Source organism: Actinoallomurus sp. CA-150999 (genome assembly GCF_050942425.1).
Classification (GTDB): domain Bacteria; phylum Actinomycetota; class Actinomycetes; order Streptosporangiales; family Streptosporangiaceae; genus Actinoallomurus.
In genome coordinates, this window is the sequence record NZ_CP192063.1 from 164,656 (window position 1) to 614,254 (window position 449,599).

At 69.7% G+C, this 449,599-nt stretch carries 424 protein-coding genes, 5 tRNA genes and 4 pseudogenes (2 of these 433 running past the window's edge); 198 read left to right on the top strand and 235 right to left on the bottom strand.

The features are described from left to right. Positions 1-558 carry the 5' portion of a sigma-70 family RNA polymerase sigma factor gene (locus tag ACQP2O_RS00895; RefSeq protein ID WP_433179206.1) on the bottom strand. Its footprint begins 51 nt before the window's first position, so 558 of the gene's 609 nt are visible here — the first part of the coding sequence; the start codon lies at positions 556-558; the stop codon falls past the left edge of the window. Positions 559-838: 280 nt separating this feature from the next. Beyond that, positions 839-1,801 (bottom strand): aldo/keto reductase, encoded by a 963-nt coding sequence (locus ACQP2O_RS00900; protein ID WP_433179207.1) that lies wholly within the window; start codon positions 1,799-1,801, stop codon positions 839-841. An 82-nt stretch (positions 1,802-1,883) separates the two neighbouring features. On the opposite strand from ACQP2O_RS00900, the gene ACQP2O_RS00905 reads away from it, so the two are divergent. Continuing rightward, positions 1,884-2,753: a class I SAM-dependent methyltransferase gene (locus tag ACQP2O_RS00905; RefSeq protein ID WP_433179208.1), complete on the top strand. Its 870-nt coding sequence runs from the start codon at positions 1,884-1,886 to the stop codon at positions 2,751-2,753. A gap of 31 nt (positions 2,754-2,784) precedes the next feature. Continuing rightward, complete coding sequence (locus ACQP2O_RS00910; protein ID WP_433179209.1) at positions 2,785-3,297, top strand: mycothiol transferase; 513 nt, start codon at positions 2,785-2,787, stop codon at positions 3,295-3,297. Between the two features lie 21 nt (positions 3,298-3,318). Here the strand turns inward: ACQP2O_RS00910 and ACQP2O_RS00915 are convergent, their stop codons facing one another. Both ACQP2O_RS00915 and add read right to left on the bottom strand, forming a co-directional pair. Beyond that, a complete protein-coding gene (locus ACQP2O_RS00915; protein WP_433179210.1) occupies positions 3,319-4,341 on the bottom strand; it encodes a sigma-70 family RNA polymerase sigma factor in 1,023 nt (340 codons plus the stop codon). Positions 4,342-4,655: 314 nt separating this feature from the next. After that, the gene (gene add / locus ACQP2O_RS00920) at positions 4,656-5,654 is read right to left on the bottom strand and encodes an adenosine deaminase (protein ID WP_433179211.1); all 999 of its coding nucleotides are present in this window, start codon (positions 5,652-5,654) and stop codon (positions 4,656-4,658) included. Positions 5,655-6,068: 414 nt separating this feature from the next. On the opposite strand from add, the gene ACQP2O_RS00925 reads away from it, so the two are divergent. From ACQP2O_RS00925 to ACQP2O_RS00935, 3 genes are all read left to right on the top strand, one after another. Continuing rightward, entirely contained in the window at positions 6,069-6,893 is an 825-nt protein-coding gene (locus ACQP2O_RS00925; protein ID WP_433179212.1) for a chaplin family protein, read from the top strand. A gap of 558 nt (positions 6,894-7,451) precedes the next feature. Next, a complete protein-coding gene (locus ACQP2O_RS00930; protein WP_433190904.1) occupies positions 7,452-8,462 on the top strand; it encodes an NlpC/P60 family protein in 1,011 nt (336 codons plus the stop codon). Between the two features lie 198 nt (positions 8,463-8,660). After that, on the top strand, positions 8,661-9,344 hold the full coding sequence (locus tag ACQP2O_RS00935) for a LuxR C-terminal-related transcriptional regulator (RefSeq protein WP_433179213.1): 684 nt from the start codon (positions 8,661-8,663) through the stop codon (positions 9,342-9,344). Positions 9,345-9,515: 171 nt separating this feature from the next. Here the strand turns inward: ACQP2O_RS00935 and cphA are convergent, their stop codons facing one another. Together cphA and ACQP2O_RS00945 are read right to left on the bottom strand one after the other, a co-directional pair. Next, a complete protein-coding gene (gene cphA / locus ACQP2O_RS00940) occupies positions 9,516-12,170 on the bottom strand; it encodes a cyanophycin synthetase (protein WP_433179214.1) in 2,655 nt (884 codons plus the stop codon). A 3-nt stretch (positions 12,171-12,173) separates the two neighbouring features. Continuing rightward, the gene (locus ACQP2O_RS00945) at positions 12,174-13,004 is read right to left on the bottom strand and encodes a cyanophycinase (protein WP_360901658.1); all 831 of its coding nucleotides are present in this window, start codon (positions 13,002-13,004) and stop codon (positions 12,174-12,176) included. 705 nt (positions 13,005-13,709) lie between these two features. On the opposite strand from ACQP2O_RS00945, the gene ACQP2O_RS00950 reads away from it, so the two are divergent. Further along, positions 13,710-14,303, top strand: coding sequence for a hypothetical protein (locus tag ACQP2O_RS00950; RefSeq protein ID WP_433179215.1), 594 nt, complete (start codon positions 13,710-13,712; stop codon positions 14,301-14,303). Between the two features lie 40 nt (positions 14,304-14,343). On the opposite strand, the gene ACQP2O_RS00955 is transcribed toward ACQP2O_RS00950, so the two are convergent. The 4 genes from ACQP2O_RS00955 to ACQP2O_RS00970 form a co-directional block, all read right to left on the bottom strand. Continuing rightward, positions 14,344-15,552, bottom strand: a complete 1,209-nt coding sequence (locus ACQP2O_RS00955; protein WP_433179216.1) for an RNA polymerase sigma factor — start codon at positions 15,550-15,552, stop codon at positions 14,344-14,346. A 158-nt stretch (positions 15,553-15,710) separates the two neighbouring features. Then, the gene (locus ACQP2O_RS00960) at positions 15,711-16,085 is read right to left on the bottom strand and encodes a glycerophosphodiester phosphodiesterase family protein (RefSeq protein ID WP_433179217.1); all 375 of its coding nucleotides are present in this window, start codon (positions 16,083-16,085) and stop codon (positions 15,711-15,713) included. 86 nt (positions 16,086-16,171) lie between these two features. Then, positions 16,172-17,326 carry a LuxR C-terminal-related transcriptional regulator gene (locus tag ACQP2O_RS00965; RefSeq protein WP_433179218.1) on the bottom strand — a complete coding sequence of 385 codons (1,155 nt, stop codon included), beginning with the start codon at positions 17,324-17,326 and terminating at the stop codon, positions 16,172-16,174. 184 nt (positions 17,327-17,510) lie between these two features. Continuing rightward, a complete protein-coding gene (locus ACQP2O_RS00970; RefSeq protein WP_433179219.1) occupies positions 17,511-17,786 on the bottom strand; it encodes a hypothetical protein in 276 nt (91 codons plus the stop codon). Here ACQP2O_RS00970 and ACQP2O_RS00975 point away from each other — a divergent pair. The 4 genes from ACQP2O_RS00975 to ACQP2O_RS00990 all read left to right on the top strand — a co-directional run bounded on the left by ACQP2O_RS00975 (position 17,785) and on the right by ACQP2O_RS00990 (position 19,165). Continuing rightward, the gene (locus tag ACQP2O_RS00975) at positions 17,785-18,027 is read left to right on the top strand and encodes a hypothetical protein (RefSeq protein WP_433179220.1); all 243 of its coding nucleotides are present in this window, start codon (positions 17,785-17,787) and stop codon (positions 18,025-18,027) included. The two genes, ACQP2O_RS00970 and ACQP2O_RS00975, sit on opposite strands and share 2 nt — an antisense overlap. Before the next feature lie 157 nt (positions 18,028-18,184). Further along, positions 18,185-18,257, top strand: a tRNA-Arg gene (locus tag ACQP2O_RS00980). Between the two features lie 222 nt (positions 18,258-18,479). Then, positions 18,480-18,782, top strand: coding sequence for a hypothetical protein (locus tag ACQP2O_RS00985; protein WP_433179221.1), 303 nt, complete (start codon positions 18,480-18,482; stop codon positions 18,780-18,782). Further along, positions 18,779-19,165 carry a plasmid mobilization protein gene (locus tag ACQP2O_RS00990; RefSeq protein ID WP_433179222.1) on the top strand — a complete coding sequence of 129 codons (387 nt, stop codon included), beginning with the start codon at positions 18,779-18,781 and terminating at the stop codon, positions 19,163-19,165. Before ACQP2O_RS00985 ends, ACQP2O_RS00990 begins: the two co-directional genes overlap by 4 nt. 429 nt (positions 19,166-19,594) lie before the next feature. On the opposite strand, the gene ACQP2O_RS00995 is transcribed toward ACQP2O_RS00990, so the two are convergent. Continuing rightward, on the bottom strand, positions 19,595-20,065 hold the full coding sequence (locus ACQP2O_RS00995) for a GNAT family N-acetyltransferase (protein ID WP_433179223.1): 471 nt from the start codon (positions 20,063-20,065) through the stop codon (positions 19,595-19,597). 366 nt (positions 20,066-20,431) lie between these two features. Here ACQP2O_RS00995 and ACQP2O_RS01000 point away from each other — a divergent pair, with 366 nt between their 5' ends. After that, positions 20,432-23,371: an AAA family ATPase gene (locus ACQP2O_RS01000; protein WP_433179224.1), complete on the top strand. Its 2,940-nt coding sequence runs from the start codon at positions 20,432-20,434 to the stop codon at positions 23,369-23,371. Between the two features lie 39 nt (positions 23,372-23,410). Here the strand turns inward: ACQP2O_RS01000 and ACQP2O_RS01005 are convergent, their stop codons facing one another. Beyond that, positions 23,411-24,538 carry a hypothetical protein gene (locus ACQP2O_RS01005; RefSeq protein WP_433179225.1) on the bottom strand — a complete coding sequence of 376 codons (1,128 nt, stop codon included), beginning with the start codon at positions 24,536-24,538 and terminating at the stop codon, positions 23,411-23,413. A 273-nt stretch (positions 24,539-24,811) separates the two neighbouring features. Here ACQP2O_RS01005 and ACQP2O_RS01010 point away from each other — a divergent pair, with 273 nt between their 5' ends. Further along, complete coding sequence (locus tag ACQP2O_RS01010; RefSeq protein ID WP_433179226.1) at positions 24,812-25,903, top strand: aldo/keto reductase; 1,092 nt, start codon at positions 24,812-24,814, stop codon at positions 25,901-25,903. Positions 25,904-25,977: 74 nt separating this feature from the next. Beyond that, a complete protein-coding gene (locus ACQP2O_RS01015) occupies positions 25,978-26,538 on the top strand; it encodes a DinB family protein (protein ID WP_433179227.1) in 561 nt (186 codons plus the stop codon). 42 nt (positions 26,539-26,580) lie between these two features. Here the strand turns inward: ACQP2O_RS01015 and ACQP2O_RS01020 are convergent, their stop codons facing one another. The 4 genes from ACQP2O_RS01020 to ACQP2O_RS01035 all read right to left on the bottom strand — a co-directional run bounded on the left by ACQP2O_RS01020 (position 26,581) and on the right by ACQP2O_RS01035 (position 30,326). After that, entirely contained in the window at positions 26,581-26,991 is a 411-nt protein-coding gene (locus ACQP2O_RS01020) for a GlcG/HbpS family heme-binding protein (protein ID WP_433179229.1), read from the bottom strand. 348 nt (positions 26,992-27,339) lie between these two features. Continuing rightward, entirely contained in the window at positions 27,340-28,941 is a 1,602-nt protein-coding gene (gene murJ, locus ACQP2O_RS01025; RefSeq protein ID WP_433179231.1) for a murein biosynthesis integral membrane protein MurJ, read from the bottom strand. Between the two features lie 105 nt (positions 28,942-29,046). Continuing rightward, positions 29,047-29,544 carry a cell division protein SepF gene (locus ACQP2O_RS01030; RefSeq protein WP_433179232.1) on the bottom strand — a complete coding sequence of 166 codons (498 nt, stop codon included), beginning with the start codon at positions 29,542-29,544 and terminating at the stop codon, positions 29,047-29,049. Positions 29,545-29,669: 125 nt separating this feature from the next. Beyond that, complete coding sequence (locus tag ACQP2O_RS01035) at positions 29,670-30,326, bottom strand: class I SAM-dependent DNA methyltransferase (RefSeq protein WP_433179233.1); 657 nt, start codon at positions 30,324-30,326, stop codon at positions 29,670-29,672. Between the two features lie 281 nt (positions 30,327-30,607). On the opposite strand from ACQP2O_RS01035, the gene ACQP2O_RS01040 reads away from it, so the two are divergent. Continuing rightward, positions 30,608-31,123, top strand: a complete 516-nt coding sequence (locus ACQP2O_RS01040) for a hypothetical protein (RefSeq protein WP_433179234.1) — start codon at positions 30,608-30,610, stop codon at positions 31,121-31,123. Positions 31,124-31,223: 100 nt separating this feature from the next. Here ACQP2O_RS01040 and ACQP2O_RS01045 read toward each other — a convergent pair whose 3' ends face one another. Beyond that, positions 31,224-31,568 (bottom strand): STAS domain-containing protein, encoded by a 345-nt coding sequence (locus ACQP2O_RS01045; RefSeq protein WP_433179235.1) that lies wholly within the window; start codon positions 31,566-31,568, stop codon positions 31,224-31,226. A gap of 37 nt (positions 31,569-31,605) precedes the next feature. Further along, positions 31,606-31,992 (bottom strand): ATP-binding protein, encoded by a 387-nt coding sequence (locus tag ACQP2O_RS01050; protein WP_433179237.1) that lies wholly within the window; start codon positions 31,990-31,992, stop codon positions 31,606-31,608. Between the two features lie 359 nt (positions 31,993-32,351). Here ACQP2O_RS01050 and ACQP2O_RS01055 point away from each other — a divergent pair, with 359 nt between their 5' ends. Further along, positions 32,352-32,780 (top strand): hypothetical protein, encoded by a 429-nt coding sequence (locus tag ACQP2O_RS01055; RefSeq protein WP_433179238.1) that lies wholly within the window; start codon positions 32,352-32,354, stop codon positions 32,778-32,780. Positions 32,781-33,008: 228 nt separating this feature from the next. Here the strand turns inward: ACQP2O_RS01055 and ACQP2O_RS01060 are convergent, their stop codons facing one another. The 4 genes from ACQP2O_RS01060 to ACQP2O_RS01075 form a co-directional block, all read right to left on the bottom strand. Continuing rightward, entirely contained in the window at positions 33,009-34,181 is a 1,173-nt protein-coding gene (locus ACQP2O_RS01060) for an FHA domain-containing protein (RefSeq protein WP_433179239.1), read from the bottom strand. Beyond that, positions 34,169-34,840 (bottom strand): 4Fe-4S single cluster domain-containing protein, encoded by a 672-nt coding sequence (locus ACQP2O_RS01065; protein WP_433179240.1) that lies wholly within the window; start codon positions 34,838-34,840, stop codon positions 34,169-34,171. The genes ACQP2O_RS01060 and ACQP2O_RS01065 overlap by 13 nt, the downstream gene beginning before the upstream one ends. Further along, entirely contained in the window at positions 34,837-36,648 is a 1,812-nt protein-coding gene (locus ACQP2O_RS01070) for an AAA family ATPase (RefSeq protein WP_433179241.1), read from the bottom strand. The genes ACQP2O_RS01065 and ACQP2O_RS01070 overlap by 4 nt, the downstream gene beginning before the upstream one ends. Before the next feature lie 261 nt (positions 36,649-36,909). Next, the gene (locus tag ACQP2O_RS01075; RefSeq protein WP_433179242.1) at positions 36,910-37,467 is read right to left on the bottom strand and encodes a hypothetical protein; all 558 of its coding nucleotides are present in this window, start codon (positions 37,465-37,467) and stop codon (positions 36,910-36,912) included. Positions 37,468-37,644: 177 nt separating this feature from the next. Between ACQP2O_RS01075 and ACQP2O_RS01080 the strand changes: the two genes are divergently transcribed. From ACQP2O_RS01080 to ACQP2O_RS01100, 5 genes are all read left to right on the top strand, one after another. Beyond that, positions 37,645-38,343 (top strand): hypothetical protein, encoded by a 699-nt coding sequence (locus tag ACQP2O_RS01080; RefSeq protein ID WP_433179243.1) that lies wholly within the window; start codon positions 37,645-37,647, stop codon positions 38,341-38,343. A gap of 29 nt (positions 38,344-38,372) precedes the next feature. Continuing rightward, on the top strand, positions 38,373-38,588 hold the full coding sequence (locus tag ACQP2O_RS01085; protein WP_433179244.1) for a hypothetical protein: 216 nt from the start codon (positions 38,373-38,375) through the stop codon (positions 38,586-38,588). A 33-nt stretch (positions 38,589-38,621) separates the two neighbouring features. Then, complete coding sequence (locus ACQP2O_RS01090; protein WP_433179245.1) at positions 38,622-39,929, top strand: SPFH domain-containing protein; 1,308 nt, start codon at positions 38,622-38,624, stop codon at positions 39,927-39,929. Between the two features lie 321 nt (positions 39,930-40,250). Next, positions 40,251-40,925 carry an NUDIX hydrolase gene (locus ACQP2O_RS01095; RefSeq protein ID WP_360901577.1) on the top strand — a complete coding sequence of 225 codons (675 nt, stop codon included), beginning with the start codon at positions 40,251-40,253 and terminating at the stop codon, positions 40,923-40,925. Positions 40,926-40,960: 35 nt separating this feature from the next. Continuing rightward, positions 40,961-41,266 (top strand): DUF6401 family natural product biosynthesis protein, encoded by a 306-nt coding sequence (locus ACQP2O_RS01100; protein ID WP_433179246.1) that lies wholly within the window; start codon positions 40,961-40,963, stop codon positions 41,264-41,266. A gap of 48 nt (positions 41,267-41,314) precedes the next feature. On the opposite strand, the gene ACQP2O_RS01105 is transcribed toward ACQP2O_RS01100, so the two are convergent. Beyond that, positions 41,315-42,235 (bottom strand): mechanosensitive ion channel family protein, encoded by a 921-nt coding sequence (locus ACQP2O_RS01105; RefSeq protein WP_433179247.1) that lies wholly within the window; start codon positions 42,233-42,235, stop codon positions 41,315-41,317. A gap of 148 nt (positions 42,236-42,383) precedes the next feature. On the opposite strand from ACQP2O_RS01105, the gene hisC reads away from it, so the two are divergent. Continuing rightward, positions 42,384-43,463 (top strand): histidinol-phosphate transaminase, encoded by a 1,080-nt coding sequence (gene hisC, locus ACQP2O_RS01110; protein WP_433179248.1) that lies wholly within the window; start codon positions 42,384-42,386, stop codon positions 43,461-43,463. Here hisC and ACQP2O_RS01115 read toward each other — a convergent pair. From ACQP2O_RS01115 to murA, 6 genes are all read right to left on the bottom strand, one after another. After that, positions 43,445-44,419, bottom strand: coding sequence for an EamA family transporter (locus ACQP2O_RS01115; protein WP_433179250.1), 975 nt, complete (start codon positions 44,417-44,419; stop codon positions 43,445-43,447). The genes hisC and ACQP2O_RS01115 overlap by 19 nt on opposite strands. Before the next feature lie 91 nt (positions 44,420-44,510). After that, positions 44,511-46,097, bottom strand: a complete 1,587-nt coding sequence (locus ACQP2O_RS01120) for an FAD-dependent oxidoreductase (RefSeq protein ID WP_433179251.1) — start codon at positions 46,095-46,097, stop codon at positions 44,511-44,513. Between the two features lie 56 nt (positions 46,098-46,153). Next, positions 46,154-46,870 carry a hypothetical protein gene (locus ACQP2O_RS01125; RefSeq protein WP_433179252.1) on the bottom strand — a complete coding sequence of 239 codons (717 nt, stop codon included), beginning with the start codon at positions 46,868-46,870 and terminating at the stop codon, positions 46,154-46,156. Positions 46,871-46,875: 5 nt separating this feature from the next. After that, the gene (locus tag ACQP2O_RS01130; RefSeq protein WP_433179253.1) at positions 46,876-48,459 is read right to left on the bottom strand and encodes a serine/threonine-protein kinase; all 1,584 of its coding nucleotides are present in this window, start codon (positions 48,457-48,459) and stop codon (positions 46,876-46,878) included. Positions 48,460-48,799: 340 nt separating this feature from the next. Then, positions 48,800-50,083: a transcriptional regulator gene (locus ACQP2O_RS01135; protein ID WP_360901676.1), complete on the bottom strand. Its 1,284-nt coding sequence runs from the start codon at positions 50,081-50,083 to the stop codon at positions 48,800-48,802. A 465-nt stretch (positions 50,084-50,548) separates the two neighbouring features. Next, positions 50,549-51,838, bottom strand: coding sequence for a UDP-N-acetylglucosamine 1-carboxyvinyltransferase (murA, locus tag ACQP2O_RS01140; RefSeq protein ID WP_433179254.1), 1,290 nt, complete (start codon positions 51,836-51,838; stop codon positions 50,549-50,551). 333 nt (positions 51,839-52,171) lie between these two features. Between murA and ACQP2O_RS01145 the strand changes: the two genes are divergently transcribed. Then, positions 52,172-53,218: a suppressor of fused domain protein gene (locus ACQP2O_RS01145; protein WP_433179256.1), complete on the top strand. Its 1,047-nt coding sequence runs from the start codon at positions 52,172-52,174 to the stop codon at positions 53,216-53,218. A gap of 94 nt (positions 53,219-53,312) precedes the next feature. Here ACQP2O_RS01145 and ACQP2O_RS01150 read toward each other — a convergent pair whose 3' ends face one another. The 5 genes from ACQP2O_RS01150 to purD all read right to left on the bottom strand — a co-directional run bounded on the left by ACQP2O_RS01150 (position 53,313) and on the right by purD (position 59,159). After that, complete coding sequence (locus ACQP2O_RS01150) at positions 53,313-54,128, bottom strand: MOSC domain-containing protein (RefSeq protein WP_433179257.1); 816 nt, start codon at positions 54,126-54,128, stop codon at positions 53,313-53,315. Positions 54,129-54,175: 47 nt separating this feature from the next. After that, the gene (gene purB, locus ACQP2O_RS01155; protein WP_433179258.1) at positions 54,176-55,486 is read right to left on the bottom strand and encodes an adenylosuccinate lyase; all 1,311 of its coding nucleotides are present in this window, start codon (positions 55,484-55,486) and stop codon (positions 54,176-54,178) included. Between the two features lie 19 nt (positions 55,487-55,505). Continuing rightward, the gene (locus tag ACQP2O_RS01160; protein ID WP_433179259.1) at positions 55,506-56,654 is read right to left on the bottom strand and encodes a glycoside hydrolase family 5 protein; all 1,149 of its coding nucleotides are present in this window, start codon (positions 56,652-56,654) and stop codon (positions 55,506-55,508) included. 108 nt (positions 56,655-56,762) lie between these two features. Then, the gene (locus tag ACQP2O_RS01165) at positions 56,763-57,914 is read right to left on the bottom strand and encodes a low temperature requirement protein A (protein WP_433179260.1); all 1,152 of its coding nucleotides are present in this window, start codon (positions 57,912-57,914) and stop codon (positions 56,763-56,765) included. Between the two features lie 9 nt (positions 57,915-57,923). Beyond that, a complete protein-coding gene (purD, locus tag ACQP2O_RS01170) occupies positions 57,924-59,159 on the bottom strand; it encodes a phosphoribosylamine--glycine ligase (protein ID WP_433179261.1) in 1,236 nt (411 codons plus the stop codon). A gap of 369 nt (positions 59,160-59,528) precedes the next feature. On the opposite strand from purD, the gene corA reads away from it, so the two are divergent. Both corA and ACQP2O_RS01180 read left to right on the top strand, forming a co-directional pair. After that, complete coding sequence (corA, locus tag ACQP2O_RS01175) at positions 59,529-60,626, top strand: magnesium/cobalt transporter CorA (RefSeq protein ID WP_433179262.1); 1,098 nt, start codon at positions 59,529-59,531, stop codon at positions 60,624-60,626. A gap of 110 nt (positions 60,627-60,736) precedes the next feature. Next, the gene (locus ACQP2O_RS01180; protein WP_433179263.1) at positions 60,737-61,996 is read left to right on the top strand and encodes a S1 RNA-binding domain-containing protein; all 1,260 of its coding nucleotides are present in this window, start codon (positions 60,737-60,739) and stop codon (positions 61,994-61,996) included. Here ACQP2O_RS01180 and ACQP2O_RS01185 read toward each other — a convergent pair. From ACQP2O_RS01185 to ACQP2O_RS01205, 5 genes are all read right to left on the bottom strand, one after another. Further along, positions 61,979-62,818: a glycerophosphodiester phosphodiesterase family protein gene (locus ACQP2O_RS01185; protein ID WP_433179264.1), complete on the bottom strand. Its 840-nt coding sequence runs from the start codon at positions 62,816-62,818 to the stop codon at positions 61,979-61,981. The genes ACQP2O_RS01180 and ACQP2O_RS01185 overlap by 18 nt on opposite strands. A gap of 147 nt (positions 62,819-62,965) precedes the next feature. Beyond that, positions 62,966-64,120 carry an ABC transporter permease gene (locus ACQP2O_RS01190; protein ID WP_433179265.1) on the bottom strand — a complete coding sequence of 385 codons (1,155 nt, stop codon included), beginning with the start codon at positions 64,118-64,120 and terminating at the stop codon, positions 62,966-62,968. Positions 64,121-64,500: 380 nt separating this feature from the next. Continuing rightward, positions 64,501-65,205, bottom strand: coding sequence for an ABC transporter ATP-binding protein (locus ACQP2O_RS01195; RefSeq protein WP_433179266.1), 705 nt, complete (start codon positions 65,203-65,205; stop codon positions 64,501-64,503). After that, on the bottom strand, positions 65,202-66,248 hold the full coding sequence (locus ACQP2O_RS01200) for a peptidoglycan-binding protein (RefSeq protein WP_433179267.1): 1,047 nt from the start codon (positions 66,246-66,248) through the stop codon (positions 65,202-65,204). Before ACQP2O_RS01200 ends, ACQP2O_RS01195 begins: the two co-directional genes overlap by 4 nt. Next, entirely contained in the window at positions 66,245-66,808 is a 564-nt protein-coding gene (locus tag ACQP2O_RS01205) for a hypothetical protein (protein WP_433179268.1), read from the bottom strand. The genes ACQP2O_RS01200 and ACQP2O_RS01205 overlap by 4 nt, the downstream gene beginning before the upstream one ends. Before the next feature lie 164 nt (positions 66,809-66,972). On the opposite strand from ACQP2O_RS01205, the gene ACQP2O_RS01210 reads away from it, so the two are divergent. Both ACQP2O_RS01210 and ACQP2O_RS01215 read left to right on the top strand, forming a co-directional pair. Next, on the top strand, positions 66,973-67,629 hold the full coding sequence (locus ACQP2O_RS01210) for a response regulator transcription factor (protein WP_433179269.1): 657 nt from the start codon (positions 66,973-66,975) through the stop codon (positions 67,627-67,629). Next, positions 67,626-68,855, top strand: a complete 1,230-nt coding sequence (locus ACQP2O_RS01215; RefSeq protein ID WP_433179270.1) for a sensor histidine kinase — start codon at positions 67,626-67,628, stop codon at positions 68,853-68,855. Before ACQP2O_RS01210 ends, ACQP2O_RS01215 begins: the two co-directional genes overlap by 4 nt. A gap of 6 nt (positions 68,856-68,861) precedes the next feature. Here ACQP2O_RS01215 and ACQP2O_RS01220 read toward each other — a convergent pair whose 3' ends face one another. The 8 genes from ACQP2O_RS01220 to ACQP2O_RS01255 form a co-directional block, all read right to left on the bottom strand. Then, positions 68,862-70,304 (bottom strand): cytochrome P450, encoded by a 1,443-nt coding sequence (locus ACQP2O_RS01220; RefSeq protein WP_433179271.1) that lies wholly within the window; start codon positions 70,302-70,304, stop codon positions 68,862-68,864. A 30-nt stretch (positions 70,305-70,334) separates the two neighbouring features. After that, positions 70,335-71,705 (bottom strand): cytochrome P450, encoded by a 1,371-nt coding sequence (locus tag ACQP2O_RS01225; protein ID WP_433179272.1) that lies wholly within the window; start codon positions 71,703-71,705, stop codon positions 70,335-70,337. Then, a complete protein-coding gene (locus ACQP2O_RS01230) occupies positions 71,695-72,300 on the bottom strand; it encodes a GTP-binding protein (RefSeq protein WP_433179273.1) in 606 nt (201 codons plus the stop codon). The genes ACQP2O_RS01225 and ACQP2O_RS01230 overlap by 11 nt, the downstream gene beginning before the upstream one ends. Then, on the bottom strand, positions 72,278-72,631 hold the full coding sequence (locus tag ACQP2O_RS01235) for a DUF742 domain-containing protein (protein ID WP_433179274.1): 354 nt from the start codon (positions 72,629-72,631) through the stop codon (positions 72,278-72,280). The genes ACQP2O_RS01230 and ACQP2O_RS01235 overlap by 23 nt, the downstream gene beginning before the upstream one ends. Further along, complete coding sequence (locus tag ACQP2O_RS01240; RefSeq protein ID WP_360901100.1) at positions 72,628-73,041, bottom strand: roadblock/LC7 domain-containing protein; 414 nt, start codon at positions 73,039-73,041, stop codon at positions 72,628-72,630. Before ACQP2O_RS01240 ends, ACQP2O_RS01235 begins: the two co-directional genes overlap by 4 nt. After that, positions 73,038-74,345, bottom strand: a complete 1,308-nt coding sequence (locus ACQP2O_RS01245) for an ATP-binding protein (RefSeq protein ID WP_433179275.1) — start codon at positions 74,343-74,345, stop codon at positions 73,038-73,040. The genes ACQP2O_RS01240 and ACQP2O_RS01245 overlap by 4 nt, the downstream gene beginning before the upstream one ends. Positions 74,346-74,528: 183 nt before the next feature. Continuing rightward, positions 74,529-75,812 carry an adenylosuccinate synthase gene (locus ACQP2O_RS01250; protein WP_433179276.1) on the bottom strand — a complete coding sequence of 428 codons (1,284 nt, stop codon included), beginning with the start codon at positions 75,810-75,812 and terminating at the stop codon, positions 74,529-74,531. A 113-nt stretch (positions 75,813-75,925) separates the two neighbouring features. Beyond that, on the bottom strand, positions 75,926-76,339 hold the full coding sequence (locus ACQP2O_RS01255; protein ID WP_433179277.1) for a DUF3151 domain-containing protein: 414 nt from the start codon (positions 76,337-76,339) through the stop codon (positions 75,926-75,928). Between the two features lie 86 nt (positions 76,340-76,425). On the opposite strand from ACQP2O_RS01255, the gene ACQP2O_RS01260 reads away from it, so the two are divergent. Continuing rightward, positions 76,426-77,256, top strand: a complete 831-nt coding sequence (locus ACQP2O_RS01260) for an aldo/keto reductase (protein ID WP_433179278.1) — start codon at positions 76,426-76,428, stop codon at positions 77,254-77,256. A 44-nt stretch (positions 77,257-77,300) separates the two neighbouring features. Here the strand turns inward: ACQP2O_RS01260 and ACQP2O_RS01265 are convergent, their stop codons facing one another. The 4 genes from ACQP2O_RS01265 to fbaA form a co-directional block, all read right to left on the bottom strand. Then, positions 77,301-77,798, bottom strand: a complete 498-nt coding sequence (locus ACQP2O_RS01265; RefSeq protein WP_433179279.1) for an N-acetyltransferase family protein — start codon at positions 77,796-77,798, stop codon at positions 77,301-77,303. 96 nt (positions 77,799-77,894) lie between these two features. After that, on the bottom strand, positions 77,895-78,428 hold the full coding sequence (locus ACQP2O_RS01270; RefSeq protein ID WP_433179280.1) for a DUF4232 domain-containing protein: 534 nt from the start codon (positions 78,426-78,428) through the stop codon (positions 77,895-77,897). Positions 78,429-78,546: 118 nt separating this feature from the next. Beyond that, positions 78,547-79,041: a winged helix-turn-helix transcriptional regulator gene (locus ACQP2O_RS01275; RefSeq protein WP_433179281.1), complete on the bottom strand. Its 495-nt coding sequence runs from the start codon at positions 79,039-79,041 to the stop codon at positions 78,547-78,549. Between the two features lie 85 nt (positions 79,042-79,126). Next, positions 79,127-80,149 carry a class II fructose-bisphosphate aldolase gene (fbaA, locus tag ACQP2O_RS01280; protein ID WP_433179282.1) on the bottom strand — a complete coding sequence of 341 codons (1,023 nt, stop codon included), beginning with the start codon at positions 80,147-80,149 and terminating at the stop codon, positions 79,127-79,129. Positions 80,150-80,251: 102 nt separating this feature from the next. Here fbaA and ACQP2O_RS01285 point away from each other — a divergent pair, with 102 nt between their 5' ends. Both ACQP2O_RS01285 and ACQP2O_RS01290 read left to right on the top strand, forming a co-directional pair. Beyond that, positions 80,252-80,941: a DedA family protein gene (locus ACQP2O_RS01285; protein ID WP_433179283.1), complete on the top strand. Its 690-nt coding sequence runs from the start codon at positions 80,252-80,254 to the stop codon at positions 80,939-80,941. A gap of 52 nt (positions 80,942-80,993) precedes the next feature. Next, positions 80,994-81,440: a hypothetical protein gene (locus tag ACQP2O_RS01290; RefSeq protein WP_433179284.1), complete on the top strand. Its 447-nt coding sequence runs from the start codon at positions 80,994-80,996 to the stop codon at positions 81,438-81,440. A gap of 30 nt (positions 81,441-81,470) precedes the next feature. Here the strand turns inward: ACQP2O_RS01290 and pyrE are convergent, their stop codons facing one another. After that, positions 81,471-82,007, bottom strand: a complete 537-nt coding sequence (gene pyrE / locus ACQP2O_RS01295; protein ID WP_433179286.1) for an orotate phosphoribosyltransferase — start codon at positions 82,005-82,007, stop codon at positions 81,471-81,473. A 16-nt stretch (positions 82,008-82,023) separates the two neighbouring features. Between pyrE and ACQP2O_RS01300 the strand changes: the two genes are divergently transcribed. The 3 genes from ACQP2O_RS01300 (at position 82,024) to ACQP2O_RS01310 (ending at position 85,049) form a co-directional block, all read left to right on the top strand. Then, positions 82,024-82,671 (top strand): alpha/beta fold hydrolase, encoded by a 648-nt coding sequence (locus ACQP2O_RS01300; RefSeq protein WP_433179288.1) that lies wholly within the window; start codon positions 82,024-82,026, stop codon positions 82,669-82,671. A 513-nt stretch (positions 82,672-83,184) separates the two neighbouring features. Then, complete coding sequence (locus ACQP2O_RS01305; protein ID WP_433179289.1) at positions 83,185-84,345, top strand: NYN domain-containing protein; 1,161 nt, start codon at positions 83,185-83,187, stop codon at positions 84,343-84,345. Between the two features lie 137 nt (positions 84,346-84,482). After that, positions 84,483-85,049, top strand: a complete 567-nt coding sequence (locus ACQP2O_RS01310; protein WP_433179290.1) for a tetratricopeptide repeat protein — start codon at positions 84,483-84,485, stop codon at positions 85,047-85,049. A 90-nt stretch (positions 85,050-85,139) separates the two neighbouring features. Here the strand turns inward: ACQP2O_RS01310 and ACQP2O_RS01315 are convergent, their stop codons facing one another. Both ACQP2O_RS01315 and ACQP2O_RS01320 read right to left on the bottom strand, forming a co-directional pair. Next, the gene (locus ACQP2O_RS01315; protein ID WP_433179291.1) at positions 85,140-86,708 is read right to left on the bottom strand and encodes an alkaline phosphatase D family protein; all 1,569 of its coding nucleotides are present in this window, start codon (positions 86,706-86,708) and stop codon (positions 85,140-85,142) included. A 53-nt stretch (positions 86,709-86,761) separates the two neighbouring features. Further along, a complete protein-coding gene (locus tag ACQP2O_RS01320) occupies positions 86,762-87,889 on the bottom strand; it encodes an epoxide hydrolase family protein (RefSeq protein WP_433179293.1) in 1,128 nt (375 codons plus the stop codon). 118 nt (positions 87,890-88,007) lie between these two features. On the opposite strand from ACQP2O_RS01320, the gene ACQP2O_RS01325 reads away from it, so the two are divergent. Continuing rightward, positions 88,008-88,949 carry a helix-turn-helix transcriptional regulator gene (locus tag ACQP2O_RS01325; RefSeq protein ID WP_433179294.1) on the top strand — a complete coding sequence of 314 codons (942 nt, stop codon included), beginning with the start codon at positions 88,008-88,010 and terminating at the stop codon, positions 88,947-88,949. A gap of 46 nt (positions 88,950-88,995) precedes the next feature. Here the strand turns inward: ACQP2O_RS01325 and ACQP2O_RS01330 are convergent, their stop codons facing one another. After that, the gene (locus ACQP2O_RS01330) at positions 88,996-90,495 is read right to left on the bottom strand and encodes an MFS transporter (RefSeq protein ID WP_433179295.1); all 1,500 of its coding nucleotides are present in this window, start codon (positions 90,493-90,495) and stop codon (positions 88,996-88,998) included. A gap of 147 nt (positions 90,496-90,642) precedes the next feature. On the opposite strand from ACQP2O_RS01330, the gene ACQP2O_RS01335 reads away from it, so the two are divergent. After that, the gene (locus ACQP2O_RS01335; RefSeq protein ID WP_433179296.1) at positions 90,643-91,383 is read left to right on the top strand and encodes a TetR/AcrR family transcriptional regulator; all 741 of its coding nucleotides are present in this window, start codon (positions 90,643-90,645) and stop codon (positions 91,381-91,383) included. Between the two features lie 439 nt (positions 91,384-91,822). Here ACQP2O_RS01335 and ACQP2O_RS01340 read toward each other — a convergent pair whose 3' ends face one another. The 4 genes from ACQP2O_RS01340 to ACQP2O_RS01355 form a co-directional block, all read right to left on the bottom strand. Next, complete coding sequence (locus ACQP2O_RS01340; protein ID WP_433179297.1) at positions 91,823-92,005, bottom strand: hypothetical protein; 183 nt, start codon at positions 92,003-92,005, stop codon at positions 91,823-91,825. Between the two features lie 169 nt (positions 92,006-92,174). Next, positions 92,175-93,185, bottom strand: coding sequence for a hypothetical protein (locus ACQP2O_RS01345; protein WP_433179298.1), 1,011 nt, complete (start codon positions 93,183-93,185; stop codon positions 92,175-92,177). A gap of 80 nt (positions 93,186-93,265) precedes the next feature. Continuing rightward, positions 93,266-93,766 (bottom strand): DUF5946 family protein, encoded by a 501-nt coding sequence (locus ACQP2O_RS01350; protein WP_433179299.1) that lies wholly within the window; start codon positions 93,764-93,766, stop codon positions 93,266-93,268. Positions 93,767-93,792: 26 nt separating this feature from the next. Then, entirely contained in the window at positions 93,793-94,071 is a 279-nt protein-coding gene (locus ACQP2O_RS01355; protein ID WP_433179300.1) for an acyl-CoA thioesterase, read from the bottom strand. Positions 94,072-94,313: 242 nt separating this feature from the next. Between ACQP2O_RS01355 and ACQP2O_RS01360 the strand changes: the two genes are divergently transcribed. After that, the gene (locus tag ACQP2O_RS01360) at positions 94,314-95,765 is read left to right on the top strand and encodes an amidase (protein ID WP_433179301.1); all 1,452 of its coding nucleotides are present in this window, start codon (positions 94,314-94,316) and stop codon (positions 95,763-95,765) included. Positions 95,766-95,879: 114 nt separating this feature from the next. Here ACQP2O_RS01360 and clpB read toward each other — a convergent pair whose 3' ends face one another. The 6 genes from clpB to ACQP2O_RS01390 all read right to left on the bottom strand — a co-directional run bounded on the left by clpB (position 95,880) and on the right by ACQP2O_RS01390 (position 103,750). Then, complete coding sequence (clpB, locus tag ACQP2O_RS01365) at positions 95,880-98,468, bottom strand: ATP-dependent chaperone ClpB (RefSeq protein ID WP_433179302.1); 2,589 nt, start codon at positions 98,466-98,468, stop codon at positions 95,880-95,882. After that, positions 98,469-98,909, bottom strand: a complete 441-nt coding sequence (locus tag ACQP2O_RS01370) for a heat shock protein transcriptional repressor HspR (RefSeq protein WP_433179303.1) — start codon at positions 98,907-98,909, stop codon at positions 98,469-98,471. A 5-nt stretch (positions 98,910-98,914) separates the two neighbouring features. After that, positions 98,915-100,075, bottom strand: a complete 1,161-nt coding sequence (gene dnaJ / locus ACQP2O_RS01375; RefSeq protein WP_433179304.1) for a molecular chaperone DnaJ — start codon at positions 100,073-100,075, stop codon at positions 98,915-98,917. A gap of 35 nt (positions 100,076-100,110) precedes the next feature. After that, the gene (gene grpE / locus ACQP2O_RS01380) at positions 100,111-100,800 is read right to left on the bottom strand and encodes a nucleotide exchange factor GrpE (RefSeq protein ID WP_433179305.1); all 690 of its coding nucleotides are present in this window, start codon (positions 100,798-100,800) and stop codon (positions 100,111-100,113) included. 49 nt (positions 100,801-100,849) lie between these two features. Beyond that, positions 100,850-102,706, bottom strand: coding sequence for a molecular chaperone DnaK (gene dnaK, locus ACQP2O_RS01385; protein WP_433179306.1), 1,857 nt, complete (start codon positions 102,704-102,706; stop codon positions 100,850-100,852). A 291-nt stretch (positions 102,707-102,997) separates the two neighbouring features. Continuing rightward, entirely contained in the window at positions 102,998-103,750 is a 753-nt protein-coding gene (locus ACQP2O_RS01390) for a C39 family peptidase (protein ID WP_433179307.1), read from the bottom strand. Positions 103,751-104,343: 593 nt separating this feature from the next. Here ACQP2O_RS01390 and ACQP2O_RS01395 point away from each other — a divergent pair. The 4 genes from ACQP2O_RS01395 to ACQP2O_RS01410 all read left to right on the top strand — a co-directional run bounded on the left by ACQP2O_RS01395 (position 104,344) and on the right by ACQP2O_RS01410 (position 109,478). Next, positions 104,344-105,273 carry a hypothetical protein gene (locus tag ACQP2O_RS01395; protein ID WP_433179309.1) on the top strand — a complete coding sequence of 310 codons (930 nt, stop codon included), beginning with the start codon at positions 104,344-104,346 and terminating at the stop codon, positions 105,271-105,273. A gap of 118 nt (positions 105,274-105,391) precedes the next feature. Beyond that, on the top strand, positions 105,392-105,997 hold the full coding sequence (locus ACQP2O_RS01400) for an RNA polymerase sigma factor (protein WP_433179310.1): 606 nt from the start codon (positions 105,392-105,394) through the stop codon (positions 105,995-105,997). Continuing rightward, positions 105,990-107,147, top strand: coding sequence for a CU044_5270 family protein (locus ACQP2O_RS01405; RefSeq protein ID WP_433179311.1), 1,158 nt, complete (start codon positions 105,990-105,992; stop codon positions 107,145-107,147). The genes ACQP2O_RS01400 and ACQP2O_RS01405 overlap by 8 nt, the downstream gene beginning before the upstream one ends. Before the next feature lie 189 nt (positions 107,148-107,336). Continuing rightward, on the top strand, positions 107,337-109,478 hold the full coding sequence (locus ACQP2O_RS01410; RefSeq protein WP_433179312.1) for a (Fe-S)-binding protein: 2,142 nt from the start codon (positions 107,337-107,339) through the stop codon (positions 109,476-109,478). Positions 109,479-109,770: 292 nt separating this feature from the next. On the opposite strand, the gene ACQP2O_RS01415 is transcribed toward ACQP2O_RS01410, so the two are convergent. The 4 genes from ACQP2O_RS01415 to dcd form a co-directional block, all read right to left on the bottom strand. Then, positions 109,771-111,531, bottom strand: coding sequence for an ABC transporter permease/substrate binding protein (locus ACQP2O_RS01415; RefSeq protein ID WP_433179313.1), 1,761 nt, complete (start codon positions 111,529-111,531; stop codon positions 109,771-109,773). After that, a complete protein-coding gene (locus ACQP2O_RS01420; protein ID WP_433179314.1) occupies positions 111,524-112,672 on the bottom strand; it encodes a quaternary amine ABC transporter ATP-binding protein in 1,149 nt (382 codons plus the stop codon). Before ACQP2O_RS01420 ends, ACQP2O_RS01415 begins: the two co-directional genes overlap by 8 nt. Before the next feature lie 397 nt (positions 112,673-113,069). Further along, positions 113,070-113,744: a hypothetical protein gene (locus ACQP2O_RS01425; RefSeq protein ID WP_433179315.1), complete on the bottom strand. Its 675-nt coding sequence runs from the start codon at positions 113,742-113,744 to the stop codon at positions 113,070-113,072. A gap of 41 nt (positions 113,745-113,785) precedes the next feature. Next, on the bottom strand, positions 113,786-114,532 hold the full coding sequence (gene dcd, locus ACQP2O_RS01430; protein ID WP_433179316.1) for a dCTP deaminase: 747 nt from the start codon (positions 114,530-114,532) through the stop codon (positions 113,786-113,788). Between the two features lie 138 nt (positions 114,533-114,670). Between dcd and ACQP2O_RS01435 the strand changes: the two genes are divergently transcribed. Continuing rightward, positions 114,671-114,744, top strand: a tRNA-Gly gene (locus ACQP2O_RS01435). Between the two features lie 53 nt (positions 114,745-114,797). Here ACQP2O_RS01435 and ACQP2O_RS01440 read toward each other — a convergent pair. Further along, the gene (locus ACQP2O_RS01440) at positions 114,798-115,298 is read right to left on the bottom strand and encodes a tyrosine-type recombinase/integrase (protein ID WP_433179317.1); all 501 of its coding nucleotides are present in this window, start codon (positions 115,296-115,298) and stop codon (positions 114,798-114,800) included. Between the two features lie 215 nt (positions 115,299-115,513). Between ACQP2O_RS01440 and ACQP2O_RS01445 the strand changes: the two genes are divergently transcribed. Continuing rightward, complete coding sequence (locus tag ACQP2O_RS01445) at positions 115,514-115,885, top strand: hypothetical protein (protein ID WP_433179318.1); 372 nt, start codon at positions 115,514-115,516, stop codon at positions 115,883-115,885. Between the two features lie 479 nt (positions 115,886-116,364). Here ACQP2O_RS01445 and ACQP2O_RS01450 read toward each other — a convergent pair whose 3' ends face one another. Next, positions 116,365-116,877: a hypothetical protein gene (locus ACQP2O_RS01450; RefSeq protein ID WP_433179319.1), complete on the bottom strand. Its 513-nt coding sequence runs from the start codon at positions 116,875-116,877 to the stop codon at positions 116,365-116,367. A 511-nt stretch (positions 116,878-117,388) separates the two neighbouring features. Here ACQP2O_RS01450 and ACQP2O_RS01455 point away from each other — a divergent pair. After that, complete coding sequence (locus ACQP2O_RS01455; RefSeq protein ID WP_433179320.1) at positions 117,389-117,706, top strand: hypothetical protein; 318 nt, start codon at positions 117,389-117,391, stop codon at positions 117,704-117,706. A 240-nt stretch (positions 117,707-117,946) separates the two neighbouring features. Here the strand turns inward: ACQP2O_RS01455 and ACQP2O_RS01460 are convergent, their stop codons facing one another. From ACQP2O_RS01460 to ACQP2O_RS01470, 3 genes are all read right to left on the bottom strand, one after another. Further along, positions 117,947-118,252 (bottom strand): hypothetical protein, encoded by a 306-nt coding sequence (locus ACQP2O_RS01460; protein ID WP_433179321.1) that lies wholly within the window; start codon positions 118,250-118,252, stop codon positions 117,947-117,949. A gap of 233 nt (positions 118,253-118,485) precedes the next feature. Then, on the bottom strand, positions 118,486-118,902 hold the full coding sequence (locus ACQP2O_RS01465) for a hypothetical protein (protein ID WP_433179322.1): 417 nt from the start codon (positions 118,900-118,902) through the stop codon (positions 118,486-118,488). A 134-nt stretch (positions 118,903-119,036) separates the two neighbouring features. After that, on the bottom strand, positions 119,037-120,056 hold the full coding sequence (locus ACQP2O_RS01470; protein WP_433179323.1) for a cupin domain-containing protein: 1,020 nt from the start codon (positions 120,054-120,056) through the stop codon (positions 119,037-119,039). Between the two features lie 208 nt (positions 120,057-120,264). On the opposite strand from ACQP2O_RS01470, the gene ACQP2O_RS01475 reads away from it, so the two are divergent. Continuing rightward, the gene (locus ACQP2O_RS01475; RefSeq protein WP_433179324.1) at positions 120,265-120,585 is read left to right on the top strand and encodes an EthD family reductase; all 321 of its coding nucleotides are present in this window, start codon (positions 120,265-120,267) and stop codon (positions 120,583-120,585) included. Between the two features lie 672 nt (positions 120,586-121,257). Here ACQP2O_RS01475 and ACQP2O_RS01480 read toward each other — a convergent pair. Further along, the gene (locus ACQP2O_RS01480) at positions 121,258-121,692 is read right to left on the bottom strand and encodes a hypothetical protein (protein WP_433179325.1); all 435 of its coding nucleotides are present in this window, start codon (positions 121,690-121,692) and stop codon (positions 121,258-121,260) included. Between the two features lie 287 nt (positions 121,693-121,979). Here ACQP2O_RS01480 and ACQP2O_RS01485 point away from each other — a divergent pair, with 287 nt between their 5' ends. Together ACQP2O_RS01485 and ACQP2O_RS01490 are read left to right on the top strand one after the other, a co-directional pair. Beyond that, entirely contained in the window at positions 121,980-122,462 is a 483-nt protein-coding gene (locus ACQP2O_RS01485; protein WP_433179326.1) for a hypothetical protein, read from the top strand. Positions 122,463-122,653: 191 nt separating this feature from the next. After that, entirely contained in the window at positions 122,654-123,121 is a 468-nt protein-coding gene (locus tag ACQP2O_RS01490) for a hypothetical protein (RefSeq protein ID WP_433179327.1), read from the top strand. 59 nt (positions 123,122-123,180) lie between these two features. Here ACQP2O_RS01490 and ACQP2O_RS01495 read toward each other — a convergent pair whose 3' ends face one another. Then, positions 123,181-123,900: a VC0807 family protein gene (locus ACQP2O_RS01495; protein WP_433179328.1), complete on the bottom strand. Its 720-nt coding sequence runs from the start codon at positions 123,898-123,900 to the stop codon at positions 123,181-123,183. 352 nt (positions 123,901-124,252) lie between these two features. Between ACQP2O_RS01495 and ACQP2O_RS01500 the strand changes: the two genes are divergently transcribed. Next, on the top strand, positions 124,253-124,681 hold the full coding sequence (locus ACQP2O_RS01500; protein WP_433179329.1) for a hypothetical protein: 429 nt from the start codon (positions 124,253-124,255) through the stop codon (positions 124,679-124,681). Between the two features lie 89 nt (positions 124,682-124,770). On the opposite strand, the gene ACQP2O_RS01505 is transcribed toward ACQP2O_RS01500, so the two are convergent. The 10 genes from ACQP2O_RS01505 to ACQP2O_RS01550 form a co-directional block, all read right to left on the bottom strand. Next, the gene (locus ACQP2O_RS01505; RefSeq protein WP_433179330.1) at positions 124,771-125,124 is read right to left on the bottom strand and encodes a hypothetical protein; all 354 of its coding nucleotides are present in this window, start codon (positions 125,122-125,124) and stop codon (positions 124,771-124,773) included. A 205-nt stretch (positions 125,125-125,329) separates the two neighbouring features. Then, positions 125,330-125,674, bottom strand: a complete 345-nt coding sequence (locus ACQP2O_RS01510; protein WP_433179331.1) for a hypothetical protein — start codon at positions 125,672-125,674, stop codon at positions 125,330-125,332. Positions 125,675-125,782: 108 nt separating this feature from the next. After that, a complete protein-coding gene (locus tag ACQP2O_RS01515; RefSeq protein WP_433179332.1) occupies positions 125,783-126,226 on the bottom strand; it encodes a nuclear transport factor 2 family protein in 444 nt (147 codons plus the stop codon). A 66-nt stretch (positions 126,227-126,292) separates the two neighbouring features. Beyond that, positions 126,293-127,729, bottom strand: a complete 1,437-nt coding sequence (locus tag ACQP2O_RS01520; protein ID WP_433179333.1) for an amidase — start codon at positions 127,727-127,729, stop codon at positions 126,293-126,295. Further along, positions 127,726-129,153 carry a sodium:solute symporter family protein gene (locus ACQP2O_RS01525; RefSeq protein WP_433179334.1) on the bottom strand — a complete coding sequence of 476 codons (1,428 nt, stop codon included), beginning with the start codon at positions 129,151-129,153 and terminating at the stop codon, positions 127,726-127,728. The genes ACQP2O_RS01520 and ACQP2O_RS01525 overlap by 4 nt, the downstream gene beginning before the upstream one ends. Then, on the bottom strand, positions 129,150-129,386 hold the full coding sequence (locus ACQP2O_RS01530) for a hypothetical protein (RefSeq protein ID WP_433179335.1): 237 nt from the start codon (positions 129,384-129,386) through the stop codon (positions 129,150-129,152). The genes ACQP2O_RS01525 and ACQP2O_RS01530 overlap by 4 nt, the downstream gene beginning before the upstream one ends. 202 nt (positions 129,387-129,588) lie before the next feature. Continuing rightward, positions 129,589-130,590: an LLM class flavin-dependent oxidoreductase gene (locus tag ACQP2O_RS01535; protein ID WP_433179337.1), complete on the bottom strand. Its 1,002-nt coding sequence runs from the start codon at positions 130,588-130,590 to the stop codon at positions 129,589-129,591. Beyond that, entirely contained in the window at positions 130,587-130,895 is a 309-nt protein-coding gene (locus ACQP2O_RS01540; RefSeq protein ID WP_433179338.1) for a TIGR04076 family protein, read from the bottom strand. Before ACQP2O_RS01540 ends, ACQP2O_RS01535 begins: the two co-directional genes overlap by 4 nt. 56 nt (positions 130,896-130,951) lie before the next feature. Continuing rightward, positions 130,952-132,448 (bottom strand): sodium:solute symporter family protein, encoded by a 1,497-nt coding sequence (locus tag ACQP2O_RS01545; RefSeq protein WP_433179339.1) that lies wholly within the window; start codon positions 132,446-132,448, stop codon positions 130,952-130,954. Next, positions 132,445-132,750, bottom strand: coding sequence for a DUF3311 domain-containing protein (locus ACQP2O_RS01550; protein ID WP_433179340.1), 306 nt, complete (start codon positions 132,748-132,750; stop codon positions 132,445-132,447). The genes ACQP2O_RS01545 and ACQP2O_RS01550 overlap by 4 nt, the downstream gene beginning before the upstream one ends. A 244-nt stretch (positions 132,751-132,994) precedes the next feature. On the opposite strand from ACQP2O_RS01550, the gene ACQP2O_RS01555 reads away from it, so the two are divergent. The 3 genes from ACQP2O_RS01555 to ACQP2O_RS01565 all read left to right on the top strand — a co-directional run bounded on the left by ACQP2O_RS01555 (position 132,995) and on the right by ACQP2O_RS01565 (position 136,462). After that, positions 132,995-133,531, top strand: coding sequence for a helix-turn-helix domain-containing protein (locus tag ACQP2O_RS01555; RefSeq protein ID WP_433179341.1), 537 nt, complete (start codon positions 132,995-132,997; stop codon positions 133,529-133,531). Positions 133,532-133,647: 116 nt separating this feature from the next. Beyond that, a complete protein-coding gene (locus tag ACQP2O_RS01560) occupies positions 133,648-134,955 on the top strand; it encodes a PucR family transcriptional regulator (RefSeq protein ID WP_433179342.1) in 1,308 nt (435 codons plus the stop codon). A 244-nt stretch (positions 134,956-135,199) separates the two neighbouring features. Next, entirely contained in the window at positions 135,200-136,462 is a 1,263-nt protein-coding gene (locus ACQP2O_RS01565; RefSeq protein ID WP_433179343.1) for an NAD(P)/FAD-dependent oxidoreductase, read from the top strand. 73 nt (positions 136,463-136,535) lie between these two features. Here ACQP2O_RS01565 and ACQP2O_RS01570 read toward each other — a convergent pair whose 3' ends face one another. From ACQP2O_RS01570 to ACQP2O_RS01585, 4 genes are all read right to left on the bottom strand, one after another. After that, the gene (locus tag ACQP2O_RS01570) at positions 136,536-137,618 is read right to left on the bottom strand and encodes a serine/threonine-protein kinase (RefSeq protein ID WP_433179344.1); all 1,083 of its coding nucleotides are present in this window, start codon (positions 137,616-137,618) and stop codon (positions 136,536-136,538) included. Positions 137,619-137,714: 96 nt separating this feature from the next. Beyond that, positions 137,715-138,971: a hypothetical protein gene (locus ACQP2O_RS01575; RefSeq protein WP_433179345.1), complete on the bottom strand. Its 1,257-nt coding sequence runs from the start codon at positions 138,969-138,971 to the stop codon at positions 137,715-137,717. Positions 138,972-139,069: 98 nt separating this feature from the next. Next, positions 139,070-139,549 (bottom strand): peroxiredoxin family protein, encoded by a 480-nt coding sequence (locus tag ACQP2O_RS01580; protein ID WP_433179346.1) that lies wholly within the window; start codon positions 139,547-139,549, stop codon positions 139,070-139,072. A 40-nt stretch (positions 139,550-139,589) separates the two neighbouring features. Further along, positions 139,590-140,165, bottom strand: coding sequence for an RNA polymerase sigma factor (locus ACQP2O_RS01585; RefSeq protein ID WP_433179347.1), 576 nt, complete (start codon positions 140,163-140,165; stop codon positions 139,590-139,592). 184 nt (positions 140,166-140,349) lie between these two features. Between ACQP2O_RS01585 and ACQP2O_RS01590 the strand changes: the two genes are divergently transcribed. From ACQP2O_RS01590 to ACQP2O_RS01600, 3 genes are all read left to right on the top strand, one after another. Further along, positions 140,350-140,640: a hypothetical protein gene (locus tag ACQP2O_RS01590; protein ID WP_433179348.1), complete on the top strand. Its 291-nt coding sequence runs from the start codon at positions 140,350-140,352 to the stop codon at positions 140,638-140,640. Between the two features lie 232 nt (positions 140,641-140,872). Beyond that, positions 140,873-142,387 carry a serine hydrolase domain-containing protein gene (locus ACQP2O_RS01595; RefSeq protein WP_433179349.1) on the top strand — a complete coding sequence of 505 codons (1,515 nt, stop codon included), beginning with the start codon at positions 140,873-140,875 and terminating at the stop codon, positions 142,385-142,387. 145 nt (positions 142,388-142,532) lie between these two features. Then, positions 142,533-143,042 carry a hypothetical protein gene (locus tag ACQP2O_RS01600; protein ID WP_433179350.1) on the top strand — a complete coding sequence of 170 codons (510 nt, stop codon included), beginning with the start codon at positions 142,533-142,535 and terminating at the stop codon, positions 143,040-143,042. A gap of 111 nt (positions 143,043-143,153) precedes the next feature. Here the strand turns inward: ACQP2O_RS01600 and ACQP2O_RS01605 are convergent, their stop codons facing one another. Both ACQP2O_RS01605 and ACQP2O_RS01610 read right to left on the bottom strand, forming a co-directional pair. After that, entirely contained in the window at positions 143,154-144,161 is a 1,008-nt protein-coding gene (locus ACQP2O_RS01605) for a CU044_5270 family protein (RefSeq protein ID WP_433179351.1), read from the bottom strand. A 2-nt stretch (positions 144,162-144,163) separates the two neighbouring features. Beyond that, a complete protein-coding gene (locus ACQP2O_RS01610; RefSeq protein ID WP_433179353.1) occupies positions 144,164-144,751 on the bottom strand; it encodes an RNA polymerase sigma factor in 588 nt (195 codons plus the stop codon). Positions 144,752-144,934: 183 nt separating this feature from the next. Between ACQP2O_RS01610 and ACQP2O_RS01615 the strand changes: the two genes are divergently transcribed. Further along, the gene (locus tag ACQP2O_RS01615) at positions 144,935-146,233 is read left to right on the top strand and encodes an XRE family transcriptional regulator (protein ID WP_433179354.1); all 1,299 of its coding nucleotides are present in this window, start codon (positions 144,935-144,937) and stop codon (positions 146,231-146,233) included. Then, positions 146,230-146,790, top strand: a complete 561-nt coding sequence (locus tag ACQP2O_RS01620; protein WP_433179355.1) for a flavoprotein — start codon at positions 146,230-146,232, stop codon at positions 146,788-146,790. Before ACQP2O_RS01615 ends, ACQP2O_RS01620 begins: the two co-directional genes overlap by 4 nt. A gap of 14 nt (positions 146,791-146,804) precedes the next feature. On the opposite strand, the gene ACQP2O_RS01625 is transcribed toward ACQP2O_RS01620, so the two are convergent. Continuing rightward, complete coding sequence (locus ACQP2O_RS01625; RefSeq protein ID WP_433179356.1) at positions 146,805-147,842, bottom strand: hypothetical protein; 1,038 nt, start codon at positions 147,840-147,842, stop codon at positions 146,805-146,807. A gap of 398 nt (positions 147,843-148,240) precedes the next feature. Between ACQP2O_RS01625 and ACQP2O_RS01630 the strand changes: the two genes are divergently transcribed. Beyond that, positions 148,241-149,014: a glycosyltransferase family 2 protein gene (locus ACQP2O_RS01630; RefSeq protein WP_433179357.1), complete on the top strand. Its 774-nt coding sequence runs from the start codon at positions 148,241-148,243 to the stop codon at positions 149,012-149,014. Between the two features lie 40 nt (positions 149,015-149,054). Further along, positions 149,055-149,564: an FBP domain-containing protein gene (locus ACQP2O_RS01635; RefSeq protein ID WP_433179359.1), complete on the top strand. Its 510-nt coding sequence runs from the start codon at positions 149,055-149,057 to the stop codon at positions 149,562-149,564. Positions 149,565-149,576: 12 nt separating this feature from the next. On the opposite strand, the gene ACQP2O_RS01640 is transcribed toward ACQP2O_RS01635, so the two are convergent. After that, entirely contained in the window at positions 149,577-150,026 is a 450-nt protein-coding gene (locus tag ACQP2O_RS01640; protein WP_433179360.1) for a group II truncated hemoglobin, read from the bottom strand. 324 nt (positions 150,027-150,350) lie between these two features. Between ACQP2O_RS01640 and ACQP2O_RS01645 the strand changes: the two genes are divergently transcribed. Next, complete coding sequence (locus ACQP2O_RS01645) at positions 150,351-151,043, top strand: choice-of-anchor P family protein (protein WP_433179361.1); 693 nt, start codon at positions 150,351-150,353, stop codon at positions 151,041-151,043. Between the two features lie 249 nt (positions 151,044-151,292). On the opposite strand, the gene ACQP2O_RS01650 is transcribed toward ACQP2O_RS01645, so the two are convergent. Continuing rightward, positions 151,293-151,901, bottom strand: coding sequence for a TetR/AcrR family transcriptional regulator (locus ACQP2O_RS01650; RefSeq protein WP_433179362.1), 609 nt, complete (start codon positions 151,899-151,901; stop codon positions 151,293-151,295). A gap of 59 nt (positions 151,902-151,960) precedes the next feature. Here ACQP2O_RS01650 and ACQP2O_RS01655 point away from each other — a divergent pair, with 59 nt between their 5' ends. The 4 genes from ACQP2O_RS01655 to ACQP2O_RS01670 are packed head-to-tail and all read left to right on the top strand — an operon-like array spanning position 151,961 to position 154,466. Continuing rightward, positions 151,961-152,437, top strand: coding sequence for a hypothetical protein (locus ACQP2O_RS01655; RefSeq protein ID WP_433179363.1), 477 nt, complete (start codon positions 151,961-151,963; stop codon positions 152,435-152,437). Further along, positions 152,379-153,605 (top strand): cytochrome P450, encoded by a 1,227-nt coding sequence (locus tag ACQP2O_RS01660; RefSeq protein WP_433179365.1) that lies wholly within the window; start codon positions 152,379-152,381, stop codon positions 153,603-153,605. Before ACQP2O_RS01655 ends, ACQP2O_RS01660 begins: the two co-directional genes overlap by 59 nt. Before the next feature lie 43 nt (positions 153,606-153,648). Continuing rightward, positions 153,649-154,110, top strand: a complete 462-nt coding sequence (locus ACQP2O_RS01665) for a hypothetical protein (RefSeq protein ID WP_433179366.1) — start codon at positions 153,649-153,651, stop codon at positions 154,108-154,110. 5 nt (positions 154,111-154,115) lie between these two features. After that, positions 154,116-154,466, top strand: a complete 351-nt coding sequence (locus ACQP2O_RS01670; RefSeq protein ID WP_433179367.1) for a type II toxin-antitoxin system RelE family toxin — start codon at positions 154,116-154,118, stop codon at positions 154,464-154,466. 19 nt (positions 154,467-154,485) lie between these two features. On the opposite strand, the gene ACQP2O_RS01675 is transcribed toward ACQP2O_RS01670, so the two are convergent. From ACQP2O_RS01675 to ACQP2O_RS01695, 5 genes are read right to left on the bottom strand one after another with little or no spacing between them, the layout of a single operon-like run. Continuing rightward, entirely contained in the window at positions 154,486-154,851 is a 366-nt protein-coding gene (locus tag ACQP2O_RS01675; protein WP_433190906.1) for a signal peptidase I, read from the bottom strand. Positions 154,852-154,878: 27 nt separating this feature from the next. Continuing rightward, the gene (locus tag ACQP2O_RS01680; protein ID WP_433179368.1) at positions 154,879-155,409 is read right to left on the bottom strand and encodes a UTRA domain-containing protein; all 531 of its coding nucleotides are present in this window, start codon (positions 155,407-155,409) and stop codon (positions 154,879-154,881) included. 59 nt (positions 155,410-155,468) lie between these two features. Further along, positions 155,469-155,747, bottom strand: coding sequence for a hypothetical protein (locus ACQP2O_RS01685; protein WP_433179369.1), 279 nt, complete (start codon positions 155,745-155,747; stop codon positions 155,469-155,471). A 24-nt stretch (positions 155,748-155,771) separates the two neighbouring features. After that, the gene (locus tag ACQP2O_RS01690; RefSeq protein WP_433179371.1) at positions 155,772-158,459 is read right to left on the bottom strand and encodes a hypothetical protein; all 2,688 of its coding nucleotides are present in this window, start codon (positions 158,457-158,459) and stop codon (positions 155,772-155,774) included. Next, entirely contained in the window at positions 158,456-160,225 is a 1,770-nt protein-coding gene (locus ACQP2O_RS01695) for an HSP90 family protein (RefSeq protein WP_433179372.1), read from the bottom strand. The genes ACQP2O_RS01690 and ACQP2O_RS01695 overlap by 4 nt, the downstream gene beginning before the upstream one ends. A 155-nt stretch (positions 160,226-160,380) precedes the next feature. Between ACQP2O_RS01695 and ACQP2O_RS01700 the strand changes: the two genes are divergently transcribed. From ACQP2O_RS01700 to ACQP2O_RS01740, 9 genes are all read left to right on the top strand, one after another. Beyond that, the gene (locus tag ACQP2O_RS01700; protein ID WP_433179373.1) at positions 160,381-160,536 is read left to right on the top strand and encodes a hypothetical protein; all 156 of its coding nucleotides are present in this window, start codon (positions 160,381-160,383) and stop codon (positions 160,534-160,536) included. Positions 160,537-160,804: 268 nt separating this feature from the next. After that, on the top strand, positions 160,805-161,773 hold the full coding sequence (locus ACQP2O_RS01705; protein WP_433179374.1) for a threonine ammonia-lyase: 969 nt from the start codon (positions 160,805-160,807) through the stop codon (positions 161,771-161,773). Positions 161,774-161,934: 161 nt separating this feature from the next. Then, positions 161,935-162,612, top strand: coding sequence for a hypothetical protein (locus ACQP2O_RS01710; RefSeq protein ID WP_433179375.1), 678 nt, complete (start codon positions 161,935-161,937; stop codon positions 162,610-162,612). After that, positions 162,609-163,280 (top strand): hypothetical protein, encoded by a 672-nt coding sequence (locus tag ACQP2O_RS01715; RefSeq protein ID WP_433179377.1) that lies wholly within the window; start codon positions 162,609-162,611, stop codon positions 163,278-163,280. Before ACQP2O_RS01710 ends, ACQP2O_RS01715 begins: the two co-directional genes overlap by 4 nt. A 198-nt stretch (positions 163,281-163,478) precedes the next feature. Then, positions 163,479-165,359 (top strand): acyclic terpene utilization AtuA family protein, encoded by a 1,881-nt coding sequence (locus tag ACQP2O_RS01720; protein WP_433179378.1) that lies wholly within the window; start codon positions 163,479-163,481, stop codon positions 165,357-165,359. Beyond that, a complete protein-coding gene (locus ACQP2O_RS01725) occupies positions 165,356-166,096 on the top strand; it encodes a YoaK family protein (protein ID WP_433179379.1) in 741 nt (246 codons plus the stop codon). Before ACQP2O_RS01720 ends, ACQP2O_RS01725 begins: the two co-directional genes overlap by 4 nt. A gap of 213 nt (positions 166,097-166,309) precedes the next feature. Next, the gene (locus tag ACQP2O_RS01730) at positions 166,310-166,783 is read left to right on the top strand and encodes a pyridoxamine 5'-phosphate oxidase family protein (RefSeq protein WP_433179381.1); all 474 of its coding nucleotides are present in this window, start codon (positions 166,310-166,312) and stop codon (positions 166,781-166,783) included. Between the two features lie 58 nt (positions 166,784-166,841). After that, positions 166,842-167,306, top strand: coding sequence for a peptidase inhibitor family I36 protein (locus ACQP2O_RS01735; RefSeq protein WP_433179383.1), 465 nt, complete (start codon positions 166,842-166,844; stop codon positions 167,304-167,306). A gap of 45 nt (positions 167,307-167,351) precedes the next feature. Next, positions 167,352-167,804 (top strand): hypothetical protein, encoded by a 453-nt coding sequence (locus ACQP2O_RS01740; protein ID WP_433179384.1) that lies wholly within the window; start codon positions 167,352-167,354, stop codon positions 167,802-167,804. Between the two features lie 101 nt (positions 167,805-167,905). On the opposite strand, the gene ACQP2O_RS01745 is transcribed toward ACQP2O_RS01740, so the two are convergent. Beyond that, positions 167,906-168,595 (bottom strand): TIGR03943 family putative permease subunit, encoded by a 690-nt coding sequence (locus ACQP2O_RS01745; protein ID WP_433179385.1) that lies wholly within the window; start codon positions 168,593-168,595, stop codon positions 167,906-167,908. Then, positions 168,592-169,605, bottom strand: a complete 1,014-nt coding sequence (locus tag ACQP2O_RS01750) for a permease (protein ID WP_433179386.1) — start codon at positions 169,603-169,605, stop codon at positions 168,592-168,594. The genes ACQP2O_RS01745 and ACQP2O_RS01750 overlap by 4 nt, the downstream gene beginning before the upstream one ends. 159 nt (positions 169,606-169,764) lie before the next feature. On the opposite strand from ACQP2O_RS01750, the gene ACQP2O_RS01755 reads away from it, so the two are divergent. Then, a complete protein-coding gene (locus tag ACQP2O_RS01755) occupies positions 169,765-171,654 on the top strand; it encodes a bifunctional metallophosphatase/5'-nucleotidase (RefSeq protein WP_433179388.1) in 1,890 nt (629 codons plus the stop codon). Positions 171,655-171,783: 129 nt separating this feature from the next. Here ACQP2O_RS01755 and ACQP2O_RS01760 read toward each other — a convergent pair whose 3' ends face one another. The 3 genes from ACQP2O_RS01760 to ACQP2O_RS01770 all read right to left on the bottom strand — a co-directional run bounded on the left by ACQP2O_RS01760 (position 171,784) and on the right by ACQP2O_RS01770 (position 174,788). Continuing rightward, positions 171,784-172,968, bottom strand: coding sequence for a hypothetical protein (locus ACQP2O_RS01760; RefSeq protein ID WP_433179389.1), 1,185 nt, complete (start codon positions 172,966-172,968; stop codon positions 171,784-171,786). Next, positions 172,965-173,501, bottom strand: coding sequence for a SigE family RNA polymerase sigma factor (locus ACQP2O_RS01765; RefSeq protein ID WP_433179390.1), 537 nt, complete (start codon positions 173,499-173,501; stop codon positions 172,965-172,967). The genes ACQP2O_RS01760 and ACQP2O_RS01765 overlap by 4 nt, the downstream gene beginning before the upstream one ends. A gap of 165 nt (positions 173,502-173,666) precedes the next feature. Next, positions 173,667-174,788 carry a sensor histidine kinase gene (locus tag ACQP2O_RS01770; RefSeq protein ID WP_433179391.1) on the bottom strand — a complete coding sequence of 374 codons (1,122 nt, stop codon included), beginning with the start codon at positions 174,786-174,788 and terminating at the stop codon, positions 173,667-173,669. A gap of 127 nt (positions 174,789-174,915) precedes the next feature. On the opposite strand from ACQP2O_RS01770, the gene ACQP2O_RS01775 reads away from it, so the two are divergent. Further along, on the top strand, positions 174,916-176,643 hold the full coding sequence (locus tag ACQP2O_RS01775; protein ID WP_433179392.1) for an immunity 49 family protein: 1,728 nt from the start codon (positions 174,916-174,918) through the stop codon (positions 176,641-176,643). A 4-nt stretch (positions 176,644-176,647) separates the two neighbouring features. Here the strand turns inward: ACQP2O_RS01775 and ACQP2O_RS01780 are convergent, their stop codons facing one another. Beyond that, on the bottom strand, positions 176,648-177,136 hold the full coding sequence (locus ACQP2O_RS01780; RefSeq protein ID WP_433179393.1) for a hypothetical protein: 489 nt from the start codon (positions 177,134-177,136) through the stop codon (positions 176,648-176,650). A 27-nt stretch (positions 177,137-177,163) separates the two neighbouring features. Next, positions 177,164-177,733, bottom strand: a complete 570-nt coding sequence (locus tag ACQP2O_RS01785) for a TetR/AcrR family transcriptional regulator (RefSeq protein WP_433179395.1) — start codon at positions 177,731-177,733, stop codon at positions 177,164-177,166. Positions 177,734-177,814: 81 nt separating this feature from the next. On the opposite strand from ACQP2O_RS01785, the gene ACQP2O_RS01790 reads away from it, so the two are divergent. Further along, on the top strand, positions 177,815-178,228 hold the full coding sequence (locus ACQP2O_RS01790; RefSeq protein ID WP_433179396.1) for an organic hydroperoxide resistance protein: 414 nt from the start codon (positions 177,815-177,817) through the stop codon (positions 178,226-178,228). 21 nt (positions 178,229-178,249) lie between these two features. Here the strand turns inward: ACQP2O_RS01790 and ACQP2O_RS01795 are convergent, their stop codons facing one another. The 3 genes from ACQP2O_RS01795 to ACQP2O_RS01805 form a co-directional block, all read right to left on the bottom strand. Beyond that, a complete protein-coding gene (locus tag ACQP2O_RS01795) occupies positions 178,250-178,531 on the bottom strand; it encodes a hypothetical protein (RefSeq protein ID WP_433179397.1) in 282 nt (93 codons plus the stop codon). Between the two features lie 116 nt (positions 178,532-178,647). After that, positions 178,648-179,391: a hypothetical protein gene (locus ACQP2O_RS01800; protein WP_433179398.1), complete on the bottom strand. Its 744-nt coding sequence runs from the start codon at positions 179,389-179,391 to the stop codon at positions 178,648-178,650. Further along, complete coding sequence (locus ACQP2O_RS01805; protein WP_433179400.1) at positions 179,388-179,927, bottom strand: SigE family RNA polymerase sigma factor; 540 nt, start codon at positions 179,925-179,927, stop codon at positions 179,388-179,390. The genes ACQP2O_RS01800 and ACQP2O_RS01805 overlap by 4 nt, the downstream gene beginning before the upstream one ends. A 150-nt stretch (positions 179,928-180,077) precedes the next feature. Between ACQP2O_RS01805 and ACQP2O_RS01810 the strand changes: the two genes are divergently transcribed. Next, on the top strand, positions 180,078-181,466 hold the full coding sequence (locus ACQP2O_RS01810; RefSeq protein WP_433179401.1) for a hypothetical protein: 1,389 nt from the start codon (positions 180,078-180,080) through the stop codon (positions 181,464-181,466). On the opposite strand, the gene ACQP2O_RS01815 is transcribed toward ACQP2O_RS01810, so the two are convergent. From ACQP2O_RS01815 to ACQP2O_RS01825, 3 genes are all read right to left on the bottom strand, one after another. Next, positions 181,454-183,472 (bottom strand): beta-galactosidase, encoded by a 2,019-nt coding sequence (locus ACQP2O_RS01815; RefSeq protein ID WP_433179402.1) that lies wholly within the window; start codon positions 183,470-183,472, stop codon positions 181,454-181,456. The two genes, ACQP2O_RS01810 and ACQP2O_RS01815, sit on opposite strands and share 13 nt — an antisense overlap. A gap of 37 nt (positions 183,473-183,509) precedes the next feature. Beyond that, complete coding sequence (locus ACQP2O_RS01820; protein WP_433179403.1) at positions 183,510-185,921, bottom strand: glycoside hydrolase family 3 N-terminal domain-containing protein; 2,412 nt, start codon at positions 185,919-185,921, stop codon at positions 183,510-183,512. A 262-nt stretch (positions 185,922-186,183) separates the two neighbouring features. Next, entirely contained in the window at positions 186,184-187,203 is a 1,020-nt protein-coding gene (locus tag ACQP2O_RS01825; protein ID WP_433179405.1) for a LacI family DNA-binding transcriptional regulator, read from the bottom strand. A 263-nt stretch (positions 187,204-187,466) separates the two neighbouring features. Here ACQP2O_RS01825 and ACQP2O_RS01830 point away from each other — a divergent pair, with 263 nt between their 5' ends. Genes ACQP2O_RS01830 through ACQP2O_RS01860 form a run of 7 tightly spaced genes read left to right on the top strand, consistent with a single transcriptional unit; the run spans position 187,467 to position 194,652 of the window. Beyond that, positions 187,467-188,810: an ABC transporter substrate-binding protein gene (locus ACQP2O_RS01830; RefSeq protein WP_433179406.1), complete on the top strand. Its 1,344-nt coding sequence runs from the start codon at positions 187,467-187,469 to the stop codon at positions 188,808-188,810. Further along, entirely contained in the window at positions 188,807-189,718 is a 912-nt protein-coding gene (locus tag ACQP2O_RS01835) for a carbohydrate ABC transporter permease (RefSeq protein ID WP_433179408.1), read from the top strand. Before ACQP2O_RS01830 ends, ACQP2O_RS01835 begins: the two co-directional genes overlap by 4 nt. Before the next feature lie 31 nt (positions 189,719-189,749). Beyond that, entirely contained in the window at positions 189,750-190,610 is an 861-nt protein-coding gene (locus ACQP2O_RS01840) for a carbohydrate ABC transporter permease (RefSeq protein WP_433179409.1), read from the top strand. A gap of 10 nt (positions 190,611-190,620) precedes the next feature. Continuing rightward, positions 190,621-192,018, top strand: a complete 1,398-nt coding sequence (locus tag ACQP2O_RS01845; protein ID WP_433179410.1) for a glycoside hydrolase family 30 protein — start codon at positions 190,621-190,623, stop codon at positions 192,016-192,018. Further along, the gene (locus ACQP2O_RS01850; RefSeq protein WP_433190908.1) at positions 192,018-193,091 is read left to right on the top strand and encodes a Gfo/Idh/MocA family protein; all 1,074 of its coding nucleotides are present in this window, start codon (positions 192,018-192,020) and stop codon (positions 193,089-193,091) included. Before ACQP2O_RS01845 ends, ACQP2O_RS01850 begins: the two co-directional genes overlap by 1 nt. Next, a complete protein-coding gene (locus ACQP2O_RS01855; protein WP_433179411.1) occupies positions 193,088-193,957 on the top strand; it encodes a PmoA family protein in 870 nt (289 codons plus the stop codon). The genes ACQP2O_RS01850 and ACQP2O_RS01855 overlap by 4 nt, the downstream gene beginning before the upstream one ends. Further along, complete coding sequence (locus tag ACQP2O_RS01860; protein ID WP_433179412.1) at positions 193,951-194,652, top strand: cupin domain-containing protein; 702 nt, start codon at positions 193,951-193,953, stop codon at positions 194,650-194,652. Before ACQP2O_RS01855 ends, ACQP2O_RS01860 begins: the two co-directional genes overlap by 7 nt. A 4-nt stretch (positions 194,653-194,656) precedes the next feature. Here the strand turns inward: ACQP2O_RS01860 and ACQP2O_RS01865 are convergent, their stop codons facing one another. After that, positions 194,657-195,784, bottom strand: coding sequence for a hypothetical protein (locus ACQP2O_RS01865; RefSeq protein ID WP_433179413.1), 1,128 nt, complete (start codon positions 195,782-195,784; stop codon positions 194,657-194,659). Then, positions 195,781-196,299, bottom strand: coding sequence for an RNA polymerase sigma factor (locus ACQP2O_RS01870; RefSeq protein WP_433179414.1), 519 nt, complete (start codon positions 196,297-196,299; stop codon positions 195,781-195,783). The genes ACQP2O_RS01865 and ACQP2O_RS01870 overlap by 4 nt, the downstream gene beginning before the upstream one ends. Before the next feature lie 298 nt (positions 196,300-196,597). Between ACQP2O_RS01870 and ACQP2O_RS01875 the strand changes: the two genes are divergently transcribed. From ACQP2O_RS01875 to ACQP2O_RS01885, 3 genes are all read left to right on the top strand, one after another. Beyond that, complete coding sequence (locus tag ACQP2O_RS01875; RefSeq protein ID WP_433179415.1) at positions 196,598-197,626, top strand: lytic polysaccharide monooxygenase auxiliary activity family 9 protein; 1,029 nt, start codon at positions 196,598-196,600, stop codon at positions 197,624-197,626. A gap of 95 nt (positions 197,627-197,721) precedes the next feature. Then, on the top strand, positions 197,722-199,119 hold the full coding sequence (locus tag ACQP2O_RS01880) for an endo-1,4-beta-xylanase (protein WP_433179416.1): 1,398 nt from the start codon (positions 197,722-197,724) through the stop codon (positions 199,117-199,119). Positions 199,120-199,158: 39 nt separating this feature from the next. Next, a complete protein-coding gene (locus ACQP2O_RS01885) occupies positions 199,159-200,346 on the top strand; it encodes a DUF4132 domain-containing protein (protein ID WP_433179417.1) in 1,188 nt (395 codons plus the stop codon). 22 nt (positions 200,347-200,368) lie between these two features. Here the strand turns inward: ACQP2O_RS01885 and ACQP2O_RS01890 are convergent, their stop codons facing one another. From ACQP2O_RS01890 to ACQP2O_RS01900, 3 genes are all read right to left on the bottom strand, one after another. After that, complete coding sequence (locus ACQP2O_RS01890; protein ID WP_433179419.1) at positions 200,369-201,412, bottom strand: hypothetical protein; 1,044 nt, start codon at positions 201,410-201,412, stop codon at positions 200,369-200,371. Further along, positions 201,409-201,930 carry a SigE family RNA polymerase sigma factor gene (locus ACQP2O_RS01895; protein WP_433179421.1) on the bottom strand — a complete coding sequence of 174 codons (522 nt, stop codon included), beginning with the start codon at positions 201,928-201,930 and terminating at the stop codon, positions 201,409-201,411. Before ACQP2O_RS01895 ends, ACQP2O_RS01890 begins: the two co-directional genes overlap by 4 nt. An 84-nt stretch (positions 201,931-202,014) precedes the next feature. Next, on the bottom strand, positions 202,015-202,701 hold the full coding sequence (locus ACQP2O_RS01900) for a TetR/AcrR family transcriptional regulator (RefSeq protein ID WP_433179423.1): 687 nt from the start codon (positions 202,699-202,701) through the stop codon (positions 202,015-202,017). A gap of 91 nt (positions 202,702-202,792) precedes the next feature. Here ACQP2O_RS01900 and ACQP2O_RS01905 point away from each other — a divergent pair, with 91 nt between their 5' ends. Next, a complete protein-coding gene (locus ACQP2O_RS01905) occupies positions 202,793-204,334 on the top strand; it encodes an AMP-binding protein (RefSeq protein ID WP_433179424.1) in 1,542 nt (513 codons plus the stop codon). An 80-nt stretch (positions 204,335-204,414) separates the two neighbouring features. Here the strand turns inward: ACQP2O_RS01905 and ACQP2O_RS01910 are convergent, their stop codons facing one another. The 4 genes from ACQP2O_RS01910 to ACQP2O_RS01925 are packed head-to-tail and all read right to left on the bottom strand — an operon-like array spanning position 204,415 to position 207,197. Next, complete coding sequence (locus tag ACQP2O_RS01910; protein WP_433179425.1) at positions 204,415-205,026, bottom strand: nucleotidyltransferase domain-containing protein; 612 nt, start codon at positions 205,024-205,026, stop codon at positions 204,415-204,417. Positions 205,027-205,062: 36 nt separating this feature from the next. After that, complete coding sequence (locus tag ACQP2O_RS01915) at positions 205,063-205,212, bottom strand: hypothetical protein (RefSeq protein ID WP_433179426.1); 150 nt, start codon at positions 205,210-205,212, stop codon at positions 205,063-205,065. A 54-nt stretch (positions 205,213-205,266) separates the two neighbouring features. Continuing rightward, positions 205,267-206,547, bottom strand: coding sequence for a sensor histidine kinase (locus ACQP2O_RS01920; protein ID WP_433179428.1), 1,281 nt, complete (start codon positions 206,545-206,547; stop codon positions 205,267-205,269). Continuing rightward, on the bottom strand, positions 206,544-207,197 hold the full coding sequence (locus ACQP2O_RS01925; protein ID WP_433179430.1) for a response regulator transcription factor: 654 nt from the start codon (positions 207,195-207,197) through the stop codon (positions 206,544-206,546). Before ACQP2O_RS01925 ends, ACQP2O_RS01920 begins: the two co-directional genes overlap by 4 nt. Before the next feature lie 157 nt (positions 207,198-207,354). On the opposite strand from ACQP2O_RS01925, the gene ACQP2O_RS01930 reads away from it, so the two are divergent. Genes ACQP2O_RS01930 through ACQP2O_RS01945 form a run of 4 tightly spaced genes read left to right on the top strand, consistent with a single transcriptional unit; the run spans position 207,355 to position 211,083 of the window. Next, entirely contained in the window at positions 207,355-207,882 is a 528-nt protein-coding gene (locus tag ACQP2O_RS01930) for a hypothetical protein (RefSeq protein WP_433179431.1), read from the top strand. A gap of 14 nt (positions 207,883-207,896) precedes the next feature. After that, positions 207,897-209,108, top strand: a complete 1,212-nt coding sequence (locus ACQP2O_RS01935) for an efflux RND transporter periplasmic adaptor subunit (RefSeq protein WP_433179432.1) — start codon at positions 207,897-207,899, stop codon at positions 209,106-209,108. A 20-nt stretch (positions 209,109-209,128) separates the two neighbouring features. Then, positions 209,129-209,860: an ABC transporter ATP-binding protein gene (locus tag ACQP2O_RS01940; RefSeq protein WP_433179434.1), complete on the top strand. Its 732-nt coding sequence runs from the start codon at positions 209,129-209,131 to the stop codon at positions 209,858-209,860. Next, positions 209,857-211,083 carry an ABC transporter permease gene (locus tag ACQP2O_RS01945; RefSeq protein ID WP_433179436.1) on the top strand — a complete coding sequence of 409 codons (1,227 nt, stop codon included), beginning with the start codon at positions 209,857-209,859 and terminating at the stop codon, positions 211,081-211,083. The genes ACQP2O_RS01940 and ACQP2O_RS01945 overlap by 4 nt, the downstream gene beginning before the upstream one ends. 67 nt (positions 211,084-211,150) lie before the next feature. On the opposite strand, the gene ACQP2O_RS01950 is transcribed toward ACQP2O_RS01945, so the two are convergent. Next, positions 211,151-211,840, bottom strand: a complete 690-nt coding sequence (locus ACQP2O_RS01950) for a DUF2306 domain-containing protein (RefSeq protein ID WP_433179438.1) — start codon at positions 211,838-211,840, stop codon at positions 211,151-211,153. Beyond that, on the bottom strand, positions 211,837-212,937 hold the full coding sequence (locus ACQP2O_RS01955) for an alpha/beta fold hydrolase (protein WP_433179439.1): 1,101 nt from the start codon (positions 212,935-212,937) through the stop codon (positions 211,837-211,839). The genes ACQP2O_RS01950 and ACQP2O_RS01955 overlap by 4 nt, the downstream gene beginning before the upstream one ends. A 257-nt stretch (positions 212,938-213,194) precedes the next feature. Here ACQP2O_RS01955 and ACQP2O_RS01960 point away from each other — a divergent pair, with 257 nt between their 5' ends. Continuing rightward, positions 213,195-213,704: a SigE family RNA polymerase sigma factor gene (locus ACQP2O_RS01960; protein ID WP_433179441.1), complete on the top strand. Its 510-nt coding sequence runs from the start codon at positions 213,195-213,197 to the stop codon at positions 213,702-213,704. Next, positions 213,701-214,369: a hypothetical protein gene (locus tag ACQP2O_RS01965; protein ID WP_433179442.1), complete on the top strand. Its 669-nt coding sequence runs from the start codon at positions 213,701-213,703 to the stop codon at positions 214,367-214,369. The genes ACQP2O_RS01960 and ACQP2O_RS01965 overlap by 4 nt, the downstream gene beginning before the upstream one ends. Here the strand turns inward: ACQP2O_RS01965 and ACQP2O_RS01970 are convergent. The 6 genes from ACQP2O_RS01970 to ACQP2O_RS01995 all read right to left on the bottom strand — a co-directional run bounded on the left by ACQP2O_RS01970 (position 214,366) and on the right by ACQP2O_RS01995 (position 221,648). After that, positions 214,366-215,637, bottom strand: a complete 1,272-nt coding sequence (locus ACQP2O_RS01970) for a hypothetical protein (RefSeq protein ID WP_433179444.1) — start codon at positions 215,635-215,637, stop codon at positions 214,366-214,368. The two genes, ACQP2O_RS01965 and ACQP2O_RS01970, sit on opposite strands and share 4 nt — an antisense overlap. Positions 215,638-215,957: 320 nt before the next feature. Beyond that, positions 215,958-218,273: a xyloglucanase gene (locus ACQP2O_RS01975; protein WP_433179445.1), complete on the bottom strand. Its 2,316-nt coding sequence runs from the start codon at positions 218,271-218,273 to the stop codon at positions 215,958-215,960. Between the two features lie 194 nt (positions 218,274-218,467). Beyond that, complete coding sequence (locus ACQP2O_RS01980; RefSeq protein ID WP_433179446.1) at positions 218,468-219,055, bottom strand: SLATT domain-containing protein; 588 nt, start codon at positions 219,053-219,055, stop codon at positions 218,468-218,470. A 124-nt stretch (positions 219,056-219,179) separates the two neighbouring features. Further along, positions 219,180-220,331, bottom strand: coding sequence for a glycosyltransferase family 4 protein (locus ACQP2O_RS01985; protein WP_433179448.1), 1,152 nt, complete (start codon positions 220,329-220,331; stop codon positions 219,180-219,182). Next, positions 220,328-221,068, bottom strand: a complete 741-nt coding sequence (locus ACQP2O_RS01990) for a hypothetical protein (RefSeq protein WP_433179450.1) — start codon at positions 221,066-221,068, stop codon at positions 220,328-220,330. The genes ACQP2O_RS01985 and ACQP2O_RS01990 overlap by 4 nt, the downstream gene beginning before the upstream one ends. Positions 221,069-221,198: 130 nt before the next feature. Further along, the gene (locus ACQP2O_RS01995) at positions 221,199-221,648 is read right to left on the bottom strand and encodes an N-acetyltransferase family protein (protein ID WP_433179451.1); all 450 of its coding nucleotides are present in this window, start codon (positions 221,646-221,648) and stop codon (positions 221,199-221,201) included. An 89-nt stretch (positions 221,649-221,737) separates the two neighbouring features. Between ACQP2O_RS01995 and ACQP2O_RS02000 the strand changes: the two genes are divergently transcribed. The 4 genes from ACQP2O_RS02000 (at position 221,738) to ACQP2O_RS02015 (ending at position 224,310) form a co-directional block, all read left to right on the top strand. Then, the gene (locus tag ACQP2O_RS02000; RefSeq protein WP_360888700.1) at positions 221,738-221,974 is read left to right on the top strand and encodes a hypothetical protein; all 237 of its coding nucleotides are present in this window, start codon (positions 221,738-221,740) and stop codon (positions 221,972-221,974) included. Further along, positions 221,974-222,231 carry a WhiB family transcriptional regulator gene (locus tag ACQP2O_RS02005; RefSeq protein WP_433179453.1) on the top strand — a complete coding sequence of 86 codons (258 nt, stop codon included), beginning with the start codon at positions 221,974-221,976 and terminating at the stop codon, positions 222,229-222,231. The genes ACQP2O_RS02000 and ACQP2O_RS02005 overlap by 1 nt, the downstream gene beginning before the upstream one ends. A gap of 128 nt (positions 222,232-222,359) precedes the next feature. Then, entirely contained in the window at positions 222,360-222,959 is a 600-nt protein-coding gene (locus tag ACQP2O_RS02010; protein WP_433179454.1) for a rhomboid family intramembrane serine protease, read from the top strand. Positions 222,960-223,281: 322 nt separating this feature from the next. Next, complete coding sequence (locus tag ACQP2O_RS02015) at positions 223,282-224,310, top strand: serine hydrolase domain-containing protein (protein WP_433179455.1); 1,029 nt, start codon at positions 223,282-223,284, stop codon at positions 224,308-224,310. Between the two features lie 31 nt (positions 224,311-224,341). Here the strand turns inward: ACQP2O_RS02015 and ACQP2O_RS02020 are convergent, their stop codons facing one another. Together ACQP2O_RS02020 and ACQP2O_RS02025 are read right to left on the bottom strand one after the other, a co-directional pair. Further along, entirely contained in the window at positions 224,342-225,211 is an 870-nt protein-coding gene (locus ACQP2O_RS02020; protein WP_433179456.1) for an SDR family oxidoreductase, read from the bottom strand. A 67-nt stretch (positions 225,212-225,278) separates the two neighbouring features. Beyond that, entirely contained in the window at positions 225,279-226,067 is a 789-nt protein-coding gene (locus tag ACQP2O_RS02025; protein WP_433179457.1) for a nuclear transport factor 2 family protein, read from the bottom strand. A 24-nt stretch (positions 226,068-226,091) separates the two neighbouring features. Here ACQP2O_RS02025 and ACQP2O_RS02030 point away from each other — a divergent pair, with 24 nt between their 5' ends. Further along, the gene (locus tag ACQP2O_RS02030; RefSeq protein WP_433179458.1) at positions 226,092-226,685 is read left to right on the top strand and encodes a TetR/AcrR family transcriptional regulator; all 594 of its coding nucleotides are present in this window, start codon (positions 226,092-226,094) and stop codon (positions 226,683-226,685) included. Positions 226,686-226,709: 24 nt separating this feature from the next. On the opposite strand, the gene ACQP2O_RS02035 is transcribed toward ACQP2O_RS02030, so the two are convergent. Continuing rightward, the gene (locus ACQP2O_RS02035; protein WP_433179459.1) at positions 226,710-228,200 is read right to left on the bottom strand and encodes a hypothetical protein; all 1,491 of its coding nucleotides are present in this window, start codon (positions 228,198-228,200) and stop codon (positions 226,710-226,712) included. Positions 228,201-228,256: 56 nt separating this feature from the next. Continuing rightward, the gene (locus ACQP2O_RS02040; protein ID WP_433179460.1) at positions 228,257-229,915 is read right to left on the bottom strand and encodes an APC family permease; all 1,659 of its coding nucleotides are present in this window, start codon (positions 229,913-229,915) and stop codon (positions 228,257-228,259) included. Positions 229,916-230,178: 263 nt separating this feature from the next. Here ACQP2O_RS02040 and ACQP2O_RS02045 point away from each other — a divergent pair, with 263 nt between their 5' ends. The 4 genes from ACQP2O_RS02045 to ACQP2O_RS02060 all read left to right on the top strand — a co-directional run bounded on the left by ACQP2O_RS02045 (position 230,179) and on the right by ACQP2O_RS02060 (position 235,351). Further along, positions 230,179-232,011 (top strand): acyl-CoA dehydrogenase, encoded by a 1,833-nt coding sequence (locus tag ACQP2O_RS02045; RefSeq protein ID WP_433179461.1) that lies wholly within the window; start codon positions 230,179-230,181, stop codon positions 232,009-232,011. Positions 232,012-232,125: 114 nt separating this feature from the next. Beyond that, positions 232,126-232,827, top strand: coding sequence for a hypothetical protein (locus ACQP2O_RS02050; RefSeq protein WP_433179462.1), 702 nt, complete (start codon positions 232,126-232,128; stop codon positions 232,825-232,827). Positions 232,828-233,432: 605 nt separating this feature from the next. Continuing rightward, the gene (locus ACQP2O_RS02055; protein WP_433179463.1) at positions 233,433-234,725 is read left to right on the top strand and encodes a hypothetical protein; all 1,293 of its coding nucleotides are present in this window, start codon (positions 233,433-233,435) and stop codon (positions 234,723-234,725) included. A gap of 17 nt (positions 234,726-234,742) precedes the next feature. Continuing rightward, positions 234,743-235,351, top strand: coding sequence for a 2'-5' RNA ligase family protein (locus ACQP2O_RS02060; RefSeq protein ID WP_433179465.1), 609 nt, complete (start codon positions 234,743-234,745; stop codon positions 235,349-235,351). A gap of 202 nt (positions 235,352-235,553) precedes the next feature. On the opposite strand, the gene ACQP2O_RS02065 is transcribed toward ACQP2O_RS02060, so the two are convergent. From ACQP2O_RS02065 to ACQP2O_RS02085, 5 genes are all read right to left on the bottom strand, one after another. Beyond that, positions 235,554-235,940, bottom strand: a complete 387-nt coding sequence (locus tag ACQP2O_RS02065; protein WP_433179466.1) for a hypothetical protein — start codon at positions 235,938-235,940, stop codon at positions 235,554-235,556. Positions 235,941-235,970: 30 nt separating this feature from the next. Next, complete coding sequence (locus ACQP2O_RS02070) at positions 235,971-236,549, bottom strand: DUF3558 family protein (RefSeq protein ID WP_433179467.1); 579 nt, start codon at positions 236,547-236,549, stop codon at positions 235,971-235,973. 14 nt (positions 236,550-236,563) lie between these two features. After that, positions 236,564-237,094 (bottom strand): hypothetical protein, encoded by a 531-nt coding sequence (locus ACQP2O_RS02075; RefSeq protein ID WP_433179468.1) that lies wholly within the window; start codon positions 237,092-237,094, stop codon positions 236,564-236,566. Between the two features lie 204 nt (positions 237,095-237,298). Beyond that, positions 237,299-237,670 (bottom strand): hypothetical protein, encoded by a 372-nt coding sequence (locus ACQP2O_RS02080; protein ID WP_433179469.1) that lies wholly within the window; start codon positions 237,668-237,670, stop codon positions 237,299-237,301. Continuing rightward, positions 237,667-238,230, bottom strand: a complete 564-nt coding sequence (locus ACQP2O_RS02085) for a YbaB/EbfC family nucleoid-associated protein (RefSeq protein WP_433179470.1) — start codon at positions 238,228-238,230, stop codon at positions 237,667-237,669. The genes ACQP2O_RS02080 and ACQP2O_RS02085 overlap by 4 nt, the downstream gene beginning before the upstream one ends. 319 nt (positions 238,231-238,549) lie before the next feature. Between ACQP2O_RS02085 and ACQP2O_RS02090 the strand changes: the two genes are divergently transcribed. Next, a complete protein-coding gene (locus ACQP2O_RS02090) occupies positions 238,550-238,780 on the top strand; it encodes a DUF6458 family protein (RefSeq protein WP_433179471.1) in 231 nt (76 codons plus the stop codon). A gap of 155 nt (positions 238,781-238,935) precedes the next feature. On the opposite strand, the gene ACQP2O_RS02095 is transcribed toward ACQP2O_RS02090, so the two are convergent. The 3 genes and pseudogenes from ACQP2O_RS02095 to ACQP2O_RS02105 form a co-directional block, all read right to left on the bottom strand. Then, positions 238,936-240,345: an amidase gene (locus tag ACQP2O_RS02095; RefSeq protein ID WP_433179472.1), complete on the bottom strand. Its 1,410-nt coding sequence runs from the start codon at positions 240,343-240,345 to the stop codon at positions 238,936-238,938. 57 nt (positions 240,346-240,402) lie between these two features. Beyond that, a complete protein-coding gene (locus tag ACQP2O_RS02100) occupies positions 240,403-240,834 on the bottom strand; it encodes a nuclear transport factor 2 family protein (RefSeq protein ID WP_433179473.1) in 432 nt (143 codons plus the stop codon). A 342-nt stretch (positions 240,835-241,176) separates the two neighbouring features. Then, positions 241,177-241,473, bottom strand: a pseudogene (locus ACQP2O_RS02105) (sigma-70 family RNA polymerase sigma factor); the annotation flags it as partial. 236 nt (positions 241,474-241,709) lie between these two features. Here ACQP2O_RS02105 and ACQP2O_RS02110 point away from each other — a divergent pair. Genes ACQP2O_RS02110 through ACQP2O_RS02125 form a run of 4 tightly spaced genes read left to right on the top strand, consistent with a single transcriptional unit; the run spans position 241,710 to position 245,562 of the window. Further along, entirely contained in the window at positions 241,710-243,170 is a 1,461-nt protein-coding gene (locus ACQP2O_RS02110) for an MFS transporter (protein ID WP_433179475.1), read from the top strand. Positions 243,171-243,179: 9 nt separating this feature from the next. After that, positions 243,180-243,512, top strand: coding sequence for a YciI family protein (locus tag ACQP2O_RS02115; RefSeq protein ID WP_433179477.1), 333 nt, complete (start codon positions 243,180-243,182; stop codon positions 243,510-243,512). Continuing rightward, on the top strand, positions 243,509-244,738 hold the full coding sequence (locus ACQP2O_RS02120) for an RNA polymerase sigma factor (protein WP_433179478.1): 1,230 nt from the start codon (positions 243,509-243,511) through the stop codon (positions 244,736-244,738). Before ACQP2O_RS02115 ends, ACQP2O_RS02120 begins: the two co-directional genes overlap by 4 nt. A 53-nt stretch (positions 244,739-244,791) precedes the next feature. After that, positions 244,792-245,562: an alpha/beta fold hydrolase gene (locus ACQP2O_RS02125; protein ID WP_433179479.1), complete on the top strand. Its 771-nt coding sequence runs from the start codon at positions 244,792-244,794 to the stop codon at positions 245,560-245,562. A 55-nt stretch (positions 245,563-245,617) separates the two neighbouring features. Here the strand turns inward: ACQP2O_RS02125 and ACQP2O_RS02130 are convergent, their stop codons facing one another. Further along, the gene (locus ACQP2O_RS02130) at positions 245,618-246,223 is read right to left on the bottom strand and encodes a hypothetical protein (RefSeq protein ID WP_433179480.1); all 606 of its coding nucleotides are present in this window, start codon (positions 246,221-246,223) and stop codon (positions 245,618-245,620) included. Positions 246,224-246,285: 62 nt separating this feature from the next. Between ACQP2O_RS02130 and ACQP2O_RS02135 the strand changes: the two genes are divergently transcribed. The 3 genes from ACQP2O_RS02135 (at position 246,286) to ACQP2O_RS02145 (ending at position 248,314) form a co-directional block, all read left to right on the top strand. Continuing rightward, positions 246,286-247,119, top strand: a complete 834-nt coding sequence (locus ACQP2O_RS02135; RefSeq protein ID WP_433179482.1) for an endo alpha-1,4 polygalactosaminidase — start codon at positions 246,286-246,288, stop codon at positions 247,117-247,119. Positions 247,120-247,301: 182 nt separating this feature from the next. Beyond that, positions 247,302-247,739 (top strand): hypothetical protein, encoded by a 438-nt coding sequence (locus ACQP2O_RS02140; RefSeq protein WP_433179483.1) that lies wholly within the window; start codon positions 247,302-247,304, stop codon positions 247,737-247,739. 59 nt (positions 247,740-247,798) lie between these two features. Beyond that, the gene (locus tag ACQP2O_RS02145; protein WP_433179484.1) at positions 247,799-248,314 is read left to right on the top strand and encodes an RICIN domain-containing protein; all 516 of its coding nucleotides are present in this window, start codon (positions 247,799-247,801) and stop codon (positions 248,312-248,314) included. Positions 248,315-248,748: 434 nt separating this feature from the next. Here the strand turns inward: ACQP2O_RS02145 and ACQP2O_RS02150 are convergent, their stop codons facing one another. The 8 genes from ACQP2O_RS02150 to ACQP2O_RS02185 all read right to left on the bottom strand — a co-directional run bounded on the left by ACQP2O_RS02150 (position 248,749) and on the right by ACQP2O_RS02185 (position 257,381). Further along, positions 248,749-249,090, bottom strand: a complete 342-nt coding sequence (locus ACQP2O_RS02150) for a hypothetical protein (RefSeq protein WP_433179485.1) — start codon at positions 249,088-249,090, stop codon at positions 248,749-248,751. A gap of 37 nt (positions 249,091-249,127) precedes the next feature. Next, positions 249,128-249,553, bottom strand: a complete 426-nt coding sequence (locus ACQP2O_RS02155) for a cytotoxic translational repressor of toxin-antitoxin stability system (protein WP_433179487.1) — start codon at positions 249,551-249,553, stop codon at positions 249,128-249,130. Beyond that, positions 249,550-249,966, bottom strand: coding sequence for a prevent-host-death protein (locus tag ACQP2O_RS02160; protein WP_433179488.1), 417 nt, complete (start codon positions 249,964-249,966; stop codon positions 249,550-249,552). Before ACQP2O_RS02160 ends, ACQP2O_RS02155 begins: the two co-directional genes overlap by 4 nt. Positions 249,967-250,118: 152 nt before the next feature. After that, positions 250,119-251,507, bottom strand: a complete 1,389-nt coding sequence (locus tag ACQP2O_RS02165) for a dihydrolipoamide acetyltransferase family protein (RefSeq protein ID WP_433179489.1) — start codon at positions 251,505-251,507, stop codon at positions 250,119-250,121. Between the two features lie 2 nt (positions 251,508-251,509). Beyond that, entirely contained in the window at positions 251,510-252,487 is a 978-nt protein-coding gene (locus ACQP2O_RS02170; RefSeq protein ID WP_433179491.1) for an alpha-ketoacid dehydrogenase subunit beta, read from the bottom strand. Positions 252,488-252,535: 48 nt separating this feature from the next. Then, entirely contained in the window at positions 252,536-253,657 is a 1,122-nt protein-coding gene (gene pdhA, locus ACQP2O_RS02175) for a pyruvate dehydrogenase (acetyl-transferring) E1 component subunit alpha (RefSeq protein WP_433179492.1), read from the bottom strand. Between the two features lie 217 nt (positions 253,658-253,874). Continuing rightward, complete coding sequence (locus ACQP2O_RS02180; RefSeq protein ID WP_433179494.1) at positions 253,875-255,485, bottom strand: hypothetical protein; 1,611 nt, start codon at positions 255,483-255,485, stop codon at positions 253,875-253,877. A gap of 45 nt (positions 255,486-255,530) precedes the next feature. Further along, positions 255,531-257,381 (bottom strand): hypothetical protein, encoded by a 1,851-nt coding sequence (locus ACQP2O_RS02185; protein ID WP_433179495.1) that lies wholly within the window; start codon positions 257,379-257,381, stop codon positions 255,531-255,533. A 121-nt stretch (positions 257,382-257,502) separates the two neighbouring features. On the opposite strand from ACQP2O_RS02185, the gene purS reads away from it, so the two are divergent. The 4 genes from purS (at position 257,503) to purL (ending at position 261,423) form a co-directional block, all read left to right on the top strand. Further along, complete coding sequence (gene purS / locus ACQP2O_RS02190) at positions 257,503-257,745, top strand: phosphoribosylformylglycinamidine synthase subunit PurS (protein ID WP_252845398.1); 243 nt, start codon at positions 257,503-257,505, stop codon at positions 257,743-257,745. Positions 257,746-257,877: 132 nt separating this feature from the next. Beyond that, complete coding sequence (locus tag ACQP2O_RS02195) at positions 257,878-258,321, top strand: ATP-binding protein (protein ID WP_433179496.1); 444 nt, start codon at positions 257,878-257,880, stop codon at positions 258,319-258,321. A gap of 52 nt (positions 258,322-258,373) precedes the next feature. Beyond that, positions 258,374-259,051, top strand: coding sequence for a phosphoribosylformylglycinamidine synthase subunit PurQ (gene purQ / locus ACQP2O_RS02200; protein ID WP_433179497.1), 678 nt, complete (start codon positions 258,374-258,376; stop codon positions 259,049-259,051). Between the two features lie 101 nt (positions 259,052-259,152). Next, positions 259,153-261,423 (top strand): phosphoribosylformylglycinamidine synthase subunit PurL, encoded by a 2,271-nt coding sequence (gene purL, locus ACQP2O_RS02205; RefSeq protein ID WP_433190910.1) that lies wholly within the window; start codon positions 259,153-259,155, stop codon positions 261,421-261,423. A gap of 196 nt (positions 261,424-261,619) precedes the next feature. Here the strand turns inward: purL and ACQP2O_RS02210 are convergent, their stop codons facing one another. Then, positions 261,620-262,288 carry a TetR family transcriptional regulator gene (locus tag ACQP2O_RS02210; RefSeq protein ID WP_433179499.1) on the bottom strand — a complete coding sequence of 223 codons (669 nt, stop codon included), beginning with the start codon at positions 262,286-262,288 and terminating at the stop codon, positions 261,620-261,622. An 86-nt stretch (positions 262,289-262,374) separates the two neighbouring features. Between ACQP2O_RS02210 and ACQP2O_RS02215 the strand changes: the two genes are divergently transcribed. Beyond that, entirely contained in the window at positions 262,375-263,802 is a 1,428-nt protein-coding gene (locus ACQP2O_RS02215; RefSeq protein ID WP_433179501.1) for an MFS transporter, read from the top strand. Positions 263,803-263,856: 54 nt separating this feature from the next. Here ACQP2O_RS02215 and ACQP2O_RS02220 read toward each other — a convergent pair whose 3' ends face one another. Together ACQP2O_RS02220 and ACQP2O_RS02225 are read right to left on the bottom strand one after the other, a co-directional pair. Continuing rightward, positions 263,857-264,696, bottom strand: a complete 840-nt coding sequence (locus ACQP2O_RS02220) for a helix-turn-helix transcriptional regulator (RefSeq protein ID WP_433179503.1) — start codon at positions 264,694-264,696, stop codon at positions 263,857-263,859. 88 nt (positions 264,697-264,784) lie between these two features. Continuing rightward, complete coding sequence (locus ACQP2O_RS02225; RefSeq protein ID WP_433179504.1) at positions 264,785-265,933, bottom strand: S8 family serine peptidase; 1,149 nt, start codon at positions 265,931-265,933, stop codon at positions 264,785-264,787. A 186-nt stretch (positions 265,934-266,119) separates the two neighbouring features. Here ACQP2O_RS02225 and ACQP2O_RS02230 point away from each other — a divergent pair, with 186 nt between their 5' ends. Continuing rightward, a complete protein-coding gene (locus tag ACQP2O_RS02230; RefSeq protein ID WP_433179506.1) occupies positions 266,120-266,569 on the top strand; it encodes a sterol carrier family protein in 450 nt (149 codons plus the stop codon). Between the two features lie 33 nt (positions 266,570-266,602). Here ACQP2O_RS02230 and ACQP2O_RS02235 read toward each other — a convergent pair whose 3' ends face one another. After that, positions 266,603-267,166 (bottom strand): hypothetical protein, encoded by a 564-nt coding sequence (locus tag ACQP2O_RS02235; RefSeq protein ID WP_433179508.1) that lies wholly within the window; start codon positions 267,164-267,166, stop codon positions 266,603-266,605. Positions 267,167-267,394: 228 nt separating this feature from the next. Beyond that, on the bottom strand, positions 267,395-267,751 hold the full coding sequence (locus ACQP2O_RS02240) for a DUF4190 domain-containing protein (RefSeq protein ID WP_433179509.1): 357 nt from the start codon (positions 267,749-267,751) through the stop codon (positions 267,395-267,397). A gap of 210 nt (positions 267,752-267,961) precedes the next feature. Between ACQP2O_RS02240 and purF the strand changes: the two genes are divergently transcribed. The 3 genes and pseudogenes from purF to ACQP2O_RS02255 all read left to right on the top strand — a co-directional run. Next, entirely contained in the window at positions 267,962-269,398 is a 1,437-nt protein-coding gene (gene purF, locus ACQP2O_RS02245) for an amidophosphoribosyltransferase (protein ID WP_433179511.1), read from the top strand. Beyond that, entirely contained in the window at positions 269,395-270,438 is a 1,044-nt protein-coding gene (gene purM / locus ACQP2O_RS02250; protein WP_433179513.1) for a phosphoribosylformylglycinamidine cyclo-ligase, read from the top strand. The genes purF and purM overlap by 4 nt, the downstream gene beginning before the upstream one ends. A gap of 64 nt (positions 270,439-270,502) precedes the next feature. Next, a pseudogene (locus tag ACQP2O_RS02255) lies at positions 270,503-271,021 on the top strand (SanA/YdcF family protein); the annotation flags it as partial. A gap of 296 nt (positions 271,022-271,317) precedes the next feature. Here ACQP2O_RS02255 and ACQP2O_RS02260 read toward each other — a convergent pair. The 6 genes from ACQP2O_RS02260 to ACQP2O_RS02285 all read right to left on the bottom strand — a co-directional run bounded on the left by ACQP2O_RS02260 (position 271,318) and on the right by ACQP2O_RS02285 (position 280,538). Beyond that, positions 271,318-272,796 carry a SulP family inorganic anion transporter gene (locus tag ACQP2O_RS02260; RefSeq protein WP_433179514.1) on the bottom strand — a complete coding sequence of 493 codons (1,479 nt, stop codon included), beginning with the start codon at positions 272,794-272,796 and terminating at the stop codon, positions 271,318-271,320. A 27-nt stretch (positions 272,797-272,823) separates the two neighbouring features. Continuing rightward, entirely contained in the window at positions 272,824-273,429 is a 606-nt protein-coding gene (locus tag ACQP2O_RS02265) for a carbonic anhydrase (RefSeq protein ID WP_433179515.1), read from the bottom strand. Between the two features lie 187 nt (positions 273,430-273,616). Continuing rightward, positions 273,617-273,955, bottom strand: coding sequence for a hypothetical protein (locus ACQP2O_RS02270; protein ID WP_433179517.1), 339 nt, complete (start codon positions 273,953-273,955; stop codon positions 273,617-273,619). Between the two features lie 332 nt (positions 273,956-274,287). Further along, positions 274,288-278,382 carry a carboxypeptidase regulatory-like domain-containing protein gene (locus ACQP2O_RS02275; RefSeq protein ID WP_433179519.1) on the bottom strand — a complete coding sequence of 1,365 codons (4,095 nt, stop codon included), beginning with the start codon at positions 278,380-278,382 and terminating at the stop codon, positions 274,288-274,290. A gap of 624 nt (positions 278,383-279,006) precedes the next feature. Beyond that, positions 279,007-279,234, bottom strand: a complete 228-nt coding sequence (locus ACQP2O_RS02280) for a DUF3073 domain-containing protein (RefSeq protein WP_360888558.1) — start codon at positions 279,232-279,234, stop codon at positions 279,007-279,009. A 236-nt stretch (positions 279,235-279,470) separates the two neighbouring features. Next, a complete protein-coding gene (locus ACQP2O_RS02285) occupies positions 279,471-280,538 on the bottom strand; it encodes a Glu/Leu/Phe/Val dehydrogenase dimerization domain-containing protein (protein ID WP_433179521.1) in 1,068 nt (355 codons plus the stop codon). A gap of 265 nt (positions 280,539-280,803) precedes the next feature. Here ACQP2O_RS02285 and ACQP2O_RS02290 point away from each other — a divergent pair, with 265 nt between their 5' ends. Both ACQP2O_RS02290 and bldC read left to right on the top strand, forming a co-directional pair. Further along, a complete protein-coding gene (locus ACQP2O_RS02290; protein ID WP_433179523.1) occupies positions 280,804-281,670 on the top strand; it encodes a hypothetical protein in 867 nt (288 codons plus the stop codon). Between the two features lie 316 nt (positions 281,671-281,986). After that, positions 281,987-282,190, top strand: coding sequence for a developmental transcriptional regulator BldC (gene bldC / locus ACQP2O_RS02295; RefSeq protein WP_141956617.1), 204 nt, complete (start codon positions 281,987-281,989; stop codon positions 282,188-282,190). A 320-nt stretch (positions 282,191-282,510) separates the two neighbouring features. On the opposite strand, the gene ACQP2O_RS02300 is transcribed toward bldC, so the two are convergent. Next, on the bottom strand, positions 282,511-283,212 hold the full coding sequence (locus tag ACQP2O_RS02300; RefSeq protein WP_433179525.1) for a TetR/AcrR family transcriptional regulator: 702 nt from the start codon (positions 283,210-283,212) through the stop codon (positions 282,511-282,513). A gap of 227 nt (positions 283,213-283,439) precedes the next feature. Here ACQP2O_RS02300 and ACQP2O_RS02305 point away from each other — a divergent pair, with 227 nt between their 5' ends. The 5 genes from ACQP2O_RS02305 to ACQP2O_RS02325 all read left to right on the top strand — a co-directional run bounded on the left by ACQP2O_RS02305 (position 283,440) and on the right by ACQP2O_RS02325 (position 288,492). Continuing rightward, the gene (locus ACQP2O_RS02305) at positions 283,440-284,477 is read left to right on the top strand and encodes a LacI family DNA-binding transcriptional regulator (RefSeq protein ID WP_433179527.1); all 1,038 of its coding nucleotides are present in this window, start codon (positions 283,440-283,442) and stop codon (positions 284,475-284,477) included. Between the two features lie 261 nt (positions 284,478-284,738). Beyond that, on the top strand, positions 284,739-284,975 hold the full coding sequence (locus tag ACQP2O_RS02310; protein WP_360888543.1) for a hypothetical protein: 237 nt from the start codon (positions 284,739-284,741) through the stop codon (positions 284,973-284,975). A 114-nt stretch (positions 284,976-285,089) separates the two neighbouring features. Continuing rightward, positions 285,090-285,953: an N-acetylmuramoyl-L-alanine amidase gene (locus tag ACQP2O_RS02315; RefSeq protein WP_433179529.1), complete on the top strand. Its 864-nt coding sequence runs from the start codon at positions 285,090-285,092 to the stop codon at positions 285,951-285,953. A 2-nt stretch (positions 285,954-285,955) separates the two neighbouring features. Beyond that, positions 285,956-287,395 carry a DUF7059 domain-containing protein gene (locus tag ACQP2O_RS02320; protein WP_433179531.1) on the top strand — a complete coding sequence of 480 codons (1,440 nt, stop codon included), beginning with the start codon at positions 285,956-285,958 and terminating at the stop codon, positions 287,393-287,395. A 2-nt stretch (positions 287,396-287,397) separates the two neighbouring features. After that, positions 287,398-288,492, top strand: a complete 1,095-nt coding sequence (locus ACQP2O_RS02325; RefSeq protein ID WP_433179532.1) for a DUF711 family protein — start codon at positions 287,398-287,400, stop codon at positions 288,490-288,492. A gap of 169 nt (positions 288,493-288,661) precedes the next feature. On the opposite strand, the gene ACQP2O_RS02330 is transcribed toward ACQP2O_RS02325, so the two are convergent. Then, positions 288,662-289,552, bottom strand: a complete 891-nt coding sequence (locus tag ACQP2O_RS02330) for an alpha/beta fold hydrolase (protein WP_433179533.1) — start codon at positions 289,550-289,552, stop codon at positions 288,662-288,664. Between the two features lie 88 nt (positions 289,553-289,640). Here ACQP2O_RS02330 and ACQP2O_RS02335 point away from each other — a divergent pair, with 88 nt between their 5' ends. Together ACQP2O_RS02335 and ACQP2O_RS02340 are read left to right on the top strand one after the other, a co-directional pair. Further along, a complete protein-coding gene (locus ACQP2O_RS02335) occupies positions 289,641-290,132 on the top strand; it encodes a DUF523 domain-containing protein (protein WP_433179535.1) in 492 nt (163 codons plus the stop codon). A gap of 123 nt (positions 290,133-290,255) precedes the next feature. Further along, entirely contained in the window at positions 290,256-291,923 is a 1,668-nt protein-coding gene (locus tag ACQP2O_RS02340) for an MFS transporter (RefSeq protein WP_433179536.1), read from the top strand. Between the two features lie 136 nt (positions 291,924-292,059). Here ACQP2O_RS02340 and ACQP2O_RS02345 read toward each other — a convergent pair whose 3' ends face one another. Then, the gene (locus ACQP2O_RS02345) at positions 292,060-292,701 is read right to left on the bottom strand and encodes a DUF1707 SHOCT-like domain-containing protein (RefSeq protein WP_433179537.1); all 642 of its coding nucleotides are present in this window, start codon (positions 292,699-292,701) and stop codon (positions 292,060-292,062) included. A 70-nt stretch (positions 292,702-292,771) separates the two neighbouring features. Here ACQP2O_RS02345 and ACQP2O_RS02350 point away from each other — a divergent pair, with 70 nt between their 5' ends. Continuing rightward, positions 292,772-293,488 (top strand): L,D-transpeptidase family protein, encoded by a 717-nt coding sequence (locus tag ACQP2O_RS02350; RefSeq protein WP_433179538.1) that lies wholly within the window; start codon positions 292,772-292,774, stop codon positions 293,486-293,488. A 58-nt stretch (positions 293,489-293,546) separates the two neighbouring features. Further along, entirely contained in the window at positions 293,547-294,314 is a 768-nt protein-coding gene (locus tag ACQP2O_RS02355; RefSeq protein WP_433179539.1) for an arylamine N-acetyltransferase family protein, read from the top strand. On the opposite strand, the gene ACQP2O_RS02360 is transcribed toward ACQP2O_RS02355, so the two are convergent. Next, positions 294,295-294,774, bottom strand: coding sequence for an SRPBCC family protein (locus ACQP2O_RS02360; protein ID WP_433179540.1), 480 nt, complete (start codon positions 294,772-294,774; stop codon positions 294,295-294,297). The two genes, ACQP2O_RS02355 and ACQP2O_RS02360, sit on opposite strands and share 20 nt — an antisense overlap. A 164-nt stretch (positions 294,775-294,938) precedes the next feature. Between ACQP2O_RS02360 and ACQP2O_RS02365 the strand changes: the two genes are divergently transcribed. Next, positions 294,939-296,603, top strand: coding sequence for a carboxylesterase/lipase family protein (locus ACQP2O_RS02365; RefSeq protein ID WP_433179541.1), 1,665 nt, complete (start codon positions 294,939-294,941; stop codon positions 296,601-296,603). 52 nt (positions 296,604-296,655) lie between these two features. On the opposite strand, the gene rodA is transcribed toward ACQP2O_RS02365, so the two are convergent. The 4 genes from rodA to ACQP2O_RS02385 all read right to left on the bottom strand — a co-directional run bounded on the left by rodA (position 296,656) and on the right by ACQP2O_RS02385 (position 300,160). Continuing rightward, entirely contained in the window at positions 296,656-297,843 is a 1,188-nt protein-coding gene (gene rodA / locus ACQP2O_RS02370; RefSeq protein ID WP_433179542.1) for a rod shape-determining protein RodA, read from the bottom strand. A gap of 225 nt (positions 297,844-298,068) precedes the next feature. Then, positions 298,069-298,653 carry a carbonic anhydrase gene (locus tag ACQP2O_RS02375; protein WP_433179543.1) on the bottom strand — a complete coding sequence of 195 codons (585 nt, stop codon included), beginning with the start codon at positions 298,651-298,653 and terminating at the stop codon, positions 298,069-298,071. Between the two features lie 99 nt (positions 298,654-298,752). Beyond that, positions 298,753-299,145 carry a hypothetical protein gene (locus ACQP2O_RS02380; protein ID WP_433179544.1) on the bottom strand — a complete coding sequence of 131 codons (393 nt, stop codon included), beginning with the start codon at positions 299,143-299,145 and terminating at the stop codon, positions 298,753-298,755. Positions 299,146-299,449: 304 nt separating this feature from the next. Then, a complete protein-coding gene (locus ACQP2O_RS02385) occupies positions 299,450-300,160 on the bottom strand; it encodes a DUF2231 domain-containing protein (RefSeq protein WP_433179545.1) in 711 nt (236 codons plus the stop codon). A gap of 167 nt (positions 300,161-300,327) precedes the next feature. Here ACQP2O_RS02385 and ACQP2O_RS02390 point away from each other — a divergent pair, with 167 nt between their 5' ends. Next, a complete protein-coding gene (locus tag ACQP2O_RS02390) occupies positions 300,328-301,050 on the top strand; it encodes a phosphatase PAP2 family protein (protein ID WP_433179546.1) in 723 nt (240 codons plus the stop codon). Between the two features lie 272 nt (positions 301,051-301,322). Next, on the top strand, positions 301,323-302,096 hold the full coding sequence (locus ACQP2O_RS02395; RefSeq protein ID WP_433179547.1) for a phosphatase PAP2 family protein: 774 nt from the start codon (positions 301,323-301,325) through the stop codon (positions 302,094-302,096). A 207-nt stretch (positions 302,097-302,303) separates the two neighbouring features. On the opposite strand, the gene ACQP2O_RS02400 is transcribed toward ACQP2O_RS02395, so the two are convergent. Beyond that, positions 302,304-303,818, bottom strand: coding sequence for an alpha/beta hydrolase (locus ACQP2O_RS02400; protein WP_433190912.1), 1,515 nt, complete (start codon positions 303,816-303,818; stop codon positions 302,304-302,306). 282 nt (positions 303,819-304,100) lie between these two features. On the opposite strand from ACQP2O_RS02400, the gene ACQP2O_RS02405 reads away from it, so the two are divergent. Then, entirely contained in the window at positions 304,101-305,075 is a 975-nt protein-coding gene (locus ACQP2O_RS02405; protein WP_433179548.1) for an RCC1 domain-containing protein, read from the top strand. A 279-nt stretch (positions 305,076-305,354) separates the two neighbouring features. After that, positions 305,355-306,278: an RCC1 domain-containing protein gene (locus ACQP2O_RS02410; RefSeq protein WP_433179549.1), complete on the top strand. Its 924-nt coding sequence runs from the start codon at positions 305,355-305,357 to the stop codon at positions 306,276-306,278. On the opposite strand, the gene ACQP2O_RS02415 is transcribed toward ACQP2O_RS02410, so the two are convergent. Beyond that, complete coding sequence (locus tag ACQP2O_RS02415; RefSeq protein ID WP_433179550.1) at positions 306,275-307,510, bottom strand: MFS transporter; 1,236 nt, start codon at positions 307,508-307,510, stop codon at positions 306,275-306,277. The two genes, ACQP2O_RS02410 and ACQP2O_RS02415, sit on opposite strands and share 4 nt — an antisense overlap. 70 nt (positions 307,511-307,580) lie before the next feature. On the opposite strand from ACQP2O_RS02415, the gene ACQP2O_RS02420 reads away from it, so the two are divergent. Next, a complete protein-coding gene (locus tag ACQP2O_RS02420) occupies positions 307,581-308,552 on the top strand; it encodes an ArsR family transcriptional regulator (RefSeq protein ID WP_433179551.1) in 972 nt (323 codons plus the stop codon). Positions 308,553-308,616: 64 nt separating this feature from the next. On the opposite strand, the gene ACQP2O_RS02425 is transcribed toward ACQP2O_RS02420, so the two are convergent. Beyond that, positions 308,617-311,370 carry an alpha-amylase family glycosyl hydrolase gene (locus tag ACQP2O_RS02425; protein WP_433179552.1) on the bottom strand — a complete coding sequence of 918 codons (2,754 nt, stop codon included), beginning with the start codon at positions 311,368-311,370 and terminating at the stop codon, positions 308,617-308,619. A gap of 156 nt (positions 311,371-311,526) precedes the next feature. Then, positions 311,527-312,474 carry a CPBP family intramembrane glutamic endopeptidase gene (locus ACQP2O_RS02430; RefSeq protein WP_433179553.1) on the bottom strand — a complete coding sequence of 316 codons (948 nt, stop codon included), beginning with the start codon at positions 312,472-312,474 and terminating at the stop codon, positions 311,527-311,529. A gap of 250 nt (positions 312,475-312,724) precedes the next feature. Between ACQP2O_RS02430 and ACQP2O_RS02435 the strand changes: the two genes are divergently transcribed. Further along, entirely contained in the window at positions 312,725-314,080 is a 1,356-nt protein-coding gene (locus ACQP2O_RS02435) for a hypothetical protein (protein WP_433179554.1), read from the top strand. Continuing rightward, positions 314,019-315,299, top strand: a complete 1,281-nt coding sequence (locus tag ACQP2O_RS02440) for a M48 family metallopeptidase (RefSeq protein WP_433179555.1) — start codon at positions 314,019-314,021, stop codon at positions 315,297-315,299. The genes ACQP2O_RS02435 and ACQP2O_RS02440 overlap by 62 nt, the downstream gene beginning before the upstream one ends. A gap of 36 nt (positions 315,300-315,335) precedes the next feature. Here the strand turns inward: ACQP2O_RS02440 and ACQP2O_RS02445 are convergent, their stop codons facing one another. Beyond that, entirely contained in the window at positions 315,336-315,908 is a 573-nt protein-coding gene (locus ACQP2O_RS02445; RefSeq protein WP_433179556.1) for a YbhB/YbcL family Raf kinase inhibitor-like protein, read from the bottom strand. A 15-nt stretch (positions 315,909-315,923) separates the two neighbouring features. Continuing rightward, a complete protein-coding gene (locus ACQP2O_RS02450) occupies positions 315,924-316,790 on the bottom strand; it encodes an alpha/beta hydrolase family esterase (RefSeq protein WP_433179557.1) in 867 nt (288 codons plus the stop codon). Positions 316,791-316,875: 85 nt separating this feature from the next. Between ACQP2O_RS02450 and ACQP2O_RS02455 the strand changes: the two genes are divergently transcribed. Continuing rightward, positions 316,876-317,340: a MarR family winged helix-turn-helix transcriptional regulator gene (locus tag ACQP2O_RS02455; RefSeq protein ID WP_433179558.1), complete on the top strand. Its 465-nt coding sequence runs from the start codon at positions 316,876-316,878 to the stop codon at positions 317,338-317,340. Between the two features lie 36 nt (positions 317,341-317,376). On the opposite strand, the gene ACQP2O_RS02460 is transcribed toward ACQP2O_RS02455, so the two are convergent. The 4 genes from ACQP2O_RS02460 to ACQP2O_RS02475 form a co-directional block, all read right to left on the bottom strand. After that, positions 317,377-317,667 (bottom strand): hypothetical protein, encoded by a 291-nt coding sequence (locus ACQP2O_RS02460; RefSeq protein ID WP_433179559.1) that lies wholly within the window; start codon positions 317,665-317,667, stop codon positions 317,377-317,379. Positions 317,668-317,674: 7 nt separating this feature from the next. Further along, entirely contained in the window at positions 317,675-318,499 is an 825-nt protein-coding gene (locus tag ACQP2O_RS02465; protein ID WP_433179560.1) for a patatin-like phospholipase family protein, read from the bottom strand. Between the two features lie 125 nt (positions 318,500-318,624). Continuing rightward, entirely contained in the window at positions 318,625-319,290 is a 666-nt protein-coding gene (locus ACQP2O_RS02470; protein WP_433179561.1) for a tetratricopeptide repeat protein, read from the bottom strand. A 96-nt stretch (positions 319,291-319,386) separates the two neighbouring features. Beyond that, on the bottom strand, positions 319,387-319,806 hold the full coding sequence (locus ACQP2O_RS02475) for a hypothetical protein (protein WP_433179562.1): 420 nt from the start codon (positions 319,804-319,806) through the stop codon (positions 319,387-319,389). A 406-nt stretch (positions 319,807-320,212) separates the two neighbouring features. On the opposite strand from ACQP2O_RS02475, the gene ACQP2O_RS02480 reads away from it, so the two are divergent. Then, positions 320,213-320,866, top strand: a complete 654-nt coding sequence (locus ACQP2O_RS02480) for a class I SAM-dependent methyltransferase (protein WP_433179563.1) — start codon at positions 320,213-320,215, stop codon at positions 320,864-320,866. A gap of 176 nt (positions 320,867-321,042) precedes the next feature. Further along, on the top strand, positions 321,043-321,678 hold the full coding sequence (locus tag ACQP2O_RS02485; RefSeq protein ID WP_433179564.1) for a methyltransferase family protein: 636 nt from the start codon (positions 321,043-321,045) through the stop codon (positions 321,676-321,678). 95 nt (positions 321,679-321,773) lie between these two features. Here the strand turns inward: ACQP2O_RS02485 and ACQP2O_RS02490 are convergent, their stop codons facing one another. The 5 genes from ACQP2O_RS02490 to ACQP2O_RS02510 form a co-directional block, all read right to left on the bottom strand. Further along, a complete protein-coding gene (locus tag ACQP2O_RS02490; RefSeq protein WP_433179565.1) occupies positions 321,774-322,310 on the bottom strand; it encodes a hypothetical protein in 537 nt (178 codons plus the stop codon). A gap of 267 nt (positions 322,311-322,577) precedes the next feature. Then, entirely contained in the window at positions 322,578-323,246 is a 669-nt protein-coding gene (locus tag ACQP2O_RS02495; RefSeq protein ID WP_433179566.1) for a response regulator, read from the bottom strand. Further along, complete coding sequence (locus ACQP2O_RS02500; protein WP_433179567.1) at positions 323,243-324,445, bottom strand: sensor histidine kinase; 1,203 nt, start codon at positions 324,443-324,445, stop codon at positions 323,243-323,245. Before ACQP2O_RS02500 ends, ACQP2O_RS02495 begins: the two co-directional genes overlap by 4 nt. Positions 324,446-324,477: 32 nt before the next feature. Beyond that, positions 324,478-325,191 (bottom strand): hypothetical protein, encoded by a 714-nt coding sequence (locus ACQP2O_RS02505; RefSeq protein ID WP_433179568.1) that lies wholly within the window; start codon positions 325,189-325,191, stop codon positions 324,478-324,480. 157 nt (positions 325,192-325,348) lie between these two features. Beyond that, positions 325,349-325,939: a TetR/AcrR family transcriptional regulator gene (locus ACQP2O_RS02510; protein WP_433179569.1), complete on the bottom strand. Its 591-nt coding sequence runs from the start codon at positions 325,937-325,939 to the stop codon at positions 325,349-325,351. A 91-nt stretch (positions 325,940-326,030) separates the two neighbouring features. On the opposite strand from ACQP2O_RS02510, the gene ACQP2O_RS02515 reads away from it, so the two are divergent. Together ACQP2O_RS02515 and ACQP2O_RS02520 are read left to right on the top strand one after the other, a co-directional pair. Further along, positions 326,031-327,014 (top strand): ATP-binding cassette domain-containing protein, encoded by a 984-nt coding sequence (locus ACQP2O_RS02515; RefSeq protein ID WP_433179570.1) that lies wholly within the window; start codon positions 326,031-326,033, stop codon positions 327,012-327,014. A gap of 17 nt (positions 327,015-327,031) precedes the next feature. After that, a complete protein-coding gene (locus ACQP2O_RS02520; RefSeq protein WP_433179571.1) occupies positions 327,032-327,793 on the top strand; it encodes an ABC transporter permease in 762 nt (253 codons plus the stop codon). Between the two features lie 100 nt (positions 327,794-327,893). Here ACQP2O_RS02520 and ACQP2O_RS02525 read toward each other — a convergent pair whose 3' ends face one another. From ACQP2O_RS02525 to ACQP2O_RS02535, 3 genes are all read right to left on the bottom strand, one after another. Then, positions 327,894-328,124 (bottom strand): hypothetical protein, encoded by a 231-nt coding sequence (locus tag ACQP2O_RS02525; protein ID WP_433179572.1) that lies wholly within the window; start codon positions 328,122-328,124, stop codon positions 327,894-327,896. Positions 328,125-328,436: 312 nt separating this feature from the next. Beyond that, complete coding sequence (locus tag ACQP2O_RS02530; RefSeq protein ID WP_433179573.1) at positions 328,437-328,601, bottom strand: hypothetical protein; 165 nt, start codon at positions 328,599-328,601, stop codon at positions 328,437-328,439. Positions 328,602-328,700: 99 nt separating this feature from the next. Next, positions 328,701-329,771: an acyl-CoA dehydrogenase family protein gene (locus tag ACQP2O_RS02535; RefSeq protein ID WP_433179574.1), complete on the bottom strand. Its 1,071-nt coding sequence runs from the start codon at positions 329,769-329,771 to the stop codon at positions 328,701-328,703. Between the two features lie 98 nt (positions 329,772-329,869). On the opposite strand from ACQP2O_RS02535, the gene ACQP2O_RS02540 reads away from it, so the two are divergent. Continuing rightward, complete coding sequence (locus ACQP2O_RS02540; RefSeq protein WP_433179575.1) at positions 329,870-330,769, top strand: AraC family transcriptional regulator; 900 nt, start codon at positions 329,870-329,872, stop codon at positions 330,767-330,769. A 98-nt stretch (positions 330,770-330,867) separates the two neighbouring features. Here ACQP2O_RS02540 and ACQP2O_RS02545 read toward each other — a convergent pair whose 3' ends face one another. Further along, entirely contained in the window at positions 330,868-332,559 is a 1,692-nt protein-coding gene (locus ACQP2O_RS02545; protein WP_433179576.1) for a DUF4082 domain-containing protein, read from the bottom strand. 445 nt (positions 332,560-333,004) lie between these two features. Here ACQP2O_RS02545 and ACQP2O_RS02550 point away from each other — a divergent pair, with 445 nt between their 5' ends. The 3 genes from ACQP2O_RS02550 (at position 333,005) to ACQP2O_RS02560 (ending at position 339,034) form a co-directional block, all read left to right on the top strand. Next, the gene (locus ACQP2O_RS02550) at positions 333,005-333,976 is read left to right on the top strand and encodes an ice-binding family protein (RefSeq protein ID WP_433179577.1); all 972 of its coding nucleotides are present in this window, start codon (positions 333,005-333,007) and stop codon (positions 333,974-333,976) included. 520 nt (positions 333,977-334,496) lie between these two features. Next, positions 334,497-337,613: a DUF4082 domain-containing protein gene (locus ACQP2O_RS02555; protein WP_433179578.1), complete on the top strand. Its 3,117-nt coding sequence runs from the start codon at positions 334,497-334,499 to the stop codon at positions 337,611-337,613. 335 nt (positions 337,614-337,948) lie between these two features. Then, positions 337,949-339,034, top strand: coding sequence for a hypothetical protein (locus ACQP2O_RS02560; RefSeq protein WP_433179579.1), 1,086 nt, complete (start codon positions 337,949-337,951; stop codon positions 339,032-339,034). Positions 339,035-339,116: 82 nt separating this feature from the next. Here ACQP2O_RS02560 and ACQP2O_RS02565 read toward each other — a convergent pair whose 3' ends face one another. Then, positions 339,117-340,091 carry a helix-turn-helix transcriptional regulator gene (locus ACQP2O_RS02565; RefSeq protein ID WP_433179580.1) on the bottom strand — a complete coding sequence of 325 codons (975 nt, stop codon included), beginning with the start codon at positions 340,089-340,091 and terminating at the stop codon, positions 339,117-339,119. 136 nt (positions 340,092-340,227) lie between these two features. On the opposite strand from ACQP2O_RS02565, the gene ACQP2O_RS02570 reads away from it, so the two are divergent. Then, positions 340,228-340,623, top strand: coding sequence for a RidA family protein (locus tag ACQP2O_RS02570; protein WP_433179581.1), 396 nt, complete (start codon positions 340,228-340,230; stop codon positions 340,621-340,623). A gap of 606 nt (positions 340,624-341,229) precedes the next feature. Beyond that, the gene (locus ACQP2O_RS02575; RefSeq protein ID WP_433179582.1) at positions 341,230-341,712 is read left to right on the top strand and encodes a hypothetical protein; all 483 of its coding nucleotides are present in this window, start codon (positions 341,230-341,232) and stop codon (positions 341,710-341,712) included. Positions 341,713-341,991: 279 nt separating this feature from the next. On the opposite strand, the gene ACQP2O_RS02580 is transcribed toward ACQP2O_RS02575, so the two are convergent. From ACQP2O_RS02580 to ACQP2O_RS02590, 3 genes are all read right to left on the bottom strand, one after another. Next, positions 341,992-342,462: a dihydrofolate reductase family protein gene (locus ACQP2O_RS02580; RefSeq protein ID WP_433179583.1), complete on the bottom strand. Its 471-nt coding sequence runs from the start codon at positions 342,460-342,462 to the stop codon at positions 341,992-341,994. A gap of 1,164 nt (positions 342,463-343,626) precedes the next feature. Continuing rightward, entirely contained in the window at positions 343,627-343,878 is a 252-nt protein-coding gene (locus ACQP2O_RS02585; RefSeq protein WP_433179584.1) for a hypothetical protein, read from the bottom strand. Positions 343,879-344,703: 825 nt separating this feature from the next. Then, on the bottom strand, positions 344,704-345,171 hold the full coding sequence (locus ACQP2O_RS02590; protein WP_433179585.1) for a hypothetical protein: 468 nt from the start codon (positions 345,169-345,171) through the stop codon (positions 344,704-344,706). A gap of 613 nt (positions 345,172-345,784) precedes the next feature. On the opposite strand from ACQP2O_RS02590, the gene ACQP2O_RS02595 reads away from it, so the two are divergent. The 3 genes from ACQP2O_RS02595 (at position 345,785) to ACQP2O_RS02605 (ending at position 349,898) form a co-directional block, all read left to right on the top strand. Beyond that, positions 345,785-346,273, top strand: coding sequence for a hypothetical protein (locus ACQP2O_RS02595; RefSeq protein WP_433179586.1), 489 nt, complete (start codon positions 345,785-345,787; stop codon positions 346,271-346,273). Between the two features lie 349 nt (positions 346,274-346,622). Further along, complete coding sequence (locus tag ACQP2O_RS02600) at positions 346,623-348,179, top strand: alpha/beta fold hydrolase (RefSeq protein WP_433179587.1); 1,557 nt, start codon at positions 346,623-346,625, stop codon at positions 348,177-348,179. A gap of 549 nt (positions 348,180-348,728) precedes the next feature. Then, the gene (locus ACQP2O_RS02605) at positions 348,729-349,898 is read left to right on the top strand and encodes a GDSL-type esterase/lipase family protein (protein WP_433179588.1); all 1,170 of its coding nucleotides are present in this window, start codon (positions 348,729-348,731) and stop codon (positions 349,896-349,898) included. A gap of 44 nt (positions 349,899-349,942) precedes the next feature. On the opposite strand, the gene ACQP2O_RS02610 is transcribed toward ACQP2O_RS02605, so the two are convergent. Continuing rightward, positions 349,943-350,500 (bottom strand): hypothetical protein, encoded by a 558-nt coding sequence (locus ACQP2O_RS02610; RefSeq protein WP_433179589.1) that lies wholly within the window; start codon positions 350,498-350,500, stop codon positions 349,943-349,945. 189 nt (positions 350,501-350,689) lie between these two features. Beyond that, positions 350,690-350,926 (bottom strand): annotated as a pseudogene (locus ACQP2O_RS02615) (helix-turn-helix domain-containing protein); the annotation flags it as partial. Between the two features lie 628 nt (positions 350,927-351,554). Here ACQP2O_RS02615 and ACQP2O_RS02620 point away from each other — a divergent pair. Together ACQP2O_RS02620 and ACQP2O_RS02625 are read left to right on the top strand one after the other, a co-directional pair. Further along, positions 351,555-352,136: a hypothetical protein gene (locus ACQP2O_RS02620; protein ID WP_433179590.1), complete on the top strand. Its 582-nt coding sequence runs from the start codon at positions 351,555-351,557 to the stop codon at positions 352,134-352,136. A gap of 177 nt (positions 352,137-352,313) precedes the next feature. After that, positions 352,314-352,883 (top strand): tyrosine-type recombinase/integrase, encoded by a 570-nt coding sequence (locus tag ACQP2O_RS02625; protein WP_433179591.1) that lies wholly within the window; start codon positions 352,314-352,316, stop codon positions 352,881-352,883. 487 nt (positions 352,884-353,370) lie between these two features. Here ACQP2O_RS02625 and ACQP2O_RS02630 read toward each other — a convergent pair whose 3' ends face one another. Beyond that, positions 353,371-353,703, bottom strand: coding sequence for a DUF6247 family protein (locus ACQP2O_RS02630; RefSeq protein WP_433179592.1), 333 nt, complete (start codon positions 353,701-353,703; stop codon positions 353,371-353,373). 162 nt (positions 353,704-353,865) lie between these two features. Here ACQP2O_RS02630 and ACQP2O_RS02635 point away from each other — a divergent pair, with 162 nt between their 5' ends. Both ACQP2O_RS02635 and ACQP2O_RS02640 read left to right on the top strand, forming a co-directional pair. Further along, on the top strand, positions 353,866-356,103 hold the full coding sequence (locus ACQP2O_RS02635) for a DEAD/DEAH box helicase (RefSeq protein WP_433179593.1): 2,238 nt from the start codon (positions 353,866-353,868) through the stop codon (positions 356,101-356,103). A gap of 56 nt (positions 356,104-356,159) precedes the next feature. Next, positions 356,160-356,408, top strand: a pseudogene (locus ACQP2O_RS02640) (site-specific integrase); the annotation flags it as partial. A 115-nt stretch (positions 356,409-356,523) separates the two neighbouring features. Here ACQP2O_RS02640 and ACQP2O_RS02645 read toward each other — a convergent pair. The 4 genes from ACQP2O_RS02645 to ACQP2O_RS02660 form a co-directional block, all read right to left on the bottom strand. Continuing rightward, positions 356,524-356,597, bottom strand: a tRNA-Phe gene (locus ACQP2O_RS02645). A 24-nt stretch (positions 356,598-356,621) separates the two neighbouring features. Then, positions 356,622-356,696: transfer RNA gene (locus ACQP2O_RS02650), tRNA-Asp, on the bottom strand. Positions 356,697-356,731: 35 nt separating this feature from the next. Further along, positions 356,732-356,804 (bottom strand) — tRNA-Glu (locus ACQP2O_RS02655). A 96-nt stretch (positions 356,805-356,900) separates the two neighbouring features. Then, positions 356,901-358,463, bottom strand: a complete 1,563-nt coding sequence (locus tag ACQP2O_RS02660) for a metallophosphoesterase family protein (RefSeq protein ID WP_433179594.1) — start codon at positions 358,461-358,463, stop codon at positions 356,901-356,903. A gap of 29 nt (positions 358,464-358,492) precedes the next feature. Here ACQP2O_RS02660 and ACQP2O_RS02665 point away from each other — a divergent pair, with 29 nt between their 5' ends. Together ACQP2O_RS02665 and ACQP2O_RS02670 are read left to right on the top strand one after the other, a co-directional pair. Beyond that, on the top strand, positions 358,493-358,834 hold the full coding sequence (locus ACQP2O_RS02665) for a metallopeptidase family protein (protein ID WP_360898265.1): 342 nt from the start codon (positions 358,493-358,495) through the stop codon (positions 358,832-358,834). Positions 358,835-358,975: 141 nt separating this feature from the next. Beyond that, positions 358,976-360,208: an MFS transporter gene (locus ACQP2O_RS02670; RefSeq protein WP_433179595.1), complete on the top strand. Its 1,233-nt coding sequence runs from the start codon at positions 358,976-358,978 to the stop codon at positions 360,206-360,208. On the opposite strand, the gene ACQP2O_RS02675 is transcribed toward ACQP2O_RS02670, so the two are convergent. Next, positions 360,205-360,474 carry a PspC domain-containing protein gene (locus ACQP2O_RS02675; RefSeq protein ID WP_433179596.1) on the bottom strand — a complete coding sequence of 90 codons (270 nt, stop codon included), beginning with the start codon at positions 360,472-360,474 and terminating at the stop codon, positions 360,205-360,207. The genes ACQP2O_RS02670 and ACQP2O_RS02675 overlap by 4 nt on opposite strands. A gap of 158 nt (positions 360,475-360,632) precedes the next feature. Here ACQP2O_RS02675 and ACQP2O_RS02680 point away from each other — a divergent pair, with 158 nt between their 5' ends. Both ACQP2O_RS02680 and ACQP2O_RS02685 read left to right on the top strand, forming a co-directional pair. Next, positions 360,633-361,784 carry an acyl-CoA dehydrogenase family protein gene (locus ACQP2O_RS02680; protein WP_433179597.1) on the top strand — a complete coding sequence of 384 codons (1,152 nt, stop codon included), beginning with the start codon at positions 360,633-360,635 and terminating at the stop codon, positions 361,782-361,784. A gap of 158 nt (positions 361,785-361,942) precedes the next feature. Further along, entirely contained in the window at positions 361,943-362,338 is a 396-nt protein-coding gene (locus ACQP2O_RS02685; protein ID WP_433179598.1) for a DUF7144 family membrane protein, read from the top strand. A 165-nt stretch (positions 362,339-362,503) separates the two neighbouring features. Here the strand turns inward: ACQP2O_RS02685 and ACQP2O_RS02690 are convergent, their stop codons facing one another. Further along, the gene (locus tag ACQP2O_RS02690; RefSeq protein ID WP_433179599.1) at positions 362,504-362,908 is read right to left on the bottom strand and encodes a VOC family protein; all 405 of its coding nucleotides are present in this window, start codon (positions 362,906-362,908) and stop codon (positions 362,504-362,506) included. 96 nt (positions 362,909-363,004) lie between these two features. Here ACQP2O_RS02690 and ACQP2O_RS02695 point away from each other — a divergent pair, with 96 nt between their 5' ends. Continuing rightward, positions 363,005-363,949, top strand: a complete 945-nt coding sequence (locus ACQP2O_RS02695) for a helix-turn-helix transcriptional regulator (protein ID WP_433179600.1) — start codon at positions 363,005-363,007, stop codon at positions 363,947-363,949. Between the two features lie 198 nt (positions 363,950-364,147). Further along, a complete protein-coding gene (locus tag ACQP2O_RS02700) occupies positions 364,148-365,767 on the top strand; it encodes a serine/threonine-protein kinase (RefSeq protein ID WP_433179601.1) in 1,620 nt (539 codons plus the stop codon). 249 nt (positions 365,768-366,016) lie between these two features. Here the strand turns inward: ACQP2O_RS02700 and ACQP2O_RS02705 are convergent, their stop codons facing one another. Then, the gene (locus ACQP2O_RS02705) at positions 366,017-366,232 is read right to left on the bottom strand and encodes a LysR family transcriptional regulator (RefSeq protein ID WP_433179602.1); all 216 of its coding nucleotides are present in this window, start codon (positions 366,230-366,232) and stop codon (positions 366,017-366,019) included. A 177-nt stretch (positions 366,233-366,409) separates the two neighbouring features. Beyond that, entirely contained in the window at positions 366,410-367,009 is a 600-nt protein-coding gene (locus ACQP2O_RS02710; RefSeq protein WP_433179603.1) for a helix-turn-helix domain-containing protein, read from the bottom strand. Between the two features lie 46 nt (positions 367,010-367,055). Here ACQP2O_RS02710 and ACQP2O_RS02715 point away from each other — a divergent pair, with 46 nt between their 5' ends. Continuing rightward, the gene (locus tag ACQP2O_RS02715) at positions 367,056-367,571 is read left to right on the top strand and encodes an N-acetyltransferase family protein (protein WP_433179604.1); all 516 of its coding nucleotides are present in this window, start codon (positions 367,056-367,058) and stop codon (positions 367,569-367,571) included. Here ACQP2O_RS02715 and ACQP2O_RS02720 read toward each other — a convergent pair. Continuing rightward, the gene (locus ACQP2O_RS02720) at positions 367,568-368,002 is read right to left on the bottom strand and encodes a nitroreductase family deazaflavin-dependent oxidoreductase (protein WP_433179605.1); all 435 of its coding nucleotides are present in this window, start codon (positions 368,000-368,002) and stop codon (positions 367,568-367,570) included. The genes ACQP2O_RS02715 and ACQP2O_RS02720 overlap by 4 nt on opposite strands. Positions 368,003-368,228: 226 nt before the next feature. On the opposite strand from ACQP2O_RS02720, the gene ACQP2O_RS02725 reads away from it, so the two are divergent. Next, complete coding sequence (locus ACQP2O_RS02725; RefSeq protein WP_433179606.1) at positions 368,229-369,083, top strand: ABC transporter permease; 855 nt, start codon at positions 368,229-368,231, stop codon at positions 369,081-369,083. Between the two features lie 79 nt (positions 369,084-369,162). Here the strand turns inward: ACQP2O_RS02725 and ACQP2O_RS02730 are convergent, their stop codons facing one another. The 4 genes from ACQP2O_RS02730 to ACQP2O_RS02745 form a co-directional block, all read right to left on the bottom strand. Further along, positions 369,163-370,611 carry a M1 family metallopeptidase gene (locus tag ACQP2O_RS02730; RefSeq protein WP_433179607.1) on the bottom strand — a complete coding sequence of 483 codons (1,449 nt, stop codon included), beginning with the start codon at positions 370,609-370,611 and terminating at the stop codon, positions 369,163-369,165. A gap of 135 nt (positions 370,612-370,746) precedes the next feature. Beyond that, positions 370,747-372,792, bottom strand: coding sequence for an NAD(+) synthase (locus ACQP2O_RS02735; protein WP_433179608.1), 2,046 nt, complete (start codon positions 372,790-372,792; stop codon positions 370,747-370,749). Continuing rightward, entirely contained in the window at positions 372,789-373,736 is a 948-nt protein-coding gene (locus ACQP2O_RS02740) for an SMP-30/gluconolactonase/LRE family protein (protein ID WP_433179609.1), read from the bottom strand. The genes ACQP2O_RS02735 and ACQP2O_RS02740 overlap by 4 nt, the downstream gene beginning before the upstream one ends. A gap of 88 nt (positions 373,737-373,824) precedes the next feature. Further along, a complete protein-coding gene (locus tag ACQP2O_RS02745) occupies positions 373,825-375,312 on the bottom strand; it encodes a nitrilase-related carbon-nitrogen hydrolase (protein WP_433179610.1) in 1,488 nt (495 codons plus the stop codon). 215 nt (positions 375,313-375,527) lie between these two features. Between ACQP2O_RS02745 and ACQP2O_RS02750 the strand changes: the two genes are divergently transcribed. Next, entirely contained in the window at positions 375,528-376,652 is a 1,125-nt protein-coding gene (locus tag ACQP2O_RS02750) for a sensor histidine kinase (RefSeq protein ID WP_433179611.1), read from the top strand. A gap of 4 nt (positions 376,653-376,656) precedes the next feature. Then, positions 376,657-377,328 (top strand): response regulator, encoded by a 672-nt coding sequence (locus tag ACQP2O_RS02755; RefSeq protein WP_433179612.1) that lies wholly within the window; start codon positions 376,657-376,659, stop codon positions 377,326-377,328. A gap of 100 nt (positions 377,329-377,428) precedes the next feature. Here the strand turns inward: ACQP2O_RS02755 and ACQP2O_RS02760 are convergent, their stop codons facing one another. After that, positions 377,429-378,055: a DUF4189 domain-containing protein gene (locus ACQP2O_RS02760; protein ID WP_433179613.1), complete on the bottom strand. Its 627-nt coding sequence runs from the start codon at positions 378,053-378,055 to the stop codon at positions 377,429-377,431. Positions 378,056-378,487: 432 nt separating this feature from the next. Between ACQP2O_RS02760 and ACQP2O_RS02765 the strand changes: the two genes are divergently transcribed. Beyond that, complete coding sequence (locus ACQP2O_RS02765; RefSeq protein WP_433179614.1) at positions 378,488-379,165, top strand: DUF4232 domain-containing protein; 678 nt, start codon at positions 378,488-378,490, stop codon at positions 379,163-379,165. Positions 379,166-379,275: 110 nt separating this feature from the next. On the opposite strand, the gene ACQP2O_RS02770 is transcribed toward ACQP2O_RS02765, so the two are convergent. Both ACQP2O_RS02770 and ACQP2O_RS02775 read right to left on the bottom strand, forming a co-directional pair. Next, the gene (locus ACQP2O_RS02770; RefSeq protein WP_433179615.1) at positions 379,276-380,700 is read right to left on the bottom strand and encodes an MFS transporter; all 1,425 of its coding nucleotides are present in this window, start codon (positions 380,698-380,700) and stop codon (positions 379,276-379,278) included. An 8-nt stretch (positions 380,701-380,708) separates the two neighbouring features. Next, complete coding sequence (locus ACQP2O_RS02775) at positions 380,709-381,326, bottom strand: TetR/AcrR family transcriptional regulator (protein ID WP_433179616.1); 618 nt, start codon at positions 381,324-381,326, stop codon at positions 380,709-380,711. Between the two features lie 195 nt (positions 381,327-381,521). On the opposite strand from ACQP2O_RS02775, the gene ACQP2O_RS02780 reads away from it, so the two are divergent. The 11 genes from ACQP2O_RS02780 to ACQP2O_RS02830 all read left to right on the top strand — a co-directional run bounded on the left by ACQP2O_RS02780 (position 381,522) and on the right by ACQP2O_RS02830 (position 396,253). Then, positions 381,522-381,983, top strand: a complete 462-nt coding sequence (locus ACQP2O_RS02780) for a hypothetical protein (protein ID WP_433179617.1) — start codon at positions 381,522-381,524, stop codon at positions 381,981-381,983. Between the two features lie 55 nt (positions 381,984-382,038). Further along, positions 382,039-382,602: a hypothetical protein gene (locus ACQP2O_RS02785; protein ID WP_433179618.1), complete on the top strand. Its 564-nt coding sequence runs from the start codon at positions 382,039-382,041 to the stop codon at positions 382,600-382,602. Beyond that, positions 382,599-385,076, top strand: coding sequence for an Hsp70 family protein (locus ACQP2O_RS02790; RefSeq protein ID WP_433179619.1), 2,478 nt, complete (start codon positions 382,599-382,601; stop codon positions 385,074-385,076). The genes ACQP2O_RS02785 and ACQP2O_RS02790 overlap by 4 nt, the downstream gene beginning before the upstream one ends. Further along, entirely contained in the window at positions 385,076-385,945 is an 870-nt protein-coding gene (locus tag ACQP2O_RS02795; protein ID WP_433179620.1) for an OmpA family protein, read from the top strand. The genes ACQP2O_RS02790 and ACQP2O_RS02795 overlap by 1 nt, the downstream gene beginning before the upstream one ends. A 3-nt stretch (positions 385,946-385,948) precedes the next feature. Further along, on the top strand, positions 385,949-387,454 hold the full coding sequence (locus tag ACQP2O_RS02800) for a hypothetical protein (RefSeq protein ID WP_433179621.1): 1,506 nt from the start codon (positions 385,949-385,951) through the stop codon (positions 387,452-387,454). 102 nt (positions 387,455-387,556) lie between these two features. After that, the gene (locus ACQP2O_RS02805; RefSeq protein WP_433179622.1) at positions 387,557-388,465 is read left to right on the top strand and encodes a hypothetical protein; all 909 of its coding nucleotides are present in this window, start codon (positions 387,557-387,559) and stop codon (positions 388,463-388,465) included. 181 nt (positions 388,466-388,646) lie between these two features. Beyond that, positions 388,647-390,533: a serine/threonine-protein kinase gene (locus ACQP2O_RS02810; protein WP_433179623.1), complete on the top strand. Its 1,887-nt coding sequence runs from the start codon at positions 388,647-388,649 to the stop codon at positions 390,531-390,533. 84 nt (positions 390,534-390,617) lie between these two features. Continuing rightward, complete coding sequence (locus ACQP2O_RS02815; RefSeq protein WP_433179624.1) at positions 390,618-391,454, top strand: hypothetical protein; 837 nt, start codon at positions 390,618-390,620, stop codon at positions 391,452-391,454. Between the two features lie 162 nt (positions 391,455-391,616). Continuing rightward, the gene (locus tag ACQP2O_RS02820; protein ID WP_433179625.1) at positions 391,617-392,606 is read left to right on the top strand and encodes a helix-turn-helix domain-containing protein; all 990 of its coding nucleotides are present in this window, start codon (positions 391,617-391,619) and stop codon (positions 392,604-392,606) included. A 421-nt stretch (positions 392,607-393,027) separates the two neighbouring features. Next, positions 393,028-395,061 carry a zinc ribbon domain-containing protein gene (locus ACQP2O_RS02825; protein ID WP_433179626.1) on the top strand — a complete coding sequence of 678 codons (2,034 nt, stop codon included), beginning with the start codon at positions 393,028-393,030 and terminating at the stop codon, positions 395,059-395,061. Positions 395,062-395,662: 601 nt separating this feature from the next. Then, positions 395,663-396,253, top strand: coding sequence for an O-methyltransferase (locus ACQP2O_RS02830; protein WP_433179627.1), 591 nt, complete (start codon positions 395,663-395,665; stop codon positions 396,251-396,253). A 17-nt stretch (positions 396,254-396,270) separates the two neighbouring features. On the opposite strand, the gene ACQP2O_RS02835 is transcribed toward ACQP2O_RS02830, so the two are convergent. The 5 genes from ACQP2O_RS02835 to ACQP2O_RS02855 form a co-directional block, all read right to left on the bottom strand. Beyond that, entirely contained in the window at positions 396,271-397,029 is a 759-nt protein-coding gene (locus ACQP2O_RS02835; RefSeq protein ID WP_433179628.1) for a hypothetical protein, read from the bottom strand. Positions 397,030-397,118: 89 nt separating this feature from the next. Continuing rightward, positions 397,119-397,796, bottom strand: coding sequence for a response regulator transcription factor (locus ACQP2O_RS02840; RefSeq protein WP_433179629.1), 678 nt, complete (start codon positions 397,794-397,796; stop codon positions 397,119-397,121). Further along, positions 397,793-399,088 (bottom strand): sensor histidine kinase, encoded by a 1,296-nt coding sequence (locus ACQP2O_RS02845; RefSeq protein WP_433179630.1) that lies wholly within the window; start codon positions 399,086-399,088, stop codon positions 397,793-397,795. Before ACQP2O_RS02845 ends, ACQP2O_RS02840 begins: the two co-directional genes overlap by 4 nt. A gap of 133 nt (positions 399,089-399,221) precedes the next feature. Continuing rightward, positions 399,222-401,411 (bottom strand): MMPL family transporter, encoded by a 2,190-nt coding sequence (locus ACQP2O_RS02850; protein WP_433179631.1) that lies wholly within the window; start codon positions 401,409-401,411, stop codon positions 399,222-399,224. A 137-nt stretch (positions 401,412-401,548) separates the two neighbouring features. Beyond that, a complete protein-coding gene (locus tag ACQP2O_RS02855; RefSeq protein WP_433179632.1) occupies positions 401,549-402,553 on the bottom strand; it encodes a sigma-70 family RNA polymerase sigma factor in 1,005 nt (334 codons plus the stop codon). A gap of 183 nt (positions 402,554-402,736) precedes the next feature. On the opposite strand from ACQP2O_RS02855, the gene ACQP2O_RS02860 reads away from it, so the two are divergent. From ACQP2O_RS02860 to ACQP2O_RS02870, 3 genes are all read left to right on the top strand, one after another. Next, positions 402,737-404,158 (top strand): MFS transporter, encoded by a 1,422-nt coding sequence (locus ACQP2O_RS02860; RefSeq protein ID WP_433179633.1) that lies wholly within the window; start codon positions 402,737-402,739, stop codon positions 404,156-404,158. A gap of 64 nt (positions 404,159-404,222) precedes the next feature. Further along, the gene (locus ACQP2O_RS02865; RefSeq protein WP_433179634.1) at positions 404,223-404,972 is read left to right on the top strand and encodes an isocitrate lyase/PEP mutase family protein; all 750 of its coding nucleotides are present in this window, start codon (positions 404,223-404,225) and stop codon (positions 404,970-404,972) included. Positions 404,973-405,419: 447 nt separating this feature from the next. After that, entirely contained in the window at positions 405,420-407,741 is a 2,322-nt protein-coding gene (locus tag ACQP2O_RS02870) for an MFS transporter (protein ID WP_433179635.1), read from the top strand. Positions 407,742-407,925: 184 nt separating this feature from the next. Here the strand turns inward: ACQP2O_RS02870 and ACQP2O_RS02875 are convergent, their stop codons facing one another. The 3 genes from ACQP2O_RS02875 to ACQP2O_RS02885 form a co-directional block, all read right to left on the bottom strand. Then, positions 407,926-408,762, bottom strand: coding sequence for a YceI family protein (locus tag ACQP2O_RS02875; RefSeq protein ID WP_433179636.1), 837 nt, complete (start codon positions 408,760-408,762; stop codon positions 407,926-407,928). A gap of 139 nt (positions 408,763-408,901) precedes the next feature. After that, on the bottom strand, positions 408,902-412,066 hold the full coding sequence (locus ACQP2O_RS02880) for an MMPL family transporter (RefSeq protein ID WP_433179637.1): 3,165 nt from the start codon (positions 412,064-412,066) through the stop codon (positions 408,902-408,904). 90 nt (positions 412,067-412,156) lie between these two features. Beyond that, positions 412,157-412,747, bottom strand: coding sequence for a TetR/AcrR family transcriptional regulator (locus tag ACQP2O_RS02885; protein ID WP_360898177.1), 591 nt, complete (start codon positions 412,745-412,747; stop codon positions 412,157-412,159). Between the two features lie 209 nt (positions 412,748-412,956). On the opposite strand from ACQP2O_RS02885, the gene ACQP2O_RS02890 reads away from it, so the two are divergent. Beyond that, on the top strand, positions 412,957-414,903 hold the full coding sequence (locus tag ACQP2O_RS02890; RefSeq protein WP_433190914.1) for a WD40 repeat domain-containing serine/threonine protein kinase: 1,947 nt from the start codon (positions 412,957-412,959) through the stop codon (positions 414,901-414,903). After that, on the top strand, positions 414,900-416,966 hold the full coding sequence (locus ACQP2O_RS02895; protein ID WP_433179638.1) for a protein kinase domain-containing protein: 2,067 nt from the start codon (positions 414,900-414,902) through the stop codon (positions 416,964-416,966). The genes ACQP2O_RS02890 and ACQP2O_RS02895 overlap by 4 nt, the downstream gene beginning before the upstream one ends. Before the next feature lie 16 nt (positions 416,967-416,982). On the opposite strand, the gene ACQP2O_RS02900 is transcribed toward ACQP2O_RS02895, so the two are convergent. Continuing rightward, positions 416,983-418,467 carry a flavin-containing monooxygenase gene (locus ACQP2O_RS02900; protein ID WP_433179639.1) on the bottom strand — a complete coding sequence of 495 codons (1,485 nt, stop codon included), beginning with the start codon at positions 418,465-418,467 and terminating at the stop codon, positions 416,983-416,985. Positions 418,468-418,567: 100 nt separating this feature from the next. Here ACQP2O_RS02900 and ACQP2O_RS02905 point away from each other — a divergent pair, with 100 nt between their 5' ends. The 4 genes from ACQP2O_RS02905 to ACQP2O_RS02920 all read left to right on the top strand — a co-directional run bounded on the left by ACQP2O_RS02905 (position 418,568) and on the right by ACQP2O_RS02920 (position 423,011). Next, positions 418,568-419,197: a TetR/AcrR family transcriptional regulator gene (locus ACQP2O_RS02905; protein WP_433179640.1), complete on the top strand. Its 630-nt coding sequence runs from the start codon at positions 418,568-418,570 to the stop codon at positions 419,195-419,197. Between the two features lie 133 nt (positions 419,198-419,330). Next, complete coding sequence (locus ACQP2O_RS02910) at positions 419,331-421,169, top strand: hydroxysqualene dehydroxylase (protein ID WP_433179641.1); 1,839 nt, start codon at positions 419,331-419,333, stop codon at positions 421,167-421,169. 484 nt (positions 421,170-421,653) lie between these two features. Continuing rightward, a complete protein-coding gene (locus tag ACQP2O_RS02915; protein ID WP_433179642.1) occupies positions 421,654-422,514 on the top strand; it encodes a hypothetical protein in 861 nt (286 codons plus the stop codon). An 86-nt stretch (positions 422,515-422,600) separates the two neighbouring features. Then, a complete protein-coding gene (locus tag ACQP2O_RS02920; protein WP_433179643.1) occupies positions 422,601-423,011 on the top strand; it encodes a cupin domain-containing protein in 411 nt (136 codons plus the stop codon). Between the two features lie 22 nt (positions 423,012-423,033). Here the strand turns inward: ACQP2O_RS02920 and ACQP2O_RS02925 are convergent, their stop codons facing one another. Beyond that, the gene (locus tag ACQP2O_RS02925; protein ID WP_433179644.1) at positions 423,034-423,765 is read right to left on the bottom strand and encodes a TetR/AcrR family transcriptional regulator; all 732 of its coding nucleotides are present in this window, start codon (positions 423,763-423,765) and stop codon (positions 423,034-423,036) included. 72 nt (positions 423,766-423,837) lie between these two features. Between ACQP2O_RS02925 and ACQP2O_RS02930 the strand changes: the two genes are divergently transcribed. The 3 genes from ACQP2O_RS02930 to ACQP2O_RS02940 all read left to right on the top strand — a co-directional run bounded on the left by ACQP2O_RS02930 (position 423,838) and on the right by ACQP2O_RS02940 (position 427,014). Then, positions 423,838-425,421: an FAD-dependent monooxygenase gene (locus ACQP2O_RS02930; RefSeq protein ID WP_433179645.1), complete on the top strand. Its 1,584-nt coding sequence runs from the start codon at positions 423,838-423,840 to the stop codon at positions 425,419-425,421. 60 nt (positions 425,422-425,481) lie between these two features. Beyond that, entirely contained in the window at positions 425,482-425,997 is a 516-nt protein-coding gene (locus ACQP2O_RS02935) for an EF-hand domain-containing protein (RefSeq protein ID WP_433179646.1), read from the top strand. Positions 425,998-426,129: 132 nt separating this feature from the next. Continuing rightward, the gene (locus ACQP2O_RS02940) at positions 426,130-427,014 is read left to right on the top strand and encodes a class I SAM-dependent methyltransferase (protein WP_433179647.1); all 885 of its coding nucleotides are present in this window, start codon (positions 426,130-426,132) and stop codon (positions 427,012-427,014) included. 62 nt (positions 427,015-427,076) lie between these two features. Here ACQP2O_RS02940 and ACQP2O_RS02945 read toward each other — a convergent pair whose 3' ends face one another. The 5 genes from ACQP2O_RS02945 to ACQP2O_RS02965 are packed head-to-tail and all read right to left on the bottom strand — an operon-like array spanning position 427,077 to position 431,910. Continuing rightward, a complete protein-coding gene (locus ACQP2O_RS02945) occupies positions 427,077-427,781 on the bottom strand; it encodes a type 1 glutamine amidotransferase (RefSeq protein WP_433179648.1) in 705 nt (234 codons plus the stop codon). After that, positions 427,778-428,734, bottom strand: coding sequence for a TIGR03619 family F420-dependent LLM class oxidoreductase (locus ACQP2O_RS02950; RefSeq protein WP_433179649.1), 957 nt, complete (start codon positions 428,732-428,734; stop codon positions 427,778-427,780). Before ACQP2O_RS02950 ends, ACQP2O_RS02945 begins: the two co-directional genes overlap by 4 nt. Then, a complete protein-coding gene (locus ACQP2O_RS02955) occupies positions 428,731-429,579 on the bottom strand; it encodes a fumarylacetoacetate hydrolase family protein (RefSeq protein ID WP_433179650.1) in 849 nt (282 codons plus the stop codon). The genes ACQP2O_RS02950 and ACQP2O_RS02955 overlap by 4 nt, the downstream gene beginning before the upstream one ends. Further along, positions 429,569-430,462: a catechol 1,2-dioxygenase gene (locus ACQP2O_RS02960; RefSeq protein WP_433179651.1), complete on the bottom strand. Its 894-nt coding sequence runs from the start codon at positions 430,460-430,462 to the stop codon at positions 429,569-429,571. The genes ACQP2O_RS02955 and ACQP2O_RS02960 overlap by 11 nt, the downstream gene beginning before the upstream one ends. Continuing rightward, positions 430,450-431,910, bottom strand: coding sequence for an aldehyde dehydrogenase (locus ACQP2O_RS02965; RefSeq protein WP_433179652.1), 1,461 nt, complete (start codon positions 431,908-431,910; stop codon positions 430,450-430,452). Before ACQP2O_RS02965 ends, ACQP2O_RS02960 begins: the two co-directional genes overlap by 13 nt. A gap of 128 nt (positions 431,911-432,038) precedes the next feature. On the opposite strand from ACQP2O_RS02965, the gene ACQP2O_RS02970 reads away from it, so the two are divergent. Beyond that, entirely contained in the window at positions 432,039-433,502 is a 1,464-nt protein-coding gene (locus ACQP2O_RS02970; protein WP_433179653.1) for an aldehyde dehydrogenase, read from the top strand. Between the two features lie 26 nt (positions 433,503-433,528). After that, complete coding sequence (locus tag ACQP2O_RS02975) at positions 433,529-434,245, top strand: gamma-glutamyl-gamma-aminobutyrate hydrolase family protein (RefSeq protein WP_433179654.1); 717 nt, start codon at positions 433,529-433,531, stop codon at positions 434,243-434,245. On the opposite strand, the gene ACQP2O_RS02980 is transcribed toward ACQP2O_RS02975, so the two are convergent. From ACQP2O_RS02980 to ACQP2O_RS02995, 4 genes are read right to left on the bottom strand one after another with little or no spacing between them, the layout of a single operon-like run. Then, a complete protein-coding gene (locus ACQP2O_RS02980; RefSeq protein ID WP_433179655.1) occupies positions 434,170-434,973 on the bottom strand; it encodes an acetoacetate decarboxylase family protein in 804 nt (267 codons plus the stop codon). The genes ACQP2O_RS02975 and ACQP2O_RS02980 overlap by 76 nt on opposite strands. 10 nt (positions 434,974-434,983) lie before the next feature. After that, positions 434,984-435,697: an SDR family NAD(P)-dependent oxidoreductase gene (locus ACQP2O_RS02985; RefSeq protein ID WP_433179656.1), complete on the bottom strand. Its 714-nt coding sequence runs from the start codon at positions 435,695-435,697 to the stop codon at positions 434,984-434,986. Beyond that, positions 435,697-436,488, bottom strand: coding sequence for an SDR family NAD(P)-dependent oxidoreductase (locus ACQP2O_RS02990; RefSeq protein WP_433179657.1), 792 nt, complete (start codon positions 436,486-436,488; stop codon positions 435,697-435,699). Before ACQP2O_RS02990 ends, ACQP2O_RS02985 begins: the two co-directional genes overlap by 1 nt. After that, positions 436,488-437,921, bottom strand: a complete 1,434-nt coding sequence (locus ACQP2O_RS02995; protein WP_433179658.1) for an APC family permease — start codon at positions 437,919-437,921, stop codon at positions 436,488-436,490. Before ACQP2O_RS02995 ends, ACQP2O_RS02990 begins: the two co-directional genes overlap by 1 nt. Before the next feature lie 170 nt (positions 437,922-438,091). On the opposite strand from ACQP2O_RS02995, the gene ACQP2O_RS03000 reads away from it, so the two are divergent. The 4 genes from ACQP2O_RS03000 (at position 438,092) to ACQP2O_RS03015 (ending at position 442,099) form a co-directional block, all read left to right on the top strand. Next, positions 438,092-439,384 (top strand): glutamine synthetase family protein, encoded by a 1,293-nt coding sequence (locus tag ACQP2O_RS03000; protein WP_433179659.1) that lies wholly within the window; start codon positions 438,092-438,094, stop codon positions 439,382-439,384. Positions 439,385-439,423: 39 nt separating this feature from the next. After that, positions 439,424-439,930 (top strand): MarR family winged helix-turn-helix transcriptional regulator, encoded by a 507-nt coding sequence (locus tag ACQP2O_RS03005; protein WP_433179660.1) that lies wholly within the window; start codon positions 439,424-439,426, stop codon positions 439,928-439,930. Between the two features lie 79 nt (positions 439,931-440,009). Further along, positions 440,010-440,837 (top strand): phosphotransferase enzyme family protein, encoded by an 828-nt coding sequence (locus tag ACQP2O_RS03010; protein ID WP_433179661.1) that lies wholly within the window; start codon positions 440,010-440,012, stop codon positions 440,835-440,837. Positions 440,838-441,202: 365 nt separating this feature from the next. Then, positions 441,203-442,099, top strand: coding sequence for a tryptophan 2,3-dioxygenase family protein (locus ACQP2O_RS03015; RefSeq protein WP_433179662.1), 897 nt, complete (start codon positions 441,203-441,205; stop codon positions 442,097-442,099). A gap of 69 nt (positions 442,100-442,168) precedes the next feature. Here ACQP2O_RS03015 and ACQP2O_RS03020 read toward each other — a convergent pair whose 3' ends face one another. Next, entirely contained in the window at positions 442,169-443,161 is a 993-nt protein-coding gene (locus ACQP2O_RS03020) for an NADP-dependent oxidoreductase (protein WP_433179663.1), read from the bottom strand. A gap of 280 nt (positions 443,162-443,441) precedes the next feature. Between ACQP2O_RS03020 and ACQP2O_RS03025 the strand changes: the two genes are divergently transcribed. From ACQP2O_RS03025 to ACQP2O_RS03040, 4 genes are all read left to right on the top strand, one after another. Beyond that, on the top strand, positions 443,442-444,050 hold the full coding sequence (locus ACQP2O_RS03025; RefSeq protein WP_433179664.1) for a TetR/AcrR family transcriptional regulator: 609 nt from the start codon (positions 443,442-443,444) through the stop codon (positions 444,048-444,050). 49 nt (positions 444,051-444,099) lie between these two features. Continuing rightward, positions 444,100-446,403 carry an ATP-binding protein gene (locus ACQP2O_RS03030; RefSeq protein WP_433179665.1) on the top strand — a complete coding sequence of 768 codons (2,304 nt, stop codon included), beginning with the start codon at positions 444,100-444,102 and terminating at the stop codon, positions 446,401-446,403. Positions 446,404-446,481: 78 nt separating this feature from the next. Then, positions 446,482-446,853: a response regulator gene (locus ACQP2O_RS03035; protein ID WP_433179666.1), complete on the top strand. Its 372-nt coding sequence runs from the start codon at positions 446,482-446,484 to the stop codon at positions 446,851-446,853. Continuing rightward, positions 446,846-447,946, top strand: a complete 1,101-nt coding sequence (locus ACQP2O_RS03040; protein WP_433179667.1) for a sensor histidine kinase — start codon at positions 446,846-446,848, stop codon at positions 447,944-447,946. Before ACQP2O_RS03035 ends, ACQP2O_RS03040 begins: the two co-directional genes overlap by 8 nt. Positions 447,947-448,042: 96 nt before the next feature. Here ACQP2O_RS03040 and ACQP2O_RS03045 read toward each other — a convergent pair whose 3' ends face one another. The 3 genes from ACQP2O_RS03045 to ACQP2O_RS03055 form a co-directional block, all read right to left on the bottom strand. Continuing rightward, complete coding sequence (locus ACQP2O_RS03045) at positions 448,043-448,543, bottom strand: NUDIX domain-containing protein (protein ID WP_433179668.1); 501 nt, start codon at positions 448,541-448,543, stop codon at positions 448,043-448,045. A gap of 293 nt (positions 448,544-448,836) precedes the next feature. After that, the gene (locus tag ACQP2O_RS03050) at positions 448,837-449,376 is read right to left on the bottom strand and encodes a TetR/AcrR family transcriptional regulator (RefSeq protein ID WP_433179669.1); all 540 of its coding nucleotides are present in this window, start codon (positions 449,374-449,376) and stop codon (positions 448,837-448,839) included. Between the two features lie 18 nt (positions 449,377-449,394). Further along, a protein-coding gene (locus ACQP2O_RS03055; RefSeq protein WP_433179670.1) for an MBL fold metallo-hydrolase crosses the window boundary here: on the bottom strand, positions 449,395-449,599 show its final stretch. Its footprint extends 674 nt past the window's final position; only the last 205 of its 879 coding nucleotides appear in the window; its start codon lies beyond the right edge, outside the window; it ends in the stop codon at positions 449,395-449,397.

Sequence of the window (449,599 nt, forward strand, 5' to 3'; positions counted from 1 at the left end):
GTAGTACGTGCGTGACTTGACCGTGCCGACCGGGATGCCGAGGACCTCGGCGGCCTCGTTCACGCTGCGGTCCCGCAGGATGGTCTCGGTGAGGACCTCCCGGTGGGCCGGTGACAGGGCCTTGAGCGCCTCACTGACGACCACCGATCGCAGCAGCTCCTCCATCCCGTCACCGACCTGCAGCGTCTCCAGCGGTCCCTCCCCCGCTTCACTCGGCCGCGCCGCCTTGCGGCGCCGGTCGTCGATGACGATCCGGCGCGCGACCGTCGCCAGCCACGGCATCAGCGAGTCGCCGTCCACGTCGAGCCGGTCGATCGAGTTCCAGGCGCGGATCATCGTCTCCTGGACCACGTCCTCGGCCCACGAGCGGTCGCCGCCGACCTGCCGGAGCACGAAGGACAGCAGCGGGCGGTGGTACTCGCGGTAGAGCTCGGCGATGACGAGGTCGTCGGCCGGTTCGGTGACCGACCGGGCCCGCCGGGTCCAGGCCCGCAGCCCGCGCGGACGGGCGGAGTCATCGGGGACCGGGCGCGGGGAGGGCGGTATCTGCTGCCGCATCGTCGGATCTCCCCGTCATGGACCGTACGGTCCGGTGGGGCATGACCCGCGCCCATGCCACGCCAGTGCCCGGACCAGAGGCGACCGGGAGGATCCCGGCCGCCCCGCCCCCGACGGTTCGACCCCTGCCCGGCCGGCCCATGGCCGTACCACTCCTGCCTGTGCGGCCATGGGCCGTCGAGTCATGGCGATTCCTGCCTTCCAGGTCCACTGTCGGCAGGAAGTACGCGCGTGCCCCTCGGCAGGGTTCAACCGATTCGGGTCGGGCTGAACCTAGGGATCAGGAACGGGTGATCTCGTCGAGGGTGTCGAGGTCACTCGGCTCCGGTGTCCAGTTTCCGGCTTCGACGTTGCCACGGACCTGGTCAGGCGAGGTGGCGCCGGCGATCACCGAGGCCACGGCGGGCTGGGCGGCGAGGCCGCCGATGGCGACCTGGAGCATCGACAGGCCGCGCTGGTCGGCGAAGCCGCGGATCGCCTCGATGGTGTCCCAGTCGGCGTCGGCGTGGACCGAACGCTTGCTGTCGCCGATCCGCGTACCGGCCGGTGGCTGCTCGTCCCGCCGATACTTCCCGGTGAGCAGGCCGTTCGCGAGGGGGAAGTAGGGCAGCATCCCGACGCCGTACGCCTCGCAGGCCGGAAGCAGCTCGGCCTCGGGGCCGCGGTGCAGCAGGTTGTAGTAGTTCTGCGCGCTGATGAACCGCGCTCCGCCCCCGGCGCGGGCGGTGTACTCGGCCTCCACGACCTGCCAGCCGGCGAAGTTCGAGGAGCCGATGTAGCGGACCTTGCCCTCGCGGACGAGCTCGTCGAGGGCGGCGAGGGTCTCCTCGATCGGGGTCACGCCGTCCGGTGCGTGGTACTGGTAAAGGTCGATGTGGTCGGTGCCGAGCCGCCGCAGCGACGCCTCGACCGCCTTGCGGATGTAGCGGCGGGAGCCGCGCGCGCCGAAGTCGGGGCCGTTGGCGCCGTGCATGTCCATGCCGAACTTCGTCGCGACGATCACGTCGTCCCGGTGGCCCGCTAGGCAGCGGCCGAGGATCTCCTCGGACAGGCCGCCACCGCCGTAGATGTCGGCCACGTCGAACAGGGTGATCCCGGCGTCGAGTGCGGCGTCGATGACCTCCTGGCTGCCTTCGACGGTCTGCGTACGGGTTTTGGCCCGGCCGAGGTTGTTACAGCCGAGACCGACGACGGAGACCATGAGACCGGAGTCGCCCAGCGGGCGGTAAGCCATATCGGACATGACCGTGAGCCTATTCGAGCACTCCGTCGCGGGACGTGGTCGCCGGGTGTCGGGATCGGAGATCGACCGGCATCATCGACCCATGGACCAGGAGGACGGGTACCTGTTGGACAACCGGCGGGCCGAGGCCGGGGTCCGGTTCGACGCGCTGGCGGAGCTGTTCGACCCGTGGACGTTCCGCCACTTCGACGACATCGGCGTGGCCCCTGGCTGGAGCTGCTGGGAGGTGGGGGCGGGCGGGCCGTCGGTGCCCCGGTGGCTGGCCCACCGCGTCGGCGAGCGCGGCCGGGTTCTGGCGACCGACATCGACGTCTCATGGCTGCGGGACGCGCCGGGAGGCCGACCGGGCCGGGAGGTCGGGAAGAACAGGGTTGGTCGGCCAGAGAACAGCCCTGCCGTGGAGATACGTGCGCACGACGTCGCCCGCGATGAGCCGCCCGCGGAGACGTTCGACCTGGTCCACGCCCGCCTGGTCCTCGTCCACCTCCCCGACCGCGACAGGGCGCTGCGCTCGATGGTCGACAGCCTGCGCCCCGGGGGCGTGCTGCTCATCGAGGACGCCGATCCGGCGCTGCAACCGCTCGCCTGCCCCGACGAGCACGACGGCCCGCAGCGACTGGCCAACCGGATCCGGGCGGGCTTCCGCCGACTGCTGGCCGCGCGCGGCGCCGACCTGGCCTACGGGCGCACGCTGCCTCGGTTGCTCCGAACGGCGGGTCTGGAGGATGTACGAGCCGACGCGTACTTCCCGATGACCTCGCCCGCGTGCGGCGTGCTCGAGGCCGCGACCGTCAGGCAGCTCCGCGACCAGCTCATCGCCCACGGCCACGCCACCGCGGCGGAGATCGATGAGCATCTCGCCGCCATCGCCGCCGGTCACGTCGATCTCGCCACCGCGCCGATGATCTCCGCCTGGGGCCGCCGCCCGGAGAGCGGAATTCCGGGCCGGTGACTCCTGGATCATCCTGGGTAGGACCGTCCCGGTGACGACTGCGAATCTGCTCACCGACGCGTTCGGCCGGATCCGGGACGCCGTGCACCGGGCCGTCGACGGCCTCGGCCCCGAGGAACTGGCCTTCCGCGTCGACCCCGACGCGAACTCCATCGCCTGGCTGACGTGGCACCTCACCCGTATCCAGGACGACCACCTCGCGGACGCCGCCGGCACGACACAGGCGTGGACGTCCCGGGGCTGGGCCGAGCGGTTCGGCCTGCCCTTCGACGTGTCGGACACGGGGTACGGCCACGCGCCCGACCAGGTGGCGGCGGTCCGCGTCGAGTCGGCGGAGCTGCTGACGGGCTACCACGACGCCGTGTACCAGCAGAGCATCACGTACGTCGGCTCGCTGACCGACGACGACCTCACCCGGATCGTCGACCCTTCCTGGGACCCGCCGGTGACCCTGGGCGTACGGCTGGTCAGCGTCATCGCCGACGATCTGCAGCACGCCGGGCAGGCGGCCTTCGTCCGCGGCGCCCTGCTGCGGAGCCGCTGACCGGTGGCCTGTGACGGAGCCCTATCCCGGGTTCCGGAGGCGAGGGAGCGACCTGGGTAGCCCGAACGACGGGAGCACGCTGTTCTCGAAGCGGGTCATGCCGCAGACTCGGTCGCCGGCGAGGGTGAGGACGAACAGGCCGGTCCCGTGGCGGATGCCGGTCGGGGCGCGCAGGTAGGCGCCGAACGCCGGCTGACCGTTGGCTCGCGTCGGAACGAGGTCGAATCTCCGGCCCGCGCCGAAGAGGAGGCCGCAGAAGCGGGCCACGACGTCTCGGCCCTCGTATTCGAAGGGCAGCGGTGGCATGGACACGAAGACGTCGTCGGTCAGAAGGGCCACCAGCGCGTCGATGTCGGCGGACTCGTACGCGCTGACGAACTTCGCCACGATCGCATCCTCGGCGGGCGAGTCGGCGGCGGGAGGCGGTTCGCGGTCGGTGGCCGTCGACCGGCGGCGCTGCAGGCCGGCGCGCGCCCGCTTGAGAGCGCTCTTGACCGATTCAACGGTCGTGTCCAGCATGTCGGCCACCTCGTTCGCGTGGAATCCGAGGACGTCACGCAGGATGAGGACGGCGAGCTGGCGGGGCGGCAGGACTTGAAGCGCGGTCACGAAGGCCAGCGAGATGGATTCGGTCTGCTCGTAGCGGGCCTCCGGACGTAGATCGATCGTCCCTTCGAGGAGCGTGTCGGGGTACGGCTCGAGCCAGGAGACTTCGCCGAGCCGCGTCGGCTCGGGTGGTTCGACCCCGGGGATGTCCCACTCTTTGACCGGGCGTCGACTGGCCGAGCGGAGCGCGCTGAGGCACCTGTTGGTCGCGATCCGGTAGAGCCAGGTACGGATCGCGGCACGCCCGTCGAACCCTCCGAGACCCCGCCAGGCGGCCAACAACGTGTCCTGGAGGGCGTCCTCGGCGTCCTGGAAGGACCCGAGCATCCGGTAGCAGTGCACCTGTAGCTCGCGGCGGTACGGCTCGGTCAGCGCCCGGAACGCCTCGCCGTCACCGGCCCGCGCCCTGCCGATCAGGTCGGCTCTCACCAACTCCACTCTTGCCACCTCTCTCGTGCACCTTGTCGCGCTTCCACTTGTACGGACGCCGGCCGAGGTGCGAAAGGGGCGGTCGCCGAGCGCCCCCTTTCCCGGCGTCGCGGCGTCTAGATCGGTGGTAGCCGGCAACGCCAGCAAAGGAGAGCCGACATGGGAAAGATCGTCATCAGCGAGAACGTCCCAGCGGCAAGAAGTCCATGCGCCTCGCCGGCACCCGCGCCGTCGGTGACGGCCTCGTCCTGCTCACCTACCGAGCCGCCTAGGTACCCGCTGCGCCCGGCGGAAGGCCCTCCGGGCGCAGTCCCCGGCGTCGTTCAGGAGGCGGGTGTGGACAGCCAAGCGTCGATCTCTTGGTGCAGCCGGGCCTTGGTCGCCTCCGGAGCGAACGAGGCGTCGACTCCCGCACGAGACAACGCGGCCAGCACGGTGTCGTCGTACCCGAAGGCGTCACGGACGCGGGCGTACTCCTCCGTGAGGGTCGTGCCGATGATGACCGGGATGTCGGTGCTGATGGTGACCGTCAGCCCGGCGTCGCGTAGCCGGGGCAGCGGGTGGGCGGCGAACGAGGGCACCAGGCCGAGTGCGACGTTCGAGGACGGGCAGACCTCGAGCGGCAGTGCCCGGTCCCGTACCTCGGCGACGAGGTCCGGGTCGCCCAGGACGCGGATGCCGTGGCCGAGCCGATCGGCCTGGCCGACGGTCATCGCCTCGCGGATGCTCGCCGGTCCGCACATCTCGCCGGCGTGGTGCACCAGGCGCAGCCCGGCGTCCCGAGCCTCCCTGACGACCTCGGCGAAGGGGGCAAGGGGGTGGGACTCGTCGCCGGCCATGCCGATGCCGACGACCCCGTCCGCGGCGTGGCGGGCCGCCAGCTCGACGGTGCGCCGGGCGCGGTCCACCGAACGCCGCCGCGAGTGGTCCAGGATCACCCGGCACTCGATGTCGTACGCGGCCTGTCCCTCGGCGAGTCCGTCGAGGACGGCCTCCAACGGCATCTCAGGCCGGCCCAGACGCTCACCGTGCGCGGCCGCCGTGAAGGTGACCTCGGCGTAACGGGTCCCCTGCGCGGCCTCGTCCGCGCAGAACTCCACCGCGATCCGCCGGAAGTCCTCCGGACGGCGCAGGCAGTCGCGGACGGTCGTGCCGAGGTCGGCGAACTCGCGGAAGTCCTCGAACGCGACCGGGCCGTCGCCGTGTCGCTCCGGGACCGGAACGCCATTGGCCGCCCCGATCTCCTGGAGCGTCGCCCACCGGACGGTGCTCTCCAGGTGGACGTGCAGGTGGGCCTTTGGCAGGCGAGCCAGATCGCGCATGCCGCGATCCTAGGAACGACATCGCCGCACGTCACCTCATATATCGCGGCATTCGACCGCCATCGGAGCGGCGTGCCGGGCGGGCACTCGGCGTCGTGGGTCATGGCAACACCAAGGATTCGTGCGCGATAGGGGCCTTGGTCATTGCCGTCCGTTGGCGTTTCCGGCGCGCCGCTGAGCCCGTGCCGGTCGCGTCATGGAAAAGCGCTTGGTCGAGCGGGTGACCCTTTTACGTGGCCATCCGCAGCGCAGTGGCGGCGCGGAACGGCGGTGTTAGCCTTTCGACCGGTCAGAAAAAGACGTGATCGTGCGATCCCGCCGCGCACGTAGCTCGGCGAAAAGTCATTCGCAGCAGGATGGCGGAGAAATCACCCCGCATCAGCATCGAAGAAAACAAACACCCTTGGGGGAACCATGCGTAAATGGACTGTTCGCGCGGCCCGCGCCGTCCTCATCGGAGCCGCGTTCGCGGCGGCCGGGACCGGCATCGCCAACGCCGACACGACGAGCGGCGACCACAGCATCGCCGGCGGCGCGCAGGTCCCGGTGACCATTACCAACCTGCTGGCGGGCAGCCCGATCACCGTGCTCAGCCCACACTCGAACGTCTCGACCGGGAGCACGCAGCGCTACCGCTACAGCTACCACCACCGCAGCAGCAGCATCACGGCCACGTCGCTCGGCGGGTCGTCCATCGGTAGCGGCAACCAGGTCACCGCGCCGGTGACCGCGCCGATCGTCATCTGCGGCAACGCGATCTCCGCCGAGGGCGTCGCCGCCTCGAGTTGCAAGGGCCACTCGTCCATCTCGAGCGGCGCCTCGTCCGCGCAGGCGCCTTCCGCCTGCAACGCCTCGTGCGCCCAGGCGCCTTCCGCCTGCAACGCGTCCTGCGCGCAGGCACCCACCGCCTGCAACGCCGCGTGCGCTCCCGCGGCCGAGGCCCCCGCCGCGCCGGCCTGCCCGCAGGCCTGCGCTCCCGCGGCCCCCACGAAGCCGGAGGCGCCGGTCTGCTCGCAGGCGTGCCAGCAGCAGGCCGGAGCGCCGGCCACCTGCCAGGAGACCTGCGCCCAGCACTCGGCGCAGAGCACCGACATGGCCGGCGGCCAGATCCTCAGCAACAACCAGGCCATGATCCCGGTCACCGCGCCCATCGTGGCCTGCGGTAACTCGGGGGCCATCCGCGGCGTCGCCGCCTCGTCCTGCGACGGGGACGCGTCCATCGCCCGGAACGCCTCCTGACCTGAAGCATTTCCGCCCGGCCGGTCCTCCGGCCGGGCGGTTTTCATTTTTCCGGGCGGGTATTCTGTCCTCGATTGCTCGAATCGCCGGGCGGATCGGGTGCCTGTGTTTACTTGGATCTGACACATCTGAATACCAGGACTGACCTTTCCTTTCTGTGGAGCAGGTCGATATCCAGATGGCGAGCAATGCGCCGAAAAGGGTAATGGTACGTCTCCCTTCTTTCGGGGTATGTGCTGCTGCTGAGTAGCTCGCTCGCCATTTGGAGGATGGTGGATGACGTCGCCTGGTCACGAATATGCTTCGGTCGTAAAGCCGCACGTAGGCTCGGCCGGTCCCGCGTTACTGCGATATCCGGTCATCGGGGTGAGCGTGCTGCTCGCCTTTTGTACGCCCGGCGAGGCGTCGGCCCGTACGGACCGCGGATCCGCGGTGACGGCCGCCGCCCGGCCGTCCCAACGGCAGCTGCGGATCCTGCACGCCTACGAGCACTACCTGACACGAGTCACCGCCCAGCGGGCCGCCGCCCGACGGGCCGTGCACTTCGCCTACCGGCAGATGGGCAAGCCCTACCGATGGGGCGGGGCCGGGCCGCGATCGTACGACTGCTCGGGCCTATCCATGGCCGCGTGGCGGAGGGGCGGGGTGCCCCTGCCGCATCGGGCCGACATCCAGTACCACACGATCAGGCGCAAGGTGCCCATCAACCATCTGCGCCCGGGCGACCTCATCTTCTTCTCCGGCGCCCGCCACGTCGGCATCTATGTCGGCCACGGCCGCTTCGTCCACGCCCCGCACACCGGGACCGTCGTCCAGCGCGGTTCCCTGACGGGGTGGCGACGCCGGGCGTTCGCCGGTGCCGCCCGGCCGGGCGCTCCCGCCTATAGGGTCTGGCCTCGCTGGGTCCGCTCGCTCGCCACTCGGCCACGAAGACGGATCAGCGGATCGATGTCCATCCCGACCACGGCCGCGCCCGGGTCGGTGTCCATTCCGCGCCATCTCGCCCGGGCGGCTTCGGAGCCGACGTCCGTCCCGGCACCGCACCCGAGCACCACACCCACCGCGCCGGCGTCCGCCCCTGCGGCGTCGGCGCCCGCGGGGTCCGCGCCTGCGAGGTCGGCGCCAGCGGGGTCCGCGCCTGCGAGGTCGGCGCCTGCGGGCTCGGCGTCTGCGGGGTCCGCGCCCGCAGGGTCTGCCCCTGCGAGGCCCGTGCCAGCGAGGTCGGTGCCTGCGGCGTCGGCGCCCGCGGGCTCCGCGTCTGCGGCGTCGGCCCCTGCGGCGTCCGCGCCTGCCGGGTCTGCCCCTGTGGGGTCTGCGCCTGCGGGGTCCGCGCCCACGGTGTTGGCGCCCGCGGCGTCTGCGCCTGCGGGGTCCGCCTCTACGGGGTCGGCTCCTGCGGCATCCGCGCCTGCGGGGTCAGCTTCTGCGGCGCCCGTTCCCGTGGGGTCGGCGGCTGCCCCGGCGCGGCCCTCCGGGGGCTCGCCCGAACCGGCCGCCGCAGGGGCACCTCGCACGGCCTTCGCTTCAGGCCCGGCCGATGGGCAGGCCCGGGACGACGGAGCAGAGTGAGGCGGTCATCCGCCGTACGGGCAAGTCGGCGACCGACGTGGCGGGCACTCCGGCGAACGTTTCCGCCGAGTCGCCACGGGGTCCTACCGGAGGCGGCAGGGCGTTGTGACGTTGTCCTTTCAGCGACATTGCGCCATGCAAGGTTCATTTGCGATGTAGTGGGCAAAGTGCGGTCACGGCTGCCCTAGGGGCGAAAACATGAACAGAAACGATCGCGGGTCGGAACGACGGGAGGGTTCTCGGCATGGGCGGTGGGGCGCGCAGCGGAAGGACCCACACCAGCCGGTCATCCAGACGCTCGTCGCCGAACACGTGCACATTCTCCGGTTAGGGCTGTCCGCCTGCCTCGACGACGAGCCTGATATCCAAGTCGTCGCCGACGCATGGGACGCGGACGCTCTCGCGGCGGCCGTGGCGGAGCTACGGCCCGCCGTGGCCGTCATCGACGTGGACCTCCCCGGTACGGAGGCGGCGACCCGCTTCCATGCCGTGGCGTCCGGATGCGCGGTCGTGATGCTGGCCGACCAAGCCGATCCGGGCGGTGTCCGCCGGGCACTGGCCGTCGACCCGCTCGGCTTGATCAGCAGGCAGGCACCGGCGGAACTGGTGACGCGCTGCGTCCGCCATGTCGCGACGGGCCGACGGGTGATCGATCCGGAGCTGGCGCAGACCGCCCGCGTCGTCGGGGAGAACCCACTGACACCCCGCGAGCTGGAGGTTCTGCGGATCGCGGCGAACGGAGCCACGACCGCGGAGATAGCCGATGTGCTGTCGCTGTCGGTCAAGACGGTCCGGAACCACCTGTCGAGTGCCATCAGCCGGACGGAGGCCCGCAACCGGATCGACGCGATCCGGATCGCCAGCGAACACGCGTGGCTCTGACCATCGACGGGCGGTCGGCCGCAGCACGCGGTCGTCGATCCCGCCTGCGGCCGGCCTGGTCGCCCGCCGATGGTCCCGTCCTCGGTCCGGTCACCCACCGACAGTCGATCCGTCCCTGGTCCGGTAGTCCGTCGACGTCAAACCCGTCCCGGTCCGGCTGTCCGTCAACGGTCAACCCGTGCCCGGCACGCGGACCGCGCCGAGGGTGTGCAGCAGGTCCATCACCGGCTGGAGTTTCTCGTACAGCAACAGGATCGGCTCGCCGGGTGTGGCGACGCCGAGGGCGATGCCGACGGCGTCCTTGAGGTCTCCCGCCGGGTGGCAGCGAACGTCGGGGCGGGCGTCGACCAGCCCTCGTACGATCAGCCGGGACATCTCGCCGGGTCGGCGGCCGCGCAGATCCTCGTCCTCGTACACGACGACGCGGCCGAACGAATGGGCGACCGCGCGGGCGGTGTCGATGACGAGTTCGTCGCACCGGTCTCCGGGCAAGGTCACGGCGGCCACGCCGTCGCGTCCCCAGACCTGCCGGAGGAGTTCGCCGGCGGCGGCTACGGCCGCGGGATTGTGCGCGTAGTCGACCACGATCGGGCGATCGTCGATCCGGAAGGCGCAGCCGCGCCCGGGGTTCAGCTCGTGCGGGTCGAAGGACCGGAGACCTCGTGCAACCAGGTCGGCCGGTACGCCGAGCGCGCGTGCGGCGGCCGCGGCCGCCAGGGCGTCGCCGATCACGTGCCGCGCCCTTCCCCCGAACGCCCCGGCCACGTCGGCGACCGGCAGTAGTGCGTACCGGTGCGTCCCCTGGCCTTCTGTCAGCGCCCCGTCCTCGACGAAGTACGCGACGCCGCCGTCGCCGAGGTGCCGGGCGAGGCACGGTGTGGTCGCCGACATTCCGAAGTAGCGGACGGCCGGTTCGCGGTCCCGGACGCGCGGACGTTCGGCGAGCTCGGCGGTCCGAGGGTCGTCGGCGTTCAGCACGAGGTGCCCGCCGCGGCGGATCTCCTCGGCGACCAGGGCCTTGATCTCGACCAGGTCGTCGACCGTGGTGATGTCGTCGACGCCGAGGTGGTCGTCGGTGATGTTGGTGAGGACGGCGACGTCGGCGCGGTCGTAGCCCAGCCCGCGCCGTACGACGCCGCCGCGCGCGGTCTCCAGCACCGCGGCGTCGACGGTCCGGTCCCCGAGCACCATCGCGGCGGAGCGAGGACCCGACGCGTCGGCTTTGTAGACCAGCTCCCCGCCGACGTATACGCCCTCCGTGGTGGTCATGCCGACGCGCCGGCCGTCCTGCGCCAGGATGTGGGCGATCATGCGTACGGTCGTGGTCTTGCCGTTGGTGCCGGTGACGGAGACGATCGGCACGCGTCCGGACGTGCCGGGCGGATAGAGCCGGTCGATGATCTCGGCGGCGACGTCGCGGGGCCGCCCCTCGTACGGCGCGAGGTGCATGCGGAGGCCGGGTGAGGCGTTCACCTCGATGACGCCGGAGGCACCGGCGTCGGCGGGCAGCGGTGCGGTGATGTCCGGCAGGCGCAGGTCGATGCCGCAGATGTCGAGGCCGACCGTCGCCGCGACGCGGCGGCAGAGCCGTACGACGTCGGGGTGGACGGAGTCGGTGACGTCCTTGCTGGTCCCGCCGGTCGACAGGTTGGCGTTGCGGCGCAGCGTCACGACCTGGCCGGCGTCCGGCACGGAGTCCGGTCGCAGGCCCTGCCGGGCCAGGTGGCCCAGCTCCGTGGGGCCGAGCACGAGTCGGGTGAGCGGACGGTCGTGGCCCTCGCCGCGCGCCGGGTCGGCGTTGGCCGCGGCGACCAGCTCGGCGATCGTGAAGATGCCGTCGCCCGTCACCCGGGCCGGGCTGAGCTCGGCGGCGGCGACCACGCGATCTCCGACGACGAGCACCCGGTGGTCCCGGCCGGGCACGTACGCCTCGACGAGCGCGGCGCCCTCGTCGGCGGAGGCCGCAAAGAACGCGGCGGCCACCTCCTCGGGGTCGGTCAGCTCGATCGCGACGCCGGCCCCGTGGTGGCCGGCCGGCGGCTTGACCACGACCGGGGCGCCGATCTCGTGGAAGGCCGCGATCGCCTCCTCGGCGGTCGCCACGACGAGACCCTCCGGCACCGGCAGCCCGGCCCCTTCCAGCAGCCGTTTGGTGAGCATCTTGTCCCCGGCCGTCTCCACACCGATGGCGGAGGTCCGGTCGGTCATCGCCGCCCACACCGTACGCCGGTGCCGTCCGTATCCGAGGTGGAGCAGGTTGAGGTCGCCGACCCGGCGGACGGGGATGCCCCGACGCCGGGCCGCCGAGGCGAGCGCCGCGGTGCTGACGCCGAGGCGGGTCCGCTCGTACGCGGCGGCGAGGGCGGCGAGTTCGGCGTCGAACGCGCCGCCCACCTCGCCCTCGTTCACCAGACCGGTCACCGTCCGGATGGCGAGCTCGATGAGCCCGCCGACGAGCGAGCCTTCGGCGGGCTCGTCCCGGGGGCGTTCGAGGATGACGTCGTAGCATCCCGGCGCTCCGGCCCAGACCGTACGGCCGAAGCAGACGTCCCGGCCGATCACCGCGGACAGTTCGAGCGTCACGTGCTCGGTGACATGCCCGAAGTACGTGCCCCGGGCCATCGCGGCCAGCAGCCCGCCCGGCCGGCCCGCGGAACAGTGGTGGTCGGCCAGGCCCGGCAGGACCGACTCGAGCCGCCCGGCGAAGCCGGGGACGTCGGTGGTCTCCTGCTCGGTCAGTTCTCCTAAATCGAGACGGGCGATCACCACCGGTCGCGCGGTGTACACGTTGGGACCGTTCAGCCAGCGCAGATGCTCGAGGTGCACGGTTCACTCCTCTTCTGCGGGTAGGGGGCCGAACCACGGTTTGCGCTGTTCCATGTCGAACCAGCAGCCGGCCGGAAGGAGGTGCAGGCGTACGTGGAAGAGGACGATCGGATCGTCGTCGCAGTCCGCGTACCCGACGGTCGCCTGGTCGGCGTCCACGACGGTCACGACGCCGCTGCCGATCACTTCGAAGCGGCCCTTACGGACGACGATCGCGGTGTCCTCGTCGATGCCGACGCCCAGCCGCCGGGTGTCGAGCGCGATGCCGCTGAGCAGCCGCGGCAGCCGGCCGCGTTCGGCGAAGTGCATGTCGATGAGCACGTCGTCGAGCAGGCCGAGGCCGGGGCCGAGCCGTACCGCCGAGGCGGAGACCTCGTGACCGTCGCCTCCGAGGATCATCCAGCGGCCCATCGCGGTGGCGCCCGCGCTCGTACCCGCGATGACGAGCCCGTCGCCGCCGAGCCGCCGCCGGAGCAGGGCGTTGACCTTCGACCCCACGAGGCCGCGGATGCGCGACTGGTCACCGCCGCTGAACAGGACGCCGGTGGCCTTCCGGAGCACGTCGAGCGCCGCCTGGCTGTCGGCGGTGGCGCGGTGCGGGAGCCGGAGTTCGGTGACGGAGGAGACGCCGAGCCGGCGGAACACCCGGGTGTACTCGGCGGCCACCTCCTCGGGCATCTCGGTGGCCGTGGTCACGATCACGATGTGCGAGTCCCGTGCGCCGGAGAGGGCGACGAACTCCTCGAGAGGTCCGGTCCCGCAGGTGCGGTTCTCCGCACCGCCGATGACCAGGAGCCGGCCATCGCGCGGGCGCTCCTCCCTTATGTCGGTCACGACAGCTAGTTACCCTATTGTCACTTCAAGTAGTCGGACTGGGGCCCGGCTCGTCCCTGGCGTCCCGCGCCGCGCCGGACGGGCCCCGTCCGTCCGGGCGTCGTCGGCGGAATGGCGACGTACCGGCAGGGAGAAGTGGCACTGGAGCGTAAGGGCGAAGTGCCGGAGTGTAAGGGCGATGTAAGAGAGGGCGAGGACGTAAGGCCGATGAAGGTCACCGCGTCGGGCGGCAAGGAAGCGGCAAATTGCCCTAAACGCCGTAAAACTGGGCTAATGTGTAGCGCTCTTGATCGCTCTGACTGCCACGAGCCTCTCCGGTTGAGATCGGCGGGCGGGCTTCGTTCGCGACGTCGGCCTCCTGACCAGGAAGGACTGATTCGGCCGCCGTCGTAATCCGACAGGTCGCCTGCCGCTTCGGTAAGCTTTTTCTTACCTCAAGGATCCCCATCCGGTCGTCGTGCGTCTAAGGGTCGCTGGATTCACCGCTCACCGGAAGGGCATCGGGCAGGTAAGAAAAAGAGAGGCGCTGGTCATCCTCTGAGGGGCACACTCTCTCCGAAGTGGAGCGAATGGGGGCGCAAAGCCCAGTTTGCTTTGGAGGTGGCCATGCCGCACACGGACGTTTATGCCGACGTTCGCCTTATCTACCGTCTTCTTCTGGCGGTCGACGTCGAGAAATATAGTACGCGCGACGCGCGGGGACAGTTGCGCGCACAGACTGATCTCCGCAACATCCTCAGTCTGGCCGCGCAGAACGTCGGCCTCGACCGCAGCCTGTGGTACGAGCAGGTCAGCGGCGACGGCGAGCTCGCGGTCCTGCCCGAGGACGTCGACGTCTCCCTCGTCGTCGGCGACTTCACGCGCCAGCTCGAGACCGTCCTTGGCGAGTTCAACCAAGCGCGGACCGGGGGCCGGCGGCTGCGACTGCGCGTCGCGCTGCACCACGGCACCCTCACGCCCGGACCGTTCGGGCCGGCGGGCGACGCCCCCATCGTCGTCAGCCGCCTGCTCAACGCCAAGCCGCTGCGCCGCGTGCTCGCCGACCAGCAGCACCGCGACGTCGCGCTGATCGTCTCCCAGACGCTCTACCAGGACGTCGTACGGACCGGGTTCTGCTCCCTCGATCCGCAGGACTTCCAGGCGGTGCGGGTCAACGCCAAGGGCGTCCTCTACCACGGCTTCGTGCAGCGGCGCGCGGTCGAGGAGGAGCTCGCTCAGCCGGTGCTCCGGGCGATCGGGGAAGGCGGTGGCGGAGGGCACGTCGCGAAACTCGTCGCTCTTCCCGGCGGCCGGGGCTGACCGACGGCGTCGCTGCATCCCGTGAGCAGAGCGTCGCGGGTCAGAAGAGGGACAGGTCCCAGGTGACGGTGACCGGCGTGGAGCGGCCCGCCCCGTCGGTCAGCGTCACCACGGTCTGCCCGGGAGGCGTGATGCCCTTCCGGTCCAGGATGACCTGGACCGTGGCGTGCTCACCGGCCGAGATCTCGCCGGTCACGTTGGAAAGGACGATCTGCGGGTCGGAGTTGGTGGCGTTCCAGGCGACCTTGCCGTTCTTCGCGGTGAGCTGGATGTCGGCGATCTTGCTCATGGCATACAGGTGGATCGACACCGGGCTCACCACGAGCGTGCCCTTGGGCGGCTTCGGCGACTTCTTCGGCGGGGACTTCGTCGGGCCGGGCGACGGGACCAGCTCCGGTCCCGGGAGTTCCGGCCCCTTCGGTGGCGCGGTCCGAGGCGTGGCGGCGACGGGAATCTTGGACCGATGCGTCCGGGAGGTCGGCGTCTTCGGCCGCGGCTTACTCTGGCCGGGCCACTGCAGGTCCGGGACCGGCACGTTCGGGCCGATGAACATCATCACGACGACCGCGGTCGCCACCGCCGCCACCGACCCGCCGCTCGCGAACGCCCACCGCCGCGCCAGCCGGGACGGCGCGTCGGGCTGCTTGGGCATCCCCTCGGGCGTCAGGGCACCGCCACGCGCGGCGATCTCCGTCCGGTATCCGGCGAGTTCCGGATCGGTGCCCGCGTGGAGCACCCGATGCCGCAGCGAGGAAGGAGGCTCGGGCACCGGTACGGCGTCCACGACCTCCTCCCCGTCGGGGAACTGCCGCGCGGCGCGGCTCAGCCGCTCCTGAGCCCGGCGCGTCGTGACACCGAGCGTCGCGGCCAGGTCCTCGCCGGTCAGGTCGTGGCGGTGAACGAGGAAGAGCACCTCACGGTGGAAGAAGTCGAGCCGGGCGAAGGCCTGGTCGTCCGCCATCGCGGCCGGTCGCTTGCGGAGGAGGCAGCGCCGCCGCGCCGAGGCGTACAGCCAGGCGCGGAGCCGCTCGCGCTCGCGCAGGCGGGGCGCTCGGCGCGCCGCGTCGATGAAGGTGTCGTGCACGACGTCCGCGGCGGCCTTGTCATCGTCGAGAAGCGCCGAACAGTAGTCGTACAACCGCTCGGCGTACACGTCGTACAGCGTCGCCAGGGTCTCCTCGTCCCCCTCTTGCAACGCCTTGACGAGACGCTTGTCGGCGGTGGGGGCGAACCGTGACCACCTTGCCATGCACGTGCTCCACGTATCGGACCGGACGGCAGCGCTCCTGATTTACACCAGTGTCAAGGATAGGTCACAAGATCACCCGAATTACCGCAAAAGCCACTACGAAGAACTGAGCGCGAACGCCCCGTACCGGCGGCCGGTACGGGGCGTCCACATGGCGATCAGCGGCGCTGGCGATGCCGGGTCGACACCGCCAGCGCCGAGTCGTCGGAGAAGATCCCGTCCACGTCCAGCCGGTACAGGTCCGCCAGGAACCGCGACGCGTCACCCGCCGCCCGCTCGAAGCTCGGCGAACCCGGGTTGCCCTGCTGATACTCCGCGGGCAGGAAGTCGTTCTCCGGCCGCACCGTCCACGGATGCACCTTCAGCCCCACCCGGTGCGCGTCGCGTACGAGCGTCGTCGGCGCACCGGCATGGTTCGACGCGTCCACCGGAATGATCAGCGTCGTCGCCGGCCCGACGCCGTCCGCGTACGACTTGGTCTTCTTCAGAGCCACGAACTCCGGATGGCGCGCCACATCGGTCGTGTCGTTCAATCAGTCGTCGTGCCGGGGGAGACATGACGACGGGGAGACCTTCCCCCGGCTTGAGCCGGCCGGGGCAGACGACTCCGTCGAATCCGTCAGCCGTCCACACCGTTGATGAGCCTGCCGTCCGTCGACAGGGGAGGATCCGCGAGCTGAGGAAAGTAATGGCGGAAGAACAGATTCGCAGTGAGCTCCCGACGGCTTCGCACGCCCGCCTTGTCGAAAACCGACTTCAAGTGATCCTGGACCGTGTACGGAGAAAGGTGGAGGCGCCGCGCGATCTCATTGGTCGAGTTACCCCGGAGTACGTGCTGGGTAATCTGGCGTTCGCGGACGGACAATCCGTAAACGTCGAGGATGATGGCCGTGAGATCTCTCGCCTCCGCGGGAGCGATGGAAATGGCGGTCGCGGGCTCACCGCCCTGATCGACCGTCCAGGCGTGCAACGTCAGCCAGCGGCCCGAGCCGATGGGCGCCCGGGACCGCACCGGCGTGCCCGGCGTCGTCGTACAGGCGCGCGCGGCCAGCGCCTGAACGGCATAGGGGCAGGTGCCGTCATCGGTCGATCCGCTCTCCTGGAGCCGGTCGACCCAGTGCCGGGCGGTGTCCGAGAGCGACCGGATCCGCAGGTCGGCATCGAGCATGATCAGCCCGGGGGCGTCGGGAAGGTCACCCCGGTCGAGGCCCGACAGGAGTAGCGAACGCCGCAGCGCGTCCGAGGCGGGCCGGCTGACGGCCTCCGCCAGGGCCACGTCACCGGCGTCGAACGGCCGGCTGCCCTCGCCCCGGCACAGAACCAGCAGACCCCAGACCCGGTCGCCGTCGCGGAGCATCACCCGCAGTTCGTCCGAGAGCCGCAGCGGCTCGAGGATCTCCCGGTAGTACTTGCTGGTCGCCAGGTCGTGGTGGGTGGACTCGCTGAGCACGCTGACCCGGGCGGCCCGCTGGGCCAGCGCGCGGATGTTGTCGACGTCGTCCTGCTCGACGTGCTCGATCTGGAAGAGACGGCTCATGTACTCCGGCGGGAAACCGTGCGTGTGCTCGCCCCCGGTGTCCAGCATCGTCGACGGATCGAGCAGGACCCCGCACCACACGTCCGTCGGCATGACATCCGCCAGCGCGCCGACGGCATGGTCGATTATCTCGACGGCCCCGGTATCGGACCGAAGCTTCGACTGAAATCGCCGGACCGAATCAGCGATAGCTCGATCTCGGCGTGCTTTTGCCACGGTGGCATTGTAGTCGGGCATCCCACAAATCTGGGATGTTCTGCTTTCTGCCGCGAACCTACCCTCGAGGGTAATGGGGGGTGAGATCGAACGATCTCACTCGGGTGGGTTTCCGGAAAGAGGCATGTCATATGGTTCAGTCGACGGGGAACACGCGAACCGAACAGCCTTCGCCTCGCGACCAGAGAAAGCACCCCTATCTCTTCTACTGGCTCACCGCCGGCATCGGATCCGTCATCGTCGCGGTCATCAGCCTGGTCGCATCCCTCGTCTCCGGCTCGGGCTCCGGATCCGGCTCCGCGCCCGCCCAGGTGCAACCACCGGTGAACGTCTCCTCGCCGTCGTCCCCCCTGTCGGCCTCGACCCCGTCGTCACCAGAGTCATCACCGTCCTCATCACCCGCCTCGCCCCCGTCATCACCCGCCTCGGCCCCTGTCACACCGGTGGCCGCCGGCCCGGCGCCCGCAATCGGGATAATCATGGTTCCGGCGGGGTACACCGTGGCCTTGGTCCACGAGGGGCAGTGGCTGAGCACGCCGGTGACCGCCCGGCTGGTACGGGGAACGAGAGTCCGGATCTACTGCACCGTCGAAGGAGGCACGGTCACGGGACCCACCGGTCACTCGAGCGCCCTCTGGGACAAGATCGACGGCGGCTACATCCCCGACGTCGACGTGAACACCGGAACGCAGCAGCCGGTCCGCGGCAACTGCGGTCAGTGAGGGCCGCGCGGCCTGGGACGCCCGGAAGGGCGCGTACACCGCCGGATCGAGCGATGGCGGTCTTCGACGCGAACGCCCTGGTCTGCCCCGGCCGTCGGCGGGCGGACGGGTTTCGATTCGCGCGCTGAGGTCAAGTCCCGTACACTCTTGGACGCCAGCAGCCGTAGCTCAACGGATAGAGCATCTGACTACGGATCAGAAGGTTGGGGGTTCGAATCCCTCCGGCTGCGCACCAGATCAAAGGGCCCGTTCCGGTCAAGGAACGGGCCCTTCGTATGTGCGATGCCGAGCACGGCCGGGCTGATCGCTCACTCGTTGCCGTGTCCGCCTTCTCTGATCACGCGGCATCCTACGAAGCCCTTCGCCATGGGCAAAGCCATGCGATTGCCCGTGTGCTGGTTGTAGCTTGTCATACAACGGGGCTAGCATGTATGACATGAGGAAGGTGGCTCGTGGAGAAGCCGACGATCGAGCTTCCTTTCGAGTGGGACGATGCGAACCGCGATCACGCCCAGCGCCACGGCGTGACCGAGGACGAGATCAATCAGGCCGTCAGGAATCCACATGAGATCTTCGCGACGTACAAAGACGACGGCACTCGGCACGAAGACCGCTATCTGCTCCATGGCACAACTGACGGCGGTCGGCGGATCACCGTCGTGATCAAATACCCCGTGACCATCCGTCGTACGTGGGGGAAGCAGGAGCTGGATCTGGCGCGCCCGATCACCGCATATGAGAGGGATCCGTCATGACGACTGGCAAGCCACTCGAGCAGATGACCGAAGAGGAAGAAGCCGAGTACTTCTACGCCAACCGCGAGGAGTTCGAGCGCAACGCCAAGGCACCCGTCAGTCTCGAACGGGTGGTGTCAACCAGGTTCAGCGAGGACGAACTCAAGCTGATCGACGATGCCGCCAATGCGGCCGGGATGAAGCTCAGCACCTACATTCGCAAGGCAGCCGTCGAGGCCGCAGGCTCCCCGCAGCCGACACCAGACGCGGCCGGTCTGGCGGAGCTGCACGCTGACTTGTTGGCGGCGCTCGCTCGCGTGAAAGACATGGAAAAAAACGTCAAGGAGCACGGGCGCGCTGCGCGAAAGCGCCGTCGGGCGTCTGTCTCTGACACGCGTACGTGACCGCGTCCCTGGCTGGTGCGCCCGCAGGGCCGGGGGCGCGGTGGTGCGATCAGGATGGGCTTTGTACCGAAACCGCAGCCTCCTGGCCGACGACAGTGGTGACGACAACGACGACAACCGTCGCCACACGATCCCGGTCACGAGGCACCTATAGCTCATGGTCGCGGCGCATCGAGCATGCGCCACCGTCGGCTACGGATCAGAAGGTTGGGGGTTCGGATCCCTCCGGCTGCGCACCATGTCGAAGGCCCGTTCCGAGTCAGGAACGGGCCTTTGATTTTGAGCCACCTGGGTCAGGACCCGAACAGAGCCAGGCTCATCGACGTCGGCGGGCCGCGCATCGCGACGCGCCTGCCCCGTCCGCCGGCGGTCACAGGGGCGCGTCGTCGCGCAGGCCGGATGAGTAACTCTGCTGGGGGACTCTCGTGCTCAGCTCAGCGTCAAGTGCACGACATCGATCTCTTGCCCCCGAGCCCGCGCGAAGGAACGACCGCGCCCTGTCATGACGAAGCCGCACTTCTCCAGCACACGGACCGAACCGGCATTGTCAGCAGCAGCGGTGGCGTGCAGCGGCCGGGTGTCCTCCAGCCTGATCAGCTCAGCGAGCGCCTGCGAGGCGATGCCTCGACCCCAGTAAGACCGCCCGACGACATAGGAGACCTCCCGCTCGGAGGACGCCCCGCTGACTGTGGCGTACCCTGCCACAACGCCGTCTGCGAGAACGGTTCGCAAGAGCACCGCTGAATCGGACCGCACCTTGGCCCAGAACTGGTCGAAGTGACCGCGGTCGTAGTGATACTTCCTGGTAGCAGCCGCCATGTGCTGTAGTTGCGGGTCCGTCAGTTGCTCCCAGAAGACGGGCAGGTCGCTGTCCTGAGTTTCACGCAGGGATACCTCCATGGTGCCGCGTCATCCCCCTCAAGATCGTCGTCGAACCGTCGGGGAAGCCTAACCTCGGAATGCTGGGCCAACGATGCGCCGGAGGCCTACGTGCATCAACGGAAGTGGGAGAACGGCGAGCCGGTCCCGAAGCTCGAACGGCGGCGGACGAATCCCCAGCGGCCGGCGAAGCGCCGATTCCGTGGGTGATCGGTTTCAGCCGCTGCGGAGTGGCGGCGGCACCTCGGGCTCACCAGCACCAGGACCGGCGGCCGAGTTCGGATCGGACCTGTCGCCGTCGGAAGTGGCAAACATGGCCATGCAGGCGGTATCTGTGGTGGCATGCATTTTGCCGATCAGGGGGGAGGCCCAGTGCGGGGCTTTGTCGTGTCCCAGACAAATCCACGGGCCTTCCCGACGATCGCTGACGCAGCGAGGGCTTCGGGGCCGCCCGGCGAGCAGCTGCGCCACATCGTCGTGGAGCCGGGCAACTACCGTTCGGACGCCCTCAGATACTGGGGGAACGCGGTGATCACCGCGGCCGGGGGTCCTGGGACGGTCACGGTGAACTGCAACGGGAATTACACGCTGCGGGTCGAGGGCCACGTCACCCTGCGGGGCCTGACGTTGCACAACTGGAACGTCGACGGCAACGTCCTGGAGGCGGTGGGCGGCACGCTGATCGTCGAACAGTGTGAGTTGGTGAGCAAGTCGAGCCGCGCGATCAGCGTGTGGGATGGAGCCGAGCTCTTCGTCCGGCACAGCCGCGTCCACGGCGGTGGCATCGTCTACTCCGATTCCGCCGGTCTTGTCGAGCACACCGAGGTGTTCGACGCCGATCTTTGCGGGATCGCCATCCGCAACGCGAGCAGGGTCACCGTTCGAGACTGCCGCGTCCAGCGTGCGGGCGAACACGGCATCTGGGTGGCCGAGGGCTCGACGCCGCTGATCGAGCGTTGTGAGGTCGAGGGCTCCAAGTCCGCGAGCATCCTGGCGCAGGGGCACGCCAAGGCCACTGTCCGCGACTCTCGGCTCCGCGCGTCGGGTCAGTGCAGCCTTGTGGTCCGCGACAACGCCTCCGCCACCGCGGAGGAGTGCCTCATCACCGGATCAGGGGCCGAAGGCGTCTGGGTCACGGCCAACGGAACGCTGACCGCGCGGAGAGTAAGCATCGAGGACGGAAAGCGCCACGGTGCGCTGGTGGACGAGTCTTCCACGGCCGATTTCGAGGACTGCGACATCATGCAGTCGGTGAACTGCGGGCTGGCCGTGAGCGGTTCGGGCACGGCCAGGTTCACCGGCGGCACGATCACCAAATCCCAGTTCGGCGCATCGGCCGCGAACGAAGGAGTGCTCACGCTCGATCGGGCCAAGGTGTCGCACAACAAGAGCATCGGCGTCGCGGTGGATCCGGGCGCCAGAGTGGTCCTCCGCGACTGCACGATCATGGGCAACGCGGGTCAGGGCATCGTGACGGCCGACGGCGCACACGTACGCATGGAGCGGGTGAAATCCGAGGCGAACGGTGCCGATGACATCCTCGGAATCGAGATCGGCGCCCCTGCCGATTCCCGGGCCGCCACGACGGCGACTCCGGCGGCACCCGGCGCCGCCGCCCCGGAGACCGCGGACACGGCGCCCGAGCTCAGCGTCGACGAGCTGCTCGCCGAGTTGACCGCGATGGTGGGGTTGGCGGAGGTGAAGCGCGAGATCGGCAAGCTGGTCGGTCTCCTGCGTATCGCCGAACAGCGCAGACAGGCTGGGCTGCCGAGTGGACCGTCCATCGGCCGCCACATGGTCTTCGCCGGCGCCCCTGGCACCGGCAAGACCACGGTCGCCCGGCTGTACGGACGACTGCTCGCGGCTCTCGGCGTGGTCCCCAGCGGGCAGTTCACCGAGGTGTCGCGCGGGGAGCTGGTGGGGCAGGTGCTGGGCGAGACCACGCAGAAGACCACCGCCGTCTTCAACAAGGCGTTGGGCGGAGTGCTGTTCATCGACGAGGCGTACACCTTGTCCCGCCGGTTCGGCACCGGCACCGACTTCGGGCAGGAGGCCATCGACGCGCTCGTCAAACTCATGGAAGACCATCGCGACGAGATCGTCGTCATCGTCGCCGGCTATTCGGCCGAGATGCGCGAATTCTTGACGGCGAATCCCGGCCTGAAGTCGCGTATCTCCCGCACTATCGAATTCGAGAATTACAGCCCGGCCGAGTTGACGAGCATTACCGAGACGCTCGCCGAGCAGTACGGTTTTCGGCTCACCGGGCAGGCGCAGGAGGCACTTGTCGCGCACTTTCAGCGGGTACGGAGAGACGAGACCTTCGGCAACGGTCGGGAGGCCCGGCGCGTCTTCGAAGCCGCCGTTGAACAGCAGGCGCTCCGACTGTCCGGCCAGGACGGTCCCGCGTCATCGGAGGACCTGACCCTTCTGCTGCCCGAGGACTTCGATGGCGTCGTCGACAACGGCCTGAGTGCCAGGCTGGGTGCGGTCCGCGACGCGGGACAGCTCCAGGCGGTTCTCGACCGGCTCAGTGCGATGATCGGCCTGGAGGAGGTCAAGAGCCAGGTCCGGGACACCATCGATCTGATCGCCGCCACTCGGCGCAGGCAGCAGGAGGGCCTGGGCGCCACACCGATCTCGAGCCATCTGATCTTCTCAGGCCCGCCCGGAACCGGAAAGACCACGGTCGCGCGGCTCTACGGGGAGCTCTTGGCTGCTCTCGGCGTGCTGGCCCGAGGCCACTTCGTCGAAGCGTCCCGGGGCGATCTGGTCGGCCAGTACCTCGGTCACACCACGCAAAAGGCCACCGCCACGTTCAACGAGGCGCGTGGTGGGGTGCTGTTCATCGACGAGGTCTACGCTCTCGCACGGCAATTCGGCGCGAATACCGATTTCGGGCAGGAGGCCATCGACACGCTCGTGAAGCTCATGGAAGACCACCGCGAAGAGGTCGTCGTCATCGTCGCCGGATACACCGATGAGATGAACGACTTCCTCGCGGCGAACCCCGGACTCGCGTCGCGGTTCTCCCGGACCATCGCCTTCGCCCCGTACGGCCCGGACGAGCTGGTCGATATCTTCATCAGCATCGCGGAGTCCTCCGGTTTCGAAGTTCCCGCCAGTACGCGCTCCGCCGTCCACGATCACGTGACCGGTCAGACCGAAAGGTTCGACCAGGGAAACGGCCGCGAGATCCGCAAACTCTTCGAAGCCGCCCAGACCGCGCATGCGCGCCGTATCGCCCAGCTCGAGCGCAGCGGAACTCAGGCGACCCGCGATCAGCTGCAGACCCTTCTTCCAGCGGACGTCGAGGAAGCTCGCTGAGATCTGCGCGTCATCCAGCCGCACACGCCGGGGATCAGGTCACGCCGGAACGATGTAGAGGTGGCTCATCGCCGATCGATGCGTCGAGGTGGAACCGCGCCGGTCGGGCAGGCCGACCGCCGTGCCCTGCACCGCGCCGGTCTCGCCGCGCAGCCAGTCCACCCGCACGTAGGCGTTGAAGACCGGGGCGCAGCCCGGTGCTTTCGACACCGCGAAGTGCGGGGTGTACAGCGGCACTACGGCGTGGTGGACCCAGTACGGGATCGTCTTGGTGACGCTCGTCGAGGAGTTCGTGTGGCAGATCTTCTTGCCCGTCGCATTCCACTGGTTGACGATCAACGTGAACCGGGCAGTCGAGGAGCCGGCCTTGTTGCACGCGCCGACGCGCTGACACACCTGGTAGTCCACGTCGCCGAAGACGCTGAGTTCGCGGAACCCGGCCGGCGCAGTGGTGATCGGCAGCGCGGGCTGCCGCACGGTCCGGTGAGCTGAGTCCACCGGCAGGTCGCCGTAGGGGATCTCGTAATCGAGCGGCTTGCCGTTCGCCGCGTTCCTGACCGACTTGTCGGCGAACCCCAAAGAACCGCCCGCGATCTGCACCGAAGACGTCTGCTTGTAAAGCGAGGCGACCCTCGCGTACGTCGTGCAGGTGGCCGTCGTGGCCACGCCCGGGTGCAGCAGGAACTTGGTGACGATCCAGGTGTCTTCCCACTGCGGGTTCTGACCCGTGCCCGCGTAGATGTTCTGGCCCATCACCAGGTTCTTGCTGCCGCCCGGCCACGTGCAACGCACTTCGTTGTCCACGAGCGTTCGCACGGTGGCGGCGTTCGCGCGCAACCGCGAGACCACGTACGCGGTCTGGTTCGCGGCCGTTGCCAACCGTACGGTGCCGAGCGCCACGACGTTATGGTCGATCCCCGATTTCGGCGGCGGGGCGGTCACCCGCTGCGGTTTGAACGTGACCGACGAGGCGGCGGAAGCCTGGACCGGAGGGCAGTGGCCGGTCCGTTCGCCGATGCTGTTGATCTCTGCGTTGGACCTGGAGTCACCCGAGTAGTCGTTCTGGTCGGTGCACTTCACCCCCGCCTTCACCTGCGTACCCACCGAAGCCGTCGCGCTTTTCTGGGCCGGAGTCGCGGTGCTGGTGGGAGACGAAGCCGCGCTCACCGCACCTCCTTTGCAACCGGTCAGGAAGACGCCCAGTGTCACTATTGCGACCGCACCGAAGGTAACCCTCTTCGCAGGCAAAAGACCCTCCTCAATTCGCCGTTCCACGCTCCCACGATCGGGCCGCACTCTTGTGACGCGGCGGAGGCCGGAAAGGTTCACGGATCGAAGACGGACGCCTACCAACTGTGGCGTACGGACGCCGGGCAGGCGTCGAGAGGCTCTCCTCGCCGCCACGACCCTCACGACAACGACGACCACCAACGCCTCACCGTGCCGCCGATCAGCCCGAGATCGCAGAACTGCGGGCTTGAGGTGGAGCGCGCTCTAAGTTCTAGCGTGCCGGGCATGGACTACAGATTTCTCGGAGCGACCGGTCTTGAGGTCAGTGAGCTGTGCCTGGGCGCGATGATGTTCGGCAGCCAAACCGACGAGCGGACCAGTACGAAGATCCTGGACACGTTCCTCGAAGCGGGCGGAAACTTCATCGACACCGCCGACGTCTACGGCGAAGGAAGGTCGGAGGAGGTCCTCGGCCGGTGGCTCAAGACCAGACGCCGTGAGGACCACATCGTCGCGACCAAAGTGTCGAGGCCGGTCGGCCCGGGGCCCAACGACCGCGGCCTGTGCCGTAAACACATCCTCGACGGAGTGGATGCGAGCCTGCGTCGCCTCGGCACCGACTACATCGACCTCTACCAGTTCCATATCTGGGACGCCGGCACGCCCCTCACCGAGACCCTTTCGACCCTGGATACGCTCGTCCGAAGCGGCAAGGTCCGCTACGTCGGCGCCAGCAACTTCTGCGGATGGCAACTACAAAAGGCGATCGACCTCTGCCGCCGGCACGGCTGGGAACCACTCGTCAGCCTGCAACCGCTCTACACCCTGCTCGACCGCGAGGCCGAGTTGGAGCTTCTGCCCGTGTGTCAGAACGAAGGTGTCGGCGTGATCACCTGGTCCCCACTGCGGTCTGGCTGGTTGTCAGGGGCCTACCGGCGCGGCATGACCGCACCACCGCCGGACAGCAAGGTCAGCCAGCCGGGGTCGCACTCCTGGGACCGGTACGCCAACGACCAGACGTGGCATGTGCTCGACGAGCTCGCGGCAGTCGCCGACGAGGCCGACAGCACGCCGGCACGGGTGGCGGTCCGGTGGCTGCTGCAACGTCCCGGCGTCACCGCACCCATCATCGGCGCGCGCACCCATGCCCATCTCGACGACCTCCTCGGTGCCGTGGGGTGGTCGCTCACGCCGGAACAGATGAGCCGACTCGACGCCGCCAGCGAACCGGCCAGACTGCCCTATCCGCACAACCTGCCTCCGCTCGCCGGTCGTTCGCGACGAGCCGCGGGGCACGGCTGACGACAGGCTTTCCGGCCAACGCCTCGGCGGGAATTCGCTGGCGAGCCGGGCGCCTAGGGACCAGCATGGCCAGAGTGAGCGACGAACCCCAACGGTGGAGTCAGGCGACCGTCTATCCGGACATGTGGGTGAACCCGGATGAGGATCCCCGCGACAACACCGGAGCCAGCCCGGACGGCGAGCCCGCGACGCTGCAGGACTATCTCACGAACTACAGACTGACCCTGCTGATGAAATGCGAGGGTCTCAGCGCGGAACAGCTGGCCCGTCGGTCGGTCCCGCCGTCGACCATGTCACTGCTCGGCCTGCTCCGGCACCTCGCCGAGGTAGAGCGGGACTGGCGCGGCTGGGTCCTGCCCGGCGGCCCTCCACCGAAGCTGTACGGCGCGGGCGACGCCGCCTTCGACGGAGCGGTCGCCGAACAGGCGGTGGTCGACGCCGCCTACGCCGATCTCGCACGTGAGCAGGCGACCACCGACGCCGTGCTGGCCGAGTATCCGGATCTGAGCGTGCGTGTGGGGAAGGACGCCATCGCCGTCCGAGAACTGCTCGTACACCGGATCGAGGAGTACGCCCGACACTGCGGCCACGCGGACCTGTTGCGGGAGTGCGTCGACGGTCGCGTGGGCCAGTGAGGTCCGCCACCACTTCGGGAGCACGGCTTAAGCATCACCGCATCACTTCTGGCCCGCTGCGGAACGGTCCTCCTGCCAGCGCTGCACTGCCGTTCGCACGGCCTCTTCGTCTTCAAGAGCATGGGCACCGGATGCGCCTGCGGCGCCGAGGATCAATTCACCGTCGGTGACCAGAACACCGCCCGCCCACGGGACGAAGTCGCCGCCGTAGAGGTGCTGGATGCTGTCGACGATCCCCCCGGGGAGTTCGATCTGGCCGGAGGGCTTCAGTGCGGATAGCGCCGTGCGCGCCTTGGCTACGGCGATTCGGCTGGTCATCGGCATACCGCCGTCGTCCCGCCGCAGGGTGATCACCTCCCCGGCGACGTCGATGACGGCCACCGCCAGCGGAGGGAAACCTCGCTCCGCACCGACCGCCAACGCGGCCTGCACCAACCAATCCGCGTCGGCCAACTTCAATCCAGGAAGGCGTGGAGTATCAGACATGAAGGAGAAATTAACGGCGACAACCCCGGAAGTCAAAGGATGACCAAGACGACTTATAGCGCCTCTCGAAAGAGAGACGCTCTGGTCGTACGTTCCTTGTTAGCGGTGCTGTACTGGAGGGCAGTGGCCTGTCCGTTCGCCGATGCTGTTGATCTCCGCGTTGGACCTGGAGTCACTCGAATAGTTGATACGATCGGTGCACTTCACGCCGGCAAAACACCCTCCTGAATTCGCTGTTCCGCGCTCCCCTGTATCGGGTCACAACTCGTGAGATGCGGCGGAGGCCGGCGAAGTTCACGGATAAATGACGACCGCCTACGAAATGTGGCGGACGGACGGCAGGGCTGCGGTCAGCGCTTTGAACTCGGTGATCCGGAGCGCGTGTGCGACGAGGGCGTAGAGGATGCCGCCGGCGGTGGTAGCGGCGGTGATGGTCAGGAGCGAGGCCGTCCAGGTCGTTCCGGTCGCTGCGCCGATCGCCCATGCCGTGCCGGCGGCCGCCGCGGCGGCGAAGGCCGCGGCGATGAGCATCCGGACATGGGCGTGCAGGAGACGGTGTCCGTCGAGGCGGCCGATCCTGCGGCGGAGTAGGTGCGCGGTGAGCAGCAGGCCGGCGGTGTAGGCGATGGCGGAGCACGCCGCGAGCGCGATGACCAGGTTCGAACCGTGGGTGAACCTGGCGGCGGCCAGGCACGCGCTGATGGTGACGGCCGAGACCGTGACGCTGAGCAGGGCCGGGGTGCGGGTGTCACCCAGGGCGTAGAAGGCGCGCAGCATGATCTGGTAGGCGGCGAAGGGAACCAGCGCGAGCCCGTAGGCGGCCAGGACCAGGCCGGTGAGGTGGGCTGCGGCGGTTGACGCGTTGCCGTGGGCGAACAACACGTTCGTCAGGCGTGGGCCGAGCGTGATGAGCGCGGCGGCGACGGGCACCAGGACGACGCCGGTCAGCCGCAGGCTCTGGGACAGATCGGCGATGACCCGGGCGAGGTCACGGTCGGCGGCGGCCAGGCTGAGCCGGGGCAGGACTCCGGTGATGATGGTGACCGCGATGATGGCGTAGGGCAGCTGGAACAGGGTGTAGGCGTTGGAATAGACGCTGACGGCTCCCTTCCCGGCGTGGGAGGCCAGCCCGGTGGTCACGATGAACACCACTTGGGCGGCGCTGACCGACGCGATCGTCCATCCGGACATGGCAGCGATCCGGCGGACCCCGATGCCGCGGGGGTCGGCGTGCAACCTCAGCGTGAAACCGGCCCTGCGGCTGGTCAGCGCGAGTACGGCCATCTGCGCGGCGACCCCGGCGCTCGTACCGATCGACAACAGCAGCATCTGACCCTGGGTAAGGGACTCCAGCCTCCCGGTCCCGCCGATCAGCAGGAACAACCCGGCGGTGGCGATGACGACGAGATTGTTGGCCACCGGCGCCCACATCGGCGCGGCGAAGCGGCCACGAGCGTTGAGGACCGCGGCCAAGGTGGCGCTGACCCCGTAGAACAGGATCTGCGGCATGAAGTACCGAGTGAACACCACGGCCAGATGACGCTGCGCGGGAGTGAACCCCGGGACGTACAGGCCGACGATGAACGGCGCCACGATGATCGCGACGATCACCACGATCGCAAGGCCGTAGACCACCAGCGACAACAGCCGCTGAGCGAACAGGTCCCCGTCGACGCCGTCGTCGGCCGCCGTACGGACCAGCAGGGGCACCACGACACTTGCCAGGGCTCCACCCATCACCAGCTCATAGATGGTGTTCGGCGTGACGTTCGCCGCCGTGTAGGCGTCCAGCAGCCGGGTTCCCAGCCCTAGAGCGGCCACCAAGGCCAACGTGCGCAGAAACCCGGTGAGGCGCGAGACGGCGGTGGCCACCGCCATCGCCCGGCTCGCCGACATCAGCCGCGGTTGCTCCGACATCCGCTTACTTCTCCTTCATTCCCGAAGTGGTGGAGGATCGACAACGGCGTCACCCACAAGAGCTTCACGCCAGGGCCGCCCGCTCCACGACGTACCGACAGGCGCCTAGACGGTCTCCTCGGTGTTGTCCGTGACGTCACTCGGCTTGGCCATCCCCGAGGGCAACAGTAGGAAGACTTTGGAACTCAGGCGTTGCATGTCGCCGCCCCGTGCGCAGATGAGGCCGGCCGCGAAGTCGACGAGTTGCTGCGCTTCGTCGTCCGCCATGGCCGTGAGGTCCATGACGACCGGAACGCCGTTGCGAAAGTAGTGCCCTACGTACAGCACCTCGTTGTAGTCGCGTGGGCGCAGGCGCTTGACGATGCCCGTCGTGGTGCCGGGCCTGGCCGGCACCGACGGGATCAGCAGGAAGACCTTGGGGCTCAGGCGTTGCATGTCGCCGCCTCGCCCGCAGATGAGGCCCGCGGCGAAGTCGACGAGTTGTCTGGCCTCGTCGTCCGCCATCGCCGTGAGGTCCATCACGACGAGAAGGCCTTCGCGGAAATAGTGCCCCACGCGCCCGACGTCGTTGTAGCCGCGGGGCCGCACCGTCTCGAGTATCACCGGACCAGTCTTGCCGAGCAGGCGGAGACATCAAGCCCTCATCCGCGGAGAGTCCGCACATGTGCGGGCCTTCAGGCGCGCCGGGCCCGCCGGCTTCCGGGCGAGGAGGTAGCCGCGCCGCACCTTCAGGCGCGCGCCGGGCCCGCCGGCTTCACGGCGAGGACGTAGCCGCGCCGCACCTTCTCGGTCGCGCCGGTGGGCTCGCGTGTCATCCGGGCGACTTCGGTGAAGCCGGCCTGTCGTAGCAGGTCGGAGACGCGGTCGATCGGCCACCGGTGGAAGACCAGCGACACGTCGTGGCCGAACGCGCGCGCGAGGTGTAGCGGCTCGTCGCCGGTCTGGAAGACGAGCAGTATGTGCCCGCCAGGTGCGAGCGCCCGGTGGAACTCGGCGAACAGCTCCGGCAGTCGTTCCGTCGGGATGTGGATGACGGAGTACCAGGCGACGATGCCGCCGAGCGCTTCGTCCGCCACGTCCAGCGCGGTCATCGTGCCTTCCACGAACCGCAGGTGGGGATGGGTCCGACGGGCGAGCGTGACCATCGCCGGCGAGAGGTCGACGCCGTAGACGTCCAGGCCGAGAGCGTCGAGATGCGCGGTCACGTGGCCGGGGCCGGCGCCGAGATCGGCGATGGGGCGGCCCGTGCCCTCGGCTCGTACGAGGTCGGCGAACGTGGAGAGCATGGCACGGTCCAGCGGCCGGTCGTCGAGCCCGGCCCGGGACGCCTCACCGTAGGTGTCGTAGGCCGCCTGAACCGTCCGCAGGAAAGAAGGCTCCCTCACGAGATCACCGTAACCGAATGGGGCGTGGCTCGGAAGACCAGGCCTCGTCATTCGGAAGACCAGGTCTCATCATATTGAAATACGCGGTATGTCGGGGATTATTGCTGGAAGTGCTCGCGGCGCGAAGGCCGACCGCGAAAACGGCTGCCCTTGGCCAAAGATGAATGTGCGATTACTTTGGGCATTGCGCTGACGGGTAGATCCGGTCCGGATTCGAGATTCCTGGAGTTAGGAGAATCATGGAACGTGGCCGGACTCTCATAGCCGCGCTTTTCGGGCGCATGGGCCTAATCATCGGTCTCCTGGTGGGCGCATCGCTCGTCGCGGGGCCGGCGATGGCGATCCCGTCTTCGGCGGACCCGGTCAGGGTGCCGCTGTTCCGCATGTGGAACCCGACGATCGGCGACCACTTCTACACGACGTCCGCGCAAGAGCGCGACCGGGCGATCGCGAGGTACGGCTACACGGACGAGGGCGTCACGGCCCGCGTATTCGCGACTCCGCACTTCGGAACCACGCCGTTGTTCCGGCTCTGGAGCTCGGCGATCGGCGACCATTTCTACACGACGTCCCTGCAAGAGCGCGACCGCGCGATCGAGAGATACGGCTACACGGGCGAGGGGATCACCGCGTGGGTGTACACGGCCCCGCACTTCGGAACGACGCCGTTGTTCCGGCTCTGGAATCCGATAATTCGCGACCATTTCTACACGACTTCCGCTGAAGAGCGGGACAACGCGATCGCCAGGTACGGCTACGTCAACGAAGGCGTCGCCGGCGAGGTCTTCGCGGCCTGAGTCCGCATCGATCATCCCTGGCGTTCACGGCCTCTAGAAGGCGGTGACCGTCAGGGATTTTCGGGTGCCTCACGACGCGTCGTCGAAGGCGGCGCGGCTCTCAGGTGTCGGCGAGGGCGGCGGCGACGTCGTCGTAGATGGGGAGGCGTTGGGCCAGGCCGGTGATCCACAGGACTCGCGCGGTGCGGTACTGCGCGCCCGCCAGGGCGAGGAAGCCGTCTTCGGCCGCGGTGAGGCGCTTCCAGTAGGAGACCACGGTGCTGAGGGCGCTGGTGTCCATGAAGTCCAGGCCGGTCAGGTCGAGGATGATCTTGCCGCCGTGCTCCTTGATGACCTTGTCGAGGCACGTGATGAGCTCAGCCCTGCTGATGATGTCGAGTTCACCGCTGACGTGCAGGACAGTACGGTCGCCATGTCGGCTGGAAGAGAGTTCGAGCGCTGACATGGTGCCCCCCTCTGCCGTGGAGGACCCACGGTACCGGTCAGATGTACCGCGCTGTCGGAGAGAGTTCCAATCGTACGACTGTGCCGTTGATTCCCGTCCTGATGTTGACCGCCGAGCAGATCTGACGGGCGACCCAGATGCCCATGCCGCCCTCCGCCTCGGGCGGTGGAGGGGTTCCGCCGGGGGCGTCGGCGGGTGTCCACGTGCCGCTGTCGTGGATCTCGGCGATGACGCTGCCGTCCTCGGTCCACATGCTCAGCTCGGCGTGGGGCGACCCGTGGCGTACGGCGTTCGTCGCGATCTCGTTGACGGCGATGACCAGGTCGCCGATCAAGCCTTCGCTCACCTTGTAGCGGCGGGCAAGCGCCTCCGTGAAGCGGCGCACGCTCGGCAGTTGTTCCGCCGTGAACCTCATCTCACTCATGGAGCCGGCCGAATCGTTCGGTGGTCGCTGCCAGGGCCTTGCCATGGAGTGCGCAGCCACCATAACGAGCCCTCGCATGTCTGTCTCACCCTGCCCGTCATTCGACGTCATACTCACCCGTGCCATCGCGACTCAGACTGCGCAGTGTCATATACCCATTTGACGTGCTTTGCTGCGCGCAGGTGCCCGACTTCCGGAAACTCCGCTCCGGCCGGGGCGGCCACGGCGGCCGGGGTCGGCCGCGCCGGGCGAGTCGCTGGGCCGCGTAGGTGGTTCCGCCGACGCGGAGCCTGACGCCCCTCGGCGAATGATCGGATTTGGCCTACTTTGCCAGTAACAGACGCTTCTAGGGAGGTCTGGTGGCCATCGTCGTGAGCCTCGCCGCAGGGGAGGACCAACCGGTCGACCCCCGTGCCGACGCCTTCGTGCTGTTTCGTACCGAACTCTCCGACACCCACGGGCTGCACGGAGGCGACCTCTACTCGATCATCGTCGGCGGGGAGTATTGGGCGCTCTGCGACGCGCTCGCCGTCATCACGGGACTGAAGGCCGACGACCCGGTCGATGTGGCCTGGACCCGGATGAACGCCCAGGGCACATCCGTCGTCGACGATCCCTGGCGCATCACGTACCGGGGCGACCCGGGAGGCGGCCTCCGGGCGTCGCACGGCGGCCAGTTCGACCTCGACCGTACGGTCCGGCTCCGCCTCCGGGTCCACAATCCGAACGACTACCCGGTCACCGTCGGCGCCGCGACGGTCGCCCGGGTCGCACTGGTCGGCTACTGACCCGCGTCGCTCGGCCGCCGGCGACCTGATCCTGCCGGCTACTGATCCGCGTCGCTCGGCCGCCGGCGACCTGATCCTGCCGGCTGCCGTTCCGCGATGCTCGGCTGCCGGCAACCTGATCCTGTCCGCTACCGTGCTCGGCGGCCGGCGACCTGATCCTGTCGGCTGCCGTTCCGCGCTGATCCGGCCCCGGTCCGCCGGGACGGGATCAGCGCGGAGGAGACCAGCTCAGCGGCCGAACCGCACCTGGCCGCGAGCGTCGGCGGCGAGACGCACGGAGTCGCCGTCGCGGATCGGGGCCTGCTCGCCGGGCTGGAGCCGCCGGTCGTTGATGAAGGTGCCGTTCGTGGAGCGCTCGTCGCGGACCCACGCCTGGCCGTTGCCGTCGATGCCGATCGTGGCGTGCCGACGCGAGACGTTGTCGAACCGCGAGAACGTGCCCGCCACCGGCGACTGCACCGGGTCACGGCCCAGAACGAGTTCCTGGCCGGCGGTGCACTGCAGCTCGCCGGAGGAGAACTGGACGAAGACCGTGAGCTGCTGCTGCTGGCCCGGGCCGCCCGCCTGGTCGTGCAGCGGACGCAGACACGAGACACAGACTGGGTTGCCGATGTCGGGGATGTCGGCCCCGCAGTGCGGGCAGAACGGCGTGAACGCTGCCGTCGACTCCCCACCGGTCATGGTGGGCTCGCGCGGCGGCGGCGGCACGTGCGGAGCGCCGGGAGCGCCGTAGCCGCCGCCTCCGTACCCCTGCTGTTGCTGAGGCGGCGCGTACTGCTGCTGAGGCGCGCCGTACCCCTGCTGCTGGTCCTGCTGCGGGGGCGCGCCGTACGGGGACTGCTCCTGCTGCTGAGGGGCACCGTAAGACTGCTCCTGCTGCGGAGGAGCGCCGTACGCGGACGGGTCCTGCTGCTGCGGCGCGCCGTACTGCGGCTGGCCCTGCGCCGGCGGGTACTGCGCGTTGCGCTGCTGGTCCTGCGGTGCGCCGTATCCCTGCTGCTGCGGGGGCGCGCCGTACGGGGACTGCTCCTGCTGCTGCGGAGCGCCGTACGGGGGCGAGTCCTGCGGGGCGCCGTAGGACTGCTGCTGGTCCTGCTGCGGCGGGTACTGCTGCTGCGGTGCGCCGTAGGGCTGCTGCTGCTGTTGGTAGTCCTGCTGCGGCCCGCCGTACGACTGCTGCTGCGGAGCCCCGTAGGACTGCTGCTGCTGGTCGCCTTGCGGCGGGTACTGCTGCTGCGGATAGGACGACTGGCCCTGCCCCTGGTCCTGGGGCGGATAACCCCCGGGCTGCTGGGGAGCCGGGGGCGCTTCGCGCCGGGCCAGGTTCGCTCCGCAGTTGATGCAGATCAGATCCCCTTGCCGTACCGGAGCGGCACAGACCGGGCATGTCAGGGGCGCCATGAAACCTCCCCGGCGTGTACCCCAGAGAGCGAGAGTCGCTCCGTCAGCCGCTCCATGTCGCCCCTCCGAGGAATCCCGATGTAGTAGATACGGTTGTCTTCCACCGAAACCTGCATATGGGGGGTTTCTTCGCCCCTCGCGTCACCATAGCGTTTCCTGCCAAGGTCACTGACAGCGATGATCTGTTGGTTCGACGATCCACGCCACCGAAGCCCCCGATCTTCTTGGTTCAGGCGTTCAATGTACGGTCCCGCGACGACCGCATCGCACAACTCGAGAAGTTCGCGGGTACGGGCGGACCTCCGGAGTCGTGACGCTGCGTATCCGCTGTACACCAGAACGTCGACTTCGGGCGGTGCCCAGGCCCGGATGCCGAGCAACAGAGCGCGCAGCGCCTCCGGCTGCTGGAAGGGCTCTCCGCCGGAGATCGTGACACCGTCGACGCCGCTCAGGGACCTGAGCCAGCCCAGCACCGTGGAGACCGGGATGGCCGTGCGCGGGTCCGCCTCCCACGTGTCACGGGACAGGCAGCCCGGACAGTGGATCGTGCAGCCCTGCGTCCAGATGCCCGCCCGGCGGCCGGGCCCCAGCGTGGTGACCGGGAAGTGCGCCTTGGCCAGCAGGAGTGTCCGCTCCTGGTCATGAGGACCGGCGTTCACCGCAGGTCCAGCCGGACGATGCTGCCGTCGCGGTGGATGTCCGTGACGGTCACGTCGGTGGCCGGGCCGAGGTCGAACAACGCGCGGGCCAGGGGGTTGATGAAGTACGACTCCAGGGCCATGCCGATCCCCCGGCCGCCCTTGTCGAGCTCGCTCGTGCACCAGACGCGCAGCGACGCGACCACGTCGTCCGCCAGCCGCAGCTTCATGTGGTGTTCGTCACTCACGCGACGGCAGATGTTGGCGAGCTGCAGATCGAAGATCTGATCGGCCGCCTCCGGACCGATGAAGTCGAAGATGACGATGTTGTCGCCGAACCGGTTGAGCAGCTCCGGCCGGTTCAGCGCGGTCGTGAAGTGCTCGGTGACGGCGCCGCGGACCTGCGCCTCGAGCTCCTCGTACGGCATGCCGGGCGTGATGCCACGGGTGCCGAGGTTGGAGGTGAAGACCAGGACCGACTCGGAGAAGAACGCGGTGTTGCCCCGGCCGTCGGTGAGCCGCCCGTCCTCGAGGATCTGCAGGAACTTGTCGAGGATGCGCGGGTGCGCCTTCTCGATCTCGTCGAACAGGATGACGCGGAACGGGTCCTGGCGCACGGCGTTCGTCAGCTCGCCGCCCGCCTCGAAGCCGACGTAGCCCGGCGGGGAGCCGATGAGCCGGTCACCGGCGTGCTCGGCGGAGAACTCGCTCATGTCGAACCGGAGGTAGGCGTCCTCGTTGCCGAACACCAGCGAGGTGATCGCCTTGGCCAGCTCGGTCTTGCCGACGCCGGTGGGCCCGGCGAAGAACAGCACGCCGCGCGGGCGGCTGGAGGCGCGGGCGGCCTGCGCCCCCGACAGGCCCAGGACGGCGCGCTTGAGGATGTCGAGCGTCTTGGTGACCGCCTGGGGCTGCCCGAGGACGCGGGCGGGCACGCGCTCCTCCCCGTCGACGATGCGCCGCCGCAGGTGCTCACGCTTCCAGGGGTTGTCCAGCACGCCGAGCTTGTACGTGCGGACGGCGTCGGGCAGGTCGTGCAGCGGGACGTCGCGTTCCTTGGCGAGCCGGGTGATCTCGATCATCGCCTGGAGCGTGAGCCCCTCCGCCTCCTGCGCGAAGTCGTCGGTGATGTCGAGCTCGGGGTCGGTCGTCTCGAACGCGCGGGCCAGCAGCCGCGCGGTCTGCTGCCGGTCGCCGAGGTGGGGGCGCGGGATGGCGATCTCGCGGATCGCGTCGTTGTCGGCGGTCAGCCACGGCGGTAGGTCGCCGGGGCGGTCGGCCAGCCAGATGACCGGGTTGTACAGCGGCTTCGGCCGGTCGCCGTCGCCGCGTACGGGCAGCGCGGTGCGGGAGAGCTTCTCGCAGAAGACGAAGAAGTCGCGCTCGGCCGGCTCGAGGTCGGTGGGGCTGCGGGCGATCCGGGAGGCGTAGTCGATGACGAACGCGGCGCGCATCGGCCGGGTGGGCCGGGCCAGCGCGCTCAGGAAGGCGCGGAGCCCCTCGAGGGAGGGGACCTTCCGCTCGTCGACGCGGTTGCCGAACAGGCTCGCCGCGGCGTCGGCGGCGGCCTTGTCGTCGGCGGGGTGGACCCGCAGCCCGTCGACGCGGTCGTAGCCGACCATGAAGGAGTAGCCGCTGCGGCGCAGCGCCTCCCACAGCAGCTCGCGGAGCGGGAAGAGCCGGCCCTCGTCGGGGACGAGGAAACTGTCGTGCAGGTTGCCCCAGAGGACGTACTGCGCGTGCACGGACAGGGTGGCGTCCAGCTCGCGGACGAACGCGGGCCAGCTCGCCAGTCGTGTGTCGCCCGAAGGACCCGGCTGCGTTGTCACCTGTCGAAGCCTAACCGCTGTGGGCCTCGTCTTCCGGCGGGTGACGACCGCGTGGCCCGGGATGTCCCGGTATCACGCGATCGTCACCGAACGGTCAGCTAGAGCCTGCGCGGAATGGGCGCCGGATCAGGGAGCGGCGTCCTGGCGAGTGCCTCGCAAGGCGGAGGAGGGAGTCAGCCCGGTGTTGGCTGGCGACCGACGACAACGCCGCGAGGTGCCGCCAGGGCGCCGCGAGCCCGGCAGTCCATTCCGCGTGGGCTCTTAGCCGCCGACCGCGCTCGCCGGCGGGGTCTTGTCCTGGAAGCCGGCGCCTGCGCTGCCGGCGTCCCTGCGGAACCCCTCGATCCCGTCGCCGACGGAACCGATCTCCGTGGGGTCGGCGTTCCCGCCCTTGAGCTTGCCGGCCAGGTCGTGCATCGACGCGCTGAGCTTGTCGATCGGGCCGATCAGCACCTTGCACAGGGTCGGGTCGGACTGCGCGTTGGTCTTCGCCCGCCGGAGCTGGTCGAAGGCGAAGACCGCGGCGAGGGCCGCCTTGGCGATCGACCTCTTCCGCTTCGGCGCGCCGGCCGAGAAGGCGCCGCTCCTGAGCGGCGTGTAGATGTAGCGCTTGAACGTGCCCGCCGCGAGACCGGCGTTCGTGATGAACCGGGTCTTGGCGAACTTCCTCGTCGACTTGGTCGGGCACGCCGCCGGAGCGGCGTTCTGCTCGTTTGCGCCCGGCGCCGTCGTAGTGGTGTTCGGCGCGGCGGCGGCCGGTGGCTGCGCCTCCTGCCGACTCTTGGTACCGCCACCGCACCCGGCGAGGGGCAGCAGCATTATCGAAATGATGATGAAGGATTTGCGGAGCATTCGTTTCCCCCGAATAGCCCACTGACTCGGACAATTTAGATGCGTCCTCGGCATCGCACTTACCTTTTTACCGTGCGAGTTGCGCCGACGTGAATAACAGGACTTCGATAAGACGAAGGCGTGAGTGCGATATCGTCATTCGATGTGACATCGCGGACCTCATTCGCCCTCGCTCTGCTGCTCCTGACCGCCGCAGGCTGCAGCCACGCCGAGCGGCCCGAACCGGCGGCCACCACTCCGACCGGACCGCCCGCCTCCGAGGCGTACAACGCCGATCAGCTCACCCAGGCGCTCCTCACCGACATTCCCGGATATGAGCGGTCAGGGGCGCCGCAATCAGGGCAGTACGGCTCGTTGGCCGCGGTACGGAATTCCCTGCAGATGCAGCAGGCGGCGAAGCTCGACAAACCGCAGTGCGCCTCGTCCACCCGGGCCGTCTCTTCGGAAAAGTCGGTCTGGTCCGCGCCCTCCGCGCTGGTCGCGTTCGTCAAGGGCCGGGACCAGACCGCCTCGGAGACCTTGATGGCGGTCGGCCCGGACATCGCCGCCCAGCAGGTGGAGCTCCGTGTGCCCGCCTCGTGCCGCAGCTTCCGCGTCGCCGTCGGCGGTCGCTGGGCGACCGGCTCGGTCGTCGAGGGCGGCGGCACGCGCATCGGCGAGGGATCCCGGACCGTCGGCGTCTCGACGACCTCCGGCACGACCTCGGTCCGGACGTGGTTCGTCGTGCTGCGCTCCCGCGGATACCTGGCCACGGTCACGCTGTACGGACCCGGCGCGACGCGGGACGAGGCCGAGCGTCTCGCCCAGCAGGCGTACCAGCAGGCCGAACGCATCCTGCCGTAGAGGGGATCTACGAGGTAACGTGCCCGTGGGTGAAGGAGGGCGCGGTGGTGGGCAGGCAGGGCCGGGTGACCGGCAAGATCGGTCCAGGCCTGGTCGGCGAGGTCATGATCCCGATTCGCGGTGGGGTCGAGGCGTTCTACGCCTATCCGGCCATCCAGGGGGAGGAGATCCCGGTGGGTTCCCTCGTGGTGGTGATGGATTATCACCCGCCGAGAACCGTCTACGTCTCCTCTGCGTCTATTTGACGTCAATACCGCTGCGGCTCCCGAGGAGGAGCGATGCCGATAGTCGCCTTTGTGATCGGCGGGGTCGTCGCCGTCATCGTCCTGGTTGTCCTGTTCAAGGCGATCTGGCGGGTCGCCGAACCCAACGAAGCGCTGATCATCTCCGGTCTCGGAGCGAGGGCGCACAACCGGGACACCGCCGAGAGTCTCGGTTTCAAGATCACGACGGGTAAGGGCACCATGGTCCTTCCCGGCTTCCAGACCTGCCGGCGGCTGTCGCTCGACACCCGGGTCTCCACACTCGAGGTCACCTGCGTGACCTCCCAGGGCATCAAGGTGCACGTCCGCGGCGTCGTGATCTACAAGGTCGGGGACGACTTCAGCTCCATCGCCAACGCCGCCCGGCGATTCCTGGACCAGCAGAAGCTCATGGACGACAAGACGCATCAGCTGTTCGCCGGGCACCTGCGCTCCATCGTCGGCAACCTCACCGTCGAGGACCTCCTCCGCGACCGTGACCGGCTGACCAACCAGGTCCGCACCTCCTCCGCCGACGAGATGGGCAAGCTCGGCCTCGTCGTCGACTCGCTGCAGATCCAGGACATCGAGGACGAGGTCGGCTACATCGACAACCTCGGCAAGCCGAATTCCGCCGCTGTCGCCTCGGCGGCGCGCATCGCCGAGGCACAGCGCAACCAAGAGGCGACCGAGGCGGAGCAGCTCGCCGAGCAGGCCAACGCCGGCCAGATCCGCGACACCGAGATCAAGAAGCGCGAGTACCAGGGCCAGGTCGACCAGGCCGCGGCCCAGGCCCGACAGCAGGTCATCCTCAAGGAGACCAAGAACGCCGAGCTCGAGGCCGACCGCCGCGAGAAGGCCCTGGAGGCCGAGGTCCGCAAGCCCGCCGACGCCAAGGCGTACGAGCGGGTCACCCTCGCGGAGGCCGAGCGGAAGGCGGCGGTGGCCAAGGCCAGCGCGGATGCGGAGGCCACGAAGATGGCCGGTCAGGCCCAGGCCGCGGCGACCCGGGAGAAGGGTCTGGCCGAGGCCGAGGCGATCAAGGCCAGGGCCGAGGCGCTCGCCGAGAACCAGGAGGCGGTCATCGCCCAGCAGCTCGCCGAGAACTGGCCCGAGATCGTCGCCGCGGGTGCCAAGGTCTTCGGCAACGTCGACAACATGGTCGTGCTCAATGGCGCGGAGGGCGTCGAGGACATGCTCGCCAAGGCGCTCACCCTGGGCGGCACCGGCCTCGGCGTCGCCCGGCAGCTGCTCTCCTCCATGAACGGGCAGCAGGACCTCGCCGCCCACAATGGCAAGCCCGCCTCCCCGGAGCAGGCCATCGAGCCCGGCAGCACCGCCTGAGGACGGCCCCGCGTGCCGCGGGTTCCGCCCTCGCGCAGGGCGGGGCCCGTACGCCGCGGGTTCGGCTCTCGGCCGGGGCGGGGGCCCGCATGCTGCGGCTTCCGCCCTCGGTTCGGGCGAGGTCCGTACGCCGCGGGTTCCGCTCTTCAGAGCGGAGCCCGCACCGCGCGGGTTTCGCCCGCGGTTCGGCCGAGCCCGTACGCCGCGGGTTCCGCTCTTCACGGCGGAGCCCGTACGGCACGGGTTTCGCCCGTGCCGCCTGAGGGTCCGGAGCGTTCGTTCCGGGCCCTCACACGGCGTGCGGCCCGATAGCGTTCCGATATGAGCGATGCACGGGTTGCCGTCACCGTCGATCTCGTCGTCCTCACGGTCCGCGAGCATCGGCTGTGCGCGCTCGTATGGCGTCGCGACCGGCCGCCGTACGCGGGGGCCTGGTCCCTCCCCGGCGGCTTCGTCCAGCTCGATGAGGACCTTCCCGTCGCCGCCCAGCGGCTGATGGCCGAGCGGGCGGGTCTGGCCGGGGTACGGGTGCATCTGGAGCAGCTCGCGACGTACGGCTATCCGGACCGCGACCCGCGTCAGCGGGTGGTCAGCGTGGCCTACCTGGGGCTCGCCCCCGACCTGCCGGCGTCGAGCCGGGCCCAGGTGCTGTGGGAGCCGGTCGACGACCTGACCCAGCGCGACCGGGCGGCGTTCGACCACCGCCGCATCCTGCTCGACGGGGTGGAGCGCGCCCGGGCCAAGCTGGAGTACTCGCCGTTGGCGGCGGCGTTCTGCCCGCCCGAGTTCACCGTCGCGGAGCTGCGGCGGGTGTACGAGATCGTGTGGGGCACGCCGCTCGATCCGCGGAACTTCCACCGGAAGGTGACGAAGGCGGAAGGGTTCCTGGTGCCGATGGACCGGACGACGACGCGGGACGGCGGGCGGCCCGCGCGGCTCTATCGTCGGGGCAGCGCCGAGTCGCTGCATCCTCCGATGATGCGCCCGGCCTGCTGATGAGTTATATGTCCGGTTTTGGTACCTTTCTGGCCATGCCCGATGACCTCTCCCCAGAGCTCGTACGCCAGATGATCGACGAGGTCGGCGAAGAAGGCGTCGCGGCGATGGGACGGATGCCGGGTCTCGCCGCCGCCGTCGACCAGCATTCCGCCGCGATCCGCGACGTCATCGCCGCGTCGGGCGAAGAGCTCACCCCCCGAGTCCTGCGCGACTACCTCGAAGGCTTCACCGACGCCGCCATCGAGCGCGGCTGGTGGCCGGGCGACGACTTCGACTGGGAGACGGTCCGCGTGATCGCCGTCTGCTCGATCATCCACGAGCTCCAAGGCCTCCGGTAACCGCCGGCCGACCGATCCGCGCGTCGGCCGGCGCGTCGCCGGTCGCCGTCAGCGCGGCCGGTCCTGCGGCCCCGGAGGTGTCTCGGGGGACGGGCCGCGCGGTGGCATCGTGCCCGTCTCCGAAGGACCACGCGGTGCCCCTGAGGTGCCACGCGGCTCCGAACGGCCGGGCGGTGCCTCCGGGGCGCCGCGCGGCGTCTCCGCCGTTCCGGTCCTCCCGGGCGAGGCCTCGCTCGGGGTTCCCACGCCTCGCTCGGCGTCCTCGCGCCCCCGCGCGTACGCTCCGGTGCGGGCCGTCGCCGTCTCGGCCTCCGCGTGCGTCAGCCACCGCTCCCAGCGCTGCTGCATGGGCCGGACCAGGCCGCCGCCCACGCCGATGGCGATGACGGCGCCGATCGTGGCCAGGACGGCGATCAGCACCGGCTCGGTGACGGTCGTGGCGATGCCCATCTGGTTGAGGGCGGCGATGACGCCCAGCGCGATGATGAAGATCGCGGCGAGGTTCGCCAGCAGCCGGCCGTACGACAGCCCGCCGAGCGCGCCGCCGACGAGGTCGCGCACCGCGTGCGCGATCGCGGAGGCGACGATGACGATGATCACGGCGACCGCCAGCCGGGGCAGCCAGGCCACGATGGAGCGCAGCACGTTGCTGACCGGGTTGGAGCCGAAGACGTTGAACGCCAGCTCCAGGGCGACCAGGAGGATCGCGTAGTACACCAGCTTGGCCAGCAGGCCGGACGCGTCGTACTCGCCGCGCCGGAGCGCGTCGCCCACCACTCCGCGTTCGGCGACGCGGTCGAAGTGGAGTCGTCGCAGGATCAGCGCGACCAGCCGCTGGATGACCTTCGCGATGATCCAGCCGATGACGAGGATGATGACGAAGACGATCAGCCTCGGCACGATCCGGGCGACGGCGTCCAGGACGTTCTGCAGGCTCCTGCCGACATCGATTTGCGCAACGGTGCCCATAGCGATCTCCCCCCGATGGCGCGGACACCTTTTGTAGCCGTTCATACCCTTTTGCGGGGTGGTGCACGCTGGTCGCCCACCGGTGGCGACAGCGCCCCGCCCCGCTTCGTAGAGTGATCCCGTACGTTTCCATTCCGGGAGGACAAGGGTGTCCGAGCAGCGCAGTCCACGCTTCCGTTCCGTGCTCGACGACTACGTCGCGTACAAGCCCGGCAAGGTCGCCAGGTCGTCCGAGGGGCGGTCGTTCAAGCTCTCGTCGAACGAGTCGCCGTACGGGCCGCTGCCGTCGGTGCGCGAGGTGATCAGCGAGGCGGGCGGGCTCGTCAACCGCTACCCCGACAACGGCTGCACGGCGCTGATCGACGCGATCGGCGGGCGCTTCGGCGTCCCGGCGGAGCACGTCGCCGTCGGCTGTGGTTCCGTCGGCGTGGCGCAGATGCTGCTGGAGTCCGTCGGCGAGCCCGGCGTCGAGGTGGTGTACGCCTGGCGTTCCTTCGAGGCCTACCCGATCCTCGCGGACCTGTCCGGCGTCACCTCGGTGCGCGTGCCGCTGGCCGAGGAGACCCACGACCTGCGGGCGATGGCCGACGCGATCACCGACCGGACCCGGCTGATCTTCGTCTGCAACCCGAACAACCCGACCGGCACGGTCGTCAAGCGCCCCGAGCTGGAGGCCTTCCTCGACCGGGTGCCGGAGGACTGCCTCGTCGTACTCGACGAGGCTTACCACGAGTACATCCGCGACCCCGAGATCCCCGACGGGCTCACGCTGTACGGCGACCGGCCGAACCTCGCCGTCCTGCGCACCTTCTCCAAGGCGTACGGCCTGGCGGGGCTGCGGGTCGGGTTCATGATCGCGCAGGAGCACATCGCCGAGCAGGTGCGCAAGACGTACCTGCCGTTCTCGGTCAACGCCGTCGCTCAGGCGGCCGCCGTCGCGTCCCTGCGCGCCGAGGACGAGCTCCTCGAACGCGTCGAGGCGACCGTGAAGGAGCGGGAGCGCGTCCGCGACGCGCTGCTCGCCCAGGGCTGGACGGTCCCGCCGACCGAGGCCAACTTCGTGTGGCTCCGGCTCGGCGAGGACACCATGGCGTTCTCCGGCGCGTGCGACGCCGCCGGGGTCAGCGTGCGGCCCTTCGCCGGCGAGGGGGCGCGCGTCACGATCGGCGCCCCGGAGGAGAACGACGCCTTCCTCGCCGTCGCGGAGGACTACCGCGCGCGGTCCTGACCCGCGGGCTCCACGGCCTTTTCGCCCCCGGCGCTCGGCTCCGGGGGCGCCTCCGTACGGGACCGACGCTCGGTGGACACGACGAGACCCACGCCGGCGATGATGATCAGGCCGCCGGCGAGGATCGTCCAGGTGGCGTGCTCACCGGCGAACGCCACGCCGAGCAGCACCGCCACCCCCGGGTTGACGTACGCGTACGTCCCGACGAGGGAGATCGGCGCGTTGCCCAGCAGCCAGACGTAGGACGTGAAGGCCACCAGCGAGCCGAACACGATCAGATAGGCGAGGCCCAGCCAGGAGGCCCGGGAGACGGCGTCGAGGTGCAGCGTCTCGCCGCGTCCGAACCCGAAGACGAACAGCGCCAGGCCGCCCGCCGCCATCTCGTACACGCTCGCGGTGAAGGGGTTCTCCGGCATCGGCAGCCGGGACGACAGGAACGAGCCGATCGACCACGACAGCGACGCGATCAGGATCACGACCACACCGGTCGCGTCGCCCGACCCGCCGCCGCGGGTGAGGGTGAGCAGCGCGAGCCCGCCGAAGCCGACCAGCACGCCCCCGATCGTGGCCGCCGCGGGCCGGTCGCCGGTGCTCCACCGGAAGATGACCAGCCACAGCGGCACGCTCGCGACGAGGAGCGCGGCCAGACCCGTGGAGATGTGCTGTTCGGCGACGCCGACCATGCCGTTGCCGCCGGTCAGCAGCAGCACGCCGACGAGCGCCGCGGTGCCGAGCCGGCGCCAGGGAACGCGCAGCACGGACGGCCCGCGCAGGATCACGAGCACGGCGGCGAGGACGATGGAGGCCGTCAGGAACCGGATGGCGGCACTGACCATCGGCGGCATCGTCTCGACGACGAAGTGGATGCCGAGGTAGGTGGAGCCCCAGACGACGTAGACGATCGGGAGGGTCACCCAGACCAACGGCGAGCGGGTGTCATGAGTCTGTGTGGTCATCGCTCATTACACGTTAGCGGTGCGAAGCACTTCGCGCCACGCCGTTTTCCGGACGTTCACCCCTTTAGCCGACGGTCGCGGCCCTTCGCGGTCAGGCGGACACTCCGACGGTCTGCGGGGAGTGGAACACGCGGTCGGGGTCGTACTGGTTCTTCACCTTGAGAAGCTTCGGATAGTTCGCGCCGTAGTAGGCCTCTTTCCAGTTGGAGAGCCCCGCGTCGGCGTAGTTCTGGTACGCCTGCCCGCTCGCGTACGGCTTCATCGCCGTGTGGAAGCTGCGCAGCCAGGCCTGCTGAGCCCGGATCGCGCCGGTGGCCGCGGCCGTCGTCCAGGTCGTGGTGAACTGCGCGTTGAAGAGGCCGTCCCGGTGGACGAACGCGGTGGCGTCCGGAGCCACCCGGTTCACGGCGCCGCCCAACGCGTCGAAGGCGATCCCGCCCTGCCCACCGCCCGCGAGGCCGCCGCGCCGCCGGACGGAGTTGAGGATCGTGTCGATGGCCGCCCCCGTCATCGGGCGGGTGAAGATGTGCGAGGCCGCGTACTCGGGTTCGCGGCTCTCCTGACCTGCGGGCGTACGGCCGGGAAGGCTGCCCGGCAGGTGGCATTGCGCCGTACTCCGCGTCGTGCAGCCGGCTTCGATCATCATCGCGTGTTCGAAGGTGGTCGTCTCGACCACCTGCGATGAGGGCGCCGCGCCGATCTTGGCCTGCAGGGCTTCGATCAGCCGCACGGCGTCATCCCGAGCACCGAGATAGGTGCCCCCGACCTGGAGGGTGGGCGCGGCCTGGGCCTGACCGTCGAGAACATGGAGGTTGGACCAGAGCGCGTCCGGCGCGAACGGCGCCCAGCGCTGCCAGGCGTCGATCACCGCTCGGGCGCTCGACCACGGCCAGCTCAGAAAGAACACGACGATCGACGAGGTGGGGTGCGTGGCGAACGTGAACGAGGTCGCCACGCCGAAGGTCGCCCCGCCGCCTCCCCGGCAGGCCCAGAACAGGTCGGGGTCGTTCCGCGCGTCGCAGCTGCGTTTCCGCCCGTCCGCCGTCACCATCTCGACCGCGCGGAGATTGTCGGAGAGGATTCCGTGCGCGCGGGAGACCACGCCGACACCGCCGCCGAGAGTCAGGCCGGAGATGCCGACGGTCGGACAGGACCCCGCCGGAATCGAGACGCCCGCGGTGTTGAGCCGGTCGTAGACGTCGACCAGCCGCGCCCCGGCGCCGATCGTCGCGGTACCCGACGCCGCATCGACCCGAATCGACGACATCGGGCTCACATCGATGACGAGGCCCGTGCTGAGCGACGCACCGGTATAGCTGTGCCCGCCGCACCGTGGCGTCACCGCCAGGCCATACTGCCGGACGAAATTCAGGCACTCCGCGACGTCATGCGGACTCTCGCAATAGGCGATTCCCGCCGGTCTGATCGTGTCGAAGCGAGGGTTGAAGTTCTTGCGCGCCGTGACGTAGTCGGCGTCATTCGGCCTGATCAGCCGCCCCGTCAGCGATCTGCCGAGCGCCGACCAGTCGGTGGTCTTCGGCGTGTGAGACGCGCGCAGTGGCCCGCTCGCGGCGGGGCTTTGACCAGGCGACTTGCACGCCGCCGCAGCTGTCGTCGTCAGCGCTCCGGAAACAGCGAGCCCGGCGGTACGCAGGAATTCTCTCCGCCCAAAAGTCATATCCCGGTAGATGCGACGAGTGATGGAGAAGTTCGTCTTCGTGTCGGCGGCGGACGTCAACCGCAGGCGTAGTCGAACGCGCCGGAGGCGTGGGCGACGGACTTCCCGGGCCGGAGGACCTCCAGGGTGGCGACCGCGTGCATCGTGCCGGTGCCCTTCACCGTCCAACGCAGCGGGACCTCGACCGAACGCTGCCCCTTGCGCACGCTCTCGGACAGCATCCCGGAGACCTGGCCGTCGCTGCGCCGCCACCGGTACGAGACGTCGCCGTAGCCCCCGTCCGTGCGGATCGTGCCGACCACCCGCACCGTCGTGTCGCACGACTGCGTCGCCTTCGGCGCGCTGACGCTCACGCCGGTCACCGTGACGCCGGGGCCGCCGCGCAGCAGCCACCACACGAGCAGGCCGGCGAGCACGGCGATGCCCAGTGTGAGCAGCCCGCCCACCAGCCGCCGCGAGAGCGAGCGGCGCGTCGCGGACCGGCCCCGCCACTTCCTCGCGACCCCCGGCGGCACTCCGGGCCCGAACCGCAGCGACACACCGTCCTCGGACGCCGTCGGCATCGCGCCGCCGTCTTCGGGGCGTGTCGGGTCGACACCACGCGTCGGGTCGACGGGCTGCGTCCAATCGAGGGGACGCATCCGGTCAACGGGCGGCGTCGGCTCGACGGCGCGCGTCTGGTCGATGGGGTGCACCGGATCGGTGGGACGCGTCCGGTGGTGCACCGGATCGGTGGGACGCGTCCGGTCGAGGTCACGCCGTGTCTCGTCCATCCCTGTCATCCCGTCCCCGTCTGCGGGCATGTTCCGGTGCCGGCGGCGGAATGGCCGTCGGCCGAGGCGGTGGCGTCCACCGCCCTGACGCACTGCGTGATGGTCGTGCCGGCCTGCACCGTGCGGCTGCCGGGCCCTTGAGCGCTCGTCGACGCGGTGACGGTCTGCTTTCCGGAGCTGAAGGTCACCGTGATGCTCACCGTGCCGGGACCGCTGATCGTCACGGTGACGGTGGCCGTCACGGGGTAGCCCCCGGCGGCGCGAGCCGTCGCCGAGCCGACGCTCACGCTGTCGACCTTGATGCCGGTGACCGCCGTGGGGACGGTCTTGGTGGGCTTCGGCGTCGGCTTCGGGGCGATGGCGACCGGGGTGGTCGGATCGGTGGTCGGGGGACTCGTCGTGGCGGGCGAGCCGGTCGTGCCCGAGGACGACGTCGGCGTGCCGGACGAGGGGACCGAGCCGGTCGGCGTGGTGCCGTCGGTCGGCGTCGGAGTCGCCGTCGGGGACGTCGTGTCGTCCGGAGGCGGGGACTCGGCGATCGCCGACGGCGTGGAGGTGGCGGACGCGCCCGAACCGAGGCTGTGGTGGACGCCCGCCAGGACGTACGCCCCGCCGCCGCCGGCCAGCAGCGCTCCGACCGCGACCCCGCCCACCACCATGAGGCGGCTCTTGCCGAGACGGGTCAGGGCGAGCGTCGTACCGCCGGTGGCGATCGGCTGGGCCAGGGGGAAGAGGTAGGCGAGCAGGGCGGCGAGGGCCGCGAGGCGGACCCGGCCGCGTTCCTCCCAGCCGGGGCCGTACCCGGCGAGCGCCGCGTCCTCCAACTCCCCGAGGAACACCTCGGCCGAAGGCGGCCGGTCGGCGAAGTCCTTCGCGAGGCCCCGCGCGACCAGGTCGCGCAGCTCGGGCGGGACCCGGTTGGCCGGGATGGGGTCCAGGCGGTGCGCGGCGGCGAGGGCCCACAGCCCGTCGACCGGGTACGGGCGTTCGCCGGTGAGGCACTCGTAGAAGACGGCGGTGGCGGCGTACACGTCCGTGGTCGGCCCGACGGCGCCGGAGGTCCACTGTTCGGGGGCCATGTAGGCGGGGGTTCCGGAGGCGGTCGCGCGCTCCTCCGCGTGGACGGCGATGCCGAAGTCCGCGAGCCTGCTCGCCCCGTCGTCGCGGACGAGCACGTTGGCGGGCTTGTAGTCGCGGTGGACGACGCCGGCGGCATGGGCCGCCGCGAGGCCTCGTAGCGAGCCCTTGAGGACGACCAGGGCGGCCTCCGGCCCGGTCGGGCCCTGGGTGCGGAGAATGTCCTTGAGCGTGACCCCGTCGACCAGCTCCATGACGAGGGCGGCGGCCGCCGGGGTCTCGACGTATTCGTAGAGGCGGACGATGTGCGGATCGGTCAGCTCGGCCATGAGCCGCGCCTCCGCCCGGAACCGTTCGAGGAAGCCGGGGTCCGACCGGAGCTCGTCCGACAGGTACTTGATGGCCGCCGGGGTGCCGGTCGCCTCGTGCACGGCGAGGAGCACCGTGCCGGAGGCGCCTTGGCCCAGGATCCGCACGTGCCGGTATCCGGGAACCGTCCAGTTTCCGTCCATGGCGTTCCTTGCTCGAAACAACGGAGAGCGTCGAAGCCCCGACACTATGTATGCGACGTTCACCGCACATGCCGAGTTGAGGAAACGCGATGAAGTGGCCGGATTCGGCCATGACCAGTGAAGATGACTATCGGTTGGGAACGGCGCGAAACATTCGCTGGTTTCAGCCGGTCACCATGCACCGACTCGGGCCGCCCGAATCTCGGCCGGGGTCGCCCCCAAGAGCCGACCAGGGCCGCCCGCCCCGGTAGCCCCAATAGCCGACCAGGGCCGCCCGGATATCGGGCGGCCCCGTCGCCGATGCCGCGGCCGGAGCGCGCTCTGAGCCCGCTCCGGCAGGTCAGCCCGTGGCTCTCGGCCCCAGCTTCTCGACGATCAGCCGGTACAACTGTCGGGGACGCCCCGGCTGCGGCGTGCGGTTCGGCGGGAGAGGCCAGGCGAGGCCCTCCTCCACCAGCGTCCGCAGCAGCCGCCGGGCGGTGCGCGGGGTGACGCCGAGCATCTTCCCGGCGTTCTCCGCGTCCACGATCAGCGGTTGCTGGGAGCCGCCCTCCTCACCGGGCTGGTCGGCCAGCTTGTCGGCCAGGCGCGCGAGGATCTCCAGTCCCTTCGGCTTGGCCGGCGCCGGGGCGCGCGGCGGCGTCCGGGGTGCGGGCACGAGCGCCCGGCCGTCCCGGTCGAGGGCGAAGCCCTGCGCCCGCTGGGACGTCTGCGACCGGGCGAGCGCCGCACGCGCGTGCGTCTCCGCTTCCTGGGCCGTGCGGCCCATGCCGATGCCGACCTCGACGGCCAGGCCCAGCTCCTCCCGTACCCGCTCGATGAACGGCGGGGTGCGGAAGCCCTCCGTCGCCGCCGCGATCGAGCCCCGGGTGGCGGTGACGAGGTAGCTGTGGTCGTCGAGCGGCCAGACCGCGCCGCTCATCCGGTGCGCCTCCTGCAGGAGGAGCCGCTGCAGGGACAGCTTCAGCTCCTCGCGCCAGTACCGCGGCGTGACACGGCGGGGGGTCTCCCGCAATGTCGGGACGTCGACGACCACCACCACGAGCTGAGACTCCTCCAGCCGGTGGTGGGCGCCGAGCAGTGCCGAGGTCTGCAGCGCCGAGCGGATCGCCGCACCGGTCGGGCGGATGCGGAGCGTCGGCACCCCGGCCAGCTCCAGTCGCTCCGCCGTCGCGTGGACGCAAGTGAGCGCGACACTTGTGGCGCCGCGGCGCCACAAACGCTCATGAAAGGCAGCCAGCGTCCCCGGTCCGGCAGCCTCCTCCCGCAAGTGCACGTGCTCGGTGTTGAGATTGATCTCGCCGTAGGCCTCTTCGACCTCCGCACGGCTGAGCACGTCGATGCTGACGCGCGCCGGCTCGTGGTTCTCGTCGAGCGCGGCGCGCAGAAGTGCGCCCTGCAATGCCGCGCCATTGAGAGGGACGAAGGTCGCCGGCATCGTGAGGACGCCCGCCTTGCGGGCGAACTCGTACGGGACCGGGCTGGCGAACAGACAGACGTCCACCCCCGACCCGAGCCGTACGACCTTGTCCGCTGCCTCCTGCTCGTCCCGGTACGCCGCCGCGACGAGGCGGCTGGGTACCGGGGTGGGGCCGTGGCCCATGAGCATGACCCGCTCGACCAGATCGTGTGGTCCGACGACGCCGATGGTCAGATCGGGTGTGACCGATCCGCCTCGAGGTCCGCTCATGTCCGCCCCTCCCGGCGCCTTCGCGCCTTTAGTGGCGGCCCCGTCCGCCGTGTACCCCCGCTCGTGACCGTCCATGGACGGCCCTCACCCAACGCATGACTCATCGCACTGACGCCCCTCCAGTCGTCCGCCCCAGCTCCGTGAACTTGGCCTCCATTGGGCAGATCGCCGGAGCACCACAGGATGTGACGCGTCTTCGCGAAATCGGTTAAGAGTGCGTCAGAAAACTACTAGTAGAGCGCGTCCGGTGAGGAAGTTATTACTAACCGGATAGGTCACCGGCGGTCGGAAGCCTTGTGATCATCTCGCATTCGACCGTTGCTCGACAGCCGCTTTACGAACAACGCCCCGTCACGTTCATCGAGCGAACGTGACGGGGCGTCGTCGTAAAAAGTGGGATCAGGCCAGGCGCTCGATATCCGCGCCCAGGGCGTTGAGCCGCCCGGCGATGTGCGAGTGGCCGCGGTCCAGGTAGTAGCCGTTGGTGATGGTGGTCTCGCCCTCGGCGACCAGACCGGCCAGCACGAGCGCGCTGCCGGTACGCAGGTCGTGCGCCACGACCTCGGCGCCGCGCAGCGGGGTCGCACCGTTGACCTTGGCCCGGTTGCCGTTCACCTCGATGTCGGCGCCCATCCGTACGAGCTCGTCGGCCAGCTTGAACCGGCCGTCGAAGATGCGCTCGTAGATGTAGCTCGGCCCGTCGGCGAGGCAGGACAGCGCCATGATCGGCGACTGCAGGTCGGTGGCGAAGCCGGGGTACTCGTCGGTGATCACGTTGATCGGGCGCAGCGGACGCTCGCGGCGCACCCGGAGGACGGCGCCCTCCTGGGAGAACTCCACGCCCATCTGCTCCAGCTTGTCGGCGGCGACGCCGAGGTGCTCGAGCGAGGCGCCGACCAGGCTGATCTCCCCGCCGGTGATGGCGGCCGCCATGACCAGGACGCCGGCGTCGATGCGGTCGGGCATCACCGTGTGCTGGGCCGCGGTGAGCCGGTCGACGCCCTCGACGGTGATGAATCCGGTGCCGCCGCCGGTGACGCGGGCGCCCATCCGCTGCACGAACTGGATGACGTCCAGGACCTCGGGCTCCAGCGCGCAGTTCTTGATCAGCGTGGTGCCCTGGGCCAGCGAGGCGGCCATGATGAGGTTCTCGGTGCCGGTGTGCGACGGCGTGTCCAGGTAGAGGGTGCCGCCCTGCAGCTGACCCGCCTTGACGTGGATGCTGCCCCGGCCGTCGGCGTGCACCTGCTCGGTGACCGTGGCGCCCATCCGCTTGAAGCCGTTGTAGTGGAAGTCGAGGTTGCGGCTGCCGAGGTTGCACCCGCCGACGCCCTCGATCACCGCCTCGCCGAGGCGGTGCAGCAACGCCGGGACGAACAGGAAGGAGCCACGGAACCGTGACGCGATCTCTTCGGGCAGGACCGGACTGGTCAGCTCCGACGCGTCGATCACCAGGGTGCGCTCGGCCTCGTGCAGCTCGGCCTTGGCGCCGACCGCCTCCGCCAGCTCGACCGCACGTCTCACGTCCTCGATGATCGGCACGTTGCGCAGGACCGTGTGGCCCTCCGCCGCCATCAGCGAGGCGCCGATCATGGGAAGTACGGCGTTCTTGGCGCCCTGCACGAATACGGTGCCGCGCAACTCGGCGCCACCCCGCACGCGGTAACGGACCTCGTGGCCCAAGCTCATATCGCCGGTGCTCCTTTGGCTGCGGTGAAGTTAGACTGCCCGCTCGGTCAGGTCGGCGGGTCACGAGTGCCGCGCGTGTGACGCGGGCTGGCCTCAGTATTCCACTGGGGCCCGTGTGGCATGACCGAAACGTCCGGTCTTAAACGTCCGGTCCGCTCAGTCGTCTCGATCTATTGGATGCCACCGGCCCCGGGTTGGTTCACGGGAATCCGGATCTCCAGCGACGCGGCGGGCCGATGCGTTCGCCGTGGTACGGGTATGGAGATGTGCCCCGAGGATACCCACGTCGACGACTGTTCCTGACGTGTCGGATCGGGCCACTATCGTCGGATCATGACCGAGGCACCCGGCTGGGCCGCGATCGACGACGCGCTCTCCCGCATCTACGGCGACACCGAGCCGCTCCATTTCGGCACCGTCCACAAGTGGGCCCTGGGCGGCCCGGACCCGCTCGACGGCATCAGCGCCTACCCGCGTACGGACCCGGTGCCGCACTGGCACTTCGTGAGCTACGGCATGTCGGAGCTGTATTCCAAGGAGTCGTCCGATCCGAGCGAGTCCGGCTGGGGATTCGAGTTCACGTTCCGGGTGGCCCGCGACCCGGCCGAGACCACGCCTCCCGTCTGGGCGATGAACTTCCTGCAGAACCTCGGGCGCTACGTCTTCCAGTCCGGCCGGTGGTTCGAGCCGGGCCACACGATGAACGCCAACGGCCCGATCGCCGCGAGCCGTACGGACTCGGCGATCCAGGCGCTCACGTTCACCGTCGACCCGGAGCTCGGCGAGATCTCCACCCCGCACGGGAAGGTTCAGTTCCTGCAGGTCGTCGGGTTGACGATCGAGGAGTACGAGGCCGCGCGCCAGTGGGAGAGCAGCGCGTTGCTCGGGCTGCTCGAGCCCAGGACGCCGCTCCACGTCACCGACCTCGACCGGGGCTCCCTCCTGGCCGACCCGGCGATCGCCGCGGCGGTCCGCGCCGGCATCGAGCGGGACGGGTCCGCGGGCGGCGCCCTCTACGTCAGCGTGGCGTCCTGGGCGGTCGAGGGGGAGACGACGGTCCTGACGTTCGGCGCGCTCCCGGCACCGGCCATCGCCCGCGCGGTGGCCGCGAGACTGCCGCGCGGCGAGGACGTCATCGTCAGCGAGGACGGCGGGTCCACGATCGCGTTCCTGCCGCATGAGCGGTTCGCCGCCGAGCCGATGGACGAGAAGTCGCTCACCATCGGTGTCCCGCCTGCCGCGATCGACGACCTCGTCGCCGCTCTTCGCCCCGAGGCCGGCCGGCACCCCGTGCCGTCCCTGCCCGGCCTCGTCATCGAGATCGAGCCGTCCATCATGCGCGACCCCCACGGCGAGCCCACCGGCGAGGTCATCGGCTGACCCGCCGCGTCGGCGCCTGGTTGTGCGCAGCTTGGCTCCGCGTCCGCATACGGCTGCGGGCCGCCCGGATCGGCGTCGGCTCGGTGGCTCGGAGTCAGTCCGCGACCGTGACGGTGTCGCCGACGGTGATCGTGCCGAGCGTGCGGGGGATGGCGTTCTGGCCGAAGACGACGCCGCGTTCGCCGTCGGGCAGCGTCTGAGTGCGGTAGGTCGCCAGGGTGCGCAAGGGCTCGCGGGCCTTGACCGCCGTCTCCTGGTCGGTCGTGGTGATGACGCAGCGGGTGCAGGGCTTGACCAGCTCCAACTCGACGCCGCCGACGTGGAGGCGGCGCACGGAGTCCTCGCCCCACGCGCCGAGGCCCTCGACCACGATGCTGGGCCGGAAGCGGTTCATCGGCAGCGGCTCGTCGAGGCGGGAGTTCAGCTCGTCGAGGGACTCCACCGAGGTCACGAGCAGCGGATAGCCGTCGGCGTACGCGACGGTGCCGCCGCCCGTTCCGGTCGGGCGCCGGCCGGTGAAGTGCATGAGGCGGCACTCCCGGCCCAGGACGTCGGTGAACCACTCGGCCGCCTCATCGCCCTGGTCGACGCCCTGGCACGGCTTGCCGTGCACCGTGACGTCGACCACCGGGCCGTCGGAGTGCGCGACGTGCGCCAGGGGCGTGACGTCACCGGCGGACGGCGCGACGTCACCCGCGAGCTCGACGGTCAGCTTCACGCCGTCGTACGACGGGCGCAGCAGCGCCATGCGCGGGGTCTCCCGCTGCGACAGGTGCCGCATGTCCGGGCGGACCAGCATGAACTCCCGGTCGTGCCGGAAGCCCTCCGGCAGCAGTTCGGCGCTGCTCAGCGGCGTGCCGCCGCCGCTCTTCAACGGGTAGACGTTCAGCTCACGGACGACGACCGACATGAAGGTTCCTTTCCCTCGTCTTCATGATCGCACCGCCGCCCGGGGGGTCAGCTGAGGGCGGCGAGGCGCTCGAACATCCCGGCGAGGCGCTCGACGTAGCGTTCGGGCCGGCAGACCTCGTCGAGCCGCGCCTCGTCGAGCGTCAGCCCGGCCTCGGCCGCCTGCCGGCGCAGCGTCTCGCGGAACGGCGTCCCGGTCTCCCACGTCTCCATCGCGGCCTTCTGCACGAGCGGGTACGCCTCGTCGTCGCGGGACATCCCGGCGTTGACCAGTTCGAGCAGAACGGTGCTGGTGTAGATCAGCCCGCCGGTGGACTCCAGGTTGGCGCGCATCCGGTTCTTGTCGACGACGAGGCCGGTGACGAGGCGGTGCGTGAGGTTGAGCATGTAGTCGAGCGCGATCGAGGCGTCGGGCAGGGCGATGCGCTCGGTGGAGGAGTGGGAGATGTCCCGCTCGTGCCACAGCGGGATGCCCTCCATCACCGGGGTGACCTGGGCGCGGACGATCCGGGCGAGGCCGGCGAGCCGCTCGGAGATGATCGGGTTCTTCTTGTGCGGCATCGCGGAGGAGCCCTTCTGGCCCTTCCCGAACGGCTCCCACAGCTCCCGTACCTCGGTGCGCTGGCCGTGCCGGACCTCCAGCGCGATCGCCTCGCACACCGTGGACATGATCGCCAGGGCGGAGACCCACTCGCTGATGCCGTCGCGGATCACGACCTGGGTGGAGACGTCGGCCGGGGCCAGGCCCAGCTCGGCGGCGACGTACCGCTCGACCTCGGGGTCGATGTTGGAGTAGGTGCCGACGGCGCCGGAGATGGCGCAGACGCCGACGGCCGCCCGCGCCCGCCGGAGGCGGTCGCGCGAACGGGCCATCGCGAACGCGAAGTCGGCGACCCGGTGCCCCCAGACGTCCGGCTCGCCGTGGATGCCGTGCGTCCGGCCGACGCGCAGGGTGTCGCGGTGCGCGAGACCGTGGTCGCGCAGCGCCGCGACCAGCGCGTCGGCCTTGGCGATCAGGATGTCGGTGGCCTCGACGAGCTGAACGGCGAGGGCCGTGTCGAGCAGGTCCGAGGACGTCATGCCGAAGTGCACGTACGCCGCGGCCTCACGGGGCGTGGTGTTGTCGGCCCACGCGGACAGGAACGCGATCACGTCGTGCTGCGTCGTCGCCTCGATCTCGGCGACGCGCTCGGGCGTCGGCGGAGGAGCGGCGCGCACCGGCTCGACGACGTCCGCCGGGACGGTGCCCGCCTTCGCGTGCGCCTCGAGCACCAGGGTCTCGACCCGGCACCACAGCTCGTACTTGTGCGCGTCGCTCCAGACGCGGCCCATCTCCGGAAGGGTGTAGCGCTCGATCACCCCTCCAGTCTCCCAGGCGTCAGAACAGGTAGCTCACCCAGGACCGCCAGTTCTCGTTGGCGTCGACCATGCTGAACGGCCCGTTCCCGTTGTCGGAGGAGTACTCCCACCAGGCGTAGTCGACGCCCTTGGACTTGTAGAGCGCGACCTTGTCCTTGATGTACTGGTCGTGGCCGGTGGCGCCCGAGCCGATGCCGAACTCCCCGATCCACACCGGCAGGCTCTCCGCCTTGGCCATGTCGAGCTGGACCTGCAGGTGCGAGGCGAGCGCGGCCTTGTTGGCCGAGTTGTAGCCGGTGGTGCCGTCGGAGGGGTTCGGGTTCTGGCCCAGGCCGTTTGCGTCGTAGCCGTTGGTGTTGGCGCTGTTCGGGTCGCCGTTGTAGTAGTCGTGCACCGACCAGATGAGGTTGCTGCGGCTGGTCGGCGTGAACGACGAGAACGACGAGGTGGGCACCTTCGAGTCGCCGTACGACGGTTCCAGCATGATGCTGGTGGTGCTGTCCTTGGCGCGGATCGCGTTCACGATCTGGGTGTAGTCGGACAGCAGCCTCGCGGACTTCGTGGAGGAGCGGAACGGCTCGTTGACCGGGTCGTACGCCGCGATCGCCGGCTCGTCCTGGTACCGGTTGGCGACGGTCTGCAGGAAGCCCAGGCCGTTCTCGACGACGGCGTCCAGGCCCTCGACCGAACCGTCGTCCGTGGGCGTCACCCGCGCCCAGTCCGGCACGTGCTCCTGGCCGTCGGGGCTGCCGGACATGTGGATGGTGTCGAGGATGACGTACAGGCCGGCGGCCTTCGCCCGCTCGACGGCCGTCGAGAGGGTGGTGAACGCCGTCTCGTTCCAGTCCGCCTCGGTCGGCTGGAACATGTCCCAGAACAGGACCATGCGGACCGCGGTGAAGCCCTTGGCCTTGATCGAGTCGTAGGTCGACTGTCCCCAGGTGTCGGTGCTGTTCGCGTCCCAGAGCGGCTGGATGTTCGTGGCGATCAGCTTGTGCACGGTGCCGGAGGAGTCCACGAACGCGTTGCTGGACGTGGCGTGCAGCCGCGTCAGCGCGGCGGCTTGTGCGGCGACCGGCCCGCGGGCCGGGGCGGCGGCCTGGGCCGTCCCGGCGGCACCGGTCGTCATGAGGAGTGTTGCGAGAGCGAGTCCGACTGATCGGCGCATGACCATCTTCCCTTCCGGATGACCAAGATCGTTTGGATCCTAGATCAACTTCTCCGGTCCGGGAGAGCGATCTTGATTGTTCCGATGGCGTTCGCGGGCGGGACACCGTCAGCCCGGGTGACCGGCGGGCTCCTCAGGGGTCGGCGAGAGCCGCCGTTCGACGATGAGCGCCGCGACGATGACGAGGACGAGGGCGATCAGCTCGGCCTCGGCGGCGACCTGGACGCCGAGGGCGATCGTGGCAAGGCACAGCGCCGCCGCGCCGACCCGGGGTGCCAGTGCGCCGATCCGCAGCGTACGGCGGAACGCGGCGTCGCCCACGAGGTAGGCCGCGACGCCCGCCCCGAGGGCGATCGCCGGCCCCGCGTGCAGCGGCTCGGCGGCATGACCCATCGCCTTCTTCACGCCAGCCGCCGCCGCGACCACCCCGATCATCACGGGAATGTGGGCGTAGAAGTACCCGTTCATGATCGCGCCCGTACGGCGCGCGTCGTCCATCGCCGTCAGCGCGTGTTCGGCCCGAACGTCGTCCTCGGCGAAGTACGTCCACCACAGCGCGGCGACGAGGGCCAGGCCGAGCACCGCCGCGAGCGTTGTGCCCACGGTGAGCGGCTCGTCCGGCAGGCCGATCCCGATGGCCACGACCGACTCGCCGAGCGTGATCAGGACCAGCAGGCCGTGCCGCTCGACGATGTGCGCGGCCCGCAGCATGAACCGGCCGCCCGGCCGCACGATGTACGGCAGGACGATCGGCACGAGCACCGCCGCGATCCACAGCGCGTACGTCCAGGCGCCGGACAGCAGCCCGGCGCCGATCACCAGGGCCGCCGCCACGACGTTGGCGGGCAGCACCCGCCAGAAATTACGGTTGGCCTGGACGTACAGGCTGCCGTGCACTAGGACGACGATGAGGTAGCCCAGCCCCCAGGCCACACCGCCGCCGTCGAAGGCCCGCGGCGTGGCCAGCGCCATGATCAGGAATCCGGCCATGCCCACGAGCAGCAGCAGCCGCCGGCCCGTCGTGGTGGGCGCGACGGTGTTCGTCAGCCAGGCGTACCCGGAGTAGATCCACCACAGCACGCCGAACAGCACCACGACGCGCAGCAACCCGAGCGGCGACAGCTCGTGCACCAGGACCGAGGTGAGCTGCGTGATCGTGAAGACGAAGACCAGGTCGAAGAAGAGCTCCAGGGTGGTGACCCGGTAGCCGTCCTCGGACTCCTCCCGCGCACCGACCGGATCGCCGCTTTGAACCTCCATAGCGGAAGGTCAGACCTTTGCCGCGATGTCCGTACGGTAGTGCGCGCCGCGTAGGCGGATCCGGTCCGCGGCGGTGTACGCCGCCGCGCGGGCGGCGGCGATGTCGGGACCGCTGCCGACGACGTTCAGCACCCGCCCGCCGGCCGAGACCGGCAGCCCCTCGTGCAGCTTGGTGCCGGCGTGCAGGACGTACGCGCCCTCGACCGCCTCGGCCTCTTCGACGCCGGCGATGGGGTCGCCGGTGGCGGGCTTGCCGGGGTAGTTCTCCGCCGCGATCACGACGGTGACCGCCGCGCCCGGCCGCCACTCCAGCGCCGGCGCGGAGCCCAGCCCCCCGACGGCGCAGGCCTGCAGCAGCCCGGCCAGCGGAGTGGCCAGCCGGTCGAGCACGACCTGGGTCTCCGGGTCGCCGAACCGGGCGTTGAACTCGATCACCCGGACGCCCTTCGACGTCAGCGCGAGCCCGGCGTACAGCACGCCGGTGTACGGCGTCTCGCGGCGGCGCAGCTCGTCCACCGTCGGCTGGACGACCGTGCGCACGACCTCGTCGACCAGGTCCGCGGGGGCCCAGGGCAGCGGGGTGTAGGCCCCCATGCCGCCGGTGTTCGGCCCCTTGTCGCCGTCGTGGGCGCGCTTGAAGTCCTGGGCCGGCAGCAGCGGCACGACGGTGGTGCCGTCGGTCAGCGCGAACAGCGAGACCTCGGGCCCGTCGAGGTACTCCTCGATGACGACGCGCTCGCACTCGTCGGCGTGCCGCTCGGCCGCCGCGCGGTCCTCGGTGACGACGACGCCCTTGCCGGCGGCCAGGCCGTCGTCCTTCACCACGTACGGCGGGCCGAACGCGTCCAGCGCCTCGCGGACCTCGCGGGCGCTCTCGCAGACGTGAGCGTCGGCGGTCGGGACGCCGGCCGCCTGCATGATCTCCTTGGCGAACGCCTTGGAACCCTCGATCCGCGCGGCCGCGGCGTCCGGGCCGAAGCACAGGAACCCGGCCCGGCGCAGGGCGTCACCGACACCCGCGACCAGCGGCGCCTCCGGCCCGATCACGACGAGCTGCGCCATGAGGCGTTGCGCGAGCTCGACCACGGCGACCGGATCGGTCGGATCCAGGACATGGTTGTCCGCGAGCGCGGCGGTGCCGGCGTTGCCGGGCGCGCAGTGCAGCGCGGTGACGTCAGGGTCGCGGGAAAGGGAGCGGACCAGCGCGTGTTCGCGCCCGCCCGAGCCGAGAACGAGGACTCGCACGTCGCAAAGCCTATCCAGATCTCCGGTTTCCAAGCTGGTGAGGGAAGCACGGACGGCCGTCCCGCGTTGACCTGACCAGACGGTGATCGCAGTGACTTCTGAAAGATTCTGGGAAACCGGTAAACCGCCCGCCGCGGTCGGGCGTCCTTAATTCCCGGTGTACCTTCAGAGCTCCGAGCTCTGAGCGCCGACGAACCTAAGGAGGTGGTTGGAATGAGCCCTGGCGATCCTTGCAGTAACGCCGAGCCTCCTCACAGTCCGACCATCTCTACTCGGCGTCCGGCCGCCTCCGGCGCGCGCTCCCCGCTCTGATCCCGGGTTGACGCGCGCTGCCGCGCGTGGGGCCGGTGCTGGGGAAGGAGTTCCCCCATGGCCATGACCAGGGTTCGCCCCGGACGCGCCACCCGCGTCCTGTTCAAGCCGCTCGCCCGTCCCGGCCGTATCGCTGCCGGTGAGTCGATCAACCAGCGGTCCGCGCTCATCGACTGGGCCGCGTACGTCGACGGGAAGCGTGTCGACACCGAGAGCCTCGCCGACGCCGTCGAGCTCGTCCGGGGCCCCGAGGACGAAGGCGGCGAGCCGCGGGGCGACTTCGTCTGGGTGGGGCTGCACGAGCCCGACGCCGAAGAGCTGGAGCGGCTGGCGGAGGTGTTCGGCCTGCACCCCCTCGCCGTCGAGGACGCCGTCCACGCGCACCAGCGGCCCAAGCTGGAGCGCTACGACGACGTGCAGTTCGTCGTCATGAAGACCATCGGGTACGTCGAGCGCGGCGGCACGGAGACCGTGCACACCGGCGAGATCATGATCTTCTGCGGGCCCGACTTCGTCGTCACCGTGCGGCACGGTGCGCACGGCGAGCTCGCGCCGGTCCGCCGCCGCCTCGAGAAGACACCGGAGCGTCTCGCGCTCGGTCCCGCCGCGGTCCTGCACGCGATCATCGACCGGGTCGTGGACGACTACATCTCCGTCGGCGACGCCGTCCAGCAGGACATCGACGAGGTCGAGGAGAACGTCTTCTCCGCCGACGCCACCAACCAGGCCGAGCGCATCTACCGGTTGAAGCGCGAGGTCATCCAGCTCAAGCGGGCCGTCGGTCCCCTCGCCGGCCCGGTGCGCAACCTGGCCGCCCGCCGCTTCGTGCCGACCGAGATCCGGGAGTACTTCCGCGACGTCGACGACCACCTCGCCCGCGTGCGCGAGCAGGTCGAGTCCTGCGACGAGCTGCTCACGCCGATCCTCCAGGCGCACCTCACCCAGGTGACCGTCACCGACAACCACGACATGCGCAAGATCTCCGCCTGGGCGGCGATCCTGGCCATGCCGACGGCGATCACCGGCGTGTACGGCATGAACTTCAAGTTCATGCCGGAGCTGCACTGGAAGTACGGCTACCTGCTCGCCCTCAGCGTCATCGTCGGCTCCTGTTTCGTCCTCTATCGGGGCTTTCGCCGCAATGGCTGGCTCTGAGGGTCAGCGAGCACACCTTCGCCGAACTCTTCTCCGCCGGCCGGGCCTCTACCGGGTCCTGGAACGCCAGAGGATCACTGTGTCCTCATCCACCCGGGTAGGGCAGTGACGTGCTGCCCCACGTCTACCGAGTCACCAAGTACGACCCCGCCGACCGCGATGAGGACGGCGGATATACCGGCGCGGAGGAAGCGGTCAGCGACCATGGACCGGTCGAAGCCGCCTACCTGGAGGCGGTGGCCGCCTTCGCCGAAGACACCGGCGTCCATGAGCTGACCGTACGAGAGCCGCAGGTCACCGCCTTCGCTCACTTCGGCCGGGAGCCGGCCGTCGAAGGCCACGGCCTGGCCGGGCTCTTCCCGCCCGACCTCACCGGTTTCCATGACGGCACGCACGTGCCGGTGTCCGTCGGCCTCGAACTGGTCCGGGCGATGCTCCGCGACAACGGTGTCTGGTGCCGCCTCGAGGTAGAGAACGTGTTCGCCGTACACGTCGGGTGGGACCAGTACGTCTACGTCGGCAGCAGCGAGCCCTGTGAAGGGGCGTTGGACCGGACCCGGGCATTGGGGCTGTTCCCCGAACGGATCGACGCCTCCCCCTACGACGCGGATCTCGATGACGAGCCCGGCGAACAGCGGCCCGCCGACGACACCTTCTGGGCTCGGCTGCGCTGGTTCATCGCCACGCAGCAGGCCGTCATCTTGGAAGAGGGCTACCTCCACAACGCGTCCCGCTGGCACCGCCTCACCGGCGACACCGTCGACGCGGTACGCGCCCGGCTCACCCCTCGTGCTCAACTCACCGTCTGGCCGGACCTGTCCACCGACGTCGACGAGATACTGGCCGTTCTCTCCGACAAGGACCTGATCGAACTCGTCTGGGAGAACGAAGACGGACAGATCACCAGCACGATCGCCGACGAGAGCCACTTCGCCGAACTGGCCCCGCGGATCGCCGGCGCACGTGCCGCCACCGTGCTTTCTCTGTACGCCGACGAACGCCACCCCCTCTTCACCGCCGTCCTACCCGACGGCGACGGCGTCCTGCGTGCCCGGTGGAGAACCGAGCCGACCCCGAGCGACCACGAATGGGCCTTCTTGAAGACCCTTCGCCAAGGCCAGATCTGTACCGGCATTGTCAGCGAGATCGCCGGCTTCGGGGTGACGTTCGTCGACATCGGCGGCTGCACCGCAATGATCAACGTTCCCGAACTGTCCTGGCGGTCCGTCGATCATCCTTCCGAGATCCTCACCGTTGGCCAGGAGATCACCGCACAGATCCTCGACGTCGACATGGTGCGCGAACGTGTGACACTGTCCCTCAAGGCGCTGCAAGAGGATCCGATGCGGCCGTCAGGGCCGAGTGGTTGACCGCCCCAGCACCGTACGGAGCCGGTCGGGGTAGTCGGTCACGATCGCGTCCACGCCGAACGCGATGTGCCGCGCCATCTCGACCGGGTCGTTGACCGTCCACGGAACGACGCGCAGGTTCAGGGCGTGCGCCGCCGCGACCAGTTCCGGGGTGACCATGACCCGCTTCGGGGAGATCATGGTCGCCCCGGCATCGGCCGCGGCGGCGGTCAGGCCACCTGCCGGATTCCGCCCGGCCAGCCACGACGCGTCGAGCGTGTCCGGCTCGACCAGCGCGACCCGCTGCCCGCCGGGCAGCAGCTCGCCCGCCACCGCCAGCACCCGCCAGTCGAACGCCAGCAGCCGCGACCGCTCCGTCAGCCCGTACGACTCCAGCACCTTCACCGCCGCGACCGTGATGGCCTCGACGTCCGGCCAGGACGGATCGGTCTTGATCTCCACCGCCAGCCGTACGTCGTGCGGGGCGACCAGCTCGCACACCTCCGCCAGCGTCGGCACCTCGGCGCCGGGGATCGGCGTCTGCGTCGCCGCGAACCGCTTGTTCTGGATCCCCGCGTCGAGCGTCTTGATCTGCGCGAGCGTCAGCTCCCCGATCGGCCGGCCGACGTACGGGAACATCGGGTCACGCGGCCGGTACGGCCCCCGGTCCCGTACGACCCCGGCGTTCAGCGACTGGTCGTGATGGAGCACCGGGACGCCGTCCGCGGTGAGCGCGACGTCCAGCTCCAGCACGTCGACGCCCAGCTCGAGCGTTCTCGCGAACCCCGGAAGGGTGTTCTCCGGCCACAGTCCCCGCGCTCCGCGGTGTCCCTGGATCTCCACCCGCCACAGCGTACGAGGCCGTGTCGGCGCCTTCGTGCCTCGGGTGGAGAAGGCTCGGTGAACACGCGAACCAGGAGGCAATCTGCGGCATTCGCCCGATCTGCGATGGCATTCACCGAGCATTCCGTACGACCCCGGCTCCCCCGGTCATGGGGCGGCGAGGGCCTCGGTGGGGGAGAGCCGGGCCGCGCGGATCGCCGGGTACAGACCGGCGATCCCGCCGATGACCAGCGTGGCGCCGACCCCGCCGGCCATCGCCCACGGCGGTACCACCGTCGGCCAGCCCTGCGACACCGCGAAGACCGCGGTGACGAGGATGCCGAGCGTCACGCCGCCCACGCCGCCGAGCACGGCCAGCAACTGCGACTCGGTGAGGAACTGCGCCCTGATCTGACCCCGCGTCGCGCCCAGGGAACGCCGCAGGCCGATCTCGGCACGACGCTCCAGGACCGAGATCACCATCGTGTTCGCCACCCCGACCCCGCCGACCAGGAGAGCCACCGCGCCCAGCCCCAGCAGGAGCCCGGTGAACGCCTTGTCGCTGGCGTTCTGGGCGGCGAGCGCGTCCGACGGACGGCTGACCTCCACCTCGGTCGGCGCGCTCGGGTTGGCGGTGGCCGCGAGCAGGTCCCGTACGTGCTCGACCGACTCCTTCTTGGCCCGCGTGTAGACCGTCGTGGGGTGGCCGTCGAAGCCGAGCCGGGAGACGGCCGCGTCCCAGCCGACCAGCGCGGCGGAGTTCAGCTCCGGCGTGAGCTGCGCCGGCTCCAGGATGCCGACGACCGTGAACCACTGCGAGCCGAGCCAGACCTGGACGCCCGGCTGCGCGACGCCGACCGCGTCCGCCGCGTCCGAGCCCAGCACGACGGCCGGGTACCGGCTCGTGGCCGCGTTGAGCCAGGTCCCGGCGGCCATCCGCAGACCCGCCGTACGGGGCAGGTCGAGGCGGGCCGCCAGGACGCCGATGCCGCCGGTCTCCCCCGCGTCGATGTGATCGTTGCGGTAGACGTTCGTGTTGGAGATCTTGCCCGTCGCCGAGGCGGAGATCACGTCGGTCATCCGGCCGATCATCGCGACCGACTCCTTGGGGAGCTCCGCGTTGGAGCCGAACAGGTCCTTGCCGGGCGCCACGGTCAGCATGTTGGTGCCCAGCCGGTCCAGCGTGGCCTGGAGCTGGGCCCGGCTGGAGGCCGAGATGCCGACCACGCCGATCATCGCGGCGATGCCGATCGCGATGCCCAGGGCGGACAGGAACACCCGCATCGGGCGGGCGCGCAGCCCGGCCGCGCCGACCCGCACCACGTCCCTGGGCCCCAGCCTGGCCGGCTGATCACCACCCGCCGATCGGCCGCCCTCCGGTTGCGCAGGCCGACCATCGTCCGTTGCCGCGGATGGGCCGCCGTACGGGCCCGCATGCCGACCGCTGTTCGTAGGTTGCCGGTCGTGCGCCGTGGCGGATGGGTCGCCGCCCGTCTCTGCGGATGGATCGGCCGGCCGTCCTTCGTCCGCCCGCGCCCGGCCGTCGCCGTGCGGGCCCGCGGGTCGGCCGTCCGCTCCCGCCGGTCGGCTGTCGTACGGGCCCACCGGTCGGCCGCCGTCCGCCCCCGCGGGTCGGCCGCCGTTCGCTTCCGCCGGGGCGTCGCCGTACGTTTCGGGCGGCTGCGGGTCGTCTCGTCTGCGCCTCATCGTGCGGCCTCCGCTCGTGCGTCGTCCTGGACGACCCGGCCGTCGCGCATCCCGATCTGGCGGGGCAGCGTCGCGGCGATGTCGCGGTCATGCGTGATCACGATGACCGTGGTGCCGCCGTCGGCCAGCTCCCGGAGCAGGTCGATCACCCCGGCGCCGGAGGCGGTGTCCAGCGCGCCGGTCGGCTCGTCGGCCAGCAGCATCGCGGGTTCACCGATCACCGCGCGGGCGATCGCCACGCGCTGCTTCTCACCGCCGGACAGCTGGTGCGGCCGGTGGCCGAGCCGGTGGGCCAGGCCGACCCGCTCGAGGGCCAGGCGCGCACGGCGGCGGCGTTCGGCCGGGGGAACGCCGGCGTACAGCAGGCCGTCGGCGACATTGTCCAGCGCGCTGACCCCGGCGGCGAGGTGGAACTGCTGGAAGACGAACCCGATCCGCCGGGCGCGCAGCGCCGAGAGCCGCCGGTCCGGCAGGGAGGACACATCGCGGCCCTCGATGCGCACCGTGCCGCCGCTGGGCCGGTCCAGCGTGCCGATGAGGTGCAGCAACGTCGACTTGCCGGAGCCGGACGGGCCGACGATCGCGGCGAGTTCACCGGCCTCGACCGTCAGCGTCACCCCGTCCAGCGCCGTGACGTCGCCCGGGTACTCCTTGCGCACGTCCCGGAGTTCCACGACGGGCCCCACCACGGGCCCGCTCACTTCGGAACCCCCACGCTCATGCCCTCGGCCAGGCCGGAACCGGAGATCTCCACCTTGCCCTCGGTGAACGCACCGGTCTCCACGGGGACGGTACGGACGTGCCCGCCTTCGACGACCTGGACGCCGTAACCGCCGTCGGCCTGGGCGAGCAGCGCCTCGATCGGCACGGCGAGGACGTTCGCGTGCCGTTCGCTGGTCAGGTAGACCTCCACCGGCGCCTTGTCGAAGGAGCCCAGCGCCCCCTGGTCGTCGACGGTGACGGTCACCGCGACGGTGGTGGGGTTGTCGCCGTGCCCGGCCGTGGCGACCTTGCCGACCGTGGTGATCCGGCCCTTGGTGGTGCCGCCGCCGGGCAGTTCGATCGATACCTTGGCGCCCTTCTTGGCGAGCCGCTGGTACTGCACGTCGAGGTCGATGCTCACCTCCCGGCTGGTGCCGGTGTAGGTGAGCACGGGGCCGCTCGGCCGGTCACCGACCTGCGCCTTCCGCTCGGCGACCCGGATCTCCCCGGACGCGACCAGCACGGATCCGGGTGCGATCCGGCCCGTCTGGTCGAGGCCGAGGTCCTTCTGCCAGCGTTTCACCGCGTCGGCGGTGGCGGCGGTGTAGGTCTTGTCGACGGTGAAGCCGGTGTAGCCCAGGGCCTGGAGGTTCTGCTCGAACTGCAGGACGTCCCGGCCCTTGGTGCCGTCGGAGAGGGTCCGGTAGATCGGCAGCGACCCGTACAGCAGCGGCACCGGGTGGTCGTCCACCCGGTAGGCGGGCCGGCCGCGGGACACCACCGTGCCGGGTGCGGCCAGCCACGTCAGGACGCCGCGACCGCCCGCGCCGGCCGCCGTGCGCGTCGTGCCGTAGCCGAGTGTGCCGTCCACCTTCTGGGTCTCCACCAGGGTGGTCCGTTCGATCCGCGCGGTCGCGGGCGGGAGGGTGCTGCGCCCGGTGGGCGTGCCGCCCCCGCCGCCCAGGCCGGCCGCCGCCAGGCCGGCGACGCCGACCAGGAGCACGCCGACGCCGCTCAGGATGGCGGCGCGGGCCCTGCTCAATTCGTGCTCCGCGTGAGGGCCCGGCTGCCGCCGGGCCGATAGCTCGCGCAGGCCTTGTCGGCGTCCTTGAACGCCTGGCCGTCCGGGTTCACGTCACCGCCGCCGACGTTGTTGCTCTTCCCGCCGCCGCTCTTGACCACGATGCCGCCGTCGGGGTTCGGGTCGGGCATGTTGACGCCGTGCTGGCGCATGCACTTCGCGTAGGCGCGCATCTTCGCCAGCTCCTCCGGCTTGGGTTTGATCGGTTTGCCGCCGTTCGGCATCAGGTGGCCGCACTTGGCCTGGGCGGCCTTCATCGCCTTTTCGTTCATTTCGACCTTGTCGCTGCCGCCGTTCTTGGGGCCCGCGGCCCGAATCCGGACACCACCGTTTCCGTCGGTCTCCGGGTCGGCCATGTTCACGCCGTTGGCGCGCATGCACTTGGCGTAGGCGCGCATCTTCTGCACGTCACTGGCCGCACTCGCATTGGCGCCGGCCTTCTTGTGACCGGCCCCGCAGGCCGACAGCCCGAGGGTGAGCGTGGGCGCCAGGATGAGCGCCGCGACCGCCGTTCGTCGCATCAGTCGTCTCCTCGTCGACTCCGCCGGGCGGACCCCGGCGGACTGCGAGGAGTCAAATCACCGGCCGATAACCCGGGCGTAACCGGTTCTGGTTACGCCGGCGTTATGCCTGATGCCGCACGCTGTGCCGGAACGGTCGCCGAACGACGCATGGACGGGGAACGGTGCGCGTACTCATCGCCGAGGACGAGCGGATGCTCGCCGACTCGATCGCCGAGGGGCTGCGGGCTGAGGCCCTGGCCGTCGACGTGGCCTATGACGGGGACGCCGCGCTCGAACTCCTCGGCGTCAACGACTACGACGTGTTCGTCCTCGACCGCGACCTGCCGGTCGTGCACGGCGACGACGTCTGCCGCGCGGTCGTGGAGTCCGGGGCGGACGTCCGGGTGCTGATGCTCACCGCCGCCGCCACCGTACGAGCGCGGGTCGAGGGACTCGGGATCGGCGCCGACGACTACCTGATCAAGCCGTTCGCGTTCGAGGAACTGGTGGCCCGGATCCACGCGCTCGGCCGGCGGGCGCGGCCGGCCGACCCGCCGACCCTGGAGCGCGCCGGGATCCGGCTCGACCCCGCCCGCCGGGAGGCCTACCGGGACGGCCGCTACGTCCACCTGGCGCGCAAGGAGTTCGGTCTCCTGGCCGAGCTGCTGCGCGCGGACGGCACGGTCGTCTCGGCGGAACGGCTCCTGGAGAAGGTGTGGGACGAGCACACCGACCCGTTCACCAACACCGTACGGGTGACGCTCATGAAGCTCCGCCGCAAGCTCGGCGACCCACCCGTCATCGAGACCGTCCCGGGAGTGGGGTACCGCATCAAATGACGACGCTCGTCCGGAGGCCACAGCCCACCATCCGTGCCCGGCTCACCCTGCTGTACGGCGGGCTGTTCCTGGTCGGCGGCATCGTGCTGCTGACGCTGACCTACTTCCTCGTCGAGAACAGCATCCAGCACCGGGCCGCGAACGTCACCGCCGTCCAGGTCGGCGGCGCCGCTACCAACACCACCGAGTTGGTTCCGGTGAATCCGTCCAGTGGCGAGGCCGTCCCGGGCGTGCCGATGCCCGACAAGGTGTACACGGCCAGGCAGGCTCAGGGCATGCTCGTGAAGGCGAAGGAGGCGTCGTCCCGGCAAATGCTCAACTCGCTGCTGACCCAGGGCGCCATCGCGCTCGCCGCCGTGGGCGCGGCAGCCCTCGGACTCGGCTGGATGTTCGCCGGCCGGGCGCTGCGCCCCATCCACAAGATCACCGAGACCGCCCGGCGGGTGGCGCACAGCCGTAATCTCACCGAGCGGATCGCCTACGCCGGGCCGCGCGACGACGTGAAGGAACTGGCCGACACGTTCGACACCATGCTGGAGCGGCTCGCCCGCGCCTTCGAGGGGCAGCGGCGGTTCGTCGACAACGCCTCCCACGAGCTGCGCACGCCCCTGGCCATCAACCGGACCCTCATCGACGTCGCCGTACGCCGCCCCGACGCGAGCCCGGACGTGAAGCGGCTGGGCGAGTCGCTGCTCGTCGTCGGCGACCGGCACGAGCGGCTCATCGAAGGGCTGCTCACCCTTGCCGGCAGCGAGAACACCGTCGTCGACACCGCACCGCTCGACCTCGCCGACGTGGCCGGGCACGTCCTGGACCAGGCCAAGACCGAGCTGGAGAACCGGGGCCTGACCGTGCACCGCGCCCTCGGTCGCGCGCCGACCGAGGGCGACCCGGTCCTGGTGGAACGCATCGTCCAGAACCTGGTCGAGAACGCGATCCGGTACAACGTCGACGGCGGCGAGGTGCGGCTGGCCACCCGCCGACACGAGGGCGGCACCGAACTGGTCGTCGTGAACACCGGCCCGGTGATCCCCGCGTACGAGGTGGAGACGCTGTTCGAGCCGTTCCGGCGCCTCCGGAGCGACCGGGTGCGCTCCGACCGGGGTACCGGATTGGGCCTGTCGATCGTCCGAGCCATCGCGACCGCCCACCGCGGCGCCGTGACCGCCGCCCCCCGGGCGGGCGGCGGCCTCGCGGTGACGGTCCGGCTCCCGTCACTCAGGTGAGGTGGGTCATTCGCCGTGCCACCAGCGGCTCAGCGGGTTCCGTCGGCGTACGGGTGCGGCGGAGGGGCGCGGAGCGGGCGCGTGCGGGCCCCGGGCGGGTGCGGGCGAAGAGGGATCCGATGCCGGTGCGGGCGCGGGGCTTCCCTGCCGCGGTCCATGCGCGGGAGCACCCTGCCAGGCTGCCTGGACCGGGTCGGCGGCGGAACCGGCCGACGGCGCCTGGACGGCCGGGAACCGTACGGGCAGGGCCTTCAGCGCCCGCTGCGCGAAGCCCGGTCGCCATTCCAGCTGGTCGGCGGGGACGGCCAGCTCCATGTCCGGCAGTGCGTCGAGCAGTTTCTCCATGGCGACCGAGGCGATCAGGCGCGCCTGCCCCTGAACCGGGCACGTATGCGGGCCCGCGCCCCAGGCCAGGTGGGCGCGGTTGCCCGCCCGGTTCGCGGACGCGGTCGACGGATCGGTGTTGGCGGCGGCGAACCCGATGACGACGGGCTGGTCCGCCGGCAGTCGCACTCCGTGGAAGTCGAGGTCCTGGACCGGGTAGCTGATCGCCCAGTTGGCGATCGGCGGGTCGGTCCACAGCACCTCGTCCAGAGCGTCCGCGACGGGAAGGCTGCCGCCCGACAGGTCACCGGCGAACCGGTCGTCGGACAGCAGCAGCCGCAGGCCGTTGGCGATGAGGTTCTGCTCCGGCTCGGTGGCGAGGCCGACGAGCAGCGCGATCTGCTCGACCAGTTCCTCGTCGGTCAGCCGGGCCGGGTGCTCGACCAGCCACGTGGCCAGGTCCTCGGCGGGCCGCGCGCGCTTGAGCGCGACCAGCTCGGCGACGGCCTCCACCAGCATCTGGTTGTTCTTGGCCGTCTCGACGTTCTCGACGAGTCCCTGCATGCCGACGGCGATGCGGTCGCCGATCTCCGCCGGGCAGCCCAGCACCTCGTTGACCACCAGGAGCGGCAGGACCAGCGCGTACTCGGCGCGCAGATCGGCCGAGCCCTTCGTCGAGAATCGCCGGATGAGCAGCTCAGCGTGGCGTTCGACGGATTCGCGCAGCATGCTCAGGTCGATCCGGGACATGCCGTCGGAGATCGCCGCGCGCAGCCGGGAGTGGGCGGCGCCATCGGACAGATTGCAGGCCGGCCGGTACATCATGAACGGCACGACCGGGGAGTCCGGCGGAGCCGTCTGCTGCCAGCGGCGGGCGTCCTTGGGGAACGTGCCGGGGTCGCGCAGCACCTCCAGGGCGGCGTCGTACGAGATGACCAGGGACGCCGGGACGCCCGGGGCCAGCTCGACGGGCGCGACCGGCCCGTACCGGCGCAATGCCTCGTACATCCGGGCGGGCCGGGCCGCGAACTCGGGGCCGTACAGCGGTGCCCGGCCGTCGTGTGCGGGGCACCCCGGACCCGGTGTGGAGGAGCCCGTGATCTCGGGCGTGAGGTTGTCGGACATCAGGAATCCTCCTCGCCTACTGCCGTCCGCTCATTTGCCGTGCCACCAGCGGGCCAGGGCGCCGCGCCGGCGTTCCGGAACCGCCACGGGCCCCGGGGCCGGAACGGGGTCATTCGCCGCCGCGGCCGGTGTGGTGTTTCCCCGCTGGGCGGGGTCGCCCTCCCAGACGGCCGCGGCAGGCGGCGGGGGCGGCGGCGCTTGGGTGGGCGGGAATCGTACGGGCAGGGCCGTGAGCGCCCGCTGTGCGAAGCCGGGCCGCCATTCCAGCTGCCCGGCGGGGACGGCCAGCTCCATGTCCGGCAGTGCGTCGAGCAGCTTCTCCATGGCGACGGAGGCGATCAGCCGCGCTTGGCCCTGGACGGGGCAGGTGTGCGGGCCCGCGCCCCAGGCCAGGTGGGCACGGTTGCCCGCCCGGTTCGCGGACGCGGTCGACGGATCGGTGTTGGCGGCGGCGAACCCGATGACGACCGGCTGGTCGGCCGGCAGCCGTACGCCCCGGAACTCGACGTCCTCCACGGGGTAGCTGATCGCCCAGTTGGCGATCGGCGGGTCGGTCCACAGCACCTCGTCGAGCGCGTCGGCGACGGGGAGGCTGCCGCCGGACAGGTCACCGGCGAACCGTTTGTCGGACAGCAGCAGCCGCAGGCCGTTGGCGATGAGGTTCTGCTCCGGCTCGGTGGCGAGCCCGATCAGCGGGATGAACTGCTCGGTCACCTCTTCGTCGGTCAGCCGGGCCGGGTGGTCGAGTATCCAGGTGGTCAGGTCGTTGGCGGGCCGCGCGCGCTTGAGCGCGACCAGCTCACCGATGGCCTCCAGCAGGATCCGGTTGCTCTTCGCCGTGTCGACGTTCTCGACGAAACCCTGCATCGCGACGACGATGCGGTCGCCGATCTCCGGAGGGCAGCCCAACACTTCGTTGACCACCAGCAGGGGCACGACCAGCGCGTACTCGGCGCGCAGGTCGGCCGCGCCGCGCCCGGCGAATCGCCGGATGAGCGTCTCGGAGTGGCGTTCGACGGACGCGCGCAGCGTGTTCAGGTCGATGCGGGACAGGCTGTCGGAGACCGCCGCGCGCAGCCGGGCGTGCTCGGCGCCGTCGGTCTTGTTGCAGGCCGGCCGGTACTTCATGAACGGCACGACCGGCGAGTCCGGCGAGACGGTCCGCTCCCATCGGCGGGCGTCCTTGGGGAACCTCTCAGGGTCGCGCAGCACCGCGAGGGCGGCGTCGTACGAGATGATCAGGGACGCCGGGATGCCCGGGGCCAGCTCGACAGGGGCGACCGGGCCGTGGCGGCGCAGGGCGTCGTACACCCGCGCCGGATTCGCCGCGAACTCCGGCCCGTACAGCGGCGTCCGACCGGTGTGGACGGGGCAGCCCGACGCCGCGGCGTCAGAGGTCATCGGGGGTGTTCTTCTCGACGTCGATGAGGTACTCGACGAGCGAGATCAGCGCGCGCGTGGAGGACGCCTGATCGCGAGCGTCGCAGGTGATGAGCGGTGTGGAGGGCAGCAGGTCGAGGGCTTCGCGGAGCTCTTCCTCCGGGAAGGTCGGCGCGCCGTCGAACTGGTTGATCGCGACGGCGTACCGGAGCTTCTGCTCCTCGAGGAACCCCATGATGTCGAAGGACTGCTCGAGCCGCCGGGTGTCGGCCAGCACGAGCGCGCCGAGGGCCCCGCGCGACAGGTCGTGCCACAGCTGTGTGAACCGGTGCTGTCCCGGCGTCCCGAACAGGTAGAGCACGAGGTCGTCGCTCAGCGTCAGCCGGCCGAAGTCCATGGCGACGGTGGTCGTCTCCTTGTCCGGTACCCCGGCAAGGTCGTCGATCAGGGCGCCGGCCTGCGTCATCCGCTCCTCGGTGCGCAGCGGCCGGATCTCCGAGAGCGTGCCGACGTACGTGGTCTTGCCGACGGCGAAATGACCGACGATCAGCAGCTTGACCGAGGTCCGTACGGTGTCGCGCACATAGGTGCCGTCAGAGACGAGCGCGGAGTCCATCGAGCACCTCCTGAAGCACTCGGGTCGGGGGTTGGCCGGTGTCCGGCACGGACGCCCGGGTCACGATGTGGCCGCTGTCGACCAGGTCCGACAGCAGGACCTTGGTGACGCTGACGGGAAGGGAGAGGTGGCCGGCGACCTCCGCCACCGAGAGGGCCCCGCCCCGGCACAGCTCCATGACCCGCCTCTTCTCGGGGCTGAGGCCGACGACCTCGGAGCGCGCCGCCATCACCAGCGTGACCAGGTCGAAGATGTTCCGGGTCGGACGGGCACGCCCGCCGGTCACCACGTGCGGCCGGACCAGCGCGCGTTCACGGCGGGGCGCGCTCATAGCGACGCGCCCGGGGTCTGCCTCGGCGGGGCGGACAACTCCTTGCCCAGGCGTTGGACGAGTTCCTGGAGGCGGAACGAGATCGCCTCCATGTCGACGTTCTCCGTCGTGGAGACCGCGAGGTACGCGCCGGGGCCCGCGGCGACGAGGAAGACGTATCCGCCGTCGAACTCGCTGACGGTCTGGCGCCAGGTGGTGCGCGGGTCGCCGCAGAACTCCGCCGAGCTGCGGGCCAGTGACTGCAGCCCGGACATCCCGGCGGCGTGGCGTTCGGCGTCGTCGCGGCCGATGCGGTCGGAGTAGGCCATCAGGAGGCCGTCGGCGGACAGCAGGATCGCGTGCCGCGTCTCCGGCATCTTCAGGGCATCGTCGAGCATCCAGCCGAGCTTGTTGTTCGGATCCTTGGTCATTCGGCGACATTCCCTTCGGAGTCGGGAGAAACGATGGAACGACCGGCGCGGGTCCCCCGCTGCCACGCGCCCATCCCGGCGGCGGTCTCGCGCGCCGGCCGGGTGGAGGAGGCCGGCGCCCCGACGGAGGGGAGCGGCTGCTCGCCGGTGCCGTTCCCGGTGGCGGTGACGCGTCGGCGTTTCGGCAGACCGTGGGCTGTCGTCGTCTTCTCCTCCCGTGCGGGTGGCGACACCGGACTCCTCGGGGTCGGCGGGGCGGCGGGCGCCTCGATCGGCTCGGGCCGCGGTTCGGCGTGTACGGGCGTGGGGCCGGTGGCGACCTGGGTGAGCAGTTCGCTCGGGAGGAACAGCACGGCGCGCACCCCGCCGTACGGGGAGCGGCTGTCGACCGCGACCCGGAAGCCGTACCGCGCGGCGAGCACGCCGATCACGGCGAACCCGACCTGGGGCGGGTCGCCGAGCCGGTTGATGTCCACGGACTCGCGGCCCGACAGGAGCCGCTCGGCCCGCTGCAGTTCCTCCGGGTCCATGGCGACGCCGGCGTCGTCGATCACGATGGCGACGCCGTTGTGCGTCTGCCGGAGGTTGATCTCCACCGTGGTGTTCGGCTGGGAGTGCCGGGCGGCGTTGTCCAGGAGCTCGGCGACGGCCAGGACGACCGGCTCGACGGCGCGGCTGACGACCGCGATGTTGACCTGCGGCGGGACCTGGACGCGGAGGTAGTCGCGGATGCGGGAGGTCGCCCCGCGGACGACGTCGATCAGCGAGGCGGCGGACCGCTGCTGGCCCGGCCAGGATCCGCAGAGCACCGCGGTGGCCTGGGCGCGGCGCCCGAGCTGGGCGTTCATGTGGTCGATCTTCATGAGGCCCTCGAGCACGTCCGGGTCGTCGTGCCGGTCCTGCATGGTGGAGATGGCGAGCTGCTGCTCGTTGCCGAGGCTCTGCACCGCGCGCATCATCGCCTTCAGCGTCGCCTTCGCCGACTGGTCGGCGCGTTCCTTCGCGCGCTCGGCGTGTTCGGCGAAGATCCTCAGGATCGCCCGGATGCCTTGTTCGGCGCTCGTCTCGGCGAAGCTCGGATTGCGCGGGCCGGGCACCTCGACCGGCTTGCCGTACAGAGACTCCACCAAGGCCGGGACGCGAACCGTGACGAGGTGGCGCAGCTCCTCATCGCGGACGCGCGCCGTCTCCTCAAGCTCGTTGGCCCGTCGGCGAAACCGGGCGGTGATCTGCTGCTGCCGGATCAGCAGGACCACGGCGACCAGGAGCCCGGCCGCCAGGCACACGAACGCGACCGCCGTCATGTATCGCTCCATTTGCACCTCGGGGCGAGAATGCCGCATTACAGGACAGAACTCATGCAGATCGCAAAGCTACAGCCCGTGATCTTCTTGTGCCAGCGCGATACGAAAAAAGACCATGCCGGTGAACACTCGGTCACAGACGACTCAGCGGCCCCGGGACACCAGGGCCGCCGAGTCGGTGGATCAGACCAGGGAGCGCAGCTGGAGCGTCTGGTCGCGGCCCGGGCCGACGCCGATCGCGCTGATCTGGGCGCCCGACATCTCCTCCAGCGCCCGGACGTAGTCCTGCGCCTTCTTCGGGAGATCCTCGAACGTCTTGCACTCGGAGATGTCCTCCTGCCAGCCGTCGAGCTCCTCATAGATCGGCTTGGCGTGGTGGAACCCGGTCTGCGTCATCGGCAGCTCGTCGCAGCGCTCGCCGTCGACCTCGTACGCCACGCAGACCGGAACCTTCTCCAGGCCGGACAGCACGTCGAGCTTGGTCAGGAAGTAGTCGGTGACGCCGTTCACCCGCGTGGCGTACCGGGCGATCACCGCGTCGAACCAGCCGCAGCGGCGGTTGCGGCCCGTCGTGACGCCGTACTCGTGGCCGGTGGTGCGCAGCCAGTCGCCCGTCTCGTCGAGCAGCTCGGTCGGGAACGGCCCCGAGCCCACGCGCGTCGTGTAGGCCTTCAAGATGCCGATCACCTTGGTGATCCGGGTCGGGCCGACGCCGGAGCCCGCGCACGCCCCGCCCGAGGTCGGGCTGGAGGACGTGACGAAGGGGTACGTGCCGTGGTCGACGTCCAGCAGCGTGCCCTGGGCGCCCTCGAGCAGGACCAGCTTGTCCTGCTCGAGCGCCTTGTTGACCACGAGGGCGGTGTCGGCGATGTGCGGGCGCAGCCGCTCGCCGTACGCGATGTACTCGTCGATGATCGGGTCGATCTCGATCGCGCGCCGGTTGTAGACCTTGGCGAGGATCTGGTTCTTGTCGCGCAGCGCGAGGTCGAGCTTCTGCCGCAGGATGCCGGGGTCGAGCAGGTCCTGCACGCGGATGCCCATCCGCGCGATCTTGTCGCCGTACGCCGGGCCGATGCCGCGGCCGGTGGTGCCGATCCGCGCCTTGCCGAGGTACCGCTCGCTCACCTTGTCCAGGGCCTTGTGGTGGGGCATGATCAGGTGCGCGTTGGCCGAGATCAGCAGCCGATCGCAGTTCACCCCCCGCGCCTGAAGGCCGTCGATCTCCTCCAGCAGCACGCCGGGGTCGATGACCACGCCGTTGCCGATCACGGGTACGACGTCCGGGGAGAGCACCCCTGACGGAAGCAGATGCAACGCGTAGGACTGGTCGCCGATGACGACCGTGTGCCCCGCGTTGTTGCCGCCCTGGTACCGGACGACATAGTCGACATCGCCGCCGAGAATATCGGTGGCCTTGCCTTTGCCTTCGTCACCCCACTGGGCGCCGACGAGCACGATGGCCGGCATAGGAGCTCTCTCCCCTGGCATCGACGAAGCCCCTGGCGCAAGCAGCAGCGACAGGGGCTCTTGCGATCAGAGAGTACCCGCCGGATGACCGCGAGGAAAACGGCAGGAGCCGGTCAAGTGGCCAGGACCTCGGCGGCCGTTGGGCTGGAGTCCCGCAGGAAAGTTCGGCAGCGCTCGGCCTCGTCGTCCTCGCCGATCGCGGCGGCCGCGCGGCCGAGGGCGTGCAGGGCGCGCAGGAATCCGCGGTTCGGCGCGTGCTCCCACGGTATCGGGCCATGGCCCTTCCACCCCGCGCGGCGGAGCTGGTCGAGGCCACGGTGGTAGCCCGTACGCGCGTAGGCGTAGCTCTCGATCACATCGCCCTTCCCGAACGCGCGGTCGGCGAGCTCGGCCCAGGCGGCCGGATGCGCCGGGAAGCGCGCGGCGACCTCGAACGGGTCGACGCCGGCCTCCAGGGACTGTCGGGCTTCTTCGTTGTCCGGCAGCTCGGTCGGGGCCGGCCCGCCGAGAAGGTTCTGTGGCTCCATGGGGTCATCCTGCCCAATTCGGCGGCGATCTCCTATTGCGGAGGGCGGGAAAGTTCGGTGTTTTCACGGCGCGTAGCGTGGCGCGCATGACCGAAATCACGTTCACCATCGGTGAGGACCTGACCGTAAATCGCCTCGGGTTCGGCGCCATGCGGATCACCGGGCCCGGCATCTGGGGGCCGCCGGCCGACCGCGACGAGGCCGTCCGCGTGCTGCGCCGTGCCGTCGAGCTCGGGGTGGACTTCATCGACACCGCCGACTCGTACGGGCCGTACGTGTCGGAGGAGCTGATCCACGAGGCGCTGCACCCGTACGACGGCGTGACGATCGCCACGAAGGCCGGGCTGGTCCGAACGGGACCGAACGAATGGCATCCGGTGGGCCGGCCGAAGTACCTCCGCCAGGAGGTGATGATGAGCCTGAGCCGGCTCGGCCTGGACCGGATCGACCTGTTCCAGCTGCACCGCATCGACCCGGAGGTGCCGCTCGACGACCAGCTCGGGGAGCTGCGCGACCTGCGGGACGAGGGGAAGATCCGGCACATCGGGCTGTCCGAGGTCAGCGTCGAGGAGATCGAGAAGGCCCGGCAGATCGTTCCGATCGCCACCGTCCAGAACCTCTACAACCTGACGAACCGGCAGTCCGAGGACGTCCTCGACTACTGCGAACGGGAGAACATCGGCTTCATCCCGTGGTTCCCGCTCGCTGTGGGAGACCTCGCCAAGCCAGGCAGCCACCTCGACGAGATCGCCCACGAGCTGGACGCGACGCCGTCGCAGGTCGCGCTGGCGTGGCTGCTCCGGCGCTCGCCGGTCATCCTGCCGATCCCCGGCACCGGCTCGGTGGCGCACCTGGAGGAGAACATGGGCGGCGCGAACCTCACCCTGACCGACGAGCAGTTCGCCGCGCTCTCCTAAGGCCGCGCTCTCCTAAGGCCGCGCTCTCCTAAAGCCGCGCTCTCCTAAACGGGCAGTCGGTAGATCACCGTGCCCTCGTCGCCGCGGGCGACGAGGGCACGCGGCCACAGGTTGTGGATCGCGGCGCGCGCGGCGTGGTTGCCCGCGAGCACGTCGGCGCGCAGCTCGGTGATGCCGTGCCGCCGGGCCGATCCGGTCAGGTCCCCGATCAGCCGCGTGGCGACGCCCTGCCGCTGCCAGGGATCCGCGACCACGACGGCGAGGTCGGCACGCCAGGGCAGGCCGGTGTCGCGCGTGTACTCGGCGATCCCGACGACCTCGGAACCGGCCACGGCGACCAGCGCGTCGCGGTCGACGTGGTCGATGCCGTCGAGCGTGCGGGCGTAGAACGCCGGGATGTGCGGGGTGCCGGCGAAGAACCGGTGGTAGAGGCTCCGCCGCGACAGCCGCATCGCCAGGACGCCCTCCCGGTCACCGTCGTCGTAGGGCCGTAGGTCGACCGCCGGCGCGCCGGGTGCTGCCCGGGCAGCGAGTTTCGTCACGAAACCCATTGCATCACCAGCGAGTTGCGTGAAGCAACTCCTTGGAACGAAAAACGGGCCGGAAGGGAAGATCCCCTCCGGCCCTCGGTCGTACGGTCAGGCGGAGAGGCGTCCCAGGCCGAGGCGGTGGTCGCCGCCGACCAGCTGCTTCCACGGCAGGGCGGTGTGGCCGCCACCGGCCGGAAGGGCGAATCGGAGGGACTGAGGAGTGACCGTCGGCGTCGACACGACGTTCCAGTGAATGACGAGGTGGCCCACCTTGGCGTGCTTGCCGGGCTTGAGGACGACCGCCTGCTTGGCGGAGTAGCCGAGGCTCTTGTCGCCGTAGGCGTGGACCGGAACGCTGCGCGCGCCGCCCTCCTTGCCCTTGACCAGGTAGGTGAAGCCCTTCAGGCCGTTGCGCAGGACGCAGGCCTTCTTCGCGGTGTTGCGGAAGTCGAGGGTGGTGTAGCGCTGGCCCGCGCCCGGGTCGATGCGCTTGTTGAGGGAGACCTTGAGGTTCGCGGCCTTGCAGGAGGGCGTGGCGCTGGTGGTGGCGGCCATGGCGGGCACGGCGGCCGCGATCGAGCCGGCCGCGACGGCGCCGGTGACGACGGCGATCTGCATCCGGCGACGAGTGTTGTCTCGCATCCTGAACTCCCCGAGGGTCGGCGGGCGCTAGTGCGCCCGGGGATTGGTGTGTTCAGACATTGAGACGCTTGCGCGAGCAAGATCGTTCGCGGTTTCGCCGGAAATGATCAAGAAAAAATCACGGTGTGCCCGGGGCGGCGGCCTGCTGGACGACCCAGTCGGTCGGCAGGGCGCCCGGGCCTGGCCGGGGGTCGATGTCCGTCGGGCCCAGGGACGCGCCGCACTCCGAACAGGTCAGGGTCGGCGTCAGCTGCCCCGTGCAGCCGCGGTGGATGAGGACCATGGGCGCGCCGTTCTCGGCATAGTGCTGATCGCCCCACAGCAGCAGCGACATGATCACGGGCCACAGGCCCACGCCCTTGCGGGTCAGGCGGTACTCGTGGCGCTCCGGCCGCTCCTGGTAGAGATGCCGACGGAGGATGCCCTCGTCGCACAGGCGGTTCAGCCGGTCGGTGAGCACGTTACGTGCCACGCCCAGGCTTGCCTGGAAGTCGTCGAACCTGCGGACGCCCTCGAAAGCGTCCCGGATCACCAGCAGGGTCCAGCGGTCGCCGACGATCTCGAGGGCCCGGGCGATCGAGCAGTTCTGCGCGTCGTACGTGCGGTTGAGCACGCATTCAGCCTAAGTCGCCGAGTTGCGTCAAGCAACGCGGGGACGGCCGCATCCTCCGGCCGTCCCCGCGCACCGCGTCGCGGCCTTACTTGATCTTGGTGCCCTGCGAGAGCAGGTGCTCGCAGGCCTCGACGATGCGCGCGGCCATGCCCGCCTCGGCGGCCTTGCCGTACGCGCGCGGGTCGTAGGCCTTCTTGTTGCCGACCTCGCCGTCGACCTTCAGAACGCCGTCGTAGTTCTTGAACATGTGGTCGGCGACCGGCCGCGTGAAGGCGTACTGCGTGTCGGTGTCGATGTTCATCTTCACGACGCCGTACGACACCGCCTCGCGGATCTCCTCCAGCGTGGAGCCGGAGCCGCCGTGGAAGACCAGCTCGAAGGGCTTGTCCTTGCTGTAGCGCTCGCCGACGACGTCCTGGATCTCCTTGAGGACCTCCGGCCGCAGCTTCACGTGGCCCGGCTTGTAGACGCCGTGCACGTTGCCGAACGTCGCGGCGAGGAGGTAGCGGCCCTTCTCGCCGAGGCCCACGGCCTCGACCGTGGCCAGGGCGTCGCCGGGCGTCGTGTAGAGCTTCTCGTTGATCTCACCGACGACGCCGTCCTCTTCGCCGCCGACGACGCCGATCTCCATCTCCATGACGACGCGGGCCTTGGCGCACTCCTCGATGAGCTCCGCGGCGATCTGGAGGTTCTCCTCGAGCGGCACGGCCGAGCCGTCCCACATGTGCGACTGGAACAGCGGCTCCTCGCCGCGTGCCACCCGCTCCTGCGAGATCTTGACCAGCGGCTTCATGAAGCCGTCGAGCTTGTTCTTGGGGCAGTGGTCGGTGTGCAGCGCGATCTGCACCGGGTACTTCTCGGCGACCACGCGCGCGTACTCCGCGAGCGCCGTCGCGCCCGTCACCATGTCCTTCACCGTGGCGCCGGAGAGGAACTCCGCGCCACCGGTGGAGACCTGAATGATCCCGTCGCTCTCGGCCTCGGCGAACCCGCGCAGCGCGGCGTTCAGCGTCTGACTCGAGGTGACGTTGATCGCGGGGTAGGCGAAGCCCTGACGCTTTGCCCGATCGAGCATCTCCGCGTATACCTCTGGGGTCGCGATCGGCATGGCTCTTCCTTCCTTGGGCGTGGCTCCCGGCGGTCTCAACACCAGTATCCCGAAATACATCTGCGGCCCGGACCATGGCACGCCTACCGGTACGCTCGGCCCGTGGCCCTCGCCGTGAACATCATGGATCCCAAGTCCCTCATCGCGACGTTCGGACTGATCGGGATCCTCGCCGTCATCTTCGCCGAGACCGGCCTGCTCGTCGGGTTCTTCCTACCCGGCGACACCCTGCTGGTCACCGCGGGCGTCTTCACCACGACGACCGCCGCCCATGCCGCCAACATCACGCCGCTGCCGCTCCCGGCACTCCTGATCGGCGCGCCGCTGTGCGCCGTCGCGGGGGCCCAGGTGGGGCACTTCCTCGGCGCCAAGTACGGGCGAAAACTCTTCGACCGGCCTGACTCACGGCTGTTCCGGAAGGATCACGTCGACAAGGCCGAGCACTACTTCAACAAGTTCGGCCCGGCCAAGGCCGTGGTGCTGGCCCGCTTCGCCCCGGTCGTGCGCACCTTCCTCAACCCGCTCGCCGGGATGCTCGAGATGTCCGCGGGCCGGTTCCTCATCTTCAACATCATCGGCGGCGTTCTCTGGACGGAGTCGATCATCCTGCTCGGCCGTTTTCTCGGCGACCGGGTCAAGGGAATCGACAAGTACGTCCTCCCCGTCGTCGCCATCGCCGTCCTGATCTCGGTGATTCCGGTGATCCGGGAGATCCTGAAAGGCCCCAAGAAGTCGGGAGATGCGGATGATCGTAAGAAGCAGACGATGCCATCTGGCCGTCACCGTCGCTGACGGTCCCGGTTATCGCTAACCTCCCCCTGTGGGACGTCACCGATCAGACCCTATGGGTCTCGCACGCATCGCCATCGCGGTACTCGCCGTCACGCTGGCATTGGGTCTCGTGATCGTCGGTGGCGTGTCGCTCTATGGAGCACTCACCAAGGACGCGTCTAAGACCGCGTCCTCCTCGCCCGACCCGTCGACCAGCGGACAGGCCACGCAGACGGCTTCGAGCAAGCACGCCAGCTCGGAGCCCAAGGTTCAGTCCGGCAACGAGATCGACGTCCAGTGCCTCGTGGCGCAGTGTCCGATCTTCGTCGCGGGCCCCGGAGCGACGGACGTCATCTGGCAGGGCTCGCTCATCAAGGGCGAGGTCCGCAAGTTCAGCGAGACGCGGGTCATCATGCAGGTCGACGACGCGAGCACTGTCAGCGTGACCGTCAACGGCCAGAGGCAGCCCAGGGGACACCGCGGGCAGGCGCGCACCTACAAGGCCCCGACCAAACAGTGACCCAGGCCGGGGCTCGCTCGACCGACGAGCTCAGCCGATCCCGAGGTCGTCCAGGGTGAACGCCGAGCGGTAGTCCAGCCCCGCCTCGGCGATGCGGGGTGCCGCTCCGCGCTCGACGATGGTGGCCACGCCGACGACCTCGGCGCCCGCCTCACGGAGCGCCTCCACGGCGGTCAGCACGGAGCCGCCGGTCGTGGAGGTGTCCTCCACGGCCAGCACGCGCCGCCCGGTGACGTCGGGCCCCTCGACGCGCCGCTGCAGCCCGTGCGCCTTGCCCGCCTTGCGGACGACGAAGGCGTCGAGGTGCCGGCCGCGCGCGGCGGCGGCGTGCAGCATCGCGGTGGCGACCGGATCGGCGCCGAGCGTCAGCCCGCCCACGGCCTCGTAGTCGAGGTCGGCGGTGAGATCGAGCATGACCCGCCCGACGAGCGGCGCCGCACGCCCGTCGAGGCTCACGCGACGCAGGTCGATGTAGAAGTCGGCCTCCTGGCCGGACGACAGGACGACCCTGCCGTGCACCACCGCTTTGCTCTTGATCTCGGCCAGGAGATCGTCGCGATCCGTCATAAGCGAAACTCTATCCATGACACCCGGCACCGTCGTTCTGCTGCACAGCCCGCTGACCACCGCGTCCGCCTGGGGATCCCTCCCCGAGGCGCTCGGCGCGTACGAGGTCGTCGTGCCGGAGATCACCGACGACGACCGGGCGCCGTACGCCGGTCGCTACGTCGCGCGGGCCGCGCTGGAGATCACCAAGGCGGGCGTGCGGCCGCCCGTCGTCCTCGTCGGCCATGGCGGGGCGGGTCCGCTCCTGCCGCCGATCGGCGGCGCCCAGCGCGCCGCGCACCGCCTCGTCGGCGGCTACGTCTTCGTGGACGCCGAGCTTCCGCCGCCGGCGGGTTCGAGCCGGCTGGACCAGGCGACGGCGTTCGGCGCGGAGTTCGCCGAGTCGTTGAAGAACGGGGGCCGGTTCCCGGACGAGGAGCCGCCCGCGGGCGTGCCGTCCCGGCCGCGCGAGGAGGATTTCTTCACCGAGACGCTGCCGATGCCACAGGACTGGCCTGACGCCCCCTGCGGGTACCTCCGCACGTCTCCGGCGTACGACGGTCCGGCCGCGCAGGCGCGGCTGCGCGGCTGGACCGTCACCGCCGTCGACGCCGGTCACTTCGCCGCGGTCACCGACCCGCTCGCGACGGCGCGCGCCCTCACCGACCTGATCGCGGCCCTCTGATCGCGGACCGCCTCACCGAGCTGTCGGCGGCGCTCTGACCGACCTGATCGCGGCCCTCTGACCGAGCTGATCGGCGGCGCTCTGACCGAGCTGATCGCTGGCCAGCTGGCCGTGCGACACGCCAGAGATCCGGTCCGGGTCGCCTGTCCCGGAGGGGTGATCACTGTGTCCGTCGGGGCAGGCGGGCGAGATGTTCCTCCTGTAAGAAGCGGGTGGTACCGTCGCCCATCGGGCATCCGATCTCGGCCGTCTCACCAAGTCAGCCGTGTCGCGGCGCGCCCCGTCATACAGTGGCGAGCGACCGAGTCAACGGTGACACGCGGGAGGAGGGGTCTCGCCAGGGTGCGGAAAGCCGCATTTCCCTCATAATCTCGTGGAGCAGCCAATCACTGGATCGGCCCACGCCGACGACGGACTTCACTACGCTGTGGTTCCCGAGGTCGCTCGCCGGCTCGAAAGCTCACCCGTGGGTCACTGATAAGGGTCTCGTGCCGAGAAAGGGGCGGTGTTCGCGTGGATCGCTGTGCGCTGTTCGTAGATGCCGGCTATCTGCTGGCCGACGGCGCGATGGCGGTGCACGGTACCCGCCGTCGTGAATCGGTGTCGTTCGACTTCGGAGGCCTGCTCCAGCTCCTCGGCAACCTCGCCCGGGAGCGCACCGGCCTGCCGCTGCTGCGCTGCTACTGGTTCGAGGCGACGGTCGAGGGTCGGCGCACGCCGGAGCATGACGCGCTGGCCGACCTGCCGGGCATCAAGCTCCGCCTCTCCCGGCTCCGCCCGGGCCGCCGCGAGGGCGTCGACACCGAGATACACCGCGACCTCATGACGCTGGCCCGCAACGGCGGGGTCGCCGACGCCGTCATCGTGAGCGGCGACGAGGATCTCGCCCAGGTCATCGCCGACGCGCAGGACCTCGGCGTCCGCGTCACGGTCGTGCACGTGGCCGTCGACGGCAACTGGACGATCTCCCGGGTGCTCCGGCAGGAGTGCGACGACCTCATCGAGATCGGCTCCGGGCACCTCCGGCCGTACGTCAATCTGCTGGCGGGGGTCGACACCTCGGCCGCGCCGCTGGCCAACGGCGCGTCCAACGGCTCGGGCGGCGCCCTGGCCCCGTTGCGGCCGTCGCCGCAGCACGGCGCCGCACCGCCGAGCACGCCGATCACCGTGACGCCGTCACAGCTCGGCTCCTCGACGAACACGATCTCCTCCGGCCTCACCGGCTCCTCCGGCAGCGGACAGCCGAGCACGCCGACCCCGCCGCTGCGCTCGACCCCGATGCACGCGGCGCCGACGCCGCCGGCTCCGCCGTCGACCGGGCCGCAGACCGGCAGCAACGTCACCGGCCCGCAGTACCCCCAGCAGCCCGTCGGGCCCTACACCGGCCCCCAGCAGATCACGCCGTCCCCGGTCCAGCAGTCGACCCCGACGCTGGCCGACGCCGTGAAGGCGGCGCACAAGGAAGGGCAGGACTTCGGCGAGTCGGTCGCCCGGGACGCCCCCGCCCTCTGGCTGGAGGCCGTGCTGGCGCGCAAGCCGCGGATGCCGTCGGACCTGGAGGCGCGGCTGCTCCAGGGCTCGTCCCTGCCGATCGACTTTCTGCTCCACGACGAGGTACGCCACGCACTGCGACGCGGTTTCTGGGATGCGCTCGAACGCTCGCGGCGCAGCTGATCGCGGTAACGTCTCTACCGGCCGGTTCGCTCCGGTCGGCTACTGGTCGGCCTCCGGGTCGGCTTCTGGTCGAGCGATCATCCGAAATGACCAGATTCGCAGCAGGTACGCCGGGTAGCGTCTAGAAGGTGACGCATGTGACCGAAGACGATCTCGATGACCTCGAGTTCGAGACTCTCCGCACCGGTGATCACGCCGCGGCGGCGACACGGTTCGTCGAGTTGGCCGATACCGTCTCAGGCGGCGTTTCCCGCGCCAGCCTGTTGCTACGGGCCGGTGAACAGTGGCAGCACGCGGGCGAGCACGACAGGGCGGCCGAGGCCTACCGCGGTGCCTTGGACGACGGCGGGGAGACGTACGGCGATCCGCGCATCTACCTCGCCGGTGCCCTGTTCGAATTGGACCGTGCCGATGAGGCGCGGGCACTGATCGAGCAGGTACGCGCCGACGCGCCGAAGGACCCCGAGATCTTCCGCGCCGTCGCCGAGCTGCTGCATGAGCAGGGCGACCTGGTCGGCGCGCACGACTGGTCGACCGAAGGCGCCGACATCGCCCGGTCGTCCGATCCGGACGCCCTCGAGGGCCTGCTGCGGATCCGCTACCGCTGCCGTCTCGACCTCGGCCGCCCCGAGGACGAGTACGACGCGCTCCTCGACGATCTGCTGAAGAAGACCGACGACGCCCCGGACCAGCAGTTCCACTGACGCGTCGGCGACTCCGGCCCGCATCGACACCGCGCCCGTGCGGTGCGCGACGGGCCGGACGCGCATTCATCGATTCCGCTTATCGGGGATTCACGACAGAGGGGCACGGCCGAGCTCGCGGAACCGGTCCTCGGCGGCGGCGTCCCAACGTACCGACGCCGTCCTTCCGTCGACGTGCACGGTCGCCAGCGCGTTGTCGAACCAGGGCCCGTCGGTGACCCGCCACCCGAGCGGCGGTCTCCGTACGCCGGCGAGCCGGGCCAGCGCCCGCGCGGGCAGGTCGCCAACCCGTCGGCAGGCGACCTGGTTGGCCAGCTTGAACGGGCCCGTCAGCGGGTTGCGCAGCGGCGAGCAGACGACCTGGGAGATCGGCGTACGGGTCCCGCGCACTCGCGCGAGGTAGGAGTAGTGGACGTCACCGGAGAGCAGCGTGATGCTCGCCGGCGGGCGCGGCCCGTTCGCGACCTCCAGCAGGATGTCCGCCACCGCCCGGAACGACGCGTCGAACGCCGCCCAGTGCTCCAGGTCGAGGGTCTGCCGGAGCCGCTCGCCGAACCCGGCCGCCCGTCGTCCCCACGCGCCGCCCGCGACGGCCTCGTTCCACGCCTCCATGTGGTGGATCGCCGCGGGCAGCAGGAACGGCAGGGACGTCGCGACGATGAGATGGTCGACGTCGGCGCGGCACTGCTCGCCGAACCACGCGAGCTCCGCGTCGTCGAGCACCGCCCGCCGGCCCTCCTCCAGCACGCGCCCGCACCGGCTGTCCACGACGACGATCCGCGTCCGCCCGTGATCATGTACGTAGCTCCACCGGACCTCGCCGGGCGCCTGGTCCGCCCGCTCGGCGAACTCGTCCACGAGCTTCCCGGCGTCCCCGTCGGCCGCGAGCACCGCCTGGTAGACCGGGTCGGCGGCGCGCTCCGCCGGTGACAGGTTCCCGAGGTGCTGGTAGATCCAGTACGTGCCGAGTCCGGCGGTGATCCGCCGTTCCCACCAGGGATGGGCCCGTATCTCCCGCCGCCACGCCTCGGAGGTGTTCCAGTCGTCGCGGATGTCGTGGTCGTCGAAGACCATCGAGCTGGGCACCGTGGCCAGCAGCCACCGCACCGCCGGATCCGTCCCCCAGGCCAGCCGGTACAGGTGGGCGTACTCCTCGAAGTCGGCGATCTCGGCGTACGGCGGCGCCTCGATGTCACGCCGCGCCGCGATGAACTCCCGTACCTCCGGTGTCGTCTCGTCGGCGTACACCTGGTCGCCGATCAGCAACAGCTCGTCCGGCGGCTCGTCGCCCGCCATGAGCCGTCGCGCGCACACCGCCAGCGCGTCGACGCCGTGCGTCGCCTCCGAGGTCGGCGCGACCCGGCAGGACCCGACGGCGAACCGCCGCGCCCCGCCGGGCGTACGGGTGCGAATGCGTCCGGGCGGCGTCCCGGGCTCCGGCCACGCCCGCTCACCGTCGAGCAGCACGTCGTACGGGGTATCGGAGCCGGGCTCGAGGCCGTCGACGTCCACGAGCGCATAGTGATGCCCGTGGACCGTGAACGTACGGCTCGCGGCGTCCAGGACGCGGACCTCGCACGGCCGATCGGTCTCCACCCAGACCGTCGCCGTGCGCGCACCGACGTGGCGCAGCAACGGCCCGAGGATGAGTCGTGTCATGACCTAACGGACTACCGCGCCGAGGCCGACCGCGTCCACCTCGCCGGGGATCGTCAGCGGAGCTTGCCGAAGAACTCCCGGATGTCCTCGGCGAACACCTCGGGGAGCTCCATGGCGATGAAGTGGTGACTGCCGGGGCGGTTCTCGCCCCAGTGGACGATGTCGTTCTGGCGTTCGGCGAGGCGGCGGATGCCGGGCGGGCCGCTGTAGAGGCCGGTCGGCACCGCCGACTGCCCCTCCGGCCAGGCGAACCGCTCGCTGTTGTACATCAACCAGGAGGAGGACCCCGAGGTCCCGGTGAACCAGTACAGACTCACATTGGTCAGGAGCAGGTCCCGGTCGATGGCGTCCTCGGGCACGGTCACCGCGTAGCCGAACTCCTTGAACTTCTGCGTCATCCACGCCAGCAGGGCGACCGGCGAGTCGTTCCAGCCATAGGCGAAGGTCTGCGGCGCGGCGCGCAGCAGCGCGTGATGGTCGACGCCTCGGGCCCATTCCCCCATCTGTCCGAAGAAGGCCCGCTCGTCCTCGGTCAGCTCCGGAAGGTCGTCCTCGGTGGGGATCCCGAGGCCGCTGTCGATGTGCACTCCGACGACGCGGTCGGGGGCGACCGTCGCCAGCGCCGGTGCGACGTACGCGCCGAGGTCGCCACCCTGCGCGCCGTACCGGCGGTAGCCGAGGCGGTCCATCAGCTCCGCCCAGAGCCGGGCCACCCGCGTCACGTCCCAGCCCGTCTCCCGCGGGGCCGACGAGAACCCGAAGCCGGGAACCGACGGCACGACCACGTGGAACGCCTGCGCCGGGTCACCGCCGTACGCGCCCGGATCGGTCAGCGGGCCGATCAGGTCGACGAACTCGACGAAGGAGTTCGGCCAGCCGTGGGTGAGGATCAGCGGGAGCGCGTCCGGGTGCGGCGAGCGTACGTGCAGGAAGTGCACGTCCTGACCGTCGATCGTGGTCGTGAACTGGGGGAAGCCGTTCAGGCGCGCCTCGTGGGCGCGCCAGTCGTAGCCGTCGCGCCAGTACTCGGCCAGGTCCTTCAGGTAGGCGACCGGCACTCCCCGGCTCCAGCCCTCGCCCGGCAGCTGCGCGGGCCAGCGGGTACGGGCCAGTCGGTCGCGCAGGTCGTCCAGTTCGGCCTGCGGAACGTCGATGCGGAACGGCCGGATCTCTTCGCTCATCGTGTGCCCTATGTCTCGGAGGTCTGCGACGTCGTACGCCCCGACCGATTCGCGGTCGCGACGACGTGACGGACGCTATGCCCCATGTAGGTCGGATTCTGGCCTAGACTCCCGGCCTGTGACCTCGGCCCGCCTGCTGACGCTGCTCTCCTTGCTGCAGACCCCACGCGAGTGGCCGGGCAGCGAGCTCGCCGAGCGCCTGGAGGTCAGCCCCCGTACGGTCCGCCGCGACGTCGAGCGGCTGCGCGACCTCGGCTATCCGGTCGAGGCCACGATGGGCCCGGCGGGCGGCTACCGCCTGGTCGCCGGTACGGCCATGCCGCCGCTGCTCGTCGACGACGAAGAGGCGGTGGCCATCGCGGTCGCCCTGCGTACCGCGGCCGGGCATCCGGTCGGCGGCATCGAAGAGGCGTCCCTGCGGGCGCTGGCGAAGCTGGAGCAGGTACTGCCGTCGCGCCTGCGGCAGCGGGTGGGCGCGCTGAACGCCGCCACGGTCGCGCTGCTGGGCGTGGCCGGCCCGAGCATCGACCCGGACGACCTCACGACCGTCGCCATCGCCGTCGCGAGCCGCCGGGGCCTGCGCTTCGCCTACCGGCGCGGCGGCGGCGAGGGCGACCGCCTGGTCGAGCCGTACCGTCTGGTCGCCGCGGGACGCCGCTGGTACCTCGTCGCCTACGACCTCGACCGGGACGACTGGCGGATCTTCCGGATGGACCGCGTCCGGCGACCGCGCCCGACCGGCGTGCCGAACACGCCCCGCCGGCTTCCCGACGAGGACGCGGCCGCCTACGTCACGCGCAAGCTCTACTCGCTGGTCCCGACGTACCGGGCACTGGTCACCCTGCGCGTCCCGGCCGACGAGGTCCCGGCGGCCCGGCTCGGCGAGGTCGAGCCGATCGACGCGCACGGCTGCCGCCTGCGCACCCACGCGGACACCCTCGAATGGCTCGCCCAGCGGCTCACGATGCTCGGCTGCGAGTTCACCGTGCACGAGCCGCCCGAACTCGTCGCCTACCTGCGGGCGCTCGGGGCCCGCGCCCTCCGCGCCACGGGCGGATAGCGGTCGGGCCCCGCACGTGACGTGCGGGGCCCGACCGAGGAGGGTCTCAGGAGGCGGTGAGCACCGCCTCTGACTCCTGCTCCGCCTGGTCGGCCGTGCGGCCGCGGAGCACCAGGAGGGCGAGCAACGCCGCGGCGAGGACACCGGCCGCGCCGGCCGTGAAGGTGGTGGACATCGCGGTCGCGAAGGCGTCGCGGGCGGTGTGGGCCAGGCCGGTGTTCCCGGTCCGGGCGGCGATGGCGAGGGCCTCGCCGATCGAGTGCCGGGCCTGCTCGGGGGCGGTCTTGGGCATGGCGCCGGTGAAGGTGCTGGACAGGACGCTGCCGAGGATCGCGACGCCGAGTGCGGCGCCCGCCTGCTGGATCGTGTCGTTCAGCGCGGAGCCGACCCCGGCGTGCTCGGCCGGGACGGCGCCCATCAGGGCCGTGATCGCCGCCGGCACCGCCAGCCCGCCGCCGATGCCCATCAGGGCGAGCGCGACGCCCAGCACCGCGAACCCGTCGCCTGGTGCGACCGTCGCCAGCACGCCGAACCCCGCCGCGGTGATGACCAGCCCGGTGGCGGCCATGACGCGGTTCCCGAGCTTCTGACCCAGGCTCGCGCCGATGCCGTTGAACACGAGCGCGGCGACCGCCAGCGGGATGAACGCCAGCCCGGTCTTCATGGGCGAGTAGCCGAGGACGAACTGCAGGTACTGGGTCGCCGCGAGCAGCAGGCCGCCGTTGGCGATCTCCGCGAGGGTGAGGGAGAGGCTGCCGCCGGTGAAGTTCCGGTCGCGGAAGAGGCCCAGCGGAACCATCGGGGAGGAGGTGCGGGTCTCCCAGATCACGAAGCAGGTGAGCGCGGCGACGGCGACGGCGGTCCCGGCGATGGTGGCGGGGCCGAAGCCGTTCCTCGGCAGCTCGATGATCGTCCAGACGAGCGCCGTCATGCCGACGACCGACAGGACCGCGCCGAGCGGGTCGGGCTTGCGCCAGGGGCCCTTGGACTCGGGCATGAGGACGACCGCCGCGACGATCGCCAGCGCGGCGATCGGGATGTTGATCAGGAAGACCGCGCTCCAGCCGAACCGGGCGACGAGCAGACCGCCGACGACCGGGCCGCCCACGAGGCCGAGCATGGCGACGGCGCTCCACGCGGCCATCGCCTTCGGCCGCTCCGCCTCGTCGAACACGGTGATGAGGATGGACAGCATGCTGGGCATCACCAGCGCGCCGCCCACACCCATGAGCACCCGAGCCGCGATCAGCAGTCCGGGCCCGGTGGCGAACGTCGCCGCCAGCGAGGCTCCGCCGAAGAGGGCCAGCCCGATGACCATCATCCGCCGCCGGCCGAACCGGTCCGACAGGCTTCCCGCCGTCAGCAGCAGCCCGGCGAACACGAGGATGTAGGAGTCCAGGATCCACTGGATGTCCTGGGCGCTCGCGCCGAGGTCCTCGGTGAGCGCGGGGATCGCCACGTTGAGGGCCATGTTGTCGATGACCAGCACCAGCGTGCTGAGGCAGAGGACGACCAGGATGAGCCAGCGGCGTGGATGGCGAGTCATCACGCTTTCCCTTCGAACGATGCGTACAGTGTGCGCCAACTGGCGAACACTGTACGCACGACGGAACGCTGTGCGCAAGCGGTGAACGATGTACGCATCCGCATACGCTGTGCGCTAGGCTCGTGAGAACGACGAGGAGGAGATGCCGTGACCACCGATGACAGGCCGATCCCGTCGGTATGGGCGCGTCCCGGCCGAGAGAAGCGCGAGCAGCCGGCGCTGAGCCGACGGCAGATCGTGGCCGAGGCCGTCCGGCTGCTCGACGCGGAAGGCGTCGACGCGCTCAGCATGCGCAAGCTCGGCACCCGCCTCGGCGCGGGCGCGACCTCGCTGTACCGGCACGTCGCCAACAAGGACGAACTGGTCGAGCTGGCGGTCGACGAGGTCTTCGGCGAGCTGCGGGCCCCCGACATGAGCGACCCGGAACGCTGGCGCGAGGCGACCGCCGCCTGCGCCTATGGCCTGCGCGCCGTGATCCTGCGACACCCGTGGATCGCCTCCATGCTCGGCGCGATGGCCAACTACGGGCCGAACCTCATGCGCCTGTCGGAGGACCTGCTCGGCACACTGGAGGCCGCGGGGTTCTCCCTGACGGAGGCCAACAGCGCGATGAGCGCCGTCTTCGCCTACGTCATCGGGATGACGAGCAGCGAGGCGGCATGGCTGACCATGCTCGCCCGCAGCGGCCAGTCCGAGGACGAGTGGGCCGAGCGCCTGAAGCCCGCTCTCGAGGGACTCACCCGCTCACACCCGCGCCTCGGCGCGCTGTTCACCGCGCACGCGGACGAGGATCCCGTACGGCTCCGCGAGCAGGAGTTCGCGTACGGCCTCGACCGTATCCTCGACGGCCTCGCCCTCGCCCGCACCGGCGGCCCCGCGCCCGCCTGACCCGCTGCGGCGGGCCGGGTCGGACTCTGCCCGTTTGTCGCGTAAGTGTTGATTTCCCGCATACGGGAAGCGGTTGACCGTTAGAGAAATTGTTCCGCTTTGCGGATAGTGCGGGACTAGTGTGGATTTCGAGAAGTCGCTCACTGATTAGTGGGATGTGCGCTGAATCCAAGGTGTAGATATACCGCAAAGATATGGCCGGATTGACGCTGAGGTCGCGCTTATGGGTATCAATGGCGAGGTATGGCGATGCGGGTGGCGTAGCGCGCCACCTGCCCTATTCGAGGGGGAGCGTATGGTCCTCAAGACGATGATCGTGACCGGCCCTATGCTGGCGGCCGCGCTCGGCGTAGCCGCAGCGCCCGCACACGCGGTGCAATTGCGTCCGTCCGGTAAATCCGCCGGTGTTCTCCGGGTGCAGCCCGTGAATGCCGACAGATCAAATATCAATCGGATACGCCGGCACGACCAAGACGATGAAGAATTCAGGCGTCATCGGAGCCGCCATCACTTCGATCACGACGATGACGAAGCCCGAACCAGTCATACGCGCGCTGGCTTCAGAAGCGAGCATAGAGAGGACGACGATGACGATTCGTTCAGACGTCATCACCGGCAGCACGACTTCGACGAAGAGTAACGGCGTGGCCCTAATATCCGTGACACAGGCGAGTCGCTGAACCGAGCCCGAGCCGGTCGTGCGTGTCCCGTACCGGCTCGGTGGCCACCGCGGCCCAGCTCGATGAACCGCGCTGACTCGGCTCAGGGGTGGACTGGTGGAGAGCTGGAAGTCATAGGGGGAGTTCCCAGACGCGTACGGAGTCGACGTGGGCTGCGGCGATGACCACGGGACGGCTGCCGAGCTCGGTCAGGCGGACGCCGAACACCTCGCTGTCGTATTCGCGGAACGGCTCGCCGAGCAGTCGGCGCTCGGCCAGATCCCAGACACAGATCGTGCCGTTCTTGGCGCCGGTGACGGCGACCGGACGGCCCATCACCGAGCCCGTGTCCAGGCACGAGACGTCGCCACCGGGGAGGGCGAGCGGCTCGTCCCACTCACCGGTTTCGGGATCGCCCAGCAGCAGGCTCTGCCCGCCCGCCGCCACGACGCGCGTACCGCCGTCCACGGCCGCCAGGGCGAAGTCGGTCAGTGTCTCGTCGAGATCATCGAATTCTGCGAGGGAACATTGCTCATCGATGTCCCATACGAGCACCCCACCGTCGTGGCCGCCGGCCACCACGACCGGCCGATCCCCCAGCGTTCCCGCCGCGACGGCACTGCCGGCGCCTGACTGGGCGTACAACTCCTCGACCTGGATCTGGAAGTCATAGGCCGAAGGCCGATCGAGCCCCTCATCGCCGTCGTATTCGGCGACCGACGGGTCCCACAGTTGCACGTCCGTGCAGGACGAACCTCCGACGACGAGCATTGAGCGTCCCCCGAGGTCGGCCCTGGCCGTGGAGTCCACGCCGCCCTCCTGCGCGGTCAGCCGCACCTTGCCGGACTGGAGGTCCCACATGGCGAAGCCCTGGTGGTCTCCGCCACCGCCGATCACGATCCGGCCGTCCACGACCGCGGCGCCGAGCGCGGTGAGTTCGGTGTAGTCGCCGTCCCAGTCGACCCAGGGATTGTCGAGCGGGTACTCCGTCCACAGATCGGTCGCCGGGTCCCAGGTACAGGCATGGCGGCTGACGTCATGGGTGCCGACGAAGAGCAGCCGACCATCCAGGACGACGAGGTCGAAATCGTGGATCCTGCCGCGGGGAGGCGAGCTGACGATGATGGACCGGGCTGCGGGCATGCTCAGGAGCCTAGGGCGACGGCCGGTCTCGCAAGATCGATTTCCAGATGATCTCGGTCATGGAGTAAGGGGCACGAACGTCACGGAGAGCGCAAGCCGGCAACGGTGGCCATGGCCCACGCCTTGACGCGATTCGGAAAGCCGACAGCGGGGAACGTGCCGTCTTGGGCGACGTCATTGATGGTGACGCTGAAGGCCGTAGGCGTCGGACCAAGGGCCGGCGCGACGGCCCCGATGTCGGGAAGCGCGACATGCCGGTTCTGGTGGGAGTTGGCGCGGCGCAAGCGTTCGGTCAGGGGCGTGACCGCGGTGAGGCCATCGTTGAGATAGGTGTGCAGGATCGCCCAGGGGCGGGCCCGGTGTGGTGCGGGCAGGCGGCTGGGGTGCTGGAGCAGGAAGCAGGCGGCGGTGACGCCGTGCAGGGGACCCCAGGGCGGGCGCCGAGAGTGGTCCAACGCGAGCACGACGTTGAAGAGGTCTTCGCACGAGTGGGGTCGCACGGGCGCTCCGCACTCGGGACAGCGCGTCATGAGCACCAACGTATGGACTCCAGCCGGTGGAAGGTCAACCGCGCCGGACATCGCGGTACCCGCGTGTATGACGGGTCTCAGTGATCCGTCAACGGGGCGACTTCTCCCAGCGCCTCGACCAGTTGGGGCGGCAGCGGTATGGTCCCCGACCCGTCGGTGGCGACCACGACGTAGACGATGGAGCCGGTCGCGGTCGTCTCTCCGCCGTGCCGGAACGCGAAGCCGAGGGTGAAGCTCTTGCCGCCGATCCGGGCGGTGCTGACCAGGACCTCCGGCCGGTCGTGGTAGCGGATGGCGGCCGTCCAGTCCAGGTCGACGTGTGCATCGACACCCATCTGCGGCCGCACCAGGATCACCTGGCGACACTCTGGCACAGAAGCCGATCAAGGCCCGTTTCTGTAGGGCTCGACGATCGCGGCTCGGACGGGGAGTTCCCAGACGCGTACGGAGTCGACGTGGGCTGTCCGTCGTGTCCTTCAGCGAGCCGCCGAAGCTATTGGCGCGAATTTGACCTTGCGCGATCTGCGGCGGAGATGTCCATCACGTTGTGTGAAACAGCATTTTATGGCCTATTCCAGAGGTCGGTACGGTCGGATTCATGGAGTGGAATTTTCAGACGGCAGAAAAGCTCGCGGCTGCGTTGCGCGCCGGTGAAGTGACCTCGGCGGAACTGACCGACGAGGCGATCGCCCGTATCGAGCGGGACGACAAGACGATCAACGCGATCTGTGTGCCGGACTTCGACCGTGCGCGGGCCGCCGCGCGCGGTGCCGACCAGGCGCGCGCCCGCGGTGAGGACGGGCCGCTGCTCGGCATTCCGGTGACGGTCAAAGAGTCCTACAACGTCGCCGGGCTGCCCACGACCTGGGGCATGCCGCCGCACCGGAACTACATGCCGGCCGAGGACGCGGTGCAGGTGTCGCGACTCAAGGCCGCGGGCGCGGTGGTGCTCGGCAAGACCAATGTGCCGTTGGGGCTGCAGGATATACAGAGCTTCAACGAGATCTACGGCACCACCAATAACCCGTGGGATCACAGTCGTACGTCGGGTGGATCCTCCGGCGGGTCGGCGGCGGCCCTGGCGTCCGGGTTCGGCGCGCTGTCCATCGGCTCCGATCTTGCCGGCTCGCTGCGCACCCCCGCGCATTTCTGCGGCGTCTACGCGCACAAGCCGACGCTCGGGCTGGCGGCCAACCGCGGTATGGTCCCGCCGCCTGCGCCGGCATTGCCGGTCGACCTCGACCTCGCCGTCGTCGGTCCGATGGCGCGCACCGCCCGCGACCTCACGCTCCTGCTCGACGTCATGGCCGGACCGGACCCGCTGACGCTCGGCGTGGCGCACCGTTTGGCACTGCCGCCCGCCCGCCACGAGCGGCTCTGCGACTTTCGGGTCTTGGTCCTGGACGAGCATCCGCTCATTCCGACCGGGTCCGCCGTGCGGGCGGGCGTGAACCGGGTGGCCGCCGCGCTCGTCGACGGCGGTGCCCGCGTCGAACGGCACAGTCCGCTGCTGCCCGATCTGCCCGAAGCCGCGATGCTCTACATGCAGTTGCTGATTTCGGGTTCCGTTGCGCGTTTTCCCATTGAATCGTACGAGCAGCTGCGGACCCGCGTCGCCGGACTGAGCGCGGACGACCAGAGTCTTGACGCCGTGCGGCTGCGCGCCATGGTGTTCAGCCACCGCGACTGGATGGAGGCGAACAACCGCCGCGAGCTCCACCGCCACGGCTGGCGGCAGCTCTTCGCCGAGTTCGACGCCGTGGTGTGCCCGATCACGCCCACGCCCGCGTTCCCGCACGACCACAACCCCAATCCGTTGGAACGGCGCATCGACATCGACGGCGTCGAGTACCCGTATTTCGACCAACTCGTCTGGGCCGGTCTGGCCACCATGCCCGGTCTGCCCGCCACCGCCATACCCACGGGCCGGTCCCCCGAGGGTCTGCCGGTCGGAGTGCAGCTCATCGGTCCGATGTTCGAGGACCGCACCCCGCTTCGGCTGGCCGAACTGCTCGAGCAGAAGATCGGCGGCTTCCAGGCACCGAAGTAGGGCGGGCGGCTGCGGGCCTTCGAGGTCTTGGCGGCCTGTCCGTTCCGTTGCGGCGCCGGAAATGAATGACGAGGGGCCCGGCTTGCGCGCGGGCCCCTCGATCAGGTGGAGCGGTCAGTTCACGGTGACGGCGGGCTTGACGGTCAACGTGTCGGCGCCCTCGTCCAGGTCGACGATGACCTCGTCGCCGTCGCGGATGTCGCCGGCCAGCAGTTCCTTCGCCAGCTGGTCGCCGATCGCGCTCTGTACGAGGCGGCGGAGCGGGCGGGCGCCGTACGCCGGGTCGTAACCCGTGAGGGCGAGCCACTCGCTCGCTGCGTCGGTGACCGTCAGGGTCAGGCGACGGTCGGCGAGGCGGCGGGCCAGGCGGTCGATCTGCAGGTCGACGATCTTCGTGAGCTCCTCGGTCGACAGGGCGTCGAAGATGATGACGTCGTCGAGCCGGTTGAGGAACTCGGGCTTGAAGCTCGCCCGTACGGTGTTCAGGACGGCGTCGCGCTTGGCTCCGTTGTCCAGGGCCGGGTCGACCAGGAACTGGGAGCCGAGGTTCGACGTCATGATCAGGATCGTGTTGCGGAAGTCGACCGTACGGCCCTGGCCGTCGGTGAGCCGTCCGTCGTCGAGCACCTGCAGGAGGACGTCGAAGACCTCGGGGTGGGCCTTCTCGACCTCGTCCAGCAGGACGACGCAGTACGGGCGGCGGCGGACCGCCTCGGTGAGCTGGCCGCCCTCCTCGTACCCGACGTAGCCGGGAGGCGCGCCGACGAGGCGGGCGACCGAGTGCTTCTCGGCGTACTCGCTCATGTCGATGCGGACCATGGCCCGCTCGTCGTCGAACAGGAAGTCGGCGAGCGCCTTGGCAAGCTCGGTCTTCCCGACGCCGGTCGGGCCGAGGAACAGGAACGACCCGGTCGGCCGGTCGGGGTCGGAGACGCCCGCCCGCGCCCGGCGTACGGCGTCGGACACGGCGCGTACGGCGTCGGCCTGCCCGATGAGGCGGTTGCCGAGCTCGTCCTCCATGCGGAGCAGCTTGGTGGTCTCGCCTTCGAGGAGCCTGCCGACGGGGACGCCGGTCCACGAGGACACGACCTCGGCCACGTCGTCGGCGCCGACCTCCTCCTTGACCATGGTCTCGCGGGTCTCGGCGGCCTCGGACGCCTCGGCGAGCTGCTTGTCCAGCACCGGGATCTCGCCGTACATCAGGCGGGCGGAGGTCTCCAGGTCGCCGTCGCGCTGGGCGCGTTCGGCCTGGCCGCGCAGGTCGTCGATGCGCTTCTTGAGCTCACCGACCTTGTTCAGCCCGGCCTTCTCCCGCTCCCAGCGGCCGACGAGGGCGTTGAGGTGCTCCTGCCTGTCGGCGAGCTCGGCGCGGAGGCGTTCGAGGCGGTGCTTGGACGCCTCGTCGGACTCCTTCTCGAGGGCCAGCTCCTCCATCTTGAGCCGATCGACGGAGCGCTGCAGTTCGTCGATCTCGACGGGCCGCGAGTCGATCTCCATGCGGAGCCGGGAGGCGGCCTCGTCGACCAGGTCGATGGCCTTGTCGGGCAGGAACCGGGCGGTGATGTACCGGTCGGAGAGCGCGGCGGCGGCGACGAGGGCGGCGTCGGAGATCTGCACCTGGTGGTGCGCCTCATACCGGCCCTTGAGTCCGCGCAGGATCGCGATGGTGTCCTCGACCGTCGGCTCGCCGACGAGGACCTGCTGGAAGCGCCGCTCCAGCGCCGGGTCCTTCTCGATCCGCTCGCGGTACTCGTCGAGCGTGGTCGCGCCGATCATCCGCAGCTCGCCGCGGGCCAGCATGGGCTTGAGCATGTTGCCCGCGTCCATGGCGCCCTCGGCCGCGCCCGCCCCGACGACGGTGTGCAGCTCGTCGATGAACGTGACGACTTGGCCGTCGCTCTGCTTGATCTCGTTCAGGACCGCCTTGAGGCGCTCCTCGAACTCGCCGCGGAACTTCGCGCCCGCGACCATGGCGCCCAGGTCGAGGGAGATGAGGCGCTTGTTCTTCAGCGTCTCCGGCACGTCACCGGCGACGATCCGCTGGGCCAGGCCCTCGACGACCGCCGTCTTGCCGACGCCGGGCTCGCCGATGAGGACCGGGTTGTTCTTCGTACGGCGCGACAGCACCTGGACGACGCGGCGGATCTCGGTGTCGCGGCCGATGACCGGGTCGAGCTTTCCGTCCCGGGCCTGCGCGGTCAGGTCGACGCCGTACTTCTCCAGCGCCTGGTAGGTCTCTTCGGGGTTCTCGCTGGTCACGCGGGCGTGACCGCGGACCTTCTCGAACGCCTCGAGCAGCGCGTCGGGCGTCGCGCCGTTCTCCCTGAGGAGGGTGGCGACGGGACCGCCGTCGGTGGCCAGGCCGACGAGCAGGTGCTCGGTGGAGACGTATTCGTCCTCGAGCTGCTTGGCCCGGTTGGCGGCGGTGTTCAGCACCTTGAGCAGCAGCCGGGAGGTGTCCGGCGCGTTGACGGTCGAGCCGGCGGCCTTCGGCAGCGCCGCGATCTGCTCCTCGGCTCGGCGCCGGATGGCCTGCGGGTCCGCGCCGACGGCCTCGAGCAGGGGCGCGGCGATGCCGTCGGCCTGGCCGAGCAGCGCGACCAGCAGGTGCACCGGCTCGACCTGGGGGTGGCCCTCCGTCGCGGCACGTCGTACCGCGACCGAGACGGCATCTTGGCTCTTCTGGGTCAGCTTGTAATCCACTTATTCCTCCCCCCGCGACCGCCACAGCACCACGCTGGTCTGCCGGATCGGCACCAGGTCGGCTCCAGTGTCGGAACCGTGGGCGTTCTTCAGTTTTGCCAGCCGGGCGGCCACGGCGCGCGTGGACTCCAGCTCGTTGCTCAGCTCCTCGACCAGTGCGCGGAGGCGTGCCACCTCGGTGCGGAGCACGTCGGACTCGCGCTGGAGGTCGAGGATGTGCTTGATACCGGCGAGATTGATGCCCTCGTCCTGGGACAGCCGCTGGATCTCCCGCAGCAGGACGATGTCGCGCATGGAGTAGCGGCGCCCGCGTCCGGCCGTACGACCGGGGGACACCAGGCCCATCCGGTCGTACGTGCGGAGCGTCTGCGGGTGCAGCCCGGACAGCTGAGCCGCCACCGAGATGACGTAGACCGGACTGTCGTCGCCGAACGGGTCCATGACGATCACTCCTCTCTCGCCATCCGCAGCAGCTCGCTGCGCAGGTCCTCACCGTTGGTGCTCGCGCGGATCTTCTCCAGTGCCTCTCGCGTGGTCTCGTCGACCTTCTGCGGCACCTGGACCTCGACGGTCACCAGCAGGTCGCCCTTGGTGCCGTCGCGGCGGGTCGCGCCCTTGCCGCGGACGCGGAAGGTGCGCCCGTTGGGGGTGCCGGCCGGGATCCGCAGGGTCACCGGCTGGCCGCCGAGGACCGGTGCCTTGATCTCCGCGCCGAGCGCCGCCTCGGGGAACGTCACCGGGACCAGCACGGTCAGGTTGTCGCCCGACCGGCCGAACACCTTGTGCCCCGTGACGTGCACGACGACGTAGAGGTCACCGCTGGGGCCGCCGTTCTCGCCCGGCGCGCCCTTGGCCTTGAGCCGGATCCGCTGCCCGTCGCCCACCCCGGCCGGGATGCGCGCCTGGATGGTCCGGGTGCTCTGCGCCCGCCCGCTGCCGTGGCAGGTGAGACACGGGTCGTCGACCACGAGGCCCCGCCCGTGGCACTCGTGGCAGGGCTCGGAGAAGGCGAACCCGCCCGCGTTGCGGCTCTCCTGCCCCGTGCCCTCACAGCGGGGGCACACCCGGGGCACCGTGCCGGCCTTGGCGCCGGTGCCCCGGCAGGTGGGACATGCCGCCTCGCTGGTCAGCCGCAGCGGCACCGTCTTGCCCTCCAAGGCCTCGCTGAACGTCAGCGTGACCTCGGACTCGACGTCGGTGCCCCGACGGGGACGCCGCGTGGTCGTCGTACGGCGACCCCCGAACAGCCCGCCGAACAGGTCGCCGATGCGCTCGCCGGTGCCGGTCGTGCCACCGGCCTGGCCGCCGAACAGGTCGCCCAGGTCGAAGCCGAAGCCGCCCTGCGCACCGCCGCCGGGGCGGCGGGCCCCGCCGAACAGGCTGCGGGCCTCGTCGTACTCCTTACGGCGCTTCTCGTCGGACAGCACGTCGTAGGCCTCGGAGATCTCCTTGAACCTCTCCTCGGACTCGGCGTCGCCGCGGTTGGCGTCCGGGTGGTACTGCCGCGCCAGCTTGCGGTAGGACTTCTTGATCTCGTCCTGGGTTGCGGTCTTCGGAACACCGAGGACCTTGTAGTAGTCCTTCTCGAGAAAGTCCTTGGTGCTCACCGGCGTCCCTTACCTCTTCCCTGTCGGTGTTCGTCTCAGTCGTCGTCGGCGCCGTCGACGCCGGACTCGGCCTCCGGCTTGTCACCGTCGGCCGTGCTCTCCGCCGTTGCCTTCGCCTCCGGCTCGGCCTGCGGACCGAGGTCCGCGGTCGGCTCGGCCACGGCGACCCGCGCGGGCCGGAGGGTCCGCTCGCCGATGCGGTACCCCGACTGCAGGATCTGAACGGCCGTCGGCTCCTCGACCTCATCGGAGTAGGAGTGCATCAGGGCCTCGTGGACGTTCGGGTCGAACGGCTCACCGGCCGTGCCGAACGACTCCAGGCCGAGCTTGCCGACGATGCCCTCGAGGGACTCGGCGATCTGCTTGAAACCCCCGGTCAGCTCTTCGTGCTCCCGGGCCCGCCCGATGTCGTCGAGCACCGGCAGCAGCTCGCCGAGGACGTACGCCAGGGCCTGCTCGCGCACGGCCGCACGGTCCCGGTCGACCCGCTTGCGGTAGTTGGAGTACTCCGCCTGCAGCCGCTGAAGGTCGGTCGTGCGCTCGGACAGCTCCTTCTTGAGCTTCGCGACCTCTTCTCCGTCCGTGCCGGAGGGCGCTTTCTCGGTGGGGGGCGTGGGAGCCGACTTCGCCGGCTCCCGCACCTCACCGGTCTTGGGATCGATGCGCCGCTTGTCGCGGATCACCGGGCCCTGGCGCTCCTCGGCGTCGTCACGACGCTCCGTCACGCTTCCTCCTCAAGTACCAGTTCGTCACGGTGTGGGGGGACGACCCCGGTCACGCCGCGCCGCCCTTGGTGTCCTTGTCGTCGTCCACGATCTCGGCGTCGACGACCTCGTCGTCCTTCGGCTGCTCGCCCTGGGCCTGCGCGTCGGCCGTCGGGCCTTCGGCGCTCGCCTGGTTCTGGGCGTACATCGCGGCGCCCATCTTCTGGCTGACCTGGGCCAGCTTCTCGGAGCTGGTGCGGATCGCGTCGACGTCCGTACCCTCGAGGGCCTTCTTGACCTCGTCCAGCGCCGACTGGACCTCGGTCTTGACCTCGGCCGGGATCTTCTCGTCGTTCTCCCGGAGGAACTTCTCCGTGGAGTAGGCGAGGGTGTCGGCGTTGTTGCGGGTCTCGGTCTCCTCGCGGCGCGTGCGGTCGTCCTCGGCGTACTGCTCGGCCTCGCGCATCATGCGGTCGATGTCGTCCTTGGGCAGGGCCGACCCGCCCGTGATGGTCATCGACTGCTCCTTGCCGGTGCCGAGGTCCTTGGCGCCGACGTTCACGATGCCGTTGGCGTCGATGTCGAACGTGACCTCGATCTGCGGGACACCGCGCGGCGCCGGCGGAAGGCCGGTCAGCTGGAAGGTGCCGAGCTTCTTGTTGTACGCCGCGATCTCGCGCTCGCCCTGGTAGACCTGGATCTCCACGGACGGCTGGTTGTCGTCGGCGGTGGTGAACACCTCGGACCGCTTGGTCGGGATGGTGGTGTTCCGCTCGATGATCTTGGTGAAGATGCCGCCCTTGGTCTCGATGCCCAGGCTCAGCGGCGTGACGTCCAGCAGCAGGACGTCTTTGACCTCACCCTTGAGCACACCGGCCTGCAGGGACGCGCCGACCGCGACGACCTCGTCCGGGTTGACGCCCTTGTTGGCCTCCTTGCCGCCGGTCAGCTCCTTGACGAGCTCCGCGACGGCGGGCATGCGGGTCGAGCCGCCGACGAGAACAACGTGGTTGATCTCGCTCACGCTGATGTTGGCGTCCTTGATGACCTGCTGGAACGGGTTCTTGCAGCGGTCGAGCAGGTCGGACGTCATCTTCTGGAACTCGGCCCGGGTGAGCTTCTCGTCCAGGTGCAGCGGGCCCTCGGCCGAGGCCGTGATGTAGGGCAGGTTGATGCTGGTCTCCGACGAGCTGGAGAGCTCGATCTTGGCCTTCTCGGCGGCCTCACGGAGCCGCTGCAGCGCCATCTTGTCCTTGGACAGGTCGACGCCGTGCGCGTTCTTGAACTTGGTGACCAGCCAGTCGACGACCTTGCTGTCCCAGTCGTCGCCGCCGAGGTGGTTGTCGCCGTTGGTCGCCTTGACCTCGACGACGCCGTCGCCGACCTCGAGGAGGGAGACGTCGAAGGTGCCGCCACCGAGGTCGAAGACGAGGATCGTGGCCTCGCCCTCCTTCTCCAGGTGGTAGGCCAGGGCCGCGGACGTCGGCTCGTTGATGATGCGCAGGACGTTGAGGCCCGCGATCTGACCGGCCTCCTTGGTGGCCTGCCGCTGGTGGTCCGAGAAGTAGGCCGGGACGGTGATCACCGCGTCGGTGATCTTCTCGCCGAGGTATGCCTCCGCGTCGCGCTTGAGCTTCTGCAGCACGAACGCGCTGATCTGCTGCGGCGTGAAGTCCTTGCCGTCGATCGTGGTCTTCCAGTCGGTGCCCATTTCGCGCTTGACCGACCGGATGGTGCGATCGACGTTGGTCACCGCCTGGCGCTTGGCGACCTCGCCGACCAGGACTTCGCCGTTCTTGGCGAAGGCGACGACGGACGGCGTGGTCCTCGACCCCTCCGCGTTGGCGATGACGGTGGGCTCGCCACCCTCCAGGATCGCGACGACCGAGTTGGTCGTTCCAAGGTCGATACCGACCGCACGTGCCATGAGTTGGTTCCTCCGACTGTGAGCTTGCTAAGTCGATGAAGCTGAGTCCAGCAGACGCAAGACTGCCAAGCGGCTCCATAACTGTCAAATGACTTGAGTCCGGTTGACTCAACTTTGCTGCCTCGTACAACGGGCAGCAGGCCTGTGCTGTTCCCGAGCAGGGGAGAATTCCTGGATCTTCGGCAAGAGATGCAGATCAAAGAGGAGTTCGCCGCCCGGGCCACGCCGCTGCGCGACCCGTACGCCGCATTCGTCACGACCTGAGCGGACCCGGTCGGGCACGCGGTGACGTCATGCCGGACTGCTGCTGGACGAGACGCTGGGGCTCACCCCGGGCGTGGCCGTGCGGGTATTCCACGACCAGCTCCGCTTGTAGATGAAGCAGAGGCCGCCGGTCTGCAGCGCCTTGGCGAGTGCCGCCACGCTCAGCGTGTGCGGGCCGCCCTTCTCCGGCCACGGGTCGAAGACGGCGACGGTGCCCTTCGACCGGTCATAGCCGAACGCCACCACCATATGGTCGACCCGCCGGCCTCGCGTGGTGTCCTTGCGCCACGGCAGCCGCTCCCCCCAGACCGCGACCATCGGCGCCCGCCGCAGGACGCCGACGTCGTACGCCACCTCCCTCATGACGAAGTCGGGCTCGCTGTCCGGCCCGCCGGCGGTGTTGACCTGGTACGGGGTGTCGTGGAGATAGCCGTTGACGACGCCGTCGATGCTCTTGGAGGCGTAACCGCGCCGGTTCATCTTCATCTTCTTGGCCACCGCGGACTGGTCGACCGTGATGCCGAAGGTGCTGAGACTGATCGCCGCCGCGGCGGGTTCCGCGTAGTACGGATTGGCCTGGAGCCGTCCCGTCAGCGGCAGCAGGGACGAGGCCGGCGGGCTCGGGGTCGCGAGGGACGCCGACGCTTTCGGCGTCCTGACCGCCGTGCCGTGGGCCCGGCCCTCTCCGCGGGTCTCCACGATGACGATCGTGCCGGCGGCGATCGCGGCGACGGCCGCCGCGACTCCGGTCGCCCATCGACGACGTGACGCGCTGTCCACCCTGACGCTCCCCGGATCGGCGGCCTCAAGGGTGGCATCGGACCGCCGTCTTCGCCCTGGTTTCGACGCTGGCGAAAAGCCGCTGCTCACCGAAGATCGCGATCATTCGCCGTAACGTTCGTCGTCCCGCGGCCACTTCGCCGTGAACAAGCCCCCGGCCACGGGAGAGCGAGTGGCGATGAACGACGTCATGCGGCGGCTCGCCGATGTCCGGCCCGCACACCTGTCCCCTCCGTCCTCGCTCCCCTTCAAACGATGCTGAGACGGCTGAACCGTCAGAGGAGGCGCATCCGTACACATCGGGGACATGCATCCCAGGGATTTTCAGATGGTGCGAAACGCCCCGGTAGGCCGGGAACTCGATCGCGCCCATCGGGAGACTTAAGAGGAGACGGTTCCCGCAGCGGGCCCGGAGTGACAGAGGGGCTCCGTAGCGTGGGCCTCTCCCCGAGGTATGGCCGGAGCGGTGCCGTCGCGCCGGCGGGAAGGGAGACTGACGCGTGATGGACCTGACTCGGGTCGCCGGTGACACCGAGGATGACCCTTCCGCCCCTTCGCGAGGCGATCGTCGGCGCGGTCGGTCGCGTCTTGGCGTGGGAGTCCCGCTCGGCCTGGCCGTCACCGGAGCGATGGTCGCGGTCGCGCTGTCGGTCGGATCGTCGGCCCAGGAGCCCCGACGGCATGGTCCGCCCACCGGCCGGGACATCCTCCTCGCGGCGGCCACCGCCCTGGGCCACCGCCCGGATCTGACCACCGGGCGGTACTGGCGGGTCATCGAGACCGGGCGGTACACGCTCAACGCCACGAACGGCAGCGGGGAGGGCCCCATCGAGGTGCGAGTGCGCGACGGCATCTGGCTCGCCGGACCCGGCGGGGGGCAGACCGTCGCGTACCGGCGGTGCCTCGGCGCCCGCCCCCTCACCGCGCAGGAGCGGGCGGATCAGGGCGGCCTGCCGTCTCGAGGGTGGCCGGCGTACTCCACCAGCGCGCGGATCTGCGCGGCCGGGTCCGGACCGGCGGAGCGGGACGCTCACCTCGCCGCCGCCACCGACTACCGCCTCGCGGACGTCCCGGTCTCGCCGATCTGGCTGGACAACCTGTCGACGGACCCCGCCGTGCTGCGCCGCCAGATCGACGCGAAGCTCGCGACCGTGCACCAGGGCGGCCTGGCCGTGTACGGGCACATCGTGCTGCCGCAGCTGCTGACCGACCTGCCGATCCGCCCGGAGATCCGCGCGGCCGTCCTGCGGATGATGGCCGGCCTGCCGGGCGTACGAGCGGCGGGCAAGATCATGGACACGCTGGACCGTACGGGGGAGGGCGTCGTGATCAGCGGACTCGGCCTCGACAGGACCGAGCTGCGCTGGATCATCGATCCCGGCATGGGCCGCGTGCTGGACGTCCAGGAGGTCGTCACCGGCGCGGGTCGCCGTCCGGCGGGAGCGGTGGTGGCCGAGAAGGTGTACACGTCGGTGGGCTGGACCAACGAGTCGCCCGGCCCCGACACGTCGGCTTTCCAATAGACGCTGAAATCCGCCAGAGCTGAAACCCGACAGAGGGGAAGGGGACACGGGGCTGCGGGGGAGAAGGGGTGACCGTCATCCACGCCAATAGATGAGGCATCAGATGAAGGAGCCCCCCATGGCCGCTCCCCCCGACGTCGGGCCGGACGCCCGGACCGACGCTTCGGTGATCGAGCGGTCCTGGCATGACCCGGAGCGGTTCGGCGTGATCTTCGACGCGTACTTCGCGGAGATCCACGGTTACGTCGCCCGGCGCCTCGACGGCGCCGCCGCCGACGACATCGCGGCCGAGACCTTCCACGCCGCGTTTCGGAAGCGGAAGAAGTTCGACCTGTCACGGGAAAGCGCCCGGCCCTGGCTGTACGGCATCGCGACGAATCTCATCGCCAAGCACCGGCGGTCGGAGGCACGGAGGTTCCGTGCGCTGGGGCGGTTGGGCGGCGAACGCTCCGCCGGCGGGCACGAGGACCGGGTCGTCACCAGGGTGAGCGCCGAGCAGATGAAGGGCCGCCTGGCCCGGGGCGTCGGCGACCTGCCCGCCGACCAGCGTGACGTGCTGCTGCTCGTCGTCCTGGCCGACCTCAGCTACGAGGAGGTGGCGCAGGCGCTGGACGTCCCGTACGGAACGGTCGCCTCGCGGTTCAGCAGGGCTCGGAAAAAACTGCGCACGGCGCTGGGTGGAGTCGATCCCATGCTCGATCAGGAAGGACCCACCGATGGATGAACTGCAGGCCGTTCGGGAACTCCTCCCCGAGGCCCCGCCCCCGAAGGCCCGAGTGGTCGCCCAGGCTCGGCTGCGCGCGACCGGCGCCGGTCGGCGCCGCGCGCCACGGCTGCGCTGGACCCTGCCCGGTCTCGGCCTGGTCGCCGCGGCGACCGCGGTCGCGCTGGCCCTGGGCACGACCGGCGGCGCGCCGAAGCGTTCCATCCCGACGCCGCTACCGCTCGGCGGCAAGGCCGTGTTCCTGGCCGCGGCGGAGAGGGCCGAGAGCCAGCCCATGGGCGGCTACTGGTACTCCGACCAGATCTCCGGAGCGTCGTACCTGCTCAAAGACGGGTACGCCATCATCGGAGCGCACCTGGAAACCTTCGAGTGGACCGGGGCCGCCAAGAGCAGCGGTGGCCGCTTCTACGGGCGGGACCTGCCCGCGCGGCCGGCGACCCCGGAGGACGAGGCCGCCTGGCGCCGGGCGGGAGCGCCGAGGAGCTTCCGCGTGCTGTCGAACGGCTCCCCCATGACGTACACGCGCCACGCGAGCCGTTGGGAAGAGGACAAGGGAGGGCGGCGGCCCGGTGGCCGTTTCCCCCTCAGGGGTGGGGAGCTGACGACTCAGGAGGTGCTCCGGCTTCCCACCGATCCGGAGACGTTGGCGAGCCGGTTCTTGACCCCGCTCGTAGGGAAACGGCCACCGGGCGCGAGTGGGAGCCCGGTGCCGAAGGGGCCGGCTCCGGTGAGCAACGCGTACAAGCTCGAGCTGGCGGCGAGCCTGTTCGAGGGTGCGCCGCTGCCGCCGAAGGTACGCGCCGGATTGATGCGCGCGCTGGTCGCACAGCCCGGTGTGCACACCATCGAGACGGCGACCGACGCACTGGGCCGCCAGGGCGTCGCCCTCGCCGTCGACCAGCCGTCAGCGGGCTGGCAGCCCAACCCCGACGGGCATCTGGTCCGGAAGGAAAATGCCTACCGCGAGCAGGTTCAGCTCATCTTCGACAAGGGCACGGGGGCGCTCCTGGCGGACCAGACCGTTCTACTGACCCCCGGTGGCCAGTACCGGAGCCGCAAGCCCGGCTTCGTGATCGATTACCTGCTGACGCGGAGCTCCGGCTGGACCGATCACAAGCCGTCCCCGCCGTCGGCTCTGCCGTTCAAGTAACCGTCACGTGCGCGTCCCGTGCCTGGTCAGGGCGCGGGGCGCCCGCGTGCGCGGGGCCCGGATCGGGGGATCTGTCCGGTGATGGGCAGTTAAGCTACTGCTCGGTAGACTCTTGGGGTCCCATGTCGATGGCTGTCAGTCGCGAGCCGTACGCTGATTGCCAGCGCCGTACCCCAGGAGGACGGAACATTGGTTCTCAGGTTGATCATCGGGCTTGCCGCAACGGTGGTCGCGCTGGTGTTCGCCGTTCGGCGGGTCCTGTTCCTCTACAGGCTTGCGACGAACGGCCAGCCCGCCCCCGACCGCATCGCGCTCGCCAAGGCGAACGTCGGTGAGGACGTCAAGCTTCAGGCCGTCGAGGTCTTCGGGCAGCGCAAGCTGCTCAAATGGACCGTGCCCGGCCTCGCCCACTTCTTCGTCATGTGGGCGTTCTTCATCCTCGCCACCGTCTACCTCGAGGCGTACGGCGCGTTGTTCTTCGGGCTGGACTTCCACATCCCGCTGGTCGGCAAGTGGGGCGTGCTCGGCTTCCTGCAGGACTTCATCGCGGTCGCCGCGCTGCTCGGCCTGATCGCCTTCGCGATCATCCGGGTCAAGAACTCCCCCAAGAAGCTCGACCGCAAGTCCCGGTTCAAGGGCTCGCATCTCGGCGGCGCCTGGCTCGTCCTATTCATGATCTTCAACGTGATCTGGACGATGTTCCTGTTCCGGGGCGCGGGCGTGGCCACGGGCAAGTTCCCGTACGGGAACGCGGCGTTCATGTCGCACCTGGTCGGCAACGGCCTCAAGGGGCTGGGCCACGGCGCCGATGAGGCACTGGAGTCGGTCGGCCTGCTCCTGCACATCGGCGTGATGCTCGTCTTCCTGCTGATCGTGCTGAACTCCAAGCACCTGCACATCTTCGTCGCGCCGCTCAACGTCCTGTTCAAGCGCCGCCCGGACGGCCTCGGCGCGGTCCAGCCGATGATGAGCGACGGCAAGCCGATCGACTTCGAGGAGGCCGACCCGGACGAGGACACCTTCGGCCGCGGCAAGATCGAGGACTTCACCTGGAAGGGCTACCTCGACTTCGCCTCCTGCACCGAGTGCGGCCGCTGCCAGTCGCAGTGCCCCGCCTGGAACACCGGCAAGCCGCTGTCGCCGAAGACCCTCATCATGGACCTGCGCGACCACGCGCTGGTCAAGGCGCCGTACATCTTCGCCTCCGAAGAGGAGCAGGCGAACCTCCCCGAGGACGTCCTCAAGGAGGCCGGCCGGCCGCTCGTCGGCGGGGCGGACGTGAACGGCGTGATCGACCCGGACGTCCTGTGGTCCTGCACCAACTGCGGCGCCTGCGTCGAGCAGTGCCCGGTGGACATCGAGCACATCGACCACATCGTCGACATGCGCCGCTACCAGGTGATGATCGAGTCGAGCTTCCCGTCCGAGGCGGGCGTGATGCTCAAGAACCTCGAGAACAAGGGCAACCCCTGGGGCATGTCCGAAATGAAGCGCCTCGACTGGATCGAGGAGTTGGACTTCGAGGTCCCGGTCGTCGAGGAGAAGATGCCGGAGGACACCGAGTACCTCTTCTGGGTGGGCTGCGCCGGCGCACTCGAGGACCGGGCGAAGAAGACCACCAAGGCCATCGCGGAGTTGCTGCACATCGCGGGCGTGAAGTTCGCGGTGCTCGGCCCGATGGAGGCGTGCTCCGGTGACCCGGCCCGCCGCCTGGGCATGGAGTTCGTCTTCCAGATGCTCGCCCAGCAGAACGTCGAGACGCTCAACGAGGCGGGCGTCAAGAAGATCGTGGCGTCCTGCCCGCACTGCTTCAACACGCTCGCCAACGAGTACCCGCAGCTCGGCGGCACGTACGAGGTCGTGCACCACACGCAGCTGCTGTCGCACCTGGTCGAGACCGGCAAGCTCACGCCGGTCACGCCGATCGAGGAGAAGATCACCTACCACGACCCGTGCTTCCTCGGCCGGCACAACAAGGTGTACGCCCAGCCGCGCGACATCATGGCCCAGGTGCCCGGTGTCGAGACGCAGGAGATGCACCGCTGCAAGGAGCGGGGCTTCTGCTGCGGCGCCGGCGGCGCGCGGATGTGGATGGAAGAGCGCATCGGCAAGCGCATCAACACCGAGCGCGTCGAAGAGGCCCTCGAGACGGACCCGGACACCGTCTCCACGGCCTGCCCGTTCTGCCTCGTCATGCTCGGTGACGCCATCAACGAGAAGAAGAACAGCGGCGACGCGAAGGAGTCGCTCGAGGTCGTCGACGTCGCCCAGCTGCTGATCAAGTCGGTGAAGGGCGAGCCGGCCGAGCCCGCCTCCGCGGCCGCCGAGTAGGGCCGTACGCGAAGGGCCCGTCACCGATCGGTGACGGGCCCTTGCCACGTATAAAGGCGGTGCCATCTCGGGGGAGCGGGGATTTGAGATGACACCGCCCTGACGTACCCACCCCGATGTGACGAAGACCACAAGGATCGACGTAAACCGGATTGGTCGGTAACGCGTCGTCCGAAACTATCGACTTTGATCCTGGTTGGCCACCCGTTGTGGAAAGAATCACGATGTCAATCAGGTGGCCGCCGCCGAGACGACCGGTGCCGGGCCCCTCGGATGGGGCCCGGCGGCCGGATCAGCTCGTCAGCTTCTTGACGAGGTCGGGATGCTGCTTCTCCCACTCGGCGACGCCCTGCTCGGGCTTGTCCTTGTACTTGTTCATGACCAGGTCCTCGAGCGGGAACAGGTCGGCGTCGGACATCGTGAACTTCTTCAGCCAGCCGTTCAGCTGCGGGAAGTCCTTCGCGAAGCCCTGACGGCCGAGCGCGTGGATCTTCTCCGCCGAGCCGAAGGCGTTCTGCGGGTCGGCCAGCGGCTTGATCGGGAACCCGGTGTACGCCCAGTGCGGCTTCCACAGCGTCACCACGATCGGCTGCTTGCTCTGGACCGAGCGGTTCAGCTCCGCGAGCATCGCCGCGGTGCTGCTCTCGACGAGCTTGTAGTCGCCGAGGCCGTACCCGGGCAGCACCTTGTTCTTCACGATCTTCATCTCGCCGGCGCCCGGCTCGATGCCGACGACGCGACCCTTGTACCGGGCGCTCTGCCCCTTGAGGTCGGCGACGGAGTTCGCCGGGTCGTCCTTCAGGACGGCCAGCTGCATGCTGGCGTTCTTGTACCAGATCCCGATGTCGGTGATCTTGTCCTTGTACCGGTTGTAGTAGTCGGCGTGCGTGGCGGGCAGCCAGGCGTCCAGGAACAGGTCGATGTCGCCCTGGCCGAGCCCGGCGAACAGCGGACCGGCGTCGACCTGCTTGAGAGTGACCTGATAGCCCTTCTTCTCCAGCTGCGACTTCCACAGCTGGGTGACGGCGATGTCCTCGTCCCACGGGATGTAGCCGATGGTGATCGGCTTGCCCTTGCCGCCGCTCCCACCGGAGCCGACGACGCCGAGCGTGGCGGCGAGCAGCACGAAGACGACCACGCCGGACAGGGCCAGCGCCGGACGCGGCCGGTACCGCAGCACGGACAGCACGCCGCCCTGCATGGCCCGCTCGGCGTGCCGCCGCGCGGCCGGCGCCAGACGCTGCCCGAGAGCGCCCGTCATGCGGTCCAGGATGATCGCCAGCAGCACGACCGCGAGGCCGGACTCGGCGCCCGCCCCCAGGTTGTACTGCGTGATCGCGCCGAAGACGTTGGCGCCGAGGCCCTCCGCGCCGACCATGCCCGCGATGACGACCATGGACAGCGACAGCATGATGACCTGGTTGACGCCGGTCATGATGGTCGGCAGCGCCAGCGGCAACTGCACGCGCGTGAGGACCCGCGACGGCGGCGTGCCGAACGCCTCGGCCGCCTCGACCATCTCCTTGTCGACCTGCTTGATGCCGAGCTCCGTCAGGCGCACGCCCGGCGGAATCGAGAAGATCATCGTCGCGACGACGCCCGGCACCTCCCCGAGCCCGAAGAACGAGATCGCCGGGATCAGGTACACGAACGCCGGCATGGTCTGCATGAAGTCCAGCACCGGCCGGGCCACCGCCCCGAACGACGGCACCCGCGCGCTGAGGATGCCCAGCGGGATGCCGACGACGAGGGCGGCGAGGCTCGCGACCAGCACCAGCGCGAGCGTCTCCATGGCCGCGTTCCACTGGCCGAGCGCGTCGATCACCATCAGCCCGACGAACGTCAGAACGCCCGCGAGCAGGCCGCGTAGCCACCAGCACAGCATCGCCACCAGCGCGGCCAACGCCAGCGACGGCGGCGCGGTCAGCACATGGCTCAGCCCGTGCACGAGACCGCCGACGACGTCACTGACCGCGCTGAAGACCGGCTTGCCGTGCTTGGTCAGGAAGTCGACCGCGTCGGTGACCCAGTTTCCGAGGGGGATCCTAGGCATCGGTGTTCACCTCCGACGGGGCGGTGTCGCTCTCCTCCTCGCCGTCACCGCTTTCGGTGTGGCCGTTGCCGTTCAGGTTGCCCAGCGCAGCGAGCAGCGTCACCCGCGGGATCACGCCGAGGAGCTTGCCGTTCCCGTCGGTGACAGGAACGGGCAGCGGACTCTCCGCCGACAGCGTGAACAGGTCGGCCACGGCGGTGTCGGGGTCGACCGCGTGGTAACCCTTCTCGACGATGCCGTCGAGGGTGTTGCGGCCCTCCCGTACGGCCTTGGCCGCCGGCTCGGCGAACACCACGCCCACCAGCCGCCGGTCCTTCGCCACGACGAACGTGAACGACGCCTGCTGCTCCCGCATTACGCGCACGGCCGCGCGGGGACCGCCGCTCGGCTCCACGACGGAGATCGGCGTCTCCATGACCGAGCGCGCGGTGAGCACGCGCGTACGGTCGACGTCGGCGACGAACTGCGCGACGTAGTCGTTGGCCGGGTCGGTGAGGATCTCCTCGGCCGTACCGATCTGCATCACGCGCCCGCTACGCAGCATGGCGATCCGGTCGCCGAGCCGCATCGCCTCGTTCAGGTCGTGGGTGATGAACACGATCGTCTTGCCGAGCTCGCCCTGCAGGTCGAGCAGGAGGTCCTGCATCTCCCGCCGGATCAGCGGGTCGAGGGCGCTGAACGCCTCGTCCATCAGCAGGATGTCCGTCTCGGCCGCGAGCGCGCGGGCGATCCCCACACGCTGCTGCATGCCGCCGGAGAGCTGGTCGGGGTAGCGATCCTCCCAGCCGTCGAGACCGACGTAGTCCAGGAACTCCTTGGCCTTCGCCAGCCGTTCCTGCTTTGGAACGTTCCGAGTTTCGAGCCCGTACGCCGCGTTCTCCAGGACGGTGCGATGGGGGAAGAGGGCGAAGTGCTGGAAGACCATGCTGACCTTCTCCTGCCGGAGCCGGCGCAGGTCCTTCCCGCCGATGGAGGTGATGTCGACCCCGTCGATCTCGATGCTGCCGTCCGTCGGCTCGAGAAGGCCGTTCAGCATGCGGATCAGCGTGGACTTGCCGGAGCCCGAGAGCCCCATGACGACGAAGATCTCACCCTCATCGACCTCGAACGAGACGTCGGCGACGGCCGCGGTCACGCCCATACGGCGGAGCTCGTCGGGTTCAACTCCTTGACGGATTCTTCGGAGGGCTTCGGCTGATCGTCGGCCGAAGATCTTTGACACATGTTGCGCGCGGATTCTGGGCACATCGTCCTTTCGGTCCGGCCGCGCCGCCGTTCCGAGGGTCATGCGTCCCCGTCGAACCGCGCGGCAATCGTTTGCGAACCGCCGGCCCGCTCCCACCGCCGGTTCGCCTGTACGACCCAGGGGGAACAAGATGTGACGCACGTCACTCTTGTGGTCGCCAACCGACCGAATGGGTCATGCGTCAAGGAACTTTATCGCCAGGCAAAAAGGAATGCACATTCGTGTGCGATCGATCACAATCCGCTATTGATCGGTTTGACCTGGGAAGATCGGGGAACGCGCGCGGATCTACTCAGCGATAGAGGCCGGGATCGCCCGGCTCGAAGACCCGGAACCGATCCAGGTCCGTGGTGACGCCACCGACCCCTTGCGCCAGCTCGAGCGCGGCCGTCGCCGCCGATCGTACGAGCCGAGGGTCACGCTCCCCCGCGATACCGAACCGATACCCGTGCAGCCCGGGCTCGCGCCGCATCGGCCCCAGCGCCAGCGGCAGCAGCCAGCGCAGGCTCGGCACCTCCGGCCCGTCACAGCGGATATTGATCGGCGCACGCGGCGTCGTCAGGAAGAGCGAACCGTCCTCCGCCGTCCCGTCCGGCACCAGCCCCGGGATGAAGGCGCTGATCCGCGCGGCGAGCTCCCCGGGCGACACCTTCCGCGGCGTGTGCACCACGACGACCTCCGTCGGATCGTCGGCGACGAACTCCTGCGGCAGATGCGCGTACCCGCCGAACCGACGCGCCAGCCCCCGCGCCAGCCAGTTTTGGAACGGTCCCGAGTCGCTGGCCACGAACGCCTGGCCCTGCGGAAGGTTGCTCTTGGCGGCCAGGTCCGGAGTCACCGGATGCGGCCCGGCCAGCCGTACGCCCGCCCCGAAGCTGATCCCGCCGTCGACCGGCGCGGCCTCCGGATCGAACAGCCGGACCGCGGAGAGCAACCGCTCCGGCTCCGGCGACCGTGGCAACACCACCGCCGGCACCTTACGCAGCCGCCTGGCCGACACGCCGCCCATCAGATACGCGTGCGGTGAAAGTTGAGATAGGACCGCGACGGCGTCGGGCCACGCTGATCCTGATAACGCGACCCATGCCGCTTGGACCCGTACGGCTCCTCGACCGGAGAACTCGTCCGGAACAGGCACATCTGACCGATCTTCATGCCGGGCCACAGCTTGATCGGCAGCGTCGCGACGTTGGACAGCTCCAACGTCACATGCCCACAGAAGCCGGGGTCGATCCACCCGGCGGTCGAGTGCGTCAGCAGCCCGAGTCGACCCAGACTCGACTTGCCCTCGAGGCGGGCGGCGAGATCATCGGGCAGCCCGAACACCTCGTACGTCGAGGCCAGCACGAACTCCCCCGGGTGCAGGATGAACGGCTGATCCGACTCCACGTCGACGAGCCGGGTGAGGTCGGGCTGCTCCACGGCCGGATCGATGTGCGGATACTTGTGGTTCTCGAACACCCGGAAGTAGCGGTCGAGACGCACGTCGATACTCGACGGCTGAACCATGCCGGGGTCGTACGGATCGATCTTCATCCGCCCGGACTCGATCTCGGCCTTGAGATCACGATCGGAGAGCAGCACGACAAGAAAGTACCGGGTAATCACCCCGACACGTAAACGCCGGATCGGATCAACCAGGACCTCCCCTCGCCTAGGAGCCACGGCGAGCGGTCGGCCACTGATCGCCGGCTGATCGCGCGAGCCGGCTCCGATCGCACACAAAGTGGCTCCACGATCTTCGGTTTCCTGCAAGGACCTGCGCCGGACGGGGACTTTGCGTGCGTCCGGGCTCGTCCGCCCGCGTGATCCGGCCGGGAGCCGGAAGCCCTGAGCGCGAAGGGCGGGGGTTCCGGTAGCATGTGCGGGCGGTCTCCTGAGAAGGCGACCGATGCGGGTGTAGTTCAATGGCAGAACTCCAGCTTCCCAAGCTGGTAGCGCGGGTTCGATTCCCGTCACCCGCTCCACGCGACGAAGCCCCAGGCCAGGACACGAATCCCGGACGCTGGGGCTTCTCTCGTCAAGAGGCCTTTCGTCGCTTCCGTGCCCGTTGCGTGCCCGATCGCTCGTCAGGCTTCCCGCCGCCCGCGTCACCGGACTTCTGCGGCTTCTGGGAGCGCTTGAGCTCGCGCCGGACCATCTTGCCCAGCGTCGCGGCGATCTCCTTGTCTCGCTCCTGCCGAGCGTGGAGGTAGATCCGCGCCGCCCTGGTCGAGGAGTGGCCCATCCGGCTCATCAGCTCGGCCAGCGACGCGCCTGACTCGGCGGCGAAGGTGTTGCCGGTATGCCGCAGGTCATGAAGGTGGATGCCTTCAGGCAGGCCGCCCGCCGCGTCAAGTGCCCGCCTCCACGGATCCGTGAAGTTGCTGCGGCGCAGTTGGTTGCCCCTGACGCCGACGAACACGAAGCCATCCGGACCCGGCGCGGCGTACTCCTCCAGGTGCCGACGAAGGTCCGGGATGATCAGATCGGGGATCGCGACCTTGCGCGTGCTGGTCTCGGATTTCGGCGCGCCCTTCACGAGCGGCCCACCGGACGAAGACCCAACCGCGGATTCTCTCCAGCCATCGGCCCCTGACCTTCGCCACGGGACGGCCGCAGGGCCGCCGGCCAACTCACTTCGTTCGCCCGTCGGGTCGCCTTCGGCGATTGGACGGCAGCCCCGCTCTCCGGATCACGGGATGCTGTCTAATGGCCCAGCGCGGATCGTTGATCGGGTACGGGAAGGGTTGGCGCATGGCGGAACAGGACGTGCCATCCGATGGCCAGGCGCTGGGGTCGCCACCACGGAACTCGGTGTCGCTGGACGTGTTCCTTGGCGTGGCATCCCATCCCAGAGTGCCGTTCAGAGTGGTCGAACTGGCGGGGCGTGGCATCACGGCTGGCGCGGCTGCAACTCGATGGATGCTGGAGGTTGGGAAGCCGTCCCTCGACGGTCTCACGCTCGCCGACAAGGTCATCGAGTTCGGCGAGTGGGAAGAGCGACTCGTTGACCTCTGGAGGAGGTTCAGAAGCGGCGAGGTCGAAGCTGCGGCCTTCGAGATCCGCCTGGCTGAGATCGTCACAGCCATGGAGGACTGGCCGTCCAATCGCGATGGTCGAGGCTAGAGCTGGGCGCGGCCGCCACATGCCTCCGGCGGGGGCCTCAGGCTCGGGGATGGAGTTTGGGCCGCACGCGGCGCACGGTGGTCGGTGGCTGGTGTGGAAGGCGGATCGTCCCCTCTGCCTCCGTCCCAGGCAAAGCCCAGCGGGCCATGCCCCACGGGTCGAGGTCGTTCGTCCGTGGGGCGCTCCACCTCGACCCGTGGGGCATGGCCCGCTTCCCCTCCGGGGTGGGACGAAGGCAGAGGGGATGACCCGGCGGGCGGTGATGTGGCGTGGGCACGCCGTCGACATGGCCCGAGGCCGCCCCGCGTACTATCCGCGTATTCGAGAGTCCGGCACTCCCCCACCGGACTACCTCGCGCCGCAGGTCACGCCCCGGATCAGGCCGAGGTGCGTTACCGCCATCCGGAGCCGGGTGCGCAATTCAAGTGGGGATCGGTTATGCGCTCGGGGTCTCAAGCGTCGTATTGACCTGTCTTAGCTCACAGGCACATCCAGCAGTAGAGCTGGTCGTCTGCCTGGCGAGCGCGACGGGCCAGAGCCACAAAGCCCTCAATGATGTCCAGGGCGTGTGCCGCGTCCATATGACCGCTGAACTCCTCGATACGGGCCCATTCATCGGCGACCGAGGGCAGTGTGGAGTCATCGACGTCGGCGAGCGCGTCACGGATCCGATCACCGAGTTCTTCCAGCCAAGGGCCGGTGTTCCATGGAGACTCTTCGGGCAGCCGCTCGATCTCTTCCCGTGACTGTGGCTTCGTCTCCTCCGGCGGCCACACGCCAACGGTCTCGACCAGATCGATGCTCCACGGCACAGCGAGTATCAGTCCGACCAGTTGGCCGAGGATGACGACAGGATCGATACCTTTCGCATCCAACGCATCCACGCCCGCACCGATGGTCGCCGGGCCACGTGGTACATCATCACCCTGATCAAGCAGCCGAAGCGCCGCCTCCCTATCGGGTGCCCGGAAGTAGTCGAACAGCACGCCCACGCCATTTGCTCCCATCGACGCCTCAGAGGACCACCGTTGCGCGGATCGTACTGATACCCACCGTCAAATGACCGTCATGACCGATACGGCATCCTGCTCACGCGTGCCCGTTGCGTGCCCGTTAGAGCGGACGATCATGGTCACGTACGGTCGCTCACGGGGAGAACGCCGGGAACACGCAGGTCAGCCGTTCTGCAGGTGATCAACGATCAACGGAAGCGACTTCCCAAGCTGGTAGCGCGGGTTCGATTCCCGTCACCCGCTCCGACGAAGAAAGCCCAGACCAGGGACATGATCCCCAACCTGGGCTTTGATCTTGATGGGGCCGTTTTCGTCAAGGCGGCGGGGCAAGCGCCGCCGCAGGCCGCCCGCTCCGGCACGCCCTACGGGCGTGTGGCGTGGGCGCCGGTCCCTCGACCGTGCCGATCGGCCGGCTCACCGCGCGATGCCGCCACGCCCGTCCAAGTCCGGCAACATCATCGGCGAAGCGAGCCAAGATCAAGGGAGCCTCATGGCCGACGAACACGCAGTCATCGTCCATCTCAAGCTCGGTGACGACAGGTATGGGTCCGAGGATGAACGCGCTGCCATCCGCGCCCTTGAGCAAACACTGGCCGCCGCCATCGATTACGCAGATGCCGGAGAGCTCGACGGCAACGAGTTCGGCGGAGGCGAAGCCGTGCTCTACGCCTACGGTCCTCACGCAGGCGACCTCTTCGCTGCAATGGAGCCCGCCCTCCGAGACTCCACCATCAGGCCGGCCTACGCAATCGTCCGCTATGGCACCGCCACCGACCCCCAGTGCCGCGAAGACGTCATCCACCTCTAGACAAGACCGCCTCCGGCGGGGGCGCTTCCGGCTCCGGGAGCCACACCGGACACAGGTTGGTCGGTGGTTGAGGTGGAAGCCTGGTCATCCCGCCTACCGTCGCCCCAGGACAAGCCGAGGAGACCAGGCCCCAGGGGCGAAGGTCGCTCGTCCAGTGGGGCGCTCCACCTTCACCCCTGGGGCCTGCCCCGCTCCCCGGAGGGTGGGCCGACGGCAGACGGGATGACCAGGCAGGGCGCATCACACCGGGTCGGCGTCCTCGCTCTGTTTAACCGCGTTCAGAAGGCCAGACACCCATTCATCGTGACGTTCAAGCTGCGTAGCCCGAGCCCGACTCAACAGGACCATCTCCTTGGCCCGCCCCACAGCGCCAGGTCCGGCCTCCACCAAGTCGAGGGTCACGATGATCGAGTCCATCACGTCGACCTGCCGCATAGCCAACAACCGCTGCACAGCCTCCATGCCGTCTTGGACCAACACCCGCTGGCACTCCGACATCAATGGAGCCAGCCTCGCCGCGCGTTCGGGATCAAGCCCTCGGATCACGATGACCTCCGCTCACTTAGGTCGCATCTGGCCCGTGCCATTAGCCACGGTGAACAAAGGGCAACAGCGGGCACCCGCGACCACGTGACCGAGCAGGTCAGCTCCCAGAACGGCCAAGATCCGTACGCTTCCCAAGCTGGTAGCGCGGGTCCGATTCCCGTCACCCGCTCCACACGACGAAGCCCCAGGCCAGGACACTGAGCGGACGCGTCGGCTGCTCGGCAAAGCGCCCCTCAGGGCAGTTGGTAGTACTCCGCGTACCAGCGTGTCTGCGTCTGTACGGAGAAGTCTGTGAAGTCGCCGGCTGCTTCGCATGCGGTCAGGTGGTCAAGCGCTGCTGAGGCATCTCCGGGGTCCATGGCCGCCAGGTATGCCTTGGTCTCCTCAAGTCCGGCGCCGCAGAGCAACTGAACATCGATCGAGCAGTGGGCGTCCCAACCCGACGTCTTGGCCTGCCAGATGGTCAGCACATCGCCCAGGTCGCCGACCATGAACAACTGCACGCAGCTGAGCTTCATCAGTTCGGTGTCACCGTCGCCTTGGCGCTGACGCTCTAGCGTTGCGTGAGTCTTCAGCAGCTCCCGGACCTGCTGAAGATCTTCTGCAGATGGCCGCAGGCCGTAACGACGCAGGCTTTCGTCCTCATTCACGAGTGATCCTTGCCGGGAGAGTGGTGAAACTGGCGGCGGCACGGCCGCGAGCAGATGAGCTGTCGCCGATCGACCGAGACACGATCAGACGCGGGCCGGGCACGCGGCCTCGGCCCCGAAGGTGTCGCGGGTCATCAGAGACCTCGTAGGTCTCGTCGCCAGCGAGTTGGTGGCGTGCCGTAGCGGTTCTTGAACGCGCGGCTGAATGCCGCCTCCGACGTGTAGCCAACCCTCTGCGCGATGAGCGCGACCGGAAGGGAGGTGCCGCGCAGCAGGTCGGTGGCGGTGTCCAGGCGTACGTGCGCGAGATAGGTGGCCGGCGGCATCCCAACGCGAGCGACGAATCGCGCAGCGAACGCCGACCGGGAAAGGTTGCACGCTCGGGCCAGTTCCTCGACTGCCCAGTCGCGGCCGGGGTCTCGGTGGATAACGCTCAAGGCCAGACCGATCTGCGGGTCGAACGCACCGGCCAGCCAGTTCGGTTCGGCGTCCGTGCCGGCGGCCCAGGCGCGCATGATCTGGATGAAGATCAGATCGAGGATGCGGGCGACCATCACCGCCGACCCTTGAGAGGGCGATTGCATCTCGATTACGAGCATCCTGCGGGCGACTTCGATCCCTTCGAGCACTGGGCCGGGGGCGTCGCGCAGGATGATCACGGCCGGGAGGCTCCCGAGCAGGTGGCTCGCCTGCGGGTCGCCGATCGTGAATGTTCCGCAGAGCCAGCGTGCCGGCTCGCGTGCGTCGTTCTCGGCTGCGCCGGAACGCACGATCGCTTGTGCGCGCTTGCCTGCGTCGCTGATGTGGTGCGAGTCGCCGCGCGGGAGCAGGACGACATCGCCGCGGCTCAGGTGCTCGACGCGCGGGTCTCCGTCGACCCGAAGCACGAGTTCGCCCTCTTCGATGATGTGCAGGCTGCCGATATCGGCGAAGCCGATCGAGAAAGTCCGTGGCGGAGCGTACGCGACGATCCGTTCTCCGCTCAGACGGACCCTCCGGAGCAGCTCCGAGAGCAAATCGTGCGACTGACTATCTGCGTCGAGGCCGAGCGCGGCATCCTCAAGCGCTGGTGGATCGGCAAAGTCATGCGGCGTTCCGAGCAAATCGGCTGACGTCGCTGGACGATCAGCAAAATTTCCCGGCGGAGCGGTCATGGTCGCTACCCATTCCTCTAACTACGATCGACCAACAGTGAGTGGGACCAACAAACGGAAGGACTTAGGGCCACGTAGGGCGCTCTGGCATGTGCCAACTTCTTCTATCGGAGAAGCAGCTGCGCTAGCGGAAGTTCGCCCGACATCATCGCCCAAGTCTGGGTCTGCTCGCTTGCATCAACCGAGACTAACAACCAGGAGATTATCAATGACGGAGCAAGACAAGCCGACCAAAATCAGCTTCGTCTATTCCAACCCCACCGACCTGGACGCCTTCGAAGCAGCTTACTCCGAGCAGCTCGAGCTGGCGCGCAAGCTCCCCGGCCTGACTCGGCTGCAGGCGTCGAAGGTCTGGCCCAAGGAGGACGGCAGCCCGACTCCGGCGTACCGACTGTTGGACCTGTACTTCGCCGACTACGCGGCGGCCAGCGCCGCGGCCGCAGAGGCGGGTCCCCTCGTCGCCGCTACCCGCGAGCACGCCACCGGAGGGTTTCTGATCGCATTCGCGGAAATCATCGAGGACGCCTAGGCCGAACAAGACGGATTCCAGTCCCGTCGTCCATTGCGGCAATCAATTGCCGGGAGGGGGCAGGTCCCCCCTCCCGGCCCACTCCCCATAGCCTGCCGGCCGCGAGCAGCCTGATCCGGCTGTCCAGCATCGGCATCGTCCAAGGCTTTGGATTTAAGACCCGGGTGGCTGAGCATCCTCGGGACAGAAGAGCCGATCGCGTTGCAAACGCGCGTATTTTCGGTACGCCCTACGGACGTGCGGCGTGGGCGCCGGTCCGGAGCTTGAACGGAGATTCGCCGAGCGAGTCGGCGAAGCCGAGGTACGGCTCTGTTGGAATTTGAGATCGCTTATCAGTCAGCGTGATCTACAACGGTTAATCGAGCGTCGGCGCTTCTGCCTCCGGCGGAGGCACTCAGGCTCGGGGACGGCCCAGCACCGCGCCTGCCGCAAGGTTGTCAATGGTCGAGGTGGAAGCCGGGTTCTTCCCTCTGCCGACGCCTCAGGCAAAGCCCTGATCGCGGTCGTGGGCGTACGGGCCGACGTCGTCGTTCCCGGTAGGCGGCTTGCCGGCACTTGTTCGAGCAGTACGCGCGGCGGCGGATCGTGTAATCGAGGTCGGGCGCGCTCATCGCTGGTCGGTCGCTGGATTCGTGGAATTCCGCCGCAATCGCCGATGCCGGGGTGAGGCGGTCAGCTTGCTACGTCCACGCCCTCCTGGCATGCGTCCATGTAGGCACCCTTGCCGGCGGGGAACTTGCCCCCGCCTTTGACAGCATCACGGTAGGACCTCGCGCAGAAGTCGGAGGGAAGGTGATTCTTCCCAAAGAACATGACCATTCCGGCCGACTTCTTGACCATCTCGTGGCGGGTGTACTTCTTGCCGTTGGGGTCGATCAGGACCACCGTCGAGTCGCCTACCTTGTGACTCGCGGCCGGCGTGGCGGACGGGCTCGCGCTGGGGGATGGCGGGGCGGCCGGGGTGCTGCTCGCGCCCCCGCTCGCGGTCGCCGACCCGGGCGGAGTCGAGGGTCCGGCGGCGGTGTCGCCATCCTTGCAGCCCGCGGCCCCCACCGACAGAATGCCTAGCGACGCGACAATCAGCAGACTTTTGATGCTCGTGGCCACTTTTCCCCCTGTGCCCTGGGAAATACCCTGGGTGACCATAACAGGATTTCGGCACCGCTGCCCGGCGACGCTGCCCACGCCGCCTGGGCCCAGGCCGACAGCCGAGACCGCAGGCCGGGCCATTGGCAGGCCATTAACCCGGTGATCAAAGGGCAACAGCGGTCACTTGCGGATATATGTCCGTACAGGTCAGTGCGCCGGACAGTCCGGAACCGGACGATTCTGGCTCTGCTTCCCCGATTTCGAACCGTTCTCCCTCGTCTCGTCGCTCCGTAAGCTCGTCTGACATGTCCTGGATCCCGGTACTGTCCACCGTCGTCGGTGCTGTCATCGGCCTAGGCTCAGGACTGTTGACCGAACACCTGCGCGCAGGACGGGAGCACACCGGACAATCGCTCAGCGCCCGGCGAGACGTCTACGTCCAATATCTGGCGGCTCTCCACGACGCGAACGAGGCACTGCGTGCCGTCTCGCTCGGCGAGCACGCACCAGACCTCACCCGCAAGTCTGCAGCCCGCGTCGCATTCCGTTCCGCCCGGATCACCCAGGCCCGGGAGCACGTCATCCTCCTGGCCCCCGAACCTGTCATCACGGCGGCGGACAACGCCTACCGGAGCCTGCGAACGCTCCGGGACCGCATCGGTCAAGGTGAGCAGTTGGCCCAGTACGAGCCGGCGCTCATGGCCTATGGCGACAGCCTCGACGAGCTACGGCAGGCCGTCCGCCACGACCTCGGTATCAATGGTCGAAGTCCCCGCATCGAGCTCTGAGCGCCGCATTGCACGTTTCTCCAGCGCCGGTTGCGGGCCCCTGACCGTCAGGCAGCATCGGCCCGTCCCGCTCCCCGTGCGGATGGGACTAAGGCGGACAGGATGACCAGGTGGGCAGCGATTGGGCTCGCCTGGACGGAAAACGGGGAATGCGGACCGCTCGTGTGAGATGGATGTGATCCACTGTCGGCATGGGTGGTGCGCTAACGAGTCTGGTCGCGGTGGCCGGGACTCTGCTCGGCTCTGCTCTGACTTATTTCTTCCAGCGACGAACCGCGGGGCGTGCCGAGCAGTTCGCGCGAGATGAGCGGCTGCGGCAGGAACGTGTGTCGGCGTACAGCATGTTCGCCGAGGCGGTCATGGAGTACCGGCATGAAGAGTTGCAGGTATGGCTGCACCGCCACGGGGAACTCACCCACCCTCTTCCGGAACCATTCGAGGTCGAGCAAGGGCGTCTCCGCTCGCTGGCGTTGCGGGCGAGATACCGCGTACAGCTTCTGGCCGAGGAGCCCCGGCTGATCGAGCTCGCCAACCAGTCCCTCGATGCCGTGGCAGACATCCACCGTGCCAAAGACGCAACCGAGTTGATGGAGCACGGCGAGCGGACAGAGGAACGGGTCAGAGACTTCGTACGAGCGGCGGCCGCTGAGGTTCGTTGAACTGACGGTGCGCCGTGCCCGATCATCGGCAATGATCCGCATCTCGTGGGATCGGCGGGTCAGGCGACGGCCTCGGCCTCGGCCTCGATCATCTTCTCGATCGGCCGGGTGGCGACCGCGCCGACGGCGATACCGACGGCGATCGCGGCGATCAGTATCACGCTGGACAGCCAGGCCATCGTGGCGATGGGCAGGGTGAAAGCACCGATCAGACGGGCGACGCATTCGCCCAGCAGGGCACCGCCCCAGACGAGGCTGAAGCGGCGCTCGAGCCGGCCGAACACCGCCGATTCGGCGGACAACCGGTCCCACGCGGCGATCTTCGCTGCGTCCCCCTTGGTCATGAAGGGCTTGAGACCGGCCGACATCAAGAACCGGCCGCGCAGAGCCATCACGATGATGCTCAGGCCGATCACGCTGCTGACACCCGAATCCTTGGCCACCATCAGGCGGGCATCACCGGTGACGAAGCTGAGCGCGATCCCGGCCACGTTGACGAGCAGCATCAGGCCCGCCAGCCCGTTGAAGGTCCGGTGGCGAACGGCGTCGGCGATCGTGCGCACCGCCGGGACGACGCTGCTGAGCGCGAGCGAGGTGACCAGATCGACGCCCAGGCCCTTGTGCAGCAGGTAGTACGAACCCACCGGGAGAGCGACGTCCACGACCAGCGGCTTGAGGTTGCCCAGCAACTCCCCGCCGTTGGACTGCGGGCGCGACTCCGGGGCGGCGTCCTTCTCACCGGACCGGCCGGCCGTGACGGGGGAGGTGATCTGCGCCATTTACGTTCCTTCGCTCGGCTTGCTTCAGTGATGCAAGCTTCGCTGGAACGCAGGGTCACCCGGCAGATCCATCGATCCACGGTCGATCAGTACGAATGTCACCGCCCCGGCACAGTCATCGATGCCGATCCCCTCAGGTCGGTCGCCTTCCCGATCCGATCCCCTCGGGTCGGTCGCCTTCCCGATCCGGTCACCCGGGTCATCCCTGCTGCCGCCGTGTCGGCTGGCCGCTCATCTGCTCGGGTCATCGCGCAGGCACACCTTGCCGCCGTTCACCGGGTGCCGTTCGTGGGAGCCGGTGTCAGGTGATTCCTGATAGATATCCGATATGCAGGCACAGATGTGGGTGTCAGTGGCATCCATGATCGGGGTCGTACTGGGCGGAGGCCTGTCCTATCTGACCCAGCTCACCACCCAACGGCAGGCCAACCGCAATGAGGACAAGCGGCAGACGAAAGCGCTGGCCGAGGCGCGCCGAGCGGAGCAACTGGACCTCCTGCGCCAATTCATCCAGATCTCCCAGCGAGCAGAGCGCTTGGCTGAGGACCGTGACGGCAGCTCCGAGTGGGTGACGGCTGCCAAGAACGTCATGGACGATCTCTGGGCCTGCGAACGCGTCATCCATATCCTGTTCACGCCGACGCTCCACGAGCAGGCACGCCGATACGTCAAGGCGACCAATGATGTCCTATGGGAAGAACCGGCCGACGTATCAATGTGGGACTACCTAGAAGGACCTAAAACCAACTTCCTCGACGTAGCCCGTACGGAGCTTGCCTGACACATCGGACGGGTCACCAGCGTCACTGAGCGACGCGGCCGGGCCGAGTCCCCGGCGGACGGGATGACCTGGCAGGAGCGCTATGGCGGTCAGTCTTCGGGCGAGGGCTGCACCGGCGGAGCCGGGACCAGCGGTATCGGGTTTTCGTCGAAGGCGCGGAACACCCGCGTGGTCGGGTCCGGCGCGCCTTCGTCCTGAAGGCGATCGGTGAGCAGGAAGTCGGCCAGTTCGAACGCGGAGGCGTGCTCACTCTCGCTCAGGAAGAATGTTCCACCGATGAGCTGCGGATCCCAACCGTGCGCCAAGGCATAGTCGATGACCGTACGCACGTCCTTCGGGGTCGGATAGCTGGAATCGGTCGCGCACCCCCACGGCAAGACCGCCTTTGACAACAGGTCCGCCTGGAGCGCACGGCTGTTCTTCCCAGCGCCCCAGACGCGCACGCGAATGCACCTGTGGCAGTCGCGTTCACCGGCCACGTGACAGATCTGGCCCGTCCATACGAACTCCCGCCCGTTCGCGTACAGCTTCCGCAACCGCTCTTTCACGCTGCTCACCTCGCCTCACTGGCCGGGCCGAAGCCTATGGCGTCATCCTGCGTACTGCGAAAACAGGGCCGTGTCGTCGGCTCTCCGGCCGGTTCCAAGGTCAGTGATCTGTGTCGGCGAACCTCTTCGCGAGCTCGCGGTGCCGTTCTGCGGCCAGGGCGGCCTGGCCGCTGGTGATGGTCGCTCCCGGCATGCTGCCCAGACGCTCGATCTCTTCGGCGAAGCGGAGGTGCTGTCGGTGCGCGTGTTCGCGGCAGGGCAGACAGGTGACGCTCTCCGGGCGTGGAGAGGTCATCGCGTACGGCACCTTCTGCTCGCATCCGGTGGTGACGACGCTGGGTAGGTCGCCGGCGAGGCCGAAGGTGGACGCCATCATGTGGCGGACGGCCGCGTCGGCGTGGATCACGTTCAGTTGAACGTGAATGTGCGGATCGCTCCCGCCCATCTGTGCTCCTTGCCCCCGGCTGATCGGTAGCGGCCGGCGAATACAGAATGGCAGGCTAACCCGATTCAGTAGCCAGGGTGCTACCGAAGGCCATGAACTTAGACGCCTTCAGGCCGACCCGTCGTACCGAGCCTCAGCCTCGCCGAAGACCATGCGGTGTCCGCGCGCCGTGTCCATGTACTCGCGGACCCGGTGGATCAGACCGTCCCGGAGTTCGAAGACGAAGCAGTAGTCGTTGGCGTAGTGGTTGCCGTTGGCCAGCGTCGCCGTCATGGTCTCCTCCACGATCACTCGCTCGCCGTCGGCATAGATCCCGTGGAAGGTGACGGTGACGTCTCGCACGAAGAAACGGAGGAAGTCTTCGGCGAGGAACCGCACGATCTCCTTCCTGCCGACCAGATGGCTGGGACCTCCCAGCGCGACGGCGGTAGCGTTCCCCGGTGGCGCGAGCCACTCGGCGTCCTCGGTGAAGACCGCGGCGATTCGGTCGGCGTCGTGACTGGCGAACGCCTTCCACGCATCCTGGACGATGGCGCGGCTCTGCTGAGACATACCGCGACCGTAGACGGGCGTCGGCGTAGCGGCTGGCGGCTTTCCGCCCTCATCCCGAGCGACTATTCAAGATCCGGAACGCCCGCCACGCTCGGTGAGAGGCGGGCGGCGGAGGCCGTGTCGGGTCTCCTGTTCGAAGGCGTGTCCGGCCTGGAGGACGGCGAAGTCGGCGCGGTGTGGGCCGACGATCTGTACGCCGACCGGGAGGCCGCCGGGGGTGAAGCCGCCCGGCACGGACAGGGCCGGCGAGCCGGTGGCGCTGACGAAGTAGGCCGAGCGCATCCAGTCGAGGTACGTCTCCATCCGTACGCCGGCGATCTCGGTCGGGTATTCGAGGTCGATGGGGAACGGCGCGACCTGGCTGACCGGGAGCAGCAGGATGTCGTACGCCTCGAAGAACACGCGCGTGCGGTGGAACAGCTCGGTGTGCAGGACCTCGGCACGGGCCACGTCGGGGCCGCTGAGGGCGCGGCCGACCTGGGCGTTCCAGCGGATGCTGTCCTTCAGCGCCTCCGGCCGGGTGTCCAGGATGGGGCCGAACATCACCTCGAACTGCCACGCCCGCAGAGTGCGGAAGACCTCTTCCGCGCCCGAGAAGTCCGGGCAGGCGCGCTCGACGACGCAACCCACGGCGGCGAACGTCTTCGCCGCCGCCTCGACGACCTGGGCCACCTCCGGCTCGACCGGCACCGTACCGCCGAGGTCGGGTGACCAGGCGACGCGCAGGCCGCGCAGGTCGCGGTCGAGGGGCATGGCGAAGCGGGCGCCCGGGACCTCCAAGGCCATGGGTGAGCGCGGGTCCGGGCCGGCGATCGCCGACAGCAGGAGCGCTGCGTCGGCCACCGTACGGGCCATCGGGCCTTTGACGTTCATCGTCGTCCAGCTCATGGGGGCGGGCCAGTTCGGCACGCGTCCCGGCGATGGCCGGAAGCCCACGACGTTGTTGAACGACGCCGGGTTGCGCAGCGATCCGCCGGTGTCGCTGCCGTCGCACAGCGGGTGCATGCCGGCGGCGAGCGCCGCGGCCGCCCCTCCGCTGCTGCCGCCCGCCGACCTGCCCAGGTCGTACGGGTTGCGGGTGGCCCCGAACAGCGGGTTGAAGGTGTGCGAACCGGCCGCGAACTCAGGCACGTTCGTCTTGCCGATGGTGATCGCGCCGGCCGCGCGGATCCGCTCGACCACGAGGTCGTCCCGTTCGGGCACGTGGTCCGCGCGCAGCGGCGAGCCGTACGTCGTCCGGATGCCCGCGGTCTCGTGGATGTCCTTGTGCGCCACGGGCAGGCCGTGCAGCGGTCCGGTCTGCTCGCCGGCGGCCGTCCGCGCGTCGGCCGCCGCGGCGTCGTCCAGCGCCCGGTCGGCGACCAGCGTCACGATCGCGTTGACGGCCGGGTTCACCCGCTCGATCCGCTCGAGGTGCGCGGTGACGACCTCGCGGGCGGAGACCTCCCGGCGGTCGAGCAACCGCCGGAGCTCCAGCGCGGTCAGGTAGTGCAGCTCGGTCACTGACTCTCCTCAACGATCATCGGGCGGGCGACGGCGCGGACGGCGAGCTCGGCCACGGCCGCGACCGCGACGTTCACCGCCAGCCCGGCGATCCCGGCGTTGATGTGCGCGAGGTCGGTGTCGGTGAGCGTCGCCCACACGACCAGTGTCTCGCCCGCCGCCAGGCCGAGCAGCGCCGCGGGCAGGGAGAGGAGCCGCCGCCGGCCGACGGCCGCGATCATGGCCGGGATCAGCTGGGCGAAGCCGCTGACGGTGAGCAACTGCAGGTTGGCGAGCAGGTCCGGGCGCGAGATGCCGAGGACCAGCGCGACGCCGGCCGCCAGGACCACCACCGTGTGGTTGAGCAGGATCTTGGCGCGTTCGGTGCGGAGCCGTACGAGGTTGTTCGCCACCAGCGACGACAGCGCGACGCACATCGCGGCGGCCGGGACGATCGCCGAGCTCGCCGCCGCGAGGACGATCAGACCGGTCGCCCAGCCGGGCAGGGCGCCGTCGGCGAGGGTGAGGAGCACCCCGTTGCTCTTGGTCTTCGGCGACAGCACCAGCAGGCCGGCGAAGCCGACGATGACCGGCAGGATGATCGCGATCTGGTACAGCGGCAGGAAGACCGCGTTCCGGCGGATGACGCGCGGGCCGCGGGCGGACAGCATCGGCGCCCAGTGGTGGGGCGAGGTGAGGAAGACCGCCGCGATCGTCGAGATCAGCACGCTGGTCAGCCACCAGGTGCGGTCGTACGCACCGGAGTGCACGGTGAGCAGCTGCGCGTTGTGCGCCTGGATCTTGTGGAACATGCTTCCGACGCCGCCCGCGTAATGCACCGGGACGGCGATGACGAGGACCGCCAGCGCCCCGATCATCAGCAGGTCCTTCAGGTAGGCGGTGTTGGCGATGCCGCGGATGCCCGACCACAGCACGAAGGCGACCATCAGGACGGTGGCGATCACCATGCTGAGGTTCGCCGAGGACGTGCTGCCCGTCACCAGGCGCACCGCCAGGCCGAGGCCGGTGAGCTGGAGCTGGAGGTACGGCAGCAGGAAGACGAGCCCGAGCACCGCGACGATGCGGCCGAACATCGGGCTCGAGTAGCGCTCGGCGAAGAAGTCCGCCTGCGTCAGGTACCCGTGCCGGCGGCCGAGCCGCCACAGGACGGGCGCGAAGAAGTACTGGCCGATGAACGCGAGCGGGATGTAGAGGATCGCGTACGTCGCGGCGGCGCCGGTGGCGAAGGCGGCCCCGGCGACGCCGAGGAACGTGAAGGTGGTGAAGGACTCTCCGGCCTGCAGGAACCACATGGTGAAGCCGCCGAAGTTCCGGCCGCCCACCGTCCATTCGGCGAGGTCGATCGTACGGCCGCGGCGGCCGAGGAAGCCCAGGGCGGCGAGCAGGCAGAGGCCCGCGACGGTGACGGCGAGCGTACTGGTCATGACCGTTCCTCCGGGTCATCGGCGTGCGGGCGCCCCCACTCGACCACCGCGAGCGCCGGAGTGATCAGCAGCACCCACGCGCTGCACCAGACGAACAGGCGCGGCATGCCCAGCCACAGCCGCGGCGTGTTGACGAAGGGCAGCCAGACCGCGCTGAGCAGCGCCAGCGTCGGAACGAGTGGGAGGAGGACGAGCAGTCCGTGCCGGGACCGTGGCGTGCGACCGGGATCCATCGCGACTCCTTCGGGAGGGGGCTGGGCGTGTCCCGAGAACGTCGTCCGGACGGGGATCCGTGGGAGACGCCCTTCCGCCGCATTGAACCCGCCGTGACGCTCCGCCGCCTCGTCGTGACGGTCCAACAAACGACGGGCCGAATTCGTCGGCGCGAACAACATGGCCTGGCCGTCGGCCCAGGGTCCTGCGTCGTCGCGGCGCTCACCAGGACGGTTCGAGGTCGAGCAGGGGAAGGACGCGCTTTCCGAGCAGGTCGATGCCGTGGTCGGCGCTCAGTCCGTGCGGCGTGCCGAATTCGACGCGGCTCGCACCGGCGTCGATGAGCCGCTGGGCCTGAGTCGCCACATACTCGGGGGTTCCGGAGAACGCGAACAGGTCCAGCAGGTCACCGGGGATGAGCGCGCCCGCACCGCTGCGGTCTCCTTGAGCGAGCCGTTCCTTCACCCGGGCGAGCAGGTCGGTGGGCACCTCGATGGTGGGATCGAGTTCGGCCACCACGGCGAGGTACATGGCGACCTCGATGCGCGCCAGGGACCTGGCGCGCGCGCCGTCCTCGTCGACGACCGTCACCGCTCCGACCACGATGCCCACCTGGTCCGCCGAGACCGGCCCTGCGCCGATGCGGTGGCGCATCACGTCGATCATCGCGGGATTGGCGGTTCCTCCGATCTTTACTTCGTGGGCGATCCGGCCGGCCAGCGCGGCGGTCTGCGCACCCCAGGTCCCGATCAGCAGCGGGACCTCGGGACGGAAGGGGACATAACGCAAGTGCGCTTCCGGGGCGAGCTGGAAGACCTCGCCCTGGTAGCCGTCCCGCGTTCCGGAGAGCAGTGCGCGGATCAGCCCGGCGGAGTCCCGCAGATGAGCCAGCGGGCGAGGCTGACCGATACCGATGTCGCCCAGCCAGGTGCCGCGGGCCAGTCCGAGGTAGGCCCGGCCGGACGAGGCCAGGTCCAGGGCCGCGACCTGGCCGGCGATCTCGTAGGGATGCATCGAGTACGGGTTCCAGCACGCGGCACCGAGGCGGAGCCGCCGGGTCGCACGGGCCATCTCGAGCAGCGGAAAGATCGGTGGCTGGAACATGAGATCGCCGAAGACCGACAGTACGTCGAAGCCGAGATTCTCGGCCAGCGCGGCGAGCCGGGCGTAGTCGCCGGGTCGCTTGTCGCTCTGCAGGCCCAGGCCGATCTCGACCCGCGTCACGTCACATCCTCCGTGTTCAGCCGGCATGTTCCGATGCGGTCGATCCGCATGATCAGTCTTTCTTCGGGATCCGGGCAGCACACGAGCGTGTCCCGTTCCAGCCAGTCACCGCTGGGCAGGGCACGCTGCTTGGCAGGCAGCAACGGCAGCACCGCCTGCAGTGCGTAGACGCAGAAATGCCGTCCCTCGGGGATCCGCAGGTGCGCGCTGTCAACGAGTTCGAAGTAGTCTCCGACCGCCATCCCGCAGACGGACCTGCCCTCGATGCGGTCCACGGTGACGCGCAGGTCGTACAGCTCCGTCACCGGAGCCTCGGACGTCGGGGGACTCGTGTTTCTCTCGGGTGGGGTCGCCGGGCCGGTCATACCTTCTCCGCTACTGTCACGTGCCGTGCCGACAGGTCGAGGCCCACGCCTGCGGCGTCGGCCTTCGGCTTCGGCGTCGCGAGGCTCACGACCAGGACCACCACCGCGTTGATGACCATGGCGATCAGGCCGGGTTCCCACTCCGGCAGGTGCGCCGCCCAGTAGTGCTTGGCGAACGGAGCGAGCAGCGCGGTGAATCCGGCCACAATGCCGGCGAGCACCCCGATCGCGGACGTCCTGCGCCACAGGAAGGCGAGGAACACACCGGGCGCGAGCATGCCGATGGCCGAGTAGGCGTACAGCAGGATGTCGACGAGCGACTTGCTCTGACCGATCGTCAGCCAGACCGCGAGCCCGGCGAAGGCGACCATGGAGAGCCGGGAGATGAGCAGTGCGGCGCGGTCGGACAGCTCACGTCTCGCCAGGCCGACGACGTTGCGCGCGAACAGCGATCCGGAGGTGAGCAGCAGGACGGAACCCGGTGCGAGCGCGAGCAGGAAGCCGGTCCCGGCGAGGAGCCCGACCACCCAGGCGGGGTACTTGTCCGAGACGAACTGCAGCAGTGCCCCGTTGAGGTTCCCGCCCTCCGGTTTCGTTCCGGCGACCAGCGCCGCGAACCCGAGCAGGATGATGAAGAAGTACGCGAGTGAGTACAGCGGCTGCCAGATGGCGTTGCGCCGGATCGACGTGCCGGACGCCGCCGAGTAGGACACCTGGAAGAGGTGGGGGAACACCCAGTTGCCCAGCGCCACGTTCAGGGCCGAGGTCATGAGCCATGTCGACGTGGTCGGGGAATGCGGGTCGAGGCCGGGGAACCTGCCGATGCCGGGATGCCGCTGCTCGACGAGGTGGAAGATGTCGAGGAAGGACGACGCGCCGACCTTGCCCGCCACGGTGACGGTCAGCAGGACCACGAGGACGATCATCAGGATGTCCTTGACGCCTGCGGAGAAGGCCGCGGAGCGCAGTCCGGCCAGGAACACGAAGGCCAGCATCAGCACGGCGCCGATCACGACCGCGGCGTTCGGCGACACGGAGCCGCCGAGGGTCAGCCGTACGATCAGGCTGAGACTCACCAGCTGGATCTGCACGTAGACGATGAGCGCCGCGATGCCGACCACGGCCGTCACCGCACCGAGCCAGGGGGCGTCGTAGCGAGCGGCGAAGAAGTCGGCCTGGGTGATCAGTCCGTGCTTGCGCCCGGCCCGCCAGATCTTCGGCATGAGCAGGTAGCCGATGGCGTAGCTCAGCGAGACGGAGGTGAAGGCGAGGTACGCCGGGGCGCCCAGCGCCCACGCGTATCCGGAGATACCGAGAACGGCGAAGGTCGTGTAGACCTCTCCGGCATTCATGAACCAGAAGAGCACGGTGCCGAAGCGACGTCCGCCCACGGCCCAGCCGGACATGGTCTTGGGGGTGTTCGAGCGCCGCCCGAAGCCGATGGCGCCGACGGCGGTGCCCAGGACGATGATGAGGGCGAGTACGAGCGTCATGACGCGTCACCGTCCGCGTGCGGCGATCGGACGGCCGGCTGCGTCGACGCGATGAACTCGCGTTCCTCCGCATCCACGCCCGACCGGCGGTCCAAGCGGAAGACCAGGCCGACGACGGCCGTCGTCGCGATGACGCCGAGCATCTGCCAGAGCATGGGGAACGGCACGTTGAAGGGTGCGAACGACACGTCGTTGACCATGGGAACGAGGGCGACCTGCCAGATGAACGGCAGGACGAGCAGCCAGCGATAAGCGCGGGATCCAGCAGTGGGCGGTCGTTCGCGTCTCTGGGCAGATGTCATGGTTCTCTCCCGAAAGGGGGCGGCGCCGGGCTGATGACGTCACGACACTGTGCAGTCTGCCTGGACGGCGTGCTGTGAAACTAAACACATGGGCAGCGCTCGTCAAGGGGTGGAGGTCGACGCCTTGTTTTCCGGAGCTGTCGGCGTGACCAGTGTGAATGTCCATGACATCGGCCCGTTGCGCGCCGGACGTGGAGGAGCCGCCCGATTCGGCCTATTGTGTAGCCAGGCTGTACGGAGGACCATGATCGGCACGCAACTGCGAGAGCTTCGAACGAAGCGGGGACTGAGCCTGCGGGCCCTCGCCGCAGAGACGGGACTCTCGCCGACATTGCTCAGCCAGGTGGAGCGCGGTGTGACCGAGCCCAGCCTGGCCACGCTCCGCCGCCTCGCCGGCGTGTTCGGCGAATCGGTGGCATCGCTGTTCGACGACGCCGCGGCCCCTTCCGTCTGGGTGAGCCGACCGGGGGAACGCTCGACTCTCAGCGGACCGCGAGGGCTGGTCCGGTACGAGCGCCTGACTCCGGGCAACGGGCAACTCGAGGTGCTGCGCGCGGTGCTTCCTCCCGGCGCGGCGACCAGCGAGGAGCCCTGGGCGCATTCTTCGGTCGAGTGCGCGTACGTCATCGCGGGAACGCTGACCGTGGAGATCGCCAAGGTGACGCACCACGTCGCCGCCGGGGAATCGATCACCTTCGACTCGCGCCGGCCGCATCGATACGTCAACCCGTCCGGCGATCAGGTGGAGTACATCGTCTCGGTCACCCCGCCGTCTCCATAGACACGGAGAGCGGGCGATGGGCCGAATTCGTCGGCGCGAACGACGTGACCCGCACCGTGACCTCGCCGTAACATTCGAGGAACCTCTGAAACGGCGCGTAATCGGACAATGACCTGATGGTGGACAGCGAGGATCTCTGGGCGATCGCCGGGACGATCGCGAGTACGGTCGGCGCTCCGGTCACCATCGAGGACACCGACTCCGAGGTCGTCGCCTACTCTCCCGGCCAAGAGGGCTCCGACGACGCCCGCGTCGCCACGATCCTGGGCATGCGCGTGCCACAGCTCCACATCGACGCCATGCACACCCGGCACCTCGACGAGACGCTGGCGACCGCGACCGGGCTGTTCGTCGCGCACCTGACCGAGCTCGGCCTGCTGCCCCGGATCGTGGCGCCCGTCCGGGTGGACGGCGAACTGATCGGCTCGATCTGGGCGATGACCGCCGATCCGCTCGAGCCGGCACAGGAAAAGGCCCTCATGGACTCCGCCGCGCTCGTCGCGCCGTACCTGCTCCGCCGCCAGGCGGCGCGCCAGGCCGACGCGATGCGGCGCGCCGACGCGGTCCGGACCCTGCTCGGCGGCGGATTCGACGCCGCCGACGCCGCCGAGCGCCTGGACCTGACACCGGGACCGCTCGCCGTCCTCGCCATCACGGTCACCCCGCCCGCCGACGCCGGCATGAACGCGCACGGTGCCACGAGCGCGTACGCCACGAGCGCGAACGATGCCACGAGCGCGAACGGCGCCACGAGCGCGAATGACGCCGCGAGTGCGAATGACGCCGCGAGTGCGTACGGCGGCGGCCTGCTACGTCGTACGCAGTCGCTCCTGGACGCGCACCTGTCGGCGCTGCGCCACCGCGGGATCTGCGCGACCATCGACGACACCGCGTACGCGGTGGTGCCCGCGACCGACGATGAGGTGCCGCTGCGGATCGCCCGGGAGTTCCAGGCGCGCACCGAGCACGGCGACCGGCTGTCGGTCGGCGTCGGCCCCACCGTTCCCGGGCCACCCGACCTCGCGCGCTCCCGCGCCGACGCGGAGACGGTGCTGCGGCTCCTGCACCGGCAGGGCCGTACGGGCACCGTGGCGCACCTGCGGGACGTCTACCTGGACGTGCTCCTCATGCGGGCGATCGACTTCGCGGACACCGCGGGGTACGACCCGCTCGGTGCGATCACCGTGCTCACCGCGCACGACCGGCGCAAGGGCAGTGCGCTGCTGGAGAGCCTGGACCGGTACCTGGCCTGCGGCGAGGACATCCGCGCGGCAGCGACCGAACTGCACATCCACCCGAACACGCTGCGGTACCGGCTGCGCCGCGCGTGCGACGTGGCGGACATCGACCTCGCCGACACCGACACCAAGTTCCAACTGCGGCTGCAACTCCGATTGCGGGCGCTGCGCTCCTGCACCGACTGACCCGTCTTTACACGGATCCCAGCCGCTTCGCCTCTTCGTCGCCTGACCTGCCTTACGCGGATCCTCGCCGCCCCTTCGCCGGCTGACCCGCCCTCATACGGATCCCCGCCGCTTCGCTCCTTCGCCGACTGACCCGCTTTACGCGGCCGCTCCGACTCTTTGTCCCTCGCTACAAACCCCGGTCGCCGGACTGTGGCCGTGCGTACAGTGCACCGGCCGTCGGGCTCGGCCCATGCTGAGCGGCATGCGTACCGATGCGTCCCGTCCCCCGCAGAGCGCGCTCGTCGTCGGCGCCGGCATGGCCGGCCTCGCGACGGCCTGGTTCCTCCAGGAGCGCGGCGTCGAGGTCACCGTCGTGGAGCGGCGGCGCGTCGCCGCGGGGGCCTCCTGGGGCAACGCCGGCTGGCTGTCGCCGTCGCTGGCCGTGCCGCTCCCCGCGCCCGCCATGCTCCGTACCGGACTGCGCGAACTGCTGTCGCCGGCGTCGCCGTTGTACGTCCCGCCGCGCGCGGATCCGGGGCTCGGCCGGTTCCTCGCGGCGCTCGCCGGAAACTGCACGGACCGCAGGTGGCGGGTGTCGATGAGCGCGCTCGCTCCGCTCAACCGGCGGGCGCTCGACGCGTACGACGCGCTGGGCGATGGAGGTGTCAAAGAGCCGACCGTCTCCTCCGACCGCTTCCTGATCGTCTGCCGTACGGCGACGGAGCGGCAGGCGTTCGTCGACGAACTGGAGCGGGTCCGCGCCGCCGGCCAGGACGTCGACTATGAGCCGCTGACCGGCACCCAGGTGCGCGACGCCGAACCCGCGCTGTCGGACGCGGTCGGTCCCGGCCTGCTCCTGCACGGCCAGCGCTACATCGACCCGCCCGCCTTCATCGCCGCCCTCGCCGACTCGGTACGGGCCCGCGGCGGCCGGATCGTCGAGGACTCCCCGGTACGGTCCGTGCGGGACACCGGCGACGCCGCGGTGGTCGCCACCGCCGCGGGTACGACCCTGCGCGCCGACGCCGTGGTGCTGGCCGCCGGCGCCTGGCTCACCCCGCTGGCCCGCGCCTTCGGCGTACGGACTCCGGTCCAGGCCGGCCGCGGCTACAGCTTCAGCGTCTCCGGCCGCCTGCTGCCGTCCGGCCCGACCTACTTCCCCGGGCAGCACGTCGTCTGCACACCGCTGGGCGACGGACGCGTCCGCGTCTCCGGGATGATGGAATTCACTGCCCCCGACCGGCCGTTGGACCCGCGCCGGGTCCGGGCCGTCATCGCCGCCGCCCGGCCGATGCTGCGCGACGTCGACTGGGACGCCCGCACCGACGAGTGGGTCGGTTCCCGCCCTTGCAGCACGGACGGGCTTCCGCTGGTCGGCCCGACCAGGTCACCGCGCGTCTTCGTCTGCGGCGGCCACACGATGTGGGGGATCGCCCTCGGACCGCTGACCGGACGGCTGCTGGCCGAGGCCATGACGACGGGCCGTCCGGCCCCCGAACTGACACCTCTTCATCCGCTCCGCTGAGCCCGCCGGAACACCGTCGTCGCCCCATCGCCGAGTCTCTTCGTCGGCTCCTGCGAGTCTCGGCGAAAGGACGTCACCGAGCGCCGAGCGCAACCCACCGATGAGGCCGCAGGCGCGTGCCCGGGACGAACGCGGGGGGAGAGGGGATGAACGGTCCCGCAGCGTTCGGCGCGGGTGCCGCCCGGTAGGGACCCTCGGGAGCCGGGCGGCCCGAGTGTGCGGCTTGAACCGGTACCGGTTCGTGAGGCTTCTCCGATGCCTCGTACGCCGCGGGCCCTTGCCGCGACGCGGGGTTCAACGTGGTGAGCTCCCCCAGCGCGGGACCTGCGGCGGCGCTCGCCTCGGTCACCGCTCGCAACCGCCGTCGTGCGTTCTCGGCGCTCAGCCGCGCGGCCGGATCCTTGATCAGGAGACCCTTCAGGATCGGCGCGAGGGGGCCGGCCTTGGCCGGCGGTTCAGGCTCCTCGGTGAGGACCATGCCGATCAGGGCGGGGATCTCGCCGGCCATGTAGGCCGGCTCGCCCTCGACGGCGAAGTAGAGCACGGCGCCGAGCGACCACAGGTCCGACTCGGGGCCGGACGGGCGTCCGCGTAGACGTTCCGGCGCTATGTACCCGGGCGAGCCGATCAGCGCCCCGGTCTGGGTCAGCGCGGTCGCACCCTCCATCGCCGCGATGCCGAAGTCGGTCAGGACGATGCGATCGTCATCGCCGACCAACACGTTCCTCGGTGTGACGTCCCGGTGCAGGATTCCCGCGGCGTGGGCGGTGTCCAGCGCGTCGAGCATCTGCAGGCCGATCGCCGCGACGCGGTCAGGGAGGAGCGGGCCGTCTTCGCGGACCAGCTGGTCGAGTGACCTGCCACGTACGAGCCGCATGACGATCCACGGCAGGTCGTCCTCGGTGACCACGTCGTACACGCTGATGATCGCCGGGTGGTCGAGGTGGGCGGCGGCCCTCGCCTCACGAACGAACCGCTCAAGCAAGCCCGCACGAGTCGCGTCATCCAGATTGCCGGGAAGCAGGATCTCCTTCACCGCGACGTCACGCTCGAGGTACTCGTCGCGGGCGCGCCAGACGATCCCCATCCCACCGCGGCCAAGCGAGTCCAGCAGCCGGTAACGCCCTGCGATGGTCCGTTCTGCGGAACTTGGCATGGCGGGAAGATATCGCTCAGGCAGCGCTCAGCCCGACGCGGAAGCCGATGCCGGTCAAATTCGCAGGGCCCCGGAGTTCTCGCCGGCCGAGGTGGCTCAGTGGTGCTGTAGGGCGCGGAACTGGCGGCACCAGGTGCGGTTCCGGCCGGGCAGGCCGCCCGGCTCGGGCTTGCACACGTACGGGCAGAACAGGCTGTTGAGCAGCCAGGGGGTGCTGTGCGGGCCGAAGTCCTTTGACATCGCCGCGTCCTGGGTAATGCCGTAGGCGGCCACGGCGAGTTTCCCGGTACTGCGGAAACGCTCCATCTGGTCCGTCAGGAAATTCTTGTTGTCCGCGTACCACGAGTTGGAGAGCAGGAAGTCGTTCCACTTCTGCTCGTCGAAAGGGTGCTGGGTGGCGTCCTTGATGACCTGCCAGACGGGGGTCCCCTTCGCGATGGCGTGGCTGCGGGCGAAGGCCGGATTCACCGGGTCGCTCATGTGCTGCTTCCAGAGCTGCACCAGGGAGAACTCGGTGGCGAGGAACTTCTGGTCGCCGCGGAGGAAGGGCAGCACGTAGTCGACGTACTTCTGCGCCGCGGCCGGGCTGGGCACGTGCGGGTGGATGTCCACGCCCGCGATGGAGGGGGTGTGGGCGGTGAAGGTCATCCAGCGCCGCGTCTGCGCGGTTTCGGCGCCGGGCCGGTACAGGGCGGTGAGCGCCCCCATGTAGATGTCGGTCTTGCAGTTCGCTCCGAAGTGCGCCTGCCGGTAGCGGGCGGCGTGCAGGGCGAGCGCCTCGTAGAAGGCGTTGATGCGAGGGGTCTCGCGGTCCGTCTTACTCGTCTCGAAGAACGGCTCGTTGCCGACGGTCAGGATGTCGACCTTGCCCATGGTCGCGGCCAGGACCTTGTCCAGCCGGGCCAGGGCGGTCTTCATGGCCGGGCTGCCGGGTGTCGGTATCGGCTTGTCCTGGTACTGGAACTTCATGGTCAGCACGGTGCCGTAGCCGTGGGCGGCCGCCTGAAGCAACTTCGCGAGCCCGGGCTGGGTCGCCGGGTTCCCCGGGTCGGCGTGGGACATCAGATAGAAGCCGCGTATCCAGGTGCCCGAGACGGCCTTCAGCTCGGCGTAGTCGATCTTTTGCAGTGCCTGGTTGACGTTGGCGGCGAGTACGCCGGAGGCGGGCGGCGCGCTCACCCTGCCCGGGATGGAGGAGGAGCCCGCGGTGGGAGAGGAGTTGTTCCCGCCCGAGCCGCAGGCCGCCGTCCCCAGGGCCGCCAGCACGGCACCTCCGGAGAGGGCGAGCACCTGGCGCCGGGAGGTGTCCCCGCTCGGCCGTCCCGTGTCGAATTCCGCGTCGCTTCCTCTCATGCGCCGACCCGCCTCCCGGTTCGCTCTCTTCGTCCGTGCGGTCCCTGGAACAGACCTTTCCGTACCAGGACGGCACAGTACGCTCTGATCCGGCTGGTTCAGGCGCCCTTCTCGATCACGCGGCGGAGACCCTGGATGGCGGTAGTGATCCCTTTCTTGTCGTAGCCGCTGGTGGGCATGGTGGCGCCGTGAGCGTGCCGGACGACGCCCTGCGAATCGATGAGGATGCTGCCCGACTGCTGCATCGAGCCGAAGACCTTCCTGCTCAGGCCGATCATCTCGTGCGGGGTGCCACGGCGGCCTACGAGGACGGGGAACGGGACCTGCCGCTTGTCCTTCCACGCGGCCGCTTCTCGACGGTCCGCAGGAAGCGCGACGAGCACCCGGACGCCGTCGGCCGCGAACTCATCGCGGCGCCGGATGAGGTCCTGGACGTGCCTGTTGCAGACCGGGCACGACGTCGACCGCATGAAATAGATCAGCACGGCATTCTTGCCCTGATAGTCGGACAAGCGGACGGCCCGGCCGTCGGTGTCCTCCAGCAGTACGTCGGGCGCGGGCGATCCGGTTTCGAGCATGGCGAACTCCCCTTCGAAGTGGAAAGGCGGTTTGAACGGGTCAGGCGCTGGGGTTTCCGGGGTCATGCGGGCCATCGGCGGGGCCGGTCATGCCGCTCAAGCTGAGCCGGAGCCGGTTGCGGGCCCGGTGCAGCTGGGACTTCATCGCGGCGTTGCTCAAGCCGAGCGCCTCTGCGACGCTCCGCCCCGGGTAGCCCAGGACATCCCGCATGATCAACACTCTGCGCTGAACGTCCGGCAACTCCTGGATCGCCTGCGCGACGAGTTCGGCTTCCAGGCGCCGGATGGCCTCGTCCTCGGCCGACGTGGCCAGACCGGCTTCGGCCTCGTCAGGGCGCTCGAACAGCACTCGAGCGCGGCGCAGGCACTCGTTCCGGACGATTCGGAACATCCACGATGTCAGTGCCCCGGTGGCGCGCAGTGAGCCGATCTTCCGGTAGAGAATGATCAGCGCTTCCTGCGCCGCGTCTTCGGCGTCCTGCGAGGACGCGCAGAGATGCTCCGCGAAACGTCGTACGTGAGGATGGGCACCGTAGAGCACCGCGGTGATCGACTCCCGATCACCGGCCTGCGCGGCCTTGATGAGCTGCGCGTTCACCCAAGAGCGATCAGCCACGTCCACGCCCTCGCCGTCGCCGGAACGAGGTCCCGAAGAGTGCCTGCCGCACCGCCGGCAGAACGACGTCACCCACACCCATCTCCTTCCCCAGCATGGCCATCACCTCATAAGAGGCCCCCACACCGCGAAAGGATTCGGCAGAGGCGGGGATCCTTCGGGCGCTGCGGTTTACCGTGGAGCCGTGGCCTGGGACGCCTGGAACGAGGACGAGTACCTCGCCTGCCTCCGGGCGGAGCGTCGCGGTTACGCGTGGGTGATGCGGCGGTACGGAGGTCTCACGCCGGCCCGGGCGGAGGCGGCGGCTCTGGAGCACTATCCCTATGAGGCGAGCGACGCGCCGTACCGCGGGCTCGTCTTCCACGACCATTCGTGGCACTGGGCGATGTCGAAGATTCATGGGGACTCGTACTGGCGGGAGCACCCGGAACTGGCCGACCCGCCGCCGGAGTACTGGGCCGTATCCGACGCCTGAAGCGCCGAGGGCCGCTCCGCTGCGCTTATTCGTGAGGATGAGACGGCGTGCCGCACCCGTGGAAATCGGGGGTTTGCGGCTGACCTGGCCGGAGGTATCGTCGGAGTCGGCGGTTTCCGGCCGCATCTGGGTCCGCGGGCAGAGCTTCAAGCTCACCGGCATGCACAGGAGATCGACGGCACGTCTTTCCAGCCCGACGTCGCGGACCCGCGGGCGTGAAGGAAGGACTGCCTTGTCCGACCATGCACGCCGACTTCCCGACCGGCCGAACCTGCGGTACCTCAAGCAAGAGGCCAAGCGCCGTCTTGCGGCCGGGGAATTCGCGACACTTCATGAGGCCCACCTGGCCATCGCCCGGGAGCACGGGCTGCCGAGCTGGACCGTGCTCAAGGAGTTCATCGTCGCCGCGCGCGACCGGGACCGTCACGCGTTCCGGCAGGTCGGTTGGGTGATCTCCAGGTTCCGGGGCGCCGGTGCCCCGGACTGGACGGCCCCGGCCGAAGCCGAACTGCGGGAGCACTTCGGTGACTCCTACCTGCGTCTGGTGCCGCCGCGAACGATGGTCGGCACGCTCAGCCGGGTGGCCGAGCGGTTGGGCGCGGAACTCGTCGTCACTCGCGAGACCGCGCTTCAGCTTCGCGCGCAGGTCGCCGACCTGCGGATCGAGGCGATGGTCGAGGCCGATCCTCCGCACCGGATCACCGGGCTGCGGATGTACCCCGTGGGCGAGCGGGTCACCGACTCGCGCGTCGCAACACCGACGACCCGCACATCCGGCGCGGTCCCTCCCACAGCGGTCGAGGTCGCCGAGGAGTCGTTCGCCGAGCTCGGTCTCGTTGGTCTCGCCTTGGCGGGCGCGTCGCGAGTGCCGGGTCAGGACCGTCCCGTGACCTGGACGCTCGCGCGCGGGTGGGCCGACCTGGAGCGTACGGAGATGCTCCGGCCCGACCACCGCTTTCCGGCGTACGGGATCACCAAGCTCATCACGTCCACCGTCGTACTGCGTCTCGTCGCCGACGGCCGGATCCGCCTCGACGATCCGGCCGACGCGCATCTGCGTACGATCCGGCTCGCCGACGAGGCCGTGACCGTACGGGAGCTGCTCTCGCACACCGGAGGCGTGGACGGTCCCGAAGAGATGTTCGCCGGCAACGTGCCGGATTCGGGGTCGCTTCTCGGGCCGGTCGTGTCGTGCTCCGGTACGCGCGGCGGCTTCGCGCCGGGCAACGGCGGATACGCCGTCCTCGGACAGCTGATCGCCGACGTCACGGGGCTTCCGTACCCGGAGGCGGCCGCCCGTACGGTGCTCGAACCGCTCGGAATGAGCCGTTCGTGGTTTCCCGCGAGCCGGCCGGACGTCGAGGTGGTCACCGGTCACCGCCTGTCCGAGGACGGCTCGATGCGGCCGGAACCGACAAGGCTGTGCACCGTCCCGGCGGCGGGCGGTCTGTGGACGACCGCCGCGGACCTCGTCCGGTTCGGCCACGGGTGGTCCTCGCTGATCCCCCATGAGCTGGTACGAGAAGCACTGAGGCCGCATGCCGTACCCCACGAGGCGGGAGCGCGGATGGGGCTGGGCTGGCTGCTGAACCAGTCCAAGGACGTCGCAGGTCATCCCGGGAGCGGGCCGGGTGCCGCAGCGTCTTTGATCACCCGGCCGGACCTCGGGCAGGTAGGCGTCGCCCTGACCAATCGGCTCGTGCCGATCGAATCGGTCAACGCCCGCCTGGTCCGCCCGGTCGCCTGATCACACCCGTACGGTCGACGGCGAGCCGAGGGGAGGGGCCAGCCGCGTTTGCGCGGCCACCTCCCTGACCGGGTTCGCCTGGTCCCTCCCCGGCCGATGAGGCGAATCCTTGCCCGAGTGGCGCGGCTGTACTCATTGTCGGAACATGACGGTCGTGACATGGTCTGCGACGCTGTTGCCACTGGTGGGTGTGGCCCTCGGATCGGGTGGCACTCTGGTCGGCCAGTACCTCACCACACGGGTCGACGTACGTCGTCAACGGCGGGAGCAGTTGGCCGCCGAGCGAGGCGAGCGGAAGGAGGCGATCCTGGGTTTCCTGTCCGCCGCTCAGAGCGTCGAACTGCTCCTCGACGGCCAGGACTTCGCCGGGCGTCATCCTGAAGACGACGAGGTCATGGATCGGCTCCATGGGCTGTGGCTGGCCAAGAAGTCCTGCGAACTCGTGTGCTCGGCCGAAGTCGCCCAGGCCGCCCACGATTACACCCTCGCCCTGCACCGTCTCGTTCGCGGCGACTCTCGTACGGAAGGGGCGGCGTCCAAGGGGGACATTCGGCACGCGTTCATGGAAGCGGCCAGAAGGGAGTTGGGTGTGGCGGACGCTCCTCTACGACGCGGTCCCCTACCGCCGGTCAGCGGCCCCCCACCTCATGAGTGACCGCGAGGAACAGCGGGATTCGTTCGCCGGCTCGAGCGACGCCGAGACGCCGCCGGCGCGCTGCTGCGGGCGCCGCGATGTGGTGATCGCGGCGCCCGCCCGTGAGATCGGTCAGGGTCGTTGGCCTGCCTTGTCGACGACGCCGATCCGCGTCTGTGCGGACCACTGCACGATGTCACCCTTGCGGCTGCGCAGGGTGCCGTCGTCGCCGCGGGAGACGTGGTTCTTGATCACGACCGACCGTTCGCCGAGGTAGCTGTAGGTGCGCGCGTCGAGGATGAGTTCGTCGCGCAGGTAGCCCTCCTCGATGATCGCGAACGCGACTCCCGAACGGCCGGCGGCGTCGGTGGCCTGATGGACCAGCTGGACACCCTGCAGGCGCGACAGCACCTGGAAGAGCGCGGCCTGCACCTTCGGCGGGATGAGGCCGTTGCGCATGAACACGCCGATGTTGCTGAACACCGCCAGGTCGCGGGACCCCAAGGGTTCGTCGGCCGATGCGCGCAGTGTGGCGAGGAGCCGGTCCGGGTCGGTGGGCAGGCTACTGAGATAGGGGTAGTCGGACCGGGGCTCGGCGGGGAGGAGGTCGTCGATCGTCATGTTCCCGCTCGCGTCCATGTTCGCCTGTTTCTTCCCGTCGGCCCGGATCCACTCTGCCGTGGTGTGCCGCCGGCGGGGGGCGACCGGGCCGTTCGGCTCGCTGGAGTCGGCCAGAGGTGCGCTGCGCGTCTGGATATAGATCCACTGCAGGGGCGTGGGGGCGGTGAACGGCCTCGCGAGGGCCGCCTGTGCGGCGCGGTTGGCCAGGTCGACGGTGTTGGCGACCGGTGTTCCCTGGAACACGACGGGGGGTTCCGGGCGCCTGTGGTCGGCGCCCTTTCCCGTGTTCCCGACGACGGTGATGCCGGTGGCGGCGGCCGCCGCCACGAGCCCCCCGGCAACGGCGATGCGGAGCAGTCGGCGGCGCCCGACAATGGCACGCCGGGCATGGGTCGGGACGGTCCGCTGCTCCGTCTCGGTCGTAGCGGCGAGCAGCCGTGCGCGGGCGCGGCGAGCGGTCTCGGTCGTCATCCGCGGGGTATCGCTGCGAAGCTCGGCGAGCAGTTTCAGGTCGTCCATCGTCAGTCCCCCTCGATCAGGTCCGTGGTGGTGGCGAGCGCCTCGCGGGTCTTCTTGCGCGCCCGGTGGATACGGGAGCGCACCGTGCCCGTCGGCACGTCCAAGGCCTCCGCGACCTCTTCGTATGTCAGGCCGCCCCACGCGAGCAGCAGCAGCGTGTCGCGGTCGCGCGGTTTCAGGCCGGCGAGCGCGGCCGCGAGGGCCCGCTGATGTGACTGAGCGGCGACGCGCGCCACGACGGCGTTGTCCATCGATTCGGGCAGCGGGTCGACACCGGTCCGCTGCAGCGCCCGATACAGCCGTTCTTCCTCGCGCCGGTGCCGGGCGAGGAGATTGGTGGCGATCCCGTACAGCCACGGACGGGCCATAGGGCGCGTCGTGTCATAGGACGCACGACGGCGGAACGCAACGAGAAACGTCTCAGCGACGATGTCGTCGGCGTGCTCGGTGCCGACTCTGCGCGCCGCATAGCGATGAATGTCGTCGGCGTAACGGTCGAACAGCGTCGCGAATATCTCCGGATCCTGGTGAGACTCGACGATCAGCTGCGCATCGTCGCACTCCTCACGGACCGGATGGGCTGCCGTCACGTCGAAATTCCTTGGGACATCTCACGCCTTCCTCGGGGCAGTGTCGTCACCCCCTGTTTCCCGCACCCGCCGATTCGGTTCACACGATGACCGTGGCGGCATGGCCTGGGGAAGGGCCATGCGCGTCAACCCGGTGGCCAGGGCCAGGGAACGCACTGGAGGCAGCTCGCGGCCGCGTGCGGCATGACCCAGGGCAAGGTCAGCGAGTACATGAAGCAGGGCGGTCGGCAGGTGCTCGCCCTGGAGGTGTTCGAGCGCATCGCCGACGGCCTGGACATGCCGGACGACCCGCGGATGACCCTCGGCCTCGCCCCACGGTCCTTCCGCGCACCGCCGCAACCGGGATCCTCCGGGTGGTTGGCTGATCCGGAACTTTTGGGTTCACTTGGGAGGAATCCGTACGCGACCGATGGGGATGGCGAGTCCGTGCAGAGGCGTACGTTCCACCGTCTCGCGGCGGCGGGTCTCCTCGAGGCCATGCTCGCCGACCTCCCGTGCGGGGACGTGCCACTCACCGGTGTCGACGCCTTCGCCGCGGCTCTCACCGGTACGGCGGACGTTGCGGGGACCCTTCCCGAGCACGCTCGTACGGATCTGAGCACTCTTCGCGCATCGGTCACCTCGGTCAAACGCGCGCATCAGTCCTGCCGCTACTCAACCGTCATCGAGACACTTCCCGGCCTTCTTGCCGCTGTTCAGACGGCGTGCGACGTGCTGACCGGCGACGATCGCCACCAGGCGGACGCCTTGGCCGCCGAGGCGAACTACGTCGCGGCCAGTGTTCTTCTCAAGCTCGACAGCGAAGGGCTTGCCTGGCTTGCGGCCGACCGCAGCATGCGGGCCGCCCGCCGCAGCGAGGATCCGGTCGCGGTGGCGGCGAGCGCGCGCAATCTCACTCGCGTGCTGATGAAGGGCGGCCACTTCGGTGCGGCGAGCACGGCGGCGGCCGACTTCGCCGCCCGCCTCGATCGTGACGTCGGGGCGCACACGCCCGACTCGCTGTCGGTGTACGGAGCGCTGCTCCTCTGCGGTGCGGTGGCGGCCGGACGCCGGAATGACCGTGCCACCGCCGCGACCATGCTGGATGAAGCGGAGGGCGCCGCCCGACGCCTCGGCGGAGATCACAACTATCGGTGGACCGCTTTCGGACCGACCAATGTGCGGCTCCATCGGGTCAACATCTCCGGATCGCTCGGTGATGCGGGTCAGGCGATCGCGCAGGCGCGGCACGTCGATCTCGGCTGTGTGCCGATCACCGAACGCAAGGCGGTCCTGCTGATCGACACGTCCCGTTCCCTCCTGCAATGGGGCAAGCATGAGAAGGCGTACGAGGTCCTGCGGGCGGCCGAGCGGCTCGCGCCCGAAGAGGTCTCGGCGCGTCCGGCCGTGCACCGGCTCCCTCGTGACCTCCACGCCACGTCGCCGCCGAGCGCGAAGCGGCGCGTCACCGAGTTCGCCACGCAGATCGGGGTCCGGTTGTGACCGAGGAACGTCGCGCTCGCGTACTGTCCATCGTCGTCTGCGGCGCCGGGCCGGCCGGTGAGGTCGGGCGGCTGGTCGGACCGGCTCAGGAGCGGGGATGGGACGTCCAGGTCATCGCCACTCCGGCGGCGCTGGACTTCATCGACGTCGCCGACCTCGAGGCGCGGACGGGGCGGCCGGTCCGCAGCGCGTACCGGAAGCCGGGACAGCCCCGTTCGCCGAGATCGGACGCCGTCATCGTCGCGCCCGCGACGTACAACACCATCAACAAGACGGCAGTCGGGATCAGTGACACCTACGCGCTCGGGATCCTCGCCGAGGCACCGGGGCTCGGGATTCCCGTCGTCATGCTGCCCTTCGTGAACAGTGCGCTGGCGGGGCGCCGGGCCTTCCGCCGCAGCGTCGACGAGCTGCGGGCCGAGGGGGTGCGCGTGCTGTTCGGGCCGGGGGAGTTCGAGCCGCATCCTCCCGGTACGGGCGGTGAGCGCATTGATCGGTTCCCGTGGCTGTCGGCCCTGCTCCTGGCAGAGGAGATGACAACCCGCGCAATCGTCTGACCGACAGAACGCACTCAGAAACTGAAGGGAGGGGGCGATTTCTGGTTTCGGCGGGCCTTGGACGGGGCCACCACTGCCACCGCCTCGGCGGCGGAGCCGCTGTCAGCGCCCCTCAGGGCGAAGCCGTCCTGCGAATCTCCCCACATGGCGATCATGCCCCACGATAGGAACAATCCCTCGATGGCGGCGACCGCCCAGGCCAACCACGGGGCGTACACCGCCGCCGCGGCGAGGATCGACCCACCGGCCGACCAGATCGCGGTGACGGTCGCCAGCAGGATGAGCATGGAGATCACGAATGCGATCCGATGGATCCAGACGAGTTGGCCGATCATCTCACGCAGTGTCGCGACCCGGCGTTCGGCGCGGTCGGCCAGCGCCATTCCCGCGATGATGAACTCCAGGATCCTGCTGTCCGCGGAGGCCGCCGCGGTGCCCTGCCAGGTCGTCTGGAGTGCCCTACGGAGCCCGGCCACGTCAGAGCCGAAGAGCGCACGTGCTTCCTTGGCCACCTGGTCCCAGGTCTGAAGGGCTCGGTCGACGGAGCCGTCGTCCGACCAGACCACGGTGCCCCAGGCGATCGCCGTTCCGATCGTCAGAGCCGACATCCCGGCGCATGCCTTCAGGTTCGCCGCGGTCGCCGCGCCGAGCTCGGCGATGAACATCGCACCGGAGCCGACCAGTGCCGCAGCGGCCGGCACTGCTGCCAGGTCCGCCGGAGAGCCGGTCGCCGATATCGGGGGCGTCGCGGGGGAGGACGGTGGCGCCTGTGCTGCTCTAAAGACTCCGCGGGAATCAGGAATCCAACCTATGTCATAGAGCACGGCATTGACGTTGGCGTCCTCGGCGCTCAGGTAGCGCTTTGCGGACTTGTGGAGGTTCTCGGCGTAAGTTTGTGCAGTCTTGATACCGATCGTCAGGTTGGCGAGCTCATCTTCGCGAGAGATCGCATAATTGTGTCGAGCGCCTTCGCCGACCGCGCCAAAAGCGAGATGCGGAATGTAGCTCTGCTCATCGATCAATCTTCGCAGCGACTCGAGCCTGGCGGCCACGTCGTCCAGGTGTACGCCCGCGTCTCGCAGTGAGTCGTGATCAACACTTAGGTGGAGCGACACCGGGCATCCCTTTCGCGGAGGTCGCGCGATTGTGGTTCCTGTCAGGCGTCAATTCCTCGGAAAGCTACGCGGCTCGTCAACGCCGACACAACCCACTTCAAAAAGATGCGAACTGTGGGGTCCATAAGGCTGGTGCAGGTGGCGGGCCGAGCAGGGCCGCCATGGCTGAGGAGAGCTGTCCCTCCTGGACTCTGACGGTCTCCGGCGGACGTACAGGCGGCACGCGTTCTCCGGCTGGGCGGGTCACGATCCGTGTGACCGTCGGACCGGGCTGCTCGCATTCCGCCGAAATCCGGGAGGATCTTCGGCGCAGACTGTCGAACGGCGGGAGGGTGATGACGCGCGTCATCTCGATCATTACGGCCGCGTACGAGCCGGTTCCGGAGTTCCTGCACGCCGCGTACGAGTCGATCCTCGTACAGGAGCTCCCGCCGGGTTGGGCGTGGCAGTGGGTGGTCCAGGAGGACGGCGAGACCGGTGACGTGGCCGCGCTGCTCCCCGAGGATCCGCGGGTGAGCCCGGGGCACGGCCGGCGCGGAGGGGCGGGAGTCGCGCGGACGCTCGCGCTGTCCCGCGCTCGCGGGGAGCTGGTCAAGGTGCTCGACGCGGACGACCTGTTGACGCCCGGTGCGCTCGCTCGCGACATCGACGTCCTGGAACGGCATCCGGACCTCGCGTGGGCGACGTCCCGTGCGCTCGATCTGCTTCCCGACGGCTCACGCCTGGGAGTCGGCGGGGGGCCGCCGGTCGGCCGGCTCGCACGTGGAACGCTCCTGCGGCTGTGGCAGGAGAACGGCCATCGGCTGCCGGTGGTCCCCGCGACGCTGTGCGTACGCCGCGAGCTCCTCTTCGCGCTCGGCGGGTGGATGGCATTGCCCGCCTCGGAGGACACCGGTCTGCTGCTCGCCGCCGACGCGGTGGGCGACGGCTACTTCAGCGCCGAGCCCAGCATGCTGTACCGGAAGTGGGACGGACAGGCCACCGGCCAGGCGGCCCACGTCGACGGGGCGGAGTGGACCGCCCGCGTCCGGATCCTCGAGCAGCGCGCGGCGGCCCTCGCCGCGCTGCACGGGCCTGACCAGCCGTCTACCAGGCGGTATGCCGATTAATCATGCGACATTCGGCGTTCCGCTCGTTAGGTTACGCCTCATGAGACCGATCAGTGAGAGCGACATACGAGGCTCCTTCGTCAACTGCTCCAAGGGCGAGGCGCGCAAGCTTCACCTGCCTCGGGGTCTGGCCGATCTGCCATGGGACGACCTGGACTTCCTCGGCTGGCGGGACCAGGGAGCGCCGGACCGCGGCTATCTGATCGCCGAACGAGGCGACGGGCTGATCGGGGTCACGCTGCGCGTCGCATCCGAGAACCGCAGGAGCCTCGTGAAGACGACGGTCTGTTCCCTCTGCCTGACGTCACATGCCGGGTCGGGGGTCTCTCTCTTCGCCGCGCGCCGGGCGGGTGCCGCCGGGCGTGACGGCAACACGGTCGGCACGTACATCTGCGGCGACCTGGCCTGCCCCCTCTACGTACGGGGCAAGAAGAAGTCGGCGCTGGTCACCCGGTTCACCGAGTCGCTCAGCATCGAGGAGCAGGTCGACCGGATGCGCACCAACCTGGACGCCTTCCTGGACGAGGTCGTACGCGAGAAGACGACGTGACCTCATAGCGGACTATGCGTCGTCGTCCCCCGGCCATGTCCAGCGGGGGACCTGGCGGATGGGGTGCAGGTCGCCGTCGGTCTCGGCCCGCGAATTCTGTACGGCGACCTGCGAGCCGAACTCGATGTGCTCACGTACCGCCGTACGGAAGTCCTCGTCATCGGGCAGGTCGGCCTCGTCGAGCGCCTCCATGTACAGCGTCACGAAACGCCGGCGCTGCTCCTCTGCGATGCCGAGGTGGCGGTGCACCCGGATGATGTACTCGAAGCCCAGCTCTTCGGTGAAACGGTCGGGTCCGCCGAAGGACTCGGCCGTGAACCAGGTCAGACGCTCGACGTGATGGGGCCTGCGCTCCGGGAACAGGGATCGCAGCGAAGGGTCGGCGAGGACCTTCGCGTAGAAGATCTCTTCGAGTCGATGGAGGGGCTCGTCTCCGCCGGCGTGTTCATAAAGGCTCGGCATGCCAAAACCTCCAGGCCGCTGAGGAGAAGCTCTCACTTCGAGTGGTGGGCGAGGCCATCAATGTGGCAGATCCACGTTCGCCTCGCCATGGGTTGCAAGGAAGGTCGAATACCTCGTAGCGGTGCGTCCGAGCGTGCAACCCGAGACGGGGGTCGCGCGTATTGGAAGGGCGGAAGGCACCCACCGGAACGACGTACGGTCCCGGCCGTGCTCAACGGTGTCTTCCTCTTTCTCGGCCGCCCGCCGACAACCGCGCCATGAGGAGGGCGGCCGCGTCCGATCCGCGCTCACCGCGCGGACGTCTTCCCCGAAGGAGTGGACACCTTGCGCTTGACGCGTCTAGCCGCCTCGGCGGCCATCGCCGGTGCGCTGGCCACGCCGCTGGCCCTGAGCAACACTGCCTCCGCCGCGACCGGGACGGGCTCGGCCTATGGCCTGGCCGCCACCGGTCTGGTCAACATCCCCCAGACCCCCGCGGTCACCGCCACCGCCGACAAGAGCCTGGTGAGCCTGCCGGCCAACCCCCTCATCGACGTCAAGGTCCTGCACGTCACCGCCAAGCCCGCCTCCGCCCGCGCCAGCGTGGTCGACCTGAGCATCGCCAAGGCCGCCCTCACCGCCCACCTCGTCACCGCCACCTGCAAGGGCGGCACCGGCACCTCCACCCTGGCCGACGCACGCATCGGCAACCACCGGCTCGCCGCCTACGCCGCACCCAACAGCGCCCTGAACATCCCCGTCCAAGGACTGGGCACCGTCGGAGTCACGCTCAACAAGCAGGTCCGCAACCCCGACGGCAGCCTCACCGTCACCGCCATCGAGGTCCGCCTCACCGACGCCCAGACCATCAGCATCTCCTCCGCCACCTGCGGCGCCGGCACCTCCAGCCGGCCGCCCTCCCCGCCCCCCGGTCAGGCCACCGGCAAGCCGATCCCGGGGCCGACCGACCCGACCAGGCCTCCGGGCCAGGCGCCCAAACCCACCCCCGTCCCCGGCAACCTGCCCGTCACCGGCTGAGCTGCGGACGGTCCGACCTCGGGAGGGGACCAGCGCGCGGGTCCCCTCCCGCGTCCTACGTCGCGCCGTCGCGGTCCCGTACGGACCGGAACGCCTGGTACTCCCACTCCCGACGCCTTACCGTTCGTCCTGGGGCATCCCGGGCGCGGCGAGCAGCGTACGCCGGATGTGGCGGCCACCAACGCGCACGACGCGTACCACCATGAGTGGGACATTCGCCGCACGTTGGAGTCGGCGCCGAACTGACGATCACTGGCTGCGCAGGCCACTGATACTGCGGCGAATCAGCTGGGACCACTCATCGCGAACCCGTTGCCTGTCGGCCTCGGGCGTCTCGGTGAGCGCCATGCCGGCCCCACCCAGCATCCAGAACGCGAACCTGACCGTGGTGTCCATGCTCTCCGTCTCCCGCCAGTAGCCGGACTCGATGAGAGAGCGGATGAAGTGCTCGACCACGCCGTAGGCGTATTTCTGCTCGCACTCTCGCCAGCGGTGCCAGCCGAGCACGGTCGGCCCTTCCTGCCAGACCAGCCGCCCGTACATCGGGTCGCAGCACTTGTCGAGGAAGGCGTCGAGACCGCGGAGCGCGGCCTCCCACGGATCGGTCGCGCCCGCGGCGGCGGCGGCGACCTCCTCCATGGCGCGCTTCTCCTGTGCCTCCAGCACGGCCTCGAAGAGGGCCTGCTTGCTGGCGAAGTGGTGGTACACCGCGCCGCGGGTGACCTGGCTGGCCGCGGCGACCTGCTCCAGGGAGGTTCCGGCGCAGCCCTGCTCGGCGAAGAGCGCGGTCGCGTGTTCGAGGAGCGCCGCCTTCGTGGCTTCGGAGTACTGCTCGCGGCGGCTCTTGACACCGGACATACTCTAAGTCTAACTACATACTCTGTGTATGTGACCGACGATGAGTAGGTGAGTGTGCCATGACCGAATGGGAGCGGGCTCGGCGGAGGTATCGGCTGGTGCACGACCTCGCCGCCGCGTTCGAGAAGAAGGGCCCGCGAGCGCTCGCGGACCGGCAGCACGAGGTGGTGGCCGAGTACGGGGATCTCGACCGCTTTCTGCGTGATGTCCAGCGGCGCTACCTCACCGCGGCCTACACCCAGTTGGACGAGGTCATCGAGCAGGCGTCCGGCGACCCGAAGGGCGCGGTCGCCGACGCACTCGCCGCGGTCGCCGAGGCGTACCCGGCGTTCCGGCGGCTGCTGGAGGAGTACACCGATCACCCCGCGCTCGCCGAGGGAACGGCCCGCTTCCGGCATGCCGTGCTCAGCGCGACCGGCGTGGATCCCGCCGACCTGACGTCGTACCGTCCGAACCAAGAGGTGAAGGGGATCAGCCATGCCCGAAAGTCCGCCTTCTGCGCCGCTCTTCGACCCGTTCGCGCCTGGCTTCACTGACGACCCCTACCCGCAGTACGCCGCGATGCGGGAGGCCGCGCCGGTGCACGAGCATCCGTTCGGGTTCTGGCTGCTCACGCGGTACGAGGACGTCGCATGGCTGCTGCGGGCGGGTCTGTCGGTCGAGGACGACAACGTCGCCGACGGCCCGCTGCGGCAGATGCGGGCGGAGACGTACGGCGACCGCTCGCCGCGCTCGAACGCGAAGTCCATGCTCGACCGGGATCCGCCGGACCACACCCGGCTGCGCAGGCTGGTGTCGAAGGCGTTCACGCCCCGGGCCGTACGCGCGCTGCGGCCACGCGTGACCGACCTGGTCGACGGCATGCTGGCCGAGATGGAGCGGGCCGGGCGGGGGGACCTCGTCGAGGCCCTGGCGTACCCGCTGCCGTTCGCCGTGATCGCCGAGATGCTCGGCACGCCGTCCTCCGACCACGAGCGCATCCGGGAGCTGACGGGCCTGGTCGTACGGTCACTCGAACCCGTCGTCGACCCCGACCTCATCGCGTCCGTCGTCGCCGCGGAAGAGGAACTGAACGGCATCGCCGCCGAGATGATCGCCTGGAAGCGCGCCAATCCCGCGGACGACCTGCTCACCGCCCTCATCCACGCCGAGGACGAGGGCACCGTGCTGGACGACGACGAGTTGGTCGCCCAGACGCTGCTGCTGTACATCGCCGGCCACGAGACCACCGTGAACCTCATCGCGGGCGGGACGCTCGCGCTCCTTCGCCACCCCGGCCGCCTCGCCGCGCTGGCCCAGGACCCCGGCCTGGTGCCGAACGCCGTCGAGGAACTGCTGCGCTACGACAGCCCGGTTCAGGCGAGCAGGCGGATCACCCTGGAGCCCATCACCGTACGGGATATCGAGATCCCCGCCGGCGCCTTCGTGATGGCGAGCCTCGCCGCCGCCAACCGGGACGAGCGGTTCTGGGGGCCGGACGCCGCCGAGCTGCGCCTCGACCGGGAGAACGCGCATCAGCACGTGTCCTTCGGCGCGGGCCCGCACCACTGCCTCGGGGCGTCGCTGGCCCGGATGGAGGCGTGCGTCGCGTTCGAGCGCCTGGCGGCCCGCTTCCCCGACCTGACACTCGACGGCGACGTCTCGTGGAACGGCCGCATGAACCTCCGCGGCCCGGCCCACCTTCCAGTGTCCAGCGGCCGATGAGCATACCTTTGAATTATTTCAAAGGTTCGCTAGTCTGGGAGGTGTGAGCACCACCAAGGTTCCCTTTTCCCAGCTCATCCAGCAGCCCGCCAAGACCGTCGCCAAGCTGGAGGAGGCGCAGCAAGTGCGACTCGTGCGCCGCGACGGAGAAGACCTCGTCCTGGAGACGGCCAACCGAGCCGAGGCCGCCGCTGCGGCCATGACCGCCACGACTCGTATGTTCGTCTCGCTGATGAAGCAGGATGAAGGGGCGCGGGCACTGCTCATGGTGCTACCCGACGTGTTCCCCTGGGTGAAGTTCTTGCCGACCGAAGACGTACGAGCCTTCCTGGTCGAGCTGGTGGACACCGCGAACGCCTGTGCGGAGCTCGACACGCTTGTACCGTTGGAGACCGTCGTAGAGGCGTGGCGGAGCACCGCCAGGATCCACGCCGACCCGGAACTACATGCGAAGCTGACCGAGCCCTTGGAAGGTACCGACCACGGCCCCGTCTCCGTCGACTGAGACCTATGAGCCTGAAGCGTAAGGATCCCGTCGCGCCTCCGCCGATCGGCCAGGAATGGGATGTCCGGTTCGGCACGAGCGAAGCGGCGAAGGGCTGGCCTGAGCTTGCCAAACAGGCACCATCGAACACGCGTGAAGCATTCGAACTCATGCGAGCGAATCCGCGGCCGCCAGAGGACCGCAGACACAAGCGCCTGCGCGGAGAACTGGCCACCCACCAGTTCGAAGGACGCCCGCTGGAGCAATGGCAGATCGAGGTTACCGGCGGCGGGCGCATCTTCTACCTGGTCGACGACGAGAAGCGGACCGTGTGGGTGGTCACCGCCTCCTGCGGACATCCGAAAAAGACCGAGTAGCCCCCTGAGGAGAGTGTGCTCAGTCGGTGGGGATCGCGTAGCCGGGGATGGACGGCCAGCGGATCGTCATGACGACGGACTCCTCCTCGGCGTGCCAGGAGTGGTCGACGCCATGGCTCCACACGACGTAGTCGCCCTGCTCGGTCAGTACGACGTCGCCGTCGGGGAACTCCATGCGGAAGCGTCCGCTGATCAGGACGAGCAGGGCGGTGCGCTTCTCCTCGGTGGCCCACCGCGCCCGCCGGTCGCCGCGCGGGTGCACGCCCCACTTGATCTCGACGTCGTCGCTGTGCCGGATGTCGCCGACCGGCTTGAAATGCCCGAGGAGCCAGCCTCGATCGCCGGCCGCGTCCACGGCGGCCTTGCCCACGTACACGTTCTCCACCACGGTGCGCGACCGTAGCAGCACCCCTCAGAGGGCGTAGTCGTCGGTGAACCCGTACGTCTCGCCGGGGAACGCCAGGTCCACGACGAGCACCCGCCGGCCGGCGTCGTCGCCGACGGTGGCCCGGACCGCCAGCACCGGGGCGTTCCTGGGCAGGCCGAGGGCCTTGGTCTCCGCGCTCGTGGCGCGCCGGGCGGTGAGGTGCTCGGTGACGTGACCGAGGTCCCGGCCGGTCGCCGACCGGATCGACGCGCGGACGCTCGCCGCGGCCGGAGCGAGCCGGTCGAGTCCGGTCGCGTGGGCGACGTCCGGGTCGAGCCAGAGCCCGATGAACGCCGTCGGCTCGTCATCGGCCAGCACGACCCGCTGCCGCAGGACCAGGGGCGCGCCTTCGGGGACGCCGAGCAGCTCGGCGATGTCGGAGCGCGCCGGGCGTTGCTCGACGTAGGTGACCTCGCCCGGCTCGTCGGCTTCGACGCGGTCGAGCAGGTCGCGGACCGGCCGCCACCCGCCGGATCCCTCCGCCGAGGGCGGGGTCGTCGCGTCTTCCGTGGTCACAGCGGATCTCCCGATCGGATGGACGACTACCGATGCCCAACCTGACACACCGGACCCGGTCAGGGACGTCCGGGTCCGATGCGCCGCATCAGCACGCCCTTGTGGGCGGTCTCGAGCCGCCAGGTCACCGGCTCCCACCCGCGGGTCTCCAGCGTCTCGACGCAGTGGAGCAGGAGCGGCAGGACCCCTTGCACAGGTGCGCTCGTCATGCTGCGGGCGGGCACCATGACGAAGACGTACCGATGCGGGCAGCCGTCGAGCATCGTCGGGTCCTGAGCGAGATCCTCGCCTAGGACGTACCGCTCCTCGATCAGCCGGCGCTGCTGCTTCGGGTTCACGATCGGTCTCCTAGGCCAGAGAGGTCACTCGGACGCGTCGCCGCTGTTCGAACGGGCCGCGACGAGGTCGGCGCGGAGGCTCTCCGCGGCCGTGGCCGGCTCCTTCTGGTCGAGTGAGGTGAAGGCGGCGGCCGCGCGTTCCGCTCCGGCGATCGCCTCGTCGAAGCGCTCCAGCGCGCCGAGGACGCGCGCCTCGTCGAAGTCGATGAGGGCCGTCTCCCAGGTCAGTGCGACCGGCTCGCCCTCGGGCAGGGCGGCCAGCGCGGCTCGCGCGTTCGCCATGACGGTCAGGCCGTCCTCCGTCCGTCCGCTCCACATCACGCACAGGGCCTGTCGGCGCAGGGCCTGCACGGTCCCGTACGGGTCGCCCCCTGCCGTGGACGCCTCTGCTGCCGCGGCGAAGCGTTCGGCGGCGGTCGCGTCCTTGTCGAGGCGGCTCAGCAGGTCGCCGGCCTCGATGAGGAGGCGGGCGGCCACGGCGGGCTGTTCGGCGCGTTCGTCCTCGGCCAGGCGGGTGAAGTTGTCGGCGGCGGCGTCGATTTCGCCCAGTTCGCGCTGGGCGTTGGCGAGGAGGTAGCGGGCCCGCCGCACGGCGTCGGTGTCGCCGTGGGCCTCGAACAGCGGCAGCGCCTCCTCGGCGGTCTCGGCCGCCTCCAGGAACCGGCCGGTGTCGAGGTAGGCGACGCACAGGTCCTGCCGCGCGTACGCGGCCTGGTGGTGGGAGCCCTCGGCGGTGAAGACCGCGACGGCCTCGATCAGGTCCTCGGCGGCCTGGGCGGCGTCGCCGCGCGCCAGCAGGCGACCGCCCCGGACGGCGTACGCGCTCGCGCGGAACGCCGCCATGTCGGCCGGGGCGTTGGTGACGGCCTCGGTGAGCAGCGCGTCCGCCTCGGCGGCCTCCTTCTCGTCCTCGCTCGCCGACAGCCGCTGACCGAGGAGGAGGGCGGCCTCGGCGAGGGCCGCGCTCTGACCGCTCCGCCGGTAGCCGTCGGCGGACCGCCGGAGCGCGGCGATGACCTCTGTCTCGCGCCGGGCCGGGGCGAGGATGCGGGCGCGCGTCATCTCCAGGTCGGCGAGTTCGTCGAGGTCGTCCACTGCGGGCGCGCCGTCCAGCAGCGCGAGGGCCTCATCGGTGCGGCCCGCCTCGCCGTACGCGGCGGCCAGCCGTCCTCGGGCGGCGAGGGTCCGCCGGGAGTCGGCCGCGTTGCCGTCCAGCCAGGCGACGGCGCTCTGCAGCAGGGGCAGGCCCGTGTCGGCCTGGCCGGTCTGGAAGAGCACCGCGGCGTACCTGCTGGTCGCCGCCTGGGCGCGCTCCTCGTCCCCGCCCTGCGCGTACAGGTCCGCGGACCGCCGCCACACGTCCACCGCGCCCTGCGCGTCCCCCGCGAGGAGCCGCTCGAGTCCCTCGCCGTCGACGCGACGGCCCTGCTGGACGAGGGTGAGGTCGCCGCCGATCGCGTCGACGCGCCGCCAGGCGGCGAGCGCCGGGGCGGACTCGCGCCGCCTCCAGTGCCGTTCGGCCAGGTCGAGCAGCCGGTCGACGTCGTCGATGGCCGTGAGGTCGTCCTGGCGCGGGGCCGGGGTGGCGGGCGGCGTCGCGGCGCGGCGCGCGTACGGGGTCAGCGGGAGCTGTTCGACCAGCGGTTCGGCGTCGAGTAGCTCGCGGATGAGGCGGCCCTGCTCGGGCGTGCCGTTGCGGGCGTCGAACCGCGCGGCGACGTCGAGGGCGTGCCGGGCCAGCTCCTCGTTCAGCTCGGCGGCCGGAACCTCACCGGCGGGCCGGTCGCCGTGGGCCGGCCGGCGTACGGTCACGTCGCCGTGGCCGATCTCCGCGAGCCGCCGGAGCAGCAGCGCGCCCGCGGCGGCGAACCGCATGCCCTCGTACGGGGTCGGAGCCCGGTCGAGCCAGCCGAGGTGGCGTTCGAGGAGTTCGAGGCCGCGGGCCTCGTTGCCGCTGAGCGCGCAGAACTCCAGGTGCACGCCGATCCCCCACAGCTCCGCGATGCGGTCGCGCTGGGCGCGGTACGCGCGGCGGTGGGCGTCGGCGGCGGCGTCGAGGCGGCCGGTGCGGAGGAAGACGGGGAGCAGTTCGGTGAGGATCGTCTGCGGCTGCTCGTCGCAGCCGAGCTCTCCCCTCAGCAGCGGCTCGGCGAGCGCGACCGCGTCCTCGTCCCGGCCGCGCGCGGCCAGGTAGGACACCTTCATGCTGGGGTCGCAGCCCTCGCAGTCCGACAGCCCCGTGCGGGGAGCCGCGTGCCACCGGGTGTACGACTCGTCGGCGGCCTCCGCGCCGTGCACGTGCTGGGTGACGAGCGTGCGGCACATGTGGACCGGCTGCAGTCCCTCGCCGGCCAGCTGGTACCGGCGCTGCATGTCGTCCAGCACCGCGAGCGTACGGTCGAGCGGGATCTCGGGGAACTTCGTCAGCCCCGTGACGGTGGACTTGAACCCCCAGTAGAGGAGGTGCTCCTCGCCCCAGTCCGGGTTCCGGTCGTAGTCGCTGAGGCAGCGGACGAACACCGCGAACGCCTTGGCGCGCTCGCCGCTCTGGACGTACTCCGTGCGCAGGTGGTTGCGGATCCGGTAGGCGAGGCGCTCGTCGCCGGCGGACTCCGCCTGGCGCAGCGACTCCTCCACCATGATGGTCCGCGCCTGGCCGTACGGCAGCTCTCCGGCACGGTTCATCAGCTCGACGGCCTTCGCGACAGTCACTTGCCCTCCGGGGTGGGGTCGTGGACGGCCCAGTCGAGCAGGCCGAGGAAGGACCGGTTGAGCACGGCGGTGTCGGCGGCCCGCAGGGGGTGGTGGCCGAGCAGGAGCGCCTGGCCGTAGAGGGCCTGGACCGCCAGCTCGATGAGGCCGGTCTCGGTCAGTGCGGTGATGCGGCGGGTGAGCGGGTTGCGGTGGTTGAGGACGAGCTGCGGGCGGTCGCTCGTGGACGTCATCCCCTCCAGCGCGCCCAGAACGTCGGACCACAGCGCGTCGGCGGACTCCCGCGCCTCGCGCAGCTCGGCCTGGTGGCGGGCGGCCCGGCTGGTCATGTACAGCGCGGGCAGCGACGCCGGGTCGAAGTCGCGGACGACGACCTCGCAGCCCAGCGAGTCGACGGCCCGCTGCGCCACGGCCAGGAAGGGGCGCAGCGCCAGCTCGGTCTCGGGGTCGAGCACGCCGAAGTGGGAGGTCAGCTCCGACGGGTCGAGCGGCCGCAGGACGGCGTCGGGGTCGATCGCCGGCAGCCGTTCGATGAGGTCGGCGTCGTAGACGTAACCGCCGTTGACCAGCGGCACGCCCTGCGCGCCGGAGACGGCCGCCAGGCGCCGGAACTCGTCGAGGTCCGCGGTGTAGCGGCCGTCGCGGTGCCGGGTACGGAACTCGGCGAGCGTCATCGGACCGGCGGACGTCTCGAACTCCAGCCACCGGTCGACGATCCGCAACATGTCGTCGTCGCGCAGCGCCATCGCCTTGACGCCCAGGTGGTGCAGGCGCAGGAAGGCGCGCAGCCGGGCCGGGTCGGTCTCCGACAGCCGTACGAGCCACTGCCGGACCTGCCGCCCGAGCGCGTCGCGGGTGGCGTCGAGCAGCTCGTCCTCGTACAGGGCCTCGCGCCCGGCCGTCGGCCGCAGCTCCCCGGCGTCGACCACGCAGCGGACGAAGAACGCCCAGTCGGGGAGCAGTCCCTCGACGCCCTCGGCCAGCAGCATCCGCTTGAGGTAGACGCGGTGCGCGCCGCGCGCGGTCGGGGTGACCGGCTGCGGCAGGACGAAGGCGACGCCGGTCAGCCCGGCCTCGGGGACGTCCAGGTCGATCACGTCGAACGGCGCGAACCCGAACAGGTGCCGGCAGTACTCGTCGAGCGCCGCGCGGCGACGGCCCGGGTCGGGGTACGCCGCGCGCCACGGCGGGCCGTCACCGGTGATCCGCCGCCCGTCGACGGTCAGCTCGACGGGGAGCAGCTCACCGTACGTCGCGGCCAGTTCGGTGACGGTCGCGGCGGTGAGCCAGTCGCTCGCACCGTGCCGGGCCCGCAGGCTCACGGTGGTGCCCGGCTCGTCCCGGGCGCCGGGTTCGACGCGGTAGCGCCCGTCGGCGAAGCCGGTCCACCGTACGGCCTCGCCACCCCGGGCGGAGCGGGTGACGACGGTGATCTCGTCGGCGACGAGGAACGCGGACAGCAGGCCGATGCCGAACTGCCCGAGGAAGTCGTGCCGGGCGAGGCCGAGCTCGTCGCGCTTGGAAGACCGGCCGATCGTCGCCAGCAGCTCGTGGACCTCCGCCTCGGTCAGGCCGATCCCGTCGTCGTGCACCCGGAGTTCTTCTCCGGTCTCGATCCGGATCCGCGCCGGGCCATCGCCGCGAGCGGTGCTGGCGTCGACGCCGTTCTGTAGCAGCTCTCGCAGGTAGACGCGGGGACTGGAGTACAGGTGCCTGCTCAGCAGGTCGACGACCCCGCGCAGATCGACTTGGAACGCCTGGTCCACCCCGTTGACCTCTCATCGATCGGTATTGCTGCCGATCACCCTAATGGCGGCCTATCCGGCACGCCTTCCGATATCACGAGACGGAGCGTAGGGAGATGCGGGGCGGGTATGGGTGTCGTGCCCCGTCATGGGGCGTTCGGAGCAAGGAGGCGGACATGGGGGAGCCGCGCGAAGCACAGCACGCGAAGCGAGACGCCGGGAGCGTGCCGCCGGTGGAGGCGGAGACGCCCGTCGAGGAAGAGGACCCGGACAGCGGACCCAGTACGGGCCCGCCCCATCCGGAGGACTTCAGCCCGGATGACTTCGAGTGAACGCCGCCCCGGCCGGTGAGGTCGGGGAACGGAGCGGGCGGTGAGCGGCGGGTGGGTCCAGCCGCTCTCTGCTGTGAAACCCGGTCGGCCAGTCGGCCCTCGGTCGCCGCTGACCCGTGAGGCCCGCTCTTGCCTGCGGCTCGGCTCGCCACCCTCTCTATTCGCGCTCATTCCCCGCGATCCTGGGGCTATAGATTGATCTGGCCTATTGAATTCCTCGAAACCATCGATTGGACTGATCTATCCCCGGCGCGCCACGCTGGAGGACATGACCGACCTATCGCTGACCGACGTCCTGCGGGCTCGCCGGACCATCGAACCGCACCTGCCGCCGACTCCCCTGTGGTCCTTTCCCATGCTGAACGACGTCGTCGGCGCCACCGTGCACGTCAAGCACGAGAACACCCAGCCGACCGGTGCCTTCAAGGTGCGCGGCGGGATCACGCTGCTCGCCGGCATGCGGCCGGAGGCACGTGAGCGCGGAGTCCTGGCGTTCTCGACCGGCAACCACGCCCAGTCGATCGCCTATGCCGCACGTCTCTTCGGCGTCCCGTGCGTCATCGTGATGCCGGAGAACCCCAATCCCGCCAAGGTGGGCGCGGTCCGGGCCCTCGGCGCCGACGTCGAGGTGCACGGCCAGGGGATGAGCGAGGCGCAGGAGTACGCGGAGAAGGTCGCCGCCGACCGCGGGATGACGCTGATCGGCGTCGCGGAGCCGGAGCTGATCAGCGGGGTCGGCACGCTGTACCTGGAGATGTTCGAGGCGGTGCCCGATCTCGACGTGCTGTTCGTGCCCGTCGGAGGAGGCAGCGGGGCCGCAGCGGCGTCACTGGTCGCCTCGGCGGTCGCACCGCGATGCCAGGTCGTCGCGGTGCAGTCGGAGTCCTCGCCCGCCGCGTACGACTCCTGGCGGGCCGGCGCGTGCGTCACCCGGCCCAACCGCACGGTCGTCGAGGGGCTGGCGACCGGACGCGGGTTCGACCTGCCGCAACAGATCATGCGTGCGCGCCTGGCCGACTTCGTGCTGGTCTCCGATGGGGAGATCCGGAGCGCGCAGCGACTCCTGCTCACCCACGCGCACACCTTGGCCGAGGGGGCCGGAGCGGCAGCGCTGGCGGGGCTGCTCGCCCGCCGCGACGAGTTCGCCGGGCGGCGGGTCGGGATCGTCTGCACGGGAGGCAACGCGTCGGCCGCCGAAGTCACCGAGGTGCTGGCCGCCGCCGACCCGGCCGGATGAGCCGAATTCGGCGGCTGGAGGGCCGGTGAACATAGCATGAACGCGCACCGTCGACAATAGGGCCACCGTATCAGCCTGATCGGGACTCGCGGCTCATTTTGTGCGCCTATCCCGGGTGTTACTTTCTGCGGAACACTCCCGCTGAAAGCGAAGGTCGGGCGTTGAGTTTCAAGTATGTTACGGCAGGTGCGGCGGCCGTCGGCGCCTCCATGATCGGCGTCCTGCTCGCGTCGGCGCCGGCGCAGGCGTCTGCTTACCCGCCCCTCGGAAAGAAGACCCTGAGCCGACCGTACTCGAAGAGCTACTGCCATTATTCCAAGGAATTGAAGCGGGGGATCAACGAGAAGCTTTCCGGGACGGTTCGTTACAAGCGGAACGCATACAAGTTCAACAAGAACATCCGCGTTCGGTTCTACGATCCGACGCTCGTGAACCCCACGGTCACCGTCACGACCACGAACAAGTGCGGCAAGGGCGCCAAGGCGGCCAAGGTCGACCGTACCGAGCTCACCCAGAAGTGGTACGACTGGAAGTGCCAGACCTCGGTGTCCGTGTTCGTCGGCTACCCCTGGTCGGTCGGGGTCAGCGGCACCATCAAGTGCGGTAAGACGAAGGCCGCGGATCGGAAGACGAACTACGGCAAGGGCTCCCACTACACGCAGTACAACTCCGGCGCGCCGGTGCGCTGGTCCTGGGGCAAGGATGGGAAGGGCATCGACAAGGGCGGCAAGATCTGCCTGAACGCCGACGCCTCCGCGGTCGCCTACATCGGCAACCGGTCCGACATGGCCAGCAGGCAACTCAATGTCTGCGTGACGGCGTCGTGGGGCGCGAAGTGATCGGTCGCGTCATCGTCGCCGCGACCGCGATCGCCGCGGGCGCGCTCATCACGCCCACACCCGCGCTGGCCTCGGCCTACCCGCCGCTCGGCAAGAAGACCCTGAGCCACTCCTACTCGACCGGTTACTGCTTCACCTCCAAGCAGCTGAAGAAGTCGCTCGTCGTGCGGCTGTCGGGGCGCGTGCGGTACCAGCGGAACGCGTACAAATTCAACAAGAACATCCGCGTGCGGTTCCACGACCCGACCCTGATCAATCCGAAGGTCGACGTGAAGGTCGCCACCAAGTGCGGGAAGGGCGCCAAGAAGGCCACGGTCAGCCGGACCAGGCTCGACCAGCGCTGGTACGACTGGAAGTGCAACCGGAAGGTCGGCATCACGATCGGCGTCGACCACGAGAAACAGTGGGGCGTCAGCGTCTACACGACCAAACGCTGTGGAAGCACCACGGCCGCCGACCGGGCGACAACGTACGGCCGGGGGTCGCACTACGAGCAGTTCAACAGCGGCGCCCCGGTCAAGTGGCACTGGGGCAGCGACGGGAAGGGGATCGACAAGGGCGGGAAGATCTGCCTGAACGCCGACGCCGGGGTCACGGCGTACATCGGCAACACGTCCGACACGGTGAACAGGCCGGTGTCGGTGTGCGTTCCAGCGTCATACGCGTAGAAGCGAGTCGATCCGGACCCGGGGCACCGGCGGTCAGCCGGTCGCCCCGGGCTCGTCGCACGCGGTGGCCTCAAGTGCGGTGACGCGCACCCAGAGACGCACGGACCGGTCCGATGGGGCTGGGTGACTGTGCGGTAACTTCGCCTTTCGGGGCAGGAATGAGTTGCCCGTACAGGCGTCGTCACCCGGGAGCAGCCCATGAACCGGCCGGTACGAATCGCGAACTGCTCCGGCTTCTACGGCGACCGGCTCACCGCCCTCGCCGAGATGGTGCGCGGCGGCCCGGTCGACGTCGTCACGGGCGACTACCTGGCCGAGGTCACCATGCTCGTGCTGGCGAAGAACCGGCTGAAGAAGCCCACCGGCGGGTACGCCACGACGTTCCTCCGCCAGCTGGAGCCGGTGGCCGCCGAGATCGCCGAGCGCGGCATCAAGGTCGTCGTCAACGCGGGCGGCCTCGACCCGGCCGGGCTCGCCCGGGACACCCGCGCGCTGCTGGCCGAGGCCGGAGTGGATCTCACGGTGGCACACGTCGAGGGCGACGACCTCAGTACCCGCCTGACCGAGCTGGCGGCCGAGGGCCACGACCTGGCCCACCTGGACACCGGGAAGCCGTTCACGAGCTGGGACCATGAGCCGCTCACCGCCAACGCGTACCTCGGCGGGTTCGGCATCGCCGCGGCGCTCCGGGGCGGCGCCGACATCGTGATCACCGGCCGGGTCGCCGACGCGTCGCTGGTGACGGGGGCCGCCGCCTGGTGGTGGGGCTGGTCGCCGGACGACCACGACGCCCTCGCCGGGGCGGTCGTCGCCGGGCACGTGATCGAGTGCGGGGCCCAGGCCACCGGCGGGAACTTCTCCGGATTCACCGCCATCCCCGACCTACGGCACCCCGGTTTCCCGATCGCGGAGGTCGACCGCGACGGCACGAGCGTCATCACCAGGCACGAGGGCGCCGGCGGGGCCGTCACGGTCGACACCGTCACCGCCCAACTGCTGTACGAGATCGGCGCGCCCGGCTACCTCAACCCGGACGTGGTCGCCCGGCTCGACACCGTCCGCCTGACGCAGGAGGGCCCCGACCGGGTCCGGATCAGCGGCACGGCCGGGCAGGCCCCGCCGCCGACGACCAAGGTCGCGGTGACCGGGCTCGGCGGCTGGCGCAACGGCTGTACGTTCGTGCTGACGGGGCTGGACATCGACGCCAAGGCCGCCCTGGTCGAACGCGCCGTGCACGCCCGCCTCGACGGCGACCCCGGCATCACGGACCTGCGTTTCACCCGCATCGGGCGGCCCGCGACGGACCCGGCCGACCAGATGGCCGGCTCCAGCCTCCTCCACGTCGCCGTCGACGGCGACCAGCGCAGCGCCGGGCGCGCGTTCTCCGCGCTCTGCGTCGAACTCGCCCTCTCCAGCTATCCCGGGATCTACGGCATGGGCGTGCCGACGGGCGGCTCCGCGTACGGCGTGTACTGGCCGACGCTCGTCCCCCAGCGCATCCTGCGGCACACGGTCGTGCACGCCGACGGACGGCAGGAGCTCATCCCCGCCCCCGCCGAGATCTCGGCTCCGACCGAGCCGGCGGAGGCCCCCGCTCCCGCCGAGCCGGTAGTGATCCCCGCACCTGCCGAGTCGGCGAAGGTCCGCACTCCCGCCGAGTCGGCGGCGATCTCCGCTTCCGCTTCGACGGCCGGTTCCGCTGCGACGGCCGGCTCCGCGAAGGAAGACCCGTACGAGCCGGGGCCGACCGTGGAGGGGCCGCTCGGCCGTCTCGTCCATGCCCGGTCCGGGGACAAGGGCGGCAACGCCAACGTCGGCCTGTGGGTCTCCGATCCTGATGCCTGGCCGTGGCTCGCCGCCACGATGACGGTCGACCGGCTCCAGGACCTGCTGCCCGAGACACGCGGGCTGACCGTCGAGCGGCACGTCCTGCCGAACCTTCGCGCGGTCAACTTCGTCGTCCAGGGCCTGCTCGACGGCGGCGCGACCGAGGCGCGCCGCTTCGACACCCAGGCCAAGGCGCTCGGCGAATGGCTGCGCGCCCGCCACGTACCCCTGCCGGAGCGCCTCCTGCGATGAACTCGGGCACCGAATCCGAACGGCGCCGGCGCACGGTGGCGTCGCTGGAGCTCGGTGTGCTGCTCGCCCTCGTCGGCGGTTTCCTCGACGCGTACTCCTTCATCAGCCTCGGCGGCGTCTTCGCCAACGCGCAGACCGGGAACGTCGTGCTGTTCGGCGTGGAGGCGGCCCGTGGTCACTGGGGCGCGGCCGTACGGCACATTCCGCCGATCCTGGCGTTCATGATCGGAGTGGGCGTGGCGGAGACCCTGCGCCGCCCCCGGGTCGCGGCCGTCGTCCGGTGGCCGGCGCGGGCGGCGCTCGTGCTGGAGATCCTCGTCCTGGCGGCCGTCGGGTTCCTGTCGTCCGTGGTTCCGCAGAGCGTGCTGGTGGTCGTCATCGCGTTCGTGGCGTCGGTCCAGGTGTCGACGTTCCGGACGCTGATCAACTGGACGTACAACACGACCATGACGACGGGGAACCTCCGTTCGGCCGCGCAGGCGCTGTACCTGGTGGTGGCCGACCGGGACCCCGAGGCGGCCCGGAAGGCCCGCAGTTTCGGGACGGTCATCCTCAGCTTCCTGGTGGGCGGGTTCGCCGGCGGCCTGCTGACGCTGCGAATCGGGGCGTGTTCGATCTGGATCTGCGCCGCCGTGCTGCTCCTCGCGCTGGGCCTGTTCGTCGTCGACGAGCACCGTGAGGTCTGGGGACGACGACTCTCGATGCCACGGCGGCCGCTCACACGTCGACGGCGGTGACCCCGACGTCGGTGGAAACCCGCCGGTAGAACCGCCGCCCGGGCCCGCGCGCACGGACGCGGCGCACCGGGTCATTGCGGGTCTCCATACGCTAGCGTATGTTACCCATACGCCACCGTACAGAAGAATGCTTCATTCTCTTCCAGCAGGTCGGTCCCGTGAAGCATGGCCTGAAGTGCGGTGATCTTCAGGGTCGATGGGGAGTGGTGACCGGTGTCTGGCGATTTGTTCGATGTGGCGTTGGAGCTGTTGCGCGCCAATCCGTATGGGTTCTTGACCACGGTGGACGATGGGCGCCCGCATACTCGGCTCGTCCAGCATGTCGGTGTTGATGCCGACGGGACCGTGTGGATCGGGACGAGCCCGGCGTCTCGTAAGGCCGCCGAGATCTCACGTCATCGGATGGTGTCTTACGCGGTCGAAGACAGGGCCGCTTTCGCCTACCTGTGCCTGCATGCGGACGCTGAACTGGTGGACGACAAGCCGGAACGGGTGGCTCGGTGGCAGGACGGATTGACGGCCTTCTTTCCGGACGGCCCGGCCGGGAACGACTTCGTGCTGATCCGGTTGCGTCCGCACAGAGTCGAACTCATGGACTTCTCCCGCAAGATCCATCCCGACCCCTACGGGCTGGTCCCCGCCACTGCCGAGGTGAACACCGTCACGTCGTATCGAATCGACCAATAGCCGATCTCCGTACGCTATCGTATGGTCATCCATACGCACCCGTACGGAGGGATGTTCCATGGGTCGTCGAAAACTGCTGTCGGTCGCGGTCGGGACCGCTGCGGCAACGCTGTTCATGGTGCCGAGCGCGTCGGCCTCCGCCGACGCCACGAAGACGATTCGCGGCGACGGCTACACGCTCACGGTGTCGCCGGAGGGCTCCGCCGACGCCCAGAGCGCCACATGCCGCATGACGGCAATCTGTCTCTGGAACAAGAAAAACTACAAGGGGACGAAATACACGCTGACCGCCCACAACCGCCGCTGCGTGACCTTCCACGGGGCCATCAACGACCACGTCCGCTCGTTGATCGTTGGCACGTATGTGACCGGAGCCCCACTGCGCCTGTGGCAGAAGATGGGTTGCCGAGGCTACGGGTCGAAGCAGCACCCGACGAACTCCCGCAGCGGCAACGTCAACGAGTACGTCCACGGCCACCAGCTCGGCTGGAGCGCGTTCGGTATCGCCGCGGATCAGGGCTGACCGGAGTCGAAAGACCTTTCCCGGAAGAAGGAAGACGAGGAAGACATGGTGCAGTCAACGATCCGCGTGGCCGTGGTGACCGGAGCGATCGCCTCGATCGCGGCCGTCCTCGCGCCCGCCGCCGGCGCCGACACCGCGGGGACGACGAAGGCCGCTCCGGTAGTGCGGTCTGCCATGCCGGTCCAGGCCGCGGCCGCGTGGCGCAACTGTCAGTTCAAGAAGCCCCAGGTCTGCGGTAAGCAGTCGGGGTCGAAGTTCCAGGGCCGGGCGAAGAACAACTCTCGTTCCACGATCAAGGGCCGGATGGGCGTACGGCTCTGGAACCCGGCGACGGGCACCGGAAGCACGAAATGGAACGCCACGCGGACGAAGACGCTGAAGCCGGGAGAGAGCGTGAACTCCTGGGTCGTCAAGTGCCCGAAGGGGTGGACCGCACAGGGGGTCTGGGACGCCAAGCCTGGAGCCAACTGGTACAGCGCCCCGTACACCTGCAAGTAGGCATCACGGGAGCGGACGGGGCAGGCCGGTGATGATGTCGCCCTTCACGGCGGCCCGGCCTGTGCCCGCCTCCCGCAGGTGGGCGGCGATGCGACATACGGCTACTCGTACGGGTCGCGCGGGGCGGGGACCTCGGTGAGGCTGGTGGCGCGTAGCTCGGGGACGCCGTCGGCGGCGCGCTGGAAGGTCCCGGTCACCGTGACCCACTGGTCGCGGATCGGGGACCTGCCCGTCGTGCCCGTGACGCGGACGACGGCCGCGACCGCGTCGGCGGCGCAGCAGGCGATCTGGTAGCGGGCGATCCGGAAGCCGGTGCGGTCGCTCGCCGGAGTGACGAACCCGGTCAGTCGTACCGGCGTCGCGCCGAAGCTCGCGCCGCCGTGGTCCGCGGCGCGCTCGTCGAACTCCAGGAGCGTCATCGGCACCGTACGGCCGGCGGGAAGCGAATCGAAGGTGCGCCCGGAGCTGCTGACGGCGACCGCGGCGCTGCGGCCGACGCCGAAGCTGCCCAGCGCGGGCGGTGTGACGAGCAGCAGCGCCAGGACGGGCCCGAGCAGCAGCCACCCGGCCCGGTCGCCGTGGTCGTGCCCGTGCGCGTCGCCGGTTCGGCGTCCGAATCCCAGGGACCGGGCGACGCCGATGAGGCCGAGGACGACGAGCAGGATGCCGGCGATGAGCAGTACGTCGCCCATGCCGGTCCGGATGTACTTGGCGTACGCGCCGCTCAGCGCGAGCCGTACCATCATCGCCCCGACGAGCAGGACCGTCGTCGCGCGGGCGTCCTCCGTCAAAGGAGCCACCACCCGACGAGTCCGGCGCAGGTGACCGCGACCGCGAACGTCGCGAGCGAGAACCGCCACGCGAATCGGGTGCCGAACGTCCCCGCCTGTAGCGCGAACAGTTTGACGTCCACCATCGGCCCGACGACGAGGAACGCCAGGCGCGCGGTGAGGGAGAACTGCTTGAGCCCTGCCGCGACGAAGGCGTCCGCCTCCGAGCACAGCGCCACGACCACGGCCAGGACGCCGAGCACGAGCAGCGAGAGCGGGCCGGCGCCGGCGACGGAGTCGATGACGTTCCGGGGCACGAGGGTCTGGAGGGTGGCCGCGGTGCCCGCCCCGATGACGAGGAATCCGCCCGCCTGCAGGAAGTCGTGCTGCGCGGTCGCCAAGAACACGCCGAGCCGGGGGCCCTCCTCCTCGCCGTGCCGCGTACGCCTCGGGGTGATCAGGTCGTCGCGGCCCAGCGCGATCCACAACAGGCCCATGACCACGGACGCGGCCAGGCTGGCCAGGAACCGCGCGACGACCATCGCGGGACGGCCGGGGAACGCGACCGCCGTCGAGACCAGCACCACCGGGTTGATGGCCGGCGCGGACAGCAGGAACGCGAACGCCGCCGCGGGCGTCACGCCGATGGAGACGAGCCGCGCGGCGACCGGGACGGAGCCGCACTCGCAGCCGGGCAGCGCCGCACCGGCCACGGCGGCGGCGGGCACCGCGAGCGCGGGGCGCTTGGGCAGCAACCGGGCGATCAGGCCGGGCGGCACGTACGCGGCGATCGTCGCGCTGACCGCGACGCCGAGCACGAGGAACGGCAGGGCCTGGACCGTGATCGCGACGAAGACGGTCGCCCAGTTGGCGATGGCGGGGTGGCCGAGCAGCCCGGTCAGCACCGGCCGCAGCACCACGGCGGCGACGATCAGCGCGGTGACCAGCGGCAGCCCGGCACCGCGCGCACGGCGAGGCGCGGCCGTGTCCGCGGCGGGAGGGGCCTCCGACGGGGAGGCAGGGGTCGGCACAGGCCGAAATCTATGCGCCTCGGCAAATCGGTCACAACACGAGGTCACGCCATGAAAACGAATTAACCTGGCGGCTTCCCGGCCGACATCGGATCATGACAAGGTACCCGCGGTATCAGCGTCCCTCGCCGGTAACGGCGTGGCTCTTCGGAGGAAGCCTTGCTCCCTGCGTTCCTGCGTTCCCGCGCGACCCGTGCGGGACTGATCGCCGTCGCGCTGGGCGCGGTGGTCGCCGCGCCTCTGGCCGTCACCGGCTCACAGCCGGCCGGCGCGGTCACCATCGCCGGCGCCCGTACGCTCTCCGACAAGGTCACGGTCGACTGGGCGGGCAAGAACCGGCCGCACGGCACGACCGACGTCCACCTGCTCGCCTGGAACGACTTCCACGGCAACCTCGAGCCCACCGGCCTGACCATGTACGGCAAGTTCGCGGGCGGCGCGGCGTACCTGGCCAAGGCGGTACGCGACAAGCAGGCGGCGTACGGCGCTCGCGAGGCGACCGTGATGGCCGGTGACAACATCGGCGCCAGCCCTCTGGTCAACGGGCTCTTCAACGAGGAACCGGCCACGGTCATGGCCAACCTCATGAACGTCGACTACTCCTCGGTCGGCAACCACGAGTTCGACAAGGGCAAGACCGAGCTGCAGCGGATCCAGAACGGCGGCTGCGCGCCCACCGGCTGCAAGGGCGCCCCGTACGCCGCGAAGGAACACCACCGGTGGACGACCAAGAAGACCTACCCGGGCGCCGACTTCCAGTACCTGTCCGCCAACGTGACGGACAAGGCGACCGGCAAGACGCTGTTCCCCGCGTACGGGATCAAGCGGTTCCCCGCCACCGGCGGGCGGTCCGTGCGGATCGGCTTCATCGGTGAGGTGCTGGAGGCGACGCCGACGATCGTCACCCCGACCGGCGTCGCCGGCCTCGATTTCACCGACGAGGCCGCGGCCGCGAACCGCGCCGTCAAGCAGCTCGCCCGCCAGGGCGTGAAGATCCCGGTGCTGGTGATCCACCAGGGCGGCTTCCAGACCGGCACGCTGACCGCGCCGAATGGCTGCGCCGGCAACCTCGCCGGCAGCGACATCGAGGCGATCGCCAAGAAGCTGGACCCGTCCATCAAGGTGATCGTGTCGGGCCACACGCACGCCGAGTACCGCTGCACGATCACGGTGAACGGTGTCACGCGCCTCATCACCAGCGCCGCGTCGTACGGCCGCATCCTCAGCGACATCAAGCTCACGGTCGACAACCACAACGGCACGCTGGTCTCCGCCGACGCCGCCAACTCGGTCGTCGAGAACGCCCTGAACACCCCCGGCCCGGGCGTCACCCGCAAGGACGACCCGTCGAAGGCGGACCCGCAGGTCGCCAAGGTCGTCAAGCAGTACGTCGACGCCTCCGCGCCGCTGGCCAACAAGGTCGTCGGCAAGATCCAGGGCGACCTGACCCGCGATGCCACCCCGCAGGGGGAGACCACGCTCGGCAGCGTGATCGCCGACGCGCAGCTCGCCGCGACCTCCGACGCGTCCAAGGGCGGCGCGCAGCTCGCGCTGATGAACCCGGGCGGCGTCCGTGCCGACCTGAAGACCGGTGACATCGCGGGCGGCGAGGCTCCCGGCGAGGTGACGTACGGCGAGGCGTTCACGGTGCAGCCGTTCGGCAACAGCCTCGTCACCAAGACGATGACCGGGGACATGCTCCGGCGCGTCCTGGAGCAGCAGTTCGCCGGCTGCGGGAGCCAGACCACGCAGAAGGTCCTGCAGATCTCCAAGACGCTCACCTACCAGTCGAACCCGTCCGCGGCCACCTGCGCCGGCAAGGTCGGCGAGATCAAGGTGAACGGCGCGACGGTCACCCCGACCACGAGCCTGCGCGTCACGATGAACAACTTCCTCGCCGCCGGCGGCGACGGGTTCACCGTCTTCAACGAGGGCACCGCCCCGCTCGGCGGCGCCCAGGACATCGACGCCTTCGTCGCCTACCTCGGCGCCGCCGGTACCACCGGCGTCGCCGTCCCGGCGAGGGACCGCATCACCCCGCTGTCCTGAACCTCGCGTGAAGGGCCAGGCCCGTACGGCTCATGCCGTACGGGCCTGGCCCTTTTTTGAGAGGTTGATCGCCGGCGCGCGCTGTGCGCCATCCACGTTCGCGAGGGAGCGCGTGGCTCCACACGCGCGTCAGGAGCCGTAACCGCCGAACGTCGTGTCGGTATGGCTCGCTCGTAGGGAGATCTTCCCGAACATCCGAGTCTTCCCGGTGTTCAGATCGGCGACGTACCCACGGTCGCTTAGGATCCCCACCCGACGGGGAACGATGGCGGACACGCCGAGGAAGATCTTCGTGTCACCGGCCCACCCGATGACGTCGGCCAGCCGAGCCGTCTCCTCGGGCAGACGGAGATGCCGCCGCCCGACCTCCTTACCGGTGCGCACGTCCACCAGCACGACGGTGTCCAGCGGGGACGGGGCGCTCAGGTCCTTACTTCTGGGGCCGGGGAGGGCCAGCAGCGTATGCCCGTCCGAGGAGACCGCGTTTCCCAGTGATTCGTAGTGCAGCTTCGGGTCGAGGAGTACGCGGCTTCGAAGGCGCCCGTCCGGGCCGGCGACCAAGAGGGTCGCCCGCTTGCCGTCGTCTTCGACGAGAGTGACCGTCGAGGCGTTTTTCCCCAGACCGAGCACCCAGCTGCCGGGCAGCTCGTGGACGCCGCCGGTCGCCGTGTCGGCCAGCAGGGCGTGGACCGAAGGTGTGCTGAACGAGATGGCGAGCCGCCGTCCGTCACCGGAGAACGTCAGTGCGGGCGCGTTCTGCCGCACATCTGCGAGGGCGAGCCGCCGGCCGACCACGGTGACGTGACCTGACAGGAGGTTCCGCACGACGACGTGCTCGTCGGACGGCCGGTAGTAGGCGATCAGGCGCCCGTCCGTGCTGATCTCCAGAGGCGCCGAACCACCGGACATGGAAGGGGCGGAACCGAGCGAGTCGGCCACCAGCCACTGCTTGCCGGACCGGCTGACCACGCGCCACTTGGTGCACGCGCCCGTACGGACCTCACTTCGCGCCCCCGCGCACCAGTCGAGGTACGCGTACTTGACCGGCTCGACCCGATGGTCGGGCAGCGGCTCGGGCAGCGCGCCCGCATTGAGCACCCGTTCGCCCGGTGCGACGGTGGGACCGATGTTGCGTCCAGGAGCGCCGAGCAGCGACACTGCGGCGACGACGGTGGCCGCGCCGACGGCCACGACCGGGGCGGTCAGGATCCGGGCCCGCCGGCGACGGCGGGCCCGTGTCATGACGCGGCCGACCAGATCGGGCTGGGGCGCCTCTTCGGCGAGATCCTGCAGGGCTTCGTGAAGACGGGTCATCGAGCCACTCCCGCGGGTTCGGTCTCGGCGTCGGTAAGTAGATCGGCGAGCCCGGGTTCCAGGGTCCGCAGCCGGGAGAGCGCACGATGGGTCTGGCTCTTGACGGTGCCGACCGAGCAGCCCAGCAGCGCGGCGGTCTCCGCCTCGGAGCGGTCCTCGTAGAACCGCAGCACGATCACGGCGCGCTGCTTCGGGGCGAGCCGGTTCAACGCCTGGCGAAGGAGGATCGCGGACACCGTGCCGTCGGTGAAGTCCGGACGGCTCTCCGGCTCCGGCGGATCCGCGGTGGGCCGGTCCCGATGCCGGCCTCTGCGCCGCCACCAGCTGATGTGCTCGTGGTAGAGGATCTTGCGCACGTACGCCTCCGGATCGCCCGCGGCGGCCACCCGGTCCCACCGCGCCGCGACCTTCACCAGCGCGCTCTGCACCAGGTCCTCGGCGAGATCACCATCGCCGGTCAGCAGGTACGCCGTTCGCATCAGCGCCTGCTGCCGAGCCGCCACGAACTCCGGCAACCCGTCGAATCGCGTCATTCCGCCTCCTCATCACCCCTACACACGCCGGGCGACCGCCGGAGGTTGGAACCTCGTGACACTTTTCTGAACCGTCACCGCAGTGCTCACCTCGTGGCGAGCCTGCGGGACCGGGCGGTCCAGTGTCACTTGGGTACCCGGAGCAGCGGCGAAAGGTTCGGTGTCCTAGTGGGTCCGATTCGGGGACGGTGCCTGTGGCGCGTGGGGGAGTTCGACCGTGATGAGGAGGCCGCCGGTGGGGCGGGGGGTGAGGTGGAGGGTTCCGTCGTGTGCTCGGATGATGCTGTGCACGATGGCCAGGCCGAGGCCGACGCCGGCGTGCTCGTCGCTGCGGATGCGTGTTGTTCCGCGTTGGAAGGGTTCGGTGAGGGTCGGTATTAGTTCCGGTGGGACCGGCCGGCCGGTGTTCTCGACCCGTAGGACGCTGGCGTGGTGCTGGGATTCGGTGTGGATTGTTACGGTGCCGCCGGTGGGGAGGTTGTGGACGATGGCGTTCTGGACGAGGTTGGTCGCCATCTCCAGGATGAGCGCGGCGGAGCCGAGGGTCTGTGTCTTCTCGCCGGTGACCTGAAGGGTGATCTGGCGTTTTTCGGCGAGCGGAAGCAGTGTTTCGGTGGCTTCTTCGGCGATGAGGGACAGGTCGATGGGCTCGCGGGTGAAGCTTTTGCGGTCGGCGCGGCTGAGCAGCAGGAGGGCCTCGGTGAGGTCGATCGCCCGCGTGTTCACAGTGTGGAGGCGTTCGATGAGTTCGCCCTGGTGCCGCGCAGGGTCGTTGCGGGCGGCGTCGAGGAGCGTCTGCGAGATCGCCAGCGGGGTGCGCAGTTCGTGGGAGGCGTTCGCGGCGAATCTCTGCTGTTCGGCGACGTGGGCTTCGAGTTGTTCGAGCATGGCGTCGAAAGCGTCGGCGAGTTCGCGGAACTCATCTTTGCGGCCCGGTAGCCGGATTCGGTGGGAGAGCGACCCGTTCGCGGCCGTGCGGGTGGCGTCCCTGATTCGGGCGAGCGGGGCGAGCATGCGGCCCGCGAGGATCCATCCTCCCAGGAGACCGAACACCAGCAGGAACGCCAGCACTTCGGCTGCCGTTGGGACGAAGGCGATCGGGCCGAAGTAGCGTGGGTTGAAGCCGTACTGGAGGTTGGAGAGGCTGCGAACGAAAATATCGGCGGGCGCGCCTCGCATGAGGAACACCCACACGGCGGCGAGCATCAAGGCGCCTGCGAGCATGAGGAAGCCGGCGTAGCTGAGGGTGAGTTTGAGGCGAACGCTCAAACCAGGTGCCCTGTCCATCGTCGTCTCCCCCGCCTCCGGCGTCTGGGCATACCCGAAGCCTAGGCAGCACGACATATCTTCGGCGTATGCAAACCGGACAGCCCATGCCCAGATAGCCCGCAAAGTCACCCATAGGGTTGACGGGGTGAGTCAAAACCACACGCCCGATGTCCATTTGCCCATGCTCACCGTGCCCCAGGCCGAACGCTTGCGTGGTCTGGCGTACGACTACTTCGCCCGGCGGGGTGTGCGTCCAACGGTCGAGGGCGGAGCCGTCACGCATGACGGGCGGCTCAGCCCGCTGACGACGCTGGCGCAGCGGTGTCGCACCACTCCGGAAGAACACTGGCCTGAGCTGGTCGCCGAGCACTTCGCCCGGCTGGAGGGCGCGTCCCAGGGCGGGGAGGGGCGGGAGGAACTGCTGCGGCAGTCGTACCTGCGGCTGGTCTCCGGCGACGCCTTCGCCGGAGACGCCGCCGACCACTTCCGCTACACCCGGCCGGTGGCCGAGGACCTGCTCCTGGCCCTGGCCCTGAACGCGCCCACCTCCGTACGGATCCTGAGCGATGCCGACGTGACCCGCGCGGGTCTCGACGAGCTCTGGGCGGCGGGCCGGGCGAACCTGCTGGGCGAGCCGGTGAAGCACACGGAGATGCGCGGGCGGTCGGGCGCGCTGCTGCACTCGGTCAGCGGCGACTCTCATTTCGTCGCGAGCAAGGCGCTCGTACTGTCCGAACTGGCCCAGGCCGTCACGGGCCGGGAACTGCCGGAGGCCGGGGCGCTCGTCGCCGTTCCGACCAGGCACCTGCTGGCCTTCCACCCGATCGTCGACGGCACCGTGGTGGACGCGGTCAACGACCTGAGCGACTACGCCCTGGGCGCCTACCAGGACGGGCCCGGTTCTCTCACTCCGCGGCTGTACTGGTGGCACCGGGGACGCCTGGTCTGCCTCACGGTCGTCGACCACGAGAGTCGCTCCCTGTCCATTCAGCCGCCGCAGGAACTGCTGGCGATGATGAAGCAGCTCCGCGGGGAACAGGGGACCTCGACCGGAAGTCCGGCGGCCACCGTCGAGGAGCTGGCGCGTACGGTGGACGACTTCACCGGGCGGCTGGAACAGGATCCTTCTTGTCTTGGCGACGCCTTCGCGGCGGCCCTGGCCCTGGCCCACGCTCGCTGCGCGGCCGACCCCGACGCCGCGATGCTGGAGAGTTGGGAGGCCTGGGTCAGGGCCATGCAGATCGGCTCCGCGATCTTCGCCACCACTCTTGCGCGGGAGGGCGCCGTGCAGTGCCGGATCGGCGACCGTGTGCTGACCCTGCCCGCCACCGGCCCCGCTCCGTACGCCGACGCTCGCGCCTGGCTCGACGCCTGCTGGCTCGCCCTCGTCTGCCGCGAAGGGGACCGGCTGACGATGCTGAGCCAGGTCCCGCTGGACGCTCTGCGCCGAGCCAGTGTTCAAGACGACTACGTCTTCCACTGGATCGACACTCTGCAGAGCCGCTGGCTGCGCCGGCCCATGGACGACATCGTCCCCAAGCTGATCGCCACCATGGAGACGTCCCACCCGCACGCGGCGACCCGCACCCCACGGGACTTCCTCGACCTGGTCGACTACCAGCCTGTCGCGCTCTTCCATCGGCTCATCACCGATGACAAAGCCGCCTTCGCCGCTGCCCTGACCGAGTCCCTCACGCACCACGAGCGCTACTGGAACGGTCAGGGGAGCGACGATCCGCGCAGCCGCGTGGCCCTGGGCCCGCTCGCGATGGCGTGTCTCGCCCACGACTGGGAATTCCCCGTCGACACCGCGTCGCCGTATCTGCCGAAGTACCTGGTCAACCGGGCGTGGTACGGGGAGTTTCCGACCTGAGCTCTCAGACGGACTGGTCGATGAGGTGTGCGTCCCAGACGGCCGCCGCCTGCTCGTGGGAGTCGACTCCGGCGAAGAACGCCGCGGCCAGTTCGGACTGGTCCGACTCGTAGCGGTGGGGGACCGTGAGGAACTTGGGGCGGTAGACGGCGAAGCCCTGGAGTTGTGGCCGGTAGGGGATGGCCATCCTCATCGACTGCCGGGCCGGGAGATATTCGACGGCGTCGATGAGCAGTGCGTCGATCCGCCGCGCGTCGGAGCGCAGGTATCCGTCGGCGACGAGCACCGCGCGCGCCCAGTCCTGGCGGCCCGTCTTCAGCGCCTCTTGGCCGGCTTTCGCGGCGTCGGCGATGTCATCGAAGACGAGGCGGTCCATGGCACGATCGCCCTGCGTGTCCTCGTAGCCGAACATGGGGATGAGGTTCTCCCCGTCGGAGACGCTCCAGATGCCGTGGGCGGCGAGGAATCCGGCCATGCGGGCGATCTTGTGCATGGTCCGTCACCATACAGTTCCGCGGAGTCAGGTACCGATGAGACGGGTGACGGCGGAGCGTACGGCCGGGCCGGCGGTGGCGGGGTCGTCGAGGTCGCCGGCGACGGCGAGGCCGTCGCGGAGTGCGAGGAGCATCAGCGCGGTGCGCTCCGCGTCCGGGTGACCGGCGGTGACGAGCAGGTCCTTCAGCGTGTCCCGGAACCATCGGCGGAAATCGTCGACCACGCGGCGTACGGGATGTTCGGGGTCGGGGTACTCCGCCGCCGCGTTGATGAACGCGCAGCCCCGGAAGCCCGGCTTGCAGGTGATCTCGCCGATGGCCTCGAAGACGGACACGATCCGCTCTTCGGGAGTGGCGCCCTGCGGTATCACGCGTCGCCGGATGAGCTCGACCTGCTCTTCCAGGTAGGCGTGGACGAGGTCGTCCTTTGACGGGAAGTGGTGGTAGAAGGTCGCCTTCGCCACGCCCGCCTCGGCGATGATCCGGTCGATGCCGACCGCGTGGATGCCCTCGGCGTAGAACAGCGCGAGCGCGGTGTCGAGGACGCGGCGCCGGGCAGGGCTCTCGCGCCGCGGGGCGATGGTCGTCGGAGCCATGCGTTGACATTACCAGACAGACCTGTCTAGTCTGAGCTCCAACGAAGACAGACAGGTCTGTCTGGACAAGGAGTACGGGACATGAGCACGCTCTACACCGCCATCGCCACCGCGTCCGGCCGGGACGGCCGCGCGGTCAGCTCCGACAAGAAGCTCGACGTCACCCTGGCCCGCCCGGTCGAGATGGGCGGTGACGGGGAGGGCACCAACCCCGAGCAGCTGTTCGCCGCGGGCTACTCCGCGTGCTTCGCGAGCGCGCTGAACCTCGTCGCGGCCAGCAAGAAGATCGACGTCTCCGACGCCGCCGTCACCGCCGAGGTCGGGCTCGGGCCGAACGGCAAGGGCGGCTTCGCCCTCTCGGTCACGCTGCGCGTCGAGCTGCCCGACGGCATTCCCGCCGAGGCCGGCCGCGAGCTCGTCGAGGCCGCCCACCAGGTGTGCCCCTACTCCAACGCCACCCGCGGCAACATCCCGGTGCAGCTCGTCGTCGAGTAGGGCGCTCGATGCGTCATCCGGTCAGGAGCGCTCGGCGGGCTCGTCGCGGTGCAGGAAGCCGCGTATCCTCTTCGCCGCGCCGGTCACGTCGCCGACCGGGTGACGCATCTCGGCGTTCCGCCAGTCGAAGTAGTTGCCCGACTCGCTGACGAAGATGTACAGCGGCACGCCCGGCACGTCCGTCGTGACGGCCAGGCCGGGCAGCGACCGTCTCAGGTCCGACTCCACTCCGAGCCGGGCCAGTTCCTTGCTCAGCCTCTCGAGTAGCTCGATCTCCTCCTCGTGAGCGATCGCGTGTCGCATCGCCGCACCCCTTCCGCCTCGGACGGTCCGGAACCCGGGCCGTCACCCGGCTGTACGTGGAGAAGGGGACCGAAGGTTCACCGCTTCGGGCGGACCTTTTTCGACGGTTCGGTCGGTCAGAATCCGCCGTCCGCGGTGATCGCTCGTCCGTCGTGGTCGGAGGCCGTCACCGTGTACCGGTCACCGTGCGCGTCGTGCCCGTGCGGAGAGCGGGAGTACTGGGCGGCGAAGACGTGCGCGCCGGGCGGCACCGACCGGCCGGGCCGCAGCACCCACCGGTAGACGAGGGCTCCCCGCTCGTCGCCGACGGTGATGAGGAAGTCGTCGCTCGGCAGCGTCGACCACGTGCCCGTCGCCCGTACGCCCTCGGTGCGCGTCACCCGCACGGTGACCTGCAGCTTCGTGAGCGGGCGGTCGCCCGTGACGGTCACGTCCTCCTGCGCCCAGTACGGATTGCTGCCCGGGTCGAGCCGCGCGGCGACCGCCCCCGGTTTCGCCCGCCGGGGCGTCGAGGGAGGCGAGCTCGTCGCCCGCGCCGTGGACGACGGCCGGACGGTACGGGCCGCGGTCGGCGGCGCGGACGCCGACGGGGACGGCCGCTCCGTCTGCACGGAACGGTGTCCGGCCGGAACCGCCGAGGTGTCCGACCCTCCGGGCCGCCAGGTCACCACCGTCACCGCCACCACGGCGACACCGGCCGCGGCCATCGCGGTCGCGGCGATCGGCCGGAACCGGGCTCGGCGGACCCGGCGCGACCCGGTCGCGGCGTCCACGCGCGCCCACATGCGGGCGCGGTCCGGCTCGTGCGCGTCCGCCTCCTCGCGCAGCGCCGAACGCAGCCAGCCGGGAGGCTCGTTCATCGCAGCTCCCCCGCTCGCCCGGCCGGGTGGGCCGGCGGCGACCGCCACGCACCCAGGGCCTTCTCCAACTCCGCCACCCCCCGAGACGTCTGACTCTTGACCGTGCCGACCGAGACGCCCAGCACGCGGGCCGTCTCCTGCTCCGACAGGTCGAAGGCGTACCGCAGGACCACGCACGCGCGCTTGCGCATCGGGAGCCGCCGCAACGCCGCCCGTACGTCGAGGACGGCGGGGATGTCCGGATCGTCGGAACGATCGCGGAACATCGCCCCGAGCAGTCCGGTACGCGCGCGCTCCCGGACCAGAGTACGGACCCGGCTGGCGGCGAGGTTGACCACGATGCGGCGAACGTACGCCAGCGGCTGGTCGGCCTTGCGGACCCGGCTCCATCGGTGCCATGCCGCGACGAACGCGTCGGCGGTCAGGTCGTCGGCGGCGTCCGCGTCGCCGGTGAGCAGGTAGGCGAGGCGTGACAGCTCGCGGTGGTGGGCTTCGAAGAACTCGTGGAACTCTGCTGCGTCGTCCTCGGACTGCACGGCGCGCTCCCGGATACCTCGGCGGAGGTCCGCTCGTCGGCCTCGGCCGCGCCGAGATTAGCAGTGTTAATGAGCTTTTTTCGTAACACGGCAACCTTTGGCCCCTCCTGCGGCGACTACGCCTCGGACCGATGAATCGAAGGGACCACGGTGAAGAAGCTCCTCCTCATTCCCGGCGTACTCGTGGCCGGTGGCCTGCTGTACGCCATCCCGTCGTTCGGGCACGGATCCGTCGCCACGCCTCAGTCGGCCGACAGCCGCGCGGGAACGGAGGCGGCGGCGGACGGGGCCGCCGTGCAGGCGGCGCTGCCCGGCCTGACCACGACGAAGGTCACGCTCGCGGCCGGCCTGCCCTACCTCACGCCCGGATACAACGGGACCCCCACGTACTCGCGGGTCGCGACCGCCGTCGCTCCCGACGGCACCTTCCGCGTCGCCTGGACGGACGGAAAGTCGGTGCACGTCACCTCGCTGACCAAGGGCCTGAAGCGGTCGGGCGCCGACACCGTCGTCCCGAACGCCGCCGAGGTCGGCGGCCTGATCGCGCACAACGGCGGGTTCGCGCTGCTCACCCGCCGCCCGGACACGAACAAGTGGCACGAGACCGCCGCGTACCTGGTGCGCTACCAGGGCGGCAAGCAGAAGTTCGCGGCCAAGCTGACCGGCGCGAGCAGCCATGACACCTCCCCGACTCTGGGGAGCGCGCTGGCCTGGAACGGCACGAAGTACGGCGCGTACTTCATCGTGCACGGCGCGGGCGGCTTCGCCGACGGGCACTTCGGGGACAAGCTCGCGTACGTGACGAGCGCCGGGAAGCGGGCGTCGGGCGGCTGGTCCTGGGGGTGCAGCCACAACGAGGGCATCGCGCTGCTGCCGGAGAAGTCCGGGCCGTTCGCGTCGCTGTGCTTCGAGGACTGGCGGTCCGGGCTCTTCGTGAGCACCGGCATCGGAGCGCCGAACAACGCTCCCGTCCTGCAGCGCGAGCAGTGCTGGGCGGGCTACTGCGGCGGCGCGTTCGGCGGCTTCGTACGGTCGTCGGCGGGCCGGTACGCCGCGGTGTTCACCTCGCGCGGCGCCGCCTCGGCCAAGCCCTCCGGCGACGGCCGCGGCTACACCGTCAAGGCCAAGTGGGCGACGCACCAGGTGGCGATCCACTTCCTCAAGAACAAGTCCACGCCCACCGGCAAGACCGTCTACCTCACCGCGGACCCGAAGACCGACCACGTCAACGTGCACGCCGCCCCGTACGGGCCGAACCGGATCCTCGTGAGCTGGCAGAGCGTCGCGAACGCCTCCTGCAAGGCCGGCACCTGCACGGGCCGGTTCACCGGCACGCACCTGCGGCTGGCCGACTACTCCGGCACGTGGGTGAGCAAGGACACGGTCGTCAAGGCGCAGATCGCCGGCGACATCGCCGTCCTGCCGAACCACGACCTGGTCTGGGCGTCCGTCAACGCGGCCCCGAACTACGCGTCCCCGCTCGCCAAATCGCCCAGGTCCCGCACACTGACCGTCGCCCGCCTGAGCTACAAGGGCTGACCTCGTAGCACCGCGACGCCCTGGGACTCCAGCCCCAGGGCGTCCTCGTGCCGGGTGCCGGTGAGCAGGTCGACGCAGCCGCCGGGAACGGCGACGGTGACCGGCTCATCCGTGTGGTTGAGCAGGAACAGGTGATCGCCCCGGCGTACGGCCTCGACGCCGTCGGGCACGTCCGCGACGGGGCGCGCTCCGGCCGCGGACGTGGTGTCGAGGAGCAGTGCGCGGAGCCGCGCGTCGTCGAGCCGGGTGCCGATGTACGTCGCGGTGCCCCGGCCGTGCGCGTGGCGGGTGACGGCCGGGCACCGTCCGAACGGCCCGTCCTCGAAGGTGGCGAGTACTTCGGCGCCCTCGGCGCGCATGAGGTCCTGCCACTCCGCGGCCGTGCTCGCCGACCCGTCGGACCAGCGCAGCGTCAGCGTCTCCTCGACCTGCAGCGGGTTGAACTCCTCGATCCGTACGCCCAGGAGGTCCTGGAAGGCGTTCGGGCGGCGGATGTGGTCGTGCTCGTCGACGACGCCGCTGAAGTACGACATGACGAGGTGGCCGCCGTCCTCGACGAACCGGGTGAGGTTCGCCGCCGCGGCGTCCGTGACCGCGTAGAGGTTCGGCACGACGACGAGCCGGTAGCCGGACAGGTCGGCGTCGGGGGCGACCATGTCGACGGGGATGTTCGCGCGCCACAGCGGCCGGTAGTGCGCGAGCGCCTGGTCGTGGAAGGCCACGTCGGTGGAGGGGCGGCCGCGCAGCTCCAGCGCCCACCAGCTCGGCCAGTCCCAGACCATGGCGACGTCCGCGTCGACCCGCGAGCCGGCGACGGGCGCGAGGTCGCGCAGCTCGGCGCCGAGTTCACGGACCTCCCGCCAGATACGCGAGTCGGTCCCGGCGTGCGGCACCATCGCGGAGAAGAACTTCTCGGCCCCGAACCGCGACGCCCGCCACTGGAAGAACATCACCGAGTCCGACCCCCGGGCCACCGCCTGGTGCGACCGCAGCCGCAGCTGCCCCGGCGGGCGCGCGGAATTGCGGCGGCGGGAGTTCATCGGCCCGGTCGACGACTCCATCAGGATGAACGGCCGTCCGCCGCGCAGCGACCGCATCAGGTCGAAGTTCAGCGCGGCTCTGACCTGGCCGATCGGGTCGCGGGCGTCGGGGTAGGCGTCGAGCGCCACGACGTCCTCCTCGGCCGCCCACTTCCAGTAGTCGAGCAGCTTGTAGGAGGCCATGAAGTTGGTCGTGACCGGGACGTCCGGGGTGTGGCGCCGCAGGATGTCGCGTTCGGCGGTGAAGCACTCCAGCGACGCGTCGCCGTTGAACCGCCGGAAGTCCACCACCTGCGACGGGTTGGGATCTCCGAGCACCGGGCCGGGCGGGTTGATCTCGTCCCACGAGCCGTAGCGCTGGCCCCAGAATGCCGTGCCCCACGCGTCGTTGAGTGCGTCGAGGTCGCCGTACCGGTCGGCGAGCCAGCGGCGGAAGTGCGCCGCCGACACCGGGCAGTGGCAGCCGTCCACGCCCGGGAACTCGTTGTTGACGTGCCACAGCGCCAGCGCCGGGTGCTCGGCGTAGCGGGCGGCGAGCCGTTCGACCAGGGCGGCCGCGCCGGCGCGGTAGACCGGAGAGGAGGCGCAGTAGTGCTGGCGCGCGCCGAACGTCAGCCGGCTCCCGTCCTCCCGCATGGGCAGCACCTCTGGATGCGCGGCGATCATCCAGGCGGGCGGCGCGGCCGTCGGCGTGGCCAGGTCCACCGCGATGCCGTTCTCCGCCAGGAGGTCCAGGACGCGGTCGAGCCAGTCGAAGGTGTAGCGGCCGGGTTCGGGTTCCAGCGCCGACCAGGAGAAGACCCCGACGGTGACGAGGTTGACCCCGGCCTCGCGCATGAGGGCGGCATCCTCGGCCCAGGTCTTCTCGGGCCACTGCTCGGGGTTGTAGTCGCCGCCGTACGCGAGCCCGCCGAGGCGTTCCCGCAGCGCGTCGATCCTCGGCCCCTCCCTCCCGTCGCTCAGCACGAGGTCACCTCCGTCCGTACGGTCGGCCCGCCGTCGCTCAGCACGGGGTCACCTCCACGGGGACGGTCAGGACGCGGTCCGTCCCGAGCACGCGTACCGGGCCGGTCAGGGTGAACGATCCGTTCAGCGGCAGGTCCGCGCTGGACGCGCCGACCGCCACGTCGATCCGCCCGGGTTCGACAACGCGCCGCAGGTCGGCGCCGGTGAACCCGGTCCGGTCAGCGTGCACGGTGAACGCCACGCGGGCGGCCGCGCCCGGTTCGAGCCGTACCCGCGCCCACCCGGCGAGCCACCGCACCGGCCGTACGACCGAGGCGACCGGGTCGCCCAGGTACAGCTGCACCACTTCGGTGCCGGGGCGGTCGCCGGTGTTGCGCACCGTGGCGGTGACGCGGATCGTCCCGTCCGTCGGCGCCGAGGGATCCACCTCGAGAGCCTCGTACGAGAAGCGGGTCCAGGTCAGGCCGTGCCCGAAGGGGAACAAGGGGGTCGGGTCGATCGAGCTCCAGCGGGAGGGCCCGCCGGTCCGCGAGTGCAGGTACGTCGTGGGCTGGCCGCCCGGGCCGCGCGGCACGCTGACCGGCAGCCGCCCCGACGGCTCGACGCGACCCGACAGCACGCCGGCGACGGCGGGGCCGCCCTCCTCGCCGGGGAAGAACGCCTGCACGATCGCGGCGGCCCGGTCGACGATGTCGCCGAGCGCGTACGGGCGGCCGGAGAGCATCACGACGACGGTGGGCGTACCGGTGGCGAGCACCGCGTCGGCGAGCTCCGCCTGCCGTCCGGGCAGGGCGAGGGTCTCGGCGTCGCAGCCCTCGCCCGAGGTGCCCCGGCCGAACAGGTCCGCGCGGTCGCCGAGCGCGAGTACGCAGACCTCCGCCCGGCGGGCTGCGGCGACGGCGGCGGCGATGTCCGCGTCGTCGGCGACCTCGACGCCGTGGCCGGCCGCGAGGTCGATCTCCGCCTCCGGGAGCTCGGCACGGAGCGCCTCGGCGAGAGTCGGGATGTCCACGCCGAGCGGCATGTCGGGGAACCGGCCGGTCATGTGGTTGGGGAAGGAGTAGCAGCCCAGCATGGCCCGGGCTTCGTCGGCGAGCGGGCCGGTCACCGCGATCCGGTCGGCCCGCAGCGGCAGGACGCCGTCGTTGGCGAGCAGCACGACGGACTGCTCGGCGATCCGCCGGGCGAGCCGCCGGTGCCCGGGCGGGTCGAAGTCGAGCGGGTCATTGGGCTGCTCTCCGTCCGGCGACTCCGCGTACGGTGCGGTGCCTCCGCTGCCGTCCGGTGACTCCGAGGGCGGCGCGGACTCCGCCGCGCCGTCGAGCAGGCCGAGCTCGTACTTGAGCGTGAGGACGCGGGACACCGAGCGGTCCAGGTGCTCGACGGGGATCGCACCGCTTCGCACCATCTCGACCAGGGGCGCGCCGTAGCAGCGGACCGTGGGCAGCTCGACGTCGACGCCGGCCCGCAGGGCGAGGGCGGCCGCCTCGCCGGTGGAGCCGGCGACGCCGTGCCAGTCGTCCAGGAACGAGATCCCGAAGTAGTCGGACACGACGATGCCCGTGAAGCCGAGTTCGTCGCGGAGCAGGCCGGTGAGCAGCCGCTCGTCGGCGTGGGCCGGGATCCCGTCGACGTCGGAGTAGGACTGCATGACCGAGCGGGCCCCGCCCTCGCGGAGCGCGAGCACGAACGGTTCGAGGACGACGTCGGCGAGCTCACGGGGGCCCAGCGCGGCGGGGGCGTGGTTGCGGCCCGCCCGGGAAGAGGCGTAGCCGGCGAAATGCTTCAGCGTCGCGACGATCCCGGAACGTTCCAACCCGCGTACGTATGCCGTGCCGACGAGACCGACGAGATACGGGTCCTCCCCGATCGTCTCCTCGGTGCGGCCCCACCGGGGGTCCCGCGTCACGTCGAGGACGGGGGCGAGGCCCTGGTGGACGCCGACCCGCCGCATGCTGCCGCCGATGGCGGCGGCCATCTCCTCCACCAGGCCGGGGTCGAACGTCGCCCCCCAGGCCAGCGGGGACGGGAAGACCGTCGCCGAGAAGGCCATGAAGCCGGTCAGGCACTCCTCATGGGCGATGGCCGGAATGCCGAACCGGTTGCCGGCGGCGACCCGGGCCTGGAGCTCGCGCAGCCGTGCCGCGCCCTCCGCGGGGGGCACCGGCGCCGTGCCGAAGACACGGGTGAGCTGGCCGAGTCCGGCCGCCATGACCTCCTCGAGGGGCGGCGGCTCGCCGAAGTCGTCCGGGAGCGGGGCCACCTCCTCACCGGGCCGGGCGGACACCGTCCAGTACCCGACGAGCTGGGCGGCCTTCTCCTCAACGGTCATCCGGTCCAGCAGGTCGGCGACGCGCTCGGCGACCGGCAGCCGGGGGTCGCGCCAGGACCCGGCCGGTCGTGCGGCTCCGGTCTCGGCCATCTCTCGTGCGGCTCGCGTGTCGGCCATGTGTCGTGGGGCTCCCGTCTGCCGTTCGAAGGTCGTGTGGGCCGGGCGTGTCCCGTGGGCCTCGCGCTCCCACCGCATCGAGGCCCACGGGGCACGCGTCTAGGGGGGTGTGCGGTGGGTCTTGTTCGTAGCGAGCGGCGTCCAGAGTGCGCCTCGCAAGGCGGAGGAGGGAGGCAGCCTGGTGTTGGCTGCCGACCGACGACAACGCGGCGAGGCGTGCTCTGGACGCCGCGCAGCCGGACGTAGATCCACCGCACACCCCCTAGGCGCCGGGTGGCGGCGCGGTGGAGAGGCGGACGCGCAGCTCGGTGGCGAGCTCCACGCGGGGACTGACCAGCGGCTCGCCGTCGAGCTGCTGGAAGATGCTCCGTGCCGCGGTCCGCCCCATCTCCTCCAGCGGCTGGCGGACCGTCGTCAGAGGTGGGGAGAGCCACTGGCACAGCGGAAGGTCGTCGAACCCGACGACGCTGAGGTCGTCCGGCACGCGCAGGTCCGCCTGCCGGGCCGCCTCGTAGGTGCCCATGGCCTGCTCGTCGTTGCCGGCGAAGACGGCGGTCGGCGGGTCCTCCAGCGCGAGCAGGTCGCGCGTGGCGCGAAAGGCTCCTTCGTGCCGAAAACCGCCGTAGCGGATCAGCCGCCGGTCGACCTCGATCCCGGCGCGCTCCAGCGCGGTGCGGTAACCATCGATCCGCGCCTGCGTGCAGAGCATGTCCGGGGGGCCGCCGATCACCGCGATCCGCCGGTGCCCGAGTGAGATCAGGTGCTCGGTCGCCGCCCGGCCGCCCGCCCAGTCGGTGGTACCGACGCTCGCCAGGCCGGGGCCCGGCGGCTCGATCGGGTCGATGACGACGAGGCCCACGCCGGTGCGTTCGAGCTGTTCGCGCTGGTCCGGGGTCATGCGGCAGCTCACCATGATCACTCCGTCGCTGCCGTGCAGCGCGATGAGGGAGGTCCAGCTCGACGGCCGGGCGTCGTCGTCGCGGACGAGGGAGACGACCGTGCCGACGCCGCGCTCGGCGCACTCCGCCTCGACGCCGCGCAGGATCTCGACGGCCCAGGGGCTGTCCAGTCCGCCGATGACGACGTCGATGAGGCCGGACCGGCGCGCCCGCCGCCCGCCTGGGGCCAGGTAGTTGTGGGCCTTCAGCAGGTCGGTGATCCGCTCTCGGGTCGCCGGCGCGACGTCGGTGCGGCCGTTGAGGACCTTGGACACCGTCGCCGGGGAGACACCCGCCTCGGACGCGATGAAGGCGAGCGTGGGACGGGCGGTCGTGCCGCTCACTCGGCGGTCCATCGTCCGGCTTGACGTCTCACGTGCGCTCCTTCGCCGCTCGGCCGGTGTGAACGGTATCGCAAGTTTTCGAAGGTGCCTAGCCCCATTTAGCTCGGCAAATGCTGGCCTAAGAAAGATGTCCGCGAAGGGTTGACCGCTGTGAAGCGCTTTCTTAAGGTACGGCAGCAACCGGTTTATCGACATGTTTTCGAAACAGTAGCGACACGCCGTCGCAACGCCCGTCACTGCCGCACCCCACGCAAGGAGGACCGATGGGCGACACACCGCTCTCGCGCCGCACCTTCCTCTCGGCCGCCGGAGTCGCCGGGATCGCCGGCCTGGCCGGCCCCCTTCTCAGCGCCTGCGGAACGTCCGGGCCCACCGGGGGCAAGGGAGGCGGCAAGAACCTCCAGGTCTGGGTCCTGCAGGACGAGGGGCAGAACCCCATCCAGCAGGCGGCGATCGACGATTTCAACAAGACCTCGTCGACCAAGCTGAAGCTGGTGCCCACCGCCAGCTCCGGCAGCTCGGGCTACACCGACAAGCTCCGCATCGGCATGGGCTCGCCCAACCCGCCGGACCTGATCTTCAACTGGGGCACCGGCAGCATCCAGGACTACGCCCAGAGCGGCCGGCTCGTCGACCTCACCTCGCAGCTGAACAGCGACGCGACCTGGAAGAACTCCTTCCTGCAGTCGGTGCTCGACGCCGGGAAGGCCGACGGGAAGTACTACGGCATCCCGCTGCGCGGCATGCAGCCCGTGCTGGTCTTCTACAACAAGACGCTGTTCGCCCAGCACGGCCAGCAGCCCCCGGCGACCTACGACGACCTGCTCAAGCTCGTCACGTACTTCGACTCGAAGAAGATCCAGCCGTTCGCGCTCGGCCACGTCGACGCCTGGCCGAACCTCATGTGGCTGGAGTACCTCGTCGACCGCATCGGCGGGCCGACGGTCTTCGCGGGCATCCTCCAGAACGTCCTCGCCGGCAAGCCCGGCGGCTGGGGGCAGCCGGCGATGCTCGACTCCCTGCGGCGGATCCAGGACCTGGTCGACCGGCGGGCGTTCGGCACCAACTTCGCGTCGGTGAACTACGTCAACGACGGCGCCGGACTGCTGTTCGCCAAGGGCAAGGCCGCGATGCACCTGATGGGCACCTGGGAGGAGTCCAACCAGGTCGACAAGCACCCGGACTTCGCCAAGAAGGACCTCAGCTTCGCGCCGTTCCCCACGGTGGCCGGGGGCAAGGGCGACCCGAACAGCGTCGTCGGCAACCCCACCAACTACTTCTCCATCAGCAGCAAGTCCGCGGACGTCGCCGCCGCCACCGCCTTCCTCAAGAAGGAGATGGCCAACCCGATGTACGTCGACAAGCTGATCAAGGCGGGTGACGTGCCGGCCGTCAGCGGCCTGGAGTCGCGGCTGTCCGCCTCGCCCAATCCGGAGTTCGCCAAGTACGTCTACCAGATGGTGCAGAAGGCGCCGAGCTTCACGCTGTCCTGGGACCAGGCGCTGCCGCACCAGTTCACCGACCCGCTGCACAGCAACCTGCAAAAGGTCTTCCTCAAGAAGATGACACCCGAGCAGTTCGTCCAGGCCATGGACGCGGTCAAGTGACCGCGGCGCGCGCCGCCGTCGCGGGTACGGACCGGGCGGCGCGGCCGGGTGTGCTGTGGATCGTCCCCGCCGCGCTGTTCTTCGGAATCTTCGCCGGGGTGCCCCTGCTCCTGACCGCCGTCCTGTCCTTCACCCAGTGGAACGGTCTCGGCACACCCAAGTTCAACGGCCTGGCCAACTGGCACCGGATGCTGTCGGACGACGCGGTCTGGGAGTCCCTGCGGATCAGCCTGGTCTTCATGGTGCTGTGCTGGCTGGTGCAGACCCCGCTGTCCCTGCTGCTCGGCGTCTGGGCGGCGGGCCGGGAGCTGAACCGCGCGGTGCTGTCGTCGATCTTCTTCCTGCCGCTGCTGATGTCGACCGCCGCGATCGCCATCACCTGGCGGGTGCTGCTCGACCCGAACTTCGGGCTCGCCGCGACGATCGGCCCGTACATCGGCTTCCCGGACGGGAACATCGTGGGCAGCCAGCGCGGGGCCGTGGCGGCCATCGTCGTCGTCATCGCCTGGCAGTTCGTGCCGTTCCACACACTGCTGTACCAGGGCGCGGCGCGGCAGATCCCGCAGGTGCTGTACGACGCGGCGCTCATCGACGGCGCGAGCCGCGTCCGGCAGTTCTGGCACATCACGCTGCCGCAGCTCAGGCACACGATCGTCACGTCGTCGGTGCTGATGCTGGTCGGGTCGCTGACCTACTTCGAGACCATCCTGATCGTCACCAACGGTGGGCCGGGCACCGCCACGATGGTCCTGCCGCAGCGCATGTACCTCAGCGGCTTCCAGAGCTTCCAGATGGGGTACGCGAGCGTGATCGCGCTGGTCCTGGCCGCGCTCGGCACGGCGCTGTCGCTGCTCATCGTCCGCTTCTCCGGTTTCGGGAAGATGCGCAGCACGCTGGAGGGGATCTGACGCCATGGCGGTACTCCGGCAAGAGAGGCCCGTGCCGGTCGCGTCCGGCCGGCACCGCGGCCGTACGGGGCGGCGCCTGCGGCGGCCGAACTGGGCGGCCGGGGCGGCGGCCCTGGTGTGGCTCGTGTTCGTGGGCGTGCCGATCTACATCATGGTCAAGGACAGCTTCCAACCGAATGACGCCTACCTCGACGGCGGCCCGCTGTCCCCGCCGCACAGCCTGACCCTCGGCAACTTCGGCGAGGTCTTCGACAGCGGATACGCCCGCTACCTGGTCAACACGGCGGTCGTCACGGTGGCGAGTGTCGCGCTGACCGCGCTGCTCGCCTTCCCCGCCGCGTACGCGATCGTGCGGTCGCGCAGCCGGATCGTCTCCGCGACCTTCCGGATCTTCCTGGCCGGCCTCGCGGTCCCCGCGCAGGCCACGATCATCCCCGTCTACCTGATGATCACCCGGATGCACCTGTACGACTCGCCGACCGCGATCATTCTGCCGACCGTGGCGTTCGGGCTGCCGCTCAGCGTGCTGGTGCTGTCGTCGGCGCTGCGCGACGTGCCCCGCGAGCTGTACGAGGCGATGACGATCGACGGCGGCGGGGCGCTCCGGCTGATGTGGAGTCTCGCGCTGCCGCTCAGCCGGGCGTCGCTCACCACGATCTCGGTCTACAGCGCGCTCAACGCCTGGAACGGCTTCCTGTTCCCCCTCATCCTCACCCAGTCCCCCGAGCAGCGCGTCCAGACGCTGGGCCTGTGGAACTTCCAGAACGAGTTCGGCTCCAAAGTGCCCGACCTGATGGCCGCCGTGATGCTCTCGGCCCTCCCCATCTTCGTCGTCTACCTGTTCGCGCGTCGTTGGCTCATCGCCGGCCTGGCCGGCGTGGGCGGAAAGTAGCTCTTCCCTCATGCGCAGATCGCTTGCCCTCGCCCTCACCGTGGCGACCGCGTGCTCCCTCGCCCTCCCGGCGAGCGCCCAGGACGCGCCGCCGAGCCGCGTCGACTTCCGTACGAAGCTGCAGCCGATCGACGGATTCGGGTTCTCCGAGGCGTTCCAGCGGGCCGCCGTCATCCACGGGTTGCAGGGGCTCTCCGCGGCCAAGCAGAAAGAGGTCGTCGACCTGCTGTTCGGGCGGAGGACCGGCGCGGGCGCGTCCATCCTGCGGCTCGGCATCGGCTCGTCCGCCGACAACGTGTACGACCACATGCACTCGATCGAGCCGGCCGACCCGGGCGGTCCGGACGCGCCGCCGAAGTACGTCTGGGACGGAAACGACGGCGGTCAGGTCTGGCTCGCGAAGCAGGCCAGGTCGTACGGGGTGAAGCGGTTCTACGCGGACGCCTGGAGCGCTCCCGGCTTCATGAAGGACAACGGCACCGACGCGAACGGCGGCACCCTCTGCGGCCTGCAAGGCACGAACTGCGCGAGCGGCGACTGGCGGAAGGCGTATGCGAAGTACCTCGTCCAGTACGCCGAGTTCTACCGGAAGGAGGGCATCCGCCTCACCGACCTGGGCTTCACCAACGAGCCGGACATCACCGTCTCGTACGCCTCGATGCGGTTCACCCCCGCGCAGGCCGTGGAGTTCGTCAAGGTGCTCGGCCCGCTCGCCAAGAAGGCCGGCGTGAACCTGTCCTGCTGCGACCACACCGGCTGGGACGGCCAGAAGGAGTACACCAAGGCCATCGAGGCGGACCCGCAGGCCGCCAAGTGGGTCACGACCATCACCGGCCACGCCTACTCCAGCCCGGTGACCTCCCCGCAGCCGACCCGGCGGCACGCCTGGCTGTCGGAGTGGGGCCCCGGCGGCAACACCTGGAACGAGAACTGGGACGACGGCAGCGAGTACTCCGGCTTCGCGATCGCGGAGAACATCCACCGGACCATGACGGACGGCGACGCCAGCGCGTACGTCTACTGGCTCGCCGCCTCCGTCGGGGCGACCCGCGCGCTGATCCAGGTCGACGGCGACGCGTACCACGTGTCCAAGCGCTTCTGGGCGTTCGCGGCGTACAGCCGGTTCATCCGGCCGGGCGCGACCCGGGTGGCCGTCACCGCGTCCGACCCGGCGCTGAAGATCTCGGCCTACCGCAACGCCGACGGCACGAAGGTCGTCGAGATCCTCAACACCGGAACCGCCAAGACCAGCACGGACCTGAGCCTCGACTCGGGCGCCGGGCGCGCGCAGGCGTACCTCACCGACCAGGACCACTCGGTGTCGCCGGTGACCGGCGCGCGCACCCACGGCCGTGACCTGTCGGTGGACCTCGCGCCCCGCGCGCTGACCACGGTCGTCCTCAAGTGATCCGGGCCGCGATCGTCGGCACCGGAGGGATCGCGGGCATCTGTCACGTCCCCGCGCTGCGGGCGGAGGCGCACCGCGCCGAGATCGTCGCCGCCGTGGACATCGATCCCGTCCGAGTGAAGGACTTCTGCACCGAGCACGGCATCCCCGCCGCGTACACCGACCTGGAGGAGATGCTCGCGGCGACGACCCCCGATCTGGTGCACGTCTGCACGCCGCCGCACCTGCACGCCGCGCAGGTCGCGGCCTGCCTGCGGGCGGGCGCGTGGGTGCTGTGCGAGAAGCCGCCGTGCCTCTCGCTCGCCGAGTACGACGCGATGGTCACCGCCGAGCGCGACGGCGGCCCGTACGCGGCGGTCGTCTACCAGCACCGGTTCGGCTCCGGCGCCCGTCACCTGCGCCGCCTCATCGCCGAGGGCGAGCTGGGCCGGCCGCTCGTCGCGGTGTGCCTGACGACCTGGTACCGCGACCACGCGTACTTCGACGTGCCGTGGCGCGGCCGGTGGGACACCGAGGGCGGCGGGCCGACCATGGGCCACGGCATCCACCAGATGGACCTGCTGCTGGCCACGCTCGGCGACTGGGCCGAGGTGCGCGCCATGGCCGGACGGCTCGACCGGGACATCGAGACCGAGGACGTGTCCCTGGCGTCCGTGCGGTTCGAGAACGGCGCGCTGGCGTCGATCGTCAACAGCGTGCTGTCGCCGCGCGAGGAGAGCCGCCTGCGGTTCGACCTCACCGACGCGACCGTCGAACTGTCGCACCTGTACGGCTACGAGAACACGGACTGGACGTACACCCCGGCCCCGCAAGTCACCGACGAGGCGCGCATCGCCGGCTGGCGGACGCCCGAGACCGATGTCCCGAGCTCGCACACCGCGCTGCTGGCCGACCTGCTCGACGCGTACGAGCGCGGCGAACGCCCGGAGACCAGCGGCGCGGGCGGCCGGCAGACCCTGGAGCTCATCGCCGCGCTCTACAAGTCGGCGCTCACCGGCCGCCCCGTACACCGGGGCGAGATCGACGAGACGGACCCCTTCTACCGGGAGATGAACGGCGGGATGCAGCTGTGAGGATCGAGCACGTCGGCGACCACACCCTGACCGTGCACGAGCGGGGCGTGGAGCTCTTCCAGTACGTCTACCGGCCGGACATGCCGCCCTTCGAGGGGCCGAAGCCGTACCTGCACCCGGTCCGCACGCTCGCCGGAGACGTCGTCACCGCGTACCGGCCGCACGACCACCGCTGGCACAAGGGCGTCCAGATGACCGTGTCGCACCTGTCCGGCGAGAACTTCTGGGGCGGCGGCAGCTACGTCCGCGACCAGGGCTACGTCGACCTGCCGAACATCGGCGTCATGCGGCACGAGGAGTTCACCGAGGCCGACGGCGGGCGGATCGCCGAGCGGCTCACCTGGCACACCCAGGCGGGCGAGCACTGGGTGTACGAACTGCGCGAACTCACCGTCCGCGACGTCGAGGACGACTCGTGGGCCCTGGAGTTCGCCACGACACTGACCAACGTACGGGGGGAGGCGCTCGTCTTCGGCAGCCCCACGACGAACGGCCGCCCGGCCGCCGGGTACAGCGGCCTGTTCTGGCGAGGCCCGCGTGCCTTCACCGACGGGGAGATCGTCGCCGCGGAGGGGCAGGGCGGGCCGGAGATGATGGGCCGGCCCGCGGCCTGGCTCGCGTACGTCGGCCGGCACGACGAGGTCGACCGCGCCTCCACGCTGATGTTCTTCGACGACCCTGAGTACGGCAGCGACTGGTTCGTCCGGAACACGCCGTTCCCGGCGGTCAACCCGTCGCTCGCGTTCGCCGAGGAGTTCGCGCTGCCACCGGGCGAGACGCTGGGCGTGCGGTACCGGATCGTCGTCGCCGACGGCGCGTGGGACCGGGCGCGCCTGGACGCCTACGCGAAGGACCACCCGTGGTGAGCCCGCTGCCCGGCGCCGTCGGAGTCTCCGGCCTGCGCGTCTACGACTGGCCGACCGCCGACGGGCTGTGCGGCGGCTCCCCGCACGTCCACCTGACGTGCGCGGAGGCGTACGTCGTGGTGGCGGGCGAGGGCAGCGTGCAGACGCTGACCGGCGACGGGTTCGCCGAGACCCCGCTGCGGCCGGGGACGGTCGCCTGGTTCACGCCCGGGACGATCCACCGGCTTGTGAACGGCGACGGCGGCCTGCACGTCGTCGTCATCATGCAGAACAGCGGCCTGCCCGAGGCCGGCGACGCCGTCTTCACCTTCCCGCCGGAGATCCTCGCCGACCCGGAGGCGTACGGGTGGGCCGCCGCGCTGCGTCCCGATCCGGAGGCCGCGGCGCGACGCCGCCGCGACCTGGCCCTCGAGGGCTTCGCCGTGCTGCGCGAGCGGCTGTCCGGCGGCGATCCGACGGCGCTGCACGACTTCTACCGCTCCGCCGTACGGCTCAAGGAGGGGCTGTTCGGCGAGTGGGAGGAACGCTGGCGGGCCGGCGCGCTGGCCGAGGCCGAGCGGACCGGCGAGCACCTGAGCCGCCTCCGGGACGGCGACATCGGCCACCTGACGGAGGCGGCGGTCCACCGGCTGGAGCCGCCGCCCGAGCGCACGTTCGGCATGTGCGGCCGCCTCGACACCTACCCGCTCGGCTGACGCCTCACCAGGCCGCGCTCTCGACGTTTCCCTCGGAGGTGAGGCCGATCCGGATCCTTCCTCGATTCATGACGATGAGCGTCCCGGACCCGTTTCCACATTGAGTGCTGTTCCTGCTGATGAGGAGTCCGTTCGGGCCGGACGTCAGCATGTGCACCGGCCCGCAGCCCGGCAGGGTTGCGAGGATCCTCGTGAAACGACCATCGACGTATTCGGCCAGCACCGCCTTCGCTCGCCCCGATGACCTGGCACCGTCGACTGCGGCGATGACGGTATGACGGTCGCCGGACGGCACGGCGAACGCGATCGTGCCGCCGATCCTTCCTGCCCCGGCGACCAGGACCCGAGCGGAGCGCAGGTCCGATCCGGGCGCGGTCGTGTCGAGGGCACGTACCTGATTCGGACGACCCGTCACGCGCGCAGTGAAGATCAGCGTGGTGTTGTCCCCGGACCACGACAGGCCCCAGTCCCACTCCGTGGTCTTGGTGGAGGCGCTCGCATCCTGGGCCTTGGGCAGGGTCCACTCGCGACGCGCCCCGGTGCGCAGGTCGAGTACGCCGATGACGATCGGGTGGATGTTGGGCTGGGTCCCCGGGGCGAGGGTGATCTCTCGGGTGGTGTAGGCCAGATGCCGGCCGTCGGGGGAGAGGGCGAGCTTCCGTACGCCCCCCGGAACCGACCAGTGCGGCGCTGCTTCGACCACCGCACGACCGTCCTCGGTCAGCCGTACCATTCTGATCCGGCTCGTGCCGGACGGGCCGCTCTTCTCGGGCTGGGACACCAGATACGTGCCGGGACGCGGGCCCCTCGTCACCGCTGAGCCGTACCCGGTCTTCCCCTCGCCGTGCGGTTCGCCGGTACGGGAGTCGACCACGTCCAGGACGCCATCGTGCATTGCCAGCAGGTACGGAGACGCGGTCGCCGGAGTGGGCGGTGCCGGCCTCGAGTGCCGGGGCAGGATGACGAGGACCAAGGAGACGGCGACGACCACCGCGGCGGCGGCCGTGAGCGGTGCGATCACATTGAGCCGGAGCCGAGGGCGAACCGGCAGCCGGAGCGGCCTGGGCTCCTCCGGGCCCCAGGTGTCCGCGACGGCGCAGGCATCGCGGATCCGGTCTTCCAATCCCTTCATGACTGGTCTCCCAGGGTCTTACCGAGGGCGGCGAGCGCCCGCGACGTCGTGGACGAAACGGTTCCCCGGCTGACGCCCAGCGTGCGGGCGATCTCAGCCTCCGGCAGGTCCGCGTAAAAGCGCAGGTACAACACCTCTCGCTGCCGGCGTGGCAGGCGCGCGATCGCCTCGAGCAGCGTCCGGCGTTCCTCATCGACCATGACGGCCGACTCGGCCGACCAGGCCGGCGGAGGCTGACCCATGCCGAATCGGCGGGCCACCGCCCTGCGCCGCAGGACCGACCGGCAGCGGTTCAGCACCGCCGAGCGCGTGTACGTCACCGGGTCGTTTATCGACGGCCAGCGGCGGTGGAGTTCGAGGAAGGCGTCGTGGACGACGTCTTCGGCCGTCGCCTGGTCACCGACCATGAGCATGCCGAGGCGGATCAGACCGAGCGCATGCTCGCGGTACACCGAGGTGACCGCGCCCACGGCCTCGGGTGACCCGCGTTCGAGGATGAGGAGTTGGCGATTCACGGGACAGAGACGCCTGTGACACCGAAATGCTGAGCCGTCCCCGAGAATTCTTCGGACATCCGGTGGACCGTAGCCGAACGCGCGGGCCGCTCGCGGCCGACGCTTTCAGCTGCTTTCATGGCCGGCCTATCCCGGAGGATGAGAACCCGCAGGTCGGCCGGGTAGGCCCGGACCCCCGCACCGCCGTCGTTGACCCCTCCGAGATCGCGAACCGATCCTGAGGAAGCGCTCCCACCGCGCCGAACTCCCGCGGACATCCGTGCTCGGATCCGCGGGCGGATCGAAGGGAAACGGTGTCGTGAGAAAGCGACGGAAAAGCGCGCTCGCCGCGGCCCTAGGAATGGTGTCCATCCTGGTCATGAGCGTGTTCACGGGGCCCTCGGCGTGGGCGCACGGGGCGTTCATGCAGCCGGGCGCCCGTACGTTCCTGTGCTGGAAGGACGGCCTCACCTCGACCGGGGAGATCAAACCGCAGAACCCGGCGTGTGCGGCCGCCGTCGCCCAGAGCGGGGCCAACTCCCTCTACAACTGGTTCGCCGTGCTGCGCTCCGACGGCGCCGGCCGTACGCGCGGGTTCGTCCCCGACGGGCAGCTGTGCAGCGGCGGCAACCCCAACTACTCCGGGTTCGACCTGCCGAACGCCAACTGGCCGGTCACGCACCTGACCAGCGGTGCGAACTTCAATTTCCGCTACAACAAGTGGGCGGCGCACCCGGGCTGGTTCTACCTGTACGTCACGAAGGACGGCTGGGACCCGACCAAGCCGCTCACCTGGGACGAGATGGAGACCGACCCGTTCCTCGTGGCCGACCACCCGGCGGACACCGGGCCGACGGGCAGCGTCGACGGCTACTACTACTGGTCGGGCAACCTGCCCGCGAACAAGACCGGACGCCACATCATCTACTCCGTCTGGAAGCGCTCGGACAGCAACGAGACGTTCTACGGCTGCTCCGACGTGGTCTTCGACGGCGGCAACGGTGAGGTGACCGGCGTCGGCGACACCAGCGGCGGCGGTGGCGGCACGACCGTGCCGTGCACGGCGACGTTCAAGACGATCAGCAGCTGGTCCGGCGGCTACCAGGCCGAAGTGACGGTGAGCAACCCCGGCACCACCACGCTGAACGGCTGGACGGTGAGCTGGATCGTGCCGAGCGGCCAGACCATCAACAGCCTGTGGAACGGCACGCTCACCATGAGCGGAGACCTCGCGACCGTACGGAACGTGGATTACAACCGCAACGTCGCGGTCGGCGCGTCGACCACGTTCGGGCTGGTCGCGAACGGGACGGCGACCACACCCAGCCTCACCTGTACGAGCCCCTAGGACGGCCTGCCGCGGCGCGGGGGACATCGACCGTGATCTCCCCCGCGCCGCGTCATGAGCACCGGCCGAACCCTGCACATGAGGAGGAATCCACCATGCCGTCGCCACTCCGGCCGAGACTCGCGGCCGTCCTGGCGCTGTCGCTCGGCGTATTCCTGGCCGTCACCGCGCTGGCGGTGCGGCCGGCGTCCGCCGCGTCGACACTGAACCAGCTCGCCCAGGCGCAGGGCAGGTACTTCGGCTCGGCGACCGACAACCCCGAGCTGTCCGACACCCCGTACACCGAGATCCTCGGCAGCAGTGAGTTCGGCGCGATCACGCCCGGCAACTCGATGAAGTGGGATGCCACCGAGCCGTCGCAGGGCCAGTTCAGCTATACCAAGGGCGACGCCGTCGTGAGCTTCGCCAAGGCCCACAACCAGATCGTCCGCGGCCACACGCTGCTGTGGCACAACCAGCTGCCGGGCTGGCTCACCAGCGGCACCTGGACGGCCGCGCAGCTCACCTCGATCCTGCAGAACCACATCGCCAACGTCGCCGGCCACTACAAGGGCCAGGTCTACTCGTGGGACGTGGTCAACGAGCCGTTCAACGACGACGGCACCTACCGGTCGGACCTCTGGTACAACACGCTCGGCACCGGCTACATCGCCACCGCGCTGAAGGCCGCCCGCGCCGCCGACCCGAACGCCAAGCTCTACATCAACGACTACAACATCGACGGGCTCGGCGCGAAGAGCGACGCGATGTACAACCTGGTCAAGTCGCTGAAGGCACAGGGCGTGCCGATCGACGGCGTCGGCTTCCAGGGGCACCTCGCGATCCAGTACGGCTTCCCTACTGACGAGGCCGGGAACCTCCAGCGCTTCGCCGACCTCGGCGTCGACGTCGCCATCACCGAGCTGGACGTCCGCATGGTGCTGCCCGCGGACGCGACCAAGGTGGCCACGCAGGCGGAGTACTACACGAACGTCGTCAAGGCGTGCCTCACGGTGCCCCGCTGCGTCGGCATCACGATCTGGGACTACACCGACAAGTACTCCTGGATCCCCGGCGTCTTCAGCGGCCAGGGCTCGGCCCTGCCCTGGGACGAGAACCTCAACAAGAAACCCGACGTGTACGGCGCCATCTCCACCGCGCTCGGCGGCCCCGGCGGTGGCGGTGGTGGTGGCGGCGGGGGCACGACCGGCTGCAAGGTGACCTACTCGGCGAACGACTGGGGTACGGGCTTCACCGCCGCCGTCACCATCACCAACGGAAGCTCGGCCATCAGCGGCTGGACGCTGAAGTACTCCTACGCCGGGAACCAGACGCTGAGCCAGGGCTGGAGCGGCACCTGGTCGCAGTCCGGCAAGGACGTCACCGTCACCAACGCGAGCTGGAACGGCACTCTCGCCGCCGGCGCGTCCACGTCGGTCGGCGCCAACTTCACCTACACCGGTACGAACACCGCACCGACCGCCTTCACACTGAACGGCACCGCCTGCACCTGAGAACCGGCCGATGTCGGACGGGACTGTCAAGATCGACATATGACGGAAACCGACCTTCCCGACTGGGCGCCGGTGCCCACCGATCGATGGGCGCACGGGATGCGCGAACGGCTCGCCGAGGGGGTGCCGGCCGCACTGGACGAATTCGGCCGGCACCTCGCCGCTTTCGGCGACGGACTGGACAAGCGTCGCCGCGTGACGAAGACCTGGAAGAAACGCACGGTCAGGCTCCTCGGCGCCGACGGCGCGCCCGAGCTCGCCCGCGACGCCCTCCGACTGCTCGTCACGGACGTTTCGGGGCCGCTGGTCTCCAACGAGAACCGCGATCTCGCCCTCGGGTTCGTCCTGGCGGTGGGCCTCGCCGGAGAGCCGGCCGCCGTCCCCGACCTGTTCAGGCTCGCCCGCGAGGCCGCCAACCTGCCCGGCACTGCGGCCCTCATACGCGATGACGGGCTCGCGCAGGCCGCGTTCTCCGCCTTGGAAGACCTGAACCATACGGCCGCTCTGGACGCGCTCTGCCGGCTGCACCAGCAGGTCGACTATGTGATCCTGCGTGAGAAGCACCTGGCTCCGGTGCTCATCGACGCGGCCACGAGGCTGGGCATCCCCGAGGACCGGCGGATCGAACTCTCGGTGCCCGCACACGGCCTGACCGCCGACCACACCGGGACGTTCGGTCCCCGCGGAGAGGGGACGATCTACACCAACGTTCCGTTCCACGCCGAGATCACCATCGAGGACCCGCACACCGTCGCCGTGACGTGGATCGATGACGAGGGCACTCGTCATCGGACCACTTCGCCGTTCTCCTCGCCGAGGGGCTTCAAGAGCACCTACTTCTCGCACAACGTCGAGGTCCCGCGGATGCACGCCAACCGGGTCTCGGAGACCCTCGCCGCGGAACGCCGGCGCCTGCGCGACCTCCCGATCGCCGACCGTTGGCCGTTCGAGGAGTGGACCACCCTCTACCGCGACCACCCGATCACCGGTGCCGTGGCCCATGGATTGATCTGGGAGTTCGAGGCCGCGGACGGGTCGTGGACCGCGGCCCTGCCACTCCGCGACGGCTTCGCCACCCTGGACGGCGCCGTGCCACCGGACCCGTCCGACAAGACCGCCGTCCGTCTTTGGCACGCGTCCCGCGCCACTCCGGACGAGATCGAGGCTTGGCGGGCACGGCTCGCCGAGGCAGGTCGCGTCCAGCCGTTCGACCAGCTCGCCCCATGAACGGCGGGCCGGCCACGTGTTGTCACCAGGTGCAGGCGTGGGCCGTGTCACCGACGTCGACGCCGGCGGCGACCTCACCGAGCGTCCGGCGGCTCAGCGCGGGGCCGCCCTCGTAGTCACGTACGGTGAGCAGGCGCCCGTCGCCGAGGTCCACGGCGACGGCCGTGCCGCCGTCCGGTTCTCCGGTGGTCGAGACGGCGTTGACGGGGTAGGAGCGAGCGGGCCGTCCGCCGATCCGCAACGGCGTCCCCTGGGCGGGGAGACGTCCCTCGCCGACCTCGGCGCCTATCGACCGCAGTGCGCTCGTCGCCACGAGTTCCGCGCGGCAGCCCGAGTCGGTCCTGCTCACGACGACATGGTCCGTGGCGAACCCCGTCGGCAGCCAGGTGGCCCGCAACGGCGGGACGACCGTCGCCCGGCCGTCCGGGCCGACCGATCGGGCCACGTGCAGCGCGTCGGTGCAGGGGTCGATGAAGCCGTTCATGGTCACCGACAGCACCGCCTGGGCGGTGGGCCGCCAAGCGATCATGCACCTCCCCTGGCCGTCCTGCCACCGCCGGGCCTCGTGCCCGTTCACGTCCACCGTCGTGCTGCCCTGCTGACGGCGGAGCGACGTCAGGGGGTCCTCTCTTCCACCCTGCGTGGGCGGCTCGACCCCGACGTCGACCCTCGGCACCAGCGCGTTATCGACCGACCGTTCCGTCACCGAGCGGTCGGCCCAGGTACGGATCTGGATGGAATCCGACCGTCCCTGGCCGACCTGGCGAGCGACCTCGGTGAAGCCCTGCGGCAACCAGCCCGGCCGGTACAGGAGCCGGACCGGTGCTGGCCGCGGTCCCGCCTGGACCCGATGGCCGATCGATTCCGGCCCGCCGGACGGCACCCAGACAACGGCGGCCGCGATGGCCGCACCGGAGAGCACGACGGCCATGACGCCCTGCGTCGCCACGCGGCGTCGGCGGGCGCGTCCCATCCGTACGCGGAGGTCCGCCAGAACGCGGTCCGCCGCGGGAGCGTTCTCCGCCTGCCGCTCGAATGCCTGACGGATCACCTCATCGGTCGTCATCGCAGGTCTCCCCTCGCGGCGTGGTCGTGCGGATCCAGGTCCCCTTGGGGATCGAGTCGTAGCTCGGCCAGCGCCCGGGACGCGTGCGAGCGCACGGTCGCCTCGGAGCAGCCGAGGATGTCGGCGATCTCGGCGTTGGACAGGCCCTCGTAGTAGCGGAGGGCGAGCACCGCGCGCTGCCGTGGCGGCAGCGCCATGATCCCGGACCAGACGGCGTCGCGTTCCTCGACCTGTCCGGCATGGCCGTCGTCGGGTTCGATCGCGGCGTCCAGCACCCCGTCGGTGGCCGGTACCTCCCCGGAGGAGCGGCGTCGCCGCCACGACAGGTACTCGTTGGTGATCATTCGCCGCAGGTAGGCCTCAGGTGAGGCCATCGCGCCGATCCGCCGCCAGCGGCGCTGCGCCCTGATCAGCACGTCCTGCACGATGTCCTCCGCCCGATGCGGGTCACCGGTCAGCGCGGTGGCGAACCGCAGCAGCCTCGGCAGCCGCGCCGCCAGAAACTCCTCGAAGCCCACCGGCACCCCTATCTCTCGCCTCTGTCTCCCTCCTTGAACGTCGCAGGGGAGCCCATCCGTTGAGTCGCCGGCGGAATTCGCGCGTCAGCGGTCTTGCGGGAGGGCGGCGATGCCGTCGAGCAGGCGGTCCAGCGCGAACTCGAACCGGGTGCCGAGGTCCGGGGCGGTGAGGTCACCGGCCAGCGCGACGGTGTGCGGAAACTCGTCGGCGGGCAGGGCGGCGAGCCGGTCCCGCAGGTCGTCGAGGTAGGAGCGGGGAGGCCGGCCGGCGGCGACGGCGGCCGACAGCGGGGCCTGCTCGCCGCCGACGAAGCCGATCAGGAAGGTGGTCAGCAGGTACAGCGCGTAGGCGGTGTCCCGGTCGGAGAGCCCCGCGCCGCGCAGCGCCCCGAGCACGGCCTCGACCGTGCGCAACTGGCCACGGCCCGCGGCGAACCGGCCGGAGAGCAGCCGGGCCGAGTCCCGGTACGCGAGCAGGTGCCGGCGCAGCGCGCGCATGATCTCGGAGAGACCGGCTCGCCAGTCATCGCCGTCGTACGCCGGGAGGTCCGGCACGTCGGCCACCGCGTCGGCGAGCAGGTCGAGCAGCTCCTCCTTGTTCCGTACGTGCCAGTACAGCGACGCGGCGTGCACGTCGAGCCGGGCGGCGACCTTGTTCATCGTCAGGCCGTCCAGCCCTTCGGCCTGCAAGGTGTCCAGCCCGGCGGCCACGATCGCCTCCGGGCGGAGCTTCGGATCCGCCGCCGGCGGGCGGCCGCGTCGCGGCGGCATCGGGTTCCTCCCCTGGGGTTGCCGGTCGTTCGGGCCGTCCGTAATGTAGCGCCCGAGCAAAATCCAATGGCATTAGATTAAGGGGGCAGGCATGGCCGACGACTCGCCTGCGTGGTACGTCACGAGCGCGCTCTCGGCGCTCGCCGCGTACGGGGATGCGGTGGCGCTGCGGTACCACGGGCGCTCGGTCACCTACCGGGAACTGCTCGCCACGGTCCACCGGACCGCGCGGTTCCTGGAGCGGCGGGGACTGCGCCGAGGCCAGGGCGTCATGCTGCTTTCCCGCAACCGCCCGGAGGCGTTCGCAGTCAGACTCGCCGCCCACCTGCTCGGGCTCCGTTACACCCCGGTGTTCCCCGACACCGTCGGCGACGCGGACGAGCTGCGGCACCTGCTGACCGACACCCGGGCCACCGCCCTCGTGTCCGACCTGGAGATCGGGCCGGTGGCGGGCCTGGCCAAGAGTGCCGGCGTCCCGCTGGTGTACTCGCTCGTCGACCTCACGGCCGTCGCCGGAGGCGAGTCCGACGAGCCCGTCCCGGTACGGGCCCAGGAGGGCGACATCGCCCGAATCCTGTACACCGGCGGCACCACCGGCCGCCCGAAGGGCGTGCCCGCCACGTTCGCGGGACTCGGAGCGTCCACGAAGGCGTGGGCGGCGGCCGGGGCTGATGCGCCGCCGGAGGGCACGCGGTTCCTGCTGGCGACGCCCTTCGCTCACGGCTCCGGGGACGCCGCCCTGAACATGCTCCGCCTCGGCGCCGGTGTGGAGATCATGGACGGGTTCGACCCGGCCGAGATCGTCGCCGCGGTACGCGACGCTCCGGCGGCGATCACCTATCTGTACCCGTCGTGGCTGTACCGCCTGCTCGACCACGCCGAGGCGACCGGCGCCGACCTGACCCCGTTGAAGTTCGTCATGTACGGCAGCTCCCCCGTCGCCCCGGCCCGGCTGCGTCAGGCCCTTGAACTGCTCGGCCCCGGATTCATGCAGACGTACGCGACCACCGAGGCACCGGCCATCGCGACACTGCAGCCCGCCGACCACGCCGCCGCCCTGGCCGGTCGCCCCGAACTCCTCGCCTCGGTCGGCCGCCCGATGCCGGGCGTCACCGTCACGCTGCGGCGCACCGACGGCACGCCCGCACCACCCGGTGAGGTCGGAGAGGTCTGCGTCGAGGGACCGGGCGTGATGACCGGATACTGGAATCGCCCGGACGACCCCGGCCAGACCGTGCTAACGGACGGCCGACTGCGCACCGGCGACCTCGGCCGATTCGACGACGACGGCTACCTCTACCTGGTGGGCCGGCTGAAAGACATGATCATCGTCGACGGCTACAACCACTACGCCGGCCCGATCGAGGACGCGCTCACCGAGCACCCCGCCGTACGGGAGGCCGCCGTGGTCGGCGTGCCGGACGAACGCACCGGCGAAGCCATCCACGCCTTCGTGACAGTCCGCCCGCCCGGCATCACCCCGAACGCCCTGCGCTCCTGGGCAAGCGACCACCTGCCCACCGACGCCGTCCCCGTCACGATCACCGTCCTCGACGAGCTCCCGCTAACCCCGCTAGGCAAACCCAACAAAACCGCTCTCCATCCCCGAGCCACCCGGTCCGCGGGTACCTGAGCCGGGAGCCCGGCGGGATCCGATCCGCCGAGGATTTCCAGGGCCATGACCCCGAGAATCCTCGGCCACAGTCGGCAGGTTCAACACGCGAGTTGATCTCGCCAGGGGTGCGTGCCGAAGCTGTGCGCCAAGGCTTCGTTCAGCCAACGTCGCTGCACCTGGGTCAAGAACGGAAGAACCGCGGCGAAGTCGGTCTCGTCCTTTGGCCGGGGCTGCTTGGCCTTGTAGAACAGCTGGATCTCGGGAGCGAGGTAGGGGACGCCTTCTGGGCTGATCTCTCCGATCTCGGGCAGGGGGCGGCGAATGCCCGGATCGCGGCGCGAGAGCCAGTCACCGTCGCGTGTCTCATCGAGCATGATCTGGATGCGCCACGGCTCATCGGGACCCGGGCGGCACCAGACGTCGTGGACGGCTTGTGGCAGGGTCTCCGCAGGTTCCCAGGGACGCAGGACTCCGGGCGGATCGGCGGCCCAGTGCTCCCAGCCGCGCAGGACGCCGTGAAGGTGGATCTGATCCGGACGCAGCAGCATCACGTCGATGTCGCCGTGGTCGCGGAGGCGGCGGCCGGCGGCGAGTTCGATCGCGTACCCGCCGGCGACCCACCAACGACACGGCAACGCCGACAAGAGCGAAGCGACCTGCGCGGGCGTCGCCGGCTCCCAGCGCCCGTACGGCGCGACGATCGACCTCATGGCCTGCGCTCACCTCCCTGGGATGGTGCCGCTCTCTCACAGGGCCCACCAGCAGTACAGGCGCGTGCCCGCCGACCGCGCTCGCTGGGCGAGTTCCGACAGCAGCACGAGCACGTCGAGTGCGTGGTCGCGTGTGATGACCGATACAACACGGAGGTGCTCGCCTTCATCGGCGCCCTGCCCCACGTCGCGACTCTCGACCGGGCGGGGCGTGCGTGGCCGTACGCAATGCCCGGCGGACTACCTCACCAGAGTCTGCCGACCGTCGTGTTCATCGAGCCGTTCGTACGACGCGGGCGTCGGACCGTCGGATGGGAACCGGATCGCGACGTCCAGGCCGCCTTCCGGCCGGGCGTGCGCCGTGATGGTGGCGTCGTGGGCGGCGGCGATGGCGCGGACGATCGACAGGCCGAGGCCGTGGCCGCCGTCGCCCCGGGCGGTGCGTCCCTCGAGGCGCTGGAACGGCTCGAACAGGCCGTCCACCTGGTCGGGCGGGATCACGGGCCCGGTGTTGCGCACCGACAGCACGGCGTGACCCTCCTCGGTCGCCGTGTCGATCTCCACGCGCCCGCCGGGGACGTTGTAGCGCACCGCGTTGTCGATGAGGTTGGCCACGAGGCGTTCGGCGAGCGCCGGGTCGCCGGCGATCGGGGCGGGCGACGTCCGTACGTCGATGCGGAGGCCGAGCCGCTCGACCCCCGGACGAGGGGCGAGCAGCGCCTGGTCCGAGAGCTCCGCCAGGTCGAAGGGTTCCCGGCGGTCGAGTCCTCGTTCGCCGGTGGCCAGGGTGAGCAGCGCCTCGAGCAGGCGTTCCTGCTGCTCGCTGATGGCGAGCACGCGCTCGGACGTCGCCCGGAACGCCGCGAGCGTGGCCTCGCGGTCGGTGAGCGTCTCCTCCAGCAGCGCGTGTTCGAGGGTGAGTGGGGTGCGTAGCTCGTGGGCCGCGTTGGCGACGAAACGCTTGTGGGCGCCAAGCGCCGTCTCCAGCCGGCCGAGGAGGCCGTCGACGGTGTCGGCGAGGTCCTTCAGCTCGTCGCGCGGGCCGCTGACGGCGAGCCGTTCGTGCACGTTGCGCGCTGAGATCTGCTGGATCGTGGTGGTCATCGTCCGCAGCGGCCGGAGCACCCGCCCGGCGACCAGCCATCCCAGGACGATGGAGACCACCACCATGATCGCCAGTGCGACACCGGACTGGACCAGCATCGCGTGCATCTGGGCGGCGCGCTGCCGGGTCACCTCCGCGTCCATCCGCGCGCTGAGGCCGCTCGGATCTGGAGGCGGCGACAGGTACTGGAAGGTGTCGCCGCTCAGCGCGTGGCCCGGGCCCGGGCCGATCCGATAGAGGTACTTCTTCCGGCCGGTGGCGTGCTGGACGAGCAGGTACGTGATGGTGAGGAGCACGGCACCCGACATGGCGAACAGCACGCCGTACAGGAGGGTGAGGCGGAGGCGTACGGTGCGCGGGCGAAGCCCGTCCCCGACCCGCCCGCGGAGCGGTGTGCGCAGATTCATGGCCTTCATATCCGGTAGCCGCCCCGGGGAACGGTCTCGATGACGGGTGGGGCGCCGAGCTTCGACCGCAGCCGGTTGATCGTCGCCTTGACCGTGGTGGTGAACGGGTCGGCCGCCTCGTCCCACACCCGTTCGAGCAACTCCTCGGCGGGCACGGGGCGGCCTCGGGCGGCCAGCAGGTACTCCAGCACCGCGAACTCCTTCGGGCTGAGCGCCAGCCGCGCGCCCGCCCGGAACGCGGTCCGCTGCGCGGGGTCGAGCCGCAGGTCGGCGTGGGACAGGATCGGCGGCAGGGCCGGCTGCGCGCGGCGCCCGAGGGCCCGGACCCGCGCGACCAACTCAGCGTAGGCGAACGGCTTGGGCAGGTAGTCGTCGGCGCCCAGGCTGAGCCCCTCGACCCGGTCCGCGATCGTGCCGGACGCGGTCAGCATGAGCACCCGCGTGTGCCGCCCCTCCGCCATCAGCGCCGCGCAGACGTCGTCGCCGTGCACGCCGGGCAGGTCCCGGTCGAGCACGACGACGTCGTAGTCGGTCAGCGCCGTACGGTCGAGGGCGTCCTGGCCGTCGTAGGAGACGTCGACCGCCATGCCCTCCCGGCGCAGCACCCGCGCCACCGAATCGGCCAGCTCGACCTGGTCCTCGACGACGAGCACCCTCATCCGCGCACCTCTCGCATGGACGCCAGGATGCCTGACGCCCGGTCACAACCGCGTCACAGCGACGAGGACCGTGATGTGACCGCCCGGTCCGTAGAAACGACCTCAGACGCCGGGCCAGGTGGCTCCGGCGGCATCGAAACGCAGAGAGGTCGACGACATGACGAGCACGCACAAGGTGAGAACCCTCGGGACGATGGCCGCGGCGATCCTGATCACCGGGCTGGGCCTCACGGCCTGCGGGGGCGGTTCCGGCAAGGCATCCAGCGCCTCGACCTCCGCCGCGGCCCATTCCGGCGGGACCGCCGGGAACTCGACGAAGGCGGTCAAGTACGCCGAGTGCATGCGCAAGAACGGCGTGCCGGCGTTCCCCGACCCGGATCCGAACGGGCGGGTCATGCTCAGGGGGACGAAGGGGAGCGGGCTGGACCCCGAGTCGCCGCAGTTCAAGGCCGCCTCGCAGGCGTGTAAGGCGTTCGCGCCGCAGGGAGCCGTCGGCGGGGGCCAGACCGACCCCGCGATGCTGAAGTTCGCCGAGTGCATGCGGAAGAACGGCGTGCCCAACTTCCCCGACCCGCAGGGCGGGAAGCTCATCATGAAGCAAGGTTCGGGCATCGATCCGAACTCGCCGCAGTTCCAGGCCGCGCAGAAGACGTGCCAGAAGCTGCTCCCGGGCGGTACCCAGTGAGCTCGGACGGCCCGGTGAGCACATCCGTCTCCGGACGGGAGGTGGAGGCCATCGGCGCCACCGTGCCCGACCGGGCAGCCGAGCCGGAGACCTCAGAGGTCGCCACGCCAGAGCCGGCGAAGCCGCGGCGACGGCGCCGCCGCCGGTCCGTACGCGTCGGTGCCGCCGTCCTGGTCCTGGCGGTCGCGGCGGGTGTCGTGATCGCCGCCGCGCCGTTCGGCGAGGGGAGGAAGTCGCCCCCACCGCCCGCCGTCGGCGCACAGCTCGCCACCGTCCAACGGGGGCCGCTGGCGTCGCAGGTGAATCAGAGCGGCACCCTCTCGTACGTCGCTCAGGACGACGGAACCCCCTACACGGTCGTCGGTCACGCCACCGGCGTCTACACCTGGGTGCCGAGCACCGGCGACGAGATCAAGTGCGGCAAGGTCCTCTACTGGGTCGGCGACACTCCGGTGGTGCTGCTCTGCGGGAAGTGGCCGGCGTACCGCGACCTGTCGGAGGGGGACAGCGGCAAGGACGTGCGCGAGCTGAATCGCAACCTGGTGAAGCTCGGGTACGCCGACCGTTCGGAGCTCGACCCGGACTCGAAGTACTTCGGCGCGGAGACGGCGGCGGCGCTCGAGAAGCTGCAGGACAAGATCGGGGCCGATGAGACCGGGTCGCTCAAGCTCGGTGCGGCGGTGTTCCTGCCCGGCCCGCTGCGGATCACCAAGGCGATGGCCAAGCTGGGCACGAACGCCCGGCCGGGCGAGCAGGTCGCGCAGGCGACGTCGACCGACCGCCAGGTGACGGTGGGCCTGGACGCCTCGCAGCAGTCCCAGGTCAAGGTCGGCGACAAGGTACAGATCACCCTCCCGGACAACCGGACGACCTCCGGGAAGGTCGACCGGATCGGCGCGGTGGCGAGCTCGTCGGGGGACAAGGACTCCAGCAGCGTGACCGTCCCGGTGTACGTGACGCTCCAGCGCCCGAAGGACGCGGGCACGCTCGACCAGGCGCCCGTCCGGGTCGAGATCACCACCGCCGGGGTCAAGGACGCGCTGATCGTGCCGGTCACCGCGCTGAGCGGCCAGGCCGGCGGCGGCTACTCGGTGGAGAAGGTCGACGCCCGGGGCATGCACAGCGTCGTGCCGGTCACGCTCGGGCTGTTCGACAACGCGGACGGCCTCGTCCAGGTGTCGGGGAGCCTGTCCGAGGGCGACCGAGTGGTGGTGCCCGCCTCATGAGGCCGATACGACGGAGACCAGTGCCGGTCGTCGGCGGCGAACCACCGGCTCTCGACCTGGCGACGGTGACCAAGACGTACGGCGAGCAGCCGCCCGTACGCGCGCTGCGCGGGGTGAGCCTCACGGTACGGAAGGGCGAGCTGGTGGCGATCGTGGGCCCGTCCGGGTCCGGCAAGACCACGCTGCTGCACGTCATGGGCACGCTGGAACGGCCGACCACGGGCACGGTGAGCATCGACGGGGTCGACGTCGACCGCCTCGACGACCGCGGGCTCTCCGCGCTCCGGGCCCGCAGCATCGGCTTCGTCTTCCAGCAGTTCTTCCTGGCCGAGCACTCCACCGTGCTGGACAACGTCGCCGACGGTCTGCTGTACGCCGGCGTCGAGGTCCGCGAACGCCGGAGAAAGGCGATGGAGGCGCTCGCCCGCGTGGGACTGGAGGAGCGCGCGTCCTCCCGGCCGACGAAGATGTCGGGCGGCCAGCGGCAGCGGGTCGCGATCGCCCGCGCCCTCGTCGGCCGGCCGGCGATCGTGCTCGCCGACGAACCGACCGGCAACCTCGACAGCGCCACCGGGGCGTCGATCGTCGAGCTCCTCCACGAGCTAAACGCCGACGGCGCGACGATCGTCGTGATCACGCACGACGCGGAGCTGGCCGCCCACCTGCCCCGCCAGGTGCACGTACGCGACGGGCTGATCACCTCCGACAGCGCGGGCGACCGGGCGACCGAACGAGTGGCGGCCCGGCCATGACCGCCCTGGTTCCCGCCCGGCTGAGGTTCGGCGACCAGGCGCGCGTGGCGAGCGTCGGGCTCCGGGCCCGGCGGCTGCGGTCGGCGCTGTCGGCGCTCGGCATCGCGATCGGCACGGCCGCGATCGTCGCGGTGCTGGGGCTGTCCTCCTCGTCCCAGGCCGGTCTGCTGCACGAGATCGACCGTCTCGGCACGAACCTGCTGACGGCGAAGAGCGGACAGTCCTTCTCCGGGCAGGCGGCCCAGCTGCCGCAGGAGGCACCGGCGCGGATCTCGCGGCTCGCGGCCGTCGAGCAGGTGGCGGACACGGCCACCGTCGATACCGCGAAGGTCTACCGCAGCCCGCTGATCCCTCCGGTCAGCACGAACGCGCTCACCGTGCGGGCGACCAGCCTCAACCTGCTGCCGGTGATCGCCACGAGCGTCGCTCAGGGACGCTGGCTGAACTCCGCGACCGCCACGAAGCCCGTCGTGGTCCTCGGCGCGGTCGCCGCGCAACGGCTCGGGATCGACGGGGTCCACGCGGGGCAGCGTGTCTGGCTGGGCGGCCAGTGGTTCTACGTCGCCGGGATCCTCCAACCGGCCGTGCTGGCACCCGACATCGACACGAGCGCCCTGGTCGGCTACCCGGCCGCCCAGCGCTACCTGAACTACACGAGCATCGTCCACGGCAAGGCCGCGAACGGCCCGCCGAGCACGATGTACGTCCGGTGTGACACGAACCGGGTGAACGCGGTGCACGAGGTCCTGGCCCAGACCGCCAACCCCGAGTCGCCGAACGAGGTCGACATCAGCCAGCCCTCCGACGCGCTCACCGCACGGGCCGCCGCGAGCGGGGCGTTCAACAGCCTGTTCCTGGGCCTCGGCGTCGTCGCGCTGATCGTCGGCGCGGTCGGCGTGGCCAACATCATGATCATCTCGGTGCTCGAGCGCCGGTCGGAGATCGGCCTGCGCCGCGCGCTCGGCGCGACCCGGGGACAGATCCGTACGCAGTTCCTGTCGGAGGCGATCGCGCTGGCCTTCCTGGGCGGCGCCGTCGGTGTGGCGGCCGGCGTCCTGGCCACCGCCATCTACGCGGCGACCAAGCACTGGGCGGTCGTCATCCCTCCAGAGGCCTGGGCGGGCGGCATCGGTTCGGCCATCCTGATCGGCGCCCTCGCCGGCCTGCTTCCGGCCCTCCGCGCCTCCCGCATGGCCCCCACCGAGGCCCTGCGAACGGTCTGACCCGTACGGCCGTGATCGCCGAGGATCGTCGTGGGCAGAACACCGACGATCCTCGGCGGTCGACCGGCTATCCGCTCCGGGCCAGGGTGTTCCGCGGGCTTCCGGCGGAGGGTGATCGGCGTCTGATGAGGGATTCCGCTGCGATGAGGTTGACGATCCAGCCGAGGGCCTGGCCGATGGGGATCATGGATGGGGCCTTGTCGCCGATGGAGCCGAAGCCCGTGGTGGTGAAGGGGATCTGAGCGATGAGGAGGAGTGGGACGAGGATTCGGGAGGTGACGGCGAGGAAGGTCAGGGCGTAGTTGCGCATCATCCAGTTCTGGTGCCGGGTGTAGTCGTGGCGGCGGGCCGCTCGGTAGGCGAGGGCGCCGGTGATGACCCAGAGGACGGCGGGGATGGTCAGGCCGATCTGGGTGACGAGGCGCCCGGACAGCAGCGCCACTGGGACGGCGGCGATGGCGGAGGGCAGGACTCCGGCGAGTAGGTAGAGGCGGCCGATCGTGCGGTGGATCCTTCTGCGCGCTCGGATGGCCGGGACGAATTGAAGGGGGCCCAGGACGAGGGCGATGAACGCGGTGAAGATGTGGGTGACGAGCACGGCGTAGTGGGCTTCGCCGCTGACGTCCAATCGGCTGTTGCCGATGTCCAGGAGCAGGTAGGGGCTGACGAGGACCGCGCCGAAGACGGTGGCGACGATGAACATCAGCCAGACCTTGCGGGCTTTTCGCGGGATGGCGGCGGTCGGCCGGGCTGTCATCTGTTCCCCTTGATCAGCGGGAGGGCGATGATCGCGGCTGCGACCTGGCCGGGGTGGGAGATGAGGGACAGGTGTCGGGCACCGGGGATGATGGTCGGGGCCGGGGCACCGATCAGCTTCGCGGTGTCGTACGGCGATGAGCGGGAGAACACGTCATCCTCGGCTCCGAAGACCACCTTCTTCGGAACGGCGACCCGTGTCAGCGCGGCCAGCCGAGCGGCGGGCAGCCCCACGATGCCGCGCATGCTCCACAGCGCGTGTTCGGCGCTGGTGACCTGCAACGGTCGCCTCCACTGGTCCACGCCCGCGCCGTCGAGCCGGGGACAGGCCGGACCGCACTGGGAGCCGTAGATCTGGCGGATCACCCAGTCCGACCGGACGGCGATCCGTAGCAGAGTCGTCCGGTACGGGTTGAGGAGCACACGCTGCAGGTCACCGGCGCCGGCCCCGGCACCGGTGTCCAGCCCGTCCCCATCGAGGAACACCAGGCCGTCGACGCGGCCGGGGGCCCGCAAGGCGGCCGCGGCCGCGACCGCGGCGCCCGTGGAATGTCCCACGAGCGTGGCGCGGTCCAGGTGCAAGGCGTCGAGGAAGCCGAGGAGCTGCGCCGCCTCGTGCTCGGCGTCGTACGGGCCGCGTCGCTCGCTGTACCCCCAGCCGGTCATGTCGAGGGCGTACACCCGGCGATGGGCGGCGAGCAGGCCCGCGACCCGGTTCCAGGTGTCGGCCGACTCGGCGGCGCCGTGCACGAGGACGACCGGCGGCCCGGCGCTGCCCCACTGCCGGTACCGCGTGCGGATCCCGTCGGCCGACACGAATCGCAGACCCGCGGGCTCGCCGGCGCGGCCGGCCGTCGCCGCGTTGTAGCCGAAACTGAAGAGGGTGGCCGTGACGATCAGCACCAGCACGGTCGCGAGTAGCCGTCGTGCCCATTTCCGTCGCCGGGTCGGCCTCGGCCCTCCCGCGCGACGGCGCGGCCATCGCCTGCGCACTCCGGTCCGTACCGCCCCCGATGCCGGACGCCGCGCTTCGTCCGGTTCTTCGGCGGGGACCACGCCGGGCCGTTCGTCGGCCTCCGTGACATCCTCTGGCATCATCGGCTGCTCATGACTCCCTCCGGCGACGGTGACGTCGCACCATCGTCGGAGGAGGTCACGACCACCGTCGTCGTATCGCGGGAGGCTTCCCGCATACCCCCCTCGGCGTAGGCGGCCCACGCGCCCCAGGCCCCGTGACGCCGGTCACCGCGCGGACACCCAGGACGGAATCACGGGCACGGCTTTCCTGGGACGGGCAACCCTTTCGGCGCCCTCGGCGGTACTCGTGAGCGGAAGCACGTGAGATGGGGTTGCCTATGCGAGATCGACCGGAGTTCACCGCCTACGTGGAGGAGCGGTCACCGCGGCTCGTCCGTACGGCGTATCTGCTGTGCCATGACTGGGCGCTCGCCGAGGATCTCGTGCAGACGGCGCTGGCGAAGGTCTGGCGCGCCTGGCGCCGGATCGGCACCGACCCGGACCCGTACGTGTACAAGGTCCTCGTCAACACGCACGCGTCGTGGTGGCGGCGCCGATGGCGGTCCGAGGTCCCGACCGAGACGGTGCCGGAGACGCCCGATCCCGCCGATGCGATGAGCGTCCGGGACGACCGGGCCGCCATCCACGCGGCGCTTCGGCGGCTGCCCGACCGGCAGCGCGCCGTGCTGGTGCTGCGCTACTTCGAGGACCTCACGGAGGCCGAGGTCGCCCGGATCATGGGCTGTTCGGTCGGCACGGTGAAGAGCCAGGCGAGCAAGGCGCTGGCCAAGCTGCGCATCGATCCAGAGTTCACCGCGCCCGCCGCGATTCCAGGGGGAGTGTCATGACGCGCACCATTCACGATCTGCAGGCCGTCCTCGAGGAGACCAGCGCCCGCCCACCCGTCGGCGACGACCGCATGAGCGGCGTACGGCGGAAGATCCGCCGGAACACCCGCCGGCGCCTGGCCGTCAACGCCGCGGTGAGCATCGCGGTCCTGGCGACCGTCGGCGTCGCCGTCCCCCGGCTGACCGACCGGGGCCCGGAGACGGAGCCGGTGGCCGGGGAGTCAGGCCCGCTGCCGGCGCGCTACATGGGCATGCCGCGCATCGCCGCCCAGACCTACGTCGAAGCCGGCAAGATGATGCGCCTGCGCTTCACGCCGACGGGCCGGGACACCGCGATCGTCATCCAGTGCCCCCCGGGGTTCAACAGCTGGCAGAAGGCGGGGAATTCATCGGACTCTGGAGACTGTCAGCGTAACCACCTCCTCCCCGGTTCGGTGACGCTCAGTGAGCCGAAGAGCGGATACCTCCCGCCGGGTGATCCTGTGGACCTGGAGTCCGCGGTCGTCCCGATCCGCGATCTAAGCCGGGTGACCCTCTCCGACTCCGTCCAGCCCTGGGAGGGAAAGCGCATGACGATCGGCCAGTACCTCGCCACGAACCCGGTCGGTAAGGCCACCTGGTCGGTCGCCGTCTACAGCGGCACCTGCAAAGGGAGTCTCTGCTAGTAGGCGGGCGGACCTGGTCTCGGCGTAGCCGAGGCTGGTAGTGGCTCGGCACCTGGCGGCTCGGCAACAAATGTCCTTCGGTGCGGCTGACGGTGAGCAAACGGCCCGCGCCGATATCCACCGCGACGGTCCCGCCGCCCTGGAAGGAGGACCACTCCGACGACCGCGATGACATAGGCGACGCGAAGCACGCCCAAGGCGTGAAGGGAGATCGGTATGAGGTGGCCGGCCAGGCGGGCCACGTGGAGAACGAGCAGCCCTCCCGTGGTCAGCCACGGCCCGCGCCATCGCGTCGCGATCAGATCGAAGGCGACGGCGCCGAGGAGGACCCCGGCGGTGTAGTAGGAGTACACCTCGGGGTCGAGCAGGATCCGCGCTGCCGTTGCGAGAAGGATGATCGCCGGCCATCGCCCTCGGATGACCGCGGCCGTCCCCAGCGCACAGCCGAGGAGCAGCTGGGCCGGGCGGTCCCAGGCCGGTGTTCTCGGGTCCGTGAATCCGAGGGTCCGCAGCCCCGACGAGACCGCGGTCGGAATGGTGAACCTCGTCGCCGCCAGGGTGTTCGGGTCGTACAGCAGGAATGGCAACCACGCCACCGCGAGGCCGAGCGCGCAGAAGACGGCCGCCCGCCACCAGTGGCGACGCGGAAGCGCCAGCAGCAGAGGGGCGAACGCCGCCGCCCAGGGCTTGGAGTCGGCGGCGGCCGCCACCAGCAGCCCGGTCGCGATCGGATTCCCGCGTACGAGCGCGCGCATCGCGGCGACCCCGAACCCCAGCGCCAGGACGTCGTCGAGATGGCCCGCATGGGTGACCAGTTCGGCCCACACCGGAAGAAACACGAGCCCGGCTGTGAGCAGCCGCGATGGCCTGCGTGCGGCCGTCGGGACCAGCTTCCACAGCGCTCCCAGCAGCGGCGGGCCCGTCGCGCTCATCAGTACCAGGGCCACGATGCGGCCCGGCCATGAACCGAGCAGCTGAAGGGGCGCGGCGACCAGGAAGGAGATCGGCCCGATCTGTAGCTCAGGGTGCGCGGCGTACAGGTGCATGCCCTGACCCGGCTCGTCGTCGAACAGCAGGTGGCCGCCCTGGGCGAAGTAGTGCCAGGATCCTCCGGCACCCGGGAGCCGGATGACCGTCCACAGCACGGTCCAGGCCCACAGCCACCACCAGACGCGGGACCGCCGCGTGGCGCCACGGTCGACCGGCTCGGAGACCGATGGCTCGGGACGTTCGAGCGCGGCCACCGGTGACGAGGTGCGATCGGTCATCGCGCCGTCCGCCGGAGACCGTACGGCTGTGCGGGTCGGTGCGCGAGTGCCGATCGGGGGCCGACCGTACTGTCGTCGCCCATGGTGGGTGCCTCCCATCAGCGGATTTTCCGATACACGCTAGGGAAGCCGAAGTAAGCGGACGTGAAGCCCAAGGCAAGCGGACGGTTTACTCCTCTTTCGGGCGATATGGAGGGAATATGCCGGTTCTCCATGGCCGCTGTTCGGGATCGTCCTTACCGTCGCGGGCGTCGGTGGGCTCATAGTGTTCGCCGAGGATCGTCGTGGGCGTAACCACGACGATCCTCGGCGAACGACCGCTACCCGCCCGTACGGTCGCCGTAGATGACACCGCGGCCGTTGGTGCCCACATAGACGCGGCCGTAGACGCGCGGGTCACCGGTGATGGCGGCGCCGATGTTGCCCCACTGGTGCGCGTCGTCGTTGATGCGAACCCAGGTGGCCCCGGAGTCGTCGGACCGGAAGATGCCGCGCACGCCGCCGACCTTGGCGATGATGTACAGCGCCGGGTAGGTCTTGCCCGAGGCGGCCATGCCGAAGCCGACGTTGTCGGCCTCCTGGACGTTCGAGAGCTTGGTGAACGTCGCGCCCGAGTCGGTCGAGTGCCACAGGCCGTACGTCGAGCCGGAGCCGCCGGCCAGCCAGATGTCGCCCTCGTGCCCGGCGACCGCCTTGAACCGTACGTTGCCGGACGACGGCAGGCCGGTCGCGGCGCTCGCGGTGAAGGTCGCGCCGCCGTCCGTACTGACGTAGAACCGTCCGCCGGAGAAGCCGTAGAACTTCTTCGGGTTGACCCGGTCGGAGCTCACCCGCGCGCCGGACGGGATGCCGGACGAGGCGGTCCAGGAGTTGCCGAAGCCGACCGCGTAGTACACGCCCGTGCCGTCGGGGCTCCACACGAACCGGCTGCCGTCGGCCGCCGCGGCGACGGTGCCGCCGTTGGTCACGCCGGGCGGCTCGCTGCCCTGCCACCAGTTCGCGCCGCCGTCGGTGGAGAAGGCGATCCGGTTGACGCTCGGGTTGGCGGACTTGTCGATGTCGCCGACGCGGACCATCCAGCCGGGGTTGGTCTCGGCGTAGTCGAGGCTCGTCGTGGAGGTCAGGGTCGGCTGGGTGTACATCATCGACGGGATCGCGTCGAGGTTGGTGTGCCGGAACCCGCCGACGTCACCGAGGGCCGACAGCAGGTGCGCGTCGCCGGACGGCGGGCTGATCAGGTCCAGGGCCGCGGTCTCCTCCAGGCCCTTGACCATCGGCTTGATCGCGATCTGCTTCCCGGCGTCCCAGTCCGTCAGGTTCGTCGTGCCATAGATCGTGGCGCCGGTCCCGTACATCATGCGCGCGGAGTTGAACGGGTCGATCTCGAGTGCCTCGGTCATCCAGCCGAGCTTGGGCGTGACCTCGGGCGGCTGCGGGTTCGCGCCGAACGTCAGCCACGGCACCGAGGACACGTCCAAGGTGTAGCGGAACGTACGGCTCGGGTAGCCGTTCCAGTCCCACGCGCGGGTCCAGGTCGCGCCGCTGTCGGTGCTGCGCCAGATCAGCGTGTCCGGCCACCAGGAGCTGTACCCGGTGACCATGATGGTGCCGGGGTGCTGCCGGTCGACGGTGAGCCCGCTGTAGCCGTAGTAGTTGTCGGAGCTCGACACCGGGATCGGGCTGATCTCGGTCCACGCGCCCGTCGCGGTGTTGTAGCGCCAGACCTGGCCCTTGGACCCGTCGTAGGGGCCGCCCTTGTCGCTGGTGGCGATGTACAGGTAGCCGTTGGTCGTGTCGAGCACGCCCTTGTGTGCCATGTAGCCGGTCGGCTGGCCGGCGACGCGCTGCCAGGTGGAGCCGCCGTCGGTGCTGCTGTAGACGGTGTTCTGCGGGTCGGCGACGCCGACATAGATGGTCTTGGTGGCGTTGCCCGAACTGCCGCTGCGCTTGTCGAACGTCACCCACACGACGCCCTGGTTGTCGCTGAGGTAGCCGGAGGAGTCGCTCGGGTCCTGCTTGTACGTCCCGGGGTTCGGGAAGGACGTGACCTTCGCCCAGGTGGCGCCGTAGTCGGTGCTCCTCCACAGGCCGTTGCCGCTCGGCGCGCCGAGGTAGAGGACGCTGTCCTTGTTCGGGTCGATGGCCAGGCGCTCGCCCATGCCACGGCCGGGCATGTTGCCGCCCAGCTTGAACGGCAGCGACGTGGCGGTCCAGCTGTCGCCCTTGTTCGTGGACCGCAGGATGGCGCCGTTGTTCGGGTCCCAGCTGTTGGTGTACATGCCGGCGGCGACGTACACGCGGTTCGGGTCGACCGGGTCGGTGGCCAGGCTCGCGGCCCCCATCCACCCCCAGTTCGTGAAGCCGATGGAGTCGAGCAGCGGGGTCCAGGAGCTCGTGCTCTGGTTCCAGCGGTACACGCCGCCGATGTCGGTGCGGGCGTAGACGAGGTTCGCCTGCGACTGGTTGAAGACGATGCTGGGGACGAACCCGCCGCCGCCGATCTGGACGTTCTTCCAGGTGTACGACTCCGCGGCGGAGGCCGCGCCGCCGGCGGCGACCTGGCCGGCGAGACCCGCCAGAACCATGATCGCGGCGGCCAGCGCGGCCGTGAACGCGCCGACCGGATTCCTGCGCATTGCCGAACTCCTCTCTCGGCAGCGCTTCCGGGAGGGTGGGCACCCAGACTGCCGATCAAGGACGACGCTCACACCGGCGTGTCGAGACCGTCAACGATTCGATTCGCCGTTCGACGGCCTTTCACGAATCGCCGGATCGACCAGCGGAAACGCGGAAAAGAATCCGTGCTATGGCGGCGCCGTTCGACCATGACTCAGGCGGGCTGGTCGGCCGCCCGGTGCGGGGTCTGGAAGACGCGCACGATGTCGCTCATGCGCTCGGTCATGACCTCCTCGGCCCGCTCGACGTACCGCTTGCGCTCGGCGCGGTGCTGGGCCCACGCGGGCGCGGACGGGGCGTTGCGGATGACCGCGTGCCAGCGGCCGGTCAGCTCGTCGAGGACCTGCCGGGCCTGCATGAAGGCGTGGCCGGGCAGGTCGACCTCACGGGACTGCCGTGCGGCCGTCTCGACCGACCGGTACGCCTTGGCGGCCTCGGCCGCCTGGTTCTCCTTACGGCCGGGGGCGACCATGCTGACGACCGTGGCGAGCAGGGCGGCGGCCAGCGCCAGCCCGCCCGCGACGAGAGGGAAGCGGTTGCCGGCCAGGACAAGGCTGCCGGACACCCCGGCGGCCAGGACGGCGGTCGACCCGAGCCACAGGTTCAGGACGCGCCAGATCTTCACCGTCTCGGCCTGGGCGCGCGCCGAGTGCGAGCAGTGCTCCTCGATCCGGTACAGCTCGGCGGCGACCGTCACGCGCCACGCGGGTTCGCTTCCGATGAAGAGTTCCTTGTCGACCATGGCGTTTCCCCTTGATTACTCGCCGATGATGACGCCGATGATTCAGCGGGTCGTGGTGGCGGTGAGCGCGTCACGAGGAAAAAGGGGAACGCCCTTGACCGAGGAATGGACTACTTCGCTGGGGCTACCGCCGTCGCAGGTCCGCGAACGCCTCGTCCCAGCGGTCGGCGACCTCGGAGATCCGGTAGCGGAGCGCCGTCTCCTTGCCGTTCTCGGCGAGCCGCCGCATCTCGTCGGGGCTGTCCATGAGCGACAGCAGGGCGTCGGCGAACGCGTCGATGTCGCCGTCCGGCACGAGGATGCCGTCCTGGCCGGACGTGATGATCTCCCGCGGGCCCTGCGGGCAGTCGAACGACACCACCGGCACCCCGGCCGCGAACGCCTCCACGATCGTCATCCCGAAGCCCTCGAAGCGGGAGGTGATGACGTGGATGGAGGCCTTGGCCAGCTCGCCCTCGACGTCGCTGGTCGACCCCATGAAGGCCACGTTGTTGTGCAGGCCGAGAGAGCGCGCCCGCTTACTCAGCCGGTCGCCGTGCGTGCCGTCGCCGTAGATGCGCAGCTTCCAGTCCGGGCGCTTCTCGACGACCTTGGCGAACGCGTCGAGCAGCCGGTCGTACCCCTTCACCTTGACCAGCCGGCCGGCGGCGAGAACGACGCGGTTCTCCAGCCGGGACTGCGGGCGCGGCGTGTCGGGCAGCCCGTTGCCGATGGCGTACACCCGGGTCGGGTGGCCATCGAGCATCCGCGCGTACTCGGTGTGGTCGGCGTCGGTCAGCGTGATGACCGCGTCGAGCTTGGGATACCAGGTGCGGATCTCCTCGAGGATCCCCGGCTTGTGCGCGCCGAAGTGGAGGTGCTCCTGACCGACCAGGATGACGCCGTCGCGCGCCAGCTGCGCGGCGGCGATGTTGAGCCCCGCCCGGGTGGTGACCAGGATGTCGGTCTGCATCTCGGCGAGGTACTTCTTGAGCGCGCGGTCGCTCTCGGCGTTGAAGTTGGCGTACGCGCGCTCGTCCGGGTGGAACAGCGTGCTCGGCTTCTCCAGCCGGGACGCGAACCCGAACCGCCACCACTTCTTCGCCGCGGGCCGCAGGTCGACCAGGTGGGTGAGCCGCACCTTGTCCGAGTGCGGCAGGAACGGCCGGTTGCGGTGCCGGAAGACGCTGACGACCTCGACGTCGTGTCGCAGCGCCAGTTCGTCGGCGAGGTTGAACGTGGCACGGACGGTGCCGCCCATGCCGTAGGCGTTCATGATGAGGATCGAGATCTTCATGTCGACGCCTCCGCGTTCGCGACGACCGTGGTGGCGATCGCGAGGTGGTCCTTGTCGGTGTAGTACGCCCGTACGCGTACGCGGTCGGTGTCACGCGCGACGTGCTGGGCCGGGAACCGCACCTTGTTCTTCTTCTGCGGGATGTCGTCGAGCCAGGTCGCGACGGTGAGCCCGCCGAGCTCGAGGTCCCAGAAGCCGCGTTCGGTCTCCACCGCGAAGGGGGAGTTCGGCAGCTCGGCCTCCCAGCGGTCGCCGGTGACGGTCGCCTCGCCGGTGACGGTGTCCCCGGTCTTACGCCGGGTGGCGACGATCCGCGCGTCGGCGAGTGTCGCGCCGTAGGCGAGGAACCCCTCGAACGTCAGCTTCTCCTCACCCGGGTGGACGGCGGTGACCTCGGCGTGCGGCTCGGCCGGGCGGACGTCGACGCGGAGCCCGCCGGAGGTGGCGCGGAAGGTCTTCAGCGCGCGGCCACGGGACCGGCGCGCGTACTCGATAAGGCCGTCGAGGGAGAATCCCGGATCGGTCGTCATGACCTCGGCCCCCGCCGCGTGCACCGACCAGGTGCCCTCGGTCAGGTCCAGGCCCGACAGGTCCGCCGCGTCGCCGTCGAGGGACACCGTGTGCGCGGCGTCCTCCCGCCGGAGCGTGAGCATCGCGGCGTCGGACGGTGGTTCGGCCCAGCGGATCCACAGGACATCGTCTGCGTCGAGGCGTGCCGACGCGGCGAGTACGACCATCGCTGTGGGGATCCCTTCGTCCTACCGGAGTGACCGGACATGTAACCAACACCCGGGTAAACGCGCGGCTAAGCGCTGGGTGCGTTCACGTGCGTGATCGCACTCAGGACGCGCGGTCGTCGACCGCGGTTTACAAGGGCAGCTTCATGCCCTCGTGGGTCGCTTCGAAGCCTAGGGACTCATAGAAGCGGATGGCGTCGGCGCGCCGCTTGTCGGAGGTCAGCTGGACGAGGCCGCAGCCGCGCCGCCGGGCCTCGCCGATCGCCCACTCGATCATCTGGTGGCCGAGGCCGCGGCCCCGGTGGGCACTGCTCACGCGGACCGCCTCGATCTGGGCGCGTTCGGTGCCCTTTCTGCTGAGCCCCGGGATGAACGTGAGCTGCAACGTGCCGGCGACCTCGCCGTCGATGTCGGCCACGACCAGGTGGTTGCGCGGGTCGGCGTCGATGGCGGCGAAGGCCGTCCAGTAGGCGTCGATGTCGCCTTCGCGGCCGGCGCCGATCGCGTCGTCGGCGAGGAGGGCGACGATCGCGGGGACGTCGTCCTTGATGGCGATACGGAAGGTCACGTCAGCGGTCACGGAAGAGATTTTAGTGAGAATTGACACGACTACTCGTAGTACTACAGTTGGTAGTACTACGATTCGTCATAGCGCGCTCAGGAGGCGGCGTGACCGCACCCCCGATGACGGATGCACCCAGCCGGCTCCTGGACCGCCACTGTCAGGAGCTGGTCGCGGACGAACTCGCCCGGCTCGCCCGTCGCGTTCCCTCGCTCGCGGACGAGCATCTCGGGGTCGTGGAGACCTCGCTCCGGCAGATCATCGATCGGCTGCTGCCGGTCCGGAGACGTGCCGAAACGCGCCCCGAGACTCTCGCGGCCTTGTTCGACCTGGAGGCATCTTAATGATCGAGCACTGGACGGACCTCGCGGCGTGCCAGGGTGTCGACCCCGAGCTCTTCTTCCCGGTGAGCGCGAGCGGGCCGGCGCTGGACCAGGTGTCCGACGCCAAGCGCGTCTGCGCGAGCTGTCCCGTGGTGTCCGACTGCCTGGCCTGGGCCCTCCGCGCCGGCGAGTCGGTCGGAGTCTGGGGCGGTACGACCCCCGACGAGCGCCGCTACCTGCGCCTGAAGCCGCTGCCCGCCGCACCCGCCTGGCACTGAGCCACGCCACCGAAGCCGCCCGACGGCGCTGATCCGCGCCGCCCGGCGGCGGCACTTCGGCCGGAACGGAGCCGGAGAGCGCTCCCATCCTTATTCCACGCCGACCGACGGCGACGTACCTTTGCGCTATGGCGGACCTCCCCACCACCGTGCGCTCCCCCGAGGGCGGACTCGTTGACCATGCCTCTCGCGCGCTCGGCGCGGTGTTCATCACCGTGGCGCTGCTCGGAGTCTGCTGGGTGCTGGAGGTGGTCAACTACGGCGGCGACCTCACCCGGCAGTACGGCATCCAGCCGCACAACGTGCACGCTGTGTGGCACATCTTCACGGCGCCGTTCCTGCACGCCAGCCTCGACCACATCACGGCCAACTCGGTACCACTGGCGATCTTCGGGTTCCTGACGGCGCTGCGCGGCCTGGGCCGCTTCATCGCCGTCAGCGTGATCACCATCGTGGTCAGCGGGCTGGGCGTGTGGTTCCTGTCCTCTTCGAACGTCGTGACCGTCGGCGCGAGCGGGCTGATCTTCGGCTACTTCGGCTACCTACTGGCCCGCGGCTTCTTCGAACGCCGGGTGCTGGACATCCTCCTCGGCGTCGCCATCGCCCTGGTGTACGGCACGATGATCTTCGGTGTGCTGCCCGGCCAGCCGGGCATCTCCTGGCAGGCCCACCTGTTCGGCCTGATCGGCGGCGTCCTCGCCGCCCGCATGACCAGGCAGCGCGCCTGACCTGCCGCTGGAGCCGTCACGCCGGTAATGCGCCACGCCCGCGCCGCCGTTGACCCGCACGGGGGACGAGCGTGCCGTCGCGGCCGTGCGTCACCAGCCGCTTCCGACGACTGGTGCCGATACCCGCGGCACTGACCACCAGAGCGGAACATTCCTCCAAGACAGTCGGCTGTGCGGTGGCGATGCTGGCGGTCATGCCTGGTCATGAAGGAGACCGCTCATGTGGTTGAAGTGTTGTGTCGCTCTGGTCAGCGCTGCGCTGATCGGAGTTGCCACCTCGTCGCCGGCGCGCGCGATGGGTGGGACGTCCCGCGATGCCTGGTTGCGGGCAGAGATCCAGAAGCTCGTCAATGTCGACGGCGTTCCCGGCGTAGCCGCGGTCACGAGCCACGACGGGCAGCCGGAGCGGCGGATGGCCGCGGGCCTCGCGGACATCCCCGCGGACCGGGCGATGCGACCCAACGACCGGTTCAGGATCGCCTCCATAACCAAGACCTTCGTCGCCACGGTGGTATTGCAGCTGGTCACGGAGCGCCGACTCGCACTCGACCAGCCGATCGCGGGGCTCCTACCTGAACCGGTACCGCACGCCGACCAGATCACCGTGCGGGAACTGCTCAACCACACCAGCGGACTCTTCGACTACTCGGATGATCCTCGCTTCGATCCGGGCGCCACCTACACCCCCGCGCAGCTCATCGCCTTGGGCGCCGAGCATTCGCCCTACTTCATGCCTGGGACCGGCTTCCGCTACTCGAGCACCAACTACATCGCCCTCGGCGAGATCGTTCATCAGGTCACCGGTCACGCGATCCAGGACGAAGTGCGGACGCGTCTGATCCACACCCTCCACCTGAGCAGCACGACCTTCCCCACCGCGACCACGGTCGCACCCCGGCAGGCACGCGGCTACGTTTTCGCCGCTCCTCTGCCTCCTCGTTCCGGTCCCGCACTCGACGTGACCACCCGGACAAGCGCCGGCGCGGCCGGGGCGGCGGCGGCGATGGTGTCGACAGGCGACGACGTCGACCGGTTTCTTGGAGCGCTACTCGCCGGGGGACTCTTCTCGCAGCACCTGCTCACAGAGATGAAGCGGCCCACGCCAGGAGCCGATGCGTTCTTCGCCGGTGCCGGCATGCCCGGCATCAGCTACGGCCTCGGCCTGGTGATCGTCTCGGCTCCGTGTGGAACGGCCTACGGCTCTTTGGGAGACATCGACGGGTACACCTCCAGCGTGATGCAACTCGGCCATCGCCGGGTCGCGCTGCTCATGAACACCGACTCTCTGCAGCCCTCGCTGCGCCGGCAGACGCTCTCCATCGCCGAGCAGGAGCTCTGCCGCGCCGGCTAGTCCAGGGCGGAACGGGTGCCCGTGACCGACGTCAGCCGCGCACGCTGACGTCGGTCACGGTTGCATCGCGCGGGGTCGTCAGCGCGTTCACGATGACCGTGGCGACCGTCCCGGGCGAGATGAACGCCGCCGGGTCGTACTCGTCGCCCTCCTGGGCGCGGACCTTGCGCTGCATCTCACTCGCCGTACGCCCCGGGTACACCGACGTCACCCGGATCTCCGGCTCTTCCGCCCGCAGCGCGTCGGCCAGGGCCTTCAGCGCGTGCTTGCTCGCCGCGTACGCGCCCCAGCCGGGGTTGGCGCGCAGCCCCGCCCCGGAGTTGACGAAGACGACGTGGCCACGAGCGGCGCGCAGCGACGGCAGCAGCAGCCGCGTCAGCTCGGCGGGGGCCGCGGCGTTGACCAGCAGTTGCTCGATCCACGCATCGGGTTGAGACTCGGCGACGGTGCCCAGCTCGACCGCGCCCGCGCTGTGGACCAGTCCGTCCAGCGGCGGCATGTCGACGTCCGCGAGCGACGCCTCGAGCCGGAGAGGCTCCGACAGATCGAGCGCGATCGTACGGACGCGGCCGCCGGCCTCCGAGACGGCCGACGCGGCCGTCATCGGCTCGGACCCGTTGGCGGTGAGCGGCGCGGTCGCCGGTTCGGGCCCGGCTGCGATGCGCGGGGCGTTAGCCGGATCGGACCGCGCTGCGGTGAGCGGGCCCGTCGCCGGTTCGGGCCCGGCCGCGGTACGCGGAGCCGTCGCCGGTCCGGACCCGGCGGTGAGCCGCGCGGCCGTCTCCGCGAGACGGTCGTCCGAGCGCCCGATCAGGATCAGCGCGTGTCCCGCCTCGTGCAGCAGTTCGGCCACGGCCGAGCCGATGCCGCCCGTGGCTCCCGTGATCAAGTACGTTCCCACGTGCCCATTCTCAACCGTGGCCCCGGCGGAACCGCGAACCCGCCCGCATCCGAACTCCTGGCCGCGATCACTCCGACAGCAGCGCGAGTCCTGCGGCCGCAGCGAAGCCGGCGGCTGCCAGCGCCATCACGCGACGGCCGGCGAGCAGTCCGGCCGCGACGTCGGCCAGGTCGCAGAGGGCTCCCAGGCGTAGGCCGAGGTCGCTGACGGCCGGATCCGAGGACAGGGTGGCGGCGCCGAGCGCGGCGTCCCGCGCGGCGAACAGGCGGACGAACAGGCCGCGGTCGTCGGAGAGCGCGCCGGGCAGCCCCACGGCGCGGCGCGCCAGTTGCGGCGCGGCGAGCGTCGTCAGGCCGACCAGTAGACGTGTCGCGCCCAGGGCGGCGACGACGCGTGCCGTGTTCTCCTTTGCGGCCCGCCCGGCCAGCGGCGGCAGACCCGACCGCCACCAGGCAGGCCATGCGGCCGGGCGCGTGGCGATGGCCAAGGCGAGCGGCACCGGGTCGAGGAACGAGCGGCGTGCCGTGACGAGACCGCGCTCGTCAAGGGTCAGCCGGTCTACGGCACGCACGCTGTGCGACCGGCCGCCGAGCGTGCCGGTGAGTTCGATGTCGATGTACAGGACGTCGCCGTGGCCGGCCCAGCCATGGACGCGGCCGCGTAGATCGGGGACGAGCGTGAGCAGTTGAGCGAGGCCGCGGTGCCAGACGGCCTGGCCACGCCCATTGCCGAGGAGGGGCTGCTCGAGGCAGATGTCCGCGGCGAGCAGATCGTCCCAGGCGTGCGGTTCGGGATTTCGCCAGCCGAGCGCGAAGCCCTCGACCACACGCTGCCGGTCGGTATCAGTGATACTCATAGTATCTACGGTACGGTCGGTAGCATGAATGCGCCACCCCAGCGACTCCAATACGTGGAGCAGACGCGACAGTCGCTTCTGAACTCGGCCGAACACCTGTTCATCGCCGACGGCTACCACGCGACCTCGCTGGACGCGATCGCCGAGGCCGCGCGCTTCACCAAGGGCGCGCTGTACCGGCATTTCGCCAACAAGGAGGCGGTCTTCACCGCCGTGGTGGAACGGGTGCAGCGCGAGGCCGTCGACCAGATCGCGCTCGATGACACATCCACCGCACCGAGCTGGCCCGGCGCCATGGCCGCCGTGGCCGCCTACCTCGACCTCACTACCTCCGAGCGGTTCCGCCGGATCGTGCTGGAAGAGGCACCAGGAGTGCTGGGCTGGGTGCGATGGAGAGCACTGGACGAGCAGACCACCGGCGGCGTCGTACGCCAAATGGTGGAGCGGCTCACCCGAAACGGCGTCATCGCGCCTGCCGACCTGGCCGTGACCAGCAGACTCATCTGTGCCATCGTCGCCGAGGCAGCGCTTGGCATGGCCACCGCCAACGATCCGCAGGTGGCCCGTCGTACCGCCCTCGCCTGCATCCAACAACTGCTGTCAGGACTGCGTGCCTGAACGCCGACAAAAGCACCAGGATGCTCAGGAAGGGCGCAGGACCCGGGCGACGCCGGAGATCAGGGCGGTGGCGAGGATCCAGCCTGTGCCGGTCAGGGTCCAGGCCAGCCAGATCGACCAGCCGATCGGCTCCCACGCGCTGCGCTGCCCGAACGTCTCGATGGGCAGCATCAGGTCGAGGGTGTAGATGAACGCGTGGAAGTGCGGCCGCTCGTCCGGCTGCTTGATCGTTTGCGGGTGGTGGATGCTGAAGACCACGGTGCCGACGGCGACGAGCACGATCAGCCACACCGCGGCGATCCAGGGCCGGTAGCCGTACCCGACCGTCCAGTCGAGCAGGACGCTCCAGGCCCGGCTGATCCGGCCGAGCTGCCGTCGCCGGGCCCGCTGCTTGGCGAGCTGGCACTTGCGGGCGAGGTCGTCCCGGCCGATCCGGCGCAGCCAGGAGGCGAGCTGCTCGTACGGCTGCGGGCGGAACCCGTGCGGGTCGCGGGAGATCCAGTCGAGCCGCTGGCCCTCCTCGGGCTCGCCGCGCAGCGTCTCGTACACGAGCCCGTTGAGCCGCAGTCGCTCCGGCCAGACGTCGGGCCGGTCCAGGATCACGTCGATGCGTGAGTACCCGAGCGTGACCTCGCCCTGGATCGGCTCGCGGGGGATGAGGATCAGTTCCTTGACGTTGGCGTGGCTGAGGTGAAGGGCGCGCCGGCCGGGCGCGCGGATCGCGCCCTGGTCGAACGAGAGAGTGCCGTCGATCCGCGCGCCGCGCAGGCGCACCGTGCCCTCGGCGGTGAAGCCCGCACTGCACTCCATGCGGTCCTGCACGGTCATGTTGTCGCCGTCGAGAACGCAGTCCGAGTCGCGCAGGGTCGTCCCGTACAGGAAGAATCCGCCGGTCATGCGCGCGCCCGTGAGACGCATCCCGCCGGTGATGTCGGAGTTGCGGATGAACGCGCCCGCGTCGACCGTGAGGCCGCCGCCGGACAGGGCATGGCCGCCGGGGTTGCTCAGCCGCACGTCGTTCATGCGGAAGCCGCCGGACAGGGATGCGCGCATCAGCCGCACCTCGCCCTCGATGAGCGACTCGGACAGGCTCAGGTAGCCCTCCGTCTGCAGCCCGCCGCCGTCGAAGCCGGGCAGGCGGCAGGCGTTGATGCGCATCTGCCGGGCGCGCGCGTTGGAGAAGTCCGGCGCCTCCTCCAGGACGCAGCGTTCCAGCCGGAGCTCGCAGCCGACCTCGCCGCCGGAGACGTCCAGCAGCCCGGTGATGCGTGCCCCGCGGAGGCGTACGGAGGGCACGTGCCCCGGCCTCGGCTCGCACGCTCCCAGGAGAAGCGCCGAGATCACCTCGGCCCGGATCGTACGGTCCGGGGCGCCGGTCGCGGTAGGCCGTTCGTCGCCGAGTGACACGAGCGTCCCCGTCGGGTAGGCGTCCCAGAGCCGCCGCTCGGCCGACGTCAGACGGGGTCGCCGTCGACCGTCCAGCCGGGCGAGGACGGAATCCCACGTATCGGCCACAGACGATCATCGTAGGGGCTACCCGTCCTGTCGGGTATGTCTGACGACACAGGCCGTCACGCCGCATGCGCGGCCGGTTCCACCGCGACCTCGAAGTCGTCCCTCGCGACGTGCTCCTGGACACGCTCGTACGGCAGTGCCGTCACCAGCGCGAAGTAGTAGATCACCAGCGCGAAGGCCGCGACGACCAGGAAGTCCCACCCGAAGGGCAGCACCTCGTGCGACCGGAACAGCCCGCCCTCGCCGGGGAACGCGCCGTAGTAGGAGATGATCCCCATGCCGACGAGGTACGGCCAGATCCAGACAGAGTGCCGCATCTCCAGGTTGGGCCGTTCCGCCGGCGGCCGGCTGTAGTACGAGATGGTCAGCAGCACGAAGCCGGCGACCACGGCGGCGAGCAGCCGCCACACCGTCTGCCAACTCGCCCAGTAGAGCAGCAGCGTGGCGAAGACGAAGCCGAGCGGGTTCAGGAACCCGGCGGCGGGCAGCCGGAACGGCCGGTCCCGGTGCGGGTCGGCCCGGCGCAGGTGCGCCATGGCCAGCGGGGTCGCCGTGTACATCAGCACGGCCGCCGAGGTGATGAACGAGACCAGCGTCTCCCAGCCCGGGAACGGCAGGAACAGGATCACCCCCATGATCCAGCCGAAGACGATGCCGTAGATGGGAACGCCGCGCGCGTTCACGAAGGCGAACCGGTCGGGGATGTACCGCTCGCGGCCCATGCCGTACAGCAGGCGTGCCTGGGTGCCGGTGTAGATGAGCCCGGTGCCGGTCGGCGAGATGAACGCGTCGGCGTACAGCAGGACGACGAGCCAGGTCAGGCCGAGCACGGTGGCCAGACCCGCGTACGGGCCGATGTCGTGGGTGAAGCTGAGGTTCGGCCAGCCGTGCGCGATGTCCCCCGGGTTGAGCGCACCGAGGAACGCCACCTGGAGCAGCGTGTAGATGGCGATGCCGATGAGCGTCGAGTAGATGACGGCGCGCCACACGTCACGGCGTGGATTGCGCGCCTCGCCGGCCATCTCGACGGCCGACTCGAAGCCGAGCTCGGCGAAGATCACTCCCAGCGGCAGGGCGAGGAACATGCCCTTGATGCCGTTGGTCGAGCTCGGGAAGAAGCCGCCCTGCGCGGTGAAGTTCTCCGGATGGAGGAAGAACAGGAAGGTGACGACGGTGAGCAGCGGGATCGCGATCTTCCACCAGACGGAGTAGGTGTTCGCCGTCGCGAAGACCTTGACCCCGAACGCGTTGATGATCGTGAACAGCAGCATCAGCAGGGCGGCGACGATGTAGCCGGCCGGGAAGGTGACGACCGCCGTGCCGTGCACCTTGTGGGTGAGCCAGTGCAGGGGCTCGATGGCGGAGGCGTACGTCAGCGACGCCTGCACCTCGATCGGCGCGATGGCCATCGAGTAGATCCAGCTCGCCCAGCCGATGGTGAAGCCGCCGAAGCCGCCGAAGGCGTAGTGCGAGAACCGTACGGTCGCACCCGCCATCGGGTACATGCCGCCGAGCTCGGCGTGGATGAGCGCGAGCGTCAGCAGCATGACGCCGGCGAGCGGCCAGGCGAGTACGGCGGCCGGTCCCGCGTGCTTGGCGGCGTTCATCGCGCCGAAGAGCCAGCCGGATCCGATGATGGAGCCGAGGGAGAAGAACGTCAGGCCGATGAGGCCGACCTCGCGCCGGAGCCTGCCGGCGTGCGCTTCCGTGGCCATGGCCTCCTCCTTCCGGCCCGTGAGGTCGCGGAGGGGGCGGGACCACGGCGGATGGGGCCGCTGTCCTGGTCCGACGATCACCCGGGTGCTTCCGAGCCGCCGTCACTTGGAGACATCCCGCAGTTGCTACCGCCCGTTCCTATAGAAACGGCCATATTTCGGGACAGAGTTTGTCTGTCCGGCTACTGGCGGGTAACCTCATCGTGTTACTGACTGGTACGTAACCGGGTGCGACCCGCCCGCCCGAGAGCAACGGGGTGTTCATGGGGCACTACAAGAGCAACCTGCGTGACATCGAGTTCAACCTCTTCGAGGTCCTCGGCCGTCAGGAGATCCTGGGAACCGGACCGTTCGGCGAGGTCGACGAGGCCACCGCGCGCAGCGTCCTGGACGAGGTGAACCGCCTCGCCACCGGCGTGCTCGCGGAGTCGTTCGAGGACGCCGACCGCCACCCGCCCGTGTTCGACCCCGAGACCAACACGGTCACGATGCCGGAGAGCTTCAAGAAGTCCTTCCGGGCGTACTTCAACGACGCCGAGTGGTGGCGCCTGGAGCTGCCGACCGACCTCGGCGGCATGAACGCTCCGCGCAGCCTCCACTGGGCCGTCGCCGAGCTCGTCCTCGGCGCGAACCCGGCGATCTGGATGTTCTCCAGCGGCCCGAGCTTCGCCTGGCTCCTCTGGAAGATCGGCACCCCGGAGCAGAAGAAGCTCGCCCAGATCGCGATCGAGAAGCACTGGGGCTCCACCATGGTGCTGACCGAGCCCGACGCGGGCTCCGACGTCGGCGCCGGCCGTGCGAAGGCGATCCAGCAGCCCGACGGCACCTGGCACATCGAGGGCGTCAAGCGCTTCATCACCAGCGGCGAGCACGACATGGCCGACAACATCCTGCACTACGTGCTGGCCCGCCCCGAGGGCGCCGGACCCGGCACCAAGGGCCTGTCGATGTTCATCGTGCCGAAGTACCTCGTCGACACCGAGACCGGTGAACTCCACGAGCGCAACGGCGCCTACGTCACCAACGTCGAGAAGAAGATGGGCCTGAAGGTCTCCACGACCTGCGAGCTCACCTTCGGCGAGAAGCACCCGGCCGTCGGCTACCTCGTGGGCGACGTCCACGAGGGCATCAAGCAGATGTTCATGATCATCGAGCAGGCCCGCATGATGGTCGGCACGAAGGCGATCTCGACGCTGTCCACCGGCTACCTCAACGCGCTGGAGTACGCCAAGGAGCGCGTGCAGGGCGCGGACCTCACCAAGACGGCCGACAAGGCCGCCCCGCGCGTCACCATCACCCACCACCCCGACGTACGCCGCCTCCTCATGCTGCAGAAGGCGTACGCCGAGGGCATGCGGGCGCTCGTCCTCTACACCGCCAGCTACCAGGACAAGGTCCAGCTCGCCGAGGCCGCCGGGGAGCCGGACAAGCTCGCGGAGAGGGTCAACGACCTGCTCCTGCCCATCGTCAAGGGCGTCGGCTCCGAGCGGGCGTACGAGGTGCTGACCCAGTCGCTGCAGACCCTCGGCGGCTCCGGCTTCCTCCAGGACTACCCGATCGAGCAGTACATCCGGGACGCCAAGATCGACTCGCTGTACGAGGGCACCACGGCGATCCAGGGCATGGACTTCTTCTTCCGCAAGATCCTGCGGGACAACGGCGAGGCGCTGCAGCACGTCGCCGCGCAGATCAAGAAGTTCGTGGAGAGCGACGCCGGCAACGGCCGGCTCAAGAACGAGCGCGCCCTGCTCGGCAAGGCCCTCGAGGACGCCCAGGGCATCATCAACCCGATGATCGGCTGGGCACTCGGCTCCATGGAGCGGCCGGAGGAGATCTACAAGGCCGGCCTCAACACGACCCGCCTCCTCATGGCCCTCGGCGACGTCGTCATCGCCTGGCTGCTCTGCCGCCAGGCCGAGGTCGCACTGGCCAGGCTGGGCGGCGAGGTCTCCGAAACCGACCGCGCCTTCTACACCGGCAAGGTCGCCGCCGCGCAGTTCTTCTGCGCGACCCAGCTGCCGAAGATCGCCGCCGAGCGCGCCATCACCGAGGCCACCACGGGCGACCTGATGGACCTCCCCGAAGAGGCCTTCTGACCCGAAGAGTGCTCACCGAGGTCCCGATGCCGATCCCCCATCGGCGCCGGGACCTCGCACGTTTCGGGCAGAAGCCGACCCTGGCGGGACGGCGGCACGGTAGAACGGCTCTCGATGAACCCTCTGACGCGAAGTGAAGAACTGCAGGTCGAGTCGATCAGGGAGGTGAACGACAATCCGCTCTTCGAGGTGACGTACGAGCAGGAGAGCATGTCGTTCCCGCTGGCCGACTTCGATCCGTTGTCCGAGACGAAGAAAGAGTGGGAGCACGTCAGGCTCAGCACCGAACTCAAGGACTGCGCCCTGCGGTTCTGGTCGCTCTCCTGCGGTTGGTCGGCTGTGGACCCGAAGCGGGACCTCTACGGCGAGTTCCATCTCCGGCATCTGTATCGGGCCCTTATCGGGGACCCCCCGCGCCACAATGACCTGGCCTCGGAGCGCGAGCGCCGGCTGATGGCCGAGCTGCGGATGATCGACTTCGCCCCCACCAGAGCGACGGGCGAAGCGGCCTTCATCCGCATCGAGCCGCACAAGGACCAATTGGAGATCTGGTACCAGGACCGGTATCTGTACGACGCGGAGAACAACACGCAAGGGTTTCTCAGGATGGAGCTCGATTACTGCGCTTACCTGGAGACCTTGCGCCTGACGAAGGGCGCTTTCGGCTGGCAGATGCTGTTCGTCGACGCGTCGCTGCGCGATAGTGAGTTCCGGACACATATGGAGAACCTGACGAACATGCTGGAGACGTTCCCCTCCGCATTCCCGCAGTACGACTACGCACCGCTGGTGAACCGCCTGGAGGCCCGCCTCTGACCCAGACCACCGGACGAGCGCTCACCAAGGTCCCGCCGCCGACACGATCGGCGTCCTCAACGGGCACGCCGCCCATGGAGGATGTCGCGCAGCTCGATCGCCGTCCGTGCGACCTCGATCCGGTGCCGTCCCCGTACAGCCGTCCAGGTCCGCCTCCACGGATCGAACAGAAAGCCCCAGCGGGGGAACTCGGCCCGCAACCGCGCGAGCCACATCGCGGCATCCGCCTCGTACGGGCGGGTTAATGGCTGATCGACTCGCGTATCGGACAGCTCGGGTTGCGGCCGTAGCGACGGCACCGCCGTACCGGCGACCCACGGGCCGGTCACGGCCGACCCCTGTCGGTGCCCTCGACGTGCAGGACTCTCGCGACCAGGCCGGCGGCTCGGCCGACCTCCTCTGCGGGACACATGTACTCGGTTTCCAACGGTGCGTCGCGGGTGGGCCTTGATTCGGTCATCGCGCTGCCTCCCAGCTTCGATTCAGGTAGCACTGCGGTGACCTTGAGTGAACACAGTGCGCCCTGGGTGGTGGCAGAGGACAATGCAGGTACAGGACGGGACACACTCCACGGTGTTCCGGGACGTCAGCAGAGGTGCTGCGACATGGACGCCGATACCCGTCGCCAACAGGCCGACCGCATTCGTACTGAACGCAAGGCGCGCGGCTGGGACAAACCGGAAATGGCACGTCGGCTGGCACGAGCGGCCGGAGATACGCGTGGTTCCCTGCCCGACCATGACAGCCTGCTCACGTACGTGAAGCGCTGGGAACGCGGTGCCGTCGGCGTCTCGGAGCGTTATCGCCTGCTCTACAGCCGTGCATTCAACATGGCGGAAGAGAACCTGTTCACGAGGCTGGCGACTCCCGAGCCCAGACGGTTCTCGGCCGAGACGACAGAATCGGTGATATCTGAAACCATTGAGTTAGTCGCGTGGATCGAACAGTCGAATATCGGTGATACGGCTATCGAGCTGCTTCGTGAGAACGCTCGTCGCCTCGCACATGAGTATCCGCGACGCTCGCCTCTTGCTGTGATGGCCGATGCCAGGCGGCTCCAACGTGGTGTCGCGACCATCCTTCGGTCTGGTCGGCAGCGAATGAACCAAACGAAAGCGCTTCTCGAACTATCTGCGGAGCTGCTTTCTCTGCTAGCGCTGCTGGCCGGTGACGTCGGACGCTATGGTCCCGCCAGGGCGTATGGGCGCACCGCCTGGTCTTGCGCCGAGGAAGCAGATTCAGACTTGGCGCGGGCCCTGGTCTTGGCGGCTCAGTCCAAGACGGCTCGCTGGGAGAACCGGTTTGCTGAGGCGGCGAGCCTCGCCGGCAGGGGAGTGGCCCTCAGCCCGAGTGGGCCGCAGAAAGTGCTCCTGGCCGTATCCGAAGCTACGGCATTGAAGTCGCTTGGAGATCTGGAAAAGGCCAGACACGCCCTCGTTACCGCGGACAAGGTCCGTGACGAGGTCGCCCTTTCCCGCCAAGAAGCCGATGCGTGGTCCTGTCCACGGGCGCGGCAAGCGACGTACGCGTTGCAGGTCCACCTCGGTGCCCGCGACCCGGGCGCGATGCTGCGCGCAGCCCAGGCCGCCGATAGCGCATGGGCAGAAGGGGATCCCTGGGTCTACGGGACCTGGGCTCAGGTCAGAATCGGTGCCGCTCTGGCCTACGTGCTGAGCGGCGACCCTGAAGGCGTCGCCGCTGAACTCGCACCCGTGTTCGAGATCAGCCCAGATTTCCGAGTAGCCACCATCAGCGGACGCATGAAAGCGGTGGAGCGGGGTCTTGCCCACCAACGTTACCGGGCTAGCGAGACGGCTAGGGGTGTTCAAGAACGTATTCGTTCTTTCTGTTCAGAATCATTCGAAGGCGAGTCGTGTCGCACCTTGGAGGTTCCTTGAGTCCGCTGCCTGAGAGAATGACAGATCACTGGTGGTGGCGCCCGGGAGTGCGTCCTGGACGCCGACTCTATGTATGGCACATATTGGTCGGCGAGCGTCCGGAAGTGGGAAGGCTGGTCGAAGAATGTCAAGCGCGACTTGAGGTAATCTCCGGACTGGATCCCGTGCCGACACGATGGCTGCACATGACAACGCAGATCGTCGGATTCGCGGATGAGATAAGCGATTCAGAGATAGAAAGTATGATCGACTCTGTTCGCGAACGAATGTGTTCAGTAGCGCCGACGACCACTATCCTCGGTCGACCGCTGTTCCATAGTGAAGCGGTTGTTCTCGGCGTGACTCCGAGAGATGGTCTGGACGCGGCGCGGGCGGGGATCAGGCAGGCGGTGGCCGTCACCGTGCGTACCAATCAACTCGCGGACGATCCTGACTGGATCCCTCACCTATCCGTCGCCTACAGCAATTCCGACGCTCCGGCGAGGCCAGTTATCGAGGCCATGCAGCCTCCCCCGGCACCGGTCGATGTACGGATCGACAGGATCGATCTGGTCAGTCAAGAACGTGTGGGCCACTGCTACGTCTGGGATCGCATCGCTACGGTCATCCTCGGGACTGGCCGGTAAGCCGACCTGCCGACATTCACCCACTTAGTGCCGCATCAGGCAACGTTCGTCCTGTGTTGATTGGGGCCCTAGCAGCGTTCGGAGCGAAAGCTGGAAGCTCCGAGATGCGCTGGGCGGATTGCTATCGTCCGCCCCTTCGTTTGCGCTGACCTCGCGACGTTTTTTCAAGCAGGAGCGGTTCCAAGCAGGAGCGGTATGGGCATTATGAGTTTTCTCGTGCCCAACCATAACGAGTCTCGTAGTCATCTTTCTCGCTTGGAAGCTCGGGTCGGTGGCTGAGACCAGCCTGCTTCGCCTCATGGGTGGTCTTGACCTCGGCGTGCTCATACCGGTTGGCTGTTGTGTACAACCCCTCCCGGTTCTGAATAAGAGCATTCGTGCCGTCATTGAGCTTTAGAATCGTCTGAGCACGTGACTTCTCGTATTCTTGCCGCAATCCCAGTTCTTCGCCAATTTTTCCGAAGCAATTCTCTGGTAGCGGTGCTGTGTCGAGGATCGATGGCGCTTCCGACCAGAGGTTCACCGCATCATTGATCTTATCGCCGCTCTTGCGAATCTGGCTCGCGCGAAATTTCAGGCTCGGCGGCATTGTGCTATCCCTTCGATATTTCTGTTCGTTCTAGCCGGGCATCTTTTTAAGAGCTTGTTCGGCCAGCTGCCTGGTCACCGGGCCTGCTTGGTCGATACGCGCCGTATCCGACGTCATATGCGATAGCTTAGTCGTGCTCCAATAAATGAGTACGTGGAGATTTCCGCGCATGATATCGACATTTTGTCGTTCGTGATCTTGGCAGAAGGCGCCGAAGGTGGTTGTTACCTTCTCGGGGCAATTGCCGGCATTGGAGAGGCTGGGAAATGTGGCGTCTGAGTCGCGTGGACGGAGATCCGATATTGCAACTCGCATGCTGGCCGTACCCTCGCTGCCCTCACGGCTGAGCCAGGTGCATTGTTGAAAGTACGGCTGAGTCTCTTTCTTTGGTTTGACGGACGCTAGTTGTTGGAGTCTTGAGATATTTTCTGGATCGATGAGAGTACATGGATCCGGAGGATCAAAGATGGTCATTTGTGGAGGTGTGGTGGGTTTGGCGGAGGATGCATTGGGTGAATTTGTGTGCCTTGGCGATGGCGTTTGATCTGCCGCACATCCGGCCAGCGTCATCGTAAGAATGCCAAGACCTGCAGCCACTTTGTTGTTCATGATCTGCTTTAGGCTTACTGGTAGGTCCAATGTTTCGGATTTTCGGTGCCGCTTGACATCTCCGCGGGAACGTTCAGTTTCGTTAGAGCATTGGCGAATTTCGCCAATCCTACCTTCTGGCTATTGATGGCTGCTCGTAGCTTTGTGTCCGCCTCATTGATCGCGGTTACGTAGTCCGTTAGTGCATTGAGGATCGTTGGCTTATCGTCCGACTTGGTCTTGGTGATGCCGATGCCTCCTAGGGCGGGCTGGATGCGGGAGGCTGCCAGTGTGGTGAGGTCCACCGCTGAATTGTAGGTGTTCGTCACTTGGACGGATAGGTCAAGGAGGGCCATTTCGGCGGCCAGGAGTGCCGTGGCGTTTCCGCTGACCACCTGAATATTCCTCGTCATCAGCTTATCGAACGCAACATAGGCGGTGCCTGCCCAGTCGGAGGCGAGCGAGTTCGACGAAGTGAAGAGTGGATTCTCGCAATCGTTTATATTCTGTGCGGCCTTGCGCCACTTTTCGGCTACGGCGATCACGCCGTTCGCGTCGCCTTTCATCGACTTGGCTGTACTAAGGGCTTTCAATCCACCCATAGCGTTTACTGCGAAGACCCCTGAGCGGACGATGCTTTCAGACTTTCCGGACCAGAGTTTTGTCGATATATGGAGGCGTCCGCCACCTATAGTAGGCGTCTTAAGTTTCGGCTTGGGAACCATTTTCTACGTCCTTTCTATAAGGTAATATAGGTGGCTCTCTAGCGCCTATAGGTTGCTGTCTGAGGCGGTTGTCTCGCGGAATGCTTTCGCTCGAAGTTTGTCGAGTTTTGTTTCAGCGCTTGATATTGCTTCGAGAATTCTCTCGCCAAGCTTAGATGTATCCGAAACAGTGACTTTGGTGTGGTCCAGGTCGATCGTGAGCCGACCGTCGGCCGTCAAGTTGACCACCCCGAGGTCCGGAGCGATCTGGGCTTTGACCACCAGTCTGGCCAGGCCTGCGATCATCCGTTCTCGCTTTGCGAGGAGTTCCTCACTTGCGTCGACGAGGTGTTCGGTTCGGCGGGATGCCGAGATCAACTCTGCGCGAAGCTCGTCATTGCGTCGGATGGCACGCTCGAAGTCGTCCGGCTGCGTCATGCCGCACCGCCCTCCGTCGGGTCCTGCCGGTGGAGCGCGGCCTCCAGCTTCTCCCGCCGCGCAGCGACCTGTCGTCGAGCATCCATGATCAGTTTTGCGATGAGCTCACCGAGCTGGTCGCCCTCCGGGCCGTTGACCGCGCCGGGATCGATGTCGAGCGATATCGGGCGGCCATCTCCTGTCACCACCAGCCGCAACCGACCGTCCGGCGACTTCTTCGCGAACCGTTCGGCCGCCAACCTTTTCTCCAACTTCGCGTACTGCGCCGCCCGTTCGGCGAGTTGGGCGACGACCTCGGCCAGCGAAGGCTCAATCGCCACATCGCTTTCGTCAGTGTCGATCGGTTCATTCGTCTCGGGGTAGCGCGGGTCGTTACGAGACTCGTCGGTGCCTGCAGGTTGAGGCACGGTCGGTGGCCTGGCGGACGGCGGAGGCGTGTCATCCTGCCTAGGCTTGCCGGCGGCTAGGCGCTTTTGAACCTCGCCCGGCGATGTCGGCGGATCGATGAGGCGCTCGTTGAGGAACTGGTCGAGTGAACCCGGACCCTCACCCATGGTCATCCACCCCGTCATGTCAGTTGACCCTGCGTAACCCCGACGTAGCCGTAGGCGTACGGCCATATTGCTTGATCTGTCATTGGCAGGCAACCGAAAGAATCGCATGTAGGTCGTACAGTCCATATGGTCACGTCCCGCCCTACCTGCCGTCTCCTTGGACACGCCGTGTCCGGCACCGTCGCTTGGTCCGGATGGATGCGATGTGGCATGGCGTCGGCCTACCGGGCTACGGGGGATCACCGGGCCGATAGGGTGGTGCGCCGCAGCGCACGGGTGTTTACTCGTAGTTGGGTTTCGCAGATCGGCCTGGGTCGGAGGCACGGTGGGGTTCGGCGTCAGCATCTTCCTGATCACCATCGGTGCGATCTTTAAGTGGGCCATCAAGGCGCACATCAGCGGCATCGACCTGCCTGCTCTGGGTGTCATCTTCATGGCGGTGGGCGGCGCGTCGTTCCTCCTGCAGATCGTCCTGATGAACCGCCAGCCCAAGAACCCGGAGACCGACGTCTTCACCGAAGGGCGCGGCAACGGCAACATGACGCACCCGGAGTGACCTCGCGCGCCGCACGTACGCGGCGGTGAACTCGCGCGAGCCGTACCGGCAACGGGAGTCACCGTCCCGCGGTGTAGACGACCGGCCAGATCAGCCCGCGTACCAAGGTCGTACTGCCGGAGTACCTCACGCCGTACGACTTCGCCTAACCTCCGCTACGGCCTGGATCCGGGAACGCTGAGCGCGGCCGTTTCGAAGAGCAGCTCTTCCTGGCCGGCCCGGCTGATGAGCTGCAGCCCGGTGGGCAGCCCGTCGACCGTCCCGGCCGGGATGGTGAGCGCGGGCAGGCCCAGCAGGTTCCATGGGCTGGTCAGGGCGAGCAGGGCATCGCGTACGCGCACCTCCTCGCCGTCCAGCAGAGTCTCCCGCTCGTCGATGAGCGGTGCGGTGAGCGGCACGGTCGGCAGCGCGAGGACGTCATGGCGTTCGAACAGCGCGTCGACGGCGTCGGCGAGCCGCGGGCGTGCCCGCATCGCCCGGACGTACTTCCAGGCGGGCACGGCGGCGGCTGCCCGGAGGCGTTCGAGGACTTCCGGGTCGAACAGGTCGGGTCGCTCGGCCAGGCGGTCGGCGTGCACGGCCGCGGCCTCGCCGCTCTGGATGGCGACGAACGCCTCACGAAGCTCTTCGGCGACCCCCGCGGGGATGCGGAGCTCATCCAGGCCCGCTGAGGATTCCAGCGTCGTACGCGCCGAGGCCAGGACGCGGGCGTCGGCGGGGAACACAGGGCGGGTGTCGAGCCAGCCGACGCGGGGTGGCCGGCCCGCCAGTGGCGTGTGGCCCGCTGACGGCGTGTGGCCCGCTGACGGCGTACGGCCCGCCGATGGTGTCCGGTCCGGGAGGAGCGCCCGGTAGGCGATCCGGCAGTCGTGTGCGCTCGCGGCGAGCAGACCGACGTGGTCCAGCGTCGTGGACAGCGGGAAGACGCCGTCGGTTGGGATCACGCCGTACGCGGGTTTGAATCCCGCGATCCCGCACAGGGCCGCCGGGATCCGTACGGAGCCACCGGTGTCCGTGCCGACGGCGAGCGGGACCATCCCCGCTGCCACGGCGGCGGCGCTTCCGGCGCTGGAGCCGCCGGTCATCCGCGCGGGATCGCGCGGGTTGCGGGAGGGGCCGTTGGCCGAGCGGTCCCCGGTGGGGCCGTAGGCGAATTCGTGCGTGGTGGTCTGGCCGACCACGATCGCGCCCGCCTCCCGGAAGAGCCGGACACAGGCCGCGTCGGTGGTGGCCACGTGGCCGGCATAGTGTCGTGAACCCATGCTCACGGGCCGGCCCGCGACCATGATGACGTCCTTGACCGCGACCGGTATCCCGTGCAGCGGACCCCGGTCGACGCCGTCGGCGAGTTCATGGTCCGCCCGCCAGGCCGCCGCCAGTGCCTCGTCGGCGGCCACGGTCACGAAGGCGTTGACGGTTCGATCGAGGCGGGTGATCGCGTTCAGCGCGTGCTGTACGAGGCCGACCGCCGTGCTCCGCTGCCGCCGTAGATCCGAGGCGAGGTCACTGAGCGACCGGCCGGCGAAGTGGCCCGAGGTCGCGGGGGGCGTAGCGGAGGAGGACATGGAGACTTCCTCTCAGTGCGGCCGATGACCGCAGTGCGGGCTGTGGTTCAGAGAAGATCACCGGGCGCTGAGCAGACCGGAGCCGGCTTCCACGGTAGGCGGCAGGCGGAAGACGGCGAACACGTCGGGGTCCTGGAACACCGTCGTCCGGGCGATCCCCGCGTCGGCGACCGTGAACACCTGAAGCGTGTGCAGGTGGTGGACGCCGTCGTCGCCCGGGATGTACGCGGCGACGGCGGGCTGACCGTTGGCGCCGACCGGGAACATCCGCCAGCCGATGCCTCGGAGCCGGAAACAGCGCGCGATGAAGCCGATGTAGTCGTCCTTGCCCACGTACCAGTTCAGGAACGGCGGCATCTCCAGGATGGCGTCCTCGGTCAGCAGCCGTTCGAGCGCCGCCAGGTCGGCGTTCTCGAGCGCCGCGACGTAGCGGTCGACCAGCGCGCGGTGCCGGCGGTCGGTCGGCTCGCTGATCTCGTCCTCGCCCACGGCGGCGACGAACGCCAGCCGGAGGCTTACCTGTCGGATTAGCGATCCGTAGCGATCCTGTGGCAGACTGTCACGCACACGCCCGGTGCCCAGGCGACGCCGGGCACCCTCCTCGGTGAGGTCACCAGACCTCACCGATCAGCGTCCGGAGGGACGTGCCACGAGGGCTGTCGGCTTCCGCCGTTCAGCACCAGGGCACGAAGGCGATTGGCTTACATCCCTGAGCGACACCGGGGATCGCTAAGCCAATCAGAGACGCTGCCCCGGGTGACGAGGGTTCGGGCCGGTCCGAAGCATCGCGTCCGGAAGCGGCTGTAGCCAGGACACCTCGTGTCCTGGCTACAGCCGCTGTTCGGGGTCGTCGCCGGGAGCGCCGATCTCCGACGGCAGCGGTCGGCGGGCCTGCTTCTCCAGCGCGGTGAGACAGGCGTTGGTCGCGATGCGGTGCAGCCACGTGCGCAGCGACGCACGCCGCTCGTCGAACCGGTCGTACGCCCGCCACGCCCGCAGCAGCGTCTCCTGGACGAGGTCCTCGGCCTCGTGGACCGACCCCAGCATCCGGTAACAGTGCGCCAGCAGCTCCGACCGGTACGGGTCGGCCCGGCGCTCGAAGTCCTCGCTGACCGGCACCTGTGTCACGCCTTCCCCTGGACCGCGGAGACCCGACACTACCCTCCGCTGCCGTCGCTCCGTCAGATCCCGGTCGCCCACCACCATGCCCATGAATTCCTCCTCGCGTGTACGTACTCCGCGGGAGAGGCGAACTCATCGCCCCGCGGCGACGGATCGGAGTCCGATGAATCGGGTCCGGCCGCTCGGTATGTACCGGCGGGCGCTCCCCAGAGCCGCCCGCGACCTACCGAACGGAGACAGCCATGACCAGACCGGTGCTCGCTTCGCAGCGCGCCGCAGCGACGCGTGAGGGGGAGGGGCGACGTTGGCTCATGCTCGCCGTGCTGCTGCTCGGCCAGTTCATGGGCCTGCTGGACGTCTTCATCGTGAACGTCGCGATGCCCGCCATCGGCGCCGACCTGCACGCCTCGGGCGCGTCACTCCAGCTCGTCGTGGGCGGCTATACCGCGGCGTACGCGATGCTGCTCATCACCGGAGCACGGTTCGGCACCCTGTACGGCCGACGGCGGATGTACCTTCTCGGCGTCATCGTGTTCACGGCGACGTCGTTCGCCTGCGGCGTCGCGCCGGGGACCGGGGTGCTGATCGCGTGCCGGTTCCTCCAGGGCGCGGGGGCGGCGGTCATGGTGCCGCAGATCATGAGTCTCATCCAGACGCGATTCACCGGCCCGGCGCGTGCGAAGGCGCTGTCCGCGTACGGCGTGGTGCTGTCGCTCGGCTCGGTCGCCGGCCTGGTGATCGGCGGACTGCTCGTCAGCGCGGACCTGTTCGGGCTGACCTGGCGGCCGGCCTTCCTCGTCAACGTCCCGCTCGGCGTCGTCCTCGCCCTTCTCGTGCCGCGCCTCGTGCCCGCCGACGAGCCGGACGCGGCCCGCCGCATCGACGTGCTCGGTCTCGCGATCGCGACCTCGGCGGCCTTCCTGATCGTGCTGCCGCTGGTCCTCGGCCGTGAGGAAGGCTGGCCGGCGTGGAGCCTCGGCTGCGTCGCCGCCGGAGTCGTCCTGGCCGGGATCTTCGTTCCGGTCGAACGGCGCGTGGCGGGACGTGGCGGGGATCCCCTGCTGGACCCGGCGGTACTGCGCAACCCCGGCGTCAGAGCCGGGATCGGCGCGCTCGCCGCCATGCAGGTGGGTTACGGAGGGTTCCTCTTCGTCTGCACCCTCCACCTGGAGGCCGGTCTCGGTGACAGCGCCCTGCGGGTCGGCCTCACCTATCTCCCGATGGCCGCGACGTTCGGGCTCGTCGGCTTCTACTGGCGTGCGCTGCCGGCCGTCGCCCACCGCGTGCTTCCGCCCATCGGGCTGGGCCTGTGCGCCGTGGCCTACCTCGGCATTTCGGCGGCCGTCCGCACCGGCGCGAGCGGCGGCGCGCTGATGTGGGCGGCGCTCGCGGTGGACGGGGTCGGCATGGGCCTGGCGGTCAGTCCGCTGCTCGCCCGGTCGCTGCTGCACGTCCCGCTCTCGCAGGCGGCCGACGCCAGCGGCCTGCTCACCACCACGATGCAACTGGGCCAGGTCCTGGGCGTCGCCGCCTTCGGCACGGTGTTCCTCTCGCTCCGGGACCACACCGCCGCCCACGCCACGTCGGCGCACGCATCCGCGACCGCCATGGCCACCACCGGTCACTGGCTCGCCCTGCTGGCGGCGATCGGCGTGCTCCCGGCGATCGCGCTCGCCCGTACGGCCCGAATCGCGTCGCCTTAGGCTCGCGATGTGAAGTACTTGCTGTTGATCTGCGGAGACGGCCCGGCGTACGAGGCGATGCTCGCCGACCCGGACTTCCTGCCCGCCTGCAAGGCCTGGGCCGCGGCCCGCGGCGAAAACCTGATCACGACCGGTGGGCTGGAACCCCCGGCGGACGCCACGACCGTCCGCGTCCGCGATGGCGAGGTCCTTCTCACCGACGGCCCGTTCGCCGAGTCCAAGGAGGTCGTCGCCGGGTTCAGCCTGATCGAATGCGCCTCGCGCGAAGAGGCCCTCAAAGCGGCCCGGACCCATCCGGTGGCGCGCCACGGGACGATCGAGCTACGCGCCGTACAGCCGTGAACGTCGAGTCGACGATCGCGGGCCTGTTCCGGGAGGAATGGGGTCAGGTCGTCGCGACGCTCATCCGGCTGACCGGCGACTGGGACCTGGCCGAGGACTGCGCGCAGGACGCCTTCACCCAGGCGATCCAGCGGTGGCCGGCGGAGGGGATTCCGCCGAGGCCGGGCGCGTGGCTCACCACGACCGCGCGCAACAAGGCGATCGACCGGCTCCGCCGGGCCGCCGTGGGCGTCGCCAAGATGCGCGAGCTGGCATCCGCCGTCTCCACGGCGGATGTGGACGGGGCCGATGGGTTCCCGGACGACCGGCTGCGGCTCATGTTCACGTGCTGCCATCCCGCCCTGCCGTTCGAGGCCCGGGTCGCGCTCACGCTACGGACCCTGGCCGGCCTGACCACGGCCGAGATCGCCCGAGCCTTCCTGGTCTCGGAGGGCACCATGTCCAAGCGGCTCACCCGGGCCAAAGGCAGGATCCGCGACGAGGGGATCCCGTTCCAGATACCGTCGCCGGAACTGCTGCCCGAACGGCTCGCCTCCGTGCTGGGCGTCCTCTATCTGCTCTTCAACGAGGGGTACGCGGCCAGCGGCGGTGACGCACTGATCCGGCAGGGCCTCTCGGACGAGGCGATCCGGCTGGGCCGCCTGCTCGTCCGGCTGATGCCGGAGGAGCCCGAGGCCGCCGGGCTGCTGGCGCTGATGGTGCTCCATGACGCCCGGCGTCCGGCCCGGCTCGATGGCGACGCACTGGTGCCGCTGGAGGAACAGGACCGCTCCCGGTGGCAGCACGAGCGGATCGCCGAGGGGACGGCAGTGCTCGACGAGGCGCTGCGCCACGGGCGCGTGGGGCCGTACCAGATCCAGGCCGCGATCGCCGCGTGCCACGCGACCGCACCCTCCTTCGAGGAGACGCCCTGGGTTGAGATCGCGGCCCTCTACCGCCGTCTCGAAGCACTTGTCCCATCCGCGATCGTCCGGCTGAACCGGGCGATCGCCGTGGGGATGGTCGACCCGGGGCGGGGACTGGCCCTTCTGTCGGCCCTGGAATCCGAGCTGCGCGACCATCACCTGCTGCCCGCCGCTCAAGCCGACCTCCTGCGCCGTCAGGGACGCCGTCCCGAGGCGGCCCTCGCCTACCGGTCGGCCCTGGCTCTGGCGCCGACCGGGCCGGAGCGCCGCTACCTCGAACGGAGACTCGCCGAGATCTCCGCCGGCGGGCTGTCCGTCTGACACGAGGCCGTTCGTAGGTGGGGTGAGATCGGAACACCGGAAAGGCCGAGACCATGAACATCACACATTCCGCCGACGGCACCGCGATCGCCTTCGACCGACTGGGATCGGGCAGCCCGATCATCCTGGTAAGCGGCGCGTCCTGCACCCGCGGCGTCCACGCGCCGCTGGCCGAACTGCTGTCGGCCGGACACACGGTCCTCAACTACGACCGGCGAGGACGCGGCGACAGCGGAGACACCCCGCCGTACGCGGTCGAGCGCGAGATCGAGGACCTCGCCGCGCTGATCGCGGAGGCCGGCGGCTCCGCGGCCGTGTTCGGCAACTCCTCTGGCGCGATCCTGGCGTTGCGCGCGGCGGCTGCGGGCCTGCCGGTCACCCGGCTCGCCCTGTGGGAGCCGCCGTTCCAGCTCGACGCCGACGCGCCCCGGCGCGCCCGCGCGTACGTCACCGAGCTGACGACCTGCCTGGCCGAAGACCGTCGTGGGGACGCCATGGCACTGTTCATGCGCTTTGTCGGCATGCCATCCGGCGTGATCGACCAGATGCGTCGGGCTCCGATGTGGGCGTCCATGGAGGCCATCGCCCCGACCCTCGCCTATGACGCCGCCGTCGTCGGAGACGGCGGTCTCCCGGCGGGTCTCGCGGACGTCGAGATCCCGACCCTGGTGCTGACCGGCTCCAAGACCGGCGCGTGGGCTCCGGCCGCCGCCGTCGCCCTGCTGGACGCCCTGCCGTCCGGCCGCCACACGACCCTCGACGGCCAGGACCACAACGTCTCCTGGGACGTCTTGGCCCCGCCCCTCGCGTCCTTCCTCTCCTGAGCCCGTACGATCCTCGACGTCGTCTCCATGCCATCGGGTGCGAGGTGGCCCCGTGTCACTCGTACCGCTGGACCGGTGTGCCGGTGGCGGTCACGACCTGGCGGCCACGGAGCGGAGAGTGCAGCGTGACGTCGGTGTAGCGCGTCGTGTACGGCCCGAATCCGCCCCACGGCCGGCCTCCGTCGGCGCAGTTCTCGCCGTTCCGGCTGAAGCCGCCCTCATAGAGGGTGACCGTCACCCTTGACGCGGTCTCGGTGACGGTGACGTGGTCGAGCACGCACCCGATCCGCTCCGCCCACGACCGCCAGATCACGCGCAGCCTCATGCCGTGCCCGGAGTACGCGTCCGGACCGATCGCGACCGGGTTCGCGGAACCCGGTTCCGCCCGCACCTTCTCGCTCTCGGTCGTGCCGTGCAGGCGAGGCTCCGCCGTGGCATGGGCGTGGTCGACCCAGCTGACCGTGACGAGGGCCACGACGGCGAGCGCGGCCAGACCTCGCCACGCGGCACTGGCCTCCCACCACCGCGTGTAGCGGTCGTCCGGATGGTCACGGGCCCAGGCCTTCGCCGGTACGCTCCACAACCTCCGAGGAGCGACGAGCATCACGACGGCCAGGGGCACGACCACGACCCAGGCGACGGCGAGCCACCACGGCGGCATGGATCCCTCCCATCCGCCGAACGCCTGACGGCCGGGCGATGCTGGCGGTAGCTTGATCGCTTATGTCACGGTTGCGTCGTCGGTACGTATTGTTCACCCTGGCCGCCCTGTCACTCGCCGGTTGTGGCACGGGTGCCGGGGCCAAGGACACGGCCGCGCACGGCGCATCGTCGGCGACGACCCAGGCGACCTCCTGGTGGCGGCCGAAGGTCGGCGTGAGCTGGCAGTGGCAGCTCAGCGGCAAGATCGACACATCGGTCAACGCGAGCGTCTTCGACGTCGACATGTTCGAGACGCCCAAGTCCACCGTGACCGCGCTGCACAAAAAGGGCCGCAAGGTCATCTGCTACGTGAGCATCGGCTCGGCGGAGAAAGGTCGGCCCGACTACAACAAGTTCCCCAAGTCCATCCTCGGCAAGAAGCTCGACGGGTGGCCGAATGAACGCTGGGTCGACATCCGCAAGATCGACGTACTGCAGCGCATCTGGGCCGCGCGCCTGGATCAGTGCAAGGCGAAGGGGTTCGACGGCGTCGAGCCGGACAACGTTGACGCCTACCAGAACAAGTCCGGCTTCCCGCTGACCGCGAAGCATCAACTGGCGTTCAACCGGATGCTCGCGCGCGTCGCCCACCAGAAGGGCCTGGCGGTCGGGCTGAAGAACGACCTCGACCAGATCCCGTCCCTGGTCAAGGACTTCGACTTCGCGGTGAACGAGCAGTGCGCGGAGTACAAGGAGTGCTCGGATCTCAAGCCGTTCATCACGGCCGGCAAGCCCGTCTTCCACGCCGAGTACAACCTGCCCCTGAGTAGGTTCTGCCCCGAGTCCAAGCGCCTGCGGCTCAGCTCCATCCGCAAGACCCTCGACCTCACCGCCAAGCGCCAGACCTGCCCCTGACCTCCGACGCTCGGGCCACCCTCGGTACGCGGTGATCCGACGGTAGGGCCCCTGGTCCCGGCCGAGTTTGGGACCAGAGGTCCAATTATCGCCCACGGTCTACCTCGGAAAACGGCCGATCGCTAAGCTCACTCCGCTCATATCGATTAGCCGCATAATGGCCTGAGCGAGGGAACAAAGAGATGGGTATTCGTCGGAGGCTGGCCGTATCGACGGTCGCCGCTCTGTCGCTCGCCGGTTTCGCCGCGGTCACCGCGGCCCCGGCCGAGGCCGCAGTCCACGGTTCGTGCGGCAAGGGCTGGTCCACCACGCCGCGGGACAAGGTGGCCATCAAAAGTGGCAAGACCACGTACGCCAACGTGTACGTGTACGTGAAGTCCTACCCGCATTCCAACTATCGAGATGTCTGTGCGATCGTCCGAGCCGCCGGGAAATATACGAGTTCGAAGCACCTAATGATGATCGGGCTCCAATTCAAGGACAAGGCCCCGGCGAAGGAGGGCACCGCCAGGTACTACGTCGGGCCGGTGAAGACTTCGCTCAGCGGTAGGTACCGGTCGTTCGGCACGATCACGATCGGCAAGACCGTGCACCACGTCAGCGGTCCCTGGCGGACCTGACCCGGCCCGCGAGTCGTCGCCCAGGGCAAGTTATGAACTCGGATGAGAAAGGACGGACTATGCGCAAACGGAGTCTGGCCGCCGCCGTGGCGACCGCGACCACGCTGCTGGTCCCCGCTCTGGCCGCCACGCCGGCCAACGCCGCGAGCAGCTTCCACTTTACGAACGACGTGTCGTGGAAGTGCATCGCGGGATCAGGAACGAACGTTTTCATCGATGCCTGCGGTGGCAGTGCCTCCCACAAGAAAACGGTTACCTTCCAGGTCAAGTGGGGAAATCACCTCGTCAACGTCGCCAGCGGCAAGTGCCTGGACATCGCGCTCGGTTCGAACAAAAAAGTGAACAGCGGCGACTACGTGGTGCAGAAAACCTGTAGCCGGAACGCTGCAAACCAGAAGTGGGACATTACTGGCGGGACTCCCGACAAGGGCGGCGAGTGGCTGACGATCATGCAGATGTCAAAGCCGCACCTCTTCATCTCGGAGAAGGGGGCCACGAAGTACTCCAAGGTGATCGTGGAGAAGCAGGGCTACCCCGTCCCCGACAGGCAGCTCTGGTTCAAGACCCCGGCGTAAGTGGCCTTCGCCTCGACGCTCTGAGCGGAGTCGGCTGAGCGGTTCTACGGCGTGAGGGTCGCGTTCGAGCCGTCGGCGGCGCGTCCGTGGGGGTTCGCCCTTATCTGAGGGAGGGGAGAACCCCCATGCAACCGGATCACCGTGACTCGGTGATCACCTGATCGACACCCGGCCGACCCAACAACGCCTTCAGGACCGCCTGGACATCGGCGCGCCCACGCGAGCATGGCCGGCCGGATGAGCCCGACGGCGTGTTCGCGGTACAACTCGTCGACGTCGGCGGGTGCCCGCGCGGAAGAGGCCATTTCAGTGTCCACATTCGAGAGACGCCTCAGCGCCCGGAATGCTGCGTGGCTACGTGGCCGGATCGGCGCGCGGGAGGAGCCGCTGCGCCCGGGCTACTCGATCAACCGCCTATTGCTCCACGATGCCGCTCATGCGGAGCGCGCCAGGCCCGCGCTGCGCAACTCTTCGGGTACGGCATCGTGTACGACCTTGGACCATGCGGCCAAGACGGGCGCAGGAGGAGTTGCCGCCTCGCTAGAGCCCAACCTTTCCTCGATCCAGGAGCGGATGAGCGTAGTGGGCTTGACACCGAGTTCGGCGGCCGCAGCCCGAACCTCGTCCATCGTCGACTTGGGGAGCCGGATCGACGACACGATCATGACGTCCGATGAGAGCGGCTCGTGGCGCTTCAGGTCCGCTTTGGCGATCTCCTGGCTGATGTCGGTCGTTTCGTAATGCTCGGCAATCCCGTCCAGTTCCTTGCCGTCCATCTCAACCGGCCTTTCGAGTGAACGTGCGCTTGGCGACTCACATATCGTCGATCCAGTACCGCTGCAGTCGGACGATTGCCTGCTCCCGGGTCATCTCGGCGACCTCCTTCTCGGAGACGCCGACCCGAGTGATCAGAAGATGAACCATGTCGGCAGGCAGGGCATCTTTGTCCGGTAGGGGCGCTCCTCTGCCTGGTCTTTCGCCATCGCGAACACAGGCCCAGAACTCCTGCTCAGAGACGTTCAGCTGGTCGCGGAGGACGTGCGCCCAAAGCTGCTTTGCATAGCCGCTGCGATCCACCGGATGGGAGATCCTCGTCCGCAGGATCGATCCGTCTGGCAGGTCGAGTTCGTAGGTGACGTGGTGTGATCCGGCGCGCCCGCGAGCGTTGCGTACTCGACGCCATCCTTCGGTCACGCAGAAGCACTCGTGATCCTTCCTGGTGGGCTGCGGCCAGGTCATGTGCCGTCCCCGATCAGCCAGTCGCGCAGCTGGTCATCGTTGCTCAGATCGATTAGCTGGACGAGCCCCCACTGCTGGCGATGGTTGGGGGCCTCGCGCAGTCGTTCTTGCCAATCGTGGGCATAGTCGCGAAGCGCGTCGACCATCTCGGCGATCGCATCGTCGAACGTGGTGCCATCGGCGGCGATGGGCAACCCGGGTAGGAAGACAGACCAACCGCCACCCTCGGCGACGACCTGTGCCCGAACCGGACTCACAACGGCGAGGAAGTGCCGCAGCCGATCCGCATCGACGACCGCGGCCATGGAGGACTCCCGGCGGACGGTAGCGGTGCATCCCAGCTCGGCCGCATCGAGGAGATCCTTCAGATGTGCGCGAGCCTCCGTGTAGCTGTTGAAGTGCACAGACGACATGATGCCACTCCCTGTCATCAATCATGCCGTTTCCGTGAACACGGCAAGTACGTCAAGTACTTAACGTACCCAGCTTAAGGAAGTGATCGTCTGTGCGCGGTGGCGGCTGTTGAGGGGTCTCCGGGCCGGTCGGCCCGGAGACCCCTGTCGTGTCAGCCCCAGGCGAGCATGCGCATGGGGTCCTCGAGCATGGCGCCGACCTCGCGGAGGACGGCGGAGCCGAGTTCGCCGTCGACGATGCGGTGGTCGAACGACAGCGCCAGCGTCGTCACTTTGCGGACCTTGATCTCGCCCTCGTGCACCCAGGGCATGTCCCTGATCTGACCGAACGCGAGGATCGCCGACTCGCCCGGCGTCAGGATCGGGGTGCCCGCGTCAACGCCGAAGACGCCGACGTTGGTGATCGTGATGGTGCCGTCGGACAGGTCGGCCGGGGTGGACTTGCCGGCCCGCGCCGTGGCGGCGAGGTCGGCGAGCGCCCGGGCCAGGTCCGGGAGCGACAGGTCGTGCGCGTCGCGGACCTTGGGCACGATCAGCCCGCGCTCGGTCGCGGCGGCGATGCCCAGGTGCACGTAGTGCTTGACCACGATCTCCTGGGCCTCTTCGTCCCACGCCGAGTTGATCAGCGGGTTGCGCCGGACCGCCAGCAGGAGCGCCTTGGCGACGAGCAGCAGCGGCGAGACCTTGACGCCCTCGAAATCGGGCAGGTCGCGCAGCCGCTTCACGGCGTTCATCGTCTCGGTGACGTCGACCTGCAGCCATTCGGTGACGTGCGGCGCGGTGAACGCCGACTGCACCATGGCCGCCGCCGTGTGCTTGCGCACGCCCCGGATGGGGATGCGCTCCTCGAGCCGCTCGCCTGCGGCCCGTACGGGCGTCGCGGGAACAGGCGTCGTCGCGGCCTGCCGGATGTCGTCCCGGGTGATCGACCCCTGCGGGCCGGTGCCGGCGATCGTGGTCAGGTCGACGCCGAGGTCCTTGGCCAGCTTGCGGACCGGTGGCTTGGCCAGCACCGCGACACGACCCCCGACCGCCCGTACCGGCGCGGCGGGTGCCGGAGCAGGGGGCTCCGGCCGTACGGGGGCTGCCGCTGCGGCCGGACCACCGGTCGCGGCCGGTGCGCTCTTACGCGGCCGGCGCTGGGTGGATCCCGCCTTCACGCCGTAGCCGACCAGCACCGGGACGCGCTTCTGCTCCGGGGCGGAGGGGTCGACCGCGGGGGCGGGGCTGCCCTCCATCCCCGGCTCCCGCGCGCCCTCGGCGGGCGCGGTCTCCGCTGCGGTCGCCGGGACGTCGCCGCCGACGGCGACCGAGATGATCGGCACGCCGACGTCGACGGTCGTGCCCTCCTCGACGAGGAGCTCGGCGACGGTCCCCTCGTACGGGCAGGGCAGCTCGACGACGGCCTTGGCCGTCTCGATCTCGACGATCGTCTGGTTGACCTCGACGGTGTCGCCCGGATGCACGTGCCACTTGACGATGTCGGCCTCGGTCAGGCCCTCGCCGACGTCCGGCAGCTTGAACTGCTTCAGCTCGCCCATGCTCACCACGCGAAGGTCCGGTCGACGGCGTCCAGGACGCGGTCGAGGTCGGGCAGGTAGTGGTCCTCGAGACGGGACGGCGGGTACGGCGTGGAGAAGCCGCCGACCCGCAGCACCGGTGCCTCCAGGTGGTAGAAGCACTTCTCGGTGATCCGCGCGGCCAGCTCGCCGCCGTACCCGTTGAACACCGGCGCCTCGTGCACGACGACGCACCGGCCGGTCCGGCGTACGGACTCCAGCACCGTCTGCTCGTCGAGCGGGTTGAGCGAGCGGATGTCGATGACCTCGATCGAGTGCTGCTCGTCGGCCTGCGCGGCTTCGAGGGAGGTCTTGACCATCGGCCCGTACGCGAGGACGGTCACGTCCTCGCCCGGTCGCGCGACGACGGCCTTGTCGAACGGGACGGCCTTGGACAGGTCCTGGTCGACGGGGGCCTTGTCCCAGTAGCGGCGCTTCGGCTCGAAGAAGATCACCGGGTCGGGGCACTCGATGGCCTGCTGGATCATCGTGTACGCGTCGGCCGGGTTCGAGCACGCGACGACGCGCAGGCCGCCGGTGTGGGTGAAGTACGCCTCCGGCGACTCGCTGTGGTGCTCGACGGCGCCGATGCCGCCGCCGCACGGGATGCGGATGACGACCGGCAGCTCCAGCGTGCCGAGCGAGCGCATCCGCATCTTGGCGAGCTGCGAGGTGATCTGGTTGAACGCCGGGAACACGAACCCGTCGAACTGGATCTCGCACACGGGCCGGTAGCCGCGCAGTGCGAGGCCGATCGCCGTGCCGACGATGCCGGACTCGGCCAGCGGCGTGTCGATGACGCGGGCCTCGCCGAAGTCCTTCTGCAGGCCGTCGGTCACCCGGAACACGCCGCCGAGCTTCCCGACGTCCTCACCCATGATGAGGACCTTCGGGTCGTTCTCCATGGCCTTGCGAAGGCCCTCGTTCATGGCCCTGGAAAGAGTCAGCGTCTCAGCGCTCACCGTCGCACTCCCCTCCGCGCGTAGCCCCGGCCCGGGTCGGCCGCCCCCTCATCGGGACACATCCTCGAACGTCGCCAGGTAGGACATGAACTGGTCGCGTTCTTCCGCGAGCAGCGAGTGCTCGGTCGCATAGACGTTCTCCCAGATCGCCGTCGCCGCGGGGTCGGGCAATTCTAGGCACCGTTTCCGCAGGTCCGAGCCGACCTCTTTGGCTTCGGCCTCGATCGCGTCGAAGAATTCGCGATCGGCCATCTGGTTCTTCACGAGGTACGCCTTGACGCGCTCGATCGGGTCCTTGAGCTTCCAGGACTCCAGCTCCGCCTGGAGGCGGTAGCGCGTCGGGTCGTCGGTCGTGGTGTGGGCGCCCATCCGATAGGTGAACGCCTCGATGAGCGTGGGGCCCTGCCCGCTGCGGGCGTTCTCGAGGGCCTTCTTCGTGACGGCGTGCACGGCGAAGACGTCGTTGCCGTCGACGCGGATGCCGGGGAACCCGAAGCCCTCGGCCCGCCGGTACAGCGGGATCCGGGACTGCTTCTCCAGCGGCTCGGAGATCGCCCACTGGTTGTTCTGGCAGAAGAAGACGATCGGGGCGTTCTGCGCGGCCGACCAGACGAACGCCTCGTTGACGTCGCCCTGGCTCGTGGCGCCGTCGCCGAAGTAGACGATCGTGGCGTCCTCGGTGCCGTCCCGCTGGATGCCCATGGCGTAGCCCGTGGCGTGCAGGGCGTGGCTGCCGATGACGATCGTGTAGAGGTGGAAGTTGTGCAGCTTCGGATCCCACCCGGCGTGGTTGACGCCGCGGAACAGGCCCAGGAGGTCGAGCGCGTCGACGCCCCGGCACCAGGCCACCCCGTGCTCCCGGTAGCTCGGGAACGCCATGTCGTCCGGCCGCAGGGCGCGGGCGGAGCCGATCTGCGCGGCCTCCTGACCGAGCAGTGAGGCCCAGATGCCCAGCTCGCCCTGGCGGGTCAGCGCGACCGCCTCGGTGTCGATCCGGCGAACGATCACCAGATCCCGGTAGAGACCCTTGATCTCTTCGGGCGTCAGGTTCACGTCGTAGTCGGGGTGCTCGACCCGCTCGCCCTCAGGGGTGAGCAGCTGGACGAGCTCCGATGGGGGAGATTGTGCGTCGGTGCCCAGGGGCGCACCGCGCGCGGCGTCGACGATCACGTGCCACTCCTCGTGCGTTCAGGGCCTTTCGCGGGATCGCCGCGGTCGGCCTGGTTCGCGTCGCCCTTCCCGCGGATCCCGGCGGTTGCGGGAGACGTAGTCGTCATCGTGACAGACCTCTCGTACCCGGGCGCAAGCCTCGGGTTCTACGGATTCGTACCCGCAAGGTTGTGCCCTGCCACCAACGCGAATCACGCTCCGATTCGGTAAACGTGGGTCAGTCGCGGGACAGCACGCGCGTCGCGCCGGCGGCGACGGTCAAACCGAGGACGAAGCCCGCGACGACGAGTGCGTCGGATATCCACAGGTAGATGCCGTGCGGCGCGAACTCCCCCTCCTGGCCGAGCGAGCCGATCGGCAGCAGCACGTCCAGTGTGTAGAGGAACGGGTTGAACTGGGTGTTGTGCCCCGGCTCCTGGATCATCGGGTGGTGCTGGAAGACGATGGTGCCGAACGCCAGCAGCGCCACCAGCCACGCGGTGGCCAGGAACGGGCGATAGCCGTAGCCGACCGTCCAGTCCTGGAGGTAGCCCCACACCCGGCCCGGCACCGGCTGCGTCGTACGGCGGTGCCGCTGCTTGGCGAGCAGGACGGTGCGCCGCTCGCCGTCGTGCCCGAGGGCGCGGTAGGTCTCGGCGAGCTTCTCGTACGGCTGGGGGATGTAGCCGTCCGTGTCGCGGCGCACCCACTTCAGCCGCTCCTTCGCGACCAGCGGCGGGTCGATCATCTCGTACGTGAGGCCGTCGAGCTGGTATCTCGGCGCCCAGGAGAGCGGGTCGTCGCGCAGCAGCTTGAAGTGCGCGTAGCTCAGGTCGACGACGCCCTTGATCGGCTCGGCGGTCCGCAGCAGCACCTCTTCGGCCTGGGCCCGCTGGAGGTTCAGCGCCACACCGGCCGGGTTGCTGAGGCGCCCGCCGCGCAGGTTGAGCAGGCCGCCGATGTGCGCGCCCGCCAGGCTGACCACGCCCTCGGCGCGGAAGCCGTCCGAGCAGTAGATGTCGGTCTCGATGCTCATGTCGTCGCAGTTGAGCGCCGCACGTGCCGGATTGGACACCGACGCGCCGACCAGGGAGAGGTAGCCGCCGATCCGCGCGCCGCGCAGCCGGATCTCCCCTTCGGCGCTGAACCCGCCGTCGCAGAAGACGTTGGCCGCGACCGCGAGCCGACTGGCGTACAGCGCCTGCCCCTTGGGGTTGCGCAGCCGCGCCCCGCGGAAGATCAGCTGCCCGCCGACGTTCGCACCCGGCAGCCGGACCTCGCCCTCGGCGGTGAACCCCTGGTCGCAGTAGACGTTGTTGTCCACGACGAGGCGGTCGGCCAGCAGCGGCGCGTCACCGCCCGGGTGGGACAGGTGCGCGCCGGTCAGGTTGAGGATGCCCGTGATGTGGGCGCTGTCGAGCCAGACCCCGCCGTACACGTGGCTGCCCTCCAGCCACAGGTGCCCGTCGATGCGCGCGCCGGAGGCGACCAGGCCGGGCAGCCGGCAGCGCATGAAGTGGACGCTGCGCAGCTGCGCCCAGTACAGGTGCGGGGCCTCGGTGAGCTGGCAGCCGGTGAGCGCGAGCGGCACGGTCACGTGGGCGTGCCCGAGGTTCAGCGTCCCGGCGATCCGCGCACCGGTCAGGCGAACGGCGGCGACCTGGCCCGGCTCGTTCTCCCGCGCGCCGAGCAGCAGCGCGGAGATCACCTCGGCGCGGATGGTGCGCTCGGGGCCCCAGGCGTTCGTGCTGTCGAAGTCCTGATCACCGCCGGACAGGTCGACCGTCTCACCGCGCGGGAACGCGTCCCACAGCACGCGCTCGGGCGGGGTCAGCTCATCGCTCAGCATCAGACGAACTCCGGGGGGAAGACGAGAGAACCTTCATTTATATCGCTAGTGGCGGGAGAGCACCCGAGAGACACCTGCGGCGATGGTGGTCGCGAGGATCCAGCCCGACGCGACGAGCGCTGCGGCCAGCCACTGCTGCCAGCCGCGCGGCCCGAAGGCGTCCTCCTGACCGAAGCCGATGACCGGCAGCAACAGGTCGAGCGTGTACAGCAACGGATTGAACGGCGGCGCCTCGCCCGCCTTCAGCGGCGGCGGGTGGTGGACGCCGAACGCCACCACGCCGACGGCCAGCAGCCCGGCCAGCCACAGCACCGCCCGCTGCGGCCGGTAGCCGTAGCCGACCGTCCAGTCCTGCACGAGGCCCCAGACGGCGAGCCAGCGCGGCAGCGTACGCCGTCGGCGGCGCTGCCGGGCGAGCTGCACCGTACGGGCGTCGGCGTCCTGCCCGAGCCGCCGGTAGACGCCCGCGAGATGCTCGTACGGCTGCGGCTGGTACCCGTCGGCGCCGTCCAGCCAGCCGAGCCGGTCGGTGCCCGTGCCGGGCTCCTCGATCGCCTCGTAGGTGAAGCCCTCGAGCCGGGTGCCCGGCGGCCAGCCCGTCGGAGCGTCGCGGAGCACCTCGACGCGCGCGTGCCGTACGTCGACCGCGCCGTCCACACCGCGCGTCCTGAGTCGCAGCGTGGCGGCGCGCAGCTGCCGGCAGCTGATGGCGGCCTCCCTGGGAGCGCTGATCGTCGCGTCGTCGAAGCACAGGTCACCGCCGATCCTCGCGCCGGTGAACGAGACCCGGCCCTCGGCGGTGAAGCCGTCGCAGCAGTCGACCACGCCGGCGACGTTGATCCCGTGCGCCTTGAGCGCCCGAGTCCCCGGCGCGGTGAGGCGGGCGCCGGAGAAGTCGACGCTGGCTCCGACCCGGGTGTCGACCAGATGGACGGCGCCATCGGCGACGAACCCGTACTTACCGAACAGGCCGCCGGTGATCTCCACCCGGGAGGCACCCAGTGCGATGCCGCCCGGGTTGGACAGGTGCGCCCCGTCGAAGACGATCGAGCCGTTCACGTGGGCGGCGTCGAGGTAGATCTGCCCTTGCGCCCGGAAGCCCTTCGAGGCGCGCAGGCTGCTCCCGACGGTGACCAGGTGCCCGCGCAGGGCCATGCCCGAGGGATTGACCAGCTCCGCGCCGTTCAGATCGAGCATGCCGCCGATCACGGCCGAGCGCAGGCTGACCGTCCCCTCGGCGCGCAGGCCGTCTCCGACCTGGACGGCGCCCTCCACCCGGGCCCGGTCCAGATTCAGCGCGATGCCGCCCGGACAGGACAGCTGGGCGCCGTCGAGGTTGACGGTGCCCTGCACCCGGATGCCGCGGAGGAGGACCTCCCCTGAGGCCCGCATCTGGTCCGCGACCAGGTCACGGGACACCGTCAGGTCGTCCGCGCGGAGCGGCTCCGCGCCGTCGATCCGCGCCGAACTCAGCGACAGCGCGCCGTTGACCTTGGTGCCGACGAGCGTCACCGGGCCGTCGAAGCGGCAGTCTTTCAGCCAGAGCAGGCCGTCGATGTGGGCATCGGACGCCTGGAGACCCGGCAATCGCGAGCCGATGAGATTCACCTGTCGCATGCGCGCGCCGTAAAGGGTGGGCGCCTCGGTGAACTCGCAGTCGCGCAGGAGGGCGGCGTACGGGACGTCGGCGAAGGACAGGTCGAGGAGCCCCGTGATCCGGGCGCCTGTCAGCCGGACCGCCGGGACCCGTCCTGGCTCGGGCGGTCGCGCGCCGAGCAGCAGGGCCGCGATCACTTCGGCGCGCACCTCGCCCTGGCCGCCGAGGTCGACCGTCCGCGCCGCGGGGAATGCCTCCCAGAGAGCGGATTCCGGCTCGGTGAGTTCCTCGGCGCGCATGCGACTCCTCGGGGGGCGGGGGATCGGCCCTTACGATCCCATCGGGCGAGGGTTCGCGTCACCGACACAGTGGCGTTGCCGTACGCTTCGGTGCCGTAGCTGCAGATCAGAGGGGGTTGCCATGGCGCGTTTCATCGTCGACGTCATGTTGAAGCCGGAAATTCTCGATTCCCAGGGCCAGGCCGTCGCCCGGGCGTTGCCACGGCTCGGTTTCGAGGGCGTCACCGGGGTACGCCAAGGTAAGAGGTTCGAGATCGAAGTTGAAGGACCGGCCGACGAAGCGGCCACCGAACGTGTCCGGAAGATGGCTGAGACGTTGCTGGCCAACCCCGTCATCGAGACGTTCGAACTCCGCGCAGAATAGTCGCCTAAAGTTAGCTCGGTCCCGCGATTACGCCAGTTTCCACCGGGGAAGCCTTAGCTTCGTTGAAAGAATCAGCAGACGGGGTCGACCCCAGGTCAGGGGTCAGGACGACACATGAGGTGTCCGGTGGATATGAAGTTCTCACTCGACTTGCCGCGTGAGACTCTCAGCATCCCGGTGATCCGACGGGTCCTGGGCGATACGCTGCGCGGATTGGGGGTTTCGGAAGCCTGTATTGCCGACCTTCTCGTGGCCACATCCGAAGCCTGCACCAATGTCGTGCAGCACGTCGATTCGGCGACCCACTATGAAGTGATCGCCAGTATCGCCGGTGACCACTGCGTGCTGAAGGTCACCGACACGGGTCACGGCTTCCAAAGCGACGACCAGAAAGGCGCGGGGCCCGATTCGGAGTCCGGGCGCGGGATCAAGATCATGCAGGCACTCGTCGACGACGTCACCTTCGACAGTCGCCCCGACGCCGGCACCGTCGTCTACCTCCAGAAGAGACTGAGCTGGCAGGCGGAGTCCCCCATGCGCCTCCTGGAGCCCGAGCTGTTGAAAACCGCAGGGTAGACCCCGGATAAGCTGGGGCACGTCCCGACCGTTCCTTGATCGGAGTGTGCCCATGTCAGCCCGTGTGGGCGTCATCACCTTTCCCGGTTCGCTGGACGACCGGGACGCCGCACGCGCGGTCCGCATCGCCGGCGCCGAGCCGGTGTCCCTCTGGCACGCCGAGGCCGATCTCCTCGGTGTCGACGCCGTCGTCCTTCCCGGCGGCTTCTCCTACGGCGACTACCTCCGCGCCGGCGCCATCGCCCGGTTCGCGCCGCTCATGGACAAGCTCGTCGCGGCCGCCGGCGACGGCCTTCCGGTGCTCGGCATCTGCAACGGCTTCCAGGTGCTGTGCGAGTCGCACCTGCTGCCGGGCGCGCTGACCCGCAACGCCGGCCTGCACTTCGTGTGCCGCGCCCAGCGCCTGCGCATCGAGAACGCCGACAGCGCCTGGACCGCCGATTACGAGCAGGGCCAGGAGGTCGTCATCCCGGTCAAGAACATGGACGGCTGCTACGTCGCCGACGAGGCCACCCTCGACGAGCTGGAGTCCGCCGGCCGGGTCGTCGCCCGTTACGTCGACGTCAACCCCAACGGCTCCCTGCGGGACATCGCCGGCATCTGCAACGAGGCGGGCAACGTCGTCGGTCTGATGCCCCACCCCGAGCACGCCGTCGAGGCGCTGACCGGCACCTCCACCGAGGGGCTCGGCTTCTTCACCTCTGTCCTCAAGAAGTTGGTGCACCAGTGAGTGAGCAGGCCCACACGTCCGTCAACGAGCAGGCCGACGTCGGCGCGTCGGGGGCGAACCCCGACCTGTCGGCCCCGGAGCCCGCTGCGCCGCCGGTCGAGGTGGACACCGTCGACCGTGCGGAGCGGACGCCCGAGCGCGAACTGCCGTACGCCGAGCTCGGCCTGAAGGGCGACGAGTTCGCCCGCGTGCGGGAGATCCTGGGCCGGCGGCCCACCTCCGCCGAGCTGGCCATCTACTCGGTCATGTGGAGCGAGCACTGCTCGTACAAGAGCTCGCGGGTCCACCTGCGGCAGTTCGCCGACAAGGCGCCCCAGAGCGACGCGCTGCTCGTCGGCATGGGGGAGAACGCCGGGGTCGTCGACGTCGGCAACGGCTGGGCCGTCACCTTCAAGATCGAGTCGCACAACCACCCGTCGTACGTCGAGCCGTACCAGGGTGCGGCCACCGGCGTCGGCGGCATCGTCCGCGACATCATCTCGATGGGCGCCCGGCCGGTCGCGGTCATGGACTCCCTGCGCTTCGGCCTGCCCGAGGCCTCGGACACGCGGCGGGTGCTCGACGGCGTCGTCCGCGGCGTCGGCGGCTACGGCAACTGCCTCGGCCTGCCGAACATCGGCGGCGAGGTCGTCTTCGACCCCTGCTACGCCGCGAACCCGCTGGTCAACGCCCTGTGCGTGGGCGTGCTCAAGCCCGAGGACATCAAGCGGGCGATCGCGCCGGGCCCGGGCAACAAGGTGATCCTGTTCGGCGCGCGCACCGGGCCGGACGGCATCGGCGGCGCGTCCGTGCTGGCGAGCGCGACCTTCGACGAGCCGGGGGAGGCGGGGCGCAGCCAAGGGGGTGGAAGCACAGCCCACCAGAAGCGGCCGTCGGTGCAGGTCGGCGACCCCTTCATGGAGAAGGTCGTCACCGAGTGCTGCATGGAGATCTTCGCCGAGGACCTCGTCGTCGGCATCCAGGACCTCGGCGCGGCGGGCGTGTCCTGCGCGACCACGGAGCTGGCCGCGGCCGGCACCGGCGGCATGGACATCGACCTGACCCTGGTGCCGCTGCGCGACGCGACGCTGCGGCCCGAAGAGATCCTGATGAGCGAGTCGCAGGAGCGCATGATGGCCGTGGTCGAGCCGGCCAAGGTCGAGCGCTTCCTCGAGGTCTGCGCGAAGTGGGACGTCCTCGCCACCGTGATCGGTGAGGTCACCGACACGGGCCGGCTGCGGATGACCTGGCACGGCGAGACGATCGTCGACATCCCGCCGGGCACCGCCGCCGACGAGGGCCCGGTGTACGAGCGGCCGTACGAGGTGCCGGCCGACCTGGCGCAGCTGCAGGCCGACGGCCCGGGCCGCCTGCCGCGCCCGGCCACCGCCGAGGACCTGCGCAATACGGTGCTGTGGCTCATCGGCTCGCCGAACCTCGCCGACAAGACGTTCGTCACCTCGCAGTACGACCGGTTCGTGCTCGGCAACACCGTGCTGGCCATGCCGGAGGACGCCGGCGTGATCCGCATCGGCGACGGGCCGCAGGGCATCGCGCTGGCCACCGACGGCAACGGCCGCTACGCCCGGCTCGACCCGTACGCCGGCGCGCAGCTCGCCCTGTCGGAGGCGTACCGCAACGTCGCGACCACGGGTGCGCGGCCGCTCGCGGTCACCAACTGCCTCAACTTCGGCTCGCCGGAGGACCCGGGCGTGATGTGGCAGTTCGCGCGCGCCGTCGAGGGCCTCGCCGACGCCTGCCAGGCGCTGGGCGTCCCGGTGACCGGCGGCAACGTCAGCTTCTACAACCAGACGGGCAGCACGCCGATCAACCCCACCCCGGTGATCGGCGTCCTGGGCGTGCACGACGACGTCGACCGCCGCGTGCGGATGTCGTTCAACGTCGAGGGCACCACGCTGCTGCTGCTCGGCGAGACCCGGCCGGAGTTCGGCGGCTCCGAGTGGGCGAACGTCGTGTTCCAGCACCTGGGCGGGCTGCCGCCGCGCGTGGACCTCGCGGCCGAGGCGGCGCTGGCGTCCGTGCTCGTGACCGGGGCGCGGGAAGGCCTGCTGAGCGCCGCCCACGACCTGTCCGACGGCGGCCTGTCGCAGTCGCTGGTCGAGTCCTGCCTGCGCGGCGGGCTCGGCTGCGTGGTCAGTCTGCCGGACGACCCGTTCACCGAGCTGTTCAGCGAGTCCGTGGCCCGGGCCGTCGTGGCCGTCTACCCGGATCACGAGGAGCGGATCGTCGCCCTCGCCGAGGCCGCCGGGGTCCCGGTGCGCCGTCTGGGCACGGTCGGCGGCGACGCCTTCGAGGTGGAGGGCCTGTTCTCCATCCCGCTGAGCGAGCTGCGCGAGGTGCACCAGGGCGCCCTGCCCGCCCTGTTCGGCTGATCGAGCGACCGCGCCGGGCTAGGGCGTGTCCGGTGGATCTTCGTCCGGCTGCGCGGCGTCCAGAGCGCGCCTCGCCGCGTTGTCGTCGGTCGGCAGCCAACACCAGGCTGCCTCCCTCCTCCGCCTTGCGAGGCACACTCTGGACGGCCGCTCGCTACGAACAAGATCCACCGGACACGCCCTAGGGCCGGCGCGGTCAGCCCTTCGGGGCCAGGGCCCGGACGCCGGCGATGAACATGTCGATCCCGAGGGCGATCTCGGCGTCGGAGTCCTGCCCGGCGGAGAGCGCCGACGCGGCGGCGATGACGTGGCCGTATCGCTCGGGGGACATCGTCTCGAGCATGATGCGCTTGCGGCGATGGACCTCGGCGATCTCCTCGTCCGTCATCGTGGGCTTGACCTGTACGTCGCCGACGACGAGCGTGATCGCCGTGCGGAGGCCGTACTTGCAGATGGCGGCCGCCGGTTCGGGCTTGAATCCGCCCTCCGCGAGGACGGCCAGCGCCGCCTCCATGGAGTCGTAGCAGTGTGGGGCGTCGATCCAGGCGCCCATCAGCAGGCGAGCGGCGCTCGGATGCGCGCGTAGCACGCCCACGGCGGACGCCATCAACGCGCGGAGCCGGTCGTACCACGGTGCCACCGGGTCGACCTTCGTGTCGACCAGCGACCAGACGCGGTCGACGAGCGCGACGTGCAGCTCGTCCTTGTTCTTGAAATGCCAGTAGAGGGCCATCGGCGTCACGCCGAGCCGCTGGGCGAGCCGGCGGATCGTCAGCCCCTCGAGGCCCTCCTCGTCGGCGAGCGCCAAGGCGCCGTCCACCACTGTCTCCCGGCTCAGGCGAGCCCGTTCCTCATCTGCGGCCACTTGACAACTATACGCCGTACAAGCTTCCCTATACGAGGTACATGTACGACGTATAAGAACACTGTATAGGAGCGGGAGCAGGGCGAATGGAATCTCGTCGACGCTGGTGGACCCTGACCGGGGTCGCGCTGGCGACCTTCATGACCTACCTGGACAACAACGTCGTCAACGTGGCGCTGCCGTCCATCCAGCGCGACCTGCACCTGACGCTGTCCGGGCTGGAGTGGATCGTCAGCAGCTACATCCTGGTCTTCTCCGGCCTGATGCTCGTCGGCGGCAGACTCGGCGACGTGTACGGCCGCCGTCGGCTGTTCCTGGCCGGGCTGACCGTCTTCACCGCCGCGTCACTCCTGGCCGGGATCGCGGGGAACGAGACGACGCTGATCGTCGCCCGGGTCCTCCAGGGGGTCGGCGCGGCGGCGTCGGCGCCGTTGACGCTCGCGATCATCTCCTCGACCTTCCCCGACCCGCGCGAGCGTACGAGGGCGGTCGGGGTGTGGAGCGCGGTCGGCGCGCTCGCCCTGGCGCTCGGCCCGCTGACCGGCGGGTTCATCTCCGAGCGCTGGCACTGGGGCTGGATCTTCCTGATCAACGTCCCCGTGGGCGTGGTGACGATCGCGATCATCGCCTTCTCGATGCGCGAGACCGGTGAGGCCGTACGCCGCCGCCTCGACGCTCCGGGCCTGCTGACCTCCGCGGTCGCGCTGTTCTCCCTCACCTACGCGCTGATCGAGGGCCACGACCGGGGCTGGACCTCGGCCCTGATCCTCGGCGCCTTCGCCCTCGCCGCGGTCTCGGCGGCGGGGTTCATCGCGGCCGAGACCCGCACCGACGACCCGATGGTGGACCTGTCGATGTTCCGGGAGCGCGTCTTCAGCGGCGGCCTCGGCGCGATGGTCCTGTGGGGCTTCGGCGTGATGGGCGTCTACCTCTTCACGGCCATGTACCTGCAGAACATCCTGGGGTTCTCCCCGACCAAGGCGGGAGCGTCCATCATCCCGATGGCCCTGATGATGATCGTGGTCGCGCCGTTCGCCGGGACGGTCGCGCGGCGCCTCGGCACGAACCTCACCGTCGCGGCGGGCCTCGCCCTCAACGTCGTCGGAATGGTCATGGTCTCGTTCGTCGGCGAGGGCGGCAGCTTCATGGACCTGCTGCCCGCGTTCGTGGCCTTCGGCATCGGTTCCGGCTTCACGATGATGCCGCTGACCGACGCGATCATCGGGGTGCTCCCGCCCGCGCGGGCCGGTGCCGCCTCCGGTGTGCTCAACGCCTCCCGCGAGGTCTCCGGCCTGCTCGGCGTCACGATCATCGGCGCGATCCTGACCTCACGCCAGTCCGCGGTCCTGCACAGCGGCTCCACGCCGGTCCACGCCTTCCTGTCGGGCTACCAACTCGCCATCCTGGTCGGCGCCGCGATCGTCGCCGTTGGCGTCCCCCTCAGCCTCTACACCCTGCGCACCCGCCGTCAGGCCCCCGTGGGGACCGAGCCGCTGCTGGAGCCGGCCGCCTGAGGTGACCTTCCGATCCCCGGCGCTCCTGTGAGCGCCGGGGATCACCCGTGCTGCTCAGGTCAGGACGTACGCGGGAGCGCCGGAGGCATGGTCGGCGGCCAGCAGCCTCAGCCGCTCCTCGGCGGGCGAGCCGGCCGCCACGGTGTAGGCGACGAGCAGCTGATCCTCGTCGCCGGGAGGCGCGAAGGTCTCGAAGCGGAACTCCAGCTCGCCGACTCGCGGATGACGGATCAGCTTCCGGCCGTGCGTCTTCTCCACGACGTCCTGACCGGCCCAGAGGCGGCGGAACTCCTCGCTTCCCGCCGAGAGCTCCTCGACGAGGTCGGCCATCAGCGCGTCTCCCGGGTGCCGGCCCGCGTCGAGGCGCAGGTACGCGACGGTCTCCGCCGCGACGCCCTCCCATTCGGGGTACAGGGCACGGCCCGCCGGGTACAGGAAGGCGTGCCGAGCCGCGTTGGGCCGATCCATGCCGGAGAACCCGGTCACGGCGTCGGCAAGCGGGTTCCAGGCGAGGACGTCCATCCGGCGGCCGAGGATGAAGGCTGGAACGTCCCGCATCATCTCCAGCATCCGGAGCAGCCCGGGCCGTACGCGCTGTGGCCGCTCCGCCATGCGCGTCGTCCTGCCGGGGCGCGCCAGGTTGCGGAGATGGGCACTCTCGGTCCCGTCGAGGCGCAGTGCGCGGGCGATCGCGTCGAGCACGGCGTCGGACACGCTCGGACTGCGTCCCTGTTCCAGGCGTACGTAGTAGTCGACGCTGACACCGGCGAGCTGCGCCAGCTCCTCGCGGCGCAGGCCGGGCACCCGCCGGCGGCCGTACTCGGGCAGTCCCACGTCGCCGGGCTGGATGCGGGCACGCCGCGAGCGGAGGAACTCACCGATGCTCTGATCCATTCGTCCAGTATCGGTGCACCGCCGACCTGGCGGAGAACGCAAAAGAGGCCGCCGCCCGGCGCGGGCGGCGGCCTCTCGGCTCAGGAGCTCAGAGAGAGCTCTTGTAGAGCAGCCGGTTGGGGGTGTTCGGCTTGTTGTTCTTGATGGCGTTCAGGGTCGCGTGCGAGGTGAGCCACGACTGGACCGTGCCGAACGACTTCTGGCCGTACGTCGACTTGTAGAGCGCCGCGACACCGGCCACGAACGGCGTGGCCATCGACGTGCCGCTGAGGACCGCCGTGCCGCCGAGGTAGGTCGACTTGATGTTGCTACCGGGCGCGTAGATGTCCACGCACTTGCCGTAGTTGCTCCACGAGGTGCGGTTGTCGGCCGACGTGCTGGCCCCGACGGCCTCGACGCTCGCCGCGCTGGCCGGCGAGGTGTTGCAGGCGTTCAGCGGGTTGCCGTTCTCGTCGCCGTTGCCCGCGGCGACGGCGACGAACACCCCGGCCTTCGACAGCTTGGTGACCGCGTTGTTCAGCGCGGTGGACTTGCCGCCGCCCAGGGACAGGTTGGCGACCGACTTGGCACCGTGGTGCTTGATCACCCAGTTGATGCCCGCGATGACGTCGGAGGTCTGGCCGCGGCCGTCGCAGTCCAGGACCTGGACGCCGTGCAGGCGGACGCCCTTGGCGACGCCGTACGTCTTCGACCCGATGATGCCGGCCACGTGGGTGCCGTGGCCGTTGCAGTCCTTCTTGCCGTACACGGTGTTCGCCCGGCCCTGGAACTGGCTGAGCGAGGTGTCGATGCCGGTGTCGATCACGTAGGCGTCGACGCCGGAACCGGTGTGCTTGTAGGTGTACGTGTGCGAGAGCGGGAGCTTGTGCTGGTCGATTCGGTCCGGACCCCAGTTGACGTTCTTCTGGGTCGTGTTGATCTTGAAGACCTGGTCCTGCTCGATGGCGGCGACGTTCGGGTCGCTCTGCACCTTCTTGAGCTCCGACGGCGTCAGCTTCGCGGCGAAGCCGTCACCGAAGTCGAGGAGGCGGCGCACGCCGGTGAGCTTCGACAGGCGGGCGCCGGTGTGCTTCAGCGTCACGATGTACTGCCCGGGCACGGCCTCGGCGGAGGTGGAGGCGGAGGCGACCGCGACGTGGGCGGTGGGCGCGGTGATGGCGGCGTAGGCGGGGACGGCTGCTGCCGTGAGCGCGACGGCGGAGGACGCGATCACGAGTCTTCTGGCTCGGACCCTCACGTGGGGGCTCTCCTTCGAGTGGGGGGCGCGGGCCGGGAGGGGGGCACCGGCTGCGGAGTAACCAAACAACCACAAGACAGTACAGGTGTGGCAAGTGGTCTTTAGTGGCATATGGGGGACTAGGGCAATCTAGCGTGTCCTGTGGGCCAGCGGCCGCTGTTTTTGCCCGGTAACGTCGGTCCTGCCATGGCCCGACCCACACCCGAGCGGCTGCGCGCCGCCCTCGACGACCAATTCGCCGCGCTCGGCGAGGAGCCCTACGCGGGCCCGGCGGCCCGCCTCGCCGACGCCCTCATCGACGCGGTCGTGACCGCGTACGCCGCCGGCGCCGAACCCGAGCGCGCGGCCGCACGCCTGGCCGTGAAACTGCTGCTGGACCGGCTCGCCGGGGAGGCGCCGGGGCGCTCGGTGGAGGTGCGCGTGCCCCCATACGCAGCGGTGCAGTGCGTCGAGGGCCCGCGCCACACCCGCGGCACCCCACCGAACGTCATCGAGACCGATCCGAAGACGTGGATCCTGCTCGCGACCGGCCGGCTCGCCTGGGCGGACGCCACCGACCGGATCACGGCGAGCGGAGCACGGGCGGATCTGTCCGCCCATCTACCTGTTACGCCGTATTCGGCGAATGATCGATAAGAGGGCCGGCGGGGCTCGCCCGCCGGCCCGGGATCAGCCGAGCTCGAGCAGTTCCAGTCGCTCGGCGAGCACCCCGAAAAGCGGATCGTCCTCGTCCGGGGCGGATGACCCGCATCCCAGGCAGAAGGAGACCCCGTCCTGGACGACGAAGTACTCGCGCACCGCCCACGTCCGCCCGGCGTCGTGGCGCGCGCAGTTCAGCCGCGCGCCGGCCCGTCCGGCGACGGTCACGTCGCTGATCTCGAAATCGACGAAGCCGACCCCGGCGAGCGACTGCTGCGCGCCCTCGGCGATCTCGGTGGCGGAACGCCCGGGCCGTACGGGCTGACGGAAGACGATCAGGCTGTGCCTCCGGTCATCGGGGTCGACGAACCGCGCGGTCTCCCACGGGCTGTTCTTGAGGTTCGGCTCCCGCTCCTGCCAGTCCCCGGGGACTTGGAGCGCGTAGCCGAAGTCGGGTTTCTCGATGCGCTGCCACTGCACGGACTGCTCCTTGGCGTCCAGACGTCGAAGGTGCCTGAGGGCAGCGGTGTAGGACTCGCCCGTACGCCGGGCGCGCTCGCGGACGCGTCGCTTGAAGTGCTTGTTCGCCGTCATCAGGCCCTCGACACCACGCGACCCGACCCCCGGCGAACGAGCCCGTGGCGGGCGGATGACCAGCGATCCGAGGACGGGATCCCCTTTGCCTCCACCGAGCGGCCCTGCCGGGGAGGGCCGAAGGAGGTTGGGCGGCAGATCAACGCCCGCCGTCATGCTCCCTCCGGCCCACGAGGCCTGTCAAGACGGCGTCCGGCGGCGCCGCGGTGCTCCGTCGGCCGACGATGGTCAGGGGCGGGGTGTGGCCTTGAAGAAGGGCACGCGCTTCTGCAGGCACTCGTCCCGGGCCTGCTTCGTGGGGTAACGGGCCTGGTCGGAGCAGGGCGCGATCCGGCCGTAGAACCAGACGGCGAAGGCGATCGCGAGCGCCAGCGTCACCGCCGACAGGATCAGGCCCGCGACGGCCATGCCGCGGCCGTTCCGCTGGACCACCGCGATGACACCGACGACGACGCCGGCCAGCGCGGGCAGGACACCCAGGCCGCAGAGCCACAGCGTGAGGAGCCCAGCGATGCCGAGGACGAGCGCGGCGATGCCGAGCCCCCTGCGGCGTTGCGGCACCTCGCGCACCGGCTGATACACCATGTCACCCCCCGAACACCCATCGTGATGGATCGGCGCCGAGCGAGGCGGCGCGGCACGCCGAGCACGCGCAGGGAACCACGTTCGCCGCCCGCTCATGGCCCCGGCCGGAGCGGCGATCCCGGCTTCCGGAACGGCGATCCCGGCCCGGCAGAGTGGGCGTCGGCCACCCGCGACTGAGGGAGCTCGGCGAATGCCGCCTACACTGGCCATGTGTCGCGCGGAGACGGACGGCTGAGCCACGACCTCGACCCCCGGGATCGAAGCCCCCAGGACGCCTGCGGGGTCTTCGGCGTCTGGGCACCTGACGAGGAGGTCAGCAAGCTCGCCTACTTCGGCCTGTACGCCCTGCAGCACCGCGGCCAGGAGTCGGCCGGCATCGCGGTCAGCGACGGTGCGCGGATCGTCGTCTTCAAGGACATGGGCCTGGTGTCCCAGGTCTTCGAAGAGCCCGTGCTCAACACGCTGCGCGGGCACATCGCGGTCGGCCACTGCCGCTACTCCACGACCGGATCGAGCGTCTGGGAGAACGCCCAGCCGACGTTCCGCTCGACCGAGTCCGGCAGCCTGGCGCTGGGCCACAACGGCAACCTCATCAACACGCCGGAGCTGGCGGCCCGCGTCCCCACCGGGGAGCTGACCGCCACCACTGACACCGAGGTGCTCACCGCCCTGCTGGCCGGTGGCGAGGGCGGCGTCGAGGAGACCGCGCTGGAGGTGCTGCCGCTCGCCCGCGGCGCCTACTCCCTCGTCTTCATGACCGAACGCACCCTGTACGCCGCACGCGACCCGCAGGGGATCCGCCCGCTGGTGCTCGGCCGCCTCGAGCACGGCTGGGTGGTCGCCAGCGAGACCGCCGCCCTCGACATCGTCGGCGCCACGTTCGTCCGCGAGGTCGAGCCGGGCGAGCTGATCGCCATCGACGAGGCGGGCGTGCGGTCCACGCGGTTCGCCGTCGCCGAGCCCAAGGGCTGCCTGTTCGAGTACGTCTACGTCGCCCGGCCCGACACCTCGATCGCCGGGCGCAGCATCCAGGCCACCCGGGTCGACGTCGGCCGCCGGCTCGCCCGCGAGCACCCGGTCGAGGCCGACCTGGTCATCCCGACGCCCGAGTCCGGCACGCCGGCGGCGATCGGGTACGCCGAGGAGTCCGGCATCCCGTACGGCCAGGGCTTCGTGAAGAACTCCTACGTCGGCCGGACGTTCATCCAGCCGTCGCAGACCATCCGGCAGCTCGGCATCCGGCTGAAGCTCAACCCGCTGCGCGAGGCGATCGCGGGCAAGCGTCTGGTCGTCGTCGACGACTCGATCGTGCGCGGCAACACCCAGCGGGCGATCGTGAAGATGCTCCGCGAGGCGGGGGCCAAGGAGGTGCACGTCCGCATCTCCAGCCCGCCGGTGGCCTGGCCGTGCTTCTACGGCATCGACTTCGCCACCCGCGCGGAGCTGATCGCCGGCAACCTCTCGGTCGAGGAGATCCGCCAGTCCCTCGGCGCCGACACGCTCGGCTACATCTCGCTCGACGAGCTGATCGCCGCGACCCAGCAGGACAAGAGCCGCCTGTGCCGGGCCTGCTTCGACGGCATCTACCCGATCGACGTCGCCGAGGACGCCCGCGGCAAGCACCTGCTCGAAGAGGCCCGCCGGTGACCGACGACTCCACCGCCACGTCCTACGCCGCGGCCGGGGTGGACATCGCCGCGGGCGAGCGCGCCGTCGAGCTGATGAAGTCCCGCGTCGCGAAGTCCCGCCGGCCCGAGGTCGTCGATGACGTCAGCGGCTTCGCGGGCCTGTTCGACGTCTCGGCGCTCACGCGGTTCGAGCGGCCCCTGCTCGCCACCTCCACCGACGGCGTCGGCACCAAGGTCGACCTGGCACGGCGCCTCGGGGTGTACGACACGATCGGGCACGACCTGGTCGGCATGGTCATCGACGACCTGGTCGTCTGCGGCGCCGAGCCGCTGTTCATGACCGACTACATCGCCTGCGGCCGGGTCGTCCCCGAGCGGATCGCCGCGATCGTCGGCGGCATCGCCGAGGCGTGCTCCCTGGCGGGCTGTGCCCTGGTCGGCGGCGAGACCGCCGAGCACCCCGGGCTGCTGGAGCCCGACGAGTTCGACGTGGCCGGGGCGGGCACGGGCGTGGTCGAGGCGTCGAAGGTCCTCGGCCCGCACCGGGTGCGGCCCGGTGACGTGGTGCTGGGCCTGGCCTCCTCCGGGATCCACTCCAACGGCTACTCCCTGGTCCGGCACATCCTGCGGGAGACCGGGCTGTCACTGGAGGAGACCCCGGCCGAGCTGACCCGGTCGCTCGGCGAGGAGCTGCTCACGCCGACCCGGATCTACGCCAAGGACTGCCTGGCGCTGATCGCCGCGTCCGAGGTGCACGCGTTCGCGCACATCACCGGCGGCGGGCTCGCGGCGAACCTCGCGCGGTCGCTGCCGCCCGGCTGCGACGCCGTCCTCCAGCGCTCCTCCTGGGAGCCACCGCCGATCTTCGGTCTGCTGGAGACGTACGGCCGGGTGCCCCGCGCGGAGATGGACAAGACCTTCAACATGGGCGTCGGGATGGCCGCCGTCGTCGCCGCGTCCGACGCCGACGCCGCGCTCCGGACCGCGTCTGAGCACGGCGTGCCCGCCTGGGTGCTCGGCGAGATCGTCGAGGGCACGGGCCAGGCCCGCCTGGTGTGACCGGATCCGGCCGGTATTCGGGGCATCCGCGAACTCGCCCGCCGGCCGGGTCATCTATCCGGATATGAGGCGGTTCTGGATTGCCGTGTGGCGCTGCCGGGCGCCGCTGTCCGTCCTGTGCGCGCTCGGCGGGTACGCGCTGTTCCTGCCCGCCGCATGGTCGTACACCGAGGCGGGCCGGTACTGGACTGACCCGGCGCGTGCCCCGCAGGTGCCCGTGGGACTGGTCCTCGGCGCGGGGGTCATCGACGGCAAGCCGACCCCGATGCTGCTCGAGCGCCTCAAGCTGGGCGCGGAGCTGTATCGGAGGGGCAAGGTCAAGGTGCTGCTCGTCACCGGGGACAACAGCCGGAAGGACTACGACGAGCCGTCGGCCATGCGCGACGTCCTGGTCGCCGAGGGCGTGCCGCAGACGCGGATCGTCCTGGACTACGCGGGCTTCGACACCTGGGACTCGTGCGCCCGCGCGAAGCGGATCTTCGGCGTCGACCGGGCCATCGTCGTCACCCAGAACTTCCACCTGCCGCGGGCCATGGCCCTGTGCCGCGCGGCCGGCATCGAGACGTGGGGCGTCGGCGACGACAGCACCCGGTACGCGGCCCCGGCGACCGAGGCCCTCTACATGCGGGAGATTCCGGCCGCGCTCAAGGCGACGTACACGCTGGCGGTGCGCCCGCGGCCGTACTTCCTCGGCCCGCGAGAGCTCGGGATCCGCCGCGCCCTCGAGGCGGCCGGCAACTGGGCCCTCCGGCTGTTCGCGCTCGCCGAGAGCCGAGCCGATTCGCGGCCGCATTCGAGGCCGCCGGGCGGGGCCACGTTCGCTCCGGAGACCGGTCAGGGGCGCGGCGACGCCGGCGGGCCCCCGACCGGTGGTACGGGTCAGCCGGTCAGGGCCGGCTCCTTCATGCGTACGGAGGACTTCTCGTCCCGGCCGTCGTGCTGCGCCGCCCATGCCTGCAGTGCCGTACGGCAGGCGTGGTCGAGATGGCGCAGGCCGGACAGGTCGAGCTCGACCGCCCGTCCGTGCGGGATCGCCTCCAGCGTGTCGAGCACCTTCGGCAGGCGGAGGAACGTCGCGTTCCCGCTGAGCCGGATCACGATCCGGTCCGCCTCCTCGTCGACGTCGACATGGATCTCGGACACGTCCCACGCGGTCTTCACGACGGCCAGCAGGAGGCCGATGAGGACGCCCTCGAACAGGTTGGTGACGACGATCGCCAGCGCGGTCCCGGTCAGGACGACCGCCTCACCGCGCTCGGTCCGCCAGAGCCGGCCGACCTCCCGCAGCGACAGTAGCTTCCAGCCCGCGTGCACGAGGATGGCGGCCAGGGCGGTCACGGGGATGTACCCGAGCGCCACCGGAAAGGCGGCGGTGAAGGCCAGGAGCCATACTCCGTGCAGGATCCGCGACGCCTTCGTCCGGGCGCCGGCCTGCACGTTCGCGGCGCTCCGCACGATGACGGCGGTCATCGGCAGGGCCCCGAGCAGGCCACAGATGGTGTTGCCGACGCCCTGCGCCATGAGCTCCCGGTCGTAGTCGGTCCGGGGACCGTGGTGCATCCGATCGACGGCCGCCGCGCTGAACAGGCTCTCCGCCGAGGCGATCAGCGCGAACGCCACCACGGTGCCGATGACGCCGACCGACGCCAGCCCGCCGAGCTCGGACAGGCCCGGCGGCTGGATCGAGCCGAGGAGGCCCTTGACCTCGATGCGCTTGACCGGCAGGTCGAACGCGATCGTGGCCAGCGTCGCCAGCGCGACCGCCACGAGAGCGCCCGGGACCACCTGCAGGCGCTTCGGCACGCGCTTCCAGCCGACGAGCACGACGATCGTCCCGATCCCGATCGCGCCGGCGGCGAGGGCGGCCGGTTCGGTGGCCGACTCGGTGAGCAGGCCGGGCAGCCCGGCGACGTTGGCCATCGCGGCACCGGGCGACTTGTTGTCGAACAGGCTGTGCACCTGCCCGGTGACGAGGACGAGGCCGATGCCGGCGAGCATGCCGTGCACGACCGAGATGGAGATCGCGCGGAACCAGCGGCCGAGCCGTAGCAGCCCCATTCCGAGTTGGATCAGGCCGGCGGCGATGACGATCGCCCCGAGGGTCCGCAGGCCGTACTCCTGCACGGCCTCGTACACGAGAACGGTGAGGCCGGCGGCGGGGCCGCTGACCTGGAGGCTGCTGCCCGGCAGGGCGCCGGCGATCAGGCCGCCGACGATGCCGGTGATCAGGCCGAGCTCGGCCGGGACACCGGAGGCGACGGCGACGCCGATGCACAGCGGCAGTGCGACGAGGAAGACGACGATCGACGAGAGGAAGTCCTGTCGCATGGCCTCAGGCCGGGAGAAGGGCAGTCCCATGGGCACCTCGTTTCAGGGTCGGGGGGATCAGAGCGGCGGGAAGGTGCCGGTCTGCGGGCGGTGGGCGCTGACCACGCCGGTGTCGATGGCGTAGAACCAGGCGTGCAGCGCGAGCCGCCCCTCGTCCACCCGGGCGGTGACGCTCGGGTGGGTGCGGAGCCGGTCCAGCTGGGTCAGGACGTGCCGCTGTACGGCGGAGGTGATGGACGCGCCGTCGGCCTCGGTCATCGCGTCCCGGACCGGGTCGTGCGGCTCGGTGTCGGCGAGCCAGCGCTGGACGGAGGGGATGGCGGTCAGGTCGCCGGCGCTCAGGAGCGCGCCCACGGCCCCGCAGTGGGAGTGCCCGCAGACGATGATGTTGGCCACCTCGAGGACCTCGACGGCGTACTCGATGGTGGCGGCCTCGGCGGTCACCCGCTCGGGGTGGTGGACGGGAACGATGTTCCCGGCGGTGCGGAGTTCGAAGAGCTCGCCCGGGCCGGAGCCGGTGATCAGTGTGGGCACCACGCGCGAGTCGGAGCAGGTGATGAACAGCGCCTCAGGGCGTTGGCCCTCGGCGAGGCGACCGAGATCCGTACGCCGGTCGGCCGCTCGCTTCGGGAACAGGCGGGCATTGTCGATCAGCGACTGCATGGGCACAGCCTTTCTTCGGGTCGTCGGAACCGATGTCAGGGAAGGTTCGAAGAGCACCTGGCGCGCGAGGCACGGCGCTGGGCCATCGCGGGCAGGCGTCAACCAGGCGGCGCGAGAGTCACGCCGTCTGCGGAGAAATCAGCGGAGAAAAGGGAAACGTCGGGCGGTCAGCCGCGCTGGACGTGGATCAGCAGCGGAATACCTGCAGCGACTCGGGGGAGGACGCGGACGGTTGACGCTCCGCGTGGCCGTCCCTGATCGGACCGGCGAATCCGGATGCCAGGTCGGCGGCGAGGCCGACCTGTCCGATCGGTGCGGCGGCGCGGTCGTCCTGAGAGGTGGGCGGGAGCCCCGGCACCCGCCGGCGGGTGAGCGTCAGGTGCTCGATCGCCGAATCGGGGGTGTCGAGCTCCTCGCCCGCCCGGTGGTCGCGCTCTGCGGCGGCGGTGGTCGCCGCCATCGGGGTATGGGAGTGGTCGGTCAGCAGGTCGGGGCCGCCGAGGAACGCCAGGGCGATCAGCAGCACCGCTGCGATCCAACCTGCGCGCGCCCTGAACACGACGTCCCCCCGACTCGAGTTCTGACTGAATTCGACCGGGGTCAGCCTAACCCGGAACCCTGCGTGATGGGGAGGCCGCATTTCGTGGTCGGTTGCGCGCTGGCCAGCGGTTTTTAGGGAGGTTTCCGGATGAACCGTGATAATCACCACTGCTCGGCCAGGGTGATTTAACCGGGGAGTTACACGCGGTCAGAGACTCGTAACGATCTGGACGGCCCCCGTAGGCCCCACATGGAGCCGCGCGGGCCGCGGGAGCGATGTCCCGCGGCCCGCACGAGCCGTCGACTACGTCGACTACGTCAACTACAGGTGTGGTCCGGCTTGAGCGCGAAGTCGGCCGTGGTCGACGCGAGCTTCACGATCTTGACGGATCTGGTCTGTGGCGCCCAGCCGTCCTTGGCCGCGATCAGGGTGAGCGGGTTGTTGCGGACGTCGAGCCACAGCACGTACTGACCGTTCTTATCGGTCTTGAGCGTGTAGCTCGCCGTCCAGCTGTCGATCTGTACCGTCGCCCCGGCCAGCGGCGCCGCCGCGCCGGTGCATCCGGCGCCCGTCACCGTCCCGGTGATCTTCCCCCAGGTCGACGGCGGCTTCACCGCGAGCGTGACCGGCACGGGCGCCACGCCGTACGGCGTCTTGGCGTCCACCGTCAGCTGCGCGGTGAACGTCCCCGGCTGGGTGATCGCGGCGACGTTCGCGTCGAACTTCACCGTGACCTTGGCGCTCTTGCCCGGCTGGATCGTCACCTCGGTGGTGTCCTCCGACAGCCACGGGACGTCGGCCCCCGCCGCGGTGCACTGGTCGTATCCGGGCAGGGTCTCGCCGCTCTTCACGGCGTTGAACTGGCCGAGGGAACCTCCGATCTTGTACAGGCCGCAGGCGGCGCCGCCGCGGTAGAGGGTGTTGTTGGAATTGGGCAGGGCCGTCCACGAGTCGGAGTCCGGGTGGTAGGCGAAGCCCTGGTTGGTGAGGGTGCTGGTGCCGTTGGTCACGCCGCCGGACACCAGCAGCTGGCCGCCGGACGCCGCGTAGCCCATCGCCCACAGGTCGATCGGCAGGTCGGCGATGGACGACCAGGTCCCGCTCGACGGGTCGAAGACGTACGCGTGCTTGCTGCTGACGCTGGACGACGAGCCGCCCGCGCAGTACAGCTTGCCGCCGAGCCCGCCGCAGGCGAGCCAGGCGGTCTTCTCCGGGTAGGCCGCCGCCGAGCTCCAGGAGTTCGCCGTCGGATCGTAGACCTGCACGTTGTCGGCGCCGCAGGTGTCCAGGCAGCCGCCCACGACGTAGACCTTGCCGCCGACGACGCCCACACCGGCACCCGCGTACGGCTTGGGGTTGTCGGCGCCGGCCGACCAGGCGCCGGTCGCCGGGTCGTAGATCTCGGTCTTGGCGACCGCCGCGCCGGTGGAGCTCCAGCCGCCGAAGACGTACAGCTTGCCGCCGACCGTCGCCGCGCCCGGGGCCTCCCGCGCGGTGCCCAGATCGGCGATCGGCGACCACGCCTGCCCGGTCGGGTCGTAGACGTACGCCTTGTTGAGAACGGACGAGGAGTCGACGCCGGCGATCGAGTAGATCTTGCCGCCGACGTTCACGACGGCGTTGTCCATGATCGTCGACGGGTAGTCGGCGATGCTCGTCCACGGCGGTGCGTACGGCGACGCGGCGGCCTTGGCCGCGGCCTTGGTCCGCGCCTTCGCGGCCTTGTCGGGCCGGAAGCGGCCCTGCGCGTAGTCTCCCTTCACGTTCTGCAGGGGGGCGCCCTGCGCCGCGGGGTGGTAGTCGCCCGGCTGCTCACCGATCTTGGCGGTCACCGGTGCGGAGCCGGTGTTCTTCAGGGTCAGGGTCGCGCTGCCCTGGCCCTGCCACGCGACCGTCTTCGTCAGCGCGGTCGGCGTGACCGCGAGCCGGGGAGCGGCCAGCGAGAAGTCCGCTGCCGTCGCCCAGCCGGCCGCCACGTTCGCGGTGACGTCCTTGGTGGAGAAGCCGCTCGCCGACGCCGTGAACCTATGACCGCCGGTGACCGAGGAGAACAGCCAGTAGAAGCCGTCGCCGAGGTTCGGGTCGTCCGGCGTCGCGGCCGAGGTCGCGCTCTCCGCCGGCCGGTCCGCCGACGTCACCTTGGCGCCGTTCACACCCGCCCCGGTGTTCTGGTCGAGGACCTGGCCGACGACGAGACCGCCGGAGGCCGGGTCGCACGTCCGCTCGCCCAGGAAGACGTCGTCGACCTGCCACCAGTAGCCGAACTTCCCGGTGAAGTGGAACCGCACCTGGACCGCGCTCTTGCCGGCCGCCGCCGACAGGTCGACGGTCTCCGTACGGGGCCCGCGCACGCTCGTCGTGTGGTGCGACGCCGTCGTCCATGTCTGGCCGCCGTCGACGCTCAGGTCCACGTCGCCGACCTGGCCGGAGTAGCCGTAGTAGTCGCTGCGGAACGACACGATCGGATGCGTCTTCCCGGTGAAGTCGGTCACCGGGCTGATCAGCGAGGTGTCCTGGCTGTTGCCCGCGCCGTACTTGTCGCTGTCGACGATCGCGAACCCGCCGGAGCCGCCGGTCTTGTTGCCGCGACCGCCCGGGTCGTTGAACACCCAGGTCTGGCCCTTGCCGGCCTTGTCGTCGACCGTCCACCCCGTCGGGGCGGCCGTCCCGTCGAAGCCCTCGGTCGTGCCCGCGTAGTGGTAGCCGTACCCGGGCGCGCTGCAGGTCGTCTGGTCCACCACCGTGGTGACGTCGTGCGTCGCGTCGGCGGACCCGACCTTCACGTCCTGGGTGTCCGAGGTGTACCCGGGGTACAGCGGGTCGACCTGGAGCGAGTAGGTGTCGTCGGCGGGCAGGCTGAGCGCGTACCGGCCCGTCTTCGGATCGGTGTAGGCGACAGCGGTCGGCTCGTCCTTGACACGGACGGTCGCGTAGACGGGCCAGCCGTGGCCGGACCCGTCCCGGACGAGACCGGTCACGTTGACGCGCGTCTTCGCGGCCAGTGCGAGGTTCTCGGTCACCGTCTGACCGTCGTCGACCTGGACGCCGCTCACGGTCTTCGAGGAGTACCCGAACTTGCTCGCGGTCACGTCGTACGTCCCGGGCGGCACGCTGAGGGTGTAGTTGCCCTGGCCGTCCGTCGTGGTGGTCGCGTCGCCCGCCTTGACCTTCGCGGCGGCCAGCGGGGTCGTCCCGTCGGTCACCGTGCCGCTGACGATGCCGTGCGGCCCGGACTTGAACGCCCCGACGCCCTTCGGCGTGCCGAGCCCGGTCGGCCCGTCGTACCCGCTGCCGGCCGTGCACAGGTAGGCGGGGCTGCAGCTGCCGTTGGAACCGCTCGTGACGTCGTTGAGGTCGCCCGGATGCGCGTACGGCAGGGCGTTCGGCGAGGAGCCCGTCGCCGGCGCGCCGGCCAGCGCGTAGACCGACGCGATGATCGGCGCGGACACGCTCGTGCCGCCGTAGACGTGCCAGCCGCCGTTGTAGACGGCGACGCCGGTGTTCGGGTCGGCCACCGCGGACACGTCGGCGATCGAACGCTTGGCGCAGCCGGTGTCCTGCTGGAACGACGGCTTGGCCTCGTACGCCGAGCAGCCGCTGCCCGCCCCGCTCCACGTCGTCTCGCTCCAGCCGCGCGAGGAGGAGTCCTTGACGAGGGACGTGCCGCCGACGGAGGTCACGTACGGCGAGGCCGCCGGATAGCTCGTGCCGTACCCGTCGTCGCCGCTGCTGGCCGTGACGACCACACCGGGGTGCTTGAAGTAGGCGTCGTCGGCCTGGCCCTCGTCGGAGCCCTCACCGCCGCCGTAGCTGTTGGAGACGAACTTGGCGCCCTGGGTGACCGCCTGGTTCACCGCCGTGCCGAGGTTGTCCATGCTGTTGTCGTCGGCCTCGACCAGCAGGATCTTGCAGCTCGGGCAGATGGCGCTGACCATGTCGATGTCGAGCGCGATCTCCCCGGACCATCCGGCGTCCGGCGCGGGGTAGCTGGTGCCGCCGCGCTGGTCGATCTTCTTGAAGCAGCCGTTGGCCGTCGTGCACGCCGGCAGCCCGTACTGCTGCCGGTAGACGGTCAGGTCGGCCTCGGCGTTCGGGTTGTCGAACGCGTCGACGATCGCGACCGTCTGGCCCGCCCCGGTCGCGGGCAGGTCGTACGCGCCGACCAGATCGGCGGGCGCCCATCCGGCCGGCGTGCTCTTCGGCTGCACGCCCTTCGGTCCGACCACGTCGTCGCGGACGAACGACTGGCACGCCATCTCGTCCGCCCGGGACGGCTTGGCGCAGACCCGGCTCGTCGGGTGCAGTCCCGGGGACGTCGGACTCGTCGCCTTCGTGTGTGGTACGGGGCGCTTGGCCGGGATGCCGGAGGCGGACGCCGCCGGGACCGTGACGGCCGTCAGAACGGCCACCATGAGCGCCACGATCAGGGCGCCCACGCGCCCGCCCGGGGGATTTACCGCGGGTGGATGGGGCAGGCGGCGAGACCGCCGCCGGCTGGGGGGTTGGGGCATGTACGTCTCTCCTGGCGGGGTGGGACTCGACCCAGATCGCGGGTCTCGTACCCGCCGATCGTCGCCCAGGAGCCGACAAAGATCATGTCCGCAGTTGGCCGGAAGTCAAGGTCACTGTCAGCTTGAAAACTCCTGAAAAAACGCTCAAAACGGAGAGAAGTTACCAAGCGTGAGTTTTTTCGCCATTCGGCACATTCCTGTGGACCGTGCCAGTGGCGACCCCTACAAACGGCGGCCCGCAAACTTGGCCGCGTAGCGAACCGGTCACGGCGAGCATCCAATGCCTCGGCACGGCATCGTATGCCGTCCTGGATTCAGGACATGCGGAATCGCTGCGGGACGGCGCGGGAGGAGAGCCCGCGACCTACGCCACTACGCCGGAGTCGGCGGGCACGTGCGAAAAGCGTCCCCGCCGTACTGGCGGGGACGCTTTTCGCGCGTACCTCCCGGCATACCCCTCAGGCCTCGGTCGGCCGGGCGACCGGGTGTCTCAGACTTTAAGACGGCACAACGCTGAGACGGCACTCAGCTCTTACCCGTGCCGTCCTTCTCGTCGTAGTCCTCGGCGTAGTCCGCATAGCGCGACGCGAGGTCTTCGTACGACGAGTCGTCGTCGTAGGGGTCATGGTCATCCTGCGAGTTCTGGTTGACGCCCAGCTCACCGCGCAGGCGATCCAGGTCCGTTCCGCCGCTGTTGTATTTCAGCCGGCGAGCAACCTTGACCTGCTTGGCCTTGGCTCGGCCGCGCCCCATTGGCTCGACCCCCTCGATGGTCGGGGACCCGTCGTATCGGCCCCACTTACGCTCGCTTACGCATCCGCAACCGAGCGCGACGTCACCCCGCGCATCGGCTACGGATACAACCGTACCCGTTTTGCGCCCAGCTCGGTACGTCGTCTACACGGCAGCGGCTGGTCTAGAGCTTAGCCGACCATTCCGGTCGACGCTCCGGCGGCCTCCAACAGAGGTAGATCCCCAGCGTGTGGCGATCACCGAGGGAGCAAGATCGTCCGCAGACGGCCGATTTCGGACATCCGTCGCTCGGCGAGCCGATCCGCCGCAACCGCGGGCGGCACGCCCTCGTCGGCGGCGATCGCGAAGATCCGCCGGGTCGTCTCGAAGATCCCGGTCGCCTTCTGCTTCGCCCGGTCGAAGTCGAAGCCCTCGATCTCGTCGGCGACCTGGATCACGCCGCCGGAGTTCACGACGTAGTCGGGCGCGTAGAGGACGCCCCGGTCGTCGAGCTGCTTCTCGATGCCCGGGTGGGCCAGCTGGTTGTTGGCCCCACCGCATACGATCTTGGCGCGCAGCGTGGCGACCGTCTCGTCGTCGAGGGCCGCGCCGAGCGCGCACGGGGAGTAGACGTCGATGTCGGAGCTCGTGAGGCCCTCGTGGCCGTCGACCACGTCGACCTCCGGGTGCTTCGCCCGGACGCGGGCCACGGCGGCCGCGCTCACGTCGGTGATCACCACGTCCGCGCCGTCCTCGCGCAGGTGCTCGACGAGCCGGTGGCCGACCTTGCCGACGCCCTCGACACCGACGCGCCGGCCGCGCAGCGTGGGCGAGCCCCACACGCGCTCGGCCGCCGCCCGCATGCCCTGGAAGACCCCGTACGCGGTGAGGATCGAGGAGTCCCCGGCGCCGCCGTGCGCGACCGTACGGCCCGTCACGTAGTCGCATTCCCGTGCGATGACGTCCATGTCCTCGGAGAAGGTGCCCACGTCACAGGCCGTGAAGTAGCGGCCGTTCAGCGACTGCACGAACCGCCCGTACGCCCGGAGCAGCGCTTCGGACTTGTCCGTGGCGGGATCGCCGATGATGACCGCTTTGCCGCCTCCGAGGTCCAGGTCGGCCAGGGCGTTCTTGTAGGCCATGCCCTTGGACAGGTTGAGGACGTCGGCCAGGGCCTCGTCCTCGGAGCCGTAGGGGTAGAAGCGGGTGCCGCCGAGCGCGGGCCCCAGGGCCGTCGAGTAGATGGCGATGATCGCCTTGAGGCCGCTGGTCTCGTCGTGACAGAAGACGACCTGTTCGTGGGGTGTGCCGAAGACCTTCGTCACTGTGGTGGCTCCTCTCTGAGCACACGCTGCCCGTGGCCGGGGTGAGGCACGAGCGGAATACCCGGCGCCGGCGGCGAAAACCGTGGATCGCACGGCCGTGACCGGCGCCGGGGCATGAGTCCGACAGGTTCAGGGTAGGCGTACCGGGGCCGGAGTGCAGGCAGCGGCACGACGGAACACACAGTGGTGGGTAGGTGAGGTCTCAGGAGGATCTCGGCGGCCCTGACGACGAGCGTTCTGCGCCGTGTCGTGTCACGATGCGATCGTGTTGCCTTACGCCGCCTACCTCCGGGTGTACGAACCGCTGGCCGCCTATCCCGAGCCGGAGCGCGCCCGGTGGTCGGCGTACGCCGAGTCGGAGGAAAGACCGCGGCGGGTCGGGGCGCTGGGCGTCGAGCATACTCGCGCGCTGTGGCGGATGATCGCGGTTCCGCCCATCGTCGCGCCGACGCGTGAGAGCGGCGACGCGTACGTCCGGCGTGTCGAGGGCGTGACATATGTCTGTCCGTGGGAGACGCGTCTGCGGTCGTGGCTGGCGTTCGACCGGTTCCGGGCGGAGATGCCCGAGCGGCTGACGGGCGCGTTCGTGCCGCCCCGTGTGGCCGAGCAGGCGGAGACGGCGTTCGAGAGCTGGAAACGCGAGTCGGGGTCGCTGACCCCGCACATCCTGTCGAGCACCTGGCAGGTCCCGCTGGCCTGGTTCCTGCCGTTCGTGGCCAAGGAGCGGTGGCTCGTGCTCGGCGGGCAGGCGGAGGCCGGATCCGGCGGCCCGACGACCGCCACGCCGACCCGTACGCTGATCTACGTCACGCCGATGGCCCAGGCGCGGCGGCGTGTCGCGCGTGCCCGGGGCGTCCTGCGGCGCCAGGTGGGCGAGGGGTTCGAGCTTGGCGACGTCGAGTCGGTGGGTCGCTGGCTCGAGGAGTTTCACCCGCACTCTCTGGTGGAGCTCGACTACGGCGGGTTGGTGCATCTGCTCGACGACGCGGCGTTGCGGGCCGACGAGTCGGTGGCGGAGATCGCCGCGGCCCTGATGGGGCTGGAGACCGGGCAGACCGAGGTCGCGGTCGCGATGCACAAGCGCGTGACCGCCCGGTGGCGGGTTGTACGAGCTCTTGAATCCGCCAACTGAGCAGGATTCCGTGCAACGCAGTGCCTCCGAGACCAGGTCACACGTCGGCGGCAAGCCGTTCCATCGTGTGAAGTGAGCAAAATTAGCCGAATCACCGCGCGATGCGACTATACGTGTCGCTAGAATCACGCAGCGTGACTCGACCACCAAAAATCACAGAGTTGCTATCAGGGACTTGCCTGTTGCGCTCAGTGGTGGCATGGTTACGTCTTGTGATGTCAAAGTGGTCCATCCAGACCATAAGAGACATCAGTGGCACGCGCGAGGTTCAAACGCTGGATCGCTGTCATCGGTCCACGGAGGAGAGGCCGCACAAATGTCAGCTCGTACGCCAGAGGCCGAGCCCCTGCTGACGCCGGCAGAGGTGGCGACGATGTTCCGCGTCGACCCCAAGACCGTCACCCGTTGGGCGAAGGCCGGGAAGTTGACGTCAATCCGGACGCTGGGAGGACATCGGCGCTACCGCGAGGCCGAGGTCCGCGCTCTGCTGGGGGGGATCCCGCAGCAGCGGTCGGAGTAGTCGGAAGAGACCCCGATCAGTCGTCGGCGAGCCGCACGGACCCGTCGGCGACGGTTCGACTGGGGGGCGCATGGCCGGCAGGCGCCGGGCGTGTCGCAATGAGCCGCGGGCTGGCGGGTCACCGCCGCTCGCGAAAGGTCGGGGAGATTCCGTGAGGTTCGACCGGTCCCGTTCCTTCGGGACCGTGCCGGGGGGTTGCACGGACTCCAGGTGATGGATGCCCCGCCCGAGACCGGGCGGGGCATCCACACTCATGAGTGTCACCGGGTGGCCGTGCCGCGCACTCGGTGCCCGTCAGCGGCGCCGGTCAGTGGTGCCCGTCAGCCGGTCCGGGACTCCCGGGACAGGCGTTCGAACAGCGCCGCCACCTCGGGGTCGTGCCGGGCGGCGACGTCCAGCAGCACGACGTGGTGATCGACGAGCAGCCGTTCGAGCTCTTCGCGGGGTATGTCGCGGTGTTCGAGCCAGTCGAGGCCGGCGGTCTCCACGGAGGCCATCCACGAACGCAGCGTGATGCGCAGGATGGGGCCCGGCTCCTCCACGCCGATGGCGGCGATGATCCGGCTCATCACGAGGCTGCGGATGCCCTCGATGACCTCGCCGATCTCGCCGGTCCGGTACGCCGGGCCGCCGCGCAACAGCGCGACGAACGCCGCGGCGTAGTGCTCGACGAAGTCGAAGTAGCGGTGCAGCGACACCGCCAGCCGCTCCAGGCCCCGGCCCTCCGTCGGCGGCTCGAGTAGATCGTTCAACTGCCGGGCGGCGGTGTGCAGGGCGGCGAGGTAGAGCTCCTGCTTGCCGCCGAAGTAGTGGTAGACCAGCGCGCGGGAGGCTCCGGCGGCGTCCGCGACGTCGTCGATCGAGATCTCCTCGGGCGGCCGGTCGCTGAACAGCTCGAGGGCGGCCGAGATCAGCTCCTCGCGGCGCTCGTCAACGCTGAGGCGCCGCCTTCCCGGCCGCGCGCCGGAAGAACGCCTGGGCGGTCCCGCCTGGCCTTCCGGAGCGGTTGCGCGATCAGCCACATTGGGAAGCGTATCGGAGCGGGCTTTCCGCGCGGTGGTTCCCTCGCTGGCTGGTCAACGCAGGGGCGCGAGGTAGTGACCTGGTCCGAAATGCCTCTCGGGTATGCCCCTTACTCAGGGTCACGGGCGTTGGAGGCGATGTAAGGGCATCATGGCATCTCCTCCCTTGCGGCGGTCCGCCGGTATCTGTCCCTGATTCAGGCGGTCGCTGGGACAGGAGAACCCCCATGCCCGAGGACCCACGCCAGGAGGCGGCCGTGCCCAAGGTGCCGGCGGCGAAGCCGACGATCCGTAACGTGGCCGAGCGTGCCGGCGTATCGAAATCGCTGGTCTCTCTCGTCATGCGCGGGTCGCCGCACGTCAGCGAGGCCCGGCGGCAGGCCGTGCTGAAGGCGGCCCGGGAGCTCGGGTACCGCCCCAACGCGGTCGCCCGCAGCCTGGTCGAGGGACGCACCCGGCTGATCGGTGCGCTGGTCGCCGACCTGCACAACCCGTTCTTCGCCGAGTTCCTCGACGGGCTGCAGGAGAGCCTGCACGGCGCGGGACTGCGCATGCTGGTCGGCAGCGGCCGCTGGGACCCGCAGTTCGAGGCGGAGGCCGTCGAGGCGTTCCTGGAGATGCGCGTGGACGGGCTCGTCCTCCTCAGCGTCGTGCCGGACACCCTGACCGAGACGGCGAAGAACGTCCCCGTCGTCGTCGTGGGCGAGCGCGACATCGAGGGAGTCGACATCGTCGTCGACGACGACGAGCTCGGCGCCCGGCTCGCGGTCGACCACCTCGTCGAACTGGGCCACCGTCGCATCGCCCACATCGAGGGCGCCCCTTCGACCACCGCGCACTACCGACGGGCCGGGTACGAATCGGCGATGCGCCGGCACGGCCTGGCCGACCGGATCGTCGTGGAGCCCGGCGACTTCACCGAGGAGGGCGGCTACCGCGCCGCCCGGAAGCTGCTCGCCCGGGACGAGCCCCCCACGGCGATCTTCGCGCCGAACGACCTCGTCGCCACCGGAGTGCTGTCCGCCGCCGACGAACGCGGACTGCGCGTCCCCGCCGACATCTCCATCGTCGGGTACGACAACACCCACCTGGCCGCCATCCGCCACATCGCCCTGACGAGCGTCGACCAGCCTCGCCGGGACATGGGCCGGGTCGCGGCCGAGCGTCTCTGCGCCCGCATCGAGGACCCGTTCCGGCACCCCCGGCAGACCCTCGTCACACCGCACCTGGTCATCCGCTCGACCACCGGCCCCGCCCCCCGCTGAGGACCCGAGCTCGAGATCTACCAACGGCACCGCTGATCTACCTGGAGGGCTCGCCGAGTCTTCGATGCGTAAGGGCGTCGCCAAGGCTCGCCGAAGCCCCGTACCGCGGAGCGACGCGGACGCCTTAATGGGTGCGTGACCGGCCGCCCGGCGGGTCGCCATCGGGAGTGTCGCCGGCCCTACCGGGGGGAGGGCCGGGGCGCCGAGGCGGAGACCGCCGGGCGGCGGGCGGGGCAATTCGCCGAATCTGGGGGCCGACAAGTGCGTGATCCGGAGTTGGTGTCATCCGCGCAGCGCGCGGCGAGTGAGCTGGAACGCGCGTGGTCGCAGTGGCGGCACGCCCGTGGGCTGATCGAGGAGGTCACCGAGTCCGTCGCCGGGTACGTGGCCCATTCGATCGACCACCCGTGGGGACGGCCCCGTGTGGTGCTCGGCCTGGACGCGGACGAGGCGCGGGCCCTCGCGGCCCTGCTCGGCAAGGAGAGCGTCGTCCGCTGACCCGCCCGATCGTGGCCGCCGTCGCGTGACTCAGCGCGGAGGGAGCGGCGGCGGCCACTCAGCGATTCTGGGGGAAGGCCACGGCATTACCCGGCGTTTGGCACACTGGGCGTGATGTGTTATTCCACGGTTCGCTCCGGCAGGGCGCTGAGCGCCCTGGTCATGACGGTGCTCGCGGGTGCGCTGGCCGCCTGTGGGACCGGGAGTTCGTCCTCGGCCTCGGCGGCTCCGCCGTCGGCCAAGGCGTCCTCCTCCCAGCCCGGCATCGCGCCCGGAGAGCCGTCGCCGGGCGGCGGGTCCCCGGGCACGGCGTCCAAGGGCTCCCTCGCCGGGAAGGTCATCGTGGTCGACCCCGGACACAACGGCGGTAACGCGAAGCACCCGGAGATCATCAACAAGAAGGTCAACGTCTACAACGGCTGGAAGGCCTGCAACACGACGGGCACCTCGACCGACGACAACTACAGCGAGCACGAGTTCACCTGGGACGTCGCCAACCGCCTCGCCAAGATCCTGCGGGCGAAGGGCGCCAAGGTCGTCATGACCCGCTCCAGCGACACCGGCGTCGGGCCGTGCGTCGACGAGCGCGCCCGGATCGGCAACCGCGCCCACGCCGACGCGGTCCTGGCCATCCACGGCGACGGCGCGCCCGCGAAGGGCCACGGTTTCCACATCATCGAGCCGGCGGTGATCAAGGGCCACAACGAGTCCATCATCGCGCCGTCCAAGCGGCTCGGCGGCGACATGCGCGACGCCTTCCACCAGGGCACCGGCATCCCGTTCTCCACCTACCTCGGCAAGAACGGCATCGACGTCCGCAGCGACCTCGGCGGGCTGAACGTCTCGACGCGGCCGGCCGTGTTCATCGAGTGCGGCAACATGCGCAACCCCGGTGACGCGGCGAAGATGAAGAGCCCGCAGGACCGCCAGCAGATGGCCGAGGCCCTCGCCGACGGCTTCGTGAAGTACCTGGGCTGAGGATGTCCGTCGACCAGGGCGCCGCCGAGCGCGTGCGCGGGTTGTTCGAGCACGCCGACTACACCGTCGCCGGGGTCCGGCATCTGCTCGGCCCGGTCGCCGGGGCGGCGCTGGCCCGCGACGAGATCGTCCCAGCCCTGCGGGCCACCCGGGGCGGCACGACCCTGGAGACGCTCGTCCGGTTGTTCTGGGTTCAGGTGCCGGTTCCGGAGTCGGCCCTGCCGTTCGAGGACCTGGCCGCCCTCGGGCTGGTCGAGCGGTCGGGCGGAGAGATTCGCGCGCTCGTGCACGTCGAACCGGTGGAGTCCGCGTCCGGGGTGCCTGACGACCCACCGTCCGCCCGGGGCCACATCGTCTCCGACCTGGTGGCGCGGCCGGGCGGCGACCGGGTCCGCCCCGACCACGTCGTCGGCCAGGGCGGGGCGTCGGGAAACCTGGCGCAGTTGGTCCGCCGCGGCCCGGTGGGCGACGTCCTGGACCTGGGGACGGGATCCGGCGTGCAGGCGGTCCACCTCGCGGACCGGGCCGGGAGCATCACCGCGACCGACGTCAGCCGGCGCGCCCTCGACCTCGCCCGGCTGAGCTTCGCGCTGTCCGGGATCGAGGCCGAGCTCCTAAAAGGCTCGCTGTTCGAGCCCGTCGAGGGCCGGACGTTCGACCTCATCGTGTCCAACCCGCCGTTCGTGATCTCACCGGACCTCCGGTTCGAGTACCGCGAGTCCGGGCTGCCGGGCGACGAGCTCTGCCGGCGGCTGGTCCGGCGGGCACCGGCCCACCTCGCGCCGGACGGCTGGTGCCAGCTGCTCGCCAACTGGCTGCACGTGGAGGGCGAGGACTGGCGCGAACGCGTCGCGGACTGGATCGAGGGCGTCGACGGCTGGGTCGTCGAACGCGACGTCCAGGATCCCGCGGAGTACGCCGAGCTGTGGCTGCGCGACTCCCGGGACGCCGGTTCGGCGGAGTACCGGCGGCGCTACGACGCCTGGCTCGACTACTTCGAGGCGAACAAGGTCACCGGCATCGGCTTCGGCTGGATCACCCTGCACAACTCCGGCGGCGAGGACGTCCGGGTCGAGGAACTGCGGCACGCCGTCGACCAGCCGGTCGGCGCCTACGTCCGCGACGTCGTGCGCGCCCGGCCGCGGCTCACCCCGGCGACCACGCTGCGCACCGTGCCGGGCATCGTGCAGGAACAGATCGGCCCGCCCGGCGTGGAGGACCCCGAGCGGATCCTGCTCCGGCAGACGCGCGGGTTGCGCCGCGTCGCGCAGGTCGGCACGGTCGAGGCCGCGCTGGCCGGGGCCTGCGACGGCGACCTGCCCCTCGGCCCGCTGCTCGACGCGATCGCCCAGCTCACCGAGACCGAAACCGGAGCCGTACGGGACCGTGCCCTCGCGGTGCTGCCGGATCTCGTGGCCGACGGGTTCTTTGACATCATTTGAGCATGGTCCCGATCCGTACGCTCACGCTCGGGGTGCCCGAGCCGCACCCGTTGGCCGCGGACGTCGTCACGAAGGGCGCGGACGCGCTGCGCCGCGCGGAGGCGGTCTTCCGCGAGGCGGGCCACGAGGTGCAGACCCTCCGGCTGTCGACCCGCCCCGTGTTCGACGACATGACGCCGACCGTCGCGTACGCGCGTGACCTGCAGGCCGCGCTCGACGACGCCGGCCTGACATATTGCTCGCTCGGCCCCGTGACGTCGGGCGTCGAGGCGATCCCGGACCTGCTCATCGGGAACGACGCCCTGAACCTCACCGTCCGCCTCGACGGCAACACCTCGGCGGCCCGGCCCGCGGCGGAGGCGATGCTGCGGCTGGCGAACGAGACGGAGGAGGGCTTCGGCAACTTCCGGTTCGCGGCGCTGGCGTGCGTCCCGCCGGGCAGCCCGTTCTTCCCGGCCGCCTACCACGAGGGAGCGGCGAACCTCACGGTCGGCCTGCAGGGAGCGAGCATCGCGGTCGCCGCGGCCAAGGGTGGCCTCGACGGCCTGACCGAACGCCTCGCCGCGGCCCTCACCGAGGAGGCCGCCCCGGTCGTTCGCCTCGCCGAGCGGGTGGCGGCCGAGCTGGGGGTGCGGTTCGGCGGCATCGACCTGTCCCCGGCCCCGAACGGCGCGGACAGCATCGGCGCGGCGTTCGAGGAGATCACCGGGGAGTTCGGCGCGCCCGGCACGCTCGCCGTCGCCGCCGCGCTGACCGCCGGGCTGCGCAGCACCGGCCTGCCGACCTGCGGCTACAACGGGCTGATGCTGCCGGTGATGGAGGACGTCGTCCTCGCCCGGCGCTGGGAGGAGGGCCGGATCGGCCTGCACGACCTGCTGGCGTACTCCTCGGTCTGCGGCACCGGCCTGGACACCGTGCCGCTGCCGGGCGACTCCTCGCCCGACGCCCTCGCCCGGCTGCTCCTGGACGTCACCGCGCTGGCCGTACGCCTCGGCAAGCCGCTGTCCGCACGGCTGTTCCCGGTCCCGGGCACGCGCGCCGGCGACCGCACCGCCTTCACCTCGGAGTACCTGACGAACACCACGGCCCGCTGGTGACCACCGCCGCCCCGGCGGTGACCTGCGGGGCGTGCGGCCGCCCTCAGGTGGGGACGCCCGGCGGGCGTACGGCGAGCGGCGCCGCCAGGGGGCGGACGGCCTGCGGTCAGGCGGGGACGCCACGGCGGGCGCTCGGCGGACGGCGCCGCCCGGCGGGGTACGCCCGGGGTCAGGCCGTGACGCGCTGGATCGCTTCCAGGGTCGTGGCGACGTACGTGTCGGGGTCGGCGAGGAACACGTCGTGGTCGTCGTCGATCTCGAGCACCTCGGCGTCCAGCAGTCGCGCCATCTCGTACTGGTCGGCGGGCGGCACCGCGCGGTCCTGGGTCGTCACCACGACGGCGGTGGGCAGGCCGGCGACCAGGGGGGCGTGCGGGCGGAAGTCGAACTCGTACTCGGCCAGCATCGTGTCCACGATCGCGCGCGGATGCGCCCGTACGAGCTCGCGGCGCAGCCAGGGCCACAGCCGCTCGGTCTCCGCGCTGCGCTTGCGGGTGTCGCTGAAGTAGCGCAGCGGGGCGGAACGGCCGATGTCGAAACGCGTCAGCGGCCGGGCGGCCTTCAGCAGGGGCCGGGTCACCCGGTCGGCGGGGCTGTCGAAGCGCAGGGCCGTGGACTGCAGCACGAGACCGGCGACGCGGTCCGGGTGGCGCCGCGCGAGTTCGAGGCCCACCGGGCCGCCGAGGGAGAAGCCGCACACGACGACCTCCTCGATCCCCAGCACGTCCAGCAGAGCGGCATGGTCGTCCGCCGCCGCGTCGACACGGAACTTCCCCGGCCGGCTCGGCCCTCGCCCGTGCCCGTGGTGGTCCATCGCCACCAAGCCCCCGGACAGGTGCGGCATGAGATGGCAGAAGTTGACGTCGGCCGTGAGCGCCCAGCCGTGCAGGAGGAGGACGGGCGCCGGGCCCTCGACGACCCGTACGGTGACCTCGCCGCGCCGGGGCAGCTGGACGACGCGTGCGGGCGGGAGAGGAGGCTCGACGACGGCCTCATCGACTCTGCCGACCCTGCGGACGAAGGAGAGTCCCCGCCGGAGATCCGCCTGCATCGAACTCATGATCGCAAGCTTGGCAGAACCAGGTGACGACGAGGTATGAGACCGTGGTCACATCCGTGTATTCCTGGGTTGACCTACGCTGAACGTGATGGAACGCATCCTCGTCAGCGCCTGTCTCCTGGGCCGGCCGGTGCGGTACGACGGCACCGGCAAGCGCAGTGACCACCGCGTGTTCGCGCGGTGGCGGGCTGAGGGGCGTCTCGTGCCGGTCTGCCCCGAGGTGCGCGGCGGGCTGCCCGTGCCGCGCCCGCCCGCCGAGATCCGCGGCGGCCTCGGCGGTGACGTCCTGGACGGGCGGGCCCGGGTGGTGACCCCCGGCGGCGAGGACGTCACGGCCTACTTCCTCGAGGGCGCGCGGCAGGCCCTCGAGCAGGCGCGCGCGAATGGCGTGCGCATGGCGATCCTCAAGGAGAGCAGCCCGTCCTGCGGCGTCGGGCGGATCTACGACGGCACCTTCAGCGGCGCCGCCGTCCCGGGGGAGGGCGTGACGACCGCCCTGCTCGAACGCCATGGGATCGCGGTGTTCGCCGAGGACGCCATCGACGCCGCAGCCGCTCACCTGGCCGCACTCGAAGCCTGAGCCGCTCCCTCCACACCTCCCGACCGGATCCTGAGCCGGAAAACGCGATATGTCTTGACCTCGTTCAAGACGCGATATATCTTCTCGCAAAACGAGTAGAACTTGAATGGAGATGGAGGAGGCATGACCACGATCGACGGGTCCCGGGCCGGGACCGCCGCCACGACGGCGTACCGATGGCGCTGGGCCGCGCTCTTCGTCCTGCTGGCAGCCGAGGTCATGGACATGCTCGACGCCATGATCACGAGCATCGCGGCGCCGTCGATCCGGGCGGACATCGGAGGCGGCGTCAGCACGGTGCAGTGGCTGGGCGCCGCCTACACCCTCGCCATGGCGATCGGCCTGCTCACCGGCGGGCGGCTGGGCGACGTCGTCGGCCGCAAACGGATGTTCCTGATCGGTGCGCTCGGCTTCACGGCCGGCTCGCTGCTGTGCGCGCTGGCGCAGTCGCCGGAGACACTGGTCGCCTTCCGCGGGCTGCAGGGGCTGTTCGGGGCGGTCATGCTCCCGCAGGGCCTCGGCATGATCAAGGAGATGTTCGCCGAGGAGGAGATGTCCAAGGCGTTCAGCATGTTCGGCCCGGTCATGGGCCTGTCATCGGTCGGCGGGCCGATCCTCGCCGGCTGGCTGATCGACGCCGACTACTTCGGCACCGGCTGGCGGATGATCTTCCTCATCAACCTGCCGCTCGGGCTCCTGGCCTTCGTCGGTGGGCTGCGGTTCCTGCCCGAGTCCCGGTCGGCGAGACCGCCCAGGCTGGACCTCGTCGGCGTGGTGTTCGCCGGGGCGGCGTCCGTGCTCCTCGTCTATCCGCTGCTGCAGGGCCGCGAGCTCGGCTGGCCGGCGTGGACGTTCCTCATGCTCGCGGGCGGGGTCGCCGTCTTCGGCCTCTTCGGGTGGTACGAAGGCCGCAGGCAGCGCGCGGGCGGCGATCCGCTCATCGTGCCGAGCCTGTTCCGCAAGCGCGGCTTCACGGGCGGTCTGATCGTCGGGGTCGTGTTCTTCTCCGGGATCGCCGGGTTCTCGCTTGTCTTCAGCCTCTTCCTGCAGATCGGTCTCGGCTACTCGCCGCTGCGGGCGGGCCTGGCCACGGTGCCGTGGTCGGTCGGCGTCATCATCGGGTTCGGCGTCGTCCAGGCGGTCCAGCGGTTCGGTCGTCTGGTCATCCACGTCGGCGCCCTCGTCATGGCGCTCGGTGTCGTGGGCATCATCCTGACCCTGCGCCTGGCGGGCACCGATGTCAGCCCCTGGGAGCTCATCCCCGCTCTCATCGTGACCGGTACCGGCATGGGCCTGCTGATGGGGCCGTTCTTCGAGATCGTGCTCGCCGGGGTCGAGCAGCACGAGACCGGCTCGGCGTCCGGCGCGCTCACCTCCGTCCAGCAGCTCGGCAGCTCACTCGGCGTCGCCGTCCTCGGCACCATCTTCTTCGGCATCCTCGGCGGCCAGGTCGCCGCCGCGACGGACACCGTGGCGCCGAAGGCGCTCGCCGCGGCCGGGGTCTCCGGCCCGCAGCGGGACCGGCTCGTCACCGCGCTGCGCGACTGCGGCCACGACCGGGCGGTGGCCAAGGACGCGGAGTCCGTCCCGGCGTCCTGCCTCCGTGCCGAGGGGCAGGTGCGCGCGGCCGGCGTACCGGCGCAGCGGGCGTCCGCCGAGATCGGGCGGACGGCGCTGCGGAAGGGGTTCACCGAGGCGATGAAACTGACGCTGTGGGTGGAGGCCGGCCTGCTCGGCCTGACCTTCCTCGCGGTGTTCCTGCTGCCGAGGCGCGCGCGTCCGCAGGAGTGAGCCGTCGGTGCTCGGTGAAGGCCGCCGCGAAAGCGGGCGAGCCGCCGCGAAACGGCTGCTCGCGATGCCTTCACCGAGCACCGCGTAGGGCTTCGGTCGTCGAAGCGGCCGTGTCGGATCCGCTTCGACCCGGGGCTCAGTCCTCGATGGAACGGCGTCCGGCGTCGCGTTCCTCCAGATCGCGGCGCCGCCGCTCGGCGTCGGTCGCCTTGCGCGTCACGCCGACCCCGCCCCAGAACGCGAACCCGGTGATGATGATCTTCGGTGCCCCCGGGGCGCCCACGCCGCTCGCGCGGTGGTCGAAGCCGCCCATGATGCCGATGCCGTTCACGTGGACCTCGGCGTCCTCCGGGACGATGATCTCCATGCCGCCCATCACGGCGAACGCCCGGATCGTCACCTGCCGGGACTCGAACCGCGCCTCGCGCAGGTCCAGCTGCCCGCCGCCCCAGAACGCGATGGCGGTGAGGTCTTCCGGGACGACCCAGGCGCCCTTGCGCTGGAAGCCGCTCATGATCCCGAGGAACGTCCGCGTTCCGGGCGTGCCGCCGAACCGGTCGCCCTGGGCGACGGCCGGCCGAGTCGCGGGTTCGGGCAGGTCGCGGGTGATGGGCTCCAGTTCGCCGTACGTCTTCGCCGCGTAGACTGCCGTGAGACGTTCGTCGAGTTCATCGAGGCCTAGTCGGCCTTCTCCTGCCGCCTCCCGCAGGATCGCGGCCACTTGGTCGCGCTCGGCGTCGGAGATGCGCATTTCGCGCCGCTCCGGAAGATTCGTCATGACCACACCCTAGATCGCCCGCTCGCAGATCCGTAGGCTTGCCGCTGGCAACCACGCTGGGGGATTTCTCGTGAAAAAGCAACGAACCGCCGTTCTCGCGTCGATCGCCCTCGCGGGCGGGGCCGCGCTCACCGCTCTCGCGCCCGTCGCCGCGCAGGCCGCCACCTTCAACCCGTGCTCGGCCGCGAACCACGGCAGGCTGAAGTACCCCACCGGGTCGGCCAAGCACGTGGTGTTCGCGATCTCCCCCGCGTACTCCTCGAACCACGTCGTGGTCACCGAGTGCGTCAAGCAGGGGAAGTCCTGGAAGAAGGTCAGCGCCACCACGGGGCGCGCGGGGACGAAGGCCTTCGCCCGGCCGGGTGCCAAGCGGGAGGGCGACGGCAAGTCGCCGACCGGCTCCTTCGCGCTCACCGAGGCGTTCGGCCTCGGAAACCCCGGCACCAAGCTGAAGTACCGCACGCTGCGCAGCAGCGGCGACTGCTGGGGATCGACGCCGGGCAAGAGCCACTACAACGACTACTACTCGGCGTCCCCGTGCCGCTCGACGGACGAGGACCTGTCGGCCACCGCGCGCCGCGGGCCGTACCACCAGGCGGTCGTGATCAACTACAACCGGCCCCACCCCAAGTCGGGGTACGGTTCGGCGATCTTCTTCCACGTCGGCGGCGTCACCCCGACCGCGGGATGCATCTCGATCAAGGAGCCGCAGCTGCGCGCCGTCATGCGCACCCTCGTCCCCAACGACCGGATGATCATGGGTCCGAAGAGCGCCCTCTTCCGCTGAAAGGCCTACGACCCACGGCCGATGGCGGGCCGCCGTCTCGCCGTGGATGAATGAGGGCATGGACGAAACCCGGCTGAAGGGCTACCTGGCGCGCATCGGCGCGGAGCGGCCCGCGCGGCCCGACGCCGCGGCACTGCGCGACCTGCACCTGCGCCACCTGCGCACCGTGCCGTTCGAGAACCTCGCCATCCACCTGAGTGAGGACATCGTCCTCGACGAGGACGCCCTGGTCGCCAAGGTCGTCGACCGGCGCCGGGGCGGGTTCTGCTACGAACTGAACGGGGCGTTCGGGGCGTTGCTGTCGGGGCTCGGCTACGACGTCACCCTGCTGGCCGCGCGGGTGTTCGGCGATGACGGCCTCGGCATCCCGTACGACCACATGGCGTTGCGGGTCGGGCCCTGGCTGGCCGACGTCGGGTTCGGCAGCCACTCCCACCACCCCCTGCGGATCGACGAGCGCGGCGACCAGGCGGATCCGGCAGGCGTCTTCCGGATCGTCGACACCTCCGACGGCGACCTCGACGTGCTGCAGAACGGCAGGCCGGTGTACCGCCTGGAGACGCGCCCGCGCACGCTCCGGGACTTCGTCGCGGGCTGCTGGTGGCACCGGACGTCACCGGAGTCGCACTTCACCCGGTCCCTCGTGTGCTCGATGCTCACCGAGACGGGCCGGATCACGCTCAGCGGCCGCACCCTCACCCGTACGGCCGGCGAGGAGCGCACGAAACGGGAGCTCGGCGACGACGCCGAGGTGCTCGCCGCCTACCGCACCCACTTCGGCATCGAGCTCGACCGCGTCCCCGAGATCAGGAGCCCGGTGTCCTGAGCGCGTCCTGACGCTCGGCCGCCCGTACGAGCCGGCGGGTCAGGGAGCGGACGATCACCAGCATCACCCGCTCCGCCAGCGGGCCGGAGCCGGGGATCAGCTCGGTGAACGTCCCCTGCCAGACGACGTCCGTGCCGCCGCCGTCGCGGGGCTCGAACCGCACCTCCGCCCGGTAGTCGCGGACCGGCATCGGCGTGCGCATGGCGTAGCCGTGCAACCGGTCCTGCTCGTAGGCGATCGTCTCCTCGCGGACCACGACCGGCCACAGGCCGAGGCGCCGGACCGCGCCGATCCCCCCGGGCGGCGGGTCGCCCTGCCGCTCCCACCACGACCGGGGCGCGAACAGGCCGGCCCACTCCGACCAGCGGGCGCCGTCCGCCGCCAGCCGGAAGAGTGTCGCGGCATCCGCCCGGCTGTGCGCCGTCGCTCTGACCGAGAACCTTCGCTCGTCGCGCGCCATACCGACCTCCCGGGGTGTCGCCCCCCACGATCTCGCGACACGCCGTCGCACACCAGGGCGTGTCCGATGTGTCCCTGCCCACCCGGGGCCCGCTGACAGGGCGGCGGGCCGGCTGTCAGCGGATGGTCCATGGCCGGTCAGCGCCGTCGCCCAGTCTTCCGAGCATGACGACGAACGAGAACATGCGGAACGCGGCCAGGATCGGGATCGCGGCATCGGCCGGCGTGCTGGCCGCGGCGCTCACGGCGGCCCCGGCCCTGGCCGCCGGGAGCCCGCGGACGGCGGAGGACGGACGGCTCGTGACCACGACGTCCGGTCCGGTGCTGGGTACGGTCGGATCGGACGTGCGGGAGTTCTCCGGCATCCCGTACGCGGCGCCCCCGGTCGGCGCGCTGCGGTGGACGCCGCCTCGGCCGGCGACCCCCTGGTCCCAGCCCAGGGACGCGACGAAGCCCGGCCCGGTGTGCGCGCAGGGCCCGTACAACAAGCCGGTGGGCAGCACGGTCAGCGAGGACTGCCTGACCCTCAACGTCACCGCGCCGCGCGACGCCTCGGCGGCCCGCAAGAAGCCGGTGATGGTGTTCCTGCACGGCGGTGACCTGACGACGGGGTCGGGAAGCCAGTTCGAGCCGCGCCGGATGGCGGCGCGGGGCGACGCCGTGGTGGTCACGGTCAACTACCGGCTCGGGATCTTCGGGTTCTTCGGCCACGCGGGGCTGCCCGGGTCGGGCACGTTCGGGCTGCAGGACCAGCAGGCGGCGCTGCGCTGGATCCGGCGGAACGCCGCCGCCTTCGGCGGAGACGCCCGCGACGTCACGCTCTTCGGCCAGTCCGCCGGAGCGAAGAGCACGTGCGCGCAGCTGACTTCGCCGGCCGCGAAGGGGCTGTTCGGCAAGGTCATCATCCAGAGCGCGAGCTGCGGCAGCTTCACCCCGACCCTCTACCCGGGACAGCCGGCTCCGACGACGACGGATTCGACCAAGTGGCGGTCGCTCACGGAGGTCGACGCGCAGGGCGGCGCGCTGGCCAAGACGCTGGGCTGCGAGGGCCAGGCGGACGCGATCGCCTGCCTGCGCGGACTCGGCACGGACCGGCTCCTGGCGCACACCGAGGAGTTCGGCAGCGCGGCGTACGGCACGCCGACCCTGCCGGAGGATCCGGAGGCGGCCATCCGCGCCGGGAGGTTCACCAAGGTGCCGGTCGTCATCGGCCACACCCGCGACGAGGGGCGCATGGTCACCGCCGCCCTGGTCAACCCGGCGATCGGCGGAACGCCGATGACCGAGCAGCGGTACGTCGAGCTCACCGACCAGGCGTACGGGGCGCGGGCGGCCGAGGTGCGCCGCCACTACCCGCCGTCCGCCTACACCGCCGCGGGTGCCCAGTGGGCGCCGGCGCTGGCCTGGGCGGCGATCGAGACCGACCGGACCACCGTCTGCCCGGTCCTGCGTGACGCGGACGCCATCGCGCGCCGTACGCCGGTGCACGCCTACGAGTTCGCCGACCCGGACGCGCCGACCTGGACGGCCTTCCCCGCCGGATTCCCGGCCGGTGCCTCGCACATCTCCGACCTGACCCTCCTGTTCGACGTGAACCGGCCGGACGGCACCCCGGTCACCCTGTCCGCCGCCCAGCGGAGGCTCGCGGCGACGATGATCGGCTACTGGACGGCCTTCGCCCACGGCGGCACGCCGGTCGCCGACGGCGCCCCCGGCTGGGCCCCGTACGCGCCGGGCGCCCGTCACGTCCAGACGCTGGCACCGGCCCGCATCGGCGGGGTCGACGACGCCACCGAGCACCAGTGCGCCTTCTGGAAGAACGCCCGCTAGGACACCGGCCACGGCCCTGGTCTCCGCGGAGGGCAGGGCCGTACGGCGTGGGTCAGCCGAACCGCCGCTGTCGCAGGTGCACGGCCTCGAGCAGGCCGAAGGCGATCATGTTGGCGAGTGTCGCCGACCCGCCGTAGGAGATGTACGGGAGGGGCACTCCCGTGATCGGCATGATGCCGATCGTCATGCCGATGTTCTCGAAGGTCTGGAACGCCAGCCAGGACACGACGCCGGTCGCGACGAGCATCCCGAAGCCGTTCGCGCACAGGGCGGCGATGCGCAGGCCGCGCCAGAGCACGACGCCGACGAGGACGACGATCAGCGCCGAGCCCAGGAAACCGAGTTCTTCGCCGGCGACCGTGAAGATGAAGTCCGTGTGCTGCTCGGGGACGAAGTGGCCGCCGGTCTGCTGCCCTCGGAACAGCCCCTGACCGGTCAGCCCGCCCGAACCGACGGCGATCCGGGCCTGCGCGGCGTTGTAACCGGCGCCCTTGGGGTCGGCGGCCGGGTCGGCGAAGGCGATGAACCGGTTGATCTGGTACGGCTTGAGCAGGTGGAACCGCCACGCGGCGATCCCGCCGCCCACGGCTCCGCCGACCAAGGCCAGCAGCCAGCGCTTGGGCGCCCCCGACACCGCCACCATCGCCAGGACGACGACGGCGAGGACCATGGTCGTCCCGAGGTCCGGCTGCATCATGATCAACGCGGCGAGCAGCCCGGCGAGGGCGAGGGCCGCCACGATGTCGCGCGTGTCGGGCGCGGTCTGGGCGTCGCGCGGCTCCCCGAGCAGCACGGCGAGCACCACCACGAGCCCGACCTTGGCGAACTCCGACGGCTGGAGCTGGAACCCGCCGCCCAACTCGATCCAGGAGTGATGCCCCTTGATCGTCGAGCCGAGCGGGGTCAGGACGAGGATCAGCCCGATGCAGGACAGGCCGTAGAGGATCGGGGCGTACGCGCGGACGAGCCGGTAGTCCAGCGCCGCGACCAGCGCGGCCAGCCCCAGGCCGATCGCCACCGTCAGCAGGTGCTTCTTCAGGAAGCTCTGCGGGTCGCGGCCGGCGCTCAGCAGGGCCGGGCGGGTCGCCGACCACACCAGGAGCGTGCCGATCAACGTCAGCATGACCACGGCGCTGACCAGCACCCAGTCGATCCGGCGCAGCGGCGACTCGTGGGCGGCCAGCCGGCGCAGCAGTGGACGCCGCGTCGCCGTCGTCACCGAGTTGTGGATCCCGAACATGGCACCCCCCGCCCGCCCCCCGACGGGCCCCGACCGTCGGCGGCCGGGGCCCACCGGCGCGGTGGGCCCCGGGCTGCCCGGCCCTTCCCCGGCGAGCCGGACGGCCGGGCGGGAGCCGAGTCCACCGATGGCGTCTCTCCGTAACTGATCCGTTACGCTACGAGCATACCCTCGGGTGGCGCGAACGCCGCTGAGGTGGAAGGGAGTGAGCGCGCGGCCCCCGGATCACAGGGGCACGAAGGTGCCCGTGTCCGGAGCGTGCCGCCACACCGCGCCGGTCTCGACGTCGAAGAACCAGCCGTGCAGTCGCAGGGTGCCGTTGGTCAGGCGCCGCGCCACCCACGGATAGCGCCGGAGCTTGTCCAGTTGGGCGACGAGGTGGGAACGCCCCGGATCCTCCTGGGCCCGTTCGGGGATCCCGCGCCACCGGTGCGTGTGCAACAGCCAGAATCGCGTGGTCGGGGCCTGGCGGAGGACTCGACCACTGGTACGGCCGCGCACCGCGCCGCACCGGGTGTGGCCGCACACGATGAGGTCCGGGATGCCGAGGACCACCACGGCGTACTCGAGGGTGGCCGCCTCCGCGGTCAGCCGCCCCAGCCGGTGGGGCGGGATGACGTTCCCCGCCGTCCGGAGCTCGAACAGGTCCCCCGGGGTGGAGCCGGTCAGCAGCGCCGGGACCACGCGGGCGTCGGAGCAGGAGACGAAGATCGCCTGCGGCCTGCTGCCGGGCTGTGGCGGGGAGAACGGTCCCCGCCGCGTGGCGACCTGCTGGTGGAAACTGCGGGCATGGTCGATCAGTGACTGCACGGTGTGTCCTTCGCGCTGATGACGGGTGAGGTGACCGGAGCTCCCGTCGCGCGCGACCGGCGATCGGCCGTCGTCGCGCGTGTACGGGAGGACCGCCGATCAGCAGCGGAAGACCTGCAGGCGGGCCGGTGCGGCATCGGTGACGAGCCGGGCCGACCGCGCGATCCGGTGGGGCGCGGCCGACCGCGCGGCCGGGTTCGCCTCGGTGAACGGCCCGGAGCAGCCTCGGGGCGTCTGGTCACCGTGGCCGGAGGGTGGCGCGGGCAGGCGGTGCAGGGTGGCGTCGCAGTGGCCCCACGGAACGGGCCGGCCTCCGTCGCCGGGGTCGGAGCGCAGGTGATGCGCCGACCGGGCGACCTGGCAGAGGCCGAGAGCCGGCCGATCGGCCCGGAGGGACACGAGCGCGCCCCCCGAGTGAACGCCGTGCGGAGACGTGCCGTGCAGGAGGAGGACGACGGTCACGGTGAGCGCCCACAGGATGACGGCCGCCACGCGTGCCGTCCGGAGCGCACCGTCCCCCGCTCGCCGCCTCCGGGCCAACCCGGCTCCAATCAATTACCAAGAGTGGTCAATCGATGACTCTATGTTGCCACTGTCGTCACGGGTCTACACACGTGGCGACGCAGAGGTGTCGGCGCGGCTAGGGCCTGTCTCGAAGTCGCCGCGCAGTAGGACAGCGGACTTCGAGACAGGCCCTTGGGCACACCGCTCGTACCGCGCTCGCGATCCGGGCGCTGACGCGCCGAGGACCGGGCCGGTCGGTGCGGCCCGGTCCTCGGCGTTCGATCTCCGGAGGTCACGACCCGGGACGGGGCGCTCCTCCCGCGGGCCGCGCGTCACCGCCGTGCCAGGTCATCTCCGCGCCGAGGTGGCCGGTGCGCACCACCCAGATCGCGGACACGATCGCCAGCACGACGGCGACGGCCGCCACCACGGTGCCGATCGCGGGGCGGGCCAGGAGGCCCTCCGACGTGACCGCGCGGTACCGCGCGAGGATGACCAGGGCGACCAGCACGAGGGTGAGCAGGGGCACGAGCATGCGCAGCTCCCCGCCGAGGTCCGCGTGCCGCTCCAGCAGCGAGGCCTCGCCGCCACCGCCCTGGGGTGCACCGCCGCCCTGGGGCGCGCGAGCGGCGCCGCCGCCGAGCTGCTTCATCCGCGCCATCCGCTCGTCGCGCAGCTTCTCGCCGGCGCCGGCGGTGAGGATGGTCGCCGCCATCGTCACGATGGCGAAGACCCCCGCCGCGAGCCCGTACCGCACCCGCCAGACCGGGCGGACCGCGAGGGCGATCACGACGCCCGCCAGGATGGGGACGAGCACCACGGGGATGTGCAGGAGCAGCGCGTGGGCGGGCAGCCCGAAGGCGGTCGACAGCTCGATCGGGGCGGCGGCGACCGCCACCACGATGGTCGCCACCAACAGGAGGACAGAGGGGTCCGAGCGGAAGAACGGCCGCGCGGGTGGTCCCGCGGTGGCGTCGGACTCGGACAGCGCCGTTTCGGTCATGGCCGGTGAACGTATTGGCGATGCCGCCACATTCGCTGAGAGGAATCTATGAATCCCTTCTGAACGCCGAGCCCGCCGCGCATGCCGTCGATCAGTCGCGCCGTGTGCCGCGTCTACCGCACACCGCGCCGACCGCGGCGATAACGTGTCTTGATCATGAAGGCGCGGTGAACGCCGCGAAGCGGATGGAAGGACGGGGTGTGTCGAGCCGGGGGAAGATCACGGGTGGCGTCCTGCTCCTGGTGGCCGTGGCCGCCTTGGGCCTGATCGCGAAGACGTCCACCTCGACCCGCGCCGACATCCGGCTCGACGAGCATCTCGCCACGCTGCGAACGCCACTCTTCACCCTGGTCGCCAAGGCGGCCACACTCGCCGCTCAGGCGGAGGTGGGTCTCGTCGCCGCGGTCGTCGTGCCCGCGGTGCTGTGGCTGCTCCGGCGTCGCCGCGACGCGCTGCTGACCGCCTGCGTGATGGTCGGGGCGTTGGCGATCGCCTTCGCGGTGAAGACCCTGGTCGCCGAGCACCGGCCGCCGAGGCGGTTGTGGCTCATCCCGCCGGACAACGCGATGAGCTTTCCGAGCGGGCACACCACCGTCGCCGCCGCCGCGGCGCTGCTGCTGGGCATGCTCGTGCGCGGCGGACTGCGGCCCGTGGCGATGGTGGCCGGAGTGATCTTCGCGGGCGTCGTGGCGATCGCCCGCATGTACCTCGGCGTCCACTACCTGCTCGACGTCGTCGGCGGGTGCCTGGCGGCGGTGAGCGCCGCGCTGCTGGTCTCCGGCTTCCTCGATCTGCCGCGCATCCGGCGCGGCCTGGAGGATGTAGGAACCCCCGCCGCCGGACGGCACCACGCCGGCCGTACGTCTCGGGTCGACACCGGACCGCGCTGAGCCTGCACCGTACGCTGCGCGTCCTGACCGAGCGTCGTCTCCGTACGCTCCGTGCCCTGGCCGGGCGCTGGCCCTGTGCGCTTCGTGTCCTGACCGAGCGTCGTCCCCGTACGCTTCGTGTCCTGGCCGGGCGCTGGCCCTGTATACCTTCCGCCGGGCGGGGCCGAGCGTGACGGCTCGTCGGCGGGCGACGCCGAGGCCGCGCCGTACGTTGCTCTTCAGGAGGACCGAGTGCCGCGGTACGGCGGGAGACCGGAGGGTAGGGCTCGGACATGTGGCCGGAAAGTGTGCGCCGGTGGACGCGCCGACGGTTCAGCCCTGACGGGCGGCTCGGCCTGCGGCTGACGCTGGCCTGCGCCGCCGTCTTCCTCGTCGCGGTGCCCTTCGTCGTCCTGCTGGCCCTGGTGAACGCCCGGTGGGCGCCGCTGCGGCACCTCGACGATGTCGCCACCGTCGACACGAACACCTTCGTCCTGCGGCACCGGGCGCTGGCCGGGCCGTTGCGGGCCACCGCGTACGTCTTCCACCCCTGGGTGTTCCGCGTGATCGTCCTGGCGCTGGCGGCATGGCTGCTCTTCCGGGGCGCGCGACGTCTCGCCGCGTTGGCCGTCGTGAACGTGCTGGTGGCCGGTGTACTGTCCGCGGGGCTCAAGACGGCCGTCGGGCGGCCGCGTCCCACGCTGCTCAGCCCGATCGCGCACGCCGGCGGGGCGTCGTTCCCGTCGGGGCACGCGCTGATGACGGTGGTGGGCACCGCGACGATCGTGCTCATCGTGCTGCCGGTCCTGCGCGGCGTCTGGCGTGCGGTCGCCTGGACGGCCGCCGCGGTGCTCAGCGTGGTCTCCGGGATGTGCCGCGTGCTGCTCGGCGTGCACTACGTCAGCGACGTCGTCGCCGGCTGGATCCTCGGCGTCGCGATCGTGCTGGCCACCACGGCGGTGTTCGAGGCGTGGCGGCGAGGCGAGGGCCGGCACCCGGCCGACCCGCTCCGCGAGGGCGCCGGCCCCGAGGCGAGAGCCTCGATCGCGGGCGACGACCACGCCTGATCCGCCGCGGGCGATGATGAGGTCCGGTCCGCCACGGGTGATGATGAGGCCCGGTCCGCCGTGGGCGACGACCAGGGCTCGGCCCGCCACGCGCGACGACCAAGGAGGGCCGTCTTTGGGTGAGAGCCGCTCTCGTCCAAGAGCCGTCCTCGGATGCGACGAGACCCCGGGCGGCGTCCGGCCGGGGTCTCTCATCGATGCCTCGTGTTACGAGTGGACCGGCCGCGAGGGCTCCTCGGCGGCCTTCGTCGTCGGCGTGGTGCCGGTGGGCCAGACGGCCGCGCAGTGCGTGCCTGCGGCGGGGAGCTTCAGCGAGGTCAGGTACGTCTCGATGTAGCCCTTCGCGCAGGGGCTGTTGCGGTAGTCGCCGTGTCCGACCCCGTCGTACTGCAGGAGCCGGGCACTCGGGATCTGCTTCGCCACCGTCGTGCTCCACACGTGCGGCGTGGCCACGTCGTACTTGCTCGCCGTGACCAGGATGGACGTCCCGGCCTTGACCGACAGGCGGTGCTGCGGGTTCGTCACCTTCGACGGCCAGCCGAGGCAGCTCGTGATGTCGCTCCAGAACTGCGACATGCGCGTGTGCGGCGCGATCTTCGCCAGGTTCTTCCGGTAGCGCTGCAGCTCGGTGAAGCCGCTCACCTGCCACTTCCAGTCCTGGCACCAGATGGCCTGGTAGGAGTTCTCGCCCAGGTCCGCGTGGGCGGGCCGGGCCGGCGAGGAGAGCGTACGGGCGGTGGCCTTGCCGTTCGCGAGGGACGCCAGCTTCGTGGCCAGTGCCGCCCAGCGCTCGCCCGGCCGGTACATCGGGCTGAACGCGATCTCGCGCAGCCCGTTGGCATCGATCGCCTTGCCGTTCGACGGGTCGGTCAGCGTGCCCTTCTCGGCCTTGGCGTACAGGCCGTCCCACACGGCCCGGACGTTCTGGCCGTGCAGCGCGCAGCCGCTCGTACGGGCGCACCAGTCGGCGAAGGAGTTGAACGACGACTCGAAGTCACGCGTCGCGGTCTCCAGGTACCGGTACGCCGACGTGATGCTGTGGTCCATGTTGGAGTCGATCGTCATCGCGCGGATGCGGCTGGGGAACAGCTCGGCGTACTGCTGGCCGATCTGTGTCCCGTACGACCCTCCGAAGTAACTGATCTTCTTCTCGCCGAGCGCCGCGCGGATGGCGTCCATGTCCCGGATGGTGCTGACCGTGTCGACGTGGTCGAACAGCGGTCCGGTGTTGGCGCGGCAGTCGGCACCGAGTTTCGCGTTGTACGCCAGCAGGCTCTTGTACTCGGCCTGCGTGCTCGGGAAGTCGGTCGGCGCCTTGTCGAGCAGGTCCTGGCTGCACTGGACCGGGTGGCTGCGCGAGACGCCACGCGGGTCCCAGCTGACGATGTCGAACCGCTGCCGCAGGACGCTGTCGTCCGTGATGCCCCGGCCGATGATGTACGAGTCGATGCCGGAGACGCCCGGCCCGCCGGGGTTGACGAGCAGGATGCCGATCCGGTGTTTCGGGTCGAGGGCGGGCAGCCGGCCGACCGCCAGGTCGAACGTCGCGCCCTTCGGCTTCGCCCAGTCGACGGGCACCTTGATCGTCGTGCAGTCGGATTTCTGCGTGCCGCCGCAGTCGTGCCACGACAGGCTCGCCGGCTTCGAGGCCGCGCCGGCGGTCGCGGGGGCGGCGACCATGGCCGTGGCACCGGCGATCAGGGCGGCCAGCGCCGCCGTCATTCTTCGCACCCGTACGTCTCCTGGAAGTGGGGGGCAACAGCGCCGTCAGACGAGACGGCGTGATCATGACAAAGATGATCTTAATGAGATCGCCGACAAGCAGGGACGAGACGGACCTTTCGCCCGGTGGGTCGCGGGGCTGCCCGACATTCCCTTTCCGGCTGCTGACGTTGTCGTGACCGGAATCGATCGTGTCTCTCGGTGATCGCACGAGAGCATTGGGTGCGGATCTGTCATCCGTCGCATCCACCATGCGGCCGGTCTCGTAGGAGCCTGATCGTCATGTGGCCGAGAACATGGACACCAGGGCGGCGTGCGGTGGTCGCGGCCGTGACCCTGCTGACCTGTGCCGCCCCCGGCTCGGCGTTGGCCGGGCCGTCACTCCCGGATCGGCCGATGCCGATCCCGCCCGTCCGGGTCCACGGCATCACCGCGATCTCCGCCGGCGTCGACTTCGCGCTGGCGCTGCGCACCGACGGCACGCTCGCCAGTTGGGGCAGGGACAACTTCGGGCAGGTCAGCTTCGCGCGCCGGTTGCGCGGCATCACGGCGATCTCCGCGGGGAACGACTTCGCCCTCGCGTTGCGTACGGACGGCACCGTCGTCGGCTGGGGGCGTGATGAGTTCGGTCAGGCGAGCCCGCCGCGCTGGCTGCGCGGCGTCCGGGGGATCTCGGCCGGCGGCGACTGGTCCATGGCGGTCAAGTGGGACGGCACCGTGGTGGCGTGGGGTAGCGACACCTTCCGGAAGGTGAGCTCGGCGAACCGTCTCTCCGGAATCACCGCCGTGACCGCCGGCGGAGACTTCGGCCTCGCGCTGCGCACCGACGGCACCGTGGTCGGCGTCGGCAGCGACGCGTTCGGTAAATCCAGCCTGGCGCGTTTCGTGCGCGGAGCCATCGCCATCACCAAGGGCACCAACTTCGGCCTCGCCCTCCTGGCTGACGGCACTCTCGTGGGCTGGGGCAGCGACGATTTCCGCCAGGTCACCCTCGCCCGGCGGGTCTTCGGGATCCGGGGGGTCTCCGCCAGCGCCGCGTTCGTCGACGCGGTGCGCTGGGACGGCACCGTGGTCGGCTGGGGTAACGACGAGTTCGGTCAGGCGAGTCCGCCGCGCTGGCTGCGCGGCATCACCGCGATCTCCACGGGCAACGACTTCGCGCTCGCCCTGCGGGCCGACGGCACCGTCGTCGAGTTCGGCCACGTCGTGCTGCCTCGCCGTGCGGGGGACGGCTCGGTCGTGATCTCGGGCACGTGAGACGCGGCCGCCGCGGCGGCAGGCGACGGCGGGGCCTGACGACGGACGATCCTCGCGACAAGCGGGGATGAGACGGACCTTTCGCCGGTGGGCGGGTCGACTCACGACGTTCCCTTTCCGGTTGCTGACGTTGTCGTGACCGGAATCGATCGTTGCTCTCGGTGCTCTCACGAGAGCATGGAGTTTTCATCCGCCGGCCGTCGCATCCATCGTGCGGCCGATCTCGTAGGGGGCCTGATCGTCATGTGGCCGAGAACGCGAACGCCACGGCGGCGTGCGGTGCTGCGCGCGGTGGCCGCGGCCGTGACCCTGCTGACCTGTGCCGCCCCTGGTCCGGCGTCGGCCGGGCCGTCGCTTCCCGGCCGGCCGATGCCGATCCAGCCCGTCCGGGTCCACGGCATCACCGCGGTCTCCGCGGGCGTCGACTTCGCGCTGGCGCTGCGCACGGACGGCACGGTCGCCAGTTGGGGGAGGGACAACTTCGGGCAGGTCAGCTTCGCGCGTCGGCTGCGCGGCATCATGGCGATCTCCGCGGGGAACGACTTCGCCCTCGCGTTGCGTACGGACGGCACGGTCGTCGGCTGGGGGCGTGATGAGTTCGGTCAGGCGAGCCCGCCGCGCTGGCTGCGCGGCGTCCGGGGGATCTCGGCCGGTGGCGACTTCGCTCTGGCGGTGAAGTGGGACGGCACCGTCGTCGGCTGGGGCAGTGATGAGTTCCGGAAGGTCAGCTCGGCCCAACGCCTCACGGGGATCACCGCCGTCTCCGCCGGTGGCGACTTCGGCCTCGCGCTGCGCAGCGACGGCACCGTGGTCGGGTTCGGCCACGACGAGTTCGGAAAGTCCAGTCTGACGCGCTTCCTGCGCGGCATCACCGCGATCAGCACCGGCAGCGACTTCGCCGTCGCCCTCCGGACGGACGGCACCGTCGCGGCGTGGGGAGGCGACGAGTTCCGCCAGGTCACCTCCGCCCGCCGGGTCTTCGGGATCCGGGACGTCTCCGCCAGCGCCGGGTTCGTGAGCGCGGTGCGGTGGGACGGCACCGTCGTCGGCTGGGGCCGGGACGAGTTCGGCCAGGCGAGCCCGCCGCGCGGGCTGCGGGGCATCACGGCCATCTCTTCGGGCAACGACTTCGTGCTCGCCCTGCGGGCCGACGGCACCGTCGTCGAGTACGGGCACGTCATTCCGGTCCGACGTGGTGACTAGACCGACGCGGGCTCGGGGTGGAGTTCGGCCGTCGGCGGTGCCACCGGCACCGGCGCGGCCTGACGACGGGCGATCTTCGGAGCCAGGGCTCCGACCCCCAGGGCCGCCGCGGTGCCGGCGAGCGCACTGAACCACCACACCACGGCCGGCCCGGCCGACGCGTAGACGCCCGTGCCCACGGAGAGGGCGGTGAACCGGGCGATGCCCCAGGTCCACTGGAAGGCGCCCTGGTAGCGGCCGCGGGCGTCCTCCGGCGCGAGGCTCGCCACGATCGCGCCGGCGACGCCGCCGACCGCCGCCTCGCCGGCCGACCACAGCACGACCGTCCCCGCGTACGCCCAGGGGCTGTGGGCGACCCCCGTCAGGGCGATGCCCACCGCGACCAGCACGCTGCCGGCCACGAACACCGGCACCTGCGCGAACCGCGACAGCACGTGCAGGGCCACCGGCTGCAGGACCACCACCAGGACGGCGTTGAGCGTCGCCATCACGCCGAGCGTGGCGGTCGACAGCCCGTCGTCACGGATCGCCAGCGGCAGGGCCACCTCGGTGAGCGAGTAGATCATCAGCCCGATCCCGAACAGCGGGAGCAACGCCCGCATCAGCGGATCCCGCAGCACCACGCCGTACCCCGCTCCGCTCGTGGAAGCGGCGGATCGGGTCGCTCTGCCGCGCCCACCGGGCAGCAGCGTCACCGCGATGCCGGCGAACGCCAGCGAGGTCGTGGCGTCGACGAGGAACAACAGCCAATAGCCGTGCGCGGCGAGGAACCCGCCGAGGATGCCGGCCACCGCGGTGCCGATGTTGACGCCCCAGTGGAACAGCGAGAACGCCCTGCGGCGCCCGTCGACCGGCACCGCGTCGGTCATCAGGGCCCCGGTGGCCGGGCTGACCATGCTGCCCGCCGCGCTGAGGAGCACGGCCGCGAAGGCCAGCGAGAGGACGTTCGGGGCGGCGTACAGCAGCCCCTGGGCGGTGGCGGTACCGAGCAGCCCGGCCAGGATCGTGGGGCGCCGCCCGATGCGGTCGGCGAGCAGCCCGCCGACCGCCGGCCCGATCAGGTTGCCCGCACCCAGCGCGCCGAGCACGTACGGCACCTGCTGCGTGGAGACGCCGCGCGACCCCAGATAGAACACGAGGAACGGCGTCACGACGTAGCCGATCCGGTTCACGATGGTCCCGGCGAAGATGATCCAGGCGGTACGGGGCAGCCCGCTGAAGGTGGAGAGCATGACCGAAATCCTGCGGCTGCCGTAGACTCACGGCCATTGATTAAGCCATGGCCGAATCCAGGGAGCGCCCATGCTGTCCGAACTGGCCTTCTCCGCGGACGACCTGGCACTCACCCGGCTCGCCATCTCCCCGATGTGGGAGGTCGTCAGCAGCTTCCGGCTCCTGATCGCCGGCTCCTCGCATCCGGTGCATCGCTCCTGGCTGGAGCAGGTACGACCGCGGGTGGCCGCCGCCGGGCTCGACGACGGCTGGCTCGCCCGGCTGATCCCGGCCCAGGGGTACCTCGCCGACTTCCTCACCCCGCCGCCCGTCGAGCCGACACCTGACCTCGAAACCGAGCTGGCCGTCATCCGCGCCACTCCGGCCGAGTACGTCCGGCGCGACGTCGACCACTTCGCGGCCGACGACCCGCGCCGCGCGGCCCTGCGCGCGGATCCAGAGGACCGCCTCGCCCAGGTCTGCGCGGAGATCGAGACCTACTGGGAGCTCGCCCTCGCCCCGTACTGGGCGAGGATCCGGGCCGTGCTGGACGCCGACGTGTTCCACCGCGCCCGGCAGGTCGCCGAGCGCGGCACCGGTCACCTGTTCAACGACCTGCACGCGACGCTGCGGTGGGACGACAACACCCTCCGGCTGGTCCGCCGGCACTGTGCCGTCTCGCGGGAGGCCGCCGGGCCGGGGCTGGTCCTGGTCCCGTCCGTGTTCGCGGAGCACGTGTTGACCTGGTCGCGTCCGCCGGAGCCGCCGCAGCTCGCCTACCCCGCCCGGGGGATCGGCACGCTGTGGGAACGCCGCCCGGTTCGACACGCCGACGCGATCGCCGCCGTCCTCGGCCGCTCCCGTACGCTCCTGCTGGTCGAGCTGGCGGCGCCGGCCTCCACGACCGAGCTCGCCCGTCGCACCGGCATGTCCGCGGCCGGGGTGTCCCAGCACCTGACCGCGCTGCGCGACGCGGGCATGGTCAGCTCCCACCGCGCCGGCCGCTCGGTCCTCTACGCCCGTACGGCGATCGCCGAGTCCCTCCTGGACACCGCCGCCTGACACTCGCCGCCGGCCGGGGCCCGTGTCGCTCGCTCCCGGAGCGAGCGACACGGGCCGAGACCGGCTAGGAGACCTTCTCGACAGCGGGGACGTGGGTGACCTGGTTCCAGGTGAACCGGTACTTGGCACCGCCCGCCGGCACGCTGAGTTTTAGATTCTCACCGCCCGCGGCCCCGCCCACGCCGTAGTTCTCGGTCCACGAGTCGTTGATCGCGATCTTCCACTCGTAGTCGCCGGCGGGCAGGGTGAACGTGCCGTGCCACTGGCCGTCGGTCGTGTCGAAGGCCAGCCGGCTGCTCGCGCAGGCCGGATCCCAGTCGCCGCCGCAACCGATCTCCGACTGCAGCGACCCGGCCACCGTCACGTGGTCCCGCGCCGGCTTGGGCTCGGCGGTCGTCACCGTGACCGGCGCGCTCGTGACGACGGGGCGCGAGCCGGGTTCGAGCAGGATGGCGCGGTACCGGACCTGCGTGCCCAGCGGCAGCTTCGCGACGTCGTCGGTGACGACGTAGTCCGGAGAGGACGTGTCCGTGCCCAGGTCCGCCCACGCGCCGCCGCCGACGCTGCGCTGGAACCGTACCGACTGCGTCGCCCGCTCCGGGTCGATGCTCGCCTGGACGGTCACCGGGTCGATGCCGGTCACGGTGCCGCCGTCCTTCGGGGCGGTCACGGTGACCGACGGCGCCGGCACGGCCGTCGACCGTACGTCGCTCCACCGGGTGTGACCGGCGTTGTCCAGGACGACGGCGCGGTAACGCAGCGGGGTGCCGGTCCGGAAGCCGCTGGTGTCGTGGAACACCTGGTACGGCGCGTTGTCGTCGGTGCCGATCGACTGCCACGGGCCATTCCCGACCTTGGCCTGGAACGTCACCTCGGCGAACGAGGAGCCGGCGACGTTCGCGCCGACGCGCATGCGGCCGTGGGACACGTCCGTGGGCGCGGGCGCGTCGAGCCGGATCGCCGGGGCGGCCTTGGACGCGGGGATCCGGCCGTCCGCGAGGTACACCACCGCGGACAGCGGCGGCACGGTCACGTCGAGGGTCCGGTCGCCCTTACTGCGCAGCGTGGCCGCCCCGGTGCCGTACACCTTCGTGAAGCCGCCGTCGGCGACGTATGTCGGGATGGCGGCCGACCGCGCCGTGGTGTCGTTGTTCAGCGCGACGACGTACTCCCGCTGCTGCTTCCGGTCGACGCGGGAGAACGCGAAGATCCCGGGACCGTCGGAGGCATAGCGCACCTGCTCCGCGCCGCTCCGCAGGGCGGCGTGCTGCTTCGTGACCGCGGCGAGCTCCCGGATCGTACGGTAGAGCGGGTGGCCGGGGTTGAAGTTGTCGACCGCGTGCGTCGAGTCGGTCCCGAGCAGGTCGTCCTTGAGGTATTCCGGCACCTTGCTGGCGAACATCGTCTGCCGCGCCAGCTGGTCCCCGCCCGTGCCCGTGAAGCCCTGCTCGTCGCCGTAGTAGACGACCGGGTTGCCGCGCGAGAAGTACATCAGCTCGTGCGCGAGCCGGTCCCGGGCGACCAGCTGCGCGTCCTGGGCGTTCGGATTGTCGCTCTTGAGGAAATAGCCGATGCGCCCCATGTCGTGGTTGCCGAGGAACGTCGGCAGCTCGTAGACGTTGGAGTCCGCGTCGGTGTACCAGTCGTCGTTCTGGAAGAACGTCGCCAGCGCGGTGTTCCCTCGGCTCCGTGACGCGAAGTCGCGCGCGGCGCTCTGGAACGGGAAGTCCAGGACCGCCTGCATCCTGTCGTGCGTCGTGTAGTGCGAGGTGAGGCTCTTCGCCGCCGCGTCGCTGCCGTCGAGGGCCACCTCACCGAACATGAAGAAGTCCGGCTTCCCGTGCGCCCGCGCGTACCGCACGAGTCCCGGCCCGAACGTCTGCCAGAACTCGTCGTTGACGTGCTTCATCGTGTCGATGCGGAAGCCGTCGATCCCGAAGTCCTTGATCCAGGTCTCGTAGACGTCCATGAATCCGCGCACGACGCGCGGGTTCTCGGTCATCAGGTCGTCGAGCCCGAAGAAGTCGCCGTACTGCGAGTCCTCGCCGGTGAACGTCGTGTTGCCGCGATTGTGGTACAGCGTCACGTCGTTGAGCCAGTCCGGCTTCTTGAGGTGCTTCTCGCTCTCGTCGAGCACGGGCGTGTACGGGAACGAGGTGTTCGGGTCCAGCTTCGGGAAGGTCGACGTGCCCGCGTAGTCGCGGTCGTCGAACGGCTTGCCGTCGGCGGTGCGGTACGGCTTCTGGTCCTTGGAGACGTACGCGGTGCGCGCCCCCTGCTTGTAGCCGATCACGTCGGCGGTGTGGTTGGTGATGATGTCGAAGTAGACCTTCATGCCGCGCGCGTGCGCGGCCTTGATCAGCGCCGCGAGGTCGGCGTTCGTGCCGAGGTGCGGGTCGATCTGCGTGAAGTCGGTGACCCAGTAACCGTGGTAACCCGCCGATGGGCCGTCCTCGAGTTGAACGGCCTTGTTCTTGAAGCTGGGGGTGAGCCAGATCGCGTTGGTCCCGAGCCCCTGGATGTAGTCGAGCTTCGACGCGACCCCCTTGAGGTCGCCGCCGTTGTAGAAGCCCTTGTTGGTGGGGTCGAACCCGGAGACCAGCCGGTCGTTCCCGAGACCGCCGGTGTCGTTGGCCGTGTCACCGTTCTTGAAGCGGTCGGCCATCACGAAGTAGAAGTTCTCGTTCGGGCTGCGGAGCGAGTGCAGGGCTCCGCCTCGAGGGGCGGGTTCGGCGTTGGCCGGCAGGGCCGCCGACCACGCGGCCACGCCGAGCGTGGCCGCGGCTGCGGCGAGGGCGGTGCGTACCGAGTTGCGCATCGTGCGGACTCCTGGCTCGTGGGTGCCAAGACGGTAATTCACCGCACGCCCGGAGAAAAGATCTTCGGCGCCCGACTCCGCTTTCAACGGGCCGGCTCACGTACGCCAAGGCTCCACCGGAGACGTCTCCGGTGGAGCCCTGGCGTGTCTTCGACGTCAGTCGCGGGGGCCGCGGTACCCGAGACGGCCGCGGGTGGCGATGAGGATTATCGCGGCGGCGGCGCCGTAGGCGATGCCGCCGGCGGTGAGTATCCACGACTCCTGCGTGCCCTTGAACAGTTCCGGCAGGAGGAGGCTGGCGACGGTGTTGTTGCTCGCGTGCAGGAGCAGGGCGACGGGCAGGCTCTCATCGGTGTGGTTGAACACCCAGGTGATGAGGTAGCTGATCGCCACGCACATCGCGACGAAGGTGCCGACCGTGAGCCACCAGTGGGCCGTGTCGGCCCGGGTGCCGGCGAGCGACCAGCTCGTGAAGAACAGCGGCAGGTGCCAGAAGGCCCAGACGACGCCGAGGATCAGGGTGCCGCGGGCCGCTCCGTGACGGCGCTGGATCAGCGGAAGGGCGACGTCGCGCCAGCCGGGCTCCTCGGCCATGCCGGTGGTCAGGACCTGGACGAGGAGCAGGGGCAGGTACGCGGCGGCGACCGCGACCGAAGGCGTGTGGAGGCCGTGGACGGCGCCGGGCATCAGGAGGGTGCCGCCCACCAGCAGGGCGGGGACACCGGTCAGCACGATCAGGTACCAGTACCAGCGCACGCGCAGCCGGAACAACCGCCGCCGCCAGTGCCGCAGCCCCTCCCGACCGCCGGTGATCGCCGTGACGACCAGTCCCGCGCCGAGCGGCCCGAGGTACGCGCCGGGGAGGACGCCGGGGATCTGGGTGTTGCCCAGGAACTCGGGGAAGCGGAAGTGCAGCACCCCGAGCCCGTCCGCGGACAGCACGTACGGCAGCCAGGCCAGCCAGCTCGCCGCGTACGCCAGCACGAAGAACGCGACCAGCGGATGCCGCTGGACGATCCCGAACGGGCCGCGTCGGCGTGGGTGTTCTGGTTCTGGGGTGTGGACTGCGGTGGCGGGCGGCGTCGGCGCGATCGACCTGCTCATCGGTCGGATCCTCCAGGGGGCGGGGCGGTCTGCGAACGAGAACATGGCATCACCGCACGACCCTCCGGGTCGCTCCCGCCACCTGCCCGAATTCGCTCCAGCGCCCTGCCCGCCCGAGGTAGTGCAGGCTGGAAAACCGCAGCTCACGCTCCCCGCGATCGGCCCCCGAACGTCGCGACGGCCTCGGCATTGACGTCACGAATCGGGAAAGCGGCGAGATTCGCCGTCCACGGTGGCGTACCAGCAGCCGGTGACCTTCACCGGCGAGCTCATCGACGTCCGTACCAAGGACCCGCTGGCCGGCGAGCCGGTGGGGATCAAGTTCAGGCCACCCGGCGCAAGTACCACGACGGTGGCCACCGGAACGACCGGATCCGACGGGCGCTTCACGATCAGCACGACGCTGCCGAGTGGTGGATATGTCTCGGCGGCGTTTCCGGGCGACACCGGCCTGGATCCCGGCAGCAGCTCGGGTCCGGACATACTGCTGCAGGCCGCGCATCTGCCGAGCCGGCTCGTGCTGGATCCGGTGCCCGCCTCCGTACCGGCCGGAACGCCGGTCACCTTCTCCGGCACGATGCAGGTCCAGGTCAACGGCGCCTGGGAGGCATTCCCGGGTGCTCCGCTCACTCTGACGATGGAACCGGCCAGCTCCAGCGAGTCGAACGTCACCTACGTGACGACCAGCGGTGCCGACGGCCGGTTCAGCCTGACCGAGCCGGTGAGTGGGACCAGTGACTGGAGTATCGCCGACACCCAGAAGGGCGTCCACCAGGGTGGGTGGTTCCAGGACTACACCAGAGCCGACTACAACTGGATCGACGGTGTGTCCAAGACGCGCGTCGCTCGCTTCAGCGTTCCGTCCCACGACGAGGCGCATCATGCCTATTCCTCCGGTCTGTATGCCACCGGCACGGTGGAGCGCTGGGACGGCAATTCCTGGGTCGGCCTGATCTACGACTGGGTCGACCTCTACTACCGGCCCAAGGGCTCCACCACCTGGCACAAGGGCAACGCCACGCAGACCGACGCGAACGGCCAATTCCGTAACGTCGTCGATATTCATCTCGGCACCGTCGATTGGCAGGCACGCGTGCGCGCGTCGGCCGACACCCTGACGTCCACGAGCGCCGGTACGGTCACCAGCACCGTCACCGACAAGACCCACTTCAGGTCCGCGTCCATCGCTCGCAGGTCGTCGAAGAGCTACCTCAACGGTCAGGTGACCGACTGGTACAGCGGCCCCTCCTTCTCCGATCTGCGCGGCCTGAAGGTCCACCTGTACTACCGGGCTCGGGGTTCAAAGACCTGGCATTCCTACCGGACCGCGATCCCTCGGCCGGAACGGTTTCTTCCAGTTCTCCGTGTCCAAGAACCACGGCTACTACTTCAAGGTCACCTTCCCGACCCAAGGCGCTTTCCAGTCCTCCACCAGCCGCACTCTGTGACCGAGCCGTCGCACAGACGAAGCCCGAGAAAGGCACCTGGTCACCGTTCGGGCAAGGTCCTTTCTCGGGCTTTCCAGCTAGGGCATGATCCCAGGCATGTCTTCCGAGTCCGTGGCGGTTACCTGCCCGGAGTGCAGTCAGACCCTGACCGAGAATGAGGGGTACCGAACCTGGTGCCCGGAGTGCGACTGGAACCTGACCGATGACTTCGGCCGGCCCCGGCGCGGTCTTGTTCGCCGTCGTTTGGACGATGCGTCGGCCGCTCTCGTCCTATCGCTCTATGACGACGTCCGTTCAGGTGAAAACCTCCGGCCTGGATGGAACATCGCCCGCGTGACCTCTTACGCGGTCGCGATCTGCATTCATTTAATCACGATTGGTATCGCCGTCGCGGCGGTGGCGGTGGGCCTGCTGTACCCGGTATTCCCCGCTTTTCTGTTGAGCCTGCTGCTGTTGGCCATCGCCTTTTTCATTCGCCCACGTTTCGGGCGCATCCCCAAGAGCAGCTTCCCGCTGGCGCGAACGGATGCACCACAGCTGTATCGGCTCATGGACCGGGTCGCCGACGAGGTGGGGGCACGGCGGGTCGATGTCATCGCCGTCGACCGCCTCTTCAACGCGTCGTGCGCGACTGTCGGGCTGCGGCGTCGGCGAGTCGTCGTCATCGGCCTACCGTTGTGGAACGCGCTGACTCCCGAAGAGAGGATCAGCGTGCTCAGCCATGAGATGGGTCATGCCGTCAATGGCGACAGTCGCCACCTGCTGGTCGTCGGGACGGCGCTGCACACCCTCGAACGGCTCTACGTCCTGCTCCGACGCGATCGGGAATGGGAGGCGCATGCGCCGGGGCTCTTTGCCCTCATGGGCTTGGCCCTGAGACTCGCCAAGTGGCTGCTGCGGCCGCCGGTCGCCGGAACCTATCTGGCTCTTTCTCTCCTGACCTTGCGCGCGGGTCAGCGAGCCGAGTACCTGGCCGACCGGCTTGCCGCAGTAGCCGCCTCTCCGGCAGCCGCAGCGGGTGCCCTGGACAAGGTCCGGACGGTCGAAGAGGCGTTGCTCCCCGCCGTCCACTTCCAGGCCGCCTTTCCCCAGAAGGTCGTCCTGTGGAAGAAGCATCGCGAGCTCATCGCCCGGATCCCGGCCCTCGAACTCGAACGTCGTCGGCGCATCTCCGCCGCCGCCGAACACCGTGTCGACCACAGCCACCCGCCGACCCACCTGCGCATCACACTGTTGCGGGAGTTCGCTCCGACAGAACCGAGGATCTCCCTTACCTCGCAGGAGGTCGAAGCGATCGAATCGGAGCTCGCCCCTCTTTACGCCAGGATCGCCGGACAGCTCGCCGCCCCCTACCGTGCCGCGAACTACGCGTCCTGAGGCGGGCGAACGAACGTACGATCACCTGCCTGCGGCTCAGGGGCGTTCGTAGAAACCGTCGAGACGGCCACGGGCGAGGACGCCGCCCGCAGCCGCGAGAACGTCGCGTGGCTTGGCGGAGTCCAGGGCGGCGCCGCTCGACGCCGCGGTGACCGGCTCGGCGAGAGCGAAGAGCTGGAAGACGTACCGGTGCGGGCCGTGGCCTTTGATCGGCGCCGGGCCGTGGTAGCCGCGGCCCATGCCCGAACGCAGCAGGCTCACGCCGTCGGCGGGGTTCTCGGCGCCGAGCGCCCCTTGGGCGAGGCCGGTCACCGAGGGGTCCAGCAGGGCGACGCAGTGGACGAACGGCGCGGCTGTGGGCGCGTCGGGATCCTCGACGACCAGCAGCAACTGCCCGGTGGACTCAGGTGCCGGGGACCAGTTCAAGGCCGGTGAGAGGTCCTTGCCGCCGATTCGCTTCGCGGCGTGAACGGTCGGGAGCGTCTCCTCGTTCTCGAAGTCCGGGCTGGTCAGGGTCAGCGTGTCCCCGTCGGCCAGGTTCGGTGAGTTCCAGGCGAGGCCCGTCTCTCCGGCTCGCCGGTTCTTCAGCATCTTGCCGATCACTGCCATGGTTTTCTCCTTCGGTCAGAGCCGCCGGGTGTCGGCGGAGACGAGCAGGGGCTGGGCGAAGCGGCAGATCTCCTCGGCCGCGTCGAACTCCTCGGTGGCCGGCTCGTCCCACTCGGGCGGGGTCGGCATACCCGGCCAGGTGTGGCCGCCGCCGTACACCGTCCAGGCGACGACCTGGGTGCCGCCGACGCCACCGTCCGTCGTGGTGCGGCTGGAGAGCTCGGTGGTGTGCGTCTCGCCCGGTCCGGATGGGCACCGGTCGATGGTGCGCCAGTGCTCGGCCGTCTCTTGCAGCGAGAGCATGCGACCGCGCAGCTCGCCGCCCGGTCCGCGGCGGCGGGAGTAGCCACCGTCGATCGGTGTGAGCTGGTCGGCCGTGCCGTGGATCAGCATCGCCGACACGGCGTGCGTCGGCCGACGGTCGCGCAGGGCCGCGGGCAGCCCGCCGGCGACGGCCGCCAGCACCGCCACTCGGTCGCTCGCCTCCGTCGCCATCCGGTGGGCCATGAAGGCGCCGTTGGAGATCCCCGCCACCACGACCCGATCCGGCGCTGTGTCGTACCGGTCGGCCGACCAGTCGATGATCGCGCGGAGGAAGGCGACGTCGTCCACTCCGGCCTCGTCGGACGTCGTGACACCACGGCCGTCCGCCCAGCACCCCTCGAAACCGTCCGGGTAGGCGACCGCCAGACCCCAGGCGTCGGCCTGCTCGTCGAAGGTGGTCCACTCGCGCATGATCCATCCGCCGGCGTCCGGGTTGTTGCCGTGCAGAACGAGGGCGAGCGGCATCTGCCGGTCATCCGGCACTGCTCGGGGCAGCCGGATCGTGAAGCCGCGCTCCCTCCCGCCGATCCTCAGCCGACCAGTGACGTCATCGCTCACCACGCGCCTCACTCCCACGGATACACGCAACCGAACTGCGCAGTTTTCCTGTACTTTAGCGGATATGAGACGGAACGCGGCAAACATGGATGAAGAAGCGGTGGCCGTCGGCGGAGAGGCGGCCACCGGGTCGGACGCCGCGGCCCTCGCCGATGAGCTGCAGTTCCTGGTCGGCGCGCTGGTCCGGCAGGTCCGGGCGGTATCGCCGGCTCGTGAGGTGACGCTGTCGCAGGTCTCGCTCCTCAAACGGCTCGACCGCGAGGGCCCGCACACCGTCGCCGACCTGGCCCGGCTGGACAAGATCACTCACCAGTCGGTCGCGGTCTCCGTGGCCGGCCTGGTCGACCGAGGACTCGTACGGCGCACCCCGGACCCCGACGACCGGCGACGAAAGCTCCTGGCCATCACGGACGACGGCAAGCGCCTGCTGGCCGAACGCCGGGACGCCGGCCACGAGAACCTCACGGACGCGATCGCCGGCCGACTCGACGACGCCGAGCGGACGCAACTCTCACAAACGCTCGTACTGCTCCGCCGCCTCCTCGACTGAAGCTCCGGTACCGGTCCGCTCGGCCCGCGCCGGCGGCTACGTGGCGGTGGGTTGCGGCCGGTTCTCCGCGATCCAGGCGTCGATCGTCTGCCACCAGTCGAAGAGCCACCGCTCCCGGTCGTCCTCGGGGATCGCTTCGCGCGGAACGCGCCACCACTGCGCGCGTAGCGGCTCCGAGATGACCGCGATCCGCAGGAACCGGTGCCGGCCGCGCGAGGCCACCGCGCCGATGAGCAGTAACAACGGGGAGGCCGCCACCGCCGCGATCGTCACCGCGAACAGCAGCGGAGCGAGGACGACGCGCCTGACGAACCGCGGCGGGAGCACGGCAGAATCACTGGTCCGACAGGTACGCACGGCTCGCCGCGTACGCCCGCTCGATGTTCGACTCGACCTGTGAGGCATCGCGGTAGCGCAGCTGGGACAGGCCCGCGCCCTGGCCGGTCGACCCGGTGGGCAGGACGTGGACGGTGACGTCATCGGGCAGTTCGGCCATCTCTTCCGCGAACCGGTGCCGCCGGGCGATCTCGAAGGCGACCAGGCCCACCTGCCAGGGCCTGGTCGGCGCGGTGAGTGGGGCCTCGATCCGGCCGACCTGCAGGACGTACACCCTCCGAGCCCCCTGCCGCAGGGCCCGGCCGACGGGGATGCTGTGCACGAGGCCGCCGTCGTAGAAGTGCTCGTCGCCGATGCGGACCGCCGGGAGAATACCGGGGACCGCGCAGGAGGCCAGCACCGCCGGGACGAGCGGGCCGTGGGTGAACCACCGCGCCTCGGCGCGTTCGACGTTGGCGGCCACACAGTGGAACGGCACGGCCAGGTCCTCGATCCGGTCGGCGGGGATCAGCGCGCCCAGCGCGGTCGCGAGGAGTTCCGCCGAGTGCAGGTGCGTGCCGGAACGGATCAGGGTCGACACGCGGCTGAAGAACGAGCCGGCGAACACCGACCCCGCCCCGTCGCCCTGCCACGCCTTGGTCAGCTGGTCGACGGCCTTCGCCGGGTCCGAGGCCACGAACGCCCCGTTGAAGGCGCCGACCGAGGTCCCGACGACCAGGTCCGGCCGGATTCGCGCCTCGGCGAGCGCCCGCAGCATGCCGACCTCATGGGCGCCCAGCAGTCCGCCGCCGCCCAGTACGAACGCGGTCTTGGGCTGATCCACAGCGTCTCCCGTCGTACGACCACAGCGCACCCCTCTTACCCCGATCGAGGCCATCGATGGCCACGAGGCGCGTCCTGTGCTTCACCGCCGTACGGCACGGGCCCCGACCTACACGAAGGGCGCTCTCACGGTCGCTCGAGCCGGGTGACGTCCCGGGCGGCCTCGGCGTCGCCCCTCGCCGCGGCATCGCGATAGAGACCCAGCGCCTCCTGCGGCCGGCCGGTCTCCTCGAGGAGTACTGCGAGGTTGTACATGATGCTCGTGTTCGCCGCGAAGTCGTCGTCTTCTGGGACGTCATACGACTCGGCTCGCTCGTCCAGTGCGCGGCGATACCACCGTTCCGCCTCATCTCGGCGTCCGGTTTCCTTGAGCAGGCAGGCGAGGCGGTTGCGTGCCGCCGGGTAGTCCACCTCGGCGGCCATCCGGTAATACCGCTCCGCTTCTTCCAACAGGCCGTCCTCTTCGAAGAAGATGCCGAGGTTGTAGCGGGCGATGAGACCAGGGCTGAGGGCGACCGCGCGACGGGTCCAGCGGAGGGCCGCGTCGCGATCATCGTCCTCGATGAGGAGCGCGAGGTTGATCATCGCGTCGGTGGCGCCCTGGTCTGCTGCCGCTCGATACCACCGGATGGCATCGTTCTCACGGCCGGCCTCGGCGTACAGGCGTCCCAGACGGACGGCAGCGTCGATATGACCCGCCTCGGCCGCCTGGCTCAGAAGGCGATCGGCCTCATCCATCCGACCGGAGAAATACGCGTCCTCGCCTAGGGAGTACAGGGCGCCGGGATCCACGGCTCCATCATGACCGCATCGACCGGAGGAGTGACACCGCCTCCTACGCGCAAGAGCCGTCGCATGTGGAGGTTCTTGCGCGTAGGAGCCGCAGGGTCACACGGACTGGTCGAAGAACTGGGAGGCCGGTTCCGTGACACGACCCTGCTGGGCGGTGACGGGCACTTGGCCCGCCGCCGAAGCACTTCCAGCACCACTGCGGGTGCGGGCCAGCTCCCGCTCCAGCTGCTGATTTTTCGTCACCAGCGCCGACATCGACTCCTCGCGCTCATCCCGCAGGTCGTGGAGCTCGCGGCGGACGCGCATGGAACGTAGTAGTGAGAGCAACGACACCGCGAGGCCCACGACGACGAACGCCGAGACGATCCCTCCGACGATGAATACCTGCGCGCCGGTATGTACTCCGGGGACATGATGGCCAAAGATGCTGAGCGAGGCGGATGACGAGTTCTCGGTGACGATGCCGACGCCCACTGCCACGGCGGCGGCGGCCAGGACGATTCCTAGGAAGACCATTCGGTCTTCTCCTCTCCTCGAGTCCTCTGATCGCCGCAGGCACACGAATCGATGGCTCCCGCGGCATCGTGCCACCATCTAGTCATATAGGTGGTTTGGTCAAGTTCGCCGGAAATCTCCTACTTCGACAGAGTGTCAACAAGTTCAGCGCTTCGCGTTTGTCTCGTAGCTCATCGTCAGTTTCCGCAGCAGCGGGCTCCTTGCCGAGAGGTGCTGCAAGGCCGCTATTGGATGCGATCTCTCATAAGAAAAAGACGCCCAGCAGGTCATGAGGACGATCTACGCCCACACCACGCGGGGGTGCCGGGATGGCCGTGTCAACGCGCAGTGGCCCCCGTCGTGACGAGCCGGGCCGGCGGGGCTTCTGCTGGACTCGCGGCCGCCGCCGCGTGATGATCTGTACGTGATGGACGACGTTCTGGCCGATCAGGTCGGCTATTACCGTCGCCGTGCGAGCGAGTACGACGTGACTGCGTACGGGGATGTCGCGGCGGCTCGGGAGCGCATCGCGCGGCTGGTCGCGCAGATGCGTCCGAGCGGACGAGTGTTGGAGATCGCCTGCGGAACCGGGCTGTGGACAGAGGCGCTCGTGGCCGCCGCTGACACGGTCGTGGCGATCGATGCGGCGCCCGAGGCAGTGGCCATCGCTCGTGATCGAGTGAGGTCCGGCAACGTCATTTTCGAGGTCGCCGACGTATTTTCGTGGACGACGGACGACCGGTTTGATGTGATCTTCTTCTCGGCCTGGCTTTCCCATGTGCCGATGACCCGGTTCGAACAGTTCTGGCGGATGACGCGGCGTCTCCTGGCCGAGGATGGACGCGTGTTGTTCATCGACGAGCACGCCGATATCTGCGAGAAAGAGACTTACGTCGCGGGCGCCGACGAAATCGTCGAACGGCGGCTGCGAGACGGCGGGAAGTTCCGGATCGTGAAGAACTTCGTGGACCCCGAAGCGTTGCAAGACCGGCTGCGGGATATGGGCTGGGACTGTCAGATCCGCCGGGACGGCGGCGACTGGATCCGTGGCGAGGCGCGTCCTGCGCAGTACCCCGGCTGACGATGTCCAGGCCCGCACGCTGGGAAGGCCCGGTTTCAGGCGACGACGCCCTGCGCAGCGAGCTGCGCGCGCTCGGGCGAACCGACGGTGTCAGCGCGCTTCACCTGTGGGTGGACTCTTCCGAGTCCGTCTGTGGGTGGTGGTGACGCACTTCGTACGCGGAGCAGCCTTGGGCCATGCACTCACTTCATTCCGTACTCGTCGTGCTCATCGGCGCCTGTGTCCTGACGTTTGTTGTGGCCTGGACTTTGGGTGCCGTCTATTTCGGTGTGAAGAGCCAGGCTGGTCTGGGCGGCTGGGTCCGTGGCATGCGTCGCGCCATGACTCGCCGGGCGCTGCTCATGGTGGGCGTCGGCGTGTTCGTCGTGGTGGTGAGACGCTTTCCGCATTCCTTCTGGCGCCATCTGCAGTACTGGCAGCCCGAGCTCGCGCTCCTGGGCGCCCTGATCGCCCTGGCCTCCACCGCTCTGCTGCTCTGGGCCCGCTGGGTTCTGGGCACCATGTGGGCCAGCGTTCCGATGCTCCAGGAGCACCACCAGCTGCGTACCGACGGACCGTACGGGCTGGTCCGACACCCCATCTACACCGGTCTGCTCGGCCTGGTCACCGGCGGCATGCTGGCCTGCGGCTTCGGCATCTGGATCGTTCTTCTGGTGATCGCCGTCCCCTGGCTGCTGCGCCGGGTTCGGATCGAGGATGGCCTGATGGCGAGTGAGTTCGGCGCCTCGTACGAGGCCTACCGCGCTCGCGTCCCGGCGCTGATCCCGTGGACCCGCCCGGCCGGCCTCCGCCATGCCGACGACCGGCAGTAGGGCCCAGGGTGCGGGTTATTTCCTTCGACGTCGTGTCGATCTGGTGGTCTGTCGTTCGTGTACGTGGCGAAGCCGGCGAGCCGTAACCCGGGATGTCATTCCACCGGAAGGGCGGCTTCGGTCGGCTGGATGTGGGTCAGTGTCGCCCTGGCCTTGGCCTGGAGAAGGGCCGTGCGGGTGAGCATCATGACCACCGCCATGAAGATCAGGGCGTCGGTGAGTGCGCCTCCGGAGACGGAATGGGTGGCCATCCATTTGCCCAGCTGCCGGCCGAAAACGTGTGCGGTGCCGTAGGCGAAGGCAAGGCGTGCGCCGACCACGGCGATCCACGTCAGGGCATAGCCGACGCCGGCACGGGACTTCGCGCAGCGGCGGCCTTTGGCCACGCCTTCATGTACGGGCATGAAGGCGCTGGCCAGGAGCCCCAGCAGCAGTCCCGCGACCGTGCCGGCGATTTCCAGCATCAGGCCGTACCCGCTGGTGGCGAGTTCGTCGATGAAGATCGGCACGATGGCTGCGGCGCTGATGACCGGGCGGAGAACGCGGGATCGGGTGACTCTTCGCGTGCCGAGATCGGATTCCAGCACGATGAAGAGTACGGCCAGATTCAAAATCCATACGCCCATGTCCATAGCCGTGGCCTTTCAGATTCGCGGTTTCGTTCTGCTGCGGCCACAATTTAGGAATTCGGGTATGTGTCCCACATCGGTTGGTGAACCGAGATGAGGTGGAGGTGGGGCGGGTCGAGGTCCCTCCACCCGATCTCCACCCGACTGATGTGCTACGTCACGGCGGCCGGATTCGACCTACGCGACCTCGGCATCACGGAGCACGCACGGATGCCAAAGGCCGAATCCGCTCAGCGCGGTGAAAAGTGAGCCCACACGGAAGCCCGAGGGTCACATTGAGGAGCGTCCGTCTTCCTGTCTGCTCCCAGCGAGGGTGAGGGCGAGCCGTACGGCCTCGGCGCGAGAGTGCAGGTCGGCCTTGGCGAACAGATTGTTGATGTGGGTCTTCACGGTGGCTTCGGTGATGTACAGGCGCCGGGCGATCTCGTTGTTGCGCAGGCCCTGGCCGATGAGGTCGAGGATCTCCCGTTCGCGCGCGGTCAGGGGCACAGCCGTGTCCGGCTCGGGTGCGGGGGCGCGGGTGGCGAGGGCGAGGAGCCGTGACTGCACGTCGGGGTCGAGGACCGCTTGGCCGGCGTGCGCGCCGCGTACGGCTTGGACGATCTTCGTACGGTCCGAGTCCTTGGTGAGGTAGCCGCGGGCGCCGGCGCGCAGTGCGGCGAGGATGGATTCGTCGTCCTCAAAGGTGGTCAGCACCACGACCGGCAGGCCAGGCCGGGCGGCCTGGATCCGGCGGGTGGCCTCGACGCCGCCCATGACCGGCATGTGCAGGTCCATGAGTACGACCTGCGGGTCGTGCTCATCGACCGCGGTGACCGCCTCCTCGCCGTTGGCGGCGGTGCCGACGACGGAGATGTCCGGGTCGAGGTCGAGCATGACCGCGAGTGCGTCCCGGATCGCGGCCTGGTCGTCGACGACCAACAGCCGGATCGACGTCATCGCGGCAACTCCAATCGCACTGTCCAGCCTGGGGCGGGCGATTCGGCGGGGCCAGCGTACAGCGTGCCCCCGAGCAGACTGGCGCGCTCGCGCATCCCGACCAGGCCCATCCCGCTGCCCGAGTCGTTCGGCCGGGCGCCGGGCTCGGCCGTCCCGGTGTCGGTGACGGTGAGCCGGATCAGCCGGTCGGTGTAGTCGAGCAGCAGGTGCACCTCGGCGCCGGGCGCATGCCGATGTGCGTTGGTGATCGCCTCCTGCGCGGTGCGGATGACGGCCTGGGCGACCTCGACCCGAACCCCGCCGGGCTCGCCCTGGATCTCGAAGCCGGCCGTGCCGCCGTGCGCGATACGGGCGATGGTCTCAGGAAGCGGCAACGTGTCCTCGCGCAGCGCGTGGATCGCGCGGCGGGTCTCCCCGATCCCCGACACCGCCAGGGCTCGTGCTCGCCGTACGGCCTCGTTGGCGTCCTGGTCTCGGCCCTCGGCGTGCAGGGCGTCGGCCATGTCCAACTGCATGGCGACGCCGGACAAGGCGTGGCCGAGTACGTCGTGGATCTCCCGGGCGATGCGCCCGCGTTCCTCCAGCGCGGCCTCCCGAGCCTCGGACGCGGCCGCGCGCCGGCTCTGCCGGGCGGCGAGGTCGGAGGCGGCCACCGCGTCGGCCCGTTCCCGGCGCGCGAGGCCGATGTAGAGGGGCAGGCCCACGATGAGCGAGATCCACCAGGTCCCCACGTCCGGCACGTGTAGCAGGGCGATGGCGACCCAGGTCGCGGTGGCCGTGACGGCGGTCCCGGCTCCGACGATGGTGAACGCGGCCCGCCGCGAGGCCAGCTTCTCGCCGGCGGTGATGGAGGCGAGGAACACCAATGCGTTGGCCGCAGTGGTCCCCGACAGCGGGAACAACAGCGCGCCGGCGGCCATGAACACCGACACCAGCGCTATCTGCATCCGGTCCGGCAGGCGACGCCAGGGCACGATCGACGACGCGACCCCCGCGGCGAGGGTGACCACCACCAAGCCCCAGGTCAGCCAGACGAACCGGACCGGCGGGCGCTCGACGAACTGGATCAGGCTGAGCACCGAGAGGGTACCGATGACGAACGGGCGGATCAGTTCGTCGGGGAACCGCGCCGAGGTTCCCGTCGGCGCGTCGTCGACGGGAACCCCGGCCGGGCGTGTGTCGTCAGGCTCACCGTTCATCGCCGGACATTCTCCGCCCATACCGGCCATGGTCATCGGTCACGGTGGTGCGGGTCATGCCCTTCGCGGGAGCCGCCGCTGTTCGGTCGCGGCCCATCGTACGGGGCGGAGCCGTTGTCGTTCGGCCGCCGGATGTCGAGGTTGCGCACGTCCTCGATCAGCGCCGCGAGGCCACCGCGCCGACGCGGAGGGCTTGTCTGGGACCTGGTCTGCACCTTCTCCTGCAACCCGTCCAGCAGGGACGACATCGTGGGCGGTGCGCCGTCGCGTCCCTTCGCCCACACGACCCGGCCGCTGGTGCGCATCGCCTTGGAGAGTACGGCCAGCCCCTCCACCAGCATGCCGGCGCCGAGCGTGAGCATCAGCCCACTGCTGCCGGCGTGCTCAGCGGTCGGGTCCACTACGCCCAGCACGACGCTCGCGCCGAACCTGACCGCGAGGTTGATCACCCACAACACCACGGTCGTGGCCGTGTAGCGCAGGTAGACGATGCCGTCCTTGTCGAACACGCGGATGCTCGCGCCGCGCAGCAGGCCCAGCACCAGGCTGAGCGCGGTGGAACCGACCAGGAATCCGATGGAGACCGGGGACTGGTGCACCTTGGCCAGATCGGTGAGCCCGACTCCTGCGAGCACGGCCGGGAGCAGCAGCATGCGCTTGGCCTCAGCGGGCTCGCCGAGCAGACGGCGGGCCAGGATGTAGCCGACCGCACCGATGATCAGGATGATCTCGACGGGACCGCTCACCGATCCCACCTCCTCCGCGGGGTACGTCATCTGGACGTCGCCACGGTAGGAAGCCGGCGGCCCCATCGTCGTGGGTCAGCCGCCGTATCTTGGGTGGACGTCCGTCTCCACCCGGAGCCGAGTGGGGCCGTCCAGTTCCGGTTCGCTCCCGGAGCGCTCAGCTCTCGTCCGATCGACGCAGCATGATTCCGTTTTCGAAGGTGCGGATGACCGTCGCGGTGACGCCGTGGCGGGGTAGCCGCCCGCCTTCCGACTCCTCAAGACCGGTGTAGACCAGTGCCCAGAGCACGTGCCGGATCCAGACGGGGCTCACCCCCGGGTCGAAGACCCCCTCGTCCTGGCCGCGACGGATGAGCGAGACCACCGCGTCCTCCAGTGGCGCGTCGGCCTTGGACACCCCGTAGGTCTCCAGCACGCGCGGATCGCCGAACACGAACATCAGCCGGTCGCCGACCTCGACCATCGCCGCCACCAGTCGGCGCATGGCCTCCAGCGGCGGTCCGTCTTCGATCGCCGCCGCCGCGGTGGATGCCGTGATCACCTCGACCGAGTCGTCCACCGCGGCTTTGATCAGCGTTTCCCGGTCCGGGAAGTAGCGGTGCAGGGTGGTGCGGCCGACCTCGGCGGCATCGGCGATCTCGGCGAGTGGCGCCGACCAGTCGCGGGCGAGCACAGAGGAGGCCGCGCTCAGGATGGCGCGGCGCGTGCGGTTGCGAGTTCCCGACTGCGTGTCTGCGGTGCCGCTCATTCGAAACAGCCTACAGTTGCCGATCCCCATATAGAACGCTAGCGTCCTCTTATGGAACATCAATGTTCCAAGAAGCCGACGAGGGGTGCTGATGATCCACGCCGAAGGTCTCACCCGGCGGTTCCGGGTGAGAAAGCGCACCATCGAAGCCGTCCAGGGCATCGACCTCCACGTCGAGGCCGGTGAACTGGTGGCACTCCTCGGGCCCAACGGCGCGGGAAAGTCGACGCTGCTGCGCATGCTCACCACCCTGCTTCCGCCGACCTCCGGCCGGGTGACCGTCGCCGGCCACGACGTCCTGACCGATCCCACCGGGGTGCGCTCGGCCATCGGTTACGTCGGGCAGAAGAGCAGTACGGGCGAGAACTTCCTGGTCCGAGACGAGTTGATCACCCAGGCGCGCAGCTACGGCCTGAGCAGGGCGCACGCTCGTCAGCGCGCCGACGAGGCGCTTCGGCTACTGGATCTGCAGCCGCTGGCCGCTCGTAAGCCGGCAACCCTCTCCGGCGGGCAACGTCGCCGGGTGGACGTGGCCATGTGCCTGCTCCACCGTCCCCGGCTGCTGTTCCTGGACGAGCCCTCCACAGGCCTCGATCCGCAGAGTCGCGCCAATCTGTGGGAGCACGTCCTGCGCCTGCGCGAACAACACGGTATGACCCTCTTCCTGACCACCCACTACCTCGACGAGGCCGACCGGATGGCCGAGCGGGTGCTGATCATCGACCGCGGCCGGATCATCGCCGACGGTACGGCCCAGGGGCTGAAGCGCGAACTCGCCGGAGACCAGGTCGTGGTCACCGTCGTCGATCCGACGGAGGCCGCGACCGCCACCGCCGTCGCCGAACGGATGCCCGCGGTCACCGCGGTGGAGACCGACGCGACGACCGTCCGGCTCCGCGTGCCCCGCGCCGAAACCGCGCTGCCCGAGTACCTGCGCACGCTCGACGCCGCCGGCATCACAGCCGTCACCGCCGAAACCCGACGGTCCACCTTGGACGACGTATTCCTGTCCCTCACCGGACGCAGCCTGCGCGAAGGCGACGCAACCGATCAGGACGACGGCGCCCATTCCTAGGACGGAGAAGCCGCAGCATGGTCAAGTTCCTTCGAGACACCACGATCGTGTTCTCTCGCGAATTCACCCCCGAACTACGCCAGCCCCTCAGCCTGATCTTCGCGATGATCCAGCCTCTTCTGTTCATGTTCCTGTTCGGCTGGCTGCTGCAGGGCGTGAGCGGATACGGCGCCTCCAGCGGGTCCTCCTGGCAGTGGTTCGCGCCCGGCATCCTGGTCATGATGGGCCTGTTCGGTCCGATGGCGGCCGGACATTCCCTGCTGATCGAACTGATCGGTGGTGCGACCGAGCGGATGATGGTCACCCCTCTCAGCCGCACCGCGATGCTGATCGGCCGGACCATGAAGGAGTCGGTGATCCTCCTCGTGCAGGCCACGCTCATCGTCGCGCTGGCCCTCCCGCTCGGATTCCGGCTCTACCCCGCCGGCGCGCTCGCCGGGCTGGCGTTGCTGGTGATATTCGGCATCGGTCTGAGCGGCCTGTCCTTCGCGCTCGCGATCGCCGCCCAACCCAACGGCACCCTCTTCTGGACCGTCACCCAGGTACTGACGTATCCGCTGCTTCTTCTCTCCGGCGTGCTGTTGCCGATCGAGCACGGTCCCGAATGGCTGAGGGCCATCGCCCGGCTGAACCCGATCGCCTACCTCGTACGCGCCGAGCGCGCTCTCTTCGCCGGCAAGCTCGCCGATCTTTCTGCGCTGTACGGCCTGATCGCCGCCTGTGCCCTCGCGGCCGTCGGGCTCTTTCTCGGCACCCGCACCATGCGCCGCGGGGTCTAGGGCCTGTCTCGAAGTCCGCTGTCCTACTGTGCGGCGCTACGGACGGGGACTTCGAGACAGGCCCTAGTCCCAAGATCGTGCGATCACCCGACGGCAACGGTCAGGGCAGCCGGCGCTCGCCGATCCGTGCTATGCGCCGCCGGCTGGCGTCGCCGGCGGCGAACCGCCGGTCGACGAAGGCGTCCTCGCCGGCCCCTTCGCCCAGCTGCCCGAACCACATAGCGTCCGGGTCATCACTGTCCACGTGGTTCCGCACGCGGATGCGCCAGAACACGGCGCTGGCAGCGAGGATGACGCCGACGAGGGCGCCCCAGATCAGGTAGGTGCTCATACGGCCAACGCCAACAAGGCGAGGGGCATGTCGATCACAGGCGGACCTCCGAGTGGTTGGCCAGCCACGTTTGTACGCGGATGCATCCCATCCACACGGCCGACTCGATGGCGTACAGCTCGTGGAGTATAGCGATTTTCGCCATGAAGCACCCATATGCTCACAATTAGGGCATAGCGGGATGATTTTGGGCATGTTACGGCAAGCTGGTTCTGCTGGAGGGCCTCTGAGGTTCGATGACGCCCCGTACACGCGAATGAGCTGCGCGATGCGCTCAGGGAGCGGTGACCGTGCGGGTCCCGCCAGGCCCGGTCACAGGGCGAGCAGTCCGGCGAGTGCCAGGGCGATCAGGACGACGCCGATCACCATCACGATGACCGTGCCGCCTCCGCGGTCGGGCTCGAAGACCCGGAAGACGTCCTGCCGCGTCACGAGACCGACGACCAGTGCGCCCACCCCGACGATTCCGAGCGACACGGCGGCAATGAGGAGCTGGACGTCTCCGCCGGGATGGGCGATGTGCGACGCTGCGGGGGCCGGACCGCTGCCCGGGGAGGACGACGGTCGCGGCCCGCATCAGCTTTCGGGGACGAGAGCCCGGCCGTAGTTCTCCGCCGCGAGGTAGGCCCGTAGGTGCGCGTGGCGGCTGCCGACCGCGATGTCCCGCCAGTACCGCTGCAACGCGTTGGTCGTGGCGAAGCCGCTCGCTCCGTGCAGGTCCAGCATCAGCTCCACGGCGGCCCGGCAGTCACGGGCGGCGTCCGGCAGGTCCATTCCCAGCCGCGCGTGGTCGGTCTCCGTGATGTCGCCCGCGTTGACGGCCTGCGCGGCGGCGAACAGGGTGCGTTCGGCGCGGTCCACGAGCAGCGTCGCCTGAGCCAGCCAGTGCCGCGCCGCCGGCGAATCACCCATCCGCGAGTACGCCGTCATGTACGGCTTGCGATCCGAGGCGAACATCGCGTTCGCGATGTCGAGCGCGCCGCGTGCCGCGCCCACCACCGGGGCGAGCACCGTGATCGCATAGAACACCATGGTGGCGTGAGCCGGTGGTTTCACCGGCCTCATCCGTTCTGCCGGCACCAGCAGGTCCCGGGCCACGACGGTGTGACTGCCGGTGCCGCGCATGCCGACGGAGTCCCAGGTCCGTTCGATGGTCAGGTCGGCCATGGGAATCACCGCGAACGCGTACGCGCCGTCGACCATCACCCCGAGGGCGGCCCAGGACGCGTCCTCGCAGCCGGAGACGTACGGCCAACGGCCGTTGATCCGGATGCCACCCGGCTCGGGCTCTCCACTGCCCGCCGCCAGACCGGATCCGCAGGCGAGCGCGTCCGGGTCGGCGTAGCACTCGGGTGGCACCGCGTCGCCGAAGACATCGTCGGTGAAGGTCTTGGCGGTCGCACAGGTGCCGGCGATCCAGGCGGTGGAGGGGCAGTACCGGCCCACCTCCGACAGGTGGTGAGCGACGGTGGTGGCGTCGGCCCAGGCCCCGCCGAACCGCTCGGGCGTCCGGAGGGCGAACCCGCCATGACGGCGCACCACGTCAAGGCTTTCGGTGGTCGGGCGATCCTGCTGCTCGGTCTTCTCGGCATTCCCGAGAAGGATGAGGGCCTGGTCGTGAGCGATCGCATCAGGTATCACGTCCATCGACTCAACCAGACGTGGACGTCGGCGACCATGTCCGATCGGCCCGGATGTATACGCGTGCGTCCCTTCCGAGGCGGCGCGCGACCTACGATCTGGCCATGGACATGATCAGCGAGGTGATCGGCACCATCCGTGCCGGTAACGCCTACGCTCGCCGGATCGCGGAGTCCGGCCCCTGGGGCGCGCGCTACCCCTCCTTCGCGGGCGTCGGGTTTCACATTGTGTTGAGCGGCACTGGTTGGCTGATCTCGAGGGGCGGCGAGTCGATCGCGCTGAAGCCGGGTGATGTCGTGGTCGCCCCGTACGGCTCCGAGCACGGGCTCAGCCACGCGCCGTCCGCACTCGGCGCGCTCCCGGCGGCGAGCATGAGTGGCGAGCCTCCGCGTCCCGGCCCGTCCGACTTCGAGTTCCTCTGCGGGTGCTATCGCCTGGACGGTGGCAAGGTTCATCGGTTTCTCCGTGCCCTGCCGGACGTCGTCGCGATCTCGCCGGACTACGAACGCCACCCGCAACTTCGGTCGCTGACGGATCTGCTCGACGACGACCTGTCCGAAACCCGGCCGGGCACCCACGCGACTCGATCCGCGCTCGTCGACCTCACGCTCGTCCACGCGCTGCGACATTGGCAGGAGCAGTCCAGCGACGAACCATGGCCGGGGATCACCGATCCGGGGGTCGCCGCGGCGCTGCGGGCCATCCACGACGCGCCGGACAGCCAATGGACGGTGCTGCGGCTGAGCGAGATCGCGGGCATGTCACGTACGACCTTCGTCCGGCGGTTCACCGACCTGGTCGGTAAGCCACCGGTGACATACCTGATCGACTGGCGCCTCGCTCTCGGCGCCCGGCTGCTGCGTGAGACCTCAGCGCCGCTGGCTGCGATCGCCCGACAGGTCGGCTACTCGACGGAGTTCGCGTTCGCGAACGCCTTCCGACGGGAGTACGGCACCTCACCAGGAAGATTCCGGCAGAATATGCAGGCCTCCGCCAGCCTGTGACTCTTGACCCGACGGCTACACCGTCGGCTCCACCTGCGCGGATCCATCACCTGGCTACGCAGCCTGCCAGGCCCCATGCTCCGAACTCACGACACGTCCTAACTCGATGGTGTGAACACCACGTCGACCCAGTAGTTGGTGGACTGGTAGGTCCCCGTGGGGAACGTGTTCGTGGCGCCGTAGGCGTACACACCGTTCCCGCCGGAATCAGCGCTCGCCGGCGCGGTCAAAGGACCGTTGGTGTACGCACTGGTGAAGTACGGTCGCGTCACAGAATAATTACCCAACGACGTGAAATAAGACGCGACATACGTAGTATTCGCCGTCACCGACACCGGGGTGGAAAAATTCGCCTGTTGCCAGCCCGACGCCGACTCACCGGTGAAAGTCGCACTCGCCAGCAACGTCCCGCTCGCAGTCCACAAACCTCCCACGTGAGTCCCCGTGTTCAGTGAACCCTTGTAGAACCGGATGCCACTGATGGAACCGTTCACAGACGCCGTGAACTTCACCCCGAGGGCAACTGGCTGAGCATCGGGATGCGATTGGACATCCGGAGCATCGGTACTCGTCCACAAGCTAGTAGAAACGACTTGATTGATCGTGGGTGAGGTGCTTGGGGCCCAGTGGATGGGTTGTTCTTGGTTGAAGGTGGTTCCGCCGAGGTAGACGGCGGTGATGGTGTGTTGGCCTGGGGTGAGGGTGGAGGTGGTGAGGGTGGCGGGTTGTGTGGTGCTGTTGAAGAAGGCGGTGCCGATGACGGTGTTGCCGTCTTTGAAGGCGACGTTTCCTTGGGGGGTGAGGGTGCCGCTGGTTTGCTGGACGATCGCGGTGAGGGTGACCGGTTCTCCGTTTCTGGCGGGGTTGTTGTTGGAGGTGAGGGTCGTGGTGGTCGGGCGGTCGTCGGGGAGTTGGATCAGGGTGGGGGGCTGGCTGGTGGCGCCGGTGATGGTGATGGCGTTGTTGAGGGTGAACAGGCGGCCTATGGGGTTGGCTCGGGTGTTGACGTTGATGGCGTTGGCGGCGATGAGGTTGCCGCGGAAGGTGGCGAAGGTGTTGAGCGTGGCGGAGTCGCTGATCGCCCAGTAGAGGTTGTTGGCCTGGGCGCCTCCGGTAAGGGTGATGGTGCTGGACATGGCGGCGCTGAGGGTGGCGGCTTTGAAGACGAAGATGGCGTCGGGGTTGGCTTGGGCGTCCAGGGTGAGGGTTCCGTTGATCTGGAAGTTGCCGGTGGTGGAGTCGTAGACGCCGGGGGTTCTGGTGGTGTTTCCCAGTTCCGCGGGCAAGGTGGCGTTCGGTGTCATCGCCGCGAGGTTGTTGTAGGCGGTCACGACGTCGGCTTTGGCGTTGGCCGCGGTGGAGTCGCCGGCGTGGGTGTTGCCGGTGATGGTGCCGGGCGGGAAGCCGGTGACGGTGGAGCCGGGGCTCACCCCGAGGTCTCCGATGACCGTGGTGAGATTGGTGTTGCTGACGCTTGATCCCGCCAGGACCGCGAACGGCGCCGCATTACCAATACTCACCGGCTGGGCCTGAGCACTTCCCGGTGTCATGGCGATGGCGCCCATCGAGAGAACGGCCGTCAGCGCGACGGACAGCCAGGAACGAGCGCTGTTTCGTGAGCTACGCGGGCGCCGGGCATCGTCCACGGCCGCGCATTTCCTCCAGGGGCGTACGCTGCTGCGGTTCGCTGCTGATTCCCGAGTTTCCGGACGCTGCTGAGCATTCACCCCATGCTCCAGCGCGGTCGAGCCGACCGCGTTATCGGATGCGTCGCTACGGAACATCGACATGTGACACAACTCCTCAAAGCCTCGTGCCGGAGCTCGCACAGCCACGATCAGGGCGTGAAATATCGCGCGAATGTCAGAACTCGGCCGCGAGCCGTCACCACGTGCGACGATTGTGTGCGCTTAGAACGGTAGCAAGTGCGCGTTTTAGCCGATCAACGAAGACTCCAGTTGATGGGCTTTTTTGTGCGAACCTTACCCCTCCATGTCCATGCGCGTTACTTACTTAAAGGTTTTAACTCGATATCTTGAGCTGAGCGTGCCAGCGGCGGCTCTGCTCGGCGTGTCGAATCGCTGGCCGTAAATAGGGGGAAATGGTATGGCATTTACTGATTTCCGCACATTGCTTGCATCGAAGGCACGCCTCTCGTTGGCAGCGCCTCTGGCGGCCCTTCTCGTCACGACCGTCGCCGGCGCAACGCAGAGCAACGTCGTCAAGGTACGGCCGGTGAGTATTGGTAATGCGGCGCCGTTCGCGGTCCTGGCGGGATCAAGCGTCAGCAACACCAATCTCACCACGGTCATCGGAGACCTCGGGGTGAGCCCCGGCTCCACCGTCACCGGCTTCCCGCCCGGCACCATCACCGGCAACACCCACGCCGGCGACTCCACCGCGGCCAACGCCAAAGCCGACGTCGTGACCGCCTACAACAACCTCGCGGCGATGACACCGAACGCCACCTTGCCCGCGGAACTGGGAAACACCACCAGAACCCCCGGCGTCTACGACTCCACCACCGGCAACTTCCAGATCAACGGAACCCTCACCCTGGACGCCCAAGCCAACCCCGACGCCATCTTCGTCTTCAAAGCCGCCACCCTCAGCGCCGCCATGTCCAGCACCATCACCCTTACCGGAGGCGCCCAGGCCAACAACCTCTACTGGGCGATCAGCGACTCCGCCACGCTCAACACCTTCGCCACCTTCCGCGGCAACCTCATCGCCGCCAACGCCATCAACGTCAACACCCGAGCCAACCCCATAGGCCGCCTGTTCACCCTCAACAACGCCATCACCATCACCGGCGCCACCAGCCAGCCCCCCACCCTGATCCAACTCCCCGACGACCGCCCGACCACCACGACCCTCACCTCCAACAACAACCCCGCCAGAAACGGAGAACCGGTCACCCTCACCGCGATCGTCCAGCAAACCAGCGGCACCCTCACCCCCCAAGGAAACGTCGCCTTCAAAGACGGCAACACCGTCATCGGCACCGCCTTCTTCAACAGCACCACACAACCCGCCACCCTCACCACCTCCACCCTCACCCCAGGCCAACACACCATCACCGCCGTCTACCTCGGCGGAACCACCTTCAACCAAGAACAACCCATCCACTGGGCCCCAAGCACCTCACCCGCAATCCTCGTGCGGACCACCTCCGACCAGCCCGTCGCCGAGGAAGTGCACTCCTAGCACGCCCGGGTTGTCGACAGCTCGGATGCCAAGCACCTCGATGCCGCCGCGCATCACCACTCCGCTGGACGTACCAAGGACCAATGAATTGAGCAGATCTAAGGTGCGAGACGGCGCGAACAGGCGAAGGCTGGGGCGCGGGCGGTGCCTGAGGCTCTGGATCGCTCGCGCGACCAGTCTGGTCGTCCTGCTCGGTCTGCTCCAGGGCGTTTCCAGTCCTTCGCACGCGTCCGCACCCAAGCCTGCTGGGCACGTTCCTCAGGTCGCGAGTGGTTCGCAGACAGCACCGGCAGCGTCGTTGAGAAACGCACCCGTCGCCAAGTCCGCCGACATGCGCTCAGCCCTGCCCGTACCACCTCCGAGAAACGGTCGAATTGCCAAGAGCGGGGCCCGCGCTCGTAGAGCAACGTGTCCACCGACGTCGGTCATTTGTATCGAGAACAGCCTTCCCGGAAACCCGCCCAGCCAATGGGATGTCTCCGGATCAGGTTCCCCGAATATCCAGGGATATGCCACTCAAATGAGTGTCGCCCAAGGGGAGACCGTACAATTCAAGGTGCTGACTCCCGCGACCGCCTATCACGTGGACATCTATCGCATGGGCTACTACGGCGGCATGGGAGCTCGCCTCATCGCTACGGTTCAGCCGTCCGCCGCTCTGCCGCAGACGCAGCCGAACTGTCTGACCGACAGCACGACCGGCTTGATCGACTGTGGCAACTGGGCGGTATCGGCCTCATGGGCTGTGCCGGCGAGCGCGGTCTCCGGCGTCTACATCGCGAAGCTGGTGCGTGACGACGTGACCGGTGAGGCCAGCCATATCGTCTTCGTCGTCCGGGACGACACACGTCACTCGGATTTTCTGGTGCAGACGTCTGACGCCACGTGGCAGGCGTACAACTCCTACGGCGGCAACAGCCTCTATACAGGTGCCCCGGCGGGCCGGGCGTTCAAGGTGAGCTACAACCGTCCGTTCAATACCCGGGACAGCTCTGTGTACAGCTGGTTCTTCGATTCCGAATATCCGATGGTCAGATGGCTCGAGGCGAACGCGTTCGACGTGAGCTATACCACCGACGTGGATACCGCCATGCGGCCGGCGGAGATTCTCGAGCACAAGGTCTTCATGTCCTCCGGCCATGACGAATACTGGTCCAACGAGATGCGGACCAACGTGCAGAACGCTCGCGACAATGGTGTGAACCTCACCTTCTTCTCCGGAAACGAGAGCTTCTGGAAGACCAGGTGGGAGAACAGCATCGCGGACGGCACCTCGTTCAGGACGCTCGTCTGCTACAAGGAGACGCTCGCGAACATGAGGCTCGATCCGACTTCGACGTGGACCGGGACGTGGCGCGATCCGCGTTTCTCCCCGCCGGCGGACGGAGGGCGACCGGAGAACGCACTGACAGGCACGCTGTTCATGGTCAACGGGGTCGCCAACGATTCGATGCAGGTCCCCGCTGCGTACAGCGACATGCGGTTGTGGCGCAACACGTCGATCGTCAATCTTCCTCCCGGCCAGGCGGCGACCTTTCCCGCAGGTACGCTGGGGTACGAGTGGGACGAGGCTCCCGACGACGCCACCGCACCGCCCGGACTGGTCAGGTACTCGAGTACGACCGTGAGCAAGGCCACCACATTCCTGCTCGACTACGGGGGCCAATACGGCGCGGGGACCGCCACACACAGCCTGACGCTTTACCGGGCTCCCAGCGGAGCGCTCGTCTTCGGAGCGGGAACCACCCAGTGGGCGTGGGGGCTCGACGCAGTCCACGATCGGGCCGGAAGCCCCACCGACATCAATATGCAGCAGGCGACGGTCAACCTCTTCGCTGACATGGGCACTCAGCCGGCCAGCCTCCAGCCCGGCCTGGTGCCGGCGACCCAGTCGACGGACACGTCTCCACCGACGTCAACGATCACCAATCCGTCGAGTGGTGCCGGTCTGGCCCTGGGAAGGGCGGTCACTATTCAGGGAACGGCCAGCGATACCGGGGGCGGCGTCGTCGGAGGTGTGGAAGTCTCGTTCGACGGCACACGATGGTTCGAGGCGACCGGCCGAAGCACCTGGCAGTACCAATGGACGCCCACCACCAATGGACCCGTGACGATCAGCGTTCGCGCAGTCGACGATATCGGCAACCTCCAGACGAATCCGACCACAGTGAATGTGACCGTAGGCGGGACATGTTGCACGCTTTGGTCGTCGACGACTGTCCCGGACGTGGATTCGAGCAACGATACCCAGTCCTTGGAAGTAGGGGTGAAGTTCAAGGCCACCGCCTCTGGCCAGATCACCGGGGTCAGGTTCTACAAGGGCGCGGCCAACACGGGGACGCACGTCGGCCATATATGGAGTTCTACCGGGACGCTACTCGCAGAAGCAACCTTTACCAATGAAACAGCAAGCGGCTGGCAGCAGGTGAATTTCTCCACCCCGGTGGACGTCAGTGCTAACACCACGTATGTCGCGTCTTATCATACGCCGGGCCATTATGCCATGTCGCGGCCGTACTTCACAAATGCATATAACAACTATCCTTTGACGGCGCCGGCGAGCGCTGATTCCGGCGGGAATGGTGTGTATGCCTACGGTGCCTCGAACACGTTCCCCACGGGGAGTTACCAGGCCACCAATTACTGGGTCGACGTGGTGTACACGCCAACGTCCAGCCTGTGGGACAGTACGGCGGTGCCGGCCGTCCAGTCGAATCCCGATACTTCGCCGGTCACCGTCGGGGTGAAGTTCACGGCGTCTGCGAACGGTTCCATCAGTGGTATCCGGTTCTTCAAGGGTTCGCTGAATACGGGGACTCACGTGGGTAGTTTGTGGAGTTCGAGTGGGACGTTGCTGGCGAGTGCGACCTTCAGTGGTGAGTCGGCGTCGGGCTGGCAGCAGGTGAACTTCTCCTCTCCGGTGGCGGTGACGGCGAATACGACGTATGTCGCGTCTTATTTCACGTCGTCGGGTTATTATTCTGTGACGCAGGCGTATTTCACCAGTGCGTACGTCAATGGTCCTTTGACGGCGCCGGCGAGCGCTGATTCCGGCGGGAATGGTGTGTATGCCTACGGTGCCGCGAACACGTTCCCCACGGGGAGTTACCAGTCCACCAATTACTGGGTCGACGTGGTGTACACGCCAACGTCCAGCCTGTGGGACAACACGGCGGTTCCGGCCGTCCAGTCGAATCCCGATACTTCGCCGGTCACCGTCGGGGTGAAGTTCACGGCGTCTGCGAACGGTTCCATCAGTGGTATCCGGTTCTTCAAGGGTTCGCTGAATACGGGGACTCACGTGGGTGGTTTGTGGAGTTCGAGTGGGACGTTGCTGGCGAGTGCGACCTTCAGTGGTGAGTCGGCGTCGGGCTGGCAGCAGGTGAACTTCTCCTCTCCGGTGGCGGTGACGGCGAATACGACGTATGTCGCGTCTTATTTCACGTCGTCGGGTTATTATTCTGTGACGCAGGCGTATTTCACCAGTGCGTACGTCAATGGTCCTTTGACCGCGCCGGCGAGCGCTGATTCCGGCGGGAATGGTGTGTATGCCTACGGTGCCTCGAACACGTTCCCCACGGGCAGCTACCAAGCCACCAACTACTGGGTCGACGTGGTGTTCGCAGGATCGAGTTAGCGGGCTGGAACAGCGGCGGCGCTCCCCAATATCCGCAGCGTGACCCACTGTTCCTTGCGCCGGGGTGGTCAAACGTGCTCTTAGTCGCGGTCACAATGCGCGATTGGTCAACGACGGAATGCGGATATTGACTGAACGGGCGAAGATCGCTAACGTCCGGTTCGCGCATCGTCTGCTTTGAATCATTGGCGCCATGACGGCATTGTCGAGCAGGGAGATTTCGCCGATCCGGCGGCGCAGATCACATATCGACTGAACGGGAGCGCGACATCAAGGAACGTTCTCTACTCGCCCACGCGACGATTCGACATCCTCTCTTCGCTGTCGCCGCTCTCATGTTCGTCGCCTCCATCCTTGTCGTCGGCGTCTCTGGCGGTGCTGAATCCCGTGCTCGGACGAAGGCTGCAGGCGTCTCGGCCATCGAGGCGCGGCCTAACGACGGCTCGGGATATTGGCCGGACTTCTCCAACACGGGCTACGCCAACACTCCGGCCAATGCTGGCGGCCTGGGCTTGGGTGCGTATCCAGGAGGCCTTACCGACTATGCGTCGAGTATGAGCGCCGACAAGCCATTGACGCTTGATTACCCGGACAACAGTGTCATCTCCTTCACGCACTTTTTTGCTGGCAAGGTATATATCTACGGCGACAATCTCACGTTCGTCGGCTGTTTGTTCGAGGGCACCGATCCCAACGATAATCTTGTACAGATATACTCCGACAGCAACATCAAGTTCCTGTACTCGACGTTCAAGCCCAACTCCTACTCGATGCCGCCCGGTAATGATGGCACCGTCTCGTCGTCGCATTCCAAGCCTGGTACGCCTTTCGACAAGTCCTGGCAGTTGTCCACGACGATGAAGGAAGCCGTTGCGGTCATGGACCACAACGACATCTGGGGCAACGCGGGTATGGAGATGGTCACGGGCTTCCCGGGGCGCCCATCGACCTGGACTAACAACTACATCCACGATATGACCGATACGTCGCACGACGTATATCACCATGACGGCATAGGGCCGCAGAGCGAAGGTGATGGCGGCCCCATGATCGTCGACCACAACACCCTGGCCTCGCTCGGCAACACCAACGCCCTGGCCCTCCAGGGCGGCGGTGTCTATGATCACATTTCATTTACGAACAACTATGTTTCCGGCTGGGGTTATGCCGTGCATATCGGCGACGTCGACAACGCCACCAACATCACCGTCACCGGAAATATCTTCTCGGCTGAGCTTGAGCAGTTGTACGGCTTCTTGTACGGCAATATCTGGGGTGGGTCGGCTCGCGGCTCCACCTGGCGTGGCAATCTCATTCAAGCTCGTTCCGGGGACGACAACCACACCTACTCGGCGGCCGACAACGGCAGATATCTATGGCCGACCGACGCTGTAAGCCATACCACCGACTACACAGGTTGAGTCAGAGCCGCTCGACGCCTGGCCGACCTCCTCGAAGCGGCTCGAATCGCGTCGGCGGCGGCCCGCAGAAGGCGACCGACTCTCAGGATGAGACTTCGTAGCGGGTGGCGATCGCGGCGGCGCGGTTGCGCAGGGAGGTGCGCAACCACCGCGGGGCCAGGGCTTCCGCGTCCGTGCCGAGCTGCCACAGCGCCCATTCGGCGTGCCTCGGATCTTGGAAGGTCACCTCCAGCCGCAGCCAGCCGTCTGAGTCGGCTCCTTCGGCGAGGACGGCCAGCGCGGTACCCAGCAGTTCCTCCCGCCGTACCGGGTCCACCCGTACCTGCACGGCGACTTGGTCGCCTCCGGTCCGGAACTGCGTGCTGCGTTCCTGCCAGGCTCGGTCCAGATCGACCCGGTCTGGTCGCTGTGCGGGTTCGGCGAGTTCCGTGGCGGCCAAGATCCGCGACAGCCGGTAGGTGCGGTCCGCGCCAGACCTCGTGGCCAGCAAGTAGCCCCGGTCGCGTATGGTGACCAGGCCGATCGGGTCCACCGTGCGCCATTTCGGGGTCTGGTCCGCGGCCGCGTAGTGGATCTGCAGCTTGTGTCCGGCGAACACCGCGCGCAGGACCTCGGCCGCTATGGCGTCAGACACCTCCTCAGCGACCAGCCGACGCGACAGAAGGTCGGTCTCCGGGTCGATGAGCAATCGCTCGGCCGCGCCGGCCGCGGTGTCCCGATAGCTTTCGGGCAGCGCGTCAACCACCTTGAGCATCGCCGAAGCGAGCGCCGAACCGAGGCCGAAGGCCTGCGCGCCGCGCCGCGATCCGGCGACCAGCAGGGCAAGGGCCTCGTCGGGGTTCAGTCCGGTGAGCTCAGTCCGGAAACCGGGCAACAACGCGAAACCGCCGTGCCGGCCGCGTTCGGCGTAGACCGGGACGCCGGCCGCGGACAGCGCCTCGATGTCGCGCAGCACGGTACGGGTGGACACCTCCAGCTCGCGGGCCAGCGTGGCCGCGGACAGCCGACCGTGCTGCCGCAGCAGCAGCACCAGGGAGACCAGCCGGTCGGCGCGCATGCGAAGACGCTACCGAAATACACGACACAGGATGTCGTGATTTGCCGGGAGGCTTGTCGACACGTCGCCAGAGACGGTGGCTACCGAGCCGATCGACGTACGTGATTTCGACGAATCGAATGGAGCTGATGCGGCAATGGAGCGAACGGCGGTCAACCCGTGGGCGTGGTCGGTGGAGATGGGGTACGACCAGGGTGAGATCGTCTCCGGGCACACCCGGACCCTGTACTGCTCTGGGCAGACCGCGATGAGCGGCGACGGCAAGCCCCAGCATGCCGGTGACATGGCGGCGCAGTTGGCGCTGAGCCTCGACAACCTGGAGACCGTGCTCGGGGAGGCCGGCATGTCCCTCGCGAACCTCGTCCGGCTCAACGTCTACACCACCGACGTCGACCGGCTCTTCGAGCACTACGGCGTGCTGGCGTCGCGGTTGGGCGCCGCCGGGGTGGCACCGTCCACCACGATGCTCGGGGTGACACGGCTGGCGATCCCCGACCTGATGGTCGAACTTGAGGGGACCGCCGTCGCGTGATGCGATCGTGCCGCCTCCGGCAGGGCTGCCGGAGGCGGCACGAGAAGTAGGCAGGCGGGCGATATCCGGTGTTCGTCTGCCTGCTCGACGTACGCCGGCGCCGCAGTGTCCGCGGACCTGAGTACGCACTCACGCCGGCCGAGACGGACGCGTGCGCGATGAGCGGTTCGGTCGGCGCTTGAAAAGAACGGCAACCATTGATCGAGTTCTTTTGCCGTGTGGTCGGCGCCCGTGTCGGGGTCTGTGTTGGTTCTGGTGATCGGGTGGTGAAGTGGCTCCGTATAGCACGGTGGCGGTGGGGGATCATCAGTTGGAAGAGTTATGGTCCGCTTTCTGGGGCGGCGTCGCTCTTGGTTCCCGGTTCGGGTTCGGTCATCTCGCGAAGTTGTCGTTCACCTGCGGGAATGTGGTGTGGTTCGTGGGTGGAGTGGGTTTTTTGGTGTGGGGTGGAAAAGGGGTTGGATAAGGGCGTGGGTGGAGAAGTTCGGTGGTTTGTGCGTGTTTCTGATCACGTGTATTGCGGCAAACCAGGTCCGGGTGGTTGAGGTCTCACCAGACCGGAAGCGCGCTCACCCAGAGCGGCCCTGGAGTTACGGAGATGACCTTATGCGTACGATCCTGGCGACCGCCGCGACCGCTGCGATTCTCGCTCTTGGCCTGTCGGCCTGCAACAACGCCGGAGGCACTGCGGCGGCCCCGGCGCCGTCGTCGGCCACGTCGTCGGCTGCGGCGACCAAGGCATCCCCTTCCGCTTCCGCCTCCTCTTCTGCGGGGCAGTCGACCGGGTCCAAGCAGCACAACACCGCGCCGTCCAAGCAGGACGCGCAGCCCAGCGACGGGAATGAGGCCGAGGGTGAGTTGACGTATCTCGCGCCCGGTAAGTACCAGGTGGGTGACACGGTGTTCTTCACGGCCACCGACACGGTCCTGATCGTGGCGGGCGGTAAGTGCCCGGATGGGGCGGCCCGTCCGGACAACCACTGCACCACCGACAACATGGACATGTGGGTCCAGTCCGCGCAGCGCTTCGCGAAGGTCAGCTTCAGCGGCCAGGCCGCCACCGTCATCCGCGAAGTCAACGACATCTGAGGATGGCCCGCCTCAAGGCCCGCATCCAGGCAGCCCAACGGCGCTGAGACTTGGGCGCGTATTCGACACGGCCACCCGTTGACGACCGAACACGACCAGACACACAACGAACAGCGTCCGACCTCATCCATACAGGTCGGGCGCTGTTCGCAAAGATCACGACTTGTGGGTGACTGTGCGTCGCTTGCTGGGTCTTACTTGTCGGCTGGCGTGTAGACCAGTTCGAGGATTCCGGACGGGAAGGCCGTGCTTTTCACCAAGCGCAGGTTCACGGCCTGATCAAGCTCGGGGAACAGAGGTGCGCCCTTGCCGGTGACGGCGGGTAGCACCCACAGCCGGTACTTCGACCACGCCGAGCTTGATCAGGGAGTGCATGAACTCGGTGCCACCGGCGGCGATGAGGTCCTTGCCGGGCTCGGCCTTGAGCTTGGCGATCTCTTCCGCCGTGTCACCGCCGGCGATCCGGGTCTCGGGCCAGTCGTCGGCGGTTTTGAGGGTGCGGGAGAACACGACCTTGGGGATCTCGTTCATCGCCTTGGCGGACGGGTGCTCGGAGTTGGGCCAGTATCCGGCCATGATCTCGTAGGTGTTGCGGCCCATGAGGAAGGCCCCGGCCTCCCACAGCCGGCTGACAAAATACTTCTCCTGCTCAGGGTCGTCGATGCTCATCATGACGTCCCGGATTCCGTTGTCCCCGTCAGCGCTCTTACCGTCGAGCGAGACGTAAAAACCCAGAATCAACTTCCGCATCCAGTCCCTCCAGTTGCTTCTTCCCGAGCCGGGACGGTCCCGGCACGCGCCCAACGCCCCGAGGGGGGTGCTTGGATGAGCTCATCGCTGATCAGCGTCCACCGCTCGATCAGCTCGTGCTCAATGGTTGATCACACACACTCAGACCGACGGTTCCCCCAAAACTCATCGCGCTCCGCGCCATCGGCACCTCTCACTCGCAGTGGTAAGCCGCTTCCTCCCGCCACAACCATCCGGGTGGCTCCCAAACTCACTAACACGGCCTCACGTCTACCAAGCGCCGCAGAGCCACTGACTAACATCCGGCTCTCGAACTCACTTACACAGCCACTCATCGGCAGTGCCAATGAGAAGAGTCAGGGACGTGACGGCATGAGGGCCGCGGCTTCCCTGCTCGCTGACCGGGTCGGGGCCGGTCATGGCCGTAGGCCACCCCGTAAGGGGCGACCGAAGGGAGCAGCCGGCGCCGTGGGCAGATTCCAGCGCAAGCGTCCACGGCGTAGAAGCCGCTGCCCGGAGCCCTGCGAGGCTGCCCGATGGAGCTGGCAACCTACTTCTTGGGCGTCGCTTCGTCGCCTCGGGGCGGCCGTGACCGGGCTGCGAGACGGGACCGGACGGGAACAGGCCGTGCCCGGCTCACCGAGCCGGGCACGGCCTGTTCCGGCGCCCGCTTGCGGGTGCCCTTGAATACCTGGACAAACTCACGGTCGGCGCTGCCTCGCCCTGCTCCAACGTGTGACGGCGTGTGATCACGACAGGCGCCGTACGGCGGTGTTGCTGTACTTCCGTGCTGTAGTGCGCCACGAGGTGTTGTGTGACCGAGTGGAGGTGGAAGGACTCCATCGCCTGGTTGTCGCAGCAGTCGGGTGGAGCTGAGGGCAGCCCGATCCCGGGGGTGCCGGGAGGGCGGGAAGCAGCGCTGGCAACGGGGGGCGGGCCAGAACTGCCAGATGGCCCGGGCTCTCCTAGCGAGACGAGAAGGTGCACGACAGAAACCAGTGCTAAATCCCCGTAAGGGAAGTGCCGGCTCCAACCCGGTGGATATGGGACGGTGTGCATCGCGTGACGATCTAAGAACTGTCTCGCCGACCCCCGCGCTTTGCAGCCGGGAATTCTCCGCTCCGAGCAATGGTATTGGTGCGGAGAATTCTCAGTGCGGGTAGGTCAGCGCTCCCACAGGGTCCAGTGGCCGTCTGTCTCCGGGTAGCACGAGAATTGGGTGTAGCCGCCGTTGTCCGCTGGGTTGGAGGTGTCGTGGATTCCGTCTATCTGGCAGGAGAGCAGGTTCGGGTACCCGCCTCCGACCACCGTCCATTGCCCGGGGGCGGCGAGAGCGGTGCCCGTGGTCAGTGAGACCGTGGCCACGGCGGCACCGGCGATCAGACCGGCAGCGACGATAGAGCGCAAGGACTTCATGTATCTCTCCTCTGAACGGGGCCGGGGCCGAAACGGCCAGCGACTCCTTGCGTGTCGTACATAGAGTCAGATGCTCACTACAGTGGCGTAAGTTCGCGGTGTTGCGGGATTTTCGGTGAATGTGCTGGTGAGGCTGCCGATAATCTTCTGTCGGCGTGGTCCTTGAGTGTCCGGATCGCCCGTCCCAACCGAATCCGGTGGCGCCGTCACCGTCAACAAAGCCGGGTGGGGCATCCACTCCAGCGTGGAAGACGGCGAGTCCGGTGATAAAGGCTTTCGCTCCGGCTTCAGTGGTGTTCCGCGTCGGATGGGCCGGTCAACCGGTTCGGGCCGGGACCGGTCCGCAGAGGCCGCACGTCCGACCCTTTTCAGGAGTGACATCACCCCTGTTCACAGTGTCGATGCCGAGGTCGGACGGTGGCCGACGTGTGCCTGCGTGAGCTGGAAGAGGACGTTGCCGTCATGGGTGCCGTCAACGGTCGGTGTCCTTGGGATGGCGAGGCGATGCGTAGACGACCCAGACGGTGCGGCTGTCATCGTCGATCACGTACGGGACGCGGCCGCCGCTGGTGACCTCGTATTCCCACTGTTCGAGATCGCGGCCGTTGTGGCGGTGGGTGGCGAGGTCACCGCGAAGACGATGCTGTCGTTCGTGGTTGGACCGGGAACGCGGCTCGTTGCGCAGGGAGTCCAGGCATCGGCGGGTGTTGGACAGGGCGAGGCGGCACAGCTTTTCTCAGCCGCGTACCGCCTCGCTGGTACCGAATCGGACGCCCCACTCGTCGTCTGGCGGTGGGACGGTGACCCTGTCGCCTCGCTTCGGACTCAAGGCGCGACCTCGACCGAACCGAAGTCGCCGGAGGTCGGTCGGAGCGCCTCCTCGTACTGCGCGCGATCTGCCTTGATACGCGCGGTGGCACGCCAGCCGGTGATCACTTCTTGGGCGTTCGTGTCGAGGTCGAGTTCGGCGGCGTCGGACAGCGCGTCGACCAGCTCGAGGGTGAAGGCGCGGACCTCTTCGGTGCTTAGGTGGCGTGCCCAGGGGAAGACGTCGGGCATGGCGAGCAGCAGCGCGCGGGCGCTCGGGTCGTGCTTCATCAGCGCCAAGAAGATCCGCGATGCGGTCGTCAGCGTCTCGTCACGCTGCTCTTCGCGGTCGGCTGCGGTGAGGTAGAAGTCAGGGGCGTTGCGGTGGGTGACCCGCAGTCGGCCGAGGCGCGATGCGCGCTCGGCGACGGACTTGGGGTTGCGGGACAGGTCGGAGAAGGTGACTGCGTCCGCGGTGGTGCCCATGCCGACAGCATATTCAGATCGTGTTCTGAAGTTGTCCTCGGTGGTCGCTGCCGTCGTCAGGCTGCTAAGGGCGCCGCAGGGCGGTTCTGCACACCGACGTCGACCAGCATCGCCCGCTCTGCCTGAGGACTCCGAACTCGCCCAGGCCATCGCCGTGCTGGCCCGCGCCGAGCAAGACGCCCAGAAGGTCCATGCATGGCCACGATTGATCGAGTTCTTTTGCCGTGTGGTCGGCGCCCGTGTCGGGGTCTGTGTTGGTTCTGGTGATCGGGTGGTGAAGTGGCTCCGTATAGCATGTTTGCGGTGGGGGATCATCAGCTGGAAGAGTTATGGTCCGCTTTCTGGGGCGGCGTCGCTCTTGGTCCGGGTTTGGGTTCGGTCATCTCGCGAAGTTGTTGTTCACCTGCGGGAATGTGGTGTTGTTCGTGGGTGGAGTGGGTTTTTTGGTGTGGGGTGGAAAAGGGGTTGGATAAGGGCGTGGGTGGAGAAGTTCGGTGGTTTGTGCGTGTTTCTGATCACGTGTATTGCGGCAAACCAGGTCCGGGTGGTTGAGGTCTCACCAGACCGGAAGCGCGCTCACCCAGAGCGGCCCTGGAGTTACGGAGATGACCTTATGCGTACGATCCTGGCGACCGCCGCGACCGCTGCGATTCTCGCTCTTGGCCTGTCGGCCTGCAACAACGCCGGAGGCACTGCGGCGGCCCCGGCGCCGTCGTCGGCCGCGTCGTCGGCTGCGGCGACCAAGGCTTCGCCTTCCGCTTCCGCTTCGTCTTCCTCTTCGTCTTCCGCGTCGGCGGGGTCCAAGCAGCACAACACCGCGCCGTCTAAGCAGGACGCGCAGCCCAGCGACGGGAATGAGGCCGAGGGTGAGTTGACGTATCTCGCGCCCGGTAAGTACCAGGTGGGTGACACGGTGTTCTTCACGGCCACCGACACGGTCCTGATCGTGGCGGGCGGTAAGTGCCCGGATGGGGCGGCCCGTCCGGACAACCACTGCACCACCGACAACATGGACATGTGGGTCCAGTCCGCGCAGCGCTTCGCGAAGGTCAGCTTCAGTGGCCAGGCCGCCACCGTCATCCGCGAAGTCAACGACATCTAAGGATGATCCGCCTCAAGCCCCGCATCCAGGCAGCCCAACGGCGCTGAGACTTGGGCACGTATTCGACACGGCCACCCGTTGACGACCGAACACGACCAGACACACAACGAACAGCGTCCGACCTCATCCATACAGGTCGGGCGCTGTTCCACTTATCGGCAGAGGCAGGGCCGAACCTCCCACCCTCCACTTTTCAGGAGTAACAACCCCCTGCTCGCTCCGGCGTGCGCCGTGAACGGGGTGGTGACCGGTTCTGTGACGTCGCTGTGACCGGCTCCTTGGCAGTCTGCCCGGCGTTCGTGTTTCCCGCGAGGAAGGGTTCCTTATGAGACGTGCCATAGTCGGTGGCGTGGGTGGTTTGGCCTGCGTGGTGCTGGCGCTGGGCAGCGCGGCACTGGGCACCTCCGTGCCGGCCGCCACCGTGGCGAGCCGGTCGGTTTCGGCGGTCGAGTGGAAGCCCTGCCCCACCTATTCCGATGAGGTGATCAAGAGCCTGGGCGCACCCAGCGAGCAGATACCGCAGTTCCGCGCGCAGCTGAAGCGCCTGGAGTGCGGGACGATCAGCGTCCCGCTGGATTACCGCCGCCCGGAAGGCCGGAAGATCAGCATCGCGTTCACCCGGCTGAAGGCCGTGGGCACCGAGCACCGGCTCGGCGCGCTGGCGATAGCCCCGGGCGGGCCTGGCGGCAGCGGATATCTCGACCCCATCGCGACGACGCTCAGGAACAAGGAGATCGCCCGGCTCAACGACCGGTACGACCTCATCGGCCTCGATCCCCGTGGAGTGAACTACAGCACCAAGACCAGCTGCGCAGGTACGCCTCCTCCCAATGCGGGACCCGGACCGCTGACCAAGGCGTCGGCCAAGCGGATCTACGAGGCTCAGGCGGCGGACAACGCCGCCTGCGGACGGTCCGATCCGGCCTTCCTCGGGCAGCTGACCACCGCGAACGTGGCCCGGGACCTGGATCGGGTGCGAGCCGCACTCGGTGAGCGCAGGTTCAACATCCTCGGCTTCTCTTGGGGCACCTGGCTCGGCGCGGTGTACCGCAGCCTCTTCGCCGACCGTACGGGGCGCGTCTTCCTGGACAGCCCGGCACCGCCGTACACCAGCTTCGCCGAGCATGACAAGGGGGTCGCTGAGGCCACAGAGCGGAACTTCGCGCGTATGGCGGCGTGGCTCGCGCGCTACCACACGACGTACGGCCTGGGCGCCACCGCACAGCAGGTGCGGGCCGCGGTCTTGAAGCTGCGCCACGACTATGACGCCAACCCCAAGACGTTCACCGACCTGAACAGACCGATCGACGGCTCCTCCATCGCCCAACTGGCCGGCACGACTTCACCTCAATGGCCGCAGGCCGGCCGGGCGCTCGCCGAGCTGCGGGACGCGACCGGCTCCCAAGCACCGCCCACCGTCAAAAAGATCTTCGGCGCCGAACCGGCCAAGCCCGTCCCCGGCGCACCCGAGATGATGAACATGACGATGAACCGGGCGACCGTCTGCAACGAAGATGAGAGCCGGCACGGCTTCTCCGCCGCCTGGACCGCCTACCAGCAGCGCCTCAAGCGCAACCCGGTGACGGCCTTCTACTTCGGCGCCGGATGCGCCGGCTGGCCGCTGCCCGTACAACAGACCCGGGTGCACCGCACTGGGGGGTCGCTGGTCTTGTCCGGGCACCGTTACGACATCATGTCCGCCTACAAGTGGACCCTGCAGATGCAGGCCGCCATCGGCGGCAAGGTCTACACCGTCGATGACGACGTCCACGTCTCGGCCACACGCGTGCCCGAATGCGCCGCAGACGTGGTGGCCTACTTCACCACCGGCCGGATCGACCACGGCTGCAGCGGAGAGAAGGTGCCAACTCCAACGGACCCGCAACAAGCCGGATCCCGGACCTGACCACTCCACCAGAACCGACAGCCGACAGGACAGATCAGGAGCCGGCCGGCAGCTCATCGGGCCGCCAGGCTCCGCACGCGGACGGGGCGGCCGCCGCTTCGGTCACCGGGGCGGCCGCCGGTCAACCGGCACCAGGAGCAGCAACGCCTCTGGCGGAAGACCGCCGAGGCGTGCCGGACACGACGGTACGGGGCTGCCCGGACGACCGGGACTGCCGGGTCTCGAGCGCGCGTTCGCCGCAAGCGGTGTGCCGCTGACCGTGCGGACCGGGCGCAGCGAGGAGGTCGCCCGGTGCTACGAGAGGCGTATGTGCTGGTCTGCCCGGACGGCCATGTGGCGTGGCGCGGGGACGACCTGCCATGCGACCCGGCGGCGCCGGCCGACACGGTACGAGGGACGGAGCCGACGCCGGACACAGCAAAAATGAACAGAGCTGAACACGGCCGCGCAGGTTGTTGCGTTCACCTTCTTTCCCGGCAGTCACGGCTGTGCGAGAGTGACATAGGACGTCCTACCTCCCCCGCCATCGACGATCGGAGGACAGTAGCCGTGCGCAAGAGACATCTCGTCAGAACCGCCTCTGCGGCCGTGCTTCCGCTGACCTGCATCCTCGCCGTGACCACACCCGCCCAGGCCGCGTACACCGCGTACAGCGCGCCTGCCGGTGCGCCCCGGCAGGCGGCCGCCGACCCGGATCAGCCCGCCGGAATACCGGCGACCGATCCGCACCTGGCCTTCGACGGCCACTGGGGCCGCGTCGGCAATGCCATGATCACCCCGAACTCGGGCTCCCAGCTGCGGTTCCGATTCACCGGGCGCACTCTCGCGGGCCGCTTCGACACCTCGTCGGTGACGCTTCCCGCGCAGATCTACGTGTCAATCGACGGGGCGGCCCCGGTCCGGTACACGGTTGACCGGGACCTGATCGACTTCACCCCGGCGCCGCTGACGGGTCGGAAGCACACCGCCGAAATCTCCGTCAAGGACGTCAACGAACACGCGAACCGGTGGGTCCTCCCCCTGCAGTCGGGCCTTTCATTCACCGGTCTCGAACTCGACCCCGGAGCCCATGTGCAGACGCCGGCGCCACTCGGGCACCTGCGCATGGAGTTCCTGGGCGACTCCATCACACAGGGCGTCAAGTCCCTGTGCGGGGTGATCGGCACAGACTGCGACGACGGCACCAAGGACTTCGCCCACCTGACGGGGAAGGCCTTCCACGCCCACACCAACCAGGTCGGGTTCGGCCGCCAGGGCATCCTCGTCAAGGGCAACGGCGGCGTGCCGACAGCGAGCGGCAGCTTCGGCTGGAACTTCCAGGACTCCCCGGCCGACCCGCTCTTCCGCCCCGACGCCGTGGTCGTCAACCAGGGCACGAACGACTACTTCCTCGGCGCCGAACCGTTCCGGCCCGCCTACCTGAGCTACTTGAAGCAGATCCGTGCGGCCTACCCGCACGCATGGATCTTCGCGATGCGTCCCTTTGGCGGCTACAACGCCGAGGACGTGGCCTCGGCGGTCACCGAGGCGAACGATCACAGGACCGTGTACGTCGACACCACGGGCTGGATGTCGGCGGACGCTGGCGACTACACCGACGGCGTCCATCCGGGCGTCGAGGCCCATGCGAGGGCGGCGGCGCTGCTGACCGACTTCATCGCGCACACGACCGGCTGGGCAGCGGACCCGGTCACCGTTCCCGCCGACCCGGCCGGCTGATCCCGGCCCCGAAACCAGCGTTTCAATTGCTGGCGTGGTCCAGCTCACGGGACGCTTGTGGACGACCCGAAGTTGAGGACGCCGAACCACGGAAAGTCGGTATCGGCTTGAGACTCCATGAGTTCGTTGATGTAGGAGTCGATGTCAGGGGCTGGGTGCGGGCCCTCAAGCTGTACGACCAAGTCCTCGTCACCTGGTGAGGCGAGGGGAGCCATTAGGGGCGACAATCGGGCGATGATGCCGTCCCAGTTGAGGGAGAGGCGTGCACCCTCGTCTGCCGGGGGCGGGTCGGTTCGCTTACGACTGGAAAAGTCATACCGATGCTGATTGTGCGTAGATACGGTCCTGGTGGCCCCGTCCAGCAGGTGAACGCTGACGAATTCGGTGACATCCAGCCCTGCGGCGAGTCGCCCGCATTGAACCGTCCACACGTTGACACTTTCACCGAGCAGGAAGTTGTTCAGGAGCCTGCCCATACTTTCGAAGTGGCCAAGCTTGGATTCCAGGCGGGCGTGCAACTCCTCCGTGGTGGCGTACGGTCGGAAGTACCCGACTTCGCCGATGACGCACATGGACTCTTCCAGGAGATAGAAGCTGCGCACTAGTTTTTGGTGGTCGGGCCTGTGTTCTTGGTGTGCTGACTGCATTGCCATCCTCCAGGCGCCTGCCTTATCTACCGGGGTGTAACCATAGAGGCGTGAGCTGACAACGGGCTGTGGTCCTGGGCGCGGGTCAAGCGGCAGTCACCTTCGGCGGCTGGGCGGCTGGGCGGTCCGGCGCGGCGGGACCGGACGGGACGGACCGAGCGGGGGCGCCACCGCGGTGATCGGTGGCGCCCCCGCATGCCCGGCGGACCGAGTCCGTCCGTTGCGCCAGCGCTTACCGGTCCGCGGGTTGATCCCGACGATCTGGCAAGCCTGCCTGCTGCTCATGCCCTCACGCATGAGCCGGAAGTATTCCTCGCGCTCACGGACCAGCTTCTTACGTCCTTGAGCCTGTCCCCGGTTCTCCCGGATCTCGAAAGCCATCGCATCCCCTCAACAGGGGTGTTGCGACGACCACTAGAACCCAAGTCTTCTCTCGGGGTCTTTCAGCAGGTCACGGGTGGTGGGCAGGGGCGGGGTCGAACCGCCGACCTTCAGCTTTTCAGGCGACTTATGTAGACATTTCACCAGCTCTCCTTGTGCTTCTGGCTGCTCTGAAGGTCCCCTCCCCGAGCGGGAGTGTCCGCCGTGGTTCGTCGCGGTGGTCACGCAGTTAGTCACCCATCGCCCGAGGCGGAGGCGGAGGCCGTTGGGGGACATGGGGGACACGTTGGGGTTGGCTGTCAGCGCTTAGCACTCTTCGTCCCGAACGCATCCCGATTCTCACCTGAGCTGCGCGTGCAGGCTGTGACCAGCATCGAGCGTCCCAGCGGCGTTCGTGGAGGTTCGCGGTGAACCACAGAGTTAGGCGGCCTCTTAGGCGACCCGCCTATCCGTCGGCCGAGCCCATGTTGGCTCACCAGCCTAACGGCTTGGTGGTCCACTCTCTGCCCCTGGCCCTAGGCACCCAGCTTGGGGTATTTCGGATCACGATCTTGTGACCTGCTCCGGTTCAGGTCAGCGGTGGTGTCGTGTTGCCTGTGAGTCCTGAGATCCGCCGACTCTGACAGGCATGTCCGGACACATCGCGCTAGCATCGCTGCCCGTGATCGCAGTGAGTGTCACCATCGGACTGGCGTTCATCGGTTACATCGTCACCTACTTCAACGGCCTGCGCCTGGCGCAGCGCCAAGAACGCCTTTCCCGAGTGAATCGCCAGCTTAGCGACTTCTACGGGCCGCTGCTTGCCCTCACCACGGCCAACGAACGCATCTTCAATGCCTTCGTTGAAAAGAACGCCCGTCCTGGCGGCAAGTCCATCTTTCAGGATGCGACTCCACCTACCGAGGAAGAACTCGGCGAGTGGCGATTCTGGGTCACAAACGTCTTTCTCTCAAATATCCAAGCCATGCGGGATATAGTCATTAGCCACACCGACCTATTGTCGGAACCTGAGATGCCATCGGTGCTGCTGGACTTGTGCGCGCACGTGTCAGGCTATGAAATCACTACGGCCCGATGGGCTCAGGGAAACTACGATGAGCATCTGTCCGTCGTTCACTTCCCCAGCGAAGAGATCGGCACCTACGCCCGGCAGGGCTTTAGCAAGTTGAAGGCAGAGCAAGCCGGTCTGCTCGGGCAACGCAGCAAGTGATTCACGGTGGCCGGCACGTGGTCGCTCAGGTCGTGATCCGGTCTGTGCTGCTGTGCGGAGCAGAAGGTATCCCGGATGTATCCCGCGTTTGGGCTGATCAGAGGGCTAGGGATACATGGGATACGTGGGATACATCCGTGACCCTCCGGAGAGCGCCCCGACCGGTCGCCCCCGTGCGTGCGGACAGAGGAGATGAGGGAGCTTTCATGGACGCATGTCGTCGCGTTCGATGAAGACCGGCAGACCTGGTGCCCAGTGTCCGAGGTGGGTTGGGAACACGAACAGTTCGCCGTCTACGTCTGGCGTTCGGTGCGAAAGACGGGCGACACCAAGACCGTAAAGTCGCGTCGGTCGCTCCGGCTCCCCAACCGATGCGTAGCGGCCCTCAAAGCGCTCAAGGCCGAACAGGACCGCCACCGTGGTGCCGGCCACGCGCGGGGCGGCAAGGATCTGGTGTTCTGCACCAGAACCGGGACAGCGCTCAGCGCGGGGAACGTACGGCGCGACTTCCGCACGGCTCTCGACAGTGCTGGCCTGGTCGGCAAGGAGTGGACTCCTCGGGAGCTGCGGCACAGCTTCGTGTCGCTGCTCTCCGCCCATGACGTACCGATCGAGAACATCTCTCGACTGGTGGGCCACACCAACATCGTGGTGACAGAGACCGTCTACCGCAAGCAGATACGACCGGTGATCCAAGACGGAGCGATCGCGATGAACGAGATCTTCCCAGCGGATTCCGAGCGGTAGTCACCCAGTTAGACACTCACGCCCCGTCTCCAGATATGGAGGCGGGGCGTTTTCGCTGATCTTGATGGTGGGCAGGGGCGGGGTCGAACCTCCGACCTTCCGTTTTTCAGGAGTAGCAACCACCCTGCTCAGAGACTCTATGCCCAGGCAGACGGTAGTGGGCGTGCGCCGACGGCTGTCCACGGTGGCCGACGTTGCCGTCACCGTTGCCGTCAACGACTGCGGCTGTCACGCAGTATCGGTGATGGCCATTCAACGCGGAGCATATGTACCTCGCGCTGTTCCTCTAGCACGAGGTATGTAGCGAGCCCGCGTTCGCCGAAGGCGTGCGTGAGCATGTTGCCCCGGGGATTGGCAGGTTGAACGGCTGCCCACTCCACGGCGCCGTCTCCAGCAACGTGAACAACTCGGCGAGCGGACGTAGAGCTCCCGCCGGGACCGCTTTGATCTGTTCCTCGGCGATCGGGTCCAGGTTGAGCCGGTACACCTACCGTCCGTTCTCACGCTCGGCGAGGATCTCGCGCCATGGTCTACCCGCGGGGACGGCCTCCCCTGCGGCAAGCTGACTGGCGCGAGCATGCATCCGCCGACGCCCTTCGGGGTCGTGCGCCGAGTCGCAAGCGGAGATCCACCAGCGGTGCACGAAGTCGTTCAGCACGCCGAGATCGAGGTTCACACGGACCTCGTCAAGCACCGCTTTGAGCCCGGCGTCGAACGCCTCACGGTCTTGAGGCACGACCAAGGCGGCCCGGATCGCGCGCAGGCTCTTGGCCGGCTCGGGTGCGCTGCCAGGGGCGAAGTCATGTGGTTGCGCAGTCATCCCGGGCCTCCTCTCCCTCCCCCAGACACACTCCCGCGAGTCGGAGAGCCCGGAAGGTAGGTAAGGGCGCCAGCGCGCGTCGGAAGCCAACATGTCCGCGATGTCCTCCATCTTCGCAATTCGCACCGATCGCCGGTTCCGATGCGTAGACTCTCGACCACTTTGGCACGCACAGCGGAACTGACGAGTGAAACGGAGCCTGCGAAGGCCGAGCTCCGCGCGGGAAGGGCGGTCCGCGCTATCGTCTCCGACGGCCGCGCGGTCCACGACGCCATCGAGGCGGTCCTGGCCGCGCCGGGGGAGTCCCGCGAGATCGCGCGACGGGCGTACGAAGTGGTGCGCGATCAGCTTGTCACCGGCGAACTGGACACGATGCCGGTGGACCGGCTCCGGGAGCTTATCCAGGGCCGGGTCACGTTCGTCCCCGTCAGGGACGCCGGTATCGACACAGTCGGCGCGGTCCTCACGACCGGCGCAGAAGCACTCAGGCGAATCCCCCGAGTACGCCGGAAGACGGCCAAGCGGATCATGGCCGCCGCATGGCAGATGCGGGAGTCCGTCGAGGAGAGCACCCGCGTCCGCATCGAACCAGACGCCCGTACCCCCGAGCAGACCGCTCTCATCGCCGCCTTGCGCCGCTACGAACGCACCAGGTCCGTGATGAAGGGCCCGGACCCGAGCCCGCTGGCAGGTGAGCTCGGGGGTTACCTCGGCCCTGCGGCACGCGGCGCGAGCCGCTGGGGAATGCTCTTCACATTCTCCAAGCGGAAGAGGCAGGAAGCTCGTGATGCACTCGTCCAGCTGGACGCCACCCTGAGTTCCAAGAAAGTCACTGCGGTACGCAAACGCCTGTCCACGGCCGAGTCCCGGCTGGAGAAGGCCGTAAAGACACCGAGGGCTGCCCGGCTATGGAGCGATTACCTCGCCCGCCCGGTCATCTACAACGGCCTGTTGATCGAGGTTGGGGGGCTCGACCCGGTCAAAGAGGCCGGTCAGGGATTCCTCCCCGCCGATATCGCCGAGCAGGTCCGCGTGTTTCCCCTCGACCAGTCCCGCCTCAAGACCTCGCTGCGTGGCTACCAGCTGTTCGGCGCGAAGTTCGCGCTGGTTCAGGAGCGGGTGATTCTCGGCGACGAGATGGGCCTTGGTAAGACGATGCAGTCGCTCGCCGCGATGTGCCACCTTGCGGCCAAGGGCGCGACGCACTTCCTGGTCGTCTGCCCGGCGAGCGTGGTCGTCAACTGGACTCGCGAGGTTGAGCGGCACACGCTGCTGGAGGTCCGCCGCGTGCACGGGCCTGGCGAGAAGCGGGAGGCGACCCAGCAGGAGTGGGCGGCCAGGGGTGGCGTGGCGGTCACGACATTCGAGGTGCTGCGCGCCATGCCGGAGGACCTGGACGTCTCTGTGGCGATGATGGTCGTCGACGAGGCGCACTACGTGAAGAACCCGACTGCGCTTCGCACGCAGGCGGTCAGCGAATGGGCGGCCCGGAGCAGGCGGGCGCTGTTCCTGACGGGGACGCCGATGGAGAACAAGGTGGGGGAGTTCCGAGTGCTGGTCGGGCACCTGCGCCCGGAGCTCGCCGAGAACCTGGACATACCGGACGGGGCGCTGGATGGCACCAAGTTCCGGGAGGCTGTGGCACCGGTCTACCTGCGGCGCAACCAGGAAGACGTGCTTAGCGAACTTCCGCCGCGGCTGGAGACGCAGGAATGGGTGGCACTCGAGGGACCGGCGCTGCGGGCGTACCAGAAGGCGGTCCTCGCGGGGAACTTCATGGCGATGCGCCGGGCGGCGTTCGGCCCGGGGACGGTGAAGGGATCGCCGAAGCTCCGGCGGCTGGTGGAGATCGTCAGTGAGGCCGCGGACGGCGGGCGCAAGGTCGTGGTGTTCTCGTACTTCCGCGACGTACTGGACACGGTGACACAGGTACTGGGCTCCGGGCGTCATGGCGTCCCCGGCGTGCATGTCGTCGGTCCGCTGACCGGGGGCATCCCGCCGGCGAACCGCCAAGCGATGGTGGACGAGTTCACTGCCGCCAAGGGGGCTGCGGTGCTGGTCTCCCAGATCCAGGCGGGCGGCGTGGGCCTGAACATCCAGGCCGCCTCGGTGGTCATCATCGCCGAGCCGCAGCTGACGCCCTCGATCGAGGAGCAGGCGATCGCCCGCGCGCACCGGATGGGCCAGGTGCGCCGCGTGGACGTGCACCGGCTGCTGTGCGGGGACAGCATCGACCAGCGAGTCCTCGAGCTGCTGGCGGACAAGCGCGAGGCGTTCGACGAGTACGCGCGCCGCAGCGACATGGCGAACGCGACGCCGGACGCGGTGGACACGGGCTCCGAGACCGAACTGCGGCGCCAAATCGTGGCCGCGGAACAGAAGCGCCTCAAGGCGGCGTGACCCGCAGAGCTTTCGTGGCCGCACGTCGTCGCGTTCGATGAACGCTCAGCGCGGGGAACGTCCGGCGCGACTTCCGCGTCGTTCTCGACCTCGCTGGCCCGGTGGGCAAGGAGTGGACGCCTTGGGAGCTGCGGCACAGCTTCGTATCGCTGCTCTCCGCCCATGACGCACCGATCGAGAACATCTCCCGGTTGGTGGGCCACACCAACACCGTGGTGACGGAGACCGTCTACTGCAAGCAGATACGACCGGTGATCCAAGACGGAGCGATCGCGATGAACGAGATCTTCCGAACGGACGGCTGACCGGGGGGTGCGGGGGCGGAGCCCCTGCATCGGGGGTTCCAGGGGGTCGTCCCCCTGGGAAAACACAAAGCCCCCGGCGAAGTCGATCGAAGATCGACGAGCACCAGGGGGCGAGTGGGCAGGGGCGGGGTCGAACCGCCGACCTTCCGCTTTTCAGGCGGACGCTCGTACCGACTGAGCTACCTGCCCGCGCGGCGCCGAACGGCGCCTCAGCGGTCCTGACGGGATTTGAACCCGCGGCCTCCACCTTGACAGGGTGGCGAGCACTCCTAGCTGCTCCACAGGACCTTGCTTCTTTCTGTAGTACCCCCGGAAGGATACCGTGCCCCCAACGGGATTCGAACCCGCGCTGCCGCCTTGAAAGGGCGGAGTCCTAGGCCGCTAGACGATGGGGACTCCGACGGACCTGGCCGCCGTTGCCCTTGGCGCCTGCCGTCGGGGACTCCGTCAGCATAGGGGACAACCACCCCAACCACCAAAGTGATTCCCTCCCTACCGCGGACGGCTCGCCTGGGACGGGCGTGGTGAGGGGTTGAACGGGGTCGGGGTGAGTGGCGATGCCGACGGTGATTGTGCAGGTGACGGCATGATCGGGCGGTCCGGTTTGGGCTCCAGGGTGCGTTCGATCTGGGCGGAAGTGAGACCTAGGCCACCCAGGCGGATGTCGTCCCAGCCCTGCAGGCGGTGGGTGGCCCGGTTGAAATACAGGACCGACATCTCGATCGGAGTGGGTTGTTCGTGTTCGAGGCCGCGCAGGCCGGCGCCGCCGGTCGAGCCCTGGACGAAGAGGCGGGTGCCGCTCGGCAGGAGACGGGTGGAGCGCTGGTGGGTGTGGCCGCACAGGATGAGCGGGGTGGTGCCGTCGAACGCCGCTCCCTCGTTCGGGTCGTGGGCGAGGACGATGTCGGGGGTCTTGCCGAGGTACTTCAGCTTCTGTACCGCGGTCCGGCCGTACCCGAGCATCTCCTGGGCGCCCACCAGGTCGCCGCGGGTGGTCTTGTCGGGGGTGAAGCGCGGATCGGGGGTGCCGAAGATCCGCAGGCCGCCGACGTCCGCGATCTGGTCGTCGAGGACGACGGCGTTCTTCTGGCGGCGTACGGCCTTCTCGATCGACACGGAGTCGTGGTTGCCGCGGATGAAGACGTACGGGACCTTGAGCTTGCTGATGGTGTTCGCGAACTTGTCCTCGGTCTTGGTGCCGTGGTCGGTGAGGTCGCCGGTGTCGATGACGACCTGGATGTGGAACTGGCTCACGACCTGGCGGATGACGCCCCAGGCGACCGGGTTGAGGTGGATGTCGGAGACGTGCAGGACGCGGATGGTCGTGGGGTCCGGTTCGTACGTCGGGAGGGTGGACGTGACGTCGTACAGGCGGGACATGTTGCCGACGAGCCGGGCCAGTTGCTCTCGGTAGGCCCCGATGCGGGACACGATCGTCTTGGCGTCGCCGACGACCTGTGGGGCGCTGGCGAGGATGCCGGTGAAGCGCGGCTCGGCGACCGACTCGGGGTTGAACGTCAGGCCGCCGATCAGGCCGACGACGAGCAGGCCGCTGAGGGCGCTGACGGTGGGCCACAACACTCCCCGCCAGCTGCGGAAGATGAGGAAGCCGGCGAGCGCCGCGCACGCGAGGGCGGCCAGGGTCGCCTTGACCGCCATGACGATGAACGCGTGCCGTACGTCGCGGCCGATCGTGTCGGAGAGGCGGTCGAAGGCCGCGGGGTCCTCGATGAGGGTCTTGGCGCGGTCGGGTCGGAGGCGGGTCACCTGGGCCTCGATCCGTACCGGGCCGGCGTGGCTGTCGAGGCGCAGCGTGCCCAGCGGAGGGATGTCGATGACCGTGCCGCCGGACATCGACGGGTGCAGCGCGAAGTCCACGTCGGCGGGGCCGACGTCGGTCTGGGCGTGACCGCCGACCAGGAGGCCGATCCAGCCGCCGATCAGGCCGACGGCGATGACCGCCGTGACGCGGCCGGCGAGACGTACGCGGCGCCGGGCGGTGAACCGACGCAGTTCGTTCCATGCTCGGGTCAACACGTTGGTACCTATGCTCATCCGGGCCCTCATCCACGCACAATGACGACGTGATCGATATAACGCGGGCGGAGTTCGAGGATCTCGTCGCCGAGGCCCTCGACACCATCCCTGAGGCTCTCACCACTCTGATGGACAACGTCGTGGTGATGGTCGAGGACGACGCACCCGAACCGGGACTGCTCGGACTGTACGAAGGCGTGCCGCTGACCGAGCGCGGCGACACGTACGCCGGGTATCTCCCGGACCGCATCACCGTCTATCGGCGGCCACTCCAGGCGATCTCCCGGACCCGCGATGACCTGGTGAAAGAGGTACGAGTGACGGTCGTCCACGAGATCGCCCACCACTTCGGCATCGACGATGAGCGATTGCACGAACTCGGCTGGTGATCCCGATTGTGCACGTTGGGTCACCTTCTTTGAACGCAGCGTGAGATAATCCGCGCAACCGGCCGTCTGCGGGTGGCGGCCGGACGACGTTCCGGCAGGGGAGCGCGCGTGGGAAGACATCGGCGGCCGTTCGATCGCCAGGTGACCTATCGGGAGGTTTTCGGAGTCGGTGAGTTCCGCTCGATCTGGCTCGCCCAGACGCTGTCGTACATCGGCGATCAGCTCGCCCAGATCGCTCTCGCGGTGCTCGTCTACAACAACACACATTCGGCGTTGCGGACCGCGGTCGCGTACGCCCTGACCTATCTTCCGTCGATCATGGGCGGGCCGGTGCTGTCGGTCCTGGCGGACCTGCTCCCGCGTCGCCGCGTGATGATCGTCTGTGACGTCGCGCGGACGGGCATCGTGGCGCTCATGGCGCTGCGCCACATGCCGTTCGCGGCGCTGTGTTTTCTGATCTTCTGGACCGTGCTACTCGGCGCGCCGTTCACCGCCGCACGCGCCGCGCTGCTGTCCGAGGTACTGCCCGGCGACATGTACGTCGTCGGCTCCGCGATCAACAACATCACCCACCAGCTCACCCAGACGCTGGGCTTCCTCGTGGGCGGGGCGGTCATCTTCGCCGTCGGCGCGCACCATGCCCTCGCGCTCGACGCGGCCACGTTCGCGATCTCGGCGGCCATCCTGCTGGCGGGCGTACGGGCGCGGCCCGCGCCGCGCCCGGAGGGCCGCAAACGCCCGTCGCTGTGGAGCATCACGGGCCAGGGCGCACGCCTGGTGTTCGGCGACCGTACGCTCCGGCCCCTGGTGTGCTTCGCGTGGCTGTGCGGGTTCTACGTGCTGCCGGAGGGGCTCGCCGCGCCGTACGCCAAGACGTTCGGCGCGAGCCCTGTGATCGTCGGGCTGCTGATGTCGGCGATGCCGTGCGGCATGGCGGCCGGGGCGTTCGCCTACAGTCGGTTCGTCCGCCCCGACGACCGCCTGCGGCTGATGGGCTGGATGGCGATGCTGTCGTGCGCACCGCTGGTGGGCGCGGGGCTGCGGCCGCCCCTGTGGGCCGTGATCGTCCTGCTGGCGCTGTCCGGCGTCGGCAGCGCGTACCAGATCGCGGCCAACGCCGCGTACGTCGCCGCCGTGCCGCCCGCCGGGCGCGGCCAGGCGTTCGGGCTGGCACAGTCCGGCATCCTGGCCAGCCAGGGCATCGGCATCCTGATCGGAGGCGCGCTGACCCAGGCGCTGGGGCCCGAGCCCGTCGTCGCCCTGGCGGGGATCGCCGGCCTGTCCGCCGCGACGATGCTCGCGCTGTCGTGGACGCGGATCCGGGGAGAGGTGATCGCGTCGAGCCAGGAGCGGGCGATGAGCGCCGCGGCCTAGGCCTTCGTCTGCTTGTTGATCAGGTCCTGGGCGATCGAGGTCTCCTTTCCCTCCTCGGGGATGATCAGGGTGGCGGCGACGTACAGGAGGATGCCCGCGCCGCTGGTCAGGACGGTCACGACGGCCAGGACGATCCGTACGATCGTCGGGTCGACGCCGAAGTACCTGCCGGCGCCGGCGCACACGCCGGTGATCATGCGCCCCTCGCGGGCGCGGCTGAGACGGCGCGGTTCGCTGCCGTCGGTGTGGAAGGTGTTCTCGCTCATGGTTCGATCGTGCCCCCCGTGGGTGCGGATCGCCATGGGGGCTTGCCCTGACGCGTCCCTGAGAGGCCCCTGATCGCCGGACCGTCACATCGACGTACGCTTTGGCTGCGAGGCGCCCCTCCGCCGTCTCGGCGTCAGAGGAGACCCTGGGAGGACCGATGGATCTGCTGCGCGTCGACGATCAGCTCACCGATGAGGAGCGCCTGGTCCGCGACACCGCCCGGCGCTTCGCCGCCGACCGGATCGAGCCGCACGTCGCCGACTGGTTCGAGGAGGGTGTCTTCCCCGTGGCCGAGCTCGCCCCCGAACTCGGCGAGCTGGGGTTCCTGGGCATGCACCTGTCCGGGTACGGCTGCCCCGGGGCCGGCGCGGTCGCGTACGGGGTCGCGTGCCGGGAGCTGGAGGCCGCCGACTCCGGGCTGCGCAGCTTCGTGTCCGTGCAGGGGTCGCTCGCCATGACGGCCGTCCACAAGTACGGCTCGGAGGAGCAGAAGCGGGAGTGGCTGCCCCGCATGGCCGCGGGCCGGGCCATCGGCTGTTTCGGGCTGACCGAGCCCGACCACGGCTCCGACCCGGCGAACATGCGGACGCACGCCAAGCGCGAAGGCTCCGACTGGATCCTGAGCGGCTCCAAGATGTGGATCACCAACGGCTCGATCGCCGACGTCGCGGTCGTCTGGGCGCGTACGGACGACGGCATCCGCGGCTTCCTCGTCCCGCGCGGCACTCGCGGGTTCACGACCCGGGACGTCCACAAGAAGCTGTCGCTGCGCGCGTCCGTGACGTCGGAGCTGACCCTCGACGACGTACGCGTGCCCGGCGACGCGCTGCTGCCCGGCGCTAAGGGCCTCAGAGGGCCGCTCGGGTGCCTGTCGGAGGCGCGGTACGGGATCATCTGGGGCGCGGTCGGAGCGGGCCGTGCGTGCTACGAGACGGCCGTCGAGTACGCCCGCACGCGCGAGCAGTTCGGCCGGCCGATCGGGGCGTTCCAGCTCACCCAGGAGAAGCTCGCCTGGATGGAGGTGGCGCTGGGCCAGGCGGGCCTGGTCGCCGTGCACATCGGGCGGCTGAAGGAGGCCGGGAAGGTCACGCCGCAGCAGGTGTCGTTCGGCAAGCTCGCCAACGTACGGGCTGCGCTCGACGTCGCCCGCCAGGCCCGCTCGGTCCTCGGCGCGAACGGCGTCACGCTGGAGTACCCCGTGATCCGGCACATGACCAACCTCGAGTCCGTCCTGACGTACGAGGGGACCCAGGAGATCCACACGCTCGTGCTCGGCGAAGCGATCACGGGCCTGTCCGCCTACCGCTGACCGGCCGCCAAGATCCGGCAAATTGCCGCATATGACCTGATCACGGTGGTGGTGCGCCGCGTTTGACCTGCGCTCGCGTACGGGAATGTCTGCTCTCGGCGATGGGCCGAGCCGGATCCGATCGACCCGCGAACCGCCGCTCCAAGGGAGGTCGGGCCATGACGACGCCGCGCATGACGCTCACCTCGGGATGGCTGACGTTCGCCGGCATCCTGGTGATCGTGACCGGGTTCTTCAACCTGATCGACGGACTGGTCGCGCTGTTGCGGGCGGACTACTACCTGGTGGCCGACCGCGACCTCCTCATTCTCAACTTCACCACCTGGGGGTGGATCTGGCTGATCCTCGGGGCCATCCAGATCATCGTCGGAGCCGGCATCCTCGCCGGCCGGATGTGGGCGCGCGCGGCCGGCGTGGTGCTGGCCGTCCTCGCGGCGCTCGGCCATCTGGTGTTCCTCCGAGCATTTCCGGTGTGGTCGGTGCTCGTCATCGCGTTCTGCGTCATCGTCGTGTACGCGTTGACCGCCCCACCCCGAGGTTCCAGGGCCGCCTGACCGCGTCCACCACGGCTTCCGTGTCGGTGTTCCGCCGGGGGCGACGCGGCAGGCTTCGGCGACGGCCTTCGGGCGGTTCGCCGAGGAGCGGCGTGCGCACGGCTTTGCGGCCAAGCCGTCGCACCCGCTTCGAGCGGCTCGTGCCCGTTCGCTCGAGACGGTCGTTCATCGGCCCGCGATCTGCAGGTAGTGCCGGTTGTACATGACGCCGAGGACGTTGCCGAACGGGTCGACCACGGAGGCGGTGACGAATCCGGGACCGCGCTCGACCGGCTTCTCGTACGCCGTGGCGCCCAGGGACAGCAGCCGCGCGAAGGCGGCCTCGACGTCGTCCACATGCCAGTAGGTGACCGCGCCACCGACCTCATCCGGGCGGGGGCGGGGGGCGAAGCGGCGGTCGATGATGCCGAGTTCGTGCTCGTAGTCGCCGACGCGGAACTCGGCGTAGGCGAGCGTGCCCTCGACCGGGCGCGTGAAGTACGGCTCGACGCCGAGCAGTTCGGTGTACCAGCGGGCGGCGGCGGTGACGTCGTCGGCGTAGAAGCTGACGGTGGTGAGGCCTCGCAGCATCGGACGGCTCCCTCTCATTCGGCTCCTTGGGGGACATCGCCCATCCTCCGCGCCAAAGTGCTCATCTATTGAGCACTTTGATGGAGAATCCTGGTCATGCGCGCCGACCGTCTCGTGGCCGTTCTGCTGCTGATGCAGACCCGCGGCCGGGTGACCGCGGCCGACCTGGCCGCCGAACTCGAGGTGTCGGTCGCCACCGCCCGCCGGGACCTGGAGGCGCTCGCGGCGGCGGGCGTTCCCGTCTACCCACAGCCCGGTCGCGGCGGCGGCTGGTCCCTGGTCGGTGGTGCCCGCACCGACCTCAGCGGTCTGACGGCGGCCGAGGCACAGGCGCTGTTCCTGCTCGTCGGCCCCACCGCGGCCGTCTCGCCCGCGGCGAGAGCGGCGCTGCGCAAGCTGATGGGAGCCCTGCCCCGGACCTTCCGGGCCGACGCCCAGGCCGCCACCGACGCGACGATGGTCGACCCCGTCCGGTGGGGCGAACGCGACCGTCCCCGGCCCGCGACGGTCGACCTGCTGCAGACCGCCGTGATCCGCCGCCGCAAGGTCCGCCTCACCTACGCCGGCCGCACCGGGGAACCGACGGTACGGCTGGTCGACCCGTGGGGCCTGATCGACAAGGACGACGTCTGGTACCTGCTCGCGGGGACCGACCGAGGACGGCGGACGTTCCGCGTCGACCGGATCGTCGAGGCCGAACCGACCGGCCAGGCCGCCGAACGCCCCGACGACTTCGCCCTCACCGCCGCCTGGCAGGAGGTCGTCGACGAGATCGAACGGCGGCGGTCCCGCACCTGGGCGACGGTGCTCATCGAGGAGCGGTTCGTGCCGATCCTGCGCGACCGGTTCGGACGGCACTGCCACCTCGACGGCGAACCCGACCACGGGCGGGTACGGGTCCGCCTCGCCGCTCCGACGCCTCTGGACATCGCCCGCCACCTCGCCGGCTGGGGCGCGCTGATCGAAGTCGTCGAACCCCGCTCCGTCCGGCAGGAACTCGCCCGCATCGGCGCCGAGCTCGTCGGCCGCTACGCCGACTGACCCGGGCTCGCCCGGGTGAACCGACCGCGGGTCCGCCCTCAGTACGCCGCCCAGAGATCATTTTGTTATCGGACGCGCCCGAACGGCCCGCACCGAGTCAGCGTCAGACCCGCCATCGGGAGACGATCTTGGGCGCCTGAAGTGCTCACCGGATTTCTCGATCGAGCAGGATGTTTCGGCGTTGTGGAGGATCGCGCGGTGACCAGTCGAGTTCTGTTGCCCGGCGACCCACGGCGTCTCGGCCCGTACGAGCTGACGGGACGTCTGGGGTCGGGCGGCCAGGGCGTCGTCTACCTGGCACGACGGGCCGACGATTCCGGTGAGTCCCCGCAGCGCCTCGCGGTGAAGATGCTCCGGCAGGACCTGGCGATCGACGACGCGGCGCGCGCCCGATTCGTACGGGAGGTCGCGGCGGCGAAGAAGGTCGCTCGTTTCTGCACGGCGCAGGTGATGGACGCCGACGTGACCGGCGACACCCCGTACATCGTCAGCGAGTACGTCGACGGTCCGTCCCTGCAGCGGCTGATATCGGAGAAGGGCCCGCGGGACGGCGCCGATCTGGAGCGGCTGGCGATCGCGACCGCGACCGCGCTCGTCGCCATCCACGACGCCGGGATCGTGCACCGCGATTTCAAACCGCACAACGTCCTGATCGGCCCGGACGGGGCGCGGGTGATCGATTTCGGCATCGCGCGCGCGTTGAACGCCGGCTCCGCGGTGTCCAGCCGGGTCTTCGGCACCCCGCCGTACATGGCGCCCGAGCAGCTCACCGACGGTCTCATCACGGCCGCCGCCGACGTCTTCGCCTGGGCCTCGACCATCACCTACGCGGCCTGCGGGCACCCGCCGTTCGGCAATGACACCCTCGAGGCCGTCACCTCCCGCATCCTGACCCATGAGCCCTTCCTCGGCGACCTGGAGAGGCCGCTGCGCGATCTCGTCGTCGCCTGCCTGGCCAAGAACCCAGACGACCGCCCCTCGGCCCAGCAGGTGCTGCTGCGTCTTCTCCGGCGCAGCGAGCCGGTCGCCATGCCCGCCGGCGATGTCCTCGAGCCGGCCACCTCGGTCATGCTGGTCGAAGGCACCGCGCTCGCCGACCCCACGAGGACCACTCCGGACCTGGTGGGCGGTGCGCACCGGAGCGCGGCGGACGTACCGTCCGGGACTGTCATGGCACCGGCGCCCGGTGGTCCCGGCCCTGACACCTCGCCGCTGTCCCGACAGACGCCGCCCCAGGGGCCCGCGTCCGGCGAGACGCCCGGCGCGGCGAGGCCGGGCCGTCGGAGGCGGCGCGTGGTCATCGTGTGTTCCGTGGCGGTCGCCGCCGTGGCCGTCGCGGCGACGATGGCGGTTCGCGGCATCGCCCATCGAGGACCTGACGCCACCCAGGCCAAGGCGGTCAACGAGCTTCTGGGCTCGCACCTGGCGGCGGGGAACCCACTGACCGGGAACTCCACGACCTGTGCCGACGTCGCCGCCACGATCCCGGCGTTCGAGCAGCTCGTCGGGGACCGCGGGCGGGAACTGGCCCAGGCGAGGACCCTGCGGGTCGACCGGTTGCCGCAGGGCGCCGACCTGCGGCAGGCCATCGTCGACGCCTACCAGTCCTCGCTCGACTCCGACCAGGCCCACCTCGCGTACGCCCAGCACGTGGCGGCGCGGAGATGCGGCACGCAGAACGCGCCGCAGACCGATGACCAGCGGCGGGCGCTCGTCGCCGACAACCAGGCCGGCCCCGCCAAACGGCGGGTCGTCGCGCTGTGGACCCCGATCGCGAAGAAGGCGCACCTGACGATCTACCGGTGGAACGACGTCTAGGCCTAGGGCCTGTCTCGAAGTCCGCTGTCCTACTGCGCGGCGTCCAGGCGGCGCCTCGCCGCGTTGTCGTCGGTCGCCAGCCAAAACCAGGCTGACTCCCTCCTCCGCCTTGCGAGGCACCACCTGGACACCGCTCGCTACGGACGGGGACTTCGAGACAGGCCCTAGCCGACGGCCGGCTCTTGGTGCAGGAGTTCGCCGGTGGGGAGCAGCCGGGCTGCGCGGCGGAAGGCCGCGAGGGCGGGCCGGTCATCGTCGTCCCGGGGGGGCGACGGCCATATGGGTCGGAGACATGTCCAGCGGCACGAAACACACGCCGGACGAGCGGGACACGGTGGGGTCACGCTCCAAGTCCTGGATGCGCCGACCGAACGGCTGGGCGCTGATGTAGTGCCGCTGGGCGGCGCGGCCGAAGTGCAACTCCTCCGCAAGCGTGATCGCGTAACGAAGTGACCGGATGTCCATGCGATTCCCTCGTGACTGCCACGGAACACAACTCCCGCATGCAAAGGAATACGACTCCCCACGCCCCCCGGAAGTTTTCGGCTGATTGTCGCCATCGTTCCCGGGCAATGCGGTACCGCTGGCCGCGGTTACTTCTCTCTGCACCGTCGTCTGCACTCGGGCTGGGCCAGGTGGCGGCTACCTCCGGTCGGGCATGGTGGATTCTCGGGTGCGGGCCGTGCGGGGACGCATGATGAGTGCGGCGACGTAGTACGTGCACGGTGTGGAGCCCGCGTTGGCGTAGGCGTGCGTGACGTCCGCGGCGAAGTAGGCCGAGTCGCCCTCGTCCAGGTCGATGGCCGTGTCGGCGATGGTCAGCCGGAGGGCGCCGGACTCGACGACGATGTACTCGTGGGAGCCCGGGGCGTACGCCGGGAAGCGGCCGGCGTCGCAGTCCGGCGGCAGCGTCGTACGGATCCATTCGAAGTTCACGCCCGGCACGACCGGTGACAGGATCGTCCGCCGCCACCCGCCGCGTTCGTCGATGGTGTCCTGGTCGGCGGCGCGGCGCACGATGACCCGGTTGTCCTCGGGCTGAGCGACGAGATCGGCGAGAGGCACACTGAGGCCGTCCGCGATGCGGGCGAGGACCACGATCGTGGGCGCCTTCTGCCCGCGCTCGACCGAGGACAGCATGCTCACGCTCACGTCCGCCGCCTCGGCCAACTGCTGAAGGGTCAGGCTCCGGTCGTGCCGCAACGCCTGGATGTGCCTGCCCAGCACCACGAGATCCAGCATTCCTCTATAATGTCATTAGATTTCGCTATAGAGAAACGAGCGCGTCGTGACAGCTCCCCAGGCGATCATTCGCCCCGCGGTCCAGGCAGACCTGAAGGCCGTAGCCGAGGTCTTCGCGCACTATGTCGCCAACACTGTGATCACCTTCGAGCAGATCCCGCCGACGGTCGCCGACTGGCGGCAGCGGCTCGACGACCTCACCGCCCGGGGCCTGCCCTTCCTGGTCGCCGAATCGTCCGGCGATGTGGCGGGGTACGCCTACGCCACGCCATGGCGTCCCAAGCCGGCCTACCGCCACACGGTGGAGAACTCGATCTATCTCGCCCCGGACCTGACCGGCAGAGGCCTTGGGAGCGCACTGCTCGGGGACCTGGTGGACCGGTGCGCCCAGGCGGACATGCGCCAGATGATCGCGGTCATCGCGGACAGCGGAAGCCGGGCCTCGGTCGCGCTGCACGAGCGGTTCGGTTTCACCCACGCCGGCCGGCTGACCGGCGTCGGTCACAAGCACGGCCGCTGGATCGACACGGTGCTCATGCAGCGGGCCCTGACCGCAGGCTAATCGGAGGTCAGACGGAACACCGGATGGCGCGATGCCTCGGCGGCGAACTCCTCGTCGGTCGAGTCGAGCGTGACGTCGAAGTACGCGCGGGTGATGGGGACCTCCCGCAGGTACTGCCGAAGGACGGGAACACTGTCCTCGGGGGCCACCTCGACGACGCGCAACGTCTCCCGATACCGCCCTCGGGCGAGCTGAACCTCTCCCGCGACACGAGCGTTACGCACCCAGTTGCTGACGCCGTAGGCGGCCACCAGCCATCGCTGGTCACCGTTCCGCATGACGTCGACCGGGGTTGAGCGCGGTTCGCCGGTCTTCCGGCCCCGCACGGTCAGTATGTGCCGGTAGCTCTTGCCCCGTCCGAGGCGGGTCATCACCCCGAAAACGCCATTGATGAACTTCGTGCCCGCTCCGACACGATAGGTCTTGGCCACTGTCCGCTCCTTCGCCGTCCTCCCGACCCTGAAGGACCGGAATCTTCATGTGAGTTTCTGGGAGTTTCCGACTGGCCCGCGCCGCGGCCTGCCGGTTTCCGGCGGACGGGGCCCCTTATTCACATGGCGCTCCCAGACTCGTACAGATCTGTCCCAGAGGAGCGGATCACTGTGACGTGGTGCGCGACGACGGCGCGCACCACGTACACGAATCGGCTCTGGAGTCATGATGATCGAAGTCCGCGGACTCACCAAACGCCACGGCGAGGTCCGGCCGCAGGGGGACCGACGGCCCCGCCGAGGCGCGATGTTCCTGCACTGCCTGAAGGCCGAGTGGATCAAGATCCGTACCATGCGGTCGACGGTCTACATCGTCCTCGGCACCTTGGCGATCGGTGTGGGTCTCGCCGCGCTGAACGGCACGTCCGCCGGGCGCGAATACGCGACCATGACGGCCGCCGACCGGGCCGCTTTCGACCCACTGGCCACCAGTCTGCGCGGATATCTGCTGGCGCAGATCACGCTCGGCCTGCTGGGCGGTCTGGCGATCACCTCCGAGTACGGTGCCCGCACGATCGTCAGCACGCTGGCGGCCGTGCCGCGCCGGGCCCGGGTCCTGGCCGCCAAAGCCGCGGTCCTGATGGCGGTCACACTGCCGGTCGGGCTGCTGGTGTCCCTCAGCGGCTTCCTCGTCGGGCAGGCGGCGCTGGCGGGCGCGGGCGCCCCGCACCTCTATCTGTCCGACCCTTCGGCGCTGCGCGGCATTCTGGGCGGCGGGCTCTATCTGATGCTCGCCGGCCTGTTCGGGCTCGCGATCGGCACGGTGCTCCGTAGTACGACGGCGACGGTGACGACGCTGTTCGGCACGATGCTGATCGTGCAGGCGTTCGCGCCGGCCCTGCCCGGGGCGCTCGGCGACTGGGTGACGAAATACTGGCCGCCCATCGCGGGCGGCCAGATCATCACCGGCCACCATGACCCGGCGCTGCTGGCCCCCTGGGCCGGGCTCGCCGTCATGGCCAGTTGTGTCGCGAAACTGCTGATGACGGCGTTCGTCGCCTTCCGCAAGCGGGACGCCTAGCGACGACGCCCGCCGACCACCTGATCGCCCTACGCCGGTCCTCGCCGGTGCGACCTGAATCTGGACAGCGCCGGCGCGGCTACGGCTTCAGCGTGCCGGGCCAGAGGTACTGGTCCGCGGGCACCGTCGCGCCGCGGAACCATGCCTGGAAGAAGCCGGTGAGGTCCTGTCCGGTGACCTTCTCCGCGAACGCCTCGAACTGCGGCCAGTCGACGTAGTCACCGCGGTGCTCCTGCGGCCACTGCTTGATCAGCCGGTAGAACGCCTTGTCGCCGACCTGCCGCCGGAGTGCGTGCAGGGCGAGCGGGCCCTTGCCGTACTCGTTGATCCCCGGTGCCTCGCCCGGGCGGTAGAGCTCCTTCCAGAAGTCGGCGTCGCCCTTCTTGGCGTTGACCTGCTCGCGGTAGCGGGCGTCGAGGTCGGCGCCGTCCTTGGCCTCGTCCCATAGCCACGTGGCGTAGGCGGCGAAGCACTCGGCCAGGCAATCGTCCTCGGGCCGGCGGGCGGCGGCCGAGACCCCGTACCACTGGTGAGTCTGCTCATGGACGACGGCGTCGAGGGTCATGAACTGCTTGTTGCCGGCGCCGAGGTACACGGGTCGGGTCTGCGGCGCGGTCGCCGGCGCGTCGTCGTCCACCTGGACGAATACGTTGCCGGCCGCCCGGAACGGGTACCGGCCGAACTCGCCGGAAAGGAACTCGAGGATCTCCGGCAACCGGTCCGCCAGCGGTTCGGTCGACTCCTGCAGCCCTGGTGCGTACGCGTTGACCACCGGGGTGCCGTCGGCGAGCGCCGACCGTTCGATCGTGAAGCGGTCGATGGACACGGCGATGTCGGCGGGGTCGACGTCCGGCTCCGTCCAGTCGAACGTGGCCGTGGTGGAGTCGCGCCGCACCGGGCGCTCCCGGCCGATGGAGACGACGCTCCAGCCGTCCGGCACGGTCGCGGCCAGGTGGAAGGCCGCCTTGTCGTGGGCGTCCTCGTGGACGGGGAACCACGCGCTGGAGCTTCCCTCGAATGCCGTGGCACCGCCCGACGCGGTGGGAAACCACCCGGCTCCCGGTGTCCCGTCGTACTCGACCCGGACCCGGAACCCGGCGCCGCGGCCGATCGGCGTCGCCGGCACGATGACGAGGTCCTTCTCGCCGGTCCGGGAGAAGGACTTCACCGCTTGTGAATCGACCGTGACCGAACGGACCGTCGGCCCGCTGAGGTCGAGCGTGAAGCTGTCCAGCGCTTCGGTCGCCGTGGCGCTGACCACTGTGGTGCCGCGAAACGTCCGGGTGTCCGGCTGGTAGTTCATCGTGATGTCGTAGCCGGTGACGTCGAAGCTCCCGCCTCCCGCCTCAGCCGCGTAAGCCGCCATGCCGGTACGCGGCGAACCGTCGGCGCCGAAGCTCGTGTCGGCGCCCACCACCATGCCGGCGAGCACGGTCGCGGCCACCAGTGCCCGACCGCGGCGCGAGCCCCGCCGATACGGATCGGTGCCCGGACGATCGCGGAATCCGCTGCCTCGAATGAGATCCATGGACGACAGGGTCGGCCGACGATGTCCGACCCGCGTCCCCGCCGCGTCGCAGTCCCGTCCCAGTGCCTTCCATGTTCTTGATCTTCTTGCACCGCCGGTTGGACGTACCCGTCAGCCGACCGGTCGTCAACCGACCTACCGGTCGGCGTCGGGAACGTCCCAGCGGGCGAGATCGCGCAGCCAGGTCCGCGCCGTACTGTCGGACGGCGCGCGCCAGTCGCCGCGGGGCGAGAGGGAGCCGCCGGCCGAGACCTTCGGCCCGTTCGGCATGGCCGACCGCTTGAACTGTGCGAACCCGAAGAAGCGGCGGCAGAAGACCTCCAGCCAGCGCCGGATCTCCGGCAGGTCGTAGGCCGCCCGCTTGGACTCGGGAAAGTTGGGCGGCCAGGCGCCCGCGGCCCGGTCGTGCCAGGCGTGCCAGGCCAGGAAGGCGATCTTCGACGGCCGGAAGCCGTAGCGCAGCACGTGGAAGAGCGTGAAGTCGTGCAGCGCGTACGGGCCGATCTTGGACTCGGTGGACTGCAGTTCCTCGCCAGGAACGAGCTCCGGGCTGATCTCCGTGTCGAGGATCGCGGCCAGCGTCTCGCCGGTCTCCTCGTCGAACTGCCCGCTGCCGACGACCCAGCGGATCAGGTGCTGGATGAGCGTCTTCGGCACGCCGGAGTTGACGTTGTAGTGGCTCATCTGGTCGCCGACGCCGTAGGTGCACCAGCCGAGCGCCAGCTCGGACAGGTCACCGGTGCCGAGCACGATGCCCCCGCGCTGGTTGGCCAGCCGGAACAGGTAGTCGGTGCGCAGCCCGGCCTGGACGTTCTCGAAGGTGATGTCGTACACCGGCTCGCCGGAGGAGAACGGGTGGCCGAGCTCCTCGAGCATCAGCCGTGCGGTCGGTGCGATGTCGAGCTCGGCCGCGGTGACGCCGAGCGCGCGCATGAGCTTGTGGGCGTTGTCCTTGGTGTGCTCGCTGGTCGCGAAGCCGGGCAGGGTGAAGCCCAGGATGTCGCTGCGCGGACGGCCGGCACGGTCCATCGCTCGGGCGGCGACGATCAGCGCGTGCGTGGAGTCGAGTCCGCCGGACACCCCGATGACGACCTTCGGGTCGCCGATCGCCGACAGCCGCTGCTGCAGACCCGCGACCTGGATGTTGTACGCCTCGTAGCAGTCCTGGGCGAGGCGGTCGGGGTCGGCCGGCACGAACGGGAACCGCTCGACCCGGCGCTTCAGCCCGAGGTCCGTCGTCGGCGGGTCGAGCCGGAACTCCACCTGCCGGAAGTCGCTGGTACGCGCGGCGTGGACGCGGCGGTTGTCGTCGAAGGTGCCCATCCGGTGGCGCTCCTGCCGCAGCAGGTCCAGGTCCACGTCGGCCACCGCGTACTGGTCGCCGAGCGGGAACCGGTCGGTCTCGGCCAGCAGGACCCCGTTCTCGTAGATCATGGTCTGGCCGTCCCAGGACAGGTCGGTGGTCGACTCGCCCAGCCCGGCCGCCGCGTAGACGTAGGCGGCGAGGCAGCGCGCGGACGCCGAGCGGCACAGCAGGCGCCGGTCCTCGGCCCGGCCGACCGTGATCGGGCTGCCCGAGAGGTTGGCGAGGACGGTCGCGCCGGCCAGCGCCGCCTCGGCGCTCGGCGGCACCGGCACCCACATGTCCTCGCAGATCTCCACGTGCAGCACGAGGCCGGGGACGTCCTCCGCCGCGAAGAGCAGGTCGACGCCGAACGGCACGGTCGTGCTGCCGAGCCGGATCGTGCCGCCGCGCTCGTCGTCGCCCGCGGCGATCTGCCGCCGCTCGTAGAGCTCCCGGTAGTTCGGGATGAAGGACTTGGGCGTGACGCCGAGGATCCGGCCGCGGTGCACGATCACCGCGCAGTTGTAGATCCGGTGGCGATGGCGCAGCGGGGCGCCGACGACGAGCACCGTCATCAGCTCCGCCGACCCGGCCACCACGGTCTCGAGCGCCTCCTCGACCTCGTCGAGCACCGCGTCCTGCAAGAGGAGGTCCTCGATCGAATAGCCGGTCAGGCAGAGCTCCGGGAAGACCGCGACGGCGACCCCCTCCTGCGCGCATCGGCGCGCCTGCCGCAGCACCGCCTCCGCGTTGGCGGACGGGTCGGCGATGGCGGCATGGCCGGTGCACGCGGCGATCCGCGCGAAGCCGTGTTGATAGATCGACCAGAAGTTCATCGGGACTCCGAATCCAGCCAGGGCCTGCGTCCCGGTCCGGTCGGGTGTGTTCCCGTGACACCCAGGACCATCGAGTAGAGGCTGGTCTGCGCGGCGATGAAGAGACGGTTGCGCTTGGCTCCGCCCCAGGTGATGTTGGCAACCGTCTCGGGGATGACGAGCCGTCCGATCAGCGTGCCGTCGGGATCGTAGCAGTGCACTCCGTCGTCCATCGCGGCCACCCAGAGCCGGCCGGCGTCGTCGAAACGGATGTTGTCGAAGCGGGCCGACGTACGGTCGGCGGCTTCGGCGAAGATCTCGCCGTCCGACAGCGTGCCGTCATCGCGTACGTCGAAGACCCGGATGAAGCCCGCCCGGGTGTCGGAGACGAAGAGTCGCCGCTCGTCGGGCGAGAAGACGAGGCCGTTCGGGGCGCCGAAGCAGTCGGCGACCAGCCGGACTTCGCCGGTGGCGGGATCGATGCGGTAGACGTTGTTCGAGCCGATCTCGCTCTGCGCGCGATAGCCCTCGTAGTCGCTCCTGATACCGAAGTCCGGGTCGGAGAACCAGATCGAGCCGTCGGACTTGACCGTCGCGTCGTTCGGGCTGTTCAGGCGCTTGCCCTGCCAGCGGTCGGCCAGCACCGTGACCGTGCCGTCGTGTTCGGTTCGCGTCACCCGGCGGTTCCCCTGCTCACAGGTGATCAGTCGGCCCTGGCGGTCGAGAGTGTTGCCGTTGGTGTGCCCAGCGGAGCGGCGGAAGACGCTGACGGCACCGGTCTCCTCGTCCCAGCGCAGCATCCGGTCGTTGGGGATGTCGCTCCAGATCAACTGTCGCCAGGCGGGCAGGTAGATCGGCCCCTCGGCCCAGCGGCAACCGGTGTACAGGACCTCCAGGTCATCATCACCGCTCATCCGGAACCGGTCGTCGAGCATCTCGTACAGCGCTGGGCGCAAGCTGGGCATGCGGATCCTCCCCATCCAGGTATAGGGCGAATCTAACGGGGCCTCGCCCTGCCGCGACGCCCCGGTCACGGTGCCGCGACGCTGAGGCCTAACGCGTCATCGACGGGTCCGGCACGGTGGCGTGTGCGGGCGGCGAAGGGCGGGTGCCCGTCGCGCGCCGAGCGCGGGCGAGGGACGCGAGTCCGGACAGGAGCAGGAGGGCGCAGGCCCAGGCGAACCAGTCGCCGAACCTCGTGTACACCGTGTCGGCCGAGCGGGTGGGCAGCGCGGTGACGACGGAGACGAACGGCGCGTCCGCGCTGTGCGCCTCGGCCCGGATCCGGCCGTGTGCGTCGCTCACGACCAGATCGCCGTTCCGGGCCGCGCGTGCCACGGTCAGCCCGTTCTCGACTCCCCGGGTCACCGCCATCCGGCCGTGCAGCCAGCGGTCCCGGTCGAAGTCCCAGGCGGGTACGAAGAGCGTGGTCGCGCCGCTCTTGCGGTAGTCGCGAACCAGGCCGGGCAGGTCCAGATCGAAGCAGATGGCGATCCCCCAGCGGGAGCCCGAACCCGGCACGAACGCCTTCCGGGTCCCGGGCTGGAAGTCGCTCTCCAGGCCGGGGATGAGGTGGTGCTTGAAGTACTCGACCGGCCGGCCGCCGTCCGCGGGGACGTCGATGGCCGTGTTACGGAGGACACCGGCCCGCTTGAGGATCAGCCCGGCGATGATGTCGACGTGCCGCTCGGCCGCGAGCCGTGCGAGCGGTGTCGTCAGAGCGGGCAGCGTCGCGTCGTCGGCGATGAACGCCTTCTCCGGCATGACCACGACCCGCGCGCCGCGTGCGGCGGCGTCCGGGATGCGCGCCAGGTACTGCCCGAGAAGGGCGTGTCCCCCCGGTGAGGCGACGGGGACCCAGCCGTCCCGGTCGGTCGCGAGCAGCGCCACCTTCTCGGCGCCTTCGCCGTCCGGCGTGCGCAGCCGCCAGGCGCCGTACCCGACCGTCAGGGCCAGGATGACGGCAGCCGTGACCACCACCCGGAACCGCCCGGCCGCCCGCGGCGTGAGGAGCGCGGCGGCGGCCGCGGGCGCTCCGAGGAGCAGGAAGGTGATTCCCCACGGCCCGGTGAGCGAGGCGCTCTGCAGGATGGGCAGGACGTCGGCCTGGGTGTAGGCCAGACTCCACCATGCCCCGTTCGGCGACACCACCGAGACCGCGTACTCGATGGCGACCCAGGCCGCCGGCACGACCGCGACGGCCGTCAGCGGACGCCCCCGCAGCATCAGCGCCCGCCACAGGAGGACGACCAGCCCGAACAGCAGCGCCGATCCGACGATCGTCGCGACGGCCATCGCCGGCGGGACCTGCACGGTGTGCAGGAAGTAGCCCCACATCGTCGTCTCGCCGCCGAGCCACGCGGCCGACGCCGCGAGGAACGCGGGGCGAGCGCCGACGCGGGAGGCGAGGACGAGCACCGGCAGCGGTGCGAGCCAGGTGAGCCAGGGCACCGGCGTGAGCCCGGTGCCGAAAAGGAACAGCGTCGTCGACAGCGCGGTTGCGGCGAGCACCACGGCGAGACGTCGAATCGGTGAGTTCATCGTGCGGCCTCCTTCTTCAGCCGCCCCGACGGTCCCGGATCGGGCCTGGACGCACATCGCCGACGCGAGCGATCCGCCTGCCGTTCGCACGGACAGACCGCCTGCGGGGCCGTCTCGTTCGCAGGAGTGAGACGGCCATCGGCCGGGCGAGGGAGGTGACGGCGGGTGCCGCGCGCCTAGTCTTTCCGGGTCCCTCTCACACCCCGGAGCCGGTCATGCGGGCGAACATCCTCAATCCGTCACGGGCCGACGTCGCGATCGCCGTCGTGGTCACCGTGATGACGGTGACGCCTGCGATCGTCCCGCACCGGCAGCCGTGGTGGTTCACGGCGCTCGCCGCCCTGATGTCCGTGCCCGTGCTGTGGCGCCGCCGCGCCCTTTTCACCGTCGGGGCGGTCGTGGGCTCCGCGACGACGATCCTGGCGATCGCCGCGAAGTCGCTGCCGCACTCCCCGATGCTGCTGCTGCCGTACGGCGTGCTCGTGTGGACCTGCACGTTCGCGGTGCGGGATCTCTCACCGGTACGGCGCGCCGTGGGACTCGTCGGCCTGGCCGTCGGTGTGGCCGTGTCGCTCATCGTGCCGCACGAGGATCTGGAGACCTACCGCTACCTCGTCACCGCGATCGTCGCCGCGTACGCCGTCGGCGTCGGGGTGCGGGCCCGGCGGGCCGCCCGGAACGCCGAACGGGAGCGCGAACGTCGCGTCCGCGAGGAACGCGTCGCCGCGGTCGAACGCGAACGCACCCGGATCGCCCGCGACATGCACGACATCGTGACCCACTCGGTCGGCCTCATGGTGATCCAGGCGGAGACCGGCCCGCTGGTCGTACGCGATCATCCGGAGAAGGCCGAGGCGGTCTTCGAGGGGATCGCGGAGACCGGACGGGACGCGGTCGGCCAGCTCCGCCTGATCCTCGGCGCGCTGCGCGGAAGCGACACGCACCACGACGCCGGTGGTCCCGGGCCGCAGCCGGGGCTCGACGCGCTGCCCACCCTGCTGAACAACGCCCGCCGGGCGGGCCTGGACGCCTCCACCGACGTGCGCGGTGAGCCACGGCGCCTTCCCGCCGACGTGGACATCGCCGCGTACCGGATCATCCAGGAGGCGCTGACCAACACGATCCGGCACGCGGGAGCGAGGACCGTCCGCGTACGGCTCCGCTGGTCCGGTGAGACCCTGGAGATCGAGGTCGCCGACGACGGCCGGGGCGCGCGGGAGCTACGGGAAGGACACGGCATGATCGGGATGCGTGAGCGGGTCACGGCCTGCGGCGGCCGGCTGGCCGTCCGGCCAGGGCACCCGGGGTTCGTCCTCACCGCGACCCTGCCGATCGGATGACGGCATGCTGCGCGTGCTCGTAGCTGACGACCAGGACCTGTTCCGCGGCGGCTTCGCGATGATCCTCAATGCCCATGACGACATCACGGTGGTCGGTGAGGCGGCCGACGGCGCCGAGGCCGTCGCCAAGGCGGTCGAGCTGGAGCCGGATCTGGTGCTCATGGACATCCGGATGCCGGGTGTGGACGGCGTCGAGGCCACCGCGCAGGTGTGCCGGAGGACGGACGCCAAGGTTCTCGTCCTGACGATGTACGACGTCGACGAGTACGTCTACGACGCCCTGCGCGCCGGCGCCAGCGGTTTCCTGCTCAAAGACGTGCGGCGCGACGACCTCGTACGCTCGGTCCGCCTGGTCGCCGAGGGCGAGTCGCTGCTGGCTCCCGCGATCACCCGGCGCCTGATCGCCGAGTTCGTCGGGCGGGGGCAGGCGCGGCCCCGGCTGCGGCAGCGCCTCGGCGAGCTGACCGATCGGGAGATGGAGACGCTGCGGCTGCTCGCGCGCGGCCGGTCCAACGCCGAGATCGCGGCGGACCTCGTGGTCACCGAGCACACGGTGAAGACCCACGTCAGCAACCTGCTGACGAAGCTGAACCTGCGCGACCGGGCCCAGGCCGTCGTCTTCGCGTACGAGTCCGGCCTGGTCGTCCCCGGCGACCACGAGGACGCAGTCCCCTAAAGCTGCCCGGTGGATCTCCGTGCGGCTGCGGCGCTCGCCACGAACAAGATCCACCGGACACCTCCGGGAGGCGCGAGGTGATGCGGTAGAGCCCGCGCGGCTACCGGGTGGTGCACACCCAGGTGATCCAACGGCCGCCGCCCGCGTTGGAGATGGCGTTGCTCTCGGCTTCGCTCCGGGTGTCGCCATGCCCGCCCCAGTACCTGTTGGTGCGGGAGTTGTACGCGACGGCACCGCAGCCGTTGACGAAGGTCGTGAGGACCTTGCAGCTGGAGCGGGGGCACTCATTCATCGCTCGCCGTTGGGCGGCGGACGAGGAGGTGTAGTCCCAGGCCTTGCCGGTGCTGCCGTCGCTCGCCACGGCGATGGCTCCCCAGTGCTGAGGCGGCGGCGAGTACGTGTCAGGCGGAGAGTACGGCGTATAGCTGGGCATCGCCGGCGGGCTGTAGGTGGGCGGCGTCGGGAAGTCCGGCACCGTGGGGCTCGCGGCCGCGATCCGGTGCCCCGAAGAGCTGGCGTCGAATGCCAACAACAGGATGCCGCCGCCGCCGATCAGCAGCACCAAGGCCGCGACGACGACGATGATGACGACCGCCGCGTTGTTGTTCGGCCGCTGCGGCGGACCCGGCGGTCCCCATCCCGGAGGTCCGGGCGGGCCGGGCGGACCGCCGGGCGGAGGTCCGTAGGAGGGCGGCTGGGCGCCGTACGGCGGCTGCGGGGGTTGCACGGGTGACCCACTCCCCAGATGCGTCAATGTCCGGAAGATCGTATCGGTTACTTCGTGACTACATGACTACGAAGCAGGGCTAAGACGCCACTTCTGGCAACTCGGTTCCATGCAGTCCCAGCGGTTGCCGTCCGTTCTGGCGGCCCGGCGCCTCCCTCGGCATGCAGGACGCCGCCGTGCCCGTCCGCCACCTGACCTCAGTAAGGCGTCCGGCACGTGTGCCGCTTCCGGCCCACGGGGTGATCAATCGCCGCCGACCGCTCGTGCTCACAGGGGTGCCCCCGCCGGATGATCATGAGGCGGAAGTTCGTGTGATAACCGTCACGGTGGCTGGGGAAAATCAGTTGGGTACTACGGCGAACTCGTGCCCCCATTGGTGACATCGAACCAAGTGATTTCGCAAATGAGAAAATGCACGAGGAGGTCGTACCAATGGAGCTCAAGCGTCTGCGTACCGCCGCTGTTCTTGCCTGTGGTGGCGGAATGGTCGCTCTTTCGCTCACCGCCTGTAACTTCAACGGAAGCGCGTCGGCGTCGGGTAATTCACCGGAGTCGTCGTCCGCCCCGACCGCGTCGTCGGCGCCGACCTCCTCCTCCCGCAATACCGGAAGCGGCGGCACGCGCAGCAGGCCGACGACCGCCGGTCAGAGTGACACGCCGAGCTGCATGGGATCCGAGCTTAAAGCCGAACTGCAGCTTCAAGATCCCGGCCTTAACGGATTGGAAGGGGAAATGGCAGCGGAAAAGGCGACTGCCACGCTGATCCTCACCAACCGGTCGAGTGAAACCTGCTACCTGCCGGCCGGCTGGACGCCGCTCGGGAAGGGCGGGGAGAACAACTACACCGCGATTCCCGCGACTCAGGTGAACTTCCCCGGCGCGGGTATGAGAATCACGCTGCGGCCCGGGAGTTCGGCCTTCGCCGGAACCAAGTGGCACACCACAAAGGGCTGCCCCGGCGGCACCACCGACGACCTCGGCGTCGCCTGGCACAGCACCTGGATCCCGCTCACCTACCACGGCCTCGACGACGGCTACCAGCCGCCGATCTGCGACAGCCTCACCCTGGGGACACTCCAGCCCACCATGAACGGCGTCAACTTCACCTGATCCGACGTCGACGCCGACGGGCTCGCACCTCTCCGCATGGACGCGGCAGGTGCGAGCCCGTCGGCGTCGTGGCGGAGCTCACGTTGGCCTGACACCCCGGATCGGGGGCCCTACGGGGCGGTCCGGTCGACAGCGGGTTCCGCTGTCCGGGGAGCGGCAGCCGACCGCGTGGGCAGCAGCAGGGCGGGGAGCAGCCCGAGGGAGGCGACGGCGGTCAGGCCCAGCAGCGCCGGTCGTGTCGCCTGGGCGGACGCGGACGCCGCCCGCAGCGCGGGAGAGCCCGAGGTCAGAAACCCTTCCGTCTGCAGCAGGATGGCCGCGATCGCGATGCCGAGGGTCGGGCCGACGTTCATGGCGGTCTGCTTGAGTCCGCCGACGACTCCGGCGTACCCGGCAGGGGCGTCGCCGACGACCGTGCCGGTGGCGGTGACCATCACGGCGGTGAAGCCGGCGCCGATCAGCGCGAACCACATGCCGCTCACGGCCCACGTATCGGTCGAGGTCAGATCGGACATCCCGAGGACGCCGAGGGGCAGCAGGGCCGAGCCGACGACGGCGGTGCGGCGCGGCCCGTACCGACGCACCGCACCGCCGGCCAGTGGCGCGCCGAGGACCATGAGCACCGTCAGCGGCAGGACACGCAGCGCCGCCGCCACGGGGCTGAGTCCCTGGACGTCCTGGAGCAGGAAGGTCGCCACGAACAGGGCTCCGAACATGCCGCCTGTGGTGAGGAGGAGAAGCGCCATGGCGGCCGTCACCGGGACCGAGCGCGCCACCGCGGGCGGCACGATCGGCTGGGCGGCGCGGCGTTCGTGGACGACCAGGAGTACCGCGCCGGCCGTGGTGCAGAGCAGGCCTGCGAGCGTCGGGCCGCCGGTCCAGCCGTGCGCGGGCACGCCGACCAGGGTGTAGACCAAGACGGCCAGAACACCGGCGACCAGTGCCGCGCCCGCGGCATCGAGCCGTTCGGATTCCCGATGCTCCCGCGCGGGCACCCGTACCGCCATGGTGACCGCGGCGATCGCCAGCCCGACGGGCACATTGACCACGAACACGCTGCGCCAGCCCAGGTGCGCCACCAGCACACCGCCGAGGACCGGCCCTGCCGTAGCGGCGACCCCGATGGCGCTGGTACGGACGGCGACCGCCGTGCCGAGCCGGTCCGCCGGGTAGGCCAGGCGCAGCAACGCCAGCGTCGCCGGCTGAAGCAGGGCGCCGAACACCCCCTGCACCACGCGAAGACCGATCACCCAGCCGATGCCCGGTGCGAACGCGATCCCGCCCGAGGCCCCCGCGAAACCGACCACGCCGCACAGCAGCAGCCGCCGATGGCCGTACCTGTCGCCCAGGCGTCCGGCGACGACCAGCAGCGCGGCCACGGCGAGCAGGTAGCCGGTGCTGGTCCACTGCGTCTGCGCGACACTGGCGCCCAGGTCGTGCCGGATGCTGGGCTGGGCCATGACCAGCACGGTGCCGTCCAAGGCGACCAGCATCGCGCCCGCCGCGCTGGTCACCAGGGCCAGGCGTCGCCGCATGACGCCGCTCACGCCGCGCCCAGGTGGGCGTCGATCACCGCGTCGATGAGCTGGTCGAGCCGGTCGCCGGTCTGTGGAGAGTCGTCCTCGCCCAGCGCCAGCCCGATGCTGCCCCACCCCCACAACTGGGTCAGGCCATGCACGTTCGCCCACAGCGCGACCGCGGTCACCGCCGCCGGGACGTCCTGCGGGCCCCGGTTCTCCCGGCAGCGGGTGACGAGCTCGACGATCCGGCCGAACATCGGCAGGGTCGCCTCCCGCAACTGCGGGCGGCCGGCCGCGCGCGCCTGGCCACGCAGCAGATCGTGCCGGAACATCAGCTCGAACATGCCGGGACGCTCCTGCGCGTACCGGACGTAAGCGGAAGCCAGCGCCCGCAGCTGTGTCCGCGGCGACGCGGCCTCGTCGACGGCCTCGGCGAACCGCCCGGCCAGATCGGCGAATCCGCGCCGGGCGATCGCCGACAGCAACGCCTGGTGGGTGGGGAAGTACCGGCGAGGCGCGCCGTGCGACACGCCGGCTCTGCGGGCGATCTCCCGCAGCCCCAGGGACGCGACGCCCTCGGTCAGCACCAGTTCCACACCGACATCGACCAGCCGGTCCCGAAGAGATTCCTCCGACTCCATAGACACTGTCTACCAGGACGCCGTAGACAGTGTCTACGCCTTACCCCGGAAGCCACCGGTGGCCGGACGGCAGGACCCCACCGATGCCGACACCGGCGTCGCTCGTCATGGTTCGCGACCTTCCCTGACACCTGCGGGACCGGTCCCGCAGGGAACGCGGCACGGTGGGTCCCCACCAACGGAAGGGGACTGCTCATGCCTCGGCGAACACTTGTCGCGACCCTGGCTCTCCTGCCCGCCGCCGCGATGCTGCTCGTGGCCTGCTCCGGCGACAAGAAGACCCCGTCACGGGCTACGACGTCCGCCAAGGCGACGCCGACGACCGCGTTGCCCGCCTCGTCCTCACCGCCGGCGCCTCAGCCCCCGTCGATCTCCACAGCGGCGGACGGGAGGAAGCTCTCGGCCTGCAAGGACGGCGAATGCGAGGTCGTGGTCGAGAAAGGGGATGTGATCCGGTTCGGCAACGCGGTGAAGACCAAGCCGAAGGTCGACGGGCTGACGGTCGTTGACGTCGGCGAGGAAGGCCCGGTTCTCGCACTCTCCTCGGGAATGACCACCACCGTCAACGGCGGCATCGAGATCAACGGCGGTCTCAGCATCGAGGCCGGCGTTCCCGAACACCACCGCGTCGCGATCCGGATCTCCCGGATTCGCTGAGGTCCGGCATCCGGCATCGGGACCGGTCCCAGGGCGGTCCTCCTATTTTCGCCGCATGCGTTTTCCGACAGCATCGCACGCTTGGGAGACGGACGTGATATTGCCAGTGAAGCCGATCCGACGCCCGCTGGCCGGGCTCAGGCCCGAGGCCCGGCAATGGCGGCAGCCGCGCGAATTCCGCATCCGGGCGACCGCCTGGCCCAATGCCGCCCTGGCGGTCTTCGCCGAATTCACCGCGGCGGCCGCCGCAGCCGCGGGCGAGGCCATGGAAGGGACCGACGGCCTCTCCGAGCGCTCCGTGGCGGATGTGGTGACCAGCATCTGGCGGCTCCGCGGCCGGATGGCGAAGCTGCCTGACGGAACGCGATCCATCACCCGCCATTTGGAGATGGCGTGGGACACCCTTACTGAAGCGGGTGTCGATACACGCGACCACCTGAACGATCCTTACGACTCCGGGCTCCCCTTCATCGTCGTGGCGTTTCAGCCGGTGCCGGGGATCGACCGTGAGCGGGTGATCGAGACCATCCGGCCGACGGTCTATCTGAACGACCGGGCGATCCAAACGGCCGAGGTGATCGTGGGAATTCCCGATGCGCAGAAGGAGCCCCGTTCATGACCAGAAGCACCATCGATTTCGGGATCGATCTCGGCACGACGAACAGTGCGGTCGCCGTGCTGAACGGCGTCGACGCTGAGATCATCAAGAATAACGACGGTGGCGAGACGACGCCTTCGGCGCTGTGGATCGATCGCCGGAACCGGCTCTACGTCGGGAAGTCGGCCAAGGAGCGCAGTGAGGCGGACCCGGAGAACACGTGCGTCGAGTTCAAACTCCGAATGGGTACCACGGGCCGGCCCAAGGTCTTCGAAGCGAGCGGCCGGTCGATGGAATCGGAGCAGATGTCGGCGGAGGTCCTCAAGTCGCTCAAGAGCGATGTCGCACAGCGGGCCGGAACCGACCTCCAAGCGGCGGTGATCACCGTTCCGGCGGCCTTCGAGTTGGCCGCCTGCGACGCCACGAGGCGTGCCGCGGAACTGGCCGGACTGAGGCATGCACCGCTGCTGCAGGAGCCCAGCGCGGCGGCACTGGCGTACGGATTCCAGACCGAGGCCGACAACGTCTTCTGGCTCGTGTACGACTTCGGCGGCGGAACCTTCGACGCCGCGGTGATCAACGTACGCGATGGCGAATTCACCGTCGTCAACCACCGAGGCGACAATTTCCTCGGCGGAAAGCTCATCGACTGGAAGATCGTCGAAGAGCTGTTCGTCCCGGTGGTGACGCGGGAGTACGGGATCTCAGACTTCCGCCGGGGCAACCCCAGGTGGAGAGGAGCGATCAACAAGCTCAAGCACGCGGCCGAGGCGGCCAAGATCCAGCTGTCCCAGGCGCGTACCACGGGAGGGCTGCTCGAGCTCAAGAGCGGCGACGGTGAGGCCTTCGAGTTCGAGTACGACCTCACCCGCGCCGACGTCGAACGATTCGCCGATCCGTTCATCACTCGATCCGTGAACCTCTGCCGCAAGGCCCTCCGGGAGAGCGGCCTGGGCCCTGGCGACATCGAGAAGGTGCTGCTGGTGGGCGGCCCGACACTGTCGCCGTACCTGCGCGAGCGGCTCGTCGACCCGCGGGAGGGGCTGGGCATCCCGCTGGACCACAGTCAGGACCCGATCACCGTGGTCGCGCGGGGTGCCGCGATCTTCGCCGGATCCAAGCGTCTCGACACCGTCCTGCCCCCGCCCGCGCCGTCCGGTGACACGTGCGTCATCGAGCTCGAGTACAGCCCGACGGGCCCGGACGCCGAGCCGCTCGTCGGAGGCAGGGTGACCGGAGCGGACACCGCGGGCTGGTCGATCGAATTCGTCAACCAGGCCCTGCGATGGCGCAGCGGAAAGATCGTTCTGACCGCCGAGGGAACGTTCACCACCACGCTGTGGGCCGAGAGGGGACGCGCCAACACCTTCCTCATCGAGCTCACCGACGCGACCGGGACGCCGCACCAGGCGACGCCCGACCGGCTGACGTACACCGTCGGTCTCGTCGACACGCAGCCCCCGCTCACGCACGCGATCGGTGTGGGCCTGGAGAACAACGAGGTCCATTGGCTTCTCGACCGCGGCACACCGCTCCCGGCACGGCGGAAGATCCTCCTGCGGACGACGGTCCCGATCAGCCGGGGACAGGTCAAGGGCATCCTCCGCATCCCGGTTCTGGAGGGGGAGCACGACCGGGCCGACCGCAACCGGCGGGCCGGCCGCCTGGAGGTCGAGCCGAGCCAGGTCCGGCGCGATATCCCCGAGGGAAGCGAGGTCGATCTCACGCTCTCCATCGACGAGTCCCGGATCCTCGTCGCGCGGGCGTACGTGCCCATCCTCGACGAGGAGTTCGAGCATGTGATCAACCTGCAGACGGTGACGGTACCCGAGCACGCGGATCTGGCCCGGGACGCCAAGGCCGAGAAGCACCGGCTGGAGGCGGCACGGCGGCGGGTGCCGGAGGTCGATGATCCACGCGCGGCGGAGATCCTCGACCGGATCGACGAGGAACAGATCGTCCAGGACGTCGGCGCGATGGTCGAAGCGGCGCGCGTCGATCCCGACGCGGCCACGGCCTGCGGAAAGCGACTTCTGGACCTCAAAGCCGCCCTCGACGAGCTCGAGGCCGCGCTCGAGTGGCCGCAGCTCGTCCAGGATTCGCGGGATCTCCTGCCGGCCGTACGGCAGCTGGTGATGGAGCAGGGGAGCGAGAGCCACCGGCGCTCCCTGGTCACCGCCGAGGCGGCGGTACGCGAGGCGATCGCGGCCCATGACGTGAACCTGCTCCGGCAGCGCCTGGAGGACCTGGGCAGCCTGGCGTCTCAGGTCCTTGACCACTCCGGCGAGCTGCCGTTCCTGGTGTTCGAGGACCTCAAACTGCGGCAGCCGGACATGCGCGACCCGACCGAGGCGGCGGAGCTCATCGCCGCGGGTGAGCGTGCCGCGGCCAACCGCGACCCCGGCACTCTGCGCGAGGTCAACAGCCGGCTGAGACGCATGCTCCCCAAACCACCGCCCCCACTCGACCCGTTCAGCACCGTACGGAAGCACTGATGACCGAGCAGATCGCGCTGGCTCTCGCGACCCGCGAGGTGGTGCTGGCGCAGGCACGGACCCTGGCGCGGCAAGGCCGCTACGGCGAGGCCGAGCAGATACTCCGCGACCTGGAGCCGGACGTCCTCGTCCTGGATCTCCTGGCCCGAATCCACGCGCAGCAGGGGCGGCTAGGTCAGGCCGACCAATGCTGGGCCGCGGCGGAACGGCTGGCTCCCGACATCAGGGAGATCGCCGAGGGCCGCAGGCGCGTCGCGAGCATGCGCGGCGGCGCACGCCGGCGACGCGGACGCCTGGTGTACCGCGCCGGAGCGACCGCCGGGCTGGCGCTCACGTTCGCCTTGCTGGTGGACACGAGAGTTGAGCTCGGCAGGTTGCCGACGGCGCCGTACGTCCAGCCGTCCCATGCGCCGGCTCAGACCATGCGGCCGACCGCCGCCGACCTGGCCGGAATGGATCTCCGGCTGTCCGGCGTACGCGCGCGACGACGGTCCGGCGAGATCACCGTCACCTTCACGGAGGGGCTGTTCCGCGACGGTGTGACGCTTTCGTCCGGCGGGCGGACGGTCCTCGATGCGCTCGGCGCGCGGCTGCGTCCGTACGCCACGCGGATCTCCGTCGCCGTCATCGGCCACACCGACGACCTCACGGCGGCGGTCGGCGGCGATTACGCCGACAACCTGGAGCTCGGCACCCTGCGGGCGACGGTCGTACGGGAGGTCCTTCGAAGCGCGGCCGGGATTCCCACGACGCGGTTCTCGGTGTCGAGCCTGGGCGACGTGATGCCGCCGTTCCGTGGCCACGGCACCGCGGACCGGGCCCGTAACCGGACGGTGAGCCTGCGGATCAGCGCGGCCGGGGAGGGCTGAGCGATGGCGTCGGCGTACGAGCCCGTCTCCCTCCTCCAGCACGTGGGGCCTGAGCTGTACCGGGACAACGCCTTCCGGATCACGGGCCTCACGGTGGACGCCACGGCGCGTGACATCCGCCGGCAGGCCGAGAAGATGCGGGTCATGGCGCGGATCGGGACGGGCTCCGAGACGATGATCCTGCCCCTCGGCGACCCTCCCGACGACGCGGAGGTGCAGCAGGCCACGCAGCGCTTGCGGGATCCGGTGCACCGGATCCTGGACGAGCTGTTCTGGTTCTGGCCCGCGACGGACGGCGGCGCCGACGACGGGATCACCGCCCTGCGGCGCGGGGATCTCGACGCCGCGCTCCAGGGCTGGCGGGACACGGGACCGGCGGCCGTGGCCGTGCACAATCTGGCGGTGCTGAACCACGCACAGGCGCTCGACCATGACCGGTTCGACGCCCGCGGCCGGAGGCTGTGGAAAGACGCGTTCGCGTATTGGCGGAGGGTCGTCTCCGACGACGGATTCTGGGAACTGCTGGAGTCGCGCGTCCACGAGATGGCCGACCCTCGCCTGACGCCGGCCGCGGCCGGACGGCTGCGCGCGGACCTGCCCGCGGCACTGCTGTCCGTCAACGCGCGGCTGGCGGTCCGTGCGGCCGGAGACGGCTGCGCCGAGGACGCGGCCGAGCACATCGCGCTCATGCGTAAATCCGGATTCCGCCCGGCAACGGTCGATGAGGTCCTGCGCGACGCGATCGCGCCCGACATCGCCCGGATCAGGGCGCTGGGAGAGAACGCTCAGCAGGCCGTCGACGCCGATCCGCGGCACGGCCACGAGGTGATCCGGCGGTTCCTGGACCAGACCACGCCGCTGCTGGCCCTGCTGGCCTCGGTGTTCCCCGAGGATCACCCCGTACTGCTGGGCGCCCGCGACGAGGTCGCCGGCCGGGTCCTGCCCTGCGTCGTGCCGTACGTCAAGGAGACCGACGATTGGCGGATCGCCGGTGAACTCCTCGAACGGGCCCTGCCCATCGCGGCGACGGGGGCGGTACGCGACCGTCTGGAAGAGAACATCGCCGTCGTCAACGGCAATCTGCTGTACGAAACCTGCTGGTTCTGCGGGGAGAATCCAGCGCACGACCGGAGTGCCTACGCACTGAAGATGCACGGCGAGGTCCAGCGGACTTACGGCCGCATCCGGTGGAAGAGCCTCACGATCGAGGTTCCTCGCTGCGCCACGTGCAAGAAGGGACGGAAGACCCGGTCCCCTCACCCTCGTGCGATCGGCTGCGGCCTGGCCGTTCTGGTGGGCGCCGTGGCGATCGCCCTCTTCGCCGGCGACTCGCCGATCGCCGCTGCCGTCATCGGCATTGTGATCGCCGCTGTGGCCGTGCTTCGGGAGATGGGAAGACCGGGCCTGTTCACGGCCCGGCGATTCAGCACGGCGGGGAAATTCCCGCAGGTCCAAGAACAGCTCGCCAAGGGCTGGAGGTTCGGCGAGAAGCCACCGGGCGTGAACTGATTCAGCCGCATCCGCCGGGACTCTTGGGACCCCTCCCACCGCACCCGCCCTGATCTTCCGGGCCTTGACACACCGATCCGCACAGCAGACCACGGAGGCACGATGTCAACGAAGACCGGCGTCATCGCGGTGCTCGCCGCCACCGGCCTGACCATCGCGTGCTCGGCACCGGCCGACGGCGGCGTCACGCCATCTCCGGGCGCGACCGCCGGCACGCCGAGCGGCACGCGATGCACACGACACGTGGCCGACCTGCGGCAGGCGCGGTCCGCCGAGCCCGGCGACGTCGTCTGCATCGACAATGCCGCGGCCGGCAAGAGACTGCGGATCACCAAGGGCGGTACGGCCACGAAACCCATCACCTATGCCGGCCACGGCCAGGCGGTCGGCGGCATCACGATCGAGGCCGACAACGTGATCGTCGACGGCTACGTGATGAACGGGCCCTCGGCGCCGGGCGTCGAGATGACCGGCGACAACATCACCCTGCGGAACAACACGATCACCAAGCCGCATGGCGGCGACGGGGATGGGCTGCGCTTCTTCGGCAACGACCTCAAGATCCTCAACAACCGGATCAGCAGAACGAGCAACCGGTACGGCCACGCCGATTGCATGCAGACCTTCGCCAGTGACACGCCGCCGAGCCGCAACGTCCTGATCCAGGGCAACCGCTGCGAGGGCATCGACAACATGTGCCTGATGGCGGAAGGCCCGAACGACGGGGAGGGCGACGGCGTCGGCCACACCTCTGATTTCACGATCAGAAACAATTACTGCGAGACGCTGAAGGCCTCGCAGAATCTGATGTTCGAGGACGTGCAGAACACCGTCATCGACGGGAACGATTTCGCGGGCGACCCGGTCAAGGCGATCGGCCTCGCCATCGGCTCGACCGGCGCGCACGTCGGCTATCACAACACCAAGGGGCCGAAGATCAAATACCTGGTCGGCATCGACCGTTCCTCGCGCCCCGGATATCGGGGTCCGAAGCCCGGCGGCCGCCCCTGAGCGGCTTAATCCGCCTGATCGCCCTGGCCTCGCGGACTCACCGCCGCGCGCCATCCGCACCGCCTCGTGGCCTGACTGAAAATCCGACCAAAAGGTCCGGAAGAGTTAGGACCCGTGGCGTACAGTGGTCGCGTTCGCGTTGGGTAATGCGGAAGTTACGCATAGGTAATGCGGAGGCCGGGTGCAGGCTGGTCAGGTGATCGCCGACCGTTATCGGCTGGAGGAGCGGGTCGGCGCGGGCGGCGGTGGCACGGTCTGGCGCGCGGCGGACAGCAAACTCCCGCGGAATGTCGCGGTCAAACATGTGCTGTCCGCCGACAGCGGGCACGGTACCGAGCGGGTCGAACGACTGCTCCGCGAGGCCGACGCCCTGGCGCGACTGAACCACCCGCACGTCGTCACGCTCTTCGACGTGGCCCAGGAGGGCACCGAGTGGTGGCTCGTGATGGAGTACATCCCGTCGGGCAGCCTGGCCGACCAGGGGACGCTGCCTCCCGAGCGGGCAGCGCGGCTCGGCGTCCAGATCGCCGACGCGCTGGAGGCGGTGCACGGAGCCGGCCTCGTCCACGGTGACGTCAAGCCCGGCAACGTGCTCGTGACCGAGGACGGCCGGGCCAAGCTGGCCGACTTCGGGGCCTCCCGGACCGTGCACGCCGAGGTGACGCTCACCAAGACCGGCGGCCTGGTCGCCGGGACTCCGGCGTTCATCGCGCCTGAGGTGGCGGACGGAGCGGATCCCGTCCCGGCCTCCGACGTGTTCGGGCTCGGCGCCGCGCTGTTCGCCGCGGTCGAGGGACAGTCGCCGTACGGGCCGGAGAAGAATCCGATGGTGGTGCTCCGGAAGGCGGCCGAGAGGCGGATCGCCACGTCGCAACGGGGCGGCCCGCTGACCCCGGTGCTGGCCGAACTGATGCACGGCGACCCGGCCGGCCGCCCCACCGCCGGGCGGGCCCGCCGGCTTCTTGAACCCGTGGCCGCCTCGTCCTCGCCGGAGGACGGCGCCGTTCCCGTGGACACCGGGCCGAGCGGGACGCTTCGCCCGAACACCGGGTCCGACGGGGGCGATCAATCGGATCCGGAGCCGATCGGGAGCGGAGGTCGCCGCCGGCGCCGCACCGCCGTCGTCGCGGGTGCGGCCGCGGCGGCGCTCGGCCTCGGGGCATGGTTGATCTTCGATCCGCCGTTCGGCGGGGCGACGCCGAATCCGCGACCGTCCCGGACGGCTGCGCCGTCGGTCTTCGGCGACCCGCACACGGTCGATCCCTGCTCCCTTCAGAACGAGGCGAAACTCGCCCGATTCGGCAGCACGGGGCTGGACACCGCGTACGGCGATTTCAACCGGTGCGACGTTGTCGTGCATCCGCACGGCGGCGGTGAGGTGGATGTCAAAGCGGAGCTCCTCAACCCGGATTCCACGATGGACACGTCCGGGCGCCCCGAGAAGGTGGGCGCGATCCAGATCTGGAAGGAGCCGGACCAGGACGGCGACTGCACCCGGCTGCTGTTGCTCCCGGACAAAAGCCGGGTGGAGATCGAGGTGCAGTTCAACGACAAGGCCTCGGTGAACCTCTGCGCGATCACCGACACCGCCGTCGACAGCGCGGTCGCGGTGCTCTCCCGCGGCACGCTTCCCCGGCGGGCCACACCTCCGGTGAAGACGTCGCTGTTCTGGTCGGACGCCTGCTCGCTCGCGGACGCGAAGACGCTCTCCCGGTTCCCCGGCGTGGACGCCACACATCCTGACATCGGATTCGGCAACTGGGAGTGCACCTGGGGAAGCACGACCAGCCATACCGACCTCACCGTACGGTTCGACCAGGGCGGCCCGCTGACCGCGGACGACGGCCACGTCACGAAGCTCGGCGGGCACGAGGCATACGTCGACAGCGGATACGACGACAAGGCATGTGCCGTCCGGGTGCCTCATCGCCGTTTCACCACCGTGGGCGGAGACGAGAAGACGGAACAGCTGCTCATCATCGTCGGGGGAGAGGGAAGCTCGGCCTGGCGCTGCCGCGTGGCCACCGACGTCGCCGGGCCCATCGCCGCAAAGCTGCCCGGCGCCTGACCCGAGGGCCGGGGGAGGTTCTTCTCGGGAGGGGTCCCGGTAACCCCGTGGCATGCTGCCGCCAATCCATTCGGGGAGGTCGAAGTGGGCGACAAGCAGAACGTTCCAGGCGGCCGGCGGCTCTCGGCCGGGCACGCCAGCCTGGCCTTCGGCGTACCCTCGTCGATGCCGGGCGACATCTACGCGCTGGCGATCGGCGGAGGCATCACGGTCCGCCCGCAGGAGGGCCGCACCATCGTCTTCGGGCGCAACCGCCCGGAGGTGCAGGTCTGCATCGGCGAGCAGGACCGGCGGATCAGCCGCAGTCACGGCCTGCTCACCTGCCACGATCGCAGGTGGTGGGTGCGGACCACGGGGCGCCTGCCCGTTCGGTTCCCCGACGCGCGCCTGCTGTTCGCGGGAGACGAGCCCATCCCGCTCGCCGAGGGATACACGCCGTTGTTCGTCCGTGGCTCCAGCGGCCGTGAGCACCTGCTGGAGCTCTACGTGGCAGGAGCGGACGAGCCGCGGTCGACGTCCCAGCACGCCGACCCCACCCAGCCGCCGCGTACCTGGCGGCTCTTGCCCGCCGAGCGACTGATCCTCGTCGTCCTCGCCCAGCGGTACCTCCTTCACGAGCCGCACCCGCAGCCGCTGGCCTGGCAGCAGGCGTCCGAGCACCTGAACGATCTACAGCCCGACGCCGGCTGGACGGCCAAGAAAGTCGCGCACAAGGTCGCGACCGTCCGCGCCCGGCTGTCCAAAGCCGGCGTGTCCGGGCTGACCCGGGAAGAGGTCGGGGAGCCCATCGGCAACAAGTTGAATGAGAACCTCATCCGCGAGCTGATGGAGAGCACCACCCTCGTCCCGCCGGACCTCGCCGAGCTCGACGATCTCGAGTCCGCGACCGAGCGCGTCGATCCCACCACCGCGGTCGACTAGCGGCGGTCGTGCGCTGAAGAATTGAACCCCTTCGTCACTGTCACGTGGGACGGCCGGTGTCCTTGGATTAAGCTCTTCCGCAGCCGATCGTTACCGGTTGTTGACCCAAATCGTCAATGATCCATACGGTGAGCCGGTCGGCTCGCCGCATACGAGACGGCCATGGACAGTGCGATCGAGGTGGCGATGGGCAGGCGAGAGGCGCCGGTTCCGGACGGGCCCCTGAAGGAGTTCGCCCTCGCGCTCCGCGCGTTGCGCGTCAACGCGCCCGGTGCGCCGACCTACCGGCAGCTCGCCGACGAAGCGCACTACTCGGCCTCCGTCCTGTCGGTGGCCGCCGCCGGGCGCCGGCTGCCGAGCCTGGACGTCACCCTCGCGTTCGTCAGGGCCTGCGGCGGCGACACCGACGAGTGGCGGGAACGCTGGACCAGCCTGCACGCCGAGCTCCAGGCCCACCACCCGGACCTGATCCCCGACCTGGCGCAGGACCTCGACGGCTCACCCGCCGCACCAGAACCGTTGCCGCCGTCAGCGGTCCCGCCGCGGACGCGCTTCCACGGGCCGTTCCTGCGCCTTGGTCTCGGTGCCGCCGTGATCGTGGTCCTGGCCGCCGCGGCCGTCTTCGCCGCCGATGAGATGTCATCGTCCGGGACGAACGGCCGGACGGGTGCCAGGCACCACAGCACGACGCCATCGCCACAGGCCTGGACCGCGACGTCCGGACCATCGTGTGCGACGGGTCACGCCGTGGCGATCGACACCACCGGTTCTTGGACGCCTCTCCCGGGCAGCGCGACCGGTGGCTGTGGGGAGGCCTTGACCCACCGGACGACCGACAACAGCGACGGGGCGAACTGGGTGTTCTACCCCGGTGTCGGCAAGACGTGCACCTTCAAAATTTACATTCCAAATTCAACGGCCATCACCGCGAGGAATGTGACCTATCAGGCCTGGGACACGCTTCCTGGCAAGCATTTCGACCCGAATCGCATTGGTGGCAACGTTCGGGCGGACCAGTTCGCCAATCGGGGTGGCGCGATAACGCTTACCTTCGGGCCGACCAAGAATGGCACCATCGACCTGCAGATCTACGACAACTACCAGGACAATACGGTCGAGGTCGCCGACACGGTCGCCGCCACCTGCCGCTGAGCGTCATTCGTTCACCCGTCCTCCCGCGAGCCCTCTGCGGATTCCGCTGCCGCGATACCGAGGTCGGACAGGAACGCCGCGGCGGCAGGAGACGGCGGGAAGCGACCTCGGCGCTCTGCAAGCCGTCTGCTCTGGACTCTTCGCGGACTAGAACACGAAGGTCTACGTCGGCCCTTCCAGTGCATTGATCAGCGCGGTGGAGAGGGTTTCGGTGGGCCCTAGATGATGGCGGGGACACAGACCAGGCTGCTGTGGTTGGTCACGATGGCGAAAGCGGGGTGCACTTGATGGTGCTTCGCCGGTGGGCGGTCGACGCCCGGACGGGCTGACTTCGCTCGAATTTTCGAATCACCGAGCGGATTGCGGACACGGGTCGCTACTGTGCGTACATGTTCGGTTGCGCGTCATCTGGTGGTGTCGCATGAGCCGCAAGCTCCCGTTGGCCAAGGGCCAGGTGGCCCGGACGGCGGTCGCCCGGATGCTGCTGCGCGGTGGGGTGGATGAGAAGACCGGAGAGGCCCTGACGGCGCGGATGGTAGCCGAGCGGGTGGGCTGGGCCGCTGACCTGGTCGCGGGGATGACCGCTGGTCTGCTGGCCGAGCGTTGGAACACCGGTGATGTGGCGGGCTTGGCAGCCGGGGTGGATGGAGCGGGCCGTGTCTTGCCGTCGAATGCGTGGATGGCGTTGCGTCGCTTGGGCTGGGACGTGACCGTCCCCGATGGGGTCAAGGTCAATGATCGGATCGTGCGGATGGCTCAAGAACAGGCCGGGCGGATCCTGCGTGGTGCACAGCACCGTGCCGGGACGGTCGCCGGGGTCTTGGCGACCTGGCCCGCCGATCCGGTCAAGCGCACGGCGGCCGAGTGGGATGCCGTCCGTGAGGCGATCCCGGACGGCAGGTCCCTGACCAGCAGTGTGATCAGGGCGCGCACCCGGCAGATCACCGCGTTCGTCGCCAGGCATGGGCGGTTTCCGGTCGATGTGTTCGAACTGGAGAATCCGCCGAGCGCGGCGCGGATGCTGGTACTGGCCGCGGTGGACCGGCAGCAGGCCACCCTGGACCGCGCCGACGACGACCCTGCCAGGGTGTTGCTGCGGGTGCAGTTGCCCGTCCGCCCGGATCCGCGCTCGTACGCCGACTGGTCCTGGGTGGCTTGCTCGGTCACGCTGCCGCCCACCGTCTCGCCTGACGCGGTGCTGCATCTGCCCACGCTCCGCCCTCAGGGCCAGAAAGTGCGCGCGGATCTGGCGTTCTCCCATCCCGTTCCGAAAGCCGAACGGAAGGGTCACACGACGGCGCTGGGGGTGGACTGGGGCCTGAACACCCTGCTGTCGGCAGGCGCGGTGCACCGTCACAGCGACGGCCGTATCACCACGCTAGGGGCCGGAGCGATGTTCCGGGCCGGTGGGGTGATGGCCCGCCAGCACCGGCTACGCCGCCACGGCGAACACCTCCACGCCAAAACCGACACCTACACTCGCCTCATCGACGGCCAGGAAGATCACGACCTGGTCGCCAAACACGCCGTGCTGGCGGCCGAACACCGGCATGTGGCCGATCGCAGGTCGGGGTTGAACGATGCTCTGGCGTGGTCGGCGGCGCGGTGGGCGGTGGATCAGGCGATCGCGGTGGGTGCGAGTGTGATTTATGTGGAGGATCTGCGGTCGATGGAGGCCAAGGGCATGGGCCGCACCCTTAACACCCGCCTGTCCCAAGCCGTGCGGGGGCAGATCGTCGGCAACATGCGGCACCTGGCCGCCGAGACCGGCATCGCCGTCGTCACCGTCCTGGCCCGCAATACTTCCAAGCACTGCCCGCAGTGCCTAATGCCACTGCGGCACTGCAAGGCACCCGACCGGCCCACCGCATCCGGATGGAAATGGGCGATCTGCCCCGACCCTGACTGCGGCTGGCAAGGCGACCGTGACCACGGCGCGTGGCGGCGTATCGCCGCCCGCGGCCTGACCCACCAGCACAACACCACCGTCGTCGATCGTGCCACCGGCCAGATGGTCATCGGCCGGGTGGTCGACGAGCTCGAAGCGGGCGCAGTCGTCATCGCGACCGCCGCTCCTCCAGCCAGCGGGGGTGACCGGTCCAAGACCGGCCCCACCCCGCGCCGATCTCCACGCCCCGTGCCCAGGCGACGCGGGGCACCCTCCACCCCCAGCCCTCACGGGCCGGCGGGTCAGCGTCCGGAGGGACACGCTCACACGGACCACAGACTGCCTCGGGCGGCCTGCCGGTACCAGGGCGTGCGCACCACCACCGTGCACACGATCAGCTCAAGCACACCCGCCACCCGCCGGAACCAACCACGGCACCGGCCGCGAGGGGCGACACTGGGCGCAGGCTTCCACCTGCACGCCCACGCCACCCCACCCCGGTGGACAGATCCCCCAGCCACAACACTCCAATGTGACTACGGATCCCCAGCTGATCAGAGACGCTGATCCGCACCTGCCGACGCCGTAGATGGAACTGTTTCAGCGCGGCCGGCAGATCGACCGCCGTGACGGTGGGGATGGCGCCGATGGCGAGTCAGCAACGGGTCTCACCGACAGCGGCCGCCACCTCGGAGTGGGCTCGTTCGGCGGCGCCTAGGGCCTGTCTCGAAGTCCCCGTCCGTAGCGAGCGGTGTCCAGGTGGTGCCTCGCAAGGCGGAGGAGGGAGTCAGCCCGGTGTTGGCTGGCGACCGACGACAACGCGGCGAGGCGCCGCCTGGACGCCGCGCAGTAGGACAGCGGGACTTCGAGACAGGCCCTAGCATTCCGAGATGGATCGTCGACATGCTCGAGGAGTACGCGCAGGCATATGCCTCCGGTTGTGGAGACTTCACCATCGATACGGTCGCCGACCTTCTCGGCCGCCCCGGCGCGACATCGCCCGCGAGCACGCCGCGGCGTTCACAAAGGAGGGAATCAGGTGATGCGATTCGGCCTCCGGATTCGGATTGTGCCTGCCCAACGCCCGCTTCGACACGTCGCCGACCCGGGACACGCCGTACACTGCCGTCGCCATTCCCCGCTCCTGAGCCGGAGGTTGCTGATCGTCATGGATGACCGTCGCCGGGAACTGCTCGATGAGCTCTACGCGGATGGGTCGGCCTACGACGCCCGGCAGTCGGACCGGCTGCTTCGGCGACGAAACTTCGAGCCCGACGCCGCCGAGCTGCTGACCCTGGCGGTACGCATGGCCGGTGCGCGCGACATCGTCGAGATCGGAACCTCCAACGGCTACTCGACGATCTGGCTCGCCGACGCGGCCGCCGACACCGGCGGCACGGTGGTGAGCGTGGACACCGCGAGCACCGACGAGGCCGGTGAGAACCTCCGCCGGGCCGGACTGGCCGCACGCGTGCACCTCATCCAGGGCGACGGCGGTCGCCACCTGGCGGAGCTGCCGGACGGCAGCGTCGACCTCCTCTTCCTGGACGCCGAGCGGACCGCGTACACGAGCTGGTGGCCCCACCCGGTTCGAGTCCTTCGTCCGGGCGGGGTGCTGGCGGTCGACAACGTGCTCGTTCCCAGCCCGGACGAGCTGACCGGCTTTCTCGCCCTCGTCACCGAGGACGACCGGGTCACCGGGAGCACCGTGTCCGTGGGGAAGGGCCTGCACCTCGCCTGGCGCCGTACCGGCGGATAGCGCCGCCGGAGTTTCCGTCACTGAGGACGGGTCAGCCGGACGTATCCGTACGGGTTGAAGGACAGGTCGTCCTCATAGTCGTCGCCGTCGTACGGGCCGGTGCGCAGCACCCATCGGGGGGCGTCCTCGGCCATCCGGAAGCCGGCGCCGTCCTCGATCTCCTCCGCACGCGGATCGGTCAGCAGGTAGGTCGCCAACGTGTCCAGGTGCATGACCAGGTCCGGCAGGCCGTCCTCGGTCAGCTGTTCCTCGTCGACCTCGATCTCCACCTCGGGCGCGCCGAGCAGGTGCATGCCGCAGCTGTAGAGCACCTCACCGTCGTGGATCGGCCGCTGCACCCAAGCGGAGACGAGCACGTCGGCCAGGTCCTCGTCCTCGGCGCCGGCCGCTCGGTCGGCCAGGGCGAGCCAGCGGTCCCGGCCGTGCGTGATTCCGCTGCTCTCGTTCTTCACCGCGGTGGCGCCGGACCGCAGCAGAGCGGCCGTCGCCGCCAGCAGCCGCCGCGAAGTGTCGGCCGCCAGTTCGCGCATCATCGGCGCGGACAGCAGGTAGCCGACGGTGTCGTGGGACTCCACGGCGGCCCAGTCCGCCTCGTCGAACGAGGCCTCCGCCATGCTGGCCTCGAACGCCTTCGGCATCCGGGGATCGGGTTCGGTCTCGGAGTACTCGCGGTCGAGCACGAAACCGCCGAAGTCGGCGGCGATCCGTTCGATCTCCGAAAGGTCCAGCCCGGAGCCGAGTACGCACAGCACATGCCGGGGAATCGCGTCGCTCATTCCGCCACGTTATCGATCATCATCGACGTTCCGGGCCGATTCCCCGACGCCGAGTCCTCCGGCACGGTGAAGGAGGTGAACCCCTTTTCTCACCGTTCGGGGGCGGGCTGGACGAGACCGGACTGGTAGGCGATGACGACCAGTTGGGCGCGGTCGCGGGCGTGCAGTTTGGCCATGGCGCGGTGCACGTGGGTGCGCACCGTCAGCGGGCTGACGACGAATTTCTCGGCGATCTCGTCGTTGGAGAACCCTTGCGCGGCCAGGGCCATCACCTCGCGCTCGCGATCGGTGAGGGCGGCCAGCCGCTCGGGGGGAACCAGGTGGCCGTCGGGTTCGGGGGCGGCCAGGAAGCGGGTGATGAGCGCGCGGGTGGCCGCAGGGGACAGGAGCGCGTCGCCGGAGGCCACCGTACGGATGGCGGCCAGCAGGTCGTCGGCGGCGATGTCCTTGCCGAGGAAGCCGCTGGCGCCGGCGCGCAGGGCCCGTGCGACGTACTCGTCGATCTCGAACGTGGTGAGGATGAGGACGCGCGTGGCGGACAGGTCCGGATCGGCGCAGATCTCGGCGGTGGAGGTCAAGCCGTCGGTGCCCGGCATGCGGATGTCCATGACGACGACGTCGGGGTGGTGGGCGCGTGTCTGCTCCACGGCCTCCCTGCCGTCGGCGGCTTCGGCGACGACCTCCAGGTCGGCGCAGGAGTCGATCAGGATCCGGAAGGTCTGCCGCAGGAGGGCCTGGTCGTCGGCGAGCAGGACACGGATGGTCATCGGATTCGGTCTTCTTCCAGGGACGCGGGGTGCAGCGGGAGTTCGGCGGTGACCTGGAAGCCGCCTTCGGGACGGGCGCCCGTCCGCAGGCGGCCCCCGACCGACAGGGCGCGTTCGCGCATGCCGACGAGCCCGAAGCCGGTGTTCGGCGCCACGGAAGGCGCCGGTCCGGAAGGCGCCGGCCGGGAGGGGGTCGGTCCGGAAGGGGTCGGTCCGCCTCCGTCATCGGTGACCGTGACGGTCAGCCGGTCCTGAGCGTAGGCGAGGTTCACCCACGCCGTCGACGTGTCGGCGTGCTTGGTGACGTTGGTGAGCGCTTCCTGCACGATCCGGAACGCGGTGAGATCCACGCCTGGTGACAGCGATCGGGGTTCCCCTTCGGTGCTGACGGTGACCTTGAGCCCGGCGGGTTCGAAGGAACCGGTCAGGTCGGACAGCCGCGCGAGCCCGGGGACCGGCTCGGTGGGTGCGGCCGGGTCGTCGGCCTGGCGCAGGAGTCCGACGGTGGCCTTGAGTTCGCGCAGCGCCGCCGAGGTCGTGCCGGAGAGGTCCGCGAGGATCTCCTGGACCTGGTCGGGGTGGGTGCGTACCAGGTGCGCGGCGGTGCCGGCCTGCATGTTGGCCAGGACGAGGTGGTGGGCGACGACGTCGTGCAGTTCGCGGGCGATGCGCATGCGCTCGGCGGCGACCCGGTGGCGTGCCTCCTCCTCGCGGGTGCGCTCGGCGTGCTCGGCGCGGGCCTTGACCTCCTCCAGGTAGGCCCGCCGCAGCCGGACCGTGCTGCCGAGCACGGTCGGCAGCAGCAGCCAGGCGGCGGGTCCGACCCCCCTGAGCAGCAGGATGGTGACAGTGCTGACCGCCTTGGCGTCCAGCGAGTGATCGCTGGGGTCGAGGAGAAGGTCGGTGCCCACCACCAGCAGGGTGGCGGCGGACAGGGCGTAGAGGCGGGTGGACCTGCGGTCGACGCGGACCGCCAGCGAGTACAGGGCGGCCATGAGCGGTCCCAGCAGCAGGACCGTCAGCAGGTAGCCCAGGGCGGCCATGGCCACGGCGCAGGCGGTGGTCACCGCGACGGTGACGCGGGGGTGACCGCGATGCCACAGCAGGGCGGTGCAGGAGATGCCCGCCAGCAGCACGCCGGGCCACCACGGGACCCTGAGATCGGAGCCGGGGAGTCCGACCATGCTGCCGGGAAAGGCGCAGGCGAACAGCAGCAGTGACGCCACCACGTCGACGGGGCGGAGCTGGGCGTGGAGGCGGCTGCGGAGGTCTCGCCACCGGCTTGCGATCATTGAAGGGACTTCCTGTCGGTGCTGTGACCAGCGTGGACGACGATTCGACGGTATGCGAGGAGGGCCACCGCGGCGTCCTGTGGGGAGAAGAAGGGGCACGGCCACCCGGGGGTGGCCGTGCGGCGCTACGGGCCTAGTGGACGGGTTCGGGCTGGGGGACCGGGGAGGTGGCGGCTCGGCGGCTCAACGCCTCTCCCTCCACGTCGATACGCGGGAGCAGCCTGTCCAGCCAGCGGGGCATCCACCACGCCCGGTCGCCGAGCAGGGCGAGGACGGCGGGCACGATCGCCATCCGTACGACGAAGGCGTCGAACAGGACCGCGATGGACAGGCCGAACCCGATCATCTTGATCATGGATTCACCGGCGCCGATGAACCCGCTGAAGACCGCCATCATGATCAGTGCGGCGGCGACCACCACCCGGGCGCTGTGCCGGAACCCGGAGGCGATCGCCTGGCCGGCGGGTTCTCCGTGGACGTACGCCTCCCGCATGCGGGTGACCAGGAAGACCTCGTAGTCCATGGCGAGCCCGAAGACGATGCCCACCAGGAAGATCGGCATCATGCTCATGATCGGGCCGGTCTGGTGGACGCCGAGGAGGGCGGCGAGCCAGCCCCACTGAAAGACCGCGACGACGGCGCCGAGGGCGGCCAGCACCGACAGCAGGAAGCCCACGGCGGCCTTGAGGGGCACCAGCACGGACCGGAAGACCACCAGCAGGAGCAGGAACGCCAGGCCCACCACGACCGCCAGGTAGGGGATCAGCGCGTCCTGGACCTTGGCGGCGACGTCGATGTTCACCGCGGTGCTACCGGTGACCTCGAAGGTCGCTCCGGTGGCGGATTCGGTGACGGGGCGTTCGGCGCGGATGACCTTGACGAGGTCCTTGGTCTTCTGGTCGGTGGGGCTGGTGGCCGGTACCGCGGAGAAGACCGCGGTGTCGCCCGCGGGGTTGAACCGGGCCGGTGAGACGGAGACGACCCCGGCCGTGGCGGCGATCTTCTCGGTGATCGTGTTCACCGCGGCCTTGGGATCCCCGGTCCCCTTGGCGTCCACGACGATGGCCAGGGGACCGTTGAAGCCAGGGCCGAACCCCCTGGCGAGGTCGTCGTAGGCGCGGCGCTCGGTGGTGGAGGTGGGCTTGGCCTCGTCTCCGGGCATGCCCAGTTGCAGGTGCGTCGCCGGAAGCGCGATCGCTCCCAGGCCCGCGATGCCGGCGAGGAGCACGGGGATGGGGAAGCGCAGCACGAAGGCGGCCCAGCGGCTGCGCCGATGAGATGCGCCGCTCCGCTTCGAACCCTTGCGGACGGCGCGCGAAAGTACGGCGTCCGGCCAGAAGCCGAGCAGGGCCGGGACCAGCGTCAGCGCGATGAAGACGGCGACGAGGACCGCCCCTGCGGCCGCCAGCCCCATCTTGGTCAGCAGCGGAATGCCGACCACCGAGAGCCCGGCCAGCGCGATGATCACGGTGAGCCCGGCGAAGACGACCGCCGATCCGGCGGTACCGACCGCCAGCCCGGTGGCCTCGCGGGGCAGATGTCCGTTGGACCGTTCCTCGCGGTAACGGGAGACGACGAAGAGGGCGTAGTCGATCCCGACCGCCAGGCCGAGCATCGTGGCCAGGGTGCCGGTCGTCGCGGACAGCCCGAACGTCGTGCCCAGCGCCAGGATCGAGGCCATGCTGACACCGACGCCGAGGATCGCGGTCAGCAGCGGCAGCCCGGCGGCCGCCAGCGAGCCGAAGGTGACCAGCAGGACGATGGCGGCCACGGCGATGCCGATGCCTTCGGACGGCCCGCCCGCCGCGGGCCGGGTCGCGAGAGCGTCCCCGCCGACCTCGACGGTCAGGCCCGCGTCCCTGGCCTGGGCGACGGCGTCCTCCACCGTCTTCTTACTGGCGTCGGTGAGGTCGGTGGCCTTGACCTTGAAGGAGACCGTCGCGTATGCGGTCGAGGCGTCCTTGCTCACCGCGTGCGCCTGGAACGGGGAGACCGCACCGGCGACCTGCGGCCCGTGGGCCGCCTCGGCCACCACCTTGTCGATCGTCTTCCGGTTGTCCGCCGCCGTGATCTGCTGTCCGTTCGGGGCGACGAAGACGATCCGGGCGTTCGCCCCGTTGGCGTCGGATCCCGGGAAACGCTGGTCCATCAGGTCGAACGCCTTCTGGGACTCGATGCCCGGCATGGCGAACCCGTCGTCGGGTGCTTCGGAGGCTCTGGTGGCGCTGAATCCGACGGCGGCCATGACGGCCACCCAGAACACGGCGACGAGCCATCGCCACCGGAAGGCCAGACGGCCGAGCCGATAAAGGAATGAAGCCACAGCGGGTCTCCCATCAGATCTCGAGGTATGTCCCCGAGCCTGTCCGAGGGAGCCCCGCCCCGTCGTCGTGCGGCTGCCGACACTGCGGCTACTGAGAACGCAGTACGCCGGCGTGCGCGTGTAGTGCCTTCGCGGAGTCAGTCGGGAAGTGATCGTGGTAGCCCGAAGGACGGGAGAACGCTGTTGTCGAAGCGGGTGATGCCACGGATCCGGTCGCCGGTGACGGTGAGGACGAGGAGGCCGGTCCCGTGGCGGACACCGGTGGGGGCGCGGAGGTAGGCCGCGAGCGCGAGCTGACCGTTCGCCCGGGTCGGCACGAGGTCATAGGTCCGGTCCCGGCGGACGACGGCGGCGTAGAAGCGGGCGACGACGTCACGGCCCTGGTATTCGAGGGGAATCGGCGGCATGGAGACGCGGACGTCGTCGGTGAGCAGGGCGACCAGCGCGTCGACGTCGCCGGACCCGTACGCGCGGACGAACTTCTCCACGAGCGCCTGTTCGGAGGGTGAGCCGGGAGCGGGCGGCGGTTCGTGCTCGCCGGTCGGTGGCAGGTGGTGCTGGAGGCCGGCGCGGGCCCGCTTGAGGGCGCTGTTGACCGAGCCGACGGTCGAGTCGAGCATGTCGGCCACCTCGTTCGCGTGGAATCCGAGGACGTCGCGCAGGATGAGGACGGCGAGCTGGCGAGGTGGCAGGACCTGTAGTGCGGTCACGAAGGCCAGGGAGATCGCTTCCGTCTGCTCATAGCGGGCCTCCGGGCCGAGCGGCACGTCGATCGCACCCTCGAGGAGGGCGTCGGGGAAGGGCTCGAGCCACACGACTTCGCTGAGCCGGGTCGGTTCGGGCGGCTCGATCCCCGGGACGGCCCACTCCTTGGCCGGGCGCCGACTGGCCGCGCGCAGCGCGTTGAGGCACCGGTTGGTGGCGATCCGGTAGAGCCATGTCCGGATTGAGGCGCGTGCCTCGAACTTCTGGATGCCCTGCCAGGCGGCCAGCAGCGTGTCCTGCAGTGCGTCTTCGGCGTCCTGGAAGGAGCCGAGCATCCGGTAGCAGTGCACCTGCAGCTCATGACGGTGCGGTTCGGTCAGCTCCCGGAACGCCTCCTCATCTCCGGCCCGCGCCCTGGTGATCAGCTCGGTCGCCACCACTCCACCCCCGCGTCACGTCTCCGGCCTTGTCGGCCGATCTCAAGTATCGACACCGGCCGAGCCGTGAACTGGGCGGTCGGCGGGCGCCCAATTTTCGGCGTCGTGGTGTCTACCTCATCGATGGCCCGGGACGGCCCGGGCAGCAGGAAGAGATTCCCGTCAGACCTCGAAGGACCGCGCATGGCCCAGAAGACGAGCGGCTGGCTGCTCGGCCTGACCGCGGCGGCGTCGCTGATGGTGGCCCTGGACGCCACCGTGGTGGCGACCGCGTTGACCAGGATCCGGCTGGACCTGTCCGCCACCATGGAACAGCTCGAATGGACGGTGAACGCCTACAGCCTGAGTTTCGCCGTACTGCTGATGACCGGGGCCGCGCTCGGCGACCGGTTCGGGCGCAGACGGATGTTCGTGGCCGGACTGGGGCTGTTCACGGCGGCCTCGGCGGCGTGCGCGACGGCTCCCGGCATCGGCTGGCTGATCGTCGCCCGCGCCGTCCAGGGGTGCGGGGCCGCGCTGGTGATGCCGCTGGCGATGGCGCTGCTGAGCAACGGGTTCCCACCCGAGCGGCGGGCCAAGGCGTTGGGGATCTCCGCCGGGCTCACCGGGCTGGCGGTGGTGGCCGGTCCGGTGGTCGGCGGGGTCGTCACTCAGGGGCTGGCCTGGCAGTGGATCTTCTGGCTCGACGTGCCGATCGGCCTGGTCGTCATCCCGCTGGTGCTCCGACGCATTCCGGAGAGCCGCGGCGCCGGGACCTCCTTCGACCTCGGTGGCGTCGTGTTGGTGACCGGCGGTGCGTTCGGGCTGGTGTGGGGCCTGATCCGCGCCGACGGCGTCGGCTGGGGCGCGTTCGAGGTGGACGGTGCGCTGACGGCCGGGGCCGTACTGCTGGCGGCGTTCGTCGCCTGGGAGCTCCGCGTCCGGCAGCCGATGGTGCCGATGCGGTTGCTGCGCTCACGTGGCTTCTCCGCAGGCAACACGGCCGGGCTTTTCCTGTACGCGTCGCTGTACGGCTCGCTGTTCTTCATGGCCCAGTTCCTCCAGACGGGCCTGGGGGACGGGCCGATGGCCACCGGGCTCCGGCTCATGCCGTGGACGGCGACGGTGACCGTGGTGGCACCTGTCGCGGGGGCGCTGGTGAACCGGGTCGGGGCCCGTACGCTCACCGTCGCCGGACTGACCCTGCAGGCCGCCGGGATGGGGTGGATCGGGCTCGTCGCGGAGCCGTCCCTGGCACATGCGCAACTGATCGCACCGATGGTCGTCGCGGGCGCCGGAGTCAGCTTGGCGATGCCCGCCGCGCAGACCTCGGTCATCAACGCCGTCGCGCGGCAGGAGATCGGCAAGGCCTCCGGCGTCTTCAACATGCTGCGGCAGTTCGCCGCGGTGTTCGGTGTGGCGATCCTCGCCGCGGTGTTCACCGCCAAGGGCGGTTACGGCACCGCGCGAACCTTCTCCGACGGCTTCGCGCCCGCCATCGCCGTCAGCGGCGCGCTGTCGCTGACCGGTGCGCTCGCCGGCCTGTTCATTCCCGGACGGAGCCGGACGGCCCGGCAGGCGCCGACGCCGGCCGTACCCCGGCCGGAACCCGAGCTGACCCGCTGAGCCGAGAAATGGTCTGCGCGCCGACCCCTATGGCGTGCCGTTCTTCGACAGGGAGGAAATTGACATGGCGGATCTGAAGATTCACGCCGAAAGACTCCGCGAACTACACGGCGAAGAGATGCTCGTGCTGCCCAACGTGTGGGACGCGGCCGGCGCGACGATCGTGGCCGAAGCGGGGTTTCCCGCGGTCGCCACGTCCAGCGCCGCGATCGCGGCGATGCTCGGTCATCCCGACGGTGAGGGTGCGCCGTGGCAGGAGATGTTCGCCGCGGCCGGGCGGGTCGCCCGGGCGGTGTCAGTCCCGGTCACGGTGGATGCCGAGGCGGGGTACGGCATGCGGCCGCGTGAACTGGTGGACCGGTTGCTGGACATCGGCGTGGTCGGCTGCAACCTGGAGGACACCGATCACCGGGCGGGCGGCCTGGTCGAGGCCGGTGCGCAAGCCGAATGGCTCGCGGGCGTCCGCTCCGCCGCGGACGATGCCGGAGTCCCGATCGTCATCAACGCCCGCGTCGACACCTTCTTGCCGGTCAGCGGGATACCCGAGCCGGATCGGGTGGCGGAAACGGTACGACGGGGCCGGCTCTACCGGGACGCCGGCGCCGACTGCGTTTACCCGATCGGCGTGCGCCACCAGCGCGACCTCGCCACCCTCGTCGCCGAGATTCCCGGCCCGCTCAACGGCAACACAGGCGAATACCTGGACCTGGCCGCGCTCCGCGAACTGGGCGTGGCGCGAGTGTCCTACGGCCCGCGCTTCTTCCGCGAAGCCATGGCCGACCTGAGAACCACGGTCCAGAAACTGTCGGCCTGACGTACGCATCGCGGCGCGGGGGCCGCGTGTGTGGGTGACGAGTCTCATGCTTCCTCTGATTTCTCTAGCTGGGCAATTGTCGCGTTTCGTGAAATTCTGGACATAACGTCTAAAGTCAAATCTCTTGCTACCTGTCGCGGATGGTTTTGCGGCTCGCGGTATATGATTGGTAAACGATCTCTTTTTTATAAGGAAATCGCGCTATGCGAAGTTCGAGGCGCCGGACTGGTCGGACCCCCGCACCTGAAGCGACCTTGGCTGCGCCGCGTCCCATCGCGGCCCATGGGCTCGCCGCTGTCCGTCGCAGTCGCGTGACCTGCACCACAAACGGCGCGACGGCGATCGAAACGATTGCGTTTCGCATCTGGGGTGACCTAGCGTTACGGTACGAAACCGTTTCGGATCACATCGATACTGGCGCATAACTGAGCCATCCGGGGGGAGCCCATGTCATCCACGCAGGTCGACGCGGCCTTGGCCAGGCCGTCCGGCCAGACGCACCCGCACGCGAAGCACCGCTGGTGGGTGCTGGCCGTCATAGGCCTGGCCCAGTTGATGGTGGTGCTCGACGCGACGATCGTGAACATCGCACTGCCGTCCGCCCAGAAAGCCCTGGTGTTCGACAACAACGGGCGGCAGTGGATCGTCACCGCGTACTCCCTGGCCTTCGGCAGCCTGCTGCTGCTCGGCGGGCGGCTCGCCGACCTCTTCGGCCGCAGGACGACCTTCATCATCGGCATCATCGGCTTCGCCGGCGCCTCGGCGCTCGGCGGCGCGGCCAACGGCTTCACCATGCTGGTCGTCGCGCGCGCGGTGCAGGGCCTGTTCGGTGCTCTGCTGGCTCCGGCGGCGCTCTCCCTGCTCACCACGACGTTCACCGACGTCAAGGAACGCGCCAGGGCGTTCGGAATCTACGGCGCCATCGCCGGCTCCGGCGCCGCCGTCGGCCTGGTCCTCGGTGGCCTGCTCACCGAGTACCTGAACTGGCGCTGGACGCTGTACGTCAACGACATCATCGCGGTCCTCGCGCTGATCGGTGCGATCGCCTTCATCCGCCGTTCCGTCCCGACCCAGCGGCCGAAGCTGGACGTCCTCGGCGTCGTCCTGGTCTCCGGCGGTCTGTTCGGCATCGTCTACGGCTTCGCCAACGCGGACACACACGGCTGGCGCAACTGGATGACCTGGGGCTTCCTCGCCGGTGGCGGCGTGTTCCTCCTGGCGTTCTTCCTCTGGCAGCGCTGGGCGAAGCATCCCGTGCTGCCGCTGCGCGTGCTGGCGGACCGCAACCGCGCCGGTGCCCTGTCGACGGTGCTCATCTCGTCCGCCGGGATGTTCGGCGTGTTCCTCTTCCTCACCTATTACCTGCAGGGGACTCTGGGGTACTCGCCGGTCAAGAACGGCCTGGCCTTCCTGCCGATGGTGGGTGCGCTGATGGTGATGGCGCAGCTGTCGGTCAACCTGCTGGTGCCGAAGATCGGCCCCAAGGTGGTCGTGCCCATCGGCCTGCTGCTGGCCGCGAGCGGCATGGTCTTGCTGACCCGTCTCGGCCTGGACAGCAGCTACGTGAAGCACGTGCTTCCGCCGCTGCTGCTGATGGGCGGGGGTATCGGGCTGGCGATGCCCGCGGCCATGAGCTACGCCACCCTGGGCGTGCAGGCGAGCGACCAGGGCGTGGCCTCGGCGACCGTCAACACCACACAGCAGGTGGGCGGCTCGGTCAGCACCGCGCTGCTCAACACCCTGGCCACCAGCGCCGCCACCCGCTACGCGAAGCACCATCTGACCGACCCGCAGGTCAAGGCGAACGCGGCGTTGCACAGCTTCTCCACCGCCTACTGGTGGTCGGCCGGCTTCTTCGCCTTCGCCGTGCTCGTCACGGTGCTGCTCTTCCGCCGCAAGAAGAGCATCCGGGCCAGAGCGGCAGTCGCGCAGGACTCCCCGGCTCAGGCCACGACCCACGCCACGGCCCCCACGGAGGCCGCCCCCGTGCCCGCGCGCCCGGACACGGCCGGAGCGGGCATCATCCGCGGCCGGGTAAGGGACGGCGCGGGCGCGCCTGTGCCGCGCACCGCGATCACCCTGCTCGACTCGGCGGGCCACCAACTCGCCCGCGCCACCTCGCGTGAGGACGGCTCGTACGCGGTGGACACCTTCGAGCGCGGCGCCCTCGTCCTCATCGGCTCGGCGCCCGGTCACCAGCCACAGGTCGCCACCCTGACCGTGACCGGCGCACCGATCTCCTACGATCTCGTGATGCTCGCCAACACGGGCGGCGTGGCCGGTACGGTTCGCGGCGGGGACGGCGGTGCCGTGCCCGGTGCCGTGGTGGTGGCCACCGACCAGCGCGGTGAGGTGGCGGCCTCCGTCGTCACCGGAAGCGACGGCGGCTACCGGATCGATGACCTGCTGCCGGGCGACTACACGGTCACCGTCAGCGCGCCGGGCCACCGCCCGGCCGCCGAGCCGGCGACCGTCTCCGCCGAGCTGACCCGCTGCGACATCGAGCTTCTCGGCGCGGCGAGCCTGCGAGGGACGGTGCACACCCGGGACGGCCGTGCTCTGGACGACGCCCGCGTCACCCTGCTGGACGCCGCGGGCAACGTCGTCGGGACGCGCACCACCGGAGACGACGGGAGCTACTCCTTCACCGACCTGTCCAGCGAGCAGTACACCGTGATCGCCAGCGGCTACCCGCCGGTGGCCACACCGATCACGCTGAGCAGCGGCCAGGACGGTGTCGACATCGTGCTGGGCCACGAGGAGGCGTAAGCCTCGGTCTGGGCGACAACTCAATGGGACCCATCCCTGCGGGATGGGTCCCTGTTCCCCGAGGACGTCCTCGGGCGAAGGCCACCGCGCTGATTCCCGGCCGCGGTGGCCTTCGTCGTCGGAATCGCCTGGGACCCGGACGCCGCGGCGTCCGGGTCCCAGGCGATTCCGGGTCTGACCGGCTCTAAGCGGCGGGTGGCAGCTGTTCGCCCTGGACGGCCTGGATGTCGAGTTCCACGCGCAGGGTCGTGCCGACGGCGGCGATCCCGGCTTGGACGACCTGGTTGTAGTTCATGGCGAAGTCCTCGCGCCGCAGTTCGGTGGTGCCGCGGAACGAGATCCGCATCCCGCCCCACGGGTCAGGGCCGGTGCCGAGGTAGGACAGGTCCAGGTCGACGGAGCGGACGACGCCGTGCAGGGCGAGTTCGCCGTGGACCGTCCAGCGGGCCTCGCCGACCGCCGGGGTGATGCCGGTACTGCGGTAGGTGATCTTGGGATGGACGTCGACGTCGAGGAAGTCCGGCGAGCGCAGGTGGCCGTCGCGCATCCGGTTGCCCGTGTCGATCGAGGCGGCTTCGATGACCGCCTCAACGCTGGACGCCGGCGGGTTCTCGGCGATCTCGATCCGGCCGCCGAATTCCATGAACCGGCCGTGCACGCTGGTCAGTCCCAGGTGCTGGGCGACCGCGCGTACGGCGGAGTGGGCCGGGTCGATCGTCCAGGGGCCGGGCGGCGGGAGGTCGACGCCACCGGCGCGGGCCAGGGTGAGGGAGCCGAGATCGGCGCCCGAGGCGGTCACGAGGGCGGTGGAGGCGGCCGGGCTGTACCCGATGGCGGTGACGATCACCGTGTACGTGCCGGGTGCCAGAGGGTCGGTCCTGACGACGCCTTCCTCGGACGCCGTCTCGCGCAGCACCTGCTGCCCCGTCATGTCGGTGACGGTCAGCGCGGCGTGCGGGACGGCCCAGCCGTCCTTGGTACGGACGCGGGCCCGCAGACCGCCCGTTCCGGTGGTGCTCATGGTGGTTCTCCCCTCGAAGTCCTGCGATGTGGGCCCGGCCGGGGCGGCCTCGGCCAGGACCCCCTGCCGAGGCCGGTCCGGCCGGGCCCCTGCCGCCGGCCCGTACGTTCTCCCTGCCGTACGGACCGGCGGCCGTGTGTCACCGTTCGGGATGGCTCAGCTCCAGGTCGAAGCCGTCCGCCCCCTTGCCGTCGACGGTGAGCGCGGTGGCGATCGGCGGGTAGCCGCCGGCGATCAGCAGGTAGTCGCCCGCGTCCAGGTCGGCGAAGGCGTACGCGCCGTCCGACCCGGTGGTGGCGGTGGCGACCACGTTGCCGGCCGCGTCGACCAGGGTGACCCGGGCGTCCGGCAGCGGATTCTGTTCGGCCCCGGCCCGTACGACGCCCTGCAGTTGAACACCGGACCGGAGGACGACCTCCAGCCGGGTCATCCCCGCACCGGAGATCACGACCGGCAGCGCGGTGGGCCGGTGGCCGGCCGCGTTGACGGCGACGGTGACGTCACCCGCGGGCAGGTCGGTGATCAGGAAGGTGCCCCTGCGGTCGGACTCGGCCCTCGCGACCACCTCGCCGAGCACATCGGTCACCGCGACCATCGCGCCCTCGATCGGCAGGTGCCTGCTCGCGTCGGTCACGGTGCCGGCCAGCCCACTGGTCCCGGCGAGCAGCACATCGTAGGTCACCGGCTCCGCACTGTCGGAGACCATCACGGTGGACGCCTGCGGCTGGTGGCCGTCGGCGACCGCGATCAGGATGTACGAGCCGGAGCCCGGCGCGTCGAGGCTGTACCGGCCGTCGGTCCGGGCGACGGCTCGGCCGAGCTGGTGCCCGGTGAGGGAGACGAGCGTCAGCGTGGCTCCGCCGACGCCCGCGCCCTCCGAACCGCGCACCTGACCGCCGATGGACGGCCCGCCCGACGCCGGGACGGCGTCCCCGCCGCCCGCTGAGGCGTACGCGGCCAACGGCTGTGCCTGAGCCTGCAGGGCACCGGCCTGGGCCTGCGGGGCGTAGGCCTGGGCCTGCGAGGCGTAGGCCGGCGCTTGCGGGGCGCCGGCGCCGACCAGCACCGGTTCCCGTACGGGCTGCGGCTCGGCGAGCGGGATCTCCGAGAGCTCGCTCCTGTCCTCGGACCGCGCACGCAGGCCCTCGCCCTCCACGTCCACGTTGGGCAGGATGCGGTCCAGCCACTTCGGGAGCCACCAGGCCGCCTTGCCCAGCAGGGCCAGGACCGCCGGGACGATGGCCATCCGGACGATGAACGCGTCGAAGAACACCGCGATCGCCAGGCCGAAGCCCATCATCTTGATCATGGACTCGCTGGAGGTGATGAAGCCGGAGAAGACGGCGATCATGATGATCGCGGCGGCCGTGACCACCCGGGCGCCGTGCTTGAAGCCGGTCACCACGGCCTGCTTGGGCTGCTCACCGTGGACGTACGCCTCGCGCATCCGGGTGACGAGGAACACCTCGTAGTCCATGGCCAGACCGAAGACCACCCCGATCATGAAGATCGGCATCATCGACATGATCGGCCCGGTCTGCTGGACGCCGAGTAGATCGGCCAGCCAGCCCCACTGGAAGACCGCGACCACGGCACCCAGCGCCGCCAGCACCGACAGCAGGAAGCCCAGCGCCGCCTTCAGCGGGACCAGGATCGAGCGGAAGACCACCATCAGGAGCAGGAAGGCGAGGCCGACCACCAGGCACAGGTACGGGATCAGCGCGTCGGACAGCTTCTGCGAGAAGTCGATGTTCATCGCCGTCGTGCCGGTGACCAGCATGCGCGCGTTCGTGTCGGCCCGCACACCGTCGGCCTTGTCACGGATGGCGTGCACCAGGTCCTCGGTCTGCGTCGAGGACGGCTTCGAGGCCGGTATGACGGTGATCGTCGCCGTGTCGCCGGCCTTGTTGAACACCGCCGGCGTGACCGTCGCGACGTCCGTGAGTCCCTTGATGTCGTCGGTCACCGTGGCGGCGGCCGCCTTCGGGTCGCTGCTGGCCTTCGCGTCGACGACGACCATCAGCGGGCCGTTGAAGCCGGGTCCGAAGCCCTCCGAGAGCAGGTCGTACGCCCGCCGCTGGGTCGTGGACGTCGGCTGTGTGCCATCGTCGCCCAGCCCGAGTTTCAGCCCGCTCACCGGGGCGGCAGCCACGCCCAGGCCGACCATGCAGAGCAGCAGGACGGCGGCCGGGCGGCGGACGATGAAGGTCGCCCAGCGGGTGCCCATGTTGGGCTTGGCCTCGGCTCCTGCGGAGTGCTTGGACTTCTTGCCGCCCAGCAGCCTGCTCTTCTTGCCCGCGGGCTGGATCCTGCGGCCCGCGTATCCGAGCAGTGCCGGGATCATCGTCAGCGCGATCAGCACCGCGATCGCGACCGTGCCCGCCGCCGCGATGCCCATCTTGGTCAGCATCGGGACGTTGACGACCGCGAGGCCGACGAGCGCGATCACGACCGTCAGCCCGGCGAAGACCACCGCCGAGCCCGCGGTGCCGGCGGCCCGTCCGACCGCCTCATCACGCTCGCGACCCTCGGCCAGTTCGGCCCGGTAGCGGGAGACGATGAACAGGGCGTAGTCGATGCCGACGGCGAGGCCGATCATCATGGCCAGGATGGACGTGGTGGAGCCCAGGTCGAGCGCCTTGGCCAGAGCCGTGATGCCGGAGACGCCGATACCCACGCCGATGAGCGCGGTCAGCAACGGCAGCCCGGCCGCGACCAGTGAGCCCAGGGTGACGATGAGCACGACCGCCGCGATGGCGACGCCGACGACCTCTCCCGCGCCCGTCTCGGGCGTCGCCTGGAGCGCGTCCCCGCCGACCTCGACGGTCAGCCCGGCGTGCCGGGGCTCGTCCACGGTCTTCTTCAGGAAGTCCTTGGTCGAGCCCTTCATCGTCATGGACGGGACCGTGTACTTCACCTGCGCGTACGCGATCGTCCGGTCCTGGCTCACCGCGCGGGAGGTGAACGGGTCGGTGACGGCGCCGACCTCGGCGCCCGCGCGGAGTTCCTTGACGGTCTGCTCGACGGTCGCCTTGTTCGCGGCGTTCGTGATCTTCTCGCCCGCAGGGGCCTTGAAGACGACGCGCGCCGTCGCTCCGTCCGCGCTCATGCCGGGGAAGCGCTCGTTCAGTAGGTCGAAGGCCTTCTGGGCCTCGGTGCCGGGGATCGAGAAGGACGATCCGCCCGCGGCGGGGGCGTTGGCCGCCGCGACGCCGACGACGGTCAGCAGCAACACCCAGACGAGTGCGACGAAGTGCCGTCGCCGGAAGGCGAATCGGCCGAGTCTATAAAGGAAAGTGGCCACGGAGATGTACCCCCGGTTGGTTCAGGGCATGGCGGACCGCCCGACGACGTGAGCGGCCGTGTCAGGTAGAGGACTTGTGAGAGGGAAGGGTCAGGCGCCGAGAGCCGGGAGGACCACAGCGTCGAGGTAAGAATGGAGGAACGCCTGCGTCGGCGGCTCGTCGTCGATCAAGTTACGGGCGGCGAACGCGCCGATCATCATGTGCACCATGTATTCCAGCGCGGGGTTGTCCGCGCGGACCTCGCCGCGGTCGACGGCGCGCTGAAACACTCTTCGGAACTCGGCCATCTCCGGTTCGATGAGCTGCTCCCGGAACGCCTTCCTGAGGTCCGCGTTGTGGTGTATCGCCATGGCCAGACCGCGCATCAGCGAGGAGGCCTGTTCCATGGCGGGGTCGTCCTCGTGGGCTATGAGGGCGTGCAGGTCGCCCCGCAGCGACCCGGTGTCGACGTCGGCAGCGCTGCCCGGCTTTCCGTGGCGTATCGCCTTGGCGACCAGCTCGGCCTTGCCGCCCCACTGGCGGTAGAGCGTCGCCTTGCTGGACCGGGTGCGCGCGGCCACGGTGTCCATGGTGAGCGAGTCATAGCCGACTTCACGGAGCAGATCGAGCACGGCCTCGTACAGCTCGGCCTCGCGCTCGGGCGTGATCCGACTGCGACGCGGCGTTGCGACCTCAGTCATGCCACTCACCTTTCAGCTCCGCAGGGCACCGTTTCGTATGTCCATGAAGATACCCCGAGAGTCAGAGAAACGAAACGGTTTCGTACGTGTTCTGAGTCACGCCGCTTCGGTGATCTCTGGAAGACAGTCATGTTTGTTTGTAGGCTCTGGGCTACGCAACGAACGCGGAGGTCGTTCTGAAGCCACTCGAGCCCGCTGACCCCCTCCAGATCGGCCCGTATCGCACGGTCGCTGAGCTGGGCAGCGGCGGCATGGGGCGAGTGCTGCTGGGCGGATCCCCTGATGGCCGACTCGTCGCGATCAAGCAGATCCGGCCGGAGTTCGCCCGCGACGGCGGGTTCCGGGCACGGTTCCGGCGAGAGGTCGCGGCATCCCGCAAGGTGTCCGGGGCGTACACGGCCGCGGTGGTGGACGCGGACACCGAGGCGCCGACGCCGTGGCTGGCGTCGGTGTTCGTTCCCGGTCCGTCGCCCCGCGACGTGACGAAGCAGGCCGCGCTCGATCTGGAGGCACTCCGGCGGCTGGCCGCGGGGCTGGCCGCCGCCCTGGTCGCCATCCATGGGACCGGACTGATCCACCGCGACCTGAAGCCGTCGAACGTGCTGCTGGCCGCGGACGGGCCGCGTGTGATCGACTTCGGCATCGCCCGCGCGACCGAAGTCGAGGGGGACGACACCCGCACCGGGTGGCTGGTCGGCTCGCCGTCGTTCATGTCGCCGGAACAGGCCCAGCTTCGCTCACTGACCCCGGCCACCGACGTGTTCTCGCTCGGCTCCGTCCTGGCCAGTGCGTGCACAGGCGCGAGCCCGTTCGTCGGCGCCGCCACCCCGCAGACGTTGTACAGAGTGGTGCATCACGAGCCGGACCTCAGCATGATCCCGCCGGAGCTGCGGGGCCTGATCGCATCGTGCCTGGCCAAGGATCCGGCCGCACGCCCCACACCGGCGCAGCTGCTCTCGGCGATCGGCAACGTCCCCGCCTCCACCCGGGCCTGGCCGGACGCGGTGCACCGCCTCATCGAGGCCCAGCAGGCCGAGGTGGACCGAGCCCTCGGCGCGCCGCGTGTCCCGAAACCGGTCACTCTGCGGCTCTCCCGCCGGTCCTTGCTCTTCGCCGGCGGCGCGTTGGCCGGCGCCGGGGCCCTCACCGGCACCACGGCGTGGGCACTGGGCGGCGGCGGCTCGAAATCGCCAAAAGCGAAGATCGCGACGGCGCCGGCGAAGCCCCCGGTCATCCTGACCGGGCACCTCGGGCCGCTGACCAGGGTCGCCTTCAGCCCCGACGGCCACACGCTCGCCACCGCGAGCAACGACGGCACCGTACGGCTGTGGAGCGTGAGTTCGCACCAGCTGATCGGCCGGCCGTTGGTCGTCTCCACCGATTCGACCTCGGGGAAGAGCGTGGACGGACTGGCCTTCAGTCCGGACGGCCGCCTCCTGGTGACCGGAGGAGGCGACGGCGCGGCCCGGCTGTGGGACGTGGCCGGCCGGCGGAAGGTCGGCGAGACCTCGGAGCGCGCGTTTCCGATCAGCGATGTGGCGTTCAGCCCGGACGGTCGCCTGCTGGCCACCGCGGGAGGCGGCTCGGACCTCACGGATCAATCGGTCGCGCTGCTGTGGAACAGCCCTGGCCTGGACCGGAACGGGGCCCCGATCAGGAGCAGCAACGTTCTGGGATTCCGGCGGGTGGTGTTCAGCCCGAACGGGGGAACGCTGGTCACCGCCAACTGGCCCACGAAGACGCAGATCCAGTTCTGGGCGGTGAACGATCGGCACCAGATCGGGCAGCCGATCGCCATCGGGGAGTACTCCGTAAGCGACATCGCCTTCAGCCCGGACGGCCGGGTCGTGGCCTCGTGCGGCCAGGACAACGCGGTGCGGCTCTGGGACGCCGCGACCCACCAGCCGATCGGCCAGCCGCTCGTCGGCCACACCAGCTCCATCGAGGCCGTGGCGTTCAGCCCGGACGGCCGCACCCTCGCCAGCGGCGGCGACGACCAGACCACCCGGCTGTGGGACGTGGCCACCCGCAAGCAGATCGGACAGCCGCTCATCGGCCCCACCAAAGGGGTGACCAGCGTGGTCTTCAGCCCTGACGGTCGCACGCTCGCCGCCGGAAGCAGCGACCAGGCCGCATGGCTGTGGAGCATGGCATGACGACGCTCGTGCTGCCGACCCGGATCGGCCGGTACCGGGTGCTCACCGAACTCGGCGGCGGCAGCACCGGCCGCACCGTGCTCGGCGCCGCGCCGGACGGCCGGTTGGTCGCGATCAAACAACCGTGGCCGGAGTTGACCGCCGAGCCGACGTTCCGGATCCGGTTCCGGCAGGCGATCGAGACCGCCCGGCGGCTTCCCGTCGCACACACGGCGGCCGTGGTCGACGCCGACCCGCAGGCCGACCCTCCGTGGCTGGCGACCGAGTTCATCCCCGGCCCGCCGTTGGACGCGGTCGTCGGCGAGATCGGCCCTCTGCCCGAGGAAATGGTGCGGCGGCTGGCCGCAGGGCTGGCCACCGCCCTCGCCGCCATGCATCACGTCGGGATCACGCACGGCGACCTCGGTCCGGCGAACGTGCTTCTCGCGCCCGACGGGCTCCGGCTGGTCGACGCCGCCGTGGCCCGCGCCACCGACGTCGTGGGCGGAACCGAACTGAGCCGGACCGAGTGGCTGGACGCGGCATCGGCGTTCATGTCGCCCGAACAGGCCGCGGGTCACGCGCTCACACCGGCGAGCGACGTGTTCCAGCTCGGCGCGGTGCTCGCCTTCGCCTGTTCCGGCGTCGGCCCGTTCCCCGCGCCGAACGCGGTCGAGACGATCCATCGGATCCTGAACGGTGGGCCGGAGCTCGGCACGGTTCCGGGTCGCCTGCGGCCGATCATCGGAGACTGCCTGGCGCGGCATCCGGGTGCCCGGCCGACGGCGCAACAGGTGGTGCACGCCATCGGGCCGGTACCCGCGTCCATCCGGCCATGGCCGGACTCGGTGTACGTCATGGTCGACCGGCAGCAGGCCGAGATCGCCGGACTGGTTCGACCGGCCGGACCCGACCTGCCCACCATCGCGGGGCCGACCCGCGCCGATCTCGGCGAAGGCGGTGTGGCCAGAGTCGTTCGGGCATTCGGGGGCCGAGCGCGGCGGCGCGTCGTCCTCGCCGCAGCGGCCGGAGCGGTCGCGGTGGCGATGGCGACCGGGCTCGTCGTGTGGGGGCCGTGGCGGGCGGCGCCCACGCGGCCGAAACCGGCGGCGGCCCCGGCCGTCCCAGGGTGGATGCTGAGCGGGCACACCGACCGGCTGAATACGGTGGTGTTCAGCCCGGACGGCCGTACGGTGGCGTCGGCGAGCGACGACAAGACCGTACGGTTGTGGGACGTCACCAGCCGGCAGCAGGCCGGGGGCCCGCTCACCACGCCGGACAAGGTGATCGGTGCGGCGTTCACCGCGGACGGGCGGACACTGGTGAGCGTCGCGAACAACGGCGCCGCCCAGATCTGGGACGTCGCCGGTCGACGGCAGACCGACGAACTGCACATTCCGGTGGACAAGCTCGCCATGATGGGCCACACGATCAGCTCCGGCGACCACATGGCGCTCAGCCCGGACGGGCGCACCCTCGCCGTCAGCGCCGAGTCCGTGGTCGCGCTGATCGACCTGCCTGGGCGCAAACTGACCGGTGCCTTCGACACGACGACCGGCGGGGTCGAGGCGCTCACGTTCAGCCCGGACGGTAGGACACTGGCCACCGGCACCACCGGAACCAAGGACAACCTGCAGACCGGCAACTCCGAAGGCGTCGTCCAACTGTGGGACGTGGCCACCCGCCATCAGGCCGGATCTCCGCTCGGAGGCTTCACCTCCTGGGTGGAGGCGGTCGCGTTCAGTCCCGACGGCCGGATGCTGGCCACGTCGAGCGACCGGGATCTCCGGTTGTGGAACGTCGCAACCGAACAGCAGGCCAGCGCGCCACTCGGTGTCGGGGCGTTCGGGTTGGCGTTCAGCCCGGACGGCCGGACGCTGGCCTCCGCCGGGAACGACGAGGCGGTGCGGTTGTGGAGTGTCGCGGCGGGCCGGCAGACCGGGCGGCCGTTGGAGATCAAGGATCACGTGATCCACTCGGTGGCGTTCAGTCCGGATGGGCGCTATCTGGCCGCCGGAGGGATTCTCGCGATCGGATCCACCGGGCCGAAGGGGATCGTCGGCCTGTGGCGGATCCGGCGCTGACCTCCCGCGCTCGGCGTCAGCGCTGGAGGTGGTAGTCGGACGGCGCGAGTCGGCGGGTGCGCAGCCGGTAGCCGGTCATGAACCCGGGCCAGTTGTTGGTGTTGCGGCGGTCGGTGTCCAGATACCAGCTGTCGCAGCCGCCCTGGTTCCACACCGAGGTGCTCAGCCGCCGCTGGGTCGCGGTGTCGAACCGGTCCAGGACGTCCTCCCGGACGTCGAGGCTGCGGACGCCGGATGCGAGCAGCCGCGCGGCCTGGACGATGTAGGACGCCTGGCTCTCCAGCATGTGGACGATGGAGCCGGAGCCGACGTTGGTGTTGGGCCCGTACATCAGGAAGAAGTTGGGGAAGCCGGGCACGGCCATGCCGAGGTAGGCGCGCGCGCCGTCCTTCCAGGCGGCGCCCAGTTCGATGCCGTGGGCGCCGACGACGCGCATCGGGGCGACGAAGTCCTGGGAGCGGAAACCGGTGGCCCAGATGATGGTGTCGACCGGGTGGTGGTCGCTGTCGGCGGTACGGACGCCGTCCCGGGTGATCTGGGTGATGGGGCTGTCGACGACGTCGACGTTGGGCCGGTTGAGGGCTTCGTAGTAGTCGCCTGAGGTGAGGATGCGCTTGCACCCGGGTTCGTGGGGAGGCGTGAGACGGGCGCGCAGGCGCGGGTCGCGCACGCCGCGCAGCGCCAGACGGCACAGGGCGCGCACCGGGAGGGAAAGGACGCGGCGTCCGTGCGACGAGACCAGGGTCGGGTTGAGCACGAGTTCGAACCACAGGAAGACGCCCAGGCGCGACAGGCGCTGGACGGCGGGCACCCGGCGGTTGAGGGAGCGCCGCCAGCGGGGGTAGACGCGGTCGGGCTTGGGACTGATCCAGTGGGTCCCGTGCTGGAAGACCGTCAGCGACGCGGCGGCGGGGGCGATGCGCGGGACGAACTGGATCGCGCTGGCGCCGTTGCCGACGACCGCGACGTGTGCGTCCCGGAAGTCGTGCCGGTGGTCCCAGCGGGCGGAGTGGAAGGCGGTGCCGGCGAAGTCGCCGCGTCCGGGCAGCTCGGGGATCGCGGGGTTGCCGAGTTGTCCGCAGGCGGCCACGAGCAGGTCGTGGTGGTGCGTCTCGCCTCCTGCGGTGTGCAGCCGCCACCGGCCGGAGGCGGTGTCGAACTCGGCGTCGGTGATCGAGGTGCGGAACCGGAAGTGCCCGCTCAGCCCGTACTCGGCGGCGCAGTGCCGCAGGTAGTCCAGGATCTCGGGCTGCTCGGCGAACCGGCGCGTCCAGTCGGGCTTGGGCTCGAAGGAGTAGCTGTAGAGATGGGACGGGGCGTCACAGGCGGCCCCGGGATAGGTGTTGTCGCGCCAGACACCGCCCAGGTCGTCGGCCCGGTCGTAGATGGTGAGGTCGGTGAAACCGGCCCGCTTCAGCGCGATGGCCAGGCCGATGCCGCTGAATCCGCTGCCGACGATGGCGATCGACGGCCGGCTGCGGCCGGTGTTGCTGCTCACCATGCGCGGCTCCCTGCGGTGGGGTGAGATGGGTGGTGGAGCGCGGTCATTGCCGACATCTATGTCGGTTAGAGTGAAGGACCCGACGGAGGGAGTCAAGACGATGGGGGAAACTCCGCCCAAGACGCGGATGCGCGCCCCGGCACGTCGGGCGGTCATCACCGCTGCCGCGCTGAAGGTCTTCGCCGGCAAGGGCTACCACGGCACCTCTTTGGGTGAGATCGCCGCCGCGGCCGGGGTGGCGCGCACCGTGTTGTACGACCACTTCCCTTCCAAGCGGGTGCTGCTGCTGGCGGTGATGCAGGAGCAGAACGCCGCGCTGGTGGAGTACGTCGGCTCGCGCATCACCGGCTCGGGCCCGGCCGAGGAGCGGATGCGCTCGACGATCGACGCCTACTTCGGCTTCGCGCAGACCCGCCCTGAGGCCCGCCGCCTGCTGTTCGACCGCACCGACGAGGACGATCCGGAGATCCGCACCGTCCGGCAGGGCATCCGCGAATCGCGCACGCAGGCGGTGACCGCGCTGCTGGCGGGCGACATGCGTTCGGTCGGCGTCGACCCGTACGAGCCGGTCGCCGAGGCGATGGTCGAGCTGCTCATCACCGGCCTGGACGGGGTGGCGCAGTGGTGGGAACGCCACCCCGACATGCCGAGATCGACGTTGGTGGAAGGCGCGATGCGGCTGCTGTGGACGGGCCTGGGCCACGCGCCGCCTGCCGCTACGGACGGCTAGCCGCGTCCGGCCGCAATCGGCCGAATGAGATTCGAGACGCCGTGGGGCTTGACGCCCTGCGGCGTCCTGCTCATAGTGGGGACCCTCTAACCGACATCAGTGTCGGTTATTTCCTTCCGGTCGAGGAGCAGTCGTGGACGACCAGACCCCGTCGAAGAACCGTCCGTCCGACAGCACACACGGCATCAACCGCCGGGCTTTCGTCACCGGAGCCGCCGCGGCAGGGGCGGTGGCCGCCGCCGGAATCCTCGGCTCCGGTCAGCCCGCGTCGGCCACCCCGATCGCGCGACGCGCACCGCGCACCCGCCGTGCGGCGGAGGCCGGACGCCGCGTGGCGGTGTTCGGCGGCGGGATGGGCGGCCTGACCGTCGCGCACGAGCTCGCGGAACGCGGCTTCCAGGTCACCGTCTACGAACGCAAGGCGTGGGGCGGTAAGTGCCGCAGCATCCCCGTCCCCGGCACCGGCAGCGGCGGACGCCAGGACCTGCCCGGCGAGCACGGCTTCCGTTTCTTCCCCGGCTTCTACCAGAACCTGCCCGACACCATGAGCCGCATCCCGCTGCCCGGCGGCGGAAGCACCTTCGACAACCTGGTCGCGGGCAAGGAGGTCGCCGCCTACTACAACGGCACCAAGTTCACCCTGCCCGCCGCCGGCAGCATCCAGGGCACCCTGAGCCCCGACTCGCTGCTGGCGTTCCTGAAGACCGCCGTGTCGGTCGTCGGGACCGTCCCGGCGTGGGAGGTGGCGTACTTCCTGCAGAAGATGATCGCGTTCGTCACCAGCGGCCCGCTCCGTCGCTACCGGCAGTGGGAGAACATGAACTTCTCCGAGTTCGTCCACTCGGAGAAGATGTCCAAGCAGTACCAGGAACTCCTGGTGCAGATGTTCACCGGCACCCTGGTGGCCGCCAAACCCGACAAGGCCAACGCCCACACCATGGGACTGATGGCCGAGGCGTGGGTCTACAGCACCCTCGGCCTGGGCGGTTACAAGCAGCCCGACCGCCTGCTGAACGCCCCCACCAACGACGCGCTCATCGACCCGTGGATGACCCACCTGCGATCCCTCGGCGTGACCTTCCAGCAGGGCGCCACCCTCACCGGCCTCACCGTCACGGACAAGCAGGTCAGCGGCGCCCAGGTCAGCGGCCCCGCGGGCACGGACACCGTGCAGGCCGACCACTACGTGCTGGCCATGCCGATCGAACGCGCCGTCCCGCTCCTGGGCGACGACATCCTGGCCGCCGACCCGTCGCTGAAGTCACTGCGCAACCTGACCACCGACTGGATGAACGGCATCATGATCTACTTGCGGCAGCCGGTCGACCTGGCCAACGGCCACGTCGCCTACGCCGGGCAGCCCTGGTCGCTGACCTCCATCAGCCAGGCCCAGTTCTGGAAGAACAAGTTCGGCACCACGTACGGCGACGGCACCGTCAACGAGTGCCTGTCGATCGACCTGTCGGCCTGGGACCGCCCCGGCGTCCTGTACGGCAAGGCCGCCCGCGACTGCACCTCCGACCAGATCTTCCACGAGGTCGTCGAGCAACTGCGCCGGTCCATCCCCCTGGGGCCGGTGCTGCTGAACGACCTCAACCTGCACTCCTACTTCATCGATCCGGCCATCACCGGCAACGGCACCCCGCAGGTCGCCGACGACGAGCCCCTGCTCATCAACACCCCCGGCTCCTGGAACTCCCGCCCCGAGGCCACCACCGCCCTGCCCAACCTGTTCCTGGCCGCCGACTACGTCCGCGCCGACATCAACCTGGCCACCATGGAAGGCGCCAACACCGCCGCGCGCAAGGCCGCCAACGCCATCCTGGAAGCCTCCGGCGCCGGCGGCACCCCCGCCAAGATCTTCGACCTGTACCTGCCCACCGAGTTCCAGGGCTTCTACGATGACGATGACCGCCGCTTCAACGCGGGCCAGCCCAACGCCTTCGACCTGTGGGATCCCGCCAAACCCTGAGCCCCTTCAGCCCCGGGCGACCACTCACCGCGGTTGAACGGCACAATGATCCTCCTCGTGAGAAACGGTCACCGAGGAAGGATCATGCATGAAGTGCCCGGCATGCGAGATCGACGTGCCCTCAGGCCTGTCCGCCTGCACACGGTGCGGCGCAGCGCTCCCACCGGCGGAGGAGCGCTCCGGCTCACAACCGCCTTTCGCCGGCGACTCGGCGATGAACCCGCGAACCGAGCCATTGCCGGCCCAGGTCTGGGACGCGGGGGCGGAGACTCCTGAGAGTGTACGGCCCGAGGGTCCCGCAGTCGGCGGCACCGGCGAGGCCGATCCCGGTAATGCCACGCAACGCCTGGACGTCCCGGCGGCCGGCCCCGTGCCACCCGACCATCGCCCGGTCGGTTGGAATCCCGGTCCGCCGGGGCCCGGTGCGATGCCGTACGCACAGGATGCCGCCGGCCAGGCTTTCGGCCCTCCGGGGACGGACCCGATGCCGTACGCGCCCGACGCCGCCGGCCAAGGGTTCGGCTCTCCGGGACCTGGCGCGATGCCGTACGCGGCCGACCAGGGTTTCGGCTCCCCGATGCCATACGCGTCCGACCCTGCCGGCCAGGGTTTCGGTTCCCCGATGCCGTACGCGCCTGAGGCCGCCGGCCAGGGTTACGGCCCTCCGGGGCCCGGGGCGATGCCGCCGCCCGGATATCCGGGCGGCTGGGACCAGGCCGTTCCGCCGGTCGCCGGGGAAACCGCGGCGCCCACGTCGGGTGGCGGCATGGGACGGAATCGGATGCTGCTGCTCGGGGGAGGAGTCGCGGTCGCGGTCGTGCTCGTCGGAGGTCTGGCCGTCGCCCTGACACGGGGATCGGCGGACAAGACGCAGACTCCGCAGCAGAAGCCGGGTGCCGGCGGCGCCGCGCAGCAGGCCGCCGCCGTCGACCAGGTCCTCAAGTCCGGTCAGGTGGCCCGTGGGCATCTGCCGTCCCGCCTTCGGACGTGCGATGACGTGTCCGCGGGCGTCGCCGGTTTCCAGCAGGTCGTCCGGGATCGGCAGCAGGAGCTCTCCCAGGCGAAAGGGCTCAAGGTCGACCGGCTGCCCAGCGGACCGCGGCTCCGTCAGTCGATGATCGGCGCGTACCAGAGCTCCCTCAAGGCCGATCGGGCGTACCTGGCGTGGGCGCAGGGGGTGCGCACACGAAGTTGCGGCGCCAAGGTCGCCCCGCTGACGGCGGCGTACAAGAACGCCATCGCCGCCAACGACAAGGCGGGTCCCGCCAAGCGCCAGGTGGTCGCCTTGTGGAAACCGATCGCCGGCACCCACTCCCTGCCCACCTACGCGTGGAACCGCCTCTGATCGATCTCAACTCCGTCCGGGAGGCCGTCACAAACGGGGAGGTCGTCTGGTCCTTACTGTCGACAGTCCCTGTTTGGAGGAAACGCATGAGCGCTGAGCTCGCACACCTGCCCCCAGGCGTCGAGGTGATCACGACCCTGCCGGAGGCGGCGGCCCGGATCCCGGCGGGCGCCGAGGCCAGGACCATCCGGATCACCCTGTCGCCCGGTGACCCCGGCGCGCCCCCGCACCGGCACCCCGGGCCGATCTTCGGCTACGTGACCCAGGGCGAGATCCTCTTCGAGCTGGAGGGGCAGCCGCCCCGGGTGATCAAGGCCGGTGACGCCCTGTTCGAGCCCGGGGGCGATGTGATCCATCTCCAGGGCGCCAACAACCTTCCGGACGCGCAGTCGCAGATGGTGGTGACCATGTTCGCGCCGCCGGGTACCCCGATTCTGACCGTGGTCGGCGCGGAGGAGCTGGCCGAACGACGGCACCTGCGGGTCACCCGGCCGTGATGATCGGCCGCCGCCAGGGCGGCTAGGCGCGATTACCGAGTCCGCCCATGATCAGGTTGAGGGTGAACTCGAAGCGATCCAGGGCGGTGCCGGCCGTCAGTTCGGCCGCGTAGCGCTTGGTGTTGGGGAAGGCACCGGGCAACGCGGCGAATCGGCGTAGCAATTCGTCGCGGCTGACGGCCCACCCCTCCTGGTCGGCATGCCTGTCGAGCAGGGAGGTCTCGAGGCAGAAGGCGTTGACATAGAGGGTCAGGACGTCGACCGTCCATGCGGCCGTCTGCGGGTCGACGCCCCCCGCCAGCACGATGCCGAGCATGCCCTCGCTCACGCGCAGGGTTTCCAGGTTCGTTGGGACCCCGGCGAGCGCTGCCAGGGAGATGCCGGGGTAGCGCAGGTACTGATCACGCATCTGTGCGCAGACGCTGATGATCTGCTCACGCCAGGCGCTCGGATTCGGTTCGGGAAGCTCGATCGCGGCGCAGAGCCGTCCGATCAGGAGGTCGTCCAGGTCCTCCTTGTTGACGACGTGGGCGTAGAGCGACGCAGGGCCCGTTTCGAGGGCGCCGGCCACTCGTCGCATCGTCAGGGCGCCGTATCCCTCGCGCTCGACGATGCCGAGCGCGGTCTCGACGATGGCGTCGACGGTGATGGGCCTCTTGCGCCCCGCCGACGGTCCGCGACGGGTCGCGTCGGTGTCGCCGGCCAGGAGTTGCTGGTGCCGCGCTGCGCGCCGTCGCTGAGGAGGCGATGCCATGCGACAAGTCTAGATGAGGTACGAGCGTAGTTCTGGTTGACACGAACAGTGTTCCTAAATAGAACAGTGTTCGTGTCTACTGCCGGAGAGAAGCAGATGTCCGTGAAGACCTCGCTGACCACCATGAACTACGACGTGCTCGTGGCAGGTGCCGGGCCGGTCGGCCTGATGCTCGCGACCGAACTGCAGGTGGCGGGGGCCCGGGTGCTCGTCGTCGAACGGCGGACCGAGCTCGACACCGCGCTCAAGGCGGGCGGGATCAACACCGCCTCCGCCGAGGCCCTCGAACGGCGCGGCCTGCTCCCCGCGTTGAAGGCGGTGGAGGGGCCGCTGCCGTTTCAGGAGGAGCGGAGGCGGCCACCTTTCGCCGGGCACTTCGGTGGGATTCAGGTGCCGGCGGACCCCGTCGACGAGGAAGATCCGAGCCTGCGCGGTCGTGGCCCGACTTGGTACGTGCAGGTCCCGCAGGTCGAGGTGGAGCGGATCCTCGGTGAGCGCGCGGCGGAGCTCGGCGTCGAGGTTCGGCGCGGCGTCGAGGTGTGTGGATTCGACGCGGATGAGGCCGGCGTCACCGTGCACCTCCAAGGCCGGGACGACGTGCGCGTGGCGTGGCTCGTCGGCTGCGACGGAGGCCGCAGTCTGGTCCGGCGCCTGGCGGGCTTCGAGTTCCCCGGCACGGACCCCGAGATCACGGTCCGCCAGGCGGTGGCCACCGTGGAGGGGGCGGAGCGTCTGGGGCGAGGCTGGCAGCACACCCCCACCGGCGTCTACGTCTACGGGCCGATGCCGGGCCGTGTACGCACGGTCGAGCTGGACGGCCCTCCGGCGGACCGGGAGACACCGGTCACCGCGGCCGAGATGGAGGCCAGCCTGCGGCGCGTCAGCGGCGTCGACGTCCGCGTCACCGAGGTCGTCAGCGGCACGCGCTTCACGGACCACGCGCGGCAGGCGACGACCTATCGGCGCGGTCGCGTGCTCCTCTGCGGGGACGCCGCCCACGTGCACTCGCCCTTCAGCGGCCAGGGCCTGAACCTCGGGCTCGGCGATGCCGTCAACCTGGGCTGGAAGCTCGCCGCCACCGTGCGAGGGTGGGCGCCCGAGGGCCTGCTCGACACCTACACCGGCGAACGGCACCCGATCGGCGCCTGGGTGCTCGACTGGACGCGCGCGCAGGTGGCCGTGATGCGCGGCGACGCCTACAGCCGTGCCCTCAGAAGTGTGGTCACCGACTTCCTCGGCACACGGGACGGGGCGACCTACTACGTGAAGCGGATCTCAGGTCTGTGGCAGCGCTACGACCTGGGGGACGGCCATCCGCTGGTCGGCGCGACAATGCCCGACCTCCGGCTGGAGGACGGCACGCGGCTCGCCGACCACGCCCATGAGGGCCGGGCCCTGCTCGTCGATCTCGCCGGGGACGACCGGCTGGCGGCCCTGGCCAAGCCGTACGCCGGGCGTCTGGAACTGGTCCGAGGCGGTTCGGACGGCACCGGGGTGAGCGGCCTGCTGGTGCGTCCCGACGGCTTCGTGGCGTGGGCGTCGGACGACGGCGCCAGTGACCCCACCGGCCTGGAAGCCGCCCTGACGCGCTGGTTGGGGGACGACACGAGTCTGGGGACCCATATGGATGCGCCAATCCGAATGACGCTTGATTGATCACGATATGTAGTTATAGTACTACTGTCTGCATCACACTCCTCGCTGGAGGTTCCCCCGATGGATGCACGTCTGGACCGAATCAAGGCCGCGTTCGACGCCCTCGACACGAACTCCAACGGCTACCTGGAGGCGGAGGACTTCGACGGGCTCGGGCGCCGGATCAGCGAGGCGCTGGACGCGGCGGAGAGCTCACCCAAGGCTCAAGCGCTCCGCGCGAGCTGCCGGCGCTACTGGCAGGGCCTGGTCGACACCCTCGACCGGAACCATGACGGGAAGCTGAGCCCGGATGAATACGCCCGGTTCCACGAACCGCACGGGTACGAGGACAACGTCCGGCCCTACGCGGAGGCGCTGACCGCGATCTGCGATCGCGATGACGACGGCTTCGTCCAGCACGCCGACCTCGTACGGGGGCTGGGGGCGGTGGGCTTCCCCGTCGCGAACATCGAGGCTCTCTCCCGGGCGCTCGACCCGCAGGGCACCGGCCAGGTCTCCAGGACCGAGTGGCTGACCGCCATCGAGGACTTCTTCCTCGCCAGGGGCAGCCACGCCGTCAGCGACACCCTGGTCTGACAGGCGTCCCGGCAGCCGATGTCGATGCCGGTGCCCCACACCGGCATCGACGCGACGCGTGTTCCGTCTTATCTGACCGCCGCCGCACGGTTCGAGGACCGACCGTGCGGTGGGGCCTGGAGAGGAGAGCCCATGGCCGGCGACACCGGCGTGGAAGAAGGCGTCGGACGGACCGCCCTCATGGTCGCCGCGGCGCGGGCGATCGAGACCCACCGCCGCGACGCCCTGGCACGGGACGTCTATGCCGAGCACTTCGTACGCGCGGCACGGGCGTCCGCGGCCTGGCCGGTGCGCCTCCAGCAGGTTCCGGACGGCGACGCCGATCCGTTCTGGGGCCGGTTCGCGCGCTACTTCGGCCTGCGGACCAGGGTCCTCGACGACTTCCTCCTGCGGCAGGTGCGCGCGGGCACTCGACAGGTGGTCCTCCTCGGGGCGGGCCTGGACACGCGGGCGTACCGGCTCGACTGGCCGCCCGGCTGCACGATCTTTGAGATCGACCAGGAGGACGTCCTCGCGTTCAAGAACGGCGTGCTCGACGGGCTGGGTGCCGTGCCGACGGCCGAGCGCATCACGATCGGCGGCGATCTGCGCCTCGAATGGGCCGGGGAGCTGACCGGCGCCGGCTTCGACCCGGCCGCACCGACCGCCTGGCTCGCCGAGGGGCTGCTGCTCTACCTTCCCCACGCCGCCGAACGCGCCCTCATCGAGGCGGTGGACGGGCTGAGCGCGGTGGGGAGCGCCCTGGCCTACGAGGTCAAGCTCGGTACGGAGTCGGCGGCCGTCCGCGAAAGCCCGATCTACTCGGCGGCCAGGCGACGGATCGGCGTCGACCTTCTCGTCCTGTTCGGCGGGGAGCCGAGGCCCGACTCCGCCGGGGACCTGGCGGCCCGGGGCTGGTCCACGTCGGTCCACACCGCGTTCGAATTCACCCGCCGGCACGGGCGCGGCCCACACCCCGAGCCCGAGCGGCCCGACGCACTGGCCGCCAACCGGTGGGTGTTCGCAACCAAGCCCTGACCGTGACCCGGCCGGGAGGATCCTCAACGCGTACGAGCATGCCGCCTGAGCTGCACGGACGACTATCGGGCGGGTTCCACCCCGATGTGATCGAGAAGCCGGTCCAGCAGACGGTACGCGCGGTCACGGGACGCTTCGGCGTGCTTCTCGGCCTGCGCCAGGATCTCGGCGGGGTCGAATCCCGCGGCGCTCACGGTGTGGCGGGTGTCCGGGGTCATCCAGCGGGCCACGATCTCGGGGGTGACTTCGGGGTGGAACTGCAGGCCGAGGGTTCGGCCGAGGCGGAAGGCCTGGGGGCAGACGTCGGTCCAGGCGAGCCGCTCGGCGCCGGGCGGTGGCTCGAAGCGGTCGTGGTGGGCCTGGTACCAGGGGCCGGGTTCGATCAGACCGGGGTCGGTCGTCTGGATGTCGGTGAAGCCGTGCTCGGGCCGGGCGGCGAGGCGGACCTGTCCGCCGAGGGCGAAGGCCGCCAACTGGCCGCCGAAGCAGATGCCGAGGACCGGTGTCCCGGCGTCGTGAGCGCGCCGCAGCAGGGCCAGTTCGGGCAGCAGCCAGGAGCCCAGACCCGCGATGTCGTACGCCGACCAGGGCGCGCCGAGCGGAAGGACGAGGTCGTACGCGGCGGGGTCCGGGAAGTCGGTGCGCGGCGGCCCGTGCGGCGGGACCACCAGCAGCAGGTCCAGGTCGTATCCGCGCTGGACGAGCCGGTCGCCGATGTGGCCGGGTGCGGTGAGGTGGTCGTGCTGGATGACGAGGGCGCGTTTCATGCGGTGAGCGCTTCCACCCGGCGGATGACGTCGCGGCAGAAGGCGGCGATGCCGTGCGGGTCGTCGATGAATTGGGAGGGCTTGATGCAGAAGGTGGTGTAGCCGGCCGCCATCCGCTCCGGGATGTCGGCCAGCGCCCGGCCGAGGTCGGCGCAGGAGCGCTCGTCGGGGAACACCGCGCGGGTGCCGCCGACCAGTTCCAGCTCGGACGGTTCTCGGCCCGCCGCGGCGAGGGCGTCGCCCAGCCGCCGCATCTCCTCGCCGGCCGGATAGCCGAGCGGGTTGAAGCCGTGCCCGTACCGGACCAGTCGCCGCAGCAGGGCGGGGTGCAGGCCGGCTCCGCCGAACCACAGCGTCGGCCCGCCGGGCCGGTAGGCCTTGGGTTCGAGGTAGATGTCGCGGAACCGGTAGTGCTCGCCCTGGTAGGTGGCGGGGGACTCCTGCCACAGCAGCTCCCAGCCTTCCAGGTGCTCGTCGAGCAGCTTCCCCCGCAGCTCGTAGGGCACGCCGAGCGCGGCGTACTCGTCGCGGCTCCAGCTGACGGTGGGGAGAACGATCAGCCGGCCCTCGGAGAGCAGGTCGAGGGTGCCGAGTTCGCGGGCGAGCAGGAGCGGGTGCCGGAGCGGCGCGACGATCGCGGCGGCGGCCAGGCGGAGCCGCGTGGTGACCGCGGCGATGGCGCTGAGCAGCACGACCGAGCTGGGCCATGGCGTGTGCGGGTCCTGGTTGCCGGGCAGCGCGTACTCGCGGGGATTGGCCATTCGGCCGGCGGCGCCGGCGTCCGGGCCGAGGACGATGTGCTCGCTGAGCATGACCGAGTCGAAGCCGGCGTCCTCGGCCTCCCTGGCCCACCGCACCAGCGTGCGCAGGTCGCGCCCGCCGGTCATGGTCCAGTTCTCGCTGAGCACCAGTTGCATCCGCGGCGCGGGCTCCTGATTCCGCGGCAGGGTCATCGGCGCGGGCTCCTGACTCCGCGCAGTTCCCAGTCGCCGCCGAGCGCGGTCGACCGTACCTCTTCCGATTCGGTGGGCTGGGCGCCGACCTCGGCACGGATGCCGGCAGGTCCGTCCACGATGTGGCTGCGGAGGGTGCCGAGCCCCTCGACGGAGACCTCGACGAGGTCGCCCGGCCGCACCGGGCGGGATCCGGCCGGGGTGCCGGACAACAGCACGTCTCCGGGCACGAGGGTGATGGTGCGGGCGATGTCGGCGACGAGGTAGCGCATGTCCCACTGCATCTCGTCGGTGGAGCCGTCTTGTACGACGGTCCCGTTGACGTACGTGCGCAGCCGCTTGCCGCGGAAGTCCCAGTCGGTGACCAGGCCGGGGCCGAGCGGGGCGAGGGTGTCGGAACCCTTGACCCGCAGCATCGATCCGGCGTCGGTGTCGCGGAAGTCGTGCAGGCCGAAGTCGTTGGCGATGGTGTATCCGGCGATGTACGCGTCGGCGTCGGCGGGGGCGACGTCGCGGCAGGTCCTGCCGATGACGATGGCGACCTCGCCCTCGTAGTTGAGATACCGGCAGCCGGCCGGGCGGACGACCGCGCCGCCGTGCGCGTTGAGCGCCGAGGTCGGCTTGTGGAAGTACGTCGGTGCGGCCGGCAGCCGGGTCTGGAATTCCTCGACGCGACTGCGGTGGTTGAGGTGCACCGCGATGATCTTGCTGGGCTCGACCGGCGGCAGGTGCACCGCGTCGTCGGCCTTGACCCGGCGGCCGTCGCCGGCCACCAGTTCGTCCCCGTGGCGTTCCACCTGGACGACCGCGCCGTCCAGCACGATGCGGCGGTACTCAGCGCTCATCGCCGGTCCATCCCTTCGCGGGCCGGTCGAACCAGACGTGAGCCTGGCCGGTGCCGACCGAGTTCTCGTACTCGCCGTACTGCCGGCCCGGGGCGGTGCACCGCTCCTCGCCGAGCGCGCCGATCATCATCAGGTAGTGGCCGAAGTGGCCCTCCGGTTTGACGGACAGGAACTCTGGCATGGTCTTCAGAACCAGGTCGTGGCGGCCGTCCCGGAGCCAGCGGAGCCGTTCCTCGTCGGCCGCCCGGGCCTCGGCGGTACGGACGTGCACCGGGTCGGCGGGCTCGTGGTCGCGGATCTGGCGGAGCGGCCAGAAGGTGTGCGACAGCGCCCCCGACGCGACCAGGAGCACCTTGCGGTCGGTGGCCGCGATGCCGTCGGCCAGTGCCCGGCCGAGCCGCAGGTGATCCTCGGTGTCGCCGGTCTGGCAGACGCCGATGGAGATCCAGCGCTTGTCGGGCAGGCCCTCGCCCAGGTATTTCCACAGGTTGACGGTGGCGTAGAAGATGGGCAGGTACGGGTCGTCGATCGGGGTGATCCAGGTGCCGTGGTCGGCGGCGTGGCCGGCGATGGCGTGCGCGAGCTCCGGGTCGCCGGGAAAGTCGTAGGGGACGCGGCACATACCGCGGGGCAGTTCCTCAGAGGTGTAGAGGCCGGCCCGCCGATCCTGGGCGGAGACGACGAACTCCACCGTGGTGGCCCAGTGCGAGTCGAGCACGACGACGGTGTCGTAGTCGGCGGTCTCGAAGACCTCGCGGCGCAGCCGGCGGAGTCCCTCGACGAGCGTGTAGTCGCGGCCGTTGTTGAGCTCCAGCCGGGTCTGGAGCGGGAGCATGACGCTCGGGGTGTGGGCGAGCAGGCCCGCTCCGGTTACTTCTCCCATGGCGCGGTCACCGTGTTCTTGAGGTCGCAGTAGAAATCGAAGCTCCAGTCGCCGCCCTCGCGGCCGACGCCGGACTGCCGGGCGCCGCCGAACGGGGCGCGCAGGTCGCGGACGAAGAAGCAGTTGACCCAGACGGTGCCGGCCACCAGCGCGGCACTGACCCGTTCGGCCCGTTCCGGCGAGCCGGTGGCCACCACCGCGGCCAGCCCGTACCGGGTGCCGTTGGCCAGCGCTACCGCCTCCTCCTCGGTCCCGAAGGTCTGCAGGGTGAGTACCGGGCCGAAGACCTCCTCGGTGAGGATCTCGCTGCCCGGCGGCATTCCGGTGAGCAGGGTGGGCCGGTAGTAGAGCCCGCCCAGGTCCGTGTTGGGCCCGCCGCCCAGCAGGGTCGCGGCGCCCTGATCGGCGGCCCGCCGGACGAAGCCGTCGACCCGGGCCAGATGGTCGCGGTGGATGTTCGGGCCGACGTCGGTGCCGGGGGCGCGCGGATCGCCCTGCACCAGCCCCGAAGCGCGGGCCAGGAATCGCTCGGTGAACTCCGCGGCGACGCCGTCGTGGACCAGCAGCCGGGTTCCGGCCAGGCAGACCTGCCCGGCGTTGTCGTACTGTTCCACCGCCAGGTCGACCGCCAGGTCCAGATCGGCGTCCTCGAACACCAGCAGCGGAGACTTCCCGCCGAGCTCGAGGCTGAGCGGGGTCAGGTTGGCGGCCGCGGCGGCGGCGATCCGCCGGGCCGTCGGCACGGAGCCGGTGAAGCTGATCCGGCTGACCGCGGGGTCGGCGACCAGCGCCGCTCCGGCCTCCGCGCCGTACCCCTGCACGACGTTCAACACCCCGGACGGCAGCCCGGCCTCGGCGGCGATGTCGGCCAGCAGCGACGCGGTCAGCGGGGACCACTCGGCCGGCTTGAGCACCACGGTGTTCCCGGCGGCGAGCGCGGGCGCGACCTTCCAGGTGGCCAGCATCAGCGGCGCGTTCCACGGCGTGATCAGCACGCAGACCCCGGCCGGATCCCAGCTCACGTGGTTGCGGTGCCCCCGGGTCTCGAAGTCCTCGTGGCCGAGCCCGAGCAGCCAATCGGCGAAGAACCGGAAGTTGTGCGCCACCCGGGGCATCACCCCGTTCCGGTGGGAGCGCAGCAGCGCGCCGTTGTCGGTGGTCTCCACCAGCGCCAACTCGTCGAGGCGCTTGTCGACCCCGTCGGCGATCGCGTGCAGGATCCGGGCCCGCTCGGCCCGGTCGGTGGCCGCCCAGCCGGGGAAGGCGACCCGCGCGGCCTCGATCGCGGCGGCCGCCTCGGCCGCGCCGCCGCGGGCCACCTCGGCGATCACCTGACCGTCGATCGGCGACACGTCCGGGAACGTGCTCGTCGAGGCGACCCGCTCACCCGCGATCCAGTGCCGGGTGTCGACCGGGATCCCGGCGACCACTGCGGCATGTTCGGACATCGGCAACTCCAACTTGTTCGGGATCAAACAATCTAGATGAGGCGTGCGCGAAACTCAATACGTGTACAAGGTCGCGTTCCATCTGTTGAATGTACGGACTATCGTTCGTATCCGAACAAGGAGTGACGATGACCGATGAGTGGCTGCGGCGGGCCGCCGCGCTGACCTTCCCCGCCGGGCACCACCTGGGCGGCGAGTCGAACGCCGGCACCGCCGGAACGTTCCCGGTCATCTCGCCGCGCGACGGCGCCGTGCTCACCGAGGTGCCCGACGCGGGTCCGGCCGAGGTGGAGTCGGCGGTACGGGCGGCCCGGCGGGCCTTCGACGACGGCCCGTGGCCACGGCTCGAGCCCGCCGAACGCGGCCGGATCCTGCTGCGGCTCGCCGACCTCGTGGAACGCGACCGGGACGAGCTGGCCCTGCTGATCAGCCTGGAGATGGGCAAGCCGATCAAGGACTCCCACGGCATCGAACTGCGCGCGGTCATCAACACGTTGCGCTACTACGGCGAGCTGGCCGACAAGCTGACCGACGAGGCGCCGCAGGCCGGGCCGGACGCGCTGGCGCTGGTCACCCGCGAGCCGATCGGCGTCGTGGCCGCGATCGTGCCGTGGAACTTCCCCCTGACCCTGGCCACCTGGAAGGTCGCGGCGGCGCTGGCGGCGGGTTGCACGGTGGTGCTCAAACCGGCCGAGCAGACGCCGTTGTCGGCGCTGCGGCTCGGCGAACTCGGCACCGAGGCGGGGCTGCCGCCCGGGGTGTTCAACGTGCTCGCCGCGCGCGGCCGGGCCGCGGGGATCGCCCTGGGAAAGAGCCCGGACGTGGACGTGGTCGCCTTCACCGGCTCCACCGAGGTCGGCCGGCACTACCTGCACTACGCGGCGGACTCCAACCTCAAGCGGGTGTGGCTGGAACTCGGCGGCAAGTCCCCCAACCTGGTGCTTCCCGACGCGCCCGACCTGGCCACCGCCGCGGCGACGGCGGCCTGGGGCATCTTCTTCAACTCCGGGCAGATGTGCACCGCGCCGTCCCGGTTGCTCGTGCACCGCTCGATCGCGGCGGAGGTGGTCGACGCGGTGGTCGAGCGGGCTCAGGCGATCCGGATCGGCGACCCCCTGGACCCGGCCACGGAGATGGGCCCGATCGCGACCGCCCGGCAGCTCGCCTCGGTCGAGGAGCACATCGCATCCGCGGGTGCCCGGCTGCGCACCGGCGGGCAGCGGCTGGACCGGCCCGGCTTCTATCTGCAACCCACCGTCTTCGATCAGGTGACGCCGGACATGGAGATCTGCCGGGAGGAGATCTTCGGCCCGGTGCTGTCCGTCCTCACCTTCGACACCCTCGACGAGGCCGTCGCGCTGGCCAACGACTCGGTGTACGGGCTGGCCGCCGGGCTGTGGACGGCGGACCTGTCGACGGCGCACCGGGTCGCCCGGCGGCTGAAGGCCGGCACCGTCTGGGTCAACTGCTACGAGGAGGGCGGGCTGAACGTGCCGTTCGGTGGTTTCAAGCAGTCCGGGAACGGCCGGGACAAGTCGCTGCACGCGCTGGAGAAGTTCACCGAGCTGAAGACCACGTGGATCGCCCTGTGACGCGGCCGCTGATCGCGATGCACCCCATGGATAGCCTGGTGACGCGGCCGCTGATCGCGATCCCGGCGCGGTTCTCCGCGTCGGCGTCGGCGCTGCGGTTCGCCGCCGAGGTGAACGCCCGGGCGCTGGTCGAGGCGGTGTACCGGGCGGGCGGCGAGCCGTTCACCATGCACCCGGCCGCCGACTCCGACGTGGCCGAACGGCTGGCCCGCTGCGCCGGTCTGCTGCTGCCGGGCGGCGGCGACATCGCGCCCCGGCACTACGGCGGCGTTCCGGACGACAGCGTGTACGACGTGGACGAGGAGCAGGACGCCTTCGACTTCGCGCTGGCCCGCCACGCCCTGGCCGTCGGACTCCCGACGCTGGCGGTCTGCCGGGGGCTGCAGGTGGTCAACACCGTGCTCGGCGGCACGCTGCACCGGGATCAGGGCGGGCACCGGCATGTCGTGCAGGACGCCGGCGTCGAGTCCGGATCTCTGCTCGCCGCCGTGGTGGGCGCGGACAAGGTCCGGATCTCCTGCTTCCACCACCAGTGCGTGGACCGGCTCGGTGCCGGCCTGGTGGTCAGCGCCCGGGCGGCGGACGGCACCGTCGAGGCGGTCGAACGGCGTACCGGCGCGGGCTGGTTCCTCGGGGTCCAGTGGCACCCCGAGGACCTGCCCGACGGTCAGGCCGTGTTCGCCGCGCTGGTGGCCGAGGCGAGCAGGGTGCCGCCGTTCCAGCAGACGCCGACCTGCCGGTAGTAGGCGCCGATCGGCTCCTCGATCCGCAGCAGCGACAGCTCCTCGGTCGGGGAGGCGAACAGCCTCAGGTCGGCGTCGGCCGCCCACGGAACACCGCCCTCGAAGGCGGCGGCACCGGATTCGACGAGTTCGTCCAGGGCCAGGCCCCTGCCGGGTTCGATGTGCGGCAGCCAGCGGTGGTGGGCCATCGGATGCGCGTTGACGAACCCGTTCGTCTCGGCCGGTTCGCGCAACGTGACGACGGCCTCGGCGAGCCGGCGGTCGGCGGCGGCCAGTGTCGCACCGAACCGGGCGCCCGCCTCGATCCGCGGCGCCGGCCCGTACGGGTGCGGCCGCGTCAGATGGATCGAGCCGAGCTTCTTCGGATAACCCTGGTGCAGACCGCGGGCGATCGCGAAGTCCTTGTCCACCCAGATGTAGACGCAGCGCGAGAACGTTCGGTCGCCGTACCGGCAGCGGACCACGGCGAAGCACTCCCTGTACTGGGAGCGCACCGGGTCCAGCAGTTCCTCCCGGGACTCGCCGCAGGACTGCCAGTCGGCCCAGATCAGCGCGACCGCGCCCGGGTCCTCCTCGGCCAGGGTGAGCGGGGCCGGCAGCAGCTCGGCGATCCGGGCCGGATCGGTGCGGTACTCGATGGTGAGCAGGTCACCGGAGTAGTACCACGGTGGTGAGGGGACCAGCGCCGAGCGTCCGGTCGCGGACTTGGGTGGGAAGAAGCCCTTCATCGAAAGCCTTTCAGGCGGGGAACGAGGACTTGGCCAGGCCACCGAAGTCCAGGAGCTGGGCGGTGCCGTTGATCCCGGCGGAGACCGGGGCGGCCAGATAGAGAATCGAGCGGGCGACGTCGGCCGGCCGGTGCACCGGGACCGGGAGCGCGTCGAAGGCCGCGCCGAGATCGGCCCGGGCCATCGGGGTGTCGACGATGCTCGGGCACACGCAGTTGACCCGGACCCGGGCCGCTTCCAGGTCGACGGCCAGCGCCCTGGTGAGCATGACCACGCCGCCCTTGGCCGCGCAGTACGCGACCATCCCGGGTGCCGCGACGAAGCCGGAGTCGGAGGCGACGAACACGATGGCCGGGGCGGAACTCGCCGCCATCGCCGGGGCCGCGTGCTTGGCGAGCAGGAACTGCCCGGTCAGGTTGACCTCGACGGTGCGGGTGAAGTCGTCGCGCGTGATGTCGGTGGCGGGCACCCCCATCGGACCGGAGATCCCGGCGCAGCCGACCGCGATGTCCAGTGGCCCGGCGGCGGCCACCGCCTCGCGTACCGACGCCTCGTCGGTCACGTCGCCCCGCACCCAGCGCACCGGCAGATCGTCCGGCCCGGCCGCCCGGTCCAGCACCGTGACCGCCGCGCCCTCGGCGAGGAAGGCCTCCACGGTCGCGGCGCCTATCCCGCTGGCACCGCCGCTGACCAGCACCGACCGACCGGACAGATGCAGCTCCATCAGGGCCTCCGCGGGGTGAGCCGGACCTCGAACGGCACGGTGCCCGGGTCGATCACCGTGGTGCCGCCGTCCACGGTGAGCACCGCGCCGTTGACCGCGGACGCGGCGGGCCCGGCCAGCCACCAGATCGCCTCGGCGACCTCGGCGGGCGCGGCCGGCCGCCGCTGCGGCGACAGCCGGGTCACCTCGGCGTAGGCGTCCGGTACGGACAGGCCCTCCGGTTCGCCGAACTCGCGCATCTCCATGTCGGCCATCTCGGTGCGCACCCAGCCGGGGCAGACGGTGTTGGCGCGGACGCCGCGCGGGCCGAACTCCACCGCGATCGACTGAGTCAGCATCGTGACGGCGGCCTTGGCCGAGGCGTACGCGACGGCCCCGGCGGGCGCTCGGAGCGCCGCGATCGAGCTCACCGTCACGAGCGCGCCCCGGCTTCGTACCAGGTGCGGCATGGCCGCCCGGGCCAGCCGGAAGACCGCGGTCAGGTTGGTCTCCAGGCTGTCTCGCCAGCTCTGCTCGGACACCTCCAGCAGGCCGCCGCTCCGCATCACGCCGGCGTTGGCGACCACCGCGTCGACCCGGCCGTACGCCTCCAACGCGGCCCCGACCAGGGCCTCCGGTGCGCCCGGGGTGGTCAGGTCGGCGGCGTGGACCAGGGCGCCGGTACGCTCGGCGACCTGCTCGAGTGCGTCGCGACGGCGGCCCGAGATGACCACCTGGGCCCCGGCGGCCGTGGCGAGTTCCGCCACGGCCGCTCCGATCCCACTTCCCCCGCCAGTGACGATCAAGACCATTACGGGGCCACCTGCTCGCGGACCGGGACCTCGCCGGTCACCGCACCGCCCTTGACCACGAGAGCCGCCACCACGGCGACCAGTACCGATGCGATGGCCAGGTAGCTGGCGGTCAGCGTGGGCTGCGGCACCTTGTAGATCGACCCGAACACCGCACCGCCGGTGATCAGCGCGGCCAACACCGAGCAGCTCCAGACCTGCACCGGTCTGCCCAGGTCGCGCAGGCCACGTGGGGCGCCGACGGCCATCGCCAGATAGATCGCGGCCAGACAGAACACGCCGTACGCCGACAGCCAGCCGTACCAGGGCCCATAGCCCGACGCGCCCGCCGGCGCGACCAGCTTGGGCGCGATCTGAGACGCCACGACGCACAGCAGGTAGACCGCACCGGTCAGCGCCGTCGCCCCGACCGGAGTGCCGCGCCGGGCCGACTCGCGGGCGAGCCTCGCGGGCAGCCAGCCGTCCTTGGCCATGGTCTGCAGGCCACGGCCGACCGAGACCGAGACCCCGATGTAGACCGCGAGGAGGTCGAGCATCACCATCACCGCGACCAGATCGCCCAGCCAGCTCGCCCCGTAGGCGTGACCGCTGGCCAGAGTGACCAGCGGCGACCCGGCGGCGGCCTGCTGCATCGCGTGGACATCGAAGTGGAAGCCCGCGACCTGGGCGTACGTGCCGAGCAGGAAGAACGCCGAAGCCACTGCCAGGGAGATCAGCACCGCCCGGGGAATGTGCCGCTCCGGGCTGCCGGTCTCCTCGGCCAGGTTGGCGGCGGCCTCGAAGCCGGTGAACAGCAGCACCCCGTACAGCACCGCGAACAGGATGCCGGCCCACCCGTCGCCGGACGACGAGGGGCGGAACGCCTTGACGCTGTTGCCCGAGCCGGTCTTGACGATGACATAGAGGAAGAACAGCGTCAGGACGGTCATCGACACCAGGGCCAGCACCAACTGGGCCCGGGTGGACACCTGGACGCCCACGTGCACGACCACCAGCAGCCCGGCCAGCAGACCCAGCTGCCAGACCAGGGTGGGGATCGCGTCGAAGCCCAACCGGGCCTTCAGCGTGTCGTGCACGAAGCCGCCGACGAAGACCGCGATGGCGGCACCGAGGATCATCACGCCGGAGTAGTAGACGTACCCCGCCGCGGCACCCGCCTTCTCTCCCAGGCCCAACGTCACGTAGTTGTACAGGGACCCGGCCGCCCGCACCCGCCGGGCGTAGGCCGACACCAGCCAGCCCAGGGCGAACATGCCCACCGCGGCCAGGACGACCGCCAGCGGCGCCGCCGAGCCGGCGCCCTTTCCGGTGGCGTTGAGGCCGATCAGCAGCCCCAGGACGATCGTGCCGGAGAAGACCGGGCCCATGAAACCGACGGATTGGGCGACGACGTCGAGGAGCGAGAGCTTCGCGTGCTTAGCGGGTGGTGACATCAACCACTCCAAGGGGTCACTGCGCCGGGGCGCAAATCGTTTGGTCCCGTACGGTAGACGGCGCATGGAGTGCTGACAAGGGATTCTCGCGGGTAGATTCCCAGCAAGAAGGTTGTCATCGCCGAGCTCGAATCCCATACTGTTTGGAACCAAACACCTGGAGGCGTTGCATGCCGTCCATCGACACCCGGGACGCCGATCTCGTCCGCGTGCTCTGGAGCGATCTGCACGGAGTGCCCCGAGGAAAGGACATCGCGGCGGCCGAGCTGCGCAACGTGGCCGAGACCGGGCTGGCGTTCTGCCAGGCGCTGATGGTGACCGACCTGAGCGCCGAACCGCTGGACGTCGCCGAGTCTTCCGGACGTGGCTGGCCGGACGGGCTGGCGGTGCCCGATCTGGACACGCTGCGCTTCCCCTCTCACGCGCCGGGCTATGCGATCGTGCTGGCCGACGTCCTCGACCCGGTATCGCGCAAACCGCTGGACGTGTCCCCGCGCGACCTGCTCCGCGCCCAGGTGAGCCGGTTCACCGAGCGCGGACTGCACCCGGTGGCCGCTCCGGAGCTGGAGTTCTACGTCTGCGCGCCGGATCAGCAGGCGCCGCACCGGTGGGTGCGCTACCTGGACCACGACTCCGCAGGGTACGTCGTGGGGGGTGCCTATGACCCGTCTGGCCTGCTGCCGGACCTGCTGCGACACTGCCGGGCCCTGAACCTGGGCACGATCGGCGGCTTCCACGAGTACACCGGCGGCCAGTTCGAGATCAACCAGGTGCACTCCGCCGCGCTCGACGCCTGCGACCGTACCTTCCTGTTCAAGCACGTCGTGAAGGAGGTCGCGGCCGGCCACGGGCTGCGGGCCACCTTCATGGGCCTGCCCTTCACCGGCCGGTCCGGCAGCGGCGGCCACATCCACCTGTCGCTCACCGACCCGGAAGGACGCAGCCTGTTCGCCACCGCCGACGGCGGCCTCAGCGACCTCGCACTGGCGTTCCTGGCCGGCATCCTGGAGCACGCCGCCGGGCTCACCGCGATCCTCAACCCGTCGATCAACGCCTTCAAGCGGCTCCGGGCCGGGGCGCTGGTGCCCCGCGACGCCGGCTGGGGGCTCGACGACCGTACGGCGCTGGTGCGGGTCCCTCCCGAGCGCGGGGCCGGCACCCGGCTGGAGACCCGCGTCGGTGACGGCATCCTCAACCCCTACCTGGGAGTGGCCGCGCTGCTGGCCGCCGGCCTGGACGGCATCGACCGGCAACTCGCCCCGCCCCCGGCACGCGCCTCCGGAGCGCCGCTACCGGAGTCGCTGGCCGCCGCCCTCACCGCCCTTGAGCAGGACAAGGCACTCGGCGAGGCGCTCGGTGGCCGATTCGTGGAGCTGTTCACCGCACTCAAGCGGCAGGAGATCGACCGGTACGAGCGGACCGTGACGGACTGGGAGTTTCACGAGTACTCCTGGCAGCTCTAACGTGACACCAACATCCCGAACCACGGCGAGAGGGCGACGTTGACCGGCCATCACACACTGCGGAACACCGAGGACGCCATCAGCAGCCGGCTCGGCGACCTCAACCTCGACTTCGAGGCCATGTGGGCGGTGTCGAACATCTACCGGGCCTCCGCCGCCATCCGCAACCACCTGGAGCAGACCGTGCTCCGCGGCACCGGGCTCACCTGGACCGGATTCGTCGTCCTGTGGGTCGTCTGGATCTGGGACGAGAGCGAGACCCGCCACGTCGCCGAGGAGGCCGGCATCTCCAAAGGCACCCTCACCGGCGTGATCAAAACCCTCGAGTCCTACCGCTACGTCAAACGCGGCCCCCACGCCACCGACAAACGCCGCGTCATGCTCTCCATCACCCCGACCGGCGACCGCCTCATGCGCACCCTCTTCCCCGAGTTCAACAAGGAAGAGGCCTTCGTCGTCAAGCAGCTCGACAGCACGCAGCGCCAAGACCTCGCCGGCTCCCTCCGCGCCATCGTCCAGCACCTGGAACAAACCGCCAGAGAGTGACCGGCGCGCAGAGCCACCAGCCGGCGTGACCGATCTCGCCGTCCACGTCAGCCTGGCACTGATGTGACAGAGGAGTCTTGTGACAGAGCGGGGACGAGACCAGGGCGTTGAGCCGCTGACGGGCGATGGCGTCACCCCCGGCATCGTGCGGATCGGCGACACCGTTCGCCGCCCGGTCCGCCCGTTCACCGCCACGATCCAGACCTACCTGGCCCACCTGCACCAGGCCGGATTCGCCGCAGCACCCGTTCCCTTCGGAATCGACGAGCAAGGCCGCGAAGTACTGTCCTTCGTCCCCGGAGACGTTCCACGAGAGCCCCTTCCCGCCGAAACCGCCGGCGAGGACGTCCTTGTCGCACTGGCCCAGCTCATCCACCGGTTGCATGACGCCGCACAGGGCTGGGTTCCCCCTCCCGACGCCACCTGGGGAGGCATTCCCGGATCCGACACCGTCCCCATCGGACCGGTGGACGGGGAACCCGAACTCGTCGGCCACCGCGACTACTGCCCCGGCAACGTCGTCTTCCGTGACGGCCTGCCCGCAGCCCTGATCGACTTCGACCTCGCCCGCCCGACCACGCGGCTCTACGACATCGCCAACGCCCTCTACTGGTGGGTGCCCCTGCTCGATCCCCGCGACAGGGCCCCGGCCTTCACCGACCTCGACGCCTCCCACCGGGTAACCGTCTTCGCCGACGCCTACGGAATGACCGCCCGGCAACGCCGTGAGCTGGTGCCCCTGGCCACCCGGATGGTTCACCGCTTCCACCTGACCGCCCGCGCGGCCGCCGGCGTCGACCCGGTGTTCCACCGCCTCTGGGAACAGGGCGTCAAGGACCGGATGCCCAGAGCCGAAGCATGGCTCGCACACGCGGGCCCCGCCATCGCCGCCCGACTCTGTTTCTGAAGGAGGCTTCCTCGGTCGGGGAATCAGCGGAACACGCCGCGATGGTCCATTCCTTCTCTGCCTGCAGAAATGCAAGGGCTTTTACTCGCTGTGATCTTTGGGGACCAGAACACAACCTTTCTGGTTGATGATCGCACGCCGCAGTCGTGCTGTCCTAGAACGGCTTCACCTCCTTGGCGCCATGGGCTGGGCACTGAATCCTGCTGCGCGGACGAACTGCGGGATGCGGAAATCCGCGCCGTACTCGGCTATGGGTTTTCGAGTCCAACCCCGCCGCACCGCCGAATGACTCTGACGGGAAACCCTGGTGACAACTGAAACCCACGGCGACCACCGGACCGAATCCGCGATCGAGTTGATCTTTAATGGAGCGTGAGGCGGCGATCGGCCGGATCGGGGGCTACCGGTCCTCGGTCGAGCCGGAGCGCGGGGAGGCCGAACAGGGTGAGTCGCTGCTCGGTTTCACCGGTGACCGGGGCGATGAGGGCGGTATGCCCTGCGTCGGTTATCGCGATGTCGAGGTCCTGCTGGGCCTGCGGTATCCGCGTACCGATCAGTGGGCGGAGTTGTCGTTCTATGCGACCGGGAAGGTGCAGGAGCTGTTGTTCAAGCTGCTGTTCACCGAGGTCAATTGGGTGCGGGATCTGTTGCTGGATGACGTGGTGGGGTCTGCTCTGTGGCGTCTGCGTCGTGTCGGGCACGTTCAGCGGATGCTCATCGCCTCCTGGGAGCAGCTGAGCTCGGTCACGCCTGCGGAGTTCGCGACGCTGCGGGACGAGTTGGGGGGTATCGCGTCGAGGTCACAGTCTCTGGCGTACCGCTCCTTCTGGCACCGGCGGCTGGAGTTCGCACTCGGTGGTAAATCGCCGGAGATGGTCGCGGCGTACGCGGCGGTGCCCCGGCTTCACGCCGTGATCGAGGCGACGCTGCGGGAGCCGAGTCTGTACGACGCGGTACTGGCCCTGTTGCGGCGCAAGGGCGCGGACATCCCCGTGGGATGCGTCGAACGTGACATCACCCGGCCGTACGAGCCGCATCCCGCGGTCGAGCGGGCGTGGGCCGAGATCTACCGCGAGGCGAGCGGGGAGATGTACTCACTGGCCGAGGCGCTGACCGGGCTGGACCATCGGTACGCCCACTGGCGCACCACCCATCTGCTGACCGTGCGACGCCTCCTGGACCACACGCCAGAAACCGGCCGCATTCCGAGCGCCGAACACCGGTTCTTCCCCGAGTTGCGGGCCGCCCGCTCGAAAGCATGACCCTCCGTACACCGGATGCCGTTCATCGGTGACGCGGTTCCGGCGCCCGTTGGGCGCCGGAACCGTGGCTCAACGGCTGACGACGGTCGGGTCCTCCCCGGTGTTGGCGGGTAGCAGTACGAGCTTGCCTCGGGGGTGGCCGCTCAGGCTGATCTCGAGTGCGGTGCGCCAGTCGTCGAGAGGGAAGGTGCGGGAGACCGGGATGGTGAACCGGCCATCGGCGGCACGCCGGGCGTACTCGCCGAGCACGTCGTGGCGCATCCCCTGCCCTAGATCCTCGTCGAAGCTGGTACGGACTCCGAGTTCCGCGGCCGTGGCGAAATCGCTGCAGGTGAGCACGCGGCGAGGATCACTCTCCGCGATCCGGACGAGGTCGGGCAGCACACCGCTGACCGGTGCGGTGTCGAAGATCAGGTCCACCGGTCCGCCGGCCGCCTTCGTGACCCGCTCGACCATTCCGTCTCCGTAGGAGGTGACGGTGGCGCCCAGTGCGCGGAGGCGTTCGGCGTGGGTGTCGCCGGCGGTGGCGAGCACCCGGGCGCCGCGGATCAGGCCGATCTGCACGGCGGCGAATCCGACCGTCGTCCCGGCGCCGTGCACCAGCAGCGTGTGGCCGGAGGTGACGCGCAGGCCCTCGAGGTGCCGGTAGGCGGTCTCGACCGCCATCGGCAGCGCGGCCGCCTGCACGAGGTCGAGCCCGGCGGGAACGCGAGCCCAGTTGGTCATGACCGCGAAGTCGGCGGCGCCGGCGCTGTGCCCGTCGGCGTAGTCGGCACTGCCCAGAACGGGGTCGCCGATGGCGACGTCGGTGACGCCGTCGCCGATCGCGTCGACGGTCCCCGACACTTCGAGACCGATGCCGCGTGGAAGCGTTCCGGGGAACAGTCCGCGGCACAGAGCCCAGTCGGCCGGGTTCAGCCCGCACGCGTGCACGGCCACGCGGATACGACCTGGGCCGGGATCCGGTATGGCGACCTGCTCCATCCGCAGCACGTCGGTCGGCTCTCCGTAATCGTGGAAGCGGATTCCGTTCATGGTGGCGCTGGAGGCAAGGTCATTCATGCGCTTCTCCAATAACAGGTCTCGAAGGCTGACGCGAGGGTTGGCCAGATGGCAACGGACATCACGCCGACCTGCCGGGACGTGGGCCGGGCAGGGCGAAGCGATCGCCGATCTCAGGAACGAGCCGGTAGCGACAGAGACTGTCACTACCGCTTGAGGCTAGCACGTAGCGTCAGACTCTGTCGCTACGTGATTCGGGCAGCGGAGTGCGCGAGGGCCCCGGCCGCCGGGCGCGCGGCCTTAACGTCAGGCACTGTCACTACAGTCCTATACTGGTGAGATGCCCCGCGATGGAGGACCTGCGCGCCTGCGCCTTCGGCAAGCAGCCCTCGACCTCTACGAGCAGCGTGGCTTCGACCAGGTCACCATCGCCGAGATCGCCGCCCGGGCCGACGTCACCGAGCGCACCTTCTACCGGCACTTCGCCGACAAGCGTGAAGTCCTCTTCGAAGGTGAAACGGCCCTGCGCGAGACGTTGGTCACCGGCGTGGCCGGCGCACCCCGAAACCTCGCGCCGCTCCCCACGCTGCTGTGGGCCTACCGCTCCGCCGTGCCTCTCCTCAAGGGCAACCGACGCTTCTCCGAACCGCTGCAGCGCGTCATCGCCGCCACCCCGGCCCTCCGCGAACGGCAACAGGCGAAGACCGCCATCCTGACCGAGACCCTCACCACCGCGCTCCAGGACAGGGGCACCCCAGAACCGACGGCCGCACTGACGGCCAGGGTCGGCATGGCGATCTTCAGCCACGTCGCCGCCATCTGGCTCCTTCACCCCCACAAAGACCTCGACAGACTCGTGTCCGACACCTTCGAAGATCTGCAGGCGCTCACCGCACCCCTAGGCGTCGGCGGACCCGAGGAGCACGCGGACGTCGCGGTTCAGGGATGAGATGGTGGAGCGTAGGCCGGGTCAAGGGAAAGGAAACCTTCCGGCGGAGGTGACGAGTTTTGTGGGCCGCCGCAAGGAGGTGGCTCAGGTGCGGCGCATGTTGGGGGATGCGCGGTTGGTGACTCTCGTCGGCACCGGGGGTGTGGGCAAGACCCGGTTGGCCCTGCGAGTGGCCGGGGAGGTGCGGCGGGCGTTCCCGGACGGGGTGTGGCTGGTGGAGTTGGCCGCGCTGGAAAGCCCGAAGCTGTTGGCCGAGACCGTGGTCGACGCGCTGGGGATCCATGACCGTTCTGCGCGGTCGGCCGTGGAGGTGCTGCTGGGGTTCCTGCACGACAAGCGGGCGTTGGTGGTGCTGGACAACTGTGAGCATCTGTTGCGTGAGTGTGCGGTCATCGCCGATGCGGTGCTGCGTGCGGCACCGGAAGTGCGCATCGTCGCCACCAGCCGGCAGCCGTTGGTCATCGACGGTGAGCGGTGCCTGCCGGTGCTGCCGCTCCCGCTGCCGGGCGATCATGATTCCGCTGAGGCGCTGATGCGTAGTGACGCGGTACGGCTGTTCGCCGAGCGTGCCGCGGCGGCGCGACCGGGGTTCGCCGTCACCGCCGGTGACGGCGAGGCGGTGGCGCGGATCTGTCAGCGGCTGGACGGCATCCCGCTGGGGATCGAGTTGGCCGCTGTGCGGTTGCGGTCGTTTTCGCTCAAGCAATTGGTGGATCGGCTGGATGATCGGTTCCGGTTGCCGGCCGGTGGGCCGCAGATGGCGCTGGCGCGGCATCGGACCTTGCGGGCGCTGATCGATTGGAGTTATGAGCTGTGCAGCGCCCAGGAGCGGTTGTTGTGGGCGCGGGTCTCGGTGTTCGCCGGCGGCCTGGATTTGGAGGCCGCTGAGGCGGTCTGCGTCGGCGAGGGCATCGATCGGCACGACATTTTTGATCTGCTGGCCGGGCTGGTGGACAAGTCAGTGCTGATTTGCGAGGAGCACGCGGGTAGGGCGCGGTACCGGATGTTGGAGACCATCCGCCAGTATGGCCGGGATCGGCTTGTTGAATCGGGGGAGGAGCAACGGCTGCGGTACCGGCACCGCGACTGGTTCCTGCGGCTGGCCGAACATGCCGAGGCCGACTGGTTCGGCCCGCACCAACGAAGCTGGCTCGCCCGGCTGGCCCCCGAACACCCCAACTTCCGCACCGCTCTGGACTACTGCCTGACCGCCCCTGGCCAGGCCCGAGCCGGGCTACGCATCGCCAGCGCGCTGTGGATCCATTGGCTGAACAGCAGCCTGCTGGGTGAAGGCCGGCAGTGGCTGGACCAGGCCCTGGCCTTGGACGCCGAAGCCTCCACGGACCGAGCCAAGGCTCTGCGGGCACACGCACTACTCGCCGTCGCGCAAGGGGACACAGAGACCGGAACCGCCCTGCTCGACCAGAGCCGCGCCCTGCTCAGGGAGCGCGGAGACGAATCGGGCCTGATGCACACCAACGGAGTGGAAGCCTTGGCCGCCCTCTTCGGCGACGACCTGCCCCGGGCCAGGGCGCGAGGCGAGGAGATGCTGGCGCGTTCCCGTGCTCTGGGCGAGGTGGACGAGCTGGTGATGTCGGGCTGGACCCCTCTGGTGCTGGCGACGGGCTTCCTCGGGGAGACCGAGCGGGCGATCGAACTCTGCCAAGAGGGCATCGCACTGTGCCGGGCGCATGGGGAGAACTGGTCCCTGACCCACCTGCTCCAGGCCTATGCCCTCGTTCTGAGGAGTCAGGAACCGCCGAACCCGGAGCGGACCCGGCAGGCCATCACCTCCCTGCAGGACGCCTTGCGCATCCACCGGGGGCTCAACGACATCTTCGGCGTGATTCCCGCCATCGAGTACCTGGGCTGGTCTCTCATCGCCGATGGGGACGGCGCGCGGGGTGCGCGGCTCCTGGGCGCCGCCCAGCGGGCATGGCAGGACATCGGGGGATACCTGTGGAGGTCCGAGTACTTCATCGCCCAGCATGACCGGTATGTGACCCAGGCTCGTGCGCTACTGGGCGAAAAGACCTACGACGCGGAGTTCCACCGCGGCACTGGCATGACCCTTGAGCAGGCCGTCGCCTACGCCGTGAAAGAACCCCTCTCGCCAGGGGAAGGGGCCGAAAGGCCGGAGCCGGAGCCGCTGACCCGCCGCGAAGCCGAAGTCGCCCGGCTCGTCGCCCAAGGGCTGAGTAACAAGGAGATCGCGGCCAGGCTGGTCGTCGCCTCCCGTACCGCCGAGGGACACGTCGAGCGGATCCTGGCCAAGCTCGGCTTCACCTCCCGTACGCAAATCGCCGTCTGGGTCCACGCACAAGAAGCCGAGCAGAGCGACAGAACAGTGTGAGTCACGAAGTAGGTCACCGTGGGGGCCGTGTCCGGTTTGCATATGTCGGCGATATGTCGTGCTGCTTAGGCTTCAGGGATGCGCGTGCTGATCGTGGAGGACGAGCCCTTCCTGGCCGAGGCCGTCCGTGACGGTCTGCGGCTGGAGGCGATGGCCGCCGACATCGCCGGCGACGGCGACACCGCCCTGGAACTGCTCGGCGTCAACTCCTATGACCTGGCGGTCCTGGACCGTGACATCCCCGGTCCCTCCGGCGATGAGATCGCCCGGCGCATCGTCGCCTCCGGCAGTGGCATCCCGATTCTCATGCTCACCGCCGCCGACCGCATCACCGTCTCCGCCCTGCGCAAACGACTCGGCGAACCACAGCTCATCGCCACCGTGCCCGGCGCCGGCTACCGAATCGACACGGGCATGGACCCCGCCCACCCTGGCAGCACTCATGAATAGACGTCCAGGGCTCAGTGCCCGACTGAAACTCACCATCAGCTACGCCGGATTCCTCCTCCTCGCCGGCGTTGTCCTGCTGGCCGTGGTGTGGGTGTACCTGGTGCGCTACGCACCTGGGGTGATAACCACCCCCAGTGGGACGCTGGCGCGCTCCGTCCGCCTGCGCTTCGCCCCCGGCGTGGCCGTAGCACTGGCCTTCCTTCTCGTGTTCGGCCTGCTGGGAGGATGGATCCTGGCCGGCCGGATGCTCGCCCCACTCACCCGGATCGCAGACGCGGCACGAATGGCCGCGAACGGATCACTGTCCCACCGGATCCGCCTGGAAGGCCCCGACGACGAATTCCGCGAACTCGCCGACGTGTTCGACGCCATGCTCGAACAACTCGAATCCCACGTCAGTGAACAGCAGAGGTTCGCCGCGAACGCCTCCCACGAACTGCGCACCCCGCTGGCGATCTCCCAGACACTCCTTGACGTCGCCCGCAACGACTCCACGGGGGGCCAGGGGGAACTCATCGAACGCCTCCGTATCGTCAACACGCGGGCGATCGACCTCACCGAGGCCCTGCTGCTGCTCAGCCGCGCCGACCGCAGGAGCTTCACCCGCGAGGCGGTCGACCTGTCCCTCATCGCCGAAGAAGCCGCCGAAACGCTGCTTCCCCTCGCCGAAAAGCGTCAGGTCACGCTCAACGTCACCGGCGAGAAGGCACAGACCGTCGGCTCCGCGGCGCTCCTGCTGCGGATGGTGATCAACCTCGTCCAGAACGCCATCGTCCACAACCTCCCGACCGGCGGCACCGTAACGGTACGTACCGAATCGCAGCACGACGCGAGCGTGCTGCGGGTCGAGAACACCGGCCATCGGGTCCCATCGGAACTGGTACCGACCCTCACCGAGCCCTTCCAACGCGGAACAACACGCATCCGCACCGACGAGCACGCCGGCGTCGGCCTCGGGCTGGCCATCGTGCACAGCATCGTCCGAGCACACACCGGAACCCTCGACCTCACCCCCCGCCCCACCGGCGGCCTCCTCGTCACGGTCCGACTTCCCGGCACGCCGCAGGCATCGTCCCCGAACCGGACCCACTAGATCGTTGAGTTGATCTCCTCGGTGCCTGCTCGACCTGATGTACGCCGGGTGTGGGCTCGCGCCGGGTGAATGCCGGCTGGTCGGTGGCGGCCCGCTTCAGGAGATCGGGTGGCCGTTCTCCAGGAGGACGGGTGTGCCTGCGGCCACCGCTTCCAAGCATGCGGCGATTCGGCGGGCCAGGCGTGCGTTGGCGAGATCGCCCACGCGCTCAGGCTCGACGAACGCGTACGAGGCCAGTTCCTCGGCAGGCAGCCGGATCGCCGTAACGTCGCGGTCGGACAGCACCCCGCCGTCGTAGACGAGCATCAGCCCCTCGGATAGTTCAGGCCGAGACGGCACCCAATCAATGGCCAGGACCCGCCGGACCGGCCGGTCCAACCCGAGTTCTTCGGCCACTTCTCGGCGGCACGCCGCGTGCGGGGATTCCTCCTTCTCGACGATGCCGCCGGGAATCTCCCACGTGGGCTTGTACGTCGGTTCGACCAGCAGCACTCGCCCGGCCGTGTCGCGGAACAACGCACCGGCGCCCATGCGCTTGCGCGGCAGAGACGCCGCGAACTGTTCAGGCGGCAGGGCCGCCGGACGAGGAGATTCCACTCGGCGAGGCTATCGAGGCGACCGCCTGCGTGGCCAAAACGCTGCTCATGTCCTACTCACACGACGTACGAGACGGTCAGGACGGTGACCGCGAGGGAGAGCATTCCCAGGCAGTTCAGCCAGAACTCCTTCCGGAGAAACCGTGCCCGGATGTGGGCGTAGACGGCGCAGCAGGCCTACCCCGTCGAGGCAGCCCTGGATGAAGGCCGGTGGACGGATCGACAGCAGTGCGTCAACAAACAGGACGAGGGCGAGTAGTGCCGTGGGCCACCAAAGGCTCGGGACGTCGAACATCATGCCTCCGATTGGTCCATGATGAGGCTGACGATGTCGCGAAACTGCTCGCGTCCGACGTCATCGGGAAGTGCCCCGTTCGACATCGTCATCAGGATGCCGAGGTAGGCGAAGTAAATCGATCGGGCCGCCCTGCCCGCGCGGTCCTCGTCGTGCCCCGCTCGGGGGAGCACCTGCTGGATCTCGCCGATCAGGGTCAGCCCGAGGTTCTGGAAGATCGCAGAGTCGTGTCGGCCACGCACGATCGTCGCCGCGTATTCGCGTGACAGCTCGCGGTCGAGCGCGAAGTAGTCAATGAACGGCTCGGCCAGCGCGATGACGTCGTCGACCGGGTCGGCCGACGGCTGTTCGGATCGGGCTCGGTCGCGTTCTCGGTGCACGGCATCGATCCAGCCGTCGAAGATCGCCACGAGCAGCCCATGCTTGTCGCCCACCGCCATCACGCTGCCCGCGCTGAGCCCGGCCTCGGCGGCGATCTGCCGGACGGTCGTCGCGTCGAAGCCCCGCTCGCGGAACAGCCGCTCCGCGGCCACGAGCACCTGATCTGTTCGTGCCGCTTATGCGCTGGGGCACAGGACGAAGAGCGGGAAGGTACGGCGGCTGGGTTGGTCGCCGATCTCCGTCAGCGCTGCGCGGATCTCGTGCAGGTGGCCTGTGGTCATCTGCAGTGGGGGTTCGTCGGGCTGGTAAACGGTGCGGATCGGATAGTCCACGCCCGGGTGCCGAGTCATTTCAATGTGGCAGCCGAGCACGTGGGTGACC

What these genes read in the sequence shown, in the direction of transcription:
- ACQP2O_RS02050 (WP_433179462.1), top strand. Translation starts at nt 232,126, where the DNA reads ATGAACCCTCTGACGCGAAGTGAAGAACTGCAGGTCGAGTCGATCAGG.
- ACQP2O_RS01550 (WP_433179340.1), bottom strand. Translation starts at nt 132,750, where the DNA reads ATGACATCTGCCCAGAGACGCGAACGACCGCCCACTGCTGGATCCCGC.
- ACQP2O_RS01075 (WP_433179242.1), bottom strand. Translation starts at nt 37,467, where the DNA reads ATGCTGCTGCCCCTCGCCGGGTGCGGTGGCGGTACCAAGAGTCGGCAG.
- ACQP2O_RS02480 (WP_433179563.1), top strand. Translation starts at nt 320,213, where the DNA reads ATGGACGACGTTCTGGCCGATCAGGTCGGCTATTACCGTCGCCGTGCG.
- ACQP2O_RS02555 (WP_433179578.1), top strand. Translation starts at nt 334,497, where the DNA reads ATGAGTGTCGCCCAAGGGGAGACCGTACAATTCAAGGTGCTGACTCCC.
- ACQP2O_RS02430 (WP_433179553.1), bottom strand. Translation starts at nt 312,474, where the DNA reads ATGAGCAGGTCGATCGCGCCGACGCCGCCCGCCACCGCAGTCCACACC.
- ACQP2O_RS01820 (WP_433179403.1), bottom strand. Translation starts at nt 185,921, where the DNA reads ATGGCCGACACGCGAGCCGCACGAGAGATGGCCGAGACCGGAGCCGCA.
- ACQP2O_RS01725 (WP_433179379.1), top strand. Translation starts at nt 165,356, where the DNA reads ATGAACTCGGGCACCGAATCCGAACGGCGCCGGCGCACGGTGGCGTCG.
- ACQP2O_RS02355 (WP_433179539.1), top strand. Translation starts at nt 293,547, where the DNA reads ATGGACGAAACCCGGCTGAAGGGCTACCTGGCGCGCATCGGCGCGGAG.
- ACQP2O_RS02155 (WP_433179487.1), bottom strand. Translation starts at nt 249,553, where the DNA reads ATGACCTGGCCGCAGCCCACCAGGAAGGATCACGAGTGCTTCTGCGTG.
- ACQP2O_RS02585 (WP_433179584.1), bottom strand. Translation starts at nt 343,878, where the DNA reads ATGAAGTCCTTGCGCTCTATCGTCGCTGCCGGTCTGATCGCCGGTGCC.
- ACQP2O_RS02785 (WP_433179618.1), top strand. Translation starts at nt 382,039, where the DNA reads ATGCGTTTTCCGACAGCATCGCACGCTTGGGAGACGGACGTGATATTG.
- ACQP2O_RS02045 (WP_433179461.1), top strand. Translation starts at nt 230,179, where the DNA reads ATGGGGCACTACAAGAGCAACCTGCGTGACATCGAGTTCAACCTCTTC.
- ACQP2O_RS02845 (WP_433179630.1), bottom strand. Translation starts at nt 399,088, where the DNA reads ATGATCGCAAGCCGGTGGCGAGACCTCCGCAGCCGCCTCCACGCCCAG.
- ACQP2O_RS02570 (WP_433179581.1), top strand. Translation starts at nt 340,228, where the DNA reads ATGGAGCGAACGGCGGTCAACCCGTGGGCGTGGTCGGTGGAGATGGGG.
- ACQP2O_RS02660 (WP_433179594.1), bottom strand. Translation starts at nt 358,463, where the DNA reads ATGAGCATAGGTACCAACGTGTTGACCCGAGCATGGAACGAACTGCGT.
- ACQP2O_RS01220 (WP_433179271.1), bottom strand. Translation starts at nt 70,304, where the DNA reads ATGTCCGACAACCTCACGCCCGAGATCACGGGCTCCTCCACACCGGGT.
- ACQP2O_RS02765 (WP_433179614.1), top strand. Translation starts at nt 378,488, where the DNA reads ATGGAGCTCAAGCGTCTGCGTACCGCCGCTGTTCTTGCCTGTGGTGGC.
- ACQP2O_RS02060 (WP_433179465.1), top strand. Translation starts at nt 234,743, where the DNA reads ATGACAGATCACTGGTGGTGGCGCCCGGGAGTGCGTCCTGGACGCCGA.
- ACQP2O_RS01160 (WP_433179259.1), bottom strand. Translation starts at nt 56,654, where the DNA reads ATGCGCCGATCAGTCGGACTCGCTCTCGCAACACTCCTCATGACGACC.
- ACQP2O_RS02675 (WP_433179596.1), bottom strand. Translation starts at nt 360,474, where the DNA reads ATGAGCGAGAACACCTTCCACACCGACGGCAGCGAACCGCGCCGTCTC.
- ACQP2O_RS01415 (WP_433179313.1), bottom strand. Translation starts at nt 111,531, where the DNA reads ATGCCTAGGATCCCCCTCGGAAACTGGGTCACCGACGCGGTCGACTTC.
- ACQP2O_RS01240 (WP_360901100.1), bottom strand. Translation starts at nt 73,041, where the DNA reads ATGACCAAGGATCCGAACAACAAGCTCGGCTGGATGCTCGACGATGCC.
- ACQP2O_RS00970 (WP_433179219.1), bottom strand. Translation starts at nt 17,786, where the DNA reads ATGATTATCCCGATTGCGGGCGCCGGGCCGGCGGCCACCGGTGTGACA.
- ACQP2O_RS01890 (WP_433179419.1), bottom strand. Translation starts at nt 201,412, where the DNA reads ATGACGACCGATGAGGTGATCCGTCAGGCATTCGAGCGGCAGGCGGAG.
- ACQP2O_RS02905 (WP_433179640.1), top strand. Translation starts at nt 418,568, where the DNA reads ATGGGGGAAACTCCGCCCAAGACGCGGATGCGCGCCCCGGCACGTCGG.
- ACQP2O_RS02235 (WP_433179508.1), bottom strand. Translation starts at nt 267,166, where the DNA reads ATGACGGCGAACAAGCACTTCAAGCGACGCGTCCGCGAGCGCGCCCGG.
- ACQP2O_RS01655 (WP_433179363.1), top strand. Translation starts at nt 151,961, where the DNA reads ATGACCGAATGGGAGCGGGCTCGGCGGAGGTATCGGCTGGTGCACGAC.
- ACQP2O_RS02950 (WP_433179649.1), bottom strand. Translation starts at nt 428,734, where the DNA reads ATGACCCTGCCGCGGAATCAGGAGCCCGCGCCGCGGATGCAACTGGTG.
- ACQP2O_RS02325 (WP_433179532.1), top strand. Translation starts at nt 287,398, where the DNA reads ATGGTCCCGATCCGTACGCTCACGCTCGGGGTGCCCGAGCCGCACCCG.
- ACQP2O_RS02730 (WP_433179607.1), bottom strand. Translation starts at nt 370,611, where the DNA reads ATGGATCTCATTCGAGGCAGCGGATTCCGCGATCGTCCGGGCACCGAT.
- ACQP2O_RS01910 (WP_433179425.1), bottom strand. Translation starts at nt 205,026, where the DNA reads ATGAGGTCGATCGTCGCGCCGTACGGGCGCTGGGAGCCGGCGACGCCC.
- ACQP2O_RS01950 (WP_433179438.1), bottom strand. Translation starts at nt 211,840, where the DNA reads ATGACAGCCCGGCCGACCGCCGCCATCCCGCGAAAAGCCCGCAAGGTC.
- ACQP2O_RS02805 (WP_433179622.1), top strand. Translation starts at nt 387,557, where the DNA reads ATGTCAACGAAGACCGGCGTCATCGCGGTGCTCGCCGCCACCGGCCTG.
- add (WP_433179211.1), bottom strand. Translation starts at nt 5,654, where the DNA reads ATGCGCGATCTGGCTCGCCTGCCAAAGGCCCACCTGCACGTCCACCTG.
- ACQP2O_RS01635 (WP_433179359.1), top strand. Translation starts at nt 149,055, where the DNA reads ATGAGACCGATCAGTGAGAGCGACATACGAGGCTCCTTCGTCAACTGC.
- ACQP2O_RS02085 (WP_433179470.1), bottom strand. Translation starts at nt 238,230, where the DNA reads ATGACCATGGGTGAGGGTCCGGGTTCACTCGACCAGTTCCTCAACGAG.
- ACQP2O_RS02790 (WP_433179619.1), top strand. Translation starts at nt 382,599, where the DNA reads ATGACCAGAAGCACCATCGATTTCGGGATCGATCTCGGCACGACGAAC.
- ACQP2O_RS02260 (WP_433179514.1), bottom strand. Translation starts at nt 272,796, where the DNA reads ATGGGACTGCCCTTCTCCCGGCCTGAGGCCATGCGACAGGACTTCCTC.
- ACQP2O_RS02985 (WP_433179656.1), bottom strand. Translation starts at nt 435,697, where the DNA reads ATGGAGCTGCATCTGTCCGGTCGGTCGGTGCTGGTCAGCGGCGGTGCC.
- ACQP2O_RS01975 (WP_433179445.1), bottom strand. Translation starts at nt 218,273, where the DNA reads ATGCGCAGGAATCCGGTCGGCGCGTTCACGGCCGCGCTGGCCGCCGCG.
- ACQP2O_RS01980 (WP_433179446.1), bottom strand. Translation starts at nt 219,055, where the DNA reads ATGGTCGACAAGGAACTCTTCATCGGAAGCGAACCCGCGTGGCGCGTG.
- ACQP2O_RS02160 (WP_433179488.1), bottom strand. Translation starts at nt 249,966, where the DNA reads ATGTCGTCTGTGCACTTCAACAGCTACACGGAGGCTCGCGCACATCTG.
- ACQP2O_RS02240 (WP_433179509.1), bottom strand. Translation starts at nt 267,751, where the DNA reads ATGGTGTATCAGCCGGTGCGCGAGGTGCCGCAACGCCGCAGGGGGCTC.
- ACQP2O_RS01090 (WP_433179245.1), top strand. Translation starts at nt 38,622, where the DNA reads ATGCCGATAGTCGCCTTTGTGATCGGCGGGGTCGTCGCCGTCATCGTC.
- ACQP2O_RS02755 (WP_433179612.1), top strand. Translation starts at nt 376,657, where the DNA reads ATGCTGCGCGTGCTCGTAGCTGACGACCAGGACCTGTTCCGCGGCGGC.
- ACQP2O_RS01630 (WP_433179357.1), top strand. Translation starts at nt 148,241, where the DNA reads ATGACGCGCGTCATCTCGATCATTACGGCCGCGTACGAGCCGGTTCCG.
- ACQP2O_RS02475 (WP_433179562.1), bottom strand. Translation starts at nt 319,806, where the DNA reads ATGGTCTTCCTAGGAATCGTCCTGGCCGCCGCCGCCGTGGCAGTGGGC.
- pyrE (WP_433179286.1), bottom strand. Translation starts at nt 82,007, where the DNA reads ATGACGGATCGCGACGATCTCCTGGCCGAGATCAAGAGCAAAGCGGTG.
- ACQP2O_RS01205 (WP_433179268.1), bottom strand. Translation starts at nt 66,808, where the DNA reads ATGCGACGAACGGCGGTCGCGGCGCTCATCCTGGCGCCCACGCTCACC.
- ACQP2O_RS02445 (WP_433179556.1), bottom strand. Translation starts at nt 315,908, where the DNA reads ATGGCAGTGATCGGCAAGATGCTGAAGAACCGGCGAGCCGGAGAGACG.
- ACQP2O_RS01040 (WP_433179234.1), top strand. Translation starts at nt 30,608, where the DNA reads ATGGGCCTAATCATCGGTCTCCTGGTGGGCGCATCGCTCGTCGCGGGG.
- ACQP2O_RS01245 (WP_433179275.1), bottom strand. Translation starts at nt 74,345, where the DNA reads ATGACGGCGGTCGCGTTCGTGTGCCTGGCGGCCGGGCTCCTGGTCGCC.
- ACQP2O_RS02405 (WP_433179548.1), top strand. Translation starts at nt 304,101, where the DNA reads ATGTGGCCGAGAACATGGACACCAGGGCGGCGTGCGGTGGTCGCGGCC.
- ACQP2O_RS02400 (WP_433190912.1), bottom strand. Translation starts at nt 303,818, where the DNA reads ATGACGGCGGCGCTGGCCGCCCTGATCGCCGGTGCCACGGCCATGGTC.
- ACQP2O_RS02070 (WP_433179467.1), bottom strand. Translation starts at nt 236,549, where the DNA reads ATGAACAACAAAGTGGCTGCAGGTCTTGGCATTCTTACGATGACGCTG.
- ACQP2O_RS02580 (WP_433179583.1), bottom strand. Translation starts at nt 342,462, where the DNA reads ATGCGGAAGTTGATTCTGGGTTTTTACGTCTCGCTCGACGGTAAGAGC.
- ACQP2O_RS02360 (WP_433179540.1), bottom strand. Translation starts at nt 294,774, where the DNA reads ATGGCGCGCGACGAGCGAAGGTTCTCGGTCAGAGCGACGGCGCACAGC.
- ACQP2O_RS03040 (WP_433179667.1), top strand. Translation starts at nt 446,846, where the DNA reads ATGAATAGACGTCCAGGGCTCAGTGCCCGACTGAAACTCACCATCAGC.
- ACQP2O_RS02745 (WP_433179610.1), bottom strand. Translation starts at nt 375,312, where the DNA reads ATGAACTCACCGATTCGACGTCTCGCCGTGGTGCTCGCCGCAACCGCG.
- ACQP2O_RS02725 (WP_433179606.1), top strand. Translation starts at nt 368,229, where the DNA reads ATGATGATCGAAGTCCGCGGACTCACCAAACGCCACGGCGAGGTCCGG.
- ACQP2O_RS02335 (WP_433179535.1), top strand. Translation starts at nt 289,641, where the DNA reads ATGGAACGCATCCTCGTCAGCGCCTGTCTCCTGGGCCGGCCGGTGCGG.
- ACQP2O_RS01455 (WP_433179320.1), top strand. Translation starts at nt 117,389, where the DNA reads ATGGCCGACGAACACGCAGTCATCGTCCATCTCAAGCTCGGTGACGAC.
- ACQP2O_RS01515 (WP_433179332.1), bottom strand. Translation starts at nt 126,226, where the DNA reads ATGTCTCAGCAGAGCCGCGCCATCGTCCAGGATGCGTGGAAGGCGTTC.
- ACQP2O_RS01215 (WP_433179270.1), top strand. Translation starts at nt 67,626, where the DNA reads ATGACGACGCTCGTCCGGAGGCCACAGCCCACCATCCGTGCCCGGCTC.
- ACQP2O_RS00930 (WP_433190904.1), top strand. Translation starts at nt 7,452, where the DNA reads ATGGGCAAGCCCTACCGATGGGGCGGGGCCGGGCCGCGATCGTACGAC.
- ACQP2O_RS02840 (WP_433179629.1), bottom strand. Translation starts at nt 397,796, where the DNA reads ATGACCATCCGTGTCCTGCTCGCCGACGACCAGGCCCTCCTGCGGCAG.
- ACQP2O_RS01060 (WP_433179239.1), bottom strand. Translation starts at nt 34,181, where the DNA reads ATGGCGCCCCTGACATGCCCGGTCTGTGCCGCTCCGGTACGGCAAGGG.
- ACQP2O_RS01165 (WP_433179260.1), bottom strand. Translation starts at nt 57,914, where the DNA reads ATGGAGGTTCAAAGCGGCGATCCGGTCGGTGCGCGGGAGGAGTCCGAG.
- ACQP2O_RS01720 (WP_433179378.1), top strand. Translation starts at nt 163,479, where the DNA reads ATGAACCGGCCGGTACGAATCGCGAACTGCTCCGGCTTCTACGGCGAC.
- ACQP2O_RS01300 (WP_433179288.1), top strand. Translation starts at nt 82,024, where the DNA reads ATGACACCCGGCACCGTCGTTCTGCTGCACAGCCCGCTGACCACCGCG.
- ACQP2O_RS01960 (WP_433179441.1), top strand. Translation starts at nt 213,195, where the DNA reads ATGCGAGATCGACCGGAGTTCACCGCCTACGTGGAGGAGCGGTCACCG.
- ACQP2O_RS01770 (WP_433179391.1), bottom strand. Translation starts at nt 174,788, where the DNA reads ATGGACAGGGCACCTGGTTTGAGCGTTCGCCTCAAACTCACCCTCAGC.
- ACQP2O_RS00955 (WP_433179216.1), bottom strand. Translation starts at nt 15,552, where the DNA reads ATGGCAAGGTGGTCACGGTTCGCCCCCACCGCCGACAAGCGTCTCGTC.
- ACQP2O_RS02955 (WP_433179650.1), bottom strand. Translation starts at nt 429,579, where the DNA reads ATGAGCGCTGAGTACCGCCGCATCGTGCTGGACGGCGCGGTCGTCCAG.
- ACQP2O_RS02835 (WP_433179628.1), bottom strand. Translation starts at nt 397,029, where the DNA reads ATGAGCGACGCGATTCCCCGGCATGTGCTGTGCGTACTCGGCTCCGGG.
- ACQP2O_RS01925 (WP_433179430.1), bottom strand. Translation starts at nt 207,197, where the DNA reads ATGAGGGTGCTCGTCGTCGAGGACCAGGTCGAGCTGGCCGATTCGGTG.
- ACQP2O_RS01785 (WP_433179395.1), bottom strand. Translation starts at nt 177,733, where the DNA reads ATGGCTCCGACGACCATCGCCCCGCGGCGCGAGAGCCCTGCCCGGCGC.
- ACQP2O_RS02540 (WP_433179575.1), top strand. Translation starts at nt 329,870, where the DNA reads ATGGACATGATCAGCGAGGTGATCGGCACCATCCGTGCCGGTAACGCC.
- ACQP2O_RS01120 (WP_433179251.1), bottom strand. Translation starts at nt 46,097, where the DNA reads ATGACTTTTGGGCGGAGAGAATTCCTGCGTACCGCCGGGCTCGCTGTT.
- ACQP2O_RS01765 (WP_433179390.1), bottom strand. Translation starts at nt 173,501, where the DNA reads ATGACGCGATTCGACGGGTTGCCGGAGTTCGTGGCGGCTCGGCAGCAG.
- purQ (WP_433179497.1), top strand. Translation starts at nt 258,374, where the DNA reads ATGTCAGCCCGTGTGGGCGTCATCACCTTTCCCGGTTCGCTGGACGAC.
- rodA (WP_433179542.1), bottom strand. Translation starts at nt 297,843, where the DNA reads ATGTTCGGGATCCACAACTCGGTGACGACGGCGACGCGGCGTCCACTG.
- ACQP2O_RS02970 (WP_433179653.1), top strand. Translation starts at nt 432,039, where the DNA reads ATGACCGATGAGTGGCTGCGGCGGGCCGCCGCGCTGACCTTCCCCGCC.
- ACQP2O_RS01470 (WP_433179323.1), bottom strand. Translation starts at nt 120,056, where the DNA reads ATGACCGCTCCGCCGGGAAATTTTGCTGATCGTCCAGCGACGTCAGCC.
- ACQP2O_RS02775 (WP_433179616.1), bottom strand. Translation starts at nt 381,326, where the DNA reads ATGGAGTCGGAGGAATCTCTTCGGGACCGGCTGGTCGATGTCGGTGTG.
- ACQP2O_RS01050 (WP_433179237.1), bottom strand. Translation starts at nt 31,992, where the DNA reads ATGAGTGAGATGAGGTTCACGGCGGAACAACTGCCGAGCGTGCGCCGC.
- ACQP2O_RS01260 (WP_433179278.1), top strand. Translation starts at nt 76,426, where the DNA reads ATGACCGAAATCACGTTCACCATCGGTGAGGACCTGACCGTAAATCGC.
- ACQP2O_RS02770 (WP_433179615.1), bottom strand. Translation starts at nt 380,700, where the DNA reads ATGCGGCGACGCCTGGCCCTGGTGACCAGCGCGGCGGGCGCGATGCTG.
- ACQP2O_RS02365 (WP_433179541.1), top strand. Translation starts at nt 294,939, where the DNA reads ATGACGACGAACGAGAACATGCGGAACGCGGCCAGGATCGGGATCGCG.
- bldC (WP_141956617.1), top strand. Translation starts at nt 281,987, where the DNA reads ATGTCAGCTCGTACGCCAGAGGCCGAGCCCCTGCTGACGCCGGCAGAG.
- ACQP2O_RS02275 (WP_433179519.1), bottom strand. Translation starts at nt 278,382, where the DNA reads ATGGTGGCCGTTCTGACGGCCGTCACGGTCCCGGCGGCGTCCGCCTCC.
- ACQP2O_RS01565 (WP_433179343.1), top strand. Translation starts at nt 135,200, where the DNA reads ATGCGTACCGATGCGTCCCGTCCCCCGCAGAGCGCGCTCGTCGTCGGC.
- ACQP2O_RS01525 (WP_433179334.1), bottom strand. Translation starts at nt 129,153, where the DNA reads ATGACCAGTACGCTCGCCGTCACCGTCGCGGGCCTCTGCCTGCTCGCC.
- ACQP2O_RS01670 (WP_433179367.1), top strand. Translation starts at nt 154,116, where the DNA reads ATGAGCCTGAAGCGTAAGGATCCCGTCGCGCCTCCGCCGATCGGCCAG.
- ACQP2O_RS01255 (WP_433179277.1), bottom strand. Translation starts at nt 76,339, where the DNA reads ATGGAGCCACAGAACCTTCTCGGCGGGCCGGCCCCGACCGAGCTGCCG.
- ACQP2O_RS01400 (WP_433179310.1), top strand. Translation starts at nt 105,392, where the DNA reads ATGGCCGCTCCCCCCGACGTCGGGCCGGACGCCCGGACCGACGCTTCG.
- ACQP2O_RS02125 (WP_433179479.1), top strand. Translation starts at nt 244,792, where the DNA reads ATGAACATCACACATTCCGCCGACGGCACCGCGATCGCCTTCGACCGA.
- ACQP2O_RS02385 (WP_433179545.1), bottom strand. Translation starts at nt 300,160, where the DNA reads ATGACCGAAACGGCGCTGTCCGAGTCCGACGCCACCGCGGGACCACCC.
- ACQP2O_RS02040 (WP_433179460.1), bottom strand. Translation starts at nt 229,915, where the DNA reads ATGGCCACGGAAGCGCACGCCGGCAGGCTCCGGCGCGAGGTCGGCCTC.
- ACQP2O_RS02340 (WP_433179536.1), top strand. Translation starts at nt 290,256, where the DNA reads ATGACCACGATCGACGGGTCCCGGGCCGGGACCGCCGCCACGACGGCG.
- ACQP2O_RS02280 (WP_360888558.1), bottom strand. Translation starts at nt 279,234, where the DNA reads ATGGGGCGCGGCCGAGCCAAGGCCAAGCAGGTCAAGGTTGCTCGCCGG.
- fbaA (WP_433179282.1), bottom strand. Translation starts at nt 80,149, where the DNA reads ATGCCGATCGCGACCCCAGAGGTATACGCGGAGATGCTCGATCGGGCA.
- ACQP2O_RS02265 (WP_433179515.1), bottom strand. Translation starts at nt 273,429, where the DNA reads ATGCAGTCGCTGATCGACAATGCCCGCCTGTTCCCGAAGCGAGCGGCC.
- ACQP2O_RS03035 (WP_433179666.1), top strand. Translation starts at nt 446,482, where the DNA reads ATGCGCGTGCTGATCGTGGAGGACGAGCCCTTCCTGGCCGAGGCCGTC.
- ACQP2O_RS01225 (WP_433179272.1), bottom strand. Translation starts at nt 71,705, where the DNA reads ATGACCTCTGACGCCGCGGCGTCGGGCTGCCCCGTCCACACCGGTCGG.
- ACQP2O_RS01370 (WP_433179303.1), bottom strand. Translation starts at nt 98,909, where the DNA reads ATGGACCCGTTCGGCGACGACAGTCCGGTCTACGTCATCTCGGTGGCG.
- ACQP2O_RS02690 (WP_433179599.1), bottom strand. Translation starts at nt 362,908, where the DNA reads ATGCTGCGAGGCCTCACCACCGTCAGCTTCTACGCCGACGACGTCACC.
- ACQP2O_RS00990 (WP_433179222.1), top strand. Translation starts at nt 18,779, where the DNA reads ATGACGACTGGCAAGCCACTCGAGCAGATGACCGAAGAGGAAGAAGCC.
- ACQP2O_RS02145 (WP_433179484.1), top strand. Translation starts at nt 247,799, where the DNA reads ATGCGCAAACGGAGTCTGGCCGCCGCCGTGGCGACCGCGACCACGCTG.
- ACQP2O_RS02825 (WP_433179626.1), top strand. Translation starts at nt 393,028, where the DNA reads ATGAGCCGCAAGCTCCCGTTGGCCAAGGGCCAGGTGGCCCGGACGGCG.
- ACQP2O_RS01990 (WP_433179450.1), bottom strand. Translation starts at nt 221,068, where the DNA reads ATGGTCGTACTCGCCGCGTCGGCACGCCTCGACGCAGACGATGTCCTG.
- ACQP2O_RS01485 (WP_433179326.1), top strand. Translation starts at nt 121,980, where the DNA reads ATGTCCTGGATCCCGGTACTGTCCACCGTCGTCGGTGCTGTCATCGGC.
- ACQP2O_RS02830 (WP_433179627.1), top strand. Translation starts at nt 395,663, where the DNA reads ATGGATGACCGTCGCCGGGAACTGCTCGATGAGCTCTACGCGGATGGG.
- ACQP2O_RS02135 (WP_433179482.1), top strand. Translation starts at nt 246,286, where the DNA reads ATGTCACGGTTGCGTCGTCGGTACGTATTGTTCACCCTGGCCGCCCTG.
- ACQP2O_RS02685 (WP_433179598.1), top strand. Translation starts at nt 361,943, where the DNA reads ATGACGACGCCGCGCATGACGCTCACCTCGGGATGGCTGACGTTCGCC.
- ACQP2O_RS00975 (WP_433179220.1), top strand. Translation starts at nt 17,785, where the DNA reads ATGGTTCCGGCGGGGTACACCGTGGCCTTGGTCCACGAGGGGCAGTGG.
- ACQP2O_RS02710 (WP_433179603.1), bottom strand. Translation starts at nt 367,009, where the DNA reads ATGCTGGATCTCGTGGTGCTGGGCAGGCACATCCAGGCGTTGCGGCAC.
- ACQP2O_RS02095 (WP_433179472.1), bottom strand. Translation starts at nt 240,345, where the DNA reads ATGTCCTCCTCCGCTACGCCCCCCGCGACCTCGGGCCACTTCGCCGGC.
- ACQP2O_RS01270 (WP_433179280.1), bottom strand. Translation starts at nt 78,428, where the DNA reads ATGCGAGACAACACTCGTCGCCGGATGCAGATCGCCGTCGTCACCGGC.
- ACQP2O_RS02545 (WP_433179576.1), bottom strand. Translation starts at nt 332,559, where the DNA reads ATGTCGATGTTCCGTAGCGACGCATCCGATAACGCGGTCGGCTCGACC.
- ACQP2O_RS02525 (WP_433179572.1), bottom strand. Translation starts at nt 328,124, where the DNA reads ATGAGCACCTACCTGATCTGGGGCGCCCTCGTCGGCGTCATCCTCGCT.
- ACQP2O_RS01510 (WP_433179331.1), bottom strand. Translation starts at nt 125,674, where the DNA reads ATGGGCGGGAGCGATCCGCACATTCACGTTCAACTGAACGTGATCCAC.
- ACQP2O_RS01885 (WP_433179417.1), top strand. Translation starts at nt 199,159, where the DNA reads ATGACGGAAACCGACCTTCCCGACTGGGCGCCGGTGCCCACCGATCGA.
- ACQP2O_RS02965 (WP_433179652.1), bottom strand. Translation starts at nt 431,910, where the DNA reads ATGTCCGAACATGCCGCAGTGGTCGCCGGGATCCCGGTCGACACCCGG.
- ACQP2O_RS01315 (WP_433179291.1), bottom strand. Translation starts at nt 86,708, where the DNA reads ATGACACGACTCATCCTCGGGCCGTTGCTGCGCCACGTCGGTGCGCGC.
- ACQP2O_RS02415 (WP_433179550.1), bottom strand. Translation starts at nt 307,510, where the DNA reads ATGCTCTCCACCTTCAGCGGGCTGCCCCGTACCGCCTGGATCATCTTC.
- ACQP2O_RS02875 (WP_433179636.1), bottom strand. Translation starts at nt 408,762, where the DNA reads ATGAGCACCACCGGAACGGGCGGTCTGCGGGCCCGCGTCCGTACCAAG.
- ACQP2O_RS01880 (WP_433179416.1), top strand. Translation starts at nt 197,722, where the DNA reads ATGCCGTCGCCACTCCGGCCGAGACTCGCGGCCGTCCTGGCGCTGTCG.
- ACQP2O_RS00935 (WP_433179213.1), top strand. Translation starts at nt 8,661, where the DNA reads ATGAACAGAAACGATCGCGGGTCGGAACGACGGGAGGGTTCTCGGCAT.
- ACQP2O_RS02865 (WP_433179634.1), top strand. Translation starts at nt 404,223, where the DNA reads ATGGCGGATCTGAAGATTCACGCCGAAAGACTCCGCGAACTACACGGC.
- ACQP2O_RS01250 (WP_433179276.1), bottom strand. Translation starts at nt 75,812, where the DNA reads ATGCCGGCCATCGTGCTCGTCGGCGCCCAGTGGGGTGACGAAGGCAAA.
- ACQP2O_RS01125 (WP_433179252.1), bottom strand. Translation starts at nt 46,870, where the DNA reads ATGGACGAGACACGGCGTGACCTCGACCGGACGCGTCCCACCGATCCG.
- ACQP2O_RS02560 (WP_433179579.1), top strand. Translation starts at nt 337,949, where the DNA reads ATGTTCGTCGCCTCCATCCTTGTCGTCGGCGTCTCTGGCGGTGCTGAA.
- ACQP2O_RS02595 (WP_433179586.1), top strand. Translation starts at nt 345,785, where the DNA reads ATGCGTACGATCCTGGCGACCGCCGCGACCGCTGCGATTCTCGCTCTT.
- ACQP2O_RS02055 (WP_433179463.1), top strand. Translation starts at nt 233,433, where the DNA reads ATGGACGCCGATACCCGTCGCCAACAGGCCGACCGCATTCGTACTGAA.
- ACQP2O_RS01405 (WP_433179311.1), top strand. Translation starts at nt 105,990, where the DNA reads ATGGATGAACTGCAGGCCGTTCGGGAACTCCTCCCCGAGGCCCCGCCC.
- ACQP2O_RS01780 (WP_433179393.1), bottom strand. Translation starts at nt 177,136, where the DNA reads ATGCACAAGATCGCCCGCATGGCCGGATTCCTCGCCGCCCACGGCATC.
- ACQP2O_RS01905 (WP_433179424.1), top strand. Translation starts at nt 202,793, where the DNA reads ATGGCCGACGACTCGCCTGCGTGGTACGTCACGAGCGCGCTCTCGGCG.
- ACQP2O_RS02180 (WP_433179494.1), bottom strand. Translation starts at nt 255,485, where the DNA reads ATGCTGAGCGATGAGCTGACCCCGCCCGAGCGCGTGCTGTGGGACGCG.
- ACQP2O_RS00965 (WP_433179218.1), bottom strand. Translation starts at nt 17,326, where the DNA reads ATGCCCGACTACAATGCCACCGTGGCAAAAGCACGCCGAGATCGAGCT.
- ACQP2O_RS02515 (WP_433179570.1), top strand. Translation starts at nt 326,031, where the DNA reads ATGATCCACGCCGAAGGTCTCACCCGGCGGTTCCGGGTGAGAAAGCGC.
- ACQP2O_RS02960 (WP_433179651.1), bottom strand. Translation starts at nt 430,462, where the DNA reads ATGGGAGAAGTAACCGGAGCGGGCCTGCTCGCCCACACCCCGAGCGTC.
- ACQP2O_RS02425 (WP_433179552.1), bottom strand. Translation starts at nt 311,370, where the DNA reads ATGCGCAACTCGGTACGCACCGCCCTCGCCGCAGCCGCGGCCACGCTC.
- ACQP2O_RS01985 (WP_433179448.1), bottom strand. Translation starts at nt 220,331, where the DNA reads ATGAAGATCTCGATCCTCATCATGAACGCCTACGGCATGGGCGGCACC.
- ACQP2O_RS02945 (WP_433179648.1), bottom strand. Translation starts at nt 427,781, where the DNA reads ATGAAACGCGCCCTCGTCATCCAGCACGACCACCTCACCGCACCCGGC.
- ACQP2O_RS01580 (WP_433179346.1), bottom strand. Translation starts at nt 139,549, where the DNA reads ATGCTCGAAACCGGATCGCCCGCGCCCGACGTACTGCTGGAGGACACC.
- ACQP2O_RS01760 (WP_433179389.1), bottom strand. Translation starts at nt 172,968, where the DNA reads ATGACCCGTCTTCACGAAGCCCTGCAGGATCTCGCCGAAGAGGCGCCC.
- ACQP2O_RS02030 (WP_433179458.1), top strand. Translation starts at nt 226,092, where the DNA reads ATGAATGCGCCACCCCAGCGACTCCAATACGTGGAGCAGACGCGACAG.
- ACQP2O_RS02630 (WP_433179592.1), bottom strand. Translation starts at nt 353,703, where the DNA reads ATGACTGCGCAACCACATGACTTCGCCCCTGGCAGCGCACCCGAGCCG.
- ACQP2O_RS02565 (WP_433179580.1), bottom strand. Translation starts at nt 340,091, where the DNA reads ATGCGCGCCGACCGGCTGGTCTCCCTGGTGCTGCTGCTGCGGCAGCAC.
- ACQP2O_RS01530 (WP_433179335.1), bottom strand. Translation starts at nt 129,386, where the DNA reads ATGGATCCCGGTCGCACGCCACGGTCCCGGCACGGACTGCTCGTCCTC.
- ACQP2O_RS01830 (WP_433179406.1), top strand. Translation starts at nt 187,467, where the DNA reads ATGGGCGACACACCGCTCTCGCGCCGCACCTTCCTCTCGGCCGCCGGA.
- ACQP2O_RS02740 (WP_433179609.1), bottom strand. Translation starts at nt 373,736, where the DNA reads ATGCCCAGCTTGCGCCCAGCGCTGTACGAGATGCTCGACGACCGGTTC.
- ACQP2O_RS01900 (WP_433179423.1), bottom strand. Translation starts at nt 202,701, where the DNA reads ATGCCGCCGCGACGCGGCCGCCCGCCGGCGGCGGATCCGAAGCTCCGC.
- ACQP2O_RS01605 (WP_433179351.1), bottom strand. Translation starts at nt 144,161, where the DNA reads ATGGACGACCTGAAACTGCTCGCCGAGCTTCGCAGCGATACCCCGCGG.
- ACQP2O_RS01650 (WP_433179362.1), bottom strand. Translation starts at nt 151,901, where the DNA reads ATGTCCGGTGTCAAGAGCCGCCGCGAGCAGTACTCCGAAGCCACGAAG.
- ACQP2O_RS02185 (WP_433179495.1), bottom strand. Translation starts at nt 257,381, where the DNA reads ATGCGCGCCGAGGAACTCACCGAGCCGGAATCCGCTCTCTGGGAGGCA.
- ACQP2O_RS01955 (WP_433179439.1), bottom strand. Translation starts at nt 212,937, where the DNA reads ATGATGCCAGAGGATGTCACGGAGGCCGACGAACGGCCCGGCGTGGTC.
- ACQP2O_RS02870 (WP_433179635.1), top strand. Translation starts at nt 405,420, where the DNA reads ATGTCATCCACGCAGGTCGACGCGGCCTTGGCCAGGCCGTCCGGCCAG.
- ACQP2O_RS01230 (WP_433179273.1), bottom strand. Translation starts at nt 72,300, where the DNA reads ATGGACTCCGCGCTCGTCTCTGACGGCACCTATGTGCGCGACACCGTA.
- ACQP2O_RS02330 (WP_433179533.1), bottom strand. Translation starts at nt 289,552, where the DNA reads ATGAGTTCGATGCAGGCGGATCTCCGGCGGGGACTCTCCTTCGTCCGC.
- murA (WP_433179254.1), bottom strand. Translation starts at nt 51,838, where the DNA reads ATGAGCTTGGGCCACGAGGTCCGTTACCGCGTGCGGGGTGGCGCCGAG.
- murJ (WP_433179231.1), bottom strand. Translation starts at nt 28,941, where the DNA reads ATGTCGGAGCAACCGCGGCTGATGTCGGCGAGCCGGGCGATGGCGGTG.
- ACQP2O_RS02010 (WP_433179454.1), top strand. Translation starts at nt 222,360, where the DNA reads ATGGCGGACCTCCCCACCACCGTGCGCTCCCCCGAGGGCGGACTCGTT.
- ACQP2O_RS03025 (WP_433179664.1), top strand. Translation starts at nt 443,442, where the DNA reads ATGCCCCGCGATGGAGGACCTGCGCGCCTGCGCCTTCGGCAAGCAGCC.
- ACQP2O_RS02620 (WP_433179590.1), top strand. Translation starts at nt 351,555, where the DNA reads ATGTCCGGACACATCGCGCTAGCATCGCTGCCCGTGATCGCAGTGAGT.
- ACQP2O_RS02150 (WP_433179485.1), bottom strand. Translation starts at nt 249,090, where the DNA reads ATGGACGGCAAGGAACTGGACGGGATTGCCGAGCATTACGAAACGACC.
- ACQP2O_RS02995 (WP_433179658.1), bottom strand. Translation starts at nt 437,921, where the DNA reads ATGTCACCACCCGCTAAGCACGCGAAGCTCTCGCTCCTCGACGTCGTC.
- ACQP2O_RS01475 (WP_433179324.1), top strand. Translation starts at nt 120,265, where the DNA reads ATGACGGAGCAAGACAAGCCGACCAAAATCAGCTTCGTCTATTCCAAC.
- ACQP2O_RS02130 (WP_433179480.1), bottom strand. Translation starts at nt 246,223, where the DNA reads ATGCCGCCGTGGTGGCTCGCCGTCGCCTGGGTCGTGGTCGTGCCCCTG.
- ACQP2O_RS02980 (WP_433179655.1), bottom strand. Translation starts at nt 434,973, where the DNA reads ATGAAGGGCTTCTTCCCACCCAAGTCCGCGACCGGACGCTCGGCGCTG.
- ACQP2O_RS01360 (WP_433179301.1), top strand. Translation starts at nt 94,314, where the DNA reads ATGGAGTGGAATTTTCAGACGGCAGAAAAGCTCGCGGCTGCGTTGCGC.
- ACQP2O_RS03020 (WP_433179663.1), bottom strand. Translation starts at nt 443,161, where the DNA reads ATGAATGACCTTGCCTCCAGCGCCACCATGAACGGAATCCGCTTCCAC.
- ACQP2O_RS01700 (WP_433179373.1), top strand. Translation starts at nt 160,381, where the DNA reads ATGGGGGAGCCGCGCGAAGCACAGCACGCGAAGCGAGACGCCGGGAGC.
- ACQP2O_RS02535 (WP_433179574.1), bottom strand. Translation starts at nt 329,771, where the DNA reads ATGGACGTGATACCTGATGCGATCGCTCACGACCAGGCCCTCATCCTT.
- ACQP2O_RS02495 (WP_433179566.1), bottom strand. Translation starts at nt 323,246, where the DNA reads ATGACGTCGATCCGGCTGTTGGTCGTCGACGACCAGGCCGCGATCCGG.
- ACQP2O_RS02395 (WP_433179547.1), top strand. Translation starts at nt 301,323, where the DNA reads ATGTGGCCGGAAAGTGTGCGCCGGTGGACGCGCCGACGGTTCAGCCCT.
- ACQP2O_RS02165 (WP_433179489.1), bottom strand. Translation starts at nt 251,507, where the DNA reads ATGGGCGAGCTGAAGCAGTTCAAGCTGCCGGACGTCGGCGAGGGCCTG.
- ACQP2O_RS01115 (WP_433179250.1), bottom strand. Translation starts at nt 44,419, where the DNA reads ATGACCACACAGACTCATGACACCCGCTCGCCGTTGGTCTGGGTGACC.
- ACQP2O_RS01320 (WP_433179293.1), bottom strand. Translation starts at nt 87,889, where the DNA reads ATGAGCGAAGAGATCCGGCCGTTCCGCATCGACGTTCCGCAGGCCGAA.
- ACQP2O_RS02975 (WP_433179654.1), top strand. Translation starts at nt 433,529, where the DNA reads ATGGATAGCCTGGTGACGCGGCCGCTGATCGCGATCCCGGCGCGGTTC.
- ACQP2O_RS01920 (WP_433179428.1), bottom strand. Translation starts at nt 206,547, where the DNA reads ATGAAGGCCATGAATCTGCGCACACCGCTCCGCGGGCGGGTCGGGGAC.
- ACQP2O_RS02935 (WP_433179646.1), top strand. Translation starts at nt 425,482, where the DNA reads ATGGATGCACGTCTGGACCGAATCAAGGCCGCGTTCGACGCCCTCGAC.
- ACQP2O_RS01660 (WP_433179365.1), top strand. Translation starts at nt 152,379, where the DNA reads ATGCCCGAAAGTCCGCCTTCTGCGCCGCTCTTCGACCCGTTCGCGCCT.
- ACQP2O_RS02500 (WP_433179567.1), bottom strand. Translation starts at nt 324,445, where the DNA reads ATGAACGGTGAGCCTGACGACACACGCCCGGCCGGGGTTCCCGTCGAC.
- ACQP2O_RS01490 (WP_433179327.1), top strand. Translation starts at nt 122,654, where the DNA reads ATGGGTGGTGCGCTAACGAGTCTGGTCGCGGTGGCCGGGACTCTGCTC.
- ACQP2O_RS02490 (WP_433179565.1), bottom strand. Translation starts at nt 322,310, where the DNA reads ATGGACATGGGCGTATGGATTTTGAATCTGGCCGTACTCTTCATCGTG.
- ACQP2O_RS01345 (WP_433179298.1), bottom strand. Translation starts at nt 93,185, where the DNA reads ATGCCCGCAGCCCGGTCCATCATCGTCAGCTCGCCTCCCCGCGGCAGG.
- ACQP2O_RS01945 (WP_433179436.1), top strand. Translation starts at nt 209,857, where the DNA reads ATGACCGCCCTGGTTCCCGCCCGGCTGAGGTTCGGCGACCAGGCGCGC.
- ACQP2O_RS02305 (WP_433179527.1), top strand. Translation starts at nt 283,440, where the DNA reads ATGCCCGAGGACCCACGCCAGGAGGCGGCCGTGCCCAAGGTGCCGGCG.
- ACQP2O_RS01105 (WP_433179247.1), bottom strand. Translation starts at nt 42,235, where the DNA reads ATGGGCACCGTTGCGCAAATCGATGTCGGCAGGAGCCTGCAGAACGTC.
- ACQP2O_RS02780 (WP_433179617.1), top strand. Translation starts at nt 381,522, where the DNA reads ATGCCTCGGCGAACACTTGTCGCGACCCTGGCTCTCCTGCCCGCCGCC.
- ACQP2O_RS02140 (WP_433179483.1), top strand. Translation starts at nt 247,302, where the DNA reads ATGGGTATTCGTCGGAGGCTGGCCGTATCGACGGTCGCCGCTCTGTCG.
- ACQP2O_RS01845 (WP_433179410.1), top strand. Translation starts at nt 190,621, where the DNA reads ATGCGCAGATCGCTTGCCCTCGCCCTCACCGTGGCGACCGCGTGCTCC.
- ACQP2O_RS03015 (WP_433179662.1), top strand. Translation starts at nt 441,203, where the DNA reads ATGGAGCGTGAGGCGGCGATCGGCCGGATCGGGGGCTACCGGTCCTCG.
- ACQP2O_RS02220 (WP_433179503.1), bottom strand. Translation starts at nt 264,696, where the DNA reads ATGGATCAGAGCATCGGTGAGTTCCTCCGCTCGCGGCGTGCCCGCATC.
- ACQP2O_RS02075 (WP_433179468.1), bottom strand. Translation starts at nt 237,094, where the DNA reads ATGAAAGGCGACGCGAACGGCGTGATCGCCGTAGCCGAAAAGTGGCGC.
- ACQP2O_RS02510 (WP_433179569.1), bottom strand. Translation starts at nt 325,939, where the DNA reads ATGAGCGGCACCGCAGACACGCAGTCGGGAACTCGCAACCGCACGCGC.
- ACQP2O_RS01145 (WP_433179256.1), top strand. Translation starts at nt 52,172, where the DNA reads ATGACCGAGGCACCCGGCTGGGCCGCGATCGACGACGCGCTCTCCCGC.
- ACQP2O_RS01330 (WP_433179295.1), bottom strand. Translation starts at nt 90,495, where the DNA reads ATGACTCGCCATCCACGCCGCTGGCTCATCCTGGTCGTCCTCTGCCTC.
- ACQP2O_RS01555 (WP_433179341.1), top strand. Translation starts at nt 132,995, where the DNA reads ATGATCGGCACGCAACTGCGAGAGCTTCGAACGAAGCGGGGACTGAGC.
- ACQP2O_RS02420 (WP_433179551.1), top strand. Translation starts at nt 307,581, where the DNA reads ATGCTGTCCGAACTGGCCTTCTCCGCGGACGACCTGGCACTCACCCGG.
- ACQP2O_RS01420 (WP_433179314.1), bottom strand. Translation starts at nt 112,672, where the DNA reads ATGGGCGTGACCGCGGCCGTCGCCGACGTCTCGTTCGAGGTCGATGAG.
- ACQP2O_RS01575 (WP_433179345.1), bottom strand. Translation starts at nt 138,971, where the DNA reads ATGAGAGGAAGCGACGCGGAATTCGACACGGGACGGCCGAGCGGGGAC.
- ACQP2O_RS01545 (WP_433179339.1), bottom strand. Translation starts at nt 132,448, where the DNA reads ATGACGCTCGTACTCGCCCTCATCATCGTCCTGGGCACCGCCGTCGGC.
- ACQP2O_RS03000 (WP_433179659.1), top strand. Translation starts at nt 438,092, where the DNA reads ATGCCGTCCATCGACACCCGGGACGCCGATCTCGTCCGCGTGCTCTGG.
- ACQP2O_RS02750 (WP_433179611.1), top strand. Translation starts at nt 375,528, where the DNA reads ATGCGGGCGAACATCCTCAATCCGTCACGGGCCGACGTCGCGATCGCC.
- ACQP2O_RS01740 (WP_433179384.1), top strand. Translation starts at nt 167,352, where the DNA reads ATGGTGCAGTCAACGATCCGCGTGGCCGTGGTGACCGGAGCGATCGCC.
- ACQP2O_RS00900 (WP_433179207.1), bottom strand. Translation starts at nt 1,801, where the DNA reads ATGTCCGATATGGCTTACCGCCCGCTGGGCGACTCCGGTCTCATGGTC.
- ACQP2O_RS02345 (WP_433179537.1), bottom strand. Translation starts at nt 292,701, where the DNA reads ATGACGAATCTTCCGGAGCGGCGCGAAATGCGCATCTCCGACGCCGAG.
- ACQP2O_RS02920 (WP_433179643.1), top strand. Translation starts at nt 422,601, where the DNA reads ATGAGCGCTGAGCTCGCACACCTGCCCCCAGGCGTCGAGGTGATCACG.
- ACQP2O_RS02080 (WP_433179469.1), bottom strand. Translation starts at nt 237,670, where the DNA reads ATGACGCAGCCGGACGACTTCGAGCGTGCCATCCGACGCAATGACGAG.
- ACQP2O_RS01570 (WP_433179344.1), bottom strand. Translation starts at nt 137,618, where the DNA reads ATGCCAAGTTCCGCAGAACGGACCATCGCAGGGCGTTACCGGCTGCTG.
- ACQP2O_RS02925 (WP_433179644.1), bottom strand. Translation starts at nt 423,765, where the DNA reads ATGGCATCGCCTCCTCAGCGACGGCGCGCAGCGCGGCACCAGCAACTC.
- ACQP2O_RS01800 (WP_433179398.1), bottom strand. Translation starts at nt 179,391, where the DNA reads ATGAACGAGCCTCCCGGCTGGCTGCGTTCGGCGCTGCGCGAGGAGGCG.
- ACQP2O_RS02520 (WP_433179571.1), top strand. Translation starts at nt 327,032, where the DNA reads ATGGTCAAGTTCCTTCGAGACACCACGATCGTGTTCTCTCGCGAATTC.
- ACQP2O_RS02705 (WP_433179602.1), bottom strand. Translation starts at nt 366,232, where the DNA reads ATGGACATCCGGTCACTTCGTTACGCGATCACGCTTGCGGAGGAGTTG.
- ACQP2O_RS02025 (WP_433179457.1), bottom strand. Translation starts at nt 226,067, where the DNA reads ATGAGTATCACTGATACCGACCGGCAGCGTGTGGTCGAGGGCTTCGCG.
- ACQP2O_RS02485 (WP_433179564.1), top strand. Translation starts at nt 321,043, where the DNA reads ATGCACTCACTTCATTCCGTACTCGTCGTGCTCATCGGCGCCTGTGTC.
- ACQP2O_RS02820 (WP_433179625.1), top strand. Translation starts at nt 391,617, where the DNA reads ATGGACAGTGCGATCGAGGTGGCGATGGGCAGGCGAGAGGCGCCGGTT.
- ACQP2O_RS02895 (WP_433179638.1), top strand. Translation starts at nt 414,900, where the DNA reads ATGACGACGCTCGTGCTGCCGACCCGGATCGGCCGGTACCGGGTGCTC.
- ACQP2O_RS01705 (WP_433179374.1), top strand. Translation starts at nt 160,805, where the DNA reads ATGACCGACCTATCGCTGACCGACGTCCTGCGGGCTCGCCGGACCATC.
- ACQP2O_RS00905 (WP_433179208.1), top strand. Translation starts at nt 1,884, where the DNA reads ATGGACCAGGAGGACGGGTACCTGTTGGACAACCGGCGGGCCGAGGCC.
- purS (WP_252845398.1), top strand. Translation starts at nt 257,503, where the DNA reads ATGGCGCGTTTCATCGTCGACGTCATGTTGAAGCCGGAAATTCTCGAT.
- ACQP2O_RS02695 (WP_433179600.1), top strand. Translation starts at nt 363,005, where the DNA reads ATGCGCGCCGACCGTCTCGTGGCCGTTCTGCTGCTGATGCAGACCCGC.
- ACQP2O_RS02215 (WP_433179501.1), top strand. Translation starts at nt 262,375, where the DNA reads ATGGAATCTCGTCGACGCTGGTGGACCCTGACCGGGGTCGCGCTGGCG.
- ACQP2O_RS01100 (WP_433179246.1), top strand. Translation starts at nt 40,961, where the DNA reads ATGCCCGATGACCTCTCCCCAGAGCTCGTACGCCAGATGATCGACGAG.
- ACQP2O_RS01495 (WP_433179328.1), bottom strand. Translation starts at nt 123,900, where the DNA reads ATGGCGCAGATCACCTCCCCCGTCACGGCCGGCCGGTCCGGTGAGAAG.
- ACQP2O_RS02065 (WP_433179466.1), bottom strand. Translation starts at nt 235,940, where the DNA reads ATGCCGCCGAGCCTGAAATTTCGCGCGAGCCAGATTCGCAAGAGCGGC.
- ACQP2O_RS02110 (WP_433179475.1), top strand. Translation starts at nt 241,710, where the DNA reads ATGACCAGACCGGTGCTCGCTTCGCAGCGCGCCGCAGCGACGCGTGAG.
- ACQP2O_RS01130 (WP_433179253.1), bottom strand. Translation starts at nt 48,459, where the DNA reads ATGGACGGAAACTGGACGGTTCCCGGATACCGGCACGTGCGGATCCTG.
- ACQP2O_RS02590 (WP_433179585.1), bottom strand. Translation starts at nt 345,171, where the DNA reads ATGGGCACCACCGCGGACGCAGTCACCTTCTCCGACCTGTCCCGCAAC.
- ACQP2O_RS01290 (WP_433179284.1), top strand. Translation starts at nt 80,994, where the DNA reads ATGGGTCTCGCACGCATCGCCATCGCGGTACTCGCCGTCACGCTGGCA.
- ACQP2O_RS02195 (WP_433179496.1), top strand. Translation starts at nt 257,878, where the DNA reads ATGAAGTTCTCACTCGACTTGCCGCGTGAGACTCTCAGCATCCCGGTG.
- ACQP2O_RS02795 (WP_433179620.1), top strand. Translation starts at nt 385,076, where the DNA reads ATGACCGAGCAGATCGCGCTGGCTCTCGCGACCCGCGAGGTGGTGCTG.
- ACQP2O_RS02915 (WP_433179642.1), top strand. Translation starts at nt 421,654, where the DNA reads ATGCCGTACGCGCCCGACGCCGCCGGCCAAGGGTTCGGCTCTCCGGGA.
- ACQP2O_RS01930 (WP_433179431.1), top strand. Translation starts at nt 207,355, where the DNA reads ATGACGAGCACGCACAAGGTGAGAACCCTCGGGACGATGGCCGCGGCG.
- ACQP2O_RS02885 (WP_360898177.1), bottom strand. Translation starts at nt 412,747, where the DNA reads ATGACTGAGGTCGCAACGCCGCGTCGCAGTCGGATCACGCCCGAGCGC.
- ACQP2O_RS01350 (WP_433179299.1), bottom strand. Translation starts at nt 93,766, where the DNA reads ATGTCCGGCGCGGTTGACCTTCCACCGGCTGGAGTCCATACGTTGGTG.
- ACQP2O_RS01095 (WP_360901577.1), top strand. Translation starts at nt 40,251, where the DNA reads ATGAGCGATGCACGGGTTGCCGTCACCGTCGATCTCGTCGTCCTCACG.
- ACQP2O_RS02680 (WP_433179597.1), top strand. Translation starts at nt 360,633, where the DNA reads ATGGATCTGCTGCGCGTCGACGATCAGCTCACCGATGAGGAGCGCCTG.
- ACQP2O_RS01445 (WP_433179318.1), top strand. Translation starts at nt 115,514, where the DNA reads ATGGCGGAACAGGACGTGCCATCCGATGGCCAGGCGCTGGGGTCGCCA.
- ACQP2O_RS01965 (WP_433179442.1), top strand. Translation starts at nt 213,701, where the DNA reads ATGACGCGCACCATTCACGATCTGCAGGCCGTCCTCGAGGAGACCAGC.
- ACQP2O_RS02800 (WP_433179621.1), top strand. Translation starts at nt 385,949, where the DNA reads ATGGCGTCGGCGTACGAGCCCGTCTCCCTCCTCCAGCACGTGGGGCCT.
- ACQP2O_RS01790 (WP_433179396.1), top strand. Translation starts at nt 177,815, where the DNA reads ATGAGCACGCTCTACACCGCCATCGCCACCGCGTCCGGCCGGGACGGC.
- ACQP2O_RS02990 (WP_433179657.1), bottom strand. Translation starts at nt 436,488, where the DNA reads ATGGTCTTGATCGTCACTGGCGGGGGAAGTGGGATCGGAGCGGCCGTG.
- corA (WP_433179262.1), top strand. Translation starts at nt 59,529, where the DNA reads ATGGCCATGACCAGGGTTCGCCCCGGACGCGCCACCCGCGTCCTGTTC.
- ACQP2O_RS01045 (WP_433179235.1), bottom strand. Translation starts at nt 31,568, where the DNA reads ATGTCAGCGCTCGAACTCTCTTCCAGCCGACATGGCGACCGTACTGTC.
- ACQP2O_RS02455 (WP_433179558.1), top strand. Translation starts at nt 316,876, where the DNA reads ATGGATGAAGAAGCGGTGGCCGTCGGCGGAGAGGCGGCCACCGGGTCG.
- ACQP2O_RS01235 (WP_433179274.1), bottom strand. Translation starts at nt 72,631, where the DNA reads ATGAGCGCGCCCCGCCGTGAACGCGCGCTGGTCCGGCCGCACGTGGTG.
- ACQP2O_RS02735 (WP_433179608.1), bottom strand. Translation starts at nt 372,792, where the DNA reads ATGAACTTCTGGTCGATCTATCAACACGGCTTCGCGCGGATCGCCGCG.
- ACQP2O_RS01640 (WP_433179360.1), bottom strand. Translation starts at nt 150,026, where the DNA reads ATGCCGAGCCTTTATGAACACGCCGGCGGAGACGAGCCCCTCCATCGA.
- ACQP2O_RS00995 (WP_433179223.1), bottom strand. Translation starts at nt 20,065, where the DNA reads ATGGAGGTATCCCTGCGTGAAACTCAGGACAGCGACCTGCCCGTCTTC.
- ACQP2O_RS02320 (WP_433179531.1), top strand. Translation starts at nt 285,956, where the DNA reads ATGTCCGTCGACCAGGGCGCCGCCGAGCGCGTGCGCGGGTTGTTCGAG.
- ACQP2O_RS02575 (WP_433179582.1), top strand. Translation starts at nt 341,230, where the DNA reads ATGCGTACGATCCTGGCGACCGCCGCGACCGCTGCGATTCTCGCTCTT.
- ACQP2O_RS02005 (WP_433179453.1), top strand. Translation starts at nt 221,974, where the DNA reads ATGATCGAGCACTGGACGGACCTCGCGGCGTGCCAGGGTGTCGACCCC.
- ACQP2O_RS01560 (WP_433179342.1), top strand. Translation starts at nt 133,648, where the DNA reads ATGGTGGACAGCGAGGATCTCTGGGCGATCGCCGGGACGATCGCGAGT.
- ACQP2O_RS01600 (WP_433179350.1), top strand. Translation starts at nt 142,533, where the DNA reads ATGACGGTCGTGACATGGTCTGCGACGCTGTTGCCACTGGTGGGTGTG.
- ACQP2O_RS02315 (WP_433179529.1), top strand. Translation starts at nt 285,090, where the DNA reads ATGTGTTATTCCACGGTTCGCTCCGGCAGGGCGCTGAGCGCCCTGGTC.
- ACQP2O_RS02440 (WP_433179555.1), top strand. Translation starts at nt 314,019, where the DNA reads ATGTCTTCCGAGTCCGTGGCGGTTACCTGCCCGGAGTGCAGTCAGACC.
- ACQP2O_RS02940 (WP_433179647.1), top strand. Translation starts at nt 426,130, where the DNA reads ATGGCCGGCGACACCGGCGTGGAAGAAGGCGTCGGACGGACCGCCCTC.
- ACQP2O_RS01615 (WP_433179354.1), top strand. Translation starts at nt 144,935, where the DNA reads ATGACCCAGGGCAAGGTCAGCGAGTACATGAAGCAGGGCGGTCGGCAG.
- ACQP2O_RS02860 (WP_433179633.1), top strand. Translation starts at nt 402,737, where the DNA reads ATGGCCCAGAAGACGAGCGGCTGGCTGCTCGGCCTGACCGCGGCGGCG.
- ACQP2O_RS01970 (WP_433179444.1), bottom strand. Translation starts at nt 215,637, where the DNA reads ATGACCGATCGCACCTCGTCACCGGTGGCCGCGCTCGAACGTCCCGAG.
- ACQP2O_RS02230 (WP_433179506.1), top strand. Translation starts at nt 266,120, where the DNA reads ATGGCCCGACCCACACCCGAGCGGCTGCGCGCCGCCCTCGACGACCAA.
- dnaK (WP_433179306.1), bottom strand. Translation starts at nt 102,706, where the DNA reads ATGGCACGTGCGGTCGGTATCGACCTTGGAACGACCAACTCGGTCGTC.
- ACQP2O_RS02900 (WP_433179639.1), bottom strand. Translation starts at nt 418,467, where the DNA reads ATGGTGAGCAGCAACACCGGCCGCAGCCGGCCGTCGATCGCCATCGTC.
- ACQP2O_RS01735 (WP_433179383.1), top strand. Translation starts at nt 166,842, where the DNA reads ATGGGTCGTCGAAAACTGCTGTCGGTCGCGGTCGGGACCGCTGCGGCA.
- ACQP2O_RS01795 (WP_433179397.1), bottom strand. Translation starts at nt 178,531, where the DNA reads ATGCGACACGCGATCGCTCACGAGGAGGAGATCGAGCTACTCGAGAGG.
- ACQP2O_RS00925 (WP_433179212.1), top strand. Translation starts at nt 6,069, where the DNA reads ATGCGTAAATGGACTGTTCGCGCGGCCCGCGCCGTCCTCATCGGAGCC.
- ACQP2O_RS01150 (WP_433179257.1), bottom strand. Translation starts at nt 54,128, where the DNA reads ATGTCGGTCGTCGTCCGTGAGCTGAACGTCTACCCGTTGAAGAGCGGC.
- ACQP2O_RS01865 (WP_433179413.1), bottom strand. Translation starts at nt 195,784, where the DNA reads ATGAAGGGATTGGAAGACCGGATCCGCGATGCCTGCGCCGTCGCGGAC.